General features: G+C 69.1%; 394 protein-coding genes, 1 tRNA gene, 15 pseudogenes, 1 CRISPR repeat array and 1 riboswitch (2 of these 412 cut by a window edge). Of the genes and pseudogenes, 190 read left to right on the forward strand and 220 right to left on the reverse strand.

Features of this window, described 5'->3' with window-relative positions:
* Nucleotides 1-381 carry the 5' portion of a hypothetical protein gene (locus Actob_RS17755; protein ID WP_284921327.1) on the reverse strand. 81 nt of this gene lie to the left of the window's left edge, so the window shows 381 of its 462 coding nt (coding positions 1-381); it begins with the start codon at nt 379-381; the stop codon falls past the left edge of the window.
* Between the two features lie 129 nt (nt 382-510).
* Between Actob_RS17755 and Actob_RS17760 the strand changes: the two genes are divergently transcribed.
* The 3 genes from Actob_RS17760 (at nt 511) to Actob_RS17770 (ending at nt 5,177) form a co-directional block, all read left to right on the forward strand.
* Nucleotides 511-3,162 carry a beta propeller repeat protein gene (locus Actob_RS17760; RefSeq protein WP_284921328.1) on the forward strand — a complete coding sequence of 884 codons (2,652 nt, stop codon included), beginning with the start codon at nt 511-513 and terminating at the stop codon, nt 3,160-3,162.
* A 619-nt stretch (nt 3,163-3,781) separates the two neighbouring features.
* Nucleotides 3,782-4,609, forward strand: a complete 828-nt coding sequence (locus Actob_RS17765; RefSeq protein WP_284921329.1) for a DUF6209 family protein — start codon at nt 3,782-3,784, stop codon at nt 4,607-4,609.
* Nucleotides 4,610-4,628: 19 nt separating this feature from the next.
* On the forward strand, nt 4,629-5,177 hold the full coding sequence (locus tag Actob_RS17770; protein ID WP_284921330.1) for a hypothetical protein: 549 nt from the start codon (nt 4,629-4,631) through the stop codon (nt 5,175-5,177).
* 142 nt (nt 5,178-5,319) lie between these two features.
* Here the strand turns inward: Actob_RS17770 and Actob_RS17775 are convergent, their stop codons facing one another.
* Nucleotides 5,320-5,616 carry a heme-binding protein gene (locus tag Actob_RS17775; RefSeq protein WP_284921331.1) on the reverse strand — a complete coding sequence of 99 codons (297 nt, stop codon included), beginning with the start codon at nt 5,614-5,616 and terminating at the stop codon, nt 5,320-5,322.
* A 750-nt stretch (nt 5,617-6,366) separates the two neighbouring features.
* Here Actob_RS17775 and Actob_RS17780 point away from each other — a divergent pair.
* Both Actob_RS17780 and Actob_RS17785 read left to right on the forward strand, forming a co-directional pair.
* Nucleotides 6,367-9,390 (forward strand): CBM96 family carbohydrate-binding protein, encoded by a 3,024-nt coding sequence (locus Actob_RS17780; RefSeq protein ID WP_284921332.1) that lies wholly within the window; start codon nt 6,367-6,369, stop codon nt 9,388-9,390.
* A 108-nt stretch (nt 9,391-9,498) separates the two neighbouring features.
* Nucleotides 9,499-10,128 carry a DUF6461 domain-containing protein gene (locus tag Actob_RS17785; RefSeq protein ID WP_284921334.1) on the forward strand — a complete coding sequence of 210 codons (630 nt, stop codon included), beginning with the start codon at nt 9,499-9,501 and terminating at the stop codon, nt 10,126-10,128.
* Nucleotides 10,129-10,784: 656 nt separating this feature from the next.
* Here Actob_RS17785 and Actob_RS17790 read toward each other — a convergent pair.
* Nucleotides 10,785-11,084, reverse strand: coding sequence for a tyrosine-type recombinase/integrase (locus tag Actob_RS17790; protein WP_284921336.1), 300 nt, complete (start codon nt 11,082-11,084; stop codon nt 10,785-10,787).
* Between the two features lie 522 nt (nt 11,085-11,606).
* Between Actob_RS17790 and Actob_RS17795 the strand changes: the two genes are divergently transcribed.
* The 6 genes from Actob_RS17795 (at nt 11,607) to Actob_RS17820 (ending at nt 17,550) form a co-directional block, all read left to right on the forward strand.
* Nucleotides 11,607-12,677 carry a hypothetical protein gene (locus Actob_RS17795; protein ID WP_284921337.1) on the forward strand — a complete coding sequence of 357 codons (1,071 nt, stop codon included), beginning with the start codon at nt 11,607-11,609 and terminating at the stop codon, nt 12,675-12,677.
* A 677-nt stretch (nt 12,678-13,354) separates the two neighbouring features.
* Nucleotides 13,355-13,738: a hypothetical protein gene (locus Actob_RS17800; RefSeq protein WP_284921338.1), complete on the forward strand. Its 384-nt coding sequence runs from the start codon at nt 13,355-13,357 to the stop codon at nt 13,736-13,738.
* Between the two features lie 80 nt (nt 13,739-13,818).
* Nucleotides 13,819-15,201: a hypothetical protein gene (locus tag Actob_RS17805; protein ID WP_284921339.1), complete on the forward strand. Its 1,383-nt coding sequence runs from the start codon at nt 13,819-13,821 to the stop codon at nt 15,199-15,201.
* Between the two features lie 72 nt (nt 15,202-15,273).
* Nucleotides 15,274-15,480, forward strand: a complete 207-nt coding sequence (locus Actob_RS17810; RefSeq protein ID WP_284921341.1) for a DUF6578 domain-containing protein — start codon at nt 15,274-15,276, stop codon at nt 15,478-15,480.
* A 59-nt stretch (nt 15,481-15,539) separates the two neighbouring features.
* Nucleotides 15,540-16,541 (forward strand): serine hydrolase domain-containing protein, encoded by a 1,002-nt coding sequence (locus tag Actob_RS17815; protein ID WP_284921342.1) that lies wholly within the window; start codon nt 15,540-15,542, stop codon nt 16,539-16,541.
* Between the two features lie 334 nt (nt 16,542-16,875).
* A complete protein-coding gene (locus Actob_RS17820) occupies nt 16,876-17,550 on the forward strand; it encodes an HAD family hydrolase (protein ID WP_284921343.1) in 675 nt (224 codons plus the stop codon).
* Nucleotides 17,551-17,554: 4 nt separating this feature from the next.
* Here Actob_RS17820 and Actob_RS17825 read toward each other — a convergent pair whose 3' ends face one another.
* Both Actob_RS17825 and Actob_RS17830 read right to left on the reverse strand, forming a co-directional pair.
* Nucleotides 17,555-18,049 carry a ricin-type beta-trefoil lectin domain protein gene (locus tag Actob_RS17825; protein WP_284921344.1) on the reverse strand — a complete coding sequence of 165 codons (495 nt, stop codon included), beginning with the start codon at nt 18,047-18,049 and terminating at the stop codon, nt 17,555-17,557.
* Nucleotides 18,050-18,241: 192 nt separating this feature from the next.
* On the reverse strand, nt 18,242-19,009 hold the full coding sequence (locus Actob_RS17830) for an IclR family transcriptional regulator (protein WP_284921345.1): 768 nt from the start codon (nt 19,007-19,009) through the stop codon (nt 18,242-18,244).
* A gap of 89 nt (nt 19,010-19,098) precedes the next feature.
* Between Actob_RS17830 and Actob_RS17835 the strand changes: the two genes are divergently transcribed.
* The 5 genes from Actob_RS17835 to Actob_RS17855 all read left to right on the forward strand — a co-directional run bounded on the left by Actob_RS17835 (nt 19,099) and on the right by Actob_RS17855 (nt 24,251).
* On the forward strand, nt 19,099-19,803 hold the full coding sequence (locus tag Actob_RS17835) for a CoA transferase subunit A (protein WP_284921346.1): 705 nt from the start codon (nt 19,099-19,101) through the stop codon (nt 19,801-19,803).
* Nucleotides 19,790-20,425: a CoA transferase subunit B gene (locus Actob_RS17840; RefSeq protein WP_284921347.1), complete on the forward strand. Its 636-nt coding sequence runs from the start codon at nt 19,790-19,792 to the stop codon at nt 20,423-20,425. The genes Actob_RS17835 and Actob_RS17840 overlap by 14 nt, the downstream gene beginning before the upstream one ends.
* Complete coding sequence (locus Actob_RS17845) at nt 20,422-21,579, forward strand: acetyl-CoA C-acyltransferase (RefSeq protein ID WP_284921348.1); 1,158 nt, start codon at nt 20,422-20,424, stop codon at nt 21,577-21,579. Before Actob_RS17840 ends, Actob_RS17845 begins: the two co-directional genes overlap by 4 nt.
* Nucleotides 21,580-21,903: 324 nt before the next feature.
* On the forward strand, nt 21,904-23,457 hold the full coding sequence (locus tag Actob_RS17850) for a S15 peptidase family protein (protein ID WP_284921349.1): 1,554 nt from the start codon (nt 21,904-21,906) through the stop codon (nt 23,455-23,457).
* A 359-nt stretch (nt 23,458-23,816) separates the two neighbouring features.
* The gene (locus Actob_RS17855; protein ID WP_284921350.1) at nt 23,817-24,251 is read left to right on the forward strand and encodes a hypothetical protein; all 435 of its coding nucleotides are present in this window, start codon (nt 23,817-23,819) and stop codon (nt 24,249-24,251) included.
* A 118-nt stretch (nt 24,252-24,369) separates the two neighbouring features.
* On the opposite strand, the gene Actob_RS17860 is transcribed toward Actob_RS17855, so the two are convergent.
* A complete protein-coding gene (locus Actob_RS17860) occupies nt 24,370-25,989 on the reverse strand; it encodes a hypothetical protein (protein ID WP_284921351.1) in 1,620 nt (539 codons plus the stop codon).
* A 114-nt stretch (nt 25,990-26,103) separates the two neighbouring features.
* Between Actob_RS17860 and Actob_RS17865 the strand changes: the two genes are divergently transcribed.
* The 3 genes from Actob_RS17865 (at nt 26,104) to Actob_RS17875 (ending at nt 29,204) form a co-directional block, all read left to right on the forward strand.
* Nucleotides 26,104-26,856: a helix-turn-helix transcriptional regulator gene (locus tag Actob_RS17865; protein WP_284921352.1), complete on the forward strand. Its 753-nt coding sequence runs from the start codon at nt 26,104-26,106 to the stop codon at nt 26,854-26,856.
* Between the two features lie 364 nt (nt 26,857-27,220).
* A complete protein-coding gene (locus Actob_RS17870) occupies nt 27,221-28,231 on the forward strand; it encodes an MEDS domain-containing protein (RefSeq protein WP_284921353.1) in 1,011 nt (336 codons plus the stop codon).
* A gap of 175 nt (nt 28,232-28,406) precedes the next feature.
* The gene (locus Actob_RS17875) at nt 28,407-29,204 is read left to right on the forward strand and encodes an SDR family NAD(P)-dependent oxidoreductase (protein WP_284921354.1); all 798 of its coding nucleotides are present in this window, start codon (nt 28,407-28,409) and stop codon (nt 29,202-29,204) included.
* Here the strand turns inward: Actob_RS17875 and Actob_RS17880 are convergent.
* From Actob_RS17880 to Actob_RS17890, 3 genes are all read right to left on the reverse strand, one after another.
* A complete protein-coding gene (locus tag Actob_RS17880) occupies nt 29,194-30,249 on the reverse strand; it encodes an NAD(P)/FAD-dependent oxidoreductase (RefSeq protein WP_284921355.1) in 1,056 nt (351 codons plus the stop codon). The two genes, Actob_RS17875 and Actob_RS17880, sit on opposite strands and share 11 nt — an antisense overlap.
* A gap of 30 nt (nt 30,250-30,279) precedes the next feature.
* The gene (locus Actob_RS17885; RefSeq protein ID WP_284921356.1) at nt 30,280-30,954 is read right to left on the reverse strand and encodes a cellulose binding domain-containing protein; all 675 of its coding nucleotides are present in this window, start codon (nt 30,952-30,954) and stop codon (nt 30,280-30,282) included.
* Between the two features lie 93 nt (nt 30,955-31,047).
* The gene (locus tag Actob_RS17890) at nt 31,048-31,764 is read right to left on the reverse strand and encodes a dienelactone hydrolase family protein (RefSeq protein WP_284921357.1); all 717 of its coding nucleotides are present in this window, start codon (nt 31,762-31,764) and stop codon (nt 31,048-31,050) included.
* Nucleotides 31,765-31,844: 80 nt separating this feature from the next.
* Between Actob_RS17890 and Actob_RS17895 the strand changes: the two genes are divergently transcribed.
* Nucleotides 31,845-32,585 carry a peptidylprolyl isomerase gene (locus Actob_RS17895; protein ID WP_284921358.1) on the forward strand — a complete coding sequence of 247 codons (741 nt, stop codon included), beginning with the start codon at nt 31,845-31,847 and terminating at the stop codon, nt 32,583-32,585.
* Between the two features lie 95 nt (nt 32,586-32,680).
* Nucleotides 32,681-33,424, forward strand: a complete 744-nt coding sequence (locus tag Actob_RS17900; protein WP_284921359.1) for a spermidine synthase family protein — start codon at nt 32,681-32,683, stop codon at nt 33,422-33,424.
* A 181-nt stretch (nt 33,425-33,605) separates the two neighbouring features.
* On the opposite strand, the gene Actob_RS17905 is transcribed toward Actob_RS17900, so the two are convergent.
* The 3 genes from Actob_RS17905 to Actob_RS17920 form a co-directional block, all read right to left on the reverse strand.
* On the reverse strand, nt 33,606-34,301 hold the full coding sequence (locus Actob_RS17905) for a uridine kinase family protein (protein WP_284921360.1): 696 nt from the start codon (nt 34,299-34,301) through the stop codon (nt 33,606-33,608).
* A gap of 70 nt (nt 34,302-34,371) precedes the next feature.
* On the reverse strand, nt 34,372-34,938 hold the full coding sequence (locus Actob_RS17910) for an ISAs1 family transposase (RefSeq protein ID WP_284922336.1): 567 nt from the start codon (nt 34,936-34,938) through the stop codon (nt 34,372-34,374).
* Between the two features lie 568 nt (nt 34,939-35,506).
* Nucleotides 35,507-36,439, reverse strand: a complete 933-nt coding sequence (locus Actob_RS17920; RefSeq protein WP_284921361.1) for a LysR family transcriptional regulator — start codon at nt 36,437-36,439, stop codon at nt 35,507-35,509.
* Between the two features lie 322 nt (nt 36,440-36,761).
* Between Actob_RS17920 and Actob_RS17925 the strand changes: the two genes are divergently transcribed.
* The gene (locus Actob_RS17925) at nt 36,762-37,199 is read left to right on the forward strand and encodes a VOC family protein (RefSeq protein WP_284921362.1); all 438 of its coding nucleotides are present in this window, start codon (nt 36,762-36,764) and stop codon (nt 37,197-37,199) included.
* A 152-nt stretch (nt 37,200-37,351) separates the two neighbouring features.
* Here Actob_RS17925 and Actob_RS17930 read toward each other — a convergent pair whose 3' ends face one another.
* Complete coding sequence (locus Actob_RS17930; protein ID WP_284921363.1) at nt 37,352-37,591, reverse strand: hypothetical protein; 240 nt, start codon at nt 37,589-37,591, stop codon at nt 37,352-37,354.
* Between the two features lie 109 nt (nt 37,592-37,700).
* Here Actob_RS17930 and Actob_RS17935 point away from each other — a divergent pair, with 109 nt between their 5' ends.
* Both Actob_RS17935 and Actob_RS17940 read left to right on the forward strand, forming a co-directional pair.
* Nucleotides 37,701-39,236 (forward strand): FAD-dependent monooxygenase, encoded by a 1,536-nt coding sequence (locus Actob_RS17935; protein ID WP_284921364.1) that lies wholly within the window; start codon nt 37,701-37,703, stop codon nt 39,234-39,236.
* A gap of 396 nt (nt 39,237-39,632) precedes the next feature.
* Nucleotides 39,633-40,439, forward strand: a complete 807-nt coding sequence (locus Actob_RS17940) for a hypothetical protein (RefSeq protein ID WP_284921365.1) — start codon at nt 39,633-39,635, stop codon at nt 40,437-40,439.
* Nucleotides 40,440-40,647: 208 nt separating this feature from the next.
* Here Actob_RS17940 and Actob_RS17945 read toward each other — a convergent pair whose 3' ends face one another.
* The 8 genes from Actob_RS17945 to Actob_RS17975 form a co-directional block, all read right to left on the reverse strand.
* Nucleotides 40,648-41,391: a type II toxin-antitoxin system Phd/YefM family antitoxin gene (locus tag Actob_RS17945; protein WP_284921366.1), complete on the reverse strand. Its 744-nt coding sequence runs from the start codon at nt 41,389-41,391 to the stop codon at nt 40,648-40,650.
* 447 nt (nt 41,392-41,838) lie between these two features.
* Complete coding sequence (locus Actob_RS17950; RefSeq protein ID WP_284921367.1) at nt 41,839-42,090, reverse strand: hypothetical protein; 252 nt, start codon at nt 42,088-42,090, stop codon at nt 41,839-41,841.
* Nucleotides 42,091-42,389: 299 nt separating this feature from the next.
* A complete protein-coding gene (locus Actob_RS17955) occupies nt 42,390-42,788 on the reverse strand; it encodes a hypothetical protein (RefSeq protein ID WP_284921368.1) in 399 nt (132 codons plus the stop codon).
* 178 nt (nt 42,789-42,966) lie between these two features.
* Entirely contained in the window at nt 42,967-43,605 is a 639-nt protein-coding gene (locus Actob_RS17960; RefSeq protein WP_284921369.1) for a hypothetical protein, read from the reverse strand.
* A 67-nt stretch (nt 43,606-43,672) separates the two neighbouring features.
* Nucleotides 43,673-44,323, reverse strand: a complete 651-nt coding sequence (locus tag Actob_RS44035; protein ID WP_407653709.1) for an endonuclease VII domain-containing protein — start codon at nt 44,321-44,323, stop codon at nt 43,673-43,675.
* Nucleotides 44,324-45,653: 1,330 nt separating this feature from the next.
* Complete coding sequence (locus tag Actob_RS17965; protein WP_284921370.1) at nt 45,654-46,718, reverse strand: GAF domain-containing protein; 1,065 nt, start codon at nt 46,716-46,718, stop codon at nt 45,654-45,656.
* Between the two features lie 138 nt (nt 46,719-46,856).
* Complete coding sequence (gene nhaA / locus Actob_RS17970) at nt 46,857-48,170, reverse strand: Na+/H+ antiporter NhaA (protein ID WP_407653667.1); 1,314 nt, start codon at nt 48,168-48,170, stop codon at nt 46,857-46,859.
* Nucleotides 48,171-48,257: 87 nt separating this feature from the next.
* Nucleotides 48,258-49,400 (reverse strand): glutamate--cysteine ligase, encoded by a 1,143-nt coding sequence (locus Actob_RS17975; RefSeq protein WP_284921372.1) that lies wholly within the window; start codon nt 49,398-49,400, stop codon nt 48,258-48,260.
* A gap of 354 nt (nt 49,401-49,754) precedes the next feature.
* Between Actob_RS17975 and Actob_RS17980 the strand changes: the two genes are divergently transcribed.
* The 8 genes from Actob_RS17980 (at nt 49,755) to Actob_RS18015 (ending at nt 59,250) form a co-directional block, all read left to right on the forward strand.
* Entirely contained in the window at nt 49,755-50,195 is a 441-nt protein-coding gene (locus Actob_RS17980) for a YbaB/EbfC family nucleoid-associated protein (protein WP_284921373.1), read from the forward strand.
* A 10-nt stretch (nt 50,196-50,205) separates the two neighbouring features.
* Nucleotides 50,206-51,375 carry an SMI1/KNR4 family protein gene (locus tag Actob_RS17985; RefSeq protein WP_284921374.1) on the forward strand — a complete coding sequence of 390 codons (1,170 nt, stop codon included), beginning with the start codon at nt 50,206-50,208 and terminating at the stop codon, nt 51,373-51,375.
* Nucleotides 51,376-51,384: 9 nt separating this feature from the next.
* On the forward strand, nt 51,385-52,761 hold the full coding sequence (locus tag Actob_RS17990) for an SseB family protein (RefSeq protein WP_284921375.1): 1,377 nt from the start codon (nt 51,385-51,387) through the stop codon (nt 52,759-52,761).
* Between the two features lie 72 nt (nt 52,762-52,833).
* On the forward strand, nt 52,834-53,181 hold the full coding sequence (locus Actob_RS17995; protein WP_284921376.1) for a hypothetical protein: 348 nt from the start codon (nt 52,834-52,836) through the stop codon (nt 53,179-53,181).
* A 22-nt stretch (nt 53,182-53,203) separates the two neighbouring features.
* Complete coding sequence (locus Actob_RS18000) at nt 53,204-57,772, forward strand: WXG100-like domain-containing protein (RefSeq protein ID WP_284921377.1); 4,569 nt, start codon at nt 53,204-53,206, stop codon at nt 57,770-57,772.
* 43 nt (nt 57,773-57,815) lie between these two features.
* Nucleotides 57,816-58,310, forward strand: coding sequence for a DUF6301 family protein (locus Actob_RS18005; protein ID WP_284921378.1), 495 nt, complete (start codon nt 57,816-57,818; stop codon nt 58,308-58,310).
* A complete protein-coding gene (locus tag Actob_RS18010) occupies nt 58,307-58,762 on the forward strand; it encodes a TY-Chap domain-containing protein (protein ID WP_284921379.1) in 456 nt (151 codons plus the stop codon). The genes Actob_RS18005 and Actob_RS18010 overlap by 4 nt, the downstream gene beginning before the upstream one ends.
* Nucleotides 58,759-59,250, forward strand: a complete 492-nt coding sequence (locus Actob_RS18015) for a DUF6301 family protein (RefSeq protein ID WP_284921380.1) — start codon at nt 58,759-58,761, stop codon at nt 59,248-59,250. Before Actob_RS18010 ends, Actob_RS18015 begins: the two co-directional genes overlap by 4 nt.
* A gap of 151 nt (nt 59,251-59,401) precedes the next feature.
* Here Actob_RS18015 and Actob_RS18020 read toward each other — a convergent pair.
* Both Actob_RS18020 and Actob_RS43895 read right to left on the reverse strand, forming a co-directional pair.
* Nucleotides 59,402-59,833: pseudogene (locus Actob_RS18020) on the reverse strand (transposase); the annotation flags it as partial.
* A gap of 57 nt (nt 59,834-59,890) precedes the next feature.
* Nucleotides 59,891-60,076 (reverse strand): annotated as a pseudogene (locus tag Actob_RS43895) (transposase); the annotation flags it as partial.
* Nucleotides 60,077-60,143: 67 nt separating this feature from the next.
* Between Actob_RS43895 and Actob_RS18025 the strand changes: the two are divergent.
* Entirely contained in the window at nt 60,144-60,530 is a 387-nt protein-coding gene (locus Actob_RS18025) for a hypothetical protein (RefSeq protein ID WP_284921382.1), read from the forward strand.
* Nucleotides 60,531-60,729: 199 nt separating this feature from the next.
* On the opposite strand, the gene Actob_RS18030 is transcribed toward Actob_RS18025, so the two are convergent.
* The gene (locus Actob_RS18030; protein WP_284921383.1) at nt 60,730-61,047 is read right to left on the reverse strand and encodes a transposase; all 318 of its coding nucleotides are present in this window, start codon (nt 61,045-61,047) and stop codon (nt 60,730-60,732) included.
* 128 nt (nt 61,048-61,175) lie between these two features.
* Here Actob_RS18030 and Actob_RS18035 point away from each other — a divergent pair, with 128 nt between their 5' ends.
* Nucleotides 61,176-62,324, forward strand: coding sequence for an IS630 family transposase (locus Actob_RS18035; protein WP_284921384.1), 1,149 nt, complete (start codon nt 61,176-61,178; stop codon nt 62,322-62,324).
* 50 nt (nt 62,325-62,374) lie between these two features.
* Here Actob_RS18035 and Actob_RS18040 read toward each other — a convergent pair whose 3' ends face one another.
* From Actob_RS18040 to Actob_RS18050, 3 genes are all read right to left on the reverse strand, one after another.
* Nucleotides 62,375-62,791 (reverse strand): ASCH domain-containing protein, encoded by a 417-nt coding sequence (locus Actob_RS18040; protein WP_284921385.1) that lies wholly within the window; start codon nt 62,789-62,791, stop codon nt 62,375-62,377.
* Nucleotides 62,792-62,953: 162 nt separating this feature from the next.
* Entirely contained in the window at nt 62,954-63,142 is a 189-nt protein-coding gene (locus tag Actob_RS18045) for a hypothetical protein (RefSeq protein ID WP_284921386.1), read from the reverse strand.
* Nucleotides 63,143-63,199: 57 nt separating this feature from the next.
* Entirely contained in the window at nt 63,200-64,066 is an 867-nt protein-coding gene (locus Actob_RS18050; protein WP_284921387.1) for a GPP34 family phosphoprotein, read from the reverse strand.
* Nucleotides 64,067-64,958: 892 nt separating this feature from the next.
* Here Actob_RS18050 and Actob_RS18055 point away from each other — a divergent pair.
* A complete protein-coding gene (locus tag Actob_RS18055) occupies nt 64,959-65,504 on the forward strand; it encodes a helix-turn-helix domain-containing protein (protein WP_284921388.1) in 546 nt (181 codons plus the stop codon).
* Nucleotides 65,505-65,524: 20 nt separating this feature from the next.
* Here the strand turns inward: Actob_RS18055 and Actob_RS18060 are convergent, their stop codons facing one another.
* The 3 genes from Actob_RS18060 to Actob_RS18070 form a co-directional block, all read right to left on the reverse strand.
* On the reverse strand, nt 65,525-65,752 hold the full coding sequence (locus Actob_RS18060; RefSeq protein WP_284921389.1) for a hypothetical protein: 228 nt from the start codon (nt 65,750-65,752) through the stop codon (nt 65,525-65,527).
* A 512-nt stretch (nt 65,753-66,264) separates the two neighbouring features.
* Entirely contained in the window at nt 66,265-68,868 is a 2,604-nt protein-coding gene (locus Actob_RS18065; protein WP_284921390.1) for an ABC transporter permease, read from the reverse strand.
* The gene (locus Actob_RS18070) at nt 68,865-69,476 is read right to left on the reverse strand and encodes an ABC transporter ATP-binding protein (protein ID WP_328518444.1); all 612 of its coding nucleotides are present in this window, start codon (nt 69,474-69,476) and stop codon (nt 68,865-68,867) included. Before Actob_RS18070 ends, Actob_RS18065 begins: the two co-directional genes overlap by 4 nt.
* 173 nt (nt 69,477-69,649) lie before the next feature.
* Between Actob_RS18070 and Actob_RS18075 the strand changes: the two genes are divergently transcribed.
* The 4 genes from Actob_RS18075 to Actob_RS18090 all read left to right on the forward strand — a co-directional run bounded on the left by Actob_RS18075 (nt 69,650) and on the right by Actob_RS18090 (nt 72,589).
* Nucleotides 69,650-70,975, forward strand: a complete 1,326-nt coding sequence (locus tag Actob_RS18075; RefSeq protein WP_284921395.1) for a sensor histidine kinase — start codon at nt 69,650-69,652, stop codon at nt 70,973-70,975.
* Nucleotides 70,963-71,622: a LuxR C-terminal-related transcriptional regulator gene (locus tag Actob_RS18080; RefSeq protein WP_284921396.1), complete on the forward strand. Its 660-nt coding sequence runs from the start codon at nt 70,963-70,965 to the stop codon at nt 71,620-71,622. The genes Actob_RS18075 and Actob_RS18080 overlap by 13 nt, the downstream gene beginning before the upstream one ends.
* Before the next feature lie 184 nt (nt 71,623-71,806).
* A complete protein-coding gene (locus Actob_RS18085; protein WP_284921398.1) occupies nt 71,807-72,256 on the forward strand; it encodes a hypothetical protein in 450 nt (149 codons plus the stop codon).
* 39 nt (nt 72,257-72,295) lie between these two features.
* Entirely contained in the window at nt 72,296-72,589 is a 294-nt protein-coding gene (locus Actob_RS18090) for a hypothetical protein (protein ID WP_284921399.1), read from the forward strand.
* 683 nt (nt 72,590-73,272) lie between these two features.
* Here Actob_RS18090 and Actob_RS18095 read toward each other — a convergent pair.
* From Actob_RS18095 to Actob_RS18110, 4 genes are all read right to left on the reverse strand, one after another.
* Entirely contained in the window at nt 73,273-74,685 is a 1,413-nt protein-coding gene (locus tag Actob_RS18095) for a pentapeptide repeat-containing protein (RefSeq protein ID WP_284921400.1), read from the reverse strand.
* Nucleotides 74,686-74,858: 173 nt separating this feature from the next.
* On the reverse strand, nt 74,859-75,605 hold the full coding sequence (locus tag Actob_RS18100) for a response regulator (RefSeq protein WP_284921401.1): 747 nt from the start codon (nt 75,603-75,605) through the stop codon (nt 74,859-74,861).
* On the reverse strand, nt 75,605-76,828 hold the full coding sequence (locus tag Actob_RS18105; protein WP_284921402.1) for a sensor histidine kinase: 1,224 nt from the start codon (nt 76,826-76,828) through the stop codon (nt 75,605-75,607). The genes Actob_RS18100 and Actob_RS18105 overlap by 1 nt, the downstream gene beginning before the upstream one ends.
* A 2-nt stretch (nt 76,829-76,830) precedes the next feature.
* Complete coding sequence (locus Actob_RS18110) at nt 76,831-77,148, reverse strand: hypothetical protein (RefSeq protein WP_284921403.1); 318 nt, start codon at nt 77,146-77,148, stop codon at nt 76,831-76,833.
* Nucleotides 77,149-77,384: 236 nt separating this feature from the next.
* Here Actob_RS18110 and Actob_RS18115 point away from each other — a divergent pair, with 236 nt between their 5' ends.
* From Actob_RS18115 to Actob_RS18125, 3 genes are all read left to right on the forward strand, one after another.
* Nucleotides 77,385-78,089 carry a sensor histidine kinase gene (locus Actob_RS18115; RefSeq protein ID WP_284921404.1) on the forward strand — a complete coding sequence of 235 codons (705 nt, stop codon included), beginning with the start codon at nt 77,385-77,387 and terminating at the stop codon, nt 78,087-78,089.
* Nucleotides 78,090-78,299: 210 nt separating this feature from the next.
* The gene (locus Actob_RS18120) at nt 78,300-78,650 is read left to right on the forward strand and encodes a hypothetical protein (protein WP_284921405.1); all 351 of its coding nucleotides are present in this window, start codon (nt 78,300-78,302) and stop codon (nt 78,648-78,650) included.
* A gap of 222 nt (nt 78,651-78,872) precedes the next feature.
* Nucleotides 78,873-80,000, forward strand: a complete 1,128-nt coding sequence (locus Actob_RS18125) for an IS701 family transposase (protein WP_284922337.1) — start codon at nt 78,873-78,875, stop codon at nt 79,998-80,000.
* Nucleotides 80,001-80,338: 338 nt separating this feature from the next.
* Here the strand turns inward: Actob_RS18125 and Actob_RS18130 are convergent, their stop codons facing one another.
* On the reverse strand, nt 80,339-80,731 hold the full coding sequence (locus Actob_RS18130; protein ID WP_284921406.1) for a winged helix-turn-helix transcriptional regulator: 393 nt from the start codon (nt 80,729-80,731) through the stop codon (nt 80,339-80,341).
* Nucleotides 80,732-80,840: 109 nt separating this feature from the next.
* Here Actob_RS18130 and Actob_RS18135 point away from each other — a divergent pair, with 109 nt between their 5' ends.
* The 6 genes from Actob_RS18135 to Actob_RS18160 all read left to right on the forward strand — a co-directional run bounded on the left by Actob_RS18135 (nt 80,841) and on the right by Actob_RS18160 (nt 86,739).
* Nucleotides 80,841-81,563, forward strand: coding sequence for an SDR family NAD(P)-dependent oxidoreductase (locus tag Actob_RS18135; RefSeq protein ID WP_284921407.1), 723 nt, complete (start codon nt 80,841-80,843; stop codon nt 81,561-81,563).
* Nucleotides 81,564-81,680: 117 nt separating this feature from the next.
* Nucleotides 81,681-83,102 (forward strand): recombinase family protein, encoded by a 1,422-nt coding sequence (locus tag Actob_RS18140; protein WP_284921408.1) that lies wholly within the window; start codon nt 81,681-81,683, stop codon nt 83,100-83,102.
* Nucleotides 83,103-83,234: 132 nt separating this feature from the next.
* Nucleotides 83,235-83,924 carry a Pr6Pr family membrane protein gene (locus tag Actob_RS18145; RefSeq protein WP_284921409.1) on the forward strand — a complete coding sequence of 230 codons (690 nt, stop codon included), beginning with the start codon at nt 83,235-83,237 and terminating at the stop codon, nt 83,922-83,924.
* Between the two features lie 1,090 nt (nt 83,925-85,014).
* On the forward strand, nt 85,015-85,632 hold the full coding sequence (locus Actob_RS18150) for a GIY-YIG nuclease family protein (RefSeq protein WP_284921410.1): 618 nt from the start codon (nt 85,015-85,017) through the stop codon (nt 85,630-85,632).
* Nucleotides 85,633-85,781: 149 nt separating this feature from the next.
* Nucleotides 85,782-86,528, forward strand: coding sequence for a hypothetical protein (locus Actob_RS18155; protein WP_284921411.1), 747 nt, complete (start codon nt 85,782-85,784; stop codon nt 86,526-86,528).
* A gap of 61 nt (nt 86,529-86,589) precedes the next feature.
* Nucleotides 86,590-86,739 carry a hypothetical protein gene (locus tag Actob_RS18160; RefSeq protein ID WP_284921412.1) on the forward strand — a complete coding sequence of 50 codons (150 nt, stop codon included), beginning with the start codon at nt 86,590-86,592 and terminating at the stop codon, nt 86,737-86,739.
* A 404-nt stretch (nt 86,740-87,143) separates the two neighbouring features.
* Here the strand turns inward: Actob_RS18160 and Actob_RS18165 are convergent, their stop codons facing one another.
* Complete coding sequence (locus tag Actob_RS18165; RefSeq protein ID WP_284921413.1) at nt 87,144-87,365, reverse strand: hypothetical protein; 222 nt, start codon at nt 87,363-87,365, stop codon at nt 87,144-87,146.
* Nucleotides 87,366-87,888: 523 nt separating this feature from the next.
* On the opposite strand from Actob_RS18165, the gene Actob_RS44040 reads away from it, so the two are divergent.
* Genes Actob_RS44040 through Actob_RS18175 form a run of 3 tightly spaced genes read left to right on the forward strand, consistent with a single transcriptional unit; the run spans nt 87,889 to nt 89,630 of the window.
* On the forward strand, nt 87,889-88,323 hold the full coding sequence (locus Actob_RS44040) for a transposase (RefSeq protein ID WP_407653668.1): 435 nt from the start codon (nt 87,889-87,891) through the stop codon (nt 88,321-88,323).
* Nucleotides 88,223-88,552 carry a hypothetical protein gene (locus Actob_RS18170; RefSeq protein WP_284921414.1) on the forward strand — a complete coding sequence of 110 codons (330 nt, stop codon included), beginning with the start codon at nt 88,223-88,225 and terminating at the stop codon, nt 88,550-88,552. Before Actob_RS44040 ends, Actob_RS18170 begins: the two co-directional genes overlap by 101 nt.
* 34 nt (nt 88,553-88,586) lie before the next feature.
* Nucleotides 88,587-89,630 (forward strand): nucleotide kinase domain-containing protein, encoded by a 1,044-nt coding sequence (locus Actob_RS18175; RefSeq protein ID WP_284921415.1) that lies wholly within the window; start codon nt 88,587-88,589, stop codon nt 89,628-89,630.
* Nucleotides 89,631-89,803: 173 nt separating this feature from the next.
* Here the strand turns inward: Actob_RS18175 and Actob_RS18180 are convergent, their stop codons facing one another.
* Nucleotides 89,804-92,662, reverse strand: a complete 2,859-nt coding sequence (locus tag Actob_RS18180) for a hypothetical protein (RefSeq protein WP_284921416.1) — start codon at nt 92,660-92,662, stop codon at nt 89,804-89,806.
* Between the two features lie 540 nt (nt 92,663-93,202).
* On the opposite strand from Actob_RS18180, the pseudogene Actob_RS44045 reads away from it, so the two are divergent.
* Nucleotides 93,203-93,372 (forward strand): annotated as a pseudogene (locus Actob_RS44045) (GFA family protein); the annotation flags it as partial.
* On the opposite strand, the gene Actob_RS18185 reads toward Actob_RS44045, so the two are convergent.
* A complete protein-coding gene (locus tag Actob_RS18185) occupies nt 93,341-94,297 on the reverse strand; it encodes a nucleoside triphosphate pyrophosphohydrolase family protein (protein WP_284921417.1) in 957 nt (318 codons plus the stop codon). The pseudogene Actob_RS44045 and the gene Actob_RS18185 sit on opposite strands and share 32 nt — an antisense overlap.
* A 123-nt stretch (nt 94,298-94,420) precedes the next feature.
* Between Actob_RS18185 and Actob_RS18190 the strand changes: the two genes are divergently transcribed.
* The 4 genes from Actob_RS18190 (at nt 94,421) to Actob_RS18205 (ending at nt 96,850) form a co-directional block, all read left to right on the forward strand.
* Nucleotides 94,421-94,708 carry an acyl carrier protein gene (locus Actob_RS18190; RefSeq protein ID WP_284921418.1) on the forward strand — a complete coding sequence of 96 codons (288 nt, stop codon included), beginning with the start codon at nt 94,421-94,423 and terminating at the stop codon, nt 94,706-94,708.
* Nucleotides 94,709-94,710: 2 nt separating this feature from the next.
* Nucleotides 94,711-95,133 (forward strand): helix-turn-helix domain-containing protein, encoded by a 423-nt coding sequence (locus Actob_RS18195; RefSeq protein WP_284921419.1) that lies wholly within the window; start codon nt 94,711-94,713, stop codon nt 95,131-95,133.
* Between the two features lie 86 nt (nt 95,134-95,219).
* Nucleotides 95,220-96,077, forward strand: a complete 858-nt coding sequence (locus Actob_RS18200) for an ImmA/IrrE family metallo-endopeptidase (protein WP_284921420.1) — start codon at nt 95,220-95,222, stop codon at nt 96,075-96,077.
* Complete coding sequence (locus Actob_RS18205; RefSeq protein WP_284921422.1) at nt 96,074-96,850, forward strand: thymidylate synthase family protein; 777 nt, start codon at nt 96,074-96,076, stop codon at nt 96,848-96,850. The genes Actob_RS18200 and Actob_RS18205 overlap by 4 nt, the downstream gene beginning before the upstream one ends.
* A gap of 16 nt (nt 96,851-96,866) precedes the next feature.
* On the opposite strand, the gene Actob_RS18210 is transcribed toward Actob_RS18205, so the two are convergent.
* Together Actob_RS18210 and Actob_RS18215 are read right to left on the reverse strand one after the other, a co-directional pair.
* Nucleotides 96,867-97,121, reverse strand: coding sequence for a hypothetical protein (locus tag Actob_RS18210; RefSeq protein WP_284921424.1), 255 nt, complete (start codon nt 97,119-97,121; stop codon nt 96,867-96,869).
* A 35-nt stretch (nt 97,122-97,156) separates the two neighbouring features.
* On the reverse strand, nt 97,157-98,200 hold the full coding sequence (locus tag Actob_RS18215; RefSeq protein WP_284921425.1) for a nucleotide kinase domain-containing protein: 1,044 nt from the start codon (nt 98,198-98,200) through the stop codon (nt 97,157-97,159).
* A 48-nt stretch (nt 98,201-98,248) separates the two neighbouring features.
* Here Actob_RS18215 and Actob_RS18220 point away from each other — a divergent pair, with 48 nt between their 5' ends.
* Nucleotides 98,249-98,545 carry a hypothetical protein gene (locus tag Actob_RS18220; RefSeq protein WP_284921426.1) on the forward strand — a complete coding sequence of 99 codons (297 nt, stop codon included), beginning with the start codon at nt 98,249-98,251 and terminating at the stop codon, nt 98,543-98,545.
* Nucleotides 98,546-98,555: 10 nt separating this feature from the next.
* On the opposite strand, the gene Actob_RS18225 is transcribed toward Actob_RS18220, so the two are convergent.
* Both Actob_RS18225 and Actob_RS18230 read right to left on the reverse strand, forming a co-directional pair.
* Nucleotides 98,556-99,122: a hypothetical protein gene (locus tag Actob_RS18225; protein ID WP_284921427.1), complete on the reverse strand. Its 567-nt coding sequence runs from the start codon at nt 99,120-99,122 to the stop codon at nt 98,556-98,558.
* Between the two features lie 326 nt (nt 99,123-99,448).
* On the reverse strand, nt 99,449-99,658 hold the full coding sequence (locus tag Actob_RS18230) for a helix-turn-helix transcriptional regulator (RefSeq protein ID WP_284921428.1): 210 nt from the start codon (nt 99,656-99,658) through the stop codon (nt 99,449-99,451).
* Between the two features lie 344 nt (nt 99,659-100,002).
* On the opposite strand from Actob_RS18230, the gene Actob_RS18235 reads away from it, so the two are divergent.
* The 4 genes from Actob_RS18235 to Actob_RS18250 all read left to right on the forward strand — a co-directional run bounded on the left by Actob_RS18235 (nt 100,003) and on the right by Actob_RS18250 (nt 106,961).
* Entirely contained in the window at nt 100,003-102,468 is a 2,466-nt protein-coding gene (locus Actob_RS18235) for a phage/plasmid primase, P4 family (RefSeq protein ID WP_284922338.1), read from the forward strand.
* A gap of 555 nt (nt 102,469-103,023) precedes the next feature.
* Entirely contained in the window at nt 103,024-104,160 is a 1,137-nt protein-coding gene (locus Actob_RS18240) for an SAM-dependent methyltransferase (RefSeq protein ID WP_328518433.1), read from the forward strand.
* A 357-nt stretch (nt 104,161-104,517) separates the two neighbouring features.
* The gene (locus Actob_RS18245; protein WP_284921429.1) at nt 104,518-105,564 is read left to right on the forward strand and encodes an SAM-dependent methyltransferase; all 1,047 of its coding nucleotides are present in this window, start codon (nt 104,518-104,520) and stop codon (nt 105,562-105,564) included.
* Nucleotides 105,565-106,556: 992 nt separating this feature from the next.
* On the forward strand, nt 106,557-106,961 hold the full coding sequence (locus Actob_RS18250; RefSeq protein ID WP_284921430.1) for a helix-turn-helix domain-containing protein: 405 nt from the start codon (nt 106,557-106,559) through the stop codon (nt 106,959-106,961).
* A gap of 137 nt (nt 106,962-107,098) precedes the next feature.
* On the opposite strand, the gene Actob_RS18255 is transcribed toward Actob_RS18250, so the two are convergent.
* Nucleotides 107,099-107,770 (reverse strand): hypothetical protein, encoded by a 672-nt coding sequence (locus Actob_RS18255; protein ID WP_284921431.1) that lies wholly within the window; start codon nt 107,768-107,770, stop codon nt 107,099-107,101.
* Nucleotides 107,771-108,961: 1,191 nt separating this feature from the next.
* Here Actob_RS18255 and Actob_RS18260 point away from each other — a divergent pair.
* The 3 genes and pseudogenes from Actob_RS18260 to Actob_RS18270 all read left to right on the forward strand — a co-directional run.
* Nucleotides 108,962-110,378: pseudogene (locus tag Actob_RS18260) on the forward strand (asparagine synthase-related protein); the annotation flags it as partial.
* Between the two features lie 232 nt (nt 110,379-110,610).
* Nucleotides 110,611-111,897, forward strand: coding sequence for a cytochrome P450 (locus Actob_RS18265; protein WP_284921434.1), 1,287 nt, complete (start codon nt 110,611-110,613; stop codon nt 111,895-111,897).
* Nucleotides 111,894-113,027 (forward strand): histidine decarboxylase, encoded by a 1,134-nt coding sequence (locus tag Actob_RS18270; protein ID WP_284921435.1) that lies wholly within the window; start codon nt 111,894-111,896, stop codon nt 113,025-113,027. Before Actob_RS18265 ends, Actob_RS18270 begins: the two co-directional genes overlap by 4 nt.
* 262 nt (nt 113,028-113,289) lie before the next feature.
* Here the strand turns inward: Actob_RS18270 and Actob_RS18275 are convergent, their stop codons facing one another.
* The 3 genes from Actob_RS18275 to Actob_RS18285 all read right to left on the reverse strand — a co-directional run bounded on the left by Actob_RS18275 (nt 113,290) and on the right by Actob_RS18285 (nt 116,705).
* Nucleotides 113,290-114,279: a DUF4917 family protein gene (locus Actob_RS18275; RefSeq protein WP_284921438.1), complete on the reverse strand. Its 990-nt coding sequence runs from the start codon at nt 114,277-114,279 to the stop codon at nt 113,290-113,292.
* A 345-nt stretch (nt 114,280-114,624) separates the two neighbouring features.
* Nucleotides 114,625-115,800 (reverse strand): helix-turn-helix domain-containing protein, encoded by a 1,176-nt coding sequence (locus Actob_RS18280; RefSeq protein WP_284922340.1) that lies wholly within the window; start codon nt 115,798-115,800, stop codon nt 114,625-114,627.
* Between the two features lie 266 nt (nt 115,801-116,066).
* Complete coding sequence (locus tag Actob_RS18285) at nt 116,067-116,705, reverse strand: hypothetical protein (protein WP_284921440.1); 639 nt, start codon at nt 116,703-116,705, stop codon at nt 116,067-116,069.
* Nucleotides 116,706-117,315: 610 nt separating this feature from the next.
* Here Actob_RS18285 and Actob_RS18290 point away from each other — a divergent pair.
* Nucleotides 117,316-117,783 (forward strand): DUF4262 domain-containing protein, encoded by a 468-nt coding sequence (locus Actob_RS18290; RefSeq protein ID WP_284921442.1) that lies wholly within the window; start codon nt 117,316-117,318, stop codon nt 117,781-117,783.
* A 457-nt stretch (nt 117,784-118,240) separates the two neighbouring features.
* Here Actob_RS18290 and Actob_RS18295 read toward each other — a convergent pair whose 3' ends face one another.
* Nucleotides 118,241-118,972, reverse strand: a complete 732-nt coding sequence (locus tag Actob_RS18295; RefSeq protein WP_284921443.1) for an SDR family NAD(P)-dependent oxidoreductase — start codon at nt 118,970-118,972, stop codon at nt 118,241-118,243.
* Nucleotides 118,973-119,510: 538 nt separating this feature from the next.
* Here Actob_RS18295 and Actob_RS18300 point away from each other — a divergent pair.
* Genes Actob_RS18300 through Actob_RS18350 form a run of 11 tightly spaced genes read left to right on the forward strand, consistent with a single transcriptional unit; the run spans nt 119,511 to nt 130,860 of the window.
* Nucleotides 119,511-120,557 (forward strand): MinD/ParA family ATP-binding protein, encoded by a 1,047-nt coding sequence (locus Actob_RS18300; protein ID WP_284921444.1) that lies wholly within the window; start codon nt 119,511-119,513, stop codon nt 120,555-120,557.
* Entirely contained in the window at nt 120,554-120,931 is a 378-nt protein-coding gene (locus tag Actob_RS18305) for a hypothetical protein (protein ID WP_284921446.1), read from the forward strand. Before Actob_RS18300 ends, Actob_RS18305 begins: the two co-directional genes overlap by 4 nt.
* Nucleotides 120,928-123,114, forward strand: a complete 2,187-nt coding sequence (locus tag Actob_RS18310; RefSeq protein ID WP_284921447.1) for an ICP22 family protein — start codon at nt 120,928-120,930, stop codon at nt 123,112-123,114. Before Actob_RS18305 ends, Actob_RS18310 begins: the two co-directional genes overlap by 4 nt.
* A gap of 16 nt (nt 123,115-123,130) precedes the next feature.
* Nucleotides 123,131-124,645 carry an SCO6880 family protein gene (locus Actob_RS18315; protein ID WP_284921448.1) on the forward strand — a complete coding sequence of 505 codons (1,515 nt, stop codon included), beginning with the start codon at nt 123,131-123,133 and terminating at the stop codon, nt 124,643-124,645.
* The gene (locus tag Actob_RS18320; RefSeq protein WP_284921449.1) at nt 124,642-126,216 is read left to right on the forward strand and encodes a P-loop NTPase family protein; all 1,575 of its coding nucleotides are present in this window, start codon (nt 124,642-124,644) and stop codon (nt 126,214-126,216) included. The genes Actob_RS18315 and Actob_RS18320 overlap by 4 nt, the downstream gene beginning before the upstream one ends.
* A gap of 53 nt (nt 126,217-126,269) precedes the next feature.
* Entirely contained in the window at nt 126,270-128,075 is a 1,806-nt protein-coding gene (locus tag Actob_RS18325) for a type IV secretory system conjugative DNA transfer family protein (protein ID WP_284921450.1), read from the forward strand.
* Nucleotides 128,072-128,692, forward strand: coding sequence for a hypothetical protein (locus Actob_RS18330; RefSeq protein ID WP_284921451.1), 621 nt, complete (start codon nt 128,072-128,074; stop codon nt 128,690-128,692). Before Actob_RS18325 ends, Actob_RS18330 begins: the two co-directional genes overlap by 4 nt.
* Nucleotides 128,689-129,012, forward strand: coding sequence for a hypothetical protein (locus Actob_RS18335; RefSeq protein ID WP_284921452.1), 324 nt, complete (start codon nt 128,689-128,691; stop codon nt 129,010-129,012). The genes Actob_RS18330 and Actob_RS18335 overlap by 4 nt, the downstream gene beginning before the upstream one ends.
* A complete protein-coding gene (locus Actob_RS18340; RefSeq protein ID WP_284921453.1) occupies nt 129,012-129,266 on the forward strand; it encodes a hypothetical protein in 255 nt (84 codons plus the stop codon). The genes Actob_RS18335 and Actob_RS18340 overlap by 1 nt, the downstream gene beginning before the upstream one ends.
* Nucleotides 129,263-129,760: a hypothetical protein gene (locus Actob_RS18345; protein ID WP_284921454.1), complete on the forward strand. Its 498-nt coding sequence runs from the start codon at nt 129,263-129,265 to the stop codon at nt 129,758-129,760. Before Actob_RS18340 ends, Actob_RS18345 begins: the two co-directional genes overlap by 4 nt.
* Nucleotides 129,757-130,860, forward strand: coding sequence for a hypothetical protein (locus Actob_RS18350; protein ID WP_284921455.1), 1,104 nt, complete (start codon nt 129,757-129,759; stop codon nt 130,858-130,860). The genes Actob_RS18345 and Actob_RS18350 overlap by 4 nt, the downstream gene beginning before the upstream one ends.
* 256 nt (nt 130,861-131,116) lie before the next feature.
* On the opposite strand, the gene Actob_RS18355 is transcribed toward Actob_RS18350, so the two are convergent.
* The gene (locus Actob_RS18355) at nt 131,117-131,650 is read right to left on the reverse strand and encodes a hypothetical protein (RefSeq protein ID WP_284921456.1); all 534 of its coding nucleotides are present in this window, start codon (nt 131,648-131,650) and stop codon (nt 131,117-131,119) included.
* 515 nt (nt 131,651-132,165) lie between these two features.
* Here Actob_RS18355 and Actob_RS18360 point away from each other — a divergent pair.
* Together Actob_RS18360 and Actob_RS18365 are read left to right on the forward strand one after the other, a co-directional pair.
* Nucleotides 132,166-132,639, forward strand: coding sequence for a MarR family winged helix-turn-helix transcriptional regulator (locus Actob_RS18360; protein ID WP_284921457.1), 474 nt, complete (start codon nt 132,166-132,168; stop codon nt 132,637-132,639).
* A 364-nt stretch (nt 132,640-133,003) separates the two neighbouring features.
* Complete coding sequence (locus Actob_RS18365; RefSeq protein ID WP_284921458.1) at nt 133,004-133,657, forward strand: hypothetical protein; 654 nt, start codon at nt 133,004-133,006, stop codon at nt 133,655-133,657.
* Nucleotides 133,658-133,860: 203 nt separating this feature from the next.
* Here Actob_RS18365 and Actob_RS18370 read toward each other — a convergent pair whose 3' ends face one another.
* Both Actob_RS18370 and mobF read right to left on the reverse strand, forming a co-directional pair.
* Nucleotides 133,861-134,877 (reverse strand): hypothetical protein, encoded by a 1,017-nt coding sequence (locus tag Actob_RS18370; RefSeq protein WP_284921459.1) that lies wholly within the window; start codon nt 134,875-134,877, stop codon nt 133,861-133,863.
* Nucleotides 134,878-134,970: 93 nt separating this feature from the next.
* On the reverse strand, nt 134,971-139,266 hold the full coding sequence (mobF, locus tag Actob_RS18375) for a MobF family relaxase (protein ID WP_284921460.1): 4,296 nt from the start codon (nt 139,264-139,266) through the stop codon (nt 134,971-134,973).
* 210 nt (nt 139,267-139,476) lie between these two features.
* Here mobF and Actob_RS18380 point away from each other — a divergent pair, with 210 nt between their 5' ends.
* Nucleotides 139,477-139,935 (forward strand): hypothetical protein, encoded by a 459-nt coding sequence (locus Actob_RS18380; RefSeq protein ID WP_284921461.1) that lies wholly within the window; start codon nt 139,477-139,479, stop codon nt 139,933-139,935.
* A gap of 389 nt (nt 139,936-140,324) precedes the next feature.
* Here Actob_RS18380 and Actob_RS18385 read toward each other — a convergent pair whose 3' ends face one another.
* The 23 genes and pseudogenes from Actob_RS18385 to Actob_RS18495 all read right to left on the reverse strand — a co-directional run bounded on the left by Actob_RS18385 (nt 140,325) and on the right by Actob_RS18495 (nt 157,299).
* Complete coding sequence (locus Actob_RS18385; protein ID WP_284921462.1) at nt 140,325-140,675, reverse strand: hypothetical protein; 351 nt, start codon at nt 140,673-140,675, stop codon at nt 140,325-140,327.
* Between the two features lie 521 nt (nt 140,676-141,196).
* Nucleotides 141,197-141,367, reverse strand: a complete 171-nt coding sequence (locus Actob_RS18390) for a hypothetical protein (RefSeq protein ID WP_284921463.1) — start codon at nt 141,365-141,367, stop codon at nt 141,197-141,199.
* 405 nt (nt 141,368-141,772) lie between these two features.
* Nucleotides 141,773-142,180, reverse strand: coding sequence for a hypothetical protein (locus tag Actob_RS18395; RefSeq protein WP_284921464.1), 408 nt, complete (start codon nt 142,178-142,180; stop codon nt 141,773-141,775).
* A 413-nt stretch (nt 142,181-142,593) separates the two neighbouring features.
* A complete protein-coding gene (locus Actob_RS18400; protein WP_284921465.1) occupies nt 142,594-143,073 on the reverse strand; it encodes a hypothetical protein in 480 nt (159 codons plus the stop codon).
* Between the two features lie 316 nt (nt 143,074-143,389).
* A pseudogene (locus tag Actob_RS18405) lies at nt 143,390-143,910 on the reverse strand (transposase).
* Between the two features lie 125 nt (nt 143,911-144,035).
* A pseudogene (locus Actob_RS44050) lies at nt 144,036-144,161 on the reverse strand (transposase); the annotation flags it as partial.
* Nucleotides 144,162-144,486: 325 nt separating this feature from the next.
* Nucleotides 144,487-144,993 carry an SMI1/KNR4 family protein gene (locus tag Actob_RS18415; protein ID WP_284921466.1) on the reverse strand — a complete coding sequence of 169 codons (507 nt, stop codon included), beginning with the start codon at nt 144,991-144,993 and terminating at the stop codon, nt 144,487-144,489.
* Nucleotides 144,994-145,293: 300 nt separating this feature from the next.
* Nucleotides 145,294-145,893, reverse strand: coding sequence for a hypothetical protein (locus Actob_RS18420; protein WP_284921467.1), 600 nt, complete (start codon nt 145,891-145,893; stop codon nt 145,294-145,296).
* Nucleotides 145,894-146,665: 772 nt separating this feature from the next.
* Nucleotides 146,666-147,382 carry a hypothetical protein gene (locus tag Actob_RS18425; RefSeq protein ID WP_284921468.1) on the reverse strand — a complete coding sequence of 239 codons (717 nt, stop codon included), beginning with the start codon at nt 147,380-147,382 and terminating at the stop codon, nt 146,666-146,668.
* Nucleotides 147,383-147,510: 128 nt separating this feature from the next.
* Complete coding sequence (locus Actob_RS18430) at nt 147,511-148,056, reverse strand: hypothetical protein (protein WP_284921469.1); 546 nt, start codon at nt 148,054-148,056, stop codon at nt 147,511-147,513.
* Between the two features lie 90 nt (nt 148,057-148,146).
* Nucleotides 148,147-148,362, reverse strand: a complete 216-nt coding sequence (locus tag Actob_RS18435; protein WP_284921470.1) for a hypothetical protein — start codon at nt 148,360-148,362, stop codon at nt 148,147-148,149.
* 390 nt (nt 148,363-148,752) lie between these two features.
* Nucleotides 148,753-149,190 (reverse strand): single-stranded DNA-binding protein, encoded by a 438-nt coding sequence (locus Actob_RS18440; RefSeq protein ID WP_284921471.1) that lies wholly within the window; start codon nt 149,188-149,190, stop codon nt 148,753-148,755.
* Between the two features lie 77 nt (nt 149,191-149,267).
* Nucleotides 149,268-149,687: a single-stranded DNA-binding protein gene (locus Actob_RS18445; RefSeq protein ID WP_284921472.1), complete on the reverse strand. Its 420-nt coding sequence runs from the start codon at nt 149,685-149,687 to the stop codon at nt 149,268-149,270.
* A gap of 625 nt (nt 149,688-150,312) precedes the next feature.
* Nucleotides 150,313-151,239, reverse strand: a complete 927-nt coding sequence (locus Actob_RS18450; protein ID WP_284921473.1) for a bifunctional DNA primase/polymerase — start codon at nt 151,237-151,239, stop codon at nt 150,313-150,315.
* A gap of 5 nt (nt 151,240-151,244) precedes the next feature.
* Entirely contained in the window at nt 151,245-151,745 is a 501-nt protein-coding gene (locus Actob_RS18455; RefSeq protein WP_284921474.1) for a hypothetical protein, read from the reverse strand.
* Nucleotides 151,746-152,128: 383 nt separating this feature from the next.
* The gene (locus Actob_RS18460; protein WP_284921475.1) at nt 152,129-152,608 is read right to left on the reverse strand and encodes a hypothetical protein; all 480 of its coding nucleotides are present in this window, start codon (nt 152,606-152,608) and stop codon (nt 152,129-152,131) included.
* Nucleotides 152,609-152,731: 123 nt separating this feature from the next.
* A complete protein-coding gene (locus tag Actob_RS18465; protein WP_284921476.1) occupies nt 152,732-153,097 on the reverse strand; it encodes a hypothetical protein in 366 nt (121 codons plus the stop codon).
* A gap of 157 nt (nt 153,098-153,254) precedes the next feature.
* Nucleotides 153,255-153,635: a hypothetical protein gene (locus Actob_RS18470; RefSeq protein WP_284921477.1), complete on the reverse strand. Its 381-nt coding sequence runs from the start codon at nt 153,633-153,635 to the stop codon at nt 153,255-153,257.
* Nucleotides 153,636-153,687: 52 nt separating this feature from the next.
* Complete coding sequence (locus Actob_RS18475; RefSeq protein ID WP_284921478.1) at nt 153,688-154,443, reverse strand: hypothetical protein; 756 nt, start codon at nt 154,441-154,443, stop codon at nt 153,688-153,690.
* A gap of 14 nt (nt 154,444-154,457) precedes the next feature.
* On the reverse strand, nt 154,458-154,889 hold the full coding sequence (locus Actob_RS18480; protein WP_284921479.1) for a hypothetical protein: 432 nt from the start codon (nt 154,887-154,889) through the stop codon (nt 154,458-154,460).
* Nucleotides 154,890-155,014: 125 nt separating this feature from the next.
* A complete protein-coding gene (locus tag Actob_RS18485; protein WP_284921480.1) occupies nt 155,015-155,869 on the reverse strand; it encodes a hypothetical protein in 855 nt (284 codons plus the stop codon).
* 88 nt (nt 155,870-155,957) lie between these two features.
* Nucleotides 155,958-156,587 (reverse strand): hypothetical protein, encoded by a 630-nt coding sequence (locus Actob_RS18490; RefSeq protein ID WP_284921481.1) that lies wholly within the window; start codon nt 156,585-156,587, stop codon nt 155,958-155,960.
* 88 nt (nt 156,588-156,675) lie between these two features.
* Nucleotides 156,676-157,299, reverse strand: a complete 624-nt coding sequence (locus Actob_RS18495; RefSeq protein ID WP_284921482.1) for a hypothetical protein — start codon at nt 157,297-157,299, stop codon at nt 156,676-156,678.
* A gap of 146 nt (nt 157,300-157,445) precedes the next feature.
* Here Actob_RS18495 and Actob_RS18500 point away from each other — a divergent pair, with 146 nt between their 5' ends.
* Nucleotides 157,446-158,243, forward strand: coding sequence for an SMI1/KNR4 family protein (locus Actob_RS18500; protein WP_284921483.1), 798 nt, complete (start codon nt 157,446-157,448; stop codon nt 158,241-158,243).
* Between the two features lie 168 nt (nt 158,244-158,411).
* Here the strand turns inward: Actob_RS18500 and Actob_RS18505 are convergent, their stop codons facing one another.
* From Actob_RS18505 to Actob_RS18565, 14 genes are all read right to left on the reverse strand, one after another.
* Nucleotides 158,412-158,981, reverse strand: a complete 570-nt coding sequence (locus tag Actob_RS18505; protein WP_284921484.1) for a hypothetical protein — start codon at nt 158,979-158,981, stop codon at nt 158,412-158,414.
* A gap of 135 nt (nt 158,982-159,116) precedes the next feature.
* Entirely contained in the window at nt 159,117-159,521 is a 405-nt protein-coding gene (locus tag Actob_RS44055; protein WP_407653670.1) for a DUF6193 family natural product biosynthesis protein, read from the reverse strand.
* A 320-nt stretch (nt 159,522-159,841) separates the two neighbouring features.
* Entirely contained in the window at nt 159,842-160,273 is a 432-nt protein-coding gene (locus Actob_RS18510; RefSeq protein WP_284921485.1) for a DUF4259 domain-containing protein, read from the reverse strand.
* 421 nt (nt 160,274-160,694) lie between these two features.
* Entirely contained in the window at nt 160,695-161,651 is a 957-nt protein-coding gene (locus tag Actob_RS18515; protein ID WP_284921486.1) for a hypothetical protein, read from the reverse strand.
* Nucleotides 161,652-161,967: 316 nt separating this feature from the next.
* Nucleotides 161,968-163,746, reverse strand: a complete 1,779-nt coding sequence (locus Actob_RS18520; RefSeq protein WP_284921487.1) for a ParB/RepB/Spo0J family partition protein — start codon at nt 163,744-163,746, stop codon at nt 161,968-161,970.
* Nucleotides 163,747-164,079: 333 nt separating this feature from the next.
* A complete protein-coding gene (locus Actob_RS18525) occupies nt 164,080-165,174 on the reverse strand; it encodes a hypothetical protein (protein ID WP_284921488.1) in 1,095 nt (364 codons plus the stop codon).
* The gene (locus Actob_RS18530) at nt 165,171-166,115 is read right to left on the reverse strand and encodes a DUF4192 family protein (RefSeq protein ID WP_284921489.1); all 945 of its coding nucleotides are present in this window, start codon (nt 166,113-166,115) and stop codon (nt 165,171-165,173) included. Before Actob_RS18530 ends, Actob_RS18525 begins: the two co-directional genes overlap by 4 nt.
* 33 nt (nt 166,116-166,148) lie before the next feature.
* Nucleotides 166,149-166,478, reverse strand: a complete 330-nt coding sequence (locus Actob_RS18535) for a hypothetical protein (protein WP_284921490.1) — start codon at nt 166,476-166,478, stop codon at nt 166,149-166,151.
* A 599-nt stretch (nt 166,479-167,077) separates the two neighbouring features.
* Nucleotides 167,078-167,287, reverse strand: a complete 210-nt coding sequence (locus Actob_RS18540) for a hypothetical protein (protein WP_284921491.1) — start codon at nt 167,285-167,287, stop codon at nt 167,078-167,080.
* Nucleotides 167,284-167,712 (reverse strand): hypothetical protein, encoded by a 429-nt coding sequence (locus Actob_RS18545; protein ID WP_284921492.1) that lies wholly within the window; start codon nt 167,710-167,712, stop codon nt 167,284-167,286. The genes Actob_RS18540 and Actob_RS18545 overlap by 4 nt, the downstream gene beginning before the upstream one ends.
* An 853-nt stretch (nt 167,713-168,565) precedes the next feature.
* Complete coding sequence (locus tag Actob_RS18550; RefSeq protein WP_284921493.1) at nt 168,566-169,069, reverse strand: DUF5983 family protein; 504 nt, start codon at nt 169,067-169,069, stop codon at nt 168,566-168,568.
* Between the two features lie 47 nt (nt 169,070-169,116).
* A complete protein-coding gene (locus tag Actob_RS18555; protein ID WP_284921494.1) occupies nt 169,117-170,670 on the reverse strand; it encodes a hypothetical protein in 1,554 nt (517 codons plus the stop codon).
* A gap of 166 nt (nt 170,671-170,836) precedes the next feature.
* Complete coding sequence (locus Actob_RS18560) at nt 170,837-171,778, reverse strand: DUF4192 domain-containing protein (RefSeq protein ID WP_284921495.1); 942 nt, start codon at nt 171,776-171,778, stop codon at nt 170,837-170,839.
* A 316-nt stretch (nt 171,779-172,094) separates the two neighbouring features.
* Nucleotides 172,095-172,301 (reverse strand): DNA-processing protein DprA, encoded by a 207-nt coding sequence (locus Actob_RS18565; protein WP_328518435.1) that lies wholly within the window; start codon nt 172,299-172,301, stop codon nt 172,095-172,097.
* Nucleotides 172,302-172,462: 161 nt separating this feature from the next.
* On the opposite strand from Actob_RS18565, the gene Actob_RS18570 reads away from it, so the two are divergent.
* Together Actob_RS18570 and Actob_RS18575 are read left to right on the forward strand one after the other, a co-directional pair.
* The gene (locus tag Actob_RS18570) at nt 172,463-173,713 is read left to right on the forward strand and encodes a tyrosine-type recombinase/integrase (RefSeq protein ID WP_284921496.1); all 1,251 of its coding nucleotides are present in this window, start codon (nt 172,463-172,465) and stop codon (nt 173,711-173,713) included.
* A gap of 38 nt (nt 173,714-173,751) precedes the next feature.
* Entirely contained in the window at nt 173,752-176,088 is a 2,337-nt protein-coding gene (locus Actob_RS18575) for a tyrosine-type recombinase/integrase (protein ID WP_284921497.1), read from the forward strand.
* 142 nt (nt 176,089-176,230) lie between these two features.
* Here Actob_RS18575 and Actob_RS18580 read toward each other — a convergent pair whose 3' ends face one another.
* A complete protein-coding gene (locus Actob_RS18580; protein ID WP_284921498.1) occupies nt 176,231-176,431 on the reverse strand; it encodes a hypothetical protein in 201 nt (66 codons plus the stop codon).
* Nucleotides 176,432-176,880: 449 nt separating this feature from the next.
* Entirely contained in the window at nt 176,881-177,096 is a 216-nt protein-coding gene (locus Actob_RS18585; protein ID WP_284921499.1) for a helix-turn-helix transcriptional regulator, read from the reverse strand.
* A gap of 264 nt (nt 177,097-177,360) precedes the next feature.
* On the opposite strand from Actob_RS18585, the gene Actob_RS18590 reads away from it, so the two are divergent.
* Both Actob_RS18590 and Actob_RS18595 read left to right on the forward strand, forming a co-directional pair.
* Nucleotides 177,361-178,884 (forward strand): hypothetical protein, encoded by a 1,524-nt coding sequence (locus Actob_RS18590; RefSeq protein ID WP_284921500.1) that lies wholly within the window; start codon nt 177,361-177,363, stop codon nt 178,882-178,884.
* 102 nt (nt 178,885-178,986) lie between these two features.
* Nucleotides 178,987-179,256 carry a hypothetical protein gene (locus Actob_RS18595; protein ID WP_284921501.1) on the forward strand — a complete coding sequence of 90 codons (270 nt, stop codon included), beginning with the start codon at nt 178,987-178,989 and terminating at the stop codon, nt 179,254-179,256.
* A 26-nt stretch (nt 179,257-179,282) separates the two neighbouring features.
* Here the strand turns inward: Actob_RS18595 and Actob_RS18600 are convergent, their stop codons facing one another.
* From Actob_RS18600 to Actob_RS18650, 11 genes are all read right to left on the reverse strand, one after another.
* On the reverse strand, nt 179,283-179,972 hold the full coding sequence (locus Actob_RS18600) for a DNA-processing protein DprA (protein WP_284921502.1): 690 nt from the start codon (nt 179,970-179,972) through the stop codon (nt 179,283-179,285).
* A gap of 284 nt (nt 179,973-180,256) precedes the next feature.
* The gene (locus Actob_RS18605; RefSeq protein ID WP_284921503.1) at nt 180,257-180,604 is read right to left on the reverse strand and encodes a hypothetical protein; all 348 of its coding nucleotides are present in this window, start codon (nt 180,602-180,604) and stop codon (nt 180,257-180,259) included.
* Nucleotides 180,605-180,860: 256 nt separating this feature from the next.
* Complete coding sequence (locus Actob_RS18610; protein ID WP_284921504.1) at nt 180,861-181,208, reverse strand: hypothetical protein; 348 nt, start codon at nt 181,206-181,208, stop codon at nt 180,861-180,863.
* Between the two features lie 183 nt (nt 181,209-181,391).
* Nucleotides 181,392-182,519, reverse strand: a complete 1,128-nt coding sequence (locus tag Actob_RS18615; RefSeq protein WP_284922342.1) for an IS701 family transposase — start codon at nt 182,517-182,519, stop codon at nt 181,392-181,394.
* Between the two features lie 59 nt (nt 182,520-182,578).
* Nucleotides 182,579-183,361, reverse strand: a complete 783-nt coding sequence (locus Actob_RS18620; RefSeq protein WP_284921247.1) for a transposase family protein — start codon at nt 183,359-183,361, stop codon at nt 182,579-182,581.
* Between the two features lie 213 nt (nt 183,362-183,574).
* Nucleotides 183,575-184,123 (reverse strand): hypothetical protein, encoded by a 549-nt coding sequence (locus tag Actob_RS18625; protein WP_284921506.1) that lies wholly within the window; start codon nt 184,121-184,123, stop codon nt 183,575-183,577.
* 67 nt (nt 184,124-184,190) lie between these two features.
* Nucleotides 184,191-187,058 (reverse strand): DNRLRE domain-containing protein, encoded by a 2,868-nt coding sequence (locus tag Actob_RS18630; protein ID WP_284921507.1) that lies wholly within the window; start codon nt 187,056-187,058, stop codon nt 184,191-184,193.
* A gap of 1,134 nt (nt 187,059-188,192) precedes the next feature.
* A protein-coding gene (locus Actob_RS18635) for an IS5 family transposase (protein WP_284921508.1) occupies nt 188,193-188,997 on the reverse strand; the annotation gives its coding sequence in 2 pieces (ribosomal slippage) (nt 188,193-188,667 and nt 188,666-188,997; 807 coding nt in all).
* Between the two features lie 262 nt (nt 188,998-189,259).
* A complete protein-coding gene (locus Actob_RS18640) occupies nt 189,260-189,940 on the reverse strand; it encodes a hypothetical protein (protein WP_284921509.1) in 681 nt (226 codons plus the stop codon).
* A gap of 200 nt (nt 189,941-190,140) precedes the next feature.
* Nucleotides 190,141-191,319 (reverse strand): GGDEF domain-containing protein, encoded by a 1,179-nt coding sequence (locus tag Actob_RS18645; protein WP_284921511.1) that lies wholly within the window; start codon nt 191,317-191,319, stop codon nt 190,141-190,143.
* Nucleotides 191,320-191,421: 102 nt separating this feature from the next.
* The gene (locus Actob_RS18650; protein ID WP_284921513.1) at nt 191,422-192,519 is read right to left on the reverse strand and encodes a DUF932 domain-containing protein; all 1,098 of its coding nucleotides are present in this window, start codon (nt 192,517-192,519) and stop codon (nt 191,422-191,424) included.
* Nucleotides 192,520-193,651: 1,132 nt separating this feature from the next.
* Between Actob_RS18650 and Actob_RS18655 the strand changes: the two genes are divergently transcribed.
* From Actob_RS18655 to Actob_RS18665, 3 genes and pseudogenes are all read left to right on the forward strand, one after another.
* Complete coding sequence (locus Actob_RS18655) at nt 193,652-193,906, forward strand: hypothetical protein (RefSeq protein WP_284921515.1); 255 nt, start codon at nt 193,652-193,654, stop codon at nt 193,904-193,906.
* 172 nt (nt 193,907-194,078) lie between these two features.
* The gene (locus Actob_RS18660; RefSeq protein WP_284921517.1) at nt 194,079-195,788 is read left to right on the forward strand and encodes a hydrogenase maturation protein; all 1,710 of its coding nucleotides are present in this window, start codon (nt 194,079-194,081) and stop codon (nt 195,786-195,788) included.
* 521 nt (nt 195,789-196,309) lie between these two features.
* Nucleotides 196,310-196,669, forward strand: a pseudogene (locus Actob_RS18665) (transposase); the annotation flags it as partial.
* 245 nt (nt 196,670-196,914) lie between these two features.
* Here Actob_RS18665 and Actob_RS18670 read toward each other — a convergent pair.
* From Actob_RS18670 to Actob_RS18680, 3 genes are all read right to left on the reverse strand, one after another.
* Complete coding sequence (locus tag Actob_RS18670) at nt 196,915-197,706, reverse strand: hypothetical protein (protein WP_284921519.1); 792 nt, start codon at nt 197,704-197,706, stop codon at nt 196,915-196,917.
* Nucleotides 197,707-197,971: 265 nt separating this feature from the next.
* Nucleotides 197,972-199,213 carry an IS110 family RNA-guided transposase gene (locus Actob_RS18675; protein ID WP_284921521.1) on the reverse strand — a complete coding sequence of 414 codons (1,242 nt, stop codon included), beginning with the start codon at nt 199,211-199,213 and terminating at the stop codon, nt 197,972-197,974.
* A gap of 341 nt (nt 199,214-199,554) precedes the next feature.
* Nucleotides 199,555-200,277: an AraC-like ligand-binding domain-containing protein gene (locus Actob_RS18680; protein WP_284921522.1), complete on the reverse strand. Its 723-nt coding sequence runs from the start codon at nt 200,275-200,277 to the stop codon at nt 199,555-199,557.
* 266 nt (nt 200,278-200,543) lie between these two features.
* Here Actob_RS18680 and Actob_RS18685 point away from each other — a divergent pair, with 266 nt between their 5' ends.
* The 5 genes from Actob_RS18685 to Actob_RS18705 all read left to right on the forward strand — a co-directional run bounded on the left by Actob_RS18685 (nt 200,544) and on the right by Actob_RS18705 (nt 213,781).
* Entirely contained in the window at nt 200,544-201,317 is a 774-nt protein-coding gene (locus Actob_RS18685; protein ID WP_284921523.1) for an STAS domain-containing protein, read from the forward strand.
* An 813-nt stretch (nt 201,318-202,130) separates the two neighbouring features.
* Entirely contained in the window at nt 202,131-203,312 is a 1,182-nt protein-coding gene (gene cas7g, locus Actob_RS18690; protein ID WP_284922343.1) for a type I-G CRISPR-associated RAMP protein Csb1/Cas7g, read from the forward strand.
* Nucleotides 203,313-203,322: 10 nt separating this feature from the next.
* Complete coding sequence (gene csb2 / locus Actob_RS18695) at nt 203,323-204,786, forward strand: type I-G CRISPR-associated protein Csb2 (protein ID WP_284921524.1); 1,464 nt, start codon at nt 203,323-203,325, stop codon at nt 204,784-204,786.
* A complete protein-coding gene (gene cas3g, locus Actob_RS18700) occupies nt 204,783-208,772 on the forward strand; it encodes a type I-G CRISPR-associated helicase/endonuclease Cas3g (protein ID WP_284921525.1) in 3,990 nt (1,329 codons plus the stop codon). The genes csb2 and cas3g overlap by 4 nt, the downstream gene beginning before the upstream one ends.
* A gap of 2,870 nt (nt 208,773-211,642) precedes the next feature.
* A CRISPR array of direct repeats spans nt 211,643-212,052; the repeat unit is 38 nt; unit sequence CCTTGCCGCCGGCATCGGCCGACGGCCCTATTTGCGAC.
* 829 nt (nt 212,053-212,881) lie between these two features.
* The gene (locus Actob_RS18705; RefSeq protein ID WP_284921527.1) at nt 212,882-213,781 is read left to right on the forward strand and encodes a hypothetical protein; all 900 of its coding nucleotides are present in this window, start codon (nt 212,882-212,884) and stop codon (nt 213,779-213,781) included.
* A gap of 120 nt (nt 213,782-213,901) precedes the next feature.
* Here the strand turns inward: Actob_RS18705 and Actob_RS18710 are convergent, their stop codons facing one another.
* Genes Actob_RS18710 through Actob_RS18730 form a run of 5 tightly spaced genes read right to left on the reverse strand, consistent with a single transcriptional unit; the run spans nt 213,902 to nt 217,423 of the window.
* Nucleotides 213,902-214,549 carry a PIG-L deacetylase family protein gene (locus Actob_RS18710; protein ID WP_284921528.1) on the reverse strand — a complete coding sequence of 216 codons (648 nt, stop codon included), beginning with the start codon at nt 214,547-214,549 and terminating at the stop codon, nt 213,902-213,904.
* The gene (locus Actob_RS18715; RefSeq protein WP_284921529.1) at nt 214,543-215,409 is read right to left on the reverse strand and encodes a 5'-3' exonuclease; all 867 of its coding nucleotides are present in this window, start codon (nt 215,407-215,409) and stop codon (nt 214,543-214,545) included. Before Actob_RS18715 ends, Actob_RS18710 begins: the two co-directional genes overlap by 7 nt.
* The gene (locus tag Actob_RS18720) at nt 215,409-216,551 is read right to left on the reverse strand and encodes a glycosyltransferase (protein WP_328518436.1); all 1,143 of its coding nucleotides are present in this window, start codon (nt 216,549-216,551) and stop codon (nt 215,409-215,411) included. Before Actob_RS18720 ends, Actob_RS18715 begins: the two co-directional genes overlap by 1 nt.
* On the reverse strand, nt 216,548-217,054 hold the full coding sequence (locus Actob_RS18725) for a phosphoribosyltransferase (protein ID WP_284921531.1): 507 nt from the start codon (nt 217,052-217,054) through the stop codon (nt 216,548-216,550). The genes Actob_RS18720 and Actob_RS18725 overlap by 4 nt, the downstream gene beginning before the upstream one ends.
* Before the next feature lie 60 nt (nt 217,055-217,114).
* Complete coding sequence (locus Actob_RS18730; protein ID WP_284921532.1) at nt 217,115-217,423, reverse strand: hypothetical protein; 309 nt, start codon at nt 217,421-217,423, stop codon at nt 217,115-217,117.
* Between the two features lie 195 nt (nt 217,424-217,618).
* Here Actob_RS18730 and Actob_RS18735 point away from each other — a divergent pair, with 195 nt between their 5' ends.
* Complete coding sequence (locus Actob_RS18735; RefSeq protein ID WP_284921534.1) at nt 217,619-218,251, forward strand: hypothetical protein; 633 nt, start codon at nt 217,619-217,621, stop codon at nt 218,249-218,251.
* 578 nt (nt 218,252-218,829) lie between these two features.
* Here the strand turns inward: Actob_RS18735 and Actob_RS18740 are convergent.
* Entirely contained in the window at nt 218,830-219,354 is a 525-nt protein-coding gene (locus Actob_RS18740) for a hypothetical protein (protein ID WP_284921535.1), read from the reverse strand.
* A gap of 1,612 nt (nt 219,355-220,966) precedes the next feature.
* On the opposite strand from Actob_RS18740, the gene Actob_RS18745 reads away from it, so the two are divergent.
* From Actob_RS18745 to Actob_RS18755, 3 genes are all read left to right on the forward strand, one after another.
* Nucleotides 220,967-221,749 (forward strand): transposase family protein, encoded by a 783-nt coding sequence (locus tag Actob_RS18745; RefSeq protein ID WP_284921247.1) that lies wholly within the window; start codon nt 220,967-220,969, stop codon nt 221,747-221,749.
* A 196-nt stretch (nt 221,750-221,945) separates the two neighbouring features.
* A tRNA-Arg gene (locus tag Actob_RS18750) sits at nt 221,946-222,032 on the forward strand.
* Between the two features lie 386 nt (nt 222,033-222,418).
* A complete protein-coding gene (locus Actob_RS18755) occupies nt 222,419-222,967 on the forward strand; it encodes a class IV adenylate cyclase (protein WP_284921536.1) in 549 nt (182 codons plus the stop codon).
* Here the strand turns inward: Actob_RS18755 and tmk are convergent.
* From tmk to Actob_RS18780, 5 genes are all read right to left on the reverse strand, one after another.
* Nucleotides 222,925-223,563 (reverse strand): dTMP kinase, encoded by a 639-nt coding sequence (gene tmk / locus Actob_RS18760; protein ID WP_284921538.1) that lies wholly within the window; start codon nt 223,561-223,563, stop codon nt 222,925-222,927. The two genes, Actob_RS18755 and tmk, sit on opposite strands and share 43 nt — an antisense overlap.
* Complete coding sequence (locus tag Actob_RS18765; RefSeq protein ID WP_284921539.1) at nt 223,560-225,026, reverse strand: B12-binding domain-containing radical SAM protein; 1,467 nt, start codon at nt 225,024-225,026, stop codon at nt 223,560-223,562. The genes tmk and Actob_RS18765 overlap by 4 nt, the downstream gene beginning before the upstream one ends.
* Nucleotides 224,992-225,807, reverse strand: a complete 816-nt coding sequence (locus tag Actob_RS18770) for a DNA glycosylase family protein (RefSeq protein WP_284921541.1) — start codon at nt 225,805-225,807, stop codon at nt 224,992-224,994. Before Actob_RS18770 ends, Actob_RS18765 begins: the two co-directional genes overlap by 35 nt.
* A 463-nt stretch (nt 225,808-226,270) precedes the next feature.
* Nucleotides 226,271-227,149, reverse strand: a complete 879-nt coding sequence (locus Actob_RS18775; RefSeq protein WP_284921542.1) for a phosphotransferase — start codon at nt 227,147-227,149, stop codon at nt 226,271-226,273.
* Between the two features lie 8 nt (nt 227,150-227,157).
* Nucleotides 227,158-228,576, reverse strand: coding sequence for a hypothetical protein (locus Actob_RS18780; RefSeq protein WP_284921543.1), 1,419 nt, complete (start codon nt 228,574-228,576; stop codon nt 227,158-227,160).
* 605 nt (nt 228,577-229,181) lie between these two features.
* On the opposite strand from Actob_RS18780, the gene Actob_RS18785 reads away from it, so the two are divergent.
* From Actob_RS18785 to Actob_RS18830, 11 genes are all read left to right on the forward strand, one after another.
* Nucleotides 229,182-230,030 carry an SAM-dependent methyltransferase gene (locus Actob_RS18785; RefSeq protein WP_284921544.1) on the forward strand — a complete coding sequence of 283 codons (849 nt, stop codon included), beginning with the start codon at nt 229,182-229,184 and terminating at the stop codon, nt 230,028-230,030.
* Between the two features lie 23 nt (nt 230,031-230,053).
* Nucleotides 230,054-230,869 carry a hypothetical protein gene (locus tag Actob_RS18790; protein WP_284921546.1) on the forward strand — a complete coding sequence of 272 codons (816 nt, stop codon included), beginning with the start codon at nt 230,054-230,056 and terminating at the stop codon, nt 230,867-230,869.
* The gene (locus tag Actob_RS18795) at nt 230,866-231,489 is read left to right on the forward strand and encodes a hypothetical protein (RefSeq protein ID WP_284921548.1); all 624 of its coding nucleotides are present in this window, start codon (nt 230,866-230,868) and stop codon (nt 231,487-231,489) included. The genes Actob_RS18790 and Actob_RS18795 overlap by 4 nt, the downstream gene beginning before the upstream one ends.
* A 269-nt stretch (nt 231,490-231,758) precedes the next feature.
* On the forward strand, nt 231,759-233,204 hold the full coding sequence (locus Actob_RS18800; protein ID WP_284921549.1) for an SAM-dependent methyltransferase: 1,446 nt from the start codon (nt 231,759-231,761) through the stop codon (nt 233,202-233,204).
* A 437-nt stretch (nt 233,205-233,641) separates the two neighbouring features.
* Complete coding sequence (locus Actob_RS18805) at nt 233,642-234,604, forward strand: GOLPH3/VPS74 family protein (protein ID WP_284921550.1); 963 nt, start codon at nt 233,642-233,644, stop codon at nt 234,602-234,604.
* Nucleotides 234,605-234,701: 97 nt separating this feature from the next.
* Nucleotides 234,702-236,189, forward strand: coding sequence for an APC family permease (locus tag Actob_RS18810; protein ID WP_407653710.1), 1,488 nt, complete (start codon nt 234,702-234,704; stop codon nt 236,187-236,189).
* Nucleotides 236,186-236,809, forward strand: a complete 624-nt coding sequence (locus Actob_RS18815; RefSeq protein ID WP_284921552.1) for a GNAT family N-acetyltransferase — start codon at nt 236,186-236,188, stop codon at nt 236,807-236,809. Before Actob_RS18810 ends, Actob_RS18815 begins: the two co-directional genes overlap by 4 nt.
* A gap of 308 nt (nt 236,810-237,117) precedes the next feature.
* Nucleotides 237,118-238,299 (forward strand): hypothetical protein, encoded by a 1,182-nt coding sequence (locus Actob_RS18820; RefSeq protein ID WP_284921553.1) that lies wholly within the window; start codon nt 237,118-237,120, stop codon nt 238,297-238,299.
* Between the two features lie 179 nt (nt 238,300-238,478).
* On the forward strand, nt 238,479-238,661 hold the full coding sequence (locus Actob_RS44060; RefSeq protein WP_407653672.1) for a helix-turn-helix domain-containing protein: 183 nt from the start codon (nt 238,479-238,481) through the stop codon (nt 238,659-238,661).
* Nucleotides 238,662-238,666: 5 nt separating this feature from the next.
* Nucleotides 238,667-239,212 (forward strand): helix-turn-helix domain-containing protein, encoded by a 546-nt coding sequence (locus Actob_RS18825; RefSeq protein WP_284921554.1) that lies wholly within the window; start codon nt 238,667-238,669, stop codon nt 239,210-239,212.
* Nucleotides 239,213-239,599: 387 nt separating this feature from the next.
* Nucleotides 239,600-240,925, forward strand: coding sequence for an MFS transporter (locus tag Actob_RS18830; RefSeq protein ID WP_284921555.1), 1,326 nt, complete (start codon nt 239,600-239,602; stop codon nt 240,923-240,925).
* A 369-nt stretch (nt 240,926-241,294) separates the two neighbouring features.
* Here the strand turns inward: Actob_RS18830 and Actob_RS18835 are convergent, their stop codons facing one another.
* The 3 genes from Actob_RS18835 to Actob_RS18845 all read right to left on the reverse strand — a co-directional run bounded on the left by Actob_RS18835 (nt 241,295) and on the right by Actob_RS18845 (nt 243,604).
* Complete coding sequence (locus Actob_RS18835) at nt 241,295-241,534, reverse strand: hypothetical protein (protein ID WP_284921556.1); 240 nt, start codon at nt 241,532-241,534, stop codon at nt 241,295-241,297.
* Nucleotides 241,535-241,847: 313 nt separating this feature from the next.
* Nucleotides 241,848-242,007, reverse strand: a riboswitch (cyclic di-AMP (ydaO/yuaA leader).
* Nucleotides 242,008-242,052: 45 nt separating this feature from the next.
* Entirely contained in the window at nt 242,053-243,105 is a 1,053-nt protein-coding gene (locus tag Actob_RS18840) for a hypothetical protein (protein WP_284921557.1), read from the reverse strand.
* Entirely contained in the window at nt 243,086-243,604 is a 519-nt protein-coding gene (locus Actob_RS18845) for an RNA polymerase sigma factor (RefSeq protein WP_284921558.1), read from the reverse strand. The genes Actob_RS18840 and Actob_RS18845 overlap by 20 nt, the downstream gene beginning before the upstream one ends.
* A gap of 367 nt (nt 243,605-243,971) precedes the next feature.
* Here Actob_RS18845 and Actob_RS18850 point away from each other — a divergent pair, with 367 nt between their 5' ends.
* Complete coding sequence (locus tag Actob_RS18850; RefSeq protein WP_284921559.1) at nt 243,972-244,496, forward strand: peptidase inhibitor family I36 protein; 525 nt, start codon at nt 243,972-243,974, stop codon at nt 244,494-244,496.
* 932 nt (nt 244,497-245,428) lie between these two features.
* On the opposite strand, the gene Actob_RS18855 is transcribed toward Actob_RS18850, so the two are convergent.
* Nucleotides 245,429-245,965, reverse strand: a complete 537-nt coding sequence (locus tag Actob_RS18855) for a hypothetical protein (protein ID WP_284921560.1) — start codon at nt 245,963-245,965, stop codon at nt 245,429-245,431.
* 589 nt (nt 245,966-246,554) lie between these two features.
* On the opposite strand from Actob_RS18855, the gene Actob_RS18860 reads away from it, so the two are divergent.
* From Actob_RS18860 to Actob_RS18880, 5 genes are all read left to right on the forward strand, one after another.
* Nucleotides 246,555-248,840 carry a glycoside hydrolase family 3 protein gene (locus Actob_RS18860; RefSeq protein ID WP_284921561.1) on the forward strand — a complete coding sequence of 762 codons (2,286 nt, stop codon included), beginning with the start codon at nt 246,555-246,557 and terminating at the stop codon, nt 248,838-248,840.
* Between the two features lie 161 nt (nt 248,841-249,001).
* On the forward strand, nt 249,002-250,837 hold the full coding sequence (gene asnB, locus Actob_RS18865) for an asparagine synthase (glutamine-hydrolyzing) (protein ID WP_284921562.1): 1,836 nt from the start codon (nt 249,002-249,004) through the stop codon (nt 250,835-250,837).
* Between the two features lie 33 nt (nt 250,838-250,870).
* A complete protein-coding gene (locus tag Actob_RS18870) occupies nt 250,871-251,245 on the forward strand; it encodes a hypothetical protein (protein WP_284921563.1) in 375 nt (124 codons plus the stop codon).
* Between the two features lie 655 nt (nt 251,246-251,900).
* Nucleotides 251,901-252,242 (forward strand): hypothetical protein, encoded by a 342-nt coding sequence (locus Actob_RS18875; RefSeq protein WP_284921564.1) that lies wholly within the window; start codon nt 251,901-251,903, stop codon nt 252,240-252,242.
* Nucleotides 252,239-252,760, forward strand: coding sequence for a GAF domain-containing protein (locus tag Actob_RS18880; protein ID WP_284921565.1), 522 nt, complete (start codon nt 252,239-252,241; stop codon nt 252,758-252,760). The genes Actob_RS18875 and Actob_RS18880 overlap by 4 nt, the downstream gene beginning before the upstream one ends.
* Nucleotides 252,761-252,906: 146 nt before the next feature.
* Here the strand turns inward: Actob_RS18880 and Actob_RS18885 are convergent, their stop codons facing one another.
* A complete protein-coding gene (locus tag Actob_RS18885) occupies nt 252,907-254,121 on the reverse strand; it encodes a tetratricopeptide repeat protein (RefSeq protein WP_284921566.1) in 1,215 nt (404 codons plus the stop codon).
* 298 nt (nt 254,122-254,419) lie between these two features.
* Here Actob_RS18885 and Actob_RS18890 point away from each other — a divergent pair, with 298 nt between their 5' ends.
* Complete coding sequence (locus Actob_RS18890) at nt 254,420-256,828, forward strand: tetratricopeptide repeat protein (RefSeq protein ID WP_284922345.1); 2,409 nt, start codon at nt 254,420-254,422, stop codon at nt 256,826-256,828.
* A gap of 237 nt (nt 256,829-257,065) precedes the next feature.
* Here the strand turns inward: Actob_RS18890 and Actob_RS18895 are convergent, their stop codons facing one another.
* Nucleotides 257,066-257,206: a hypothetical protein gene (locus Actob_RS18895; RefSeq protein WP_284921567.1), complete on the reverse strand. Its 141-nt coding sequence runs from the start codon at nt 257,204-257,206 to the stop codon at nt 257,066-257,068.
* 3 nt (nt 257,207-257,209) lie between these two features.
* On the opposite strand from Actob_RS18895, the gene Actob_RS18900 reads away from it, so the two are divergent.
* From Actob_RS18900 to Actob_RS18915, 4 genes are all read left to right on the forward strand, one after another.
* Nucleotides 257,210-257,650 carry a hypothetical protein gene (locus Actob_RS18900; RefSeq protein WP_284921568.1) on the forward strand — a complete coding sequence of 147 codons (441 nt, stop codon included), beginning with the start codon at nt 257,210-257,212 and terminating at the stop codon, nt 257,648-257,650.
* Between the two features lie 428 nt (nt 257,651-258,078).
* Nucleotides 258,079-258,474 carry a hypothetical protein gene (locus tag Actob_RS18905; protein WP_284921569.1) on the forward strand — a complete coding sequence of 132 codons (396 nt, stop codon included), beginning with the start codon at nt 258,079-258,081 and terminating at the stop codon, nt 258,472-258,474.
* A 264-nt stretch (nt 258,475-258,738) separates the two neighbouring features.
* The gene (locus Actob_RS18910; RefSeq protein ID WP_284921570.1) at nt 258,739-259,086 is read left to right on the forward strand and encodes a PadR family transcriptional regulator; all 348 of its coding nucleotides are present in this window, start codon (nt 258,739-258,741) and stop codon (nt 259,084-259,086) included.
* Entirely contained in the window at nt 259,083-260,486 is a 1,404-nt protein-coding gene (locus Actob_RS18915; RefSeq protein ID WP_284921571.1) for a hypothetical protein, read from the forward strand. Before Actob_RS18910 ends, Actob_RS18915 begins: the two co-directional genes overlap by 4 nt.
* On the opposite strand, the gene Actob_RS18920 is transcribed toward Actob_RS18915, so the two are convergent.
* Nucleotides 260,479-260,820, reverse strand: coding sequence for a hypothetical protein (locus Actob_RS18920; RefSeq protein ID WP_284921573.1), 342 nt, complete (start codon nt 260,818-260,820; stop codon nt 260,479-260,481). The two genes, Actob_RS18915 and Actob_RS18920, sit on opposite strands and share 8 nt — an antisense overlap.
* 473 nt (nt 260,821-261,293) lie before the next feature.
* On the opposite strand from Actob_RS18920, the gene Actob_RS18925 reads away from it, so the two are divergent.
* A complete protein-coding gene (locus Actob_RS18925; protein ID WP_284921574.1) occupies nt 261,294-261,785 on the forward strand; it encodes a hypothetical protein in 492 nt (163 codons plus the stop codon).
* 158 nt (nt 261,786-261,943) lie between these two features.
* Here the strand turns inward: Actob_RS18925 and Actob_RS18930 are convergent, their stop codons facing one another.
* Nucleotides 261,944-262,117 carry a hypothetical protein gene (locus Actob_RS18930; protein ID WP_284921575.1) on the reverse strand — a complete coding sequence of 58 codons (174 nt, stop codon included), beginning with the start codon at nt 262,115-262,117 and terminating at the stop codon, nt 261,944-261,946.
* 836 nt (nt 262,118-262,953) lie between these two features.
* Between Actob_RS18930 and Actob_RS18935 the strand changes: the two genes are divergently transcribed.
* Both Actob_RS18935 and Actob_RS18940 read left to right on the forward strand, forming a co-directional pair.
* Nucleotides 262,954-263,340 carry a hypothetical protein gene (locus tag Actob_RS18935; RefSeq protein ID WP_284921577.1) on the forward strand — a complete coding sequence of 129 codons (387 nt, stop codon included), beginning with the start codon at nt 262,954-262,956 and terminating at the stop codon, nt 263,338-263,340.
* A 423-nt stretch (nt 263,341-263,763) separates the two neighbouring features.
* Nucleotides 263,764-264,351, forward strand: coding sequence for a GNAT family N-acetyltransferase (locus tag Actob_RS18940; RefSeq protein ID WP_284921579.1), 588 nt, complete (start codon nt 263,764-263,766; stop codon nt 264,349-264,351).
* Nucleotides 264,352-264,357: 6 nt separating this feature from the next.
* Here Actob_RS18940 and Actob_RS18945 read toward each other — a convergent pair whose 3' ends face one another.
* Nucleotides 264,358-265,182: a PIN domain-containing protein gene (locus tag Actob_RS18945; RefSeq protein WP_284921580.1), complete on the reverse strand. Its 825-nt coding sequence runs from the start codon at nt 265,180-265,182 to the stop codon at nt 264,358-264,360.
* A gap of 45 nt (nt 265,183-265,227) precedes the next feature.
* Nucleotides 265,228-266,586 (reverse strand): annotated as a pseudogene (locus Actob_RS18950) (Mu transposase C-terminal domain-containing protein); the annotation flags it as partial.
* A gap of 400 nt (nt 266,587-266,986) precedes the next feature.
* Between Actob_RS18950 and Actob_RS18955 the strand changes: the two are divergent.
* The 9 genes and pseudogenes from Actob_RS18955 (at nt 266,987) to Actob_RS18990 (ending at nt 273,079) form a co-directional block, all read left to right on the forward strand.
* Nucleotides 266,987-267,610: a hypothetical protein gene (locus Actob_RS18955; RefSeq protein ID WP_284921581.1), complete on the forward strand. Its 624-nt coding sequence runs from the start codon at nt 266,987-266,989 to the stop codon at nt 267,608-267,610.
* A gap of 161 nt (nt 267,611-267,771) precedes the next feature.
* A pseudogene (locus Actob_RS44065) lies at nt 267,772-267,909 on the forward strand (RHS repeat-associated core domain-containing protein); the annotation flags it as partial.
* 6 nt (nt 267,910-267,915) lie between these two features.
* A complete protein-coding gene (locus Actob_RS18960; RefSeq protein ID WP_284921582.1) occupies nt 267,916-268,821 on the forward strand; it encodes a polymorphic toxin-type HINT domain-containing protein in 906 nt (301 codons plus the stop codon).
* A 1,486-nt stretch (nt 268,822-270,307) separates the two neighbouring features.
* Nucleotides 270,308-270,889, forward strand: coding sequence for a hypothetical protein (locus Actob_RS18965; protein ID WP_284921583.1), 582 nt, complete (start codon nt 270,308-270,310; stop codon nt 270,887-270,889).
* Entirely contained in the window at nt 270,886-271,167 is a 282-nt protein-coding gene (locus Actob_RS18970; protein WP_284921584.1) for a hypothetical protein, read from the forward strand. Before Actob_RS18965 ends, Actob_RS18970 begins: the two co-directional genes overlap by 4 nt.
* A 52-nt stretch (nt 271,168-271,219) precedes the next feature.
* Complete coding sequence (locus tag Actob_RS18975; RefSeq protein ID WP_284921585.1) at nt 271,220-271,699, forward strand: DUF6301 family protein; 480 nt, start codon at nt 271,220-271,222, stop codon at nt 271,697-271,699.
* Between the two features lie 2 nt (nt 271,700-271,701).
* The gene (locus Actob_RS18980) at nt 271,702-272,157 is read left to right on the forward strand and encodes a TY-Chap domain-containing protein (RefSeq protein ID WP_284921587.1); all 456 of its coding nucleotides are present in this window, start codon (nt 271,702-271,704) and stop codon (nt 272,155-272,157) included.
* A gap of 14 nt (nt 272,158-272,171) precedes the next feature.
* A complete protein-coding gene (locus tag Actob_RS18985) occupies nt 272,172-272,642 on the forward strand; it encodes a DUF6301 family protein (protein ID WP_284921588.1) in 471 nt (156 codons plus the stop codon).
* The gene (locus tag Actob_RS18990) at nt 272,639-273,079 is read left to right on the forward strand and encodes a TY-Chap domain-containing protein (RefSeq protein ID WP_284921589.1); all 441 of its coding nucleotides are present in this window, start codon (nt 272,639-272,641) and stop codon (nt 273,077-273,079) included. The genes Actob_RS18985 and Actob_RS18990 overlap by 4 nt, the downstream gene beginning before the upstream one ends.
* 239 nt (nt 273,080-273,318) lie before the next feature.
* Here Actob_RS18990 and Actob_RS18995 read toward each other — a convergent pair.
* The 5 genes and pseudogenes from Actob_RS18995 to Actob_RS19015 form a co-directional block, all read right to left on the reverse strand.
* Nucleotides 273,319-273,663, reverse strand: a pseudogene (locus tag Actob_RS18995) (IS5 family transposase); the annotation flags it as partial.
* Nucleotides 273,664-273,679: 16 nt separating this feature from the next.
* On the reverse strand, nt 273,680-274,060 hold the full coding sequence (locus Actob_RS19000; RefSeq protein ID WP_284921591.1) for a hypothetical protein: 381 nt from the start codon (nt 274,058-274,060) through the stop codon (nt 273,680-273,682).
* A gap of 112 nt (nt 274,061-274,172) precedes the next feature.
* Nucleotides 274,173-274,757, reverse strand: coding sequence for a hypothetical protein (locus tag Actob_RS19005; RefSeq protein WP_284921593.1), 585 nt, complete (start codon nt 274,755-274,757; stop codon nt 274,173-274,175).
* Between the two features lie 1,380 nt (nt 274,758-276,137).
* Entirely contained in the window at nt 276,138-276,734 is a 597-nt protein-coding gene (locus tag Actob_RS19010; RefSeq protein ID WP_284921594.1) for a hypothetical protein, read from the reverse strand.
* A gap of 179 nt (nt 276,735-276,913) precedes the next feature.
* Entirely contained in the window at nt 276,914-277,156 is a 243-nt protein-coding gene (locus tag Actob_RS19015; protein WP_284921595.1) for a hypothetical protein, read from the reverse strand.
* Between the two features lie 615 nt (nt 277,157-277,771).
* On the opposite strand from Actob_RS19015, the gene Actob_RS19020 reads away from it, so the two are divergent.
* The 3 genes from Actob_RS19020 to Actob_RS19030 all read left to right on the forward strand — a co-directional run bounded on the left by Actob_RS19020 (nt 277,772) and on the right by Actob_RS19030 (nt 282,584).
* Nucleotides 277,772-278,350, forward strand: coding sequence for a hypothetical protein (locus Actob_RS19020; protein WP_284921596.1), 579 nt, complete (start codon nt 277,772-277,774; stop codon nt 278,348-278,350).
* Nucleotides 278,347-280,998 (forward strand): tetratricopeptide repeat protein, encoded by a 2,652-nt coding sequence (locus Actob_RS19025; RefSeq protein ID WP_284921597.1) that lies wholly within the window; start codon nt 278,347-278,349, stop codon nt 280,996-280,998. Before Actob_RS19020 ends, Actob_RS19025 begins: the two co-directional genes overlap by 4 nt.
* 167 nt (nt 280,999-281,165) lie before the next feature.
* Nucleotides 281,166-282,584, forward strand: a complete 1,419-nt coding sequence (locus Actob_RS19030) for a pentapeptide repeat-containing protein (RefSeq protein WP_284921598.1) — start codon at nt 281,166-281,168, stop codon at nt 282,582-282,584.
* A 334-nt stretch (nt 282,585-282,918) separates the two neighbouring features.
* Here the strand turns inward: Actob_RS19030 and Actob_RS19035 are convergent, their stop codons facing one another.
* On the reverse strand, nt 282,919-283,260 hold the full coding sequence (locus tag Actob_RS19035) for an SMI1/KNR4 family protein (RefSeq protein ID WP_284921599.1): 342 nt from the start codon (nt 283,258-283,260) through the stop codon (nt 282,919-282,921).
* Nucleotides 283,261-283,425: 165 nt separating this feature from the next.
* A complete protein-coding gene (locus Actob_RS19040; protein WP_407653673.1) occupies nt 283,426-283,674 on the reverse strand; it encodes a hypothetical protein in 249 nt (82 codons plus the stop codon).
* 338 nt (nt 283,675-284,012) lie between these two features.
* Between Actob_RS19040 and Actob_RS19045 the strand changes: the two genes are divergently transcribed.
* Together Actob_RS19045 and Actob_RS19050 are read left to right on the forward strand one after the other, a co-directional pair.
* Nucleotides 284,013-284,597: a hypothetical protein gene (locus tag Actob_RS19045; protein WP_284921600.1), complete on the forward strand. Its 585-nt coding sequence runs from the start codon at nt 284,013-284,015 to the stop codon at nt 284,595-284,597.
* Between the two features lie 338 nt (nt 284,598-284,935).
* Nucleotides 284,936-285,787: an ATP-binding cassette domain-containing protein gene (locus tag Actob_RS19050; RefSeq protein WP_284921601.1), complete on the forward strand. Its 852-nt coding sequence runs from the start codon at nt 284,936-284,938 to the stop codon at nt 285,785-285,787.
* A 106-nt stretch (nt 285,788-285,893) separates the two neighbouring features.
* Here Actob_RS19050 and Actob_RS19055 read toward each other — a convergent pair whose 3' ends face one another.
* Nucleotides 285,894-286,904: an alcohol dehydrogenase catalytic domain-containing protein gene (locus tag Actob_RS19055; protein WP_284921603.1), complete on the reverse strand. Its 1,011-nt coding sequence runs from the start codon at nt 286,902-286,904 to the stop codon at nt 285,894-285,896.
* Nucleotides 286,905-287,098: 194 nt separating this feature from the next.
* Between Actob_RS19055 and Actob_RS19060 the strand changes: the two genes are divergently transcribed.
* From Actob_RS19060 to Actob_RS19070, 3 genes are all read left to right on the forward strand, one after another.
* Entirely contained in the window at nt 287,099-287,776 is a 678-nt protein-coding gene (locus Actob_RS19060) for an SRPBCC family protein (RefSeq protein WP_284921605.1), read from the forward strand.
* Entirely contained in the window at nt 287,764-288,243 is a 480-nt protein-coding gene (locus Actob_RS19065) for a cyclic nucleotide-binding domain-containing protein (protein ID WP_284921606.1), read from the forward strand. The genes Actob_RS19060 and Actob_RS19065 overlap by 13 nt, the downstream gene beginning before the upstream one ends.
* A 466-nt stretch (nt 288,244-288,709) precedes the next feature.
* Complete coding sequence (locus Actob_RS19070; RefSeq protein ID WP_284921607.1) at nt 288,710-289,354, forward strand: hypothetical protein; 645 nt, start codon at nt 288,710-288,712, stop codon at nt 289,352-289,354.
* A gap of 51 nt (nt 289,355-289,405) precedes the next feature.
* Here the strand turns inward: Actob_RS19070 and Actob_RS19075 are convergent, their stop codons facing one another.
* A complete protein-coding gene (locus Actob_RS19075) occupies nt 289,406-289,927 on the reverse strand; it encodes a hypothetical protein (protein WP_284921608.1) in 522 nt (173 codons plus the stop codon).
* Nucleotides 289,928-290,319: 392 nt separating this feature from the next.
* On the opposite strand from Actob_RS19075, the gene Actob_RS19080 reads away from it, so the two are divergent.
* Both Actob_RS19080 and Actob_RS19085 read left to right on the forward strand, forming a co-directional pair.
* The gene (locus Actob_RS19080) at nt 290,320-290,658 is read left to right on the forward strand and encodes a hypothetical protein (protein WP_284921609.1); all 339 of its coding nucleotides are present in this window, start codon (nt 290,320-290,322) and stop codon (nt 290,656-290,658) included.
* On the forward strand, nt 290,655-291,107 hold the full coding sequence (locus tag Actob_RS19085) for a hypothetical protein (protein ID WP_284921611.1): 453 nt from the start codon (nt 290,655-290,657) through the stop codon (nt 291,105-291,107). The genes Actob_RS19080 and Actob_RS19085 overlap by 4 nt, the downstream gene beginning before the upstream one ends.
* On the opposite strand, the gene Actob_RS19090 is transcribed toward Actob_RS19085, so the two are convergent.
* Genes Actob_RS19090 through Actob_RS19100 form a run of 3 tightly spaced genes read right to left on the reverse strand, consistent with a single transcriptional unit; the run spans nt 291,104 to nt 293,915 of the window.
* A complete protein-coding gene (locus tag Actob_RS19090) occupies nt 291,104-292,567 on the reverse strand; it encodes an MFS transporter (RefSeq protein WP_284921613.1) in 1,464 nt (487 codons plus the stop codon). The two genes, Actob_RS19085 and Actob_RS19090, sit on opposite strands and share 4 nt — an antisense overlap.
* Nucleotides 292,564-293,661, reverse strand: a complete 1,098-nt coding sequence (locus Actob_RS19095; RefSeq protein WP_284921614.1) for a rhodanese-like domain-containing protein — start codon at nt 293,659-293,661, stop codon at nt 292,564-292,566. Before Actob_RS19095 ends, Actob_RS19090 begins: the two co-directional genes overlap by 4 nt.
* The gene (locus Actob_RS19100) at nt 293,634-293,915 is read right to left on the reverse strand and encodes a hypothetical protein (RefSeq protein ID WP_284921615.1); all 282 of its coding nucleotides are present in this window, start codon (nt 293,913-293,915) and stop codon (nt 293,634-293,636) included. Before Actob_RS19100 ends, Actob_RS19095 begins: the two co-directional genes overlap by 28 nt.
* 86 nt (nt 293,916-294,001) lie before the next feature.
* Here Actob_RS19100 and Actob_RS19105 point away from each other — a divergent pair, with 86 nt between their 5' ends.
* The 4 genes from Actob_RS19105 to Actob_RS19120 all read left to right on the forward strand — a co-directional run bounded on the left by Actob_RS19105 (nt 294,002) and on the right by Actob_RS19120 (nt 298,945).
* The gene (locus tag Actob_RS19105; RefSeq protein WP_284921617.1) at nt 294,002-294,658 is read left to right on the forward strand and encodes an ArsR/SmtB family transcription factor; all 657 of its coding nucleotides are present in this window, start codon (nt 294,002-294,004) and stop codon (nt 294,656-294,658) included.
* A 157-nt stretch (nt 294,659-294,815) separates the two neighbouring features.
* Nucleotides 294,816-295,109, forward strand: coding sequence for a hypothetical protein (locus Actob_RS19110; protein ID WP_284921618.1), 294 nt, complete (start codon nt 294,816-294,818; stop codon nt 295,107-295,109).
* Nucleotides 295,110-295,159: 50 nt separating this feature from the next.
* Nucleotides 295,160-297,349 carry an FxSxx-COOH system tetratricopeptide repeat protein gene (fxsT, locus tag Actob_RS19115; RefSeq protein WP_284921619.1) on the forward strand — a complete coding sequence of 730 codons (2,190 nt, stop codon included), beginning with the start codon at nt 295,160-295,162 and terminating at the stop codon, nt 297,347-297,349.
* Between the two features lie 1,092 nt (nt 297,350-298,441).
* The gene (locus Actob_RS19120) at nt 298,442-298,945 is read left to right on the forward strand and encodes a hypothetical protein (protein WP_284921620.1); all 504 of its coding nucleotides are present in this window, start codon (nt 298,442-298,444) and stop codon (nt 298,943-298,945) included.
* Here the strand turns inward: Actob_RS19120 and Actob_RS19125 are convergent.
* Nucleotides 298,870-299,955, reverse strand: coding sequence for a HupE/UreJ family protein (locus Actob_RS19125; RefSeq protein WP_284921621.1), 1,086 nt, complete (start codon nt 299,953-299,955; stop codon nt 298,870-298,872). The two genes, Actob_RS19120 and Actob_RS19125, sit on opposite strands and share 76 nt — an antisense overlap.
* A 341-nt stretch (nt 299,956-300,296) precedes the next feature.
* Entirely contained in the window at nt 300,297-301,511 is a 1,215-nt protein-coding gene (locus tag Actob_RS19130) for a DUF3500 domain-containing protein (RefSeq protein ID WP_284921622.1), read from the reverse strand.
* A gap of 259 nt (nt 301,512-301,770) precedes the next feature.
* Between Actob_RS19130 and Actob_RS19135 the strand changes: the two genes are divergently transcribed.
* On the forward strand, nt 301,771-301,956 hold the full coding sequence (locus Actob_RS19135) for a hypothetical protein (RefSeq protein WP_284921623.1): 186 nt from the start codon (nt 301,771-301,773) through the stop codon (nt 301,954-301,956).
* 75 nt (nt 301,957-302,031) lie between these two features.
* Here Actob_RS19135 and Actob_RS19140 read toward each other — a convergent pair whose 3' ends face one another.
* Both Actob_RS19140 and Actob_RS19145 read right to left on the reverse strand, forming a co-directional pair.
* Nucleotides 302,032-302,199, reverse strand: a complete 168-nt coding sequence (locus tag Actob_RS19140) for a hypothetical protein (RefSeq protein ID WP_284921624.1) — start codon at nt 302,197-302,199, stop codon at nt 302,032-302,034.
* A gap of 102 nt (nt 302,200-302,301) precedes the next feature.
* Nucleotides 302,302-302,778 (reverse strand): hypothetical protein, encoded by a 477-nt coding sequence (locus Actob_RS19145; protein WP_284921626.1) that lies wholly within the window; start codon nt 302,776-302,778, stop codon nt 302,302-302,304.
* 512 nt (nt 302,779-303,290) lie between these two features.
* Here Actob_RS19145 and Actob_RS19150 point away from each other — a divergent pair.
* The gene (locus tag Actob_RS19150; RefSeq protein ID WP_284921627.1) at nt 303,291-303,686 is read left to right on the forward strand and encodes a hypothetical protein; all 396 of its coding nucleotides are present in this window, start codon (nt 303,291-303,293) and stop codon (nt 303,684-303,686) included.
* 777 nt (nt 303,687-304,463) lie between these two features.
* Here Actob_RS19150 and Actob_RS19155 read toward each other — a convergent pair.
* Nucleotides 304,464-304,730 (reverse strand): hypothetical protein, encoded by a 267-nt coding sequence (locus Actob_RS19155; RefSeq protein ID WP_284921628.1) that lies wholly within the window; start codon nt 304,728-304,730, stop codon nt 304,464-304,466.
* Between Actob_RS19155 and Actob_RS19160 the strand changes: the two genes are divergently transcribed.
* The 5 genes from Actob_RS19160 (at nt 304,716) to Actob_RS19180 (ending at nt 308,333) form a co-directional block, all read left to right on the forward strand.
* Nucleotides 304,716-305,168 carry a hypothetical protein gene (locus tag Actob_RS19160; RefSeq protein WP_284921630.1) on the forward strand — a complete coding sequence of 151 codons (453 nt, stop codon included), beginning with the start codon at nt 304,716-304,718 and terminating at the stop codon, nt 305,166-305,168. The two genes, Actob_RS19155 and Actob_RS19160, sit on opposite strands and share 15 nt — an antisense overlap.
* A 441-nt stretch (nt 305,169-305,609) precedes the next feature.
* Nucleotides 305,610-306,308: a hypothetical protein gene (locus Actob_RS19165; RefSeq protein WP_284921631.1), complete on the forward strand. Its 699-nt coding sequence runs from the start codon at nt 305,610-305,612 to the stop codon at nt 306,306-306,308.
* A 33-nt stretch (nt 306,309-306,341) separates the two neighbouring features.
* A complete protein-coding gene (locus tag Actob_RS19170) occupies nt 306,342-306,827 on the forward strand; it encodes a DUF6301 family protein (protein WP_284921633.1) in 486 nt (161 codons plus the stop codon).
* The gene (locus Actob_RS19175; protein WP_284921634.1) at nt 306,818-307,279 is read left to right on the forward strand and encodes a TY-Chap domain-containing protein; all 462 of its coding nucleotides are present in this window, start codon (nt 306,818-306,820) and stop codon (nt 307,277-307,279) included. Before Actob_RS19170 ends, Actob_RS19175 begins: the two co-directional genes overlap by 10 nt.
* Nucleotides 307,280-307,583: 304 nt before the next feature.
* Nucleotides 307,584-308,333 carry an LPXTG cell wall anchor domain-containing protein gene (locus Actob_RS19180; RefSeq protein WP_284921635.1) on the forward strand — a complete coding sequence of 250 codons (750 nt, stop codon included), beginning with the start codon at nt 307,584-307,586 and terminating at the stop codon, nt 308,331-308,333.
* A 265-nt stretch (nt 308,334-308,598) separates the two neighbouring features.
* Here the strand turns inward: Actob_RS19180 and Actob_RS19185 are convergent.
* Nucleotides 308,599-309,507 (reverse strand): annotated as a pseudogene (locus Actob_RS19185) (IS110 family transposase).
* 1,279 nt (nt 309,508-310,786) lie between these two features.
* Nucleotides 310,787-311,101, reverse strand: a complete 315-nt coding sequence (locus Actob_RS19190; RefSeq protein WP_407653711.1) for a GlsB/YeaQ/YmgE family stress response membrane protein — start codon at nt 311,099-311,101, stop codon at nt 310,787-310,789.
* 55 nt (nt 311,102-311,156) lie between these two features.
* Between Actob_RS19190 and Actob_RS19195 the strand changes: the two are divergent.
* Nucleotides 311,157-311,489 (forward strand): annotated as a pseudogene (locus Actob_RS19195) (IS982 family transposase); the annotation flags it as partial.
* 11 nt (nt 311,490-311,500) lie between these two features.
* Here Actob_RS19195 and Actob_RS44205 read toward each other — a convergent pair.
* A pseudogene (locus Actob_RS44205) lies at nt 311,501-311,785 on the reverse strand (transposase); the annotation flags it as partial.
* Between the two features lie 39 nt (nt 311,786-311,824).
* Nucleotides 311,825-312,127 carry a hypothetical protein gene (locus tag Actob_RS19205; RefSeq protein ID WP_284921638.1) on the reverse strand — a complete coding sequence of 101 codons (303 nt, stop codon included), beginning with the start codon at nt 312,125-312,127 and terminating at the stop codon, nt 311,825-311,827.
* A 97-nt stretch (nt 312,128-312,224) separates the two neighbouring features.
* Between Actob_RS19205 and Actob_RS19210 the strand changes: the two are divergent.
* The 4 genes and pseudogenes from Actob_RS19210 to Actob_RS19225 all read left to right on the forward strand — a co-directional run.
* Nucleotides 312,225-312,485: pseudogene (locus tag Actob_RS19210) on the forward strand (IS110 family transposase); the annotation flags it as partial.
* A gap of 797 nt (nt 312,486-313,282) precedes the next feature.
* The gene (locus Actob_RS19215) at nt 313,283-313,555 is read left to right on the forward strand and encodes a FeoA family protein (RefSeq protein ID WP_284921639.1); all 273 of its coding nucleotides are present in this window, start codon (nt 313,283-313,285) and stop codon (nt 313,553-313,555) included.
* Nucleotides 313,552-315,507, forward strand: coding sequence for a ferrous iron transporter B (gene feoB / locus Actob_RS19220; protein WP_284921641.1), 1,956 nt, complete (start codon nt 313,552-313,554; stop codon nt 315,505-315,507). Before Actob_RS19215 ends, feoB begins: the two co-directional genes overlap by 4 nt.
* Nucleotides 315,507-316,040 carry a NifU family protein gene (locus tag Actob_RS19225; protein ID WP_284921642.1) on the forward strand — a complete coding sequence of 178 codons (534 nt, stop codon included), beginning with the start codon at nt 315,507-315,509 and terminating at the stop codon, nt 316,038-316,040. Before feoB ends, Actob_RS19225 begins: the two co-directional genes overlap by 1 nt.
* Nucleotides 316,041-316,106: 66 nt before the next feature.
* Here the strand turns inward: Actob_RS19225 and Actob_RS19230 are convergent, their stop codons facing one another.
* Genes Actob_RS19230 through Actob_RS19245 form a run of 4 tightly spaced genes read right to left on the reverse strand, consistent with a single transcriptional unit; the run spans nt 316,107 to nt 320,438 of the window.
* Nucleotides 316,107-317,423: a multicopper oxidase domain-containing protein gene (locus Actob_RS19230; protein ID WP_284921643.1), complete on the reverse strand. Its 1,317-nt coding sequence runs from the start codon at nt 317,421-317,423 to the stop codon at nt 316,107-316,109.
* Nucleotides 317,420-318,628: a hypothetical protein gene (locus Actob_RS19235; RefSeq protein WP_284921644.1), complete on the reverse strand. Its 1,209-nt coding sequence runs from the start codon at nt 318,626-318,628 to the stop codon at nt 317,420-317,422. Before Actob_RS19235 ends, Actob_RS19230 begins: the two co-directional genes overlap by 4 nt.
* Nucleotides 318,625-319,728: a hypothetical protein gene (locus Actob_RS19240; RefSeq protein ID WP_284921646.1), complete on the reverse strand. Its 1,104-nt coding sequence runs from the start codon at nt 319,726-319,728 to the stop codon at nt 318,625-318,627. Before Actob_RS19240 ends, Actob_RS19235 begins: the two co-directional genes overlap by 4 nt.
* On the reverse strand, nt 319,728-320,438 hold the full coding sequence (locus Actob_RS19245) for a helix-turn-helix transcriptional regulator (RefSeq protein WP_284922347.1): 711 nt from the start codon (nt 320,436-320,438) through the stop codon (nt 319,728-319,730). Before Actob_RS19245 ends, Actob_RS19240 begins: the two co-directional genes overlap by 1 nt.
* A 50-nt stretch (nt 320,439-320,488) precedes the next feature.
* Between Actob_RS19245 and Actob_RS19250 the strand changes: the two genes are divergently transcribed.
* The gene (locus tag Actob_RS19250; protein ID WP_284921647.1) at nt 320,489-321,307 is read left to right on the forward strand and encodes a DUF2249 domain-containing protein; all 819 of its coding nucleotides are present in this window, start codon (nt 320,489-320,491) and stop codon (nt 321,305-321,307) included.
* A gap of 61 nt (nt 321,308-321,368) precedes the next feature.
* Nucleotides 321,369-321,809, forward strand: a pseudogene (locus tag Actob_RS19255) (LuxR C-terminal-related transcriptional regulator); the annotation flags it as partial.
* Nucleotides 321,810-321,938: 129 nt separating this feature from the next.
* Here the strand turns inward: Actob_RS19255 and hemG are convergent.
* Nucleotides 321,939-323,303 (reverse strand): protoporphyrinogen oxidase, encoded by a 1,365-nt coding sequence (gene hemG / locus Actob_RS19260; protein ID WP_284921648.1) that lies wholly within the window; start codon nt 323,301-323,303, stop codon nt 321,939-321,941.
* A 39-nt stretch (nt 323,304-323,342) separates the two neighbouring features.
* A complete protein-coding gene (locus Actob_RS19265; RefSeq protein ID WP_284922348.1) occupies nt 323,343-324,749 on the reverse strand; it encodes a nitronate monooxygenase in 1,407 nt (468 codons plus the stop codon).
* Between the two features lie 446 nt (nt 324,750-325,195).
* Between Actob_RS19265 and Actob_RS19270 the strand changes: the two genes are divergently transcribed.
* The gene (locus tag Actob_RS19270; protein WP_407653674.1) at nt 325,196-326,425 is read left to right on the forward strand and encodes a TIGR04053 family radical SAM/SPASM domain-containing protein; all 1,230 of its coding nucleotides are present in this window, start codon (nt 325,196-325,198) and stop codon (nt 326,423-326,425) included.
* A gap of 206 nt (nt 326,426-326,631) precedes the next feature.
* Here the strand turns inward: Actob_RS19270 and Actob_RS19275 are convergent, their stop codons facing one another.
* Entirely contained in the window at nt 326,632-326,844 is a 213-nt protein-coding gene (locus Actob_RS19275; protein WP_284922561.1) for a hypothetical protein, read from the reverse strand.
* Between Actob_RS19275 and Actob_RS19280 the strand changes: the two genes are divergently transcribed.
* The 7 genes from Actob_RS19280 to Actob_RS19310 all read left to right on the forward strand — a co-directional run bounded on the left by Actob_RS19280 (nt 326,788) and on the right by Actob_RS19310 (nt 335,876).
* On the forward strand, nt 326,788-330,366 hold the full coding sequence (locus Actob_RS19280) for a nitrate reductase subunit alpha (RefSeq protein WP_284922350.1): 3,579 nt from the start codon (nt 326,788-326,790) through the stop codon (nt 330,364-330,366). The genes Actob_RS19275 and Actob_RS19280 overlap by 57 nt on opposite strands.
* A 1-nt stretch (nt 330,367) precedes the next feature.
* Entirely contained in the window at nt 330,368-332,065 is a 1,698-nt protein-coding gene (gene narH, locus Actob_RS19285; RefSeq protein ID WP_284921649.1) for a nitrate reductase subunit beta, read from the forward strand.
* Complete coding sequence (narJ, locus tag Actob_RS19290) at nt 332,062-332,685, forward strand: nitrate reductase molybdenum cofactor assembly chaperone (protein WP_284921650.1); 624 nt, start codon at nt 332,062-332,064, stop codon at nt 332,683-332,685. The genes narH and narJ overlap by 4 nt, the downstream gene beginning before the upstream one ends.
* Nucleotides 332,682-333,404 (forward strand): respiratory nitrate reductase subunit gamma, encoded by a 723-nt coding sequence (gene narI, locus Actob_RS19295; protein ID WP_284921651.1) that lies wholly within the window; start codon nt 332,682-332,684, stop codon nt 333,402-333,404. The genes narJ and narI overlap by 4 nt, the downstream gene beginning before the upstream one ends.
* Before the next feature lie 37 nt (nt 333,405-333,441).
* Nucleotides 333,442-333,774, forward strand: a complete 333-nt coding sequence (locus Actob_RS19300) for a cupin domain-containing protein (protein ID WP_284921653.1) — start codon at nt 333,442-333,444, stop codon at nt 333,772-333,774.
* Nucleotides 333,775-334,231: 457 nt separating this feature from the next.
* Entirely contained in the window at nt 334,232-335,407 is a 1,176-nt protein-coding gene (locus tag Actob_RS19305; RefSeq protein WP_328518445.1) for an MFS transporter, read from the forward strand.
* A gap of 70 nt (nt 335,408-335,477) precedes the next feature.
* Nucleotides 335,478-335,876 carry a hemerythrin domain-containing protein gene (locus tag Actob_RS19310; RefSeq protein ID WP_284921655.1) on the forward strand — a complete coding sequence of 133 codons (399 nt, stop codon included), beginning with the start codon at nt 335,478-335,480 and terminating at the stop codon, nt 335,874-335,876.
* A 628-nt stretch (nt 335,877-336,504) separates the two neighbouring features.
* On the opposite strand, the gene Actob_RS19315 is transcribed toward Actob_RS19310, so the two are convergent.
* From Actob_RS19315 to Actob_RS19390, 16 genes are all read right to left on the reverse strand, one after another.
* A complete protein-coding gene (locus Actob_RS19315; RefSeq protein WP_284921656.1) occupies nt 336,505-336,669 on the reverse strand; it encodes a hypothetical protein in 165 nt (54 codons plus the stop codon).
* Nucleotides 336,670-336,735: 66 nt separating this feature from the next.
* Nucleotides 336,736-337,602, reverse strand: coding sequence for an LLM class flavin-dependent oxidoreductase (locus Actob_RS19320; protein ID WP_284921657.1), 867 nt, complete (start codon nt 337,600-337,602; stop codon nt 336,736-336,738).
* Between the two features lie 14 nt (nt 337,603-337,616).
* Nucleotides 337,617-339,203, reverse strand: coding sequence for a glycosyltransferase family 2 protein (locus Actob_RS19325; RefSeq protein ID WP_284921658.1), 1,587 nt, complete (start codon nt 339,201-339,203; stop codon nt 337,617-337,619).
* Nucleotides 339,184-339,939 (reverse strand): inositol monophosphatase family protein, encoded by a 756-nt coding sequence (locus tag Actob_RS19330; protein WP_284921659.1) that lies wholly within the window; start codon nt 339,937-339,939, stop codon nt 339,184-339,186. The genes Actob_RS19325 and Actob_RS19330 overlap by 20 nt, the downstream gene beginning before the upstream one ends.
* Nucleotides 339,936-341,015 carry a glycosyltransferase gene (locus Actob_RS19335; RefSeq protein ID WP_284921660.1) on the reverse strand — a complete coding sequence of 360 codons (1,080 nt, stop codon included), beginning with the start codon at nt 341,013-341,015 and terminating at the stop codon, nt 339,936-339,938. The genes Actob_RS19330 and Actob_RS19335 overlap by 4 nt, the downstream gene beginning before the upstream one ends.
* Complete coding sequence (locus Actob_RS19340; protein ID WP_284921662.1) at nt 341,008-342,072, reverse strand: zinc-dependent alcohol dehydrogenase; 1,065 nt, start codon at nt 342,070-342,072, stop codon at nt 341,008-341,010. Before Actob_RS19340 ends, Actob_RS19335 begins: the two co-directional genes overlap by 8 nt.
* Nucleotides 342,069-343,322 carry an aspartate aminotransferase family protein gene (locus Actob_RS19345; protein WP_284921663.1) on the reverse strand — a complete coding sequence of 418 codons (1,254 nt, stop codon included), beginning with the start codon at nt 343,320-343,322 and terminating at the stop codon, nt 342,069-342,071. Before Actob_RS19345 ends, Actob_RS19340 begins: the two co-directional genes overlap by 4 nt.
* Nucleotides 343,323-343,939: 617 nt before the next feature.
* On the reverse strand, nt 343,940-344,674 hold the full coding sequence (locus Actob_RS19350) for a DUF72 domain-containing protein (protein WP_284921664.1): 735 nt from the start codon (nt 344,672-344,674) through the stop codon (nt 343,940-343,942).
* 430 nt (nt 344,675-345,104) lie between these two features.
* Nucleotides 345,105-346,322 carry an MFS transporter gene (locus Actob_RS19355; RefSeq protein ID WP_284921665.1) on the reverse strand — a complete coding sequence of 406 codons (1,218 nt, stop codon included), beginning with the start codon at nt 346,320-346,322 and terminating at the stop codon, nt 345,105-345,107.
* Nucleotides 346,319-356,965, reverse strand: a complete 10,647-nt coding sequence (locus tag Actob_RS19360; RefSeq protein ID WP_284921666.1) for a non-ribosomal peptide synthetase — start codon at nt 356,963-356,965, stop codon at nt 346,319-346,321. The genes Actob_RS19355 and Actob_RS19360 overlap by 4 nt, the downstream gene beginning before the upstream one ends.
* A 57-nt stretch (nt 356,966-357,022) precedes the next feature.
* Nucleotides 357,023-363,277 carry a non-ribosomal peptide synthetase gene (locus tag Actob_RS19365; protein WP_284921668.1) on the reverse strand — a complete coding sequence of 2,085 codons (6,255 nt, stop codon included), beginning with the start codon at nt 363,275-363,277 and terminating at the stop codon, nt 357,023-357,025.
* Nucleotides 363,278-363,312: 35 nt separating this feature from the next.
* A complete protein-coding gene (locus Actob_RS19370) occupies nt 363,313-363,516 on the reverse strand; it encodes an MbtH family protein (protein WP_284921670.1) in 204 nt (67 codons plus the stop codon).
* Between the two features lie 1,021 nt (nt 363,517-364,537).
* Complete coding sequence (locus tag Actob_RS19375) at nt 364,538-364,732, reverse strand: hypothetical protein (protein WP_284921671.1); 195 nt, start codon at nt 364,730-364,732, stop codon at nt 364,538-364,540.
* Nucleotides 364,733-364,772: 40 nt separating this feature from the next.
* Nucleotides 364,773-365,591, reverse strand: coding sequence for a siderophore-interacting protein (locus tag Actob_RS19380; RefSeq protein WP_284921672.1), 819 nt, complete (start codon nt 365,589-365,591; stop codon nt 364,773-364,775).
* 35 nt (nt 365,592-365,626) lie between these two features.
* Complete coding sequence (locus Actob_RS19385; protein ID WP_284921673.1) at nt 365,627-366,922, reverse strand: helix-turn-helix domain-containing protein; 1,296 nt, start codon at nt 366,920-366,922, stop codon at nt 365,627-365,629.
* Nucleotides 366,923-367,102: 180 nt separating this feature from the next.
* On the reverse strand, nt 367,103-370,099 hold the full coding sequence (locus Actob_RS19390; protein ID WP_284921675.1) for an AfsR/SARP family transcriptional regulator: 2,997 nt from the start codon (nt 370,097-370,099) through the stop codon (nt 367,103-367,105).
* Between the two features lie 626 nt (nt 370,100-370,725).
* Here Actob_RS19390 and Actob_RS19395 point away from each other — a divergent pair.
* Nucleotides 370,726-371,109 carry a nuclear transport factor 2 family protein gene (locus Actob_RS19395; protein WP_284921676.1) on the forward strand — a complete coding sequence of 128 codons (384 nt, stop codon included), beginning with the start codon at nt 370,726-370,728 and terminating at the stop codon, nt 371,107-371,109.
* Nucleotides 371,110-371,161: 52 nt separating this feature from the next.
* On the opposite strand, the gene Actob_RS19400 is transcribed toward Actob_RS19395, so the two are convergent.
* The 21 genes from Actob_RS19400 to Actob_RS19500 form a co-directional block, all read right to left on the reverse strand.
* Complete coding sequence (locus Actob_RS19400) at nt 371,162-372,490, reverse strand: MFS transporter (protein WP_284921677.1); 1,329 nt, start codon at nt 372,488-372,490, stop codon at nt 371,162-371,164.
* The gene (locus Actob_RS19405) at nt 372,490-372,915 is read right to left on the reverse strand and encodes a hypothetical protein (RefSeq protein WP_284921679.1); all 426 of its coding nucleotides are present in this window, start codon (nt 372,913-372,915) and stop codon (nt 372,490-372,492) included. The genes Actob_RS19400 and Actob_RS19405 overlap by 1 nt, the downstream gene beginning before the upstream one ends.
* Nucleotides 372,912-373,745: a 4'-phosphopantetheinyl transferase family protein gene (locus tag Actob_RS19410; RefSeq protein WP_284921681.1), complete on the reverse strand. Its 834-nt coding sequence runs from the start codon at nt 373,743-373,745 to the stop codon at nt 372,912-372,914. The genes Actob_RS19405 and Actob_RS19410 overlap by 4 nt, the downstream gene beginning before the upstream one ends.
* Nucleotides 373,729-374,862, reverse strand: a complete 1,134-nt coding sequence (locus Actob_RS19415) for an acyl-CoA dehydrogenase family protein (protein ID WP_284921682.1) — start codon at nt 374,860-374,862, stop codon at nt 373,729-373,731. The genes Actob_RS19410 and Actob_RS19415 overlap by 17 nt, the downstream gene beginning before the upstream one ends.
* Nucleotides 374,859-375,491, reverse strand: coding sequence for a hypothetical protein (locus tag Actob_RS19420; protein ID WP_284921683.1), 633 nt, complete (start codon nt 375,489-375,491; stop codon nt 374,859-374,861). The genes Actob_RS19415 and Actob_RS19420 overlap by 4 nt, the downstream gene beginning before the upstream one ends.
* Entirely contained in the window at nt 375,488-376,360 is an 873-nt protein-coding gene (locus tag Actob_RS19425; protein ID WP_284921684.1) for a beta-ketoacyl-[acyl-carrier-protein] synthase family protein, read from the reverse strand. Before Actob_RS19425 ends, Actob_RS19420 begins: the two co-directional genes overlap by 4 nt.
* A 2-nt stretch (nt 376,361-376,362) precedes the next feature.
* Nucleotides 376,363-376,629, reverse strand: a complete 267-nt coding sequence (locus Actob_RS19430; RefSeq protein ID WP_284921685.1) for an acyl carrier protein — start codon at nt 376,627-376,629, stop codon at nt 376,363-376,365.
* A gap of 77 nt (nt 376,630-376,706) precedes the next feature.
* The gene (locus Actob_RS19435) at nt 376,707-377,975 is read right to left on the reverse strand and encodes a type III PLP-dependent enzyme (protein ID WP_284921686.1); all 1,269 of its coding nucleotides are present in this window, start codon (nt 377,973-377,975) and stop codon (nt 376,707-376,709) included.
* Complete coding sequence (locus Actob_RS19440) at nt 377,968-379,350, reverse strand: preATP grasp domain-containing protein (protein WP_284921687.1); 1,383 nt, start codon at nt 379,348-379,350, stop codon at nt 377,968-377,970. The genes Actob_RS19435 and Actob_RS19440 overlap by 8 nt, the downstream gene beginning before the upstream one ends.
* 26 nt (nt 379,351-379,376) lie before the next feature.
* Nucleotides 379,377-380,306: a 3-oxoacyl-[acyl-carrier-protein] synthase III C-terminal domain-containing protein gene (locus tag Actob_RS19445; RefSeq protein ID WP_284921688.1), complete on the reverse strand. Its 930-nt coding sequence runs from the start codon at nt 380,304-380,306 to the stop codon at nt 379,377-379,379.
* The gene (locus Actob_RS19450) at nt 380,303-381,604 is read right to left on the reverse strand and encodes a glutamate synthase-related protein (RefSeq protein ID WP_284921690.1); all 1,302 of its coding nucleotides are present in this window, start codon (nt 381,602-381,604) and stop codon (nt 380,303-380,305) included. The genes Actob_RS19445 and Actob_RS19450 overlap by 4 nt, the downstream gene beginning before the upstream one ends.
* Nucleotides 381,601-382,611 carry an asparagine synthetase A gene (locus Actob_RS19455; RefSeq protein ID WP_284921691.1) on the reverse strand — a complete coding sequence of 337 codons (1,011 nt, stop codon included), beginning with the start codon at nt 382,609-382,611 and terminating at the stop codon, nt 381,601-381,603. The genes Actob_RS19450 and Actob_RS19455 overlap by 4 nt, the downstream gene beginning before the upstream one ends.
* Nucleotides 382,612-382,785: 174 nt before the next feature.
* Nucleotides 382,786-382,992: an MbtH family protein gene (locus Actob_RS19460; protein ID WP_284921692.1), complete on the reverse strand. Its 207-nt coding sequence runs from the start codon at nt 382,990-382,992 to the stop codon at nt 382,786-382,788.
* Nucleotides 382,989-393,317, reverse strand: coding sequence for a non-ribosomal peptide synthetase (locus Actob_RS19465; RefSeq protein WP_284921693.1), 10,329 nt, complete (start codon nt 393,315-393,317; stop codon nt 382,989-382,991). Before Actob_RS19465 ends, Actob_RS19460 begins: the two co-directional genes overlap by 4 nt.
* 192 nt (nt 393,318-393,509) lie before the next feature.
* Nucleotides 393,510-397,106, reverse strand: a complete 3,597-nt coding sequence (locus Actob_RS19470) for a condensation domain-containing protein (RefSeq protein WP_284921694.1) — start codon at nt 397,104-397,106, stop codon at nt 393,510-393,512.
* The gene (locus Actob_RS19475) at nt 397,103-398,869 is read right to left on the reverse strand and encodes a non-ribosomal peptide synthetase (protein ID WP_284921695.1); all 1,767 of its coding nucleotides are present in this window, start codon (nt 398,867-398,869) and stop codon (nt 397,103-397,105) included. Before Actob_RS19475 ends, Actob_RS19470 begins: the two co-directional genes overlap by 4 nt.
* Nucleotides 398,870-398,877: 8 nt before the next feature.
* A complete protein-coding gene (locus tag Actob_RS19480; RefSeq protein WP_284921696.1) occupies nt 398,878-399,963 on the reverse strand; it encodes a TauD/TfdA family dioxygenase in 1,086 nt (361 codons plus the stop codon).
* A gap of 22 nt (nt 399,964-399,985) precedes the next feature.
* Entirely contained in the window at nt 399,986-400,762 is a 777-nt protein-coding gene (locus Actob_RS19485) for a thioesterase II family protein (protein ID WP_284921697.1), read from the reverse strand.
* Nucleotides 400,763-400,798: 36 nt separating this feature from the next.
* Nucleotides 400,799-407,014, reverse strand: coding sequence for a non-ribosomal peptide synthetase (locus Actob_RS19490; protein WP_284921698.1), 6,216 nt, complete (start codon nt 407,012-407,014; stop codon nt 400,799-400,801).
* Between the two features lie 103 nt (nt 407,015-407,117).
* Complete coding sequence (locus Actob_RS19495) at nt 407,118-407,351, reverse strand: acyl carrier protein (RefSeq protein ID WP_284921700.1); 234 nt, start codon at nt 407,349-407,351, stop codon at nt 407,118-407,120.
* A gap of 72 nt (nt 407,352-407,423) precedes the next feature.
* Nucleotides 407,424-408,470 carry a beta-ketoacyl-ACP synthase III gene (locus tag Actob_RS19500; protein ID WP_284921701.1) on the reverse strand — a complete coding sequence of 349 codons (1,047 nt, stop codon included), beginning with the start codon at nt 408,468-408,470 and terminating at the stop codon, nt 407,424-407,426.
* A gap of 250 nt (nt 408,471-408,720) precedes the next feature.
* Between Actob_RS19500 and Actob_RS19505 the strand changes: the two genes are divergently transcribed.
* The 3 genes from Actob_RS19505 (at nt 408,721) to Actob_RS19515 (ending at nt 411,234) form a co-directional block, all read left to right on the forward strand.
* Nucleotides 408,721-408,903, forward strand: a complete 183-nt coding sequence (locus Actob_RS19505; RefSeq protein WP_284921702.1) for a hypothetical protein — start codon at nt 408,721-408,723, stop codon at nt 408,901-408,903.
* 39 nt (nt 408,904-408,942) lie between these two features.
* Nucleotides 408,943-409,800 carry a 2OG-Fe(II)-dependent halogenase WelO5 family protein gene (locus Actob_RS19510; RefSeq protein ID WP_284921703.1) on the forward strand — a complete coding sequence of 286 codons (858 nt, stop codon included), beginning with the start codon at nt 408,943-408,945 and terminating at the stop codon, nt 409,798-409,800.
* 78 nt (nt 409,801-409,878) lie between these two features.
* Nucleotides 409,879-411,234, forward strand: coding sequence for an aldehyde dehydrogenase family protein (locus Actob_RS19515; RefSeq protein WP_284921705.1), 1,356 nt, complete (start codon nt 409,879-409,881; stop codon nt 411,232-411,234).
* A 106-nt stretch (nt 411,235-411,340) separates the two neighbouring features.
* On the opposite strand, the gene Actob_RS19520 is transcribed toward Actob_RS19515, so the two are convergent.
* A complete protein-coding gene (locus Actob_RS19520; RefSeq protein WP_284921706.1) occupies nt 411,341-412,246 on the reverse strand; it encodes a hypothetical protein in 906 nt (301 codons plus the stop codon).
* A 458-nt stretch (nt 412,247-412,704) separates the two neighbouring features.
* Between Actob_RS19520 and Actob_RS19525 the strand changes: the two genes are divergently transcribed.
* Nucleotides 412,705-413,679: a pentapeptide repeat-containing protein gene (locus tag Actob_RS19525; protein ID WP_284921707.1), complete on the forward strand. Its 975-nt coding sequence runs from the start codon at nt 412,705-412,707 to the stop codon at nt 413,677-413,679.
* A 260-nt stretch (nt 413,680-413,939) separates the two neighbouring features.
* Here Actob_RS19525 and Actob_RS19530 read toward each other — a convergent pair whose 3' ends face one another.
* The 3 genes from Actob_RS19530 to Actob_RS19540 all read right to left on the reverse strand — a co-directional run bounded on the left by Actob_RS19530 (nt 413,940) and on the right by Actob_RS19540 (nt 415,894).
* Nucleotides 413,940-414,350, reverse strand: a complete 411-nt coding sequence (locus Actob_RS19530) for an arsenate reductase ArsC (RefSeq protein WP_284921708.1) — start codon at nt 414,348-414,350, stop codon at nt 413,940-413,942.
* A gap of 43 nt (nt 414,351-414,393) precedes the next feature.
* On the reverse strand, nt 414,394-415,122 hold the full coding sequence (locus tag Actob_RS19535; RefSeq protein WP_284921709.1) for an aquaporin: 729 nt from the start codon (nt 415,120-415,122) through the stop codon (nt 414,394-414,396).
* An 82-nt stretch (nt 415,123-415,204) separates the two neighbouring features.
* Nucleotides 415,205-415,894: an arsenate reductase/protein-tyrosine-phosphatase family protein gene (locus tag Actob_RS19540; RefSeq protein ID WP_284921710.1), complete on the reverse strand. Its 690-nt coding sequence runs from the start codon at nt 415,892-415,894 to the stop codon at nt 415,205-415,207.
* A gap of 459 nt (nt 415,895-416,353) precedes the next feature.
* Between Actob_RS19540 and Actob_RS19545 the strand changes: the two genes are divergently transcribed.
* Entirely contained in the window at nt 416,354-416,773 is a 420-nt protein-coding gene (locus tag Actob_RS19545) for a VOC family protein (protein WP_284921711.1), read from the forward strand.
* 54 nt (nt 416,774-416,827) lie between these two features.
* Here the strand turns inward: Actob_RS19545 and Actob_RS19550 are convergent, their stop codons facing one another.
* Nucleotides 416,828-418,075, reverse strand: coding sequence for a glycoside hydrolase family 6 protein (locus Actob_RS19550; RefSeq protein ID WP_284921712.1), 1,248 nt, complete (start codon nt 418,073-418,075; stop codon nt 416,828-416,830).
* 93 nt (nt 418,076-418,168) lie between these two features.
* Nucleotides 418,169-419,677: a gluconokinase gene (locus Actob_RS19555; RefSeq protein WP_284921713.1), complete on the reverse strand. Its 1,509-nt coding sequence runs from the start codon at nt 419,675-419,677 to the stop codon at nt 418,169-418,171.
* 75 nt (nt 419,678-419,752) lie between these two features.
* Between Actob_RS19555 and Actob_RS19560 the strand changes: the two genes are divergently transcribed.
* The 4 genes from Actob_RS19560 to Actob_RS19575 all read left to right on the forward strand — a co-directional run bounded on the left by Actob_RS19560 (nt 419,753) and on the right by Actob_RS19575 (nt 422,492).
* Nucleotides 419,753-419,974, forward strand: coding sequence for an SGNH/GDSL hydrolase family protein (locus tag Actob_RS19560; protein WP_284921715.1), 222 nt, complete (start codon nt 419,753-419,755; stop codon nt 419,972-419,974).
* An 11-nt stretch (nt 419,975-419,985) separates the two neighbouring features.
* Nucleotides 419,986-420,690 carry a hypothetical protein gene (locus Actob_RS19565; protein WP_284921717.1) on the forward strand — a complete coding sequence of 235 codons (705 nt, stop codon included), beginning with the start codon at nt 419,986-419,988 and terminating at the stop codon, nt 420,688-420,690.
* A 31-nt stretch (nt 420,691-420,721) separates the two neighbouring features.
* Nucleotides 420,722-421,186, forward strand: coding sequence for an SRPBCC family protein (locus Actob_RS19570; RefSeq protein WP_284921719.1), 465 nt, complete (start codon nt 420,722-420,724; stop codon nt 421,184-421,186).
* A gap of 109 nt (nt 421,187-421,295) precedes the next feature.
* The gene (locus Actob_RS19575) at nt 421,296-422,492 is read left to right on the forward strand and encodes an MFS transporter (RefSeq protein ID WP_284921720.1); all 1,197 of its coding nucleotides are present in this window, start codon (nt 421,296-421,298) and stop codon (nt 422,490-422,492) included.
* Nucleotides 422,493-422,547: 55 nt separating this feature from the next.
* On the opposite strand, the gene Actob_RS19580 is transcribed toward Actob_RS19575, so the two are convergent.
* Complete coding sequence (locus Actob_RS19580; protein WP_284921721.1) at nt 422,548-423,162, reverse strand: TetR/AcrR family transcriptional regulator; 615 nt, start codon at nt 423,160-423,162, stop codon at nt 422,548-422,550.
* Nucleotides 423,163-423,229: 67 nt separating this feature from the next.
* On the opposite strand from Actob_RS19580, the gene Actob_RS19585 reads away from it, so the two are divergent.
* On the forward strand, nt 423,230-424,243 hold the full coding sequence (locus Actob_RS19585) for a hypothetical protein (RefSeq protein ID WP_284921723.1): 1,014 nt from the start codon (nt 423,230-423,232) through the stop codon (nt 424,241-424,243).
* A gap of 123 nt (nt 424,244-424,366) precedes the next feature.
* On the opposite strand, the gene Actob_RS19590 is transcribed toward Actob_RS19585, so the two are convergent.
* The 7 genes from Actob_RS19590 to Actob_RS19620 form a co-directional block, all read right to left on the reverse strand.
* Complete coding sequence (locus tag Actob_RS19590; protein ID WP_284921724.1) at nt 424,367-425,578, reverse strand: PP2C family protein-serine/threonine phosphatase; 1,212 nt, start codon at nt 425,576-425,578, stop codon at nt 424,367-424,369.
* 84 nt (nt 425,579-425,662) lie between these two features.
* Nucleotides 425,663-426,649: a sensor histidine kinase gene (locus tag Actob_RS19595; RefSeq protein ID WP_284921725.1), complete on the reverse strand. Its 987-nt coding sequence runs from the start codon at nt 426,647-426,649 to the stop codon at nt 425,663-425,665.
* Nucleotides 426,650-426,743: 94 nt separating this feature from the next.
* A complete protein-coding gene (locus Actob_RS19600; protein WP_284921726.1) occupies nt 426,744-426,938 on the reverse strand; it encodes a hypothetical protein in 195 nt (64 codons plus the stop codon).
* A 142-nt stretch (nt 426,939-427,080) separates the two neighbouring features.
* Nucleotides 427,081-427,512 (reverse strand): hypothetical protein, encoded by a 432-nt coding sequence (locus Actob_RS19605; RefSeq protein ID WP_284921728.1) that lies wholly within the window; start codon nt 427,510-427,512, stop codon nt 427,081-427,083.
* Nucleotides 427,513-427,540: 28 nt separating this feature from the next.
* Nucleotides 427,541-430,807: a P-loop domain-containing protein gene (locus tag Actob_RS19610; RefSeq protein ID WP_284921729.1), complete on the reverse strand. Its 3,267-nt coding sequence runs from the start codon at nt 430,805-430,807 to the stop codon at nt 427,541-427,543.
* A 47-nt stretch (nt 430,808-430,854) separates the two neighbouring features.
* Entirely contained in the window at nt 430,855-431,730 is an 876-nt protein-coding gene (locus tag Actob_RS19615; protein ID WP_284921730.1) for a cytochrome c oxidase assembly protein, read from the reverse strand.
* A 6-nt stretch (nt 431,731-431,736) separates the two neighbouring features.
* Nucleotides 431,737-432,201 (reverse strand): DUF2243 domain-containing protein, encoded by a 465-nt coding sequence (locus Actob_RS19620; RefSeq protein ID WP_284921731.1) that lies wholly within the window; start codon nt 432,199-432,201, stop codon nt 431,737-431,739.
* Nucleotides 432,202-432,426: 225 nt separating this feature from the next.
* Here Actob_RS19620 and Actob_RS19625 point away from each other — a divergent pair, with 225 nt between their 5' ends.
* Nucleotides 432,427-432,975 carry a hypothetical protein gene (locus Actob_RS19625; RefSeq protein ID WP_284921732.1) on the forward strand — a complete coding sequence of 183 codons (549 nt, stop codon included), beginning with the start codon at nt 432,427-432,429 and terminating at the stop codon, nt 432,973-432,975.
* A gap of 74 nt (nt 432,976-433,049) precedes the next feature.
* Here the strand turns inward: Actob_RS19625 and Actob_RS19630 are convergent, their stop codons facing one another.
* Nucleotides 433,050-433,658, reverse strand: coding sequence for a response regulator transcription factor (locus Actob_RS19630; RefSeq protein WP_284921733.1), 609 nt, complete (start codon nt 433,656-433,658; stop codon nt 433,050-433,052).
* Between the two features lie 81 nt (nt 433,659-433,739).
* Nucleotides 433,740-434,885, reverse strand: coding sequence for a hypothetical protein (locus Actob_RS19635; protein WP_284921734.1), 1,146 nt, complete (start codon nt 434,883-434,885; stop codon nt 433,740-433,742).
* Between the two features lie 221 nt (nt 434,886-435,106).
* On the opposite strand from Actob_RS19635, the gene Actob_RS19640 reads away from it, so the two are divergent.
* The gene (locus tag Actob_RS19640) at nt 435,107-435,550 is read left to right on the forward strand and encodes a hypothetical protein (RefSeq protein WP_284921735.1); all 444 of its coding nucleotides are present in this window, start codon (nt 435,107-435,109) and stop codon (nt 435,548-435,550) included.
* Nucleotides 435,551-435,596: 46 nt separating this feature from the next.
* Nucleotides 435,597-436,349: a ZIP family metal transporter gene (locus Actob_RS19645; RefSeq protein WP_284921737.1), complete on the forward strand. Its 753-nt coding sequence runs from the start codon at nt 435,597-435,599 to the stop codon at nt 436,347-436,349.
* A gap of 112 nt (nt 436,350-436,461) precedes the next feature.
* Here Actob_RS19645 and Actob_RS19650 read toward each other — a convergent pair whose 3' ends face one another.
* Together Actob_RS19650 and Actob_RS19655 are read right to left on the reverse strand one after the other, a co-directional pair.
* Nucleotides 436,462-437,238 (reverse strand): NPP1 family protein, encoded by a 777-nt coding sequence (locus tag Actob_RS19650; RefSeq protein WP_284921739.1) that lies wholly within the window; start codon nt 437,236-437,238, stop codon nt 436,462-436,464.
* A 121-nt stretch (nt 437,239-437,359) separates the two neighbouring features.
* Nucleotides 437,360-438,433 (reverse strand): hypothetical protein, encoded by a 1,074-nt coding sequence (locus tag Actob_RS19655; RefSeq protein WP_284921740.1) that lies wholly within the window; start codon nt 438,431-438,433, stop codon nt 437,360-437,362.
* A 116-nt stretch (nt 438,434-438,549) separates the two neighbouring features.
* Between Actob_RS19655 and Actob_RS19660 the strand changes: the two genes are divergently transcribed.
* Nucleotides 438,550-439,932: a family 43 glycosylhydrolase gene (locus tag Actob_RS19660; RefSeq protein ID WP_284921741.1), complete on the forward strand. Its 1,383-nt coding sequence runs from the start codon at nt 438,550-438,552 to the stop codon at nt 439,930-439,932.
* A gap of 2 nt (nt 439,933-439,934) precedes the next feature.
* Here Actob_RS19660 and Actob_RS19665 read toward each other — a convergent pair whose 3' ends face one another.
* On the reverse strand, nt 439,935-441,137 hold the full coding sequence (locus Actob_RS19665; protein WP_284921742.1) for a serine/threonine-protein kinase: 1,203 nt from the start codon (nt 441,135-441,137) through the stop codon (nt 439,935-439,937).
* A gap of 90 nt (nt 441,138-441,227) precedes the next feature.
* Here Actob_RS19665 and Actob_RS19670 point away from each other — a divergent pair, with 90 nt between their 5' ends.
* Nucleotides 441,228-442,739 (forward strand): FAD-dependent oxidoreductase, encoded by a 1,512-nt coding sequence (locus Actob_RS19670; protein ID WP_284921743.1) that lies wholly within the window; start codon nt 441,228-441,230, stop codon nt 442,737-442,739.
* Between the two features lie 63 nt (nt 442,740-442,802).
* Here Actob_RS19670 and Actob_RS19675 read toward each other — a convergent pair whose 3' ends face one another.
* Together Actob_RS19675 and Actob_RS19680 are read right to left on the reverse strand one after the other, a co-directional pair.
* Nucleotides 442,803-443,204, reverse strand: coding sequence for a hypothetical protein (locus Actob_RS19675; protein ID WP_284921745.1), 402 nt, complete (start codon nt 443,202-443,204; stop codon nt 442,803-442,805).
* Nucleotides 443,205-443,421: 217 nt separating this feature from the next.
* A complete protein-coding gene (locus Actob_RS19680; RefSeq protein ID WP_284921746.1) occupies nt 443,422-443,973 on the reverse strand; it encodes an RICIN domain-containing protein in 552 nt (183 codons plus the stop codon).
* Between the two features lie 234 nt (nt 443,974-444,207).
* On the opposite strand from Actob_RS19680, the gene Actob_RS19685 reads away from it, so the two are divergent.
* Nucleotides 444,208-444,717 carry a LytR C-terminal domain-containing protein gene (locus tag Actob_RS19685; RefSeq protein ID WP_284921747.1) on the forward strand — a complete coding sequence of 170 codons (510 nt, stop codon included), beginning with the start codon at nt 444,208-444,210 and terminating at the stop codon, nt 444,715-444,717.
* A gap of 3 nt (nt 444,718-444,720) precedes the next feature.
* Here Actob_RS19685 and Actob_RS19690 read toward each other — a convergent pair whose 3' ends face one another.
* Entirely contained in the window at nt 444,721-445,647 is a 927-nt protein-coding gene (locus Actob_RS19690) for a phosphotransferase family protein (protein WP_284921748.1), read from the reverse strand.
* A gap of 96 nt (nt 445,648-445,743) precedes the next feature.
* The gene (locus Actob_RS19695; RefSeq protein WP_284922351.1) at nt 445,744-446,928 is read right to left on the reverse strand and encodes a cation:proton antiporter; all 1,185 of its coding nucleotides are present in this window, start codon (nt 446,926-446,928) and stop codon (nt 445,744-445,746) included.
* 282 nt (nt 446,929-447,210) lie between these two features.
* Between Actob_RS19695 and Actob_RS19700 the strand changes: the two genes are divergently transcribed.
* Nucleotides 447,211-448,506 (forward strand): ArsB/NhaD family transporter, encoded by a 1,296-nt coding sequence (locus Actob_RS19700; RefSeq protein ID WP_284921750.1) that lies wholly within the window; start codon nt 447,211-447,213, stop codon nt 448,504-448,506.
* A gap of 5 nt (nt 448,507-448,511) precedes the next feature.
* Here the strand turns inward: Actob_RS19700 and Actob_RS19705 are convergent, their stop codons facing one another.
* The 3 genes from Actob_RS19705 to Actob_RS19715 form a co-directional block, all read right to left on the reverse strand.
* On the reverse strand, nt 448,512-448,958 hold the full coding sequence (locus Actob_RS19705) for a CBS domain-containing protein (RefSeq protein WP_284921751.1): 447 nt from the start codon (nt 448,956-448,958) through the stop codon (nt 448,512-448,514).
* 74 nt (nt 448,959-449,032) lie between these two features.
* On the reverse strand, nt 449,033-450,643 hold the full coding sequence (locus Actob_RS19710; RefSeq protein WP_284921753.1) for a hypothetical protein: 1,611 nt from the start codon (nt 450,641-450,643) through the stop codon (nt 449,033-449,035).
* Nucleotides 450,640-451,530: an ABC transporter ATP-binding protein gene (locus tag Actob_RS19715; protein WP_284921755.1), complete on the reverse strand. Its 891-nt coding sequence runs from the start codon at nt 451,528-451,530 to the stop codon at nt 450,640-450,642. Before Actob_RS19715 ends, Actob_RS19710 begins: the two co-directional genes overlap by 4 nt.
* A 320-nt stretch (nt 451,531-451,850) precedes the next feature.
* On the opposite strand from Actob_RS19715, the gene Actob_RS19720 reads away from it, so the two are divergent.
* Both Actob_RS19720 and Actob_RS44075 read left to right on the forward strand, forming a co-directional pair.
* Complete coding sequence (locus tag Actob_RS19720) at nt 451,851-453,647, forward strand: rhamnogalacturonan lyase (RefSeq protein WP_284921756.1); 1,797 nt, start codon at nt 451,851-451,853, stop codon at nt 453,645-453,647.
* 80 nt (nt 453,648-453,727) lie between these two features.
* Nucleotides 453,728-454,036, forward strand: a complete 309-nt coding sequence (locus Actob_RS44075) for a helix-turn-helix domain-containing protein (protein ID WP_407653675.1) — start codon at nt 453,728-453,730, stop codon at nt 454,034-454,036.
* A 501-nt stretch (nt 454,037-454,537) separates the two neighbouring features.
* Here the strand turns inward: Actob_RS44075 and Actob_RS19725 are convergent.
* The 3 genes from Actob_RS19725 to Actob_RS19735 form a co-directional block, all read right to left on the reverse strand.
* Nucleotides 454,538-454,804, reverse strand: coding sequence for a hypothetical protein (locus Actob_RS19725; protein ID WP_284921757.1), 267 nt, complete (start codon nt 454,802-454,804; stop codon nt 454,538-454,540).
* A 516-nt stretch (nt 454,805-455,320) separates the two neighbouring features.
* Nucleotides 455,321-456,838, reverse strand: a complete 1,518-nt coding sequence (locus tag Actob_RS19730; protein ID WP_284921758.1) for a pentapeptide repeat-containing protein — start codon at nt 456,836-456,838, stop codon at nt 455,321-455,323.
* Nucleotides 456,839-456,962: 124 nt separating this feature from the next.
* A complete protein-coding gene (locus Actob_RS19735) occupies nt 456,963-457,202 on the reverse strand; it encodes a hypothetical protein (protein ID WP_284921760.1) in 240 nt (79 codons plus the stop codon).
* Between the two features lie 424 nt (nt 457,203-457,626).
* Here Actob_RS19735 and Actob_RS19740 point away from each other — a divergent pair, with 424 nt between their 5' ends.
* From Actob_RS19740 to Actob_RS19750, 3 genes are all read left to right on the forward strand, one after another.
* The gene (locus tag Actob_RS19740; protein WP_284921762.1) at nt 457,627-458,100 is read left to right on the forward strand and encodes a hypothetical protein; all 474 of its coding nucleotides are present in this window, start codon (nt 457,627-457,629) and stop codon (nt 458,098-458,100) included.
* A gap of 144 nt (nt 458,101-458,244) precedes the next feature.
* Entirely contained in the window at nt 458,245-459,459 is a 1,215-nt protein-coding gene (gene ligD, locus Actob_RS19745; RefSeq protein ID WP_284921763.1) for a non-homologous end-joining DNA ligase, read from the forward strand.
* A 28-nt stretch (nt 459,460-459,487) separates the two neighbouring features.
* Nucleotides 459,488-460,270, forward strand: a complete 783-nt coding sequence (locus tag Actob_RS19750; RefSeq protein WP_284921764.1) for an alpha/beta fold hydrolase — start codon at nt 459,488-459,490, stop codon at nt 460,268-460,270.
* Here Actob_RS19750 and Actob_RS19755 read toward each other — a convergent pair.
* Nucleotides 460,260-460,685, reverse strand: coding sequence for an Hsp20/alpha crystallin family protein (locus tag Actob_RS19755; RefSeq protein ID WP_284921766.1), 426 nt, complete (start codon nt 460,683-460,685; stop codon nt 460,260-460,262). The two genes, Actob_RS19750 and Actob_RS19755, sit on opposite strands and share 11 nt — an antisense overlap.
* Nucleotides 460,686-460,874: 189 nt before the next feature.
* Here Actob_RS19755 and Actob_RS19760 point away from each other — a divergent pair, with 189 nt between their 5' ends.
* Nucleotides 460,875-461,273, forward strand: a complete 399-nt coding sequence (locus tag Actob_RS19760; protein ID WP_284921767.1) for a hypothetical protein — start codon at nt 460,875-460,877, stop codon at nt 461,271-461,273.
* An 11-nt stretch (nt 461,274-461,284) separates the two neighbouring features.
* On the opposite strand, the gene Actob_RS19765 is transcribed toward Actob_RS19760, so the two are convergent.
* On the reverse strand, nt 461,285-461,373 hold the 3' portion of the coding sequence (locus Actob_RS19765) for a transporter substrate-binding domain-containing protein (protein ID WP_284921768.1). Its footprint extends 751 nt past the window's final position; the window shows 89 of its 840 coding nt (coding positions 752-840); its start codon lies off the right edge, out of view; the stop codon is at nt 461,285-461,287.

Raw genomic sequence — 461,373 nt, forward strand, 5'->3', positions numbered from 1 at the left:
CTGCCCGTCGGTGTACAGGCCGATCGGGGCCCGGACGAGAGCCCAGCGATGCCCCTTCGCGGTGAGCACGACGCACTCGCCGGTGGTGTCGATCGTGCCGGTGAGGACGATCGGGGCGCCACGGAGGTCCAGCGGGTTCTCCGGATCGCCGCGCGAGGGCGGCGAGGTGGCCGGCGACGGGGCGCCGTGGGACCGCGGCGGGCCGCCGTGGGATGAGGGAAGTCCGGATGGCGACGGGTCGTCGCTGGGGGATGACACCGGGCTGGTGGGCATGGCGGCTCCGGAGTGCTCGGCGGAGGTGGCCGGGCTGCTCGGTGCCTCCCGGCAACCGGCCGCCGGGAGCAGCAGCGTCGCGGCGAGGGCGATCAGGGCTTTACGCATGTAGTTGTGACGCATAGACCGCTGTGCCGGTTTCACCGCTCTGCTCATTGACCGACCTAGATGGTTGTGTGGGCTGTTCCGGTCGTGAAGGTTTTGCTTGTTGCACTTCCGATGGGAGGTGAGGCGACGATGCCTCGACATGAACGGAACAGGAACCGGCGGCTGCTGGCCGGCGGAGCGGCCTTGGTCACCGTGATCGGGCTGGTCCCGGCAGGCGCGATGGCCGCGCCGGGGGACACGCCCCGGCCGGTGCCGTACCAGCGTCTCCAGCAGGCGGCCCAGGCGCGGGTCGCGCACGCGGGACAGCTGACGGCGCTGGCGGCCAGTGCGGAACCGGACGAGGGTGAGGATCCGGAGGAGATCGCCGAGCAGGCCGAACAGTACGCCGAAGCGCGGTCCGCGCCGGGGATCGTCGCGCCCGGTGCCTACACGGCCGCGTGGCGCGCGCTGCGGGCCCTGCCGGCGACCCCGGGCCACTGGCAGCACGTGACGAACCGCCCCTACAACTCCGATGACCCACGCTACCGCGACATCGACAGCAACTCCTCCGGCGGCGCCGGATTCGTGACCGGCCGGATCACCGGGCTGGCCGCTGACGACGCCGGATACGTCTACGCCGGCTCGGCGAACGGCGGGGTGTGGCGCTCGCGCACCGGCGGCGGGCACTGGCAGCCGATCGCCCAGCGGGTGCCGTCACCGTCCACCGGCGACCTGCGCCTGGACCGTGCGGGCCGGCTCTGGTGGGCCACCGGCGAGGGCAACACCAGTGCCACCTCGTTCGTCGGCAGCGGGGTCTACCTGCTGAGCCGGCCGCGGACCGGGTCGTTCTCGGCCAGGGACCGGGTGGGCGGCACCGAACTGGAGAGCACCATCATCCGCAAGCTGCGGATCTTCGGCGGCACCGCGTGGGTGGCGACCAACCGGGGCGCCTTCAGTCACTCGGTGACGAACCTGTCCGGGCCGTGGAAGCGGGAGTTCGCCCCGAACCCGGACTTCCTGCCCGGTGGTGCGCAGGCGACCGATCCGAGCGCGCCGTACAAGAACATCATCAACGACTTCGCCGCCGACCCGAAGGACCCGTCGCGGGTCATCATCGCGGCGGGGTGGCGCAGCGGTGACACCTACAACGGCTTCTACACCCGGGTCGGCGGGACCTGGCAGCGCACCACGCTCGCCGGTGACATCGCCTCGGACGCGGCCAACGTCGGCACGGTGACCTTCGCCGCGGCGGCGGACGGCTCCCGCTACTACGCCATCGAGCAGTCGCCGGCGCAGCTGGCCACCAACCCGGACAGCAACCTGCACGGCGTGTACGTGTCGCGGTCCGGCTCGCCGTTCGGGCCGTGGACGCTGGGCGCCGACTATCACGAGCTGGCGGCGTCCGGTTCGGCGCTCACCGGTGCCGGCTACATGCCCGGCGTGCAGGCCTGGTACAACCAGTTCCTGCAGGTCGACCCGGCCGACGCCGACCACGTGTACCTGGGACTGGAAGAGGTGTTCGAGTCGGCCGACGGCGGTGCCACGTGGGGGACGCCCGGGCCGTACTGGAACTTCGGCTTCCCGTGCTGGTCGATCGATCCGAGCAAGCAGACCGGTGACTGTCACCAGACCACCCACCCGGATCAGCATTCGGTGGCGATCGGCTCCCACCACGGCAAGCGGTATGTGGTGGTCGGCGACGACGGTGGCGCCTATCGCCGGCCGGTGCGCGGGGCGACCGACGCGGCCGGGCACGCCACCGACTGGGCGTCGCTCAACGACGGGTCGATGGACGTGCTGCAGTACTACTCGGTCGACACCGGCCGGGATCGCGGTGGCCTCGCCGTCTCCGGCGGTCTGCAGGACAACGGCCAGTCCATCCTGCGACCGGGCGACCGGGTGATGGGCTCCAACTTCGGCGGCGACGGCGGCGACACCATCGTCAACCCGGCCAACGGGTGCGACATCGCCGAGGAGTACGTCTACCTGGACGTCTGGGTGACCAACAACTGCGCGGTCAACGACGGCTCCTGGACCACCGATCCGAGCAGGGCGACCAGTTACCACGTCGCGCCGCCGGACAACGAGACCGGCGAGGCGCGCTTCATCGCGCCGCTCAACCAGGATCCGCGCGACGCACGGATCTGGGTCGTCGGCGGGCGGCACGTCTGGCTCAACACCGTGGGGTACGCGATCCGCTCCGGTTCCCAGTGGCGGAGCCTGTTCGACCTCGGCGCGGGGCACACCGCCACCGCCGTGTTCACCTCGGGCGGACTGGTCTACGCCGGGTGGTGCGGGCCCTGCAACAACCAGGGCTTCACCCGCGGGATCGCAGTCGGGCGCACCGACGGCACCGGGTGGCACCAGCTGACCCTGCCGATCGACGGGACCATCCCGAACCGGTACATCTCCGGCTTCGACGTGGACCGGGCCAACCCGAACCACGTGGTGGTGGCGATCAACGGGTTCTCCCGGCGCTGGACCGAGGGACCCGGGGCCGGCATCGGCCACGTCTTCGAGTCGACGGACGCGGGGGAGCACTGGACGGACATCTCCGGCAACCTGCCGGACATCCCGGCCGACTCGGTGAAGCTGGTCGGCGGCGGGCTCGTCGTGGCCACCGACAACGCGGTCTTCTACCGGTCCGCGCGGGCGCGGGGCTGGTCGGTCCTCGGCCGCAACCTGCCCACGACGACGACGCTCCAGGTCCGCACGGACCCGACCGGACATGTTCTGTACGCCGCCACGCACGGCCGTGGCATCTGGTCGTTCGACCTGCGCCAGGTGTCGAAGGGACACTGATCGGAGGCCGGCGCGGGTTCGCCCGCGCCGGCACCCGCAGCGCTACAGGAAGATGTTCCAGCGCTGGTTCCCATCCGAGTAGCTGTTGGGGTTGCACAGCCACACCTGCAACGGCGCGCCGTCGTAGTACGGGCTCGTGCCGCTGGTCGCTTCCAGGCACCGGCCGCGTAGACCTTGATCATCTGCCCGTACTGGTTGGCGTTGTCGCTGGTCTGCCGGGACCAGGTCTGCACCGTGGCGCGGGCGTTCAACGACCGGTCCCGGACGTCGATCACCTTGCGACCACTGGCACCCGGGCCGCCGGCCGGCGGGATGCCGACCCAGCCGAAGCGTATCGAAGAACTTCGACGCACGTGGCCCGGCTCCAGCTCTGCAAGTTCTTGCAGTAGCTCGCTAATCCCTTCTTACGCGATCACGTGACCACGCCCACATGGCTGACGGGTGACGCATATTAACGCGCCCGACCAGCGTCGAACCGCTTCCGTTCACAACAGGAGGGCACTTTTCGATTACTTAAGGTAATGATGATTGTTGACCGGTGCTGCAAGAAGTTGCAGGCTCTGTGCTGGCGCCGCGAGCCGCGTGGCGCCTCCACAAGCGACCTGCGAGAAGGAAAGCGATGCATCCCACCGGGATCACCCCGAGCCGGCGCGCCATGGCACGTGTCGCCCGCGTCCTCGTCACGAGCGCGGCCGTCCTGGTCGCCCTCGCGGCGCCGGCCGGCGCCGCGACCATCAGCGCCACCAGCACGCCCGTGCTGCACTTCGCGGCCGACGGGACCGAGCGGATCGACGGGACCCTGGAGGCCAACCGGTCCGTCCTGATCGACTACGACCCGGCGCGCCTACCGCGGTGCCGCAACCAGTACGCCGGCGGCGACGCCTGGAGCATCGGCGTCTACTACCGCGTCGACGGCGGTCCGATCACCACGCGGCCGGTCACCCGGCTCGACGAGAACCGGCACAACGTCAAGGCGCCGGTCAGCGTCGACCTGCCACTCGGCGGGCACGACCTCGAGCTGTGGTTCCACATCGGCGACCGGGCAGGCTGCGGCGAGTACGACTCCCGCTCGGGCGCCAACTACCACTACGCGATCGAGCAGCCGGCTGTCGCGACGTTCCGCGCCGACTGGTCCGAGTCGGTCGCCGGCCCGATTCGCGCCGGTCACGGCCTCGCCATCCAGTACGACACCGCTCGTCTGCCGCAGTGCCGGGAGACCTACGAGGGCGTACCGGCCTGGCGCATCGACGTCCACTACCGCCTCGACGACGGCCCGGCGCAGACCCAGGCGCTGACCGGCGACGACGGCCGGTCCGTTCCGGTGACCGTCGACATCGCACCCGGCAGCTCGCGGGTCGAGCTCTGGTTCCAGGTCACCGGGCAGCGCAGCGGCTGCACCGCCTACGACTCCGACTTCGGCGCGAACTACGTGTTCGCTGTCGCCTGACACACCGGGAGAACCTCACATGCGCACTTTCGTACGACTCCTGCTCACCCTGCTGCTCGGCGCCGGCACGGTGCTGGCCTTCGCGGCCACGCCCGCCGCCGCGTCCCCGCCGCCGCCGCGGGACCTGGGCGCGCCCGACCTGGCCGGGTACTGCCGGTCGCAGGGCCACACCGGCGCCACCCTGTCCGGCGACACCGCGTACGGCTGGCACTGCCGCACCGCCGACGGCCGGGACGCCGACATCGCCCTCGACGCGGCCTGCCGCTGGACGTACGGCCTCGCCGAGGCGGTCGACCGGATCGGCGACTTCCACCGCCCGGACAGCGTCGGCTGCTGGCGGGTCCGCTCGGACGTGGTGGCACCCGACTTCGACAGGTACTGCCGCGCGATCGGCGCCGACGGCGCGGCGCTGACCGGCGACACGGCCTACGACTGGCACTGCGTGACCGGCGGCACGCCGTCCGACATCGACGTGCTGGCGGCCTGTCGAGAGACCACCTTCGGCTACGCCACCGTCGACCGGTTCGCCGACTTCTACGACGCCCGTTCCTGGCAGTGCCGGGTGTGACCCACCCGTGACGCCGGGGCCTGCCGGATCGAGGCGGTCGTCGCTGCTGCTGAACGGCTACAACGCCGAGCTTGGCGAGTACAGCAGCGGCGACGGCCGCCACGGCCTGCCGGGCGCGCGGAACGCGGCAGACGTGTGCGCTTCACGGCCCGGCTGGCGGCTCGGGGGCGAAGGCGGCAAGCGCGGCCACAGCGCATTCGTCGTCCTGCCCGGGTGCCACACCGCCGCTCACCGCCAGCGCGCCGAGGATGGTGCCCCCGCGCATCGTGAGCTTCGCACCGGCGCCTGTCAGGATCGGCACCCGCACCGCGTGATGGAGCTGGGCGAAGAAGCCGGGCGAGGTTTCCCGCATCTCGCGCAGGGCCGCGCCGTCGCGGCGGAAGAGGGAAGCGTTGCGGTGACGGGCCGGGCCGGCGAACCCGGCCACCGAGTCGATCACTCGACCGGACGTCCGCTCATCGATCGATGACACGTCTTGCTCGAGGGGCACACTCCGCGCGCTTTCCCAGCGCATGTGAAAGCGGTGCGCCCATAGGGATTCGAATCCTCGGTGAGGCACGGCACGGCAGTGGCCACACGCGCCTCCAAGCCACCGTACGTACCCGCCCACGGCCTGACCGTGGCGGTCGCTGCGGTAAACGGCCCGCTGCTGCGCGTGACCCGAAAGGTAGCGCCCATTCTGTTCCGCATCCCGCCTGAAACCTTCGCGTCAAGGTGGCCGTTCTTCAAAGCGTGAATCCCGTTTCCGGGTCGGCCTCACCGTGAACAGCTTCCAAAGGAGCCTGCGCAGCTAGGCAAATCATGCCGTCCGTGGTCGGACCACGCCGAACGGTCCGGCCTTGCAGCTACGAAAGGTGCAACAGCAACCTCACGCGCAACAGCCATCACCAGCGCCCCCAGCAGCCACGTTGTACCGCACCAGCTGTCTTTTCCCCGGGGAATAATTCCAAGCTCGTTCTGCTGGGGAGGAAATGCGTTGCAGATTGGTAGTGGGCGCGGAGTCGGCGCCAAGGCAAAAAGAGCCATGGCGCTAATCACTTCAACCATGATGGCCGTGACGGCTATTGCGGTGGCGCCATCTTCTGCGGTATACGCCGCGCCCAAGTTCTCATGCCCCCGGGAAGTCCGGGACGAGGAGAGCGCTGTGCGGGCTGCGGTTTCCTGCGGGAGTGATGTTCTCATCAGCGGGTTGACCACAGAAACCGACTCCGTTACCGCGACCTCCGACGGAAGCATCCGATGGAATCACAATTTCCGTCCGGTCCGGGTACGGAAAGGCGCCGACTGGATACCGGTCGACACGACACTGATGGAGACGGCCGATGGTCGGATCGCGCCTGTAGCCGCGTCGGCGGACGTCAGTTTCTCCGCCGGCGGCGACGCACCCATGGTGACCATTGAGGAAGGCGCCAAGGAATTCGCCCTGGATTCGCCCCTCTCGCCGCTGCCGGCCCCGGTCCTCGCCGGCGACACGGCGACGTACCCGGACGTGCTTCCTGGCGTCGATCTGCAGCTGAAAGCCGACGTAGACGGGTTCTCCCAGCTGCTGGTGGTCCGCAACGCATCCGCGGCACGGAATCCACGCCTGAAGGAGCTGACGTTCCACGGCGCGGGGAAGGGCCTGCGGCTGGCCTCGGACAACGACGGCAACCTGCGTACGACCGATGACCGCGGGGCGGTTGTGATGACTGGCGGCGGGCCGACGATGTGGGACGCGGCGCAGAACGCCGTCCTGACCGGGCGTCCGCAGCACGGCAATGGCCAGATGAAGCGAATGCGATCCGGGGTCACCGGCGACGCCATCACGCTCACCCCGGATCAAGGAATGCTCGGCAGCGCCGACACGCTGTTTCCCGTATACATCGATCCGAGCCTGACGCTGAGTCGGACCGCTTGGTCGATTGTCGACACCAACACGCCCACGACGGCGTACTGGAACAGCTCGCAAGAGGCGCAGATCGGCACGCTCAACGGCGGCACCACCAAGCGCCGGTCCTACTTCTCCTTCGAACTGGCCGGGACGGCGGTCGCCGGCCGGAACGTCACCGCGGCAACGCTTCAGCTGACCGAGACGTACTCCGGCTCATGCACCGCACGGCAGTTCAGTCTCTATTCCACCGGTCCGGTGTCATCGGCCACGACGTGGAACAACCAACCGGCCCTCGGCGCCCTGCAATCGTCGGCGACCGTAGCCAAGGGCTTCTCCACCAGCTGTCCCGGCGGACCTGTGGCAATGGATGCGACTGCGGCGGTGCGTGCGGCAGCGACTGCCGGGGGAACTGCCACGCTCGGGTTGAGGGCGGCGAGCGAGACGGACAACACCTATTTCAAGCGGTTCAGCAACAATCCGACGCTGACAATCACCTACAGTCCCGCTTACGCGGTGGCGGACTCGCTCACCACCGACGGCAAGGCGTGCGTAACCGGCTCGTCCCGTCCGGTCGTCAGCACCAATGCCCCCACGCTGGCGACAACCTTCACGAGTTCGGCAATCCCGAACGCGAACACCTCCTTCGAATACCAGACGCTGGACGGCGTCACGGTCGGAAGCCAAGACGTACCCGGGGCCGCCGCGGGTTCAACCGTCACCTTCGTCATTCCGCAGAATCAGCTAGCGCTGGGCGGAACGTATCGCTGGCGGGTCCGGGCCACGGACGACCCCACATCCACCGCTGGTTGGTACGGGTGGTGCGAGTTCACCGTGCACGCGAGCTTCACCGCAACGTTCGGTCAGGATGACGGGACGGAAGCGTGGGCGGCGTCCCCAGATGCAGCCCCGAACGGCGACCAGCAGCAAGTGACCAGCATTCCTGGCGAAGTGGCCGTCACGTCCGACGGTGACAACCCGCCGGTCACCGGCGTAGCCGCCGATGAGGACGCCGAGACGGGCGTCGATACCTTCACGGTCGCTGACAGCGGCACTCCGTACACGGTGGCCGCGAACCCCGCCGACCCGCCGGCTCCGGGTTCGGTGGACGCGTCCAACGCGGTATCAAGTGACAACTCCGCGGACTACTGCGCATCGGCGACGGGCGTTGCGGCCTGCCGGCGTCCCGCCACGGCCGACGAGATCGCGGCCGCTACTGCGGAGGCCGACGCCTCCGCGTCCGGGCAGGTCAGTACGAGCGCGTACGCGACCACGTCGACGACGGACCCGACTGTGCTCGGTGCGGTGGTCAACTCGCCTGACTACACCTCCACGGACGGCCAGGTCAGCGCCTACAGTTCCGTCCCGACGGTCAAGCGTCCTCGATCGCTGTGCTACGGCCAGCCGGGTGTCTGGTACTACACCCGATTCGAGGGCTGTCTGCGAGTACTGTCGATCACCATCGTTTTCGATCCGAAGGGTGCCCGGTCGGGGACGCTTGCCGCGTGGGAGACCCGGTACGTGCGGCTCAACAAGCAGCGTGGGACCTGGGACTATCATACGTACCTGTCGGTTTCCAGCATCATCGGCAACGTACGAGGAATCGGCGTGACGAACGGCGGCGTGCAGTGCACGAGCAAGCTGTCCCCGAGTGGTCGCGCGCAGCGGTGCTCTACCAACTGGACCGGAACCGGCGGACGTCTGGACAGGCAGGGGAAAATTGTCCAGTTCGATGCTTCTGTCACCGCTGTCGGCCTCGATCAGAATGAGGTTCATCAGCTTTACGCAGTCCAGTTCTATTCGTTCTACGTTGTGGGCGGGTTGGTGAATCCGCCACGGACCAGCGTTCAGTCGATGTACGTCCGATGCGATCAGGCCATGAAAGGCACGGCCCAGGAGGGCTGCGTCGTTGGTGAATACCTTCCCAAAATCACATATCTGACCAATGGCACCGCGGCTCAGGTCGCCAAACACATCAAGAACTCTCAGGTGTCCAAGCTCCCTAGCATCCTCACGAGGCTCTTCGATGATTCTCGAATGCGGGCGAACGGCCGGACCGCTTGTCCGTCAACCCTTACCCGACCCGAGGGGAAGCAATGCGACGAATATCCATTTCGTTCGTCGCGGCAAGGGGCCAATCTGTACGCATCGAGCGACTATCGCACATTCGCGGGCTGTCAGATGGGTAGCAAACGCGTGACCGGCAGTGCGGGGTTCAGCCGCTGCTTCGTGTCGTCCACGCAGAACAAGACCGCCGGGGATGCCCTCAACCGGTTCTACAGCAGCTGGAACGACGGCGGCTATCGAATCATCGACGGCGAGTCGTTCGAGGTCGCAACGCAATAAACCTCCCGGGGATGGGCAGAGCGCGGGCTGCAAACGTGCTTCGCCCATCCCCGAGCGGTGTGCTGAATCGGTGACCGAGCATCGGCGCTGCACGTCGCAGAAACAGCCGTGACCCAGCTCACCGGATGGCACCATGAAGACATGACGGCGCAACCGGACGACTATGCGTGGTTCCCCGCCGCAACGGGTGAACTCGCGAACGCCTACTGCATCACCCTCATCAGGGCTGTCGCGCCGGACGCGGTGCTGACACGCCTGCGGGGAAAAGATTTCCGAACGGTGCACGGGAGCGATGAACTGGTCCAGATGGTCGGCGACCGAGACGCTGGTGACCATGCGCTGGTCGGGGTCACGGAGGTCCGCGGTTGGTCATTGATGGTGGAGCCGAATGGTTTCATCGGCGTCAGCTCCCGGTACAGCAAGCCGCTATCGGCCAACACATTGTTGGTGGCGCACTATCTCGACGTGAACCTGCGAGACGAATTCGTGGTGGCCGAGGACGGCGTGATAACCGCTTCTCTGGAGCCGTCGGCGCCCGACGTCAGGCGCGGGCCGAAGGCGGACGAGATCGCCGAGACGATGGCTGCGGTCGGATACGACCTCACCGGCGCCAGCGAACCGGGTGATCGTTTTGAACTGCTAGCCTTCGCGCTGGCCGAGGAGCTGACCGGCGTACGTCTGCGGGAACGTGATGTCGTGGCCGCCGATTACCTATGCGGTTACGTGAAGAAGCCATAGCCGCCGGTCCGGCCGGAATGCGCGTTGATGTCGGTAACTACGCTGCCTTTCAGACCGCGTAACCCCGCTCATCAAGGAGAAGCTCACCAAGTAGTGGTTTCCGGCATAGCCGGGAAGAAAGCGGTCTGCACGGTCCGGCCCCTAGCAACCAGCTCCGCCTCGGCGCGGACCAGCTCCGCCGTCGACACGGTCTACGTCTGGGCGCTCTTCTCCCGCTCGGCCTCGCCTGTCGACGGGAAGTCAGCCAACACTGTCCGGCGAGGGCCCCATGCCGAGTAAGGCCGACGTACTCGTAGGCGGGTTGTGCAGATTGGACATCCCGCCTCATATGCTAGAAGGCGGACCTAGCGGCATCGGCAAGTCCGCTGACGAATGAGCGGAAAGAGTCTCTCGAACACCCTACATATTCTTCGAAAGCTTCATCTGAAGGTATTAACGTGTCCGCCCAGCCTAGGGCTGAAATTATAACGACTATATCGTCGCGAGTCAGCTCGACTTGGAACTTTTCACCATCGCGTTCGATTAGCATCGGCAGCCCAACTCCAGTATCCTGACCCAGAAGCGCTAGGGATGCGGGCCTATAATATCGTTCCGATAATGTCCTCGAAGCGAATCGCCACATGCGCTCGACTCGGCACGGTCGTACGTTGGTCCGGCTACGTTCCGGAGGCCATGAAGGCGGCCAGGATGTAGTTCGGGTGTCGGTCGAGGTTCTTACGAGCCCGGTCGTAGCGGATGGTGGTGCGCGGGTCGGCGTGGCGGGCGGCGATCTGGACGTCGCGGAGGCTGACGCCGGCGTCGAGCATGGTGGTCACGAAGGTGCGCCGCAGCATGTGCGGGTGCATCTTCGGGATCCGCAGGTCCGGCGGTTTCGGCCAGGTGCCGGAGCCGCCGGGCCGCCGGGTGCCGGTCGATCCGGCCGTCGCGCGAGTTCCGCAGGATGGGCCCGTCGTCACGCTCGTCAACGGCGCGGTCGATTGCTCGGGCCACTGCTGGAGGCAGTGGGACGAGAACGACCTTGCCGCCTTTGCCGCACCTTGAGGACGCGGTGTCCGTGTTCTTCGCTGAGGTCGGCGATGTTGGCGCCGCAGGCTTCGAAGGTCGGCAGGGGTCGCTGATCTGCGTGACAGCATCGCGAGACTCTCCGGCGACGAGGTACTCCTGCTGCAAATCGGCTAATCCAGCCGACGTGTGTGGAACGCGGCAAGCCACTCGTACCTGAGCTTGATCACATATCCAGTCTCCGGCACGAGCGGGCGTCCGTCGGCCCTCGGCGTCCATGACGCCGTGCAATGAGCGGATCGCGGATCGCGGCACGCGAGTGCGCTGGCCGACCGCCTGACCCTGCTCGGAGCATTCCCACGTGCTTGGTGCGCTTGATTCATCTCGACGACATTTTTTGTCGGGGGGTGTGCCTAAGGTGCTCCGCAAGATCACCGGCTCGTGCCGGATGTGGATGAATCTGGCTGGGGGCAGAAATGCGCTGGTGGAAGAGGAAGCCCGAAGACCGGGCACAGTGGGTGCTCGATCCGCTGGTGGCCGTGGGCCCATTGCGGTTCGGGATGACTTCTGGCCAGGTCGAGGCGGTCCTCGGTGAGGGTCTGCTGGGGTCGTATCAGGGTGCGAAAGGCGAGGAGGACTTGCAGCGGTACAGCGACGTGGGCGTGACCGCAATCTATCAACGCGGGCACTTGGTAGCGGTGGCGATCGATGCGATGGACGGGCCCCTGATCCGGTTGCGGGACGTCGAGCTGATCGCCAGGACGCCGTCCGGTGTGCGCGCTGACATCCACCGCCTTGCATCTGAGGATAATGTCGCGGTCCGGGTGAACTGGAGCGGCGATCCCGAGGTGGCGGCATGGGGGCTTTCCATGGGAGCCCGGCCGGGGAGGGGCCTGTCGGCCGCCGGGTTCTCCGAGCGCAAGGACACGATGATCACGGATGCCCTGCTGGTCTGCGCAGAATTGGCGGAGGCACCGTATCTGTCGGAGCCGGTCATCCAGTGGTGCGATGTCCGAGAGTTGGAGTCGAACCCTGGGGCGTGGCCGGTAAAGCCCGACGCGGATCGTCCACGGTGGGACTGGACGCCGTTGGAGGGTGTCGGGCCGCTCCAGTTCGGGATGAACCCCTTGCAGGTAGCGGATGCTCTGGGCGGCGAAGCGCCGGCGGCACGACACGGACACTTCCCCTGGCCCTTTCTCAACAAGCCCGGACTGTGGTCTGTCAACGCGGAACGATTCGACGAGGCCGGGGTGACCGCGCACTACTGGGGCGAGCACGGGATTCCTCGCCTCACGGCGGTGACCGTGCACGGGCGAACCGGTCCACAAGTCAGCTACGCGGGCACCGAGTTGATCGGCAAGAAAGTTTCTGTCATCGACGATGTGCTATGCCAGCGCGCGGAGCGCGACGAGATAGGTCTGCTCGCCGGTTGCAACGGAGACCTTGGACCGGATGGGCTCGGCATGTGGGTACGGGCCACCCGTGCCGGAGATGCCGTGATCAGCGAAGCCCGGTTCTGCGCGGAGGGTTGGGAAGACCACGGCTGACGCGGGCCAAAGCCCTCGGCAAACCAGATCAACGAGTACCTGGCCAGTCCGGCAACATGGCCGAAGCACAACAACTCGGCACTCAAGTGAACGCTTGTCCGCGGTTGGCCGGGCGGATGCGGCTCCGCACTTTCTACCGAGCCGGAGCCGCCGCCCCGGCCTCCCGACACCGCACGCTCCACCACCACGCGCGGGTGTTCCGCTTGATGCGGCAGGCTGCTTCGACCCCGATGGTCCGGTCCTTCCGGAATGCGAGACGCCTACCCTGTTCACGGGGGCGGGCAGTGGTGCATCTTCGTGTGGTTCTCTCCCACGGTGACTGCTGCTCGGCACCTTATTGGTCTACGGCCACCGGCCCGTAGCGGCAGGTCCGAATGTGAAGGCGAGCCGCCGTTCAGGCTGTTGCGTCAGCGCAGGGCGCGGTGCGCGACCTGGAGTGCGATCGCTCCGGCAACGGTCGGCGGCAATTCAGGATGACTGGTAGTCCCCGAACCGAGACCTCATGGGCTGGTACGCATCAGCCCACGTAAGGACGCCCTCCTATCACTGCCTCGGCAGTCGCCGCGGATCAGCGCGACGTGACCTCACCCGCCTCTCTACGTAAGGGCGATTATCCCGCAGACTGAAATGCGGCAAATGAGACCCATGCCGGCTGTCAGCGACTTACGCTGACCGCGATGGTCACTTCGCCGGGCGTCGGTCACTCGAAGCGCCGACCAACGCCACCGACACGTATGCCGCTTGCCGTTTCCACCGGCGTGGTTGCCGTGTTTTTGCTGCTGGGCTGCGTGCGGGGCATCTACTTCCTGACTGAATTCGAGGCCAACTGCAGCAATGAACCTGACGCGGACAAACCCTGCCTGAAGACCACCAACCCAGCCTTCAGTACGCACCCGCTCGTCGTCGGCGTCATCACCGCCGTTTTATGGCTCCTGCTGTTGAGCGTCCCCGCACGGTTCGTCACGGCTCGTCGGATGATCGCTCTGTTGGTCGTCCTTGGGCCCGTCATCTCTGTGCTGGAGGCATGCGACACGGCGAGCGGATACGGTTTCGTACCGTGATGCGTCCGACTCTCGGCATGACGATGAGCCGCCAGGCCGGCGCGGAGCGATGTGAGCGGATGGAGGGATGAGGCGGCGCTGTGGCAGGCAACAAGGGCGAGCCGCGGGTCTCCGCGGAACAGGTGGGACGCGAAATCCTGAGCCTGCTGGGCGCAGTCGAAGAAGCGGGACCTGAGAAGTGGGACCTTCTCCTCGGCGCGGTGAACAGACTCACCGACTTGCATGACGTGGCGGAGGGCGGCGAACTGCCGGAGGCGGTGGACGGCCGGAACTTCAAGCAGACGCTGGCCCGGGAATGGGACCGGCTGCGCCCGCAGGTCAGGGACACGGTCGAGGCCCGTCTCGACGAATTCGATCTTACGGCCGACCACAACATGTACCAGTCGCTGCAAGCCAGGTCCGCGGTGCAGTTCCTCAAGGACGACTTCGCCGGGACGGTGGCGGACGGGCTGGTCGACGACGAGTGGCTGGCCAGCGCCGATGACGAGTTACGGGAGAGGGTGCGGTACTTCTGGCCGGAGTACGAGCCACCGGTGCCGCCGTCGAACCTTCCGCTGTCCCACTGGTGGTGGGACGTCATGTTCCAGGCCGCCATGCCCGACCACGTGTGGCTGTTCCAGTACGGCGAGCCCGGGAAGGTGACGCCGGCGTGCTACGTGGCGAACTGGGCGTACCCACGGCCGGAACTCGCCGAGGCGGCCCTGGCGCAGGCGAGGGCCTACTTCGCGGGTCTTCCCGTGCATGTCGAGGTGTCGCAAGCGCGGAATTTCGACACGTTCGCGGCCGGCTGGGTGCCGGCGTGGGCCGATTTCCGCAAACGGTTCGTGCTGAAAGCTGTGCCGCTACCCGCGCGATTCGGTCCGCAGGATTACGGGTTCCCGAGTGGCTGGGACCTGATGATGGCCGAGATCCAACGGTCCTGCGCAGCGTGTGCCGACGAGCTGCGCGACCTTGCCGCCCATGTCTCCCCACAGGCGAATGCCGTCGTCCAACATCAGGCGCCGCTGCGGCTGCCGCGGTTGGCGCTCAGCGGCCCGGCGCAGCAGTGGGGTTTCGAGACGTCCCTGTTCCTGGGGCGCTCCCACAGAGGCCCTGGGATCGGCCCGACCCGAGCCCGGGTGGCAGCGCTGGTCGAACGGCTGACGGTGTCCGGCTGGCTGGTGGGCCCGGTGCGGATGGACCCCGAACTCAGTGTCTCCGGGCGAACGGTCACCGCGACGCGTGACCTGCACACGCTGGTGGCTTTCGCCGAGCCCAACGCGATGCACGTTCACATCGATTCGCCCGGCTATCGCGCCGATGGCCCCGGCTGGATAGTCGAGGAGAACCGGCACCGTCGCCAACTGTCGTCTCCCTGGCAAGAGCGCTCCTCGATCTTCCCGCGCAGCGCCTTCCCAGAGAAGGGCGACGAGGGCACCGAACTGCCGCCTGCCGAGCGGTCAGCGCCCGCTGATCCACGCTGACGTGCTGACGGTCCCGCAGGCTGACAAAACCTATTAGATGAGGATCTGGCTTGTCAGTACGAGAGTGGGACCGTGGAGATCAAGGTCTGGATGGACGACTGGCAGATGCAGTGCTGCGGCGAGCCGTTCGCGGTAGGCGACGAGGTCTCCTGGACACTACGAGACCCGGACACCGAATGGCTGGAACTCGTGCTTGGTAGCGAGTTGGCCGGTGACGTCGACAAGGCGGAAGAACACCACGGAGGCATAGGCGAAGTCGGCTGTGTCAACCGCAGTTGACGAGTGGAGCGCGCGTCAACTACGGTTGACACATGCGGAGATTGTCGGGTTCTGATGGAATGGCGATCCAATACGGTGATGAGACACTCGCGATCCGACTGCGAACCCTTCTGGGTAACCGGCACTCGGTGGTCGCGGCCGCCACCATCTCGTCCTCCCAAGGACAGCAGGTGGCGGGATTCGGCGCCGATCCCGCGGCAGACTTCGAGATCGGCTCCATCTCCAAAGGCGTGACAGGCTTGCTGTACGCCGACGCCCTCGCCCGCGGTGAGGTCGATCGGTCGACCGCCCTGGGGGACCTGTTGCCGTTGGGCGACTGCCCTGCCGCCCGGGTGACCCTGACGTCGCTCAGCACTCATCACTCCGGATTGCCGCGCCTTGCCGCATCGAGCGCGCCATTGCGGCGCACTGCGGCACTATGGTTCCGCGGAGCCAATCCGTACGGTGACAACCTGGACCAGCTGATCGCTCAGGCGCGGTCGGTCAGGGTGGGCAAACCCCGGGCCCGCTACTCCAACCTGGGATTCGAACTGCTGGGTCACGCCATTGCGGCCGCCGCCGGAGTGAGCTATCGGCAACTCGTAGGTGAGCGAGTCACCGATCCTCTCGGTCTGGATGTGTTTTATGCCCCGGCGACTTCAGCAGAGCTGCGATCCAGCGCGCTGACCGGCAGGAGCAGGTTCGGACGCGCTCGGCAGCCGTGGACCGGTGAGGCCGTGGGTCCCGCCGGCGGGATCCGCGCCTCCATCGGGGCGATGGCTCGCCTGGCCGCAGCGTTACTGGACGGTTCGGCTCCGGGCCTCAGCGCCCTGGATCCGGTCAGTCAGTTCGCTGGACGCGCCGTAGGCATCGGTGCCGCCTGGGTCACGCTCGAGCACAACGGCCGTACGGTGACCTGGCACAACGGTGGCACCGGAGGATTTCGGTCATGGCTGGGACTGGACCGGGCCGCGGGTGCCGGAGTGGTGATCCTGACCGCTACGTCGGCCGCCGTCGACCGGCCCGGCTTCACCCTTCTGGCCGAGATCGCCAGTGGGCCGAACCATCGGCCACAGCGCTGATGGGCGTCACACTTCCGGGAGCCGGTTGCCGCCATGCCATTGCTGGGTTCGGCCACCGCTTCCACCACAGGCCCTCGGCATCCGCATCTCGGCCAAAAGCGCGCACGCGACCAAGGTGGCGCGGAGAAGCGACGCGGCCCGAGCCGCTGGACAGCAGCGCTTTGGCTTCGTCGAGGGTCAGGCCGGTCAGGTTCCGCGAGCCCGCCGCCGCCGACCGCTGGACGTGGCTGGTCATAGCTGCGTTCCTCGTGGCTACGAGCGGATGAGGTCCGGCGGCGATCGAGCCGCCGGACCGGCCGGAATGCGCGTTGATGTCGGTAACTACGCTGACGCGATGATCGACGACGTGGGTCTCGTCATCTTCGACTGTGACGGAGTGCTGGTCGACAGCGAACGCATCGCGGTGCGCGTGAACGTGGCCATCGCGGCGCAACTGGGCTGGCCGCTGACCGAGGCCGAGGTGATCGATCGGTTCATCGGCCGTTCCCACGCGTCCATCGCGGAGATCTTCGCCGCGGAGCTCGGCCCCGAGGCGGCGGCGACCTGGACGGACCGGTTCGAAGCCGAGCTCCATCAGGCCGTGGATGCCGAGCTGGTCGCGGTGGACGGGATCGTGGAGGCGTTGAGCGGGATCACCGTACCGACGTGTGTGGCGTCCAGCGGTACGCCCGAGAAGTTGCGGCACACCCTGGGCCGTACCGGTCTGTATCCGCGCTTCGCCGGCCGCGTCTTCAGCGCCACCGAGGTGCCCCGCGGCAAGCCCGCCCCCGACCTGTTCCTGCACGCCGCGGCGACGATGGGCGTGCCACCGCGGGCGTGCGTGGTCGTGGAGGACAGCCAGTACGGGGTTCAGGCGGCCCGCGCCGCGGGCATGCGGTGCCTGGCCTACGCGGGCGGACTCACCCCCATCGACCGGCTCGAAGGTCCCGGCACGATCGTCTTCGACGACATGCGAGACCTTCCCGCCTTGCTCGACGAGGTCCGTCCGCGCGACGCTCGGTTGGTGTGACGGTTCAGAGGTTGGCCGGGCGGAAGACCCACTGTTGCTGCTGGGAGCCGTTGCAGTCCCACAGCTGAACCTTCGTACCGTTGGTCCAGATGGTGTTGAAGTCGGCGTCCAGGCACTTGTTGTTGTATCCGACGTGCAGGGCGCCGCCGACCGGGTTCCACTGCTGTTGCTGGGAGCCGTTGCAGTCCCACAGCTGGACCTTCGTGCCGTTGGTCCAGATGGTGTTGAAGTCGGCGTCGAGGCATTTGCCGTTGTAGCCGACGTGAATGGTGTTGCCCTGGAACCACCACAGTTGCTGCGGCGAGCCGTTGCAGTCCCACAGCTGGACCTTCGTACCGTTGGTCCAGATGTTGTTGAGGTCGGCGTCGAGGCACTTGTTGTTGAACCCGACCTGCACCCGCTGGAACGGTGGGGTGGCCGCCGCCGGTGCCGCCGGTAACAGCGGTACACCCGTGGCGAGCAGCAGTGCCAGGACACGGGCACGAACTTTTCCGGACATGGTCGATCTCCTCACGAATCGCTGTGAACCGCGCGTGCCGGCGGCTGTCAAGAACGCTAGGAGCCCCGATCGCACGGTCGTGGGGAAACCGGCCGAGTCCGCGTCGCCCGCCGGCGGCATCTGACCGAACGGCCGGACGTCCATGACCGTTCGGGTGCGGACCGGCAGGCTCACCTGAGCCCGCAGGCGATGTCAGCCGCGCCGGGCGATCCGCTGTGTCAACGTGTGCGCCGCCTCCAGCAGCAAGGCGCCGAGCTGCGCCGTCCGTTCCCCGTTGAACCGGGACTCGACCCCGGTCAGGCTCAGCGCCCAGGCCGGCGACCCGGTCCGGTCGAACACCACCGCGCCGACACCCCAGCTGCCGGGGACGATCAGCCCGGGATTCACCGCGTACCCCCGCCGCCGTGTCGCGGCGACCCGCCGCGACAACGCGGCCTCCTCGTGCTGGGTGCCGTAGGCCGCCGACAGTTCCCCGCCCCGCGACCGCACGTAGGCCTCGGCGTCGTCGAGCGGCAGCAGCGCCAGGATCGCCAGTCCCGCCGAGGCCACCCCCAGCGGAAACCGGATCCCCTCGTGCAACACGTGCGACCGCAGCGGAAAGCTGCCCTCCTCCCCGGCCAGGCACACGGTCTCGTCGCCGCGCCGCGCCGAGAAGAACGCGCTCTCGCCGGTCGCCGCCGCCAGCGAGCGCAGCACGTCCCGGGCCGTCGAGGTCACGTCGTAGCGTTCCGCGGCCACCGACCCGAGCAGGAACAACTCCGGCCCGAGATACCACCGCCCGCGCCGCGCGTCCCGGTCGACGAAACCCTCCTCGGCGAGGGCGGCGAGCACCCGCTGAGCGGTCGACCGGGGCAGCCCGGTGGCCGCCGCCACCTCCACCGTCGTCACCCCGTCGGCCGCGCCCGACCCGACCCGGCGCAGCACCGCCGCCACCCGCGCGACCAACTGAGACCCCTGCATGCTCACATTATGAGCAGGTGACGCCCGTCACGGTCGCCAGGTGATTATTTCGGGGGTGTGCGGCATCTATGTGCCTACCGTGCCGCGCCATGAGCAAACTCGTCGACAGCGCGGCGAAAGCCGTCGCAGCCGTCGCCCGGGACGGCATGACCGTGGCCGTCGGGGGCTTCGGCCTCTCCGGCATCCCCACCACGTTGATCAAGGCGTTGCGCGACACCGGCGTCAAGGATCTCACCATCGTCAGCAACAACATGGGCGTCGACGGCAAGGGCCTCGGCCTGCTGCTGGAGAACCAGCAGGTCAGCAAGGTCCTGGCGTCCTACGTCGGCGAGAACAAGCTCTTCGCCAAGCAGTACCTCAACGGCGAGCTGGACGTCGAATTCGTCCCCCAGGGCACCCTCGCCGAGCGCTTGCGGGCCGGCGGGGCCGGCATCCCGGCCTTCTACACCCCGACCGGTGCGGGCACGCCGATCGCCGACGGCAAACCCGAAATGCGATTCAACGGCTTGCGTACGATCTTGGAGCTCGGCATCGTCGCCGACCTCGCCCTGGTCCGCGCCCACCGCGCCGACCTCGAGGGCAACCTGCGCTACCGGCTCACCGCCCGCAACTTCAACCCGCTCGTGGCGACGGCGGGCCGGGTCACCATCGCCGAGACCGAGCTCGTCGAGGACGGGTTCATCGCGCCGGACGACATCCACACCCCGGGCATCTACGTGCACCACCTGGTCCGGACCGAGAGCACCGAGAAGGACATCGAGCAGAGGACGGTGCGGGCCCGTGTGGACGCGTGACGACATGGCGGCGATCGCCGCCGCCGAGCTGACCGACGGCCAGTACGTGAACCTCGGCATCGGCATCCCCACCCTGGTCGCCAACCACCTGCCGGCCGGCGTCCGGGTGACCCTGCAGAGCGAGAACGGCATCCTCGGCATGGGCCCGTTCCCGTACGAGGGCGACGAGGACGCCGACCTGATCAACGCGGGCAAGCAGACCGTCACCCTGCTGCCCGGCGCCTCGGTCTTCGACTCGGCCACCTCGTTCGGCATGATCCGCGGCGGTCACGTGCAGACCGCGGTGCTCGGCGCGCTGCAGGTGGCCGCCAACGGCGACCTGGCCAACTGGACCATCCCCGGCAAGCTCGTCAAGGGCATGGGCGGCGCGATGGACCTGGTCGCCGGCACCCCGCGGGTCATCGTGGTCACCGAGCACGTCGCCAAGGACGGCACGCCGAAGATCGTCGAGCGGTGCACCCTGCCGCTGACCGGCGCCGGCGTCGTCGACCGGATCATCTCGGACCGCGCGGTCTTCGACGTCACCGGCGACGGCCTGGTGCTGCGCCGGCTCGCCGACGGCCAGACCGTCGAGCAACTGAAGGAACTGACCGGCGCCGGCTTCGCGGTGGACCTCGGATGAGCGCGGTCATCGCCGGTTACGCCCGGACCCCGTTCGCCCGCTACACCGGTGCGCTCGCCAAGATCCCGGCCGTCGAGCTGGGCGCGCACGCCGCCCGGGCCGCCCTGGCCCGGGCCGGCGTCCCGGCCGACGCGGTCCAGCGGGTCTTCGCCGGCCAGGTGCTGCAGGGTCTCGCCGGGCAGAACCCGGCCCGGCAGGCCGCCGTCGCCGCCGGCATCCCGCTCGACGTCCCGGCGACCACCCTCAACGCGGTCTGCCTCTCCGGCCTGGAGGCCGTCGTCGCGGCCGCCGACCTGATCGCCTCCGGCCGGGCCGACGTCGTGGTGGCGATCGGCATGGAGTCCATGTCGCTCGCCCCGCACGCCGGTCACGGCCGGGCCGGCGCCCGGTACGGCGCGATCGAGCTGCTCGACACCCTGGAGCACGACGGGCTCACCGACGCGTTCGAGCGCCGCTCGATGGGCGCCTCCACCGAGGACGGCAACACGGGCCTCCAGCTGGACCGGGCCGGCCAGGACGCCTGGGCCGCCCGCTCACACCAGCGGGCCGCCGCCTCGCGGGAGTTCCTCGCCGGCGAGATCGCACCCGTCACGGTACGCGGTCAGCAGCTCGGCACCGACGACGGCGTCCGCCCGGACACCACGGTGGAGACCCTGGCCGGGCTGCGTCCGGCCTTCGCCGCCGACGGCACCATCACCGCCGGCAACGCCTCCCAGCTCACCGACGGCGCCGCCGCGCTGGTGCTGATGAGCGCGACGGCCGCCGCCTCGCACGGGGTCACGCCGCTGGCCCGGGTGCTGTCGTCGGCCCTGGTCGCCGGCCCGGACGTACGCTTGCACCACCAGCCCTCGAACGCCATCCTGGCGGCCCTGAAGCACCTCGGCGCCGAGCCGTCCGCGCTGAGCCGCATCGAGGTGAACGAGGCGTTCGCCGCGGTGGCCGTCGCCTCGGCCGACGCCCTCGGCGTGGGACCGGACCTGGTGAACGTGCACGGCGGAGCGATCGCTCTGGGACACCCGATCGGTGCCTCCGGCGCCCGCATCGTGGGCACCCTGGCCCGCCAGTTGCACGAGCCGGGCGCCGGCCCGCTCGGCGCCGCCGCCATCTGCGGAGGTGGCGGCCAGGGCTCCGCCGTCATCCTGGAAGCGATCTGAGCTGGTCACCGGAGCCGCCCGCAGGTCACCCCGCGCAGACGGGCGTGGCCTGCGGGCGGCGTGGCTGGGCGTGGTGCACCGAGCAGGAGGCCGCCGGGCGGCTCCCCGACGGCCGAGAGCATCGCGGTCTACCTGGCGAACGGGGTTCTTCGTCGGCTGATCCGGCGGGACGACCTCCGGTTCTCGTGCCGTCGAGATCGAGATTGGCCAGTCGAGACGCGTGGATGTTCATCATTTGCGTAGTCGCGGCACGGACGTAGCGAGCGCGAAATGCCGCCATTCAACCTGTTACCCTCCGGTAACTTGAGGGATTGGGATTCGTCTATGCGTCGGCTCGCTGTCGTACTGTCGTTGCTGTTGATGTCGCTGGTGCTCGCCGTGCCGGCCTCGGCAGGGCCATCCACCACCGGATTCCACTGGAACGACATCACCGCCGGCGACGGCGTACAGCTCAAGTCCAACGTGATCGAACCGGCCACCCCGGGCACGCATCCGGGCGTCGTGCTGGTGGCCAGCTGGGCACTCAACGACTTCCAGTACCTGGCGCAGGCGAAGCAGCTGGCCGAGGCGGGCTACGTGGTGCTCTCCTACACCGCCCGCGGGTTCTGGCTCTCCGGCGGCACCATCGACGTGGCCGGCCCGCGGGACGTCGCCGACGCGTCCAGCGCGGTGGACTGGCTGATCGCGCACACCAGCGTGGATCCGCACCGGATCGGCATCGTCGGGATGTCCTACGGCGGCGGGATCAGCCTGCTGGCCGCCGCGCACGACCCGCGCCTGCGGGCGGTCGGCTCGCTGAGCGGCTGGTCCGACATGGGCGCCTCGATGACCGGCGGCGACACCCGCCGGCCGCAGGCGGCGTGGTTCCTGCAGACCGCGGCGCGGCTCGTCGGGCGCCCGTCGCCGCAGATGAACCAGATCCTCGACGACTACTGGGCCGACCGGGACGCCGAGGGCCGGGACCGGTGGGCGCGGGAACGCTCCGCCCGGTACTCGGTCGACGCGCTGAACCGCAGCAACCCGGCGGTGCTGATCGCGCACAGCTTCGGTGACAGCATCTTCCCGGCCAACCAGATGCTCGACTTCTACACCGCGCTGCGTACCCCGAAGCGCCTCGAACTGGCGCCCGGTGACCACGCCACGGTGGAGATCTCCGGGCTGGCCGGCATCCCGAACCATGTGTGGACCAGCGTGCGGCGCTGGCTCGACCAGTACCTGGCCGGGATCGACACCGGCATCGGCGACGAGCCCGGCGTGGTGCTGCGCCCGCACAACTCGTCGGCGGCCGAGTACTACCCGGACTGGTCGCACGTGACCGGCCACGACGACCGTCTCCGGCTCGGCGCGCCGCACGGCCTGATCGCCACCGGCGACCTCGGCCCGCAACCGCAGGGCACCTGGACCCGCCGGATCCAGGCCGGCACCGACACCATCGCCGGCGGTGGCGTCGCCCTGCTGACCAACGGCCTCGAGCAGCTGACCGGGATCCCGCCGATCGTCTCGCTGCCCGCGGTGTCCCGCCGCCACGCCGGCGTGTGGCTGTCCGGCGCCGCACCGGCCGGCGGGTGGCGGGTCCGCGGCGTGCCCCGGCTGCACGCCCCGCTCGCCTCGACCCACCCGGCCGGCACGGTCATCGCCTACCTGTACGACGTCAACGCCCTCGGCATCGGCAAACTCTTCTCGCACGCCCCGGTCACCTGGCACGGCTCGCCGGCGACGGTGGACCTGCCGCTGCAGGTCACCGCGTACGATCTGCCGTCCGGCCACCGTCTCGCCCTGGTCGTCGACACCAAGGACCCGCTGTATCTCGACGCCAACGCCAAGGACGCGACGATCACCTTCAGCAGCGACGCCTGGCTGGACGTGCCGATCGCCTGAGCGCCGGCCGGGCCGCATCGGTGGTCACCCACGCTGCCGGGCTCCCGCGACGAACATCCTGGCCGGCCTCGTCCAGGATCGCGGGAGCCCGGCAGCGGTCCCGGCAGCGGTACGTATTGCCTGCTGGGCGTCGTTGCGGTATTGGATTCCTCGCGCATGACGGCGGCCGAGAATCGGCGGACGAGAATCGCCGGGATGACCAGGGGAAATGTGTTCCGGCTGCCGAAATATCACTGTGGACATTGCCTGGAAAGATCTTGTGATGCTAGCGTCGGATTCGCGTTCTAAACTGGCGGAAATGCCAGTTCGCATCCACGGGGAGGCGCGGCATGAATTCACGTAAAGTTATCGCAGGATCTATGGCAGTCTTAGCTTCTGTATCCGCCGCCCTCGTGGCTACCGCCGGCCCGGCGCTGGCGAGCGACACGTCGTTCAGTGTCACTGTCAAGCACTCCAACGGCACCATCGTGTCCACGATGTCGGGCAACGTCGTCTGGTACAACCGGTCCGCGGCCCTGACGAACATCAAGCAGTACATCCGGGGCGGCGAATGCTCCTATGCCGCCATCTCGAGCTACTCGGTGCTCGGCGTGGTGGATTACCGCAACACTGCCAAGCGTTGCCCGAGCTCGAACACCACCTACTCGCTCAACAACATTCTCCTCAACGGCAACAATGAGGACAGCGACGGTGATGGCCAGCCCGGTCCGCTGCTCGAAGCAATCACCGACATCGACATCGAGCTGCTCGACGTGAACGATGACCGTCACGCCTTCCAGGTGCTTCGGCGCTGACAGATCCCATAAGGCAGTAAATGCAATAAGGCCGTGAAGTAGCCGTATCCCGAGCCCGCCGGTACGTGCCGGCGGGCTCGGGAACGGTTGGCGGAGCAGGCCGCCGTACCTATCGGGATTAGGCCACCCACGGGCGGGGCTGGTTGACGATCTCGGCGCGCAGGAACACGTCGTACTTCCCCTCGCCCTTGCCGTCGATCCAGAACTTGTGCGTGTAGGGCTCGCTGGTGCCCGGCACGGTGCCCTGGATCGGCGGCGGGGCGTACCCGCCGGCGAACAGCGTCTCGCCGTGCTCGCCCACGTAGTCGTCGGCCAGGCCGAGGCCCTCGACCAGCCCGCCGGCGATCAGCGCGCCGATCGGGCCGCCGGTCAGCATGCCGGCGATGGTGGCCGCCGGGGTGAGCCCGCTGCCCGGCGCGGCGGCGCTGGCCAGGTCGTAGATCGCGGCGCCCTGGGCGGCCGCCGCGGCGGCCTTCTGCATCGCCGCGTCCACCTTCTTGCGGGCCTCCGACGGGGAGCCCTCGTCGTTCTCCAGCACCGCGACGTGCAGCACGCTGGTGACCACCGGCTGCAGGTCGGCGACCACCGCCGGCGCGACCCGGACGTCGTTCTTGTCCACGTCGGTGAACTTGAACATCGAGGTGGCGGACCGGCCGAGCCCGCCCCAGGAGACGACGAAGTACGGCTCGTCGCTGCCGGACAGCTCGCTGGACTCGCCCCAGCACTTGAAGCCGACGAACCAGATCCGCAGGTGCTGGTCGATGATGATCTCCGGGTCACCGGCGGCGGTGGCGGTGATGTGCCCGCCGGTCATCCGCCAGCGGCCCTGACCGGCGGCGACGCTCACCGCACCGGTCGGCAGGCCCAGCAGGCTGGTCACGCCGCCGGTCCGGTCGTACGCCTCGAGCGCCCGGCGGACCACGATGTCGCTGCGGTCCACCAGCGGGGTCAGCGACTGCAGCCGCCAGCCCTGGCCCCACAGCTCGTCGTAGCGCTTGCGGTACTGCTCGTACGTCGCACCGTAGAGCTGGAACTCGCCGGTGGTGGCGGGCCGCCAGACAGCGGTGTAGCGGGTGTGCCCGCCCACCACGTACGGCTGGAGCAGCTTCAGCCGCCAGCCCTGCTTCCACAGCTCGTCGTACTTCGCCCGGTACGCCTCGTAGCTCACGTCGTAGAGCTGGATCTCGCCCTCGGTGGACTGGCGCCAGACCGCTGTGTACCGGACCTGGTCGCCCGGCAGCACGTACGGCTGGAGTGCCTTGAGCCGCCAGCCCTGCTTCCACAGCTCGTCGTACTTCTTGCGGTAGTCGGCGTAGGTCCAGCCGTACACCTGGATCTCGCCCTCGGTCGACTGCTGCCAGGCGGCGGTGTACCGGACCTGGCCGCCCACCACGTACGGCTGGAGCAGCTTCAGCCGCCAGCCCTGCTTCCACAGCTCGTCGTACTTGGCACGGTACGTCTCGTACGGCACGTCGTAGAGCTGGATCTCGCCGGCGGTGGACTGCTGCCACACCGCGGTGTACCGGACCTGGTCGCCGGAGAGCACGTACGGCTGGAGTGCCTTGAGCCGCCAGCCCTGCTTCCACAGCTCGTCGTACTTCTTGCGATAGTCCGGGTAGGTCCAGCCGTACACCTGGATCTCGCCCTCGGTCGAGGGCTTCCAGACCGCCGCGTACCGGATCTCGTCGTTCGCCATCTCGGTGTTTCTCTCCCGTTCGTGCCGGTGTCGTGGACGCACCCAGGGCACCATCCGGGCCGGGCGGCCGGCCATACGCAGTTCTGCGCATCCGCGTCAGCGCAACCGTCCGGCGCCCGACAGTCCCGACGCGTCGGCGGCGGTGCAATGGGACGGGTGAACACACCCTCGGCCACCGACCTGCGGCGCCTGCTCGACCTGGTCCACGACCTGGACGGCGACGCCGCGGACCAGCTGGGCCGGATGGGCGCCATCCTGGGCAGCGACATGACCTCGCTGAGCACCGTGGACCACGTGGAGGGCCGGCTGGTCGCCTCCCGCAGCACGCCGGCGGAGTCCAACCTGATCCGGGTCTCCTCGTTCCACAGCGTCTTCACGCTGCACCCCGGCTTCGCCGCGTTCCGGGCCGGCCGCCTGCGCCCCGGCACGCCCGCCGCCTGGTCCGACGTGAACACGCTGCGCGAGCTGCGGCGCAATCCGCTGTACGCGGACTTCTTCGCCCCGCGCGGCACCCGCGACCAGTTGCTGTGCGTGGTCCGGCTGAACCGCCGCGAGGGTCACCTGCTCTCCTTCAACCGCTCCCGCCGAGGCTGGACCGGCCGGGACCGCACCGTTGTCCAGCTGATCTCCGCCCACCTCGGGCGGCACCTGGCCCGCCGCGCCGAGATCACCAGGCTGCGCCGCGCGCTGCACCGCCGGGAAGGCCTGGACGCGGCGGCGGGCCGGCTGGCGGCACTCACCCCGCGCGAGCGCGAGGTGCTCGGCGAGGTGGCCCGGGGCGCCTCGGACCGGGACATCGCCCGCTCGCTCGGCGTCCGCGAACGCACCGTCCACAAGCACCTGGAGCAGGCGTACCGCAAGCTCGGCGTGCACTCCCGCACCCAGGCCGCGGCGCTGCTGCACGGCTGACCGCGCGGAGTCCCGCGCGAACCCGCTTTCGAGCACCTCGTGGGACGGGGCCGGCGACGACCACGTGTTGGACGTGGCGGGGCGGATCCGCGCCGACGAGCGGCGGCGCGTGCCGTTCCACCTGGACCGGCTGCTCCGGACTGCGGGGTGCTCCTCGAGCCTTTGCGCCCCAGGGCCAGCAGGCCATGATCAGGGAGTTCCCCGGAAAGTGGGGGCTGGTGCACCTTCGTGGTCCGAAAGTTGCGGCCGGTCGGGTGGCGATGAAGGCTGGAGGCAGAGTGGCGGCCGCACCGGTGGAGACCGCCGCATCCGGCACAGTGATCGAAGGTTACGGCATGGGGACAAAACCTGACAATCTCGCCCGATGGGGGAGGCCGGGGTGACCGGCGCGGTCGACCATCGCGGTCAACGGCGGTTCCGCCATGGTGTGCTGATCGTGGACGGGCAGCACACGATCGAGCGGCGGCTCGTGCCGTCGCTGCGCCGCGACATCACCGCCGGGCAGGCGGTCTTCATGGTGGTCGGTGCCGACACCGCGCGGATCGTCCGGGACCGGCTGGGCGATGACGCGGACACGTTGCAATGGGCCCCGGTGGATGGCTTCTACCAGCGGCTCGGATTCAGCTACCGCAGCTTCGACCGCTATCTGCGCGATCAGCACGACCGGCAGCAGCCGATCCACATCGTCGCCGAGCCCGGCCTGGTCAGTGACCCGCGAGCACCAGTGGACCGGGTCGCCGCCTTTCTGAACTACGAGGCGATGGCCAATGACCGCTACGCCCGCTACGGCAGCCCGATCACCTGCCTGTGGCATCGGGAACACCATCCCGCCTGGGTCATCGACGACGTGCGCAAGGTCCACGGCCAGGAACTGACCGCCCGCGGCGACATCGACAATCCCAGCTACATCGCACCAGCCGCCTACCTGAACGCCCGTGTACCGGCCTCCCTGCCCGCGCCCCCACCGGTCACCGATCTCGACCTCACCGTGTGGGACTTCGCCGAGGTGGCGGCCTGCCGGGCCGCCGTCGCCCGCTGGGCGAGCCACCACGACTTCGTCCCCGCCGCTGTCCGGCAGGTCGTCGCCGCCGGCAACGAAGCCGTCACCAACGGCCTGCAGCACGGCCAGGCACCGGTACAGGTCCGCGCCTGGCGCCGGGACACCACCCTGATCCTGGACATCGAGGACCACGGCGGGCAGCCGATTCCCGCCGACGCGGGCTACCGGCCCCCGGCCACCCTCGCCGGACCCGCGGGACTGTGGGTCGCCCGGCAACTCGCCGACGTCCTGCTCACCAGCACCCACCACGGACGGACCACCGTACGCATGTACTTCCCGCATGCCGTGATCCACAGCAACCTCGACATCCCCTGATGAAACGCACCGGCGACCCCACTCGCCGAGCACCCCGGCCATTGCCACCCACTCGCCCGGGCCGGCCGGCACCGGCCTGAACGACCGGACAGCGACACACCCGGCAGCCGGCGGCACCCATCGGTGATGACCGCACATCGACCGGTGCTGCCGTGGTGAGTGGTATACCCGCCAGATGGATATGCAGCTCAGCGGTAAGGTCATCGCCGTCGTGACCGGCGGCAGCGCCGGCATCGGCCTGGCGATCGCTCGTGGCCTTGCGGCCGAAGGCGCGCACGTCGCGCTCTGCGCCCGGGACGCGGCGCGCCTCACGGCCGCCGCCCTTCAGATCGAAACCCAGTTCGGGGTACGCGCGGTCGCCGTCCCCGCCGACCTGACCGTCCCCACGGCGGCGGCCGAGCTGGCCGCCGCCGTGCAGCGCGAGTTCGGCGGCGCCGACCTGCTCGTCAACAACGCCGGCACGGGCAGCGAGGAGAAGATCCTCACCGCGCCGGACGAGCGCTGGCAGGCGTACTGGGACCTGCACGTGATGGCGGCGGTCCGGCTGGCCCGGGCGCTCGCCCCCGGGATGAAGGCACGCGGCGGCGGGGTGATCCTGCACAACGCGTCGATCTGCGCCACCCAGCCGCTCGGCTACGAACCGATCTACAACGTCACCAAGGCGGCGCTGGTGATGTTCTCCAAGTGCCTGGCGAACGAGCTGATCGGCGACAACATCCGGGTCAACGCGGTGAACCCGGGCCTGGTGATGACCGGGGACTGGGTGAAGACCGCCAAGCAGCTGACCGCCGGCACGGCACAGGGCTGGGAGGAGTACCTGCGGGGGATCGCCGAGGAGAAGGCGCCGATCGGGCGGTTCGCCACCCCGGAGGAGATCGCCGACTTCTTCGTCTTCCTCTGCTCGCCGCGGGCGGCGTACGCGGTGGGCTCCACCTACTACGTCGACGGCGGCTGGCTCAACGTCACGACCTGACCGCGCCCGGCCCGGCGTCGGCGGGCGTGGAACCGTCGACGCAGGCACCGGCGAGCACCTCGCCGAGCAGCGGGGCGAACTTCATCAGGTTCTCGCCGTGCACGGCCAGCACCCGGCCGTTGCGGGCGAACTGCAGGCCGTCGCCGAGATCCGGATGGTGGGTGCAGTAGACCCGGCCGATCGGGCGCGGCTCGACGAACGGCAGGTGCTCGGCGACGTGGGCGGTGACCGCCGCCAGCGACGCGCGTTCCGCGGCGTCCCGCCCGGCGCTCCAGGCCACCAGGGCCGGATCGACGTCGCCGCCGACCGCCCACCCGCCGGCCGCCGCCAGGTGCTGGTAGGTGCCGGGGAGCCCGTCGGCCGCCTCGGTGATCCAGCACTGCGGCCGCTCGGGTGCGCCGCGGCGCAGCGGGAAGGTGACGCGCAGGTGGTGCTCCAGGGCCGACGGTGTGTCGATGCCGGCGCCGGCGGCCAGCCCGGAGGTGCCGGAGCCGGCGGCGATCAGGGCGGTGTCGACGACGTCGGTGGCGGGACCGGCGCTCACGCGTACGCCGGCCGGGGTTTGCTCGACGGCCTCGACCCGGGCGTGCCGCAGGCGGTGGCCGGCGGCCGCGACCAGGTAGGCGCGCAGCCGGTCCACCCGGATCACGCCGCCGGACGGGTCGATCAGGGCGGGACCGGGGAAGGCGCGCGCCGGCAGGCGCAGCAGCGGTGAGTCGGGCTCGACCAGGTCGTGCGGTGCGCCGGCGGCGGCCATCGCGGTGGCCCAGGTGGCGGTCCCGGCGCCGCTGACCACGGTGCCGACCCGGTCGATGAGCGGGGTGCCGGCCTGCTCGCTCCACCTGGCGAACAGCGCGCCGGAGCGGGCGGCCAGCTCCACCATGTCCGGGTAGACGTGCGCCAGCCGGAAGATCCGGGTGTCGCCGGCGGAACGCTCGCCCATCGGCTCGCCGGCCTCGTAGCACCACACGTCGACGCCCTGCCGGAGCAGGGTGAGCGTCACCGACAAGCCGACGACGCCCGCACCGATCACCGCGACCCTCATGGATGGACGCTAGCAGCCGGCACCGGCACGTCAGGTGCAGCGACTGGTGTTGACCGTGCAGGCGGCGGGGCGGTCGCCGGTCCCGGTGCGGGCGAACTGGAAGCGCAGCACCACCGTGGATCCGGCGCCGACCGGCACGCCGGACCGCCAGACGAAGCTGTCACCGGAGCGGCTCAGGGTGGCCTGCGGTGCCGACTCGACCCACGAGGTGCGCAGGTCACCGACGTTGTCCGGGAAGCGCAGCGTGACCGTCCAGTCCCGGGGCTCGCCGGTGGCGTTGCTGATCGCCACCTCGCCGATGAACTCGGTGTCGTACGTCCCGACGACGCCGTAGCGTCCGGTGACCGCCGCGGCCGGCGCGCGCGTGGTCGTGGGCCGCGGTGCCGGCGTCGTGGATCGCGGTGCCGGCGTCGCGCTCGACGGCGACCAGATGACCGGCCGCCGGGAGTGCGCGGATCGCGCGGCGGGGGAGGAGGGTCGTGGCCCGGCCGGCGACGGGGTGACGACCACGGTCTCCCGCGGCGCCGGCGGTGGGAGGACCGGGCCGAGTGCGGTGTCGTCGTCGCGCTCGGCCGGTGACAGCCGGAACATGGTCACGAGCAGCATGAACAGCAGGGCGCCGACACCTACCACGGTCGGCGCCCAGGGGAGCAGATGCCGTACGCCCTCGCGGAAGCCGCCCTCCCGCCGTTTGGATCCCGCCATCTGAAGGAAGCGCCGCCCTTGATCGATCTGTGAACGAGCACACCCTAGGTGGGCTGCCCGGTGAGGTCAACGCCCCGCTCGACCCGTCCGCTGTCAGGCGTCGTCCGGGCAGCGGTCGCGGGCGCGTTCCGGCGGCGGGAACAGGTCCAGCAGGCTCGTCTCCTCGACCGGCAGTGCCGGGTCGACCGCCGGCGAACGCTCCGGCACCGGTGCCGTCAGATGCATGCCGAACCAGTCCGCCGCCTGGATGGCGAGCAGCTCCAGCGCCTCCTGCCCGCTGAAATAGCGATCCGTGCCCGGGATGACGCACAGGTCGGCGTGCGCGCGCATCGCCTTGCGCGCCTGCTCGTTCAGCGTGCGCAGCTGCAGGTCGCGCTCCCCGACGACGAGCAGGGTGGGTGCCTGCAACTGCGCCAGCGCGCCGCCGGCCAGGTCGGCGCGCCCGCCGCGGGTCACCACCGCCTGCACCTCGCCGGGCCGGGCCGCGGCCGCCACCAGCGCCGCCGCGGCGCCGGCGCCGGCGGCGAACAGCCCGACCGGCAGCGGGGCGGTCACCGGCTGGGTGCGCACCCAGCGGAGCGTGCCGATCAGCCGGTCGGCGAGCAGGTCGATGTCGAACAGCCGCGCCTCGTCGGCCCGCTCCCGCGCGGTCAGCGGCTCGATCAGCAACGTCGCCAGGCCCCGGTCCCGCAGCACCCCGGCAACCGCCCGGTCCCGGGGCCGGTTCTGCGCGAACACCACCATGCCCGCCGCGGCCGGTGGCATGGTCAGGTCCCCGTCCAGCAGCGCTCCGGCCGCATGAATTTGCATGATCGCCCAGGTACCCCGCCGCACCGTGGCGAATCCGCCCCATCGAGTAAGCCTTCCGATAGATTGGCCGCAGTCGATTGATGGAGGACAGTGTGGTCCCGTTCCCACGATTCCTGATGCTCACCGCCGCCACCGTGGTGGCGCTGGCCGCCGGCGCCGCGCCCGCCGCGGCCCACGCCCGGACCGATCCGGGCCCCACCACCGGCCCGTGCCAGTACACGCCGACCCCGGACGAGCCCGCCGCCCGGCCGGTCCCGTTGCCGCGCGACCCGCGGCACACCCCCGACCGGGGGACCGTCCCGGTGGTGCTGCACACCAACCTCGGTGAGATCCCGCTGGTGCTCGACCGGGCCGCCGCGCCGTGCACCGTGCAGAGCTTCCTGCACCTGGTCCGGCACCGCTTCTACGACCGGACGATCTGTCACCGGCTCACCGCGTACCCGACCCTGAAGGTCCTGCAGTGCGGGGACCCCAGCGGCACCGGCGAGGGTGGCCCCGGCTACCGCTACCGCGACGAGCTGCCCACGAATCTGCCGCCGGCGCCGACCGACCCGACCGGCGTGCGCCGGCTCTACGCGCGCGGCGTGCTGGCCATGGCCAACGCCGGCCCGGACACCAACGGCAGCCAGTTCTTCCTGGTGTACGGCGACTCCGCGCTGCGCCCCAACTACTCGATCTTCGGGCGGGCGACCGCCCGGGGCCTGACGACGCTGGACCGGATCGCGGCCGGGGGCATCGCGCCGACCGCCGAGGACCCGGCCCCGGTGGACGGGGCGCCGGCACTGCGTACCGAGATCCGCAAGGCCCGCGTCGGGTGCTGAGGCGTACCCGGAACGGCTGACCACCAGCGTGTCCGGTGGGGTCCGGGCGGCCCGGCGGGGCTATGGTCGGGTTTCACACCGGCGAGGGAGGGCACATGCGGCCGCATTTCGCCGAGCTCGGCTGGGCTCCGACCCGGATCGGCGAGATCAGTCTGCGCCGCCGCCGGGATCCCACCACCGAGACCGAGGTGTACGAGGTCAAGCTCGGCGACGAGTACCTCATGTCCAGCCTGTTCACCGTCGCCGAGGAGGAACTCGCCCGGCTCGCCCTGGCGGTCCTGCCGGCGGCGGCCTGCGACGTGGTCGTCGGCGGTCTCGGGCTGGGCTACACCGCCCGCACCGCGCTCGCCGACGACCGGGTCCGCTCGCTGACCGTTGTCGAGGCCCTGGCCCCGGTGATCGACTGGCATCGCGACGACCTGCTGCCCGGCGGGCGCGAGCTCACCGCCGACCCGCGGGTGACGATGCTGCACGGTGACTTCTTCGCCCTGCTGCGCGACGGGACGGGATTCGACCCGGCCGTACCGGACCGGAAGTTCGACGCGATCCTGGTCGACATCGACCATTCGCCGGTCAACGTGCTGGATCCCACCCACGCCGACCTGTACACCACCGCCGGCCTGCACCGACTCGGCGGCCGGCTGCGGCCGGGCGGCGTGTTCGGCCTGTGGTCCGACGACGCGCCGGACGACGGTTTCCTGGCCATGCTGGCGCAGTGCTTCGCCTCGGCCACCGCGCACGTGGTGACCTTCGGCAACCCGCTGACCGGGGGACAGTCGGCCAACACGGTCTATCTCGCGACGGCGGCTCCGCCCGATCAGCCTGTCGCCGCGGACTAGCTCACCGCGCGGCCGGTGCGGTAGGCGACTTCGAGGTGCTCTCCCCCGAAGAGTGATTGATCTTTACGTCAGAGGGCGTTCGCCAGAAATGATGACGTTAGGCTTCAACGCGTCTCCTCCGAAACCCGTCACGGTGACCGAGGATTCGTTGAGGTCGATGACGACCAGCTCGACCCCTTGCTCATCCTCCCCGCTTTCGCCGCAGGCTCGGTCGAAGCGGTCTCCCGGTCGCTGTCGGCGGGGCGACGACCAGTTCGGTGTCCGGGTTGTGGTCGATCGGCGCAGGGCCACCCACGATCATGGTGGCGCGAGCCCACGGCTGTTCACGCGCCAGGAACGGCAGTTCCTCGCGCAGCCAGTTCGCTACATGCTCCAACTGCTCAGGCGAAGCACCGTCCCGGGCGACCAACCGACGCTCCTGCTCATCAAGGTCACCCTGCATCCACACCGAGGCGTCCAGCCACGCCGCGAGCTCCTCGCGGATGACGCCGGTGCCCTCGACGAAGACGAACTCGGCTCCTGCGGGGACAACGATGGATCCGAGCCGGTCGTGGGCGGCCCACGCGTCGGGGCGGAAGTCGACCGCCGCACCCTGGTGCAACGGTTTCAGGATGTTCTCGGCCAGCACCGCGCCCCAGTCGAAATAGGCATGGTTCCAGGCGACATCGTCGGTATGCACGATGGCCGAGTCCGGCACCATTTCGCAGAGCCGTTCAGCCAAAGTCGTCTTGCCCGCACCGCCGCGCCCGTCGATGGCGATCACCCGCGGACGACCGCTGACCTCGGAAGATGCGTCGCGGAGTTGCCGTACAACGTCGAGCACGGTTACTGCCCGCCAGCCAACAGCCTCGATCTCACCTGGATGAAGATGCATCATCAACCTGTCTCTAGCCGACACGCCCAAGCCCTACCCGGACCGGTAGACCAAGTGCCTCACGTTATCGACGTCACTCTGGAGAAGCGCCCCGAGCGCGACGGCAACGCCGCCCGGGCTGAAGGGCACACAGGGCGTTCGCCATAGCGTCACGGTGACGCAACACCGAGCGCCACCCCACGCACTTGCCCTTGACTGTGCGGGTGCGGGTGCGGGTGATCCGGACAGCCTGTTCGGCTTTGGGGAATCCCAGCCTGCCCGGCGTCGCGACGGTCAATGCCTTGACGGTGCGGGTCTCTTGACGGCCGCGACCGGTCTCGCGGGTCTGCGCCCCGACCGGAACCTGCGCCCAGGGCAGGGCCTTGAGTTGGGCGAACAGCTTCGGCTGGTTGGCCTTCGCCGTGACCATCAGACGCGCGCCGTGCTCGGCGAGCAGGGCGGCGTGCCCGACCTGGGCATGCAACGCATCTGCCACGACCAGCACGCCATCCAGCGACCCCAGCACCGTCTTGATCAGCCGCAACAGCGGCGTGAACGCGGGGATTTCATTCGACTTCGCGGCGATCTGGACCTGACCGAGCACGATGCCGGTGCTGGTGTCGTAGGCCGAGAGCAGATGGACCTGACGGCCGTCTCCCACCGGGCACCACGCTCGACCTTCCCGTCGACGGCGATGACCCGGTGCCACCAGTGACCAGCCGCCGGGACCAGCACTGTCCGGTTCTGCAGCCAGCACGCCAGGACCTGCGACAACACAGCGGCGTCGATACGGATCAGCAGCCACACCGTCGTCGCGGCGGGTACCCGGCCATCGAATCCGAGCCGGGCCCACACCGTGCGGTCCTGGAACCGTACCCAGTCGCTGACCGCGGCGAACGTGCACGCCCCCGGCGATCACCGCGCACACCGCTGCCGCCAGGATGGCAACCAGGGGATACCGGCGTCCACGCGGATCCCGCGGGTCAGCCACTACCTCCAACGCGATGAACAGACTCCGCCGGTCACCATCGGTGACCGTGGTCGGGCACGGCACGTGTGGGAGTCGTTGCGGCAGCACGATCTCGGTCAGTAATGATGTCATCAGCGGGTGCGGTCCTGTTCTGGCTCATGGTCTTCGCAAACTCATGATCACCAGCGGGCCGCACCCGTCCTACATGGACCCCAGAATCTCGCCAGTTCCCCACCAAAAACCCCAGCTCAAGCACCCCTCAACCGACTACGCAACCGCCCTGAGCCACGGCGCCGGCCTCGGCCACCACCTTGGCGAAGCTGCGCACGAGGTCGGTCTCGGAGGTGTTGCGCCATACCAGTGCCCACCGCGATGGTAAGGCGTCGGTGACCGGTACGTAGACGATGCCTGGCCACGGGTAGTAGTCGGCGGCCTCGGCTTGTGTCAGGGCCATCGTCTGGCTTCCGGCTACCGTGGTCAACCCCTCCTGCCACGTGCTGACGCAGGTCCCGCGTGGGATCGGGCGGCCGCTGGGGGTGTGGAACGGGACGAGGCTCTCTTCCATGTACTGCGGGATTGGCCCGTTGGGTGCTAGCACCGTGTAGTCGCCGAGGTCTTCGAGGTGGATGGAGGCATGGCGGGCGAGCGGGTGTGTGTTGGCCATCATTGCCATGATCGGTGTGATGCGCAGGACCGGGCCGACGGTCAGGTCAGGCTCTCGGACCGGTAGCCAGAGGACACCAATGTCGATTTGGCCGGACCGCAGGGCGGTGAACGGATCTGGCGGATGGACCTCACGGAAGCGGACCTCTACCGCGGGCTCCCGGGTGCGGAACTCCTCGATGATGTCGCCGAGGGTTTGTGCGGTCGCGCCCATCGTGCCGAGTGTGAGGCTCCGGCCGGCGCCACGCGCTGCGGTCGCCGTGGCCTCGATGCCATCCACGATCTGCCGATACGCGGGTTGAAGCTGTGTCCGCAGTTGCACGCCCAGCCGGGTCAGGCGTACGGCGCGGCTGGTGCGCTCGAACAGCGGCGCGCCGATGCGACGTTCCGTTGTCTTGATCGACTGACTGACCCGTGCTTGCGAGACGTGCAGCCGTTGCGCGGTCCTCCCGAAGTGCAACTCCTCCGCCAGAGCCAGAAAGATCTCGATATCGCGAAGCTCCACCTGCACCCCCGTGGCGAACACCATCAGATCATCGACCCTACCGGTTGTCGCGCGGGGATATCTGTTGTGCCGGTCCGCCGGTTCCCGCGGCTGCGCCGCCTACCCATCGTCTCCCCATAATCGCAGGCTGCGAGGGGCTTCCGGCTCTGATGAGACGTCGCTGAGGGGTGGTGAAGGCACGGCCGGAACGGTCCGGTCGCCCGCCGATCGTCATCGCCGCCGGCGACGAAGGGCCGCGATAAGCGATGCGTTATGGCTGGTTACGTTCTTCGCCGTTGATGGTGATGGCCTGGCTGGCCATTCTGGGGACCTCATACGGTCGGCCGTGACGGATACGGCGACCACGATGCAGCTGGAGGGCTTTGTGCGGTTCACGTTGATGGGCGTGGCGGTTGCCGCCGAGGATCCTGCCGTGAGTGCGGCGTGGTTCGTCGAGCATTTCGGGTTCAAGGGCGGTATCGACCTGGGCTGGTATGTGAACACGCAACACCCAGAGCACCCGAATCTGAGCTTGGACTTCGTACAGCGAGATCACGAGTCGTGGCCGCAGGTCACCCGGGGCAAGAATATCGTGGGTACGCTGTTGGCGTTCCTGGTCGCCGACGTCGACGCCGAGTTCGCTCGGCTGACCTCGGCCGGGCTGGCGGTGGTGATGCCGCTGACGACCGAAGGGTGGGGGCAGCGCCGATTCCAGGTCGCCGGGCCGGACGGGCTGCTGGTGGAGGTGCTGCAGATGGTGGCGCCGGACCCGCGATGGCTTGCCGACAACGGGCTCGCCGAATGAGCCAGGACCCGTTCCTCGAGACCGAGCGGTTGCGGCTGTGCCGTTGACTGGGAACAGCCCGGACTGATCGTTGCCGCCGCCGCATGCTGACGGAACGGGGGAACTCGGCTACGAGGTGCCTCCGCTCCGGCGAGCGGCTGCACTTCTACGAATCACCGCGTGAGGAGCGAGGCCGCCGAGCCGGGCGGCGTCACTACTGCTCCGATGCCAGGCGTGGTCCGGTCAGCCGTGAACAGCAGGCCGGTGAGGGAGTCGACGATCCGGTCGTCGTCCTCGGGCTGGCCGGTGGACGGTATCGCGTAGCCGAACATGCCGAGCATCGCGCCGATGGCGGCGGCGATCAGGTGCGGTTCGCCGAGCAGCCAACGCCCCTGGTCTCGCCCATGACGCAAGACTTCCCCCCGACTCAGACCAAGATGGGAACCCATCGCACATGCGACAGCACACATTCGGTGAATGGCCGCAGCGTGGCCGCGCCGCACACCGCAGCGAGGTGGAGCGGTGACCGACGCCGACGTGATCATTGTCGGGGCCGGCCCAACCGGCCTCATGCTGGCCAACGAACTGCGCCTGGCCGGTGTACGGCCGCTGGTGCTGGAACGGCAGCCGAAGCGGCGCGACACCCCCAAGGCTGGCGGCCTCGGGGGTCAGATCCTCGAACTGCTGCGATACCGGGGTCTCCTGGAGCGGTTCGTGGCGGCGTGCGACGGCCCCGAGCCGGCCGCCCGGTTCCCATTCGGCGGCCTGCACCTGGACCTCACCGGACTGGCGGACCCGCCGCTGCGCGCCCTGCCGCTGAACCAACAGCGGCTGGAGAGCCTGCTCGACGACCTCGCTGGCGAACTCGGAGTCGAGATCCGTCGCGGACACGAAGCGGTCGCCGTCCGCCAGGACGCCGCCGCGGTGACCATGGACATCAGTGGCCCGGACGGGCCGTACCGGCTGCGCGCCTGCTACGCGGTGGGCTGCGACGGCGCACGCAGCCGAATGCGTGACCGGGTCGGCATCGCGTTTCCGGGCACCGACTATGCCGAGGTCAACCGCCTGGCACTGGTCACTGTGCCCGACACCGTCACCGTGCTCGACGGCGGCGGAATCGACGTCCCGGACTTCGGCACGATCCAGACAGGCTTCACCCGGACGGGCACCGGCCTGTTCGGCCTCAGCGCGTCACCCGGCTCCAAGGTCGTGTCCGTCTACACCGTTGAGGACGAGACCACCGACTACGACGACGACCAGCCGATGACCGTGCCTGAGCTGCAACACAGTGTTCGGCGGGTCCTCGGCGCGCACCTGCCCGTCGGCGGAGCGCTCCGGCTGTCACGGTTCACCTTTAAGGCCAGGCTGGCCGAACGGTACCGCAGCGGTCGAGTCCTGCTCGCTGGAGACGCGGCGCACCTCTTCCCGGCCACCGGTGTGGCGATCAACGCCGGCATGCTCGACGCGGTGAACCTCGCCTGGAAGCTCGCCGCCGACATCCACGGCTGGGCACCGGCCGACCTGTTGGACACCTACGACCACGAACGCCGCCTCGCCGGCACCCGCACCATGCTGCACACGCAGGCCCAGGTCGCACTGCGCCGCGGGCACGACCCGGCCGCCGAAGCGCTGCGGACCGTTGTGCAGGAACTACTCACGGATGAGCAGCCCTTGCGGCGGATGGCGGCGCTCGTCGCCGGCGCCGACATCCGCTACCCCACGCCGGGCTCACGCCCCCACCCGCTCGTCGGCGCCTTCGCACCCGACCTCACCCTGCACACCGACCGGGGCGTGACCACCGTCGCGGAACTCGCGCAATCCGCCCGACCCATCCTGCTCGATCTCGCCGACCGCCCGGACCTGTGCCAGGCCGCCGAGCCTTGGCGGCACCGCATCGATCTCCACGCCGCCAAGACCGACCAGCGTCCGGCCGACATGCTCCTGATCCGCCCGGACGCCTACATCGCCTGGATTGCCACCCTCGACGAACCCACCGACACCGCCGAACCGGCGCTGCGGGAGGCCCTCACCTTTTGGTTCGGCACGCCCATAGCATGACGGGCCGCCGACATTGCGCACACGGCACGGCCCGGCTGGCACAGCGTGTAGCTTCGGTGATGTCGGAGCGCCCGGCGCACCGCAGGGTTCGCTGCTGGCGCAGTGGTTCGGCCCGTCCCCGCTGCGTGACGGTCGTGTCTCTCGTCTGGAGCTCAGTCTGCAGGTCCGGCAGCAGCCAGACTGGTACGAGCACGTCGAAGCGATCATCCGAGACCTGAAGGCGGCGCTGTCCGGCGCAGACGTCGGCCAGGCCTTCCCGGTAAACGGGTCGCTGCGGACATATGCGAACCATGGATGGGTTCCCACATTGAGGCCACTACCTGTTCGTGTTGGCCGCTTCAAGAGAACCGCTGACCCGCCCGCGGCCAGGTGGGGTCCAATGGTAGACGTGAAGGGGTGAGGAACCCGGATAAGGAAGCGGTTGTGCACCAAGAAAGCCTCCTCAGGGATTCCACGAGTAAGCGTGTCGCGACGCGGCTTGCCGTGGCGGAGAATTCGGAGACGCCACCCGGGATCATCGAACGCCTGGCCGTCGACCCGTCGAAGAGAATTCGCCGGGCCGTTGCCGTTCGCTCGGATCTGACGCGAACGGTGCTTAACAAGCTCGCGTCGGACGACGACAGGGATGTGCGGGAAGCGGTGGCAGCTAACCCGGCGACATCCCGAGAAGACCTGATCCGGCTCGTCGGCGATCCGCACCCGCACGTCCGCTGGAAGGTGGCCGACAATCCCGGGTGCGACGAAAACGTGCAGCGCGCCATCTGCGCGTCCCCCGACGAGAATCTTCGCTTCAAGCTCGTCTACCGCAAAGACCTTGCCCTCGACGTAGCAGCGGCGCTCGTTGCCGACAGCTCCGTCAACGTCCGCAGTGAACTTGCCTTCGAAACGGCTGATCCGGTCGCCTTGGCCGCCTTGAGCGCCGACTCCGTCGCCAAGGTAAGAGCCGGCGCGGCAATGAACGCCCGCACGACGGCCGAGCAACGCCGCGTCCTCGCCAGGGATCGCTCAGCGCTGGTCCGGTCCGCACTCGTTCGCGCCGTCACCCTGGAGGAGGAGGACCTCCAGCGGCTCGCCCGAGATCGATCGGTAGAGGTCCGGTGGTGGATGGCCACCGCGCTCATCACCCCACCACACATCCGCGCCATCCTCAGACAGGACCCCGACGCGTCAGTCCGCTCGCAGGCAGAGCATCCCTCCTGCTGAATCGACTCGCCGGCGTATCGGCAGACGGCACAGCCCCGTTACTGCTCACCGTGCCTATTCTTGGCACTATCAACTGCCGAGTTGAGTGAGTCGCAGGCATCCGTAACATAGGCGCCGCCGTGCAGGTTCGGCTACGGTTGCATCAGCGACTGGGCCGTTAATTTATGTAGACATGGGGGAGCCGATTTCGGTCTCGGCTCCTTTATCTCTAACGCTCACCCTGGCGTAGTTGATCATCGCCCTCGCCGGAATGGCCACGCACCGCTTCTCGACTAACCTCCTCCTGGAAATCAAACATGATAGCGTCGGCTGCACCTTCGCCCTCTTCCTCATCGGTGAGATCGGCAAGGATGCGGCAAACCTGCAGCCACGCTACTAACTCGTGAGGTCCCACGGGAACGCCGATCGTGTTTCGCCAGTCAGCAGCCGATTCGCCTACCAAGATAATCTCGGTCAGGCCGCCCATTACCAGCGGTGCTACAAGAGCATCCATCATGCCGGCCGATACCGCACGGCGGACGATCTGCCACGGAAGATCGCGATAATCATTCGTCTCATCTTCGTTCTCTTTAGCGATTTCATCTAGTTCAGCAGGAGTTTTCAAGAGGCAGTAGGCCATGGACATGAGAGCTCCGACAAGTGCGCGGGGGGATGAGCCAGGGGATCGCCTGCCATGAGCCTTCAGTTCAGCTGCGCCTGCCCGTATGGCAGTGATGAGCTGGAGCGCCTGCCATAGGTCGCCGGGCACCTGGACCTCAGTGGTAAGTCCCGCCGGGAAGACCTCCGCATACTCGCGCCACTTCTGGGCGGTCGGCGGGGTCAGCTTGGCAACAGGCTTGCCGTGCCGAAGGATAGTGATCCATTCACCGCTTGCCGCTCGATCGACAAGCTTAGGTAGATTTCCTCGTGCGAATGTGAAAGAAACTAAGGTTTCATGTTCACCAGCCGTCATGGGTAAATGGTATCGAAGGCCAGTGTGGCGTACGTCTTGTACATGCCTGTACAGATCGGAACTTGTGCGTTTGGTCGACGGCGATGAAGTATGTAAGGGCGCCTCCGCCACCAAGGAGTGCATATGCCGAGTAGCAAATGAGGAAAGATGGAACCTGTGCTTGAAGAGGCTTTCCGATTAGTGCGGTACGCCATATCGAACAATGCAAGAACGTTGCGATTAATGATTCTAATGATTGTGGCAATTATTGGGTGCCATATATTCTTGTAGGGACAAGATTGGCTTGAAGGTCTGCTGGGCGGATCTCCGAGCTGCCCGTGCGAATGGGCGCATCCGTGGGCATTGCGTAGTTCCTAGATTTGCGCCTCTGGGTTGGAGACGGCGCCCTCTTCTGCCGCCGACCGTCCGCGCGGCCTGGTGGGAACTCCCGTATGAGGTTGCGGCTCCTCAGAGCGGAGCATGTTCGCCAGCGAGGCGGACTCTTGCCTGTTCAACCAGTTCTCGGTATCTGGGGCGGAATGGCTCAACCAATTCGCGCTCCAGCAGAGCGGAGAAGTTCCACAACGCCACCTCTTCGCCACGATGCTCCGGCGGCACAACCCGATCTCGATCCTCGCACCGGTGCAGCCACTCGAACTGTACTAGGGCTTCATCGGAGGTCAGTCGAAGTGTGACTGCATGTTCGTCGTCAGTTGACATGCGCGGAGGGTGCCAGCTCGATCATGGCGGCTCAACCGATTTCGCAGATGACCAGGTCGACGAGCGATTTCAGTGCGCTCATCCGCCATGCGTGAGCGAGCCGGCAGTGCCGTCGCTCCACTGAGTGGGTGTCCCCAGGTACCACGCGCACCGGCCACGATCCGCACGGACTCTTCACGTACTTGGAGGTTGATCACCGCACCACGGTAACGGCACCTTCCTACGCAAGATCAGTAACGGTATTCGCGCCCGAGTCGAGTTTCGGGCTCTAGCGCGAATTCCGTGATTGATCTTGCTGGCTATGGCGCTTGGGTAGTGCTTCGTCGGCTTCTGACGTAGTCCATGTATTCCTCGCCGGCCACCGCGTGGTTGACCCAGCGCTGGGGATCCGCGTCGGTGAGGTGCTCGGCGAGCGCCATCGCTTCTTCCGCGTCTCCGCTACGGGCTAACTCTCGGCCTTCGCCGACGTACGCCTCGTCGGTGGGGTCAAGCGAGAGGAGATTGGGCAGGTCGCCTACCCGTTCGTCATCAGGGTCTTGCACGGTGTGGAGCGAGACTCGGTATTGCCTGTTCATGGGGCTGATCGCCACCCACCGGATGGCTCGTTCGCCGCTGATCTCGACGCCGCCGAGGAACTGTTCGATGCCGTTGCCTCGGCGCAGAGCGCCGATCGCGAACTGCCGGGTGAGATAGCGCATCGGGAGAGCCTAGTGCCGACCTGCTCGCTCGCTGGTCAACCAGCGAGTAGGACGCGCTTTCGCAGCACGTCGAATCCGGCTCGCCCGTACATCTGTCGCTTGATGTCCGCGCCAGAACCCGGCTCTCGCGGACATGGTCAGCCTCGACCGCGCGTTGTCCCGCCGGTAGCCGGGTTCGTTACCGGCGGTCGGCGTGGCGAGCGTTCCGGAACACCTGGACGCCGACCACGAAGCTACCGGCGATCAGGAAGAACAAACCGCCGAAGCGGAGCTCGCCGACGTGGTTCCCGGGTGCGGCGGCGGTGTCGAAATTCAGGTCGCCGCCCTGGATGTGCATGAGAACGCCCTGGTAGAACGTCGCCCGCACGGGAAGGCCGGCCACCTCATCGAGTGGTCCGTGCAGCAGCACCGCGGCCGAGACCTGACGGCCGCCGACGATCATCGAGGCCTGCTCGCGCGTCAGCGCGGTCATCGTGGCGTCGACGGTGATCCGGCAGTTCGCCGAGGTGAACACCTGGCCCTGCGAACACGTGGGGGCATGCCGGAACCGGTCCTGGGCGACGGCGCCGTAGGGCGACACGACCAACAAGGCGATGCCAAGAATCCAACTGAGGACCAACACCGGTAGTGCCTTGCTTACGACAGATCCGTTCGCCCTCACACTCTCCATGATCACACTCCGGCGCTCGCCGACGGCATACGCACGTGCCATGCCGTACGGCCACCTAGCCGTCGTTCCGTGATCACGTCCGCCGGTGCTGTCCCTGTAACCACCCGCCGACCCCGCGACAGTACGAACAGTGACGATCCTGCGCACGGCTGGCGCACCATCAACGCGGCTATGAGAGTGAGTGGGACAGTCCTGGCTCGAGCCCACTGGAAGTCTAATTGGTCGGCTGGTTGCGCTCGCAGTAGTCCGCTGCAGCTCTTAGGTAGGTAGGGTTGTCGGCCATGCTGCCAATGCCCAGGTTGCATTGAGCACACAAGAGTCCGCGAACCCGGCTCGACTTGTGACAATGATCAACCACGAGCTTGAATGATGCAGTTCGGTCTGATCCATCTTTCCGAGGTCGGCCTCGGGATATGACGACTATGTCATCTTCGTGTGTTCCGCAAATGGCGCATCGATAATCCTGGGCCACGCGAAGGGCATCATACTGGTCGGGTGTAATGCCGTACTTCTGGCGGAGGTTTTTCTCGCGCACGCCATCCAGGCGACGGATGGCGTTGATTCGGGTGTTGTTTTCGTCCAGGCACTCCGTGCAGGTCTTCGTGGACCTGCCACCTGGTCTGGTGAATAGTTCCTGAGCACGCGTGCGATCGCAATACCCGCACAGTCTAAATCCAGATCCGGGGAGCGCCACGTGGATGACGGCGTTGATCAAGTGGGTGGGCACTCGCAGAGGGCGGATGGATTTCCGTCGAGGCTTTCTTGATGTGGCGCTGGCTCTCTCGTCCAAACAAGCCACGCAGGTCGCTCCTGGCTGCCTGAGAGCATTGGGACTCCGCGGGTCTCGCCGCCGGAAAGCGGTCATGTCTTTGACCTGATGGCATCGGCTGCATCGCTTCTGGGATGGGCTCAAACCTGCGTCATCGCTCACACATTGATACTAGTACTAACTTTGCATCACTTCGGTGGTGCGGTGACTGCGATCATCGATTGTGGTCTGATCATGCATCAACGCTGGCGAAGGGCGGACCGGACTCGGAGGCGAGCAAGCTCGACCCTGCACCGCATTTATTGGTCGGCAGGACGCCCTCCGAACCGAGCAACCTCTACGCGGCTCTTTTCGGCTACGACCAGGCACCGGCCAGCGCCGAGCGGTCGGTGACGCTCTGTAGCGCGACCCCAGGCAGATCGGTGCACTCGTAGGGTGCGCTTTCGAGCTGACTGGCTGTGCCTGAGCGCCAATCGGTACCTGGGTAGATGACGCCTCGGCATGTCGAGCGCGTGGAGCCGTGGCTGCTCTCACGTGCGCGCAGATCCGGCAGCTCGTCGACCGCCCCACCGACGCGGGAACAGCGGACGCTCGGAGACCGCGACATCCTCATCGCGCTCGACGCCGCTACGAAGACCCACGCACCTGTCGGCTACGCGACCTACCGATCGATATCTTCTCGGCCGGCTGCGCTCGGACCGAATGCTGCGCTGCCCCACCCCACCGCACGTCTACCAGCCACTGGGCGGGCGCCCGGCCAAGCGCGGGGGTGAGTTCGTCTTCGGTGACTCCGGCTCCCTGGGCCGCCGAAGACGCGGTGACGCACACCGATACCCGCCTGTACAGGCTGGTGAAGGCGCATGCCCGGAACCGGCTGCATCCAAGGTTGACCCGTCGGTCGCCCTGTGCCGACCATGCCCAGGCGCTGCCGATCATCTCGAACGCGGTTTCCGGCTCACCGTCCGCCATCTGCCCAGCCGCGGTGAGCCGAAGCCGCTGTGGTCGTGGTGGTCGAAGACCGATGCCACCACCGAGGATGTGGACCGGTGCTGGCAGGCGTTCCTGCGCCGCTTCGACATCGAGCACACCTTCGGCCTGCTGGAACAGACGCTCGGCTGGAGCGCCCCACAGCTCCGCGATCCGACCGGTGGACCTTCCTCGTGCTGGCCGCGCACACTTAGCTGCATCTCGCCCGGCCCTTCGCTCACGAAATGCGCCGGCCCTGGGAACGCCTCACGGCTCCGGAACGACTCACCCCGGGCGCGTGCGGGGAGAGTTCCGCAACTTCCGCGCGACCAGCCCCTTGCCAGCGCTTGCAACCAGACCCAGGATCCGGCCGCCCGCCCGGCTCCCGCAATCGTCACGCCCCTGTCCGCCACAAGGTGGGACTGAGCCTTATCACGACTCAGGTCCATCAGTGACAAGGTCAGGCGTCGCCGACCAGCAGGTCCGCCCAGACGCGCTTGCCGACCTCGGCGTGGTGGCGGTAGGTGCCCCACCGGTCGGCGATCGCCTTGATCAGGTGCATGCCCCGGCCGTGCGGCTGGTCGGCGCGGCGGGTCCGGATCGCCGGCCGGCGGGGATCGTTGTCGACGGCGACCAGCCGCAGGTGCCGGCCCAGGTCGGCCAGTTGCGCCTCGCGCAGGCCGCCGCCGTGCCGCACGGCGTTGCTGATCAGCTCGGTGAACACCAGGTCGACGTCGTCGGCGAGTTCCGGCGACGGTTCCCGGTTCAGCAGCGCCGGCAGCGTCTGCCTCGCCCAAGCGCGCCCCTCGGCGCTGACCCCGGCGTCGCGGGGCTGCCGCGGACGCCAGGTGGCCATGCGCCGCAGACCCGCGTCGGGCAGCGCCGGCTCGCCGGTGACGGTCGCGATCCGGGAACTGTCCAGGGCGTCGGCGGCCGACTGGGCGAACCGCTCGGCGGCGTGCACGTCGTCCTCGGTGAAGGGCGCGTGCGACTCCAGCTCCCGGATCAGCGTCATGGCGCCGAGCACGGCGCCGTCGGAGGTGCACAGCGGCACGACGATCGAGCTGGCGACGCCGAACCGCTGGAAGTTCGACTGCTGGTCGCGGTCGGTGACCACCGACTGCAACATGCCGTCCGGCACCTGCGGCAGGAAGCGGCTGGTGCCGGTCGCGGTGACCCGCCCGGCACCGTAGGCGTCACCGGTGTGCAGGGGAACCTCGGCGGCCCAGTGCCGGATCACCGGCTCCCGCTCGGGGTCGCGATGCCGCAGCGTGATCATTTCGAGGGGCTCGCCGGGCACCGGCAGTGCCTGGCTCAACTCGGCCAGCGGCATCGCGGCGCCGGCCCGCAACGCCTCGACCACGCCGGCACGCACGTGCACGGCGCACCAGTCGGCCAGCTCGGGCACCAACTCGTCGCCCAGCGCGTCGGCGGTGGCGAACCAGTCGGCGGACTCCCCGAGCCGGGCGTTCCAGCCGACGGCGGGCCCGCCCTCCGGAGAATCCGCGGTGTCCTCTGAGCGCATGCCACTGCCTTCTCCGCCGGGCGGCCGAAGAGTGCACGCAGACGTCGGTCGCGGTTCGCGACCTCCATGCTGGCATGCCGCGCCACCGGCGGCCATCGGGCACCCGCCCGAATCATTCCGTGGAAGCACCGGCCGGCCTCACCGCGGCGGGACGGCGTCCTGCTGGTAGACGTCGGGCACGCCGTCCGCGTCCGAATCGAGTTCCTCGGCCGCGCACACCTGCCGGTAGTGGCGGTTGCGGATGCGCAGGACCACCGTCGCCAGCAACGCCGCGACCAGCGATCCGCCCAGGATGCCGATCCGGGCGTGCTCGTCCTTCGCGCTGTCCGCCCCGAACGCGAGCTCGCCGATCAGCAGCGACACGGTGAACCCGATCCCGGCCAGCAGCGACAGGCCGAGCACGTCCCACCAGCTCACCCCGTCACCGAGGGAGGCGCGGGTGACCCGCCGCACCAGCCACGCCGCGCCCAGCACGCCCACGCACTTGCCGACGATCAGACCGGCGGCGACGCCGATGGTCACCGGGTCGCGCAGCGCCGCGCCGAGCCCGCCGGCCCCGGACAGCGACACCCCGGCGGCGAAGAACGCGAACACCGGCACCGCCACCCCGGCCGACAGTGGCCGCCACCGGTGCTCGAAGTGCTCGGCCAGCCCCGGGCCCGGCCCGTCGGCGCGGCGGACGACCGGGACCATGAAGCCGAGCAGCACGCCGGCCACGGTGGCGTGGATGCCGGACGCGTGCACCAGCGCCCAGGTGGCGGCGGCCAGCGGCAGCAGCAGCCACCAGGACCGCACCCGCCGCTGGACCAGCACCGCGAACAAGCCGAGCGGGACCAGCGCGGCCAGCAGCGGCAGCGGGTGCAGCGCGCTGGTGTAGAACACCGCGATGATGACGATCGCCAGCAGGTCGTCGACGACGGCGAGGGTGAGCAGGAACGTGCGCAGCGCGGCCGGCAGGTGGGTGGCGATGACCCCGAGCACGGCGAGCGCGAACGCGATGTCGGTGGCGGTCGGCACCGCCCACCCGGACAGCATGCCCCCGGCCGCGACCGCGTTGACGGCGACGTAGATCAGTGCCGGTGCCGCCATCCCGCCGACCGCCGCGGCCACCGGCATGATCGCCCGGCGCGGGTCACGCAGGTCACCGGCGACGAACTCGCGCTTGAGCTCCAGCCCGGCGACGAAGAAGAAGATCGCCAGCAGCCCGTCGGACGCCCACTGGGCGAGAGTCAGATGCAGGTGCAGCCGGTGCGGACCGATCTCCAGCGCGACAAGATCCTGGTACGCCGTGGCCCACGGCGAGTTCGCCCAGAGCAGGGCGAGCAGCGCGGCGCCCAGCAGCAGCGCCCCGCCGACGGTCTCGGCGCGCAGCACGTCACCGATCCGGCGCGTCTCCGGCCAGCTCCCGCGGCCGAACAGGAAACGGTGCGCACGAGGCGACATGTCGGGCACGGGACTCCTTCATCTGGGCACGGCGGAACCATCGCCGACCAGACTTCCCGGCACACCTGCCCTCAACCTACCGTCTGCCGCCGGGCGTCACGGCTGCGGCTGCGGCAACCCGTCGCGCAGTTCGCGGACGAGGGCGGACACGACCGCCTTGAGGCTGCCGTCGTTGGCCGCCGCGATCCGCAGCTGCCGCTGGTAGCCGGCCCCGCGGTCGACGATGTCGCGCACGGCGGCCAGCTGCGCCGGGCACCCGAGCGCCTCCGCGACCGGCTCCAGCACCGGCAGCAACTGGTCGAGATCCTTGGTGACCAGCCGTTCGTGCCCTGCGGCGTTTTGGATGATGATCGCGTCCAGGCCGTACCGGGCGGCCCGCCACTTGTTCTCCCGGACGAACCAGGGCTGCATCCGCGGGACCGCCCGGCCCGCGTCGAGCTCCCGGGAGAAGTGCTCGACCAGGCACTGGGTGAGCGCGGCGAGCGCACCGATCTCGTCCGCCGTGGAGATCCCGTCGAACGTACGGACCTCGATCGTGCCCCACCGTGGCGAGGGGCGGATGTCCCAGCGCAGCTCGGCGAGTTCCTCGATCACCCCGGTGTGCGTCAGGTCGGCGACCATCGCCTCGAACTGGCGCCAGCTGGTGAACTGCGGAGGCAGCCCGGCGGTCGGCAACTGCTGGAACATCAGCGCCCGGTTGGAGGCGTACCCGGTGTTCTCGCCGGCCCAGAACGGGCTCGACGCGCTGAGCGCCTGGAAGTGCGGAAGATAGGTGAGCAGCCCGTCGATGATCGGGAACACCTTGTCCCGGTCGTCGACGGCGACGTGCACGTGCACGCCCCAGATCATCATCTGCCGGCCCCACCAGCGGGTCCGGTCGATGAGCGTGGCGTAGCGTGGCTTGCCCGGCGTGACCCGCTGCTGGAACCACTGGCTGAACGGGTGCGTGCCCGACGAGATCAGGTCGATGCCCAGCGGCTCGGCCACCGCGCCGACCCGGTCCACCAGGTGCGTGAGATCGGCGACCGCGTCCCGGACGCGGTGGTGCGGCGCGCTGACGATCTCGATGGTGTTGGTCAGCAACTCGGTCGTGACGTGCGGATATCCCTCGGCCGCACCGATCCGGGCGATCAGCTCGGGCGCGGCGGGAGCCAGCTCACCGCTGCGCCGGTCCACACAGGCGACCTCCCATTCGATGCCCAGACGTGACCTCTGCGATGGGGAGAAGTCGACTCTCATGATCCGGCTCCTCGTGCTGGTCGAGCAGGCCAGAAAGCAGCCGGGCGAGCGCTGCCCCATCATCCTATATCGATGAATTCAGTCGATCTGAGCAGAAAGTCAACACCCTTTCCGGTACGCCCGGAGCCGCCTCCCGCCCACACCGGGCGTGCCCTGGCCGCATGCTCGTGCCGTGGGGCTGCCGGCCCGGCGTGATCCGGCTGCACGACGATGGCCTCGGCTATCCACTGGTCGCGCACGTGGCTGTCGTGGTGCGGTCGGGGATCGCATAGGCTCGGGTGGCGCCGTTGGGAGGGCAGCGGTCCACCGGGGAGGAGTCGGCCGTGCGGGGAGTTCGTGCCGGTAGGAGCGGTTGTGCCTGACGATCGGGCGGGTGGCCGCCGGGGCGGGGTGGATCCGTCCGCGCTGCTGAGTGTGGTGCGGGAGCTGCGGCAGACGGTGGGCGAGGCGGCGCAGACGCAGCGGCAGGTGCTGACCGTGACCGGGACCGCGACGTCGCCGGACGGGCTGATCACGGTGGTGGTCGGGCCGCGCGGACAGCTGGTCGACCTGCGCATCGACCCCCGGGTCTACCGGCAGCCGAACGCCGGGGCGCTGGCCGCGACGATCCTGGCGACGGCGCGGGCGGCGGTCGAGCAGGCAGTGGAGAAGACCGCGGCGATCGTGGACGCGAAGCTGCCGAAGGTCGACCAGATCCTGCCGCCCGGGGCGGAGCGGCCGTTCGACGTACGCCAGCTGTTGCGCCAGCACGACGGCGACCTGAAACGGGCCCTCGATGCCGCCGGCGAGTCCTGACCGGCCGGTGATGCCGGCCGCGCGGCACGCGATGAGCGTGCTGCATCCCGGCCCGGCCGGGCTGCGCGTGCGGTACCGGCAGGGTGTGCTGATCGGCCCGGACGGCTTCCCCGACTGGCTGCTGTATGCCCGCGCCCTGGTCGAGCTGCCCCCGCCGATCGCCGAGCTGACCACCGCCGAGCAGCGCGTCTTCGACGTGCTCGCGGCCAACCACGCGATGCGCGGCGCCGACCCGCTCTGGCCCGCGGCAGACCTCGCGCCGACGGACGCCACCCTGCCGGGCGCGCCGCCGGACGCCATCCTGCCGGGCGTGGCGCCCGACACCAACCCGCCGGACGCCATCCTGCCGGGCGCGGCGCCCGACACCAACCCGCCGGACGCCATCCGGCCGGCTGCGGTGCCGACACCGGCCGGCTGGTGCTGGACGCGGCTGCCGGTCACCGGCGACGGCGCGGCCCGGCGGATCGCGCTGGTGCCGATCGAGTTGCACGCCGCGTTCCGGCACGGTGGCGGCACGCGCACGCTGCCGCCGGGCCGTCCCGGCCCCGGGCTGAGTCCGGACGCCGCGCCGGTGCGCTGGACCTCCGGCGATCCGGTTCCGGCGGCGGCACTGACCGAGGTCGAAACCTTTTTGGGGTACGCCCTCCCGGCCGCGTACCGCCGTTTCCTGCTCGACGGCAACGGCGCCGGACCCGCCGAGCCGGGCGTGCTCGCCGGCGTGGGGCTGGTCGCCGATCAGCAGTTGTTCGGGCTCGGCCGCGACGACCCCTACCAGGATCTGGGCTACGCGCCGCAGTGGCTCGCCGACCGGTTCACGCCGGAGTTCCTGCCGGTCGGGTTCGTGCAGGGCGGGCTGCTGGTGCTGCGGGTGGCCGGCCAGGACACCGGCAGCGTGTGGTTCCTCGACGACGACGATCCGCGCGACGACGAGCGCCTCGAGCCGGACCAGATCTGCGCCCGGCTGCTGCACCGCTGCGCCGACGACTGGGACGGGTTCCGCGCCGCGCTGCACCGGCCGGCCGCGGTGCTGCTGGAGGTCGCCGCGGACCTGGTGGCCGGCGGCCTGACCCGGCCGGCGCGCCCGCGGCTGGCCGGGTCGGCGCTGCCGGCGAAGCTGCGCGCGGACTGGCAGCCGGTGGCCGGCAACCGGCTGACCTCCATTGATGCGCTGCTGAGTTAGGTTGTCGGGGTGAGGTCGACCGGGTGGGCGGCGGCGAACGACGCCGAGCGCCGGATGGCGAGGGCGTGGGCGCGTGATGACGCCGACGGCTTCGCCGACGTGCTGCTGGCCTGCGACCTGTACCTGCCGGGCTTCCCGGACAGCGGCGAGGGCGGGCAGCGGCTGCTCACCCGCGAACGCGACGGGCAGACCTATGTCCTGGTGTACACGTCGGTGGAGGCGCTGCGCGAGGCGACGGAACTGGTCACCGGCGGGTGGCGGCGGGTCACGTTCGCGGAACTGGCCGGGGCGTGGCCGGACGACAGCTGGGGGCTGGCGGTCAGCCCGCACACCCCGATCGGCGCGTACCTGGGGCCGGGCCAGGTGCGGGAACTGGCCGAGGAGGTGGCCGCTGAGCCGGCGTTCGAACCGGCCGACGAGCGGGAGCGGGCGATGCGTGCCGCTCAGCAGGCCGGCGACGCCGAGGTGTACTTGGACCTGCTGGTCGTCTCGGACGTGCTGCTTCCGGTGACCGGCCCGGCCGACCCACGCGACCTGGCGCGTCCCGGGTTCCCGTGGCTGGTGCGGCGCTCGGGCGGGGACGCGACGGTGCCGGTGTTCACCTCGCAGCGGCGGCTGCGCGACGCCTGGCCGGGATCGGGGGAGGCGCCGCCGGTGATCCGGGTGCCGTTCGTGGCCCTGGCCCAGGTGTGGCCGGACAACCGGTACCGGCTCGCGGTGAATTCGGGGTCGGCGATGACGGCCGTGTTCACCGGCGCGCAGGTGCCGGATCTGGTGCGCTGGGCCCAGGAGCTGGTACTTCGCGACACGTCACGCCGGCAGTCGAGCCGGCCGTCCACAGTGCCGCCACCGGCCGCGGCGGATCCGGCCGTCGCCCCGGCAGCCACGTCCTCGCCGGTCGTCGCCCCGCCGGCCGCCTCCTCGCCGGTCGTCGCGCCATCGGCCGTCGCGCCCCCGGCTGAACCCGCGCCGCTTGCCTCGCTGCCGGACGCCTCGCCGCAGGCTGCCTCCCCGGCGGCCACCTACACCCCGGCTGACATTTCGCCCACTGCGGCCCCGCCGGCTGTGATGGGTGCTCAGATGCGACGGGTGCAGGTGATGATCGGCTCGGACGTGGCGGAGCGCTTCCTGACCGCCGGCGGCGACCGGGTCAGCGGTCCGGTCCAGCCGGCCGCACCGACCGGCGCCGACGACGGCTATCTGGTGCGCTGGCACGAGGAGTCCGCAGGGCCGGCCGAACGGCAGGTGACCGAGCTGCCGCTGCCGCACGGCGCCCAGCTGATCCGCCTGATCGCCGGCCAGGAGCTGGTGGTCGGCACCTACGACATCGAGCTGGGTTACTGGCGCCCGTCGCTGATCAACGTGCTGCGGGGCGAGACCCTATGACATCTGTCATGGGTGGGTGGGTCTGTCGTGTGGGGAGGATGAGGGTTCGGTGACGGGGAGGGAGGCACGCCGATGAGTGAGTACCTGAGCTTGCCGGAGGGCCCGGCGGCCGCCGCCCGGGTCGGCACCAAACTGCAGGCCGAGGCGCAGGACTTCAAGGAGAAGGCGCAGCGGGTGCTCGCCGACATCCGGGCCCTCGACCAGAACCGGCCGTGGGGCGGGGACGAGGCCGGCAAGGCGTTCGAGGCGCAGTACCACAAGCCGATGGGCGAGGCGGGCACGCTCGCGCACGCGCTGCAGGACCGGCTGGACACCGCCGGTGACCTGCTCGACGGGATCGGCGGCCGGGTGGTGCAGGCGATGACGCAGTACGACGCCACCGACATGGGCGGCGCGACCGACATCGCGGGCGCCGTGTGACCCCGGTGGACACCGGAATCTGATGGCCGGCAGCAACGGGTTCGGCTCGGCGTTCGACACGGTTCTCGACGAGATCCTGGAGTTCTTCCGCGAGTGTGAGCAGTGGGTACCGATTGTCGGCCCGGTGCTGGAGATGCTCGTCGACATTCCTGAGGGTCGCGAGCTGGAGCTGTATGACCTGGCTGACGCGTACGGGCAGGCGGCGGAACTGCACCGGGATCACGCGGTGCAGGTGCAGATCCTGCTCGGCGATCTGTTCCAGACGTGGCGCGGTGACGGCGGGGCGCAGAAGACGCAGGAGACGCTGCAGAAGTATCTGGAGCAGCTGAACGCGGACGCCGACTCGTTCCTGCAGGCGCAGCAGATGGTGCAGGGTGCGGCGCTGAGCGTCGAAGCCGCGAAGATGATGGACGTCGTCAACCTGATCATGCTGGCAATGGCCACCATCGAGGTGATCATGACGATCATCGAGACGTTCGGGGTGTCGGCGATCGGTGAGGGCATCGCGATCGCGACGTGCCGCCAGGCGATCAAGACGGCGCTCAAGGAGCTGGTCGAGAAGCTGATCGGGCAGGGCTTCAAGGGCGCCGTCAAGGCGATCATGAAGGCCGGGCTGAAGCGGGGCCTGCAGTTCACCGCGTTCACCGTCGGCACGAAGGCCGGGATCCTGGGGATCCAGGCCGCCGAGGGTCATGATCCGATGTCGCATTTCGATCCGATCGAGTTCGCCGGTGAGGTGGTCGACTCGTTCGTGGTCGGGTTCATCGGCGGGCCACTGTCGATCGGCGCGCACAATCCGCTGACCGAGGGCGCGGCGATGGCGCTGGGCCAGCTCGGCGACAACTATCTGCGGCTGTACCGCAACGACCTGTTCGACGCGATGAACCTGACGAAGTGGGCGCAGGACCACGGCCTCTACGTGGATCCCGAGCACTTCAACCCGCTGGATGGGGTGGCAACCGCTGGTCTGTTCGGCGGGGTTCTCGGGGCCAAGGGCATGCGGGAGGGTTTGCGCAACGCACGGGCGGACGTGCGGCTCGGACTCGGTGAGAAGAACGCGCTGGGGGAGCCGGGGACCCGGCTGGGCACAGAGCCCTCGGTGTCGCCGCGGGCCGCGGGGGAGGCCGGGTCGCGGTCCGGTTCCGAGACCGGATCGCAGGCCGGTTCCGAGACGGGATCGCGGTCCGGGTCCGAGGCGGGATCGCAGGCCGGGTCGCGCAGCGGTTCTGAGGCGGGGTCGCAGGCCGGGTCGCGGTCGGCGGGTGAGACGGGATCGCAGGCTCGCTCCGAGACCGGATCGCAGGCCGAGTCGAGGTCCGTTTCCGATCAGCGTACGGGGGGCGAGCGGTCCGCGGATAGCGCCGGTTCGGAGCGCTCCGCCGACAGTTCGGCGGCCGACCAGCAGGCACGCGGCGGCGCCGACCAGCGGGCGGTCGCCGAGCCCCATGCCGATCCGGCGCAGCGAACCGAGCCCGGTGCAGCCGAGCAGCGGGCCGAGTCGGGCGGGTCTGAGCAGCGGGCCGAGTCGGGCGGCACTGAGCAGCGGGCCCAGTCCGGCGGGACCGAGCAGCGCGCCGAGACCGGCGGAACCGAGCAGCGGGGCGGCTCCGGGGACCCGGCGCGGGCGGAGTCCGAGCAGACGACCGGGACACCGGACCGTTCGTCCGGTCAGGAGCAGTCGAGCGGAGTTGAGCGCGGCGACCAGCGTCAGGTGGCCGAACCAGCCGGCGATGGCTCCGAGCGCGGCCAGACGGGTGCCCCGGAGCGGCCCGCTGAGCCGAGCCCCGCGCGTGACTCGGGCCGGGAGAGCACTCCCGCCGGTCGTGAGGACCTGGTGACCACCGGGGATGGACGCGCGAGCACCGTCGAGGTGGGAGCTTCGGCGCACGGGCAGCACGCGGAGGCCGGCGGTCCGCGAACCCTGCAGCCGGTCGGGTCGCCGGCGGCGAGTCACGCGGCGGGACCCGAGGTGGGTGGGGCGCGGTCCGGCGTACCGGAAAGCGGTTTCTCTGGCCGGGAGCCGGCGCGGACCGGCGTACCGGACATGGGTGTGCCTCGTGGCGGCGAACCGGGTCGGACGGACCTGCCGGCCAACCGCTTTTCGGAGGGTGCGCCGGGCGAAGCCCGCGGCGGCAGTGTGGGGACCGATGCGCGTGGCGGCGGCTCGGATCGGTCGGCACGCGACAGCGGGCCCGGTCGTGAGGCGGCCGATGGCAGGACTGGGGAGCGCGGTGACCGGCCGGCGGAGCGAACGGACCGTCAGGATCGGCAGCCGGAGCAGAACCGGCCGGAGCAGCGTTCGCCGGACAGAGAGCCGGACAGGGATCGGCCGGAGCGGCGGTCGCCGGAGAGGGAATCGGACAATAACCGGCCGGACAGGGATCGGCCGGAGCGGCGGACGCCGGAGAAGGACGGGCGGCGCTGGCGGGATTACTCGGAGCGGGTCAAGCGGTGGTCGCAGAGCCGGCCTGCTGAGCAGGCGGCGATGGATCGTGCTGTGGCGCGGCGGTTCGGGCCGGGGGAGGGCGGTGCGCCGCGGCTGACGCCGGAGACCGTGCAGCGGATCCTGGACCGTCCGGCCGAGCAGCTCGACGGGACCGGGCAGCGGTTCAAGCACCTGGTCGAGGAGAACTTCACCGACCCCGCCTACAAGGACGGGCAGCCGATCCGGCGGCCGTCGTCGCCCGACGACATCGCCGCGCGGCTGGGCGAGCTGCGCGATTCCCGGCCGCCGAGCCTGACCAGCCGGTTGCTGCACATCGACAAACTGCGGGATTTGCTGCCGGAGCTGTCGCGCGAGGTCCCGGAGCCGGAACTGATCCACTCCGAGCACGTGGTCGGTGGGGAGTACCACGGCTTCGGCCGGCCGGCGGACACCTTGGCGGTGGGCCGGGAGGTGCGCGAGTCCGTGCCGGAGGTGCTCGACCGGCTCTTCAAGGACGTCGAGCTCAACCGGCCTGAGGACGGCGGCCCGGACGTGCTGCGGACCGGCGGTGGCCGTGACGTGAAGGTCGACTTCGGTGCCGAATCGATGGACCGCAAGCACGTCGGCACGTCCACGCGCGTGAGAAACGGTGATGTCTGGCAGGTGCGGGCGAACTCCGGTACCCGGCCGGAGCACATCTCCACGGTGACCAGTCATGAGGTCGCCGAGATTCTGCGGACCGAACAGCTGCGCGGGGCCGGCGAGCAGCTCCCGGAGAAGAGCATGCTGAACCTCAAGGACACCGGCGCGCGCGAGTTGAGCCCGGACGACCACGGCCGGATCGCCGAAATGCTTGACTGGCACGAACGGTCCGTCAGCGGCGAGCCAGGCGCCCGCGACCGGCTCGGTGAGCTGGTCGATCAGCTCGGGCTGCGCGGCGACGGGGAACGCGCGATCGGGAGCCGGGACGCGGTGACCGAACTGCTTGACAACCCGGCGGCGCACCACTTCAACGACGCCGCCGCCGGTCGGCTCAGCGAGCTGCTCAAAAGTCCGGAGCTTCCGCCGGCGCCGGAGCGCCCCACGTTCACCGAAGCCGATCTGCGCGCCATCCCGGACAACGTCGCGCAGCGCCTCGGAATCGAGCAGCCGTCGTTCTTGCAGGAGGGCAAAGTCCTGCAGATGGAAGCCCACCAACAGGCGCACCAGCAGTTGCGGTTGCATGTTGAAGGGGACGCGGTCAACACCTTCCGTACGGCGGACGGTGACCTGCTCGGCTACGGGCACGACGGGAAGACGCGGTTCGTCACCGACCCGTTCCGTAAACCGGGGGGCTGGGAGGTCACCAACAACAGGGAACCGCTGCCGGACCACCAGCACGACGCGGCGCACGCCAAGGAGATCGTCAAGGAGAGCGCGAGCTACCGGCAGCACGCCGCGGATCTCGGAACCGCCACCTCGGACCGGGCGGCGAAAATGCAGAGCGTCAACTCGGTTCTCGACGCGGTCACGCCGCGTTCCGGCCTGTCACCGGAGAAGCTCGCACCGGTCACCGAGAAGGACCTCAACGCGACGAACCTACGGAAGACCATCGAACGCTTGCGAGTCGTGGCGGTCAGCCATCCCGAGGTCAAGCCGCACATCCGGGCGCTGGAACAGGCGGCCAAGACGTGGTCCACCACGTATAACGACCGTACGCTCGCGTCGAATAGGGTCGGCATGATCGCCGGCCGGGAGTATGCCATCAGCGAGTTCAAGGTGCCCGAGGCACAGTTGCGCGGGGGCGTCCACGACGACCCGAAACCCGGCGAGCTGGACATCTGGGGCCTGGGCCGAGACCGAGACGGCAACCCCACCCTGGTCGTCGTCGAGGCGAAGGGCGGCGGCGCCGGCACCGAGGGCCGCGAACACCTGCAGCAGGGCAGCGGCCCCTACCTGGAACGGGTCATGCAGCTCGACCCGAAGTTCCAGCAATTCCTGCGCGACAACCCGATGATCGCCGAGCAGATCCGCTCCGGCATCATCAAGGTCGAGTATCTTCTTGTCAGCCAGGGACACGCGGACGCGGCCGGTGCTGTGCCGGACGCGAAGATATACCGGTTCACCTTCGACAACGCCGACAACCCGACGAACACCTTCAATCCGCGCAACATCGACGCACGGTAGCGGTGCAAGCGGGCGGCCAGGTGATCCGAACATTCTGATGGAGGTGCGAGTCTTGGCTCAGTGGCGGGCGTTCGATGAGCCGGCGACGGCGCAGGCGGCGCAGACGTTGCTGTCGTCGGAGTCCTGGCTGAGGTCGGCTTCCGTGGTGGAGGCGGCCGCCGCACTCGGCTGGGTGGTGACTGATTTCGATCCGGAATGGCCGGACCTGGGTGCCTTCCTCGACACCGGGCACGGCCTGGGACCGATGAGCGCCTTCTTCGACACCGACGACAACGGCCGGGTGCAGTCGATCTCGATGAACCTCACCGAGAGGCTACCGGCGGGCGATCCGGAGGTCGCCGCGTTCAAACAGGATGCCTTCGCCAGCGCGGCGGCGGTGCTGACCGGATTGTTCGGCCGGCCGACCGACTCCTTCCCCGGGGCGGAGCCACAACTGTGGTGGCGGCGGGAGGCGACCGCGCTCGGGTTGATCACCAAGGACGACACCGTGGGTCTGCAGTTCACGCCCCAGGAGCTGATGGTGGGCGAGTGGGGGTGACCACACCGGACTGGGAGACGTTCCGGAACGGGTTGGCGAGCAGCGTGGCAGCCCTGCCCGACGGCGGTGTGCTCATCGTCGGTGATCGGGAACGGACGCCCTGTTTCGTGCAGTTCCTGTTCAGCCGGGATCAGATCGTCGCCGAGGTGGCCAGCGGCTGGGACCAGTGGGGCCGGCCGAACCTGAGCGACGAGGAGTTCGCGGCGCTGGAGCGGATCGGCTGGCCGCCGCCCGAGCGGGATCCCAGCCTCAACCACGGCCTGCGCCTGCCCTGGCCGGCCCGCTCGGCCGATTATCGCCGGGTGGCCGACATGTGCGTGGCCGCGCTGCGCGACGTGTTCGAGATCCCCTCGCCGGCGTCACTGTGCTACAAGGCCTTCGTCAGCCCGAGCGGTGACGCCCTGCTCATGCCGCGGCTCGGTATTGCGTCTCCGCCCGATTGGCGGCTGTGAGCCTGGGGTTCCGCATGGTGGGTCAGCAGGCGATCCTCCGGGCGGCGCGGACATTGCTGGCGGCGGAGCCGTGGCTGATGTCGGCGGTTCTGCCGGATGCGGCGGCGATGCTCGGCTGGACGGTGACCCGGCACAAGCCTGACCGGCCGGCGCTCGGCGCGTTCTTGGACGCCGATACCGGGCTGGGCCCGAAGAGCGCCTTTATCAGCCTCGATGCCGAAAGTCGGGTGCAGGAGATCTCGCTGAACATCACCGAGGAACTGTCCGGAAGCAGTCCCGAGGCCGATGCGTTCAAGCAGGACACCTTCGCTGCCGCCGCGGCCGCGCTGACCGGCGTCTACGGCCGGCCGAGCGAACAACGACCAGGAGAGAAGCCACAGCTCTGGTGGCGGCGAGACACGACGACGTTGCGGCTGGTCACTCAGTACGACTCCATCGCGCTGCAACTGTCGCCCAACAAGCTGCTGGCGGGAGAGGACCGGCCGTGAGCGGCACCGACTGGCCGTCGTTCCGCGTCGGGCTGGCGAGCAGCGTGGCGGCCCTGCCCGACGGTGGTGTGCTTATCGTCGGTGACTGGGAACGGACGCCCTGTTTTGTGCACTAGTGCGTTGTCCATGAACGTTCGCCGGGTCTGATCGGTTAGGCGGCCTTGGTCCGGGGTCGGCCCCAGCGTTGTTGTCGTTCGCTGCGGACCCGGGCTCGTTCGCGGCGTTGGGCGGCCAGGACGTCGGGGTGGCGGGCGTTGGCGTTGCGCCAGCGCAGGTATTTCTGCAGCGTTCGGGCCAGGACGGTGTGGTTCGGGTGGTTGGAGTTCGCCATGGTGAACGTTCGTAGCGGCCCGAACTGGGCCTCGATCGGGTTCGCCCAGGACGCGCTGGTCGGGGTGAGACACAGCTCGACCTTGTTACGGGCCGCCCAAGCCCGGATGGCCGGTGTTTTGTTCGCCGACAGGTTGTCCAGGATGACGTAGATCGGCGCGCCGTCCGGCCGCTTCTCGCGGATCGATTTCAGTGCGGACAGGGTGTGATCAGCGCCTTTGCGGCGCCGGTTCACACCCCACAGCTGGTCGTTCTCACGCCGCAGCCGGCGCAACTCTTCAAGTTCCGCGATGGTCGGCACATCGTCGCGCTCGCCCTGATCGGCTTGGTCCTGCTTGATCCAGTTCCGCAACGCCTCAGGATGCACCCCGAGCTGCTCAGCCAGCCGTTTGATCACCGGCTTCGGATCCGACTCCCGATACAACCGCACCGCACGCCGGCGCAGCTCATCGGGATATTTCTTCGGTGCTGCCCCGAGGACTCCTCCCACGGTCATCAGACCATGCTCGAGACCCTCCGAGCTACCGGGGGAAGCTCAAGGACGGGGTTGGTTGGATGGCGGGATGGACTACCGGAAGCTCTTCGCGGACGTGCATCGACGGCCGGGGATGTTCGGGCTGGACAACTCGTTTCACGACTTCACGGTCTTCATCCGAGGTTGCGAGGCCGGCAACGACTGGCAGCTGTTGGCAGGCTTCCGGGAGTGGCTGGTGGCCCGCTGTGGATTCGGCAACAACCTGGTCTGGGAGGCGCTGGTGCTGCATCATGCGTTCTCGGACGGGCCGCCGCAGCGCGAACAGCTTGGGGCGGATCCCGAGCTCAACAGGATCGCTGTCGAGACGCTGTTCGGGCTGCTTGACGAATACCTGCAGCGACGAACAGAGGATGGCGGCCTGGCCAAGATCTTCGATGAGTACCTGACCTGGTTGAAAGTACAGAGCTGGTCGTGATTCACGCGACCGGGACGTCTTGCCGCGCCGCGAATGCCTTGGCGGGGTCGTAGAGCTGGCCGGTGGCCAGGCAGTGATGCAGGCAGCCGAGGAGTCGGTCGAACAGGTTGCGCAGCGCCCCGGGGTGCCGGTCGCCATGGTCGCGGCGGCGTTGGTTGTGCTGCTTGGCAGGTTCGGTGTGGGTAGTGGCGACGAACGCTTACAGGTAGCCGGCGGCAGCGAGCCGGTCGTTCTTGACCTTGCGGTGGGTGATGGAGATGCTGCGCCCCGAGGCGCGGGTGACCGGGGCCGCGCCCGCGTATGCCTGCAACGCGCGGGCGTCGGCGAACCGGGCACGGTAGCCACCGATCTCAGCCAGGACGCGGGCGCCGGTCACGTCGGCCAGACCGGGAAAGCTCGTCACGATCGTGTGGTCGGGATGATGGCGAAACGCTTCGCTGGCGGCCTCGGCGAGCTGATCGACACTGGCGCACTCGACGTTCAGCGTCGCCAACAGCGCGAGCGCCTGGATGCCCATCGTTTCCTCCACGACGGCTAGTGCGTTGACCTCGAAGGACTGCCGGTTTGCGACACGCCGCGCCGGTGCGTGAGGTTTGGGGTGTTTCGGTCCACGCTGGATCTAGCGGGGGTGGATCGAGGTGCATCATGTCCACACCTGTCCGGGCCCGCCGGTTGATTCCCGATGAGGGTCAGCATCTACTCCGGCTGGTGCGCCGGGGCGTTCACGACAGCGTGCGGTACCGGCGCGCGCTGATCATCATGGCGTCGTCGGCCGGCACCGGTGTGCCGGCAATCGCCCGGCTGGTCGCCGCGGATCCGGACACCGTCCGCGATGTTGTCCATGCGTTCAACCAGCAGGGACTGGCGATGCTGGCACCCCGGTGGGGCCCGGGACGACCTCGGCGGATCACCGACGCGGACATCGAGGTCGTCGTGGCCACGGCCAAGACCCGCCCGAAGCGGCTCGGGTTGCCGTTCACGCACTGGAGCATCCGCAAGCTGACCGGCTACCTCGCCGGCGACTACGGCCACCAGAACCCGGCCTGGGTGCCAGCCCGGGCGGTCCGGATCGGCCGAGAACGCGTCCGGCGGATCCTGCACGAGCACGACATCAGCTTCCAGCGCACCCGGACCTGGAAGGCCTCCACCGATCCGGCCTACGACGCGAAACTGGACCGGATCGACGAGGTGATGTCCCGGTTTCCCGACCGCTGCTTCGCGTTCGACCAGTTCGGGCCGCTGTCCATCCGCCCCTGCCACGGCACCTGCTGGGCCGCGAGGAAACATCCCGACCGGCTGCCCGCGACCTACCACCGGACCCACGGGATCCGATACTTCCACGGCTGCTACAGCCTGAACGACGACAAGCTGTGGGGCGTCCTGCACGAACACAAAGGCGGCGTGCACACCCAGGCCGCGTTCAAGACCATCCGCGCCGCCCGCCCGGACGGCGCCCCGATCTACATCATCTGCGACAATCTGTCCTGCAACACCACCCCCGCCATCCGATCCTGGGCCGCGGCGCACAAAGTCGAGTTGTGCCTGACCCCGACCAGCGCCTCGTGGGCGGATCCGATCGAGGCCCAGTTCGGGCCGTTGCGCATGTTCACCATGGCCAACTCGAGCTACCCCAACCACACCGCCCTGGCCCGCGCCCTACACGCCTACCTACGCTGGCGCAACGTCAACAGCCGCCACCCCGACGTCCTGGCCGCCCAACGCCGCGAACGCGCCCGCGTCCGCAGCGAACACCACCACCGCTGGGGCCGGCCAGCCGAAACCCCTGCCGCCTAACAGAGGATGGCGCTGAACGGCCGCCGAGCCTCGGGTAGGACGACCCGGGGTCAGAGCGTCTCCACCAGACGGAACCGCTTCAGCAGCGCCAGCGTGTCGTCGTTCACCACAAATCCCGGGCTGCCCAACCAGCTTCGGTAGTCAGCGCCGTGCCAGTACTGCTCATGACCGGCTCGCCAGGCAGCGACCGAGTCATACCCCTCACCCTCATCCCGGGCATGGTCGAGATCGACATCGCCGAGTCGGGTGACACGCACCTCGGTCACTTCGATCACCGCGACCCGATGACCGGCAGAGTCCACCACGGCGGATCGAGCGCCGACAACCGGCAGCGGCTCCTCATCGAGCTCGTAGTCCTGCAGCAGACCCGTCGTGGAGGTCTTGGTGCCGTCGAGCACTGCCGCGACCAGTTCGTCGCGCAACGGACCTGGAAAAGCGAACTGGGTCACGGGCAGATCGGCGGACACGGGCCGACGCTACCAAGTGCACATCGCGGCCTGCGAACCGTTTAGCCCATCAGGGGACTGACCTGCGCGCCCTTCAAGTCAGCCCCGAAACGCCGGAACAACCATCAAAGCAGCCAACACCGCACGCCCGGACCGCCTGCCGAATCCGGCGGTCCTTCGAGGTCAACGCACTAGCGGGAAGTTCACCAGGCCGGTCGCGGCGACCGTGAGGGGCACGACCAGGGTGACCACGGTCAGGGGCGCGACGGATGACGCGATGGCGTTGCCGATCGCCCATGGGCCGAGCCGGCTCGCGGCCAGCGCGTTCCGCACGCTGGTGTCCGGGACGGGGGAAGCTGATGGCGCACGCACCGGGGGTTTCCTCTCCTGTTAGGGGTGAGATGTCAGGTCGTAGGGGAGTGGGCCGGGTCAATGCACCAGGGCGGCCTCCCCGACGGCCGCGTCCGCAGCCTTAAGTAGCTGCCGGGACGACGAGTCCAGGCGGCTGGAGAGCTCCTCGGAGAGCGTCCGGCGATCGGACGGGGTCAGGCTGGCAAGCGCGTGCTGGTGCAGACCTGTGGCGAACATCAGGCCGGCCAGCAGCAGGTCAGACGGGGCGAGCCGGTCGCCCTTCTTCACCGCTTCCCGGATGGCGCTCGCGGGCGCGCCGGCGAACGCGGAGTCGTACGGTACGTACCGCACCGTCGAGCCAGGCCGCCACCAGCGTTCCAGCGGCTTGGCGAAGCCGGCGCGCGTCAGCCTCTCGATGACCAGCAGATCGGCTCGCCGGTCACAGGCCAGGTACGACATCCACAGACGCAGGTCATGACCCGCCGGCATCGGCGGCTCCGGAGGCGGCTGTGCGTGCCGGCCGCCCGTGCCTTGACCGTCCAGCCAACCCTGATCGCCTCGCCGACGCGGTAACCCGCTGGCGACGGTGAATTCCTGCGTCGGCCAATCCGCTCCACCGCCGGTCGGGATCGCTGGACCGCCGTCCCCAAACTGCTTCACCGGTTGGCGAGGCACAGAGGAGACCGGCGGCACCGACCTCCGCTCTTCCTCCACCATCTTGCTGAGCAGCGGATACAGCGCCGGATCGTCAGAGCGCTTGCCACTGACCCGCAGCAGCCGACCGTCCCGCACCTTCACGCAACGGTCGTGGACCAGCTCACCCAGCAATCCTGCCGCCAACCCGATTCCTAGGACCCGCTCGTTCGTCCGTGGTTTGCCCCTGAGACTGTCGTGCGCCGCGAGCCAGTATTTGTCCGTGAGCTTCTGCGGCACGGGGCCGGACATGATGGGGCCTCCTGGCACATGTCGTAGTCGGATGATGAGAGGCCGGACGCAATGTGGTCGGGGGACGACGCGCGCCCGGCCCCTCCGGCAGCCCGGCCTGTTGGGGTTTGCATGGTTGACCGGTCGGGCTGGCTGTCCGGTCGCGGCGTCAGTTCGGTGGCTGTCACCGCGGCCGAAGTCTTCAGTGCGGGGTTCTACTGCAATCGGTGGTCATGTGCTCCGACGAGTGGATAAGTCCACTTGATGAACCGATCCCAGAGCTGGTGGGGATATGTGTTCGTCACTTCGCCGGCGGCCCGCTCCATCATTACGGCCATAAAGATCGGTACGCGCACCCAGCCAAGGTCCAAAACGAGTTCTCTCCGTGCGTCATCACACGGCCACAATGCATAGCAGGTGGTGCATTCCCAAGTCGGCCCCGTCGGTTGATGCTGATGCCGAGAGAGGCGTCCGACCAGGTCAAAGTCCTTGATCGCGGCCATCAACACGTCGCGTGGCAGTGGCGAGAAGTCACTGGTCCAGTCCTTGGCATGTCCCACGCGGCGAGCACCTCCGGGGGAAGTTACCGCCCGACCCCCCGGATCGGCGTTCGAAATGCCTGGATGCTGAAACATATTCGCCTACCTCGGGAAAGCGGCTATGGCGGATTTCTGGCATCCGCCTTCGGGAACAAAATCCCAGCACTGCAATGGATGAGGTAAGGCCTTCAGATGATCACCAACGCCGATCGATAATCTGATCGGCGCGACCGATCGGCTTGACCGATCACTATTCCCGTGGAGCAAGCCACGGCGGTACCCTCTCCCCACCAATCTTCGAGGCTGGGAGCATCGTGAACTCAACTCGATCCGAGGGGGGTACGCCTCCTCCGAGCATCTGGGAAAGCCCGTCGATGCGCGCCGCTCTCGCTCGGCACGATCTTGCCTACGTCTTCCAGCACTTGAACAGTTGCGGTTTCTCGCAACGCCGCATCGGCCACCTCACCGAGCAGTCCCAGTCCGAGATCTCCGAGATCATCGGGGGCCGGGAGGTGATGGGCTACGCCGTACTGCTGCGCATCGCTGACGGACTGCGGATCCCACGCGGCTACATGGGTCTCGGCAACTACGACTACGAAATGCACACCCCCGTCGAGAACGCCTTGACGGTCGGGGTGACCGGTGCCGAGGAGGCGGAGGAAATCCGCCGTTCGCTCCAGCACGCAGCCGAGGTCATGATGGGAACCTCGCTACCGGAAACCAGCCTCTGGTGGCAGCCGCTGTTCCGAAGCCGAACCCCCGTCACCAACCGATGGCGCCAGCTCGCCAGCGGCGACGGCCTCTACCAGACGTTGCGCGACCGCCTCCACACATACCTGGTCAGCCTGACCCTGACGATCGACTCAGCCGACGTGCCGCACGTTGAAAGCTCGGCAGCACCCGACGGCGTTGCCCCGTAGGGCGGTGTTCCGCCGTATGCTCACCGGTCCACATCCAGATCGTCCCAAGCGTCAAGCACATCCCCGAACCCCTTCGCGCGCGCCACCCGCTCGAGTTCTGGAAACAGCGTTGAAGATCGCGAGGTCAGCGCTCCGATTAGGTAGTCCGCTGTCCACGGCACCGGATTTCGTATGCGTCGTCGATCCGCCTGGTCCCAGCCGACTGCGCCGAGACGTGCCCGGGTGTGTATTTTCTTGAGGGAGATCATCGATAAAGCCCTGGCCAGGAGTAGCGCCGCGATGGTGGCACCCCGCGCGGCGGTGAGCGATCGGCGTACGTCGCTTGCGGCTGTGGTCGGCGGAAACGCCGAATGATCACCATGATCACCAACACGCAGCTCACTCCCAAAAAGCACACCCCCAGATCAGAGCGTGCACGATCCCGCCGCACTGCGGGCGGCCATGGTGCGCGCCCTGAGACTTGGACGCGATCGGCTCGGACCCAGTGGCCGAGGCATTCACCAAGGTCCCGCGTCATCGCGTCAGCGTCATTGCGTTCTCGACCAAGAGCCGTAACTGCCGTTTCGCCGGTGCAGGCGGCCTACAGAGCGGACGCCCAGAGCCGGGAACCGGAGCAGAAGGCCGTTACCTGGGAGAGATTCGACACCGCCGGCGCCGTGCCCACCCACCTGCAAGGAGGCAGCTTGTCCCACAAAACACCTGGTCAAGGCCACGCCCATCGATAACGCAATGGCCCCGGTCATCGCGTGCTCCGGGCGCCTCACTCGCGACCGCCGATCGCGTCGATCGGCGCAGGTCGCATCGCGAACCGGGTGGCCATCGCGATCGCACCCCAGGAGAGCGCGACAGTGAACGCCACGATCGCGATCACACCGATGATGGAGATGCTGGGCGTGGGTGACTGCGTCAGCCCGAGGCTGAAGCCGATCAGCGGGGGAATCGTCGCCAACGCACCGAACAGCAGTGCCGCGAAAACCACGATCCTGGCTTCGCCGTTCATAATCTTGCGGACCTGGTCCCGGCTGGCGCCGATGAGTTGCAGCATCGCGAACTCGCGGACCCGCGCCGCGGTCGCCATCACCAGGGTGTTCACCACGGCGATGGCGAGGTAGCCCAGCAGCACCGTCTGGAAGAGCAGGTTGAGTACCCAGTCACCCGCGCCGCCGGCCCCCGGCGCGGCCAGGAGCGCCTCGCGGTCGCCCAGCTGGACTGTCGGGTAGCGCTGGACGGCGCCGCGCAGCGCGGCCTCGAGCGCCTTCTGGTCGGTCCCGTCCGTAGACCTGATCAGCACCGCGCTGTCGACCTGTGCGGTGGTGTGGGCGACGACGAGGTCGTTGGGCAGCGTGACGTCGCCGAAGCCCAGGCCGTTCTCGTAGACCGCCACGACCCGCGGTTTGATCGTTGTGCCATCACCGAGGTGGAGCTCGATCGCCGCGCCGACCTTCGCGTGGACGGTGTCCGCGACGACCCGGCTCAGCGCCACCGTCTCGCCCTGCAGGCCTGCGGTGTCGCCGTGGAACACCGCGAGGTTCATGGTTTCGGAGAGCCCTTCGGGCGTGACGCCCTGGGCTGCGAAGACCTTGGTCGCGGTGCTGTCCTCGGACGGGAACCTCAGCAGCACCCGCATCCGCGCCACCGGCGTCACCACGGCGACCCCGGGCACCCTGCGCACGGCGTCCACAACCTGCGGGGAGATCCCGGCACCGGACGACGAGGTCAGCGCATGGTCGGCCCGCAGTCCGTCCTCGAGCTGGTGCTGCGCCCCCGTGATCGCCGTGGAGGCGCCGAACACCTGCACGGCGGCCAGGGTCACGCCCATCGCCAGCGGTGTGGTGGCCGCGCTGAGCCGCCGCCGGTTGGCCCGCGCGTTGGCCTGGGCGAGGAAGCCGCTGGCCGTGGACCGCCGGTTCACGAGCCGGCCGAACAGCGGGAGTGCGCCGTTGAGTAGCAGGGGTCCGAGGCAGCCGAGCGCCACGACGAACAGGAGAACCGCGCTCGCCGCGGTGTCGGCGGCCGAGTCCCCCGGCGACGCCACATTGCCCAGCGTCAGCAGCAGCCCGAGCGGGATGAGTAGGACGCCGATGATCAATCGGACCCGGCCGAGCTTCTTGGGCTCGATCGCGGCGTCCCCGAGTGCCTCGACCGGGCTGACCTTGGCGACCCGGCGCGCGACCAGCCAGCCGGAGAGCCGGGCGCTGATCATGCACAACACCAGCGCGGCGAGGATCGGCAATACCCCCACCTGCATCTGGAAGTCCCGGGGCATGGCGCCCGCGACGACGAACACGCCGCGCATCACGAACGCGAGCAGCATGCCGGGGATCGCGCCGCCCAGCGCGCCCGCGAACGACACCAGAGTCATCTCGGCATTGATCATCCAGTGGATCTGCTTGGGCGTCGCACCGATGGCCCGCAGCAGGGCCAGCTCGCGCCTGCGCTGCCGCACCGACAGCGCGAGGGTGCTGGCCACCACGAACACCACGATCAGCACCATGGTGCCGCCGAACGACGCCGCCGTCTCCACCACCAGGCTGCGGGCGTCACCCACGTCCAGGAACTCCACGTCGCCGCGGCCCGCGCCGGTGTGAACCACCACGTCCGGCACGGCGTCCTTGATGCGGCCGGCCAGTTGCTCCGGGGCGACGCCGGGCGCGGCGAGCACGCCGATGGCGTCCACCCGGTCCGGCCGGCCGGCCAGCGTGATCGCATGGTCGTCGCTGAAGAAGACCGCAGACTGCCGGTCCAACCCGTCCGGCGCGGCGGCGATGCCCACCACGCGGTAGGACGACGGGATCGAGCCGACCACGATCTGCACCGTCGCGTCGAGCACCACGTCGCCGCGCTCAGCCAGGTCGCCGTCCAGCACGACTTCGCCGGGCCCGGCGGGCGCGTGGCCCTTGCTCACTGTGAACGGCGCGAGCGCCGCCGCAGACCAGCCGTGCCCCAGCACTGGGAAGTCGTCCGGGCCGCTCACCGCGTCGCCGTCCGGGTTCAGTACGCTGACCTGCACATTGACGTCGCCGACGGCCGACTGGACACCGGGCACCGCGGCGACAGCGGCGACCTTGTCGGCGGGCAGCGTGACGCGCTCGCTGTAGCGGACCTCGGAGCTCTCGTCCAACCAGAAGGACTGCGGCGCGCCGAGGACCACCGCAGCGCCCGAGTACCGCTCGGGGGTGACGCCGTTGCCGAGCCCGGACTGGAGAAGGATCCCGCACGCGGTGATCACGGTCGAGCCCGCGACGATCGCGAAGAAGGAGCCGCCGAAGCTGCCCTTGTTCCCCTTGATCGTGCTCCACGCGAGCTTCAGGTCCCGGGGCAGCGGCACGACGATGCGAACCAGCCGCCGGATGAGGGGGATCACCACTCACCCAGGTGGGTCATGCGCGCCGCGACCTGCTCCGGCGTCGGCCGGGTCAGGTCACCCGCGAGCTTGCCGTCGGCCAGGAAAACCACCGAATCGGCGAACGAGGCGACGACCGGGTCGTGGGTGACCATCAGGACCGTCTGCCCCCTGTCGTCCACGATGCTCCTGAGCAGTTCCAGCACCTGCCTGCTGGACCGGGTGTCCAGCGCACCGGTCGGCTCGTCGGCGACCACCACGTCTGGCTGGTTGATCAGCGCGCGGGCAATCGCGACCCGTTGCTGCTGACCGCCGGAGAGCTCGCTCGGCCGCCGCTTGAGGTAGTCGCCGAGGCCGACAGCGGTGAGCACCTCGCGCAGGAACTTGCGATCGGTCCTCTTGTCCGCGAGCCGCAGCGGCAGCATGACGTTCTCCTCCACGGTCAGCGCACCCAGCAGGTTGTACGCCTGGAAGATGAAGCCGATCCGCTGACGCCGCACCTCGGTGAGCTGGACCTCGTCGAGGCCCGACAGCTCCACGTCGCCCAGCCAGACCGAGCCCGAGGTGGGCCGGTCCAAGCCGGCCGCGCAGTTGAGAAACGTGCTCTTACCAGAGCCCGAAGGCCCCATCACGGCAGTGAACGTGCCTCGGCGCAGCTCGATACTCACGGTATCCAGTGCCTGCACCGCGCTCTTCGCCGAACCATAGACTTTGGACACCGAACCCAGACGGATCGAATAGTCAGCGGACGTAGCGCGCCGCACAACATTGGCCATGCCATCCGACGCTACGGATCACATCGGTGCGGACCGCTACCCCGTACCACCGGATTCGGGGTACAGCTGGCTGTAGTGCTGCGGACAGCGGACAGCGGGCATACTTACGCCGTGTCGGGAACGCGAAGGGACGCTGCCCCCGAGGGCATTCAGAAGAGCATCCTGTGACGTCGGGCCGACGGTGGGTGCAGGTGTGGCGCAGCGCGACCTACCTCTTGGTATCACTAGCTTCTGGGGTCGCCACGGTGCTCGCGTTGCCACTGCTGTGCGTTCCGCGGCTTGCCCAGCTCTGGGCAGACCGGCACCGTGACCGCGCCGGCCGGCTGCTCGGGACGCCGATGGCATCGCGTTCTGCCCTGCGCGCGGCGGGACCCCGACTCTGGGCCGGTCCCTCCACGGGCCGCGACCTGCTCTGGCTGCCGGTGAACGCCGTGACCGGGGTAGCGTTCGGCCTGACCGCGCTGCTGTGCGTGGGCAACATCGTGCCCGCCGCGGTCGCCACAACACTGTGGTGGGCGTTCGAACCGGAGAACCAGCCAAAGCCATTCATCGATGTACCGGTGACCGGCTGGGCGACCGCTCTCACGCTCGGCCCGCTGCAAATTCTCCTGCTCACCGCCTTGACGTACCTGTGCTTCCCGCCGATGGCTCGCACACACGCCCGGATCTGTCTGGTAGTGCTGTCGCACTCGACGGCCGAACAACTGGCCGACCGGGTCGCCGTGTTGACCCGCACCCGGGCGGACGTGCTCGACGCGCACGGCGCAGAGTTGCGCCGGATCGAACGCGACCTGCACGACGGTACCCAGGCTCGGCTGGTGTCAATCGCGATGCGGTTGGCCGTGGCCCGGCAGGTGCTGTCCGACGATCCACGGGACGAGCAGTTCCTGGCGGAACTCCTCCGGGACGCACACGAAGGAACCGAAGAGGCGATGACCGAACTCCGCGGTGTGATCCGAACCGTCTATCCGCCGATCCTCGCCGACCGGGGCCTCGCCGGTGCCCTGACCGCCGTGACCACCCGCTGCGGCGTGCCGACCCGACTGGACATCGGCGACATCGAACGGGTACCGGCGGCCGTGGAGGCCGTCGTCTACTTCGCTGTCGCCGAGGCGCTCACCAACGTCGTCAGGCACAGCCGAGCGACCACGGCCGGCGTACGGGTGAGCCGCACGGCCGACCGGTTGTCGGTGGTGATCACTGACGACGGCGCCGGCGGCGCCGATGATCGGCTGGGCACCGGCCTCGCCGGCATCCGGGGCCGGGTGCTCGCGCTCGACGGTACTGTCGACGTCGACAGCCCGGCCGGCGGTCCGACGACTATCACCATGGAGCTGCCGTGCGGGTCGTGATCGCCGAGGACAACGTGCTGCTGTCCACCGGGCTGGAGCTGCTGCTCCACCGGGTGGGCTTCGAAATCGCCGCCATCGTCGACGATGCTGCTGGCTTCCTCACCGCCGTGCGGGACCATCGGCCCGACGTCACTATCGTCGACGTTCGGCTTCCGCCGTCATTTCGCGACGAAGGCATCCGAGCCGCCCTGCAGGCCCGTCGAGAGCACCCCGGCCTGCCGATCCTGGTGCTGTCGCAATACGTCGAGCAGCAGTACGCCGCCGAACTGCTCTCCACAACCGGCGGCGGCGTCGGCTACCTCCTCAAGGACCGCGTCAGCCGAGTGGACGAGTTCGTCGACGCGCTGCGCCGCGTCGCGGCCGGCGGCACCGCAATGGACCCCGAGGTCATCGCGCAACTCGTCCAGCGCGCCGGCGACCCGATCGCCGCCCTCACCCCTCGGGAACGCGAGGTACTCGCATTGATGGCACAGGGACACGACAACTACACCATCGCCAGCCAGCTTGTCATCACGGACAACGCCGTACACAAGCACATCGGCAACATCTTCGCCAAGCTCGGCCTCACCGTAAGCGACAGCGGCCACCGCCGCGTTCTCGCCGTCCTCACCTACCTCAACACTGCGGGCCAGATCGGCGGCCGCTGATACGCCGAGAACGACGAGATCCATGGTCTCCGGGGGGCCTGGTCGCTGAGGACGCCTGCGCCGAGTAGGTCCTGATCTGAGGGCTGTCTCCCGAGGCGAGGGACTCTGGTCAGTTCGAGGTGGCAACGGCTGCGGCGTAACGCAGCCGGGAGTTGCCTGCTTCGATCGTCCAGTTCGCTGCGGTTTGGAGTTGCAGGCCGAGCAGTTGACTGAGGACCGCTGCGGGCAGTTGCGCGGCCAGATCGATGAGCGCGGTGTTGCGGGCCAAACGGACGGGAACGCCGAACAGCTCGCCCGCTCCATCACCGGCCCGGACGCGCGGGCGCGGGCGTTGACCGGCCTGGCGCAGGCGCAGGCGCTGGCCGGGGCGGGCGAGCACGACCGTGCGGTCCGGGTGGCCGTCGACGCCGAGCAGATCGCCCGGACCATCACTAACCCGGACATGCAGGCGCAGGTGTTGACCAGCCTGGCGAGGGCTAGTGGCCTGGGCCGTGCCCGGCCGTTGATCGCGGCTGCGCTTGCTGTCGGGCGGTGGACGGTGGCGTTGCGGGAGCTGGCCCGCGTCGACGCGGCAGCGCTGTCCGTCTTCGTGGACGAGTGCGCACCTCATCGGCAACGGGGTATCGCCGGATAATGAATCGTTATCCGGTTAATCAGCGGTAACTTCGGGCCCATGACCACGACCTGCCGGCGCGCCAGCCCGGCGACAGGCTCATCGTCTCCGAACTCTTCTGGCTGTGCCGTGGACCTCGCCGACATCCTTGCCCTGCGTGCCTGGTGCCAGCAGCACCAGGTGCGGCTGCGGGTTCTCGGCGGGGCACTGACCGCCGACGACGAACGCCGGGAGAAGATGGCGGCCCAAATGGGCTACATGCCTATGGACGAGGCGGTCGGCCGGCTGATCGAGCGGATGCGGCGCGACGTGCTCGACGCGATCGAACGGCGGATGACCATGCGTGACGGCTGAGCAGCTGTCTCGTATCTCTCATCTGCTCGATCGGGCGGCGGCTCACCGGGCTGCGTTCATCCTGGGTGGTGGCAGAGCAACCCGGGTACGGCGGAAGCCATGGCTCCCTGAAGGTGACAGCCACCCACCGGGCCGGGGTGCTCACCATGGCGACCCCGCTGCCCACCACGATGCCGGCGTTGACGGTGGCGCTACTGGCCGCTGCCGGTAGCGGCCGGGCAAGATCGACAGAACTGGCCTTGACCTGCACTGTCAGCCTGACAGTGCAGGTCAGTGCGCGGGAGCCAGCGGGTCTGACAGTGCAGGTCAACGCCGTGCCCGCGGCACGCCTCACGGACGCCGGAGCATCTGATTCGCCACGTTCACCGGCCCCTCGCTGAAGTCTTCACTGCCTGAGCTCGGCGAGCACCGCGACGACCGGCGGCCGGCGGCCGGCAGTGCAGGTGAACCCGGGTTTGTCAGAACCGTGCTGGCAGCGGCTGCAACCCCGACACCCTCCCAACGGGAGGGGCAACTCTTCCCCGAGGAGCAGCGTCAGGCGCTCTCCCGTTCGCAAGCCGGTGCAGGTGCGGTATTCGGGAGCTGCGGTATTCGCTGACCTTGGCCCCACTCCTTTGCAAGTCGTAAGCCGATGCGGCGGCAGCTGGGGCTCACGAGGTGATGGTGATGCCGCATAAGGCCGATTATGGATCGAGGTCATGAAGGTGCTCTGCCGACGGCCACCGCACACCCGTTGTCGCCTCTGTGATCCCCCGCGGTGGCCGGAGCCACCGCTGCGGCCAGGCCAGGTCGACCACGCCGCCGGTGAACTCCGCCGCGTGGAAGGACACGGTGCCGGAGACGAACCTCGCGGCGCCGAAGGACACCGTGCCGGCGCTGAACTTCGCGCTGTCGAAGTACACGTTGCCGCCGTTGAACCAGGCGCTGGTGAAGGAGACGTCGCCGCCGATGAACTGCGCGCTGGTGAAGGACATGGTGCCGCCGGTGAACCAGGCACCGTCGAAGGACACGGTGCCGCCGGTGAACTGCGCGTTGGCGAGGAGGAGGGTGGTACCGACCGGGATGATGATGTCTTTGAGGTCACCGCCATCGAGGGTGGCGCCGCGCAGGTCGAAGCGGTGGTCGTGCCAGCGCGGCTCGATGCCGCGGTCGAGACAGAGCGGCTGGAGGTGGGTGCCGATCAGGTCGAGGATGGTGTGCCGGACCTGCTGTTCCTCGCGGGCCGCCCGGTAGACGGCAGGATCGCTCGCCGGGGTAGCTGGGTGGGCGGGCGTGGGCACGGTGATCGGCGCGGACGCTCGGCGCCGGGGCGAGGAGTGTCGGGAGCCGATGGTGCGCCGGGCGGGAGGCGGCACGGCGGGGGCCAGGTCGTCGGCCGGTGCGGTGTCGGGTGCTGCCTGGCCGGCGGGTGGGGTGTAGGGCTTGCGCAGGTAGGCGCAGAGCACGTCGATGCAGGTCTGTCGGCCGGTGTCCCAGTCGTCGGCGAGGCCGGCCATGGCGTACACGCCGGCCAGCCGGACCGCGGCCTTGTCCGAGCCGAGCTGCTCGGCGGCCTTGCCGAACCGCTCGTTGAACAGCTTGGTGTTCTCCCGCCGCTCGGCTGCCTCGTCATGTCCCTGTTTGCGGTAGGCGACGGTCAGCGCGACCACCCCGCCGATCCCGGCCACCATCGTCAACGCGATCTTCACGGCCTCGAAGGTGTTCTGCACGCTCCAGGCGGCCGGTGTGCCGCCCGGTCCGGGCGTGCCGGTCAGGCTGGGACGCCCGAGCAGCGCCCAGAGCCCGATGCCTACCCCGGCGGCGACGCCGGCCGCGAGCACCAGCAGGGCGGTCACGTGCGCGACCAGCGGCACCCGCTCGGCGGCCGGCCGGTGCCCGAATAGACCGCTACGCCGCCACCGGTGCGATGCCTGCCACCCGGCGCCGGCCACCCCGACCACGGTGATGAGGATCGGGACCCAGCTCCACCCCGGGGCGGCCAGCAACCGCCCCACCGCCGGCCACCGCGGCTGGGCCAGCCACACCACGCCCAGCACCGCCAGCAGCAGCCAGCCCGCGACGCGTACCGCGGTGCCGGCTCGAATGAGTCCTTGCATGCCGCTCATTGGACTCCTGAAACCGCCAAGAGCCGCCAGCTTTGGCTGACAGAACGGCGCTAGCTCCCGTGATGCTTTCCGTGGTCGAGAGGCCTCCGGGACGTCGGTGGACGTTCAGCATCCCGGCCGGCAGGGTGTCGAGGCGAACGATGATGGTTCGCACGCGGTCGTGGTCATTTTGTCCGCGGGCTCTGCGGCGTTGCGGGTGATGTCGAACTTCCAGCCGGTACGGGGTGGGGCAGCTCGTGACCCGGTGTCACGAGTTTGTTCTGGTAGGCGACGACGACGGCCTGGGCCCGGTCGTGCACCTCCAGCCGCATGATGATCCGGCAGACGTGTGTCTTGACGGTGCCCATGGCCAGGTGCAGGCGGGCGGCGATGTCCTCGTTGGTCAGGCCGTAGGCCATCAGCGTCAGGATCTCCCGTTCCCGGGGCGTTAGCCGGTCAAGTAGGCCGGCCACTGGCCGGGTCGGGGCGGACCGGGTGGCAATGCCGGCGATGACACCCCGAGTGACGGCGGGTGCGAGGTAGCCGTTGCCGTTGGCCACGCACTCGATGGCGGAGGCGAGTTCAGCGGGGGCGGCGTCCTTGAGCACGAACCCCGAGGCACCGGCTCTCAGCGCAGCGAAGACGTTCTCGTCGTCGCCGAGCCCGGTCACGATCAGCACCTTCGCGGTGTAGTCCGGGTCAGCGGTGAAGTTGTCCGAGGTGATCTCCCGGGTTGCCTCGATGCCGCCCATGACCGGCATGTTCAAGTCCATGAGCACGACATCGGGCGTCAGCTCGCGGCACATCAGGAGTGCCTCGGCTCCGTCGTTGGCCTCACCCACGACGGTGATATCGGGGTGTACGGAGAGCACCATCGCCAGCCCACTGCGGATCAGTCTCTCGTCGTCGGCGAGCAGAACAGTGGTGGGCATCAGTGGTACATCCTTTCGGCCATCAATGTTGGCGAGCCGGAGGTCACGCCAGCCGTTTGCTGCTGCGCCGTCGGCAGGACAGCCTGAACCCTGAACCCGGTGTCTGTCGGCCCGGTGTGCAGGGAGCCGCCCACGGTCTGCACACGTTCGCGCAGGCCGAGCAGTCCGTGGCCGGTCGACAACGGCTGTGCGTCCGGGATCCGTGTTGTGTTGCCGGGCGTCTCGTTCTGCACGGTGACCGTGAGGTGCTCTTTTTCCCACCTCAAGCCCACACGGATTGTTGCCCGCGAGCCGGCATGTTTGATGGTGTTCGTGACCGCCTCCTGGACGAGGCGGTAGGCGGCGAGTCCGACACTCGGATCGAGCAGCTGCGGCGTTCCCGAAACTTTTTTACTCACGATCAACCCGGTGGCCTCGGCATTGACGAGCAGCCCATCGATATCGGCCAGGCCATGCTGCGGGTCGTTGACCGAGACGTCGTCGTCGACGGATCGCAGCAGACCGAGTAGTCGGCGCAGTTCGTTCATGGATTGCCTGCCGACGTCCTGTACCACGTCGAGGGCCGCTTCGGCGCGGGACGGGTCGCTGGCGAGCACCGCGCGGGCACCGGCGCTTTGCAGCACCATCACGTTCACCGCATGGGCGACGATGTCGTGCAGCTCTCGGGCGATTCGCAGGCGCTCAGCACGCAGAGCGACCACGGTCGCTGCCTCCCGTTCGGCTATCCGCTGCTCCGTCCGCCGGGCACGGTATCCCACCAGCCACGCCGTCCCGGCGAGGACCATGAGGAGGGTCACCAGGGTGATTTGCTTTGGCGTACTTTGGCCACCGGTGTGCGCGTAGATGACGAACGGCAGGCAACACGCCACCCATCCCCGCAAGGAATTATCCGGCGGTCGCCTCTGCGCAAGCGCGTTGAGCGCGACGAGCAGCGCCATTATGGGCGTGTATTCGCGAAACACCACGCCGCAGCCGCTGGCCCACAGCAGCTGGACCAGCATTACTACCACTGGAAGCCGGTGCCGGAGCAACAACGTCGGGAGGGTCACGGCGCTGACGGCAGGAACAAGCCAGATCGGCGCGGCTCCGCTGCCCTGGAGCTTGGTGGGGGTCGACCAAAGCATCAGATCCACCAGTCCGGCGACGGTCAGCACCAGTAATTCGGACAACCACGACGGAACCACCAGCATCCGCCTGATGCCACGGGATAGTGCGCTGCTCATCGCTAGAACCCCTGCGGGCCCGGGATCGAGATGTCGATCGCCGTCTCGTTCGGCCTCATGTCCGGATCTGCCCCCAACGGTGAATCGGGGGGGAGCAGAGGCCACGACGTAATTCCGCTAAGTATTGTCTCTAGATGGCAGTTTTTGAAGATGCTGCTGCACAGGCGCGCCTGTCCGCCGCTGGTCAGCTCCTGGGATGGCGACCCGGCCATCGCTTGGCCCTGCACTACGGCAAGCGCCGCAGCAGAGCAGACCATCGTCAGGGTCGCGCGGCGGAGCACAGAAGAGCAGGCTTCCAAAATGCCTTTTTTGTCGGTCATGTGAACCATGGTCGACCTTGGCGGCGATCCCCGCGACCACCTTCAGCGGTAAAGGTCGGCCTACCTTGTACAGCTGTGGCGGTACTCCTGCGACGGTATGGGCCAGCATCTTCACCAGCCCAAACAACGCCCCGGCGGCACAGGAGACTTACCGTTGCGGCCCGACGCGGACCCACGGCCGGCCGGGCGACGATCTCCTCATCACCGGAACTGAAGCGGGAAGTGCGGGGAGAGCGATGGAACAGCCCGGAAAGACCCTAGTCACGGATTGGCCCGGCACGGTGTCCGAGCGCGAGGCTGAGCTGCGGGCCGTGATGGCGATGGCATCCCATGATCTAAAAAGCCCACTGACTAGCGTCGTCGCACGGGTAGACCTGCTGCGGACGGATTACTCGACTCTCCTAGGGGAGGAATTCGAGCAGGCGATCGCCGCTATCGAGCGAGGGCTGCACCGGATGACGCGGATGACGGAGGAACTGCTCGGCTTCGCCGCGGCTGGCCACACCCTCGACATGACCGTGGTACCCCTTCAGCCCATGATCAACGAGATGAGCGCCGATCACGGGATCGACATCGACGGCACGTTGCCGGATGTCTTCGGCGATGCCGATCTGTTACGGCGGGTACTGGACAACCTGGTCGGCAACGCCGTCAAATACACGCCGGTGGACAAGCCTCCCCAGATCAGAGTAAGCGCGCACTCGCGACCTGATGGAACCGTGCGGATCGAAGTTGCGGACCGGGGAATCGGGATTCCGATCGACGATCAGAGCCGAGTCTTCGATCCATTCCATCGATGCGCAAACCGCGACGGCCGACCTGGCACCGGGCTCGGCCTGGCGATCTGCAAGCGCATCATCGAACGTCATGGCGGTCACATCGGTGTCGACGAAAACCCGGGCGGCGGAAGCCGGTTCTGGTTCACCGTCCCGGCATGGTGACGCCTCTGAGATCTGCCAGTTTGTTGTCAGCGCCCAGCCGTCACTTCGATGTCAGTGGATCTGCCGCAGCTGTCATTGGGGGCGTCGAACTTGTCAGCGGTCGGCGATATAACTCCATCTATGGCTCGACGGAGTGAAGCTGAGGAGCTGGCTGCATTGCTGAGGGAAAGGCTTTCCCCTCTGCCCCGCGACGGCCTGACCTATCCCCGGGTGACCGCGCTGCTCACCGAGCACGTCGTCGGCTGGGCTAGCGACCAGGGCTGGCGGCCCGAACGCGAGGTTCGCGGCCGGATCGTGCGGCAGACCATAAACGGGCCCCGTCAGGCTCGCCTCGATGTTGTGTGTGAGCGCCCCGGGGGCCTTCCGCCAGTTGCTATCGAGATCGACCGGACGGGCAAGGTCTGGTCGCTGCAGAAGCTCATTGCCGAGGCGGACGCCGGTGCGGTCGCGTTATGGGTGCGCTGGCGCGGCCGTACGCAGATCGCGGTGCCGGCCGAGATCGGGCTGGTGGATATCAGCGGTGCCGCTCCCGCCGTGCGGCTGCCCAGGAGTAGCAGCTAGCTATACAGCAATCAACAAGGAGGCCCACGCCGCTGTTACCGAGACCCACCGCGATCCGGACCCGGGACAGGCCGGCGCGTGACCGCCCGCATGCCGCGCCGGGCCCGGATGATCGGCGACCTCTATCACGGCCGGATCCCCGAGGGTGCCGTCTAGTACTGCAACGGCACTCAGTAGGCGGAACGTATCGCTGATCGGCTCGTTGGGTCGTGTGTGACGGCGATCGAGGTTGATCAGTGGTCGGGTGAGTTGGATCGGTTGCATGCCCGTTTCGCTGACCGGTTCACCCGGTCGGAACCACGGCGGCGGGCCCGGCAGTATCTGTCCGGGCTGGTCGCCGGCCTGGATCGTAAGAACGGGTGGACTCTCGCCGAGCAGGCGGGGGACGTGTCGCCGGACGGGATGCAGCGGCTGTTGCGGTGGGCCGACTGGGACATCGACGGCGTCCGCGACGTGGTGCGGGACTACGTGATCGAGAATCTCGGTGACCCACGCGGTGTGCTGATCATCGACGACACCGGCTTCCTGAAGAAGGGCGTGAGGTCCGCGGGCGTGGCCCGGCAGTATTCCGGGACCGCCGGGCGGATCGAGAATTGCCAGATCGGGGTCTTCCTGGCTTACCGTTCGACGCGGGGACACGCTTTGATCGATCGGCAGCTGTATCTGCCGGCGGTGTGGACCGATGACCGTGATCGTTGTCGGGCGGCCGGGGTCCCGGACGAGGTCGACTTCGCCACGAAGGTGCAGATGGCGCGGGAGATGCTGGCGCGGGCGTTCGCTGCTGGGGTGCCGGCGGCGTGGGTGACGATGGACGAGGCGTACGGGCAGTGGAAGTCGTTGCGGGTCTGGCTCGAGGATCACGACCAGCCGCATGTGGTGGCGACCCGGTGCAACGACGACGTGGTCACCACCAGCATGGGTCGGGCCCGTGTCGACGAGCTGATCGCGTCTCTGCCGGGCCGGGCCTGGTCGCGGATCTCCGCTGGCCGAGGTGCTCACGGGCCACGGGAGTACTGGTGGGCGCGGGTCCCGATCCGGGTCTTCTGGCGGCCAGGCCGCGGGCGCCGGCTGATGGCCCGGCGCAATATGAGCACCGGCGAGTTGGCGTACTACGTCTGTTACGGGCCGCGGAAGACCCGGCTGATGGACCTGGCCCGGATCGCCGGAACCCGCGGGGCGGTCGAGGAGTGCTTCCAGCAGGCCAAAGGCCAGGCCGGCCTGGATGAGTACCAGGTCCGGGACTGGCGGGCCTGGTATGCCCACATCACCTTATCGATGGCCGCTTACGCCTGGCTCGTCGTCGCCCGGGCTCTGACCTCGCCAGAGCAAACAGCAGCGGTGACGACATGATGATCGGCTACACGGTACCGGAGATCCGGCGCCTGCTGGCCGCACTGTTCGTCCGCCGTCACCAGCCCAAACACATCTGGTGGTGGTCACGCTGGCGACGACGACGCCAACACCAAGCCCGCCTCAGTCATCACAAACGCCGCGGTTACCCACTCTGCTAAGTGCCGTTGCAGTACTAGACCGAAGCCTGGCCGGGCCGCGGTCCTAGAGCAATGAAACAAGTAGCCGAGAAGAGCGCATCAGATCTTGCTCCGGTCGTGGCCGTCGATTACACGATCCGGGCTTCATCAATGCAGCAGAGTTCGTGCTCTGAATCCCCGGCACAGCACCGCTGGCCCTCATTCGGTTTGCGCGTCGGCGTCGAATGCCTGCTGATTCTTCGTGATCACATCGAGATTCGCCTCGGCCCAGGTAGCCAGCACCTTCACTGACGGCAGCAGCGTCGCGCCGAGCCCGGTCAACGCATACTCCACCCGGGGCGGCACGCACGCGTACACCGTCCGGGTGACCAGGCCGTCGCGCTCCAACTGCCGCAAGGTGACAGTGAGCATCCGATGGGACACACCAGTGACGGCCCGTTGCAGGGCGCTGAAGCGCACCGGCCCCTGGCCGAGATGGCCGATCACCAACAGACTCCACTTGTCACCGACCAGCGCCAAGATCTTCAGGACCTGCCGGCAGGTGGCCTCGTCGTCGAGCGCCGTTTTCGTCGTCGCCACGGTTACCTCCATGTACCTGACGCACCTTTTTGTTCGGCCTTGTCGGCCGCGATGCGGTAACCAATCATGTGGTCAGGAACAAACAGTAAGTACTCAGCAGCCCTGCCGGAAGGACCAGGTCTTGACACAGACGATCGCGATCATTGGCGCCGGCCCCGGACTCGGGCTCGCCATCGCACGCACCTTCGGGCGGCAGGGATTCCAGGTGGGTCTGGTGGCTCGCGACGCGGCCAAGCTCGCCGGCCTCGTCGGGCTGCTCCAGGCCGACGGCGTGACGGCGGCCGCGTTCCCGGCCGACATCCGGGACCGGGACGCGCTGACCCGGGCACTGTCCGAGGTCTGCGAGCGGCTCGGCCCGATCGACGTGTTGGAGTACAGTCCCGGACCACAGGGCGCCCCGATCAGCTCGGCCGTGCAGATGACAGTCGACTCGGCCACTGCTCAGTTCGAGCTCAACGTCCTTGGCGCGATCACCGCGGTGGAGGCTGTTCTGCCCGGCATGCTGCAGCGGGGCACCGGCGGCCTGCTGTTCACGACCGGCGTATCGTCGGTCATCCCGGTGGCCTTCCTCAGCAACACGGGCATCGCCATGGCCGGGCTGCGTAACTGGGCGCTGGCCCTGCACGAGCAGCTCGCCGACAAGGGGATCTACGTCGGCACGGTGACCATCGCGACTCAGCTCGCCGAGGGCGCCGGGGAGGGCGACCCCGCCGCGGTCGCCGACCGTTACTGGACCATGTACCAGAAACGCGACCACGTCGAGGAGACCGTCGGCGATATCGAAGCGTTCAGGTCGACGGTGGCCGCAATCACCGCACGCCGCCAGGCGGCCGCCGGACAGTGACCGCCGGGCCTGATCCAGCCCTGACGGCGGCTGCGAACAAACGTTCCCAGCGTGCGTTCATTCAGCCTTCCGTTTGAGAATTGAAATGGTGACTGAGAAAACATTCGCGTTTCCAAGGTGGGCAACCGCGGCGACGATTTGATCTCGCCGGAGGTCCAGCGCCACACGATCGATGTGCTGGCCAAGCGCGAGGGCATCCGGATCGTCGCGGAGATTCAGGACATCGACAAGTCGGGCCGGTACTTCGCGAAGCGGCGTGTCCAAGAGGTCATCGAGGGCGTTAAGGACGGCAGCTGGCGTTACGTGATCCTGTGGAAGTGGTCGCGGTGGGGCCGCAACCTCAAGGAGTCGCAGATCCACCTGGCGGCGGTCGAGGAGGTTGGCGGCGTGGTCCGCGCCGCGACGGAGGATGTCGATCCGAGCACCACGATCGGCCGGTTCACGCGTGACCAGCTTCTGTCGATCGCGCAGTTGCAGTCCGACATGATTTCGGACAGTTGGAAGGATGCACAGGCGAAGCGCCGGCGTGATGGTCTGCCTGCCTCGGGCAAGCCTCGGTGGGGGTATGTCTACGAGGGCAAGCGTTACCGGGTGGATGAGTCGCTGCGGGAGACGTTGAAGGCCGCCTACGAGTCGTACGTGAGTGGCGCGACGCTGCGTGGGATGGCTTTGGAGTGGAACGCGGCCGGGTTGCGGACGTCTACCGGGGCTCTGTGGAATGGCACTCGGCTGGCGCGGATGCTCGACACCGGATTCGCTGCGGGCTTGATCCGGGAGCGCACCAGTCAGGATCGTGGGAAGTACAAGCTTGCTGACTTCGACGTGTGGCGCGTGGGGGTGCACGAGGCGATCATCTCGAGGGAGTTGTTCGAGCAGTATCGGGAGCGGCGTTTGGCTCAGGCTGCGTTGGCACCGCGGGTGCGGACGGGTGCGTATGCGTTGTCTGGTTTGATGGCGTGCGGCTATCCGGGGTGTGGCGGGGCGATGGGCGTGACGAAGTCGGGTCGGGTCCGTGCGACGAGCTGGACGTGTAATCGTGCGGCGTTGGCGAAGGCTCATGCGCCGAACAACGTCTCCGACAAGAGGGCGACGGGCTTAATCCTGGATTGGATCGAGCGGCATGTGCAGTTGGGGGAGTCGGTCACTGAGGAGGCGCGGCGTCTGGAGGCTGGTCGTCAGGCGAAGAATGACGTTGAGGCGCTGGATGTTGAGATCGGTCGGTTGCTGCGGAAGCGGGCTCGGCTGTCCGATTCGTGGACGGACGAGATGATCGAGCGTGAGGATTATCTGCGTCAGCGGGTCGAGATTGCTGATGCTCTGGCCGCGGCGCAGGCGGGTAGGCGGCTTGCTGAGGAACGGGTGGCGGCGAGTGGTATCACCTATGTTCGTCAGTTTGGTGCGTTGCTGGATGAGTGGGATCGGTTCACGCCGCATGACAAGCGGGAGGCGTTGGCGGCGGTGTTCAAGCGGATCGTGGTTCATCCGGGGCCTTTCGGGCCGGAGAAGGTTGTGCCGGTTCCGATCTGGCAGGCGGATTGAGGCGTTCGGCTGGTTCGGTGGACGGCTGTGGCGTGTTTTTCAAGATCAAGCTTTACTACCGGGGTGAACGGATCTCGTGTCTACGCCCGCCTTTGGCATGGGCTTCTTGCCACCGTTGTGGTGGGCTCGCTGGTGACCCAGATCGTGCTGACGGCGCTGGGTTCGGCCGGCCCGGATGGTGTGGTGGAACCGGTGGTGACGCGGTTCGTGCGCCTGTTCAGCTTCTTCACAATTCAGAGCAACATTCTGCTGCTGATCGTGGCGGTCACGTTGGCGATGAATCCGGAGCGGGATGGCCGGCTGTGGCGGGTGGTCCGTTTGGACGCGGTGCTGGGCATCATCATCACCGGCCTGGTGTACGCGACGGTGCTGGCCGGGCAGGCGAACCCGACTGGTGCCGGCTGGTGGTCTAACCTGGGGTTCCACTATGTGGCGCCATGGTGGGCGCTGTTGGGCTGGCTGTTGTTCGGGCCTCGTGCGCGGATGGACGGCCGTACGTTGGGATGGGCGGTGGTGTGGCCGCTTCTATGGATTGCTTACACGTTTGCCCATGGTGCAGTGACTGATTGGTATCCGTACCCTTTTGCCAGCGTGACCGAGATTGGTTACGGCGCTGCGGTCCGCAATATGGCGTTTGTAGTGCTGATCGCCATTCTGTTCGGGGCGATGTTGTGGGGGTTGGACCGGCGTTTGCCGGGTGGACGCCTGGTTGCCTCGGCGTCGGGGCCGGACGCGCTTCTTGAAGAGGTCGACGAGTGCGCTGATCTGGGCGGCGCCGATGATGCGTCGGTCGCCTCGTCGGGTACTGAGCGTCAGCGGTAGGCCATTAAGCTTGCCGGCTGGCCTGGTGATCACCGGAGTGACGCTCGACGGCAGCGCTGACCTCAACGCCGCCGCCGACCTGATCGCTGGTGGCATGCTGGTCGACGTGAAGGCCGGGCCAGGGCGGCGGGCCCCGCGAGCCCACCCCTGCCACCCCGTGGGGCCGGCAGGGCGACGCCCGGCCGGTGAAGTACGTCGACACCGCGGTGGTCGCCGGCGGGGGCGTCCCGGTGGAGCAGTCACCGGCCGGCCGCCGGGCCGTGCTCGGCGACGTGGTGATGATTTGGGCGAGGACCAGAAAATCACGGTGATCGTGCCGGCCGGGCGCACCATCACTATCCAGAGCGTCGCCGCCGCAGGGCAGGAGAGCGCCTGATGGAGCTGTCCGATTTGGATTTCGGCACCGTGCCGGCGGTGGCCGGCGTGGTGGTCGCGTTCCTGATGCTCGTGCTGGCGTACCTGACGTACCGGGCGAACCTCGGCCGGCGGCGGCGCGAGCGTGACGTCCGGGCCGCGCTGGAGAGTCACGCCCGCCAGCTGGCAGTCAGCCCGCACCGGATTTCCGACGCGGGTCACCCGCCGGGCACGTCCGGGCCACGGCGGAGGCGCACAACACCGGGTCGCAGCCGCTCTACGAGGTTGTCCTGCACGCCGGCAGCCGCTTCCTCCAGGAACCGGCGATCGCGTTCACCCACCGCCTGAATCCCGGCGAGAAGCCCGTGCTGGACGCGGTGGTGCCGGCCAGCGCCGACCCGTACTCGTCAGCCAGTCCGACCGGCTCCAGGTCGATGCTAGCTTCCGGGACGCCGGCGGTTACATCTGGCAGAAGTGGGCCGACGGCACCCTGCAGCCACCGGTCGGCCTTCGGCCGATCGCGGGTTGGCGCGGCCAGCTGGTCCGGATCCCCCAGTCGGCTCCCTGGTCGCCCGCTGGCGCAGCCGGGACTCCCGGCCGCCGCTGTGGGAGACCGCGCCGGGTCGTCGCGCCCGGAGGTCGTGATCGCCACGGTGGGCACGGCCGGATGCGGTGCTTTTATATGTGAGGTGTCCCCACCGGCAAGGCTTCGGCTAACGGCGATAAGTTGCCGATCATGACGGCTGGCGTCGATACCGGACACCTCTACCTGGTGCGCTTCGACACCGGCGTCGTAAAAGGCGGCCGCACCACCGACCCGCCGACCCGGCTGCGTGTGCACCGCTCGCACGCCGCCCGCATCGGCGTGACGGTCACCCACACCTGGGTCTCGCCGCCACTGACACACTTGCAGAACCAGGAGCGCGCCTTGCTGCGCCTGCTGGACTCGATGGGACGCCATGCCGAGGGCGGCCGGGAGTACTTCCTGGACGTCCCGTTCTCCCTAGTCGCAGCCCAGATGCAGCACTGGGTGCGACCAGACCGGCACGGCCCCTGCTGCCGGTGCACCGCCTGCGATCCGGACTGTTTCACCCTGCCCGCCACGGTCGCTCACCTGTCATCCAGGCTCGCCGAGCGCGGTGACTACCAGGCCATCACCGCCGACTTCGCGCTGCCCTGCGGTGGCCGGTTTGAGGCAGAGATCAAAGACGGGGACGTCGAAGACGGCCGACTGATCCTTACTTCGGGAGACCAGGTCGAGCTGGCGGTGCAGCAGTATGGGCGCAACTGGATCGTCTGGGCCGTCACCGCCGGCGGCCGCTGGGAGCCGAGCCCCGCCCTCAGTCCGGCCTGACTGCCGCCGCCAGCGTCGAGGCCCAGGAATGGGAACCAATCGCCACCGACCAGCTGGGCGTCGCCCTGGTAGGTCCGGGTCCGCGACCGACAGCGCCGTCTCTGAAGTGGAGTTACGGGAACAGCGCAGTGGGCCTCTAGCCTGTAAGCATGCTGAAGCTCGGAGAGATCGAGAAGGTCCTCAACCACGGCGTTGCGGCGACCGTCGTGGCCGCCGCGAGGGACTCCGTGCGGCCTGCCTCGACCATGGCGGTTCTCCGAGCATCTGCCGCGCTCCAGGGGTCATGGGCGAGTGCCGCGTCGAGCGCTGCTGTCCGCTCCGCGGCGCAGCAGGTGATCGAGAACGCTGCGGTAGCCCGTCAGCTCGTGCAGTCGATCAGGTCGAGCCCGGCGCTGCAGGCGGCGGTCCGGCCGGCGGCGCAGTCGGCGCTGGCCGTGATGCAGCAGGGATACCTCTCCGCGGGGACGGGCAAGTCCCTTTGGCATACCGTGCCGCCGAGGATCCAGGCACTCCTTGTGCGGGGGAAGCGTAGGCCGACGGCCCGGCAGGTCAAGCGCAGCCGGGCTCGGCTGCAGCTGGTGCGCGTCCTGGTCGAGAAGATCCGCGCGTTGAAGCAGACGCGTCAGATCCCGGCCGAGGCCGTCACCCTGGCGGAGAATCTCGTCGATGCGTTGTCTGAAGCGCTGCTGCGCGTCGCGTTCACCATCCGGCTGCAGGTCACGGAGATCAGGCCGCAGAGCACCATCGTCCATACCACGTCCCGCCAGGTACGTGGTCCCAGCACCGCAGGCCGAGTTCTAACCACCGGCCTGCGGGACGGCACACGGATAAGACGTGGCCTCCCGCCCTTCCTGGGAGACTCCCTTGTCCGAAGAGAACCTTTCCTCGCTTGTTGATCTTCTTCCTGACGTTCCGGATTTCACGCCGCTGGTCTGGGCGGGCGCCGGCGTAGTCGCCTTGTTCGGTGTCTGTCTGCTCCTGCTGCTGCCGTTCACGCTGGTGTCCGGGCCGATCGGCGACAACGCCCGCCAGGGCTTCCGGGATCTGCTCGGCGTCTTCCACCACCTGCTCACGGTGGTCCGGGCGTGGCTGGGCGGCCGCCGGTGAGCCGGCCGCGCGTGTGCCCCGATGACACGCTGCTGCTCGTCGTGCAGATGCGCCGGGCGCAGTGGACCGTCCGCGGTATCTGCGAGTCGCTGAACGCCACGAAGGTGCCGACGCCCGGCGGGAAACCCCGGTGGTGGCCGTCGTATGTGACCCGGCTGCTGCAGACGGCGGCCGGCGCGCGGCTGCTCGCTGCCGAGGACCCGGCAGCCGAGCTGGCGGCGATCATCGGCGGCGCGCCGACCGAGACACCGGTCGGGGCGCGGCGGTCATCCGCCGTCGGTGGCGACGGCCAGGGTGAGCAGGCCCGGACTCCTATCGGCCCCCGGCGGTATGCCGATCACCCGGTCCACCACGCTCGGCCCGCGGCGCCGAGCCCACGCGTTGGAAAAACGCGGGGCCAGGAGCTAGATGGCCGGCACGCTACTCGACTCGGGATCGAGGAGAGGGCCGTCGTAGTGGTGCTGCGGCGGCCGACCCAAGCCTCGTACGAGCCGCCGCAGCAGCTGGCGGGAGATGGTTCCGGGTCGGTCACGCAGCTCGGCGGTCACCGCCTCCGTCGACTCGATGTACGCGCCAGTGGTGAACGGGTGCTTGGACAGCAGCCCTTGGAGACCGGTAATTCCCACGGCCCGGATCCACCGGCCGCCGTGCCCAAGGTGAGCCCCAGGTCGGCTGCGATGTCAACGGCTTGGTTTTGTGCGCGAGTTTCGGGTTCTGGCGCGAACTGTATGATTGATCTTGGGGGGATGAGTCGTTGTCCGGCTGTGTGATGCCGTCGAGCAGCTTCCTCCTCATCTGGTCGGCATCGAGATTGAAGAAGTACACGCTGACACCGAACTGGTCGTCGTAGCCGCCGTCCGTCGAGACGACGGAGTGTGTCGTGCCTGCTCGACGTCGTCGCAAATCCATTCGCGGTATCGGCGAACGTTGGTCGATGCGCCGGTGGCGGGGCGGCTGATACGGATCTTGCTAATGGTCCGACGGTTCTTCTGCGACAGCCCAGGGTGCCGGAGCAAAACCTTCGCCGAACAGGTCGACGGGCTGACTCGCCGCTCGTCACGCATGAGTGACGGGGCTTCGATGGATGCTCGCGGCGATCGGACTCGCGTTGGCTGGCCGAGTGGGGCCCGGCTGGCCTGAACGCTGGGCATGCCGACCGGCCGCGATCGTCTGCTCCGGCTGGGCCCCGCGTTGCCCGACCCGCCCGTCGGTGACATCACGGTGCTCGGCGTGGACGATTTCGCGATCAAACGTGGCCACCACTACGGCACCGTGCTGATCGACTGCGAGACCCGCAAGGCCGTGGACGTGCTGGTCGGGCGGGATGCCGAACCGGTGACGGTTTGGCTGCAGGAGCATACGAAGCCGGCGGTCATCTGCCGGGACCGGCGACCGCAGACGCAAACTCTCGGGAAATGCATCAGACGGGCGGATGGGTATCACGCGACCGTTCAAAACCCTCTTGTACGATCACCCGGACTGCGTGTTCACCGATCTGCAGGCGGTCCGCGGCTATCTCGACGGCCGCAACATCGAGATCGTCGCCGGCGACATCGCCGTCACCGCCGGCCGGCTCGCCGGTGAAGACCTCGTCTGCGCCTTCGTCGACACCGACAACTACGCGGCGGCACGCGCCGCGATCGAGAGGGCTCAGGAACGCACCCAGGTCGGCGGGGCGATCCTGTTCGAGCACTTCACCGGCATCGACCGGTTCCGTTACACCCTCGGCGAACGGATCGCGGCCTTCCCTCTTCTGGAGGACCCGCGCTACTTTCACCTGCACGGAACAGGCGTTTTCTGCCGACAACGGTAACCGTGGGACTTGCCAAGACCGTTAGGTTGGCGTGATGACCCGGCGACCGCCCACGCCCCGAGCAGGTGTCTACGAGCTGTACTGGTACTACGCCAGCCAGCGTCAGGCCATGTTCGAACAGCGCGTCGCCGGCCAGGCCGCCCCGTGGACCACTGACCCGATCCTGGGCGCGTACAAGTTCTGCAACGTCTACCGGGCCGCAGACCGGGTCAGCCAATACATGATCCGTGATGTCTGTTACCACGACGAGGACTGCACCCCGCAAGACCGCATCTTTCAGATCGTCGCGTTCCGTACCTTCAGCAAGATCGACACGTGGCGAGCTGTCCGGCAATACCTGGGCCGCTATCCCACCCTTGATGATTTGGCCGACGGTAGGTTCACCGCGGCGCTGCAACACGCCCACACCGTCAACCGGGGCCTGTACACCGGCGCGTTTATCCTCTGCGCCACCGACGCCTACGGCCAAGGCCGCAAACACCTCAACCATGTCGAGTTGTGGCGGCACATGTTCCTGTCCGACGACCTCGCCGACCGGATCCTGGACGCTGCAAGTCTGCGGCGGGTGTACACGCTGCTGCACGGCTACCCGCTCATGGGCGACTTCATGTCGTACCAGACCGCCGTCGACCTGAACTACTCGGCGCTGGTCAACTTCAGCGAGAACGACTTCACCCAGGCCGGCCCGGGAGCGTTACGTGGCATCCGTAAGTGCTTCGAGGATTTGGGTGACTACAGTCCAACCGATGTGATCATGTGGATGCTGGAGCGGCAGAACGAGGAGATGGACCGTCTAGGGCTGCCGTTCAACGGCCTGTACGGGCGGCCGCTGCACGCCATCGACTGCCAAGGACTATTCTGCGAAACTGACAAATATTGCCGGGAAGCGGTCCCCGAGCTGGCCAGCGCCCGCAGCCGGATCAAAGCGCGTTTCACCCGCAACCCGGCACCGATCGGTCTCTACTTCCCGCCGAAATGGGGAATCAACGACGTTTTGCCCGTCATTGCCGGGGTTGCTGGGGGCCAGCCGTACGAGCAGTCGGCGATGTTCAACCCTTCCCGGCTCGCCGCTACCTGATACCGGCCGCCCCTGTCGGTATCGCCGGGGTGCGGCCCTGACGGCGGGATTGTCCGGCGCGGCCGTCGCTGGACCGTGCGGTATCTGCGCCTAGGTGGCATCGGTCCGGCCGGCTTGGGGCAGCATGTCGTTACGCTGCCGATAGGCGAACCGGTCAATGCAGTGGCCGGCTGTCAGCCGGCGGCAGGGAGCTGGTACACCTCTACGGCAGCGTCAGGTACTGACCCGGACCATCCCACCGACACTGCGGCCATCAGGTGCGCGACCGGGTTGGCGGTGGCCTGCGTGTAGTCGCGGACGGCGACTGCGACGCCCGCTTCGGGCAGGTTATGCCAGCCAGGTTCGTCGTCGAGCTGTTGCGGGTTGCGTACGAGGGCAGGCAGCTGGTCCGGGTCGCAGAGGATGCAGGTCGGTGGAGGCGGTTGCGATCCGAGGTCGGCGGCGCTGAGGGACAACCCCGGGCCGGTAGGCGATGCCGTGCCCACGTCTTGCACGCCGAGGGCCTGTGCTGTCCGCCAGGAGTTCAGGACGATGACGAACGGGTCGCGGCCGGTGCGGTCGGTGAACGCTTTCCGGGCGGCGCGGATGTCGTCGTCGGTGGCCGGAGATGGCTGTTGCTCGGCCAGGAGGCTGTCGATGACGAACCGGTTCTCTGCGGTGATAAGCCCATGGGCGACATCGGCGCCCAACTCGGCCGGGTCGGCGTGCCAGCGGGGTGAGGTGACGAAGTATTCCCGGGCGACCAGAGCGCTGATGGCCAGTGTGCGGGGATCGCCGGCGGTTTCACCGTTGCGGTGCTTGAGCAGCTCCGTAAGACGGTGGCTGCTGCTGGCCAGGACGCGAGGCACCGCGTCGACGAGTAGTTGAATGTTGCCGGTTTGCAGCGGTTGCTCCCGCAGTCGCTCGGTTTGTGCCGTTTTCGCTTCGGTGACTAGGTCGTTGAGCTGTGCTACGACGGTGTTCAGGTCCGCGGGTGTGATGCCCGGCGCGAGGCTCAGACACTGCTGTGCGAACTCGCGAGCTTCGATGAGCCTGCTCGCCCGGTCCGCGTCGGTAGCTGTCGGCTTTGGCGGCACGACGATGCCTTGACGTCCCATGATCAGGGTAGCAACGGCGAGATAGCTGTCAAATGACATGAAATGGAATGTGAACGGTGCTTTTGTGGCGATCTCCCAGTCCTGCCACGGTCGGCCGGGGCCGTCATCGGTGGCCTCGACATACGCCTGCCACAGCAAATGGCTGGGCACGACGCCAGCGAGTGCCTCAACGATGGGGGCGAGGTCGTCAGCTGGTGCGTGGTTAGTGATGCAGAACAACGTCCAGGCCAGCGCAGCGAGCAGCACAGATGCTTTGCGGCCTGACTCTGACCGGCGCTCGGGGTTGCCGGTGGCGAACGTCTGCTGCGCCTCGAAGTACGGCAGCAGGCTGCGCAGCGCGGACGGGTTGCGACTGTCGACGCAGACCTTGAACGACTCAGCGAACGTCTCGGCGGTCAGCGCGCGCAGCGCATCGCGCAGCTGCGTGTCGTCTGCGCTGATCTCCCGAAACGACAGGCCGGTCAGGGTCTGCAGTTTGAGCGCGAGGTAGCCGATCGGCAGTGGTGCTGGGCCGGTGATCGCCAGCCGTAGGTGAGCGGGGTACAGCAGCAGGAACTGTCTCAGCGCACCGAGGTCGCGTGCGGTGCGTGCGGCGGTGCACAGTCGATAGGTGTGATCGACAGCGGCGGTCAGGCCGCGTTCGCCGAGCGAACGGATGGCGGCCTCGGTGATTTCTCGGATGTTGGCGTTCATCCATTGCCACTGCGGGCCATACGGTCGGTGACGGTAGCCGAGGTGTTGGCTGTCGCGGTCGCCGGCAACGCTGAGCAGTGCCGTGAACAGTTCTTCGTAGGCGTTGAGGCCTTTGCTGAGGGCGCCGGTAGCTCCGGCAGCGGCCGCTGCCAGCACGCTGTCTTTGAGCGTGACCAATTCGCCGGTGATCGCCTCGTCCTCGGCGATGCTGCTGATGACAGCGGGCCGCAGTCTGACTGCCTTGGTGAATGCGCTGGTGAGCGCACGGCGCTGCGACTCGTTAATCGGGGTGGCGGTGACGAGGGTGAACACCGGATCACCGGCGATGACGCGCTGGCCGATGTCGTGCTGGATGCGGATGAACGGCGTGATGCCCGCGGCTGTGGCGGCCTCCGGTTCAAGATCTTGTGATGGTGCGACGGAGACCGCGAAACGGCTGGCTCGCAGGCGGCCGAGAACCTGCGCGCCGATCTTCTTGATGGCGGCGGGGTCGAGGTCGTCCAAGAATTGGTCTTCGGCGGCGACGACCAGGGATGCTGTTGATGCGCGGTCAGGGATGTGGTCGTATCGGCTGATCGGCGAGTCCGGGCCGAACATGTCGCCGAGATCGGCGTTGGCTTCGGCCAGTACCTGCAGCTCGTGCAGTCGTCCGGCGATCTTGTCGCGTAGCACGTGCAGCGCGGCGCTGCGTGCGTTGTCGTCGTCGAGGAAATAGGCGGCGACCCGGGTGTAGGACAAACCGACGAAGGCGAGGGTGCCGGCAAGGCAGAACACGAAGCAGAGTGCGACACCGGCGGATCCGCCGATCCAGGTCGCGACGACGCCCAGGGCGAGGTTGGTGATTCCTACGTACAGCAGCAGGCCTTTGAACAGGGCCCGGTTGTAGAGCACCTCGCGGCTGCTGCGGATGGCGATCGGTGGGGTGCCCGCCAGCTGGATGATGAGCGCTAGCCCTGCCGACGCGAGGCCTGCGATGGAGGTTTGCACCTGCCAGGCCAGGCTGAGGGCATCACCAGGGTCGTCGGGCGCCAAGGCCGGCATGATGACGGGGCTGGTGACGCGCAGGATCAGCGCGAGGGCCACGACGAGTAGGCCGACGGCGGTGGCCAGCAGCGGCGATTGCAGCACGGCCTCGAGTCGGCTGCTGGCTGATACCCGGCGGTAGGGGCGCTTTTGCCTGGTTGCTTCGGCCAGCCAGGTCGACGGCTTCGTGGAGGGCGACCGGTACCGGATCTGAGCCACATCCTTTCTCGGGGTGTTGCGACAGCACTGCCGGGTGCCGACGGCGGCCGGCTTTGCTGTGACGCTACGGCCCAGCCTGGTCTGTCTGTCTACTGACGGTAATGCTGCTGGCGTCGGGGCCTGGTCGCGGGCCAGAGGTAAAAGACTGCGGACGCAGGGAACCGTGCCGCAATGCCGACCGGCACGGGCTCGGATGCTGCTGCAGCACACTGCTGCCGTAAACGGTCTGCGAAGTGTTCTGCGGGATAGTCTTACTACAGCCTATAGTGTCATTCATCTCTATCTTCGATAGGTGGCCGAATTTACTCGGATGGCCTGTCATCGGGAGGTCGGTGGAAATTCAGTCCAGATTCAGTCCTGGCCGTAGGTTTTCGGAAGGCACGTTTGATGCCAGATTAGAGAATACGGCTTGCTGGAGGAAAGAGAAATGCCAGAGAAGTTCACCGGCCGTTGCGAGTTTGGTGCCAGCACCTATGAGTTCAGCGAGCCCCGGAGTTTGTAGCGAACTGCTACTGCAAGGACTGCCAGCGGTCGTCCGGCGCTGTCATGGGACCTACTTCAGTGTCGCCGCCGATGACTTCAAACTGCTCAGCGGCAACCCGCGCTCGTATCCGTATGTCGCCGCGGCAGGCAACACGCTCGAACGCAACTTCTGTCCCGACTGCGGTACGCGGGTTTTCACCGACAAACTTTCCGGTTTCCCGGGTTAGGTTTCGTGATGCTTGAGCCAGCGGCGTCCGGGGCCTCGGCGACGGGGGTCGAGCCGGCGTCGAGCGCGGTGAGGGTTTGTGCGTCGAGGTCGAGGCGGACGGTGCCGCCGCCGAGGCGTCGCAGGGTTCGCCAGGCGGCGAAGCCGGTGAGGATCGCTTTCTCCCAGTCGGCCGTGCGGTGGGCAGACACCTCGAGGTGGGCGACCATGCCCTGGATGGTGTCCAGGACGTCGTTGTCGATGTGGTTCTTGCCGTCGAGGTACTGGTGCCGGCTGGCATAGGAGAACACCAGGGCAGAGATGCCTTCCTCGATGGCGATGGCGCGGCCACCGTCTTCGGCGAGGTCGGTTTGCGGGTTGCTGCGGCGTTTGCGTTTGAGTAGGGCGCGCATGACGGGTGACCAGCCGAGGACGGCGGCATAGGAGAGGTGGAAGACGTCGTGGAAGTTGTAGCCGTCGGTGACGTGGGAGGCGTCGGTGATGGGGTCGCCGACTTGGTGGCCGTCCTGGGTGAGGACGGAGACGTCGTGGCCGGTGGGGTTGCGGGTGAGGGTGAAGGTGAAGTCGGCGTGCCGGGGGAGTTGTTCGTGTTCGGGTAGGTCGGCGTCGAAGGGGATTGCGTCGGCGGGGGTGGGTCGCCACCGGTCGGTGATCTTGCTGAGGTTGGCGGTGGCGAGTTCGGCGAGGTCGAGGTCGAGGTGGTGGGCGACGGTGGACAGGTACCAGAGGATGTCGCCGAGTTCTTCGCGCATGTGGGCGCGGAATTCGGGGTGGGCGGGTCCGTCGCGCAGGTGTTTTTTGTAGGCGGTGAGTGCGGCTCCGGATTCGCCGGCGAGGCCGAGGAGGGCGACGATGACGGGGTCGCCGCCGTTGGGCAGGGGCTGGATGGTTTTGGCGGCGGTGTGTTGGTAGGCGGTCATCTCCATGGTGATCCCCCGACGGTTGTTGGATCTTCCGACATGTTCGATGTTCCTGTTTGAACATCCCACATCGGACGGAGTACAGTCCAGCAGGACGACGGATTTTCCGACAGTGCGCGAGGTGAGTACATGCGGAGCGTTACCGGCCCCACGGTTGACGAGATCGTCGGCGTGATCGTGCGCCTGCTCGCCGAGGAACGCGGCGAGCAGGCGGCGGACGTGCGCGACGCGCTGGAGGAGGGCGGCTGGGAGCTGCCGATCGACTCCTTGCGCATCGTCGAGATTCTCACCCGGGTCGAGCAGGAATTCGGTGTCGAGGTCCCCGCTGACGTGGACTCGGCCCGTGCGATGCGCTCGGTGCGTGACTTCGCGCAGGTCGTGATGACCGCCTGCACTACTGGCGACAGGAGCTCATGATCATGACGAATAGTGGACCTCAGGCCGGCCGGCTCAACGATGCATCTCTGCTCAGTGAGCGGCTGAAGAACACCCGCGAATACCTCAACTACTCCCAGCAGTGGGTTTCCGAGCGCACCGGCATCCCGCGGTCGGCAATCAGCGAGATCGAGCGCGGCTCCCGGCGCGTGGACAGCCTGGAGCTGAAGAAGCTGGCCCGGCTCTACCGCTACCCGATCGGCTTCTTCCTCGACGAGGACGTCGACGCGATCCCGGCCGAGCACGCCTTGGCTGGGCTCCCACGGCAACTGAACAACCTGAAGATGGACGACCTGAATCAGGTGATGAGGTTCGCGCAGTTCCTGGAGAAGTCGTACCAGGCCGACGCCGAGGCCGGCGCCGACGACGACCGTCCTGTCCCCGATCGCCGGGAGGCGACTTCGTGAACTGGCTGATGGCGCACCGCACGGCCAGCATCGCCGCGGCGAACCTGCGGCTGCGCCTCGGGCTCGCCGAGGACCGCTACGTCGACGTGTTCACGGCGCTGCGCCGCTGCGGGCTGGCCGTCATGGGGCAGGACATGCCGAGCCTGTTCGGCATGTATCTGCCGGCCATGCCTGGCCGCAACGGCGGGATCTGTCTGAACACGACGATGGGTGAGGCGACGATCCGGCACACTGCCGCGCACGAGCTCGGTCACGCCGAGTTCGGCCACCAGCGGTGCCTTGCCGACGGGCCGGATCCGTTCGTCGGGATGCCGCGGGATAAGTGGCCGCCAGAGGAGAAACAGGCCGAGGCGTTCGCCGCCTGGTTCCTGATGCCGATCCGTCTGGTGAAGGTGGCGCTGACCCGGCTGGGTCTCGACATTGCGCGGCAAGCGGCGGACGTGTATCAGCTGTCGCTGCACCTTGGCGCTTCCTACCAGGGGACGTTGCGGCACGTCAGGCATCTGCGGATGGTGGATTCGCAGGTTGCGGCCGGCTGGGGTCGGGTCCAGCCGGCCCGGCTGCGGTCGCGTCTGAGCGGGCAGCGCGATCAGCCTCCGGCGCGGGTGTGGGATCTGAGCGCGCTGACCGAGGGCGCTCAGCTTCGGGTCGAGCAGGGGGACCGGCTCATCGTCCGGGCGCCGTGGCTGGGCGGCGACCCGGACTTCACTGGTCCCGCCGCGGTGCGGATGCGCAGCACGCCGAGCGGGCTCGCGCCGGGTGACGGTGTCGAGTTCGATGTCGACGGTGCTGTCGAGACTGCGTCGCTGCTGAGCGTCACGTCTCGTGATGGCCGGCAGAGCTGGTCGGTGACGTTGATGCCGACTCCTGATGATCACCGGGGCCTGATCGCCCCGCCCGGCACTCGTGTGCTGGTCGGCCCGATGAGCGGAGCGCGACGGTGAATTTGATCAGTGTGCAGGTGGCTGACGTCTCCAGCGCCTGGCTGTCGGCCGCGCGGCGGTTGCACGATGAGCCGCGCCGTAAAGCGATTCACACCGTGGTGCAGATCGTCGATCCGGTGGCGGAAAACCCCGCGGTGCGTGAGGCGATGGACCTGTTGCTGGCCGAGCAGGATCTGCAGTGTGTCGAGACGGTCGCGAACACGATCTTCCCGGAGGCGTTTGCGAACGACAGCCGCGACCACGCGGAACTGGTGGACCGCTATGTCAAGATCTATCCGTTGCTGCGGAAACGGTTCGGCAAGAACGGCCGGGGCACCTACTTCGGCCGGCTGATCCAGTACCCGACGGGCAAGGAGCCGTTTGATCAGATCGGTGCGGTGATCGACCGGATTCTGATCGAGCGCAACGGCGGCAATCCCAAGCACGCCCGGTATGAGGCGACCGTGTCCGTTGCTGAGGACGCGACTAGCGTGCCGATCTACGTTCCGGGCAGGGACAACAGCCCGATGGCGTTTCCCTGCCTGAGCCACTGCTCATTCCAGACCGATCCTGACGGGCTGGTCCATCTGCTCGCCACCTACCGTAGCCAGTACTTGGTCCAGCGCGGCTACGGTAACTACCTCGGGCTCGGCCGGCTCCTCGCGCACGTTGCCCGGCAGACCGGCTTGCGGGTGGGGCATCTGACCGTGGTGGCGGGCGTGGCGCATCTGGAGCCGCCGATCCTGCCGGTGCGGGCGATGCTAGGCCGGTTCGCTGATCTGATGACGCCGTAGAGGCTGCCCGGCCAGCTCAGTATGGCTGGGTGGGTTGAGCGGCCAGGATGGTGGTGACGGCCGGGTTGTCCAGCGCGGCGAGGCATTCGTCGGCGTAGGCGGAGAACCCGGTCAGGGTGGCAGCCAGCCGCGGGTCGCTCAGGTCGATGTGGCTGCTGTCGACGTGCAAGTCCCGGTGGATACGCGCGCCGAGCCGGTCGAGGGCGGTCGCCAGGACGGTAACCGCGTCGGCGTACGCGGTGTCGGTGCTGGTCGGCGGGTGTGAAGACATCGGGTTCTCCTGGTGCTGGTCGGGCGAAGGTGTGATCATGCCGGATTCGGTGGTGCCGCGGCGAGCCGGTCGTTGATGGCCCACTTCGGGGGAAACCACGCCGTGACTGGTGCGGTGTCCTGCCGGAAATGCTGCTTGATCTGGGTGCGGCCGCTGATCCCGGCGATGTCGGGGTGGGCCAGCCGGGCGTACTTGTCGACCTCGCAGAACAGGTTCTGGCAGTCGATCAGGTGCAGACGACGTCCCCCCAAGGTGGGAAACGACAGATTCAGGCGCGCGAAATGCTCTTCCTGGGTGTCGGTCACGTAGCGGATGATGTCGGTCTCGATCCCGTGGGCTTGGGGGCCGAAGCACTTGCGGATGCCGTCACGGGCGCCGGGGCCGGCGACGACGTATTCCATCTCGTCGAAGGCGAGTTCGGCGGTGTAGTTCAGGTCGATGGCGAACTGGTAGGCGAGGAAGTTGCCCAAGGTCGGGAACGTGCGCAGCAGGGTGAACACTTCGCGCAGGCTTGCCGCCTCGGCGATTCGGGCCGGCGCGGACGCGGCCATCATCATCTCGAGCAGCCGTAGATGGTTGCGGTGTTTACGAATCTCGCCTAGCTGGGGCGGCGGGATCACGTAGGCGGCGGAGTACAGCCGCTGTCCGCCGGTCATCGCCGCGCTCAGCACGCTGTCGTAGCGGTCGAACCGGTAGTCGTGCCACGACGGCGTGCCGATCGCCGCGGTCAGCAGCTGCCAGGTCGAGGAGCGGTTGAACAGTTTGAACAGCATTGTGCGGAAGAAGACTTCGTCCCAGTCCTGATCGCCGCGATAGATGACGTCGCGGATCAGGTGCTGGCTGACCCGGTCGGCTGCCCGGTAGCAGTTGGTGAACCGGTACTGGCTCAGGATCGGGTCGTGGGTCCAGGGGCGTGGGATGCCGTGCAGGCGGGCGAGGTACATCTGTTGCCGGGCGGCGGCGAAACGCCAGTAGGTGTCGAACACCGCAGTGGGTTTCAGGTGGCGGCCTGCTATCAGCGTTGTGGTGCGGGCGGCTTCCAGATGAGGTTCCACCTGGGCGGCTACCGCAACAGTCATGTATCTAATATATATTAGATACATACTGCGATCCAGAGGGGCTGCGCGTTGGGTCTGCTGAAAGATTCGGACCGCCGGACGACCTCCGTGCAGTGGCCCGACGAAGTCGACGCCCACCTCGACCTGCTGGTGCGCCTGGCCGCCGGTGAGGGCATCCTGATCAGTCGCGCGCAGATGCTCTCCGCTCTGGTGGCTGACGCGAACCTCGACAAGAACGTGGTCGCGACGATCGCCCGCCGCTACCTGAGCAATCTCAACGAGGGAGACTTGGCCCGCACCGCCCCACCGGAGCAACACCTGCCCGTGGTCCGGCACCGGGGACGTCAGCGCGCCCGGCCTGCATGACCGCCGGTGTCTACCGGATGGCGCCGACTCGCATGGCAAGGCTGCGCAGGCCCGCCGGTGTCACCGTCGGCGCGTACAACATGCGGGTGATCAGCTCATGCGACGACGGGCGCCGCAACTCTTGCGGTGCCTGACTTTCGGCGGCCTGCAGTGCTTGTGACGCCCGATCGTGGCGGCCGTGCTGCTCCCAGGTTCGGGCGGTGTCGATGTAGTACCGGGCATACCGTTCGGGGGTTTCTAGCAGCCGCATATCAACGGTGCTGGCATGATCGAGGGCTGCCGTGCTGTCACCTACCGCGGTGAAGGCGCTGATCTTGTAGACCGCGACGTGAGTGGGGCTGAACGTGATCTCCCCGGCATGAACCGGGGCGCGCAGCCGGCCAGCGGCAGCCGCCTCGTCGATCAGCGTCTGGGCCTGGGCTCGCCGACCGGCCTGGGCGCCGGCGTATGACGCGGTGCGCAGCAGCGAACCGTACGTGGCCAGTTCTGCGTCGCTGGCGTGCGGTCCCGGCTGTATGTCGGCCGCCGCAGCCGACAGCAAAGCGATCGCATCGTCGTGGTGCCCGGCGCGCCGCATTGCGATCGCGGTTGAGCGGCTGGCGTGAGCTACCGGCCTAGCTAGGACTGACCGGAGCTTCTACCCGCAAGATCAGAATTTCTCTTCTCTGTTCGGCCGGGTCCTGGGCCTTTGGTCCGTTTTGCCTTGGCAGGGCCTTTACCTGCGTTATCGGCGGCTTCACGTCTGCAGGCGTCGGCGTGAGCTCGGGCGATTACTCGCCAAAAGTCTGACCAGCACTGCTGTGCTGTTATTTTCGTCATCAACAAGACCCCTTCCGTATTGGCCGGTAGGCAGCTGAAGGAATTTGCTTCCGGATCACATACATGTGCTCTGTAGGGTGTGCATTAGTCGTCAGCGCAGGCTTCCCGATCGGCGACGAATCGCTCGACGCCGGACAGGCGGAAGCGCACATACTTCCCTAACCGGAATCCGGGCGGCGCTTCGCCTGCGGAGCGCCATTTTCTCAATGTTCCGACCGGAACTTTCAGAAGGTTGGCTACTTCGTCGATAGTGAGAATTTCGTCCTGGAGCTTCCTCGAGCCCTGTGTCGACATGCGCGCTCCTTGGGAACGTTGACCCGCCGCAAACGGCGATGCGCAATATGGATCCATGTTGCACGGTGGTTGGAGGTTCGGATAGTTGTCTCCGGTTGTCTGCGGCGTAACACGACAACCAGAGACAATCAGAGACAACTTCTACAATCCACGATTAGCTACAAGGCTCAATGCTGCACGCTAACGAACAGCTTGCGTAGCTTCCTCTTGCGCTGGGACGGCTTTTCGGGCGGCGGGTTGAAGGTAAGCCCTGCCCATCCGTTCTAGGGCTGGCCGGCCTGCGTGGTTTGGCCTGCGCTTCTGTTCCTGAGCCTGGATGGGGATACGTGGATCTTGAACCAGATATGGTTGCGGCCGCATTGGCTTGGCATGACGCTGGCTGTGCGGTCATTCCCATACGTGCTGATGGCAGTAAAGCGCCTCTGGTTCCGTGGCGGACCTATCAGAATGAGCGGGCGAGCCGCGATGAGGTTCGGCGATGGTTCGCGAAAGGGCCGCCCGGACTTGCGGTGCTGTGCGGTGAGGTATCGGGTCACTTGGAGATGCTGGAGTTGGAGGGCCGCGCTGTCGCCGAGGGATTAGCGCACGGGCTCGTCGAACTCGTCGAGGCCGCCGGCCTCCAAGAGCTTTGGCAGCGAGTGGCCGTTAACGGCTATGCCGAGCGCACTCCATCGGGTGGTGTGCATCTGCTGTATCGCATCGATGGCGGTGAGGTCGGGCGGAACTTCAAACTTGCTCGGCGCCTGGCTACCGAAGGCGAGTTGGCTCTCGATCCCGCTGACAAGATCAAAACCCTTGCCGAGACTCGGGGCGAAGGCGGCTACACGATCGTTGCTCCATCGCACGGCACGGTGCATGAAACGCGAAGGCCGTGGACGGCGATCAGCGGCTCGGTTCCTAACCGGATCCCGACGCTGTCGGTGGAGGAACGCCACGCTCTGCATGCGATCGTTCGGTCGTTAGACGCCATGCCGCCTCCGGCCCCGATTCCGTCGAGCACGCGAAGGCCACCCACGGAGGGAGGGCTGAGTCCAGGCGACGACTTCGATCGGCGTACCGACTGGTCGGACATCTTGGTGCCGGCAGGCTGGACCCTGGTGTCCCGGATAGGGCGAACCCGGTATTGGCGGCGTCCGGGAAAACATACGGGTGTCTCGGCTACGACGGGTCGTGCCGATGATCGTGACCGCCTGTGGGTCTTCAGCTCCAACACGAGCTTCGACACCGAAGTTCCGATCACCAAGTTTCACGCCTATGCGACGCTGCACCATAGCGGTGACCACACGGCTGCGGCCCGAGCTCTACGCGGTGCCGGCTTCGGCAGACCGCTGGCACCGGACAACTGTGCGGCCGATACCCCGAAGGACTCGCCGCGGGCAGAACCTCCCCGACAAGCGCGGGACGCCGGGACCACTGCTCGGGTAATCGAGGAGCCGATGCCGCACGTGGCGGCCTGGGGACCGACCGAGGACGGCTTGGCGCGTGCTTTGGTCGCCCATCATGGACATGAGCTGCGCTACTGCCCGCAACGAGGTAAGTGGCTGTTGTGGGTCGGGCATCGCTGGGCATGGGATGACGCAGAACGGCATCGGGAGTTTGTGCGCGCGCTGGCGCGGGATCTGCCGTCGAGCGGTCCGTGGCGCCGGTTCCGCGGCAAGGCGCTGTCGGCCGGCGGGGTGTCGGGAGTGATCCGGCTCGCCCGGTCAGATCCGTCGATCACCGTGGGAATGCATGAGCTGGACGCGCGTCCGTACGAGTTGAACACGCCGCACGGTGTGGTCGATCTGCGGACCGCGAAGATGCGGCCGTCGGATCCTGCGCTGTTGCACACCCGATGCGCTGCCGCGGCGCCGGACTTCGATCGGCGATCGGAGGCCTTCGACAGGTTCTTGCAGGACACCTTCGGTGACGACACCGCGTTGGCGGGATATGTGCAGCGGCTGCTCGGGGTGTCCGCGATCGGGGTGGTGCTGGAGCAGTTGCTGCCGTTCGCGGTGGGTCCTGGGGCCAACGGTAAGTCGACGCTGATGGAGGCGGCTATGCAGGCTCTGGGACGTGATGAGGGTGGCTACGCGGCCGCCGCGTCAGCCGAGATGTTGATGGTGCGCAAGCACGTCGAACATCCTGCCGAACTGGCACAACTGGCTGGCGCCCGGTTGGTGGTGTGCACGGAGCTCGACGAGGGGCAGCGGTTCGCTGAGGCGCGGGTGAAGCAACTGACAGGCAAGGATTCCATCAACGCCCGGTTCATGCACCGCAATCCGTTCACCTTTGCTCCGACTCACACCTTGTGGCTGCTCGCTAACTATCTGCCTGCGGCGCGGGCAGGTGGGCCAGCGTTCTGGCGAAGGATCAGGGTCTTGCCGTTCCACCGGATCGTGCCGGCCGAGCGGCAGATCAAGCAGCTCGGGGAGATCCTGGCCCAGGACGCGCCGGCGGTGCTTGCGTGGATGGTGTCAGGAGCGGCGGCGTATCACACAGAGGGGCTACAGGAGCCGGCGTCGGTGTTGGCCGCGACCGAGGCCTATGCGCGGGATCAAGACACTGTGGGCCGTTTTGTCGAGGAGATGTGCCGTCACGGGCAGCAAGCCGCCACGCTGCGAGTGGCGACCACGGTCCTACGCGAGGCGTATGAGCAGTGGTGCGAGCAGGCCGGCGAGCGGCCCGTGCTGGCCAAGCGGCTGACTCAGGAGCTGCGTCGTTTCGAGGTCGTCGATGTCAGGGGCGGAAAGGGGCGCCGCTTCTACGAGGGCATCGCTCTGGTCGACGTAGAAGACGCTCAGCGGTCCCTGATGGGTCGGACGGCATGAGCGGTCGGGTGGCAGGGGTGGCAGGAGTGCCGGGACTTCCGGTAACCGCTCTTACGCGCGGGCGCGCGTGGTACAGGATGGCCAAGTATCGGATCCGGCTATAGACCGCTTCCGCGCGTGCATGACGCGCCCGCGCAGGGGAAGGGCTCGGGAACTCCTGCCACCCCTGCCACCCCTGCCATTCTGTCTGTTCTCATGGCTTCTGCCCCGCTGCAGACCGGGCCGTAGGCCAGCGTATGGGTCCGGTGTATCGAACACCTGCGCTTAGCGGGTCGATGCGGAGCGCTATGGCCGCCTAAGAGGCGAACTGGCTAGTCATCGGCCTCTATGGGCGATAGCACGGCTTTGGTATAGATGAGTCGTAGCTGTCGGAGCGAAGATCGTAGATCTGGTTGGTGATGTACCGACGAGGGTGGCACCCGGCGGCCCGAGGTGCTCGAGGTGCTCGAGTCAAATGTGCCCTCGTGTCTAAGGGGATGCCGCGCTGGCCGAGCGTGCTGATACCGGGCTGTTCCGGTACGTCGGAACTGCGATCTGAGATATCGAGGACGGAACGTGGCCAAAAAGTCGGAGTCCGCAGTGGGGCAGAACAGCAAGCTGATGCAACTGCGTGAGGCGATGGCCAGTCCTGGCCGGGATGAGAAGGGCTGGTCACGCAGCGAAGTCGCTGACGCGGTGAACCAGGCGTTGGACGACTTGTACCCCGGCGAGTCCACGACCGCGGATGAGGTCGATGGCCGATGGATCGGCAAACTCGAACGGGGACAACACAGTTGGCCATCCGAACGACGCCGTGCCGCCTTGCGGAGCGTGTTCGGAGTCGAGACCGACGCGGAACTCGGGCTGTACATCCGTAGGAAAAATGCCCCGGGGGCTGGGCGCGTCACACCGAAGTCATCGCAGCTTGACACCAGCACGCCGCATCCTGCGCGCCGGTACAACTATTGGCTGGGGGGCAAGGACAACTTTGCTGCGGATCGGCAGTCTGGAGATGAGATCAGCAGGCTGTTCCCGACCGCGATGATCGCCGCGCGCGCCAACCGTGCCTTCCTGCGTCGAGCCGTCAGCTATCTAGCGCATCGGGGGATCCGGCAGTTTCTCGACATCGGCACCGGATTGCCGGCGCCCGACAACACTCACGAGGTTGCACAGCGCATTGCGCCGAGCTCCCGTGTGGTCTACGTGGACAACGATCCGATCGTCATGGTCCATGCGCGTGCGTTGCTGCAAAGCCATCCGGAGGGCCGGACCGCCTACCTTGAGGGCGACTTGCGCGAGCCGCAGGCGATCCTTCGGCATCGTCTGCTCAAGCAGACGCTGGACATGACGGAGCCAGTTGCTCTGCTGCTCGTCGCTGTGTTGCATTTCATTCAGGACGATGACGAGGCCGTAGCTGTCGTGAAGAAGCTGCGAGACTCCTTGCCTTCGGGTAGCTATCTGGTTGTCAGCAATGCCACGACGGACTTCAACGCCCCGGAGGTGGTCGCCGCCTATGAGGGAATGGTGGCCGCCGGCAAGAACGATATCCGCTGCCGTCCTAAGGAGCAGTTCAGCAGGTTCCTGGATGGGCTAGAGCTTGTTGAGCCGGGCATCGTTCCGGCCAACGATTGGCGTGCCGAGGATCTGGGGGATCCAGAGCGACCGTCGGCGGCAGATGTGTCTCTCTACGGGGCGGTCGGCCGGGTGCTGTGAGCGCCGTCCCAGCGGGCGGTCGGGGGATGACGTGGCAGATCTGCCTTCGGCTGGCCCGCGTTGCCAAGCTGAGCGGCGATTGGTGACCGAGGGGAGTGCGTGCCTTGCGTAGCTTGTAGCCGTCCGGGCCATCTCGGACAGTAAATCGGTATTCCGCACGCGACACGTCGGGGTTCACTATTGATCATGTTGTCTGGCGGTCGTCGACTGTCAGGGCGTTGGGACTACGGAGTGGGGGCAGCGATGACGCCAGAACGCCCAAGCGTCAGGCGGCCGCGGCCGACCACGCGCAGGGCGAACGTCAAGCTGATCAATAGGCGGAAGTCCATCCCGTCGCCGCACCGCCCTGATGATCACATGACACGAACTGAACTCGCCGCCGCGGTCAACCAGGCTATCGATGAGTTGTTCCCTGATCAGAACAACAAGGCCGATGAGGTCGACGGACGATGGATCGGAGCTCTTGAGCGAGGTGACCACAGTTGGCCGTCAGTCAAACGCCGTGCTGGCTTGCGTGATGCCCTGGGCGTCTCTACCGATGCAGACATCGGGTTGCACATCGCTCGTGGTCAGAACCTTGCTGGTGCAACCGGTCTGCCGCGCCAGCCGGCCGTCATCGACACGTCAACCCCGCATCCGGCGCGGCGCTACAACTACTGGCTAGGCGGTAAGGACCACTTCGCGGCCGATCGAGAGTCCGGCGACGCGATCGCTGCAGCTTTCCCTACGGTGCCGACAGGGGCACGTGAGAACCGGGCTTTCCTGCGCCGTGTTGTCCGTTACCTAGCACGGAACGGTATACGGCAGTTCCTTGACATCGGCACCGGTCTGCCGGTTCCAGACAACACTCATGAGATCGCGCAGCGGATCTCGCCCTTGTCTCGGGTTCTTTACGTAGACAACGATCCGATCGTGCTTACTCACGCTCGGGCCTTGCTGACAGGTGATCCGCGTGGCCGCACTGGTTACCTGCAGGCCGACCTGCATGACCCGCAATCGATTCTGACAAGTGTCGAGCTTAGGGAGACGCTGAGTCTCGATGAGCCGGTGGGCCTGCTGCTTGTCTCGGTTCTGCCCTTCCTCCACGACGACAACCAGGTGCTGGCTATCGTAAGGCAGCTTCTCGATGCATTACCTTCCGACAGCTACCTTGCCGTCAGTCATTTCACCATGGACTACGTGACAGGCGCGGCCCGAGCGGCTTACCAGAAAATGTATGACGAGGGTCGCGCCGACGCGCGAGCGCGACCAGAAGCAACCTTTCGCCAGTTCTTTCAAGGTCTTGATCTTATCGAGCCAGGGATCGTGTCAGTCAATGACTGGCATCCCGAGGATCTTGACAATCCGAACCGGCCGAGCGCTGCTGACCTGTTCAACCACGCTGCCGTAGGTCGCGTGCCGTAGCGGCTCATCTCTCCGTTGGCCTTCACTGTTGGCAGGAGACGGAAAGTTCTGCGGCTAAGCACCGGCGTTTTGCCTGGACGAGCTGTTTGCTGTTGCCGAGGTTACCGCGTCGCGCGGCGCGGCAGGCTAAGCTTCGTGCCATCATTTCGGCACCTGCCGTCAAGCCGCCTATAGTCGCGCCGAGCCGAGTGTGATGGTCGGCATTCGAGCGCTGGCGAGACCTAGTATGCGCTGGACAGGACTCCGGCTCGAGTGACATGGGGACGGCGTAGCAGGCGATGCGGATACACCAGGTCGTCGTAGCCGACATTGACGGCACCTCGTGGCTTCGTGGCAATCGCCGGCGGTACCGACAGAGCTCATGACGTGCCAGCATTCTTTCGTGCAGAGGCGTAGCTGCATGGGCAACTTTAATCTGAGAGTGCCACTTTGGCGGTGCTAGCTGGCTCAGGAACACGCTATCGACAGTCTCGAAAACCCTCGAACAGGGCGGAGGTTAGATTGAGCGGCGTTCAATATTGACAATGCGGTACAGGCCCCTCGGAACTCGGGCTGATCGCATGTCAGACACTAAAACGGCATTCCTGACAGTGGATCTAGGGTCCAGTATTGATCAGTGCAACTGCGCCACTGCTACCCGCTCCCGCGACGCTCCCGTCGCCGCCGACGGGAACTCAGCGACGGTAGTCGCAGCGTGCCGACCGACAGGATGGTCTCGCGCGGGAAGGATACCCGCCCGGTGGAAGGAGTTCCGGCGCTGAGCAACGTGACTGACCTGATGGCTCGCGGGCGGGCGAATACGCCCGCTAGCCGCGCCAACGAGAGACAGGTCAGTTCGGGTGCTTAAACAGAGTCTTGCCGGTAGGGCGCGATGGTTCCGGCCGCACCCGACGGGTTTTGACCGGGGCAGGCGGAGTTCATGGAGAGGAGACGGCGAATGCCGTGGTAGCGGCACTGTATCGATGACCACTAGCAGCCATGGGGGTGCCGTGGTGACCGTATTCGTGGCCGACTCGGTCGGGTTGGCCCATCAGGAGAGGTACACGCAGGCCGCTGACGTCCTGAGCTGGGCGCCGCGCATGGGGGGAGACGAACCGGCGATGGACTTGTCCAGCAGCGAGGACCGTGATCCGGACTCTGGACTGAGCTTCGGCCGCCGGTTGCGAAGAGCTCGGATGCAGCGGCGGTGGACGCAACTGCAGTTGGCCAGACGTATGGGGGAGGTCGCGGCTAAACATGGTGGTACGGCAGGGTCGCGCTCGCTGATCGAAATGATCAGCAAGTGGGAAAACGGGATCAGGAAGCCGAGCCAGTACAACATGCATTTGTTAGCAGCCGCGCTTGATGTTGACGTCGCCAGCCTCGGGTTGCCAGTAGATCCCGACTTCTTCTGGTAGGCGGGAGGCCGGTTGCTGCAGCGAGCACTTTGGTGCTGTTGCGGTGGTCGTTCTCCTAGCCCAAGGGCCAAGTCTCTCCTACTTGCCCTCTCGGTGAGGATGACGCGGCGGTACCGGCCGGGCTGGTGCCGCCTAGGTCACCGGGTCTCGCTGAAAGCGGCGAGGGCAGCGGTCAAGACTGCAGCGTAGTGGTGCAAGGCTTCCGGAAATGCCGCTGATATGCCGTATGGCTCCCCGATGCCGGCTCTGACCGCGGCAGGATCGTCGTAGGCGAGCGGATTCTCGCCCTGCAGCTGTCGTGACGTAACCTGCCACAGCTCATGGTGGGCTGCCTCGACGTCCGCGTACTGCCCGTTGATGCCAGGGGCGTCTGATGGCGGAAATTCGATCTTCGGCAGGTACGCGTCGAGCGCGGTGATCAGGTCGGACGGCTTGACCATGGCGGAGGCTGGTAGCGGGGCCGCGCGGCCGGCTACCAGCTCTGCGGCGACGTGCGAGGCGTACGCCGCATAGCTGGCGGCTGCTCGAGTCAGGGCCACGAGTGCTTGGTCGTGGAAGCTGTCGGCGATGAGCTCCAGATCGCTGGTCACCTGTGCCCAAGCCGATGCCTTATCGGAGCCGGTCGTCCGGTCCTCGGCTGCCGCAATCAGCTTTTCGCGGTCGTTGGTGTATTGCACCACAAACGCGAAGGCGTGATTCACGGCGATAGCCGCCTGGTTGCAGGCGGCAGCCGCCTCGTTCAACGCGAGACGTACCGGCGCTGGAATGCCGGTGCCGGGCGGAAGGAGCCCGTGCGTTAACGCACTCATGATCGCCCCTCGGTGCTCACAGTCGCGTCTGGGCTCGGTGACAGGACCCGGCGCTGGCCCCTATACGCCGCACGTTCGTGCGGCACTTTGAATCACTGCGGTATCTGTTCGGGAAGCCTCGTCAGCCACCGACAACCAGAGACAACCTAAGACAACTATCGATTGCTTCGCCAGTGCTCGAAGGTCGAAGGCGTGATCAAGGTTCTCCGAACTCTAGACGAGGGCGGCGTGCTGGGCCAGACGTACCCCGGGCTGCCTGGTGTGGCAAATTTCCGACAGAAGTTGGCCTTGCGTACCAGCCGTTTGCTCTGTCAGCTCCCCCTGTCGAAGCGGCGCAAGGTACAGCGAATCCGCCTGGTGGTCGCCTGCCGTCGTGCCGAGCGACACTCGCCTGCGCACATCGGGTCGTGACCGGATGCCGTCCATCGCCGATGGCGCGCGTGGCGTCCCGCAACCCGTCCGCTACAGCATCTCGAAAATGCCTCCGTCAGCGGACAGTGCCGGCCGGAGCGGCTTTTCCCGCGCAGGCCCGTAGGATCTCGGTTAGCTCCCATGCTGTTCACTGCAACGGGCTTACTCGTGCTCGCCTTATGGGCATGGCGGGTCGGCGGTTGGCCCCCACCCCGACCGGCGAACATTCCCGCTGGCCCCGATCCCCGGAGCAGGACAGAGCCCGGAAGCGCTGTCACTCGTACTCGGCTGGCATTGCGTCGACGAGCCCGGTGGCGAGCCGGCGGCCATCGCCATCCACGCGTCGGCCGTCGGGCCTGACACCAAGCCGTGTGGTGCCTGCCTGCGACCGAACTCACGGTCTAGCCAGCGATGACCTGCCCGCCGTCCTCCCGCAGGCCTGGCTGCCACCGGTGACACGCCCACGTGAGCCTCCGTGCAACCAGCTGGCCGCCTCCCCGGTGCGCGGACGGTAGTTGCCTGACCGCCAAACCGGTACCTTCTCTTCCCCTTCTCGCCCCGGCACCCTCCAGGAGGTCACCCGGCATGGGAATCATCGGATGGATCGACATTGCCCGCGACCTGCGCGAACATCAGCCGACCCTGCACGCCATGGCCGCCGCGCTCGGCCCGGCCACGGACGCACTCACCCAGCTGAGCCGGCACGCGGCGCTGGCCCGGCGCGGCCCCGTGACCAGCTACGCCGACTGGCGGCATGGCGGACGCCCCGATTTCGATCTGATGCTGCTCATCGACGGGCACCTGACCAACCGGATCCGCCTCGAGGAGCAGCTGTACCAGCGGGCCAGCGACGCCGAAGTCTTGCTGCACGCCTACCGGCAGTGGGGTGCCGGCCTGGCCGACCGGATCGACGGCACCTACACGATCGCGATCTGGGACAACCTCGCCCGGCAGCTGCTGCTGATCCGCGACCCGCTCAGCACCAGAACCCTCTACTGGTATCGCCAGCCAAACGGGCTGCTGTTCGCGAGTACCGCGACCGCCCTGCTGGCCCACCCGCAGGCGCCGGCGGTCGTTGACGCTGGCGGCCTCAACGAATGGCTCACCCTCGGCCCGGCCCGCACACCCGGGCACGGTGTCATCCGGGACGTACGGGAGCTGCTGCCTGGGCAGCTGCTGCGTGCTACCCCGGCGGGGATCCGGCTGCACCGGTACGGGCAGCTACAGGCCGACCAGCACGGCCAGGACCTCGACGGCACCGTCCACCAGCTGCGGCAGGCCATCGCCGACAAGACCACCATCCTGCGGAAGCGTCCCGCTGGGGCCGTGCTGCTATCGGGGATCGCATCGGCCGCGGCCGCGGCAATCACCAACAAACCCTCGCCCGACCGGCCCAGCGCCTGCTCACTGACCCTGACCGAACCAGGGAGTCAACCGCACGGAGTCGGCGCGGACATCACCGCCGCAGCCCGCACTGCCGCGCACCTGAACATGCCGTACACGATCATCGCGGCCGGCGCAGACCGGCTCCTGGACGCCGCAGCTCAGGCTCGCGAAGCCCTGGACTTCCCTGGACCGGCCAACCTCGACGCACCGCTGACGGCCCTGCTCAGGCATGCCGCTCACCGCGGCCACACCAGCATCGTGTCCGGGATCGGCGCTGACGCCGTCTTCGGCGGCTACCGGTGGCTCCACGGCCCGGAAGCGCTCGCCCACGACGAGTTCCCGTGGCTGCCATCCGGTCTGACGGCGACCGACCTGCTCACTGACGACGTCCGCTGGCACCTGATCCCCGGCGCCTACCGCAAGATGCGCTTCGAGCGCCACCGAAGACGTCAGCCGCCTCGACGGCGAAGATGTCATCGCCCACCGGCACCGCATCATGCACCACCTGACGCTAACCACCTACCTGCCGCGACAGCTGGTCCGCCTCGACCAGCTCGCGTCGACAGCCGGCGTCACCGTGCACACCCCCTTCGCGGACTGGCTGATCGCGCAGATGCTGTACAACACGCCGTGGCTGATGCGGCACCTGCTCGGCATCCCCAACGGCCTGCTGCGCCACACGACCGCCGGCTTGCTCCCGCCCGGGGTGACCTGGCTGCCACAGCGCTCGTTCCCCGGCGCACATCTGCTGCCCACGTGGGAGAACACCCAACGTGAACGTCTGCTGGCGATCGTCGACAGCCGCGACGCGCCCATGCACGACCTGCTGCACCGCGACCGCGTCCGGCACGTGCTGCCCCGGCCGGCTACCACACCGGCCCGGGACTGGCACACCACCGTCTCCTAGCTGATCGAGACGAACGCCTGGCTTGCCCGGCACGGCATCACCATCAACTGACCCAGCCCTGCCGGCGCCCTGAGCGGCAGACATCAGCACCAGGGCATGAACCGGCGGCGCTCACACCCGCGGGGACCGCTTGACCATGAAACTCGACCCGTTCGGCACTATCGATAGCACCTACAGCAACAACCCTGCCGCAACCTGGAAGAAGCTGCTCGGCTTCGGCGGCAGCCAGGTCTTTCATGATCCCGAGCTCGGTCTGTGGCTGATCGCCGGCTATGACAACGTGCGCTCCGCGCTGACCGACTCCCGGCGGTTCTCCAACGCCGCCACCCTGGCCCCGATCCGGCCCCTCAGCGACGCCACCGCCGAAGCACTGGCCGGCTTCGACGCACCCGACGTTCTGGTCAGCGCCGACGCGCCGCAGCACACCCTGATCCGCGCCACGCTGCGCGCGCTGTTCCCGAACACCTCGGCACGCGCCGAGCACGCCTGGGCGGCACTGATCGCCGCCCGCGTCGACCAGCTCGTCGACGACCTCGCCGGCCAGGACAACACCGACCTGATGCGCACGGTCGCGGCGCGGCTGCCGCTGCTGGTGATCCTCGACATCCTCGGCATCGCCGCCGATGACCTGCACACCATCCCGGGCTGGGCCGACGGATTCCTCGACCTCGTCTGGGGCGACCTCGGGCCCGATGCCCAGCTGGCCGCCGCCCACGGCTTCGTCGACTTCTGGCACCTCTGCCGCAGCACCGTCACGACTCGCGCCAGCCAACCCGACCCCGGGCCCGGCCTGATCGGCGACCTGCTGCGCCATCAGCGCGGCAACGACGCCCGGCTGAGCATGGACAAGATCGCCGCCCTGGTCCTCAATCTCACCGTGGCCGGCTGGGAATCGACCACCGGCGCCCTCGGCCACGCCCTCGAACACGGCCTCACCGACCCGCACCGTTGGGCACAACTCGCCGACGACGAGCACTACCTCGCCACCCACGTCGAAGAAAGCCTGCGGCACAGCCCCGCCGTCGATGGCTGGCCGCGAATCACCACTACCGAGGTCACCCTGGACGGCACCGTCATCCCGGCCGGATCCCGATGCCTGCTGCTGATCGGCAGCGCCAACCACGACCCCCGCGTCTACGGCACCCCCGACCGATTCGACCCCGGACGCGCCTGGCTCTCACAGCACCTGTCGTTCGGTGCCGGCCCGCACTACTGCATCGGCGCCGCCCTGGCCCGCCTCGAAATCACCACCACCCTGCGCACTCTGGCCCGCCGGTTCCCACACCTGCGCCTGGCCGATGACTACCAGCGCCGGTTCCGGCCCAACGTGGCCGCCCGCACCCACCAAAGCCTCCCAGCCACCACCGGGACGGCAACACGATGCCCGTACGGGCACGACACGAGCAGCGGCACCCGCCCATGACCAGTTACCTGACCACATCCAGCCCCCGGTTCTCGGCCGCTCCCGCGATGGCCCCGCGTTACCAGGACCTGCTGCACCGGCTCACCACCGCAGCCCGCACCAGCATCGGCTTCCCCTGCGCCGTCGACATCGACTACCGGCCCCTCGGCCCGCTGCTGGGCGTGTTGCTTAACAACCTCGGCGACCCGCAGGTCGATGGCATCCAACCGATGCACGCCAAAGACATCGAACGCGACGTCCTCGACTTCTTCGCCGCGCTGTTCCGTGCGCCGGCCGGCTGGAGCGGGTACGTGACCAGCGGCGGCACCGAAGGCACCCACTACGGCCTCTGGCTCGGCCGAACCCGCCTGCCCAACGCCGTCGCCTTCCACAGCGCTGCAGCCCACTATTCGGTCGGCAAAGCCGAACACCTGCTGGGCCTGCCCAGCGTCACCGTCGCGACTCTGACCAACGGTGAGATCGACTACGCCGATCTGCACCGCCAGGCCGCCCGCTTCCGGGGGCGCCCGGCGATCGTGACCGCCAATATCGGCACCACCATGACGGAAGCCGTCGACGACCTACACCGCATCCACCAGGCGCTCGACGACGCCGGGATCATCCACCGATACGTGCACGCCGACGCCGCGCTCGCCGGCGTGCCCCTGGCCGTCACCGCCGACCGGCCGGCCTTCGACCTCGCCGACGGCGCCGACAGCATCTCCATCAGCGGCCACAAGTTTTTCGGCACTCCGCTCGTCTGCGGCGTCGTGATCGTGCGCCGCGGCATCGACGAACCGCCCGCAGCGATCCGGTACACCGGCGCACCGGACACCTCGATCAGCGGGTCCCGCACCGGCCTCGGCGCCGTCATGCTCGCCCATGCCCTGGACGTGCTCGGCCCCTCCGGACTGTCCGAACGCACCCGGCAAGCCAGAGCCGTCGCCGCGTACACCTGCCGGTGCCTGCAGCAGATCGGCTGGCCACACTGGCGCAACCGCGACGCCTTTACCGTCATGCTGCGCGAACCACCTGCCAGCGTGCGGGTCCGATGGCGGCTACCCTCCAGCAACGGGTGGAGTCACATCATTTGCGTGCCCGGGATCACCACTCACCAGATCGACGACTTCATCAGCGATCTCGACGCCTAGGTTGACGTCTTCGTCTACGAGACTCCAGCCTTCGGTCTCAATGCGCCCGTCAGCGATGATTCTGACGGTCATCAGTGGCCCCACCTGAGCGGAGGCGGATTTAGGCGGTCGTCGCAATACTGCCGGTGAACGACTACAACGCTGAGCCTGCGAGTACTGCAGCAGCGCCATCAGCGACGGCCCGCCACGGCTTGCCGGGCATACGGATTGCGGCATGTGAGGGCGTTGCGGGCAGCGCTACCCGGATTGGGAAATAAGTGTGTCAAGGCGCATCTACGTGCAGACTATCTGATCCAAGGGGATGGGTTGCAGAGTCAAAAAAGAGAACATTCTGGGGAGCTAGTCTCTCGCGTAAGCCTACTTGCTCCGATTCCGTTGCTGAAGCCGCCCTCATCCCGATAGCAACGTTTCGGCGGGCTCCCATTTGGATTGCCTTCACAATGTGATCATCCCACTCCTTAGATAAGCTATGCCCAAAGATGACCACATTGCTACTGTCGGCGATCAACGCCTCGAAAGCCATTCGAAGATAGTCCGACTCTCGAATAGCTTCAGCCTTCTTCCTGGCGCTAGCTTCTGAAATCAACAAAGGTACGCGGTCTGGATGAGCCGAAAGGTGCGATGCGTCGAGAAGCGAGTCTCCGCTCAAGACCCACTTGCCGGTAACTCCACTGACCGGATTGGCCCACAAGTGAATTCCACCATGCAAATAATGCACTACGGTCGCATCGCCTATCACTGCAATATTTGATGGATCAAATGTGTGGTCTGCCGTCCAGAACCGGTCCTTTATCCGTCGCCTAGAATCATCTGTCGCCATGGTTGCCCAGTAGGGCAGAAGATCGTAGTTTGTCGTGTATACGTCACGGTAGCGATTCAGCGCTACAGCTATGTCCGCGAGTAGATCGATGCTCAGCAACCCGTGCGGAACATGCACGCCTCGCACCGCATCGAATAATGACTGACGTATTTCGGCATGCAGCGCCTTCGTTGCAGCCTCATCGCGCCCAAGCGCCCTATCGGTTAGCGCTGCATAGTGGGTAACCTTCAGTATCTGTTCGAAGTTGGTCGTTGCGAGAGCCTCGAAGATTGACTTTGCCCCTCCGCTCAAATTCGGCTTGGCCTTCTCGAAGAGGGAGTCATACTTGAATGCAGGCCATACATTGATACTGAAACCGTTTCCGAGGATCAATGATCCCCATGTTGTTGCCTTTGCTAGATCACTCCAGTCCAGTAGCGAAGCGCCTGCCACTTTCCCTCCTTGGCGTTACGGATCTTGATGCACAATTCTCTCTCAGGTGAGTACCTATCGCGGCTGTTTCAGGTAAGGGGCACCAAGCTCATCCTGCTGTGATACGTTGGAGGCGGTTCGAGCTACTCAAAAGAGCTACGTGGCGATTTTCTTGCTGGACTCCGGCACTGAATCGATCGCCAATGCGCGAGTTCATGCTGCCATCTCACAGGCATAGCGATTTTCGGTCCGTCATCGCGTCGAAATAGTGGAAGCCCATCGGTGGGCGCAACGAGTAGAACCAGCTGCAAAGTCCCAGACGGTCTCGCTGTCATCATGCCGCCGCTCTCGGGTGCTGGGATGGATTCATAAGCCGACTCCCATCTGTTCGGCCAGCTCTGCGATGGGCGCCGGTGGGGTTCCCCGCGTGCGTCGCAGCACCTCGGAGAGGACTTCGTGGGCAAGCGGGCGACATCGGATTTCGGACGGGGCGAGCCGGTCGCCCTCCAGCAGCATTTCGCTGGCCTTCTCGATGTCACCGACCTGGGTGTACCCGCGGGCGATGTCGAGGTAGTGGCGCGCGCGGCGTTCGGGCAAAATGGCCGACAATTTTTCTTGGTCGAGACGTTCGTGGCACTCCACCGCCGACCGCCCATCGCCGAGCTCGACCGCGGCCGCCGCCCGGTGCAGTTGCACGTTGATCGGGCCGAAGCTGGTCCAGTAATCGTCCTGCCCGCCACCCAGCTCCTGGGCGGCCTCCTCGGCCCCGGCGATCAAGTCGCGCACGGTGGCGCTGTGGCCGATCCGGGCTGCCGCCATCGCCCCGTTGAGCAGCAGCATCCCGTAGACGCTGAGCCGTTCCTGGGCGCGGTCCTGACTGCTTACGGCCAGCCGGTTAGCGATGTTGACGTTGACGTCCAGCGCCGGTCGCACCCGGCCGAGTGAGAGCAGCGCACTCGCCACCCGGTGGCTGGCCCGGCCGGACAGCAGTTGGTCGCCGGCCCGCTGGGAAACCGCGATCGACCGGTCCGCGGCCAGCCAGGACAGCTCGTGCTCACCGACCTTGCGCAGGACCGACGAGGCGATCTGGTAGACCTGGCCGAGCAGATGGGCAGCCACGCTGGCCTCCTGGCCGTTGGCGTAGGCGCTGTCAGCCCCCTGGGCGTCGCGCAGAAGTTTCGGCAGCGACCGGGCCAGGTCGACGTACTTCGCATGCTGGTATCTCAGCCAGGCATAGCAGACGGCCTTGCGAAGCTCTGCCAACGGCGGCGAGGGCGGAGGCTCCTGGCAGAATGCGCTCATCTGGTCGTAGCGTTCCAGGGCGGCGCGGATCTCTTCGACCTCGACCTGGTCGATGCAGTTCAGCATCTCAGGCCGCCGTTCGGCATCGTTGCCCAGAAGAGCTTCGACGTCGACTTGGAGCACCTCGGCGATGTCGTAGACCACGGAGAACTTGTCGAGCCGGCGAACTCCCCGTTCCACCTTGTCGACCCAGGCCTTGGATTTACCCAGCCGGTCCGCGAAAACCTGTTGGGACATCATTCGTCGACATCGCCAGTAAGCAACACGGCGCCCGATCGGCAAGCCATCGGGCCGGGTGCGGGAACGGGTGGACCACGTCGTTGCGACGGTGCCGGTGACACCCGCCTTGACAACGCTTCGTTTGCGGCGGGCCGGCGAGGCGAGATGGAGAGTCTCCAAGACGGGCTCCGGAACACCGAAGTAGCGATCAGCCAAGAGGACGGCCAAGTCTGCAGGTGGGGGTGTCGAGAAAGTCGCCTTTCCCTGGGACAGGTGGGTATACCAGTTCAACAGCCACCGGTGGAAGTGATCTTCGTGTGTGAACAGGATGAGGCGGCGAAGCAAAGCGCTGAGCGTTGACCGGTGTGCGGCGGTGAGTGCCGCCCGGCCGTTGAGCCAAGCGTTATCACGGAGATCGTGTCCTGGGTGCGACCTGGCCTGAAAGCGTCCTTCATGGCACGCCAAGAGCACGCCACACCAATCTCACCTTCAACACCAGCGGTGGTGATCGCCAGGCGGCGGCCGCTCACTGACTCAATATTCAGGGCGGGAATCCCATGCCGTGCGGCGGGAACGGCTTCGCCTGCCGTCAGCGAGCTGGCGAACATCGGCTCCACACCGTCCGGGACGTGAAGTGTCAGACCCGCTGCTGACGGCCGTACCGCCCGGATGCCGAACACCATCGTCCCGCTCACCGGCGACCGCTGCCAGGCCATGCAGCACAGCATGCGATGCAGAAAGATTGCCTCGATCCACTCCTGGTCGCTACCAGCGGCGTCAGGGATCAACCGTTGCCCTGCCCCAAAGGGTTCCATTTCCCCACCCGCCTCCCGGTACTGCTCACCGGTGAAAATGCCCCGACGACGAACGGAGCGCCTCACCGTTGCCGCATCCCGGCAGTTGAGCCGATCACGTCGCAGCTCCACGTGCGAAGCTCACGCACCAATTTCAAACCGAGGTCGCCGTGCGTTGCGGGGCGTACCACTGCCGTGATCCACACCAGAGTTGCGGAACACGCAATGACCAGAACAGGAATGTGAGCAATCGCCACGATCAGTGGGCGGAAAACCGCACCAGACAAGGGTAAAGGGCCGAACGTGGGCATGAATATCTCCGCTCCGCTTTACCCGGTCAGCGGCTTTGAGATCTGCCAGATATCGACCACCATTGCGAGTTCACACTGCGGAGAGCTGTTAACACTTGGGCTGCCATGTAGGGAACCATGTCCGGGAGCTCCCGACAGCCGGGCCGCCGCAACGGCCATGCAGACAGAGTACCAAGGTCGTCGATTCGCGTACTAGTCAACGACACGTATGAGGTACACCGGCGAAGTGGCCTGCTGGTCAAAGCGAGGCTCCAGCCCAAATCGCGCCCTCTCATCGGCAGTTCAGGATGCCGGCGGGCCGAGCAACGGCAGGAGGTGGCCAGCCAGGGTGTGGGTGTTCATCTCCTGGGTACTCGGCTGGTGCACGAAGAGCACCCGCCTGGTTTCGACGGAGATGTCGTGATGGGCGCCGACGGGCTGGAGGTGAACCTATGACGGCCGGACAGCAAGAAATTGGGCTTGGCCAGATCGGCGAGGATATCAAGTGTACCGGTGTCCATCTGCAGTTCGTGCCGCAGCCGATTCTGCTGGAAACGTGCTGGTACACGATCGGTCTCACTGGCCACGGACTTCCTGAAATGATCTTGTTCGGGCTACCGCCTGATATCTCCCGACCTGTCCTGCGCGTCGTCGCCTCTGAGGTCATCGCGGGTCGGCGAACATTCACTCCCGGCCAGTGTGCCGACGACGTAATCGAGGGCCACCCGGTTCAGTTCGTCGCAGTGACCGAGCCCGCCCGCCACCTGCCCGTTGCCGCTCTGTTCTACGGCGGCACAGACTTCGCCGTTGAGGCCTTGCAGATCGTATGGCCCGACCGGTACCTCCGCTGGCCCTGGCAACCCGGCACGCACCTGAACGACATGCCGGTGCTCGGCCGGCCAACCTCGTTCGGCTCGTAGGACCGCCGCAAAGAGGGCGTAACAGTAAGTGTGATCATGCGGCTTTGGCGAGTAGGCGGGTGAACCGCTGAGCAGGGGTGTCGCAGTCGAGGATCTTGCGGGGCGGTTGTTGAGTTCGCTGGTCACCGCGGTCAGGTCCTCGGGGGTGTGCACGCTCAGGTCGTTGCTCTTGGGAAGTACTGGCGGAACAGGCCGTTAGTGTTTTAGTTGGAGCTGCGTTGCCGAGGGCTGCTGCCAGCTGCCCTATGCGGCGCCTATCGAGGACAAGCCGATCGGTCCGTCCCGTACTCGGCGAGTAGGTCGGCGGCCGGGACCGTGGGTCCGGCCGGCGCTGGTCGGCGTGCCGGGTAGGGGTTGGCGGCTTTGCCCACAACGTGCTCGCCGTGGGAACGGCGCCGGTCAGCGTGTGACGGGCCTCCACGCTGACCGGCGGACGAACTGTCGCGTCACTGTGGTGTCAGTTGATGCGCTGGCCGTCGAGGAAGATCACGCCGCTCGGTCCGTCGCCGGGCAGGGTCGCGGCCTTCGCGATCCAGCCGGCCGCCACCGAGGGCGGCGCGTCCTGCTCGTCGGTTCCGAGTTCGGGGTGGGTGTCGGCCCGGCCGGGGTCGACCGCGTTGACGAGGACGTTCGTGTTGCGGAACGCGGCCGCGAGCATCACGGTGAGGTGGTTGAGCGTGTACTTGGCGAATGAGTAGGCCGGCGCTCCGACGTCGCCGGGCTGTTGCGCCAGGTACGTGATCTGCTGATAGGCGCCGCTGGAGATGTTGACGACGCGCGCCGCGGGCGCGGCCTCGAGCAGGTGGCGCAGCGCCACGGTGAGCGCCCACGGGCCGACGACGTTGACGTCGAACGCGGCCTGGATGTCGTCGGTAGGCGCGTCGAGCGCGGTGCCCGTGTTCATGTCGGGGAACACGCTTGCGTTGTTGATCAGGGCGTCGAGGTGGCCGTGGTCCTTCTGGATGTGCTCGGCCAAGCTCGGGACTTCGTCGGTCGCGCGCAGGTCGAGTCGGCGGCCTTCAGCGCTGTGCCCCTCGGCGCGCAGCGTGCTCGCCTGCTCCTGTGCCTGGGCGTCGGTCCGTGCGGTCACGATGACGTGAAATGCCTGCTGGGCGAGCGCGTGGGCGGTGGCAAAGCCAATGCCTTGGGCCCGGCCGACGCCGGTGACGAGTGCGATCTTCTGGCTCATGCGACTCTTCCTCTGGTGGTGATGCCGGCGGCGCTTAAGCTCCAGGAGAATTGATCATGCTCGGCTGCCGAACGCGGCGCTGAGGCTTACTGACCTTCGGCGCCGATACCCACTAACGAGATCACAGGGCAGACGGCGCTGACGGCTGGGGTGCTGCCAGATCCCGAGGGAAAGTGCAGGCCAGGCCCACGTTGGCTTGGAGGGCGACAACCGGCGACAACCGCAGACAACTATCGGTTGGTGTTGATCGACGGCATCGTCGATCTCGTGATCGTCGCTTGTTCGAGGCGGTAGCCGGTCGCTCGGGGGAGCGCTGGCGATGTGCCGGGCGGCTGTGCCGGAGGGGTGCGCAGCCGTACCGACGGCTACCGGCCGAGCGGGACTCGGCCAGGTGAGGGCCTTCGCGGGAATGTCCCGGAGCTGATGATCACCGGTCGCCGTTGGAGGCGGCCGTTGTCAGGTGCTGGCTGGCGGCTTTCGTCCCTGTTCGATCGCCGCCGGCCTGCTACCGCGGTCATCGACCAGCTCCGGGGGACGCATGACTCTGCCCGATCCACCGTCTTTCATCACTCGTGATCGGCGCCGCGCGGTGGCAGCTTCGACCGAGCCGCTGGACCCCAATCTTGCCGGAGGGCAGGCTGTCGCCGCGTCGTCCACCGCACCTCTGCTCCTGCCGCCTGCCGAGGCGGCACCGGTGCCGCCTCTCGGCCGCGCCGTAATACACGAGCCCCGGCCCGTGCCGAACCAGTTCGGGCCGGCCGACGTGGCCGAGCGGGCCTGGATCAATGCTGCCGCCCTGCGGCCCGGCGCGCTGGTAGCAGTCTCGTCTGCTGACGGCGGAGTTGGCCGGTCCACCCTTGTCGCGGCTCTCGGCGGTCTACTGGCGCTCGCCGTGCCCGAGCCGGTTCTCGCCGTGGACATGGTCTCGGCCCCGTGGGGTGGGCTCGGAGCGCGGGTCGGGCGGCAGAACCGGGCGACGGTCTGGGACACCGTCGACAATCTGAAGTCCTTGACCAGCCGCAGCGACGTCGAACACTTCGCGCAACGCGGCCCGTCGGGGCTGCTCGCGCTGGTCGGCGAGACCGAGGGCCGGGAACGCCGGCCGCCTCGCCATGACGAAGCGGCGGCGCTGGCGGACCGGCTGCGATGGCTGTTCCCGCTGACTGTCTGTGATCTCTCCCCGGCCGTGAGCAGTGCGGTGTGGCGCACCGTGGTTGCGGCCACCGTCCCCGTGCTGGTTGCCCGGGCGACCACAGACGGCCTGCGGCACGCCATGCGTCTGCTGACACAGCTGACGGCTGCCGGACATGCACAGCCGGCGCAGGCCTGCGTGCTGGTCGTGATGGCCACGTCGCCGTCGGTTCCCCGGCAGGTCCGTGCGTTGGTCCGGCAGGCCGACGACATCGCGGGGGCGGTGCTCGAGGTGCCGTACGACCCGAGCCTTGCCCAACCCGAGCCGATCGATCCGCGGCTGCTGCGCCGGCGCACTCGTACCGCGCTGGTGCACGTCGCGGACGCGGTGCTGTCGCGGTGCGCGGTGCAGCGGCCGGCGTCGGCTCTCTCCCACCAGGAGCGTGCCTCATGACCTTGACGACCATCGGCTATGACGTGGCGGCCCGGTTGCACACGGCGGTGCTGCAGGCGCCAGCCGACCCGACACCGACGCCAAAGTCGACGGGCACGCCGTTCGACTTCGACTGGAACCAAATTCACCCCGATCCGGGTGCTGTTGGGCCGAAGGCCGGGCTGTTCTACGAAATGGCCAATGCTCTGCTCTTCATAGGCGTCATCGCGGCGCTCAGCGGCCTGGTAGCCGGTGCGATCGCCTTCGGTGTCGGTCCCATTTTCGGCGCTCACATCATCAGCGACCGCGGCAAAAGCATGATGTGGAAGGCCGGCTTGGTCGCCGTCATCGTCGGGTCAGCGACCAGCATCGTCGCCTGGCTGCTGAGTAAGTGACGGCCGCCGTGATGAACCGTCGTCGACCTGCTGCCGAGGGCCGGCCGAGGTGGTCCTACCTGGCGCGCGGCCTGCTTGCTCTGCTCGGCATCGTCGCCGTCCTACTGGCCTGTGCCGGAGTTGGTTACGCGGCGCCGCGGGCACCTGCGGTGGACGCCACCTGCGCGCAGAAAGCAGCCGGCTCGGTTGCCTGGTGCATGCCCTGGGCTGTCCATGTCGACACCCCGCCGGCTGGTGGCAGTTCGCACTGGGTCACCCAGTGCAGCAAAGCCACGACTGATGACGATCGTCAAGCGTGCGATGCGGCGTCGGTGACCCTGGACGCGCCGCCGCCGGACGGCACCCCGTCGGTGCTGATGGACGGCCCGAGCAGCAAGGACGGCCTGACAGCCCTAGTCAAGTGCGGGTTGTTCGGCGAGCAGCAGACAAACGAGAAGAACCCCACCCGCTTCATCCTCTGGCGCGACAAACACACCCGCTGCGCCCAGCAGGTCGGCGTCTGGACCGCGGCCGCGTTCGAACCGAACCCGCAGAAAGAGGCATGCGGCAAGGTCAACTACACGTGCCAGATCAAGGAGGGCACGAAGGACGCCGTCGCCAGCGGCATCCGCTCCGGCATCCAAGGGCTCGTCGACGCCATCGTGCAGGGCGAGGTGTTCCTGCTCAGCAAGCTGGCCGGGCTGGTCTTCACCGAGACGTCGATCGCCAGCCCCAGCACGGCGTTCTACAGCGTCTACAACTCCGTCGCCGGCGTCGTGGTCATATTGATCTTCTTATTCTTCATCGTCTCGACGATTATCAACGGCCTGCGATTCCGGGGCGGCCGGACACCCCTAGCAACCATCGGCGGACTGGTGAAAGCCATTCTCGGCGTGACCTTCGCCGGCGGCATCGCCTACATGATCGTGTACGCCTGGGACCAGGCAGCCGTCGCGGTGCTGAACGCGAACGCCAGCAAGCCGATGGACGCCTCCCACATGGTCACCGCCATGACCAACCTCTCCGGCAGCGCAGCAACGCTGCTGCTCGCCGGACTGTTCGGACTGCTCGGGATCTTCGGCCTGGTCCTGCTGCTTTTCATCATGATGTTCCGTGGACTCCTCGCGACCGGCGCGGCACTGTTCGGCGCGGTGGCGATGGCCGGGTTCGCCTACGACGAAACTCAGCACTGGCCCCGCAAATGGTTCTGGACGACCAACGCGCTCGCGTCCAGCAAGGTCTGGATCGTCGAGTTCTGGATCTACGGAGGCCGCGCCACCTACGGCAGCGACGACCTGACCACCGTCCTGCAATCGATGCTGATGATCTGGCTGATGGTCGCCGCCCCGTTCATCCTGCTGAGAACCACCTCGATCTGGGACGGCTACCTGTCGGACATCAACGCCCACGGCATGCTGTCCGCCCTCGGCGGACCACTGATGATCGGCTCGAACATCGCCGACGGTCTGCGGAGCGGCTGGCAGGGCGGTGGCGAAGCAGCGGATGACGCCGTCGCAATGATGGACGCCAACACCGCCACGACACCCACCAACCCCGCCGGCCCGATCGGGCAGGCGACTGGCATCGGCAACGGTCCCGGCCAGGACGTGGCCGAAGCCGCCAGCCGCGGCCAGGACGGCGAGGACGTCGGCGAGCCGCTGCCTGAAGCATCCGGCACCCAGGGCGAGGACACTGGGACCGAGGACACCGACAGCGAGCAGGGCCCGAACGCGCAGGAAGCCGACGGAATCCGCGCCGCCCACAGCAGCGGCGAGCAAGCCATGAGCACCGGGGAATTGACCGCACCCGGCGACAGCAGCGGCGACGGCGGGACCTTGCCGCTCACGCCCCAGGCGGCAGCCGGAACCGACCCGGCCGGCCTCGCCCACGGTGACGACAGCCCTGCCGGCGACACCGGCGATCCGGCTACCGCCGCGGTTCTCGGCGAACCACAAACAGATACCGGCGGCGGCCCGGGAAGTCCCGACTCCGGGGTCGCCGCCAACGGCGATCCCGCCGCCGCGGCGCCAGACGCGAAGGGCGCCGGGATGCCGGCATCCAGGTCCGCCGCGGGCGAGAACGCCACCGACCGCGAGCACAGCGATGACCACGCCTCCGTCTCCGGCCAGTCCGGCAGCGAGGCAGCCACCGGTGGAGCACAGGGCGCGTCCGCAGTCGCCGACGTCCCGATCGTGCCGCTCTGACCTGGGGAGACTTTCCATGACGAAGTTCGAATTCCCGCCTCGTTCCAGCCGCGGCGCCGTGCTCGGGTTCGCCTGGTCACAGATCGGCATGGTGGTCGCCGGACTGATCGCGGCGGTCGTCGGCCTCAACCTGCTCGCCATCAACAAGGCCGCGTCGGCCGGCATGTTCGTGCTGGCCGCGGTCCTGTTCATCTTCGGGCTGCTGCGCGTCAAAGGGCGGCGGATCACCGAGTGGACGCCGGTGGTGATCGCAGCGTTGCTGCAGCGCCGGGCCCGCCAGCATCAGTACCGCGGCGGACCGTACGGGCCGAACGCGGCCGGGCAGCATCTGGACCTGCCCGGCCCGGCAGCCGCCTACCGGTGGCTGTCCGCGGTCGCCGCGGACGGCACCACCGAGATCGGACTGCTGCATCACCGCAAAGAGAAGACCGTCACCGCGGCGCTGCTCTGTTACGGCACCAACCTGATCCTGGCCGACCGGGACGTGCAGACACAGCGGCTGACCGACTGGGCGCAGGTCCTCAACATCCTCGGCTCCGAGTACGCCGACGCCGGTCTGGTGCGCTGGTCGGTCACGGCCCGGGCCGTCCCGGACAGCGGCAACCGGGCACAGCGGTTCCTCATCCACAGGGCTGTGGAAACCACCAGCACCGCGTACCAGTCTCTCGCCGAACTGACCGCGGCGGCGGCGCCGGCGGCGCAACGCCACGAGATCTACCTGTCGGTCGTCTTCGACATCGCCAAGCTGTCCGGGGAGATCGCCGACGCCGGTGGCACCGACACCGCGATCGCCACGGTCATCCTGGACCGGCTGTCCGGGATCGAAGCGGCCATCAACGAGGCCGGTGTCACCACCGGCGGCTGGCTGTCGCCGCGCGCCTACGCCGCCGTCCTACGTACCCAGTTCGACCCCGACGACCAGGAAGTCGTCGACCTGCGCGGCAGCATCCCGTCCGGCGGCGGCCGCACCCCGGCCGGGGCGGCGCCCCGCCTGGCCGGTCCAGTGGCGGCACGCACGCTGGGCTGGCACACCTACCAGCACGACTCCGCCTACTCCCGCACGCTGTGGGTGGCGCAGATGCCCCGCCAGCAGGTCCCGCCGACCTGGCTGACACCGCTGTACATGCGCACCACGTGCCGGCGCACGGTCACCCTCGTCGCGCAGCCGGTACCCCCGCAACTGGCCGCGCTGGCAACTCGACGCGACAAGGTAGCCCGTGCCGGCGACGAGGTCACCAAACGCAAGCTACGCCTGGTCCAGACCGCAGCCGAGCGGGAAGAGGCCCGGGCGGTCGAGCAGATCGACGCCGAGCAGGCCCGCGGCCACGTCCGCTACCGGTACGCGCTGCTGGTCACCGTCACCGCCACCAGCGAAGCCGACCTCGACCGTGACGTCCGGTCGGTCAAGCGGATCCTGTCGCGTTCCGGCTGCGAAGCTGTCTCTCTTGCCGGTGAGCAGGACCAGGCTTTCCTAGCGGGCGCACTGCCGCTGGCGCGTGGGCTGAAGCCGATGCGGGGGTGGGCGGCATGAGCCCCCGCAAACTGCGCCGCGAGGGCTCACTCGCGGACTGCATCCAGCAGGCCGCCGAGATCCATGATCTGAAACGGGCCGAAGCGGCCTGGCGGCGTGCCCAGAGTGCCCTCGACCAGGACATCGAGCGATTCCTCGGCCCCGCCCCGGCCGGCTGGCGCGGCCAGCCAGGCCGTGCCGCCGGTCGGGTGTTCTGGCGCCTGCGGCTGCCGCCACTGGTGACCACCAGCGCCCAACTCTGCTCGGTGTATCCGTTCGTCACCGATCCGGGTCTGCCGATCGACGGCCCGCTGATCGGCATGGAGGTCTACAGCCGCAGCGCGTTCACGTACTCCCTGCACGAGCTGTACCGGGCCAAAGCGGTGACCGCACCCAACATGGTGGTGACCGGAGAGATCGGCACGGCGAAAAGTTCGCTGCTCAAGTGCCTCGCGTTCCGCGGTGTGCCGTTCGGCGCCCGGTTCTACATCTGCGACGTGAAGGGCGAGTACGAGAAGCTCGCCGCGCTGGCCGGCATCCCACCGGTGCGGCTCGGTCCGGGACTTGGTGTGGTGATGAACCCGCTCGCCGGGATTCGGCGGCATCCCGAGCAGACCGAGCAGCAGTGGCTACAGCTGCAGCGCTCCCGGCGGCTGCTGCTGCTGGAAGGGCTCCTCGAGATCCAGCTCGGCGGGCCGCTGCAGGAAGCCGAGCGCAGTCTCATCGAGTACGCCGTGGACGCGGTCACCCGGGAGGGCGATGCGACTGCGGGCCGGCTGGCGACCCCGACGCTGAGCACGGTGCTCGCCGCAGCGGGCAACCCCAGCCTGTGGCAGCACCGCCTTGACCACCTGCACTATCCCGTCGACACGTTCGTGGCGGACTCCCGGCGGGTCCGGCTCGCTCTGGAACGGCTCATCGGCGGGGCGCTCGGCGGGGTCTTCGACGGGCCGGCCGAGTCATCGGCCCGGCTGGACTTCGCGCAGCCCGGGGCGATCCTGGATTTGCGGACGATCCGCGCCTCGGACGCGATGACCGCGATGGCGATGACCTGCGCCCAGAGCTGGCTGGAGACCGAACTGTCGGCGCCGGACGCACCACCGCGGGTCTGCATCTACGACGAATTCGCGCTGGTCGCCCGCCATTTGCCGTTGATCCGGCGGATGCGTGAGCAGTTGAAGTTGGCTCGTGCGTTCGGGATCGCCAACGTCCTGGCCTTCCACCGGTTCAGCGATCTGGCCGCTTCTGGTGGCGCGGACTCTGAGCAGGTCCGCATCGCCCGCGGCCTGATCGAGGACTGCGGGGTGCGGGTCTCCTACCGGCAGGCCACCGGCAGCCTGGAGCAGGCTCGCGAATTCTTGGGCACGTCCGACGTCGAAACGGATCTGCTGCGGTACCTGCGGCAAGGCGTTGGCTTGTGGAAGATCGGCACGCGCTCCTACGTGGTCAAGCATCAGTTGTCGACGGCGGAGACGGCGATGGTGCATACCGACAGCCGGATGGAGGCCACCGAGCCGGCCGACAAGCTCACCCAGCAGGAGTACGACGATCGCCTGGAAGCGGTCGCCGCCGGCGACGGGGGAAGCCGATGAGCAGCCGTTCACCGCTGTCCGCGCCCGGGCACCGGCCGCCGCAGCAAGGCCACATGCGCGCCGACATCCAGGTCCGGATCGCCCTGCTGGTCGTCATGGTGATCGTCACCGCCACCGCCATCCTGTCGCTGTGGTTGGCCGGCCAGCTCGGCGGAGTGCTCGCTCACCTGGCCTGGCCGGACTCCGGCCTGCCCGATGCGCCCGGCATCGCGTTGCGGATCATGGCGCACCTCGACGATCCCGCGCAGGCATGGCCGCGGCCGGCTCGCAGCGATGTCGCACCGGCCTGGCTGCTCTACCTGCTGTGGCTGATCCTCCTGCTAGGCATGCTGGCGGGCTGGATCTTCGGCCTGGCCCGCATCGCCGGTCCGCGGGTGCGCCGCGCCGGCTTCGTCCGCAAGAAGGACCTCGATGAGAGCTTGTCCGCCGACGCGGTCCGCGCCCGGATCGACGTTGTCCGGCCGGGGCTGACCGTCACCGAAGCCGACGACGCCGCCACCCGAGCCGCTAAGCAGAAACGGCGCGCCGACCCGCTCGAAGTGGCCCGGATCCTGGGCTACGACGCGGTGTCCGGCCGGCCGTTGTATCTGGCCAACGAGTACACCCGGCTGGCGGCGGCCGTGCCGCGGGTTGGCGGTAAGACGACCCGGCTGGTCATTCCCACGGTGATCGACGCGCGCGGCGCGGTCCTGACCACCTCCACCCGCCTTGACGTCGCCGAGATCACCTACCAGCAGCGCTCGGCCATCGGTCCCACCCACATCTTCGAGCCGCAAGGCGAAATCCCGGGCGTTCCGCGGCTGCGCTGGTCACCGATCGAGGGCGCCGACGATCAGATCGTGGCCATGCTGCGCGCCCAAGGCTTCGCCGACGGCTCCGGCATCGGCGCCGAATCGGTGGAGAACGGCCGCTGGTTCCGCGACCAAGCCGCCACTATCCTGCGCGGTCTGCTGCACGCGGCCGCGCTCGACGAACACGCCACCATGATTGACGTTCTGGCCTGGTCACAGAACCCGAACAACGCCCGGCCCGAGCGGATCCTGCGCCACCACGGCGTGCACTCCTGGGCTGACCGGCTCACCCGGCACCGCGAAACCACCGGCCGGGCCCGCGACACCGTCCAATCGGTCGTCGCCGGAGCACTCGACTGCTTCAACGACCCGCGCGTGCTGTTGGCCTGCTCACCACCACGCGGCACGCAGTTCAAGCCGGTCGAATGGCTGCACGAATCCGGCACGCTTTACCTGGTCGGCACCCGCGACGCCCAGGCACTGATCGCCCCGCTGATGGCCGCGGTCACCGAGGACATCCTGTACCAGGCACGCCGGCTGGCCCTGCACGCTCCCGGCGGCCGGATCGAACCAGCGCTGTATTTCGTCGGCGACGAGATCGCCAACATCGCTCCGATCCCCAGCTTGCCGAGCTTGATGACCGAAGGCGGCGGCTCCGGCATCGTCGTTGACATCCTCACCCAGAATCGTCACCAGCTGCGCGAGCGCTGGGGTGACAAGGGCGGGCAGGCCATCGCTGACAGCGCCAACGCGTGGCTGCTGATGGGTGGCTCCACCGACGCTGGTGCACTCAAGGACGCGCAAGCCGTGGCCGGGCAGGTCATCGACGTCAGCTCCGGCGCCTCCTGGGGCAGCGGACGCGCCAGCGTCAACGAGTCCGCGCGCCGGGAGAATCTGCTCGACCCAGCGGACCTGCGAACGCTGCCCGAAGGGCGGGCCTTCGCCCTGGTCCGCAACCTGCCGCCGATGGAACTGACGATCCCGGCTTGGTGGGAACGCCCGGATGCCGACGAGCTCAAGCAAGGCCGTGACGCGTTTCGCCGGATGCTCGCGGAGGGCAGCCGATGAGCACCTTCGACTTCGACCTGCCGCCCGACGCCTCACCGGACATGGTCGCGATCGCCGAGCTCGGCGCCGGCCTGCAACAACTCACCGACGCAGTCGACGTACTGCACCAGCAGCACCTGGAACTACGCGCCGCCGTCACCACTCGTGCCGCAGCCGGAGGCGGGCCCCGGAAAGCACCAGCGGGGATGCCGTGGCCGGTGCGCTGGCGCGACCTGGACCGCGACAACGCCGCGCAGGCGTGGGCATGGCTGATCGACTGGGTCGGCTGGCTCGTCGACCGATACGAGATCGCCGAAGAAATCCCGGCCTGCTGGCACCGGCACGGCCCACTGGTCGAAGAACTGACCGCGCTGGCGGCCGGCTGGCACACCGCCTACGACGACCAGGCACGCGGTGACGAACCGCTGATCTGGCACGAACGGCTCGCCCGCGCCCGCGATCGGCTGCGCGGATGGGATGACTTCACCCGCTGCCGCAACGGCCAACACACCGGTCACACCCTCGACCTGCGCTGGCCCGACGCCTGGACGGACGCCGCCACCGAATCGGCCAACGCCGACCTGGTCACCCGGCCGACAACTGCATCCGCCACACCCGCGGGCGAGGAGGCGCCATGAGCACCCAACCCGCACCGGTCACCTCGGACGCCGACTGGGACCGCCTGATCGGCAACGTGCGGCTGGTCCTCGCCGACGTCGTCAACCTCTACGACCGGATCACCGGCGAAGAAGAGCCCGAGCCAGAGCCCGACCTGGAGGAAGAACTCGTGCCCGACCCTGACTACGACCTTGACCTCGACCCTGCTGATGACCCGGACGAGCAAAACCTGCACGAGGAGCAACGCCGGCAACGCCTCGAGCAGGAGGTCGACGGCGAACCCGACGGCGACTACGACCCCGAGCCGACCGACCCCGGCGACCCGGAGATGGACGCCTGATGACCACGACCACGAGCGCCGACCAGACGATGCCCGCCAGCCGCATCAGCGACGACGACAGCTACTACGTCGCGCTCCGGGCCGTCAGCACCCGGGCGGAGACCGCCAAAGCCGCAATGCTCGACGCGCACCTGGCCACCACAGCGCAGCAGCGCACCGCGGCGCTCACCACCTTGCACACCCAGCTGCGCACCATGGCCGGCATCATCAACGCCGAGCTGAGCGGCCTATGCCCGCTGGCGGAGCAGCGATGAAGCGTATCTGCGCGCAGGCGATCACGCTGGCCCTGACCCTGGCCCTGGTCTCCGTTGCCAGCTGCGGGCGTACCTCAACTCCGCAGCCGACTCCGCCGGCGACAGCAGGCACAGCCCTGACGATCGACGATCAAGCTGAACAGGAACACGGCGACGACCCCGGCGCCGCGCCCAGCGCTACCCCCGCCCCGGCCGCGGTCGACGCCGCCACCGGCTACGTGCAGGCGTGGGCACACCCGAGCCTCGACCGGGCCGCCTGGTACGCCCAGCTGCAGCCGCTGGTCACTCCGGAATACGCGGAGCTGCTCGCCGACACCGACCCGGCCAACGTTCCCGCCACCACGGTCACCGGCGCACCGCGCGTGGTGAGGTCAACCACCGACATGGTCGTCGCCGATGTTCTCACCGACGCTGGCGGGATCCGCGTGACGGTCGTCAACCGCGACGGCCGGTGGCTGATAGCCACCGTCGTCCCCGCGCCGGAGTCACCATGAAGGCGCCCGGCTGGGCCGCCGCCATCGCCAGCGTGCCGCTGATGCTGTGCACGGCCGGCTTACTCGTGGCTGCCAGCGACGACACCGTAGACGTCGGCTGCGCGACGACGGCCGCCTCCGGACAGGTGAACATCCGCAACCACGTCGGCGCGGTCGGAAACTGGAGCTCCACGGCGGTCGACAACGCCACCATCATCGTGACCGTCGGCCAGCAGAAACGGGTCCCGGCGCGCGGCTGGGTCATCGCGGTCGCCACAGCGATGACCGAATCCCGGCTCGTCAACAGCAGTAAAGTCACCGACCACGACTCAGTCGGGCTATTCCAGCAGCGGCCCAGCCAAGGTTGGGGAACGCCAGCTCAGCTCATCGACCCGGTATACACCGCCGGCAAATTCTATGACGCTCTCGTCAAGGTTAAGAACTGGGACAACCTGCCACTGACCGTCGCCGCGCAACGGGTGCAGCGGAGCGCTTTCCCGGATCGCTACGCAGCTTTCGAGAGCGACGCCACCTTGCTAGTCCAACGGAGCGCTGCCGGTAGCAAGATGGCGCTGCCATCGAGCATCGTTCAGTGCGCGGATCCCTGCCCGTCGACGACGGCCAACGACACAGGAACTGGCGGGCGGTCCGCAAGCGCTGCCACGGACTGCTCGAACCTGGCGCTCGGCGCTGCGGATCCTGTTCGCCGTAACGCTGACGGATCCTGGCCGACCGAAAGGTGCTCGATCCGACCAGATCCGACCACCGGTGACGGCTGCGTCACTCCCCGCCTGCACCATCTTGTCCAGCAGGCCACGGCAGCGGGCTTCCCGAGGCCCGGCTGCTACCGGCCGAGCGACCACGGCGAGCACCCCAAGGGCCGCGCCTGCGATTTCATGATGACGCCCGGAGAGAAAGCAACCGATGCGCAGAAGGCTCGCGGCGACCGGATGGCCGCGTGGGCGGTCTCCAACGCCAACCGCCTCGGCATCATGTACGTCATCTGGTTCCGCCGCATCTGGACCAACGACGGCCGCGGATGGCACGCCTACGACAACAAGTACGGCGGCAACACTTCCAACGGCTGGCACACCAACCACGTCCACATCAGCGTCTACTGATTTTGACAAGAGTTTCATCAGATGATGGATTCGCGCCGTTGACCAACGGGCGGCGAAGCCTTCACCAGCGGGAACTCTGTCAGTGAGAGGATCCTACAGTGATGGTCCTGGTCGATGGTTCACCAGGGTGTCGGCCATATCACTTGAACACCCTCTCTGCCCGGAACTCCGCGCCCTTCAATGACGAGGAATAGGTAACAAGGCCATGACAAGAAACTGCCTATGCCGACGCTCGCAATCAGGTGGCAACGAATCGCTACTCGACAAGTCCACGGCTATGAATTTCGGCCCGGATACTTGCGGCCCCGGGGATCATCCCCGCAGTTGGAATCGAAAAACGCAGCTGACCGTCCTTACGCTTGAGCAACGGCTGGCGCCCCCCGCGGCTAAGCCAAGCCACCTGCGATTCGTCAGCCGCATTAACGACGATCTCGAGCACCGTGATAGGCCACAACCAGCGCACACGGGCTCTCGCTACGGTCGCATACGCCACCCGGACCCCGTCGTGGCGTGCGGCAGCCAGCTCGATCCCCTCGTCGTCGAACCTCAACCACGGCGGCCGGCCACGCGAAAACAGTACGGAGAAAATTGCGAAAGCGCACGTATACACGCCCGCGAAAGAGGCTGGTGGGAGGCTCCATGTCCCATCGATCGCGATGGACAGCACGGAAAAGAGGATCCAAGCCGTGATGGCCCCAAAGCCGCCCATAGCGGCCATCGCGAACGCGAAGCGCCACAGCGACCATTGATACACGAAAGTGCCCGGCGTGGGGGAATAACCATCAGCCATAAAGCGATCATGGCACTTTCACCGGTGAGCGATGCACTCGACCGTCACTAATCAAGTCACACATCACCCCGATCGCGCAGACCTCACCGCACGACCGAGTCAGTCGTGATCTCCATCGACGCCGAGGCGGTCTGCCGCGGCAACCCGAGCCGTCCGGCACTGCGAGGCGGACAGCGTGCTGGTGGCTACGAAGTGTGAGGCTATACGGATTGCCAGTCACTGAGCCTGACCCATTCACACCGTTGGAATACCTGTACTGCCCCGGCACAGCCTTCATGATCATCGTGCGTTGGTGTAGCTGTTCGAAGGACGTCCGGGATGCGGCGGCGAACACTTCTGAGCCGCGAGTCAACGATTCTTGTCGGCTCCCGAGCGCGTCCAAACGCTCGACCGATCGGCCTGTGTCCGTTGGCCATGCGATGTGCCGACCGCAGTGGGAGAGCCATGAGCCGCCGTTCCGGTCGCCTCGGCTGGCAAGCAACGGGCCGAACACGCTCGTCCAGATCGGAGTCTGCATGACCCCTGAGTACGACACCAGAGATGCTTTGGAGACGCGGGAGGCCGCCGCATTGCACCGCATGGCCGTCCTGTGTCGCGCAGGCAACCTCATGAAGCGCCACCTTGAACGAGCCGTCCTGCGAAAGGAACGCCTGACCTGGAGCAGCTACGACGTCCTGCAACTTGCGGTGAGCCGGCGACCAATCGACACACGAACCATCGCGGAGATCGCCTGTATCTCCAAAGCGACCGTGTCGATCTCCGCCAACGATCTGGAAAATCGCGGCCTGATCCGCCGTGGGTGCTATGCCGAAGACCGCCGCAGGATCCAGGTGTACCCGACTGCCGAAGGGCTGCGCCTCATCGAGGACCTCCGTCCCCGGCTCGCAACCGCAGCAGAGCACCTGTTCCGACATCCGCGGACCGGGGCCAGCAACGACGCCGTCGCCTTAATCCTGTACGTCGTAGGTGCCATGAAAGACCCCGCGTAGCGAAGTCCCCGGGCCGTGCTGCCGCGCCCATTCGACGGCCACTGGGCACGGCCGCAACTCCTCCGCCGTTCCGCAGCGCTGAGGTTACGACGGGGCCTCATGCACGCGACTCCCGTCACCGACTCGGGGAAGCCAGCAGGCGCCGTGATGCTGATGATGAGCGCCACCGCACGTCATGTGATGGCGCAACTGGCGGCTGACTGACCGTAGGTCCGCACGGCCGTGTGCTGACCCGCCTCATGCGGACCCAGGGCAACCCATTTGTCCATACCGGTCTGTCCGCGACGCTACGATGATCGCGAATGCGTTGGAAAGAGTGCCTACAGGGGAACCGATGCGCGCATTACGTCGCATGGTCGCAGCAGTGTCGATCGTCGCAGTCGCCGGCTGCGGCAGCACTGGCCGGGATCGCGCTGGCACCGTTGAGCGCCCGGACCCAGTCAGCCCTGTGCATCAGAACCAAGGCGGGACTTTGTCCGCCGAGCAGGCCAGAGCCGCGCTTCTGACGGTCATGGACTTGCCGACCGGCTGGAGCGCCAAGCCGGACACCGGTGCGGCGAAGAAGGACTCGTCCGACGACTATCAAGAGTGTCCGAAGTTAGCTGCGGTGTTCAAGAAGGCCGACTCGGCGGATGACATCTCCGCAGGTTTTACTTCGCCCAGCGATTCGGATCTCAGTGAGGCGATCCTGCCGATGACGCTGTCGGCAGCCGAAAGCTTGGTGGCTGAATTCTCGGACGTCGTCACGACGTGTAAGCGACTCAGCAGCAATACCGACGACGGCATGCCGTTCGACATGTACATGACGGCGCTGTCGTTTCCGAAGCTCGCCGACGAGACGTTTGCTTTCCGCACGACAGCGACGCTGATGGGCGCGACCGTCAACGCTGACATGGTGCTGGTGCGCCGCAGCGGCGTCCTGTGCTTCATCGTTCACACGGCGCGGGGGCGGATTGACACGGCAGCGACCGAAGACGTGGCGCAGCGCGCTTTTGCGAAGATCGAAAAAGGACTCTGACGGCTTGCGTACGCTGCGTCTGGCACCTTCGACCTCCGACGATCTGGCCTGTTGGCCTTCGGTGAGGCCACGACAGCTCACGAAGTTGATCTACCCAGCGGCATCGGAAGGTAACGACCTAACAGCCGTACGCCCGTGACACGAATCGAGTATTCGGTGCCCCGAAACTAAATCAGGAGTCTGGTCCCGGACGGGTGGAGGTGTCAGTCGATGGTCAGTTCGGAGGGCAGGGGCGCGGCGATCTCCGGTTCCGATTGGTCGAGCTGGGGTTGCTGGCCGAGTGCCCGCACGGCTGACATCGGCTGCTGCGCTGACTGCTGGATTCGTGCGGTCAGGCCCTGGACGGTGCGGTTCAGTTCCGTTGCCTGGCGCGCAATCTGCTGTCGGGCGAGCGCTTGGCTGGCCGCCTCAACCTGCTGAAGGAGATTGTCGAAGAAATAGCCCGGCCCTCGGCTGAGGTTAGTCGTGCCGCCGTTCAAGGTATAGAATCGCTGTGACGACAAAGATGCTTGAGCGTTTGGGCTCAGGTGTCCGGGGCCGCGTTCGCCGTTGGGTAGAGCGGCCCTGTCGTGTTCCAGGGACAGTTTATGGCCTGTCTGGGCGTCGATCACGGTGGAGATGTCGGTGATGCGGCTGATCCATTGCTGCTCGTCGTAGCCGAGCCCACGCTGGAATGCCCATGCGGCGACGTCAGCCATCCACAGCCCGGGCTGCCTGCGGTCGTCGGCGTGCATCAGCCGCATCCGCGAGCTGATCTGCTGGGTGCGCACGAGCCTGCTGTACGTGGTCATGTCCGGCGTGTCGGATCCCGCGACCTTCTCTCCCAGCAGCTGTGTCTGGACTTGCTCGCGTTGACTAGCACGGGTGTCGAGGACGACGTCACTGACTTTCTGCCCGTCGAGCTGTTTCAGCAGCTGAGTGAGCGCGGCCTGGCGGGCAGCTTCCTGCGTACCGGTGATCGGCGCCTGCGCGACGATGAACGTCCAGCCGGCATGGGCACGAACCGTGTCGAGCATGTCCTCGATCGGAGTGATATGACCTCGGTGGTAGAGCGCGGAGGCATGGAACGGCTGGTGCTGGCCGGCAGCGAAGCGAGCGGCATTCATGACGGTGACCAAATCATCACTGTCGACAACGACGCCAGTGAACACGTAAACCCCGGGATGTCCGCGCCCGGTGAGGAATGCCTCATCGGCAAAGGCAACGGGATAGTTACTCATCTAAATCCTCCCCACCGTGCAGGCGTGTACGGCTGGCCCGGTGACGTCGGATCCGGATGGCGACGAGGCAGCTCGCTGCGGTAGGGCGACGGGTCAGTCACGGTCGAACTCCATCTCGTGATCTGGCTGCTGCGCTCCGTTCTCGGCGAACTCGGTGGTGCGCTCGTACGCGGCGCGCGCGTCGTCGTCGAGGTGAGCGGGGATCGGTGTGCTGTGCCGGTTCGGCCGGGTGTTGTCGACGGCGCGGACGCGAGCGGTTGTGGCGCGAACGTGCTGAGCCAGCTCTTTCGTGCCGTCGGCGAGACGTTGCGCGCGACGGGCGGCCTCTGCGGCGGCGGCGAGTCCGGCGTACCGGGTGGGCAGCTGCTGTTGATACCAGCGGTTCCAGTCGTGGTGGGCTTCCTCGAGGCCGGTGACCTCGTCGCGGGCGGAGGTCACCCGGGCTCGGGCGTCAACTAGCTGCCGCTGGAGCTCTTCCACGGTGATAGAGGCCCGCAGAGCGGCTACGCGGGCGGCGTGGCGGTCGGCCGCCGCGCGGGCACGGCCGGGGGCGGCCTGCCACCACCGAGGCGTGCCGGTCTGTGTGATCGCGGCGGATCGGGCGGCCTCATGCTGGGCGCCGGCGAGGGTCAGGCGGGTGTCGCGCAGGTGCTGTTCGGCGGCGACGAGCCGGGTGTGCGCGCTGCGTAGGTCGCCGGCGACGTAGGGCGGTGCGGCGTTGTCCGCAGCGCGTTGTGCGTTGATCAGCTCGCGCAGCCGGTTGTCGGTCGCGGCACTGATCTGGCCGGCGAGGGTGGCGACACCGAGCACTATCTGGGCCCGGTGCCAGGCGGCCCAGCGTGCTGGGTCGCGGGTGGAAGGCTGCGGGCCGATGGGTTCGTCGCCGCTGATGGCGTATCGGTCGCGGTAGGCGGCGACGACAGCGGCACCGGCGAGCCACTGCCGGCGCCCGGCCGTGTCTGCGGGCAGTGCGCCGAGCGCAGTGCTCCAGGCGGGCTGATGCTGGGCGGCCTGGACGGCGAGTGCTTCGACGCGTCGGTCGCAGATCGCGGCGACATCGCGTAGCGCGTTGCCGATGTCGCGGTCGGCCTGGGGGAAGCGGTCGGTGTAAGTGCCCGCTTGCGGGCCGCTGACGGCGACGGCAGGGTCGGGTTCGATGTCGCGGTAGACCTGATCGATGCGCCAGGCGAGGACCGCGGCGGTGTCGCGGGCGCTGTGCAGCTCCCGTGCGGAGGCGACCGCGGCGAGGACAGCTTCGGGGTCGTAGCCGGCTGCGGCGAGGTTCTGCAGCCGTGCGGCGAGCGCGGGAAGGGCCGGATCGGCGGCGAAGTCCGCAGCGACTGCCGGGCCGGCGACCTTCCGGATGACCTGGGTATAGCGGGGTGCCATAGCTCGGCCGCGCAGGTCGTCGTAGACCGGCCCCCACTGCCGGAGGGCGTCGACGTCGGCCCACAGACTCTGTTCGACCTCGGTGGCGGATCGGTCGGTGGTGTCGGTCCGCAGGATCTCAGCGAGGGTGGTGACGCCTGCAGACGGGTCTCGGGCCGGGTGGCCTTCGGGTGGTTCGTCGCTGGTGATGACGGCGATCTGGTTGAGCAGCCGGCCGCGGGTGGCCATCACGTACAGACGGGCGCGGCTGGTGGCGGCGTTGACGAGAGCGCGGCCGACATCAACGGTGCGGCCTTGCGCGGAGTCGACGGTGGCGGCATAGGCCAACTGGACGTGCTCGGCCACGTAGTCACCGGGCAGGACGATGCGCCGGCCAGTGACGGTGTGCTCAACGTTCAGGGACCCGGTGGCGCCGATCGAAACGACCCGCCACTGGTCGCGGTTGGCGACGAACCGGTCAGCCATGACGAGGTCGCGGTTGTTGCGGCGGGTCACGACCAGGTCGCCGGCACCGGCATGGGTGCCGTTGGCCAGCTCGACGCTGGCGCCGGGTTCTACAAGCCCGGCGTTGATCAGTATCTGGCGGGCTCGGGCGGACAGGTCGGCGGCTTCGGCCTCGGTTTCGACCATGATGAGGCTGCTGCGGCCCTGGACGATGTCGGCGGCCCAGGCGTCCAGGACATGCTGGGTGAGGTCCTGGCGGTGGCCGCCGAGGATTCGGCCACGCCGGTCGTACTCGGCGAGGACGGTCGTGTCGCCGATCCGCAGCCGTAGCGAGGCGGGCCCTTCCCACGCATCGGTGAACCGGCGAACCTCGCGCAGGTCGGTTGTCGCGCCGAGTGAGGCCAGGTAGCGGAACGCACCGCCGGGCCCGACAGCGGAGATCTGTTCCGGGTCGCCGACGAGAATGAGCTTCCCGCCGACCGGTTCGAGCAGCTGAGCAAGGCGGACCAGGTCGATAGTGCAGGCCTGGGACGCTTCGTCGATGATCACCCACTGGCCCGGCTGGAACGCCCAATCCGCGCGCGTGGTGCCCTCCGGCGGGAAGTCCTGGGCGTGCAGCCACATTGCCACGTTCTCGGTCCGGATGCCCGGCGAGCCGCCTTCGCGGGTGGCGGCGGCGAGCACGTTCGCGGCGTTCTGCCCCACGGTGAGCCCCAGGATCGGAACGCCGGCGCGTTGGGCGGCGATGCCGACGGCCCGCTGCAGGTAGGTTTTGCCGGTGCCGGCCGGCCCGACGATTCCGGTGATGCGCCGGTCGTCGCCGACCGCGAAAAGCAGTGCGGCCCGTTTCTCGTCGCTGAGATCAAGCTCGGTGGCGACCTGGTCGAGGAGCGCCTTGGGGGCGGTGGCAGCGCCACGCCTGGTGCTGTAGGCGATGAGTTCCTTCTCCGCGGCGAGCACGGGTTCGGTCGAAAGTTTGAGGTCGCGGTGGCGGCTGTAGATGCTCTGCCGGTCGCTGCCGCGCAGCAAGGTGTCGCCCCACTCCAGCAGCGCGGATGGAGTCAAGACGCGCAGGCCGCTGCTATGGGTGCGGACGGCTTCGGCGGCGAGACGCTGGACCCGCCGCCAGTCCTGGTCCCGGCCATCGGCCGGGTCGACGTGCAGGATCCGGCCGATGGCCAGTTCGAGATGGTCGATGCCGAAGACCGCTTTGCTGGCGGACAGCTCGGCGACAGCGTGTTCGACCGCGAGCCGCGGGACGCGCCGGACTGCCGCGGTGACGGCGGCTGTGCGCTGCTGGTCGTCGGTGATGCCGAGATCCAGGGTGGCACGGTGGAGGTCATCGACGGTGATCGATCGGCCGGGCCGGCGTGCCGTCGCATGCCGGATCAGCTGCCGGGCGCGCTGGTCGACATGGTCCGGGACCTGCCCGGCCGCGATCCTGCGCACCTCGCTGGCGGTGTTGAGGCCGGCGCGGCGGTCCTCGTACTGCCACCGTGTGACGGCCTGATTGGTGGATTCACCGCCGTCCTTGTCGGGCCGCGAGCGCAGGGTCGCGATCTGGGCGCGGTGGCGCCACCGGCCGATCTGCATGCGCTCGCGGCCGGCGGCCGGGTCGGTCAGCTGGCTTTGCATGTCGGTTTCGATGGCGGCACGCCGCTTCGAGTACTGCGCGATGGCGCGGGTGCTGAACCCGACGATCTCACGGATCGGTGACCCTTCGCGGGCGGCGAACCGGACACCGAGGCTGCGTCCGAGTTCGACTTCGACGGCGCGTTCGTACGCGACCCGGGCGCCGATGGTGGCCTGGTAGAAAGCCTTGCTGTCGAGGGAGAGCCAGTCTTCGCGGCCGTTGCGGGTGACGCGAACTTTGCTGGAGACGACGATGTGCGAGTGCAGCTGCGGGTCCTTCTCCCGTGACATCCGATGATCGAAGACGGCGGCGGCCAAGCCGTCGGTGTCGACCTGCACGATCCCGTCAGTGCCCAGCCGGGTGAACGCACCGTGCCGGCGCAGGTGCTCCAGGGTGGCGCGCACGCCCGCGTGGTGGGCGGCCATCACCTGCGCCTTGATGCGGTCGTCGCCGAAGGCCCAAAACAGGCTGACGCTTTTCACGGGAGAAACGGTGACGTCGAATCCGGCTACCGGCTGCCGTTCCGGGGCAGTCCAAATGCGTAGCCACACCTGCGCTATCTGCTCGTAGGTGGCGTCCTTGGGCAGCTCATCCCACGCCTTTTCGACGGCAGCCTGCCGCGCGCTGTCATCTAGCGTCTTATAGCGTCGCCATAGGCGACCGAGCTGCTTCCCGCTGACCGGGTGCTTTCCCTCACCGATGAGTTTCTGCAACTGCTCGGTGGATACCTCCCCGCCAATGCCGAAAAGAACGCCGGTCTGGCCGGCCCACCAGCCCGGTGCTTCGCCGCGGGCCTTCGGGTCGGTGTGGTAGGCGACCGCGAAGGAACCCTCAGCTGGACGGAAGTCGTGCTTGCCGGCAGCCACCTGCCGGGTCAGGTAGGCGATCCCGGCCCCCGGCGCGATGCGAGCAACCGTGAGCATGCGGGCAAGAGTATGGCGCGCCGCACCCCCATCTCGACATTTGAATGCCAGGGGGTGTGCTTGCTTCTAGAAGAAGTGAGAGAGGGGCCGCGTAAGCGCCCTGGTCATGCATGGTGTGACGAATAGTAAACGAGTCAGGAACGATTTCCGGCTATTCATAAACGACCAGTAGAGCTAGTCCTGTGGGTGCGGGAAAGGTAGCGTGGGTGGATGGCTAGCAAGGCAACTAATGAGCAGGTGGAAAGGCTTGCGCGGCGGCACGCGGCGGAGAAATCCGCGCTGGTCGGCGCGCTCGGCGCGGCAGAGGCGGTGAAGCAGGCCCAAGCTGTCGTCGCGTCGGCTGAGGCGGAGCTCGATCTCGCGTTGGCGACGCTGGCGGCGCTGATGCCGAGTGACAGTGCGGCGGAACTGGCGGAGGTCGGGGCGGCGCGCGTTGTGCAGGCCGTACGGCGGGCTCCGGTGGAGGCGGTGACCGGGCGGGTGGCGGAGTTGACCGGCAGCGTTCCTGCGAAGCCGCGCCGAGGTCGGCCTCCGGGCTCGGGCATGTCGCACCCGGCGAATCGGGGCGGCGGTGCTCCGGAACGGGGTGATTCGGGGGTGAGCGTCGGATCGTCAGCAGCGGGAGTTCCTGCGGCTGCGGGGGCGTTCAGCGGAGAAAGGCCAGGGTGAAGACCAACAGGGCGGCGGCCAGAATTGCCAGGGCGGTGGCGGGCGTGGCGTTGTTGAGGGTTGTGGCGTGGGCTTGGTGTTGATCGGAGGCGGTACGCGCGTTAGCGTTGGCGCTGGCCTCCGCTGGGCGCATTTGCGCCGTGGTGGTGTGTCGGTGTTGGGTCGGCGGACTTGCCCGTACACCTTCTTGAAGGTGTCCCCGTGAGGGGCCGTCGGCCCTCTCAATTTTCCTGGGCCCTGCGCGGGGTTCTGGCCTGTGGTGTGTGGCCGCGAGCGGTGGGAGCGGCAGCCCGTACCGGCGTGCTCGATGCGCGCCGGTACGGTCGCGATGCCGGGCGCACGACTGCCCGGGGCGCGTGCGGTGCGCCCCGGCCAGTCCGTTGTGGTGCTTAGAACGGGATCGGGACCTCATCCCAGTTGATCGCCTCGCGCTCGGGCTCGATCCCGTTCATAAGCTGTACGGCGAGCGGCATCTCGTGCATACCCTCCCGGGCGGCGTCGGCGTTGAGGGTGGCCGCGAGGTCGGCGGGAATGCGTGCGTACTGGGCGGCGAACTTGATGACCTGCTCCGGGTCGGTGATCTCCATCAGGTCGCCCCCGCGTTCGAAGTCGGGAGCGTCGCACTCGCTGTCGTTGGTGGTGAGGTAAACCTGAGCGAAGAACGTGCCGAGCGGGGCTTCCCACCCGACGAAGACGCAGGAGACGTTGTCGGCGGACGGTTCGAGTTCGTGACGGCTCACGTGACGGCCTTTCCCTGTGGTGTTGTGTTGTCGGTGTCGTCAGGGCTTGCCCTCCCTGACAGGAAAATCATACCGCAAAAATCCATATGTATCTATATCATCCCCTGGTTTTTACGGAACTATTTTTCGCCTTTTGTTTCAAAAAGATGGGCGCGGCGGGCTGTTATGCCTGGTCACGGCCGTGCGATAAAGGTTCTGCCGCTTTTTCGGCCGTGGGGGGCGAGCTTGCTCGCCAGGTTGCGGACGGCTGGAGCCAAATGCGGTGCGGGGGTTTCGAATAAAAGATTATGCGGGGTTTGCATAATGTTTTATGAGCCCGCGGCGGATTTGGTGGAAGCCGGGAGCGACCTACACTCGTAGCGTCAGCCACGGCCGGGAAAGCGGCTTTTTGCAGCGCGGCCGCAGGCCGCTCCGCTTTACCGGCCCGCTAGGGCCGGCCGGGCTGAGTTCGCCGAAGCATCGGGCCTGGTGCTGGCGGTGCTTCGGTGCGGAGGACCGGATGGTCCTCCGCACCGGGAGGATCAGCGCCGGCTGTAGTTCAGGACCGTGCGGTACTCGCGGAAGTCCTCGGGGCTGCGCGGGTTGTAGAAGTCCTTCTCCCCGGCGAGGGCCGGCCGGGGGCCGCGGCGGCGGTGGTTGAGACCGGAGTGCTGGCGGGTGCGGCGGTCGGTGAAGTCGAGGTCGTGGAACATCGTGGCGCCTCCCTGGCGGTGAAACCGGTGCGGCTACCGCCGGTTGGTGCCGTGGTAGCCGCGCTGACAGGACCGTGAAGGACCGGGTCGGCCTGCCGGCGGGCAAGCCATCAGGAGAAAAGATCTTGGACGCGCAGTTCTGCTGCCGTTCCTTGATCACCGGCGCTGCGCGTCCAAGATGTTTTGCCGGCTTGCCCGCCGCCGGACGGCCCGGTCACCACGTGAGGACTGGCCAGCGCGGTACCCGGCATCGACGGCCAGCCGCATCCGTCACCGCCGGGGGCTCCGCTGTTCCCAGCCTCGACGCCGACCGCCAGCGCCAGCGCTCTGGGCGAACCGCAGCCCGGAAGCCAGGCGGGATCCGGGAGAAGGGCGGCGGAGACACGCCTACAGGCTTGGCTGGCGTCAGGATGCCCACCGGTCTTGGCCGATGGCGTCACGGATCCGCCGGGGTAGTGGGTCCAGCCAGAGCGAGCGGCGGCGATTCAAGCGGCGGTGTCCGTGATGCGACGGCGCTACCTCAGCACGGCTCCACGACATCAGCTTGTAGTCGTCGACGGCGGCATCGCAAACGTCTCGCACCCAGCGGATTCGGTGCACCTTGTCTCGGATGATGTCCAGCAGCGGTGATCCATGCCCAAGCCGAACAGTCCAGATCTCCGCCCGTCGCTGATCGGCGAGGTTGCCGAAGCCGTCGCCGGTGTAGACGACGACTGTTACGCCGTCGGTTTCGGGGCGAACCCAGACCACGGTGAAGCCGCAGTCGATGATGCGGATGAACTTCGACGAGCCGGGGCTCCAGCGGTGACTCACGAGTCTCCCTTCGATCGCCGGAATGGCGAGGTAGATAGGCGCATGCGATCTCCTGCCTTCGCGGCCAGGACGATAGGTGAGCGGGGCACCAGCGGCGGTGATCCGGCGTAGGAGCGGCCTAGCCACGGAGCTCAATTGCGTATGCGCGGGATGCCAGCTGCAGAGCGGCTGTTCTGTGTTCGTGCGAGGGCAGGGACGACTAGAGGTTGCCCGGCCTGTAGACATCTGGTGGCGAGCCGGTCTATGTCCCGTCCATGCTCGGTTTCTGGTCGAGGCGGGTGCTGATGACCGTAGCCAGCAGCTCGGCCGACAACGCCCGGTTTGTGGATGCCCTGCCGGTGGCGAGCCGATGGTGCAGGCTCGTGACGGCTCGGCTGCTGCGGGCGGCCCGGTCTCGTACGGCCTGAAGGGCGTTACCGCACCTCGCCCGCTCCGTCCCGCTGTACGACATTGCCGTACTGGTCCTTCGGCACGGTCGGATCAATGAGGTCGGCGGCCCAGGCCACACCTTCGCGCCGGTATCGCGACGGCACCGAGACCTCGTTGCATCGGGCCCGGAGAAGGTCCGCGAAGTCCTTGCCCGCCTCCCGATAGACCCGCCGGGTCTCGGCTCGCGCATCCTTGGCTGTCTGCTCGGCGGTCTCCCGCTGCAGGCGGTCCAGCGCGCTGGTGTCGTAGAGGTGGCGGGCATATCTCTCGGTGGTAAGGCCTTCGCCACGTAGCAGGCGTTCCTGGGAGTTCTCGTCGGTGGGCCGGAATCCCAGCGTCCGGCGCAGCGCCTCGGCATAGAAGTCGGTGCCGTACCGCTTCTCCGGCTCGTGGTGGATGAGGTTCGCCATCTCAGCTTGGAATCGTTCGGCGATGCGATCCCAGTTCACGGAGTCGTTCGACATGGCGGTCGTGTCCTTAATGGTTCAGCGGATGGTCGGGCAGAGCCGGTAGGCGCCGCCGGTGTGCACGGTCGGCAGATCGGGCCCAGAGCGGCCTGATATCCGGCGTCACGCGGGAGTAGTCGAGGTGGTGCAGTAGGCCGACGCGACGCAGAACGGCACCTGGTTCGGCAGAGACGAGGCATCACCGAGGGCAGGCCGACTTCCGGTCAGCGGAAGCTACCGGTGCGCATCCGGAATGCTCCGGCCTAGGTGACGGGTCCTGTGATTACGTCGGCGAGAATGAGGGCCGTTTCTAAGTGAGTGTTTGAGAGGGCTGTTAGCCGGGCGTGCTGGACACTCGGCGGCGCTGGCGGGTGGCGGGTCGGGCGCGATCGAGGCGGCGGATCATGGTGTTGATCGCAGCCCAGCGGATTAGCGCTTCGGAGACTGCGGGATCATGCTCGTAGTCGCGGGCCAGGCGCCGGTGGGCAGTCAGCCAGGCGAGGCTGCGCTCGACAACCCACCGTTTCGGATGCACGACGAACCCACGCTGTTCCGCGGGCTTGCGGACGATCTCGACACTGATCTTGAGCGTGTCGGCAGCCCAGTCAACCAGCCGTCCGGCGAAGCCCTGGTCAGCGAACACGTGTCGGATCGGGGTGAACAGGTAGGTGCTGAGCAGGGTGGTCTTGGCGCCGTCGCGGTCTTGCCAGGACGCCGACATCACGCAGACCACGACCAGTAGGCCTAGGTGTCGGTGACGATGAACCGTTTGCGGCCGTTGATCTTCTTCCCGGCGTCGTAGCCGCGGCTGTCCCTGCCGACGGTGTCGGCTGCCTTGACCGATTGGGAGTCCATGACGCCGGCCGATGGCTGCGCCTCGCGGTCCTCGGCCAGCCGCACTTGCTCGCGTAGTTCTCAAGGATCCGTTCGGTGACCTCGCATTTCTCCCACTGCTGGAACTGCCAGTACACGGTCTGCCAGGGCGGGAAGTCGATCGGGAGCTGACGCCATGAACAGCCGCTACGGACCCCATACAAGATCGCGTCAACGATCGCCCTGCGTGGATGCTTCGGGACCCGCCCTGGCGACTTGATCAACGGAAGCATCGGCTCGACCAAGTCCCACTGCCCATCGGTCAGGTCAGACGGATACCGCCGCTCACGCTCCACCGGACCAGCTTCAGACCGCCCTCGCCGCGTCCAGGGACACACCGTGCGACAGCACTCTCAAACACTCACTAAGTGAGTTTGAGAGCCAGTTGGAGCGGGTCGGCTTGATCAATGTCGGTGAGATCGAGCGCCACTTTCGTGCGGGTCGGCCGTCTGTCGAGATCGTGATCCGTTGAGTTCGGCGGAGGTCTCGAGGAGGTCAGCGCGCTGTCATCGTGCTGACCTTCGGCGGCGAATCACGGCGGGTGAGGCATGCCAAGGGTTACTCGGGGAAGCCTGCGGAGGGCGTCAGCCGCTCAATGAGCCCGCGGAAGTTGGGTGCGAGCAGCAGTTCATGGTCCATCTCGTTGTCGATCCAGACGACCGGTGGATCTCCTGCGGAGCCGCAGTCTCGGTAGTCGAGGGCAATCCAGTAATGCCCTTCTCCGCCGAGTAATACAACTGGCGAGGGGAGGTCCCATTCCTGCACCAGATATGGGGTGTCGAGCAGCGTCGTCGTCGTGGCCTGCCCGGCCGGTCCGATCCCGCAGAGTTGCTCGAAGGGAACGTGATCATCCGCGTAGAAGTTCGTTTCAACCGGACATGCGTCCCATGCCTCGGCGACGACACCACCGTTCTGAATCTTGAGTAGGCGGATGAGGTCGAGGGGCAAGGTGACCCCGAGCTGGGTTTCTGCGTCGGCGACCAGGTCATCCGTCAGGGGAGGCAGCCGAAGATACTCAATGTCCGGGTGCCAGAAGCCGGCCACGACCCGATCGAACGACGCCATGCCGATCATGGTGCCATGCGCGGCTACGGACGTTGATGGAGATCATGACCCGGTCGACGACCGAGGTGTGGCCAGCCGGTCCAGACGGGTGGCGCTGAAACTCACCGACACGGACCTGCGCCGAAAGTCGGCGGCGCTCGAAGTCACCTACACCTGGCGCTGACATTCACCGACAGAACCAGTCCTGAGCCGCTGTGCACTGATCGCCGCCCAGATGCAGTGGAACTGACGGTGGGATGCGAGATCGTTTAGGCAGCACGCTGCCCGGCCGATGCGAACCGGCCGGGCAGCGTGTCATGACTACGGCATCAGCGTGGCGGTGGCCTCCTCGGCGGACGCGACCGAGACGGCGAAGCCCGCCACGGTCGCGTTGCGCAGGACGTACGCCATGCCCGCCTGGTCAGCTGCTCGCCCGCGCAGCTGCTCATCCGTGACGGTGAAGGTGACCGTGTAAGTGCGAACCGGAAGCGGAACCTCGTCCAGCTCGTAAGCATCGACCAGCTCGCGGTACAGGCTCCGATACTCCTCCGCGTCGTAGCCGAGGTCGATGGCCTTACGGATGGCCGTCTTCAGGCGGGCTTTGGTGATGAACGGATCGGTGGAGTCAGCCGCGGTGAACCGCTCGTCGGCCACGTCAGCGGCAGCGTCGCCATTGCAGATCCGGCAGGACTGGCTGCATCGCCCGCTGCGCACGGGCTTGAACGACAGCCCTTCATTCAAGGCCTGCAAGGTGACGGACTCGGCGGTACCGCACCAGCTGTTGTCGTTGGCGTGCTGGCGTACGCGGGCGAGGACGTCGGAGAGGTAGACCGAGCCTTCCGGAGCGGCCGGCCGCCCCACGGCGGAGTCCTGATCGTCCGGAGTGGCGCTGGTGATCTGGTCGGTGACGTTCTCCGTCATGGTGCATGCCTCCATCAGGCTGTATCCGATGCGGCACCGCTTGCGAGATCGAGTGATCCCGGCGCTGGGGTGCCGCGCTGACGGGGCCGGTCAGAGCCCACCCATGGGCCTGGGGGTGCAAGCCCCCGTTCAGCGGAAGATCTTGGCGGGCGAGCGCAGCGAGACCTGGGGCCAAGATGTTCGGCTGGGGGCTTAGCGCCCTCGGCCCGGGTGGGCTGACCTCGGATCCCTCAGCGAGCGGCTCCAGACGCCGTAGTGATTGATCGCTGGAGTGTGGGCGGGCGTCCTGAGTGAGCACGCGGGATGGCGGCGTCCACTGGGCAAACGGAATCACGCCCGCGACGGGCACAACGACCGGCGCAACTGGCCGGAGCCAAGCGTCACGGGCGTCAGCGACGCCCGCCTCTGCGCTACTCCCTGACAGGCAGCACCGCACGATGGCGCCCGGCGCCCGGTCCTCGGCTACGTACGCGAAGGCGTCCGGACACTCTCCGACGTCGTATCCGGGCCCGCCCGGGCACGTTGTCGATACCGATGGCACGCCCATCGAGATGGAGGATCAGCTCGATGCGATTTGCCGCGAGAGGCCGCACCACCGGCGGCATGGCAGGGATCCTCCTGGCGCTGCCCGGTCCCGGCGGCCCCCGGTTGTGGGCGTCGGCTTCGAAGGCCGCGTTGACCGGCTCGTCGGTACCGTCGTTCGACGCGCTCGGTCGCCATCGCCGTTGGGACTGCGGCTTATCTGTCTCGAACCATTGCGTGTGAGCCGGCGTCAGGCAGGCTGGCTCGGAAGAGCTGCTCTGCGGCGTAGTTCGCGGAGCGGTAGTGGGTAGCTCACGCCCTGGCGACGTTCCTTGAGGATCGCGACGGTGCCCAGTTGGGCGCGGAGTTTCTCTTCCTCGGCTTCGGCAGCCAGGTACCGATCGGGTGCGACTTGTAGTAGGTGCCGCCACTGGCGCTGACCAGCCCGGACGCACACACCGTGGCAGTTGTTATGGCTGAAGCCTTGCTCGTAGAGCCGTGGCGGCCGTAGTCCTTCGGCGCACGCCCAATCAAGCATCTGCTGTTTATTCAGGTGCGGTTCGTCGCACATCGGGAACCGTACGATCCACGGCGCCCAGCCCTTTTCGATGGCCAGCACGCGGCGCTGTTCACTCCAGTCGATACCGACGTACAGGATCGTGTTGGCCGGGTCGGCGTTGGCGTCCAGCCAGGCCCGGCATGGCTTCTGCTTCAGATGAACCGAGCATGGAGCAATGCGAGAATTCCCCACGAACCGCTGGTCGGCGAAGACCTGCCATGGGCTGCGTCCGTCAGCGACCACGACCGGGTCGACACCCAGCAGTGCACTGGAGTCGGCGACGAATCTCCACAGGTCGGGATCTTCGGCTTTGGTGTCGGCGATGAGAAGGACAAGGTTGTCGGTGCCGTGTTCGGCTTTGACTCGCATGGCGGTCGCCCAGCTGCCGATCCCTCCGGAGTACTGCACGACGTGCTTGATCGGTCCCGTAGCGCGTGGTGGGTGTGCGGCGGTATCCGGCTCGGCTCTCTCGCTGGCAGAGGTGTGCCGAGTATCCCGGTGGTCTGCTGCGGAAGGACCGGCGACGCAGGGGCCGTTCACGGCTTCGCTCCGGTGCGCAGAGCGGCCGCACGGTTGAGCACGCCGCGGTCGGGGACGCTCCAGCCGTCACTGCAGTGAGTGCTCCGCGTGCCATCAGCATCGATACGTTCGGACCAGCCGTGGTCGCCGCGCTGTTGCCGGCCGAGGTCCACTGGACCGTACGTGGCGAGGTAGGCGGGGGTCTGGTCGGCGGCTTGTGCGCGTAGCCGGGTTACCCATTCGCATGCCGCGCTTGCGGCCCAGCCGGGGTGTTCGCGGGACTGGTAGGTCAGTGATGCGGCGGCCATGGTGACGACTTCGGGATCGATGCGCCCGGGGTAGGGCCGGTACTGGTAGGTGTCGACGTCGTTGTCGCGGAAGTCGCAGGGGCCGGGCCGGTCACCGTCGTGGTCGTTCGGGTATCGGTGGGCGACGCTGGTGAGGTTTTCCTTCCACAGCATCCGACCGGTGCTGTCGGCTTGTTCGGCGGTGATGAGCTTCCATTGCACGGCGGCGGTGAGGAGCAGGTCGATGTGATCGCGGTTGACGATCCAAGCGCTCATGAGGGGTCCGATCTGGTCAGCTGATGGGCGGGGCGCTGTAGCGGGACGCTGGTGGGACACCCGGTGTGCGGTGTCCCACCAGCGGGCGGCTCAGTGCAGGCCGAGGATGATCAGCAGCGGGGTCTTGTCCAGGACGGTGAGAGCGACGATGTGCGCGCCGATGAGTCCGGAGACGTGCGCGACCGGGTGGGCCGCGTGCTTGCGGACGGTGCGCAGAACCGTCCGGCGCCGGCTGGCGCTGACCGCCGTGGTGGTGGTCGCCGTGGTGTCGGCGGAGGCGGTCGCGGTGGCGTCGTTCTCGAGCATGGGATTCACCTTTCGTCGGTGGGTTCCGTGGTCGGGGTGCGCTATCGGATGGCCGTTACCGGCCGGCGTCGGCGATGGGATGGCCGGGCCAGCGGGCTGCGTCAGGGCTGAGCAGGTCGGAGGAGTCGAACTCGGGCTCCGGCCAGTGCCAGGAGCAGGTGTGCTGGTTGTGTTCGGTGCCGGCCGTTGCGTCGCAGTCACTGCACGGGCGGGGAATGGTCGGCGTCGGGCAGTCGGGGGTGTGTTCGAAGTACCAGCCGGTGCAGCAGGACCGGGGTAGAGAGATGTGGATGGGCGGCGACGTGTCGCGCACGCGGTGACTCCCTGGGCGGCGGGGGATTTTGCGTCTGGTCCCGGGCGGGTCCCGGGACCAGACGATGCGCGGCGGGATCAGCGGCGGCGGTGCACGGTTTCGAGGTCACCGATGACCTCGGGCCACGCTTCGGCGGCGATGCTCTCGCCGTACGGGCTGGTGACCACGTCGCCGCTGCGCTGGGCACGGCCGTTCGCGGAGGTGGCGTCGCGCAGGGTCACGCTCAGGTCGCGGGCGAACATCTTCAGGCTCAGGGTGCCGTTGTTGTCGTAGGGGATCAGGCGGCTGCCGTTGACGACGACGGTGGTGCGCGGGGCGAGGTTGAGGGCCTGGCGGGCGAGTTCGCCCCAGCAGACGATGTCGAACACCATCGGTTCGGATCGGCGGGTCTTGCCGTTCTCGACCCAGGTGCGGTAGTTGCTGATCTCGAACTGGGTGTACCGCTTACCACCGCCGGTGACGCCGGACTCGGGGCGGCGGGTGATGACGCCTTCGACGATGAACATGGCCTGCATGCGCGACTCCTTGGTCAGAAAAGATCGGGGGCGGGTGCGCGGGGCCGGCCGGGTGGGCCGGCCCTGCGGCGGGTCGGCTAGAAGGAGGGCTCCAGGACCTTGGAGGTCTCGGGCTCGTCGATCGCCCACGGCTCGGTGGTGGGCTGGATGACCTCGGCGGGCTTGAATCGCAGGCTCAGCGCGACGTTCGCGGCGGTCACCTCCAACAAGGCGCCGGGCTGGCCGTTGTCGTTGCGCAGGTACGCCCAGGGCCGCAGGTCGTCGCGGCAGGTGACCAGGACCGTGTTGCCCTTCTTGAGCTGGGAGCACCGCTCGGCGAGGCCCTCCCACGCGGTGACGGCGACCCACATGGTCGGCCCGTTCTCCCACTCGCCGTCCTTGTTGCGGCGGCGCGTGTTGTGCCCGACCTTGAGCTGGCAGTACGTGGTGCCGGATTCGGTGATCTTCAGCTCGGCGTCGGCGGCGAGGTTGCCCTCGAACTCGAAGGTGAAGAGCATGGCGTGGCTCCCATCAGGTGGTGCGGGTGCGGCCGTCTCGGCGGTCCGGATCGGGTGATCCGGGAGCGTCGGGGTGCCGCGCTGACGGGGCCGGTCAGAGTCCGCCCGGGGCTGGGGGTGCAAGCACCCGTTCAGCGAAAGATCTTGGCGGGCGAGCGCAGCGAGACCCGGGGGCCAAGATGTTTCGCTGGGGGCTTAGCGCCCTCGGCCCGGGTGGACTGACCTTCGGGCCTCTCAGCAGCGGACACCTCTGGCCGCCTACCGGTTCGCACGACATCCGGCATCCGGCGAAGCACACGGGTGCCAGCCGGAGTGGGCAGCGACATGACTACTGCCGGCGGGCAGGCCGAGTCATGCCCGTGAACTGCTGGAGCGTCGGCCGTGACTGAACCGCAGCGCAGGCGCACGGGGGCATTTGCGCGCCTGCGCGCTGTGCAGGTCGATGTAAGGGGGAGGGGCTTGCCAGCCCGGGTGCCGCGCTGCTGGGATTCGTGCTGACGAGGTGAATGATCGGCAGGGCCGAACGAGTGCCCGCCCGGATAGGCGCAGGACGTAGCTAGGCGCGGTCGCCGCAGTGCCAGCCTGGCCTGGCCGGACGGCACCGCGGCGGTACGCGGCTGAATATCTAGCGGCGCGGCCGTGGACGGGCTCGGCCGGCTTGCCATCCGGAGTCGATGGTGCGTTCGGCTTCGGTCCGGCTCAGCCCGACGCCGACGGCGGCGTCGGCGAGCTGGCGCCGTACCGCCGCCTCGTCGATGGCGCTGTCCGTAGCTAGTTGACCGAGTCGGAACGCTGCGAGGTGCACAGTGTTGTTGCGTTCGCCGCCGCTGATGCGCTGCCCGCCGGAGTACACCGGGCGCGGTGCGTGCTGGATGCGCCGCAGCTCGCCGGCGAGCGCGGCGTGCAGGTAGCGGTCGAGGTGATCGATCGGGCCGACGGGGGTGACGGCTGTTTCGGTCGCTGGCACGGCGACGAGTTCGGCCAGAGGCTCCGGGCAGGCTGGTAGCTGCCGGCGGTCCCACGGCTGCTGGAACCGATAGCTGGCGCCGCTGGCGTGGCGCGACGGCGGCGCGACAACCATGCCGCCGGTGCCGCGCCAGTCCACGCCGGGCAGTAGTCCGATCCGGCTTGGCAGGCCAGTGGAGGCGTACCAGATGTGCCAGCCGTTGCCAGTACGCACCAGCGGCGCGGCCGGTTTGACAACGTCGAGGACGTTGAGCACCGCGGCCAGGCCGGCGCCGGTGTCCATGTCGCAGACGTCGAGCCCGGTTCCGGTGGCCAGGCCCACGTTCGCGTCGGGCCAGCGTTGCCACCAGTCGCGGATCTGATCCGGGTCTCGGGACGAGTCATGAATCCCGTGTTCGAGCCGGGGGTGTTTGCCCGGTGATCCGCAATCGGCCGGGTGCCGGCAGCTGCACGTCCCGTCGGCTGCCGGGGTGTGCAGCGGCAGCACGGGGATTCCGGCTCGGGCGTACCACAGTGCTGCCCGTCGTAGGTTCGGGTCGGCTGGGCGTGACTGACGCGTGCTTGCAGTGGTGACAGAAGCAGTCATTGGGGTCACTGATCCGGGCCTGGCGGAGACGCCGGGGGCAGCCGGCGCCAGTCCTGGCTCAGCTTCTGGCGCAGCATGGTTTCCTGATCGTCGATGAGTGCACCTTCGAGGGCTTCGTAATGGGTGCTGGCGTCGGCGAGGTCGATCGGCGGCAGGTCGGCCAGTTTCCACATGCGGGCGTACAGCCCGGCGGCGCTGGTGTTGAGCGGGACGCGCAGGCTGACTTCGCACAGCGCGACGCAGCATTCCGCGGCGGTGCCGGGCCGAGTGTCTGCGCCTGCGGCGACCCGGTCGAGCAGTTCCCGGCAGTGCGCGCGGTAGACCAGGTCGTTGCGGGTCAGGGCGTCGGTGGGTGGCCGCAGCAGCAGGAAGCTGCGCCAGATCCGGTCGGCGGCCTTCGGGTGGCGGCGCTGTGCCGTGGTGATTTCTTCCTCGGCGATATCGATCGCGTCGAACACGCTCCGCAGGTCGTGCTGCAGATCGGCCAGCAGCTGTGCTGGTTGCATGGCTTGGTCCTTTCAAAGTTATGGACGCGGCGGTGCGGTGCCAGGGCCAGGGATGTCGTGGACAGCGGGGTTGCGGATACAAAGAAGGCCCGGCTTCCTTCGTGGAAGCCGGGCCATACGGAGTGCGGGTGCGATGGGTAATGCCGTTTGAGCGGGGCGCTCGTGGCTGTGTTGCTGGAACGCTGGGCGCACTGCGGATGTCGAGCGCCTGGGCGCGTCGGTTTCTATGCTGATGACTTCGTGAGGCTGCTGAAGTCGGTCGGCGCCCTCGGCTGGCGTGCTGACGGCCACGGAATGTCACGGCGCATCGCCGCGGTTTCAGCGTTCGTCGATGGTGAGAGCGTTTGGTGGCGGTGCGCCGCAGCGGATCCGCACGAGGAGTTTCATGCGGTGTCTGTTGGCAACTCGTCGTTGAAGGAGGTGCCGTCGTTGCCGAGTTCGCGCAGACGCCCGGGGACCTCGGCGTCGGGGATCGCGACGGTGTGTTCGGCGGTTACGGCGCCGACGCTGTGACCGTTGTTCGTTTCGGTCAGCGCCGTGAAAAGGTCGGCTGGTCGCTGGGCGAAGGGGTGCAGCACGGTGAAGGTGTAGGTGGTGGCGCTGATACTGCTGGCCTCGATTGGGGTGGCACCGTCCGGGCTCTTGGTGCGCGGGGCCGTGCATGCTTGGATTTCACGCGCGATGACCTGGCACGCGTCGTGGCCAAATTCGAAGGCGACTCGGTGTAGAACTGCGGCTGCGTCCGAGGACACGGCCCCGCCGAGGGCATCGATGATGAACTGGGCGTAGCGACGTGCGTAGTCCTTTGCTAGCCGCTGGAAGTGCTGTCGGCGCTGCTCGTCGTTCATGAGTGCGGGGTCCATGAAGAGAATCCCTTTCAGGGATCGATGTCTGCCACCGTGACAGGTTCAGCACCGCGAATCCTGATTCGGCCCGGGCTCATTCCGGATGTGGGCTCGGGGCTTACGGTGACAGTGACGGACCGTTCAGGGCTGGGGAGTGCTGTCGGCCTGTACGCCGACGAGGACGGTGACTCCGCGTACCGCGGGCCGTCCGTGTGAGCGGCCAGGGGCGCTCTGGTCGAAGGCCTCGTAGCGAACCCCGTTTTCCATGCCGAAGACGCTGGAGCGTGCGACCTGCTCGTCGACGAAGGCGTGGACGTCCATGCACAGGTGCTCGTTGTCACCGTCAGCGGCTAAGCCCATGAACTGCACGATCGCCTTCTTTGCCCCGCCGGCATAGGACACGATCATGGTGTAGCGCTGCTGGCCGGCGGTGTCGAGGTCGATGACCGGGTACTCGCGGTCCGGTCGGCTGTAGCGGGCCAGATACTCGGTGAAGGTTTCTGCCATGACGTGCAACCTTTCGATGGAGGACGGTCACGGTGTGTCTGCCGGACCGTCGCGGTAAGGGGGTGTGCGGAGGACGCCGAATCCAGACAGAGCAGAGCGGCCGACGTGGGGCTACATCGGTGCGCCGCAGTTCGTTGGGTGGGCCCGCGGTAGTCGGTCAGCAGTGGTGTCCGGCGCAGGCCGGGCGTCGGCCGCTGTCACCGTCATTGCTGGTGGCGTCATACACGCGAGCGCAGTCGTCGCTGCTGTCGGCCGTGGCGACGGGGATACATACGGCGGGTTGGGCCAAGCCATAAAGGTCGGCGGCGGGCTCGATGCGATCGCCGTTGATCATGTCGGCGCCGAGGACCGGCTGAGCTGGATCGTCGATGCCAACGGTGAGCGTCATAGTCGTCACCTCGATTCCGTCGACCCCGGCGATGATGAGCCCATCGCCGGGCGGGTAGAGGGCGCCGCTGGTGAGCAGGCCTACCGCGTCTGGCAGCGCGGCGGTGGTGGTGATGGTCGCGGTCAGAGTCGCGATGAACACGGTGGTCATGGTGGTTCTTTCTGCCGGGATCGACGGTGACGCCGCCGCGGTAAGGCGGCGGTTAGTGCGGTCGGTCGTCGCGTTGACCGCCCAAGCAGACGGCTTCCGGCGGCAGGGTGCGCACGAGCCGGTGCAGCGACGGCCCGTCGGGGTAGCGGCGGTAGAAGTCCAGCTGCGCGGCGTGGGCTGCCAGCTCGGTGTAGGGGTGCTCGGCGAGCCGGTGGATCGACGCGATGACGTGGTTGAGGAAGTAGGCGGGCCAGCTGAACATGCGCATCGCGGCGATGCGGCCGGTGTCGGCGTGCACCAGGAACGTCGCCACGCGGGTGTGCGTGCCGCGTGGCAGCGGCTGCAGGGTAGACGGTGTGGTGAGCCGTTGCGGGTTGAACGGTGCGTCGTTCCACGGTGAGTCGCCGTACCTGAACAGCAGGAACCCGTTAACGCCCTGTTCGGTCCAGCCGAAGCGGGCTTTGCCGGTCTGCACTGCGGCGATCTCCTGCCGGCTGGGGCGGGTCAGGAAGATGCCCAGCCGGATCTGGTGATCGTCGTCAATCCAGAGGTGCGGTCCTTGCGGCCACCTAATGCGTTCGTCGTTGAACAGGCCGCCGACACGGTAGGCGTGCCCGTCGCTGAACGTGGCCTCGACCTGGGCATGGTGGGTGGCGCACGCGACGCCGTGGCCGTTGGCCCAGCCGCGGCTGGGATCGGTGATCCGCCACCACTGCTCGCCCGGCTGCAACGGGTGCTGCCCGACGTCGCAGCGACGCACCGTGGGTGAAGCGGCGAACGGGCCGCTGACCGTCACGACGGTATCCATCGCGGTCGTCCTTCCTAGGGTTGCGGCCGGGTGGTGCCGGTATCGAAGAGGTTCTGGATCAACTTGTGTGCCGGAGCCCAGTCGCTGTCGAGGTTGCCGTCGCTGCCGATGCCGAATTCGTCCGGTAGCAGCAGGTGACAGCGCAGCAGGGTGGCGGTGACCGCGAGGTCGTAGGGCCGGCGCTCGGTTTTGCAGAATCCCCACGGCCGATCGCTGGCGCCGGGCGGGGCCAGGTCGAAAGTCTCGAAGTCGTCGGGGCGGGCGCCGTTGTAGGCGATGCCCTCGGTGAGGTCGAGCAGCGGTGTGCCGGTGCCGTCGGGGCCGGCCAGCGCGATCGTCGTGCCGATCTCGGTGAGGATGCGGCGAGTGTCGGCGACGATGCGCGGCCATACGGCCGCGTAGGCGGCGCTGGCGGGCTGGTATTGCCAGTAATGGGTGTAACCCATGGTGAAGTAGCTCCTCGGTGCGTGCGGAAGTAGGGCGGGGCGTGATCGCAGGGTCGGGGGTCACGGCGATCACGCCCCGCGTGCGCCCGGCGCAGGGGGCAGCGAAACCGGGCGCGTGAGGAAGGTCAGTGCGGTGCGGCGGCCGGCGGTGGCTGCGCGTTGATGCCGCGCAGCGTGGTGACGGCATCACACAGCAGGCGGTGTGCGGTGCCGAGCTCGGTCGCGGCGTGCTGGGTTCGGTTGGTGAGGGTGTCCCGCAGCCGGTCAGGGTCTGTGCCGTCGGTAGTGGTGAGGAACCGGCCGGACAACCGTTGTTCCAGCGCCGGCGGCCAGGTGGCAGTCACGGCCCGGGTCCTGCCGGTGAACAGGGCAAGGTTGGCTAGCAGGGTAGTGGCGTGGTCGACGGGGACCGGGGCTCGCAGTGCGCTGAGACTGCTCTGCAGACTGTTTCGGATGTCGTCGGCAGGGCGCTTCGGTGTGACCGGGATGGTGGCGGCGGTGATGCTGGCGGGCCGGACACATCTGAGGTCGGCGCCGTCGCCGAAAAGCAGGGACAGGCGAATCCGGTCGCCGCGGTGCAGACAGCGGCGGCAGTCGCAGGGACCGGCGAGGGCGTGTAGTCCGTGCCGGGTGGCGATGCTGCCGTGGTACTGCACCGGCTCCATGGTGGGGAGCACCAGCAGTGCCTGCCCGGCGACGGCTCGAATGATGTCGGCTGTGGTGGTGAGCTGCTGGCCGGCTCGCCCGGTGAGGTGTTGAAGGTGACGCCAGCGCGGCCCGGTGCGGGACGGTTCAACCTCGGATGCCGGGCAGATCTTGCGGTCGAGGGCGGCGACGGCTTCAGCGAATGCGGTGATGGCGCCGGCGAGCTGGGCCAGGCTGGCGCTGCGGTCCGCCGCGGTGGCGGTCAGTTCGGGGTTCAGGTTGGCGCGCAGCCGGTTGAGCAGGTCGAGGGTGGCGCAGGCGCGCAGGCCCGGCATGGTGCTTCCTTCCGGCAGATGGCCAGGTTACGGACGGGCAGTGGGTTCCGCGGTGCACCGCGAGACGGTGCGGTGCACCGCTGACGGGTCAGAACGGCGCGGTCTCGTGCCGCACGCGGCCGGTGGGCTCGACGGTGACGCCGGCGAGCGCGGCGACGGCGGTCACGGCCTCGTCGGCGATCGTGGAAGCGCGGTCGGCGGCGGTAGTGCTGTCGGCGGCGGTCACGTCGATGTTCACCTTGATGGCGATGAGCGCCCGTAAGGTCAGGCCGCGACGCTTGATCGGCCAGTCGGCTGGCGTCGGGGGATACGGGAAGACGCCGCTGAGATGGTCGAGGCGCGCTGTCATCTGGTCGACGGTGCGGGCGAGTTTCGCCCGGGCGCCAGCGGGTGTGAGCGCGGTTGCGGTGACCGTCGCGGCCAGCGCGAAGTCGAAGTAGAAGAGCCGTTCGCGGACCGGCAAGGGGATCGTCAGTTGCTGGTTGAGCTCCTGGACGACCCTGTCGTAGATGCTGCACCAGCCACGCTCGGTGGCTTCGTCGCGCAGGCGCCCGCCGATCAGAGCGATGTCCGCCTCGTGGACGGCACGCTGCTGCTCGTGGGAGTCGCGCAGCAACGCCAGCTCTTCCTTGGCGTCGTGCAGCTGTACGGTCAGGGCCTGTACCGCTTCGAAGGTCTGGCCGGGCACGAGCGGTGAGGGGGCCAGGTAGGTGGTCATGATCGGGTCTCACTTTCGGCAGATGCAGGCGGCGTTCGCTGACCCGTGGCGCGGTCAGGACGCGGTGATGAGTCGAGGGGTTCAGCGGTCAGTGGTGTCGTTCTCGATGTGCCAGGCGCCGGGCTGCGGGCCGGCGAACGGATAGCCGGGCTCGTGCTGGTGCGCAGCCACGTTGCTCGCGGTGGGCGTCCACTGGACCTCGGTGGATGTCGGCGGCTGGCAGGTGGCCCACGCGCCGCAGCCGGGAATAGTGCAGCGCCACCGGCCGCCGTGGAACACGACCCGCGCGGCTCCCGGCGGCGTCAGTGATCTGCAGCGACAGCGGTCCGCAGGCCTGCACGTCGGTGTGGGCGGTGCGCCAGCCGGCTAGCAGTCGGGCCAGGGCGGTGCGCCAGGTGTTCGCGGCACGCAGGTAGTGCTCGGAGCCGGGGCCGTAGGCGTCGCGAAGTGCCTCGATGTGATTCTCGGCGGCGTTGATCGTGGCGGCGGCGCTGCGGGTCAGCGCGATGCTGGAACGGTAGGGCCGTCCGTCGGGCGGCCCGAGCTGTGGCGTGCTGATCGATGGGTCGTGATACCAGCGCGGCAGCCGCTGCCGCACCAGCGTTTCGGCGGTGATCGTCAGATGCCAGTCACGGGCGCGCTCGATGACGGCCGCAACGATTCCTTCCACTGCGTGTCGGGAATAGCGAGCCGAAGTGATTCTGAGGGCCATGGGTGGCCCCAGTGTGACTGGGCTCCGACTGGCTCCACCGCGGCTGATGCGGCAAAGGGATGGGACGGCCTGGAATGGCCCGACCTCATGGTCAAGACTTCATGCGCGCTGTCACGCGCTGTAGCCCGTGGGGATAGGGCGCCGCCATGGTCACGCATCTGCTTCTGGCCGAGAAGAGTACGTTCGATGCCCCCGGTGACAAGCGTTGCGAGCCGATCTTGTCAGACCCTACTGGAACGATCACCGGTGTGATTCATGAAGACGATCTTGCTTTCGAGGCGGCGCGTGCGCGTGTTCGAGCTGGTGAGTACCTGGACTCGATGCCCGGCCTGCCCGGGGAAGACACCGAGGGCGGTGGCGTCTTCCAATACGCACCTGATGGGCGACTGCAGCGCGTCTACTCCCGGTGGCATGTCGGGTTCCGGGAGGCACGAGACTTAGGGTGCATTCCGGACCTGCCGCCGCTCCATCCGGCGTCGCCCGATGCTGTCGAGGCCTGCGAAACGGCGATCGGTCGCTCCTTGCCGCCCCTGCTGCGGCGTTGCTACCTGGAACTGGGTAACGGTGGTTTCGGACCGAGCTACGGCTTGATGTCCATCGAGGAACTGGCGCACGCCGTTCCCGACAGAGACAGCTGGCCGATGTCTCTCGCCCCCGCCTGCACATTCCTGCTGCCCGTATCGTCCTGGGGCTGCGGAATCGAGTCGTGCATCGACTTGTGCAGCCAAGACGCCCAAATGTGGGTCATAGACCCGAACTACGGGCCTGACAACGAAGCCGACCCTGTGCAGTTCCCACATGGCACGGCCAGCCTGGTCCTGTATCCGCACGGGATGACATTCGCATCCTGGCTGCACCGATGGGCGCGGCAAGACCTCTCACTTCCGTTGGTAGTCGAGGACGAAGAAACGGGCGCATGGCGCCACGCGACCGATACTGACTAGGCACCGCCAACCCAGCCGAAGAAATCATCCTTCAGGCGGACCGAGCAATCTCGCGGCTCCGGGCAGTTCACTCTCGTGCCGCCGATCGTGCGCACCGGCCAGCGACGAGGCATCACGCTCGGTGGCCCACCCATACCAGCGCCTTGACCTACCGAAATCAGTGCGTCTTTACGGCTTCTCCATCAACCCACGAAGCTTCTGTGTGCTCTCATCAGCGTCCATCGCCGCCTGGGCCGCCTGGGCCGCCTCGAACTCGCGCTCCCACGCTGCGATCTGTTCCTCGGTCGGCTCCGCGACGAAGTACTCATAGGGGCCTACCGAGACGCCCTCACAAACGGATCGCGAAGCGCCCTCCACAACCTCCAGCCCCAAGTCTTCGGCCGTACGCGATCCCATTGAGAAGAGTACGAAGCCCGCTTCGAACAAGAAGCTCGACGGCTCCTCCTGTTCGTATCGGTAGCCCTTCGCAACCAAGTCCGCGACCACGTCGGCCAGCAACCGCCAGGTCAGCTGCACCCCGTCGAGAAATGCCTCGTGACCCCGGCCCGCATCATGCGGAAGCTCAACGAGTTCCACGAGATCGTCACCGGTATAGGAGATCACGAGCAACCGACCGATGTCGTAGACCGCCCGGCTGTCCTTCCCGGGATGCATCGGAGGCCCGAGCCGACTCTCCACAGCCTCCCGGGTCTCACCGATTCGCGCTGCGGCTACCCCCCTACCGGGTTGGATCTCCATATGGTGATCGTGCCCGAACCCCACCACAACCATCTGCCCGGGGGCGTGGTCTAAGAGTTCGGCCCAGGCGTAGTGCTTCGACGTACTGATCTGCCGCCGACCTGGCAGCCAGGTACCGCATACATCGCGAACGCGCTACTGTCCGGCTTCTGGCCGCGAGCCTCCCGCCTCGCGGGCAAGGAGTTCGTCCCACCGGCCGACGAAAACAACATCGGCGCCAGGTGGAAGACGTTCAACCACCATCGCGACAGCTTCTCTTGCGGTTGCCGCTGGTCCGACAGTCTGACTTCGACTAGGTCCGGCAACTCGATAGGCGCCTCCCGGCGCCGGCTCGATGTACGGGATGTCCCACCCCCAGGGCCACTCGGTGCAGCGACTGAAATGCAGCTCGCCCATCCCGGTCCAGGGAAACAGACATCGCAAGCGAGGCTCGGCATAGGCGGCTTTCAGCAGGTCCGCGTGCACTCGCCCATCTGCACGTACTGTTTGCCAGCCCGCTTCGACCAGGTCCTTTACCGCATGTTCCATCGAGGCCATCATGCACGACGAAAAGCTCTGCTGCTCTTACTCATTTGCCGCGATCCGCGTGCTGGCTGCCCGCGTGATGATGACAATCCGTAGTCGCTGGCTGGGGCGTCTGGTGGGCCAGTTGAGAGCGTCACGCCGTTCGTCGCGCGGCCACCGACCGGGGCCAGGTCGGGCCGTCCGGGTGGGGCGAGGGAGACCGTCAGAATCAAACCGAAGCTTGTCCACGTCGGCAGCAACACTCCTGTCCTTTGTCAGTGAACTGTGCCCTCGTGCCAATGAAGGATGTCCGACGCGTGGTTTGCACCAGTGGACCGTGTCTGCTGGGTGGGTAGTCAGAGGTCGAAGAGCGATTCGCGTTGCGGCGGGTCGAGTACTTTGCGCAGCTCAGAGATGGTCTGGCGCCATGCTGGGCCGTGGGGTGTCGCGTCCCAGTGCTCGGCGAGCCAGGTAGGTGTCGTGATTACGCGGTCCAGGGCGTCAATGGCGAGGTTCCGGAGATAGGCCGGGAACTCGGGCATCGGCGTGGTCGGGCCGTGAGCCGAGGTGATGGGTGCGCCGCCTGGGTACTGCGCGGCGATCAGGGCAGCGGCGGCGACGGCTCGCGGGGCGTCCGAGAGCCGGGGGTCATTGTCGGCTGGACTGGCGACGCGTTCGAGGACGGCGCCGATCATTTCGATGCGGGTGTGTGCTGGTCCGTCGTCCAGTTCGAAGGCGAAGTCGGCGGCGTCGTCGTTGTCGAACGGGCCGACGTCCCAGGTTCCCATGGCTGCCTTGACCTCCCCGATTGTGCCGGGTGATCTTCGCATCATGAGTCGGTGTTCGAGGGAGGCGGCTCGTTCACAGGCTGATCGTCTCGAGCCCGCGGACAAAGTTCGATGGCACAAACCCGCACGGGGACAAAGTTCGCTGGCACGAGGGGCACACCTCGATGGCAAAGGACAACTTCCGGCCTGGTCACGGCCTGCGGTCAGTGCCGTGAAGACCGCTGTAGTAGTGACCTGGCCGAGATCGGCGACGTCGCTGTGCAAACTTGTGCGGATCGTCTGCAGCTCCGCGTCGGTGAGCGGACGGCGTACGCAAAAAACGCCATGGCCGGTGCCGGGAGACGAGGGTGTAAGCATGTGGCCTCCTCGGGCATGAGGATCACCCCGGACACCGCGACGGTGTCCGGGGTAATGAGGTGCGTTACGCGGATCGCTGGAAGACGGCGATGTCACCGCGCGGCAGCGCGATGGCATGGGCCTGGTCAGCGAACACCTGGCCGGTGAACAGGTCGAGGTCGAACAGGTTCAGCGGGATCTGCGCCGCCGCGAGGGCTTCGGTCCAGCCCCGTAGGTCGCGTTCGGTTTCGGCAAATTCCCGCTGTGACCGGAATCGGCCGTGGTAGGCGGCGTCGAACCGTGCGATGACCGCTTTGCCGGTGGTGAGGGGACTGTCGGGGGCACTGCCGGTTTCTCGGTGCAGCCATTCACCGATGGCCGCCGGCGGTAGATCATGCTCGACGGCGAGTTGTTCGATGGCGCAGAGCACGGCCAGCGGCACGGGCTGCGAGCCGCGCCGGTATCCGCCGTAGCCGTGCGTTTCCACGACCAGCACCCGGTCGAGGTCAGGATCACGGGTGAGTTCGCCGATCTGCGCCATGGTGGCGGCCAGGGTGGTGCCGGCGCGGGTCCACCAGGTCAGCGTCGGGTCCTGCGGCCGGGCGATGAGGATGGCGGTCTGTCCGCTGCCGGGTTCCGGCCGGTTGCCGGGGCTGCGCTGATCGCGTTCGTCACGGAGCGCGGCCAGCACGGACATGGCGTGCCGGCTCAGCTGGGTCAGGGCTCGTATGGCCCGATCGCGGTGGTGGCGCTGCCGGTCGGTCAGTTCCGCGCCGGGCGTGATGACCCGCGCGTCGTAGGTCAGCCAGGCGACGGGGGTGCCGTGGCTGCAGACCACGTAGTAGATGGCGTCGCCGGTGACCGCTTCGCCGGCTGGGCGCTCGAGGTTGGCCGTCAGTTCGCGGGCTGCCGCGTCGGTCAGGGTTCCGGTCGTGATGTCTTCTGGCGTTGCCTGGTGCAGGCAGCGGCCGGTGAGGGAATCGACCGTGACGTCGCCCAGGGCGCTGATGCGGGTCCAGGCCCGTTGTTCGGTTATGCGCATCGGCCGGACTCCCTGGCGAGCGGGGTGGCGGGGTGCGCGTGGGTGTCGGCCAGCCGGGCGCGCTGGCCGGTCGGGACAACGGTGCCGGTGCGTGGCCGGGACGGTCGGCGGTTGGCGGCCGTGAGTCGCGCCGCATCGGTGTGGTGACGGTGGGTCGAAGGGAGGAGGTCGCGGCGTGGTCGCGGCGCCGGCTGGGATCGGGTGTGGCTGGTGGTGTGCCGTCGAGTTGGCATGGTGGCGAGGCTCCTGGGGTGACGAGACGGATGTGGCCCCGCAGCCGACGAGGGCGGGGCCACATCCGCGGGCTGGCAGATGGTCAGGCGGCGGGGGCGTACTCGGTCTGGTCCAGGCCGTCCGGCGTGCCGCCGACGTGGATGTCCGGCTGCCCGGTGCTGAGGCCGGTGGCCGGCCCGTCTTCGAGGTCCGGTGCCGCGGTGTCCGCGCTGTCGTCCTGCTCGGTGCGCGACGTGGCGGCGGTGCCGCTGGCCTCGGCCGGCTCCTTCTCGACGTCGTCCTCGTCGGGCTCCTCGGCCTGTGGTGCCGGCAGCAGCGACTGGTAGAGCTCGTTCTCGGCGTCGCTCGGGGGGTACTTGTCGGCCTTGAGCCGGTCGAGCCAGGCGATCGCCGGGTCGCCGGACAGGTACGCCGCATGGCCTTGTTCGGCCTTGGCCAGGTTGTACTCCTGGCCGCACACGTACTTCGCGACCAGACTGCGCTGCACCCGGTCCAGGGCCGCTTTGCCGATCTCCGCCCCGGTGAGACCACCGAGGGACCGGTACAGATCGTCGAGGTCGCGGAAGAATCGGAGGTTGTCGGAGGCGGCGGCGCGCTGGGCGTCGAGAAGCAGTTTGCGGGCGGTCTTCGCGCTGCCGTAGGTGGCCACGATGAACTCCCGACGCACGGCGCCGGCCAGGCGCAGCCGCTCCAGGAACTCCGCGTGCTGACGCTCCTGCTCCTGCTTGGCCGCGATCTCCTGCGGGCTCAGACCCGGGTAGGCACTGTTCGTCTTGAGGGTGTAGCCGTACTTGGCCGGGTCCTCGCAGTACACGACGGTCCTGGCCTGGCTGCCCTGCTTCTCGACGAACGCGTGGAAGCCCGGCAGCTTCTTGACCTGCTCGACGTCGACGGGCTGCCCTTCGGTGTCGAGCAGGTTCTCGGCGGCGACCGCGGTACAGCTGGTGTAGCCGAAATCGCGCGGCTTGGGGGTGAGGTCGACGCCGTCGACGAGCAGCTGAAGTTTCGCCTGGTCGCGGCTGCGGGCGTACGCGTGCCTGCCGCGCACCTTGCTGGCCTCGTGCTTGAGCTTCCACTCATCGTCGGCGTAGGCGAGCAGCTGCTGCTGCTCCGCGGGCGAGTCCGCGAACTCCTCGAGGAGCTGAGCCATCTCCAGCGTCAGCGTGCCGGCGTTGAGCGACTGCTGGGCTCGGGCCGGCAGCCGGCGCGCCTTGACCGCGGTCTTTATCTGCTCGACCGGGAGATTGCGCGCCTTGGCGATCGCTTCCTCGTCCCAGCCGTAGTCCAGCAGCAGCTGGTAGGAATCGGCTTCCTCGGTCGCCTCGAAGTCCTTGCGGTGGGAGTTGGCCTCCAGCACGGAGATGATGTGGAATGCCTCGGACTCGTCCTCGGCGATCCAGCACGGCACCATCGGCCGCTCGGCGGCGATGGCAGCGTACTGGCGCCGCTTGCCGACCAGAACCTCGAAGGTTTCGATCGGTTCCTGAGCCTCGCCCGGCTCGTCGCCGGAGACGGTGCCCTGCTCGGTAGCCGGCAGCTCAGGGGACGTGGCCGCGGGCCGACGCCGCGACAACACGACCAGCGGTTCACGGACCCCCATCAGCTCGATCGACTTGCGCAGCCCGGACAGGTCGCCGAGGTCCTTGCGCCTGTGCAGCGGGCTGTCGAGCAGCTCACGGGCGTCGAGGACGCCCACCCGGAACGGCAGCGGCTGCTGGTCACCGCCGTCGGGCCGGATCTCGCCGGTGAAGATCTCGCCGGTGAGAACAGCGGGTGCGACGCTGGTGCCGGGCCGGTCGTTGTCGGCCTCGGCGGGCACGGCGGTCGGATCGGAGCCGGTGGTGGTGTCGATGGTGGTCACGGTGCGACGTCCTCCTACAACGAAGGGAAAGAAAGCTGCGCCCGGAGGGCGCTGGGCCCGACGGGCGGTGCTGGCGCGATCCGAACGGGCCGGCCGATCGGCGCCGGCCCGCAAGACCCACCCGCTGCCGGTGCGCAGCCGGGGACCGCTGTGCCGGTGGGTCTTGTCGGGACCAGCCGCGGGCGGCCAGGATCCGCAGCCAGCACCCACCCGCGCCCCGCGCCATCGGGCGCATGACCGGCAGAATCGTGAAATGGTGATGGTGCCGGGCCTGCCCAGCGAGGGAGCAGCCGTGCGGCGGTAGGAACCCTCACGCTTGACGCGGGAACGTACCTACATATCAGCTGAAAATGCGTCCGGGATGACGACGCTGTGCTGCTGCACCCACATCCACAGCGCGGCCTCGAACCGGCTGTACACCAATGCCGCCGGCCACGGGTTGTCGTCCACGAGGATGGCGTATCGAGGCCCGTTCCGCCGAACTCTGAGCAGGGTGGTGATGCGGTACCTGCGTTCTACGCGCATACGGCGGAACTCGGCCATGATCCGAGCTGCCAGCGGCGCCGCCAGGTCGTTCACGGGCCATCGCGGCTCGGTGCCGTCGTGGACCGGGGCGATGCCCGTGCCATGGATCACCTGCCACACCAGCTGGTGCAGCAACGGTGCAGGCATGACGTCCCATACCTTGCGTGCCCGTGCGCCGAGCCGGTGGTATACCTCAACGTCCGCTTCCTGGTCCCATGACACCTCGATTTCCGCTGCCTGCAGCGATCGATGGTGTTGCGTGTCGAGGACCACGGTGGACCCGTCGAGCGAGCACAGCACGTCGACGGCAGCCGGGCTCAGATCCGCAACGAACGCGCCCAGCTCGACCAGGTCCGTGGCGTGGGTGTCGCGCCACACCGCGGGAAAGCGCTGGTGAAGGATCGCGTAGTTGCTGCGCTGTGCCGAGCTGCTCAACGCGCGGTCCCCGGTACAGGCACTCGTGGCCGCGTTCACGTACACCGCCTGGTCCGGACTCAGGCGCCGGTCGGTGACCTTCAACGGCGCCACGTATCCCGAGCCGGCGTCGTGCGGGTACACGTACCCGATCCGATATCCGGCAGCCCGCAGCCGGCCGACCGTCGCGGCGGCTACCTGCTCCAGGTAGCGCCGCAAAATCGGTTCGTCACGGACCACGTGGAGTACGGCCGGCGGCCCGGTGTCTGCCTCACCGGCCGACACGGTGACGGCACCGGTCACCTCGGCCACGTTGCCTGCGTTGCCGGCCTGATCGGCACCCACGAGAACTAGACGAGCCTGGTCACGGTCGACGGGCGTGGCGGCCAGATGAGGGTGCACGCTCAGATGCGCGCCGGCGCGCAAGGCCAAGTGACTCACGGCTTCGGTGAGTGCAGCGTCGGCGGTGATCAGCAGGGCGGTGTTCACGGCCGGTCCCGCACCGGCGCCGCAGCGGTGCTGTCGGTCAGGAGCCACGGGACGCGGTGCGCGGGTATCCGGGCGCCGAGCAGCCATCCGATCAGGTTGATCAGGCCGTTGCGCGGTGCGAGCGCGCGGGCCCGCTCGTGTGCGGCGCCGGCGAGGGCGTCTTCGCCGCGGCGCCACGCGGACCAGGCGGTCAGGGCCGCTGCTGCTGTCGCGTCGCCGCCGGGGGTGCGGCGCAGTGCGTCGAGCCAGAGGTCACGCTGCCACAGTGCGTCGCCGGTGTGGCGCCAGGCCTCGATCAGCAGCCCGCGTTCGCGTAGCGCCACGGTCAGCTGGGCGACCTCATCGGCGGTCAGTGATTGCCCGGACCGGGCCTGGCCCATCAGCCGGCTCAGGTCTGCGGTGCTCGGCTTGTAGCCGATGCTGATCTGGTCGAGGGCGGCACGGGTGGCGGCTTGAGCGACCGGGTCCGCTGCGACGAGCGTCTGCATGGCTGCCGCGTCGGGCGCGACGCTGACTCCGGCCGCGGCCAGCTTGACGGCTGTGCGGGTATCGTCGGCGACGATCCGGATGCCGTCGGCGGGCGTGCAGTCGCAGCCCGGGGTGAGACAGAAGAATCGGCTGCCGTCGTACAGATATCGGCCGGTGACCGGCGCCATCAAGGACAGAACCTCGGCGGCCGCCGCGACGATGGGCCGGGCGGTCTGCCCGTAACCGACCAGAACAGTGCCCGACGCGCCCGGTGGCAGCCGCAGCGCCAGATGCTCCAGCAGCGCCTCGATCGGCTCGTTCAGGGCAAGGCACGCGGTGTTGCGCGCGGTCCGATCCGGCGAGACGAAGATCGCGACGAGCGCGTCGGTGGGGTGATAGCCGAGCAGGTGCGGTACCAGACCGAGCACTTCGCTGGTGGTGTGGGTACGGGCCGGTACAAAGGAACCGGACATGGTGGTGACCTCCTCGAGGAAGGGAGTTCGCTGCTATCGCAGGTGCACGGACGAGACGTCGTTGCAGGTGACGGTGTCACCGCTGCTGAACATCAGCTGTCTCGCCTGGCGAGCGACGATCAGTGCTTCGGTGCGGGTGACCAGGTCGTCGCCGAAGTGGCCGGAGAACACCACGGCGCGCATGCTTTCGTGTGGTTCCGGATCGGCGAGACGCTTGTCGACCAGGTGGTTGAGTTGTCGCAGGAGCGTGTCGGGCCAGTCGCGACCGGAGTGAACCAGCGACACCGCATCGCCGCCGAGGGCCGACTGGCTGCCGGCGTACGGGACCCGCTCGATGAGGGTGGGCTGATTGGCGCCCACCATCCGTGATCAGGGTCGGTGGTGATCAGCTCGGCGATGGTCTCGGCGATCTGCTGCGGGCTGGCGCCGGCGGCGACGGCGAGATCGGACGGGGTCTGGGAACTGGTGATGGTCAGGGTGTCGGTGTGAGCGAGCGTGGTGTCCCCGGTTCTCCAGCCGGGACCGGCGGTCACCGGCCACGGGTCGTCGCCGGTACCGCGGTGCGGCCACCGGCCCGCCCTCAGCTCCACGAACGGCCCGCGCGCGTAGATTTCCGCGTACAGGCGCTGTGCACGCAGTTGCTGCACGACCGCCATGAGCAGGACAATCTCGGGCTGATAGCTCAGGTCATAGGCGGCGCGGAAGACGGCCAGCAGGGCGGGGTCGGGCTGAGCCGGTGCGTCGTCCGGCAGCCACCGGCGGCGGAAGTCTCACAGCGTGCGATCGTCGCTCGCCGGCTTGAAGCCCTGTTTGGTGTTGACGCCGTACTGGCGCACGAAGTGTTCGATCTGTCGCAGGCGCGTTACGTCGATCGGCACAGCGTCTTCTTGGCGAGAAGAAGCGGCGAGCCTCTCCCGGAACGGGGAGGCTCGCCGCGGGCGATAGTCGGAACTGGTTAGCCGTCAGAGCAGTGCGCGGGTGATGCACCGGGTCCCGGTGACGGCGGCTACCAACGGAAACACGAGGATGATCGGCAGGTTGTCGGCGGCCACATCGACCGGCAGGGCGACGACGCAGACGCCGACCACGGCGGCCGCCGTCGCCCAGACGAACGCGATCAAGGCTGTGCCAAGACCCGGGTGGGGGTGGCAGGTGTGCTTCTCGCCGTTCATGCGCGCCCGCCACGGCCACCGATGGGCAGTGTTGTGGCCGCGGCCCTGAGCAGCCGGTTGGCGGTGTCGACCACGACGGCGAGCACCGCCAGCGGCGGGTCGTCGGCGTTGAGGAACAGCTCGGCGTTCACCCGCGGCGACGCCAGGGTGGTCCGCTGGTCGAGCGTCATCAGCAGTCGGAAGCCCCCGTCGCGGCGTTCGCCGCTGACCGTAGGTTCGATCCGGATGCCGGTGACCGGCGGATCGAAGGTGAGCACTCCGTGCTCGACGCACTCGTCGATCAGTTGGGCGACGTCACTGCCGAAGCTGCGGCTGCCGGCGTCCAGGCAGGTCACCAGCGACGGGGGAAGACATGATCCGATGTCCTCGACAGGGCCGGCCATAGCGTTGGTGAGCTGGTGCAATAGGTCGATGTCGGTGCTCACCGGCTGGCCGGAAGGCTGGGGGCGGGCAGACAGCAGACGCGCGATACGGCCGGGAAGTCTTAGACGCATACGGATCCCTCCAGAAGCACGGGAGGCCAGGCCCATCCGGGGAGGGGCCTGGCCGTGAGCGGGGGCGGCGGTTGTGCGAACCCCTGGCCGGTGGCGGGTACCGATCCGTGCCGCGGGGGCTGGCGCGATCCGCGCGGGCCGGCCGATCGGCGCAGCCCCGCCAGACCCGCCGGTAGCACGGCCACGGGTGGCGATCGCGGCAACCGGCGGGTCTTGCGTGGGTAAGCCGCGGTCGGCCAGGATCCGCCGCCAGCCACCCGGCACCGGGCATTGCCGCGCAACGGCGAGCACCGGCAGATCACCGCCGGTCAGGTGACGACCGCCGGCTCTTGGACGCCGAGCAACCGCATCGCCAACTCCCATGCCTTCTCTCGCAGCCGATCAGCTTGTTCCCGGAGGGCGAACTCTTCGTTTGCCGGGCCCGACTCGTTCGCCTCGTCGCACAGCCGGTTCGCCTCCGCTTGGGTCTTGGCCGCAGCAGCGACGAGCTACCCGACGTTCCCGAGGATGGGGGAGTGCAGTGCAACGAGCGCAGCGCAGCGGCGAACGCCTGCCCTTCCGCGTCGCCGTGCAGGACGACGTCGCCGGCGTGCGTCTCGATGATGTCCGCAGGACCGGTGCGGACGCCAGCCGATGACCCACCCCAGGTTGACGTAGCTAGCCAGCGCAACGCTCAGGGGATTGACGGTCGTTGGGCGATGGTGATGTTGTTTGGCGGTCTTGGCGTGTTGCCGGGGCCGTCGCGTAGCGCCGCAGATGTCAGCGGTTCAGGCGCCGCCACCGGTTACCAGTCCCAGGACGGTAACGCGTCGATCCGGTCGGCACCCGCGTTGAGCAGGATGTATTCGGCGCTGAACCGGTGGGCGTACTGCCAGAGCCGCCACACCTCGGCCGGCACACTGCCTGAGAAGTCAGCGTGATGTGCGGCAAGGTCGTCCGGCACCGTGAGGAGCCAGCCGGTGCCGGTGAAGCAGGCGTGGACACCACTGTAGGTATTGAGCCGGTCGCAGATCGGCCGGGGTAGGTGGCCGGTCGACAGGTCGATGACGGTTATGACCCGTGGCCCGCCGGTTGCCCGGCCCAGTTCGGTCTGAGCGCGATGCAGCAAGTGATGCAACTCCGGTGGTGTGCCGGTGAGCTGAATGCCGCCCTCGCCGTTACCGGCGATGATCGAGTAGATGCAGTCCGGTTCAGGCTTGTCGACGGTCTTGGCAGCCGCAAATGTCTCTGGGAGGCCGAGCACATCGACCTGATCGATCGCCTGCACTCGTTGCCGTCTGATGGACATGACTGTTCACCTTCTTTGTGGCAGTGGGGAATCCGTAGGTGCCTGGGTCAGTGGCTGGCATGCGTTGGGTTGGCCTGCGACGCGAAGTCGTGTTGGGAGGGCACGTTCGGCGACGACACCGCATCCAAGGCGAGCCGGCTGCGTTCGAGCGCCAGCAGCGCTCGGGCGGGGGCATGCCAGCTGTCGTCACCGCCCGGTGCCGGTGTGCGACCTTCGGCGAGATCGCGCAGAGCGGGAACCTGGTCGGCGTAAGAACCGCCGATCTTGAGCAGGTTCGTGCAAGCACGCAGAGTCGACTCCCGCATGTTCTTGGTCCACGGGCCGGACGACGTGCCCCACCGCTCGCGTGGGCGGTGGTACAGCGGTCCTTCGCATAGGTGGTAGCCCAGCCAGACGACCGGCGGGTGCAGGCCGGCGGCTTCGGCGAGCAAGGCGACCTTGTCGTAGTCCCAGGCCCGGCCGCCGCGCTGCTGTCGGTGACCGATGGTCTTCGGGCGGGTCAGCGTGCGCCAATAGTCGAAGTCAACCGCAGTGGAAGCGACCAGGTCCTTCTCGTCGGTGAACCCGCCGGCGGCCAGCGCGTGCGGGAGCCGAGCGGTGAGCAGGTGCGCGAGTTCGCGGCGCACGGCAGGCACGGCTGGATCGTCGGCTGCGGCGGTCCGTCGCTGCCGTAGTGCCGGCACCGGGTCGACGTCGACGTCGACGTCGAGTTCGGGCAGGGCAGTGCCATCGGCGAGGTAGCCGAGCAGCAGTGTGCCGAAGTCGCACAGCATGTTCTCGAAGCCGCGGCTGCGGTCTCCGTAGTCGAGGATCGGCAGCCACCGGCCGCCGCCACGATGCGCGACCCGGTGCGCCGCCTCGTGCAGCAGAACGTGCAGCGTGCGGGGCCGCTGGGCGAGAACACTGCGGCTGATCGCGATGTCGCCGGTGGCCGGGCTGTAGAAGCCGGAGGCGCACGGAGACGACTCGCTCTTGGAATAGACCCGGACCCGGTCGATCGCGAACGGCCCGATCGCCCGGCGGATCAGCTGCCGCGCGCTGGTGAGCACGGTCCGCTCGTCGGTGGTCAGTGACTTGTCCGCGACCCACGTGGTTCTGCCGCGGGTGCGTTCGTAGTGGCGCGCCCGCCGGATGCGGGCCAGCTGTACACCGAGGCGGTCCATCAGCGCGAACCGTAGGTGCTCGGGCAGCCCGGCGGCGGTGACCTCGGTGAAGCCCTTGTCTTTCAGGTCGAGTTTGGCTTCCTCATGACCGCTGATGGTGAAGAAACAGTTCTCCGGCAGATTCGCGCGCCCCCACGTGCGCCATGCCGCCCTTGCCCGCGGGCTGCTGCCGCTCGGGTGGGAGAAGAACTGCTCGGATTCGCGGAGCTTTCCGCCGCCGAGCACGTGCCGGGCGAACCGGTCGACGACGCGAGGATCCTCGCTGACAGCGAGGATGGTCTGCACGCTGTCGCGCAGGGCGCCGGCCTCGATGACGGTCCGGTCGCGGTTCTGAAGGCCCTTGCTGTCCAACGGGAGGTCGTAGGAAGCCACCAGGCCGGGCATGCGGGTGACCAGCACGCCACCGATCCAGATGCGTCCCGGTTCTCCGTCCAGCACGCATGCTCCGGGGGCCTGCGGCGGCTGGTAGCCCGGCTCGGCCAGCGCCCGGAACCGACCGCAGTTGCAGCACGGCGTTCCGCGAGCGCGGCGATTCTTCGAGAGAGTTCGGCTGCCGGTGTTCCGGTGGCGCGGATGGCCACCGGAACACCGGGCACCGCGGGCGCTACGGGATCAGGTGCCGCGGATCGAAGTCCTCCGGCAGTGGCCAGGGCAGCGTGTCCGGATTGATCGGCGAGTTGAGCAGGACACCGATCAGGTTCGATAGCGTGTTGCCGGGCATAGCGGTGGCCGCCGTGTCCAGAGCGGTGCGGGCCAGCGCCGGCTCACCGCGCCGCCACGATGTCCAGGCAAGCAGGTTCGCCGGGGTCGCCACGTACTGCTCGGGAACCCGACGCGTCAGGTCCAGCCACAGGGCGCCCTGCCACGCGGTGCCGGTCGTGGCCTCCCAGGCTGCGGTGCGGCCATCTACGGTGGTGAGCGCTACTGCCAGGAGCGCGACCTGGTCGTCGCTGAGCCGCTCGGCGGTCTCCGCACAGGCCATGCAGGAGTGCACCACACCCACCGGATCCGCTGGCGGGCTCGGCAGGCCGGCGATGAGCGCCGCGGTGCGGGCCTGGGCTTCGGTGTCGGCGGCGGCGAGAGCTTCGACATCCTGGCGGGACGGCAGCGCGACCCGGCCCTGCAACGTCATCTCGGCAGCCATGACGCTGCCGGAGACGTCCAGAATCGCGCCGCCGGCGGGGGTGCAAGGGCACCCCTGGTTCAGGCAGTAGTAGCGGTCGTTGTTCACCAGCAGACAGGCCTGGACCGATACGGCGTGATGCAGCCGGTCAGCGATCTGGATGAGCGGGTCGCGGTCGGTCATCGGCCCGTAGCCGATGATGAACGCGGCTGTGGTGTCCGCGCTGATGGCCGTGGCGATGCTGTTCTGCACGATCGTCGGGGCCGGCTTCTGCCGGTCGGTGCTGAACACGCACTTGACGCGTCCGTTCTCGGTGACGAACACGACCACGACGCAGTCGCGGGGGTGGTACCCCATGAGGTAGGGAACGGTGGCCAGCAGGTCGGCAGGACCACGCACGGTCATGTACGCCGATTCGGGCATGGGTCACTCCTAGGCATCGCAAACGGGTGTGGCCCGACTGGTGAAGCCCCGGGGGTGTACCGCGATCGGGGGAGGCGTCCGATCGCGGTACACCGGTCCTGGGCGGGCGCCGGGCCGCGCTGACCCGGTGCGCGTACCGGCCCTGACGGCCCAGGGCAGGCCAGGGCCCAGCCCGGGCATCCCACCAGCGACGACGCCACCCTCGGAGGCCGGTATGACGGTGGGATGGCGGGTGCCGCGCCCTTGCCGGCCCGGGACGGGGCCGGTACAAGCGCGTCAGGGCAGCGACGGCCAGAGCGCCAGCCCCGACCACGGTCTACCCGCGTGGCCGGGCGATCTCGTCCAGGATGTCGTCAACGCAGGTGACCACCCGCGCGGCCGGGTGCGTGCGCAGCAGTTCGTGGCAGCCCTTCGACATCTGCGAGGTCACCGAGCCCGGCACGACCAGCGCCGGCCGGTTGAGGGCGATCGCCCGGCTGATCACCTGCAGGGATCCGCTGCGGGGTGTGGCTTCGACCAGCACTGTGCCGGCCGTGGCCGCGAGGACTCTGTTTCGCAGCAGACCTGTTGACCGAACTACCGCGCTGAGGAACGGATCCACTCTTTCGGTATACGGAGCGTGTCCGCTGGCGTGACATCGACGTTGGTCACCAGACAGTTGGTCTCCGAGCGGGAGTCGTCGGCGTGGATTATTTTGAGCGGCCCGAGCGAGATGTGGCCTCGATCAAGTTGCCGGAGTGGGGTCGAGTCGGTCCGTCCGACGGGCCGGTGCCGTTCACGGTCTACGACGATGCGGACGAACCGATCGAGGCGGTACACCGGTACCTTCGGGACTTCGTCGCCCGAGGCAACAGCGCCGGTTCCGTCCGGAGTTATGCCTACACCTTGCTGCGCTGGTGGCGGTTTCTCCGTGCTGTCGACGTCGCTTGGGATCGGGCGACCGCCGTTGAGACGAAGGACCTGGTGCTCTGGCTCCAGCACACTGAGAAGCCGGTCGCGAAGCGCCGCGTCGCCTCAGCCGCGACGGCCGGAACCGTCAATCCGGTCACGCGCAAGGAGCACTTGGGCGACCAGTACAAGCCTCGCACTGTCCGGCACAGCAACGCCGTGTTGCGCGCCTTCTACGAGTACTGGATCGAGGAGGGGCAGGGTCCGCTGCTAAACCCGGTGCCTCGTGCTCGGCGGGGTGCCCGACCGAATGCACACCACAATGCGTTGGAGCCGTTCCGGCCGGAAGGCCGGCTGCGCTATAACCCCAAGGTCCCGAAGCAGAAGCCTCGGGCCATGCCGGACGAGGCCTGGCTCGATCTCTTCAAGGCGATGAAGTCGAACCGGGACCGGGCCATTCTTACGCTGGCGATCAGCACGGCGGCCCGCGCGAGCGAGCTGCTCGGGCTGCGCGCCTGCGACATCGACTGGGGTGACCAGCTGATCCGGGTGCGCCGCAAGGGCTCCGGAGCCGAGCAGTGGCTGCCGGCCAGCTCGGAAGCGTTCGTCTGGCTGCGTCTCTACCTCGCAGAGGTCTCTCGACTGCGCCCGGGCGACCCGCTTTGGTGGACACTTCGCCGCCAACACGATGGCGAACGCCCCAGACGCGTCGAGCTCACCTATGACGCTCTGCGAGCCGTCTTGCGCCGGGCCAATGGACTGCTAGGCGCGAACTGGTCGATGCACGACTGCCGGCACACCTGCGCCCTGCGAATGGCCAGGGACAAGAATCTGTCCCTGCGGGACGTCCAGCTTCTCCTGGGGCATGCCCACCTCACCACCACCCAGATCTATCTCGAAGACGACGACGCGGAAGTGGTCAAGCGGGTTCAGGAGCACCACGCCGAACGCGGGCGCCTCCTCACCGCACCCCCACGACCCCTGCCGGCCAGCCGATACGACGCTGACGACATGTCGGTCCTCTTCGCCAATCGAGTCGCGCAGTGACCACGACTGCAGCGGTCGTTCCGCCGCACTGGCGACAGGTGACCCAGGGCGAACTGATCACCCCCCGCGACCATCCGCTGGGCCGGCTCGACCGGAGCGACATCGACAAGGTCCTCGACGCGCTGCCTCAGCTTCCGACATGGCCGGCCGTCGGCGCTGACCGCAACAGATGCCGTCGCGGAACCGGCCAGATCCTGGAATGGCTCGCCACCTATCCCGGAGACGGGTGGCAGGCTCGCTGGCTGGCGGCAGATATCCACGACCGATCCTGGCGAGACATGGTCATGGCGGCCACCTACCCCGCCCCCGAAGACCAGCTCCTTCAAGGCATGCGAGCCCTACTCCTGCTGCGCGTCCTTCGGCCCAGTTACTGGTTTCTGCACCGATATAAGGCCTACGCCCTCTTCGACGAAGTCCGCCTGACCGTCAGCCCGGACCTGTTCACCCGCGCGGCCTCCGAGGCGACGCGCCTGGGCATGATCGGCCGCCAGGCAAACCAGCCGCTGATCACGCTGGCCAAGTTGGTGCTGCACTCCGGCAAGGACGTCGGCGAGCTCGGACCCGAGGACTTCTTCCTGGCCCGGGCCTGGAGCGTCCGCGCAATCGGCCGGCACCTGCCCGGCCTGCACGCTGCTTGGGAGGTGCTCCGCGGCCTGGGCATCTTGCCCGGCGACCACACGTTCCGCGCCGCGATCCGCGTCGGTCAGCGACCGACCGCGGAGATGATCGACGTGTTCAACTTGCGCTCCCAGACCGTCCGGGACGTCCTGATCCGTTACTGCGAGGAGCGGCGCCCGGCGATGGACTACGGCTCCTTCCGCGGCTTGATCGGCCACCTGGTCGGCAACTTCTGGGCCGACCTGGAGAAGCACCATCCAGAAATCGACTCGCTTCACCTGCACCCTGATGTCGCCCTCGCCTGGAAAGAACGGGCTCAGTTCGTCACCGATCCTCGCTACCCGGGTCGCCCCCGGCGCGACCGCATCGCGCTGTTCATGCGTGTCCGGGCGTTCTACCTCGATCTCCAGGAGTGGGCCCTGGAGGATCCGTCTTGGGCGCCGTTCGCCGCGCCGAGCCCGATCCGCAAGAGCGACACCGAGGGCTACGCCAAGGTCAAGAAGAGCGCTACCGCGGAAATGCACCAGCGCATCCGTGATCGGCTGCCCCACCTGCCGCTGCTGGTCCAGGCAGCGGAACGCAACCGGGCCTACCACCAGGCGCTACTGTCCAGCGTCGAGGCAACCCTGGTCGGCGACACGTTTGACTACAACGGCACCGTGTTCCGTCGCACTGCCCCTCAGACCGCCACGCACCGCAGCCACCGTCAGCGCGGTCCCGAGCACGTCCACGCCACCAACTTGGCCAGCGACGAGCAGATCAACGTCACGGTCGCCGAGAACTCCGCGTTCTGGAGGTGGGCGCTCCTCGAGACGCTGCGGCATACCGGTGTCCGTCTCGAAGAGCTGTTGGAGATGACCCATCTGGCGCTGATCTCCTACAAGCTGCGCGACACCGGTGAAGTCGTCCCGCTCCTGCAGATCGTCCCGTCGAAGTCGAACAGCGAGCGGCTGTTGCTCGTCACGCCGGAGCTCGCCAGCGTCCTCGCCACGATCATCAAGAGGATCCGGGATCCTCAGACCGGGCGGGTCCCGCTCGTCGCCCGATATGACCCGCACGAGCGCACGACCGGGCCGATGCTTCCCCACCTGTTCCAACACGTTCTCGGCTGGCGGCGCGAGGTGATCAGCCAGCGTCTCGTTCAGCGAAATCTCAACGACATCCTGCGCCTCGCCGGTCTCACGGACGCCGCCGGCGAGGCGCTCCGCTACACCCCGCACGACTTCCGGAGGATGTTCGTCACCGAGGCTGTCGCCGGCGGGCTGCCGGTTCACATTGCGGCCCGGCTGCTCGGGCACGCGAACCTCAACACCACCCAGGCCTATCTCGCGGTCTTCCAGGACGACCTGATCCGCTCCTACCGGGCGTTCGTCGCCGAACGACGAGCCTTGCGCCCGGCCGGCGAATACCGGGATCCCACGGACGCCGAGTGGGAGGAGTTTCAGCAGCACTTCCAGCTCCGGAAGTTGGAGCTCGGCACCTGCGGCCGGCCCTACGGCACCCCCTGCAATCACGAGCACGCCTGCATCCGATGCCCGATGCTCCGCGTCGACCCCGACCAACGCCACCGCCTCGTCGAGATCGCGACCAACCTCGAGGAGCGCATCACCGAGGCCCACGAGAACGGGTGGCTCGGCGAGGTCCAAGGGCTCCGGGTCAGCCTCGATGCCGCCCGCTCGAAGCTGGGCGCACTCGACCGGCAACCGTCCACCGGACCAGTGGACCTCGGGCTTCCCGTCGTCCGGGACCCGGGCTGAGAAGACGACACCACGCGCCTCGCGCGCAGGCGTCCGGTCGGAATGGTGTTCGTCCCCGAGTACAAGGAGGCCCTCCTCGCCGAAGCGAGGAGGGCCGGATCGGGCCGGCCGCCGCGGAACAACCACGACGACCGGCGAACCGCTACATGCTGTTCACCATCACCAAGAGCGTGAAGATCAGCACGGAGAGCGTCATCACCGCGCCGAACGTTCCACCCGCGACGATCACCGCCTTCACCTTCGTCTGCTTCAACCACACCATTAAGACTGCGGCGCCGAGGCCGAACACCGCCGACATGGTAATAGCGACCGCCAGCCACAACCCGATGTTTTCGCCATTCATGACGTCACCACCGGAGCTGACTCGTTTGCCGCGTTTACTAACAGCGGCAACGACACCGTCAACGACTTTGGTTTACGAACGGCAACCAAGCGTTGTATTATCAACCTGATCAGTAACAAACCGAACCTCCAGCTGCTCGACACCGACCTGAGCTGCGGATTCGTTCGCGAGGCCCCGGGCTGCAACCCGGGGCTTCATCACGTCCGCGTCGACCCGAAGGTCGGCGCGCCCGCGGAACTATTCCCGCTCACTCTTCAGGTTAGAGCAGAATCCGCGAATGGTGAAACCCCCGGATGCGGCCCTCCTCCCGCGACGGGATTGTCCGGTTCGATAATTGAGTATCAATAAGGAAACTGTTCGGCGAAAAGGGAAAACGAATCACGCTAAACAGCCCACAGGACCCAAAGGTGCACGCACAGCTGACCTGAAGCGCCCTCCCCGCGCCCGGATTACGCCTCGCCCTCGTCGAGGTCGACCTGGTGGGGCCGGCGGGCCGCGATCCACGACTCGACGTCGTCGAAGTGCCACACCTTCCCCTGCCGCAGGTCGGCGACCGGGGCCGGGAAGTCGGCGCGTCTGGTGAGTTGGTAGACGCGCTGGCGACTGATGCCGCCGAGACGAACGCGGATCTCATGGGAGCCCATGAGGCGGATCGACTTCGCCATGCACGCGACTATATGCGTGAGACTATGCTGGGCGTTAGACAAGGCGAGTCTCGTGACGGCGGCCGCACGTCGCCGGCCGCCCGACGGCCTCAGCCTCGAGATGTCGGTCGGAGCCCATAAACTTCAACGCGGCAGCTGCTTGGTCACGACCCGGCAGCCCCCCGCCGGACAACTCTCCAGAAGATTTTGAAGATTTTTTGCCGGTACCCCGCTCTGACGGCCTGGAGGAGTAAGAGAGAACCACTCCAGACACGAAGGAGCACCATGAACGACAACGAGCCGGCCGCCGCGGAGAGCCCCGACTCGCTCACCACGCCGACCCGCCGGGGGATCCCCCTGGCCGCGGCGTTCCACCGGGCGGCGACCGCGAACCCGAATCGGGCAGCTGCCCGGCTGGCTGCCATGTTCCACCCGGTCACCACGGCGGCACCGGGCACGCCCAGCGTCGTGGTGTCACCGCCGAAGGACATGGTGATCCGGCGCCGCCAGCGGGTTCTGACTCGCAGCGTCGCCTTCCGGGCGCGGCGCCGACTGATCGACGGGCGGTTCACCCGCCGCGACCGTGAAGCCGCCCAGCAGGCTCGTCGCCCCCGCCAACCCCGCGAGGCCCGCCTCCTCGCGCTCATGGAGGCTGCACTGTCCGGGCCGGCCGGCGACGGTTTCCGGAAGGTCTTCGCTGACTTCGCGAAGGCCGTCGCGAGCGTGGTCGCTCCCCTCCAGGAAACGATGCGTGAGATCGCGCAGATGGTGCTTCCGCCCGGGCTCCGGGTGTTCGCGCAGATGCAGGAGAGGCTTCAGCGATCCGTCCGGGTCCCGATGCCCGGCCCGCTGCGCCGTGTCCAGGAGCAGATCGCCGCCTACGCCCGGCCCACGTTCCGCGTCCCCCAGCGCATCCGGGACGCGGTGACCGGCACCTCCGACTGGCTCATGGGCAGCTTCCGGCACACGCGTGAGTGGGCTTCGGGCTTCATGACCTACCAGGCGAAGTTGAGGCAGCAGTTCAGCTCGATGGTGGGCTCCTGGAGCTGGAAGCTACCCGACCTCACCGAGATCGTCCGGCCGATCACGGACACCATCACGAAGATCATCCGCGGCTTCGAATGGCCTGGCGGGTCGGCAATGACCAAGACGATCGTCGAGTGGGCGGTCCGCGCGGTCTTCTGGGCGGCCGTCCGGACCCGCGAGGCGATCATCCACGAGGAGAACAGCGAGGAGATCGTCAGGGAGTTCATGCTCGCCTTCCTGGACCTCTTCCCGAAAGGCCGGCCGCACGTCGAGGCCGCGAAGGAGGCACTGCTCGAGGACGCCTGGTTGAAGGCGGAGCCGAAGGACGTCAAGAAGGTGCTGCTCAAGCGGATCAGAGACCTTCACCGCAACCATCGGATGGTCAGTGACACTGAGCTTCGGCACCGCCGCGTCGTGTCCCTGAACGCGCCGCTGAGTCCGGCGGACAGCGACAGCGACATGGTTCTCACCTTGGTCGAGGCGCTTGCCGATCCCGACTCCGTCGAGGACTTCGTGCTCAACCTGCCCGAGTTCCGGGACCCCCGCATCGACCGCGTCCTCAACAAGCTCAAGCCCGGAGAACGAGAAGTCGCTGACCTCTATGCAGGCCACGACGACATGACCTGGGATCTAGCCGCCGCCGCTGCCGGTCAACCGCCGGCATTTGGCGAGCGCGTCCGCAGGAAGCTAATCCGGTTGGGTGACCAGTTCGACAGTCGGCAGGCCCGCGAACTCCACATCCCCAGCACGACGAAGCCGAGGACCAGGCCGGCGTTCAGCTGAGCCCGTCCCTCCTGCGACGAAGTCGCCGCTCGCGACCGCGGACGGTCGCGAGCGGCGAATCCCCAGCTTCTTCTTCTCGCCCGGCCTCCTGGAGGTTTCCCCATGCCCGCGAACGCGGATGGCTCTTGCACGCCCAAAAACAGGAACACGACCCCAAACGAGTCCGACCCCAGCACCGACCGCAGGGTGAAGGTTGTTGCCACCGGCGGCTGCAGCACGTTGTTGGTCTCGTCGCTCTCTCAAGCGTTGGATCTAGTTCCGGCTAATCTGCAGACAGAGCTCCATAGCGGCATCGCCCTGGCCGCCACGCTCGGCCTGGCCTACTTGGTGCTCCCCCGCAAGGCAAAGATCACCCTGGAGTGGGAGCGGTAGTCACAGACAGCAACAGCGGTCGGGGCTTACCGCCCCGGCCAGCAAGTCCAGAAAAGAAACCGATGCCGCACTGGTTCCGCACCGGGCGGCCATTCACTGATCAGCAGGCCACGCTCGGCGATCCGGTCGAACATCGCGGAGTTCCCGGCAGGGTAGGGCCGGTCGACACCGCAAGCGAGCATCACAGCCGTACTGCCGCCGGCCGCCAGCGTTGCCTGATGAGCAGCTGTATCCACGCCGTGGCCACCGCCTGAGGTGACCGTCCACCCATGACCGGCGAGACCGGTGGCAAGGACATCGCTGACGTACATGCCGTAGGCGGTTGCGGCTCGCGCCCCCACGATCGACAGCGCCTGTGTGAACGCCTCGCTGACGGGCCGGTCGCCGCGAACCCACAAACACAACGGTGGCCGGATGCCGTCTCTGGCCGGTCCGGGTGCGCCCAAGTCGACCATAGCCAGGTCGTTGACCGCTGTCGGCCATTCGCTGTCGGTCGGGACCACCAGTCGTGCTCCGACGCGGTCGGCGCGGCGTAACGCGATCTCGGCGTGGCGCAGCGGGTCCACGGTGGCAAGGTTGACCTTGACCGCTTTGCGTAATGCCGGGTCGGCGATGTCGCCGGCCAGCACCTGCTGCAGGGCTGCGGGTGCGCCGTGCTGCTCGACCATCGACCAGACCGTCTGGTTGCCGGGCTCGGCTAGCAAGGTGAGCGCCACCCGGGCTATTCGGTTATCGGCAACATCGACCTCGCGTCGGGTGTCGCCCCTGGCGGACTCGTTCCGCTGGTCCAAGAGATTCTCACTTTCGTGAAGGCGAGATGTCGCGGGCCGCATTCGCTGGCGTCGGTCACAGGGCGGCCGCATCACGCATCACAGGGGAGCCGGTGACAGCGGCAGCGCCCGGTCATCCGGGGTCACCCGCTTCGGGGGACCGCATTCAACGCCGGCGGGGGAGCAGACCGCGGTTTCGACCCCGCCCAACACTGGGAATGTTGGGAAGTTCAGGTGTCTTCTGTTGTCGCGTGAGTGCCGTCGAGGCTGAAGGCGGCGCCGACGTGGGCCGGGAAGCGTCCCGAGCTGCCGGGGATGCCGCGACACGGCGGCTGATACGGCGCATCGGTGCGCAAACGCCGGCCGATGATCTGCATCGGGGCCGGCCGTGTGCCCTGGAGGCGCACCTCGTAGCGCTCCGACTGCAACCTGGCGTAGTCGACATGCGCGTCGTACGGCACGTAGATGTTGTCGCGGATGCTGCCGCCGAGCCGGCCGCAGCACGACACCGTGATCGGGTACCAGCCAGTCAGGGCGACGGTGACGACGTGCCCACAGGCTAGGTCGAATTCGAACACGCAGAGCCGGTGAGGTTCCGCTTCACCGGCGTCGGCGAGGCCGTCGCTTGCGGGACTGCTCGGTGGCGGGGTGCATGGGCTGCAGATCGGGCCGAGGTGGGTCTGATATCCGCTGTCGCAGCTCTCGCACACGATGCGCAGACATGCGCGGCATTCGCCGGAGGCGACCATGTCGAGACTGGTGCCGCAGAACCCGCAGGTGCCGGTCAGGCAGGTGCCGGAGTGGCGGCCCGGAGAGTGCTGGTGGCATGGGTGGTCAGGCACGGCGGTCTCGCCTGAGGTGTTCGTACGCGGTGGCGGGGATCAGTCCGTGGCCGGTGATGTGTTCGGGGCTATCGATGTGTCGCCAGCCGGCGGGCTCGCACGCCAGCCACGTGGTGTTCTCTACGGTGGTGACGCCGATGACATCACCCACCGATAGCGAGCGCAATCTCAACAGCCGGTAGGAGCAGGCGGCGAGGAAGCTCATTTCGTTGCTGTTGTCATCGGCGCGTGTGCGGGCGGCCTGCAACTGATCGAGGTCGGCGTTGAACAGCCGGTAGACACAGTCGGCGATAGCCTCCGGTGTGGTGTCGGCGGGCAGGTGCCGCCAATGCGAGAACACCTTCCTTAATACTGCAACGGCACTTAGCAGAGTGGGTAACCGCGGCGTTTGTAATGACTGAGGCGGGCTTGGTGTTGGCGTCGTCGTCGCCAGCGTGACCACCACCAGATGTGTTTGGGCTGGTGACGCGGACGAACAGTGCGGCCAGCAGGCGCCGGATCTCCGGTACCGTGTAGCCGATCATCATGTCGTCACCGCTGCTGTTTGCTCTGGCGAGGTCAGAGCCCGGGCGACGACGAGCCAGGCGTAAGCGGCCATCGACAAGGTGATGTGGGCATACCAGGCCCGCCAGTCCCGGACCTGGTACTCATCCAGGCCGGCCTGGCCTTTGGCCTGCTGGAAGCACTCCTCGACCGCCCCGCGGGTTCCGGCGATCCGGGCCAGGTCCATCAGCCGGGTCTTCCGCGGCCCGTAACAGACGTAGTACGCCAACTCGCCGGTGCTCATATTGCGCCGGGCCATCAGCCAGTGCCCGCGGCCTGGCCGCCAGAAGACCCGGATCGGGACCCGCGCCCACCAGTACTCCCGTGGCCCGTGAGCACCTCGGCCAGCGGAGATCCGCGACCAGGCCCGGCCCGGCAGAGACGCGATCAGCTCGTCGACACGGGCCCGACCCATGCTGGTGGTGACCACGTCGTCGTTGCACCGGGTCGCCACCACATGCGGCTGGTCGTGATCCTCGAGCCAGACCCGCAACGACTTCCACTGCCCGTACGCCTCGTCCATCGTCACCCACGCCGCCGGCACCCCAGCAGCGAACGCCCGCGCCAGCATCTCCCGCGCCATCTGCACCTTCGTGGCGAAGTCGACCTCGTCCGGGACCCCGGCCGCCCGACAACGATCACGGTCATCGGTCCACACCGCCGGCAGATACAGCTGCCGATCGATCAAAGCGTGTCCCCGCGTCGAACGGTAAGCCAGGAAGACCCCGATCTGGCAATTCTCGATCCGCCCGGCGGTCCCGGAATACTGCCGGGCCACGCCCGCGGACCTCACGCCCTCCTTCAGGAAGCCGGTGTCGTCGATGATCAGCACACCGCGTGGGTCACCGAGATTCTCGATCACGTAGTCCCGCACCACGTCGCGGACGCCGTCGATGTCCCAGTCGGCCCACCGCAACAGCCGCTGCATCCCGTCCGGCGACACGTCCCCCGCCTGCTCGGCGAGAGTCCACCCGTTCTTACGATCCAGGCCGGCGACCAACCCGGACAGATACTGCCGGGCCCGCCGCCGTGGTTCCGACCGGGTGAACCGGTCAGCGAAACGGGCATGCAACCGATCCAACTCACCCGACCACTGATCAACCTCGATCGCCGTCACACACGACCCAACGAGCCGATCATCGATACGTTCCGCCTACTGAGCCCTTTTCATCCTGCGTAGCGGTTGGCTTCGACGTGATGCAGGACGAGGATGGCCTGCACGATCGCGGTCGCGCGGCGCGGGCAGCAGCGCAGCTTGGACAGGATCTTCCAGGTCTTGAGGGTTGCGATCGCGCGTTCGCCGCGGGCGCGGATCTTCGCGTGCGCCCGGTTGACCGCCTTCTGCCGGCGTGACAGCTTCGGCCGGAAGCGCCGCTGCTTGAACGGGGTGCGCACGCTGCCGCGGGCGCCCTGGTAGCCCTTGTCGGCGAAGGTCATTACGTCGGCGCTGGTGAGCGCGTCGATGATGCCGTGGGTGCGGGCGGCGGTCAGGTCGTGGGTCGAGCCTGGCAGCGCCGGCGAGGCCCACACGAGACGCCCGGCTGCGTCGGCGATGACCTGCGCGTTGACGCCGTGCCGCTTGTGCTTGCCGGAGTAGTACGGCTTCTGGTCGGCGACCCGGTCGATCGAGATCAGTGTGCCGTCCAGGATCGCGTACGCCAGCTGCTGGATACGCCGCATCGCGCTGGCGAGGTCGTCGGCGGCTGCGCTAAGCAGGGCGATCGCCTCCTGGACGTAGCGCCAGGCGGTGGCGATGCCGATCTCGAAGCCGGCGGCGAGGCGGGTGTAGGTGTCGCCGTTGCGAAGGTGGGCCAGGGTGAGCAGGGCCTGACGGCCGGGGTTCAGTCGCCGCCATCGCGATCTGCGCTGCTGGCGGTGGGTGCGGATGCGTTCGGCGAGGTGGTTCAGGGTCCGGCTGGACAACGTGATCGTGGCAGGGTAGGACAGCATGGCGAGGCTCCCGGTCGGGGCTTCGAGTCTTGGTCGACAGCTGTCCTACCTGGAGCCTCGCACCCATCGATCACCGGCCCTGCTATACCTGCCATGAGCTGCAAGATCAGCTTGGAAAAAGCTCACTGAGTGCCGTTGCAGTGTTAAGTCGCGGTGGCCCGAGACCGATCCAACTTCGCAATCACAGCTTACAGAACCGAAACTAAACGCCAGTCAGACCCATTCATCTAATGCAGCTCCGTCAACAACCTTTCCAGATGGCTCGTTACCTGCATCGTCGATGACGAACTGCAAGACTTGCCTGCCGTAATCGTCATTAGTCCGGTACACAATTGAGTCCTCTTCAGCAGTAGGCCAAACCTCCACACGATATGACTCTGTTGTCGAGTTCACGCCGTCAACCTCGACATCACGCCCGATAGAGTAGGCTCTAATCCGATACAACCCTGGTCCAGCAACGCTGAGCGCGGATAGGCCAGGATCTTCATCATAAGACCGCACTCGCAGTCTCCCGAACACTATCCTAGTCGTAACCTCAGCAATGGTTTCCCAGTCGAGGCTCCGGTTGATCTCGGGTGGAACACTGCTGTAAGAGACGGCATTAACCCTTACATGCCCTGAATGAATACCCGTATGAAGGAGTACCCCACCCAGGAAAGGACTGATCAGCCCGTTCCTCGCGAAGGGCACTTCGATCGGCCAATCCACGCCATCCTCGATCAGGCCAAATGCGTGGTAAGTAACGTGAAGCTGGATCTCCATGAGGATTCCTAAGTCGGAGAGCGAGAGCAGGGGCTCACTTGCAACCAAGTGAGCCCCTGCCGCGACCCTACGGGGCGCTATAAACTCGGAATTTGTCGGCATTCATAAGGCGTTGCTGAGAGTAGAAGGTTTGCAGGGCACGGCCCCCGACCGAGTTCTGCTTTGCATTAATCATACATAAACTCCACCCGCTCGCCCCAGTTGCCTGGGTCGAAACTCCAGAAACGCCGCAAGTACCAAACGTGCGACCGGACCCGCCATTCAGCGCAGCTCCCTGATAGGTGCTCGCCATAGGGTACTCGTCGCAAGACTTTCCTGACGGCCGCGGATACTTGCTCGGACATGCCTTTAACCGGTTGGAGTCACTTTTTGAACTGGAATTTAACTTTGTCAGCGGAGACCCGTTTGGATACTTTCCTGGAAGTCCCGAGTTTTGAGCGTTGTAGATGTGCTTCGCGAGCTCCGGGAACTTTCCCGTGCGAGAATAAGTCATAGTGGGAACGACTGAAGGAACAACGCACCCAACACTCTCTGGGTACCCTTTCAGCGCCTGATCGCATCGGACCGTTTGCGTCGACACTGCAGTCTTTGCGTGCCTGTCATTCGGGGCACCGTTCGTCAGCTCGTACTTCCAGGTCGCCCTCATGCTGGATTGTTTCCCGCGCTTGACCTTCGACTCAATCAGCGCCACTCCATTGAGAGGCCTGTTTGCCCAAAGCGGCTTATTGGCAGGGAGTGACCAACGCACTGAACAGTTATTTGAGCAGGACGCGCCGCGCCCTGTCGTTGCGACAACGATGAATTCGCCCATGAAGGTTGCCGAAAAAGCGCCGAGACCTACCTGGTACACCCATTTCCGACTGTTACGCTTCGTGTACATGTAAAGAAATTGATAGTAGTCCAGGGTTCCTACAATATTCCAGACGCCATTAGCATTCCGTGACCAAGAGTTGATGTGAATAGGCTCAACCTTGCAAGCCGCATATCGCCAGCGAATCCAGCTTGTGTCATTATTTATCGCCCGGTTGTAGCAGGCCTGAGGAATATCCGCCGGCTTCGGGATACGTGAGGCGCTGGTCGAGTACTCGGCAGCGACGCTCAGGCTACCCACGGAACCGTCCGTAACCCGAGTTGAACTATGGAAACCCTCAAGAGCCCGTGTCATTCCACCTGGATTTGCCGTCTTCGCGTTTGCAATATCAGCTGCGGTTGCTGGGCGGGTGCATATTGACGACGTGCCAGCGGAATCTAGCTCGCAACTTTCCCCAGCGGTGGGTGTCGGCGCGGCTAATGCTGCCACCTGAGTAGATGCAGTCGATGTCTGTGCGCTCGGAGGCTCATCGCCCTCTTCCACCTGCTCAAGCTGAGGATCCGCCCCAAGTTCCTCCAGTGTCTCTTCGTCACTTAAGGGTTGCGCAGTTCCGAGTGCGTAGCGCACCCCGGTGCTTTGCGCCGGGGCAAAGGGGTCCTCATCGAGAGAGGGGTATTGCTCTTCATCTGGGTTAACAACAGGAACTTCTGAACCATCCGTTGCCGGAACATCTGGCTCTTGAGTCCATTCCGGCTCCTCTAAAGGGATCGGGGAGTATGTAACCGTAGCGTAAGGAACTTGACTCGGGTCCCCGTTCCGAGACGTGAACTGCTTCCACTGAAACCAGTCCTTTTCGTCTACGGTGCGAATTCCCATGTGGCCGCGATCCGAGTTACTAACCGCTGTATATTGAAAGAATGCCGTAGCATCAATCGATAACCATCCGCCGTCACAGTTGGATGCAGTCGAGGTACCATCCCGCCAAAGCCATCGAGGCTGAGTATCCCAACCCACTCCTTCGGCCGCAGCATTAGTGGTCCAGATTTCCCAAGGCTGAGGATCGCAGCTTGCGGCCCAGGAACTATAGAAATTGGCCGTCGCGGAGGTTACTTCCATTCCACGCAACGCCGTCGTATCCCAGTCGATCAGAGCCCGCGCAGCTTGCGTATCGCTCAGGGCTCCCATAAAAATCGAATCGGCATCAGGCCAGCCATACTCGTATCCCTGGACCACGGTAATGCTGCCCGTAGCTAGAAGCCGGTCGACCTGGGGATCGATTGTAACCGGGTAGACCGTGTTGGGGTCAGAAAGCCAATTCGGATCAGCCTTCAAATTGACTGCAAGTTCGCCGTTAAACTGCGCCGATCTTGCGACGGCTGCGGGCTCTTCCGAAGTCAATTTAAGTCGCTTTGAGCGAGCAAGACTCGGACGATTATTCGTCCGACCTGAATCCCACATAAGTGGGTGTGGGATAGCACCAAGCTGCTTTCCCAACCGATCACGGACCCTCAACTGACCGTTGGCGTCGGCACTGATCGACGCGACACCATTGCCCATCAGCGGTAAGGTGATCGATCCCATGCGCTGAGCCGCCGCACGGGACTTAACTACCAGAAACTGCTCAAATCCTGTGGCGGTCGCCTGGACCACAACGTCTACCCCGGGAAGCGCCTCAGGGTAAGTCGCTCTACTTCCAGAAAGCTGTGGAGATGGCAATTTTCCAGTCCACCCCATTGCAAGCTGGCTGTCACCCTCTCCCACAGCAGCGAGAGAGCCGGACGAATCGTTCTTTCCTCCGGAAATGCGCAGGTTGTCTGGATGCGCTTTAGGCGCGATTGAACCATCGGCCTGACGCTGCAGCGTCAGATCAATGGGAACCCAAGAACCGTCACGCCGAAAACGGACGATTCCTGCCGAAATTCTTGCTTCCACCCGATAATCGGGTGTTGCAAAGAACTCTGCTGTCCCGGTTGTCATGCTATCAATTCGGACTCGGCTGCCAGTCTGACGCGCGCGGGCCATAGCAGCCGGCTCATCGGCCGCACCCAAAAGGGTTACAGACGAAGCAATAGCGGAATCTGGCGGCACAGTAACCAGACTTGCAACCAGCGTGACAGTTGCCACTATTGCCATAGAAGCCATGAGGCGACGCCGTAACGGTCTCAACCTGGACATTTCCCTTGCAAATCCTTACCGCTTGGCATCAGAAGCGGTGAAGATACCTTACGGGCTGTTGTGAGTCGTTCCGCCTGACGGATATCAACTCAAGATCAACAGCGGATTGACTCACGCCCTAAGGACAAGCAGATAGCGTGAGATTTGCGCATCTCAGACTATCGGTGTAACGTTGCGCCTAGACTTCTATTCACTGGAGCCACAATGCACTACCGCCTGATCGCCATTGCGATTATCTTGTCTGTAGGGACGATGGCGGGGTGCGCCCACGAAGAATCTGGAAATCCTCCCGTCGAGCGCCCGCCCTCTAGCCGAGCAATCAACAATGACGAGTCATCCGCTAGAACTGGGCTTAGTCGCGATGACGCCTGCGCCTCGTTTAACGGGTGGTTTCGATCACTCGGAGATCGGGCTGAGCCTGCAACGCGCGACTATCTTGACTCTTTGAGCAATAAGAATTTGTCGCCAGACCAGGTTGCCTCCACTCGAAAAATTTATTTTACCCACCATGCGGCTGCGTTAAAGCTGCTCGCAGTCGCGACGAAGGACGACGACTTGCGGGATTCGCTATATGCAGTTTCTGGCGACCTCTTGGAACGCTCCAAAACCTCGTGGGTGCCGACAGGATCGGCGGGAATTCTTCCAGACACCTCAGCGGTTATGGCGTTATGTAATATAAGTCTTGAGGAACGGGCTGTGCCAACTACTCGCTGAGTGAGCGTTTGAGAGGTTGTAATACGGCTTGCTGAACGTTCGGTGGCGGTGCCGACCACCTTGACCGACTGCGAGTCCTGGACGCCGGCCGACGGATGGGCCTCATGCCCCTCGCCACTCGCCGAGGTTCGCGTGACTCCTCAAGAAGCCGCATCGGTAAGCCGCTCGCGCACGGCCTCGGCGAACGGGTGATGATCGGCGAGTACGCGGCGTGGTTGCTGTGCGCTGCGTTCTGGCCGCGACGCGCGTGACCGAAGTACCGTTCCCGTCCGACGCAGGACCGCCACTGAACAGCGACATTGCGGCGCCCGCGCCATCACCCCATCGGGCCGAGGCAGTCGTTCCCCTAAAAGCTCCTAACACGATCTCTTAGTGGGTCCAGTTGATCAGGCGGCGCCAGCAGATCAGGACGCAGGCGAGGCTGACGAAGCCGTCGTGGATGTCGAGTCGGCGTTCCCAGCGCACGGCGAGCCGGCGGAACTGGTGGAGCAGGGCGAAGGTCTGCTCGACGACGTAGCGCAGTCTGCCCAGACCTTTGATCCCGGGGGTTTTGGGCCTCGGGATGATCGGCTCGGTGCCGCGTTCGCGGCAGGCCTGACGGAATGCCGCGCTGCTGTAGGCCTTGTCGGCCAGCAGGGTCGCGAAGCGCCGCCGAGGGCGGCCCGGGCGTCCGGCGATCGGCGGGTAGCAGTCGAGCAGGTCGAGGGCGCGTTTGATGTCGGGAACGTTCGCGCCGCTGGTCAGCACGTAGATCGGGGTGCCGTTGCCGTCACAGATCAGGTGGTGTTTCGAGCCGGGTTTGCCGCGGTTGACCGGCGACGGCCTGTCCCGGCACCCCCTTTTTCGCGTCGATGTGACTGGCGTCCATCGCCGCTCTCGACCAGTCGATCCGGTTCGCTGCGTTCAGCTTGGCGAGCAGTATGCGGTGGACCTGGTCGAACACCCCGGCCTCAGTCCAGCGTTGCAGCCGTCGCCAGCAGGTCATTCCGGAGCCGAAGCCGAGTTCCTGCGGCAGGTCCTCCCAGCCGATCCCGGTGTGCAGCACGAACAGGATGCCTTGCAGGCACAGCCGGTCCGGGACCGGCCGCGGACCCGGCGACTTCGCCGGCCACGGCGGTAGTACCGGCTCGATCAGCTTCCACAACTCGTCACCGATGACCCACGCCTTGCTCACGACGACCGAACGAGAATGATCTTTACCTCGCAACGCTGATCAACATCGATTCAGCAGATCGTGTTAGGAGCTTTTAGGTGATGACGGGATTCGTATGGCATGAAAGAACTGCCGGTGTTGTGGTAAATGCCGATGTAGTAAGGCGTCACCATTGTGCCTTCCGGTTTTGCCGGGAACGGGGTTCGGTGGTGAGAGCGGGCCGGATTTCGTTTCCTCTTGGCTGGCGGCCGGTGTTGCGGCTCGCGGTCCGGGCCGCCGTGCCCTATGTGTGAGTGATCAGCGGACCGTCCGCACCATCCAGGACGGTGCCGGGCTGGGCCGGCAGGATTTCGCCTGCCCGGACCAGGTGCAGCGCGACCCACTGCTCGCCGACGCGGACTTCAATGACGTGCGGCAGACGGCAGCCGTCGAGACGCCGCACTCCAGCCTGATGACGTTGCGCTTGCAGCAGGCTGAATGTCTCAAAGGTGTCCTCAGCGCAGACGACACGGTGCGTTGGGGTCTTATCGGCCACGGCCTCTCCTTCAGAGCTTCGGCTCCTGCTCCAGCGGATGGGTGGTGTGGCCGGGCGCGTGTTGGAAGCGCCAGAGAGCCACAAGGTTTTGGTCCCACGAGCGGTGTCCGGAGCGACGCGGCGCCGCGACCAGGTTCCGCCGCCGTGCGTTCCGGCCGTGACAGACATCCGGGTCCAACCGTCGAAGCGATAGATGTCACCGTCATGCCGGCTGTTGTGGCTGTAGGCAACGGCTGCGGCCACCGGCCAGTACGGCCAGGACGGCGCGGCGACCTCGCGCCGGAGCCGCAGCATGGGCCGCGTCGCCCAGCGGGCGGTCGGCGCCGAGCACAACCGGGCCAGCTCGACCAGCTGCTTGCGGCCGTAGCCGGCTGCGGTGCTGCTTGCCGTCGACGCGCTGACCGCGACACAGACCGGTTGACCGGCCACCTCCAGTGCCTACGCCTCGGCACCGAACGGCCGACGGCAGGCGCCAAGGTAGTGGCCCCAGGCAGTGAGCAGCTCGTTGGCGCAGGCTAGTGGAATCGAGGTGAGGCCGGCGGCGGAAGGAAGCAGCGCAGGCCGATACCCCGATGCGGCGGACGGTGCGGTACGAGCGCTCACCGGAGGGTCCCGCAACGTGCTGGCGCTCACCGCGCTGCCTGCCGGCCGGGCCAGTGCGGATCTGCGGTGGCGATCTCGTCCGGGTAGATGCTGAACCCCTCGTCCGGCTGAGCGTCACCGTCAGGCCCGTAGTACAGGGCGACGGCTTGACGCGCGTCGTCTGGAGGCTCCGGTGGCGCGCCGAGCTCCGATGCGACGTTGGCCCACGATGATCTGACGTGCTCAGCGAGGGCGGCATACGCCGCGTCCGGGTCGGCGTGCAGGCTTACGGCATCGGTATGACGGTCCCGCCGACGCAGCACCCACACCGTCGGTGCCGGTGATCGCCATAGCCGCGTCGGATCGCGGGCGTCGGTGTACTCGTCAGCCAGTGCGTCGCGGGCTCGCTCAAGGGCCTGCTGCTGGCGTTCGGTGAGAGCCGCTGTGTCCGGGTTCTGCCACAGGTCGAGGGCCGCTTTCGCAAGGCATTCGAGGTCGGCGCCGCAGAGCAGATCAGCGATCAGGGGCCGCTCATCCCGGTCGGTGCAGCGCCTCGGCTGGTGGGGACAACAGCGGGGAAGGTGGGCTGCGTCGCGTGCCTGTCGGCGCAGGTACGGCAGGGCATCGGGGTAGGTCATGCCGTGCTGGTAGGCAACCGGCGCACTGGCACGTTTGGCCTGGTACAGCGCAATGTCGGCGTCAGCCAGAATCTGTGGCCAGGGATATCTGGGGCGGGCGTAGGCGAGTCCGGCGGTGCCGGGCACGGACAGCGGCCCGGTCGGCAGATCTTCGACCAGAAACGGTGCGCACGCCTCGGTTGCCGCGGCGCTGGCTACGTGCAAGTTGTCCGCGGGCAGGATCAGGGCGAATTCGTCGCCGCCGAGCCGACCGGCCCAACCGTCCAGGCGGGAGGCGATTGTGGTCAGGCGGGCGCCCGCGGCGGCCAGCACCTGGTCGCCGGCGGGGTGGCCATGCCGATCGTTGGCCTGCTTGAAGGCGTCCAGGTCGAGCAGGATCAGGTATCTGTCCCGGTCGGCGTAGGCGGCGTAGGCGTGTTCGAGACCGGATCGGTTGAGGACGGCGGTCAGCGGGTCCTCGTGGACGCGTCGAGTCAACTCGCGGACCTGTGCCTTCAGCTGGCAGATCAGCGGTGCGGTACCCATGCGGGCGGCCGCGGCACCAAGGACGGCCGCGGCGCCGAGGACCGCGATATTCATCGCATGCATCAAGCAATTCCTCACGAGACAGAGCGGGCCCGCGCCCCCGGGTGGGATGCGGGCCTCGGCAACAGGCAGAGCACGCCGCAGCGGCGTGATGGCGCTCTGGGCTTATACGGCTGCGGCGGCCAGGCGCATGGCCTCGACTGCGGTGTTCTCCATCTGGTAGCCGACATCGGCGTCGTCGACGCTGCGTCCGTAGGACGTGACGGCCTGCATGATGCCGCCCGCGCTCAGATCGGCTCCGCGGATGAAGTGCGCCAGGATGTCACGCTGCTGGTCCTCGGTGTACTTCAGCTTCTGACCCAGCACCTTGAGCGTTTCCTCGGGTCGGGGCACGCTGATCCCGGCGGCTTCCTCGAGATTGCGGACGGCACGGGTGACGAAGTCGATGTCCAGGTAGGCCTTGACCGCGTCCTTGGTTTGCTGCTTGATCACGTCGAGCTCCGCGGCGATCGTTGCCGCTGACGGCTCGATGATGCCGTCGTCGTCGGTGATTCGGCTGCCTAGATGCACACGGCTGAGGACGCCACGGTGGATGCTCATGCCGTTGAGGCACACTTCCACCCGGACGAACGGGTCCAGGCGGTAACGGCCGAAGCCGGTCTCGGAATTGGTGAGCCGGAAACCACCGCAGATGATCGGAAGGTCACTGCCGCGGCGCCCGTCGAACGGCGACCGGTAGTCACGCAACAGCTGCGGAGCCAGTACCTGCAGCTGCGGGCAGATGAACCGGACGTACATGCGCCGGTCGGTCAGGTCGCACGAGGCGACCTCGACGTGCACTCCAGTCTCTCGGATGCCGTCGAGCACCGACAGCAGCGCGTCCAGGTTATCGATCCGCAGATAGCAGTCGGACAGGACCGCCCGGGCGATACCGGTGCTGCTCGTCGGGTGATCGCGCAGACAGCGGATCAAGAATCGCCGGTTGTCGTCGTCGAGCCACCCGTTGATGTTTTCGTCCAGCAGCCGCACGTTCTTTTGAGCCATCCGCCGCAGGTAGGGCAGGGGGATCTTCAGCTTGTCGCCGATGCCGCCTAGAGCGATGTCGTTGAGCGCGTAGACGCCGTCGGTCAGGGTGACGCCGTCGTTGCGCAGCTGGGGTACGGCGCCGGCGATGACGAGGTTGCCGTCGACGGATCGCAGCTTCGCCGAGCTGGCGATGATGTCGTCGGCGCGAGCCTTCTGAGCAGTCAACATCTGCATCATGGATTCGAGGCTGACGTGACGGTTCGGTGCGATGGTCAGTGTCGGCTGAGCCATAGAGAACATGCCCCTTGACGAGCGAGCCGGCCGATGAGCGGGCGGCTGACGGGTTCGCGTTCGCCCGGCGCGGAGCCTGTGGCGTCCGGTGGGGCGAGCGCGTGCTGGCCCGCCAGCACCTGGCCGGCCCGGCAGCCGGGGCGTCAAGGCTGGGAGCGAGAAGATCTCTGGCCGAAGGCCAAGATGTTCTCGCCCGGCCTTGCGCCCGGCCCGGGCCGAGCCATCGTGCCAGGCCAGCACCGCCGTCTCACCTGGCAGCCGCGCGCTGCCCGGCCCGGACTCAGCCGTCGGTACGAATGACCTTTAGCGCTTGTCAGGACATGGGCAACCCGCTGCAGCGCCGGGCATTGTGCGAACGAGGGTGGAGGAGCGGCAGATCGTTTCCGTCGTGCCCGACGGGTCCCTGCCAGCCCTCACTTTGGTATCAGTAGCATTGGTCTTCAAATGTCGGCGAGACAACCAGCGACAACCAGTGACAACTATTTTATCTTCGCGTCCGCTGCAATGCTGAGCGCAGGGACCGAAGCAGTCTTAGCGTCATCTCGCGAGCATAGATAGTAGTGCCGCAGAGGCATTATATTCCGCGCGGCGGAATTTGCTGATGGTCCCTTTCCGTAGCGGCGAAGGGGATTGCCCTTGTGAAGACAGGCTGACCAAACGGCGAAGGTTGGACCCGTTCGACCCTGTATCGGGGCTGCCATCACGGTCGCCTCGGTGGCCAGTACTCACAATCGTCGTGCGTCGGCACAACGAAACCAAATTCCGTACGTAGGCCAAGCGCGGCGACCTGCACCAGCGCAGCACTCGCATGCGACGCGTGCTCGACGCCTGTCTGAGTGAAACATCGTTCCGTTTCTGGCCTATCAAGTTGGCGTCCTCGGCAGTGCAGTCATGCGCGGAGTGCATGTCGATCTACCCCCGGGCGGCATGTGCGCCTCGCTGACTCCCATCACAGATCGGAGCGGAAATGAGACTTGCGAAAAAGGCAACCATCGCGGCAGTAGTGGCCTCGGCCGCAGCTGCTACGGCGATCGTCGGAGGTGTCCCATCGCCGGCGTTCGCTGCCAACACTTCCTGTATGGCTCCGTACTGGTACGGGTGGCACCGTACCTGCACTACGGGAACGATCGAGCCGAATAGCCAGCACAAGATCTGGATCGCCGTCTCGGCCTGCAAGGGCAGTCCGTGGAAGGTCTGGGACACCGGCACCGGCGTGACGATCGCCTCGGGTACCGGCAGCCGCAGCAGCAAGGCGGTCGGCGGCCTGTACGGCCACTACAAGGCCAAACTGACCGAAGCCTGCTGGCGCGACAGTATCGCTTTGGCCAGCTGACCCGAGCTCCAGAAACGGTCTGAAGACCGCAGCGGGCCGGCTGCTGCCCTGCCAGGCAGCAGCCGGCCTGCGGCACACCGATCAACGATCACCCGGCAGGGTGCACGTACCTAGCCAGGGCAGCGCTATGTCCTTCTTCACCGCAGTTGTCTCAGCATTTCACGGAGGAACCGTGCGCATTTTGCTGCTGGTCACCGCCTTCAACGGGTTCAGTCAGCGTGTCTGGTGTGCGTTGCGGGCTGGCGGGCACGACGTCGGCGTGCATGTCGCTGGCGGTGCCTCCGACATCATCACCGGAGTCCGCAACGCGAATCCGGATCTGATCGTGGCCCCGTATCTGACCAAACGAGTGCCGGCGCAGGTGTGGCAGCACTGGCCGACAGTGATCATCCACCCCGGGCCGGTGGGCGACCGCGGCCCGTCGTCGCTGGATTGGGCCATCAGCGATGGCGTGGCCCGCTGGGGAGTCACCGCCCTGCAGGCCGTCGAGGAAATGGACGCCGGGCCGATCTGGGCCACTCGCACGTTCGCCATGCCGGGTGTTGCCCGACGCAAGTCGGCCCTGTACGCCGGACCGGTCGCCGACGCCGCCTTACAGTGCATCGTCGAGGTTGTCGCCAAGGCCGAGGATCCGTCGTTCACGCCGGTGTGGTCGGACCGGATGCCGGTGGAGGTGCCGGGTGCCCGAGCCCGGCCGTCGATGCGGCAAGCGGACCGGGCGATCGACTGGGCCGGGCCAGGCGATCAGATCGTGCGGCGCATCCGCGCCGCCGACGGCGCACCTGGAGTGTTGACCGAGGTGGCCGGGCTGCCGGTGTACGCCTACGACGCTCACCCCGGCACGATCCGCGGTGGCCGGCCCGGCCAGGTCCTGTTACGCCGCGAAGGCGCCGTCCTGGTCGCTGCAGGCGACGGCAGCGTCTGGCTCGGCCACCTACGCCGGGCCACAGATGACTCAGCGTCGCCGACGATCAAACTGCCCGCTGTGTCCGTCCTCGGTTCGCGGGTTCACGGGGTAGCACACGCGTCCGGGCGATCGGGGCGGGCGCCGCAGGCGGCCTGCGGATACGGGCAGATCCGGTACCGGCGGGCCGGCCCGGTCGGATGGCTGCACTTCGACTTCTACAACGGCGCCATGGCAGCGGGACACTGCCGGCGGCTGCTGGCCGGGCTGCGGCACGCGACGGAGCAGGACACCCGCGTGGTCGTGGTGTGCAGCGGCACGGAAACGTTCAGCAACGGCATCCACCTCAACGTCATCGACGCCGCCACCGATCCGGCGGCCGAAGGGTGGGCGAATGTCCGGGCGATCAACGAGGTGTGCCGGGAACTCATCAGCTGCACACGGCAAACCGTCATCGCTGCCTACAACGGCTCGGCCGGGGCAGGCGGGGTGATGCTCGGGCTCGGCGCCGACATCGTCGCCGCCTGCAACGGAATCGTCCTCAACCCGTACTACACCATGGGCTTGTTCGGCTCCGAGCTGCACACCTATACGTTGCCGGCCTGGGTCGGCGCCGAACGGGCAGCGCGGCTGCTGGCCGACCAAGTCCCGGTGGACGCCGATCAGGCGTTGCGCATCGGTCTGGTCGACGAGGTCGGGCCTCGGGATCCTGACACCTTCCAGGAGTGGCTGATGTCCTTGGCCATCGAGGAGACGGACTCGGCGTTGGTTCGGGCCCGAGTCGACGCGAAACAGCGCCGCCTTGGCGCAGTACCTCCGCTGGGTGTGTATGAGGCTCGTGAGCTGGCGGAGATGAGTCGCGACCTGTTCGACGATCGGTCTGGTTTCGCTGCCGCCCGCCGAAACTTCGTGGGAAAGGCGGGCGCCGAAATTGCTGGCGGACTACGGCTGCGACCGACCTCCGCCGTGCCGGCATGACGAGCGGGGTGATCCGCCGGCATTACTTGCCGTTGGTGACAGTAGGGATCGTGGCGCAGTCTTGGCTGCCGTCGGCGCCCAAGGCCATGATCCTGTGCGCTCGTATTGCCCAAGCCGCACGCCCAAGCCGCACTGAAGGACCACGCTGAAGTAGCAGGCTCGGCCACGGCCCTGTGTTTGACGGCTGCGGCCGAACGTGCGGCCACTGGTGAAAGCGTAGTCCGTCAGCCGCTCAAGCAGCCGCACACCGATACGCGCTCAAAGCGTAGAGGCCCTGTCCGGGCTCGCACAAAAGATCACGTTCGGGTGAATTAGCGGACCTGCCGAAGATCAAGAGTGGTTGCTTCCCGCCGTGGCGGTAATGTCGATGCCGGTAGTTTGCGCCTGCCGGATCGAGTTGCCGTAGCCCGCGCCTATGGCAATGACGAAGACAAAGGTTCTCGGAATCGCGCATCAGAGCACGCCATGGTCCTTGGTCACCTGGGCGGAGCGGCGCGGGACGTTTCGCCGGAGGGCGAACGATGACTAAGAACCGGAAGCAGGGCTGTGCTCGAGCCGTTGCTGCCAGGGGAACAGGTCGTGATGGGCCGCGCAGATGGACATTGAGCTTGATCATCGACGGGATCCGGTGGCGGGCGCGGATCGGCTCACCGTGGCGGGATGTGCCCGCGGTGTATCCGCCGTGGCCGACGCTGTATCGATGGTTTCGCCGATGGCAGCGCGACGGGATCTGGGCACAGATCCTCGACTCGTTGCAGGCCCTGGCAGGCGCGGCCGGATTGATCGGTTGGACGGTAAGCGTGGACTCCACCATCAGCCGCGCCCATCAGCACGCGGCCGGCGCTCGCCGCGACGGCGGCAAGCAGAAGGAGCCGCCGGGGGCACGGCGAGCTTGTCATACCTGGTAGCCACGGCCCGGTGCTGTTTGAGCTGGTTGATGCCGCACTCCACCTCGGTGGGCTGCGCAGGCAAATTGCCGCGCAGCTGACCGCGTCCCGCGCGCGTTCGCCGTTCGCACGGCGTAACGGAGCGGTGCTGCACCATCACGACTGCTGACAGCGCGGCCGGCCTCCGAAGACACGCTGTTCAGGCTGACCCACTCCTGCCACCACCGATCCGCTAGCCGCTACCGCGGCGGGTTGGCTGCGACGACTACGCGTTCTTTCCAGGCATTGCGTACGGCGAGCAACTCCGTGCGGTGTTTCGCCTTCCAGGCGTCGAGCCGCTCGTCGAGCAGCCTCATGGCAGCGGTGTAGGCCGGACGCCGGCAGTCGACGTCAGCGGCGAAAACGGCCTTCATCTTCGCCAACCCGCGCCGCCAGGATGCGCTGCCAGGCTCGCCCTGAAGCCGCGGTGCGAACAGAAAGTCGGAACGGTCCGCGCCGACGACGTAGCCGTGGCGGACCTTCATGCAGCGGTCATAGCCCTGCCACGCCTTGACGACAGCGTCGTTGCGGTAGATCGGTTCCAGGAGGTCTTCGAGTTCGGCAAGCTGGTAAGCGCCGGCAGGCGGGTCGATGTCGAGGTAGTTGCGATGCTCGAACGGGGCCGTGCAGCCGTTGAAGACGTCGACGTCCTCGGGCTTGAGGGCCGGCTCGGTGATGCCCGCGCGGCGCAGGCGTACCCCGGCGTACTCGTTGAGCTCGAACCGGCGCGTGCCGGCCGTCAGGGAGTCGATGATCGCGGCCCTGCCGTTGCCGTAGCCGAGGTCGGCGTCGGTGAAGTCCTGGTAGAAATCAACGAACGGCAGCGGGGCATACGGGCGCCCGTGGGCACGCATGCAGTCAGCGACACCGCCTTCGACACGGCGGTAGTTCAACACCTCGGTGGCCCGCAACTCCTCCAGGTTTCCGGTGATGCTCAGCGACACCGCGTCCAGGCGTGCGGCCGCCGCCGCCAGGTCGAACCCTGATGTCACGCGCGGGGGCGGCGCGGCCGCGGACGAACCTCCGCCCGCTAGCACCGCTATCCACGACACCACCGCCAACCATCGCCGCTTCACGATGACCCAACGACCAGGGCCCGGCACCGGTCGCGTTGCTCCGTGGGCGCAGCGGGATGCGCTGTTCGCGGCGATGACCTGGGATCGGGGCCGGGCGGCGCTTTCGGGGCGTACGTATCCGAGGGGCGGGCGCTTCAGTCGGTGGTCAGGCCAGCGGTGGGGGGTGTCCCTATGGTTTTCGTCAAGCGGCGAGGGCGTGGTCTGTGGGTCGGGCCTGGTAGTGCTGTCGGTCGCGGAGCATGGCGAACAGGACATCGACGCGGCGGCGTGCGAGGCAGATGAGGGCGGCGTTGTGCCGTTTGCCGGCGGCGCGTTTGCGGTCGTAGTAGGCCCGTGACGGCGGATGCGCGAGGCTGGCGAAGGCGGCGAGGAAGAACGCGCGTTTCAGCTGTTTGTTGCCGCCTTTGGGTGGGTGTTCGCCGCGGATGCTGGTGCCGGAGCGGCGGGTGACCGGGGCCAGGCCGGCGTAGGCCGCGAGGTGTCCTGAGGTCGCGAAGGCGGTGCCGTCACCGACTTCGAGCAGAATCCGGGCTGCGGTCCTGACCCCGATGCCTGGCATCGATGTCAGGACCTCGGCAAGAGGGTGCGCATCAAGCATCTCCTCGACCCCGGCGGCCACCTCGTCACGTTGCTGGAGCACCTCGCGCAGGCTGTCGGCCAATTTCGGCAGGATCTTCTCCGCCGCTGCGGTGCCGGGGACGGTCACGGTCTGCTCGTCGAGAGCGGTGAAAATCTGCTCGACGAGGCGTTCGCCCATCCTCGGGGCTTTCGGGCGGACGATCTCGACGAGTTTCGCCCGGCCAGCGCGGCGCAGTCCGGCAGGTCCGCCGCAACGCGACAGCAGTTCCAGAACGGCTTTGTGCTGGGCTTTCGGGCCCAGCACGCGTTCGAGTGCGGGATGGATCTGGGTGAGCAGGCCCCGGATGCGGTTGCTGAGGCGGGTGGCTTCCCCGGCGAGGTCGTCGTCGAAGCCGACCAGGACTTCCAGTTCAGCGAGGGTGTCGTCACCGACGTCGACCCTGCGCAGTGTGTGGGGCAGGGTGCGGGCGGCGTCCGCGATCACGAACGCGTCGCGGGCGTCGGTCTTCGCACGGCCGGGATGCAGGTCCGCGATGCGGCGCATGGCCAGGCCGGGCAAGTAGGCGACCTGATGGCCCGCAGTTCGGGCGACCGCGACGGGCAGAGCTCCGATCGAGGCCGGCTGGTCAACGACGACCAGCACCGCACCGTGCTTGACGAGCTTGTCGAACAGCTGCCGCAACCGGGCCTCGGTATTCACCAGAGGAGCGTCATACAGACGCTTGCCGTCACGGTTCAGGGCGACGGCGTGGTGACCGTCCTTGCCCACGTCCAAACCGAGAAACACCTGGTAGCCGTCGTGCACATCGCCTCCCCGCGACCGCAGCGCGTTCCCGGTCGCCATGTCCGGCGTCGACTGCCGGCAGCCACGTTACGAAGAGACCAACCCGACCTGGCGGGTGGTCATGTCCCTTATCAGCGGTCCGTCGACGCCACCCGGTCCGGTGACAACACCCCCCCGGATCATGCGTACGACAGGGGCGGTAAGTCATGCCGGACCAGGCGACCGAGCGTCCCCAACGGGGACCTGAAAACGGTAACGGGGCGGGCCCTGCTGGGCGATGGTCGGCGAGGATCCGGTGCTCCGCACCGCGTACCACGCCTGGGCCCAGCGTTGGCCGGCCGGCGGCGAACATGGGCCCACGTCCACGCCCACGCCGCCGATGGGCATAGCCCGATCTTGTGTTAGTTCCGTGGGTTGAATTCACCTGCCGGTCCGTGGCAATAGTCGAGGCTGGTGTTGGGAAAGACCGCGAGTGCGGTGGCCGCGAGCAGGTGTCGTGTCTGCGCCACGATCAGGGGGTTCTGCATCAGGCAGGTGTCGTAGAGCATGGTGGTCGTGGCATGGGAGACGGTCTGTGACCAGTGCCGCCCGAGACGTGCACTGATCGGCCGTGCGCTGTCGAAGCGCAGGTCGGCGCCGTGGATGCCGGTCTGGGCGTGCGCGACGTCTTCGAGCAGTGCGCGCGGTAGCCGTACCGTGAACAGGTCGACGTCGGCGAAGTCGAAGTCCTGCCGGCGGCCTGGGGTGACTGCGTAGCTGTCGCCGGGCCCGAAATGCCGTGTGTTCTTTCCGTGGCTGAGGGCGTTCCGGCCGCGGACCAGGTGAGTGATGTTCACGTCGCCGTCCGGCTCGGCGGCGATACGGGTATGGGGAAAGACCCGCAGCCGGGTCAGGCGGATGTCGTCGAGCCGGGTCACGGCCGCCAGGAGCCGGGGTGAACCGGGATTCCGCTCCGAGAACAGCTCCCTGACCTCGAAGAAGGCCTGCCGGACGAAGTTGTAGGTCTCGTCGATGTTGGAAATCGCGAAGTGCTGCCAGTGCGGGCCGGAGTAGACCGAGGAAGCTGTCACCTGCTTCACCTGCCGATGCGGACCTTGGCCATGCCTGAACGCAGCCGATCCCAAAAACGTACTGTCTTCGCGCTGGGCGTCGCCTGCGGACCTTGTGGCTGGTGCCCGCGCGGTAACGCGGTTATGCAGTAAGGACCGGCGATTGTGCTGCTGCGGGGCAGTGTGGGGCACGGCCATCCCGGGACGTGTTCACCTCCTGGAGCGAGCTGTCGTGCACTGCGGTAGCGCCGACTAATGGCCACCGTGGCCCCGCCCAAAGAGTAGGAGTGCGTGATGAACGAATGGTCGGTTGATCAGCAGCCCGGGCCGCCCTCCGAGCGATGACCGTGGCCACGCTGCATCGCAGCGACGCACTCATCATCCGGGTCGTCGGCGACCTGGTCGGGGATACCAGGAAGGAGTGGGACCCGCTGGTAGCGGCTCTACCTCCGGGTATCCGGCGTGTGGTGGTGGATATGGCCGATGCTGACTTCATGGATGGCGCGGGCCTACGTGCTCTGCTGCACGCCCGACACGCCTGCGTCAGCCTCGGTGTCACCTTCACAGTGCAAAACCCCGGCATGTCTGCGCGCTATCTGATGGAACTGACCGGAACGACCGACCTACTACTGCCCACCGACTTGCCCGAGGATCCCGCCGAGAGTCAACGACCCACCGAGCGTGAAGCAGGCACGGGCCGAGACGCGAGGTGCCCGGCGCCTTCCGGGCGCCCTCTGGCCTTGACGTCGGTGAACACATGGGCCGGGCAACGTACCGATATCGAGCAGGACTTGCGCTGTGGTGTCGTGCTCGATGTGACCAACCAATCGACCGACTACTGCCCGATCCGGACTCAACCTCATACGGTCGCAAGGAGGGCTGTCGGCCTTGACCGACGGCAGCGCCGGAGTACTGACCCGGATCTGGGAGCCGATCGGGATGTCACAAGGAGGGTCGCCGGCTTTGACCGACGGCAGCTTGCCGGTCTGGTTTTCCTCGGTGGCGAAGATCCGGATGTCGCAAGGAGGGCCGCTGACTTTGACCGACGGCAGCCTCGGCGCTGGTGCAGAACCTCGCCAGCCCGTTCGGGTCGCAGGGAGGGCCGCCGGCTTTGACCGACGGCAGCGCTTTCTGAACTGGGATGATGGCTTCTGGTTGCCTGCCGCAGGCCCCGGCCTTGCGGTGACGGTATCGACTTTGCCCAGATTTCGGTCGGGAATCTCTCCCGTTGTCGGGTCGAGCTTGAGGTTCCGCAGTCCGTTTTTCTGATCTTCAGTCGTCAAAGAATCGCCATGGCGAACGTGGTCATCTTATTGATGCCTGCTATTGCCGGTTGGCGTGGATGCGGTGATGGGTCAGGATACCGGCGGGCCTGCCCCTTTGTGCAGTGAGCCGGTGGCGGCTTCGGCCGGGCGGCGCCGGCCGAGGCGTTGTTCGAGGTGCGACAGGCGGGCGATGACGGCGGCCTGTCGCGCAACGATGGCGGGTTGCTCGGCATTCGCCAGTCGCGCGATGGTCCCTTGCTGCTCCGATCTTTAAAGTCCAGCTGGCGGCATCTAATGCACTCTGGCGCGGTGTCCGCTTGGGGTGGTCTGTGCCTCCACGTCGCGCGTCGCTCATACGCGTGGTTCTGGATTCCGCTTGAAGCGCCAGCATGTCCGCGCGCCTCTTCTTCATACGATCGGGTGATTTTTCGGCTGCTCTGCTGTGTGGTCTAGCCGCCGTGATTTCTCCGGTGCTGGCGCGCTGTCGTTTCTGACCTGCGCATTGCCTGGCCCGGGGGAGTTGCGGCTCTCATCTGTCGTCTGGGCATGTGGGTGATCTCGTCGTTCGGCCCTGCTGGTGGGTTGTAGGAAGTGTCGTACCCCGGCGGTAAACCATCAGCAGTCCTCGGTTTAGAGGATCGGGTCGATGCAGCGGAGGTTGGGATGACGGACGTGGCGGAGCGGTTGATCACGGCACTGGGTGAGGACAGCGCTGACACGGGCATCGTGTTCAGTGCGGTTTATCAGCCTGTTGGCGGGCCGGGTGGGACGGTGATGCCGCCAACGTTTCCGACCTCCGAGGAGCAGCGGATCGCTGCTCGGCGAGAGGGGAGGTTTCCGCGACCGTACCTGTTCGAGGAACGGTGGGTGGACGGGACGCGTCGCAGCACCGTGGTAGTGGATCAGGTTCCGTCGCAGGCGAACCGGGTGGAGGAGGCTTTGCTGGATGCTCGTGACTGTGGCCGGTTGCCTCTGCCGTTGTTCGAGCTGGAGGTTAAGGAACACGGCGTCCGGTTGACCTCTTTGGATTTTCCGCACCGGTTCGCCGATGCGTATCTGCGTGACAGCGAGGTCGGCGGGGTCCGGTTCGACAAGAGTGAGGTCGGGCGGGCGCTGCGCTCGGCGACGGCAGCCGATGTGCGGCCGTTGTTCGAACGGGAGCCGTATTCGTTGGTGTTCGGCGCGTGGGACTCACACCGTAAGGGCCGGCCGTTGAAGCTGCCCCGGATCTACACCTCGTCGATGTTCGGACTGGAGCCGCTGGACGGTGGTCGGCAGGCCGGAAAGCTGGATCCGGTCAACCTCAGCGGTGCGATCGACGACAAGGCGAAGGCGGAGAGTGACTGGCGGTTCCTGCCGGAGGGTGCGAAACGCACCGGTGGGCGCTTGTCGGAGATCGGGCACGGCAACATCGCGCCGAATCCGGGGCACGGCGGGGTGACGGTGGACGAGATCCGCCGCCGCGGGTGGGTGTCGTTCGCCGGGTTGCGGCGGCTGCGGTTCGGTGACGTGTCGCCGGAGGCGGCGCTGTTGGGCCGGGCGACGCTGGCGGCGCTGGCGCTGGCCGGGGATCGGCTGGCGTTCGGGCGGGCGTCAGTGTGGCTGCGCTCGGGCTGCGACCTGACCCGGATCAGTGACGAGGTGGGCATCGAGCAGGCGGGTGGTCAAGTCGAAGCGTTGGCGGTGACGGCGGCCGACGCGGTCGCCGCGTTCGTCGCCTTGCGGGAGCGGGCCGCGACGGCGGGTCTGCCGATGGCCGGCGATGTGGTGCCGGTGACGCCGACCCCGCAGTTGGCGGCGGCGATCCGGTACGCGGTCACGCAGGCTGTCGGGGACGGGGAGTGAGCTCGTGGCGGTGAGTATCCTCGTCCGGCTGCGCGAGGGCCGGTACGACGCCGCGGTCGGTGGAGACCAGATGGAGTGGCCGCCGCATCCTGCCAGGTTGTTCTGTGCGCTGGTCGCTTCGGCCGAGCACGACCCGGCGAGGGACGGATTCGTGGCTGACACGGCGGCGTTGCGGTGGCTGGAGCAGGCCGGGCCGCCGGTGCTCTGGGCGGCTGACGCCGTGCCGTCACAACGGTTCGGGTACGCGGTCACTAACAGCACCAACACCAAGAAGTACGACGCTGGCAGTCAGTTCTGGCCGGGCCGGACCGCTCGGGCGTCGCGGCGGGCCGGGGCGCTGCCTGCCGACGACGCGGTGCTGTTCGCCTGGCCGGACGCGACCGCCGAGGACGCGGTGCTGTGGCGGCTGTCGCGGTTGGCCCGGCGGGTGCCGTATCTGGGCCGGTCGACGTCGACGGTGCAGATCGAGGTCGGCGATGAGCAGGTGGCGGCTAGGCCGGCGTGGACGGCGTATCGGCCGGTGCCGTTGGGCACCGCCGGGTCGGTGCTGCTGCGGGTGCCGTACCCGGGGTACCTCGACGATCTGCGGGCGCTGTACCAGGCGGGTCAGGACTCGTGGGAGATTTCCCGCCCGGCCGCGTATGCCCCCGACGGTGCTGCCCCGCTCGGGCCGGTGGCGCGCCCGTTCCCCGAGCTGGCGGTGTTTCCCCTGCAGCGTGGGGTGCCGGTCAGCGGCAATGGTTTCCTCACAGTCACCGAGGTACTGCGCAAGACGGTGCTCAGCCGGGTCGCGGACCCGGTGCCGCCGCAGGTGAGCGGGCACGGCGCCGACGACAGCCGGCACGTGGCGTTCCTGCCGCTGCTGGACGTCGGGCACCGACACGCTCGCGGTCATCTGCTCGGGGTGGCGGTGGCGATCCCGTCGGACATGCCCGAGCCGGACCGGCTGGCGGTGGTGCGCGGCCTGTACGCCTCGACTGATCCCGGCGGGCAGGACGGTTCGGCGGCCGCCGGTGGCCAGCCCGGCCCCATCCGGCAGCTGCGGCTCGGTAGTGCCGGGTTGCTCCGGCTGGCCGACCCGCTCGACGAGGACACCGACCCGGCGTCGCCGCCGACGTGGGGGTTGCAGCCGCGACGCTGGTCCGGCCCGAAAGGCGGGGCGCGGCGGTGGGTGACGGTCACACCGGTGATGCTGGACCGGTACCCCAGCCGACAGGACGTCGTCGAGGATCTGCTGGCCGCCTCGTTCGTGCGGGCCGGCTATCCGGAACCGGAGACCGTGACGGTGGTGGAGGCGCCGCTGCCGCGAGGCGCCATAACGCGCCCGCGCCGCGGCACGATGCCGCAGAAGTGGGGGCGCCGGCCGCTGCTGCATTGCCACGTGTCGTTCCCGCAGCCGGTGCAGGGCCCGGTGATCGCCGGAGCATTGCGCTACCTGGGCTGTGGCCTGCTGCTGCCGGAGGCAACCACATGATCACCATCGGCCACTTCCAGCGGTTCGTCAACGAGGTGCACGGCCCGATTCTCGCCGGCGGCCAGCAGACGCCCCGCCAGCCGTTTCCGTGGCAGACCGCCCTGCTGGAGCGGGTGCTGGCCGACGGGTGGCCGGCGACGATCGACGTGCCGACCGGGCTGGGCAAGACCTCGGTGCTCGACGTGGCGGTGTTCGCCGCCGCGCTGCGCCCCGAACTGGCGCCCCGCCGGATGTTCTTCGTCGTGGACCGGCGCCTGGTGGTCGATGAGGCGTTCGATCACGCACAGCGCCTCCAGGCGGCCCTCACCCAAGCCCTGACTGGCGACAGCAACCCCGTCTCCCGCACGGTGGCGACTGCCCTGCTCGCCCACGCGAGCCTGGCGCCGCTACCAGACACCAACGAGACCCCGCCTTCGTCCGAGGTTCGGGAGATGCCGCAGCCGCTGACGGTGACCCGGATGCGCGGCGGAACCACATGGGACCGGTTGTGGGTGCAGCGCCCTGACCAATTCGCGGTCATCACCGGCACCGTCGACCAGATCGGCAGCCGGCTGCTGTTTCGCGGCTACGGCGTCAGCGAGCACACTCGCAGCATCGACGCCGCCCTGGTCGGCGCGGACAGTCTGATCGTCGTCGACGAGGCGCACCTGGCCGAGGCGTTCCACACCACCCTGACCGCCGCGGTGTCGATGGACACGTCGCCGCTGGCGCGCCCTCCTGTCGTGGTCGCCATGTCCGCCACCACGAAGCCCGGGCCTGTGCCTGCGCACACCATCACCGGCGCCGACGAAGACAACCAGACGGCGGCGGTGCGTCTGAACGCAGGCAAGCTGCTGCGGCTCGTACAGGTCACCGGGACCAAAAAGAAGACCACCCAGGAGATGCCCCGCGCGATGGCCAGCCTGGCGGCCCGGCTGACCGACCGCGGAGTGGTCGGGGTCGTCTGCAACACCGTCGGCCGGGCCCGCGCGGTGTTCACCCACCTCTCCGGCGGTGAGGCCGAGACGGTGCTACTGACTGGCCGCAGCCGCCCCATCGACCGGGACAGGCTGCTGGCCCGCTACTACGACCGCATCCGCGTCGGCCGCGACCGGACCAGCACCCGGCCACTGATCGTGGTGGCCACCCAGACCATCGAGGTCGGCGCCAACATCGACTTCGATGCCGCCGTGATCGAATCGACCGCGCTGCCCGCGCTGATCCAACGCCTCGGCCGGCTGAACCGGCTCGGTGAACTAGCCACCGCGCCCGCCTACCTGGTGCATGACGCCAACACGGATACCGACGACCCGATCTACGGGCCAGCCCTGACGGCGACCTGGCACTGGCTGACCCGCCTGGTCCCCGCCGGCACCCCGGCCGACCCGGACGGGCCCGGCCTCGGCGGTTCCCCCGCCCAGCTACGCCAGCTGCAAGCTCAAGCCCCGGCCGAAGCCTGCGCGGTGCCGGCCTCGCTGGTGCCGGTCCTGCACACCGCCACCCTCGACGCGTGGACACGCACCAGCCCGGAGCCGCTGCCGGCCACCCCCGTCGCCCCGTTCCTGCACGGCCTCAACAGCGACCCGGCCCCGGTCACCGTGCTGTGGCGTGCCGCCCTGCCCAGCGACCAACCGCACCGCTGGCCGGTGGTAGTGGACACCGTTCCGCCCGCTGCGGACGAGACCATCGACATCCCGCTGCGTCAGGTCCGCCGCTGGCTGCTCGGCCAGCCGCCCACCGAACTCGCCGACCTCGACACCCTCACGACCAGCGCCGACCCAACACCCGCCGCCGGCGCGCTATCCACCACGGTGTTCCGGGCCCGCGACCGCACCGGGCAGCCGCTGGTGCTGCGCTACCGCGGCCGCGACGACAGCCAGCTCATCCCCGCCAGCCAGATCCGGCCCGGGGACACCATCGTGGTCCCCGGCGAGTACGGCGGCTGCGACGACTACGGCTGGAACCCCGGCAGCACCACCCCCGTCACCGACCTCGCCGACCTGGCCCACCGCCGCGACCGCACCGTGCTGCGCATCGGCCCCCACCTACGCGACCTGCTGCCCGCCGACCCCACGGCCCACGACCGCCTGGACCAACTCCTGCAGTACACCAGCGACGACCACGACGCCGGCCAACCGGCCGGCTACCCCCCACTGCTGGCCGCCCTCGCCACAGCCCTAGACGACCAGCATCCGCTGCGGCGGGTCCTCGACGACCTGCTCGCCCAGCAGCCACTGTCGGTCGCCTCCACCCAGCAAGCCGACACCGACGGCCGCGCCACCTGGCAGCCCGCCTTCCCCGTCGTGCTCACCGCACGCCGAGCCTGGCACGCCGACGAGCAGTCCGAGGCCGCCACCTCGGCCAGCGCCTACCCCGGCCGCCGCATCACCCTCGACGACCATGAACGCGCGGTCGCTATCCGCGCCCAGCAGATCGCCACCAACCTGCGCCTGCCCATCCCTGTCATCGCCACGATCACCTGGGCCGGCCGCTGGCACGACGAAGGCAAACGCGACCCCCGCTTCCAAGCCATGCTGCACGGCGGCAACCGCCGCCTCGCCGACATCGCCACCCAGCCCCTGGCCAAGTCCGGCATCAACCCGACCAACCGCACCGCCGCCAACCGCGCCCGCGACGAAGCCGGCTACCCCACCGGCATGCGCCACGAGGCACTCTCCGCCGCACTGGTCGCCCAGCGGCTGGCCCACCACGGCGCCCCCGGCGGCATCGACCCCGATCTGCTACTGCACCTGATCGCCGCCCACCACGGCCGCAATCGGCCGCTGCTGCCCCCGATCGTCGAGTCCGCACCGACCAAGGTCACCGCCTGGGGATTACCCCCGGTCGACACCACCGACACCGTCGACCCGGCCGCCCCCGCCCGCTTCGCCGCCCTCAACCACCGCTACGGGCGGTGGGGCCTAGCCCTGTGCGAAGCCGTCCTCCGGCTCGCCGACATCTGGTGCTCCGCCCGCGACGAACAGACCACCATCGAACCCGCCAGCCCGGCGACACCGGACATCCCGCCCGCAGCGCGCCGACCCCTCGCGACCCGGCCGCTCGACCTGCCCGCCCTCAACGGCCTCGACCCGCTCGGCTTCCTCGCCGCCCTCGGCCTGCTCCGGCTGCTGCACGACCACACCGGCCAGCCGGTCCGGCTCAGTTTCGACCGGCACACCGCCAATGCCCGACTGCACAGCAGCCTCGACAGCCTCGACGCCCTCACCACCATGCTCGTGACGATCGTCGACAGCATTCCAGGCGACGGTGTCATCCCCACCGTCCCTGCCGCATTCCCCCTCGGCAAAGACGGGGTCGGCCGCGACCCCATGCGCATCCCCCGCGACGACTACCGGCAATGGGCACAACAGATCCTCGGCGCCAACCCCAGCGCCGCGCACTGCCGCTGGCTCGCAGCCCTAGTCACCGACCTCGCCACCGACGCGGAAGGCCGCGCCGCCCTCACCCCATTCACCGCCCCAGCCGGCCAGCAAAGCCTGCGCTCCTTCTTCCACAAACCCATCACCGAAGTCCGCAAAACACCCACCCACCTCCTGCACGAAGCCCTCACCCGATGGCGGCGAATCGACGGCTACACCGGCGAATACTTCGACCACCGCGCCCCCCGCGGCGGAGCCGACCACCCCAGCGGCAAAGCCGGCACCGCCGGCGTCCCCGGCGCCACCTGGCTCGCCATCATGGCCCTACCGGCACTGCGACTCACCGGCGACGGCACCCGACCCCACGCCACCCTCTGGCACACCCCCACCAACCGACCGATCATGACCTGGCCCATCTGGCGACACCCCCTCGACCTGCACGCCATCCAAGCCCTACTCGAACACCCCGCCCTAGCCCCCACCGACACGAACGGCACCCCCACCGTCTCACGTTCCGCCTGGACACCACTCGGGGTCTTCGCCGCCGGCAGCGCCGTCCGCCAACCCACCGAAGGAGGCAAATCCGCCGGCACCCTCACCCCGCACCGCATCCACACCGAGCCATAGCAACATGCATCAATAGGACGACCGTTCATACACAGCCGTTCCTTGACAACTGAAGACCAGAAAGAGAAACCCAGGAACCTCAAGCTCGACCCGATAACCAGGGAGGTTCCCGACCAAAAACCGAGACAAAACCGGCAGCGTCGCCGCAAGGTCTGCCCGCGGCAGACAAACCAGAAGACAACATCCCAGCTCAGAAAGCCCTGCCGCCGGCCTCCGTCGGCGGCCCTCCTTGCGACCTCGGGGCGGCGTTCGCCGAGAGCGGTCTCAAGGTCACCTGCCGCCGGTCTCCGTCGGCGGCCCTCCTTGCGACAAGCAGATGCTGCTGATGCTGCAGTCGCCGTCCGACCTGCTGCAGTCGCCGTCCGACCTGCCGCCGGTCTCCGTCGGCGGCCCTCCTTGCGACAGCTCGATGTTGTACTTCTCGCGGTACTTGTCGACCTGCCGCCGGTCTCCGTCGGCGGCCCTCCTTGCGACCACTGCGCGAGGATCGCGTGGACCATCTCTCGACCGCCTGCCGCCGGTCTCCGCCGGCGGCCCTCCTTGCGACGTCGCGGTCGTCCAGCCGGTCTGCGCGACCTGCTGCACGTGCCGCCGGTCTCCGCCGGCGGCCCTCCTTGCGACTTGGACTGGGGCCAGTGGGTTGCCGAATGCCCCCAACCTGCCGCCGGTCTCCGTCGGCGGCCCTCCTTGCGACGCGCTGCACGAGTGGTGCACCGCTCTCGCCGGCTCCCTTCCGCCGCTCTCCGTCGGCGGCCCTCCTTGCGACAGCCTGCTGGTCACCACCACCGTGGCCAGTCTCGACCCTGCCGCCGGTCTCCGCCGACGGCCCTCCTTGCGACTCGCCGACACCGTGAGTACGTCCCGGGTCGGCGTCGGCCTGCCGCCGGTCTCCGTCGGCGGCCCTCCTTGCGACTGGTCAGGGTGCTCCACACGCCGGCTGTCCAGCTCGACGCCTGCCGCCGGTCTCCGTCGGCGGCCCTCCTTGCGACAGCCCTCGCAGCCAGGTCAGCATCGTCCGGTGCGGACCGCTCTGCCGCCGATCTCCGCCGGCGGCCCTCCTTGCGACGTGACCACGGCCGCGAACACGATCGCCGAGCGGATCCCCTGCCGCCGGTCTCCGCCAGCGGCCCTCCTTGTGACTCATGCTCAGCGGTCGCACCATTAGAGATCGTGTCCCGGCCTGCCGCCGGCCTCCGCCGGTGGCCCTCCTTGCGACGGTGTCGCGCAGATGTTGACCGCGAACACGACCGGGCCTGCCCCCGCTCTCCGTCGGCGGCCTCCTCGCGACTCGCCGTCGTTGGATCTCTCGCGCAGCCGTTGCTCGACCTGTCGCCGGTCTCCGCTGGCGGCCCCCCTTGCGACATCACCATGGGGAGGCTCGATCGATGATCGGCAACACCGCCTGCCGCCGCTCTCCGCCGGCGGCCATCCTTGCGACTCCGCCATCCAACGGAGAACAGGGTTGCCCCCGTGGAACCTGCCGCCAGTCCCGCTGGCGGCCCTGGCGACGAGATGACCTCCAGCTACCTGCACGTCGCTGTCTACCTGCCGCCGGTCTCTGCCAGCGGCCCTCCTTACGACCGGCTGTGGGACGGCCGGTGCCGGCACGTCGCCGCCACCTGCCGCCGGTCTCCGCCGCCGGCCATCCTTGCGACTTTTCGATTGAACAGATGCGGGATGAACCTAAAGACCTGCCGCCGCTCTCCGCCGGCGGCCATCCTTGCGACCTGGATCAGTGGGCTTCGTTGATGCAGTCGCTGGCCACCTGCCGTCGGTTTCCGCCGGCGGCCCTCCTTGCGACACTAAGGCGCTCGAAGAGCTGATATGGCGCCGGCCGGCATGACGAGCTCGCCGGTCGCTCCGTGGTCGCTCGGATGTCCCACCACCTGGCCGGACGCAGGGGAACGGGGCCGGATTCTGCCTTGGCCATTGGCTGTGGGCTCATCTTCGATTACTCGGACGGGCCAGGGCGTTGCCGGATGGGGCTGGACTGCGCGACTACTAGGTCCGATTTTTATAATTGGCTGAAGACTACTTGCGAGCGTTCTTTGACAACCGAGTGTGTTCTAGACCGGTCGGGATGGGAACCTTGCAGTTCGCCCGGCGACCTGCCCTCGTTGCGACATCCTGACGGACTGGCAGAACGACAAGATCATTCGGCCTTTGCAGTTCGCTCAGGCGATCTTGCCCTCGTTGCGACGCGGACAGCCTCGACCGGCAGCTCTACGGGGCGTACGAGCTTGCAGCTTGCCTCGGGCGGGCTGCCCTCATTGCGACAAGGTCGGCGCGCAAACGGTCGATGATGAGCCGTTCTTGCAGTGCGCCTCGGCGTACTGCCCTTCGTTGCGATCAGTACAGGTCTTTGCCGTAGGCGAGTTCGAGGTCTTGGCATGCGGCCTTGTTGCGGCATCCCCGCGCAGCCCTGTGGCACACCCTCGCCGGACGATCCACCATGATCTGGCCAATCTGGCGGCAACCCTCGACCCGCACGCCGTCCAAGCCCTACTCGAACACCCCGCCCTAACACCCACCGAGAACAACGGCACCACTACCGTCTCGCGTTCCAACTGGAAACCACTTGGCGTCTTCGCCGTTGGCGGCGCCGTCCGCCAACCCACCGACGGTGGAAAATCCGCCGGCCCGCTGACCCCCCACCTCATCCACGCCAGCCACAACGCGTTCAAGTAACCGACCACCCCGCGCGGACCCGTTCATTGACAAGTAAAGATCGAAAGAATCCACAACCAGGAACCTCAAGCACGACCCAAAGACGGGGAGGTTCCCGACTCAAAATTCGGACGAACTGCACATGGTTACCAAAAGGCCGGTTAATAACCGATAGCCGAGAGCAATAGCCCCAGGTCAGAAAGCCTTGCCGCCGGCATCGGCCGACGGCCCTATTTGCGACATCATCGCTCTGATCTTCGCGGGCGTGCAGGTCGCCCCTTGCCGCCGGCATCGGCCGACGGCCCTATTTGCGACTTCGACCCCAAGGCCGAGGACCTGGTCGCCAACCTGCCTTGCCGCCGGCATCGGCCGACGGCCCTATTTGCGACATGATCTTCAACCACTGGATGTACCACGAGCGAGACGTTTGCCGCCGGCATCGGCCGACGGCCCTATTTGCGACGCCGCGATCGGCTCGCTGATGGCGATCCGGATCTCGGACTTGCCGTCGGCCTCGGCCGACGGCCCTATTTGCGACCACAACGCCCGTGACACGTCCCGTGAGCTGGAGCCGCCTTGCCGCCGGCCTCGGCGGACGGCCCTATTCGCGAGGTTTCCTCGATCAGCTTGTAGATCCACGGCGCGAACCTTGCCGCTGGCTCGGCCGACGGCCCTATTTGCGACAACCCAACCGGCGCGCAGACCTACAACCAACCGCCGCTTGCCGCCGGCATCAGCCGACGGCCCTCCTTGCCACACCTTCGGCGCGGCAGCACGAAGGGCAGGCAACCATCTTGCCGCCGGCATCGGTCGCCGGTCCTCTTTGCGAACAGGATGACGGCGACTACATCCGATCGAAGTACCCCTTGCCACGGCATCAGCCGACGGCCCTCTTTCCGACCAGCAGACTCCGCCCTGGTGGGGCACCCGCGAGCACTGCCGCCCAGCACCGGCCGACAGCCGTCGTTGCGACACCATGAAAGGGCCAGCCGGGTGAGGTGCGAGCCCCCATCGCTTGCCGTCGGCGCCAGCCAGCGGCCCTCTTTGCGCTTAGGACGCCGCGTGCCGGGAGGCGGTCACCCATAGGCTCGGCCGTCTGCACGTGACCATCACCTTCGCCCATGACCCCATTGCGGGGCCTGCTCCAGATTACGCAGTTCCGTTGCTGTGCCACCGGTGGCTTCGGCCGCGACGATCACCTGCGCTGCGATCTCGTCGGCGACAACGACTCGGCGGGTGCTGAGGGCAAACGGCCGAGCTGCCCGGAGGGAGGTCCTTCGGGACGTCGGCTACCGGGCCGTGAGCAACGTTGTCGCCGCCTCTTGAAGGGTGCTGCGCGGCGCCCACCACTGGCTGTTGAAGGTCTGGTCACGACACCGTTCGTGTGATCTCACGGCCGCGCCGCACGCGGACTCGCCAGGCGGGCCGCTACCGTCGCGGCCATGACGCCCGGACGTGGCCTGCTGCTTTGCTGTCTCGCCGTTGGCGCTACCGCCACGCTGGCTGCCTGCAGCAGCGCCGCACCGGCCGCATCGCCCGCAGCCAGCTATGACAAGGTCATCGCCCAGGTGTATGGCACTCCGGCTCAGCGCCGAGCCGCCGACGCGCGCGCCTGGTGGACCTCCCGCCTCGCCGCGGTGGAGTGCATGCGTCGTGCCGGCCACGTGTATGGAATCGTCGGGTACAACCCGCCCAGTGACCGCGAGCACGTCATCCCGGGTGACCTTCTGGCGTTCGCCCCAGCAGGCCAAGATCTTGACGTCGCTGACCAGCTGGTCCGGGCCGCCGACGCCCGTCTCGTCCTCGATTCCGAGGGCCGCAGCGTCGCCAATGACAACGGCTCCACCGATGTGGACCGTGTCGCGGCGGCCCGCCGTTGTGAGAGCGAGGTGGCCGTGGCCGCAGGCCCGCGTGTGCCCGACGGCCAGCAGGCTCTGGCCGCTCAGCTGGTCGACCGGCTTCGGCACGTACAGGACGCGACGGCCCCGACCCTGGCCGCGGATTACGGGAGGTGCATGGCCGCCGCGGACATCCCCGCCGCCGACCTGGCCACTCTGCGGACCCGGGTGGAGCGGGCGTTCCCGGCGACCCTGGCAGCCGTCGAGTATGACCCGACGAAGTTGCCCGGGTGGGCTCAGGCCGTAGCGTTCGAGCACCGTGCGGCTGCTGCCGACGCGGGCTGCAGAGAGGCGGCCGTCACGACCGTCCGTGCGGCTGCGGCGCCGCAACTGGTCGAGTTCGCACGCCAGCATGCCGCCGAGCTTGACCGGGTGGCCGCCGGCTGGACATGGATCGAGGCCGACGCGCGCAACGCCGAATACGCAGCGATGCCGGAGGACTAGCTGGCTTGCGGCCGTGCCGAGCGAACAGCAGCTCATCCACCGACAACCGGACCACGCCGGCTGGTTCCAGCACGGGCCGGGCGTACGCGTGTCGCTACCACCGGCTCGTCAGGCGTTGACTCATCCGGCATCGTCGCCGACGGACTTTGGACGCAGCCCGGACAAGCCCGCTGCTTCGGGAAGGCGGCCGAGAACGGGGACGGGAGCGAACGCCTCGGCGTAGCGGGCGCCGATGCGCAGGCCGTGGAGCCTGCCGAGCACCTCAGCCATCGGGCCGAAGTGCTCGGCGATGGGCTGCGAGGTATGGGACTGCAGGGCCCGGACCTTGGTATCCCACTGCCCGGAGACGTTGATCATGACGGGCAGATAGATTGGCCGGCCATGGCGGTCGAGGTTGTTGTAGCCGTCGCACATGTACACCCGCGCGGGAAGTCCGGTCTCGATCACCACGTCGGGCAGCGCCCTGATGACGAGCTCGGCGGTGCGCCGGTGATCGGGGTGCACGTCGTCGACGTGATGCGTCACGACGACCTGCGGCCCTACCCGGCGAAGGAGCTGCTGCACGGACCTGATGGAAAGCTCCAGCAGCAGTTCGAGGCGGGCGCCGAGGATGCTGGCACCCCCGGCAGCCTCAGCGTCGCGGACCGGATCGTGTGCGGCGACGGCGATGATCGCGGATGCGGCGGCGGCGATCGTCGCGCCTGCCCAGAGTTCGGCGTCGTCGGGGTGCGCCATGATCGTGAGCAGGTCGACCGCGGGTTTCACCATTGGCCGATCGCCTCCACGACCGCGGCAGGTGTCGGCAGCGGCGCGGACGGCTCACCGGTGGGTTTGATGTCCAGTGGCAGAGCCTGGTTGAGCCGGATCATGGTGCGCCATCTCAGGACGTCGTTCCAGGCGTCGGACAGGGCAGCGGTGCGGCTGCCGCTCATCCGGCCGTTCTCGTGAAGGGTCTCCAGTGTTTGCCCGTCAGCGAGCAGCGTCGCGGCGGTCCCAGGGCCGATGCCGCGGACGCCGGGGATGTTGTCGGCGGGGTCTCCGGTCATGGCGCGGAAATCGGCCCATTGGGCGGGAGTCACCCGGAACTTGGCGAGCACGGCCTGTGCGTTGACGTGGCGTTTGCCGCGATGCATGGCGGTGTTGAGAACAGTGACTCGCTCGTCGATGAGCTGGTAGAAGTCGCGGTCGCCGGACATGATGTAGACGCGCCGGTCAAGGTCGGCGGCGGCGAGGGTGGCGATGACGTCGTCGGCTTCCTGGTCATCGAGCTCGACCCAGGCGATGCCGTGCTTATCCAGGGCATCCTTGACGGCCGGCAGCTGCCGGATCGGGGCCATTGCGTTCTCATCGATGGGACGCTGGGCCTTGTACGAGACGTCGGTGGCCTTGCGGGCTGCGGTGCCGTGCTGGCCGTCGAAGACCACGATGATCTCGGGCGGGTGCGGGAGTTCCTCACGGACGGCAACGCGCAGCAGTGCGAAGAACCCGAACAGGCCGGTGATGTCGCGCGTCTTGTCCTTCGATTCGATCTTGGCTGGGAAGCCGAAGGTGGCACGCCACAGTAGGTTGTGGCCGTCGACGAGTAGCAGCGGGACGGACGGGTCGGGACGTGACGGGACAGCGCCCATCAGCTCACCACCTTGAGAAGTAGGTCGTCAGCGATGTGGGCGGGCCGATAGTCCCGTGCAAGGTAGTAAGCAGCCCGTGATGCTGCCTCGTAACGTACCGGATCGGCGCGTAGCTGCCAGGCGGCACGCCACAAGGCTTGGGGCCCGGCTTCGAGGTCGACGAGTACGCCGCCGTCACCGATCAGGGCCGGTAGATTGCCGGTGCGGTAGGCGATGACCGGGGTGCCGCCGGCCATCGACTCCAGTGCCACAAGCCCGAACGTTTCGCGTAGGTACGGGACAATTACCAGTGCGGCTGCGGCGAGCCACTTCGGGGCCTTTGCCCAGGTCAGGCCGTCACCCAGTGAGATTGCTGCGGCATCGCAGTAGGCGGTGCAGTGTGTCATCGTGTCGTCCTGGCTGCCGATGACCGCCTCGAAACCCGCCTTGGCCAGCGCCACTTCGATCGACGCCTGTGCGTCACCGATCCGGTAGGTTCGCCGGTCGGCACGTACCTGCGCGTCGCTGGCCGCGGCGAGTAGCGGCACGATCCCTTTCTCCGGGGCCGGCCGTGCCATCACTCGAATGGGGCCGCTGGTGCGCAGACGGGCTCTGCCCTGTGGGTCGGGCGGTGGCGGCTCGGTGAGCAGCGGGTTGGGCTGGATCTGCCAGGAGCTGCTGTCGAAGCCGCGTGTGGCGGCCTCGGCTCGCGCGGAGGCGGAGGGGACGAGCACCGCATCCGGCTTCTGGGCGAGGGCCAGGTCGACGTCGACGTCGTGGCCGATGACGTGTGCGGCGAGGATCCGGCGGTGCGGGATGGTGGCCGGCATGATGCGGCCCAGACCCCACAACGCGTCGACGTAGATCACGGCGTCCACCTGGAACTCGCGGTAGATGTCGCCGAGTTCGGCGGTGATCAGGTCGGCTGCGGTGGTGATCGTGGCCCGCAGCGTCTGGTCATCGGACGGCCACGGCACACGCAGGCTGGTGAGCTTGCGGATGGTCGCGCCGGCATACCGGGCGGGCGCGGCGGGTGCCGCGGTGATGATGATCGCGCGGTGGCCGAGCGCGGCCAGGCCGGCGGCGAGACCGGCGGTGGCGCGTTCCATCCCGGCGGGGGCGTCGGGGGTAAACGAGACGAGCACGAACGCGATAGTGGTCATCGACGCTGCACCCGCTCCGGGATGGTCAAAACCTCAGTGCGCTGGCCGGGATCGAGATCGGGCTCCCACGGGAAGTGCACCCAGTCGGCGACGTCCCACAGCCACAGATCCGGCGTGTACGCCGAGCCGAGGTTGCGGCACAGAGCGACGGTGCGGATGTTGGCGTCCGCCTCCAGGTACGGGCCGAGAGCGTCGATCACCGCCGCGAACGTTTCGCCCGTGCCGCAGATGTCATCAACCAACAAGATCTCCCCGAAAAGCTTCCGGCTGTTCAATGCCTCGGCGAGGCCGGTGACGTCGACGATGACGGAGCCGGTGGCCTGCTGGTAAAGCTCGTCGGTGGGACTGTGCTGGGCGCGGACCGTGTGGGCGAGCCGCCCGGCGGACTTCGCGATCCGCTCGGCGGGGATCCGGCCGCTGCTGGCGATGCCGATGGTCACCGTGAAGCACGCGCACTTGACGAATGCGGCGCTGGAGAGCATCTCGCAGCCTTCGGCCAGCACGGGTCGGTGACCTGCCAGATCCGGTGACGCTCGAAGACACGCTGCCCGCTGCCTGCCGTGTCATGCTGCTGCCACCGGTTCGGGCAGCAGATCAGCTGCTTCGGTCAGCGGCGTGGTGCCGGCGATCTGGGTGCCGTGCGGATCGTTGCGCCAGACCCGGGCGTCTGCGCGGATCACGGTGAAACCGCCAGCACCGGCCCGGGTCCGCAACCGCAGCCGGAATCCGGCAGGAACGGCGAGAGCGTCGACGAGCTCGGTGGTCTCATCGTCGGTGAACATCTGCCCGGTGACGCCTGCGCCAGCCCCGATCGGCAGCATCTGCAGGCTAGTGACGCCGCCGGCGCCGAGCCGCACCGCGAGGTCGACCATGGCGGCGGCCTCGGCCTGGTTCGAGCGCATCAACACCATCTGTAGCTGCACGGGCAGGTCCGCTGTGACGGGCCGCGCGGACCCCGGCGGTCGCCCGCCTGTAACTGCCGCCGAGCGATGCGAGTCGTGGGTTTTGCCGGTGGGCGCCGTCGAAGCTTACTCGTACGGCACCCTCGCTCCGGCCCGCTGGCGTTCGTGTGCGCGGCCGCGCTCAGCGCGACGATCGGCGCGTTCGTGCAGTACGCCGACCAGGCATGGGTCGACCAGTCCAAGAAGGTCGACTGGGAAAAGGTGGGCGCTCACGCAGCGCTCGGTGCGGTGGAGGGGCTTGGCGGCAAGGGCTTCTTCAACAAGTATCTGCCAGCCGCGAAGAAGTGGGCCACGAAGGCGATGGACTGCATTGTGAAGCAGTCGAAACACTTCGTGAAGAGCGGTCGAATTTACGCCGCGATAGCCGCGATGTTCTCGATCGTGATGCAGACACTGTCGAGAAGGCGAAAAAGTGATTCCGTCTCACGGAAAGGCGAGGTGGCGGTGAACCACGAACCCCGCAAGTCACCCGCTGACCCCACGTCCTCGACACCACTGGACGGTCCGGCTGGCCCGCTCCACCAGACGGATCCAGTAGGTGAGGACAGCGGCACGATGCAGAGCCTTCTGGCTGCGCAGGTCCTGGTCACGCTTATCGCTCTCGGATACGGCGTCTTCACCGGCGACTGGTCGGAGACGTGGACGATGATCGGCGGGTGCCTGGTCTTCGCGGCTGCTGCCTGGGTCTTCTTCCAAATCCGCACAATGCTGCGGGACCGGCGTCGGCCCGGCCGGTAGACAGAAGCCGCCGGCGACGGGATGGCGCAGATGACGTGACAACTCACGGCGGTCCTGCTCTTTTCCGAGGCACTGCCAGACCGCGGCCAGGTTGGGAAGTGCCGCCGCCGTGGTGATGCCGGACTGGCCAGGAAAGCCCCGCATCATGGCGATGCTCTGTCGGCGCTGCGCGCACAACGGTAGGTGCGCCTGCCCATCGACAGCCTCGGCGGGTCGCAGGCAGGCGATGTGCGAGCTGGGATCCACGGTGACGCAGCACTCGATGGTGGCCGGCGTGAAGTCGTCGAAGAGCAAACCGAACCCTGACAGCCGCTCGGCGAGTTCGCCGCTGCGACAGTCGCCAGCCCAGACTCGGTCGCGACACAACCGGTAGCAGAATCCCTCACCATCGACACTGGGACGTCGCCATCCTGGACCGGCGTCTGGACCACACCACCCGGGTCCTGCCCGAGGACTGCCACGTCGCCCTGCTCGGCGTCGACAGCCTCGCGCCGCGACGGCTGATCTCCGACACAGGTTGGAAGCTCGCCATCGACGCCGGCCTCGGTGTTGGGCCGGCCGACTTCAACGCCGTCCTCCTACGCCGGTTCCCCGCACAGACCCCCAGCGACCAGGTGATCGGATGGAAGCACGACATTCCCCGTCAACACCGGCCGGCTACAGCCGCGCTCGCCGACCTCGAACGCCGCGACCAATGCGGTTCCGTCGAACTTGCCGGAACTGCCGTCGGAGCAGCCTTCGTCGGCGCCGTCACGGCAGCGCTCGTGGTCGCTCAAGGTGCCCGCGCTGTCCTGACCGGAGACGGATTCGACACCATCACCGTTCACATGCAGACCGACGATGCCACTCTCGCACCCGCCACCGGCAACGCTGACGTGATCCCGGCACAACTTGGCAGCTCGTAGTCGCAAAGCCTGCGTCAGGCGGCTCGTATAAGGCATGACGAGTGACGGAATCGCGGCCTGCCACATTGGTCCCAAAGGATGATCGGATCGCATGGCTCGCGAAGGACGTGAAAAATGAATGACGCTGCGCCCATGACCTTTCGTCGGAACGGCGTGACCGTCACGATCTCGGCGGAGCCGCCGCCCGTACACGCTCATACTGACGAGCATGCTCGGTGCCGGATCCCCGGCCGCCCATCGACAGACCGCCTGGTGTTCTACCCGGTCTCGCACGCCGACCTGGTCCTTCCGGTCGAAGAACCAGGAGACGTCGAGTCCTGCCAACGGCAAGACATCGGGATGTGGCGCGCGGGTGTGCGCGTCCGCGACCAAAAGCCAGCCAGCACCGGGCTGCCATTCGGGCTACCCAGCCGGCACCTGCTGATGTTCTTGTGCACCGAAGCGCGGCGGACGGGGGCGCACGATCGCGGTGAAACCGCACGAAGTGCACGCATTCCTGGCCCGGCTGGGAAGCCTGCCACTTTTCGACATGTCCGTCTGGAATAACCACCTCGCCCGGGTCATCAAGCACCACTGGCTCCTGTCCAATACCCCGAAGCACGTCAACCCCACGAACATGCTCATCTCGCAATGGCGTTGGCACGGCAAGGGCCACGGCAAGGGCCCCCTCGAACCGGGAAACGACTGCGCGGGAATACTCACCCTCGATCACCGAGTCGCCGAGACCGCCCTGGACTGGGTAACGCTGGACGCCGACCACGTGTGGCAGTTCAGTCACCGGTCCTGCACCGCGCTCGACGTCTACATCTGGATGACAGCGGTGGCCGGGCAGCCTCAACGACACCAGCCAGTTCTCCTGGACCGACCTGCATCGTCGGTTTGGCGCCCAGGGCGCCGAGCCGACCGCGACCCGGGTGCACCTTCAGAACCTGATCGAGGACGCTGCCGCCTGCGCAACCGTGGCCGTGCACGCCGACACCACAGGTATCGAACTGCGGACCCTCGTGGAACCAGCCGACGTGCTCTTCGACATGGACCGAAGGATTTGGGGTGCCGAGAAGTGGCCCGCGAACGCAGGGTAGATGTCGTCCGTGCGGCCCCCGCCTATCTCAGCCGACCAAGGCCAATAGGGGTCGCCTGCCAAACACGCGGGCGGTGTACGAGAAGTACGGATCGCCCGCAGGTCAGCGTGTGAGCAGCCACCACGACGCGCTGGAGCGGCATGCCGCCACCAGCCATCAAGTCGTACTAATGTACGAGATTGTTGACCAGCGCGCCCTCGGGCGCACGGGCGAGGGGAACACCGGTGGTCGGTAGCAAGGTGACGGATCAGAAATGGGTCTTTCGGCCGCGGGGCTCGCGGGAGGCTGAGATCGCGGCGCTCTCGGGCGCCGGCATCCATGGGGCAGGCGCCGTAGGGCCGGACGGAACTCGCGAGCTAGTGCTGCAGGACGGCACGCGCGTTCGCGCTGACCGCACCGAAGTCGTCAGCGAGTAAACCGCGAACGCCCCGTGGACAGGGCCTCGAGCGGACATCACAGCTGACCCAAAGGCGATCGGCGTCGCACGCTGACACCGGCGATGAACACCGCGCGGCCGGTTACTGCGCGTGCCGTTGAGTAGTTGGGGTCCGATGCCCCATCACCGGCCGGAAAATAGTGGTAGCGGCGAGCTTCGACGCAGAGTGAGCTTTTTCCAAGCTGATCTTGCAGCTCATGGCAGGTATAGCAGGGCCGGTGATCGATGGGTGCGAGGCTCCAGGTAGGACAGCTGTCGACCAAGACTCGAAGCCCCGACCGGGAGCCTCGCCATGCTGTCCTACCCTGCCACGATCACGTTGTCCAGCCGGACCCTGAACCACCTCGCCGAACGCATCCGCACCCACCGCCAGCAGCGCAGATCGCGATGGCGGCGACTGAACCCCGGCCGTCAGGCCCTGCTCACCCTGGCCCACCTTCGCAACGGCGACACCTACACCCGCCTCGCCGCCGGCTTCGAGATCGGCATCGCCACCGCCTGGCGCTACGTCCAGGAGGCGATCGCCCTGCTTAGCGCAGCCGCCGACGACCTCGCCAGCGCGATGCGGCGTATCCAGCAGCTGGCGTACGCGATCCTGGACGGCACACTGATCTCGATCGACCGGGTCGCCGACCAGAAGCCGTACTACTCCGGCAAGCACAAGCGGCACGGCGTCAACGCGCAGGTCATCGCCGACGCAGCCGGGCGTCTCGTGTGGGCCTCGCCGGCGCTGCCAGGCTCGACCCACGACCTGACCGCCGCCCGCACCCACGGCATCATCGACGCGCTCACCAGCGCCGACGTAATGACCTTCGCCGACAAGGGCTACCAGGGCGCCCGCGGCAGCGTGCGCACCCCGTTCAAGCAGCGGCGCTTCCGGCCGAAGCTGTCACGCCGGCAGAAGGCGGTCAACCGGGCGCACGCGAAGATCCGCGCCCGCGGCGAACGCGCGATCGCAACCCTCAAGACCTGGAAGATCCTGTCCAAGCTGCGCTGCTGCCCGCGCCGCGCGACCGCGATCGTGCAGGCCATCCTCGTCCTGCATCACGTCGAAGCCAACCGCTACGCAGGATGAAAAGGGCTCAGTGATTTGATCACGTGGTGATCCGGTGGTGATCGGATGTCGGCGACCGTTTCAGCACGGACGCGACTAAATTTGCAGGATCGATTGCATGGCGCCGCCCCGAGTGGCGCCTAAATCATGCACTCGCCCGGTGCCTGCGGAAACTCAAACCGACTCTGACCTGGCTTAACGCCTTCGTCCCGGCCTTGCGGGGCAGTGGTCACGGAGTGTACTCGTGACACTAGGCGTCTGACTGCGGATCAGAAGGTTAGGGGTTCGAGTCCCTTCGGGCGCACTTTCGGCAAAGGCCGTGACCTGCGGAAATAAGGGTCACGGCTTTTCTCTTTCCCACTTCTGCTTCACCGCATCCCGTCATATGGAACGTAGGTGATCGGTGGGTGACCATACCTCGATGGCGTGACGATTGCAGTGGAAGTCGCGTGGCTTGCGGAAGCTCCGCCAGGGGCTCGATGCCCCTGTCGGCTACTGGAGTAGTGCCGGAGGGCGGCGCGGCGCGTGCCTCCTGCGCGATCGCCTAACTGAGCAGCGTAGGGCGACAGCTTCGCCGTCGGCGGAAGGCTGTGCAGCGTTAACCACGATTGAGGGAGGTATGGGTTACCCCTCAGATGGCCGAAGGCACCTAGGCTAGTCCTTCACATCCTCCGGCGCGAAGGGGCGCAAATGACTGCTGAGATCGAAGTTAAGTACCAGGTTGCCGACGTTGAGGGGCTGCTCGCCGCGATCCGCGAGCACGGCATTGCGCTGTCCGAACCGGTGGAACAGGACGACCAGGCCTACGCGCCCATTGGTTGGCAGTTCGGCGACGCGCGAATCGGTGTCACCTTCGTCCGGCTACGAAGGCAGGGCGGTCGATGTGTGTTTACGACGAAGACACCGGTCGATAATGTGCTTGCGTGTGTGGAGCATGAGACCGAGGTGTCCGACGCAACAGCGATGCACGCCGCGATTTTGGCGATGGGATACCAGCCGACGGTGAAGGTCGTGAAGACCCGCCGTACGGGCCGCGTCGGAGCGTGGTCTGTCTGCCTTGACGCCGTTGTCGGTGCCGGGGCTTTCTTCGAGGTCGAGGCGGTGGCTGAGGACGCTGACGGGATGCTGCAGGTGCAGGCCCAGATGGATGCATGGGTCCAGGGCTTAGGAGTTCCGGTGGAACGCACCGGAGCGACCTACGACGAGGTCGTGTCACGGTCAGCCGTTGCGGCGTCCTGAACGTCTGTCGGGTCCAGGACCAGGTCAACCAGCCCTGAAGCGACGGCATCGGCGTCCCGGTTGCCGATTTCGCAGGTAACGGGCCTGTGGCCGGCTTCGAAGAGAGGTCGAACCAGCTGCTCGTATCGCCTGCGTTCGTCAGGTATGGCCAGGTGAAACCTGCTGTAGATGCCCCGCTGGCGCACCCGTTGACGGCTGTGACCCGGGTCCGCGAGCAGCAGCACCGTCAGATTCGGCCGGTCGACGTCGGTGTTCATCGCCCACACGATCTCCTGCGGCACGCCGTCCGCCTCCTGCAGCACGAGTGATGAGGGTAGGTAGCGGTCACACAGAACGATTTTCCCCGCGGCGACGGCAGGACGCACCACGGTGTGCAGGTGGTGATACCGGTCGGCAATCACCAGGGCCGCCAGCTCGATCCCTCGGTATTCGTGGGTGCCGGCGCGTGCGAGCCTCCCGATCGGGCCGTCGGACGGCTCCTGGGTCAGTAGAACCTGCTCGCCGGCAGCGGCGAGCAGGTCGACGAGCAGACGGGTAACGGTGGACTTGCCGGTCCCGGACGGGCCGTCCACAACGATGAACCGACCGGTGGTCATAGCGGCGCGTCCTGCCGCCGGTCGTACTGCTCGCGGGACAGCTCCGCCAGGTGGCGCCGGACCTCGGGGATCGGTGTCTCGCCGAATTGGATGCCGACCGAGAAGTTGAATTCGTCGCGTGAACGCATGGCCTCGTCGACGCCGGCGTTGGTGAGGTCGACGGCGCCGTAGGCGAGAAGTTGGGCGGTCGTGTACCGCTTGGTGGCCATCAGCCGGTTCCATTCGGGAGTGCCTGGGTAGGGCCGGAATTCGAACACAGACGCGCGGAACCGACCGGGTTGGTGGTCGGTGAGCTCCCACAGGTCGTGCACGAGCCGGACGGTCGCATTGAGTTCGTCGGCGGTCTCGCCCGGGAAGCCGAGGATAAAGTAACCCTTCACGCTGATGCCGCGTTCGGTCAGTCGGCGCACGACGGTCCGGATCATCTCCGGGTCGATCCGTTTGTCGATGTACTGGAGCATCCGTGCGCTGCCGGATTCGATGCCGAGCGCGACCTCGCGTAGCCCGTTGCCGATCAACTGGTCCAAGGTGGCGTCGGGGCAGCGATTGAGGACGTTGATCCGGCCGGTGGCGTCCCATACCGCCCAGTCGCCGATCCGTCCGCTGGTGAAAGCGCCGGCCATTGTGTCGATAACGCGGCGAGCGCCGAGGAACAGGTCGTCGACGAACCGGAACGCGCTCACTCCGTAGGTATCGTGCAGCTGGTGCATCTCGCCGAGGATGTTGTCCGGCCGGCGCACCCGGATAGTGATGTCCGGGTTGGCCGAGACTGCCGCCCCGCAGAAGGAGCAGTCGTAGGGACAGCCGCGTGCACCGACCATGTTCGCCTCGATACGCCGGTCCTCGGCGACGTGCGGGTCCTGCACCAGGTACGTGCGGTTGACATACGGCAGGGTGTCGACATCGGGGGCAAGGTGGTGGGCGGTTCCGGGCCGGCCGCCTGTGACTGGGGTCTTCATGATCGGATCGAGCCACATGACGCCGGGCAGATCAGCCCTGTTGCGGTGGTCGCGGAGAAGTTCTACGACACGCGTTTCACCCTCGCCGATGATTAGGGCGGCGGTGCGGCACATGCGGGGGTCGGCGAGTATCTCGGCGGGCATCGCCTTCGCCTGGTGGCCGCCGAGCATCAGCTTGATGCCGGGATCGAGAGCGGCGGCGATGCGGGCGCTGATCTGGTAGGTCGGTGCGAGCAAATTCAGACCTACCCATCGCGGCGCTGCGGCGTTGACGAACTGAATGGTGTCGGCGACCGGCAGGCCATGAGATTCCGCATCGAGCACGCCGACGTTGAAGCCCTGCTCGGCGGCGTAAGTCGCGATGTACGCCATGCCGAGCACCGGCAGGGTGAAGTCGTTGACTCGGGGTCGTACGGCGTAGTCGCGCAGCGGGGCGTTGATGAATAGCAAGTCCAGCGGTCGGGAGGGGTTAGCCCCGGCGATCAGGTGAGACGGTGCGGACATAAGTGCCTCCCCATGCGAGGGTGAGAAGGGTGAGCGCGGCGAGTCCGGTCCCGGCGGTGCGCCACATCGCGGCGAACGCGGGCTCCGTATCAGGCCATGAGGTGTCAGGTGCGGCACGCCGCGCCCAGGTCCGCACGGCCAGGTCAGCGTATGGGTAGAGCGCGAAGTCACCGCTGTAGTCGGCGACCGCCGCGCCGGCCGTCCAGCGGCCGATCCGCGGTACCGTCTGGAGGGCGTCAACCAGCCGGGCTGCGGGTAGCTGCGCCCATTGCTCGGCGCAGGAGAGGTATGCGGTGGCGGCGGCTGCCAGCGCAGGCCGGTGGAACTTTAGGCCGACCTCGGTGAACGCTGTCTCGGGCAGGGAAGTGACAGTCTCGGCGGTGGGGAACAGCAGCAGGTCACCGTGCTTGGTGCCGATCCGTTGTCCGTACGCGGCGGAAAAGCGGGCGTGGAGTCGGCGGGCCTGATCGGCGCGGATAACCTGCCGGATGACGGCGGTGCCGATCGCGTCCCACAGGTCGCTGTTTCGCACCCTCAGGACGGGCGCAAGACGGGCCACGGTGGTGCCGAGGTGGCTGAACGCGGCAGGCATGGTGTTGGGCGCGGTCACCTCATCGACGGTCGGTGTCGCACCGGGGCGTCCGGCGACGACGTGACGCTCGACGCTGTCGGCACCGGTCTCCCAGAGCAGATGCCAAACGGTCGCATCGTGGCGGATCGCCCGGTGGGCGCCGGTCGGGGTCGGCGTCCATGCGGGGTGGTCGCACATCAAGGTGGCCATGTGATCTCCAGAAGTCGGCGTGCGTTGTCGGCCTATTCAACGCGTCGATGGCGTGGACAGTCCTCAGCAGACGGACAAAACTAGGCGTTCCTCCTTGCGAAGCGCCCTCCAGCTACCTCGTTCGAGGGGATAAATCCATCACGAGATGTCGCCAGCGCGCGTGAACTGCCGGTGGAACTTGCCTTTACCTAACATGACCGAGAGACTTCTCGATCGTCAGCCAGATGGTGACATTTGACTATCGCAAACCACGCATAACCGTTATTCGGATCACGAATTCCGGCAGAGAATGTCCCCTGCGGTTTGCGGATTAAATTCCGCGCTCTTGATGAGGAATGCCGGGAAGGTGCGACATGTCGAACCCTTTAAATTCCGATTCTATGTGTACGTAGCCCTAAAGGCGGGCGGCGAGCTGACCAACCCGTGCCGTTGGTGGAGCGCTGGTGTGTGCTGAGGTTCTCGCTCAGAGAATGCGCCATGCGGTCATTTCGCGGTGCCCGCGCCGCATCCCGGCGAGGCGATGACGTACCTCGGTCGCTGCAGGTGTTCCGGGCAGCGACTTACGAGCGTTGGTCGCGATCATTTGTAATTCCCGGAGGCGACACAAGTTCTCAAACTCGGACCAACTTCGGGGATCCCAGCCGTATGCCTCGCTGAAAGCATTCAGGTCTTGGTTGTTGCCAAATCGGCGGCAGTGTACGGCCACCGTTGCGACATCCCAGATGCGGTCGCCGATGCGAGCGCCATCCCAATCTGCTAGCACTGCGGTGCCGTCGCGCCGGCGCAGCGCATTGCGTACCTGAGGATCAGACTGGATCAATCCCCAGCCCAGCGGTGAGCGCACACTGCGCAGCGCGCCTGAAACGACCTCCAAACGCTCGCTTAGCAGCATTCGGTCCTCATCGGTGAGGATGGTGGAGGCGCTGATTGAATGACGAATTCCGGGCATCGGATCAAGCTGAGGAAGCGGTACGGGAGGTATCTCCAGTGAGTGCAGGCTGCGGAGCAGCCGGCCAAGCTCGCCAGTGGTAACCGGCCGATCGATAGCTGCGTCGAGCCTCTCCCATACCGTGATGCCGTGGTCGTCGACAATTATGGGCTGATCAACCTCCGTCGTGAGGTGAACCGTCGGGAAGTCGGCATCAGTGAGCCACTGCACTAGATCTACAACTTTGCGCAGCAGACCTACGCTTATTGCGGGAGGAGCGATCTTGACGACTAAATCATCGACCGCGTAAACCGCATTAGTGTGGTGGCGCAGGAGGATTGCGTCATGCGCTTCACGGTTAAGGAGACGGCATACCTTGGCTAGCACCGGCCGAGTCCGCTGCTCTACGAACATGGACACTCCTACCCGTTGAGAGCGGTTCGACCTCCCGCCAACGTACGTGCGCGCCGACGGCACTCACGAACATAGTCGCTGAGGTCCACCGCCGGTCCACGACGTGCAGCGATCGGCATCGAAGCGGCGATCTCGTGCGCCCGAGCCAGCACAATCTCGGTGCGTTGCCTCTCCGGCAGCATCGCGACAGCCTCAATCGCCACCGTGGCAGCTTCGTCGGCTCGGTTGTCGCTCACCAGGCAACGAGCGCGATCGAGGAGGATCAGGGCAGGGTCGATGGAAACCGTATGGCTACCTCGGTACAGCGCTAGTGCCTCATCCTGGAGCTTGTATGCGGTGTCGGTGTCGCCCATCCAGGTGGCGGCTCCCGCAACATAGAACAAAAACCGCTTAACCGGAAACCGGAACGCTGCGTCGCTGTCATCTCCGCCGACTTGATCGAACAGCGCACGGGCCTCTTTCACCGCGTCGCGGGCGGCTGCGGTGTCACCGATACGTGCCAGCGCCCGCGCTCGGCCAGCGGCGGCTAGAGCCCCTGACCCACACGGCTTCGCAGACAATGACAACGCCTCGTCCGCAAGCTGAACTGTTTGCCTGGCGTCACCGAAGTAGTACGGCAGCATTGCCGCCTGAGCGCGAACGAGTACACCGAGCGTAGGCCGCTCACAGTCGTCGGCCGCGAACATCGCCGTCCGGTACCACAGCTGGGCATCCGTTGTCCGGCCGAGCCGCATAAGAGCATCTGCACACAACGTTGAAAGAAGAGCGGCACAACTGGACAGCCGGGCTTGGACCGCAGCCGGCTGCCGTCGCTGGGAAAGCGCTGTCACCTCGGCGCATTCCATTGCTATGCGGGAGAGCATGACTGTCGGCGGAGTTGCCGGGTAGTCGTTGACGTAATTTCCGGTCGACTCCTCTATCGTATCTATCTGTCGCACGGAAACGCTGGAAGCTGCGAGTGCCTCATCAAGCTGGTGGCGTAAACCGGTCAGTTCGTGCACTAGCGATTCGCGTCCGCTGATTTCGTTCGATTGGATTTCGAAGTCGTTCGACGGTGTCGATACGTAAGAGGGTGGTACCGACGTCGTGTCGTCTGCAATACTATGTTTCGCATTGCCGCCGCTGTGCAATCTCGCCTGGGTTGAAACGCCAGGGAGCAGAATTGCACTATCTCGCAGGTGGTCCTCGTCGCGATGGTTATCCTCGGCCTTTGATCGCGTTTCCGGCAATGAGAACCACAAGAGTTGAGGCGGAATGCTCAGGGTGCGTGCCCAGAATTGCAGTTGGCTGAGGTTGTCAGGCGCTTTGCCATTTTCAATCTTGCAAATCTGGCTTTGCGATTTGAAAGCCCATAGGCCGACGACTTCTTGTGATATGGGAATCCCATGTTCGGGGTGCGACCGGTAAGCAGCGATCAACCGGCCCATGTGCCGTTCAGTAGCTGCCGCCCGGATGGTGTCATGATCCCAGAACGAAGGAGAGACGGTCGGCGGCCGCTGTCGCAGCAACCACAGCTGTCCCGTGCAGCGTCGGCAATGTTGATCCCGCTGATCGCGGGCAAGCGGTCCGCGGCATCGACGGCAACGCCGGTTGCCTGTAGGCATCATCGGCGACATCTCCGTTCCTCCTACTGGTAGCGGGCAGTTTCTACCCGCATGCATCATCGTCATTTCACAGTCTACTTCGCAAGAGGTCACTCGCTCGCAGGTCTTTTGAGTCCTATCGCGCAGGAGGTTGCCGAGCCTTTGATCTCAACTTACGTTCGGTACCAGGTCATGCAGCGTGCCGTCTACTGTCCCCAATTTCGCCGAAGACTCGACGTGGGGTCGGAGGTCAAGGCACCTCCCGCGTCCGAGCTGACGGCAGCGAAATAATGATCATGACTGAATGCTCATAGCCGCGTCGATAGAAGAGCCGCATGATCTTAAGCATCATCTACACCCGTCCAAGCCCATGTGTCCACGGTTGATGCCGTCGCACTACGCGGCGCATTTCATGAAGACAGCCAAAGTCGGCGAGGAGGCCGGCCGCCATGCTGAATAGCGTTAGTCCGGACAGCGCAGACGACTCTAGCGTCCATCCGGCACTCCCTGCGCCAGCCGGGGTCAACGTCAACGTCCCGCACTCCGCCCGCATCTACGACTACTGGCTCGGCGGCAAGGACAACTTCGCCGTCGACCGCGCGGTCGGCGAGGCGATGATCCAGGCGATCCCCGGCATGCGTTACATGGCCGGCGAGAACCGCAAGTTCGTCCACCGCGCCGCCCGTGACCTGGTGGAAAAGGAAGGCATCCGGCAGTTCCTGGACGTGGGCACCGGCATCCCGACCCGGCCCAACCTGCACGAGGTCGCGCAGCGGATCGCCCCGGAGACCCGGGTGGTCTACGTCGACAACGACCCGATCGTCCTGGTCCACGCCCGCGCCCTGATGCTCAGCTCCCCCGAGGGTCGCAGCGAGTACATCAGCGCCGACATCCGCGATCCCCGCTCGATCCTGACCGACAAGGTGCTCCGGGAGACCCTCGACCTGACCCGGCCGGTCGGTCTCACCCTGATCGCGATCCTGATGCTGCTCGCGGACGAGGACGACCCGTGGGCCACTGTCGCCGAGCTGCGCGACGCGATGCCGTCCGGCAGCTGCCTGGCGATCACCCACCCGACCGCCGACTTCAACCCCGACGAGGTCAACCAGGCCGTCGCCGCCGCCACCGGCGCCGGGATGACCCTGGTGGCCCGCACCCAGGAGGCGGTGGCCCGCTTCTTCGGCGACTGGGAGCTGCTCGAGCCCGGCCTGGTCCCGGTCTCCGCCTGGCGGCCCGACACCCCCGCCACCGATCCGAAAGCGGCTTATTACTGGGCCGGCATGGCCCGCAAATCGTAATCCGGCGAGGAAGGGGGTGTGGCATGTTCATCGATGACGAGTTCGCTCGCCGCTTCCACGGCGATGCGGGCCGAGGCCCAGCCGGGATGCGGCAACGGGTCCGGGCCGCTTCCGCCGCCTGCACAGGATCCCGATCAGCGGACCAAAGCGATGATCACGCGGCCAAGTCTGCGGAACGGGTGTTACGGGGACTCGATCCCGCCGGCACGGAGCCGGACCTCGGGCTGGCGCAGATCGCGGTCGTCTACGCCAGCAGCTCGCTCGAAGGGTGTGACGATGCGATGAAGGTGGCATGGGCGCGCTACGCCCGTGCTACGCGGGAGTCGCTCTGCGGCCCGGTGCACCCGTTCACGGTCGGCGCCGCCCTGGTGCTGGCCGAGGCGTACGAACGCTGCGCTGTCCGTGCGGTGTCCGCCGGCGGGCGGGTGGCCCTGTATGAACACGCGGCTGCCGCGTACCGGTCCCTGATTGCCTTGTACGAGCGGCTGGTCATGCCGCGCGACGCAGAGCGGGCCCGGATCCGGCTGGCCGTTTGCCGGCACGCGGCGGGCGGGTGCGGCGAGGCGATCCGGCTGGCCGAAATGTGCTGGCAGACCTGGATGCGCACACCACGGCGCCTGCCGCCTGACGGGTGCAGCTTCGCCGCACGCTACGCGGCGATGCTGCAGGCCTGCGGCCGCCAGACGGAAGCGGTTGCCGTCGCCCAGCAGGCGCGGAGCCTGCTTCCGGCCGGACACATGCCCGGCGCAATGCCGTTCACCCTCGCGTTCGAGGATGTCAGCCGGCGCCCGCACGAGGCGGTCTGCGCCGCCCGGTTGACCTGGGACCAGTCGTGGTGAGCGCCGGGCAGACGGGCGCGCCCGCGCAGCGTGGGGCCGGGGGAGCGGGTGGTGCGGTTGCTGCGGCAACACTACGTTTTCCGTCCGCGGATGCATTGCGGCTCGCTCGGCATTGCACCAGCGCGCTGGGAGATGACGGTGCGCTTCCGGTGACCGGCGATGGCGTCATCCTCGTGGAGGCGCTGTCGCGGGAAAGTGAATGGCTGACCTATGTCCTGCTGTTCGACCGGCAGGAACCCGGCTGTTGGACGTTGTACCAGGTTGGCCATCCGGGCAACGACGACGACTATCTGCTGGTCGCCGATCTCAACGAGGGTTTGCGTGATCCCGCAGCGGTAGCCGGTGCCCAGCAGTGGGCCGCACGTGTCGTGGCGGTTCCGCGAAGCCTGGAGCATTCTGCCGTGGATCTCGCCGTCGGCCTGGCCGAGCCGGTGCCGCCGCGCCGGGTCACCGAGTGGCGCACGGTCCGCCATGACGGCTGGCTCGGCTACGTGCCGCTGTTCAACGTCACCCAGCGGTGCGAGGTGCCGGTCAGCCTGATGAACCCGGAGACCGGCGCGGACTGCATCTGCCGATACCTGCCACAGGGTGCGTCGCTGGGTAGTGGTCGCCGTGGATAGCAGGCGGACGATCGCGGTGCCGCCCGGCAGTGTGCTGCATCGGGCCGCAGCCGCCCTGCGAGAGAAGCACCGCGACGCGGGGCTGGGCCGATGCGGCGCCTGCGGTCAGCCGGCACCGTGCCCGGTCGGCGTTAACGCTGATCTGGTGTGCCAGGCGGCGGGCGATGCCCCGGCCGCTGCGGCGCCGGCCGTCGGCGCGGGCAGCGGGGCGGACGCCGGCCGGAGGTGGTGGTCGCCGGCTGTGGGTGTGCCGGTCCCGCGGCCGGCCAGTGCCCCTGGGACGGGAGGCGACAACCGCACGGCCGGCCGCACATACGACGCCGCAGCCGGGTCGGGGCGTAGCCGTTCCGTGTCACCGCAAGGACCGTATTGAGAGGCGACGGGACAGCATGCCGCGCAAAGCCAAGAGATACAACGAGCAGCTCCGTGCCCGGTTCACCCGCCTGCCGTCACCGTCGCCGGGCCGCACGGGGCAACACATGACACAGGCCGAGTTGGCCGATGCCATCAACGCTGAACTGGCCAAGCTGTATCCCGACCGGGATCTGGCGCGGGAGGAATTGCTCGTCGACTGGCGGTGGGTCGGCGACCTCATCCGGGGCAAGAACCGCTGGCCCGGTGACGAGCGCCGGCAGGCGGTGCTGCGCGTGTTGGGTGCCGACACTCCCGACGAACTCGGCCTCTACCTGACTCGCCCTACCGGTGCCCTGGGCGGTGGCGGTCAACCCACGCACTCTGCCCCGGTGCCGGCACCAGGCCGGCACCTATCGCCGATGCCGGCACAGGCCGCGGCGTCGGGGGAGGCCCCTGCCGACGGCGCCGGGACGGCTGCTCGTCCGGCAGCGCCTTCCGGCCTGCTGTCGACGGCGGCCGTGGCCCCGGCGAGCGGCGCCAGCGTTTCCGGCGCCGCGGTGGGGCGCCGCGGGTTTGATACCACGACCGCTCATCCGGCGCGGCGGTACAACTACTGGCTGGGCGGCAAGAGCCATTTCCCGGCCGATCGCGAGTCGGGGGAGCTGATCGCGAGGGCGTGGCCGGCGGTTGTGACCGCGGCACGGGAGAACCGGGCGTTTCTGCGCCGCAGCGTGACCTGCCTGGCGGATCTGGGCATCCGGCAGTTCCTCGACGTCGGGTGCGGGCTGCCGTTGCCCGGTCAGGACACTCATGACCTCGTGCAGCGGGTCGCCGCCGACGCGCGGGTCGTGTACGTGGACAACGATCCTATGGTCAGCAGCCACGCCGAGGCTCTGCTGTGCGACGACCCGCAGGGCCGTACCGGGTACGTCGAGGCCGACATCCGGGATCCCACCGCTCTGGTACGGCATCCCAGGTTGCGGTCCGTGCTCGACCTGGATCGCCCGGTCGGACTGCTTGTCGTCGCGGTGCTGCACTTCATCCACGACCAGGATGAGGCGATCAGCATCTTCCGGCAGCTGTCCCAGGCACTGCCCTCCGGCAGTTACGTGGCGTTCAGCCACGCCACCATGGATTTCAGCAGCCCCGCGGACCGCGCCCGGTATGAGCAGATGTTCGACGCCGGCCAGACCGACGTCCGGGCCCGCACCGAAGACCAGCTCGCGGACTTCTTCACCGGCCTGCAACTCATCGAACCCGGACTGGTCGCGGCACCGCACTGGCGCCCGGACCGGCCCTCCGCCGAGCTACCGGCACCCGACCAGGTCGCGATCTACGGCGGCGTCGGCTGGATTCCCTAGCAGCCGGCGACCGCAGCACCCGCGGGCACCGGCCCCGGATGTCGGACAACTCCACCTCACGATCCGTATCGGGCAGCCCGGGTGGCACCGTGCCACATCGGCCGCTCCGCGTTCCCGTCTGCCCATCAACGGCACGTGTTCGATGCGCAGCAAGGTTCCCAGGAGGCCACCGGCGATCCGTGTCAGGACCGTACATCCGAATCCGTGTTTATACGGTATTCCCTGACATCGATAGTTGTGTGAATGTTGCTGAGCAATTCCGGTCAGCCTCACCCGTAGGTCCGGCTGAACGGCACCGCAGTCGTCCCGGCCGGCCAGGCCAGACCAGGCCGGGGCACGTGGGCGGCGGGGACCCGCCGGCTCCCGCGCGCCGGTGCGCGCCCGCCGCCCACACCACCTTTCTGACCGACATCCGCCACCACTTGTTCGGGGGTTCGATGTTCTCCCCAGAGCCGCCGGATCACCACGATCCGCGCCATGCCCCGGTAGCACCCCGGCACGCCGCCGGGCTCACCACCAACCACCCGGCCGGCCCGGCTGCCTTCCCTGCTGGCGGGTCCGGCGGCACACTACCGGGCCCGGCCGCTCACGGCCTGGCAGGTGGGGCATCCCAGCCGGTCGTCGCTGACGCGCCCGGCTGGCCTCCCGCCGCGCCGACCGGCAGGTACGACACCATCGCGACCCGTCCACCATCGACCTACCGGTTCGGGGACGAGCCGGCACGCACGCGCAGGCAGTGGCCGCGGTTCGCCGACGAGCTGTTCCGCCTCGCCCACGACGGCGCCAAGCTGTTCGTCGACCGTGACCTCGCCGCGGTCGGCCTCGCGTGCGCGGTCCTGGCCGAACTGGTCGCGACCGATCATCTCGCCGTCGGCCAGGACCGCCTCGTCGTCATCGGCCGGCAGCCGCCCCCGGACGCGCTGGCGCACACCATCGCGGAGCAGGTGGCCGGCGAGCCCGAGTCGCTGCCGGTCGAGGACTGGTTGCGTTATCTGTCCGGCGACATCTACGACCAGGTCGCCAAACGCATGGTGATGGCGGGTGATCTGGTCGAGGTCACGCGGGCGCGGTTGTTCGGCCGGTCACGCACCGTCTACCAGCCGGCCGACAACAACGCCGCCTATTGGTCCTGTGCCCGGCTGGCCACCGCCGCCCGGCGGGGCCAGTCCCTGCTTGAGCAGGGCCACGTCAACCCCTTTACCAGCGTGTTCGACGACTTCGACCGGGTGCTGGTGGGGCTGTGTCTGTCCACCGGCGTATATCAGCGGGTCTTCGCCGGAACCCCTCAGCACGTCATCACGCAGCTCGCCGACGTCGGGCAGCGCAGCCGGGCACCGATTCCGGAGCTGCTGGGCGCGCTCGACCGCCTCGTCGGCGGTGCCGTCCTGATCCGCGCCTGATCTCCCTCCGCTCTCCCTCCGCTTCCCAGCAGCCCTTTTCTTGTCAGGAGTTCTCGTGTCGCACCCCCCTTCACGTTCGCGTCCGGCCAGCCCGGTCCTGCAGGCGCTGGCCCGGGACCGGCTCGGAACAGTCGGGGTAGTCGCTTTCATCGTGGCCGCCGCTGCACCGCTGACCGTGCTCGGTGGTGGCGCCCCGACCGGCTGGGCGGTCACCGGCCTGCTCGGCATCCCGCTGGGCTACCTGCTCATCGCGCTGGTGCTGTGTGTCTTCTCGATCGGTTACATGGCGATGTCGCGGCGGATCGTCAACTCCGGCGCGTTCTACACCTACATCGCCCACGGGCTCGGCCCGGTGCTCGGTGTCGGCGCGGCGGCCGTCGCGGTGCTCGCGTACACGGCGATGGGCAACGGCCTCTACGGCGGGCTCGGTCCGGCCGCCGCGGACTTCGTCGCGGCCCAGTCCGGCTGGTCGACGCCGTGGTGGCTGTGGGCGCTGATCGCCTGGGCGATCATCGCGGGGCTCGGCGTCGCGCCGGTCGACAAGATCGGATGGGTCCTGAAAGTCTTGCTGGCCGGCGAGATGCTGGTGGCGCTGGTGTTCGCGCTCGTGCAGATCACCCACCCGGCCGGTGGGCACGTCCAGCTGACCGCGATCGCACCGAACCAATTGTTCACCGCCAGGATCGGCGTCGTGCTGACGATCGCGATCACCGGTTTCGTCGGCTTCGAAGGCGGCCCGGTCCTGAGCGAAGAGACCAAGGACCCGCGCCGGACCGTGCCCATGGCCACCTACCTCGCGCTCATCCTCATCGGGGCGCTCTACGGCTTCGGCGCCCTCGCGATGACCGTCGCCGCCGGGCCCGGCACCATCGTCGAGGCCGCGACCAGCCAGGGCACCGACCTGATCTTCAACCTGTCCGCGCCGTACGTGCCGTCGTGGCTGATCGCCGTCGGGCGCGGGCTGTACGTCACCAGCCTGTTTGCGGCCACCCTCAGCTTCCACCAGTTCGTGGTCCGCTACCTGTACGCCCTCGCCCGCGAACGCGTCTTCTTCCAGAAGCTGGCCGCCACCAGTGTGCGCACCCAATCCCCGAAGACCGCCTCGCTGGTGCACAGTGCCATCTCCCTCACGGTGATCTGCACGTACGCGTACGCCGGCTGGGATCCGGTCGTCAACCTGTTCTTCTGGATCACCGTCACCGGTGGACTCGGGGTGCTGATCCTCATGCTGGTCACCTCGATCGCGGTGTTCGTCTACTTCCTGCGCTCGGCCAACCGCGACGGCGTCGGCGTGACCCGCGGGCTGCTCGCCCCGATCGTGGCGTCCGCGGTGCTGGCCTGGATCCTGCTGGTCACCCTGCAGCAGTTCCACGTCCTGCTCGGCGTCGACGCCTCCTCACCCTGGCGGTGGGTCTTCCCGTACGCCTACGCGGTAGCGGCACTGCTGGGCATGTGGTGGGCGCTGTACCTACGCATCGCCCGGCCCGACGTGTATGCCGGGATCGGCGCCGGCGCCCGCAGTGGCCTGATGAGCCGGCCGCACCACACCGGGCCCGCCACCGCGGCAAGCCGGTGGTCGGCATGACCGCCCCCGACACCACTCGTATCCGCCGGGCCCGGCGACAAGACGGTGACACCGTCCTGGTCGCCGGCATCCTCACCGACGCCTTCTTCGCCGGGGACCTCGCCGGGTGGCTGGTCCCCGACACCACCCAGCGGGCCCAGATCTACCCGCCGTACTTCCGGATGCTGGCCAAACACGCCGTCAAACACGGCCACGTCGAGCTGCTCGGCGACGATGCGACCGCCGTCTGGTACGACCTCGATGCGAACCCGGCGCCGGTGATCGCCGACTACGACCGCCAGCTCGCCCTGATCACCGGCCCCGCCCTGCCCCGGTTCCGGCAGCTCGACCGCGCCATGCACCGGCATCACCCCGACCCGCACCTGCACCCACACGCCTACCTCGCCTTCCTCGCCGTGCGGCCCGCCGCGCAAGGCCGCGGTCTCGGCGCCGCGCTGCTCGCGCACCGGCACCACGACCTCGACAAACACCAGCGGCACGCCTACCTGGAAGCGACCGGGCCGCGCAACCGTGCCCTCTACGGCCGCCACGGTTACGCCCTCTGCGGGATAACCGAGATCACCCCGGGCGCGCCGGTCCTGTACCCGATGTGGCGCAAACCCGGCGGCCTGGTGGTGTAGCCCCGGTGCCGTCCCGGTAGCCGACCGACCTCGCGAAGGACGCCGGCCCGTCTGCTCCGAGCCCTCGGCTCGGGGGCCGGTCCGTCGCTACAGGCAGCGCTGCCGTTCAGGGGTCGGGCGGTGCCGCCCCGCCTGCCCGCACGGACATCCGCACCCCGTGCGGCCGGGCTGCGGGATTCGCGCGTCACCGCGAGATTCCCGCGCCGGGTGCGCATCCCACCCTCGGGTGCGCACCCGGCCTCCCCAGTCGTACCCGCCCCGGCGGCACCACCGTCGGCAATCCGCTCACCGGGAGGAAGGCACCGCCCATGGCACGACCACGCCCGCGTACCCGCGCTCGCCGCGGGCGGACGGCACGAATCGTCTCGCATCCACCGGTACGGCCGCAGCGCAACAGCAGCGGCCTCGACAACCTGAGCGACGCCGCGATCACCGCGCGCCGCCAGATCGCCGCCGGCGCCATCACCGACGCCGTCACCCTGCTCGCCCAGCACCTGGCCGGACGCGACTACGCGTGGCAGCCGGCCGACCCGGCGATGGTCGACGCCACCACCCTGTACGCCCTGCACACCACCGGCCCCGAGCAGCTCGCCGCCGCCCGCTACGCCTACCACGGCAGCCGGCGCCTGCATCCCCGGCAGCCGCACCACCCGCGCCGCCTCGACGCCGCGCACGCCTACGGCCTCGCCCTGCACCAGCACACCCACTTCGAGCAGGCCATCCAGATCCGCCGAAACCTGCTCGCCACCTACCACCGCCTGCGCTGTCCCGCCGGCATCCTCGCCACCGTCACCGGCCTCGCCGAAAGCCTGCACGCCGCCGGCCGATGCCCGGAGGCCCTCCGGGCCATCGCCTGGGTCTGGCACATCCACGACCGCAACATCATCCAGAACAACCCCAGCACGGGCGCGGCGGTCCTCGGCACCTACCTGCGCATGCTGCGCGGCTGCCGCCGTGACCGCGACCTGACCGCACTGCTGCACCAGGCCCAGCACCACCCGGCATGGAGCCTCCTGGTCGCCGCCCGATCCCCGGCGCTCGACGCCGCCGACCACCGGGCGGTGACCGCCCACCGCAGCGGCGTCTGCACCCACACCCCGCAACCGATGACCGCTATCACGACCTTGCCCCCGCCGCCGCCCGCATGCTCGCCGACCACCGTGGGCCCGCGGGACGCACCGCCGCGGCGCGCCAGGGCCGCGGGGCGCCGCACGCCGGCCGCAGGCCGCGACACGAGTCGGCACCCGCTGGCCGGCTACCCCACCAGCGACATCGCAGGCGCGGTCGGCCGGCTGCTCACCGCACCCGAAGCCCAACCGCTGCTGCCGCCCGCGCGGACACCGCATCCCGACGACCTCGCCGCTCACCAGCATCTCACCGGCCGGCTCACCGCCTATCTGGCCCACCGGCGCGCTCTGCGAGTCGCCATGTACACCGCAGCAGTCGCCGCGCTCACCACCGTCGTCGTCGTGGCGATTCTGCTGCGCTGACCCCGCCTTGACCCCCTTGCACCACGTGGACCGCATGAGCAGCCGCCACCGCTTAGCAACCTGGAGGCCTGATGACATCCGTGACCGCACGCCACCGCTCAGCACCACGGGACCGCGGCAACGCACCGCAGCCGACACGATCTCGCGGGAAACGGCTGTCGGGGACCGAACTCGCTGCCATGCAGAAAACAGTCGTCGAGCTGTACCGGCAGCACCATTCCATCCGGGCGATCGCCGCCGCCACCAAACGGTCCTACGGCTCTACGCATCGTGCTCTCAAGCAGGCCGGGATCGAGTTCCGATCCCGCAGCTGGCGCCCCAGAACCCCACATATCCCCGCCCGCCACATTCCGATCAGGTGATGACCATGAGCAGCCACGCCACGACCACGCCGCTATCGCTGGCGCAGCAGATGTGCGAGACCCGGGCCGACACGATGAAAGCGGCGGCCAACCGCTACACGGCCGGGGAGTCCATCAAGCAGATCGCCGCTGCTTACGGCCGCTCGTACGGCTGGGCCCACAACATTCTCGAAGAAGCCGGCGTCCAGTTCCGCAAACGCGGCGGCCGGCGCCGCACAGCAGACGCGCAGACCGACAGCCCAGATGCCACCACCACCCACCAGGCTGCCCCCGCGGTGGGCACCACCGGTTGGCAGCAGCGGACGCGGATGACCGCCGACGAGCAGGAAAAGGCCGCCGACGAGGTCCTACGCCTGTACACCGAAGAACGCAAGTCGGTTAGGCAAATCACCGTCCAGACCGGCCTCAGGCGGGGCACCGTCAACCGGCTGCTGAACTTGAGAAACGTCGAGCGGCGCTCCCGCAACGGCGGTCGGCGATCAACCCTTACCGCAGCACCGACCGACGGTGTTCAGCACACCGAGCCCCGCCCAGCCGGACCCCTATCGTGACCCGCCGCAGCAGCCACCGGCTCGCCCAGCGCGGCACTCACGCCGACTGGCACCCGCGCCCGCGCCTGACGGGAACCGGGCACAGCAGGGCGAGCACCACGACCGTGCTGGCCCTGCTGCACCCGGCCCGGCACACCGCGAGCCGGCCGGGCACCGGCGACACCCGGAGCCCCGGCCTGACGAGCGCGGACACCGACCACAACACCACCCAGCACGCCACCGCCGACACACCTGCTTCGAACGACAGCATCAGGTTGCACCCGACGGCGCCGACACACGTTGTGCCCATCACCGGCATGTGCCCGCCCGGTCGCCGACGGCCTCGGCGGGCGGCAACGATCGTGCTGCCGGCCATAGCCGTCTTGGTCCGGGTTTGAGCGGGAGCCAATGTCCCCCTTCTTGCGCGTGATCAACCGGTCGGCCGCCCGGACGCTGCGCGGCTGCCCCGGCGCGCATGCCCGGGCCGGCCACCAGCAGCCTTTCGGACTGGCCGTACTGCTGGTGGCCCGGGGAGCCGCGCTGACGGCGAACCGGATGCTGCTGGTCGTACTACCCGCGATGGTTCTGGCGGTCACCGGAAGCGTGGTCCAGACCGGCCTGATCACCCTGTGCCAGGTGCTGCCGTGGGTCGTCATGCAAGTTCTGTCCGGGCCCCTCCTCGACCGCGTCGCACCGCAGCGCATCGGTGCCTGCGGCGACCTGCTCTCGGCCACAGTGATGGTGGTCCTCGCCGTCACCGGCCTGCCACCGCTGTGGCTGCTGGCGGTCCTGATGGCCGCGGTCGGCGCAGCCGACGGCCCGGCCACCGCCGCGAAGACCGTGCTGCTGCGCCCGGTCGCCGAGGACACCGGCATCGCCCTGATACGGGCCACCGGCTGGACGACCGCCGTCGAACGCAGCGCCGGCCTCGGCCCCTACCTCGGCGGCCTCGCCTACACCCGTTGCGGCCTCACCGTCACCCTGCTCCTGGTCGCGACCCTGTTCGCCCTCGGCTCCCTCGCATCCGCGACGATCAGCACCCCCGTCCGGCACGAACCCGCCACCGGCACCTACCGCCAGCAGTTCGCCACCGGCGTCCGATTCCTGCACGCCGACCGCTCCCTGGCCGCACTGATGATCATGTTCGCGGTCACGAACATGCTGGACCGGGCCCTATTCGGCGGCCTGCTACCGGTCTGGGCCAGCCGAGGCGGCCACGACACCGAAACCACCGGCCTGGCGATCAGCGCATTCGCCGGCACCGCCGCGGTGACCGCCGCCCTCATGGGCTGGCGCGGCGACCGCCTCGACTCCCACCGCCGCGGCATCTATCTCGCCGGCATGTCGATCGCCGGGGTGAGCCGGTTCGCCGTCATCGCGCTCAACGCACCACCGACGCTCGTCCTGATCGTCTGGGCCGTCGCCGGCCTCGGCTCCGGCGCAGGCAACCCGGTCATCGAGGCCATCCAGTGCGACCGGATCCCGGAACACCTGCAGGGCCGGATCCGCACCCAGATCATCGCGGGAGCCTGGACCGGCATCCCGTTCGGTGGCCTCGCCGCCGCCGCCCTACTCACCCTCGGCCTACCCGCAGCGCTCTGGCTCTGCGCCACCGCCTACCTCGCCGCGGTCGCCTACCCCGGCTGGCGTGTCACCTGGCACACCACACCAACCACCCGCAGCCGTCCCGCACCCGTGCCAGCCACCTCCATCGTCGCCGGAGAATCCGCATGAGCCCCTTCGCGCGCCCCGAACCGGCCACCGCGACCAGCGCTGCACGTCGCCGGCTGGGCCATCGCCCACGCCCAAGCTGAGGCGTTGAGTTCCCGAAGGTGGCACGCCGATGCGGGTTGACGATATGCCGAGGGCTGGGTGAGGGTGGGAGTGATCACCAAGGTCAATCATGTACCTCGGCCGGGTACTGGACACGGCTAATGTCGGACGTGGTGTCCGATGTGATCGCCCGTGATCACCTGTTTTCCGCGATTGGACATAAAAGTTGTTCCCGCAGTGAGCAGATGGCTAGCTGCCGCTGCTGGCGGATAGACGGCCTGCGGGTGACCCGCCCCTTGCGGAGCGGGCCACCACAGGGCCGGGCGGGGGTTAGTGCCGGAATTTCCAGGCTCGCAGCACGACCTCCGTTACCTTGAGGGCGGATCCGGCGACCAACACCATGGTCGTCGGGTCCGCACTCCCGGCCAGCGCCAGCAGCTTCTCGGCGATCTCCAGAACCCCGGCGATGATCAGGGTCTGGTCGAGCGCCTTACTGATCTGCTGGACGCGCTCCGGCCGCTCGGGCAGCCGGCCGGAGTTGCCGCCCTGGCCTTGCGCGTTCTCAGGCAAGGGAGTCTCCCTTCTCGATGCGACAGAACCTGCCGGCCAGGGGCCGGCGCTCGCCCGGCAGAAGGCCGGGCGATGCTCGATGACATCGGGATGGGGCAGGGCGGTGCGGTGAAGCCCGTGGGTGCTCGCCAGAGTTACGTCACGACACAAAACCGGGGGATAGCAACGTGGGTGCCGGCGCCTCGTCGACCGGGCCGCTGCGGCGCGATGGTCGTGCCGGGCACGACGACGCCGCCCGATCCGGGCGGACCAGACGGCGTCGCGGCGACCGGCAAACGGCCAGCGTGGAACTTCGCGTGCATGTATGTGTCTTCCTGAAGAAGGAAACCGCCTACCGGGTTAGCTGACGGGTTCGGGCAGGAAGCAGGCCCTACCGGCCAAGGTCAGCCGGATTCACCCCGTGGCCGCCGCTAGCGTGCAGCAGCGGCCGAGTGGTTCCCCGATTCACCGAAGTGACTCAACGGTTGGTGCAGCGTGCGTGACAGGTCGTGCAGCTTGGGGGGCGCGGCGCAGCCTCGTCAGCCGGGGCTGCTGGTGTGGGTCGCATCAATGAATAGCAGAGAGTCCGACAAGGCAGGAGTCGGGATTCTGACACCCGGCGGAGGCCGCAACCAGACCGTGTCATAAGCGAGCATCCGGCCGGTCCGCGGGTCGAACACGGCGATGTCCCGGACGGCGCCCTGCTGGCTGTCGGCGACCACGGCTAAGCCGCGCCGACCGATTCCGCCGTCGACTATTCCAGCGACTTTCAGGCCGGCCGGAGTGTCGGCGAGTGCCTGCAGCAGCGCGGCCCGTTGCTGCGGACTCGGGTCGTGGAACCGGAACACCTCGCGGACCGCGCGCAGGGTGGCCTGCGGGCCGTCCGCGGGATCCTGCTGCTCGGCGAGCTGGCTGGACACCTGGAACACGTTGTCCGCCAACCGCGGCGCCACCACCGGCATCTGCCCATCCCCGTAGGAGACGTCCTGGCCGGGATCCGGGGGCCGGATCGGACCGGGATCCTCGCCGGGACTCCAGCCGGGCACGCTCGTACGGGTCTGGCGGCCGGCCTGTTGCGGCGTCCACCAGCGCTGCTCGTCATGGACGGTCACCGCGTCGTGCCCAGCGGTCGCCTCCCGCGCCCAGACCCGGGTGCGGGTATAGGTGTAGCGGCCGGTGTTGGCTGGCGTGGACAGTTTCGCCACCGTCTGGGACAGCGTGGTCAGTTCTGCCCGGGCGTCGCGCCACTGCCCGGGCTCGGGTAGCGGCAGCAACCACACGCCGCCCGCTGGAGCTGAGGCCGACGGCACGGCGCCCGGTGGGCGGCGGTCGACGATCGCCCAGGTGCCGGCGAGCGCGACCAGGACCGTAACGAATACGGCGGCCTGTCGGGTGATCGTGCGCAGCAGAGCCTGCCGGGCACGGCGGCGCCGCAGGCGCACCCCGGCCACGATCTGCGCGGCGGTGAGCGACAACGTCGCCGGTGGATCCTGCGGTTCGCCGGGTGGTGGACTCAGTGCGGCGACGTGCAGGGGGACCACCTCCAGGTCGGTGTAGCCGCGGCGGACGGGATCAGGCCCCGGGACGGACATGGTTCTTGGCTCCCTTCGTCGTAGTCGGTCTCGGCAGGCCCGGCCCGGCGGCGTCGGGCGCTGCCATCGCACGTCGCAGCACCGCCAGGGCGCGGCAATACCTGTTGGAGACGTCCTTCGGCGTCGTTTTCATCGCCGCGGCGATCTCGGCGTTGCCGAAGCCGTCGGCCCGCAGGACCAGCACCGCCCGGTCACGCTTACTCAGCAGGTCGCCGGCGATCGCGAAGATCCGTTCCCGCTGTTCGCGGCCGTACACGGCCTCGAAGGTGGGGTCGTTGCCAACCGGGACCGCATCCAGATCGCAGCCCCAGAACGTCAGGCGGCGGTATCTGATGTTGAGCGCCCGGCGGGTGACGACCGTGGTCAGCCACGCGCGCCAGGAGTCCGGCGGCCTCTTGTAGCGGCGCAGGTGCCTAGCCATCGCGACCACGGTGTCCTGGACCGCGTCCTCGGCCTTCTGCCGGTCCTGGAGGATCCCGAACGCAGTACGCCAGAGCATGTCCTTGTGCTCCGACCATGCCCTTTCGATCTCCGCTGATCTTTCGCTGCCGTCCAACGCGCTCCTCTTCACGGGCAACGCCGCCCGATCCGGGCAGACTCTTCACCCCTTAAGTACGCGGCGCCGTTCCGAATCCGCCGCGCCGCAACGACCGTGACAAGACCGATACCTAAGCGTTCCGAAAGGCGGCACCGAGATCAAGATCATCAATTATGGATCTTCACTCGAACGGGCGAAATGGTGGCACCTGCAGCTGATGCAAACCCGCTCCCATCTCGGCACATTCATGCACTCCAATTGATGTTCAAGAATTGATAGGGTTCCTGCTATTGACATTTGTCGAGCTGAATGACAACGGGGGTCGCTCATGAATCGCTTCAGCCTGCGCTACCTGCAGACTGCTGCTTTGATCACGACATGCGTCCTGGCAGCCACGCTCAGCGCCCAGCCCGCAGCCGCCTACCCGGCCGACACCACGCGAGCCGCGATGGCCGCATACCTGCACGAGCACCCCGGCGGCACACCGATCAGCGACCGCGACATCGCCTACGGCGGCGGCACCTTCATCGTTACCGTCACCCGCGCCCAAGCCGGACACGCCCTCGCCGCAGCCGACTGCCCGTCCGGCTGGTTCTGCTTCTACGACGGCGTCAACTACACCTACCCGCGCGGCCGACTCTCCAGCTGCGGCTGGCAGGACCTCGGCACGTGGGGCTGGCGCAACCGGACGGAGTCCGTGCACTACAACATGAGCAGCGGCACCGTCGGCTTCCTCAACGAAGCCGGCAGCGTCGATACAGTGCTGTTCACCGCCGGCACCACGCGGCGCACCATCGCCGACGTCAACCCCTACCGCAACCAGGCCGACTACGTGAGCCGAACGAACTGCTGACCACCACCGCCAGCCACCCTCGGCCGGCGCCGTGACCGAACCGGCGGCACGCGACGGCCCCACATGAGGAGTGATCAGCGCCGCGACCGGGCCTGGGATGTGCTGCCCCGCTGGAGGGCCGCCAACCGCCTCGCCGGTACGCCGCCGGTAACAGCAACAGCGCACGCCACTTTCCGCGGTTCGCGCGGACGCCGGCATCCGGACGACGGGATCGGCATGGGCGTCGGGTTCCTGGAGTCACTGGACAAGGCCGAAAACCGGCCCGCGCGGTGGGTGAGAAGTAGTCTGCCCCGTGGGCCAGGGGTCTTCCGCCCACGCAATGGCACCCCTGGCCCGCCCCGAGCGATCCGGCCGACACGGCGGCTTGAGAACACGGTCTTTGCCTGGCACCGACATCCATTACGTCGGCGGGCGCGTACGAGTTGCCGCGCAGAACGGACCACCCGAGTTGTGCCGAGCCTTCCGCCTACCAGGAGACGTTCAGCGTGCGCACCGCGTATTCGGCCGCGACCAGCAGTGCCGAGCCCGCGACTGTGGTCAGGGCCGCGGTTCGTGAACGCCGCCCCGTGGTTATCCACGGGGCGGCGGTTTTCGCGTGCGGCTGGAGTTGTGAACCCTTCACCGGACATCTGGTGCGTCCGGAAGGCGACCGCCGCCGTGCCCGTCTCGACGGTAGCCCCGCACGGAGACCCACGTCCAGCGGCCGAGGCCCGATGCCCGCGATCGAGCCGGGGCGGGGCGCTGCCTCGTGCCCTAGTCAGCCAGGAGCAGGAGGCGAAGGAGGCCTCGAGTGGTCCAGGTGCAGATGAGGTCCTTGTCGGCCTGCTCGGATCCCTGGTCGACCCGCTATCAGTCCGCGGCGGCGTGCCTTGCCGACGGTGTCCCGCGGCTGTCGGTGCCTCGCTGACGGGCGCAACAGCCCGGCAGCGTCCTCACGGCCTGGCAGGTATCTCACGGCCCAGCGCGGCGACCGCTTGCGGGGCGAACCCGTTTGCCAGCAGTGAACTGACCCGTGCGTAGTCATCGAAGACCCCGAAATTTTCTTCCGTCGGCCACAGCGACTCATCGCTGATCGCGACGCCCAGGTAGGCGAGCCCAGTTCCGGGATCCCACGTTGGATCGATCGCTATCCCATCCGTGGTGACGCACCAGCCATGAGCCAGACAGCACACCGTGCCGGACACACTGAAAGCGGCGATGCCCTCGGCGTACAGCAATCCCCGTCGGCGAGCGACCGCAGCCGCATTGCTGTAGCAGAACTGATCCGGCATCTTGTCGATCCCATCAGGCAGCGGACCGGCGGTATGAAGGCGGCCGATATCGAGCAGCAGATGCTCCTTGGTCGCGTACCTCCAGCCCTGCGGCCCTCGGTGGTGGGCGTCCACGAATTCAATGTGCGCACGCGCAAAGGCCACGAGGGCGGCTTCGGCAGCGTCGGTGCCGGAGACCTCACTTCGTCGCACGATCATCCACGCGTTCCTTCCTTGCCGGCTCGCAACGAAGTATGAACGCCGTATTCCCGCCGCAGTACGCGGCCGCGCTACTGCCACGTCACCCTGTTGCCCCGAGCGATCTACGACAGGCCACGTAACCGTTGGATAGCGCTCACCCGGGCAGCAGATGCGGTTCACGAGAAGCCTGGCGTGCATATGAACCTGCCTCGGCAACGGCGACGGGTGCATCAGCGATCCGGCTCCGGAGCCGGGCACAACACGTGCGGCGCGGCAACCGGCGACAACCGGAGACAACTTCCCGAGCCGATCACGAACCGGCAAGGTCATTCCCGGGGGACGCCACCGCTGGTTGAGGGGGACGGCCCGCTGGCGAGAAGGGACAGCCAGCGGTGGCGCCCGCCGGAACTCCGCGACGCGCTCAGGCCGGCGCCTGACGCGCGACGACCTGACTAGCTCGCCCATCCACCCGCGCGCCAGGCCGGCCATCTTGCCAATGCGAGAGCTGCTGCCTGTCCCCACTGGCTGACCTGTCACCGAAGAGAGGAACGGCATGCCCGCACACCATCGACGTCGGGGCCGGCTATCACGCGGCCGCACCGCCGCTGTGACCACCGGTCTCATCGGCGCCACACTGCTGTACGGCCAGGCGGCCTTTGCCGCCGACACACAGACGGCCACCGTCACCGCAGCCCAGACCTTCATCCAGGCCAGCGAGGGCCAGTCGGCGACCGTCACCTTCGTCCTGGGCACCAGCGACAACAAGCCCCTTGCCGGCCCGGCCACACTGAGGTACCGGACGGGAACCGGCACCGCCACCGCCGGCACCGACTACACGGCCGTGACCGGCATGATCACCTTCGCTGCCGACAGCACCCCGGGCGCTCGCAAGACGATCCGCATCCCGGTACGCCGCGACCGCAGCGCCGAGACCGCCGAGACGATCCCCGTCGCGCTGAGCCCCACCACAGCCGGGGTCACCGTCGGTGCGGGCCCGACCGTGGTGATCAACGCCAACGGCCTGCCGTACCTCGACAGGAAGCTGAGCGTCAAGCGGCGGGTGGCTGACCTGCTGTCCCGGATGAGCCTGGACGACAAGATCGGCCAGATGACCCAGGCCGAACGTGCCGCCGTCACCGACGACACCACCAGGATCGCGTCGTGGCGGCTCGGTTCGGTGATCTCCGGCGGCGGATCCGTGCCGGCCTCGAACACCCCGGCCGCCTGGGTACAGATGGTCAACACGTTCCAGCAGGCGGCCCTGGCCACGCCGCTGCAGATTCCGATCATCTACGGCGTCGACGCCGTCCACGGCCACGGCAACGTCTACGGCGCCACCATCTTCCCGCAGAACATCGGCCTCGGCGCCAGCCGCGACCCGAAACTCGTCGAACGGGTCTATCACGCCACCGCCGCCGAGGTCCGCGCCACCGGGGTCCCGTGGGACTTCGCGCCCTGCGTGTGCGTGACCCGCGACGAACGCTGGGGCCGCTCCTACGAGTCCTTCGGCGAAGACCCGAAACTGGTCACCCAAATGACCACCGCGGTCACCGGACTGCAGGGCCGCAAGACCTCCCAGCTCAACGGCCCCGACCGGGTCCTCGCGACGATCAAGCACTACGCCGGCGACGGCAACACCAGCTACGGCACCGGCGACAGCGGCTCCCCGATCGACCGCGGCGTCACCACCATCAGCCGCCGTGACTTCGCCCGCACCATCCTCCCGCCGTACATCGCGGGTGTGCGTGCCGGCGCCGGCGCCGTGATGCCGTCGTTCTCCAGCATTGACTGGACCGATGACGGGGTCGGCAACCCGATCAAGATGCACACCAACAAGGAACTGCTCACCGGCACGCTGAAAGGCACGCTCGGCTTCGACGGATTCGTGATCACCGACTGGGAAGGCATCCACCAGATCCCGGACCCGGCCGCTACCGCCGACACGCCGCTGCCAACCGCCGCGCAGGTGCGCACGGCGGTCAACGCCGGCAGCGACATGTTCATGGAGCCGAACACCGCCGAGCGATTCGAGACCCTACTCAAGGCCGAGGTCAACGCTGGGCGGGTCAGCATGACCCGGATCAACGACGCCGTGTCCAGGATCCTGACCAGCAAGTTCAAGCTGGGCCTGTTCGACAAGCCGTTCGCCACCACCGACCGCGTCGACCAGGTGGGCAGCACCGCGCACCGGGCCCTGGCCCGCGAGGCCGTCGCCGCATCGCAGGTGCTGCTGAAGAACACCGGCAACCTGCTGCCGCTGCGCTCGGACGCGCGAATCTACGTGGCCGGCCGCAACGCCGACAACATCGGCAACCAGGCCGGCGGCTGGACCCTCGACTGGCAGGGCCGCTCCGGCGACACCATCCCCGGCACCACCATCCTCGACGGTATCCGCCGGGATGCCCCGCGAGCCCAGGTCACCTACAGCCCGGACGCGTCCGCACCCATCGGTCGCGCCGACGTCGGCATCGTGGTGGTGGGGGAGACCCCGTACGCCGAAGGCTACGGCGACGTCGGCGGCCCGGCCTGGCCGTGGGGCACCGAGGCACAGAAGGAAACCAAATCGCTCACCCTGCAACCAGTCGACAAAGCCGCCATCGACAAGGTCTGCGACGCGGTCACCAGGTGTGTGGTCCTGGTCGTCTCCGGCCGCCCGCAGATCATCACCGACCAACTCGGCAAGATCGACGCCCTGGTCGCCTCCTGGCTACCCGGCAGCGAAGGCACCGGCGTCGCCGACACCCTGTTCGGCCGTCGGCCGTTCACCGGCAAGCTCCCGGTGACCTGGCCGGCCACCACCCAGCAGGTCCCCATCAACGTCGGCGACCGCCACTACCAGCCGCTCTACCCCTACGGCTGGGGCCTGCGAACCACCACGACCCGCCACCGCTGATCGCATCCGCTCCCACCGCCGCTGAACACCGTCCGCTGCCTCGATAGACCCGCCGCAGAAGCCGGCTCTGCGGCGGAACCGGAAGCCGTTCACCGCGGTACACCACCCGGCCACGACGCTCGGGTGCCGGGAGCGCTCAGTTGACCCGACCGGAGGAACGCATGTGTGGCATCACCGGGTACGTGGACTGGCACCTTCACGATCCAGGCGCAGCCGATCACCGTGACCAGATCAGCGCGATGGTCGCCACCTTGATCCCGCGCGGCCCCGACGGCCACGGGATCTCGGTGCACCGGCACGCTGCACTCGGGCACACCAGGCTGGCCATCATCGACCTCGCCGGCGGCCAGCAACCGATGACCACCCGAGGGGCAGGCGGGCTTCAGGTGGCCCTGACCTACAGCGGCGAAATCTACAACCACCGGAGCCTGCGACGAGAACTCGAAGGCCGGGGACACCACTTCACCACCCGGTCCGACACCGAAGTGCTGCTCCGGGCATACGTGGAGTGGGGTGCCGCCTGCGTCGACCGGCTGCGCGGCATCTTCGCCTTCGCGATCTGGGACGAGGGCACTCAGGAACTCCTGCTGGTCCGCGACCGGATGGGCGTCAAGCCGCTGTACTACGCCGAACTCACCGCGGGAATCGCGTTCGGCTCCGAGATCGAGGCGCTCCTGCGGCATCCCGGAGTTTTCCCCGAGGTCGACGACCAGGGGGTGGCGGAGCTGTTCTGCATGGTGCCCAACTACACCCCGGGACTGACCCCGTTCCGCGCGATCCAAGAGCTGCAACCGGGCCACCTGCTGCGGTACGGCAGAGACGGGCTCCACCTGCGCCGGTACTGGGCCCTGCAGAGCCGGCCCCACGAGCACGACCTGGCCCAGACCGCGACCCACGTTCGTGAGTTGCTAGACCAGGCGGTTCACGAGCAACTACAGGCCGATGTGCCGGTAGCGGCGCTCAACTCCGGCGGCCTGGACTCCAGCGCCGTCGCGGCTCTGGCCGCCCGCAGACGCACAGGCTCGCTAGCCACCTTCACCATCGACTACGCCGGCGCCAGCGACCAGGCGCACGCCTCGTCGACGTTTCACCGCGACCGGGACACGCCGCACGCGCTGACCGTGGCGGCGCAGATCGGATCGCGTCACATCACCCACGAGGTGAGCACCCAAGATCTCCTCGAGGTACATCACCGCGGCGTGCATGCCATGGACCTGCCCAGCCTGCCCTGCATCAACGCCTCGCTGCTGCTGCTCTTCCAGCGGATCAAGCAGGAGGGATACCCCGTCGTACTCAGCGGCGAATCCGCCGACGAACTGTTCGGCGGATACGCCTTCCACCAGTCCCCGCAGGAGCAGCAGTACCAAGGCTTCCCCTGGCAGCTGCGCACTTACCTGCCGATGCACCAGCTGTTGTCCGCCGAAACGATCGCAAGGATCCGCCCGCAGGCCTACCTGCAGAACCGATACCGGCAGGCCGTGGCTCACACGCCCCGGCTGGCCGGAGAGGTAGGGCTGCAGCGGCGCATGCGCGAGGTGTCCCACTTGACCATCACTCACTACCTGAGCTTCCTGCTACGCCGCAAGGACCGCACCAGCATGACCGCCGGAGTCGAGGCCCGCGTGCCGTTCTGCGACCACCGCCTGGTCGAGTACGCCTGGAACATCCCCTGGCAGATGCAACAGGCCCTGGGAATGGAGAAAGGGGTGCTCCGGCGGGCAGTAGCGGACCTGTTGCCGCCTTCGGTGGCGTGGCGCCGCAAGTCCGGATACCCAGCGGCACAGACCCCGCAATATCAGCAAGCCCTGTGGGCTCAACTGCGGGAGGTGCTGCGCAACCCGAGCTCACCACTGCTGCAAATGGTGGACCCCCAGCGCATCACCACGATGCTGGACCGGCACGACCGCGACCTATCCGACTGGACCACCATGCTGCGGGCCGGATACCTGCTGGAGGTCGACACCTGGATGCGTGAGCACCACATCAAGTTGGTCTGAGACCGCAGCCTCACCAAGCAGAAAGGCGAGCCGATGAGGCACGGACACGACACCGTCGAGATCACCCACCCGAAGCAGCTCGTCATCCTCGCGAGAGATCGGTTCCCGGCAGCAGTGCAACAGGCGGCCCGCCACCTCTGGTCTCACCGCCATGAAGACCGCGACGCCGGCCAAGTGCACGTGGTGCTCGACCTGCCCCACACCGCGCCGGCCGGCGCACAGCAAGCGGTGGAGGAAGGACTGCACGCCTGGCGTCGTACCTGGGACGACCTAGAAGGACAGCAGCGCTACCTACTGATCTGGGCGGCCCGGGTGCAGCGCGCGCCAGGCGCCGTCCTGGGGATGGGATCCCGGTTCCAGATACACCTTGACCTGCAATACCAGCACCTCGTGCAGGCCATCGGATAGGCGGCGACGCGCAAAGCAGCAAGGCGCCGGGCTGGCTCAATCGGCCCACCGTCAACACGAGCCAGCCACCTGCCGGCATCTGCATGCTGCGGCGCCGACTCCGCCTTGGAGAAGTCCACGGTGCCGCCAGCGAAATGTGCGCCGAAGAAGGTCACGGTGCCGCCGGTGAACCCCGCGGGGAGAACCGCACGGTACGTCGGCGAACTTTGTGTCGGAGAAGGTCATGGTGCGCCGGCGAAATGCGCGCCGGCGAAGGTCACGGTGCCGCTGATGAACTGCGCGCGAGCCAGGAGAAGGGTGCTACCGGCCGGCAGGGTGATGCCGGTGAGGTCACCGCCGTCGAGGATGGTGCCCCGCAGGTCGAAGCGGTGACCGTGCCAGCGTGGCTTGGTAACGCGGCCGGGATCAGCCTGCTGCAGGTGAGCGCCGATCAGATCGAGAATGGTGTGCCGACCTGCTGTTCCTCGCTGGCTGCCCGGTCCGCGACGAGATCGGCCGCCGGCGCGTCCGGGGCCGGTGGGTGTGCGGCCGCGGATACGACGGAGGTCGCCCCACGGCACACCCCACCAGCACGCCACGGTCGGCGGCTATCAACCAGGCAGCGTAACCGCCGATAAGGGGGTCCTGGCCGTCACCTCACTACGGGAGCTACCCGATGACCACCATCCCCGGATGGAACTATGACAAACCCACCGAGAAAGCGCTGATAGCCGAGTTCGCGAAGACCATGGGTGCCGACGCGGCGCGCAACGTGTGGGCGATGCTCTGCCGCCAGCTCGGGTTCGCCCAACCGGTGAGCAGGATCGAGGACTTGATCGCGGTCAGCGACGCCATGATGGAACTCGGGAACAACGTACGCGTTGCCGGCCGGGGCGCGCGGATCCGCCTGATCACCTACCGTGCCCTGCACGCCGCTGTCGTGGCACCGCCGAGCATGCCTGCCCCACGCCGTATCCCCGCCGGGCGTACCACCACCATCCAGGGAGAACAGCGATGAACCTCTCGACCGACCCCACGGGTATGATCAACGCTGCTGACCGTATCCGGATACTGGCCAGCATCGACCTCGACAGCCCGGCCCTGCACGCCGAGCTGGACGCGCTTGCGGCGGCCACCGCCCAGCACACCGGCATGCCCACCGGCATGGCCTCAATCGTGCTCGGCATGGCGCAGGTCGCCGCCGGATCATACGGTCTGACCGGCATCCTCGCCGAAGCCGGCGGCACTCCCGTCGAATGGGCGCTCTGTTCACGGGTCGTCACGTCCGGCAGGCCGTACATCGTGCCCGACACCACCCTGCACCCGGTCGAGTCCCGCAACCCGTTGGTCACCATGGACGGGCTACGCGCCTACGCCGGCTATCCCGTCGCCGTCGCCGGCCAGATCGTCGGCGCCATCTGCGTACTCGCCGACACCCCGCACCACTTCACCGACGACCAGCTGGTCGTGCTGCAGCAGGCAGCCGACGTCATGGCCGACGCCCTGCAACGCCACCGGAACATCGTCGCCAGCTGAAATAAACAGGTCCAGGCCGGTCCCCATTTGTGCCGGGCTCGGCTCCTCACCCGGGCCGCCGGGTAAGCAGACGTCGAGGGGAAGATCATCCTGTCGCGGTGCATCGGCTCGACCCAGCCGGGACGACGTCCGCCAGCAGGACCACGTCAGCGTCCGGTTGAGGCTGACTCTGTCTCGCTGCCGGGACCGTTCCAGATGAAATAGTCCTCTTCGTCATCCGACGGATGACATCTCCGGAGCTTTTCGACAGCCTCCATTCGGCCGGCCATCAGATGACAGGTGGCCAACAGATATCGAAGAATTGCAACGTCGTCATGGTCCTCGCCGAGCGCGGCACCTGCCTGTTCAAGGAGCCGCTCGGCGTAGGCAATGCTTTCCAGCGCCGGGTTGGTCGGCAAACCGTTCGCACGCAGCAGCTCTGTCTGCGCTCGCACTGTCCGAGCGTCTCCGGGGCCCAGTAGCCGTTCGTGATCCGCGGCGATCTCCGCAGCCAGCCGCACCGCGTCCTCGCGGTCCATCTCCGGGAGATAGTGCAACCGGTATTGCCGTTCGCGGGCCTCCACGGTGTGCGGGTGTAACGGCCCGAGCCGGCGAATCCGGTCGGCGGCGATCCGCCCCCAGCCGGAGATTGCCCGCACTCGAAGGCCGCTGATCTCCGCAGCACATTGCTTTCGATACCACTGCTCGAATAGTCCGGCCAGGGTGAGCAGAGCCTGCAGCGTCAGTGGGTCCTCGGGCCCGAGCCGTTGCTCTCGTTCGGCCAGCACCTGCTGCCAACCGTGCACGGTTCGCTCCCGCAGCTCCCGCAGCTCCCGCAGCTCCCGCAGCTCCCGCAGCTCCCGCAGCTCCCGCAGCTCCCGCAGCTCCCGCAGCTCCCGCAGCTCCCGCAGCTCCCGCAGCTCCCGCAGCTCCCGCTGTTCCGCCTCCGGGTACTGACGCGCCAGGGCCTCCCAACTGTGCAGCGTGTCCGGATCAGTGGGCCCGAGAGCACGAGCTCGGTCATCGGCGACGCCACGCAGCGCAGCTACCAGTTCTTGGTGCCCGGTGTTGGCCAGCTCCCCATCATCGGCGTCCATGACAAGGTGGTAGCGCCGGAACGCCAGTTCGAAGCGAGCTGTGAGCGTGTCACGGTGGTCCGGACCGAGAACTCGCGCCCGGCTGTCGAGCACCTTGGCTGCCTGGCCGGCAGCCAACTCCTTCCATGGCGACGGGTCGTCGTCCATGTCCGGGAGCTGCGCGTAGGCCTCGATGAGGCGATTTCGCATGTCGACCGTTTCGAGGTCGTCGGCGCGGCCGTCCGTCTCCCGGACAGCGAGGGCAGCCTCCAACTGTCGGACACGGACGAGCTCGGTACGGCGCATCCGCCAGACGGTACAGCCAACCCGCCAGCTGCAGAGGGCCGCTCCAGCCGGTTCACAGCGACGCTGAGTTAGAGTCAAAGGTTAAAACACAAGCTTGCGGATCTGCTGCAATAGCAGCCGTTCCGACGGCAAAGGCCGTTCCACTTCCTTGGTTCCGGAACGTTCCAGTCTTCGGAAGTGGAACGGGCGTGGCTTGTCTGTGCGGGTACGCAGCGCTGGTGCGATCGACTGGGATCCTTGAGGTGTGACGGGTCAGGATCCGGCGGGTAGGCGTCCTCGGTGGTGGTGGTTGCTGCTGGTGGAAGCGGTGCTGCTCGTGCTGCTCTCGGCAGTGACAAACGTGTTCACAGGGTTGCTGCCAGACGGATGGAAGTGGGCGCACAACCTGCTGTGGATGGGTGTGTCGTTCGGGGTCCTGGCCGTGTTGACCATCGTGATCGGCCTGGTGCGGCAACGCAGGGAGCTGCAGACACCGGCTGCTTCGGTGCCGCCGGTGGGGTCGCGGTCGGTGACGGCGGGCAGCATCAGCGGGATCGTGTCGACCGGCGACGGTGCCACCATCACGCAGTACGCCGCGCCGGCGGCGCCGCCTCCGCCGGCGGCGCCGCCTCCGCCGGCTGAGGTGCCGGCACCGGACGGGTTGGTCAACGTGGCGGTCGCGCCGGGGGTGTTCGTCGGCCGTGGCGCGCAGTTCAAGCAGCTCGATGATGTACTGGCCGAGCCAGGGACTGCGGTGGTCCAGGCCGTGCACGGGTTGGGCGGGGTGGGTAAGAGCACGCTGGCCGCGCGGTGGGCGTGGCAGCACCGTGACCGGTACCGGCCGGTGTGGTGGATCGACGCCGACACGACGGCCGGTATCGACGCCGGGCTGGTCGAGTTGGCCACCGCTTTGCAGACCGAGCTACCCGGCGGCCTGTCGCTGGAGGTTCTGCGGGAACGGGCGTTGCAGTGGCTGGCCTCGCACGACGGGTGGCTGCTGGTCCTGGACAACGTGAACGACCCGGGTGACGTCGCCCGCTTGCTGGCTCGTGTCGGTACCGGCCGGGTGCTGGTCACCAGCCGGCGGGCGACCGGCTGGGCGGGTATCGCCACCGCGATCGCGTTGGATGTGCTCGACCTCGATGACGCCGTCGAGGCGATGCGACTGATCCTGGCCAGCAGCGGCCGTGACCGCGACGCCGACGGGCTTGAGCAGGTGTGCCGGGAGTTGGGCTGTCTGCCACTGGCGGTGGAACAGGCCGCGGCCTACCTTGCCGAAACGGGGCAGTCCACCGGTGCCTACCTTCAGCTGTTGAAGCAGTATCCCGCCACGATGTTCGCCCACGGCGGTGAAGGTGCCGGTGAGCGCACCATCGCCCGGATATGGCGGGTCACTTTGAACCAGCTCACCGATACCCCGCTGGCCGGCGACATCCTGCGGATCCTGGCCTGGTACGCCCCGGATGCCATCCCCCGCATCCTGCTCGACGGGCTGGCCGACCCCGCCACGACCGCTCGGGCGATCGGCCGCCTCGCCGCCTACAGCATGATCACCGCCGACGAGGACACCGTGAGCGTGCACCGGCTGGTCCAAGCCGTCGCACGCATTCCCGACCCGGACGACCCGCACCGGCAACCCCACGACATCCGCACCGCACGCAGCCGCGCGATCGCGCAGATGCAGGCCGCGATACCCGACGACTGGCGTACCCCGCAGAACTGGCCTGCCTGGCGGGTCATGACACCGCACATCGAAGCTCTCGCCCAGCACAACCGCAACCACACCGAACCCGACGCTGCCGCCAGCCTGCTCTACAACCAAGCCGCGAACTTTCTGCACGATCAAGGCGTCATCAGCCGGGCGATCCCGCTGTACGAGCAGGCCCTGGCCGACCGCCGGCGGGTGCTTGGCGACGAGCACCCCGACACGCTGACCTCGGTGAACAACCTCGCCGGCGCCTACGAGACAGCCGGGGATCTGGGCCGGGCGATCCCGTTGTTCGAGCAGGCTCTGGCCGACTGTCGTCGGGTGCTCGGCGACGACCATCCGAACACGCTGACCTCGGTGAACAACCTCGCCGCCGCCTGCCAGGCGGCCGGGGATCTGGGCCGGGCGATTCCGCTGTTCGAGCGGGCCCTGGCCGACCGGCGGCGGGTGCTCGGCGACGAGCACCCGCAGACGCTGACCTCGGTGAACAACCTCGCCTACGCCTACCGGGCGGCCGGGGATCTGGGCCGGGCGATCCCGCTGTACGAGCAGGCTCTGGCCGACTGTCGTCGGGTGCTCGGCGACGACCATCCGCAGACGCTGGCCTCGGTGAACAACCTTGCCTACGCCTACCGGGCGGCCGGGGATCTGGGCCGGGCGATTCCGCTGTGCGAGCAGGCTCTGGCCGACTGTCGGCGGGTGCTCGGCGACGAGCACCCCGACACGCTGACCTCGGTGAACAACCTCGCCTACGCCTACCGGGCGGCCGGGGATCTGGACCGGGCGATCCCGCTGTACGAGCAGGCCCTGGCCGACCGTCGGCGGGTGCTCGGCGACGACCATCCGAACACGCTGACCTCGGTGAACAACCTTGCTGGCGCCTATGAGACAGCCGGGGATCTGGGCCGGGCGATCCCGCTGTTCGAGCAGGCCTTGGCCGGCTGTCGGCGGGTGCTCGGCTACGACCACCCGACCACCCGAGTGGTGCAGAAGAATTTGGCCAGCGTACTGAAGCGGTGAAGCCGCAATCCTGGATGCCGTTCCACTTCCTTGGAACCGGAACGTTCCAGTTTTCGGAAGTGGAACGGGCGGGCTTGTCTGTACGGGTAGGCGGCGCTGGTGTGATGCCGCATGGCGCATCGGCTGGGATTCTTGAGGTGTGACGGGTCAGGATCCGGCGGGGTAGGCGTCCTCGGTGGTGGTTGCTGCTGGTGGAAGCGGTGCTGCTCGTGCTGCTTTCGGCAGTGACAAACGTGTTCACAGCGCGGTGACCATCGCCTCCTGCTCGGCAGTGCCGAGGCGGCGGCCGTGCAGCATCGCCTGCACGTCGTCGCGGTAGAGCGGAAAGATCAACTCTGGTAGGTTGACGCCCGCCAGTATGTTCGAGAACGGGGACATTTGATGACTGTTATTTCTCGTGTGGCCCGTACGGTTGCCACGTCGACAGTCGCCGCCATCGCGATGGTGGGCGGCGTGACCGGTCCCGCTGCAGCGGCCTATCCCACTGCGAGTGCTCACTGGACCTGGGGTGCCACTGCCGTTAACGCTCTCGGCACCTTCTACAACCGCAGTGTCCATGTCGGAGTTGATATTCGCATTCCCGCTCACGAGTGTCGGGGCATCATCATTGTTGCGTATGCGCTCAATGCTTCCAACAACAAGCTGACCCAGCTCGGCGATAACCGCGAAGCCGACTGCAACTACGGAGAAGCGAGCGGGAACTTCCGGTTCGACATTGACGCCGCGGCCAACGTTGCGGGCGGTGCCAACCAGATCGAGGTCATTCTTACGAATGGCGGAAGTACAGTGCTCGGCCCGTCCCGGGTGCTGTACAAGATCTAATCACCGTCCGATACGCAGAGAATCCCCGATGTCCTGTGTTCATGCAGGTCAGCGGGGGTTCCGCACAACGGTGACTGTAAGCGCCTACGTCAGGCAGCGTACGAACACAGCAACCCGGTAATCGGAACCGTCCGACTCGCGTACGGAGATGATCCCAAGCCCGACGCGGCGCCGATCCGACCGGACCAAGTCCGGACCCATGGTCGCAAGGCAGATCGGAAGCCCGTTCGCAGTGCGTCGAGCTCGCGTCCTTCGGCAGCACGCCGTCACCGCCGCGGCCCCGGCTCAGACTTACGCCCCGAACCCTTCGCCACCGGAAGCAAACGCCCGCCACTCACACCGCAAGACGGGGCGGGTTCCGGGCCGGGAAGGGTGTGGAGAGCACCCCTGCTGGATGGGAGCCGACAGGCGGTCTCATCCTGTTGACCATGACCGTTGTCGCCGGCGTGCTGACCGCCCTGACGCCCACGTTGCCGAACATCGTCATCGCGGTGTGCACCGGCGTGTTCACCATCGTGGCAGGGTTCGGCGGCATCCGGATGACGCAGCGGTACGGGGAGAAGCAACGCGAGCGGGAGCGCACCGCGGCGGCGAACGCGAAGGTTGAGGCGGTGGTGCAGGAGCTGATCGAGGCGGTCAGCGAGCTGCGGATCGACCTGAGCGTGCACCAGCCTGCCTACAACGGCTGGCGGCCGCGGCTGATGCTGCTGGGGGATAGGCGCTCCAATCGGTCCTGGCCCACCGGCTCCAGTCGTCGGCCGTGCTGGGCGCCAGTCCGATCAGGGTTGCGAGCACGGGTGCGGGTAGTTCGGCGGCGAGGCTGAGTAGAGCGGTGTTTCGGCTGGCGGCGGTGGGAATGCCGTGGCGGCGCAGAAGGCCGGCGAGGGCGTAGGGGTTCATCGGGCGGCTGGGAAGCCGGCCGGGGAAGAGGCCTCGCCGTAGCAATCAGCGAAAAACCAACGGCAACTCTGGTCAGAGCCGATGTCGACAAGCGTTGCCGTTGACTTCGCGCAGAAAACTACGTGAAGGCCGGTTGGCGCTGATCGACGGATTGACCTCATAGAAAGATCATCTTTATATTGGTCGGCATGTCCGCACCCATGCGTGAACCCACGTTCTGGATTCTCACCGCGCTGGCCCCGGAACCCCGGCACGGCTACGGGGTGATTCAGGAGGTCGCCCGACTCTCCACCGGTTACCTGACCTTGCAAGCCGGCACCCTGTATGCCGCGCTCGACCGGCTCACCGCACAGGGCCTGGTCGAGCCGGACCGGCAGGAAGTCGTGGACGGCCGACCCCGACGCTACTACCGGCTCACCAGCGACGGCGCCGCCGCACTGGACGCGGAGGCCGAGCGGCGGCGAGCGAGCGCCGAGGCGGCGACCGCCCAACTCGCGGCCCGCCGTCGTTTCGGCCTGGGTCTGGTATCGGCGTGAGCCGCCTGGCCCGCCGGTACACCCGCTGGGTGCGCTTCTATCCGCCCGGACCACGCCGGGCCGAGCTGCTGGGCACCCTGCTCGAGTGCGCGCCGCCGGAGCGTGCCCGGCCGACCGCCCGTGAGGTGGGCAATCTGGTCCGGCACGGATTGCGCGCCCGGCTGGGCCGCCCGAAGAGCACCGGGGTGGTCGTACTGGCCACTCTGGTCACGCTGGTCTGCGGCCTGTTCGGCGCGGCCGCCGCGACCCGGGTCGGCTGGGAGTTCGCGCCGTCGTTACCGGTCGGCGCGCAGCCCGCGGCGCTCGCTGCCACCGTCTTCCCCGGCCAGCAGGTGTGGGGCGGCGGCGACGCGCGGCTCTTCGACGAGAACGTCGACGCGGAATGGACGTCGCAGTACGGCTCCGTCGACTACTGGGTGAGGCACACCGTGCAGACCCGGGACGTGCACACGTACGCACGAGGCGCCCGTGACCGGCTGGCCGCAGCCGGCTGGCTGATCCAGGACGGCGCTGCGGACGGCGAGTCGGTCGAGTTCTCGGCGACTCGGGGCGGGCTCTTCCTTACCTATTCCGGCTTTTACGTGCCGGATCGCCCCTGGTACGACTCCGACGGCGTGACCAGCTTCGAACTGAGCCGCGCGTCCGCGCCGTCGTGGCTGCCCTGGGTGGCCGTGGCGGGCGGAGGGCTCGCCGCGGCCACCGGCTGGCTGATCTTCGGCTGGGCGAGCCGGCGCAGCGAGGGCGACCTCCTCCGGACCGGCTTCGGTGCCGTCTTCGCCGGGCTCACGCTCGTCGTGGCGACGCTCGCGGTCCTGCTCGCCAGCGGGTACTACCCGCCGACGCCACGGCCCGAGGACGAGGCGTTCTGGGCGATGCTGTGGAATCTGCACGACGGGTTGGCCCTCTTCGTGCTGGCCCCGGCGCTCGCCGCAGTCATTTCGGCGGCCCTGCCGGGCCGCGTGCAGGTCGCCGTGTGGGCGGCCCTGACGGTGGTCATGCTGGGCGCGGCGAGCGGCGTGCCGACCTGGCTACGCGGATCGTGTACGCCATCCGGACCACCGCCGAACCCGTCCGCCGAGGACGCAGCCGGCAGTAATCTGGCCCGTGTCTTCGTCTATCAGGACTCGACCAATGAGCAACGCAATTTGGCCGAGGCCGCGATCAACCGGGTATGGGGCGCCGGTGCCTCGTCCTTCCACCACGACCCGACCAGCGTGGAGTACCGGTACGCGTACTGCGACGGCCGACGGCTGTCCGGTGACTCCGGCAACCGGCTGCCGTACTTCTGGGAGGTCGCCGTGTCCGCTCCGAACAGGTTGCCGGCGCTGATGGCCGAGGTCGAGCATCTGCCCGGCGTAGCAGCGGTAAGGCTGGGCCGGCCCTACTGGGCCTTCACGTAGTTATCTGCCCGAAATCAATGGCAACGCTGTCAACCGGCTGATAACGCCAGCGGCGCGACCGCTTGTCGGCCCGGTTGTAGCTTCCAACGAAAATCAACGACATCCCGAAGCGGCAGAAGGAAGGTCGGTGACTGCGGGAAGCTTCACGACGACGCGGTCGGTCGTCCTGCGTGAGGCTAACCCCCTGGTCACCATCGACGGAATCAACAGCTAAGCCGGCGTCCCCGTCACCGTCGCCCACTGCATCCTCGCCACCGAACCCCATCAGTTCACCGACGACCGGCTCACCGAACTCACCACAGTAGCCCAGCAGATCGCCACCCTGCTCCAGCACTACAGCGACCTCGACTGAACCTCCGCACCCACCGCCCGGGCCGTAACCCGAGACCGAAACGAGCGCCCTCATCACAGAAACGCACCACCCCTCTCACCGCGCAGACCGCCCCCGCTCGTATCCCGGCAGGCGGGCTGCCCCTTGGCGCGCGGGGTTGAGAGAGGCCGGTCAGCGGTGATCTTGTCCGTTAGCCAAACCTTCAACGGTCACTCGCATGGGACAGCTCACAGTCGGCTGGAGCGGCTCGGGCATCTACAGCGACGCCGACCGCGAAGCCGCCGTCAACAGCCTCCTCACCGACCGTTGACCAGCGAGGTCGCCGTCCTATTGCCGGTCTCCGGCGTATTCCGGTCGGCTCCGCATTTCGCGGATTGAGGGGACGGTTTCCGGCAAAACGAAGTCCCCTGGCGGGGATCCCGGGACCCGTGCAGCACGTCTCAATCACCACTGTCGTCGTGGTGGAGAGGTGCTGGATGAACAAGGTAGTGATTGCCGCCGTCGCAGCGGTCGTGGTCACGGGGACGGCGGTGGCCGGCGTCATGACGGCCACCGGTGCCAAATCAGCCGCGCGGTCACCGCAGCACGCGGTGCGGCCGGTCGTGGCCGTCTCGTCGTCGGATCCGGTGGTCGGCTGGAGCGAGCCCGACCACTACCGGTTCGATCTGGGCAAGCTGCCGTGTGTGATTCCATCGAATGCACACCTGCTGGGCCCGGCCTGGGCGATTGAGGTCCTGCACCGCCGCGTCGTCAGTGTGAAGGTCCTCATCGATGTTCCGGGATCCATGAAGGACGTCACGGCACTGCCGACCCTGGGGGAGTTGACGAGGGTGGCCTCAGCGGCACATCGCACGGGATCACCGCACGTCTCCTTCGACTGGCGGGACGGCTACGCACAGGCGATCCCCTCTGGCGGAACCGACCGTGACCCGGAATGTTTCAGCGTTCAGAGCTACCAGGTCCTCTGACTCGCCAACCTTTCGGGCCGGCCGGCGAAAGGACACCGATCGCCTTCGGGGCTCCCTCTCGGATCGTGCGCGCGGCCGCAGGCTCCCTCGTCGCGATCCGTTCCTCCAGTCAGACGGCATTCGTAGCTGTAGGGGTTCCCGTAGTCCTGGCGGAAAAATCAACGGATATCGCTGACGACGTCGACCAGGTGCTGGCAGTGCGGGCAGATCGGCACGCCGATCGGCGCGGGCTGCGGGACGACCACGCCGTGGGTGGTGCAGGTGTGATCGCCGGGCCGTAGCCGTGAGGTGATCCCGGCCCAATCGACGGGGCCGGCGGGCGGGCCGGGCATGCTGGCCAGGGTATGACTCCGGTGGCCGCTACCGAGCCGGTCGTCGCCCCGGCCCGGCAGGCTGGTGCTCGGAGGCAGCGGGCGGGGCCGATATCAGCGGGTCCCGGCCCCGCGCCGTCAGCTGTGCTGGAGGCGCACCTGAGCGATGCCGGGCGGGGTGGGGCGCAGATGACCTGGCGGGCCCGGTGGCGTGCCGAGCATCCGGACGCGGTGCGCGTCGACCGGTCTACCCGGTGGGGCAATCCGTTCCCCGCCGAGGAGCACGGCGCCCGCGGCCGCCCGTCGCGGCGTAGCCGGCGGGCGCTGCTGGACGGCGCGCTGCCCGGATCTCCGAGCGCTAGTAACACCCCATCCCGGGGGTGTTACTAGCCTCTGACCTGCGCGGTAGCGCTGCGCGGGCCTGGGCGCCGGGACCTGCGGACGAGCTGTGGGCTCCTGTGTCGCCAGGATGTGGCCAGAGGGTCGTTAACGTGTCGCTTGAGCAGGCCGACCGTGACCGCGTTTGACCAGGTCAGCGCCAGTAGTAACACCCTGTCGGCAGGGCCGACATCTTTGCCGGCACAGGACCACTCCTCGCGAGGTGTCGCAGGAGTGGGTCCTATGGCGTGACGATCCGGCCCCGCGTGGCGCGTCGCCGGAGCCGGCTGTTGAGTGACAGCCAAACATCACTCTGATGGACCCGCCGGATTACCCGCGCGGATAGTCGACGGGCCGCAGTGCCCAAGCTCATCGCCGCCTGATCAGCTCGGCACCCGAAGACGCCCGGCTCGCGGCTATGAGCAGACGTCCCGGAGCGGCGATAGACGTGTCCTGCCCAGTCATCGATCATGATCCTCATGGAGGATCAGCAGGCGCCGCGGCCGGTCGAGGGCGAGGCGAAGGTCATCACGCTCTGCGGCTCGACCAAGTTTGAGGCTAAGTTCGCGGAGGTCAACCAGCGGCTCACGATGCAGGGTTGCGTCGTGATCAGCCTCGGGATGTTCAGCCTCCCCGATCTGCCGGACTACGACTGGACAGTCGACAGCTCGGACATAAAGGGGCGGCTCGGCCGCGTGCACTTCCAAAAGATCCGCATGGCCGACGAGGTATACATCGTGGATCCGGGCGGCTACATAGGTGAGTCAACCCGACGGGAGATTGCCTACGCGGAGTCGCTCGGCAAGCCGGTCCGGTATTTGAGTCGCGAGCGGTTGGCGCGAACGGGAGACGGCCCCCAAGAGTGAGCAGAACCCCGAGCTGACCCTGATGTGGGCTGACAACGCCTACACGGGCCTGACCGACTGGGCACGCAACAACGTCGATCTCACCTTCAAGGTCGTGAAGAAGCCACCGAACCAGATCGGGTTCAAGGTGTTGCCCCGCCGGTGGATCGTCGAACGCTTACTCTCATGGCTGATGCGGGCCCGCCGTAACACCCGCGACTACGAACGCCTCCCCGAACACTCCGAAGCCCACATCACCTGGGCAAACATCACCCTCATGACCCGCCGGATCACCCGGGGGGGGTCGACGGTCTGCGCTACCCGAGCCCTGCGCTGCCTGATCAGCTCGAACTCCGGGAACGCGGATCGTGGCAAGCTGGCAACCGACTTGCGGTTCGCTGCGCCGCCGAGCCTTGGTTGCTATCAACTGCGATCATCGCGGGAATGCACCGGCTACGCCATGCCACTTACGACGACATCAGCGCTGTCCTCGCCGTGCTCAACAGCGCGGTGGCATGGCTGCACCAACGTGGCAGCGATCAATGGGGCGGCATACCATGGCACGCCGACGAACTCCTGCCAGATCTCCACACCGGCAGCCTCTACCTCGCCGAGACCGTCGACCGCATTCCGATAGCGACGATGAGCCTCAACGACACGCCCGACGAAGACTTCTGGACCCCCGACGATGACCCGCACGCCGCCCTCTATCTGCGCCACCTAGCCGTCGACCGCCGAGCGGCGGGGCACGGCATCGGCGCTTGGATGCTGCATCAGGCCACCAGACGTGCCGCCGATGACCGCAAGAACTGGTTACGTCTCGACGCGTGGAAGACCAACGCTCGCTTGCACACCTACTACCTCGACCACGGTTTCGAGCACGTCCGCACCGTCGACGTCTCCGGCCGCAACTCCGGCGCCCTCTTTCAACGCCCTACGGCCGTTCGCCCCGCCGTCACAGTGACGCCTGCGCGAACGGAAGCTTCCCCACCCTTACGCATCCACGGCGCTGACCAGCGAAAACAGGATTGAAGACACTCACTTACGAAAACGGTCCGCTGGCAGGCCTAGCACCGGCAGACTCATTTGCCCCGCGCGTAGCCGCATCCCGAAGTCGCCGGTGAGCACTCGCACTCCGACCTCTGGATTGAGGGCGGCGATGTCGGCCGCACACCGGAGGATGGTCAGGTCCGCGTCCAGGCCGCGTTCATCGCTGGCAGTCCAGATTTCCAGGGTGCTGCCGTGACGCAGCGGTACCGCCTCGCCCGCGGCGGTACCGCTGAAAGTCCGTTCGAGGAAGCGGATCGCCGTGGCTGCCCGTCCGGGCAACAGTTTGCCGTCGCCATCCTTCTGACGGTCCAGTTCGTCGACCACCCGCAGCGGCACGATGATCCGCGCCTGAGTGATGGACTCGCCCTGCTCCCGTAAGGTCTCACGCCAGTCGATCTGGTCCGGCGACTTCCAGACGATCAGGATGTTCGTGTCGATGACGACCGGTAGGCCGGGACGGCCCGCAAGCATCTTGAGCGCGTCTAACTCAGTACGGGCCTTACCGAGGGCGTCGCGTTGCTGGTCGATCTCCATCCGGAAGGCGTCATTGAGCGCTCGCATCTTCTCGGCCCGCTCACGAGCGCTGGCGGCTGTCGACGCGGTGCGAGTGTTTTCGAGCAGATGCCAGTAGCCGTCCGAGCGCATTCCGGTGGCCAGGTCCGGTGAGATGAAGGTTTGCCGGAGTTGTGGATAGGACTCGGCTACAGCGTCCTGATACGACTTGCTACCGCCGGCCACGTTCGTCCAGCAAGTCTCGGCGCGGCGCAGGACCTCGTCAGCGTCAGCGAGACGGACACCGGCCTGGAACTTCATGGCCGCAACCGTACAAGAGCAGCCTATGGAGAAGACCTACGGGCCAGCGGCCGCGAGCTCGGCGGCAGCCTCGTCGCGGGTCATCGCCCCGAGCGGCCGGGCCGGGCCCGCGGTCATCGCCGCCGCGTACCGCTGACGGCGGGCGTTCTCCGCCCGGCGCAGCTCCGCTGACAGCCGATCGCGGCGTGACTGCCGGGCCCGGCGCCCCGCCGTGACCTGCTCCGCGCTGGCCTGATCAGCAAGTCCGGCCGCGCCCAGATACGTGCCGGTACGGGCGTCGAACACCTCGACCTCGTGGTCGTGATGCGGCATCCACCGCACCCGCACCTGCACCCCGGCGTACCCGCCCATTCACGTACCGACGTAGAACCGCGATCGCCACTGCACACCCTTGGTCGTGATCCGCTGGACCTGGCCGTCGTCTTCGAGGGTGAACAGCCGCAGGTCGCCAGCCGGCACCGTGGTCAGCGGCGTCGGATCCTGCTCCCACGCCTGCAGCGGGCTGAGCCCGTCGAGGGTGTCCATCGGATGCTCGTTCCACCAGCGCACCCAGGCCAGCAACTCGTCGACGAACACCTCGAACCGCAACGCCGGCGCATCCGGATCGGCCGGGCGCCGGTTCGCCAGCCGCGGTGCCTGGGTGTAGCGCGGCAACCCGGCGAAGAACATCGACTTCGCCGCCCCGTTGAGCGTCTCCGCCGAACCCTTCAAATGCGGCGTGTATCCGGGCGGGTCCGCGATCCGGACCGCGAACACCGCGCACGCCGCGGCGACCGTGCCCGACAGGGAATCCTTGCCCCGGTCGATCCGGATCGCCTCCGGCAGCCCACCGGCCGGACCGTACGGCTCTTCCACGCTGATCGCCGCGCGCAGCGCCGCCAGGATGCTCTCCCGGCTCGGCGAATCCGGCGTCACCGCGGTGCCCAGCACCACGTTCGTCGCAGCGTCGACAAACCAAGTCACCCACGGCTTCACCAGCCGCCCATCGACGTCGACCTCGACCGGCGCCTCGACATGATCGGCTTCCCACGTCTCGTTACGGTGCGTCGGCGGCCGCTGCAGGAACACGTCATACGCCCGCGCCGCATGCTCGCCCTTACGCAGCCCAGCCCGGTCACCGGGCGACAGCTGCCGATCCACAGCGCGGTACAGCGTGGCCAGCGACGGCGCCCTCGGGCCGCCGGCCGCCGCGGCGTCGACCCACTCGCGGTGGACCGCCACGACGCTGCCGCGCCAGTACGCCAGCCGCTGCCGCACCTCGGCCGTAACGACGAACCGCTTCCTGCTCGGGGTGGCCTAACCGGTCGCGGCCGCCACCCACCGCCACACCGTGCGCTCGCTGACACCCAGACCCTGCGCCGCCGGCAACGTCCCGGCGGCCGCAAGCTCCACCAACCTCCGCACCGCGGCATCGCGCAGCGTCGTACCTCTCGGCTCGTCCGTGCTCATCCCGGCGCCGCCCTCGATCGACCTCCATGGATCTCGGCGGCGTCAAGCTACGAGAAACACCTCGCCAGCCCTCGTGCGACATGCCCCACGCACTGACACGAGATGAGAAGACCTACTGACAGGAAGTGAGAAATCCACTGCCATTCAAGCGAGAAGTCTCAGCCCCCACGAAGATCATCTTCGGTTTCTTGGAGGCGACACACCCCCTTGCATTCGGACCGCATTCAGAACGTCAGTGACGCAAACTCGGCGAGGAACCCCAGGGCGGACAGGATCGTCACACCTCTTGAAGAAGTTCTGATCATGGAACGTCCGTGACGTAACTTGGAGGTTGCGATCTTGCGGGGGAGGGGCGTTGGCGGAGCCGGTGGAGCATGTCGTGCAGTCGCCGTGCGGCTGGTGTGGTGAGCAGATCCAGCAGCCGCCCCGGGGCCGGAAGCTGCGGTACTGCGACCGCAACTGCCGTCAGCGTGCCTACGAGATGCGCACCGCGCAGGCCCGCCGGCAGGCCGATGTCGACGCCGGCCGGATCGCCGAGCAGCCGGCCGAGAGGATCGTCGAGCGGGTGGTGCGGTCCCGCGTGCCGCGTACCCCGGCCGGCTGGGAAGCGGTACTGGCGCAGCTGCAGACCCAGCTCGGCGACGGCACGATCGGCTTCTGGAACGCCGGCCGGATCCAGCAGGCGCTTATCGGCGCCCTTAATCAGGCGGACCGGCTCGCCGGGCAGGCCCGCGTCACGGTGCGGCCGCCGGTCGACGAACGCCTGGAGCAGGCCGCCGCGGTACTGCTGCGGCTCGCCGGGAACGAGCCGGTCACCCTGCAACGGCTCGCCGCGGCGATGCAGCTGGGCATCGACGAGGTGCGCCAGGCGGTGCTCGAACTCGAGCACCTCGGGTTGCTCGTGGCCCGTCGCGCGGCAAACGTGGTGTCCGTCGACGAGCTGGCGGTCCATTCCCGCTTCATCCTCAGCCCACACTGAGCGTCGGCGCAAACAGCCCCGACCCTGATCAGGGGACTCTGTTGGCGAATCCGCCCCCTCGCTGTTAGCGGCGGGTGGACAAAGCGTAGCGGGAAGTATGCCGGGTCAGCCGTGGCCCCGGTGTCCAGCAACAGCGCCCGCGAGTTGCCGAACAGGAGAAACATGAGGGCCTCTACAACTACCGCTCCCGCTTCTACGCCCCCGGCACCGGTCGATTCCTCAGCCACGACCCGCTCGGCCTCGCCTCCGGCGACACCAACCCCTACACCTATGTACTGAACCAACCCACCAACCTGGTCGACCCGATGGGCACCAAGCCCCAGCAATCCTCGGACTGCGTCAGCAACAGCTTCGTCGCCGGCACACCCGTCCTTATGGCTGACGGCACCACCAAACCGATCGAACAGATCAAGCCCGGCGATCAAGTCATGGCGGGCAGCGTCGATACTAATCAGCCGACCCCCGAACGGGTCTCGGCGACCATCGTCGGCGCCGGCGACAAGAACCTCATCGACATCGACGTCGAAGCCACCGACGGCACCCAGGCCACCGTCACCGCCACCGACGGTCACCCCTTCTGGGTCGACAACGACGGCTCGCCCCGCACGCCTGGCGGCGACTGGATCAACGCCGCAGAACTCCGCCAAGGTCAATGGCTCAAGACCTCCACCGGAACCCTCGTCCGCGTTGCCGGCACACACGCCTACACTCAACACACCCAGGTCTACAACCTCACCGTAGACGATCTCCACACGTACTATGTGCTCGCTGGCAAGACTGCGGCCCTGGTTCACAACTGCGGCTTCTCGGATCGCGCCCGTGAGATTTGGGATGCCGAGCCGGACCAATTCATCAAAGACAGAGTCAGTACCGTTGCGGTCATTCGGGCTCAGACACCCCTCGGTCCTGTTGACCTCATTGCTGGTAGCGGTGACGGGCTCACGCCTGCTCAGATGTCTGTGCCGCTGAAGGCCGGTGAGATGTATGTTCCGAACATTCCCGGTACGGATGCTGAGCAAAACATCTTCCTATATATGCGCGTTCACGGCTACGAGCTGATAGCTGGCGGAACCTCCCGGAATGTTTGTCGCAACAAGTGTCTACCTTGGATTCGGGAGTTTGGTGGTGCCATGCAGGGTGAGGTGTATCCTGGCAACGGCAAGAAGACGACACGGCAGCGAAGCTTCGTCAAAGTGAACCTGGGGGACTGAGGTGCTCGTTGAAGCAGAAACGATCGCCGGATTAGAAGCGTTGGATGTGGCAGGTCGCCGGTTATTCGTGGCAGGCTGTGCTGAGCGAATGGCTCAGTTGTTCACGAGGTTTCGTAGCTTGCAGGACTCACGTGCTCATGATGTAGAGGTCTTCATTAACGGCCTGGACGAGCTTTGGGAGAGCGGCCCCAAGGAATCAAGTGAGCGTCTCCTGGGCGAAGTTGAGCGATTCGAGGAATTCGAACCCTCGGAGGAGGGGGTTTCTGACACTGCCGAGATCTACGCACTTTACTCGGCCCTGGCGCTACGGTATGCGCTTTCATGCGTTGTCCACGGCGATTCAGACTTCGCTGTTAAGTGCGGGCATGTCGTCCTTACCGCGATGGGGCAGATGGATAGAGTCGTTCCTTCGAACCTATTCGAAGAGGAGCAACGATTTCAAGCGCGTTATGAGGATGTTGCTTCTAGCGGGACGGGCCGTGACGGGTTCAGGCTGGAATGCCAGGATGCCGCTCGGCGAAGACTTAGATTGCTGCTGTCAAGGCTTTGAGTTATCTGGCATGCAGGGGCCTCGTGTATCTTCGGCCGCTCAGGGATGTGCTGCGCTGAACTTATCTGATTGCGGTCTACGGATGGGCGCACCTCGCCGATCGGCTGCCTCGGGATCGCATTCCGGTATGGATCTGGTCGAGCGGTCGTGGGGGATTGTCGACGAACTGCTATTCGCGGCGTTCCGAGGCCGCGCAACATCCGTACCGATCGCATCGTCCAAGAGGTCTTGGCAATCGGCGGCGATATCCGCCGCATCTGCGACATGTTCGGTCTCAGCGTCGACGGAGCCGTGCCCTACGTAGCCGTTCTCGGCCTCGACTTCACTACCCGGGCACCCTGCGTCCCGACGATCACATAAAGTCTCGCGTCGCGGAGGTCGGCGGCCCGCGAACCCTGGAGCTGGTTGGGCCGCCGGCGGCGAGTCACGCGGCGGGATCCGAGCTGGGTGGGGTGCGGTCGGGCGTACCGGAGAGTGGTTTCTCTGGCGGGGAGCCGGCGCGGTCCGGCGTACCGGACATGGGTGTGCCTCGTGGTGGCGAACCGGGACGGACGGATCTGCCGGCCGACCGGTTTCCGAGGGTGCGCGGGGCGAAGCCCGCGGTGACAGTGTGGGGACCGATGCGCGTGGTGGCGGTTCGGATCGTCGGGACGCGACGGTGGGCCCGGTCGTGAGGCGGCTGATGGCAAGACCGGGGAGCGCGGTGACCGGCCGGCGGACCGATCGGACCGCCAGGACCGGCAGCCGGAGCAGAACCAGCCAGAGCAGCGTTCGCCGGACAGAGCGCCGGACAGAGAGCCGGACAGGGAGTCGGACAAGGATCGGCCGGAGAGGGAGCCGGAGCGGCGGACGCCGGAGAAGGATGGGCGGCGCTGGCGGGATTACTCGGAGCGGGTCAGGCGGTGGTCGCAGAGCCGGCCTGCTGAGCAGGCGGCGATGGATCGTGCTGTGGCGCGGCGGTTCGGGCCGGGGGAGGGCGGTGCGCCGCGGTTGACGCCGGAGGCGGTGCAGCGGATCCTGGACCGTCCGGCCGAGCAGCTCGACGGGACCGGGCAGCGGTTCAAGCAGCTGGTGGAGGAGAACTTCACCGACTCCGCCTACCGGGACGGGCAGCCGATCCGGCGGCCGTCGTCGCCCGACGACATCGCCGCGCGGCTGGGCGAGCTGCGCGATTCCCGGCCGCCGAGCCTGACCAGCCGGTTGCTGCACGTCGACAGGCTGCGGGATTTGCTGCCGGAGCTGTCGCACGAGGTCCCGGAGCCGGAACTGATCCATTCCAGGCAGGTGAACGCCGGCGCCTACCATGGCTTCGCCCGGCCCTCGGACCGCCTGTCGGTGGAGCACGAGGTGCGTGAGGCCGCCCCCGAGGTGGTGCGTGACCTGTTCAAGAACGTGGAGCTGAACCGCCCGGCCAGCTGTGGGCACGATGAGCTGCGGGTCCAGGACGGCAGGACGGTCAAGGTCGATTTCGGATCGGGGTCGATGGACCGGCGTGAGGTCGGCACGTCCGGACGGTGACCAGTCACGAGGTCGCCGAGATCCTGCGGACCGAGCAGCTGCGCGTGAACGGCGAGCCGCTGCCGAAGAAGAGCATGCTGGACCTCAGGGATCACGGCGCGCGGGAACTGAGTCCGGACGACCACGGCCGGCACCTGGTCAGTCAGCCGCATCCGGAGCCGGGCGCCGATCCGCCGCCCGCGAAGGTGGCCCGGTTCACCTTCGAGTACCAGGACGGCCACACCGACTTCGGCAGCGAGAAGAACGTCTTCGACCCGCGCAACATCGACGCGCCTTAGGCAACGCCGCAACCGATAGGGTGTCAGCGGCGACGACGACGGAGGTACTGCAGTGGCGGGGTGGCGAGCCCTCGACGAGCCGACGATCTCCCGTGCGGCGGCGAACCTGCTCTCGGCGGAGCGGTGGCTGCTGACGGCCACGCTGACCGAGGTGGCGGCGGGCCTCGGCTGGACCGTGACCCGGTTCAAGCCCGAGCGGCCGAGGATCGGCGCGTTCCTCGACGCCGGGCACGGCCTGGGCCCGACCGGCGCCTACTTCCGGCTCGACGGCGACGCCCGGGTGCGGGAGATCTCGATGAACATCACCGAGGAGATTGCCGCGGACGCGCCCGGCGCCGACGATTTCAAGCAGGACATTTTCGGTACGGCGGCGTCAGCGCTCACCGACGCGCACGGGCGGCCGTCCGAGCTGCACCCGGGTGCCGAGCCGGAGATCTGGTGGCGGCGGGACACCGCGACGTTCCGCCTGGTCACCAAGTCCGATGCGATCGCCCTGCAACTCACGCCGAACACGTTGCTGGTCGGCGACTGAGGATGCCCGACCTCGACTGGGAGACGTTCCGCGACGGGCTGGCTCGCAGCGTGGCGGCCCTGCCCAACGGCGCCGCGCTGATCGTCCGGGACCGGGAGCGGACGGTGTGTTTCGTGCAGTTCCTGTTCAGCTACGACCACATCGTCGCCGAGGTGGCCAGCGGCTGGGACCAGTGGGGCCGGCCGAACCTGAGCGACGAGGAGTTCGCGGCGCTGGAGCGGATCGGCTGGTCGCCGCCCGAGCGGGATCCCAGCCTCAACCACGGCCTGCGCCTGCCCTGGCCGGCCCGCTCGGCCGAGTACCGCCGGGTGGCCGACATGTGCGTGGCGGCGCTGCGTGACGTGTTCGAGATCCCCTCGCCGGCGTCACTGTGCTACAAGGCCTTCGTCAGCCCGAGCGGTGACGCCCTGCTCATGCCGCGGCTCGGTATTGCGTCTCCGCCCGATTGGCGGCTGTGAGCCTGGGGTTCCGCATGGTGGACCAGCAGGCGATCCTCCGGGCGGCGCAGACACTGTTGTCGGCCGAGCCCTGGCTGATGACGGTTTCCATGACGGAGGTGACGGCCAGGCTGGGCTGGACAGTATCCGAATTCGACCCGGACTATCCGGACTTGGGCGCGTTGATCGACTCCGGCCTGGGACTGGGCCCAAGAAGCGGCTTTCTCGGCCTTGACGAGCAGAGCCGGGTCCAGCAGATCATCGTCAACCTCACCGAACGGGTATCCGTCGAAGGCCCCGAGGTGGGCGCGTTCCTGCAGGATGTCTTTGCGGCCGCGGCGGCGGCCCTGACGAGCGAATTCGGGCGTCCGGCGCGAACCGTTCACGGTGAGGAGCCGCAGCTGTGGTGGCAGCGGCCGGCCACGATGTTCGGGCTGATCACCGGGATCGACGCGGTCAGCCTGCAACTGTCCCCGAACGAGCTGATGGGCGGCGACTGGGAGTGACCGACCTGGACTGGCCGGAGTTTCGTGACGGCCTGGCCCGCAGCATCGCCGCCCTGCCCAACGGTGCCGCGCTGATCGTCAGCGACGTGGAACGGACGGCGTGCTTCGTGCAGTTCATGCTGGATCGCGACCGCGTCATCGCCGAGGTGGCCAGCGGCCTGGACCAGTGGGACCGGCCCAACCTCACCGAGGAGGAAACGGCGGCGCTGGAACAGATCGGCTGGTCGCCGCCGGAGAAGAACCCCGTCCTCAACCATGGCGTGACCGTGGCCTGGCCGGCGCCTTCCTCCGAGTACCGGCGCATGGCCGACATGTCGGTGGCCGCCCTGCGCGACGTCTTCGAGATTCCGTCGCCGGCGTCACTTCGCTACAAGGCGTTTGCCGTTTCGGGCGGTGCTGCCGTGCCGATGCCGCGGCTCGGCATCCCGGCGCACTGATTAGCAACCGGCGGTCCGACCGGCTCGGGTCCCCCTACAGCGGTACAGTGGCAGGCCTCAGACAAGCCGCGCGGAGCGGACGGTGCGGGTGCGGTAGTCGAGCGAGGCGTCGGTCGGTGACCTGATCACCGGCGCCCACAACCGGACGGCCATCGGCACACTGGTCGAGCACAGCACCCATTTCGTCGTCCTCGTCCTCGTCCTCGTCCCGCAAGGCCGCAACGCCGCACGCTGTGGTGGCCCTTTTTAGCGGCTCCGGCGGCGTGCTGGTGGGTGCGCACGATCGTGGCGTCGACCTGAGCGTCCCAGTCGATGTCGTCGTCGAGCTCGGCCAGCGCGATCACCTCGGCCTTCATCCGCCTCCAGGTGCCGTCAGCGGCCCACCGGCTGAAGCGTTGATGCGCGGTTTTCCACGGCCCGTAACGTTCGGGCAGGTCACGCCACGGCGAGCCGGTCCGCTTAATCCAGCAGATCGCGTTAATGACCTGCCGATGATCACGCCACTGCCCGCCACGGACGGGCTGCGCCGGCAACAACGGCTCCAGCACAGCCCATTCCTCGCTTCTCAGATCACCACGTGCCACATCGGTTCAACGACCGTCATCCATGATCGCCACGCATGATCCACGGGACAGAGCCTAGAGCGACACCGGCCAGCCCCAGCGGCAGCACCGCAATCGCGTACCACCAGCTGAGCCGGTCCGTCAGTATCGGCGCGAGCTCGACCAGCATCGCCGCCGCGGCCGCGCCGCCGGCGACGAACACGACTAGGCTGCTGATCCTGCGGTGCCGGGCCGCCCGCCGTTGCGGCACCTTCGCCTCGAATGCCAGCAACGTGGTGGTCGCGGCGAACACCGCGCTCATCTGCTCGGCGCGGCCCGGATCGCCGTCGGCGAGCCTGCCCAACTTGTCGTGCTGCTCGCGCAGCGCCTCCTGCAGGCGCGCTACCTCGGCCGTCTCTGCTTCGTCCGCCTTGCTCAAACCCGACTCCTTCGTCTTGCGCGATGCGATGGACGTTGCGCAGGCGAGAGCCGCACCCTCGCCGTGGCGCACGAGCAGGCCGGACCCCGGATCGGGGCCCGGCCGTGGTGTGTCAGGCGGCGGGATGGGCGAGCAGGTAGGCCAGGGCGTGTGCCTCGGACTCCAGCCAGGTCTGATAGCGCGGCCGCTGCGGCAGCGCGGTGTGTGCGGTTCTGCGCCGCACGTCCAGCACGACCGGATGGGCGCCGGGACAGGTCTGGTCCATGGTGTGCTGCATCAGCCAGGTCGTCAGCTCAGCGACCCGCGGATCGATCGGGTCGGCCAGCAGGTACAGCTTGATGGCCTCGACGGTGCCGTCCGGGTGCTCGACCGCGAAGTCGGGCGTGACCCGCACCGCCAGGTCCGGGGTCTCCCACCGGCCCGGGCTCACGTCGATCATCGCGGTGAAGTCGTGCTCACCGAGGTAGCCGAACCACCCCTTGGCGATCGCCGCGAAGTGGCTCTTGAAGTCCTTACGGCACCTGGTGAGCGCCAGGTTGAGGTGGATGTGGTCCTGCCCGGTACGGCGACCGTTCTTGATCGCCCGGCGCATCGGGGCGTACGGGTCCTTGACCGGGCTGTACGGCTCGTCCATCCCGGAGACCACCTGGAACCGCTGTTCACCGGCGGTCCGGACGTAGTGGATGAACTGGGTCATGCTGACGGCGGGAACGGCAGGGCGCAGCGGACCGGCTGCGCGGGCTGTGCGGGACAACGTTACGGATCCTCTCCCGGGCCCCTTCCACGGCACAGCCGGCGCACGGGACCGGCTGTGGGATCCCGCACTGTTCCCCTGAACAGGTACTTCAGGGGTCGCGCCGATCACCACGTGCCGGTAGGGTCGAAGACAGCGACGTTATCGAGGCCCCAGTGCGGCAAGGCTGCCCCAAGCGCAGACCTTCTGCCTGGGGCCCGATGCATTCAGGCCTATGCTCGACCGCCGTATTCCGGCTGATCCGGCCGTCCCCAGCCTTACCGGCCCATCGGCGCACGTCATCACGATGAAGCCGTTACAGCGGATCGTTCCTCAGCCTGATTTACCGTGTTCTCGTCCGCGGGCGAGCCGGCGCAGCGCCTGGCGCCAAGCCCGAGCCCGGCACCGGGGTGAGCAGAACTTCGCGGCAGGACTGCGGCTGTCCACATCCCACATCGTCTTGCAGAACTGGCAGGCTACGAAGAACGCCGCCATCGGCGGCGCCGGAGGCGGCAGCTCGCTGCGGGCGCGGCAGGCGCGAGTCCGGCACCGTGACGAACAGAACCGAGCATCCTTGCGATGCACCAGCGGCATCAGGCCACCACATTGCTCGCACGCATCCCCAGCCACTCTACGGAAAGTACCCATACGACTACACAGAGGGAAGCCCCGCTGTTCGTTGTGCGGTCCGCCGCGGCGCGCTAGCGCAGCCCCGGCGCCATAGCCGAGTCAGGCACCCGGGCCCGAAACGAGACCGGGTTGGCCCGGCCGGATGCCGTCACGGTGCTGCTCCCGGCCCAACACACCACATCTGCTCGCTCCACCACTCGTGGTCCCGGCGCCGGACCGCTCCCTCCCCAGCCGGGCCCCTTGTTCCACATGCCGGAACGACGGAAGCCGCGAAGTGGCTCTCCGATACCTACCCCCTGAGGCGATCACCCCAGGCCCGGACCTAGATCAACTGCTTAGAGTTGTTTTTGGGCTGGAAACTACGGGCAGGTCGAGTCTGACCCGGGCGCAATTCGGGGAGCGTTACACCCGGGCGGTCAGGCCCTCGCCGATCTTCGGCCGGGGCCTTTCTCGTGTCCGGGCAAGGCCCCGGGATCACCGGCGATCTGTGACTTCATGCGCCTGTGACTTGCCCACCCCATGAGTGAGGTGCTGCCCAAGGGTGAGCCAGCTCCGGCCCACCCTTGTCCGGGCATGGCACCCACCCCTGCGCGGGCATGGCGCCCCACCCCTCTACGGGTACGGCCTATAAGAGACCCGCCTTATAGAGACCCACTCATGGAAACCCCAGCGCGGCCCAGGCGCTGGATCCAGACCCCCCACTGCTCCCGGGGATCACCGCGTTGCCGGTCGGGCCTCCGGAAGGTCGGAGTCGTCCAGGCGGTCCGCAAGACGGCACAGGGCGGCGAGGACCACCATGTCGAGGGAATAACCCCGGTACGGGCTGGCGCCGGGACGCCGGCGTGGGTCGGTGACCGCCTCCAGGTAGCCGTTGGCGAAGGCGGTCACCAGCACCACGGTCAGCGGCACCGGCGTGGGCTGCTTCGGAGTCGGCTTGCGAAGCTGCGCCGCGAGCTCGTCGACGTAGCTGTCGAGGATCCGGTCCAGCTCGGGATCGCGGGCGGCGTCGTCGAGCACGCTCTGGCCGTACTCCGCGCGCACCTGCGCGATCGACAGCATGGCCCGCCCGTCGGGCCGGGTCAGTGCGACCTTCCCGAGCCCCCGCCACACCAGCCGGGCGAGCCGGCCATCGCGACGATCCTTCGCCACCGACCACAGGTATTTCACGGTCGCTGTGGTGATCAGCGGCATCGCCACTGGTACGGCCCACGCGCTGTGGCCGGTTATCGTGGCCAGCAGCACGCCGGCCAGTGTCGTCCCGGCAAGCGCAGGCAGGGACCACCGAGGCGCCTCCGGTCTCAAAGCGATCATCGACAGCAAGGTATTGACGATCGCCGCACCGATGACTATGACAGAGACCATCCGTCGGACGGTACCGAGCCGTTATGACCGACAGGGATCGGGCGGGCGGCCGGAGTCGGGACCGGGGCAGGTGTAGTGATCCTCGAGGCCCCAACCCCATGAGGAGACGAGCCCCAGATCGTACGGCGCTAGATCACTCGCTCAACCGGCAGTGAGACGCGCAGGTGCCCGATATGAATCGTGTCTCGCGGCAGTGGGTTGAGCGCCACGACCTGCAAGGTCACGTCGTCGCTAGCGGCAAGTTCCAACGCTCCAGTCTCTAGAAGCTTCTGCCGGTGCCCATGATCGATGTTGACGTTGCAACGCCAGACTCCGTTGCCGTCCCGCCAGACGACAATCTCAACATCTTCGTTTTCGGGATCTCGAGACATGACCGGAAGTCTAGAAGCGGCGTCCGGACCACATCAGGACCAATTAGCGTCTCAGCCCACCGCCCGATCATCAGCAGATCCGCGCCCCGGGCCTGGGAGGGGAACCTTTCGCGATGCCGCGTGCGGATCGGCGTCACTGTGACGGTGATACGAACGGCGGAGAGGAACCTCCGCAGCCCAATATTGGCGCTAGCTGCGGAAACGGGTAGCGAGACAGCCACTGAGAGGGTCGTTCCACTTCCTTGGAACCGGAACGTTCCAGGGCCGGGAAGTGGAACGGCCACGCCTTTCTTGCGCGCCACCGGGTCGACGCACAAGGGCGGCCGTCCGATGTAGGGGTGCCGGTAAGAAACGTGCCACCAGCCGCAAACCGGAGTGATCGCGCTGGCCAGCGTTGTAATCGCGCCTGGGATTGGCCGGACGCTGAGGTCGCGGCCGGGTGGGCCATCATCTCGGGCCACGGCCCTACCGCTGGATCTCGATGCATTGGTCGAGTGCTGACTGTTGCTGGATGACGCGGCGGGGTGATCGTGTGTCGGCTTCCTGTCACCGGCGTGGCCGGCTCATGCGCGGCGGGGTATGTGTGACGTTTCCGAGGGTCTGGGAGGTAAGCCCGTGGACGCGGAGTGGCTGGTACAGCTGGCATCATCGGGTGCCACGACGCTGGTGACGGCGGCGGCGACGGACCTGTGGAAGGACCTGCGCCCGGCCTTCACCCGGCTGTTGGGCCGCGGTGATCCGCAGCGGGAAATTGAGGCCGGGCAGCAGCTGGACGCGTTGGCCGCGACCGTCGAACAAGTCCCCGAAGAGCAGCAGGATGTCGTACGCCGCGAGCAGGCACAACAGTGGCAGACGCAACTGGCCGACCTGCTGCACGAGCACCCGCAGGCCGCCGAGGCCTTGGAGCGCATCGTCGCCGAACAGCGCACCCAGTCGGGCGGGCAGTCGGTGACCGGATCGTCGGTCGGCGGTGCAGTTTCGCAGATCCGCGGTGTGCGCGGCAGCGTCCGCTTCGGCCCTGACCTCACGCCCGGCGGCCCTCAGCTACCGGCGGTCCCCGAACCGGCACCCGCCGCCGCGCCAGCCGCCGATGACACCGCGGTCGGTGAGGGGCAGCAGGTGACGCGGTCCTGGGTGGCAGGCCCGGTCCGGCAGGTCGAGCAGGTCGACGGCGACGTCGACGTCGACCGGTGACCCGCGACTGGACGCCGCGCCCGCAATCCGGGCAGACAGTGGTCGGCAGTGTCGTGTTCGGTGACATCATCCAGATCACCGGGGTGGGCGGTGACGTGACGGTCAGCCTGGACCGGCCCCCGTACCGGGTTACCGCCGCGGATCTCACCTCAGCAGCGGTGAGCGTGGATCAGGCCCGTGACCAGCCCAGCCAGCTGCTACTGGCCCAGCATCAGGTGGTGCCGTTCACCGGCCGTGACCGCACCCTCGACGACCTCGCCGCATGGGTAAGCGGGACCGAGCCGGTCACCGTGAAACTGATCCACGCCGCCGGCGGCCACGGCAAGACCCGCCTCGCCACCTACGTCAGCACGCAATGCGCCGCGGCGGGCTGGGCGGTATGGCAGTTCACCCACACCCGCACCCCGGTGCCCGGATCTCTGGGGATCTCGCGTGTCGCGCTTCCCGGGGGCGCGGTCCTGGCGGTCGTGGACTACGCCGACCGGTGGCCGGCATCCGCCTTGATTGCCCTGCTGACGCAACTACGGGACCTGAACCTGCGGGCCGCAACGACGGTGCGGGTGCTGATGCTGGCCCGCTCCAGCGGCTACTGGTGGCCCGCTGTAGCGTCCGCCGCCCGCAGCACCCTGCGCATCGATGTGCAGAGACGACCACCGGCCCTGCCGGCGTTGGCTGCCGACGGCGGTAACGACCGCCCGGCGTTGTTCTCGGCCGCGGCCACCAAGTTCGCGGCCGCGCTCGACCTGCCGCCGGCCGACTGGCCGGTACCGGACCTGTCCGGCTCCAACTTCACCCAAGTCCTGGCGACTCACATGGCCGCGCTGGCCACCGTCGACGCGATCCGCCGCGGACGCAAGCCCCCGACGAACCCGGAAGCGGCGTCGGCGTACCTGCTGGAACGCGAAGAGGCGTACTGGTACGCGCTACACACCCGCGCCGAGGATCCGCTACCCACCCCGCCGGCCATGATGCATCGCACCGTGTTCGCGGCAACCCTCACCGGCGCTCAACCCCGAACCCATGCACAGCACATCCTGGCCACGGCCGGATTCGCCGACACCCGCGCCACCGCCGACCAGATCATCGACGACCACACCACCTGCTACCCGCCCAGCACCGCCCGCACCGTGTTCGAACCCCTGCACCCCGACCGGCTCGGCGAAGACCTCCTCGCCCTGTCCACTCCCGGACACGACAGCGACAGCGAACTGGAACGCGACTGGACGACCGACACCTTCACCGCCCTCCTCGACGACACCCAGCCATCAGAGTGGAACGCGACCGCGGTCACCGTCCTGGTCGAGACCGCACGCCGCTGGCCCCACATCGCCACCAACCTGCTGTACCCCTTCGCACGCCAGCATCCGGAACAGATCATCGCTGCGGGCGGCGCCACCATTACTCGGCTGGCCAGTATCCCCGACATTGGCCCGGACATACTTCAAGCCCTCGAACCCCTGCTGCCCAGCCAGCCCCACATCGACCTCGACATCGCCGCAGCGGCGGTCAGCAGCGTCCTGACTCCCTACCGCCTGGCCCGCACCACCGACCCGGCCGAGCAAGCCAATCTCCACGCGGCACACGGGTATCGCCTGGCCAACGCCGGGCAGCGGGAGCAGGCCCTGGCCCCGGCCGAGGAAGCCGTCACCATCCGGCGCCGGCTGGCCGAGCAGAACCCGGACGCCTACCTGCCCGACCTCGCCGCGTCGTTGAACAACATCGGCACCTCCCTGTCGGAGCTGGGTCGCCGCGAGCAGGCCCTGGCCCCGGCCGAGGAAGCCACCGGCATCTACCGCCGGCTGGCCGAGCAGAACCCGGACGCCTACCTGCCCGACCTCGCCGGGTCGTTGAACAACCTGGGCACCCGCCTGTCGGGGCTGGGCCGCCGCGAGCAGGCCCTGGCCCCGGCCGAGGAAGCCGTCACCATCCGGCGCCGGCTGGCCGAGCAGAACCCGGACGCCTACCTGCCCCACCTCGCCGCGTCGTTGAACAACCTGGGCACCCGCCTGTCGGGGCTGGGCCGCCGCGAGCAGGCCCTGGCCCCGACCGAGGAAGCCGTCACCATCCGGCGCCGGCTGGCCGAGCAGAACCCGGACGCCTACCTGCCCCACCTCGCCGCGTCGTTGAACAACCTCGGCATCCGCCTGTCGGGGCTGGGCCGCCGCGAGCAGGCCCTGGCCCCGGCCGAGGAAGCCACCGGCATCTACCGCCGGCTGGCCGAGCAGAACCCGGACGCCTACCTGCCCCACCTCGCCGCGTCGTTGAACAACCTCGGCATCCGCCTGTCGGAGCTGGGTCGCCGCGAGCAGGCCCTGGCCCCGGCCGAGGAAGCCACCGGCATCTACCGCCGGCTGGCCGAGCAGAACCCGGACGCCTACCTGCCCGACCTCGCCATGTCGTTGTGGGCGTACGGGCTGATATGCGTGAACGTGAAGGCCAACTACGCCCAGGCCCTGGAATCGGTCACCGAAGCGATCAGCCTCTACAAGTCGCTGGCCGAGCAACTGCCGGACATGTTCTTAGGCCAACTGTCCTCGGCGTACCGGACCCTCGCCGATGTCCTTGAAGGTCTCGGGCGAGCGAACGAGGCCGCGAACCTGCGCCGCCAGCTTGACCAGGCATCCAGTGGCGGGTCAGGTTCGGGGTGAACGGTTGCCTTCAGGGAAGGGTCGTGCCGCTGCCAATCGGCGATCTGGAAGCCCTTGGACGCGATCGAGGCCTGGGCCGGCCGGTACCTCGACGCCGCCGCCGTTTGCGGCTGGTGACGCGTTTCTTACCGGCACCCCATGTAGCTCGGGTCGGCGACGATGCGTGCATGACAGCTCAGCGCATCGATGCTCGGCGGCGTTGGCCGTGGCTGCTGTCCAACGCCGGCATCCTGACCGTCACTGTGATCGTCGCCGGGCTCGGGATCACCGCGCTGGTGGTGATGCTGCTGATCGCCAGACACGCTCCGGATACGGAGCGGGCGAAGCTGCTGATCGAGGCCCTGAAGTACGGGCTGGGCTTCTTCGCCGCCGCCGGCGCGGTCGCCGCGCTCCTCGTGGCAGTCCGTCGCCAGCTGCTCGCCGAGAACGCCCATGACTTGTCCGAACGCAACCACCAGCTCGCGCTGCAGGCGCAGGCGCACACCGAGACCGACGCCGCCGAGCGACGGGTTACCGACCTGTACACCAAGGCTGTCGAACAACTCGGCTCCGCCGACGCCGCCGTCCGCCTCGGCGGCCTGTACGCCCTGGAACGCGTCGCGCAGAACAACCCCACCCAGCGGCAAACCATTGTCAACGTGTTCTGCGCCTATCTGCGCATGCCCTACACCCCGCCCGCCACCACCACACCGGCGGCGGCGGGACCGGTCACCGAACTGCCCCTGCCCTACGCCGGGCCGACCGCAAGCCGTGACCCCCGGCAAGAACTGCAAGTCAGGCTCACCGCCCAACGCATCCTGGCCACCCACTTGACCTTGCCGGCGGACGTCACCAGCGAGCAAGCGGGCACTCTGACACCCACCGCCGGCCAACCGTTCTGGCCCGGCCTTGACCTTGACCTGACCGAAGCTCAGCTCATCAACTGGAACCTGTCCCGGGGCCACCTGCGCCACGCCGACTTCACCAGCGCCACCTTCACCGGCGACGCGTGGTTCAGCGAGGCGACCTTCTCCGGCGACGCGCGGTTCGGCGAAGCGACCTTCTCCGGCACTGCGCAGTTCGGCAAGGCGGCCTTCTCCGGTGTCGCGTGGTTCAGCGAGGCGGCCTTCTCCGGCGACGCGCGGTTCAGCGAGGCGGCCTTCTCCAGCACTGCGTGGTTCATCGCGACAACCTTCTCCGGCGAAGCGTGGTTCGTCGGGGCGGCCTTCTCCGATGACGCGTGGTTCAACAGGGCGGCCTTCACCGCTACTGCGCGGTTCAACAAGGTGACCTTCTCCGACGCGCGGTTCAACAAGGTGACCTTCACCGGCGACGCGTGGTTCGCCGACGCGGCCTTCTACTGCACCGCGCAGTTCGGCGGGGCGGCCTTCACCGGCGCCGCGCTGTTCACCACTGCGACCTTCATCGGCGCCGGGTGGTTCGGCGAGGCGACCTTCACAGGGGACCGACTGGTGATGGCTGAGGCACGGGTTGCACTGCATGAGGACCGGACGGATGCGTGGCCGCCAGGGTGGCGGGTCGCACCGGTTCCGACCGACGGCTGGGGCCGGTTGGTGGAAGAGGCGCCCCCGAGCATCTCCGGCTGATTTCTGCTGTTCCACTTCCATGCCTGCGGTACGCGAGCGGCTGCGGGGTTGCGGGAAGGCGGGTCTTGGCTCTGTGACGTTCCGGAAGTCGTTCCGCAATGGGCCGTTCCGGAACCGGCCGTACTGGCGAGTTCTGGAACGTCTCCTCTGCCTGATTCTGTCGGTGAGTTCTAGGTTCTGTCCCGTCTTCCGTGTTTGATCTTCGTCGGTTTGGCTGGTTGCTCGTGAGGCAGGCGGGTGACCGCTTCTAGGTGGAGATCGTCCCGGCGTTCCAGCCGATCCAGAAATCTTCGAGCGTGTCGGCCAGCAGGAGGGTCTCCTGCGAGGTGGGACGCTAGACGAATACGCCGGTGCTGCCGTCGCGTGGGACGCAGAATGGATCGCCGGTGCCGTCGTCGCCGAATCCAAGCAGCTGGCGCCGGTCCACGCTCTGCTTCTCCCAGCCGTCCCATGAGCTTTGGTTTCGCTCGATGACTTCGGCAAGCGGCCAGACCACGAACCATTGCCCGGCTTCGTTGAAAACGCCGTTGCTGACCAGGTATAGGGCGCGTAGCTCGGCAGGTAGTGCGGCTTTGAGAGACGTCTCGACACGTGCAAGGTCATCATGCGATGCCGGACGCTGCAGCTTGATGTGTTCCTCATGGGGTAGCAGGGCACCCCAGTCCGAGCCAGTCACGCTCAGATGGTGTCACTCCCGCCGGGTCGGTGTCCCGCGGAGTCACTTGGCGGCGAGCGTTCCGGGTGCTGGCACGCGGGCACTGCGTCCGGTGCTTTTGCGAGCACCCGGCGCTTCGACGAAAGCAGACCTTCGCGCTGGGTCATCAGACGGTCGGAGGCTTGATCATTCGGCGAGTAGGACTCGTTTGCGGAGGAGCTCGAAGCCGGCTCGGCCGTACATCTGTCGTTTGAGCATTTTGATCCGGATGACGTTGCCTTCGACCGGCCCGAAGTTGAAGGGCAGGCTCAGCCCGGCGGTCACGGCGGCGAGGTCGGAGGTCACGCCGTTCACGAAGCCGTTGATGCTCGGCAGGTTGGCCTGCTCGGCAGTAGTGAGCCATTGGCCGAGGTGGTGGCCGTGCCGCTGGGTCATGATCGCGGCGAAGCACCGCACCAGTCTGCGGCGGCCATCGAAGTCTGTCCGTCAGGGATGGCGGCGCGGGCTGCACGCCCAGGCGCCACGCGGCGGAATGTTCGTGAGAACCGGCACCACTCGCAGATCTGGCCGTCCGCTGTGTCGACGGTCTCCTGCAAGCCCGCTCACGCTGCGTGTACGTGATCATGAAGCCACTCATTGCACGGGTGCGCGGATTTAGCCGAGAGAGCGCGAGAGGCTGACCGTTGGTTGCTGGCAGCGACGTGGGCCTCGGCCGTGGAGCACCCACCTGATAACGACTCCGGCCTGGCGGCCGGGTGAGCTAACGTGTCGCGGTGTCCGTCGACTCCTCCGGAGGCATGCCCAGAGCGGCCACTCTGGCCGCAATCATGGACTCCGCCCACACCGCGATCCGCACCCTCTTGGGTGTCACCACCATCCCCGAACTCGAGGTGGTTACCGACGTCTATACCACCAGACGAGTTGTCCTGCGCCCCGAACAGGAGTCGACTCTTCTCGGTGGTCTGGACCGGCACGGCGACGACGCGAGTTTCTGGGAGGTCGGTCTTCCCGGCACCAACGACTGGGTTCGCCTGATCCTGCATCGTTTGCTTGACCAACCCGTCGACCCCGCCACCCTCACCGACGACGAGGACGGCCTCTGGCTGCATCCGGCCTTGAGCTGCGACCCGATGCGTACCGGCGTCGCGATGGCTCTCTCGGTCGGCCTGGCGCTGGGCGCCGCACTCGCTGGTGGCGGCCACTTCTCGACCCAGCTCACAGTGTGGCCCGCCGACCTGGCCAATCCTGCGGAGGTGATCGCAGGCACCAAGATTTCCCCCACTGATCAGCCGTTCCGCGACGCCTGCATCCGCTACATGGACCAATTCCCGGACTCCAAACCAGGCGGGGGCTGGTAACCACGATGCTTACCCAGCGCCTTCCGGATCCCTGTTAGCCGTGGCGGGCAACGTACTGTCATGCTGCGGACACGGCGTGCCTTTCTGAACGCCCGATAGTCGCGGGCAGAGCCAACTGGGCGTTCCAGCGGGCGATACGGCCCTGCATAGACCCGCAGGCATTGCATTCATGACCGGCGCCATAAGGGCAGAGTTCCTCCGCCCGGCTACGTGTGCCGTTGCACCTTCGGTGGAAGCCGCTCCGGGCACGCGAGCAGAAAAAGACGATGCGTAAGTCTCGGTCGGCGCGGTATGCCGCAAGGCGCCTACGATTATCAATCGGGCGTCGCCGGGGCTCGATGACCCCCTTCGCTGTGTTCGAGACGGCCGCGGGCCTGCCCGGCGCGGCGCAGCACTTCGCGGCCGCTCGGGCGTCGCTGCGCCGGCTGGCCGAGATGTTCTCCACACCCGTGCTCGTCACCACCCCGCGGGCGCCGGCCGAGGTCCCGGACGGCCCGCACACCTTGCGCCTGGACAGGGTCGACGCCGCCTGGTCACCGGCCCGTACCGTGATGGACGGCTTTGACCTGGAGCTGCCGCCCGGAGCCCGGGTGGCACTGGTCGGCCCGAGCGGCTGCGGCAAGAGCACCATCGCGGCGTTGCTCGTCCGCTTCCTCGACCCGGTCGGAGGCCGGGTCACTCTCGACGGCATCGATCTGCGCCGGATCGCTCCTGAACGGGTCCGGCAGATCGTCGGCTACCTGCCCGAGGACGCCTACCTGTTCGACAACACCATCGCCGCGAACCTTCGCGTCGCGCTCCCGGAGGCCACCGACGACCGGCTGCGTGTCGTTCTGGCGCAGGCGCGGCTCCTCGACTGGATCGACACCCTGCCCGACGGCATCGAGACGCCGATCGGCGAGCACGGCCGCGAGCTGTCCGGTGGCCAGCGCCGCCGTCTGGCCTTGGCGCGCGCCCTGCTCGCCGGCTTGCAGGTGCTCGTCCTCGACGAACCACCGAACACCTCGACGACGAGACCGCCGTCGCGATCCTGGACGACTTGCTGGCCGCCGCCGGCGACCGCACCGTTCTGGTCATCACCCACCGCGCCGACATCGGTGCGAAGGTGGACCGGGTCGTCGTTCTCAGCCCGCGCTGCGTGCCGGCAACCGTGTGCTCCTGACTCGTCCGGCGTCTCGGCTGGCAGGTAGTGGGGGTGGTGGGGGAGGAGCACGATACAACCGAGGATCCCGGACGACTCCAGTCGTCCGGGATCCTCGGTTGCGGGCGCGATCTCGTCGGCCCCGGGGAGGAGGTTCAGGGCACCAGCACGATGCGGGCGGGGATCCGCCCGGCGAGCACGTCCTCGATGGCCTCGTTGATCTGTTCGAGTGGGCGGGTCTCGTAGAACACCCGGGTGCGGCCGGCGGCGTGCAGCCGGAAGACCTCGGCCAGGTCGGCGCGGGTGCCGACGATCGAGCCGATCACCTGGATGCCCTTGAGCACGGTTTGGAAGATTGGCAACGACATGGCGTTGTCCTTGGGCAGCGAGACGAGGATCAGCCGTCCGCCGCGCCGCAGCGAGGCGTGCGCCTGTTCCAGCACCTTCGGGTCGGCTGCGAGCACCACGGCGACGTCCGCGCCGCCGAGGGCCTCGATCGCCGTGACCGGGTCGGTCGTGGCGGCGTTTATCACGTGGGCGGCGCCGAGCTGCTTGGCCAGCGCCAGTTTCTCCTCAGTGACGTCGACCGCGATGGTCTCGCCGCCGAAGATCTGCGCGTACTGCTGGGCCAGGTGGCCGAGCCCACCGATGCCGAAGATCGCCACCCGGTCGCCCGGCGTGACCCCGCCGACCTTCACCGCCTTGTACGTGGTGACACCAGCGCAGGTCAGTGGTGCTACCTCGGCCGGGTCGATGCCGGGCGGTACGGCCACGGCGTAGCGGGCGTCGGCGACCAGGAACTCCGCGTGGCCGCCGTCGATGGCATAACCGGTGTTCAGCTGTGCCTCGCACAGCGTCTCCCAGCCGGTCAGGCAGTACTCGCAGGTACCGCAGGCGTACCCGAGCCACGGGATGGCGACCCGGTCCCCAGCGGCGTGCTCGGTGACGCCCGGGCCGGTCTTCTCGACGATGCCGACGCCTTCGTGGCCGGGCACGAACGGCGTAGTGGGCTTGACCGGCCAGTCGCCGCGGGCGGCGTGGATGTCGGTGTGGCAGAGTCCGCTCGCCTCGATCCGAACCCGGATCTGCCCGGCGCCGGGCTCGGGAACCGGCACCTCTCTGACTTCGAGTGGCTGCTCGAAGCTGGTGACCACGGCTGCGCGCATGACGTCCTCCATCGTTCTCGTCTCGTCTCGATCCTCGTCTCGTGTGGATCACCGCAGCAGGGCCGATCGACCCGCGAACCGGGGCCGCTCAGCGCTCTCCCAGTTGCCGCGACGCCCCGGTCCGGGCCGGACGTCCCTAGCCGCAGAGCCACGGTGGGAGGAGCCTGGTGGTGAAGCTGTGTTAGGAGGCGGTGATGCAAGGATCCGCGTACGGGGGACCGGGCACGAGGGCCGCGGTGACGCTGATCGGCGTCGGGCTGGCCGTGACGGCGTCCCCATGGGCTCGGCGGCGGTTTCTCACCTGGGGCGCCACGGCCGAGGAGGCCGGCGGCACCCTGCCCGGAGATGACCTGCTGCCGGACGCCGGTTTGGTCTCGACTCGGGCGATCACGATCGGCGCGGCCCCGTCGGTGGTCTGGCCGTGGCTCGTCCAGATGGGCAGTGGCCGTGGTGGCGCCTACACCTACGACTGGATCGAGAACCTTTTCGGGCTCGACATGCACAGCGCCGACGAGATCCTGCCGCAGTTCCAGCACCTGGTGGTCGGCGACACCTTGCCGCTGGGATCCGGGGGTCCCGCCATGCGCGTGGAGATCGCCGAACCGGAGCGGACGTTGGTCTTCCGATCCGCTGACGGCGCCTGGGTGTGGATCTTCGAGCTGCGGGCCGCGGGGAGCACCACCCGGTTGATCAGCCGCAACCGCATCTGCCTGCCGGGAGCGAGCCGGGTCAAGTCGCTGCTGTACGACATCGTGATGGCCCCCGGCAGCCTGATCATGGAACGCAAGATGTTGCACGGCATCAAGGCGCGGGCCGAGCGGATCAATGGGTCAGCTGAGCCCGCCACAAGGGAACCGGCATGCCGTCACTGAGCGTCTTCGACCTGCTCGCCCTGCACGACTTCGTCGCCGACCTCCCGTCCCGCTGGCTGCACCGCCTCGCCCTGGCAGGGCGGCCGGCCTTCTTCACCGCCGGGCACCGGCTGTGCCGGGAGGACGCGGACGCCGACCGGTTCTGGCTGGTGCACTCCGGGGCGGTCGCGGTCGACTTCCACGTGCCGGGCCGCGGCGACATCGTGGTCGAGCGGATCGGAACCGGTTCGCTGGAGGGCTGGTCGTGGATGCGGCCACCGTTTCGCTGCCGCTTTGGTGCCGTGGTCGCCGAGCAGGTGCACGCCGTCGAGTTCGACGCCGGGCGGGTGCGCGAGCTGATCGCCGACGACGCCGGCCTCGGACGCGAACTGACCGCACGCATGCACGACGTCGTGTCCGACCGGCTGCAGGCCGCGCGTCACCGGCTCATCGAGCTGTATGCGTACCCCGGCAGTCCCGCGCCGTAGGGCACAAAGTCCCGCCAGTCCCGGATTCCGGCCCTACGGCAGCCTGACGGAGAATTGCAGGCCGACAAAATCGTGCTGCACCTGGCCCTGGACGCGGCGTGCCACCGCATGAAGCAGGACGCGATGTTCCGGCTGGCGGCCGCCGGCTCGCCGAGGACCACGGCGCCCCGATCGGCAGGCCCGGCGTCGGCGACCCCAAGGCCGGCCCGCTGGCCGACGTGGCCCAGCAGACCCAACGCGGGCTGGTGGATCTGCGCAAGTGGGCGACCGCGACCGCGGCCGTCTCCGGCGCGGCCGACACCGACCCCACCATTTGGCCGGAGAGCGACGCGCAGAAGGCCGCCGAGAAGCGCTGTTCCCGAATGTCCACCTGTGGTGCCAGCAGCCCGGCAAGACCCTGCCCCAGCCCGGCGAGCACCCCGACCAGGACCTACAGCCCCCGGTCCGGTACAGCCTGCCCGGCCCGGTGCCGGCCACCCGCCTACGCGCGTACGCCCAGGGCAACCGGGTCGTGCGGGCCGGCGACGTGGTGCCGGGCAGCCCGGCCGCTGACATCTGGGACGCCCATCGTGCTCTCTACGCGTACATGTCCAGGTGGGCCGCCCGCGACGGCGACAGCCCCGCCGATCTGACGGCCGCCGTAGACGGCCTGGTCGAGGTGGCCGACACCCTCGCCGAGGTCACCGCCATGGTGCTGGCCCAGATCGAGCGGCGCACCGAGCGGGGCAGCCTCACCGGTGCCGACGCCGCCCGAGTGCAGCAGGCCCGCGCCGACCTGGCCTCGGTACTGCTACGCGACGAAGACGGCCGCCACAACAAGCTGCGCGGCGGCATGGACACGCTGCGCGACGCGCTCGACGGCGCCCGGCCCGTGCTCCCGGCCGGTGACGGCCGCACCCTGCCCCCGCTGCTGGCCCGGCAGATGACCGGCAAGACCGTCGCCGAGCTGCGTGCCGCACTCGGCCAGGAAACGCACTGGCAGCGGCACCGCAGCAAGACTCGCGCCCCGCAGTACGACAAGGCCGACGCTCTGCACCGGATGATCCAGTGGTGCCAGGCAACCGGCCGCGACACCTACGACCCCGCCGCCCACGCCCAGGACTGTTTGTAAGAACCTGTTGTGGCCCGGCCCGGAGCCATCTTCGGGCCGGGCAAAGGCCGGTCAGTCGCTGTACAGGTGGATGTAATTGAGGTTGTCGTTGAAGACCGTCCCGCCGAACGACCAGGACAGTGCGTGGCCAATGTGGTGGTTCCCGGTCAGCGAGCCGAGGCCCACTGCATTGCAGCTCTGGTAACCGCGGATGGAGGAGGCCATCCTAGCCCAGTTGTCGTACCTGGTCAGGTAGACGTCGTAGCCGTATGAGTCGCAGTACGCGGGCCGGTACATGTCCAGCGTGCTGCCCCGGTACTGAGCGTTGGAGTACACGGTCATGAGTAGCTTGTTCGCCGCCGCTGCGGCGGGCAGCGCTGCCCTCGCGTCGGCGGCGGAAGTGTCTGAACACCTCACCACCGGGGCCCCGGTGTTTGCCGCCGTTGCCGGGGAGACGAACGTCGCGCAGTACTTCGGGAGCGTGGCGGAGCCGGCGGCGGTCCCCGAGGCCATGGCGGGGGTGGCGCCGAGGCCGACCAGCAGGCCGGCGATCATGGCCGGCGTACTGAGGCGGCGGAGCACACGTGTGAGCATCGTTGTTTGTCCCATCGGTGGGTGCGGTCTCCTCGGAAACGGGAGCGACGAGAAGAAATTAACGAGCACTGATGCGGTCGTGGGACGTGCCGAACAACGCCGAACAACGCCGGACAGCGCCGGACAGCATTGCGGGTCTACGTCGGTGAGCATCGCGATGATGTCCCTTCGGTGGGAATGCGGCGAGCATCTCTGTCACCGCGATTTTGGGCAGGGACCGCTTACCGCCCACTTACCTCGCCTACCTGGATGCCGAGGTGCCCGTCCCGGCCGTTCAGCCGTCCAGGTCGTCCAGGTCGTCCAGGTCGTCCGGGTCGAGCCGGTCGCGGGCCACGTCGACCGCGTCCAGCGCGGACCGCAGCGCGTCGCGGGCCCGGTCGAGATAGGCCACGGTGACGTGCCAGGCCCCAGCCGTCGATCACGGCCTCCAGGTCGTCGGGCCGGCGGATCGTCGCGAACAGCAAGGTCGCTGCAGCGTTCACGGCTGCGGCGGCCGCAGCGACGTAAGGATCGTTCTGCACGCCGATGTCGAGCTGGCCCAGGAGCCAGTCCAGGCGGCGGGCCGCTCAGAACGCCCGCTCGTGCTGGCCGTCGTCATCGGGCATCGCGGTGGCGATACAGGACGCGTCGACAACGTGATCCTGGCGCCAAGAGTCGGCCATGCTCGCCTCGATCCGGCGGGCATGCAGCCCGGCCGCGCGAACGAGCAGCTGGCACCGTCGGCGCCATGACAGACGAGCGCGTCGACGTCCACCGCGGCCGCGACCGGCGACACCTGCACCCGGGCCGGCCCCGCCGGCTCGCGCCCCGGTTCACCGACACGGAGGCGGCCGAGCTCGCGGCGGCAGCGGCCGCGGTCGGCATGACGCCTACGGGGTTCCTCGCCGAGGCCGGGCTCGCCACCGCCCGCGGAATCCCGTCACCGGAGCTGGACCCGGTCCGCGAGAACCTGGCCCGCCTGCAGCGCGAGCTGTTCGGGCTGCGCACCGCCGCAGGCCGCGCCCAGCCGTTCGTCCCTGTCGGCGAGGCCGCGCGCTTCGACCGGATGCTGCGCGAGGTTGACGAGGTGATCGACCGCGTCGACCGGCAGTTGGCGCGGATCAACCGCGAGCGCCCGCGGCTCGACGGCAACTGGCACGCCTTCACCGCGTCCTTGGTTGCGCACCGCGGAGCAAGCTAGAAATAAGGGACCCTTACCGCCCAGTAGCTACCTGGGGCTGGGGCGGTCGGGTACACGTCCGGCAAGCCGCAAGCCGCAAGCCGCAAGCCGGTGCAGATGCGGTATTCGTAGGCTGCGGTATTTGCTGATCTTAAAGTTGTGGAAGGGCCGATCGGTGCGCGGGTTCGATGCGGGTGAACAGGCCCTCGCCGCGTAGTTCGACTTGGATGCGGGGTCAGCCTCGCGGGTGGGTCTCGTACATCCGTGTCCAGGCCAGCAGCCCGGATGCGGCGGTGAGTGCGGCGATGACCCAGACGGCGGCGCGGAGGCCGGCGAGGTCGGCGATGATGCCGGCGAGCAGGGCGCCGGCGGCGAACCCGCCGTCGCGCCAGAGCCGGTAGGCGCCGACGGCGCGGGCCCGCCAGGCCGGGTGGGCGACGTCGGAGATCGTGGCGAGCAGCGTCGGTACACCGCGGCGGTGCCCGCGCCGGCAGTACCGCGGCGGCGGCCCACGCGGTGAACCCGTCGGCGGTGGCGATCAGGGCGAGGGCGGCGGCCTGGGTCAGCATGCCGGTGACGATGAACGGCTTGCGGCCGTAGCGGTCGGAGGCGGGACCGGTGACGAGCTGTCCCAGGCCCCACACGGCCGGGTAGAGGGCGGCGAGGGCGCCGATCTGGGTCAGTGACAGTCCGGCGGTGGCGAACAGGATGGGGAACAGCCCCCAGGCCAGGCCGTCGTTGAGGTTGTTGACCATGCCGGCCTGGCTGGCCGAGGACAGGGCGGGTTCGCGCCAGCTGGCCAGGGCGAATACCTGCCGGGTGGACAACTTACCGTCGTGCGTACTGGTGTGAGTGGTGGCTTCGTGCCGGGCATGCTCGCGGGTCTCGCGGACGAAGATCAGGGACAGGCCGAGGCCGAGGGCGATGTAGGCGGCGGCGAGCAGGAACGGCGCCGGTCGTAGTCCGTACGTTGCGGCGAGGGTGCCGGTGGCCATCGCGGTGGCGGCGACGGCGATATATCCGGCGGCCTCGTTGAGGCCCATGGCGAGGCCGCGGCGGGCTGGTCCGGCGAGGTCGATCTTCATGATGACGGTGGTCGACCAGGCCAGGCCCTGGTTGATGCCGAGCAGCACGTTGGCGGCGACGACCCAGCCCCAGTGCGGTGCCCAGATAAGTATGGCCGGGATGGGCAGGGCGATCAGCCAGCCGGCCAGCAGGACCGGTTTGCGGCCGTAGCGGTCGGACAGGGTGCCGGCGAAGAAGTTGGTGGCGGCTTTGGTGGCGCCGAACGCGAGGATGTAGGTCAGCGCCGCGGTGTACGCGGCGAGGTGGAACTCGCGGTCGGCGAGTAGCGGCAGGACGGTGCGTTCGGAGCCGAGCACGCCGCCGACGAGGGCGTTGACGACGAGCAGGGTGAACGGGGCGGCGTTGGCGGCCAGCCCGAGCCTCGGTGCGGTTCCGGTGGCCGGTGTGGTGGTCATCGGCCCTCCTGCAGCGCGGTGCCGGTGGCGGTGGCCCAGTCGTCGGGGCCGCCGACGAGCACGGCGAGGTCGCGGCGGCCGGTGCGTTCGAGCAGGGTGGCGGCGGTCATGGCGCGTTCGCCGTGCCCGCACATCATCACCGTGGGCCCGCTGGGTGCGGCCTGCGGGGTCGACGGCAGGCTGCCGAGCTCCAGGTGGATGGCGTGGGGCAGGTGCCCGGCGGCGTACTCGCGGGCCTGCCGGATGTCGAGCACCGGGGCGTCGACCTGATCGGGGCGGACCAGGCGGGTGGTGACCACCGACCCGGTCCATGCGGCCATGCCGCCGGCGAGCTCGCCGGCGATCCGGTCGATGCCGATGTTGAGGGCGGGCCACAGGATGTCGGCGGGGTCCTGGTCGGGGTTGCGCACCACCACGATGGGGACGCCGGGATCGATCAGCCAGCCCAGCCAGGTGGCGAACTGCGCCCGCAGCGCGATCGCGATCGCGCCCGGGATGTGCCCGGCGGCGACGTCGGCGACCGGGCGCACGTCCACGATGACCGCGCCGTCGGCGGCCAGCCGCCGCACCTGCTCGGCCGGCAGCGCGGGCAGCTGCGGCCGGCCGTCGACCAGGGCCGGGCCCCGCCGGTTAAGCTCGCCGAGCCGGGCGAAGTAGGCCGGGTACGAGCCGAGCGAGGCTAGCAGCCGGTCGGTGAAGGTGTCGGCGTCCGGCGCGGCCAGCAGCGGGTTGCTGGTCTTCTCGGCGCCGATGGTGGTGGTGCGCTCGGCGCCGGGCGGGGCGGAACAGAACGACCCGGCCCCGTGCGTCGGCCACACCCGGGTGGCATCCGGCAGCTCGGCCAGCCGGCGCAGCGACGCGTACTGCGCATGGGCCAGCTCAAGCGTGCGGTCATCGCCGAGCAGGTCGGTGCGCGCCGCCGACCCGACGATCAGCGATCCGCCGGTGAACACCCCGACCGGTGCGGCGCCGTCGAGCAGCAGGAACGACAGGTGCTCGTCGGTGTGCCCGGGCGTGGCCAGCGCGCGCAGAGTGAGTCCGCCCAGGTCGACCTCGTCGCCGTCGTTCAGCCCGCGGTGCTCGAACGCGCGCATTCCGGCGGCCGAGGCCAGGATCTGTGCGCCGTCGTCCGCGGCCAGCTGACCGCGCCGGTCAGGAAGTCGGCGTGCAGATGAGTGTCGGCCGCCCATGCCACCGCCAGCCCTCGCCGGCGGGCGGCGGCCCGCAGCGCCCGCAGGTCCCGCGGCGGGTCGACGGCCAGGGCCCGGCCGTCACCGACGTCGAGCAGCCAGGCACTGTTGCCCAGCCCCTCGTCGACCAGCGGTATCAGCTGCGATTCGATACCCACGACACACCTCCGGGCACGTCAAGACCGGGGTGGCGGCGCCACCCTCCCATCTTCTACACTATTCCATGAAACTTTGGAGGAACGGTATGGGTGATCCGGTCGCCAAGGCCGAGCTGTTCGACTCCCTTGCCCGCGTCGGCAAGGCCCTCGGCAGCGGCAAGCGCTTGGAACTGCTCGACCTGCTCGCCCAGAGCGAACGCAGCGTCGAACACCTCGCTGCTGCCGCCGGGCTCGGCCTGACGACGTGCTCGGCGCACCTGCAGACCCTGCGCCAGGCCGGCCTGGTAGCGACCCGCCGCGACGGCACGAAGATCTACTACCGGCTCGCCGGCCCCGACGTCGCCGCCCTGTACGCGGTGCTGCGTGACGTCGCCGGTACCCACAACGCCGAGGCGGCCGCGGCACGCGACGCCTACCTCGGCGACGCCGACACCGAAGCCATCGACCGCGACGAGCTGCAGCGCCGCCTCGCCGCCGGCCAGCTGCTCGCCGTCGACGTACGCCCGGCACCCGAGTACGCCGCCGGCCACATCCCCGGCGCCGTCTCCATCCCCCTGGACCAGCTCGGCGACCGGCTCGCCGAACTACCGCAGGACGTCGAGATCGTGGCGTACTGCCGCGGCGCCTACTGCGTGTTCGCCCACGACGCCGTCCGGCTGCTCACCGCCCACGGCCGGCGCGCCGCCCGGCTCGCCGACGGCATGCTCGAATGGCGCCTCGCCGACCTGCCCGTGGCCGCCTGACCGGTCCGGTGGCATCTACTGCAAATCTGCACAGTGTGCCGGTGTAGGTGCGGCATTCGTGGGCTGCGGTATTCGTTGATCTTGTAGCTCCAGGGATCGATGGGTTGCGTGGTGTGCTGTCCGTTGTGGTGTGGCGTTTTCTGGTCAGACTGGTGGGGTGACGACTGCGCGGCGGTGGGTTGTTGGGGTTGTGGGTGCGATGCTGGTTGCCGGGCTGGTGGTTGCCGCGGTGGTGTGGGGCCGTGATGGTGTCGAGGCGGCCAGCTGGATCGCGGGGGTGGCGAGTCTGCTGGTCGCGGTGGCGACACTGCTGATCACCGTGCCGTCCGGTAAGTCCGGTCCGGGGAAGCGGGCGCAGCGGTTCAGCGGCCGGGCTCAGGATAACGGGCAGGTTTTTCAGGCGGGCGGGGACATCACGAACGCCGGCAACAACCGGCCGCCGAAGAAATGAGCTGGCCGAGCCGCCAGCGGTTCGGTGCCCGGGCGAGTGACCGCGGTCAGGTGTTTCAGGTCGGCCGTGACGCGACCTTCAACGCCGCGCCGGTGGAGCCGCCGGGTGGGCCGGAGGGCCGGCTGTGGAACGTGGCCGGTGCGGTAGCCACGTTCACGGCCCGGGATGTGGAGTTGGCCTCGGTCACGACGGCGGTGAGCGACAACCCGGGTGTGCCGGTGGTGCTGCACGGGATGCCGGGGGTGGGCAAGACTCAGCTGGCGTTGGCTTGGGTGTATGCGCATGCAGGATCGGCAAAGGTGGTGTGGCAGATCCGAGCGGCGAACCGACTGGAGGTGGTGGCGGACCTGGCGCAGTTGGCCGATCGTCTCGGGGCGGCCGTCGGCGAGGATTTGGAGCAGGCAGCGCGGGCGGCGGTGCATGAGCTCAATGGGCGTGACGACTGGCTGCTGCTGTTCGACGATGCCACCCCGGACAGTGTGGCGGGGTTGGTGCCAGTGCGTGGCGGCCGGGTGCTGATGACCTCGCGTAACCCAAACTGGGCTCCGACCGCTGTACCGCTGGAGGTGGGGTTGTTCGCTCCACACGCCGCGGCGGTGTTTCTCGACCCCAGCGCTGGTGAGGCCGCTGCACGGCTGGCCGGCGCGCTGGGCTATTTGCCGCTGGCGTTGGAACAGGCCCGGGCGTACTGCGCGGCCACCGGCCGGGATCTGTCTGGGTACCTCGCCGATTTTCGGCGTCAGCGGCTGTTGGGCCGGGGAATCGATCACAGCTTGCATGCTCCGGTCACGGTCACCCTTGCCCTAGCGTTGGAGGAGACACGGCGACGGGAGTTGGGTGCGGCGCAGTTGATGATGGTGCTGGTTCAGTTCGCGCCCGTCGATGTCCCCCGGGATTTAGTAGCGGCCAGCGCGGCGGTACTGCCAGCGCCGCTCGCCGCCGCGACCCATGATGGGGTCTACGCCGATCAGGTGATCAGGGTGTTACGTGAGTTGGCGCTGGTCACCACTGATCGGTCCGGTCTGCTGCGGGTGCATCAGCTCGTCGCTGAGGTGATGCGTGAGCACCCTATGCCGGTTCCCTATAGGTACCGCTTGTGGCAGAGGTTGTTGCGTACGGTGGGTGTCGGCTCCCCGCCGCAGTCCTGGTTTCAGGTGGGCGCGAATCTCCTAGCGGAAGCATTGCCGGCTGACGTGCAAGATCCGGTGTCCTGGGATCGGTGGGCACTGCTGCTTCCTCATGCGGAAGCAGTGATCGAGCGCAGCGATTCGCCCAGTACGACCATCAGCACCCTGCAACACCTTTGCGGGTCCTACCTATACGAACGTGGCGAATATTTGTCCGCGCGCCGGTACTTCACCCACGCGGTGGAGGTGAGAAGTCAACTCCTGGGTGCTGACGACCGAGCCGCGCTGGCCTCGATGTGCAGCCTTGCGATCTTGTACCGAGAAACCGGTGAGGTGGCGGCGGCGCGGGAGTTGGACGAGAAGGTCCTGCCGGTGTTCCGGCGGGTGCTGGGTGAGGAGCACCCGGCCACCCTGGGCTTGATGAACAACCTCGCGCTTGACCTGCACGATCTCGGTGAGGTGGCGGCGGCGCGGGAGTTGGACGAGAAGGTCCTGGCGGGGTGGCAGCGGGTGTTGGGTGAGGAGCACCCCGACACCTTGCAGTCGCTGAACAACCTCGCGCTTGACCTGCACGATCTCGGTGAGGTGGCGGCGGCGCGGGAGTTGGACGAGAAAGCTTTGGCGGGGCGGAGGCGGGTGTTGGGTGAGGAGCACCCGAACACCCTGAATTCGATGGGCAACCTTGCGCGCGATCTCCGTGCTCTTGGTGAGGTGGCGGCGGCGCGGGAGTTGGACGAGAAGGCCTTGGCGGGGTGTCGGCGGGTGTTGGGTGAGGAGCACCCGAACACCCTGGACTCGATGGGCAACCTTGCGCGCGATCTCCGTGCTCTTGGTGAGGTGGCGGCGGCGCGGGAGTTGGACGAGAAGGCCTTGGCGGGGTGTCGGCGGGTGTTGGGTGAGGAGCACCCGAACACCCTGGACTCGATGGGCAACCTTGCGCGCGATCTCCGTGCTCTTGGTGAGGTGGCGGCGGCGCGGGAGTTGGACGAGAAGGTCCTGGCGGGGTGTCGGCGGGTGTTGGGTGAGGAGCACCCGAACACCCTGGACTCGATGGGCAACCTCGCGGCCATTGAGCGAGAAATGGGTGATCCCGACAATCAGGAAGGCACGTAGCGGCGTTTACTGCAACTCTGCACAGTGTGGTGGCCAGATCAGCTGGCTGGGGCGTCCCAGTGCTATGCAGGCGCCGCAGCGCCATTCCCGGTGTCCGCCGGGCCCGTCGGCGGTGGGCGGGCATGAACAGGCCCGCCAGCCGAGCATCACGGTGTTGCCGGTGAGCCGGTGCCGCTCCGGGGCGCCGCAGTATGCCGGCGAGGGCTCGACGAAGCCGGTCAGCCGCCCCAGCCCGGTCGAAGCGCACGACGCCGACCAGGTGCTGGCAGTGCGGGCAGATCGGCACGCCGATCGGCGCGGTCTGCGGGACGACCACGCCGTGGGTGGTGCAGGTGTGATCGCCGGGCCGTAGCCGTGGGGTGATCTCGCCCCAATCGACGGGGCTGGCGGGCGGGCCGGGCATGCTGGCCAGGGTACGACTCCGGTGGCCGCTACCGAGTCGGTCGCTGGCCCGGCCCGGGCAGGCTGGTGCTCGGAGGCAGCGGGCGGGGGCCGATACCAGTGGGTCCCGGCCCGCGTCGTCAGCTGCACTGGAAGCGCACGCTAGTAACACCCCATCCCGGGGGGTGTTACTAGCCTCTGACCTGCGCGGTAGCGCTGCGTGGGCCTGGGCGCCGGGGCCTGCGGACGAGCTGTGGGCTCCTGTGTCGCCAGGATGTCGCCAGAGGATCGTTAACGTGTCGCTTGAGCAGGCCCGACCGTGATTGCGTTTGACCAGGTCAGCGCCGGTAGTAACACCCTGTCGGCAGGGTCGACATCTTTACCGGCACGGGACCATTCCTCGCGAGGTGTCGCAGGAGTGGTCCTGTGGCGTGACGATCCGGCCCCGCGTGGGCGCGTCGTCGGAGCCGGCTGTTGAGTGACAGCCTAAATGTCAGTGCGTCGCGCTCGGGGCCACTGCCGATGAGCAGCTGCTGGTCTGTGACGTGTGCGCGGGTGACTAATGCCGGCGCAACATCCGACAAATCCGCGGGCCAGGCTAGGTCGGGCTCTTCTCAAGACAGCCCAGCAAGCCAGTCGTAACGTGCACAGGGAGTAATCAGCCTCGGTCGACGGCCGACGCCCAGTGTCGGCCACGAAAGGATCTCGCTAATGTTCGGCAACCCCGTACGTACCCTGAAGCGTACGACCGTCGGCGTCACTGCCACCCTTGCTGCCCTCGCCGCTGTCGCCGTACCCGCCCAAGCTGGCCCCATCGGAGCCTGTGTCCAGATGCGCGCCTTCTACCTGCACCTAGGAACGGGAGACGACGATCTGCGAGACAACTCCGAGGTCATCGTGTGGCTGATGCAGAACCACGGCCCAGACGTGGAACTCGAGCACGTCTGGGGCGGGATCGGCAACCGGAGCGACCGTGGCTACTCGCTCGCGTACCAGAATCCCAACTGGCACATAGGCAGTTGCGACGTTGCCGGCATCAAGGTCCGGATGCTCTCCCACAACGGCATCTTCCAGACCGACGACAACTGGAACATGGATTCGATCAGCTTGGACGGATACGCCGACTGGGGTCGCCCGTCTTACTCGATCTCCGCCAGCGGGAGCCCGGTCAAGCGATTCACCAATAGCGACCAATGGTGGTCGCTATTCGGCTGATCCAGCCCGACCGGGCTCGGGGTGGAGCTGGCTTGTTGCCTTCGGTCGCGGATGGTGATCGCCAACGCGACCAGCCATAGCCCGAGAACGACGGGTATGGCCAGGATTTCGATCCGGTCGGCCAGGTTGGCGACGGTGTTGGGGAGGCCGATGCGTGCGGCCAGCCAGCCCGCCGCGGCGACCGCGGTCGCGGCGGCGGCGACGAGCCGCAGGGTTCGGTATCGGTTCGCGCGGGCGAGCAGGATCAGCGGTGGCAGGACCAGCACGACGATGATCAGTTGCATTGCTTCGATGCCGAGGTTGAACCCGAGCAGGGACAGCATCAGTTGCGCGCCGCTCAGGTGTAGTTCGCGCAGGGCTTCGGAGAACGCGAGCCCGTGGACGAGGCCGAAGGCGGCCGCGATGAGTGCCTCCCGGCCGGGGAACAGCGGCCGCATGGCGTGCGCGGCGGCGACCAGGATGCTCACCGCGATCAGGGCCTCGACGAGTTGCTGCGGCACCGGGACCCCCACTGCACCTAGGGCCAGGGTCACGGAATGCCCGAGGGTGAACGAGACGGTGATCGACGTGATCCGGCGCAGCGCCCGTCGTGCTCCGACCGCACCGGTCCATCGCCGGTTGCGGGCCAGCAGTGGTGCTGGTAGCAGGAGGGTGAGCAGGAACAGCTGGTGGTCGGTGCCCTCCCGAATGTGTTGCATGCCGAGAGTGATCATGCTGAGGAAGCCGTGGTACCGGCCGCCCGATCCGAGATCGACGTGCAGTGGTTGCACGGTATTGGTGACGGTGTCGCGGCTGATGGTTCCGATGGTGGAGGCGCCGGCGGACTCGCCGGCGATGTCCGAGCCGACGGTGACGATCACGACGTGGGTCGCGACCCGGTCCACGATGGCGTTGTAGCCAAGGTCGAACGATCGCAGGTCGGTCCCGGCAGGTGGGGTCAGTGTGAAGATCGTCTGCAGTTCCTGATAGCAGCCGGTGGTCGCGGCGTTGCCGGTGGTGCGAACGGTCAAGTCACCGATGCTGACCGGCCACGCCTGCCCGTCGTCGCTGGTGGGCGCGAAGTGTGCCAGCAGGTACTGCCGGATGATCGGGGCCTGGTCGGCCACCGCGGACGCGGTGCTGAGATCGAGGCCGGTGGCCGACTCGAGGTCGGACACCGGGATCCCGACCGTGGCGCTGATCGTGCTCGTTCCCACGTCGAGCTGGATACTTGACGTGGGAACGACGTGAGCCGACGCCGCCGGGGCCAGGGCCAGCAGGCCCACCAGGCAGGCGACCAGCACCGCGAGGACCCGGGCGCCGGTCCGCGCCCACCGGGCAGCTCTCGGCCGGCAGTGGCTCTGCATCTGCATCAGCTCTTGGTGCCGCCGTAGTCGGTGGTGCGGTCGCGCCACACCGAGTGGGGGTGGTTGCCGGAGAGCACGATGCCGTGCTGCATCGAGAACTCGATCCACACCGACGGTCCGTCGATACGCACATAGTCGTTCTGCTCGAGCAGGGTCTTGGTCCCCGACCAGCTCACGTAGGTGTCGTCGAGTTCCTTCTCGTACTTGGCTAGGATGGTCTTGGCGTCGCTGTCGGCGACGTCCTGGACGTACGTCGCGATCGCCGCGAGGACGAGCTTCTTCTGCGCCGCGGACAAGGTGGACGCCTTCACCCCCACCTTGTCAGTCGGGAAGGCCCAGTCCTTGCCCGGGCCCAGAACCAGGTCGGAGTAGGTGTCGGCCAGCTTCGCGTCGGCGAGTTGGGCGGTGGACAGGCCCGCGAGCATGGCCGCGAAGGCGGCCTGCTTGACCTTGAGCGGCTGGTTGGTCTTTCCGTTCTCCTCGAACGCCGCGAAGGGCTCCACTCCACGGAACGAGGGGGTCGCACCGGCCAGCTTGCCGTCGGTGTAGGTGTTGGCTACCGCCAGGTGGTGGCCACCGAACTGGAATTCCCAGGTGCCCGAGTCCTGCGGGCTGCCCAAGATCGCCACGTAGAACTGGTCGCGGCCGTAGGTGTCGCCACCGCCGTGCGCGCCGAGGTAGTCATCGGCGTTGAGCTGCTGTTCGATCTCGTCGTAGCCGAGCCCGGACGCGGTGCCGGTAGCCGCTTTCAGCACCGCGGTCAGAGCGGTCAACTGCTCGTCCTTCAAGTCACCCAGTGAGATACCCACCCGCGACTGACCGCTGCCCCCACTCGGGCCACCCGCCTGGGCGCCGGCCGGTGCCCCGCTGGGGGCGCCGGCCGGCCGGCCGGCTCCACCGCTGGGTTGCCCGGCTTGACCGCCTCCGGGCATACCGGCACCGGTCAGCAGGCCCTGGGGCAGGTTGGACCAGCGCTTGGCGCTGGCGAAGGTGTAGTCGAGCAGCACCTTGGCCTGCAGGTCGGCGTCAAGAGTCCGATAGAACGCCTGGGCCAGGGCGGCGACGCTGCCCGCAGCGGCCGGACCGTCAGCACGTGCCGCCGACGCCGCAGTCACCGACGCCGACGCCGGCGCGGTCGTCGTCTCGGACGATGAGTTGCCACAGCCGGCCAATGCGACAGCCAGCGCCGGGATACCGGCGAGCAGCGATCGCCGCGACACCAACCGGTCGCTAAGAGTAAGGTTTTTGTCCACGGCTACGACAGTACTTACCGGGTTCGGTAGTTTTCTGTCAGAAACCTATGTTTCACCTGTGGCTCTGCGGTAGTCCCCAGCGGCACCAACCGGCACATCCCCCGGCCATCCGTCGTCTCCGCCGGTGCCATTCCCGTGCGTCCGGTCCACCCCATTTCCGGTAATGACATAGGCAGGCACGATTGCTGTCGTTCCGGTTGTTGATACGTTTCTTACGCACCGCTCCATGGCGGCGACCGCCGCACCGCACTGGGCACTCGGCCTGTTCCGCGGCACCGGCGGCTACCTCGGCGCCCACCTGCAACCCCACCTACCCGAGAAGGCGCTCCGCCTGTTTCTCGGTGCGCTCGCCGTCGCGCTCGCTGTGCTTTACCTGATCCAATGCCTGAGCCTCAGCATGGTCGTCGGCTAGCCGCCATCCCGCCACCCGGGCAAGCGCGCCTCTACTTTCCGAACCCGCATGCACCAGCGCCCGCAGAAGGTGGGACTAGGGCAAGTTCCGCGCAGCAGGCCGCCAAGAATTCGCGAACTCACCGTCTTCCAGCCGCTCGAGCGGTACCCCGGCTTCGGCGGCCGCGAGCACCCCGAGCTCGGGCATACCCACCACGCATGCCCAGGCGCCCTCGCGCATTCCCGTGGCGAGCAGCAGCTGCAACAGGCCCAGAATTAAGAACGTGAAGGTAGCGAAGCGCTGGCTGTCTGGCGCGCGTTGTCAGCGGCAGACATCAGTAACACAACAGCCACGCGGAGCCGCTGCTCACAGGTAGTCGAAGTACCGGTTCCACCACCGTGCCCCTTGCTCATGGAGAGATGCGCTGGCGCCGTTATACATCTCCTCCAAGGGGTCCAACCGCAGGGCAACGTAGCCAAGTTCGTCCAGCGTTCCGTAGACGCGGGCAGTATCAGCTGGGTGCAGCAATTCTGCTAGTTCAGCATCATCGCAGTACAGGGCGTCTTCGGAAACAACCGCAGCAAGGTCGCCGAAGTTGCTGACCACCACTTTCAGCAGCAGGCCGCCAGCGGTGGCAGCAGCTGGCACCGTGATGTCGCCGTGGAAGCTGCTGTCCTGGCCGCTGCTGGGCCAGCTCGTTCCGAATGCCGTACGGAGTTGAGAGGTGAGCTGCGCGAAGCGCGCCGAGGTCCGCTCGAAGTCGAAATCAGCAGGGAACTCCATGTGGTCTGGATCATCATGCTGTTGCAGCAATTCGCGGGTTAGGGGTTCATCGGCTCGCACCTGAGCATTATGCGAATCGCCAGCAACTACCTTCACCGGCTCGCGCGGGAGTAGCTGTCGCCGTCGGCCTGCTCTAGGACACACTCTCTTCGGCCAGAAGAGCGCGCGCCAACGCCTCCGCTTGACTCGCTAACGGCATCGGAGGTCTATGCATGACGATCGACCAGGCCACCCGGCGAAGATCATCGTCTGTTTCTTAGAGGCGACACACCCCCTTGCATTCGGACCGCATTCAGAACGTCAGTGACGTAACTTCGAGGTTCTGATCTTGCGGGGGAGGGGCGCTGGCGGAGCCGGTGGAGCATCTCGTGCAGTCGCCGTGCGGCTGGTGGCGAGGACACCGTCGACTACTGGATCCGCCGTCAGACGCGCGACGGCCGGGTGCCGGGGCTCGGCGACATCGCCGCGCCGCTGGCCGCCTCGCTCCGCGACGTCCACCTCGGCCCGCACCCGGCACTCGCGGCGCTGATCCGGCTCCGAGCCGCGCAGGCGGCCTTGTTCGGCACGACCTCTTGCTGCGCTGGAACCCCGCCCACCTCGGCCCCGACCCGGCCGGGCGGCTCCCCGTCAACGTCACCGAACAGGTCGTCACCAACCTCACCGCCCTGCCCCGCACCGACCACACCGCGGTGACCGCCCTGCCGCTGCACCTCCACAAGGGCGCCGCTTACCTGTCCTGCTGGAAGATCAGCGACCTGTCCGGCGACACCGGCACGCTGCACCCGTCGCCGCACACCCACCGGCGGCCCATGTTCTCCCACGGCCTGGCCTACCAGGACGAACTCGTCGACGCCGGCGTCGACGAGCAGCCCTGCATTCAGCCGGTCCTCCTGCCCCCCGTACGCGCGCCCGCTCCTCACCGCACACCGCGCCTACCGCCTCGCCGAAGGAGCCGGCCCCACCGGTGACCTGTTCTGGTATCCGAGCGCAAGCAGGACCCGCCCCGGCAACGCGATCTTCCGAGAGGCCGTCATCCGCACCTGTCAGTGGCTCAACCGCGACCCGCCGTGGATGCACCGCACCCCCTGCCGCGACGGCGCCGACACCGGCCTGCGGCCTCGTGTACACGGTCGGCTCGCCGAACGCGGCCTCATTTCCACGAGCTCGACTGGACGCTGGCTCAGCAGATCGCCGAGCGGCACACCAGCTGGACCTGCCGGCCCGAGGTGCCGCAGTGACCGGCCCGGCCGAGCCCAACGCCTTCCGGCGCCGGCAACGCGCCGCCGCGGTCGGAACTCGGCGACCTCCTCGGCGTTCATCCACATCAGCTGCCCGAGGGCTGCGCCGCACGGCACCGCACACCTACATCGTCGGACCGCGCCTCGACGTCCTCAGCGACAACCAGCGCAGTGCCGTCCTCGGCACCGTCGACCAATCCCGGCCCCTGACCGTAGCGTACGCAAACGCCCTACTCACCGCGATCACGGCGCGCACCAGCGACGCGCCGGACCGCGACCACACCGGCGGCGACGATCCGGCCCAGGGCGAGTTACGCCGCCGCGGCCTCCTGCAGGCCGACCACCGGCCCGACCGGATCGAGGTCAGCTCCGAGGTGCTACAGCCTCCGCTACCGCGATCACCGGACCAGCTTCTGACCCCAGCCTCTCCAGCTGGACATTTACCCGGCGCACCAGCGGTCAGTTGGTTGGCGCTCAACGTCCGGAAGCGACGCACCTCTTGCACTATTAGTGGCGGCGAGACGTCAGTGACGTAGCTTTGGGTGCATGATCGTCGCGGAACGGCCACTGCAAACGCCGTGCGAGTGGTGCGGCGAGCTGGTCGAGCAGAACCCGACCGGCCGGTTGCTTCGCTACTGCCGCGGTCGCGCTTGCTGACAACGCGCGTACGAAACGCGCACCGCCCGGCGCCGCCTGCAGGCCGACGTCGACGCCGGCGTCATCCGCCAGCAGCCCGCCGAACGGATCGTCGAGCGCGTCGTGCGCGACCGGCACCCGCGCACCCCGCGCGACCGGCACCCGCGCACCCCGGCCGGTTGGGAGACCATGCTGGCCGCGCTCGCCGAGCAGTTCGCCGACGGCACCATCCAGGCGTGGCACGCGGACCGGATCCGCGCAGCCCTGGCCGTCGTCGAGCAGCAGATGGTCGCCGCACAAGCCCGGCTCGCCGGTCACTCCCGGGCCGCGGTGACCGGTTGTCCCGCCGGCCACAGCCTCGAGGCCGCGATCGCTGCCCGGATCGCGGCCGCCGCCGGCACGCTGCGGACCCGGCTCGGCCGCCTTGCCGCCGAGCTGGCCGCAGACATCAACCAGCTGCGGCACACGCTGATCGACCTCGAACACCGCGGCGTCATCACCGTCCGACAGCGCGGCGCCGTCACAGCCGTCGACGAATTGGCCGTGAACGCCCGCTGCGAGATCAGCACCCGCTGAACTACCCACCTTCTCCGCGCCTCCGTCATGCCTCACACGCGGATATGAGAGTGCGCATGCGCGTCTCATCCTTCATCAGCCCGGCCCCTGTCTGTCTCCATGTTCGGCTGTTCAAGGCAATCGCGGCGACGGCGTGGGGAGCGGCCTTAGAGCAGCAGGGGAGATCGGTGGCACTACCGAGGTTGGGCTTGGCGAGGACGCGAGGACGCGGTCAACACCTTCCGTACGGCGGACGGTGACCTGCTCGGCTACGGGCACGACGGGAAGACGCGGTTCGTCACCGACCCGTTCCGCAAACCGGAAGGCTGGGAGGTCACCGCCAGCAAGGAGAGCCTGCCCGACTACCAGCACGAGACCGAGCACGCGACGGCGATCGGCGCCGAGAGCGATAGCTATGCCGGGCACGCCGACCAGCTCAAACTCGACGCCGCCGATCGCGCGGTGAAGATGCAGACCGTCAACTCGATCCTCGGCACGATCGAGCCCCATGCCGGGCTGCCGGCGGAGAAGCTGGCGCCGGTCACCGCGAAGGACCTCAACGCCGCTAATCTGCAGGCGACCAGGGGGCGCCTGGCCATCGTGGCCATGGAGCATTCGGAACTGCGACCGCACATCGCCGAGCTGACCCGGTCCGCCAAGCAATGGTCGCAGACCCGCCACGATCGCACGATGGCGTCCAACCGCGTCGGCATGATCGCCGGACGTGAGTTCGCCATGCGGGAATTCGGCATAGCCAAAGACGACCTGCGCCGCGACGTGCTCGCCGAACCGAAACCCGGCGAGCTCGACATCTGGGGCCTGGGCCGCGACCGTGCGGGCCACCCCACGCTAGTCGTCGTCGAAGCCAAGGGCGGCAGCGCCGGCACCGAGGGCCGCGAACACCTGCAGCAGGGCAGCGGCCCCTACCTCGAACGGGTCATGCAGCTCGACCCGAACTTCCAGACCTTCCTGCACGACAACCCGACCATCGCCGCGCAAATCCGCTCCGGGGCCATCAAGGTGGAGTATTACCTGGTCAGCCAGGGACACGCGGACGCGGCCGGCAACGTGCCGGATGCCAAGGTGTCCCGGTTCGTGTTCAACACCGGTCACCCGAGGAACCTGTTCGACCCGCGCAACATCGACGCACCGAGCCGCTAGGGTGGACCAACGCGAGGACGCAGGGAGCTGAGAGTGGCCGAATGGCAAGCCCTCGACGAGGCCGGGGTGCTGCGTGTGGCACAGACCGTGCTGTCGGCGGAGCCGTGGCTGATGTCCGCTTCGCTGCCGGAGGCCGCAGCCGCACTCGGCTGGACGGTGACTTTCTTCGACCCCGACTACCCCGACCTGGGTGCGGTGCTCGACGCGGGCTACCAGCTCGGCCCGAAAAGCGGCTACCTCTCCCTCGATGACCAAGGCCGGGTCGAGTCCATCCTGGTGCACCTCAACGAAAGCGTCTCGGAGAGTGCCTTGGCGGCAGACGCGTTCAAACAGGATCTCTTCGCCGCCTCGGCATCCGCGTTGACCGGCGCCTACGGACGGCCGACCCGATCCATGCCCGGCGAGCGGCCGCAGCTGTGGTGGCAGCGAGACTCGACGTGGCTCGGTCTGATCACCGAGTCCGACGCCATCTCCCTGCAGCTGACGCCCCAGGAGCTGATGGTGGGCGAGTGGAAGTGACCACGCCGGACTGGGAGACGTTCCGGAACGGGTTGGCGAGCAGCGTAGCGGCCCTGCCCGACGGCGGTGTGCTCATCGTCGGTGATCGGGAACGGACGCCCTGTTTCGTGCAGTTCCTGTTCAGCCGGGATCAGATCGTCGCCGAGGTGGCCAGCGGCTGGGACCAGTTGGGCCGGCCGAACCTGAGCGACGAGGAGTTCGCGGCGCTGGAGCGGATCGGCTGGCCGCCGCCCGAGCGGGATCCCAGCCTCAACCACGGCCTGCGCCTGCCCTGGCCGGCCCGCTCGGCCGACTATCGCCGGGTGGCCGACATGTGCGTGGCCGCGCTGCGCGACGTGTTCGAGATCCCCTCGCCGGCGTCACTGTGCTACAAGGCCTTCGTCAGCCCGAGCGGTGACGCCCTGCTCATGCCTCGCCTCGGGATCCCTTCCCCGGCCGATTGGCGACTCTGAACCTGGAGATGCGGCGCGAGAGCCCTCAGCGAGGTCTGCAGCAGCCGGCACTCCTCCTCGGCGCCGCGGATGCCACTGAGGACTCCGTCGGGTCCGGAACGCCCTACCTGTCCCGGTTGGCCCGGGTCACCGTCCGGTGAAGACTGGCCCGGATCGCCGGGCTGGGCGTCAGCGGGCCGTTTCGCGTTACACCTGACGGGGCGGTAAGTGGCCAGTTTTGTCGATCTCCTCGGCCGATGGCTCAGAGAGGCGCGCTCTGTGGAACATGTGGCGTCGTCTCGATGTCATCTGAGGAGCACCAACCATGCGGACCCTCCCCGTCCTGCGCGTCACGGCCGCCGCGGCAGCAGGCGTCGCCGTCTCGTTCGGCGTCGCCCCGGCGGCGAACGCCACCGGCGGCACCATCCCGATCAACGGCGGCAATGTGCCGGCCACTGCCGCGAACTATGAGCACGAGTGCAGCGCGCAACTCGGCGGCGGCCCGTACCCCGGCAAGGATGTCTGGGTGTTCAACCTGCCCGGCAAGGCGGCCACGACGGGCAGCTTCACCTCCATCCGCGCCATGTTCGACACGAACGGCGACGGTAAGAGCGACTCCACTGTGGTGATCGACGCCGGAGCTGCGGACGGTGACGACATTGTCACGGTCGGGCACAGTAAGGCGTACGTCATCACCGACGCCGGCTGGACCCTGATCGATGCCAACGCCACGATCACCGGCAAAGCCGACAAATTCGTGCTGACCCACACCTGCGCGGCCACCGGCACCACCACGACCGGGCCGACCACCAAGCCGACGACCACCGCGTCGACGAGCAGCACGCCGACGAGCAGCACGCCGACCGAGTCGACCGCGCCGACCGGGTCCAGCTCGTCCAGCGGCAGCACCGGTGGCGGTAGCGGCGCCGAGGGTTCCGGGAGCGCCGAGGGTTCCGGGGAGGAGAGCCTGCCGGTCACCGGCCTGAACGTGGCGGGCGTGGCCGCGCTGGGCCTGGGCCTCGTGGGGGGCGGCGCCGCCCTGGTGCTGCGGCGCCGGCGACGCTTCATCGCCTGACCGCTGCCCCGGGGGCGTCTCGGTACTGCCGTCCTCGGGGATCACCTGCCCGGGCGGTAGCTCACCGAACACGTGAAACGGCGGCCACGCCGGCTTGCAGCCGGTCGTGACCGCCGTTCCGCACGTTGTGCCGAGATCGGGTCAGCGAGTGAGCCTGCTGGTCACGGCATGGTCGACGTCAGACGTTGTAGTGAGCCTTTTCAACCTGATCTTGCAGGTCGACGCGGGTCGGCAGGGGTGCAGGTAGGACTTCCCAATGGAAATGTCAAGCAGCGGTGCTTACCGTCGGTCTTGGTTGGTAGCACGCCCCGTCACGGATTAATGCCCATAGGACGTTGGCTCTGCGGCGAGCGAGGGACAGCACGGCTTGCTTGTGTCCCTGGCCTTCTGCGCGCTTGCGTTCGTAGTAGTCGCGTGCGAGGGGCATGAGCGCAGGCTGGCCATGGCCGAGAGGTAGAACGCTCGTAGGAGGCCGCGGTGATAGCGGCGGGGCCGGCGCATGTTGCCGCTGATCCGGCCGGAATCGCGTGGCACCGGCGACAGGCCGGCAAACGCCGCCAGCCGGTCGGCGGTGCCGAACGCCTTCACATCTCCGCCGGTGACAGTGATGAACGTGGCCCCGAGCAGCGGGCCCGTGCCGGGCAGGCTGCGGATGACTTCGGCGTGCGGGTGCTCGTGGAACCGGGCGTCGATCAGGGCGTCGACATCGCCGATCTCCTCGTCAAGGGTCATCACCGCGGCCGCGAGGCGGGCCACCATCGCAGCGGCCAACGCCTCGCCGGGCAGCGCGGTGTGTTGCGCCTGGGCCGTCGCCACAACGGCCTCCGCCACTGCGGCGGCACCCTTGACGTTGCGGTTCTTCAGCCAGGTTTCGATGCGCTTGGCGCCGCTGCGGCGGATGGCCGCCGACGCCCGGTGAACCGCCAGGCCGGTTAGGTAGACCATCGGCTGGTCACCGCCGAGCAGCAGACCGATCAGCAGAGCGGCTCCACCATGGTTGACGTCCACCGCCCACAGCACATCCTGCGAGATGGCAAGTACGTCGCTGATCAGCTCCAGCAGCTCAGCCTCGTCGTTCAATACCCTCCGACAACAGACGTTGCCCGTGCGCGTCGACCACCACGCAGTGGTGGTGCTCCTTGCCGATGTCGAATCCAGCCCAGATCCTCGCCACGGCCACCTCCGCCAGCTCGTCGTCACGACAGTCCTGCAGACGACCTCGCCGACGTTCTCCTTCACAGCGATCGAGTCGCGTATCCCCATGAGCGGTCGAGTCGTCGCGGAGCTACGGGCGGCCAAGTCGTTTGAGCCATCGATCGGCGGCAAGCTAACAGCCATACCCGTAACCCCCGGGCCCGACGATCCTACGAATGAGCGGCGCAGACCCGCGCTTGGAAGGTAGGGCAGGCTAAGTCCCGACGGAACTCGCGAATTGGTCCTGCAGGATGGCACCCGCGTCCGCGCCGACCGCACCGAAGTCGTCAGCGAGTAAACCCACGATCCACAAGGATCCCGAGCGCCCCGCCGGCTGGAGGGTGACTTCCTCACGGAACCAGCGCGGCCGCCGGTCAGTCTTGGTAGGGCACAGCGTCATAGGCGAGACCGTGGACCGCCCTGGACCCGGCGCGCGATTCATTGCTCTCGCATCGGAGATCGCGGATACCCTCGTCGAGTCGGCCGATCCGGATCATCCGCAAGCCTGGAACGCGATGACGATACCTTTCCCAGGCAACCGATCAGGCCCGTCATGGAGCGGTAGCCGTCGCGGCTGAGGATGACGACACCTAGCGCCACCGCGACAACGCCGGCCAGGATGAGCAGGACCGCGTTGCGCCGGTTGGCGCGCCGATCTCGCGCCGCCTGCGCGGAACTACAGGTCAGCGCGCCCATCGCCGCCCCGCAACCCGTGCACGTGAATTGCTGCCATTGGATGCCCTCCGCCGGACGCCGAGGCAGCGCAGTGAAGACCTCGCGGGAACCATGACGACAGCGGAGCCGGGCTCTGGGCAGTTCCGCGAAAGACGCTTCAGCCACGCGTGGCACCCTCCCTCGCTTGACCGGGCCGTCCACGGATTCCGCGACTTGCGGCGGACCAAGCCTGTAGATCCCGAGGAAGGTTACCGGCGCGGGGAGCGGACCGGTGCGCAGCAGTGCACCGCACACGGCAGTGCCGACGCGTGAATGCCGGCCCACCACCAGCTAGCGATCGCCTCGAGTTGAACCCGCGGAAGGGCGGTCGCTCAGCCGGCGGCATGCTCGGGGGTGGGCACGATCGTGACCTTCGGGTGTGACCGGCTGGCCAACGGCAGCCTTGTGCGTCCGGTCTGCACCGGTAGATATCAAGGCTCGCTCGACGGTGGTGAACCGCCTCGATTCGATTTGCCGCGGAGTGCCGAAGCCCGCTCTGGTGCAGGGCACCAGAGCGGGCTTGGCAAAGCGCTGCGAGCTACGAGTTACACGCGGCGACGGCCGTAGATGCCGGCGACAGCGCCGACACCGATGGCGGCGACGATGACCTGCAGGAGGATCTCGATCCAGTCGATGCCCTTGGTGATGTCGACGCCGAAGGCCTTGGCGAGGAACGTGCCGATGAAGGCGGCGACGATGCCGATGACGATGGTCAGCCAGATCGGGATGTGCTGCTTGCCCGGAACGACCAGACGGCCGAGCGCACCGATGATCAGGCCGATGACAATGGCGGTGATGATCCCGGAAACGTGCACGTCCAGCTCCTTGAGGTAAGTCGGGGGTGCTTCGATCCGCCTCATGCCCCATTCCGGCACCTGCCTAAACCAGCTGGCTCGGCCGGGGGTGTGCTGGGCGGTGGTCCTGGCCGACCGCCGGTTCGCCAGACCGCAGTTCGATCAGTTCTGCGACCTGAACGGGATTCACCTGGTCCGCCCGAAGCGCGCGAATGCCAAAACCGACGCGCCAGGCACCCCGGCTGAGCGGGCATTACTGCGTTGCCGCCAGTGGATCGAGTCGATCTTCCAAAGTCTGAAAGGGCAACTCTCCCTGGAACGTCACGGCGCCCGCCGGCACGACGGGTTGTTCGCCCGCGTGGGCCAGCGTTTACTCGCTCTGGCCGCCGTGATCTGGCACAACACCAACATCAACCCACCCCACCCAAGATCACTCATCGCGTACGACCATTGACCAGCAAAGATCTAGGATTCAGCCATCTTGTACTCCGGGTCCGTACCGTGATCGGTGTTTCCGGCTCTTCGGTCAGTAGGTTCGGCGGCCGGCCAGCGGTCACCGAAGGTGATGGCGAAGGCGTTCAGCACAGGCTTCCAGCGCATCGTCCATCGGGCGCGGCCGGTTCCTGTTGGGTCCAGGCTGCGGGTCACAAGGTACAGGCACTTCAGCGCGGCTTGCCCGCTCGGGAAGTGTCCCCGAGCTCGCACGGCCCGCCGATAGCGGGCATTCAACGACTCGATCGCATTCGTGGAGCACGTTCGTCCGCTCGCGGACCGCCGGCAGTCCGTTCGTCACCAGTGAGATGCGATGAAGCCGGCTATGGCCAAGGCGGCGGTGGCCAGTCCGATCCCACCGGCCTGCGCTCCGAGCACGGCAACGGACCGCGCTTTGTCGGCGCGTCGAGCAATCCAGATCGCGGCTGTCAACAGGGCCAGTGGGGTCAAGCAGACAACCGCTGAAATCCCCAACGCGGGGATCACCGCGTTCCATCCGTCTCGTTCGGGAAAGGCGCGCGTGAATGTCCACGCGCCTAGCACTAACGGAACGATGATCCAGGTGGCGGCAACAGCGAGAGCCCGTCCTTGACTGACCACGCCCGGGAATCTAGCCATCTGCGTCAATGCGGTGCAGTGTCCCACGATATGGATGTCCTCATCTAATAGGTTTTGTCAGCCTGCGGGTCAAGGACAGGTGCAGGATGGCTCCGGTAGCGGCCGGCGGCTGGCCCGGGCCCGGCTGCCCGAAGGGTTGGCAGGCATCACCCGGCTGCACGCGTTGATCGCCGAGCACCTGGCGGCATCCTGCGCGGATCTTGACCCGGTGCAGGGCGCCGGACGGGTGGGAATCGGAATCGAGACCGATCGGGGCACCTGGGTGCGGGCCCTGCTCGCGGCTGGTTATCGGGTCTATGCGATCAACCCGATGTCCTCGGCCCGCTATCGGGAACGGCATTCGACGCTTCATCGCCTGACCGCACCACCGAACGCCTCGGCGAGCAGATCGCCCTGCTGTCGGCCGAGTTGGCCCGCATCGACCATGAGCTGGCCGATCTGGCGACCACCCGCACCACGGTGCAGCATCTGACCATGAGCGAGTTCAGCGCGACGACCCGACCGTGATCAGCTCCGCCTACCAGCAGATCCTCGCCGTTGAAGGCTGAGCCAGGCGACGCCGAGAGCGGATCTTGTCAGCAAGTGGCTGCCGTGGTGGATCACCGGACCTTGCCGGTCGACTGTGTCCGGTCATGGGTTGTTCACAACATCTACACGGGGTTGCGGCGTTCATCCGCGTCCGTCCAAGGTCCGTCGCCGGATTTAGTTGGTCTCAGTGACTGAGCCTGGGGGATCTCGGAAGATGATGAAACTGGCCCGCAAACGACAGCCATTCGCGCTGGATGTGTGTCGGCTGCGGTTGCATCCGTTGCACTCGTGGGAGTCACCGGGCCGGCTCAGGCGGCCTGCCCGACCACCACCTTCACCGTGAAGTACGGCAACAGCTACGCGACCGGCAACATCACCTGGTTCAACCGGAGTGTAAGGCTTACCGGTGACCTCGCGGTCACCGTCGGCAATTGTCGGTGGGTAGAGGTCTTCGGTGTGCCGATACCTGGGTGATGGTGACCGCACATCGGATTCGCCCGAGCCGATGATCAGCCGACGACCGAGTCATGGCGTAGCTGTTCGATCTCCCCGCCTTCATAGGGACCAACGGCCATGGCAGGTTAACGAAGGCTTGCCTATGTTGGTCTCGTGACTCGAAGTCCGCAGCGGACCTTGCTCAGCACCGGTGTCCTCGCCGATGTGGCGCCCGGATGCCGGACGACCGTGGTGGGGGTGATTTCTGGCGCGCCCGAGGCGACGGTACGCCGCCTCGCCGATCTCGGATTCACCGCGGGCACCACGGTGGAGGTGGTGCGGCGGGCACCGCTGCGCGATCCGGTGATCTACCGGGTCCGGGACTACGACGTGTGCCTGCGCCGGGAGCAGGCAGCGCTGCTGCTGGTCGCGGAGTGCGTGTCGTGAGCGCCGCCTGCCACAGTGCCGGGGAAGCCGACGGTGTCGCCACCACCGAGCCGACGATCGCCCTGGCCGGCAGCCCGAACGCCGGGAAGACCAGCATCTTCAACGCGCTGACCGGACTGCGGGCGAAAACCGGCAACTATCCGGGCGTGACCGTGTCCCGGTTCGTGGGCAACGCCCGGATCGGCGGCCGCGACCTGATCGTCGAGGATCTGCCGGGGACGTACAGTCTCGAGGCGATCAGTCCGGACGAGCAGATCATGGTGGATGTGCTGGACGGGCGGATCGCCGGCGAGCGGCGTCCGGACGCTGTCCTCATCGTGGTGGACGCGACGACGCTGCGGCGGTCGCTGCGGTTCGTGGCGCAGGTGCTGGGACGGGGGCTGCCGGCCGCGGTGGCGGTGACCTTCACCGACGAGCTGGTGACCCGGCAGGGAAGCCTCGACCTGGAGGCGTTCGAGCAGGCGCTCGGCGTGCCGGTGGTGCGAGTCGTGGGAAACCGCGGCGGAGGCATCGACCGGCTGCGCGAGCTGATCGGCGACTGGCGACGGTGGCCGACGCCGGTGCTGGCGCCGCCGACCGACCCCGCCGAGCTGGACGCCTGGATCGACTCGGTGCTGACGTACGCCACCTACCAGCCCCCGGGGCGGCACACCGTCACGCAGCGGGTCGACTCCGTCCTTCTGCATCCGCTCTGGGGAACTATCGTCTTCCTCACCGTGATGGTCGTGTTCTTCCAGACCATTTTCGGGCTGGCCGCGCCGCTGCAGGGCTATGTCGAGTCGTTCTTCGGCTGGCTGTCCGGCCTGGTGGCCTCGCACGTGAGCAATCCCTGGCTGGGCGGCCTGCTCGGCGACGCGATCATCAGTGGGATCGGCGGGGTGCTCGTCTTCGTCCCGCAGATCATGCTGCTGTTCCTGCTGATCGCCTTCCTGGAGGGCGTCGGCTACATGTCGCGCGCCGCTTTCCTGATGGACCGGGTGATGGCGCGCGCCGGGCTGGAGGGCCGGGCGTTCGTCTCGCTGCTGTCGTCGTTCGCGTGCGCGATCCCGGGCATCATGGCGACCCGGACGCTGCCGTCGTCGCGGGACCGGCTGGCCACCATGATGGCCGCGCCGCTGATGACCTGCTCGGCGCGGCTGCCGGTGTACGTGCTGCTGATCGGCCTGCTGGTGGACCCGGCCGCGCGGGTCGGGCCGTTCGGTGTGCAGGGCCTGATCATGTTCGGGATGTACCTGCTCGGCGCGGTCTCGGCGATGCTCGCCGCCTGGGCGTTCCAGAAGATCGGCCGGGGCCGGGGCGCCACGCTGCCGTTCTACATGGAGATGCCGCCGTACCGGCTGCCGACCGTCCGCTCGGTGCTGATCGCGGTGAGCGACTCGGCGCGCTCGTTCGTCCGCAAGTGCACGACGATCATCACGGCCACCACGATCGCGCTGTGGCTGCTGCTCAACCTGCCCCTGCAGTCGGCCGGCGACCTGCGGGCGCACGGCGTCGACCCGGGCGACAAGACGGCGGTCACCGCGTATGTCGCCGACCACAGCTACGCGGCGGATCTGGGTCGCCTGGTCGAGCCGGTGTTCGCGCCGCTGGGCTTCGAATGGCGGATCAACATCGCGGTGCTGTCCGCCCAGTCGGCGCGCGAGACGTTCGTGGCCACCCTCGGCCAGGTCGCCGCGGCGGAGGACGCGGATCAGCCGGCCCAGGCGCTGCGTACCATGACGTACCCCGACGGCGGGCACGCCGGTGAGCGGGTCTTCACCGCGCCGACGATCGCCGCGCTGTTGGTCTACTTCGCGTTCGCGCTGCAGTGCATGGCGACCGTCGGCATCATGCGCCGGGAGACCGGCACCTGGAAGTGGCCGCTGATCGCGTTCGGCTACCTGACCACACTGGCCTGGCTCATGGCGTTCGCGGCGCACACGATCACCGCCCTGGTCACCGGGCTCGGCTGATGATCCCGATCCATCCGCAGGCCTGTCCGGGCCGGCCCGACCAGCTTCGCTGGATCACCCCGGCCGGCGCGCTTCCCGGTGCCGGGGAGGTGGTCGTGGCACCGGCGCCGCTCGACGCGCTGTTGCGCGACGGGACGCTCGCCCAGGTACGCGTCGAGCCGGCCGCCGTGCTGACCACGCTCGCCGTGGGGCGCGGCTGGCCGGTCGAGGGCGCCCGAGTCCGGTCGGCGGTGCACGCCGCCCTCGACGACCCGGACGGCTGGCAGATCATGAACGCCGCGACCGGTGACGAGGCGCTGCGGTCCGCCGCCGAGGCACTGCTCAACGGCTCGGCCGGCGACTTCGCCCGCTCGCACGGGGGACGCATCGAGCTCGTCGACGCCTGCGACGGCGTGGTGACGGTACGACTGCTCGGCACCTGCCACGGCTGCCCGGCGTCGGCGTTCACACTGCGTTCGCGCCTGGAGGAGCAACTCCGGCGCCGGTACCCGGGCCTGCGAGCCGTCGTCGAGGCCGGCGCGGCCCCGCGTTGAAACCCGGTGCGGCGACGAGCGGGTACTGGCCTGTCGCGCGCCGGTACACCACGTTCGTCGAGGTGCTCATCGGGCGGTGACCTCGATGATCCCGCGGGCCCCGCGGTCCGCATCGGACATCACGTGGCTGACGAACGGGTAGTGGCCCGCCTGGGGCAGAACCGTTTCCACGAAACCGCCGGCGGCCGGGACGAGGGGCAGGACCTGGGCACCGCCGGGGTCGGACGGTTCGAGTTGGTAGCGGCCCTCGGCGTACACGGTGTCGAACTGGGCGCCCACCACATGGAACGACGTGTCGCGGCTGGGTCCCGCGTCGAGGAGCCAGATCCGGACCCGGTCGCCGGCGCGTGCGGTCAGCGGGCGATGGGTGTATTGGGCCGCGTAGCCGTTGAAGACGACGGCGTCCGGCCGATCGGCCCGCATGGCGGCGATGTCGCCGCCCCGGTAGATCTCCGACTGCACCAGGAGGTATTCGCGGGCTACCGGCAGCAGCCCGGGTGGGTCGATGATGACGGCGCCGTACATGCCGTTGCCGAGGTGCAGCAGCATCGGCATGGTCGAGCAGTGGTACATCCAGATGCCGGCTCTGGTGGCGGTGAACCGGTAGATGAGGCTCTGGCCGGGTTCGATCGGCCGCATCGGTTCGTCCGGGGCGAGCGCACCGGCGTGGAAGTCGACGCCGTGGTCGACGTTGCCGTCGTTGGTCAGGGTGACCTCGAAGGTGTCACCGATGCGGCCGTGCAGGGTCGGTCCCGGCACGGTCCCGTTGTAGGTCCACATGCTTTGGCGTACGCCCGGCGCGACGTCGAGCTGTACCTCGCGGACGTGCAGGGCGACTTTGTGCAGACGTCCCGCCGGGACGGGCGGTACCGCCGCGTCCCGGGCTCGGAAGCCGGCGCCGGGATCGGCTAGGGTGTCGATCGCCGCGGTGGGTTCCGGTGCCGGCGCTGCGGTGCTGGTCTCGTGGGCGTGGCCGGTGGTGGCGATCGTGAGGGTCATTCCCGTCTGCCGGTGGCCCGGCAGCGAGCACCAGCCCTGTACCGGGCCGCCGATCACGCCGACGTCGAGGCGGGCGGTCCGACCGGCGCTGACCGGGCCGGTCTTCGCACCGGTGGCCAGGATCAGATCATGGCGGCGCTGGTCACGGTTGGTGAGGGCGATGATCAGCCGGTCGCCGGCGGGGACGATGAGCTGTGCCGGCTGAAAGCGCATGTCATCGACGGTCACTGCGATCGTAGTGGTGTGCCCGGTAGGGACGGTCGATGTCGTCGTGGTTGCGACCGGGCCGGTGCCGGTGGTGCGTTGCGCGGCGACGCCGGTGAGCACGGCGAGGACGACCAGGGCGAGGCCGGTGGCGACGCCGCCGAGGGGCCGGGTGGTCATGCGGGACGCCTCCGGTCGGTGAGCAGGATGCGCAGCACCGGGAGCAGGAGCTGCACCAGCGAGGCGAGAAGCAGGAAGGAGAGGGCGATTCGGACGTACGGGCCGGTCGGGAGCAGCAGCACGACCAGGGCGGCGTTGGTGGTGGCCAGGCGTTGCGGCCAGTGCCGGTCCAGGGCCGCGGTGCGTTCGCGGACCCGGGCCGGGCCGCCGCCCAGTGTCATCGGCAGTAGGTAGGCGAGGGCGCCGAGCAAAATCTGCGCCACGGAGCCGAGTAGCAGCGGCGTCAGTACCGAGCCGAAACGGTCGGCCGCCGCGTCCGGGCTGCCGGCGGTGGACAGCGTGCTCGCATCGACGACCAGCGCCACGAGCAGCCATCCCGTGCCCGCAGCGATCGACCATGCGGCGAACGACTCCGGCGGCTTGTGCCGGGCGGCGCGAACCGCCGGAACTGCTGTCACCACGACGGCCGTCGCGAACAGGACCAGTCCGGAGACGGCAATCGATGGCCACCAGGCCAGCACACCGACCGCGAGCAGGCCGATCGCGGTCACCGCGATGGGCAGGGCGAGGTGCGCGGCGCGCACCGCGGCCGAATCCATGCGCGTACGAAGCACTGTCGGCCAGAGGGTGAGGGCTGTGCCGAGCACCGTGAGCATGACCCAGCCGAGCAGGTTGATGTGGGCGTGGAAGAGCAGGATCCGCGTTCGGAGCGGGGCGTCGGCGACCAGCATCCAGGCACCGGCCGGAATCCCGGTCAGCAGCGCGCTCGCTCCGGCTCGGTAGTAGCGCACCGTCACCACGAACCGGGCGGGCAGCGCCGACCGCAGACGGGCGGTGAGCCAACCCAGGTGCGCGGCGATCGCGGCGAAAACAGCCACGGCGCCGCCGACCCCCACCCATGGCTGGTCGCCGCCGCCGCCGATGAACACGGCGATGACCCCGGCGTTCAGGACCACCAGGCGCAGGATCTCACCCCGATGGTGCGCGGGTGCCGGTACGTGCAGCACTGCGGCGGTGAAGTGCGCGCTCCACACTACGATCGCGTTCGTGACCGCCCCGAGCAGCAGCAGGTGGATGGCGAGCCAGCGCCAGGCGGGCACGAACGGATGGGCGAACGCGAGCACGACCAGGGCGCCGAGGTAGCCGACCGGCAGCAGAGCGGCGCGGCGGTGCCAGCCGGCGCGGCCGGACTCCAGCGGGCTCATGACCGCACCCGGGCGCGTCGCGATCGGGCCGATAGCGTGGCCGCGCACCCGAGAAAGAGCAACAGCGACGCCACGTTGGCCACCCCGGACCAGCGCCAGGCCGGTTCCAGCCCGGCGGCGTCGCCGACCGCGATCCGGACGACCAGGGAGCTGTGCAGCAGTGCCAGCGGCAGATAGAGCACCGGTCGGTAGGGGAGAGGGCGGCGCAGTACCGCGGGCAGAATCACCGGCGCGTGCACGAAGATCATCGAGATGGTGAAGCCGAGGAAGACGGCGTGCAAGCTCGCGTCGTACCGGGCACCGGAGGTGGCCGGTCCGGCGCCGGCCCACAGCAGTCCGGCCAGACCGAGCCAGACGTAGCCGGCCAGCAGCCCGGCGGCGACGTAGCGGGGCAGGCCGCTGCCGCGCACGGTGTGCCGGGCGACGTCGAACACGGCCAGCCAGGCAGTCAGTGCCAGCAGCCCCAGGCCGAACAGTTCGGTGCCCGGCTTCGGCCACAGAGCGGCAGCTGTGGCCCCGGTCAGCAGCGCGGCCAGGGCGGTGAGGAACCAGCGCTGCCCGCCCGGCGTGGTGAGCGCGACATGTGCCAGCTCCAGGCGTTCGCCGGCGATGGTGGCGACCACGAAGACCACCATCCACGGCACGATGCCGGCGATCGGGAGGCCGGCCAGCCAGAGCAGGGTCGCCGCGTACCAGGCGAACGCGCCGGTGGCCTGGGCGAGCAGGGCGGCTGACGGCTGCCGGCGCCAGAGAGCGCGGTAGATGCCCAGCAGCCCGACCGCCGCGGCCATCATCAGCAGTTTGCCTGGCAGGGCGGGGCCGGTGGTCAGCAGCAGCAGTGCGGCCATCGCGCTTGCCGCCGGGGCGAGCAGGCCGCCGCGGTGGCCGAGCGCCACTGCCCGCTCCAGCGCAATGAGGGTGCCGACGAAGCCGAAGACCATCACCGGCCCGTGCACGTCCTCGATCGGCGCGGCCGGAGGTGGCACCGTGACGCCAAGGAGCAGCAGCGCCGCGTACAGGCCGCCCAGCAGGGCGAGCGCCGAGGCGAGCAGGACCGGGACGCGCAAGCGCACCGGCAGCCCGGTGATCGCGGCTGGCATCACCGGTCCCCGGCGGTACGCCGGGCTGGCGGGAACAGCCGTACGACACAGGCGTGGGGTGCGCCGAACGGTTCCAGCATCGCCCGATCGCCGGCGACGCCCCGGTGCTCCAGCACACCTTGGGCGACGCCGGCATGCAGATTGCACATGGCCTCGGGATTCTGCGCGACCAATTCCAGGAACGGGCAGGTGCGCAGGTGTAGTTCGACGCTGTCCGAGTCCGGCTCGGCCGGGGGATGCTCGGGGCTGAAACCGAGACCCTCGAAGACGGTGGCCAAGGTCGCTGCCGGCGTGTCGCCCTCGGGCGCCGCCGCCGCCAGTTGTCGCCCCCAGTCCCGCCCGACGCGGACGGCCGTCTCCCGCATGTCGCGGCCGTCGGTGGGCAGGTGCTCCAGTAGTGCGGTGGCCAATGCCCGGTACGGTGCCGGTGCCGGGTCGGCGGCGGCCGCCCGGTAACGCCATGCGGGCCGGCCGGGCAGCCCGCCGCTGGGCCTGGCCTTCACGAGAAGGCCCGCTTCGACCAGCTGCTCGAGATGGGCGCGGGTGGTCGACAGATGCTGGCCGGTGGTGGCGGCGACATCGGCTGCGGTCAGCCCGGCGGCTGCGTCACGCACCAGCCGCAGGATCGCAACCCGGCTGGCTGATCCGAGAGCCCGGTGTCGCGGCGTGTCGATCGTCTCGCCGATCGGCCCTGTTCCCGAGGTTTTCACGATGATAGACGTTATAACGTCAAACGCCAGCAAAACTAGAGGAGCGCGCGATGTCACAGTCCGACCGGGCCGCCGCCGCCATCGTCAACCACCACGAACAGCTCGCCACCGCCCTGACCGAGCTGATCGCAAAGCTCATGGAGTCCGCGGAGACCGGCCGTCCGGATGCCGCCCGGCAGGCCCGCGACGAGCTGGTCAGCTGGGTACACACCGAACTGCTGCCACACGCGTACGCCGAGGAGAAGGAGCTCTATCCCGCCGCCGCCCGGCTGCCGCGGGCGAGCCTTCTGGTGCAGGGCATGCTCGCCGAGCATCAGGCCATCGCCGAACTGGTGACCGAACTGGAGACCACCCCGTCCCCGATCGCCGCCGCCGCCGCGGCCCGGGCCCTGCGCGCCGTGTTCGAGGTGCATCTGGCCAAGGAGAACGACCTCATCGTCCCCGCGCTGGTGAAGGCCGACGGCGTAGACCTCGCCGACCTGCTCGGCACCATGCACGACCTGCTCCGCGACCAGCCGGAAGCCACCGGCGGGTGCGGCTCCGGCGGCTGCGGCTGCGGTGGCGAGGTCAGCGGTACCGTCGCCGAGCCGGCCGCGGTGCTCAGCATCGACCGCCGCATCGACGTGCGACAGCTTCCCCACGCCGAGCGGCACGCCAGCGTCCTCGCCGCTCTCGACGCCGTCCCCGACGACGGTGCCCTCGTACTGATCGCCCCACACGCGCCGCTACCCCTGCTGTCGCAGATCGACCAGCGGTACGACGGACGGTTCACGACCGAATGGCTGCAGGACGGCCCGGACGTGTGGCAGGTGCGCCTGCATCGGTCGGCGGGCATCGCGACCCTGGCCGGCGCGGGCGCTGAAAGCTGACGACCTTCCCGACCGGGAAGCTCATTCGCTGAGGTGCCAACTGGCGGCTTACCTCACGCCGCTGACCTCTGAGGATGAGGAGGACCTGTTCGCCGCCATCCTGGCCGGAGCATCCGGCTACTTCTTCAAAAACACTCACGGTCGCGACCTGGTGCACGCGGTCCGCAGAATAGCGGCTGGCCATTCATTTCTCGACCAGGCAGTCGCTGAGCGGGTGCTGGCTCAATCCGACACCCGGGAATCTCCGCCCGATCGACTTGCCGCCCTGACGGGCAGGGAACGGCTAATTCTGGAATACCTCACTGAAGGGTTGACCAACCGCGATATTGCCGGGCGGCTGTCGCTTGCCGAGAAGACGGTGAAGAACAACGTGTCGCGCTTGTTGGCGAAGCTGGGGCTGGAACGACGGACACCAGCGGCGGTACTGGCCACCAGGATGATGGGTCAAACAACCCGACCCCTTCGCGCGGCCCTCCGGCCCGACCGCTATCTCACGGCGTAAGGGCGAGAAATTCCTGGGCGGAAGGCGTTCGGCTCACGATGGACGGATGCCGGCAAGACCCCCTAGCCGAGATCCTCGGTCCAGCCGACGATCTCGGCTAGGGGAAGCGGGTTGACGGACAGGCGTCGCCTACAGCATTCGCAGATAGTCGACTATGCCATCGGCGGCTGTTTCGCCGCTGACAATACAAGCGGGTATACCGATGCCGTCATACGCGGCACCCGCCAGCGCGATGCCGGGTGGCAGATTGTCTCTGAGGACAGCGACTCGCTCCTTGTGCTTGGTGCGGTATTGGGGAAGCCCGCCGTCCCAGCGTTGCACCCAGAAATCGGTCGGTGACGGTAAGCCGGCACGAAGCAGTGCGCTGAGTTCGCGGTGCGCCTGTCTGGCCAGGGCCGCGTCATCACGGTCAAGTCGTTGTTCCTCGCCGGCGTGGGCAAGAGAGGCCCGTATGATCACCGGTCCGTCAGGCCGGGCCGGATTCGCCCATTTGTGCGTGACAAATGTCGCTGCCTTGACCAGCGTGCCCTCCATCGACGGGACCAGGATGCCGGAGAGGTCCGGCAGTGGCGTGCCTGCCGGTAACGCCATGGCGACCAGTGCCACGCTCGCATAGGGCAGATCGAGTGCGGACCCGGCATCGGATGCGTTTGTCGCGCAGGTCAACAGTGGGAGGGCGGGCGCGGCCGGTACGGCGATCACCACCGCATCCACGTCGTCTGCCTGCGTCGACGGGGCCGAATCGGCCAGCAGTCGCCACCCCGTTCTCGTCGGCAGCAACCTTCGCACCGGTACGCCCAGCTCGATGCGAGCTCCGCTGGCTGCCGCGGCGGCTGTTACCAGCCGCCCCAGCCCGCCGATGACGGAGGCGAACATCGGGCGGTTGGACGGCCGTACGACGGCGGACTGCACGGCCCGCACCGCGGCGGCCAGGGTGTGCGCGCTGCGTGCCGCGGCGGCGAGCGCGGGCAGAGTGGCTTCCAGGGAGAGGGTGTCGGCGCTGCCCGCGTAGACGCCACCGAGGAGCGGATCGACGTGCCGGTCCACGACGTTGTCACCGCAGCGATCGCGGACGAGGGCGCCGACCGTGATGTCCTCGCCGGGGCCGAGCAGTGGTGCGCCCTTGTCCCGGTCGGAGTCGCCGGTGTCGCGGGGGATGCCCATCAGCGTGCCGCCCGGGATGGGATCGAGGTTTCCTCCGGCAGCCAGGGCCGCTGACCTCGCCGCGGGGTGTACGAGTGCGTCGCCCAGCCCGACCCGCTCGGCAAGGCGTACGGCCGCTGACGGGGTTCCGTCCGGCGAACTGGTCAGAAACGATTCGGCACCGCGCTCCACGGGGTTGCCGAGCAGTTCGCCGGTGCTCATCTTTCCCCCGAGGACGTCTCCCCTCTCGTAGATGACGATCTGAGTGCCCTGCGGCGCGAGGTCATGAATGCGAACGGCGGCGGCCAACCCGGCGATTCCGCCACCGATGACGGCGACACGTTTGGGCATGCCTTCCCCCTTTTTTGCGTTTCCACTAGCGGTGCGGTATCACGCCGCATTGTTCGGCGACGAACGATCGAGTAGATAGTTGATGACGTCGGTGGCGGTGTAGCCGTCGGCTGAGTGAGGCAGGTGTGCCACGAAGGTGACGTCCTGTCCTAGCGTCACCAGAGGGGGCTCCTCGTAGCCCCCCGGTCGCAGTTGACCGAATCCGACTGTGGCGGCCAGCCCGTTGCAGAGGCACCGGCTACCGGCGGTGTCCTCGATCAGGCCGCCTTTGCGGACGTATTCGTCGACCGGTTCTGCCGGACATCGGTAGCCGACTTCTCCCTCGGCCCGTCGGAACGCCGTCCGGAGATAACCGAGGTCGCACCGCCGCTGCCGGTGCTCGTAGATCTGTTCGTCCGCGGTAGTGCCGGCCATCGATACGACTTTGAACGGGAACCCGGTCGGTGACGCCCGGACGTCATTGCGTACGACCAAGCCGCCTTCAGTGGCTTGGCGCAGCAGTTGTCGCTTCACCGTGGCATCGAGTCCGGATTCGCGGCACAGTGCGAACGCGGTGCCCACCTGGATGCCCGCGGCGCCCGCTGCCCGTGCGTCGATCAGGCTCCGCGGGCTGGCTTGCCCTCCGGCCAGCCAGAAAGGCAAGCCGAGCGCGGCGACTTCGGGCACGTTGAGCTGATCGCGCGGTCCGTATACCGGCTCACCGTCACTGTCGAGGGTGAGCCGTCCCCGCGGCCGGGCACTGTGGCCGCCGGCGCCGGTCTGTTCCAGCACGAAACCGTCCGGTCGGGTGGCGTCGTCTCGTGCCAGGTACCCGGCTAGCGTGGCGGACGAGACGATCGCCAGCAGTCGCGGTCTTCGCAACGGCCCGGCCATCTCGCCCAGCAACGCGGCGGGGGAGAGGGTGACGTGGTGATCTTCGTCCGCCGACGTGCCCTGAACTGGCACGGACAACCGTGCGGGGCGATTCTCGGCGAGAGCGTCCAGCAGCCGTGGCACCTCAGTGGGTAGCCCGGCGCCCATGAGAACGTAGTCCACCCCGGCGAGCATCGCCCCGTACACCGCAGCCGGGTTGGCCATCGGGATCTTCTCGAGAAGGTTCACGCCGATCGGGCCGGCGTGGCCGTCCTTGGCGAGGAACACCTCGACGAAGTTCGCGATGACAGTCAGCAGGTGACCGTGGCGGCGAGGCCGCAGACCGAGCCGCGGCACCGGCCGAAACGGTGTCCCGTCGGCGATCCCCCCGGGCACGAAATAGCGGTCCAGCACGGATTGCGCCGCTGCGGGCACCGGAAAGCGCGCCAACGCGCGGCGCACGTGACCGCCCTCGTCACCGAGCTGCAGTCGCCGTGCGAGCAAGACGTCGAGGGCAACGCCAGAAACCACTCCGAGCTGCCCTGCCCGGGCCACGGCGGCAGCCAGAGGCCAGCCGGATACACCAACACCCATGCCGCCCTGAATGATCGAGGGGAGATCGGGGGGAACGGGTCTCTCGGCCGGTGTCTCTCCACGCCAGGGTTTCTCGGGCTGCTCCTCGGGGACTCCCATGTCCCCATTGGCTCATGATCGAGTTCGTGCGGGCGCCTGCCGGAGGACCCGGACACCGCAGGCCGAAGGTCCGGCGCGACTTCGACAGCCGGCTCAGGAACAGACCTTCACGCACCAGCCGGACGGCTCTGGCATGGCCGGTGGCACTCCGAACAGGGCTCTATTGCCCTGTCGAGCCGCAATCCGCTGATCGAGGATGATCCTCCGGGTCCCGATCGGTCGGCACGGCGAGGACTGGGTTCCGCAGGCCGGGCACGGTCTCGTCACGGAACGAGCGGCCTGTCCGATGTCACATTCGATCCGACCGGCCCATCGGGCGATAAGGGGCACTCCCTCAAGGAGGCGGGATGAGTCGGAGTATGGCGGTAGCGGGTAATGATGACATCGGGGGCGGGGTGCGCCCTGCCCGGGAGATCCGGGCTCCTCGTCACGACAGCGCCGACCGGCCGTTCATCGTGATCTGGGAGGCCACTCAGGCGTGTCCATTGGCATGCTTGCACTGCCGCGCTTCGGCACGGCCGCGACGCGACAGCGCAGAACTCGATACGGCCGAGGCCATCGGTCTGATGGAGCAGGTCGCCGCCTTCGGTCGCCCTGCACCGCTATTCGTGATCACCGGAGGCGACCCGTTCCAGCGACCGGACCTCACGGACCTGGTACGCCGGGGCACCGAGCTGGGCCTCGCGGTGTCGGTGTCGCCCTCGGGGACACCCACCCTGACCCGTGCGGCATTGGCGTCCTTGCATCAGGCGGGGGCCCGTGCCATCTCGCTCAGCGTGGACGCGGCCGGAGCAGCCGCGCACGACGGTTTCCGCGGCGCCGACGGCGTATTCGCGCTGACCATGCGAGCCTGGCGGGATGCCACCGAACTCGGCATGAAGGTGCAGATCAACACCACGGTCACCCGCGACACGGTGGCGGATCTTCCCGCCATCGCCGCACTGATCCGTGACCGCGGCGCGCTTCTCTGGAGCGTATTCTTTCTCGTTCCCACCGGACGCGGGCAAGCTTTAGGTAGCCTGGACGCCGCCCAGACCGAAGACGTATTGAACTTCCTCTACGACCTCGGCGAGACCATACCGGTCAAGACCACTGAAGCCCATCACTTCCGGCGAGTCTGCCTGCAGCGGGCAGCCTTGGCTCGCCGCGACGTTCCGGCAGCCGATGTGCTGACGCTGGGACCGCTGTATCACCAACTCCGGTACGGGCTGACCGAACTCGGCCTGCTGAGCGGCTCTCGCCGAGCACGGCGACCGCCGATGCATGTCAGCGCCGGTAATGGATTCGTGTTCATTTCGCATCGCGGCGACGTGCATCCTAGCGGTTTTCTGCCGGTGGCGGCGGGAAACGTTCGACGGCAGCCGTTGACCGAGATCTACCGCACCGCACCGTTGTTCACCGGACTGCGCGATCTCGATCGGCTGCAGGGCCGATGCGGCGTCTGTGAGTTCCGGAAGGTTTGCGGCGGATCTCGGGCCAGGGCCTACGCGACCACCGGAGACGTCTACGCGGAAGAACCGAGCTGTAGCTATCGTCCCGGTTCTTTTCCCTATCCCGCCGATACCGTACCTCGCTGACCATTGACCTCAGGCCTCTTCCCGGTTTCGGTGCCGGCACCCGAAGGTATCGACCGGCGCGAACCTGGCCAGCGACGGCAGGCGTCAGTGGAGTCCGGCCCCTGCCGACCGATGGGGAGGCCATCGTGCCTGCTGTGCGTTCGTGCCAACGGCATCGCCGATCGTAACGCTGAGATCTTTCCGATCCGCCGTTAGGGTGAGGTTGGTCATGTGATCTCGGCGGCCGGACAGGGAAAGGGCGTCCTATGGCTCCGCAGCGAAATGATGAGTCCGTAGCAGAGCTTGACGATCCATTGACGCAGGCGCTGGTCGGGACCCGTCGTTTCTTCACCAAGGCACAGGTCTCGCCGGACCGCCGGGCGCTGTATCAGATCGGCGGCCGGCAGGCGGATGTTTTCTACCGGGATCGGTGGTCGCATGACAAAGTGGTGCGCTCGACGCACGGGGTGAACTGCACCGGGTCGTGCTCCTGGAAGGTGTACGTCAAGGACGGGATCATCACCTGGGAGGCGCAGCAGACCGACTATCCGAGCGTGGGCCCGGACCGGCCGGAGTACGAGCCTCGTGGCTGCCCTCGCGGGGCGGCGTTCAGCTGGTACACCTACTCGCCCACGCGCGTGCGCTACCCGTACGTCAGAGGTGTTCTCCTGGAGATGTTCCGGGAGGCGCGCAAGCGTCTCGGTGATCCGGTGGCGGCCTGGGCGGAGATCACCGGCGATCCGGTGAAGGCCCGTGCCTACAAGTCGGTGCGCGGCAAGGGCGGCCTGGTCCGCGCGACCTGGGACGAGGCGGTCGAGATGATCGCCGCCGCGCACGTGCACACCATCAAGGAGTACGGTCCGGACCGGCTGGCCGGTTTTTCGCCGATCCCGGCGATGTCGATGGTCTCGCACGCGTCCGGGGCCCGGTTCTACAACTTGCTCGGCGGGGCGATGCTGTCGTTCTACGACTGGTACGCCGACCTGCCGGTCGCCTCGCCGCAGGTATTCGGTGACCAGACCGACGTGCCCGAGTCCGGCGACTGGTGGGACGCCGGCTATCTGATCATGTGGGGTTCGAACCTGCCGGTGACCCGGACCCCGGACGCGCACTGGATGGCCGAGGCTCGGTACCGCGGGCAGAAGGTGATCGCGGTGGCGCCGGACTACGCCGACAACGTCAAGTTCGCCGACGAGTGGCTGGCCCCGGCGCCGGGCACCGACGGCGCCCTGGCGATGGCGATGGGTCACGTCGTGCTGAAGGAGTTCTTCGCCGACCGGCGGGAGGCGTACTTCGCCGAGTACGCCGCGACGTACACCGATCTGCCGTTCCTGGTGACCCTCGAGGACGCCGGTGACGGGGCGTTCCGGCCGGGCAAGATGCTGACCGCGGCGCAGCTGCCCGGTGCGCTCGCCGACGCGGAGAATGCCGCGTTCAAGACGGTGCTGCTCGACCGCGACGGCATGCCGGTGGTCCCGAACGGTTCGCTCGGTTTCCGGTACGGCGACTCCGGCGCCGGCAAGTGGAACCTCGACCTGGGTGATCTCCAGCCGCTGCTGTCCGCCGAGGGCGGCGAGGAACCGGCCGTGACCGTGACGCTTCCGCGCTTCGACACCGGTGACGGCACAGCTGCGCCGATGCGCCGGGGAGTGCCGGTGCGCCGCATCGGCGAGCACCTGGTGACCACGGTTTACGACCTGCTGCTCGCGCAGTACGGGGTGGCCCGTCCGGGGCTGCCGGGCACCTGGCCCACGGGCTACGACGACGCCGCCGAGCCCTACACCCCGGCCTGGCAGGAGACGATCACCGGGGTGCCGGGCCCGGCCGCGGCACGCATCGCCCGGGAGTTCGCGACCAACGCCGCCGAGACCCGTGGCCGATCGATGATCATCATGGGGGCGGGCACGAACCACTGGTTCCACTCCGACACGATCTACCGGGCGTTCCTGACGCTGACCACGCTGACCGGCTGTCAGGGCGTCAACGGCGGCGGCTGGGCGCATTACGTCGGGCAGGAGAAGGTCCGGCCGATCACCGGGTACAGCGTGCTGGGCACCGCGTCGGACTGGGTGCGGCCGGGCCGGCAGATGATCCAGACGGCGTACTGGTATCTGCACACCGACCAGTACCGATACGACCCGTTCTCGGCTGCCACGCTGAACGCCACGCCCGGCGGCGGCACCTTCGCCGGGCGCAGCACCGCCGACCTGATCGCGGCGTCCGCGCGGATGGGCTGGATGCCGTCGGTCCCGCACTTCAACCGCAATCCGCTCGACCTGGCTGGTGAGGCCGCAGCAGCCGGGATACCGGTCGCCGACCACATCGTGGACCGGCTCAAAAGCGGTGACCTGCGGTTCGCTTGCGAGGACCCGGACGCGCCGGAGAACTTCCCGCGGGTGCTGACCATCTGGCGGGCCAACCTGCTCGGCTCGTCCGCCAAGGGCAACGAGTACTTCCTGCGGCATCTGCTCGGCACCGACCACGCCGTACGTGCCAGCGAAGCGCCACCCGACGCCCGGCCGGACGACGTGACGTGGCACGAGCAGGCGCCGACCGGCAAGCTCGATCTGCTGCTGACCCTCGATTTCCGGATGACCTCGACGACGGTCTACTCCGACATCGTGCTGCCGGCCGCCACCTGGTACGAGAAGCATGACCTGAACACCACGGACATGCATCCGTTCGTGCACTCGTTCAATCCGGCGATCGCCCCGCCCTGGCAGACGCGCACCGACTGGGACGCGTTCCTGACCATCGCCCGCACGTTCAGCGCCCTCGCGAAGGACCATCTGGGCACCCGTACGGACGTGGTCGCCGCGCCCCTGCTGCACGACACCCCGGACGAGATGGCCAACCCGCACGGCCGGGTAACGGACTGGAAGACCGGGGCCTGCGAGCCGATTCCCGGCAAGACCATGCCGAAATTGGTCACCGTCGAGCGTGACTACACGGCGATCGCCGACAAGATGGCCTCGCTCGGCCCGCTGTTGGACACCCTTGGCGCTACCACCAAGGGTGTCACCTTCGAAGTCGGCCCGGAGATCGACTACCTCAAGCACAAGAACGGGGTGGCACCGAACGGGCGTCCGTCGATCGCCCGCGACGTGCAGGCCTGCGAGGCGATTCTGGCACTGTCCGGCACCACCAACGGGCGCCTCGCCACGCAGGGCTTTCACCAGGTGGAGAAGCGGACCGGGGTGAAGCTCGCCGACCTGGCCGCCGAGCACGAGGGCAAGCAGATCACGTTCGCCGACACGCAGTCGCGGCCGGTTCCGGTGATCACCAGCCCGGAGTGGTCTGGTTCGGAGTCCGGAGGCCGGCGGTATTCGCCGTTCGTGATCAACGTGGAGCGGCTCAAGCCGTGGCACACGCTGACCGGCCGGCAGAGTTTCTATCTCGACCACGACTGGATGGCCGAGCTGGGGGAGTGGCTGCCCACCTATCGGCCGCCGCTGAACATGCACGCGTTGTTCGGCGAGCCGGCGGTGGGCAACAAGGGCGAATTGGGGATCACGGTGCGGTATCTGACGCCGCACAACAAGTGGTCGATCCACTCGGAGTACCAGGACAACCTGTTCATGCTGTCGCTGTCGCGCGGCGGGCAGCTGATCTGGATGTCGAAGGAAGACGCCGCGAAGATCGGCGTGCACGACAACGACTGGATCGAGGCAGTCAACCGCAACGGTGTCGTCGTGGCTCGCGCGGTGGTCTCGCATCGGATGCCGGAGGGCACCGTGTACATGCACCATGCCCAGGACCGGCTGATCGACGTGCCGCGCACCGAGACGAACGGCCGCCGCGGCGGTATCCACAACTCGCTGACCCGGCTGCTGATCAAACCCAGTCATCTGATCGGCGGGTACGCCCAGCTGTCGTTCGCGTTCAACTATCTCGGGCCGACCGGCAACCAGCGCGACGAGGTGACCGTGATCCGGCGTCGCTCGCAGGATGTGGAGTACTGAGATGCGCGTGATGGCCCAAATGGCGATGGTGATGAACCTCGACAAGTGCATCGGCTGCCATACCTGCTCGGTCACCTGCAAGCAGGCGTGGACGAACCGGTCGGGCGTCGAGTACGTGTGGTTCAACAACGTCGAGACCCGGCCCGGGCAGGGCTACCCGCGCCGGTACGAGGACCAGGAAACCTGGAAGGGCGGCTGGACGCTGAACCGGCGTGGCCGGCTGGCCCTCAAGGGCGGCGGACGGATCAAGAAGCTGTTCAGCATCTTCTCCAACCCCAAGCTGCCGGCGATCCAGGACTATTACGAGCCTTGGACGTACGACTACGAGACGCTGACCAACGCGCCGCTGCAGGAGCACACCCCGGTGGCCCGGCCCAAGTCGTTGCTGACCGGTGAGGACATGAAGATCTCCTGGTCGGCGAACTGGGACGACAACCTCGGTGGTTCCCCCGACCACGGCGACAAGGACGTGCTGCTCAAGGGGATCGCCGACAAGGTGAAGTTCGAGTTCGAGCAGACGTTCATGTTCTACCTGCCACGGATCTGCGAACACTGCCTGAACCCGTCCTGCGCCGCGTCGTGCCCGTCCGGGGCGATCTACAAGCGCGAAGAGGATGGGATCGTCCTGGTCGACCAGGACCGGTGCCGGGGCTGGCGGATGTGCGTGTCCGGCTGCCCGTACAAGAAGGTGTATTTCAACCACCGTACCGGCAAGGCGGAGAAGTGCACGTTCTGCTTCCCGCGCATCGAAGTTGGCATCCCCACGGTCTGCTCGGAGACGTGCGTCGGTCGGCTGCGCTACATCGGCCTGATGCTCTACGACGCCGACCGGGTCCTGGCAGCGGCCTCGGTCACCGACGAGCACGACCTGTACGAGGCGCAGCGGCAGGTGTTCCTCGACCCGGACGACCCGGCGGTGGTCGCCGAGGCGGAGCGGGCCGGCATTCCGCGCGACTGGATCGAGGCCGCCCAGCGCTCCCCGGTACACGCGCTGATCAATAAGTACAAGGTCGCGCTGCCGCTGCATCCGGAGTACCGCACCATGCCGATGGTCTGGTACATCCCGCCGCTGTCGCCGGTGGTCGATGTCGTGCGTGACACCGGTTACGACGCCGAGGACCGGGGCAACCTGTTCGCCGCGATCGAGGCGCTGCGGATCCCGGTCGACTACCTCGCCCAGCTGTTCACCGCCGGTGACCCGCGACCGGTGGACGCGGTGCTGCGCAAACTGGCCGCGATGCGCTCGTACATGCGCGACATCAACCTCGGGCGCGACCCCGACGAGACGATCCCCGCCGCGGTCGGCCTCAGCGGCGAGCAGATCTACGACATGTACCGGCTGCTGGCCCTCGCCAAATACGACGAGCGATACGTCATCCCGCCGGCCCACGCCGAACAGGCGCACAGCCTGGAGGAACTGGCGACCGAGTGCAGCCTCGACTACGAGGGCGGCCCCGGCATGGGCGGTTCCGGCCCGTTCGGCGAGATGTCCGGCGCGCCGACGCCGATCGCCGTGGAGAACTTCCACATGCTGCGCGAACGACAGACCAGCGGCGCCCTGACCGACCCGGGTGACAAAGCGGCCCGGGTGAACCTGCTCAACTGGGATGGCAAAGGCCGCCCGGAGGGCCTGTTCCCGCCGCGGCGCACCGACGACGCCGGCGGCGACCCGGCTGGCGAGGTGGAGCCGAAGCCATGACCGACAACATGATGCTGGCCCGGGCCTGGCAGATCCAGTCAATGCTGATCGGCTACCCCGACGAAAACCTTCATGAGCGAGCCGACCTGCTGCGGCAGGCCGCCGCGAGCCTGCCGGGGTCGGTCGGTGGTCCGCTGCTGCGATTCCTCGACCATCTGGCCGCCGCCGCGCCGGCCGAGCTGGCTGCGGAGTACGTCGCCACGTTCGACCACCGCAAACGCTGCTGCCTGTACCTCACCTACTACGCGCACGGCGACACCCGGAACCGCGGCATGGCCCTGCTCGAGCTCAAGCAGACCTACGCCGTGGCAGGCCTGAAACTGACCGACGAGGAACTACCCGATCACCTGGCGGTCGTGCTCGAATACGCCGCCATCGACCCCGGCGCGGGCCTCGCGTTGCTCGTCGCGCACCGCGCCGGACTGGAACTGCTGCGCCTGGCACTGCACGACGCGACCTCGCCATGGGCGGGAATCCTCGATGCGATCTCGGCCACCCTGCCGCCTCTCATCGGCGACCAGCGCACCGCCGTGGCCCGCCTCGCCGCGCAAGGGCCGCCGGCCGAGCAGGTCGGTCTCACGCCATACGCGCTGCCGCACCCCGAAGGAGTCCCGCGATGACCGGCACGCTGCTGTTCGTCGTCGTACCGTATCTGTGCCTGGCGATCTTCATCGGCGGGCACGTGTGGCGCTACCGCTACGACAAGTTCGGCTGGACCACCCGATCCTCGCAACTCTACGAACGCCGGTTGCTACGGGTCGGCAGCCCGCTGTTCCACTTCGGCATCCTGCTGGTCGCCGTCGGGCACATCGGCGGCCTGCTGGTCCCGGAGTCGTGGACCGACGCGGTCGGCGTCAGCGAGACCATGTACCACGCGGTGGCCGTCGGGCTCGGCACCGTCGCCGGATTCTGCACCCTCGCCGGTGCGGCCATCCTCATCTACCGGCGGCGCACCGTCGGACCGGTCTTCTCCGCCACCACCACCAACGACAAGATCATGTACGTGCTGCTGATCGGCACGATCCTGCTCGGCCTGGGTACCACCGTCCTCGGCAACCTGACCGGCCATCCGCACGACTACCGGCTGACCGTCTCACCATGGTTCCGTTCGATCTTCTACCTGCAGCCCGACAGCGACCTGATCGAGTCCGCACCGATCGGTTTCCGACTGCACGCCCTGGCCGCCTTCACCCTGTTCGCGTTCTGGCCGTTCAGCCGGCTCGTGCACGTCTTCTCGGCACCGCTGGGCTACCTCACCCGCCCTTACATCGTCTACCGCAGCCGCGACGCGCAGCTCGGCAGCCGGGCATCGCGCCCCGGCTGGGAACGCGTGCAGTGACCAGCCCGGGATTCCACCGACGTGCGGGGAGAACACCATGCAGAAAACGTCGCTGACCGAACTCGCCGAGCAGCAGCTGACCACCGCCCGGGCTGCTTCCAGCGGCCGCAGCGCGCACACCGTTCACGGCGGGCACGCCAGCACACTGCGCCAGACGCTCATCGCTCTCGCCGCCGGACAGCAGCTGGACGAGCACGAGAATCCCGGCGAGGCCACCGTGCACGTGTTACACGGCGCGGTCCGGATGATCGCCGGCGACGACACCTGCGACGCCACCGCCGGCGAAATGATCGTCGTGCCCCACGCCCGCCACAGCCTTCAGGCCCTTGACGACACGGTCGTGCTGCTCAGCGTCGCCAAGATCGGATGACTGCCGGCGAACGGCGCCATCGTCGACGCCCCAGCGGGCGACCGCGACCATGTCCGTCGGCGGGGTGAGCATGTGAGCACCGGGCAAGGCTTTGTCCTCGCCGGGAAGCTGCTCGCACCCTCACCGCTCTGGGAAGGGCCGCAAACGTCGGCGTCGACATCGTCACCGTTCGCCGCAAGGCGACCGCCCGGATCCTGATCACCGGTGACGAGATCGTCGGCCGTACGTGACCCGCATGTGTCCCGTACCGCCGGGTACAAGGTCCCTACCAGGCGAAACCTGAGTCCGGGATGCTGCTTGGCAAGGCACCCGCTATCGCGGACGCCGCCTTGCGGCCAGGCGACAACAGGAATCATGAGATGCGAGCCTTTCCACCGACGATCAACAGCGGAGACTTGTCATGAGCACTGCATCGCCCCGCAGCGTGCGGGAGTCTGACACCTCCGGCCGGGCCGGGATGATGCTGGCTGTGGCCACGATCGGATTCGCGGTCAACTTCTGGGCGTGGGCGCTGCTGAGCCCGCTGGCCGTGCGGTTCACCGCAGCGCTGGGCCTCAGCTCGTTTCAGCAGGCGTTATTGGTCGCAGTACCGGTTGTGGTGGGCTCGCTGGGCCGGATCCCGGTCGGCGCGCTGACCGACCGGTTCGGTGGCCGCATCATGTTCCCTCTGGTCTCGCTGGCGACCATCGTGCCGGTGCTGTACCTGGGACTGTTCGGCCACGACTCGCTGGCCGCTTTGCTGATCGGCGGATTCTTCCTCGGCATCGGTGGCACCACCTTCGCCGTGGGCGTGCCGTTCGTCAACGCCTGGTTCCCGCCGCACCGCCGCGGCTTCGCCGTCGGTGTCTTCGGAGCCGGCATGGGCGGCACCGCGATCAGCGCCCTCACCACCGTCAAACTCGTCGACGCCGGCGACACCGCCACCCCGTTCCTGCTGACCGCGGCCGTGCTCGCCGTCTACGCGATCAGCTCCTGGCTGCTGCTGCGCGACGCCCCGAACCGGCCGGTACCGTCGGCGCCACTGGCCGCCCGGCTCGCCGCCACCCTGCGACTGCGCATCACCTGGCAAGCCTCCGCCCTGTACGCGGTCGCGTTCGGCGGCTACGTGGCATTCTCCGTCTACCTGCCCGCCTACCTCAAGACCGCCTACGGACTCACCCAGGCCGACGCCGCAAACAGAATGGCCGGTTTCGTACTGCTCGCCGTGGTGATGCGACCGGTCGGCGGCTGGCTGTCCGACAAGATCGCTCCTAGCCGCGTCCTGGCCGCGTCGCTGGTCGTCGTGGTGGCCGGCGCCGTAGTGCAAGCATTCACCCCGAGCCTCGTCCCGGTCGGCACGATCGCGTTCCTGGCCATGGCGGCCGCCCTCGGCGCCGGTAGCGGTGCCACCTTCGCCCTCGTCGCCCAGGTCGCACCGGCCAACCAGGTGGGGTCGGTCACCGGTGTCGTGGGTGCCGCGGGCGGGCTCGGCGGCTTCGTGCCGCCGCTGGTGATGGGTTCCATCTACGGACGCTTCGAGTCGTACGCGCTGGGGCTGGTCCTGCTCGCGCTGGTCGCCGCCGCCGCGCTACTGCTGGACGTGGTCTCCGTCGGCCGCAACACGACGAACAAGGGGAGGGCCGCTCATGTGTGAGTACTGCGGTTGCCAGGACGTCACAGCGATTGGTGACCTCACCCGCGAACACGACGAGATCGTCGGCCTGATGGGCGCGGTACGCGCCGCGCACGCAGCCGGTGACATCGACGCCATGGCGGTGCAGGCACGCCGGATCACCGAGGTCCTGGCCCCGCACACCGTCGTCGAGGAGGAGGGCTTGTTCCCGCTGCTGACCGATGACTTCCCCGAGCAGGTCGCCATACTGCGTGCCGAGCACCGGCACGTCGAACATGTTCTCCAGGCGGCGGCCACCGCAACACCGGCCGACCCGGCCTGGCCTGACGCGCTGATCGCAGTCCTGCACGAACTGCGCACGCACATCCTGAAGGAACAGGACGGCGTGTTTCCCGCCGCGCTGACCACCCTCGACGGTGACGGTTGGGATCAGGTCGATGCCGTCCGTGCCCGAGTTGGCATCCGCGTGCCACCCGCGGAAGTCCCATAGCGGCACAAGACACAGCAGTCGTTCGTCGACGGACGGCCGCTGTGTCTTGTGCCGAGCCAGCTTGCCGTTCAACCAGTTCGGCGGGGCTTGGTGCCCTTCTTGTGATGGCTCGACCACTGGTGGGCCTGGCCGGTGACCAGGATCAATCCCACGAGGTGGCGAGCAGCGGTTAGAGCCGGTTCTACGCTCGCGAATGAGCGGTGCGAAGCGCGGTGCCCGCGGCTGGCTGTCGCTGGTCCCGAAGCCGTCCGGCGCGGCTCGAAGTCCGGCAGAGAGGCCGCCGCGGCGCTGCCCGGTCCGCGGAGACCGGTTACCGGGCGTAGCGCGAAGCACGATGGTGTTCTGTTCACCGGCGTGCCGAGCTCGGCATCGGCGTGAGGTCCGGCGGAGCCGGGCCCGGATCACGGCGGCGAGGCAGGAGCCCCGGTGAGATCAACCCGCTGCACGGTCGAGAGGCGTATCAGATCCGGACAGGTGGGGAGGATCGCGTCGGCGAGAGCGCGATGGCCGTCGTCGTTGGCGTGGACGCGATCGTCGCACCGCAGGGCGTCGCCGCCGATCGCCTGCCGGAAGGCGTCGATGTACTGCAGACCCAGCCGGGTGGTGGTATCAGCGATCCACCCGTTGATCAGTGCGCCACGCTCCGGGAGATCGACCAGGTCATGGTAGGTGACGACGAGGACCGGCCGCCCGGGAGTTCGTCGCGCAGTCGAGACAGGTCACGATCGATGGCGCCGCGGATCTCGTCGGCATGGTCGGCGAGCATCCGGATGTCGTTGGCGGCCAGGCACACGATGACGGCGTCCGGCTCGAGTCGAAAGTGGCCGAGCCGGACTCGCCGTCAGAGGAGAAGCTGCGGCTACTGGCGAGCTGCTCGCTGTCCGGCCGGGTCTGAGCGTGCGGCGTCGAGCCGGGCCCGCACCTGCCGGGCCACGAACGTGACGAAGGCCGCCGGATCCGGATCGTCCGGGGTGGGCTGCAGCACGATGCTGTCCGCGCCGGCTCGCGCCCAGTGCCCGGCCTGCTCGGCGATCGTCGCCGCGTCACCGTGGACCATCCGGCCCTCGGGACTGTCGTAACCCCAGCGGATCTGTTCGGTGGCGAGCCGGGCCGCCGCGTCCGGCCCGGTCGCCGCGTGCAGGTAGACGGTGATCCGGTGCCCGCCGACCGCCTGCCGGGCGTCACTGACCTGGGCCGGCGTGGTACCGCCGGTCAGGATGGTGCCGTCCGCGACCGCGCCGGAGAGCCGCAGCGTCCGCGGCCCGACCGCTCCGACGTGGATCCGCACCGGGCCGGGCGGTGGCCAGGCCAGGGCCACGTCCTCCAGGTGCACGTACCGGCCGTGCACGGTGACGCGTTCACCGGCGAGCAGCGCGCGCAGCGCGGTGACGTACTCGCGCAGCAGCGTCATCGGCGACTCGACGCGCGCGCCGACCTGCGCCATCCAGTCCTGCACGCCGTGTCCCACGCCGATCCGGACCCGGCCCGGGAAGAGCCGGTGCAGGGTGGCTATCTCCATCGCGGTCAGCGCCACGTTGCGCAGCGGCGCGGGCAGGACCCCGACGCCGACGCGTACCCGGCGGGTCGCGGCGAGCACCGCGGCGGCCGCCGCGACGCCGCTGGTCAGGAAGCAGTCCTCCCACAGCCACAGCTCGTCCAGGCCGGCCTCGTCGGCGGCCCGCGCCACCTCCGGCAACCGTTCCGGCGCGAGCTGCGGGAGCAGCACGGCGCCCAGCGTGGTCACGAGCGGGCCAGGACGCGGCCGGACCGGGCGGCGATGCGCCGGTAGAGGTCCTCCGGGCTCAGGTCGCGGTACCACGGGTCGGCCGGGGTGCGCTCGTAGCGTTCCATGCCGGCCAGGAACAGCAGGACGTACGTCGAACTCATCGTCAGGAACGCGGCCGACCAGACGGCGATCGCGACGTGCTCGCCGCGCACCAGCCGGGTCACCGCGAACGCGAGGGTGCCCAGCTCGGCGAGGGCGAAGAGCCGGTACGCCCAGGTCAGCCCCTGATCGGTGCCGCGCTTGCCGGTACGTTTCGCCGTCACCCCGAACGACCGCTCCCCGAACAGCGCGGCCGGCAGCGCCGCGAGCATCGGCAGCGTGTCCGCCACGGCGAACGCCTCGCTGTGCAGCATGTGGTAGTGCCCGCGGCCGAACCGCACCACGGTCCACAGCGAGAAGATGGTGAACGCGAGGAACGCGAACCCGTAGACCGAGTACGGGCCGCTGACCGGGGCGACGCCGGTGCTCAGGGCGGCCAGCGGGACCAGCAGATACACCAGCCGGTTGACGCCCTGCAGGTGGGCGACCATCGCGCTGAGGTAGTTGAGCCGCTGGTGCCAGGTGAGCCCGCGCACCCACAGCGGTGAGTCCCGGTGCCGCAACAGCAGGTGCAGGCTGCCGATGGCCCACCGCCGCCGGGTGCCGTAGTACTGCTCGAGGTTCTCGACTTCGAGTCCGTACGCCAGGGGTTCCTCAAGATAGACGGTCTTCCCGCCGTTCGCGTGCAGCCGCAGTGAGGTGTGGATGTCCTCGGTGGAGGTGTCGGGGGCGAAGCCGCCGATCCGGTCGAGTGCGGCGCGCCGCAGCATCGCCGAGGTGCCGGTGTAGATCGCGCTGTTGGTGCTGTTCTTGGTGGGTTGTACCCCGCCGTAGAACATCTCCTGCTCGTGCCAGCCGCCGGCGCGGCCGTGCCGGCGGCGGAAGGTGAACGACTCGGTGTTGTAGAACGACTGCGGCGACTGCACGACCGCGACGTCCGGGTCGTCGAAGTAGCCGAGGGTGCGCTCGATGAACTCGGGCAGCGGAATGTGGTCGGCGTCCAGGGTCACCACGAACTCGGCGTCGGTGACCCGCAGGCCATGGTTGAGGTTGCCGGCCTTGGCCCCCGCACGGGTGCCGCGGGGCAGGTAACGGGCGCCGAGGCGGGCGGCCATCTCGCGGATCTCGGGCCGGTCGCCGTCGTCGAGGACGATGACGTCCCGCACGCCGCGTACCCGCAGTGCGCCGAGCACCGTCGGTTCCAACACCGGGAGCGGCTCGTTGACCGTCGGCACCAGGATGTCGACGCTGCGGGTGACCGGCGCCGTCAGGTTCCGCGGCACGGGCGCGGTCCGGCGGCGCAGCGACAGCACGAACATCGTGGTGGTGCCGGCCGCGAAGAGTTCAGCGAGCCAGGCGAGCGGGCCGTACCAGACGTGCCAGTTGACGACGGCGGTGCGCCACACGACGAAGACCGGGGTGACGGCCAGGAACGTCCAGAAGATCAGCCGCAGGTGCGGCGGGTCGCGGTCGGTGACCTGCTCAACACGGTACGGGGACATGGATTCTCTCCAGGAGTAGGTGGTGCAGGGCGGGACCGGCGGCCAGCACCCCGGTGCCCAGCGGGGTGACGGTGGCGCCGGCCTCGGCGGCGATCAGCGCGCCCGCGGCGAAGTCCCACGGGGCGAGCCGGTCCTCGTAGTAGCCGTCGCAGCGGCCGGCCGCGAGCCAGCACAGCTCCAGCGCGGCACTGCCGTGACTGCGCAGGTCACGGATGTCGCCGAGCAGGGCCGCGGCGGTCGCGGCCTGCCGGCGGCGGTCGTCCGGGTGGTACGCGAAACCGGTCGCCACCAGCGCCTGTGGCAGTGGTACCGGGTCGTTGACGCGCAGTGGGGTGCCGTTACGGAACGCCCCGCCGCCGAGGGTGGCGGTGAAGGTCTCCGAGCGTGCCGGGTCGACCACGACGCCGGCGACGGTCCGCCCATCCCGCTCGCAGGCCACGCTGACGGTCACGTGCGGATCGCCGTAAAGCAGGTTGGTGGTGCCGTCGACCGGGTCGATCACCCAGCGCAGCCCGGTGTGGCCGGGCCGGGCCGCCCCCTCCTCGCCCAGGATCGCGTCGCCGGGCCGGGCCGCGGTCAGCACTGCGACGATCGCGGCCTCGGCGGCCAGGTCGACGGCGGTGACCGGGTCGGTCGGCGAGGACTTGTGCCGCTGGACGGTGACCGGGCCGGCGTCGCGCAGTACGGCGGCGCCGGCCCGCGCGGCCCGGACGGCGACGGCGAGCAGGCCGGTCACGCCGGACGCTCGACGCGGCGCAGCTCAGCGAGGATCTTCCCGCGGTACGGCTCCGGCAGCTCGTGCACCGCGTCGTGCGCCCGGCACCGGTCGATGGCCGCGTCCGGGAACGGCAGGGCGAGCCCGGCCAGCGGGAGCGTCCGCACCCCGGTCGCTTGCGGGGGCAGGACACCGGTGCTCCCGGCGGGCACGCCGGCGACGAGTTCGCTGCGGCCCGCGACAGTGGCGTGCACGACGGTCAGCCCGCCGGCGAGCCGCCGGAACTCGCTGTACCGCTGGTTGGCCTCGAAGTCACCGAACGCGCACGCCAGCTCGACGTCGTTGCCCGGCCACTTGTTCAGGAAGTACCGGTAGTTGGGGGCCTCGGTGCGCCGGTTGGCCGCCACGTCACGCACGTGCGGCAGGTGGACCCCGAAGAAGTCGCGGCCCATGACGATCGGCGTGCCGGTGCGGGTGATCCGGTACGCCCACTCCAGGTCCTCCACGCCGTACCCGTGGAAGTGCGGGTCGAAGTCCTCGGCGAGCGCGCGGGGCAGCGCGATCAGCGCTGTCCAGGCGAACGACCAGGGGATGACGTGCCGCGCGGTCATCCGCGGGTCCAGTCCGCCGGTGCCGGTGTCCTGCAGGTCGGTCAGCAGCTTGTGGTAGTGCTCGAACGGGAGCACGTCGACCGCGGTGACGTCGCCGGTGTTGTTGTCGTAGTCGATCATCTGACCGACCAGACAGATGTTCTGCCCGTACGCGAAGTGCTGCTCCCACAACTGCGCCAGGCAGCGGGGCGGCAGCACCATGTCGGCGTCCATCAGGACGATTACCTCGCCGGCGGCCTGGCGCATCGCCAGGTTCCGGGCGAGCCCGACCTGCCAGGGCCGCATCGACACCACCGAGACGACGTCGAGCCGGCCGGTGAATTCGGCGATCACGTCGAGGTACTCGGGGCCGTCGTCGAGGACGCCGATCACCACCTCGAACTCGTCCGCGCCCAGGGTCTGCGCGGCCAGCGCGGTGAGCGCCAGCCGCAGGTTGGCCGCGCGTCTCCGATACGGGATGACCACGCTGATCTTGAGGTCAGTCATCGAGCGCTCCCGGGGCGATCAAGACCTTGCAGCTGGCCTGGTCGGCCGGGCCGAACTGGCGGCCGTCGATGTCACAGCCGAGCGCGGCGAACCCACGCCGGTACTCCTCGAGCGGCACCACCTCGCTGACCAGCCGTTCCGCCGGGAGCCGGCCGCTGGTGATCAGGTGAAACGCTTCGACGAACGAGCCGTGCAGCGAGTCGATCGAGCCGATCACCGAGAGGCTGCGGTCGGCGAGCAGCATCGTGTCGATCGTCGCGAGCTTCTCCTTCAGCCCGATCGACATGTACGTCCCCCCGTGTGCGAGCTGCGGGAACAGTTCTTCCAGCAAAGCCGAGGTGGTGTCCACCACGACGTCCAGCGGCGCGTGCGGGTCACCGAAGTGCTTGGCGCGGGCCTCGTCCAGGGACGCGTAGGCGGCACTGCCGGCGGGCAGCCGGTCGCGGGCGAAGTCGAGCCGGGCGGGGGAGTGCTCGATCACCACCGGGGTCAGCCCCTTGAGCGAGAGCACCCACGTGTAGAGCAGGCCCAGCGGTCCGGCGCCGATCACGTACGTGTACGCGGTCAGCGACGGCGGCTGCAGCTTGCGGGCCCCGGCGACGACACAGCTGAGCGGCTCGGTGAGCGCGGCCGCGCGCAGTGACACGTGGTCGGGCACCCGGTGCACGAACGCCGACGTGGTCCGGTAGCGGCCGGCGTACGCGCCGTCGTAGCTGACCCCGCTCTCGGTGCCGTGCTTGTTCACGCAGTGGTTGATCCGTTGCGTCTGGCACATCCGGCAGCGCCCGCAGTACGGCGTCGGGTTGATGACCACCCGGTCGCCGGGCGCCACCGTGGTGACCGCGGCCCCGGTCTCGGCGACGACGCCGCTGGCCTCATGACCCAGGGTGACGCCGGGTACCGCGACCGGATAGGAACCGGCGACGATGCCTAGGTCGGTGCCGCAGATCCCGCAGTACCGGATGTCGACGACCACGTCGTCGTCCCCGATCGCGTGCAGGTCGGGCACCTCGGACAGGGTGACGTCCCAGGCACCGTGGAATTTGAGGGCTTTCATGGGCGGGTGGCCTCCGACTCGTAGTCGCGCAGGGTGGCTCGCAGGCGGGTGAGCAACTCGCCGACCTGCTCCGGGGTGATGATCAGCGGGGGACGGACCTTGACCGTGCGGCCGAAGCCGTACCGGCTGCCGCGCAGGATCAGCCCGTGTCGGCGGCCGTGTGCGATGAACTGCTCGACGTCCACGCTGGTCGGCAGGTCGAAGGCCTGCATCAGGCCGACGCCGCGGACGCCGGAGACGCTCGGTGCGGTGGCGGCCAGGGCGAGCAGACCTCGGTGCAGCAGCGGGGCGACGGTCGCGACGTTCGCCAGCACGTCGTGGGCGCCGAAGTAGCGGATCGTCTGTTCCAGAGCGACCAGCGCCAGCGGGTTCGCCCCCGACGTGCTGGAGTGTTCCCATGACTCGAGCACGTCGAGTTCCGGCCGCATCAGCACGCCGGCGACCGGGATGCCGACCCCGCCGGCGCCCTTCGCGAAGGTGATGATGTCCGGGCGCAGCGCCTCGGCGTAGCCGGTCGAGGCGAAGAACGAGCCGGTGCGGCCGAAGCCGGTCTGCACCTCGTCCGCGATGATCAAGACGCCCAGTTTGTCGCAGGTGCTGCGGAGCACCCGGTACCAGTCGCTCGGCGGGACGATGTTGCCTCCGTTGCCCATCACCGGCTCGACGACGACGGCCGCGACCTGCCCGCTCGAGGCGTACTCGACGAAGTCCTCCAGCCGGCGGGCGCAGAGCATGCCGCACCGGTCGGGACTCTGCCCGTAGAAGCAGTTCCCGCAGTCCGGCGCCGGAATCTTCACCGAATTCGCGAAAGGAAGCGTGAAGCTGCGTTGCCGGAAAGCGTTGCCGGAGATTCCCGTGGTGCTGACCGTCTGTCCGTGATGCGACAGGAACAGGGAGAATATGTCCGATCTTCCAGTAGCTTTCTGCGCGATCCGGATCGCCGCCTCGTTCGCGCCGGATCCGGTGACGTCGCGGAACCAGAAGGCGCCGATCTGCGGCGGCAGTTCGGGACGCAGCAGTTCAAAGATCTCCGCCGATTTGTCGCGGGTGAATTCCGAGGAGAGGTGGACGACGCGGTCCAGTTGGGCGTGCAGGGCCTCGATGATTTCCGGAGCGTTGTAGCCGAGCGGGACGTTGAACGTTCCGGAGGCGCAGTCGAGGTAGCGCTCGCCCCGGATGTGCAGGTAGATGCCGTCGCCGGCATAGTCTGGCAGGCCGGTCAGCGGCCTGGGGGCGACAGTGGAGCTCATGGATTTCCTTCGCGTCGACACGGCTCGGGCGCGCCGTGTGCCGTGGTGAGTGAACCGGTTAAGTTGAACGGCAGGGAAAGCCTCCAAGTCGCCTGTGAGAGCGCTCCCACGGGCGGACTCCACAGTGGTGGTCGACGTGCGGCGCGTCAAGGTGAAGGGGGAGGCGGCGGCGAATAGAGGGCGCCTGACCTGCGCAATTCCGGGGGTGTGCGCTTAATCACGGAGATCTTCGGGTGGGCGTACCAGTCAATTAATATTCTGCTTTATGTTTCGAGCCTGACAACCGCTAATTTCAGCGTGATGAATAGCGGTTCTGGCTCGACTTCTGGTGGAACCAGAACTTAGCGGGCGCGGCGGATTTCTCCGTCCGGGTTTCGTAGTCGCGGGCCAGCCGGCGGCGTCGCATGAGCCAGCACGGAAGAAGACCCAGGGTGACGGGCGGCAGCGGTCGCCGGAGCAGGCCGCCGCGGCGGCGAGATCAGGAAGGCGATCTGCTCGACGAATGCGATCGAGTAGTTGAACGCCCGCTACTGGCGGGCCGTCCCGCGCACGCGGGCAGGGCGACGTTTCCGGCGAGTGCCAGGGCAAGCTGGCCGGTGGCGCGCAGGGACAGCGCCTCAGCTAGCCGGGTGGACCGCCTCGGCGCACATCAGCCGGCTGAACCGCCAGGCGTCGGCGGCGCGAGGCAGGTTGTTGAACATCACGTAGGCCGGCCCGGCACCGATGGTCGTGGCCAGTCGTGCCAGTTCGTCGTCGGTGTAGGTATGGCGGGCACCGGTGATGCCGTGCAGTCGGTAGTACGCCAGCGTCGTCAGGCTGGGGCGCAGGAACGGGTCGGCGGCGTGGGTGAGGTCCAGTTCCGCACACAGATCCCGGACCACCTCGTCCGGCCACGGGCCGCGCGGCTCCCACAACAGCCGGACGCCGGCCGGCCGCCGCGCCCGGGAGCAGAACTCGCGTAGCCGGGTGATGGCGGGTTCGGCCGGCCGGAAGCTCGGCGGGCACTGGAGCAGGATCGCTGTCGCTCGCAGAATCGCGGCGCATTCCAGCGTGGTCTCCCACGCCCGCTCCACGATGGGCGTCCACCGGAAGCCGCCGACCTCGGTGCGTTCCTCGGCGCTCAGCGGTGTCCGCAGTCGCCGGTACGTCGAGCTTCTCGCCTCGTGCGTGATCAGCTGCCACGCCTTCACGGTGAACTCGAACTCTGATGGAACACTCGTTCGCCACCGCCGCAGCGTCGCCTCCCGGGGTGGCTCGTAGAACGTCTGCTGCACCTCCAGCACCTGGAAGCGTTGCGTGTAGGACGCCAGCGCCATGCCGGCTCCGCACAGGCCCACCTTCACCGGCGTCATGGGTGGCCGCATACCCGCGATCCCGCAGAACAGTCACGGCCGGGCGGTCGCCGCTCACCGGACATGTCGGAACCGTCCGACCTCATTCCGGCGGGCCGCGGTGCCGGCGTCGACACATTTCGGTAGCCTGGGGCCGTCCCCGGATTCAGGGATGGCCTTGCGTGCCGGCGTTGCGTCGGCCGTATCGGCTGCCGGACGGCCGTCCCATGGAGCTGTTCCTGGCCGCCGTACATCACCCCGCCGTGCGCTGGATGACCTGCGCCGGGCCACCACTGCCGGCCTGCGCGATCTCGCCCTCCCGGTGCGCGAACGGGAGATGGTCATCCGGCGTACGGTGGCGAGAGCCGGCGCCGAGGCGTGGTCGCTGCACGGGCACATGTTCGCCGTCGAGGCCGGGCCGGGCGCGTGACGCCCGGCCCGGGCCCAGGGCTCAGCTCACCGGTACCGGCTCCCGGTCGCGTACCGCCAGCAGGGCCAGGGCTGCGGGGAGCAGCCCGACACCCTGGGCGAGGCAGAGCGTCCGCGGCTCGACGAGGTCGGCGAGGAATCCGAAGGCGATCGACGCCACCGGGAACGTCGCCGTCATCAGCGCTTGCATGGCGGCGAAGAAGACCGGCTTGTCGGCTGCCGGCACGGTTCGCTGGAACAGGGTCACAAACTTCACGCCGAGCACCCCGGCACACCAGCCGACCCCCAGCAGTGCCACCGATGTCATGATCCGGCCGGTAACCAGGCCCGGCACGGTCAGGCCGGCCGCGATCCCGAGCAGACACAGCGGGCCGAGGGCCGTCGGCCGGCCGGGGACATGCGGGCCGGAGAACGAGCCGACGAGCATGCCGATCCCGATGGCCGTCTGGAACAGCACCAGGACACCGGGGTCGTCACCGAACACGCCCCGGACGTACAGCGGATAGATCACCGCGCCGGCGGTGGCGAACAGGTTCGCCGCGGCGAAGCAGATCAGCACGGTACGGACGAACGGCAGATCAGCCAGTACGGCGCGCAGCTTGCGCTGGGCCGGCGCGGGACCGCTCGGCGCGGACGGCCGGGGCGCCTCCGCGGTCCGGAAGCCGGCGACGTGGATCAGCAGCGCCGACAGCAGGAACGCCCCGGAACAGGCCGCCACCAGCGGGGCCGGCCCGCCGAGGTGGATCAGGTACGGCCCGGCTACCGCCCCGACCAGGCCGGCGATGGACTGGGTGGACATCTCGAACGACGTGGCGTGCTGGATGTCCCGGGCGTCGACCAGTTCGGGCACGGACTTGGTCAGGCACGGGTTGAAGAAGCACTGCGTGACGGCCAGCAGGAACACCGCCGGGTAGGGCGCCGCCATCGGCAGTTCCGTCAGCAGCGCCCACACCAGCAGGACCAGCGTGACGGCCGCAGCGGCGAGTTCAGCCGTACGCATCACGCCCCGGCTGGTGTAGCGGGCCAGGGTCCGGGCCACCACCGGGATGAGCAGCACGGCCGGCAACGACGCCAGCATCATGAACGGCCCGGTGGCCCGGCCGCGAACCGACTCGGCCACCTCGCTGACCACCCACCAGACGACGCCTGCCTGGAACATCCGGCCGGCGACCTGGCTGCAGATCTGTGCCGCCCACACCCGGGCGAACGCCTGGTTGCGCAGGACCAACGGCTGACTCATGAACGCTCCTCGGGCAGGAAGCCGGTCGACGCGAAGAAGCGCACGTAGCGCCGCAGGGTGCCGGGGCCGACGATGGGACAGTGGATGCCGGAGCCGGCGAGGCCCCGCGGGGTGTTGCTGTTGTCGAATCGCGGTTCGGTGCCCAGCGATTCACCGGAGGTGCCGCCGTGCAACAGCGCCACCCCCGGTATCGAACTGCCGGGAGCAGCCGTGCGGGCCGCGGCGGTCAGCTCGGCGACCCACTCGGCGCCGGACAGGCCGCGGAGCGGATGCCCGGCGGCCCGAACCGCCGCGAACACGTCCGCCGGCCGCGTGTGGACCGGGTTCACCAGGTGGTATGCCGTTCCGTCGAGGGCGACGGTGCGCGACAGCCGCACCAGGGCGGCGGCCACGTAGTCCACCGGCACCAGGTCGACGTCGGCGAGCCGCCCCCGGTCGGGCGCGGCGCCGAGCTCCACGCAGGCGCGGACCATGTTCCAGAAGGCGTCGCCGTCGCCGGTCGCCCCGGTCGCCGTCGCGCCGCTGATCCGGCTGGGCCGGTAGATCGCCACGGGCAGGCCACGCCGGCCGGCCTCGCGGACGAGCTCCTCGGCCACCCACTTGGTCTGGATGTAGCCGTTGGCCGGCACCTGTTCCGCGGGCACGTGCCGGTCCTCGGTGAGCAGCGACGGGGTGTCGCAGGTGGAGTAGAGGACGCTGGTCGTGGACACGTAGTGCAGCGGGACGCCGCGGTGTGCGGCCAGGCGGATGACGTCGGTGGTGGCGTGGACGTTGGCGGTCCGCATCCGCTGGTACGGGTCGGCCAGGTGCACGCGGGCGCCGTTGTGGTAGACGACGTCCACCGACGCGGCCAGCTCGTCGAATCCCTCCCGGCTCAGCCCGAGCCGCGGTTCTTCGAGGTCGCCGGGGACCGCGACGATCCGTGCGCGGTCCGCGCCGTCCCACAGCAGGTAGCGTCGCAGGCTGCTCTCGATCCGCTTCATGGCCGAGGCCTCGTCGCCGGCCCGGACGAGGCAGTCGATCCGGGCGCCCGGGTGAACCCGGAGCAGTTCGGCGAGCAGGAACGCGCCCAGGAACCCGGTGGCGCCGGTGAGCAGGATCCGCCGCGGTTGCGCCCGGTGGCGCGGCCCGCCGGCCCCGACGACGATCGCGGCGTCGAGGTGGGCGTCGGCGGTCAGGGTGGCCCCCGCCGAGTGGGTGACGCCGGTGAGCGTCTGGGCCAGCGCGGCGACCGTGCGGCTCTGGAAGACGTCGCGTACCGAAACCTGTTCGGTGATCGTGTCCCGGATCCGTGCCGCGAGGCGGGTCGCCAGCAGGGAGTGCCCACCCAGGGCGAAGAAGTCGTCGTCGATGCCGACCTCGGGTACGCCGAGGGTGTCCGCGAACAGCCGGCACAGGGTTTCCTCGCGGACGTCGCGTGCGGCCCGGCCCGGCCGGACGTCGAGGTTCGGCGCGGGCAGCGCCGCCTTGTCGATCTTGCCGTTGGTGGTGAGTGGCATCGTGTCCAGCACGACCACCGCCGGGATCATGAATTCCGGTAGTTCGGTGGCGGCGTGCGCCCGCACGCCGGCCGGGTCGAGGTGGTGGCCGTCGGCCGGGGTCACGTAGGCGACCAGGCGTTTGTCGCCCGGTCGGTCCTCGCGGGCCAGGACCACCACCTGCGCTACGCCGGGGTGACCGGCGACGATCTTGGTGACCTCGCCCAGCTCGATCCGGAAGCCGCGGATCTTGACCTGGTCGTCGGTGCGGCCCAGGAAGATCAGCTGTCCGTCGGCGCCCCATCTGACGAGGTCGCCGGTGCGGTACATCCGCTCGCCCGGCGGGCCCCACGGGCAGGCCACGAACCGTTGCGCGGTCAGGCCCGGCCGGCCCAGGTAACCGCGGGCCACACCCTCACCGGCCATGTACAGCTCGCCGGTCGCGCCGGGCGCCACCGGAGACAACCGGGCGTCCAGCACGTACGCCCGGTTGTTGAGCACCGGTGCGCCGATCGGCGGGGGCCACACCCCGGCCGGCACCGGCGTGCTGATCGCCGCACACACCGTGGTCTCGGTCGGGCCGTACGCGTTGTACAGCCGTCGCCCGGCCGACCACCGGTCCACCACCTCGGCGCTCGCCGTCTCCCCGGCGGCCACCAGCGCCTCGACACCGGCCAGCGAACCGGCCGGCAGCATGGCCAGGGCGGCTGGTGGCAGGGTCACCTGGGTCACGCCGGTCTCGGCGATCGTGGTGGCCAGCGGCGTGCCCACCGTGAGCCGTTCGGCGGACGGCATCACCAGCGTCGCACCGCAGAACAGCGCCGGACAGACGTCGTGGACGAACGCGTCGAAGCTGGGCGAGACGAACTGCAGGACGCGGCTCTGCGGGCCGGTGCCGTAGAGGCCGTTGGCGGTCGCCGCGAGGCTGGCGATGCCGGCGTGACTGACGACGACACCCTTGGGCCGGCCGGTGGAGCCGGAGGTGTAGATGACGTAGGCGGTGTTCGCCAGGCCCGCCGACGAGACGACCGGGCCGTCCGGCAGTGCCGCGACCTGTTCGCCGAACTCGGCGGAGTCCAGCGGCACCACCGGCACGTCGAGGCCGGGCAGGTCCGCCGCTGTCTCGGCCACCGTCCACAGCAGCACCGGCCGCGCGTCGCCGATCATGTAGCGGATGCGGCTGTCCGGGTAGGCCGGGTCGATGGGCAGGAACGCCGCACCGGCCTTCGTGACCGCCAGCATGGCGACGACCCAGTGCACCGAGCGGGGGAAGGACAGCGCCACGATGTCCTCCGGCCCGGCTCCCCGGCCGATCAGCCAGCGGGCCAGGGCGTCGGAGCGCGCGTCGAGTTCGGCGTACGTCAGGGTGACGTCGTCGCCGATCAGCGCCGTCGCGTTCGGGGTGCGCGCTACCTGGGCGGCGAACAGCTCGCCGACGGTGCCCCGGCGTACCGGTGCGTGACGGTCGTTCCAGGTCACCAGCACCTGCTCGCGCTCGGCCGCGGTGAGCACCCGCACCTGGCCGATCCGGCGCTCCGGTTCGGCCACGACCGCCTCGATCACGGTGACCAGCCGGTCGGCCAGCCTCGCGGCGCTCGCGGGGTCGAACAGGTCGGCGGCGTACTCCAGCACGCCACTGATCCCGGCCGGTTCCCCCTGCTCGCCGGTCCGCTCGGCGAACATGGCGGTCAGGTCGAACTTGGCGACCGGCGGGCCGGCCGCTTCCAGGCGTACCCGCAGGCCGCCGAAGTCGTGGTCGCCGGCCGCGTTGTTCTGTAGCACGCACATCACCTGGAACAGCGGCTGCCGCGCCAGGGACCGGTTCGGGGCGAGGCGCTCCACCAGGTGGTCGAACGGCACGTCGGCGTGGGCGTAGGCGTCCAGGGCCGTCTCCCGTACCCGGGTCAGAAGATCGGCGAAGGTGGGGTCCCCGGACAGGTCGGCGCGCAGGACCACGGTGTTGACGAAGAAGCCGACCAGATCGTCGAGCGCCTCGTCGGCGCGACCGGCGACCGGTGCGCCGATCGGCAGGTCGTCGCCCGCCCCGAGGCGGTGCAGCAACACGGCGAACGCGGCGTGCAACACCATGTGCGGTGTCGCGTCACGATGCCGGGCCAGCTCGGCCAGCGCCCGATGCACCCGGGGTTCCAGGGTGAACGGCACGTGCCCGCCCCGGTGCGAGCGCACGGCCGGACGTGGCCGGTCGGTGGGCAGCGCCAGCTCGTCGGGTGCGCCGGCGAGGGCCTTGCGCCAGTACTCGGTCTGGTCGCTGATCAGGCTGCCCGGGTCGTCGGGGGCGCCGAGCAGCGCGTCCTGCCAGAGGGTGTAGTCGACGTACTGCACCGGCAGGGCGGCCCGGTCCGCCGTCCGCCCGAGCGCGCGGGTGGTGTAGGCCTGGCCGAGATCGCGCAGCAGCGGGGCCATCGACCAGCCGTCCGCGGCGATGTGGTGCAGCACCACGGCAAGCACGTGCTCGCGCGGTCCCAGCTCGAACAGCCATGCCCGGGCGGGAGTCTCGGTGGCCAGGTCGAAGCGGTGGCCGGTGACGCCGGCCAGAGCCGCCGGCAGACCGGCCGGGTCGACACGGACCGTCGCCATGGGCATCCGGCCCTTCGCCGGATCGAGTACCCGCTGGTACGGCGCGCCGCCGTCCTCGGCGAACACGGTGCGCAGCGTCTCGTGCCGTGCCGTCAGGTCGTCGAGGGCGCTCCGCAGCGCCGCGTGATCCAGCACGCCGTCCAGGCGCAGTACCACCGGCATGTTGTAGGTGGCGCTCGGCTGTTCCAGCTGGTGCAGGAACCACAACCGCCGTTGCGCGGGCGCCAGCGGCGGCCGTGCGGGCCGGGCCGAGGCGGCCAGCGGCGGACGCGTCGCGCCGCGGGCGGAGGCCACCAGGGATGCGAGGCGGGCCGGGGTGGCGGCGGCGAACACGTCGCGGACCGCCAGTTCGGCGCCGAGCGCGGTCCGGACCCGTGACGTCAGCCGCACCGCCAGCAGGGAGTGCCCGCCCAGGCTGAAGAAGTCGTCGTCGATGCCGACCGCCGGTACGCCGAGCAGATCGGCGAACAGCCCGCAGATGATCTCCTCGGTCTCGTCGCGCGGGGCCCGGCCGGCGCCCCCGAACGCGGCCAGGTCCGGCACTGGCAGTGCCGCGCGGTCCACCTTGCCGTTGGTGGTCAGCGGCAGTGCGTCCAGCGGCACCACCACCGCAGGCACCATGAACTCCGGCAGGTGGGCGGTGGCGTAGGCGCGCACCTCGGTGGCGCTGACCGGCCGGCCGGCGCGTCCCGGGGTGACGTAGCCGACCAGCCGCCGGTCGCCGGGCCGGTCCTCGCGCACCACGACGACCGTCTGGCCGACGTCGTGGTGGGCGGCCAGGACAGCCTCGATCTCGCCGAGTTCGATGCGGAAACCGCGCAGCTTGATCTGGCCGTCGGCGCGGCCCACGAAGACCAACTGCCCATCGGTGTTCCACCGCACCAGATCACCCGTGCGGTACATCCGTTCGCCGGTGCGCCCGGTGGGATCGGCGACGAACCGTTCGGCGGTCAGGTCGGGACGCCCGGCGTAGCCGCGGGCCAGGCCCGCCCCCGCCAGGTAGAGCTCGCCGGTGACGCCGGCCGGCACCGGTTGCAGGTGCCTGTCGAACACGTACGCCCGCATGCCGTCCAGTGGGTCACCGATCGGTACGTCGGCGCCGGGCAGCGCCGCGGCGTCCGTCATGGGATACGCGGTGGCGAAGGTGGTCGCCTCGGTCGGCCCGTACACGTGGCTCAGGACGGTGTCGGGGCAGTTCTTCAGGAAACGGCGCATCGCGTCGGGGCTCGCGGCCTCGCCGCCGGTGAGGACCTCACGCAGCCCGGCCAGGTGTTCGACTCCTTCCTGCACCATCAGGTTGAACAGTGCGGTGGTGAGGAACGCGGCGGTGGCCCGGCCGTCGGCGACGGTACGGGCGAGCGTGCGCGGATCCGGTTCGCCGGGTGGGGCCAGCACCACGGTCCCGCCGCGCAGCAGCGGCACCCACAGCTCGTAGGTGCAGGCGTCGAACGCGTGCGGGGACCGGCATAGGACCCGGTCGTGGGCGCCACCCGTCCAGCGGTGGTCGGCGGCCAGTGCCACGATGTCGCGGTGCCGGACTGCCACGCCCTTGGGCCGGCCGGTGGAGCCGGAGGTGTACATGACGTAGCCCAGGTTGTCCGGGTGCACCCGGATGTCCGGGGCATGGTCGGGTCCGGGCCCGTCGGTGTGCACGAGCACCGAGGCGCCGTGCTCGAAGCCGGTGGCGGCCGCGTCGTGGCCGACCAGCAGGACGGTCGCCCCGGCCTGGGCGACGATCCAGCTCAGCCGGTCCGCGGGGTAGCTCGGCAGCAGCGGCACGTAGGCGCCACCGGCTTTGAGGACCGCCAGCAGCGCCACCACCAGGTCGACAGAACGGTCCATCAGCACGGCGACCGGTACCTCGGGACCGGTCCCGGCGGTGATCAGCCGGTGGGCCAGCCGGTTGGCGCGGGCGTCCAGTTCGGCGTACGTCATGGTCGTGCCGTCCGCCCACAGCGCGGGGGCGTCCGGTGTCCGCGCGGCCCGGGCGGCGAACAGCTGTGGCACGGTGCCGGCCGCAGGTGGTGACGAGGTCCGGTCGCCGGCGGCGAGCATCCGCCGGTACTCGTCCGGGGCCGGGGCGCCGATCCGGTCCAGCCGGGTGTGCGGATCGGCCGCGACGGTCCGCAGGATCAGGGTCAGCCGATCGGCGAGGGCTTGGGCGGTGGACCGGTCGAAGACGTCGGCGGCGTACTCCAGCGCACCGGTCAGCCCCGCCGGTTCGGTGCCGGTGCCGTGCTCGACGAAGCTGGCGAGCAGGTCGAACTTGGCCACGTTGAGGCTTATCGATTCGGGTCGCACGCCCAGGCCGGCGAAATCGAGGTCGGCGTGTGCGGTGTTCCGCACCGTCAGCAGCACCTGGACCAGCGGGGATCGGCCGGCCGATCGCGCCGGGGCCAGTTCCTCCACCACCCGGTCGAACGGCACGTCCTGGTGGGCGTAGGCGTTCAGCGCCGTCTCCCGTACCCGGGCCAGCAGTTCGGTGAAAACGGGCGTACCGGTGAGGTCGGCGCGCAGCACGAGAGTGTTGACGAAGAAACCGACCAGGTCGTCGAGTGCCTCGTCGGTACGCCCGGCCACCGCGACGCCGATCGGGAGGTCGTCGCCGGCGCCGGCGCGGTGCAGCAGGATCGCGAACGCGGCCTGCAACACCATGTGCAGCGTGGTGTCGCTGCGCCTGGCGACCCGCAGCAGTGCCCGGTGCACGTCCGCGTCGAGGTGCAGGCCGATGTGTCCGCCCTGGTGCGAGGCGACGGCCGGGTGCGGCCGGTCGAACGGCAGATCAAGTTCGGTGGGTACGCCGGCGAGCGCCTGCTTCCAGTACCGCAGCTGCCGGCTGAGCAGGCTGTCGGGGTCCTTGTCGCCGCCCAGCAGCTCCCGCTGCCAGACGGTGTAGTCGGCGTAGCTGACCGGCAGCGGCGCCCAGCCGGGTTCGGTCCCGGTGAGGCGGGCCGCGTACGCGCTGGACAGGTCCCGCAGCAGCGGCGCCGTGGACCAGCCGTCCGCGGCGATGTGGTGGATGACCAGGACGAACACATGCTCTGCCGGGCCCAGATGCCACAGCCAGGCCCGCAGCGGTGGCTGCTGCGACAGGTCGAAGCGCACACCCGCCGCGTGGGCGAGTTCCCGGCGCAGGGCGGCGTCGGTGATCTGCTTCTCGGTCAGCCGCACCGTGACGTCGGCCGGGTCCAGGATCACCTGGCGCGGTTCGCCGCCGGTCGCGGGGAAGACGGTCCGCAGGCTCTCGTGCCTGACGACCACGTCACGCAGAGCGGCCCGCAGTGCGCCGGCGTCGACGTCGCCGGTGAGGCGCAGCGCGTACGGCACGTTGTAGGTGGCGTTCGGCCCCTCGAGCTGGTTGAGGAACCACAGCCGTCGCTGGGCCGCCGACAGCGGCAGCGGGTCGGGCAGCGGCATCGGCCGCAGGCCGGGGCGGGCGGTGCCGGCAGCGGCCTCGGCGACCGCCGCGAGGCGCGCGGGGGTGGGAGCGGCGAACACCTCACGGACCGGTAGTTCGACGCCGAGCGCGGCCCGGGCGCGTGACACGAGCCGGGTGGCGAGCAGCGAGTGTCCGCCCAGGGCGAAGAAGTCGTCGTCCGCGCCGACCGCCGCCACCTCGAGGATCTCGGCGAACAGGCCGCACAGGATCTGCTCGGCCGGGGTGCGCGGCGCGCGGCCGAGCGTGACGAGCTGGTCGGGAGCGGGCAGTGCCGCCTTGTCGATCTTGCGGTTGGTGGTGAGTGGCATGGTGTCCAGCACGACCACCGCCGGGATCATGAATTCCGGTAGTTCGGTGGCGGCGTGCGCCCGGACATCGGCCGGGTCGAGGTGGTGGCCGTCGATCGGGGTCACGTAGGCGACCAGGCGTTTGTCGCCCGGTCGGTCCTCGCGGGCCAGGACCACCACCTGCGCTACGCCGGGGTGACCGGCGACGATCTTGGTGACCTCGCCCAGCTCGATCCGGAAGCCGCGGATCTTGACCTGGTCGTCGGTGCGGCCCAGGAAGATCAGCTGTCCGTCGGCGCCCCATCTGACGAGGTCGCCGGTGCGGTACATCCGCTCGCCCGGCGGGCCCCACGGGCAGGCCACGAACCGTTGCGCGGTCAGGCCCGGCCGGCCCAGATAACCGCGGGCCAGAGCGGTACCCGCCAGGTACAGCTCGCCGGCCGTACCGGGCGGCACGGGCTGCAGCTTGCCGTCCAGCACGTACGTCCGGGTGTTGGCGATCGGCCCGCCGATCGGCGCCGGACCGGATCCCGGGACCAGCGGGTGGCTGTTGGTGGCCACGACGGTGTTCTCCGTCGGGCCGTAACAGTTGATCATCCGGAGCCGGGCCGACCAGCGGTCCACCACCTCGGCGGACGGGGCCTCACCCGCCACCACCAGCGTGCGGACACCGGCGAGCGCCTCGTCGGCGAGCACCGCCAGCGCGGCCGGCGGCATCGTCACATGCGTGACCCCGGTCTCGGCGATCGTCGCCGCCAGCGCGGCACCGACGGTCAGCCGCTGCGCCGACGGAACCACCAGCGCGGCACCGGACAGCAGCGCCGGGCAGACGTCCGCGACCGCCGCGTCGAAGCTGGGCGACGCGAACTGCAGGACCCGGCTGCCGGCGTCGATACCGTACCGGTCGGTCAGGGCATGCACGAGGCTGGCCAGGCCGGCATGGCTGACCACGACACCCTTCGGCCGGCCGGTGGAACCCGAGGTGTAGATGACGTACGCGGTGCTCGCCGGCGTGAGCGGCCGGCTCCGTTCGGCGTCGGTGACCGGGGTGGCCGGCAGCGCCGAGAGCGCCCGTACGGTCACGTCCGAGTCCAGCAGGGTCGGGGCGATACCGGGCAGATCAAGCGCGGATCGTGTGCCCGCGACGGTGAGCAGCAGCGACGGCCGGGCGTCGTCGAGCATGTACCGGATCCGGTCGGGCGGGTACGACGGGTCGATCGGCAGGAACGCCGCCCCGGCCTTGGCCACCGCCAGCTGGGCGACGACCCAGTGCACCGAGCGGGGGAACGACAGCGCCACGATGTCCTCAGGCCCCACACCCCGGCCGATCAGCCAGCGGGCCAGCACGTTCGCGCGGGCGTCGAGTTCACCGTATGTCCACCGGACGTCGTCGCCGATGACCGCTGTCGCGTCCGGAGTCCGTTCCACCTGGGCGGCGAACATCGCCGGCAGGGTACGGGCGGGCAGCGGCGTACCGGTATCGTTCCAGCTCGCCAGCACGAGGTCACGCTCGGCGGCGGTGAGCAGGTCGATCCGGCCGATCCGCCGGTCCGGTTCGGCGGCGACCGCGGCCATCACCCGGCCCAGCCGGCCGGCCAGCGCCCGCACCGTCGCCCGGTCGAACACGTCGTCGGCGTACTCCAGCAGCACCCGCAGTCCGGCCGGGCGGCCGGACGCGTCGAACTGCTCCTCGACGTTGACGGTCAGGTCGAACTTCGCGACGTTCGAGCCGACCGGCTCCGTGCGCACCCGCAGCCCGGGCAGGTCGAGCTGGGCGCCGGCGTTGTTCTGCAGCAGCACCATCACCTGGAACAGCGGCGTGCGGCCCGGGGTCCGGACCGGGGCCAGCTCCTCGACCAGCAGGTCGAACGGGACGTCCTGGTGGGCGAAGGCGCCCAGGGCGGTCTCCCGGACCCGCGCCAGCAGCTCACGGAACGTCGGCTCGCCGGAGACGTCGGTGCGCAGCACCAGGGTGTTGACGAAGAAGCCGACCAGATCTTCCAGGGCCTCGTCGGTACGGCCGGCAACCGCGGTGCCGATCGGGATGTCGTCGCCGGCGCCGAGCCGGTGCAACAGCGCCGTGACCGTGGCATGCAGCACCATGAACAGGGTGCTGTCGGTCTGCGTGGCCAGCCGCAGCAGGTCGCGGTGCCGTTCGGCCGGGACGGTCAGGGCGACCCGGCCGCCCCGGTGCGACGGCACCGCCGGATGGCGGCGGTCGAGCGGCAGCTCGATCTCCGCGGGCAGCCCGGCCAGAGCCGTACGCCAGTAGTCCAACTGCTCGGCCAGGATGCCGTGCTCCTCGCCGAGCAGTTCCCGCTGCCACAGGCTGTAGTCGGTGTACTGCACCGGAAGCTCGTCCCAGCCGGGCGACTGTCCGGCCCGCCGCGCCGCGTACGCCTCGGACAGGTCACGCGTCAGCGGCCCGACCGACCAGCCGTCACCGGCGATGTGGTGCAGCACGAGCAGCAGGACGTGCTCGCCTGGCCCGGCCGCGTACAGCCGGATCCGGATGGGCGGGTCGACGGCCAGATCGAAGGAGCTGCGGCCTTCTCGCGCCAGCACCCCGGGCAGATCCGGGCCCGCGGTGTCCCGCACGGTCAGGTCCACCGGTACCGCGGCGGGGTCCAGTACCCGCTGGACGGGGACGCCGTCGTCGGCCGGGAAGACGGTGCGCAGGCTCTCGTGGCGGGTGATCAGGTCGCGCAGCGCGGCGCCGAGGGCGGCGACGTCCAGCTCCCCGGTCAGCCGCAGCGCTAACGGCATGTTGTAGGTGGCGCCGCCGCCCTCGAGCTGGTTCAGGAACCACAGCCGTTGCTGGGCATAGGACAGGGTGGTCATGAGCGTCCTCTTTCTTCGCCCCGCGGCGCGCAGCCGGCGAGGCGGGACGGGCAGTCGTCAGTTGGTCTTCGTCGCCCTGCGGCGCAGGGCCGGCCGGGCGGGACGGGCAGTCGTCAGCCGTTCGCCGATCCGGGCGGGGGTGCGGGCGGCGAACAGGTCACGGATGGTCAGGTCGGCCTGGAGCGCGGCGCGGATCCGGCTGATCAGCCGGGTGGCCAGCAGCGAGTGGCCGCCCAGCTGGAAGAAGTCGTCGTCGATGCCGACCTGGGGTACGCCCAGCAGCTCGGCGAAGAGTGCACACAACACGCCCTCGCGGGCGTCGCGGGGCGCGCGGCCGGGTGCGGCGACGGTGCTCGGCGCGGGCAGCGCGTCCTTGTCGATCTTGCCGTTGCTGGTCACCGGCACGGCGTCGAGAACCACGACCGCCGGAACCATGTACTCGGGCAACTCCCCGGCCAGCCGCTCCCGCAGGGCCCGCGGGTCGAGGGTCCGGCCGGCGGCCGCGGTCACGTAGGCCACCAGGGCCTTCTCGCCGGGACGGTCCTCGCGGGCCACCACGACCGCCTGCCGCACGTCGGGCTGGTCGGCGACAGCCCGGGTGACCTCACCCGGTTCGATGCGGAACCCGCGGATCTTGATCTGGTCGTCGGTGCGGCCCAGGAACAGCAATTGCCCGTCCCCGGTCCACTTCACCAGGTCACCTGTTCGATACATCCGCTCACCGGCGGCGCCCCACGGGCACGCCACGAACCGTCCGGCGGTCAGAGCGGGCCGGCGCAGGTAGCCGCGGGCCAGTCCGGCGCCGGCCACGTACAGCTCACCGGGCACCCCCGGTGGCACCGGCGCGAGGCGGGCGTCCAGCACGTACACCCGGGTGTTGGCGATCGGCCCGCCGATCGGCGCGGGCCGGTCCTGCGGCGTCAGCGGACGGCTGACGGTCGCGCAGACCGTGGTCTCCGTCGGCCCGTACGCGTTGAACATCGCCCGGCCGGCGGACCAGCGCTCCACGACCTCGGCGGAGGGCGGCTCACCGGCCACACCCAGTGCCCGGACACCGGCCAGCGCGTCGCCATCCAGCACGGCGAGCGCCGCCGGCGGCATGGTCAGGTGCGTCACGCCGGTCTCGGCGATCGTCGCCGTCAGGGCCGGGCCGACGGTGAGCCGTTCGGCGGACGGCACCACGAGCGCCGCACCGGACAGCAGTGCCGGGCAGATGTCCCAGATGGCCGCGTCGAAGCTGGGCGACGCGAACTGCAGGACGCGGCTGGTGCCGTCGATGCCGAACCGGGCGGCCTTGGCCGCCGCCAGGCTGGCGATGCCGGTGTGGCTGACCGCCACGCCCTTGGGCCGGCCGGTGGAGCCGGAGGTGTAGATGACGTACAGGGTGTTGGCCGGCGTGGCCGGGCAGGGGAGCGGCGTGTCCGGGCACGCCGACAGCGCGGCGGCGACCTCGGCGTCGTCCAGCGCCGTGCTGGGTACCGCGAGAGGCGGCAGGTCGTGCTCGGTGGCGGTCACGGTGAGCACCAGCCGTGGCCGGGCATCCTCGACCATGTACCGGATCCGCCCGGCCGGGTAGGCCGGGTCGATCGGCAGGAACGCCGCACCGGCCTTGGCCACCGCGAGCATCGCCGTCACCCACTGCAGGCCACGGGGGAACGACAGCGCGACGATGTCCTCGGGCCCGGCTCCCGCCGCGATCAGCCACCGGGCCAGCCGGTTCGCCCGGGCGTCGAGTTCGGCGTAGCTGAGCACCACGTCGTCACCGATCACCGCCGTCGCGTCCGGGGTACGAGCCACCTGCGCGGCGAACAGCGCGGCCACGGTGCCGGCCGGCACCGGTGCGCCGGCGTCGTTCCAGCCGGTCAGCACCCGCTTCCGTTCGGCGGGGGCGAGCACGTCGAGCCGGCCGATCCGGTGGTCCGGTTCGGCGGCGACCTGCCGCAGCAGCCGCAGCAGCCGTTCGGTCATCGCCTGGACGGTCTCCCGCTCAAGCACGTCGGCGGCGTACTCCAGACGGCCGTCGAGCCCGGCCGGCCGGCCGGCGGCGTCGACGCGCTCGACGAGGTTCGCGGTCAGGTCGAACTTGGCGACGTCGAGGTCCACCGGTTGCGCCACGGTGTGCACGCCCGGCAGGCTCAGCGCGGCATCGGCCGCGTGCTGCAGCGTCAGCATCACCTGAACCAGCGGCTGCCGGGCTGTGGAGCGGTCCGTGGCCAGCGCTTCCACCAGCCGGTCGAACGGCAGGTCCTGGTGGCCGAAGGCGTCCAGGTCGTGATCACGGACCCGGTCGAGCAGCGCGCCGAAGCCGGGGTCGCCGGACAGGTCGGTCCGCAACGGCAGGGTGTTGACGAAGAAGCCCACCAGGTCGTCGAGGTCCTCGTCGGCACGGCCGGCGACCGGGGTGCCGATGACGACGTCGTCGCCCGCACCGACGCGGTGCAGCAGCACGGCGAACGCCGCGTGCAGCACCATGAACAGGGTCGCGTCGTGGTCGTGGGCCAGGCGCAGCAGGTTGCGGTGCAGATCCGCCGGAACGGTGAACGGCACCTGGCCGCCGCGCTCGGACCGTTCGGCCGGGTAGGGCCGATCGGTCGGCAGGTCCAGATACTGCGGCGCACCGGCAAGGGTCGCGCGCCAGAAGGCCAGTTGCCGGCTCACGAGGCTGTCCGGGTCGTCGACCGTGCCCAGCACTTGCGACTGCCACAGCGCGTAGTCGGTGTACTGCACGGGCAGCGGCGCCCACGCGGGAGCGGTGCCGCCCAGCCGGGCGGTGTACGCGGCCGACAGGTCCCGCATCAGCGGGGCCAGGGACCAGCCGTCGGCCGCGACGTGGTTCAGCACCACCAGCAGCAGGTGCTCGTCCGTACCCAGCACGCCCAGGTGGACGCGGATCGGCAGGTCCCGGGACAGGTCGAACGGGCGGTGCGCCGCCTGGCTCAGCCAGCGCCCCGGATCCCCGGCCGGCCGGCTCACCTCGACCGTCGCCCGGTTCGCCGGCAGGACCACTTGGTGGGGGACACCGTCGGGGGCGGCGAACACGGTACGCAGGCTCTCGTGCCGGTCCACCACGTCGACCAGCGCCGACCGCAGTGCCGCGACGTCGAGCGGGCCGGTCAGCCGCAGCGCGTACGGCATGTTGTAGGTCGCGCTCGGGCCCCGCATCCGGTGCAGGAACCACAGCCGCTGCTGGGCCGCGGACAGCGGCGGCGCCTCCGGCCGGGGCATCGGCCGCAGCGGCGGTCGCGAACCGTGGCGGGAACCCGCGACCACCTCGGCGAGCCGGGCGGGGGTGGGCGCGGCGAACAGCTCACGCAGCGACAGGTCGGCGCGCAGCACGGCACGGACCCGGCTCAGCAGCCGGGTGGCCAGCAGCGAGTGCCCGCCCAGCGCGAAGAAGTCGTCGTCGGGCCCCACCGTGGGCACGCCCAGCAGGCGCGCGAAGAGCCGGCAGAGGATCTCCTCGCGGGCATCGCGCGGAGCACGTGCCCGCGCGCCGGCGGCGGACCAGTCCGGGGCGGGAAGCGCCCGCCGGTCGAGCTTGCCGTTGGGGGTCAGCGGCATCCGGTCGACTGCCACGACGGCGGCGGGCACCATGTGCGCGGGCAGCGCGGCCGCGGCATGAGCGCGCACGTCGGCGGGCTCGGCGTCGCCGACGACATAGGCGACCAGCCGCTGATCACCCGTACGGTCCTCACGCACCGCGGCGACAGCCTGCCGTACCCGCGGGTGCTCACCGAGCACGGCCTCGATCTCGCCGAGCTCGATCCGGAAGCCTCGCAGCTTCACCTGGTCATCGGCCCGGCCGGCGAACAGCAGCCGTCCGTCCGACGTCCAGCGGACCAGATCGCCGGTGCGGTACATGCGGGTTCCGGGCGCACCGAAGGGACAGGCCACGAACCGTCCGGCGGTCAGTGCGGGCCGGCGCAGGTAGCCGCGGGCCAGTCCGGCCCCGGCCAGGTACAGCTCTCCCACCGCGTTCGGCGGCACCGGCCGCAGCCGGGTGTCCAGGACGTACGCCCGCGTGCCGGAGACGGGCGTGCCGATCGGCACCGGGCCGCCGGCCGTCAGTGGCCGGCTCAGCGTCGCGGTGACGGTGTTCTCCGTCGGCCCGTAGACGTTGATCATGCGCCGGCCGGTGTGCCACCTGGCGACCAGGCTCTCCGGTACGGCCTCGCCGGCGACCGCCAGGACCCGGACCCCGTCGAGGGCGTCGCCGGGCAGGACGGCGAGGGCGGCCGGCGGCAGCTTCAGGTGCGTCACACCGCACTCGGCGATGGTCGCCGCCAGCGGTGATCCGACGGTGAGGCGCTCGGCCGAGGGGGTCACCAGGGTGGCGCCGGCCAGCAGGGTCACCCAGATGTCCGACTGGGCGGCGTCGAAGCTCGGCGACGCGAACTGCAGCATCCGGTCGCCCGGGCGCACGCACAGCCGCTCACCCTGCGCGGCGGCCAGGCCGGCCAGGCCGCGGTGGGTGACCGCGACGCCCTTGGGCCGCCCGGTGGAGCCGGACGTGTAGATCACGTATGCGGTGTTGTCGACACCGGCGGGCCGCGGCGGTTCCGGCCTCCCCGGCGCCGTGCCGGGGCCGGCGCTGTCGAGTGTCAGCACCGGGACGTCGGTGCCCGGCAGGGCGGCCGCGGTCTCCGCGGTGGACAGCAGCAGTACGGGCCGCGCGTCGGTGAGCATGTAGCGGATGCGGTCGGCCGGGTACCCCGGGTCGACAGGCAGATAGGCGGCGCCGGTCCTGGCGACGGCGAGCATGGCGGTCACCCAGTGCACCGAGCGGGGGAACGCCAGCGCCACCAGGTCCTCCGCGCCCACGCCTCGCGCCAGCAGCCACCGGGCGATCCGGTCGGCCTCCGCGTCCAGCTGCGCATAGGTCATCGTGATGTCGTCGCCGACCAGGGCGACCGCCTGCGGCGTGCGAGCGGCTCGCGCGCGGAAGAGCTCGGCGAGCGTGGCCGGCCCGGTGGCGGGGCCCGGGTCGGCCCAGCGTGCTGTCGCCTCACGGTCGCCGTCGGTCAGCAGGTCGAGCTGGGCCAGCACGGCCTGCGGGTCCGCACCGGCGAACCGGGTCAGGAAGGCCAGGAACCGGTCCCGGTGGCCCACGACGTCCGGCACGGAGTACAGCCGCGGGTTGGCGTCGAAGTCCACCCGGTACTTCTCGCCGTCGCGCCGGTCCCAGACCAGCATCGCGAGATCCTCGGGAAAACCACCGGCCAGGTTGTCCGCGTACGCGGGGGCGCCGCCGAAGCTCACCCCGTACTCGAAACTCATGACGTTGGCCCGGGAGGCGACCAGCCCGGCGCCGCCCGGTGACCGGTCCCGGCGGATGTCCTCGACCCGGTAGTCCTGATGCGCGAGCACCGTGCGGGCCTGCGTGGCGACCTGCTCGACGAGGTCGGTGACGCGGGCATCGGCATCGACCCGCACCCGTAGCGGCAGTAGGTTCGACACCATGGCCGGAGTGACCCGGTCGGCCGGATCGCGGCGCGCGGCCGCGGGCAGCCCCACGACGACCTCCCGCTCGCCGGTCATCCGGTGCAGATAGGCGGCCCAGGCGGCGACGACCACCAGCGGCCACCGCGTCCCGCAGGCGCCGGCCCTCTCGTCAAGCAGGCGTGCGGTCGCGGCATCGATCCACCCGGAGCGGCGCACCACCCCGTCGGCCGGCGCCGGCTGCGCGTGGGCCAGGCCCGCCGGCTCCGGGCAGTCCCGCAGGTAGTCGACCCAGAACTGCCGGTCCCGCGTGCGCCGTGGCGATCGCTGGTACGCCTGGTCGCGCGCCACCAGATCGGACAGCCGCCCGAACGGGCTGTCCGGCACCTCGGCCCCCGCGTGCAACGCCGTGTAGACCTCGGCCACCCGGCGGGCGATCAGCCCCATCCCGAAACCGTCCAGAACCAGGTGGTGATAGCTGGACCACCACAGGTGACGCTCGGGGGAGAGCCGCAGCAGGGCGTACCGGAACAGTCGACCCGCCTCCGGCTCGAAGGACCGTTCGAGGTCGGCGCGCATCCACCGCAGGGCGGCCTCGAACGGCTCCGCCTCGTCGCTGAGGTCGTGAACCGCCAGCTGCCACGGCGCCGCGGCGCCGGTCTGCTGGAGTACCTCGCCGTCGGGCGTCGCGGTGAAGCGGACGGTCAGGCAATCCGCCTCGTCGACGGTGCGGCGCAGGGCGGCCTCGAACACCTCGGCCAGGATCGGACCGGTGATGTCCAGGTATTCGCCGATGGTGTGCATCCGGCTGTCGGGTGCCAGTTGCCGGGCGTACCAGATGCCGCGCTGGGCGGCGGTCAAGGGAATCGTCATGAGGGGTACGGAATCGGCCGGCACGATGACGACCGTCAGCCCATCGCCTCGATCAGACTCTGCGGACGCATATCCGTCCAATGTTCGTTGACATAGTCGACGCAGTCCTGGCGCGGACTGGCGGTTTTGGCAACCGCCCAGCCGGCGGGAACGTCAGCGAATTCGGGCCACAACGAATACTGGCCCTCGTCGTTGATCAGTACCAGATAGGTGCCGTTCTCATCCTCGAAAGGGTTCATGACTGTTCCTTCGCTCGATCTCGTGGAATGGCCGAGAACTTCCGGCGCCGGCTCGTGACCGGCGACGGGGCGCGACACTAACAGCCGCGTGATCCGAGCGAACCGCTCCTAATCGGACATTTGATCTGGTCCACGGGTCGTGCGGGAGCGTGACATGAGCCACACGGTGGCAACCGTGAATGACTTGGCCGAGCCGACCAGCGAATTAACACAACATAAATGACTGTAAATTATGCCGCCCTTAACGACCCCTAATGTGACAGGGCCGCCCCTTGTGCGGCGAGTCGAATAGGAATCCACCGCCCAGCACCGCTGGCGGTGCGGCGTTCCGGGTGAGGGCAATCTCGGCTGCGGGCACACACGCCGAGCCTCGGCCCGCGCAGCGTCAACCAGCGCCGGCAGCCGCAGCGGGTCACGGGTCCGGTAGGAGGGTGCAGCCAGAGCCGCGACCGTGCGGCCCAGGCCACCCCGGTCGTCGTCGAGCGAAGGGCGGCGGCGGCCGGCACCGAGGGCCGCGAACACCTTCAGCAGGGCAGCGGTCCCTACCTGGAGCGCGTCACGCAGCTCGACCCGAAGTTCCAGCGAATCCTGCGCGACAGCCCGGCCCCGACCGGTGGCGGTGTGATGCGGTATGGCAACGCGGTCAAGGGGTGGCGCTGGCGGTGCCGGCAGGTCCGGGAACGCAGATGTCATCCGGTCCCAGGACGCCATCGCTCTCATCGGTGCTGGGTGTTGAAGGACTCGCGACGCACGGCGGCCGTGATGGCGACTCCGGCGTCGCGGCGGGCGCGGAGGCTGAGCCGCCAGGTGTCTCTGTAGGTGAAACGTGCACCGGCCGGTCACAGGCCGGCAGTGCGAGAACCGACGCTGAAGAAATGCATACAGCGGCAATCCGGAGGTGGTGGGTGAGCATGATTCCTTCAATGGCGGCTCCGCGGGAACGTGACGCAGTGTAGGCAGCCGCCGGTTGCAAAGTGCCACCTTGCCTCAGTCGTACACCCGAAGTAGTGCCGGTTCGTCGTCAGGCTGGCCCGCTCCTGGCCGTCGGGCTCGTGTGCCTGGTAGCCGACGCACTCGCAGCCGTTGTCCGCCCCGAGTCCATCGTCTCGTCCAGGACGGCCTGCACCGGATCGACCTTCGAGTCGTCGATGGCGAGCGCGCCGATCGACTCGGCCAGGCGCGGCCGGTCGACGACCATCACCGACCGGGTGGACACCGATGTGCTGTGGACGGTTCGGGAAGGCCGCGGCGCGGGTTCAGTCGCGGTCCGGGCATCGGCCCGCCTGGCGGGCCTTCCATTCGCGCCACTGTTCGTCGGTCAGGCCACGCCGCCAGTAGCCCGAGATCGACAACAGGTCCCTCGCCACGCCGCGTTCGTCGAGCAGGTGCCGCCGCAGGCCGCGGATCACGGCGCCCTCACCGTGGACGAACGCCTGCACGACGCCCGGTTCGAAGGCGAGCGATCGTACGGCCGTGGCCAGGCTGTCGCCGCGTGCGGTGTGTATCCAGCGGATGTCGGCGTCGGCCGCGGTGGGCAGCGGTTGCTCGTCGTACTCGTCGACCACCTCGACGATCACCCGGGCCCGCATGCCGGCGGTCATCGCCTCGAGCGTCACCGCGATGGCCGGTAGCGCGACGGCGTCACCAGCCAGCAGGTGCCAGCCGGCCACCGGCCGCGGCCGATACAGCCCACGTGGTTCGCGCAGCAGCACCGGATCCCCCGGTTTGAGCCCGGCCAGCCAGGTGGGCGTCAGGCCGGGCCGGCCGTGGTGATAGAAGTCGATGGTCAGTTCGCCGGCTGCCGCGTCGAAGGCCCGGATCGTGTAGGTGCGGGTGCGGGGCCAGGCCGATCGGGGCAGGGTGGCGTGGATGTGCCGCAGGTCGAGGTCGGCCGGGTAGGCGATGCCGGGGCGGGGGAAGACGATCCGGATGTGGGAGTCGGTGAACGGGCCGGGATCGAGCCTGGCGATGTCCGCGCCGCCGGCCACCATCCGGGTCACGCGAGGGGCGATGCGGGTCAACCGCAGCAGGGCCAGCCGGACGACCGGGCGGGCCCGCGCCGAAACGACGATCATGTCTCTCCTCGGGAGCAGGCAGGGGGACCTGCTGGTCAGCCTCGGATCGACGCGGCGCAGAGCTGGGCCGCCCGGGCCGTGTGCAGGATCCGGAACCAGGCCTGGCCGGCCCGGTACGCCGGCCGGATCAGTCCGTGCAGCAGCAGCGCCCGGACCGCCCGTCCGCTGTCCGGCAGGCTCCAGCCGGTCAGCGTGGTCACGTCGGTCAGGTCGAAGCTGTCGCCGCGCCGGCAGAGGGCTTCGAACAGGTCCCGGTCGGCGGCGGGCAGGCCGGCCAGCCGCCGCTCCAGGGCTTCCCGCAGGCCGGCGCCGGCGTCCGGGCTGGTGAGGTGGTTCAGCAGGGTGGCCGGATCGTCGTGCAGACACCGGTGCAGGGTCGCCAGGTCGTAGACGATCAGCCAGGAGGCGGCGGCGTGCAGGGCGCCGGGCACCCCGTCGAGCCGCCGGCAGATGCCGGCCATCAGGTCCAGGTCGGCGGGGTCCGGGTCGAGGTCGGGCCGGACCCGGCGGGCGCGGTTGAGGAAGAGCTGTACGGCCGGGGAGCCCGCCGGGTCCGTCTCGTCGACGGTCAACGGGTTGAGCAGGAAGGTGCGTTCCCCGGGCAGGCCGAGCGGGCGGTCCGCGGTGGTCATGACGCGCAGGCCGGGTACGTCCCGCAGCAGGGTGACCAAACGGCCCGGGTCGGCGGTCGCCGGCACACCGTCCAGGACGAGCAGCGGCGGCCGGTCGGCGATGGTCTCGACGAGGGCGGCGATGTCGTCGGTGGCCGGTCCGGGGTGCAGGAGCTGCTCGGCGGCGGCCCGGACCAGGGCGGCGAGGCGGTCGCCGCCAGCCGGTTCGGCAAGCGTGCACCACAGCACCGGGGTTCCGCCGGTGGTGTGCAGCCGGGTGGCGACCTCCAGCGCGAGCCGGGTCCGTCCCACACCGTCGATGCCGATGACGGTCACCAGTCGTTCGGCTCCGGTGGCCAGTTCGCCGTACAGCACCGCGGTCTCGGCCTCCCGGCCGACCTGCAGGTCGGTGGCGAGCGGCGGGGCCGCCGGGCCGGCCTCGTAACCGGCTTTGACCGCCCAGCCGGTGCGGCCCTCGGTGGCTGCCGCCTCCAGGTCGGCGCGGGCCCGCGGCCCGAGGCGCAGTGCGTCGGCGATCAGGCGGACGGTGTCCTGCCGGGGCCGCCGGGCCCGGCCCTGTTCCAGGTCGCGGATGGCCCGGACGCTGATGGTGGAGAAGTCGGCGAGTTCACGCTGGGTCAGCCGGATCCGGACCCGGTGCTGGCGCACCAGGCGGCCGAACAGTGGTACGTCCTCGTCTGTCGCGGTGGCGATGCTCATGATGCGGCCCTCTTCCCGTGTGATGGCGCAGTCGGCGAAGCTCCGGGGTGGCGAACCCGAGATCGGGTGATCGCCCCCGTGGATCTCATCGTCCGGATGCCGCTATCGACCGGGCATCACGACGCCAACCGGCGCCGGGGCCTCACGATCAACGGGGGATAGCGCCGGGATAGCCGGAGGTCAGGGTCGCACCGACGGGCCGGCGAGCTCCCGGGCGAGCAGGTCGGCCTGCTCCTGCTCGGGCCGCATCCCGCGGTCCCGGAAGCTCTCCCGGGCCTGGTCGAGCAGCGCGCCGGCCTCGGCGGCCCGGCCGCTGCGCAGCAGCACCCGGGCCAGGTCGAGACGGACCACGGCCACCCCGCCGACATCGATGATCTTTTCCCGTACGGCGAGCGCCTGCCGATAGGCCTCCTGCGCCTGGTCGTAGCGCTTCCCGGCCTCGTGCACCTCGCCGAGGTTGCGCAGCAGGTGACCCTCGCCGATCAGGTCGCGGTTGCGGCGTACGTTGTCCAGGACCCGCAGCAGCACCCGCTCGGCCTCGGCGTGTTCACCGCGGCGCAGCAGGACCTGACCCGCGCGGCGCAGCGCATGCGCCTCGCCGTGCGTGTAACCGACCTCTCGGAAGACCGCCAGAGCCTCTTCCAGCTGGTCGTGCGCGAGCGCGGTGCTGCCGCGGCGCATCCAGATGTACGAGCTCTGGGTCAGCACGCCGGCCCGGCCCACCACGTCCCCGACCGCCTCGAAGTCCCGGATCGCCTGCTCGTAGAGTGCCAACGCGACGTCCTCCGCGCCGACCTGCCGTTCCAGCAGGGCCAGGTCGCGCCGGCACAGGGCCAGACCGTGCCGGTCGTCCAGTTCCTCGAAGATCTTCAGCGCGAGCCCGAGGGAGCGCCGGGCCTCGTCCGGCTGCTGCCGGCTCAGGTGCATGGTCCCCAGCGAGCCGAGCACGGCCGCGGTGCCGCGCCGGTTCTGGGCGGCCCGGGTGGCTTCCAGCGCCCGGCGATGGGTGTACTCCCACTGGTCGAAGTAGCCACGCGCCTCGAACAACGTCACCAGCGTGGTGGCCAGGTCCCAGCACAGTTCGTGCAGCCCGGCCCGGGCCGCCTGGTCGACGGCCAGGCACAGGTTGGGCTGCTCGCTGTCCAGCCAGTCGATCGGCTCGCTCAGCACGCTCTCGGCGTACGCGGCGGGCGGCTGCCATCGGCGGCCACTGCCGTGCAGCACGGTGAAGTCCCCGCCGTACACCCGGGCGTGTGCCTGTTCGGCGAGAGCGACCCAGCCGCCGATCATCCGCTCGGTCGCGGCGAGCTGGACGGCGGGACTGTCGTGCAGGGCGAGTTGTTCCCTGGCGAACAGCCGGATCACCTCGTGGAACCGGTAGCGGAACTCGCCGGTGCGCTCGACCGCGACGGCATCCAGCATCTGTACGTCGACCAGCGGCTCGACCAGGTCGGAGGGGAACGGGCTGTCGTCGTCGAGCAGGGCGCCCGCGGTCCAGCCGGGTACGGTCGGCCCGTCGGCCAGGCTGAACAGCCGCAGCAGCCGCTGTTCGGCGTTGCTGAGCCCGTCGTGGGTCAGCGACAGGCTGGCCCGCATGGTCATCTCGCCGTGCGCGAGTTCGTCGAGCCGGTGCCGTTCGCTGGCCAGCCGGTGCCCCATCGACGCCAGTGTCCAGTGCGGGCGGGCGGCCAGCCGGGCCGCGACGATCCGCAGTGCCAGCGGCAGGCCGCCGACCGTACGGACCAGGGCGTCGGCCGCCGCCGGCTCCCGGGCGACCCGGGCCTCGCCGATGACCCGGCTCAGCAGTTCCAGGGCCTGCGTCCGGTCCAGCACCTCCAGCTCGATCCGCATCGCGCCGGGCAGCCCGGCCAGCCGGGACCGGCTGGTCACCACGACGGCGCAGCTGCTGCTGCCGGGCAGCAGCGGGCTGATCTGGGCTTCGTTGGCCGCGTCGTCGAGGACCACCAGCAACTGCCGGGACGCCAGCAGGGTCCGGTACATCTCGGCGCGCTCGTCGATGTCGTCCGGGATCATCGGGCCGGGGATCCCGAGGGCCCGCAGGAACCGGCCGAGCGCGTCCTGGGGGCTGACCGGGTCGGCGCCGACGCCGCGCAGGTCGCAGTAGAGCTGGCCGTCCGGGAACCGGGTGCGGCCGATGCGGTGGGCGACGTGGGTGGCCAGCGCGCTCTTGCCGACGCCGGGTTTGCCGGCGATGACCACGAGCCCCAGCGCCCGCTGCCCGTCGTCACCGAGCAGGGCGGCCTCGACGGTGCGCAGCACCGGCTCGTTGGCCACGAAGTCCGCGGTGTCGGCGGGGAGCTGGCGTGGTCGTTCCTCGCCGTATCCCGGTGTGGCCGGCTCGACCGGCTGGGGTGCGGCGGCCCGGTTGCGGTCCGGTGGCGGTTGCGGGTCGCCGGACCGGGCGGCCACCTCGGTCACCGTGGGCCGCGCCGTCGGCGCGAGCAGTGCCGGGTCGCCGGCCAGAATCGCCCGCTCCAGCTGTCGCAGCTCCTCGCCCGGTTCCAGGCCGAGCTCGTCGGCCAGCAGTTGGCGCCCGGCCCGGTAGACGTCCAGCGCCTCGGCCTGCCGGCCGGACCGGTGCAGGGCGAGCATCAGCTGTCCGCGCAGCCGCTCTCGCAGCGGGTTCTCGTGCACCTGACGGCTGATCTCGCCGACCAGGTCGTGGCTGCGCCCCAGGCCGAGTTCCAGCCCCAGATAGGTCTCGATCGCGGCGAGCCGGTCCTCGTCGAGCCGCACTCCCCAGGAGCGCATGGTCTCGTTCGGGATGCCGCTGAGGCACGGGCCCCGCCACAACGCCACGGCGGCCCGCAGCATCTCGGCGGCCTCCGCGTCCCGGCCCTCCTTGACTAGCACCCGGGAGGCCATCACCTGCCGGTTGAACACCTGGAGATCGACCGTCTCGTCGCCGGTGCGCAGCAGGTAGCCGGGCGCGCGGGAGACCACCGACACGGTCAGGCCCGCTTCGGCGAAGCTCTTGCGCAGCCGGGACACACAGATCTGGATCTGGGTCCGCGCGGTGTCCGGCGCCTCGTCGGGCCAGATCAGGTCGAGCAGCCGGCTGGTGCCGATGACGCGACCGGCCTCCATCAGCAGACAGGCGAGGATGATCTCCTGACGTCCGGGCGGGATCCGGACGGTACCGGTGGGTCCGTCCACCTGGAGAGACCCCAGGACGCGGAAGACGATACCGTCCGAATTGATTGGGCTGATGACGTTCAGGTCACGCATTGTTCTCCAAGGCGACAGCATTCCAGCAATGCCGCCGCTGCATCATTCCACCGCATAGGCGGCTCGCTGTCCAGGCGCAGATTACCGGTGTGGCGGCTTTCCGGAACAGTCCACTGTGACTATTCGGTTCTCCCCGCAAGCTGCGCAAATCGTGGTATCCCAGCCCAACTGCGTCCCGAATTCGCGCTCGGTTACGGCACGATTATCAGGAAACGTCCGACTTTTGGGTACGCCCTATGGAGGTGAGCCGAGTGCCTAAGCGGCGGGGGACGCGCCGGGTTCGCAAGTCGCCGAGTCGAGGCGTCGGCGGGTCGGGCACACCGGTGCCTATGCGCCTCTCGGAGTGCTCCCGGGCAATCTATGGTGGACAATGTTTCATTTGTTGCTCGGACCCCGCGATCGGCTGCCCTGGGCGGAGACGGCGACCCGGTCCGGTGAGGACGGCCGCACCGCGCCGGGAAAGTGCCGTGATAGCGAAAAGTTAACCGTCCCTCCCACCATCTGCCTGCGCCCACACACGTGGCTCGCGGCAGGCCATGCAGAGGAGACCAGTGATGAGCGGGCCAGGAGGTTCACCGCCGTACACCGCCACCACCGCGGCCGGAGTCGACCACGTCCGGTTGTCGTACCACTACCTGGACACCGGCGACCTGGACGGCTACGCATCGCTGCTCGACGAGCACGTCCGCGTACGGCGGCCGGACCTTCCGCTCGGGGACGGGCGGGCCGAGGTGGTCCGTACCCACGCGCAACTGGCCGGGCCACCGGCCCGGCACCAGATCTTCAAAGTGATCGCGGACGGCGACGGTGTCGCCGTGACCGGCCGGTACGTCCTCCCGTCGGGCGCGCAGGAGCTGGACTTCGTCGACGTCTTCACCCTCACCGACCACGGGATGTTGCTCGGTTACCGGCGGTTCTACTACCTGGCGCCCTGCTGACCGGATCCGCACCCGAGTGCCGGGGGGCGGATCCGGTCAGTGCGTCGCGGCGTCACGCCGGCCGGGTGACGGGATCACGAACCGCCCGGCTCCGTCCCTCGCCCGCGTCCGCGACCTCCGCCGTGGCCTCGCGTCCGGCCTGAGCCTGCGGCGCGGGGGCCGGCCGGCGTATCGCCCGCACCGCGGCCAGCGGCGCGGCCAGCGCGACCGCCCCGCACACCAGCCAGGTGGCGTGCAGGCCGATCACCGCGGAGAGCGCGCCGAAGAGCGCGATCGACACCGGGGTGGTCCCGATCCCGGCCAGGGTCAGCATCGACATCGCGGTGCCCAGCCGGGCCGGCGGCGACGCCTGCTGATAGACCGTGACGATGGCCGGCCCGTTCAACCCGGCCATCAGGCCGACCAGGACGCTGACCACCACCAGCGCGGCCAGCGAGGGGGTCGACGCCATCACCAGGATGCCCAGGCCGATCCCGACACCGGTGGCGACCATCCGCACCGACAGCGGCAGGCGGTGGGCGAGCAGCACGCCGATCAGCCCGGCGACCAGGGCACCCGCGCTGAACGCCATCACCACGACGGCCACCGCCCCGACCCCCCAGCCGCGGGTGTTGACCAGCAGCGGCAGGGCCACCTCCAGCGGCCAGCCGAATGCCAGGTCCAGCAGGAACGCGCAGACGAACAGCCAGCGCAGGCGGGCGTGCGCCCGCAGCAGCCGGATGCCGTCCCCGGCGTGCCGCAGCAGGGTCTCGCCGGGGGCCCGGGTGCCGCCCGGCATGCCGGCGGTGACCACCGCGGCCGCGGCGAACGCGAGCGTGCCGGTGACCGCCACGACGGCCATCGCCTGCCACAGGTCGCCGACCGCGATCAGCCAGGCGCCGATCGGGGAGCCGACGATCGGGGCGAGCCGGGTGATCATCGCCGACAGCGAGTTCGCCCGAGCCAGGTGATCGCCCTCGGCCAGGCTCGGCAGCAGGGTGCTGTTGGCCGGACTGCCGAAGCCCAGCAGAACGCCTTCGATCGCGGCGATGACCACCAGCGGCCAGAACCACGGGGTGGTGAGGGTGACCACCGCTCCGGCCGCGAGCAGCACGGCCCGGGCGGAGGTGGTCCGCAGCAGCACGAACCGGGCGCCCAGCATGTCGGTGACCGCGCCCGAGAAGATCAGGACGATGGCGCGCGGCAGAGCACCGGCCAGGGTCAGCACGGTGATCGCCGTCGCCCCGCCGATCCGGACCGCGGTCCAGGCCAGGGCCACCAGCAGAAGGTAGTCGCCGGTCAGCGAGAGCGCCTGACCGGTCATCAGGACGATGACCTTGCGCCACCGGATCACCGGCGGCGCGCCGGCCGGCAGCGTCTCCGCAACGTCGGCAGAACTCATCACCGATCCTCACTCTCAAGACTGTCGGTCCAGGCGGTCCCCGCCGGTGGGAGGGCCACCCACCCGCTGCCGCCGCGCAGCGCGTTCTCGACGGCCCGCCCGGCAGCGACGCGGATCGCGTCCGGGGCGGCCCCCGCCGCCCGGACCTGGAGCACACCGCCCAGGTCCGAGCGGCCCAGCCGGGCCAGTGCCGAGACGGCACCGTGCAGGATCGCGGGGTGTCCGGCGGGTTCACAGGTCAGCACCGGAATCTGCGACGGGATGAACCGGACGTACCCGGTGTGGTCCGGCGATGCCGCGCCAGCGTTGTCCGGTGCCGGCCGGGCCTCGTGCCGGCAGGCCGCGCCGGTCCGCCGCCCACTCGTCGCGCGGCGGGTGGCGGCCGGCCGGCAGAACCGGCCGACCGGGTCGTGGTGGCGTCTCATGCCGGTCCCCTCGATGCCGGGACCAGCAGACCACCGGCCGCCGCAAGGCCGGGTCCGTCCGGTGACGGCTCCGGGTGGTGCGGGCCGATGCCCACCGGGTCCTCGCGCCGGCTGCGCCAGTCCCACTCGAACATCCGTAGCCGCTGCGGCCGGTCGCCGACGGTGGCCAGCGTCGCCACGAACCCGGGCGGCGCGGGCAGATCCCGCAGATCCCAGCGTTCCCCGTCGTACGCCCCGGTGCCCTCCACGATGCCGGGCACCAGCACCCGCAGGCACAGCCCGTCCAGCAGCCGTCCACCGGACGCCTTCACACACGCCTCCTTGCGCGACAGCAGCCGGTGGTAGAGCGCGCTGCGGGACAGCTGGTCGGCCTCCCGGCTCACCGCCGCGGCCTCGTCCGGGGGCATGAACCGGGCGGCCAGCGCGGTCGCCCGTACGTCGTTGCGGATCTCCTCCAGGTCCACGCCGACCGGGTCGTGGAGCCGGACGGCGAGCATGGCGTGCCCGCCGGAACGGCTCAGGCTCCACTGCCACCGCCGCCACGGCCCGTCGAAGTACGGCTTGCCGTTGGGGCCGCGAGCCCAGTGCAGCGTGCCACCGGTGGCGCCGAGATAGCCGGCCAGCACCGACCGCACCGCGCCGTGCGCCACCACGAACCGGGTGGCCGCCCGGCTGTCGCGCAACCGGCCGGCCCGGCGCCGTTCCTCGTCGTCGAGCAGTGCGCCGACCGGTACGGCCGCCTCGGGGTCCACGTCGAGCACGATGTGCCAGACATCGGTCCCGGGCGGCGGCCCGACGACGACCGGCCCCGGCTCACGCGGCGCGGACATCGCTGAGCCGTCCCTGCAAGTGGCCCCGGGCCAGGGTGAGCCGCTGGATGTTCCCGGTGCCCTCCATGAACTCGAAGCCGCGCGCGTCCCGCACCAGCTTGTCCAGCAGCGGGTACTCCCAGCAGGCGCCCGGGCCGAGCAGCCGGACCGCGTCGGTGGTGAGGTCCTCGGCGAGCCGGGTGGCCCGCAGCTTCGCCGCCGACGCGAGGGTGCCGTCCGACGGGTCGTGGTCGGCGGACCGCGCGGCCGCCAGCACGAGCGCGCGGGTGCCGGCCAGCCGCTGCCGCCAGTCGTCGAGCCGGGACCGTACGGCCGGGCGGGCCGCGGCCACCAGGTCGTACGCGGCCTGCGCGACGCCCAGCGCCAGGCAGGACACCACCGGCCGGTAGCGGTGGAAGGTGCGGGTGGCGGCCCACATGCCCTGCCGGGTGGCGGACCGGCCCCGGCCGAGCAGGTCACCGGCGTCGATGGGCACGTCGTCCAGGCGCAGCTCGCTCAGTTCCAGGCCGCGCAGTCCGGTCGTCGGCAGCGGCACCGCGGTGAAGCCGGGCTTGTCGGTGCCGACGAGCACCGCGACCACCCCGAGCGGGCCGGCGTGCCGGCGGGCGAAGACCACACCGATCCTCGCGCGGGCCCCGTTGCCGATGTAGCGCTTGGTGCCGGCCAGCCGGAAACCGTCACCGTCCGGGTGCAGCGCGGTGTGCATGCCGGCCGGCTCGGAACCGGCCGTCGGCTCGGTCATGCCGAAGAACGTCCAGGCGCCCTCGCCGGCGACCACCTCCCAGTAGCGCCGCCGTTGCGTCTCGTCGGCGAGGTCACCGATGACCGAGCCGGACATCGACGGCCCCGGCAGGGCGAGCACCGCTGTCGCGTCGGCGCGGGCCAGTTCCTCGTAGACGACGACCTGCTCGACACAGGACTGCAGCAGGGCGGTCCGGCCCTGTACCCGCAGCGGGTCCGGGTTGTACTCGGCCGGCAGACCGGCGAACCGGCGCCACGGCAGTACCGGATCGCGGGCCCGGCCGGGCTCCCGGTCCCGGTCCAGGGCGGCCGGTCGCAGCAGGTCCGCGTACGCCCGGGCCTCGGCGCGCAGGCCGGTCAGAAAGTCGATGCTCATGATCCCCCCAGGTCGGTCGGTGGCGGGTAGGTGTCGGCGAGCAGTTCGGAGACGCGGACCAGACCGGCCGGCCCGTCGGCCAGCAGACCGGCCGCGCCGAACAGGTGCAGGCAGGCCCGGCCGGTCTCGTCGAGCGCCCGGTGCGCCCGGGCCAGGCCGTCGGCGTCCGGTGCGGGGCCGATCAGGGCGGACGCCTCGGCGAGACCGGCGGCCGCGTCGGCGAGGATGCCCCGGACCATCGGCAGGTTCAGGGTCACGGTGCCGGCCACGCTGCGGCCGCGCAGATGCCGGGCGACCCGGTCGAGCAGCCGTTGAGCCAGCCCGAGCCGGATGGCGGCGATGCCGGCCGCCCAGTCGATCCCGGCCGGGGTGCCGGCGCCGTCCGGCACGCGGCAGGCGATCAGTTCCCCGTCGTCGGTGCTGACGCGGGCCAGCACCGACCGGCCGGGACCGTCCGGGTAGGCCGTCGCGGGCAGCAGGGTGTGGCCACCCGGGCCGGTCGGCAGTGTTTCCGGGCCGGTCGCCGCCCACAGCCGGGTGAGCGCGGCGCAGGGGCCGTCGGTGTGGGCGACACGGCCGTACGTTCGCGGGTCGGCGAGCGTGTCCGGGCCGCTCATGACGGCGGTCACCGGACCGGCTCCGGCACCGGGCGCGCCGGTGCGGTGGACCGGTGCCGGCGCGCGGTGCCCGAGCGGCCCGGGGCGCGGCGGCCCGCCGGCCGGGTGACGGTCATCGCGCATCGGTACGGCAACGCCGGGTCGTCGTCGGTGACCAGGATCCGGCCGCCGTCGTGGCGCCCGCCGAGCAGCTCGGCCAGCACCAGCCACACCCCGGCGCAGGGGTGCCCGTCCGCGGCCCGCAGCACCGGGACCCGCGCGGGCGGACCGGCTGTCCCGGCACCCGCGACGACGACGTCCACGTCCGGGTCCACGGCCTGGTGCACGGTCCGGCCGGCCGGGACCGATCGGGTGACGGTCACCTCCGGCAGCCCGAGCCGGACGGTGCCGTCCGGCCCGAGCAGCATCGCCACCGCGACGTCGCGATCGACCCGGTCCGCTCCGGCGGCCGGCGGCAGGGTGGACTGCTCCATCACCACGATCAGGGCGCGCCGGGCGGCTCCCGAGTTCAGGTGGTGCCAGGCGATCCGCAGGGCGGTGAACGGCCCGGCCACCCCCTGTTCGGAGACGCCGATCAGGGCCGGATCGCCGGGCAGCAGGTCGGCGAGGACCGGTCCGGCGAAGCTCTGGTGCCGGCAGTCCGGACTGGCGTCGACGGTGATCACCAGGTCCACGCCGCCGAGGTGCGCTCCTAGCTCACCGACCACGGCACGGGCCATGTGGTGGTAGCTGACCAGGGCGCCGCCGTCCGGCCACGCCGGGTCGGCGAGCTCGCCGTACAGGGCCGTCATGTGCTCGCGCAGCGACTGCCGCTCGTCGGGGGCTGGTGCCGGCACCGGATCGGTGAAGGTGAGGACGGCGATCCGTTCCAGGGTCGTCATGATCAGCGGTTCTTCGCGACGAAGGCGGCCAGCGAACCGATCGAGTCCAGGTCGGACTGCTTCAGGTCCTCCGGGTCGACCTCCATCTCCAGGTTGTCCTCCAGGGCCATCAGCAGGGCGAGCACGCCGGTGGAGTCGAGGCTGAGGTCGTCGAACAGCCGGGTCTCGGCGGTGACGTCGGTCAGCTCCTGGTTGAGCACGTCCTCCAGGACGGTGACGATGACGGTGACGATCTGCTGGTGGCTGGTCTCGACGGTGCTGGCGCTCATGGGAAGGTCCATCCTCTCGGGTGTGGTGAAGCCGGGTCGGTGCAGCGGGAGTGCTACGAGATCAGGGGCGGGTACGGTCATCGGAAGTCGTGCAGGATCTGGGCGGCGAGCATGCTCTGCACGTCGTCGCGGGCCCGGACCAGCCGCGGCCGGCCCTGGTGGATCAGCACCTCGGCCGGGTAGCCGTGGCTGAGGAAGTACACCGGCGAGGCGGTCGGGCCGTAGGCGCCGGAGCGTTCCACCCCGATCACGTCGCCGGGACGCAGATCGCCGGGCAGCGCGGCGGCCTTGCCGATGGTGTCGCTGGGGGTGCACAGCGGTCCGGTGACGTTCCACTTCACCGGCTCGGCGGTGCTCTGCCGGTTGAGCAGGCGGATCGGGAAGTTGCGTTTCACGAACGAGCCGATGCCGACCGCCGCCATGTGGTGGTTGGTGCCGCCGTCGGTGACCGCGAACCGCTCGCCCATCGACTCCTTGACGTAGCGGACCTGGACGGCGTACACACCGCTGTGGCCGACCAGATAGCGGCCCATCTCCATCACCATGCGGACATCCGGGTTGCGGTCCCGGAACGCCGCGAAGACCGGATTGAGCTGGTCGACCAGCAGTTCGGGATCGAGATCCCGCTCGCCGTCGAAGTACGCCACCCCGAGCCCGCCGCCGACGTCGACCAGTTCGAGGCGGACACCGAGGTGCGCGCTGAGCCGCTCGGCCAGCTCGAGGATCCGCCGGGTGTTCTCGACGATCATGTCCTCGGCGAGGAACCGGGTGCCGAGATAGGACTGGAAGCCGCAGAGCCGCACCGAGCGGTGCCGCCCGGCCAGACCCGGCTGCTCCATCAGGATCGCCTCGTCGATCCCGAACTGCCGGGGCTTGCCGCCCATGGTGAGCCCGCTGCCCTTGACCGCGAAGCTCGGATTGACCCGCAGCACCACCCGGGCGACGGTGCCGAGCCCGTCGGCCAGCTCGTCGATCAGGTCGAGCTCGGCCAGCGACTCGCAGATCAGGGTGACCCCGTCCTTCAGGCACGTGGTCAGCTCGTCGCGGCTCTTACCGGGGCCCAGGAACATCACCTGCTCGGCCGGCACGCCGGCGCGCTGGGTGGTGACCAGCTCGGCCATCGAGGACACCTCGGCCCGGGCGCCCAGCGAGTGCAGCAGGGCGCAGACGCTGATGTTCGGGTTGGCCTTCAGCGAGTAGTAGATCTCCACACCGGAGTGCAGCCGGTCACGCAGGCCGCGGAACCGCTCGGCGATCACCGCGCCGTCGTAGACGTACAGCGGCGTGCCGAACTGTTCCACCAGCTCGTCGACGGGGACGCCGCCCCACGAGGTCGGCTCAGACATGGACGCTCTCCTTCAGGACGGCCGCGGTGACACCGCGGTCGAGTTCGGTCAGCTCCTGCTCGGTACGGGCCATCAACAGCCCGTACAGGCGTCCCGCGTAGGGACGGGTGTCGCCGGGTTCGGGGGCGGCGGCGTTGACCGTGGCGAAGTTGTTCACCAGCAGCCCGGCTCGCCGGTCCGCGGTGAAGATCAGGTCACCGAGCCGGTCCCGCAGCTCGGGCCAGCCGATCGGGGCGCTCAGCCGCAGGTCGTACTGGCGGGCCACGGCGACGGTGCCGGGGTCCATGAAGCGTTCCTGCAACCCGGTCTGGTACGTGGACATGTTGTTGCGGGCGTTGATCTCCAGCACCGGCAGCAGCCCGCCGGATCGGGTGGTGATGGCGTCCACCCCGACCACGCCGTGGAAGCCGTCGGCGGCCAGCCGTTCGCCGAGCCGCGTGGCGGTGTCGACGAGCTGGTCGACGTGGTCCGGGCCGAGCCGGGCCGGGATGCGGTGCCCCTTGTGGACACCGCTCTCGGTGAGCGCCTCCTTGACGAAGTCGAACCGGATCGTGCCGTCCCGGGCGACGGTGAAGTGGTAGTTCAGGTCCAGCGCCTTGTCCGCCCATTCCTCCAGCACCAGGGCGATGCGCGGGTCACCGGACCGGGCGGCGCGCCGGGTCACCATCTGGACCAGCTGCGCCAGCCGGCGGGCGTCGTCGAAGACCATGATCCCCTTGCCGGAGACGCCGTAGGCGTCCTTGACGCCGACCCGTCGTCCGGCCGCGATCGACCGGGCCGCCTCCCGGGCCGCCTCGGCGAACTCGGTGACGGTCTCGCACTCCCAGCCCACCGCCTGCGGCAGCCCCAGTTCGGTGGCCAGACGGCGGCTGTAGATCTTGCTGTTGACGGCCTTGACGACCGGTACCGGCGGCAGCGCCGGGGCGAGGCCGGTCCGGTCGCACAGCTGCTGTTCCAGCGTGGACATGCCGTGCGGCAGCAGGTACGCGCCCCGGCCGGCCAGTGACCGCAGCGCGGCCAGCAGACGCGGTGACCGCAGCGCGTCGGCGCTGACCGTGGCCCCCGGGTCGTGCTCGTCGGTGAGCAGGATCCCGGGCAACCCGATCCCGAGCGAGCTCAGGTAGGACAGGTAGTCGGGGTCCGGGGCGGCCTTGAGCACCACGTGGTCGCCGGGACCGGCGAGCAGCAGCGCGAACTCGTCCATCCGGTTGACGATCGCGGTGGCGGCGCGACCGCCGAAGACCGGCAGCCCCACCTCGTCGCGGGCCCACTCGTCCTCCACCTCGAAGTTGCCGATCAGGACGAACGTCGCGTCGGCGGATCCGGTGCAGGCCTGTTTGACGCCCGGTAGGAACGTCGGACTATCCAGTGACATCGGGAACTTCCTCTCGTCGGGCCGGATCAGTGCCGCAGCACGGCGGCCGAGAACGTCGCCCCGAGCCCGACGGACGTCATCAGGTACAGGTCACCCGGGCGCAGCCGGCCCGCGGCTCGGGCATGGACGTGGTTGATGAACGGGTCGGCGCCGAAGCAGTGCCCGGTGACCGGGATGTTGTCGAGATAGATCCGCTCCGTCGGGATCCGCAGCTGGCGGGCGGCCCACATCCAGGACAACCGGTTGACGTTGTGCGGCAGGATCAGCGCCACGTCGTCCACGGCGACCCCGGCTCGCCGGCACGCCTGCCGGATCACCTCGGCGAGGAGCTCGTTGTGCTCCTTGACGAAATCCGGGTCCAGGGCCCGGGGCGGCACCTGTTCGGCGTACCGGCCGAGGGTGCGGGTGGCGAAACCGAGCAGCCGGTCCCGCTCGCCGGACGGACCGACCAGGCAGGCGGCCGTGCCCTCGCCCATCACCGTGCTCTCCGGGATGATCTCCGAGACGCCGGTGACGATCTTCTCGCCGGTGAGCACCAGGGCCAGGGCCTGCGGGTCGCCGTCGGCGGTGAGCAGCCGGCCGGCGAGGTCCATCGCGAGCAGGCCGGCGGCGCAGGCGTGCTGGCTGAGGGTGAACCCGACCGCGTTGACCAGGCCCAGTTCGGTGCAGAGGTCCTCCACCGGGTAGTCCCCGGCCGGTGTCGCCGGGCCCAGGGTCCGGGCCAGCACCACGTAGCGGACCCGGGACTCGTTGCCGCGCAGTCCGGTCAGCGCCTGCACCGCCGCGGTCAGCAGCGACCGGTGGTCGCGCCCGGGCGCCCGGCGGACCGAGCGCAGCCCGTAGAGGCGCCGGAAGGTCCAGAGCACCTGCGGGTCGGCGCCGATCGCGGCGCACACATCGGTGACGTCCACCTGGTGTTCGGGCAGGTGGCAGGCTACGTCCAGCAGTGCGGTCACGGCGTACGCTCCAGGGTCGGCACGGTCGGATCGTCAACGGGATGCGGCTGCGCCGTGGGCGCCGGCCACCACAGGTCCTCCCGGTCCAGCAACCGTGAGTGGTATTTGCCGACCGCGCTGATCAGCATCCGCGCCTCCAGCGCGAGCGCCTCGACCAGGCGGATCAGGCCGTGTTCCGGGTCCTCGTCGACGGCCAGCAGCGCCGCGCGGCCGAGCCCGACCGCTGTCGCGCCCATGGCCAGCGCCCGGACCGCCCGGCCGCCCTCCCAGATCCGGCCGCTGGCCAGCAGGCAGCCCTCCGGCGCACCGATCCGTCGCAGGCACTCACCGAGGGTGAGCCCGGCCCGGCCGAGGAACGCGCGCGGCGCCCACCCGGTGCCGCCCTGCGCACCGTCCACGGTGACCGCGTCGCTGCCGGCCCGCCACGCGGTCACCGCCGCGGCGGCGACGTCGCGTCCGGGGTGGAACTTCACCCACACCCGGGCGCGCGGGAAGTTGTTGCGCATGAAGCGCACCTGCTGGCGCAGGATCTCCTCGGTGAAGGTCCCCGGGGTGGCGCAGCGCAGCCAGCCACCGGTACCGGGCAGTTCCCGGACCGCGAACCGGGTGTCGAGCCGGGCCGCCTCGGCCGGGTCCACCACCGTCATGCCGCCGAGCCCGGGTTTGGCGCCCTGACCGGTCTTCAGTTCGAAACCCAGCCGGCCGGAGTCGAGCAGGCCGGCCACCGACGGGTCGCTGTAGACCAGGTTCCACACCTCGGAGTCGGCGTCCTCGGTGCTCTGCTGCACCACCACACCGCCGAGCCCGGGCGGGCACTCGCCGGCGTAGGCGCGCAGCCGCTCCAGGATCGGTGACCGGTCCTTCTCGGACCGCCGGTAGCCGGTGACCGGCACCAGGTTCTCGCCGATCACCATCGGGATGCCCAGGCGGCCGGCCTGCCGGCTGACCGCGATCCCGGTGTCGGCCCCGGCGGCACGGGTCGACCCGAAGGCGGACACGTACACCGGCAGCGGCGAGGAGAACCCGCCGATCACGGTGGCCAGGTCGACGTCGTCGTGCAGCGGCTCGCGGCCCAGGTCGATCAGTTTCTCCAGGCGCCGGGGCATGAACACCGGCGGGGCCACCACGGCGCGGTCCAGGTCGTCGGCGATCCCGTCGGGGGCCGGCGGCTGGTCGGCGCCGGCGCCGAACAGCTGGTCGCCGTACGTCTCCAGCGGCGCGAAGACCGCCGCGACGCCTTCGCGGGCCCGTTGCCGGACCTGTGCCTCGGGGAAGCCCGGAGCGCTCGCGCGGGTCACGGCGACACCGTTCCCGGCAGCTTCGGGTAGGCGCTGACCTGCCACAGCGCGTCCAGGCCGGTGAGGAACCGGACCAGTCGCTGCAGGCCCATGCCGAATCCGGCGCTGGACGGCAGGCCCTCGCGCATCAGGCGCAGGTACCAGTCGTACTTGGCCGGGTTCTCGCCGCTCTCCCGCATCCGGGTGACGATGGTGGCGTAGTCGGCCTCCCGCTCACTGCCGCTGACCAGCTCGCCGTAGCCGCCGGGCGCGATCAGGTCGAAGTTGCGCAGCACCCCGGGCCGGTCCGGGTCCTCGCTGTCGTAGAAGCCGCGCGAGCCCTTCGGGTAGTCGGTGATGAAGAACGGGCGGTCCGCCTCCAGCGACAGGATCCGCTCGCCGGCCCAGTCGATCTCCGCGTCCGGGCTCTGCGGGTGCCCGCCGGCCCGCAGCCGGTCCACCGCCTCGGTGTGGGTGCAGCTGTCGAACTTGCCGGCCAGCAGCTCGGCGAAGGCGAGCCGGTCCCGGCCGAGACCCGCCAGCACGTCGGGCACCGTGTCGAGCACGTGCCGCACGACGTGGGTGAGCAGTCCGGCCGCGGTGTCCATGGCGTCCTCCCGGGACGCCCCGGCGATCTCCACGTCGATCTGGTGGAACTCCACCAGGTGCCGGCCGGTGGTCGCGGTCTCCGGCGGCTCGACCCGGATGTTCGGGGCGATGTAGAACAGCTTCGGGAAGCCCTTCAGCGACGCCTGCTTGTAGAAGATCGCGCTGGTCATCAGCTTGTACGGATGTCCGTAGAAGTCGACGTCGAGGGCCTTGGCCCCGCGCGCGCCGGGGTCGGTCACCGGGCCGATCATCGGCGGGAGCAGCTCGGTGAAGCCGCGGCCGCGGAAGTAGTCCCGCACCCCGTACAGCGCCTCCTGTTGCACCAGCATGGCTGCCCTGGTCGTCTCGGCCACCAGGTGCTCGCCGAGACGGTCCGGACGGAAAACGGCCCCGGCTGCCGGCTGCTCTTGCTGCGACATCGCGCCTCCTGTCTCTCTCGATCCGTTCTGCACATTTCAAAGGTAGGAGAGAAAATGGTGGCGAGACGGTAGTCGGACAGGCAGAAAAAGAGGCAGTAAAACCGCTCGCAAGACTGATCGGAAAACGAAAGCGACCCTCCCGCATCTTGTGCGGGAGGGTCGCTGGGAAATGCTTCACACGTACTGCTCGACCAGGCTTCTCGGCCGGATGTCGGTCCAGTTCGCCTCGATGAACGCCAGGCACTCGGCGCGGCCGGCCGGGCCGGTAGCGGTGGTCCAGCCGTCCGGTACGGCGGCGAAGACGGGCCACAGGCTGTGCTGTCCCTCCGCGTTCACCAATACCAGGAACGTGCCGTTCTCGTCGTCGAACGGATTGGTCATCGCAATTCTCCTATTCGTTGTTCCGACAGTTTTCCGGCCAGCCGGGCACCTATGTCGGCCAGTGGCTTGGGCTCGGTCATCCCCAGGTGGGTGGCGTCGATGTCGTGGCGTTCCAGGACACCGCTCAGATACGGTCGCCAGGACTCCGGCGACAGCACACCGCCGGCGACGCTGCGGTCGGCGGCGAAGAACAGCAGATCGCCGGTGAAGACCCCGGGGCGGTAGGCCGCCATGATCGCGGCGTGGTTGACCGCGGCACCGACCAGGGCGAGCACCTCGTCGTGGGTGAAACCGGCCAGCACCGGGTCCCGGCGGCGCAGCACCTCGGCCGCCGCGTCCGGGTCGTAGCGGTCCAGCAAACCCGCCGGCAGATCGCTGTCGTCGTCGCCGAGCAGCATCCGCATGGTCTCGCCCGGTTCCGGCTCCCGGGCCGCGTCCTGCGCGGACACCGGGTAGGCGTCCAGCATGGCCAGCAGCTCCACCCGCTCACCGGCGCGTTGCAGCGCGGTCGCCATGGCGTGCGCGAGCACCCCGCCGAAGGACCATCCGAGCAGCCGGTACGGGCCGTGCGGCTGCACCCGCCGGATCTCGGCCAGATACTCCTCGGCCAGCTCCGGCACGCTCGCGGCCTGGTACCCGGGTACGGTCAGCGCCCGCGTCTGCAGTCCGTAGATCGGCTGGTCGGGGCTCAGATGCCGGGCCAGACCCGCGTACGACCAGCTCATCCCGGCGCCGGGGTGCACACAGAAGAGCGGGCGCCGGCTCCCGGACGGCTGCAACGTGATCAGGACGTCGAGCGTGTTCGCGCCCCGCTGCTCACCGAGCAGCCCGGCCACGGTCGGCCGCTCGAACAGGTCGCGGACACCGACGTCGCGGCCCAGCGTGCCGCGGATGCGACTGACCAGCCTGGTGGCCAGCAGGGAGTGCCCGCCGAGTTCGAAGAACCCGTCGTCGAGGCCGACCCGGTCCACCCCGAGGACCTCGGCGAACAGTTCGCACAGCCGGTGCTCGTCCGGGGTCCGCGGTGCCCGCCCGGCCCGGCCGGCCTGCTGGGGGGCGGGCAGCGCACGGCGGTCGACCTTGCCGTTCACGGTGACCGGCATCCGGTCGAGCACCACGACCGCCGACGGGACCATGTAGCCGGGCAGGGTCCGGGCCGCCGTGGCGGTCACCGCCGCCTCCCAGCCCGCCGCGTCGCGTACCGGGGCGCTGTCGGCCGGGACCAGGTAGGCGACCAGCCGCTTGTCGCCGGGCCGGTCCTCGCGCACCAGCACCACGACCTGACCGACGGCCGGGTCCGCGGCGATCGCCGCCGCGACCTCGTCCGGCTCGATGCGGAAGCCGCGGATCTTCACCTGCCCGTCGGTACGCCCGACGAAGCGCAACTCGCCCCGGCTGGTCCACGCCACCAGGTCGCCGGTGCGGTACATCCGGGTCCCGGGCGGGCCGTACGGGTCGGCGACGAACCGTTCCGCGGTCAGCGCGGGCCGCCCGTGATAGCCCCGGGCCACCTGCTCACCGGCCAGGTACAGCTCGCCGGCGGCGCCCAGCGGCACCGGGCGCAGCGCCGCGTCGAGCACGTACGTCCGGTTGTTGTCCAGCGGCCGGCCCAGGTGCACCCCGCCGAAGCGGCCGCGATCGGTGCCGAAGCGCTGCCAGTGCGAGGCGAACGTGACCTCGGTCGGCCCGTAGCTGTGCACCACCACGGTGTCCGGGCAGTGCTCCAGGACCCGTCGCATCGCGGCCGGCGAGGCGACGTCGCCACCGGTCCAGACCTCCCGCAGCCGGGCCAGCACGGCCAAGCCCTCGTCGGCCATCACGTGGAACAGGCCCATGGTGAAGTACGCGGCGGTCACCTCGTGCTCGGTGATGACGCGGGCCAGTTCGGCCAGGTCCGCGCCGTGTCCCTCGGCGATCACCAGCTCCCCGCCGAGCAGCAGCGGCACCCACATCTCGTACGTGGAGGAGTCGAAGCCGTAGTGGGAGTGCACCAGCATCCGGCGGTGGTGTGCCGGGTCCCAGCATCGGTCGGCGACGAGCTCGCGGACGTTGCGGTGGGTGACGCCGACGCCCTTCGGCCGGCCGGTGGAGCCGGAGGTGAACATGACGTACATCAGGGAACGGTCGTCCAGCGGCAGGTCCGGGTCGTCGTCGCGGCCGTCACCCACCGCGTACCGTACGACCGTGGTGCCGTGCCCGTGTTCGGCCCGCACCGCCGGGTTGGTCGTGGCGGCGCTCTCGTCGGCCAGCAGCACCGGCGCCGCGGCGTCCTCCATGATCGTCCGGACCCGGGCGGGCGGCAGGGCGGTGCCGACCGGAACGTAGGCCGCACCGCACTTGAGGACCGCGAGGCTGGCGATCACCAAGTCGGCGCCGCGGTGCATCAGCACACCGACGGTCGACTGCGGCCGGACCCCGGCCGCGATCAGCCGGTGCGCCAGCGCGTTGGCCCGGCGGTCCACCTCGGCGTAGCTGAGCCGGACGTCGCCGTGGCTGATCGCCACCCGATCCGGGGTCCGTTGCGCCTGCTCCCGGAAGGCCACGTGCACGCCGCCGCGGGTGGCCGGGACCTCGGTGTCGTTGTAGCCGGTCAGCAGCCACCGGCGCTCCTCGGCGCCGAGCAGGTCCAGGTCGCCGATCGGCCGGTCCGGTCCGGCGGCCGCGGCGGTGAGCAGCCGGGCCAGCCGGCCGGCCAGCATCGCCGCGGTGTCCGCCTCGAACAGGTCCGAGGCGTACTCCAGCTCGCCGTCCAGCCCGGCCGGAGCGTCGGTGGCGTCCCGCCGTTCCGCCACCGACAGGGTCAGGTCGAACTTGACGGTGCCGGGGCCGAGCGCGAGTCCGGTGCCGGCCAGCGGCGAGTCCTCCGGGTCGGCGCCGGCGGTGTCCCGCAGCAGCAGCATCACCTGGAAGAGCGGGTGGTGCCCGGCGGACCGGGCCGGGTTGAGTTCCTCGACGAGCCGTTCGAACGGCAGGTCCTGGTGTTCGTACGCGGCCAGGTCGGTGTCCCGGACCCGGGCCAGCAGCTCGGCGAAGGACGGGTCGCCCGCGACGTCGGTGCGCAGCACCAGGGTGTTGACGAAGAACCCGACCAGATCGTCGAGCGCCTCGTCGTCGCGCCCGGCCACCACCGTCCCGATCGGGATGTCGGTCCCGGCGCCGAGCCGGGCGAGCAGGGCCGCGAAACCCGCCTGGAGCACCATGAACAGCGACGCCCCGGTGGCGCGGGCCACCCGCAGCAACGCCGCGTGGGTGTCCGCGTCCAGGCGGAACGGCACCGCGTCGCCACGGTGATCGGACCGGGCCGGCCGGGGCCGATCGGCCGGCAGGTCGAGCACCGGCGGGGCGCCGTCCAGCGCGGTGCGCCAGAAGTCGAGCTGGCGGCTGACCAGGCTGCCCGGGTCGGCCGGGTCGCCGAGCACCCGGCGCTGCCAGATGGTGTAGTCGATGTACCGGACCGGCAGCGGCGCCCAGTCCGGGGCCCGCCCCGCCGCCCGCGCCAGGTAGGCGATGGACAGGTCGCGCAGCAGCGGTGCCATCGACGACCCGTCCCCGGCGATGTGGTGCACCACCAGCACCAGCACCTGGGCCGCTCCGGCCGGGCGCAGCAGCCAGGCCCGCAGCACCACGTCGTCGGCCAGGTCGAAGACGTGCTCGGCGGCCGCGGCGACGATCGCGTCGAGTTCGGCGGGGTCCGGGTCCAGCACGGTCAGGATCGGCCGGGCCCCGTCGACGACCACCTGGTACGGCTCCCCGTCGGTCGCCCGGTAGACGGTGCGCAGGGCCTCGTGCCGCCGCACCACGTCGGCCAGGGCCTCGGCCAGCGCCGCCGGATCGAGGTCGTGGTCGAGGCGCAGCGCCACCGGGATGTTGTAGAGCGGGCTCGGCCCGTCGAGTTCGTTGAGGAACCAGAGCCGGTGCTGGGCGTAGGACAGCGGAATCCTGGCCTCCGGGTCCAGGGCGGCGGCGGTCAGCGCCGGCCGGATCGGCCGGCCGGCCGTCTCCCGCAGCCGCCGGGCCAGCCCGGCCGGGGTGGGCGCCTGGAAGACGTCGCGGATGCCGATCTCGGTGCCGAACACCGCCCGGATGCGGTTGACCAGCCGGGCGGCGAGCAGCGAGTGCCCGCCCCGGTCGAAGAAGCTGTCGTCGGCGCCGACCCGGTCCACCCCCAGCAGCTCACCGAACAACTCGCCGAGCAGCTGCTCGGCCGGGGTGCGGGCGGCCCGGGTGGGCGCGCTCGCCGGGGCGGGCAGCGCCGTGCGGTCGATCTTCCCGTTCGCTGTCAGCGGCAGCCGGTCGAGCACCACGAACGCGGCGGGCACCAGGTGGGCCGGCAACGTGTCGGCGGCCGCGCCGCGGATCCGCGACACCACCAGATCGGCCGGGTCGCCGGCCGGCGTCAGATAGGCCACCAGCCGCTTGTCACCGGGCCGGTCCTCGCGGACGATCACCGCCACCCCGCCGACCCCGGGCTGGCGGGCCAGCACCGCCGCGACCTCGCCGGGCTCGATCCGGAAGCCCCGGATCTTCACCTGGTCGTCGGCCCGCCCGATGATCTCGACGGTTCCGTCCCGGGTCCACCGGGCCAAATCGCCGGTGCGGTACATGCGGGCGCCGCCGGGGGCGAACGGGTCGGCGGTGAAGGCGGCCGCGGTCAGCCCGGCCCGATGCAGGTAGCCGTCGGCCAGGCCGGTGCCGGCGACGTACAACTCGCCGGTGACGCCCACCGGCACCGGCCGCAACCGCTCGTCCAGGACGTAGCATCGGCGGTTCGTCAGCGGCGCGCCGACCGGGACCGGGGCGCGCCGGGGCGGCTCGCCGATCCGGTGACAGTTGGTGAAGATCATGCTCTCGACCGGGCCGTAGCCGTGCACCAGACGGACGCCGGGCAGCCGGTGCCGGGCCCGGGCCAGGTGCTCCACCGACGGCGCCTCGCCGCCGGTGATCACCTGCCGGGCGGCGGCCAGGGTGTCCGGGTACTCGTCGAGCATCAGGTTGAACAGGCCGGCCGACAGCCACAGGCTGGTCACCTGGTGCCGGGCCACCAGCGCGGCGATCCGGTCCGGCTCGGGACGCTGGCCGGGCTGCAGCACACAGGTGGCCCCGTTCAGCAGGGCGCCCCAGAACTCCAGCGCGGCCGCGTCCCAGGAGACCGGGGCGGCCTGCAGCCACACCTGGTCCGGTCCGAAGTCGGCGAAGTCCTGGCCGGTGACGGTGCCGACCAGGGCCCGGTGCGAGGCGAGCGACCCCTTCGGACGGCCGGTGGAGCCGGAGGTGAACATGACACAGGCCGGGTCGCCCGGGTCGCCGGGCACGTCCGGCGGGTCGCCGGGGAGGGCGTCCAGGGTGGCGGCGTCCGCGTCCAGCAGCACGGTACGCGCGGGAACAGCCGCGCCCAGCCGGCCGGCGCCCGCGGTGTCGGAGATCAGCGCGGCGAGCCCGGCCTCGGTGGCCAGCGCGGCCAGCCGGGCGTCCGGGAACTCCGGGTCGAGCATGGTGTACGCGGCTCCGGCGCGCAGCACCGCGAGCATCGCCACCGCCATCGGCAGGTCCCGGTCCAGCAGCACGCCGACCAGGTCGCCACGGCGTACCCCGAGATCGGCCAGGTGCCGGGCCATCCGGTTGGCGGCCGCGCCGAGTGCGGCGTACGTCATCGTGGTGTCGCCGCCGACCAGCGCGATCCGGTCCGGCCCGGCGGCGGCCCACCCGTCGAACACCTCGGTGATCCGCAGGTCGGCAGCCCCGCCGGGAGTGCGGTTGAAGGTGTCCAGCAGTTCGTGCCGCTGGTCGGCGGTGAGCAGCTCGTGCCGGCTCACCGGGAGCCCGGGGTCGGCGGTGACCGCGGCCAGCAGCCGGACGAACGTGTCGCGGAGCCGGACCACGGTCGGCTCGTCGAACAGGTCGGTGGCGTATTCCAGGCCCCCGGTGACCCCGGCCGGGGCGCCGTCCGGGCCGTACTGTTCGCGGACCGCGAAGGTCAGGTCGAACTTGGCGATCCCGGCCCGGAACGACAGCTCCGTGCCGGTGAGCGCGGACGGCGGCACGTCGCCGTCGCCGCCGGCGCTCTGCAGGTTCAGCAGGACCTGGACGAGCGGGTGGTGGGCGGTGGAGCGGACCGGGTTGAGTTCCTCGACGAGCCGTTCGAACGGCAGGTCCTGGTGGTCGAAGGCGGACAGGTCGGTGTCGCGGACCCGGGCGAGCAGTTCGCTGAACGTGGGGTCGCCGGCGACGTCGGTGCGCAGTACCAGGGTGTTGACGAAGAATCCGACGAGGTCGTCGAGCGCCTCGTCGCCGCGTCCGGCGACGACGGTGCCGATCGGGATGTCGGTGCCGGCGCCGTACCGGGTCAGCAGCACGGCCAGCGCCGCCTGCACCACCATGAACACCGTCGTGCCCGACTCCCGCGCCAGCCGGGCCACCGCGGCGTGCAGGGTCGCGTCGAACCCGATCGGCACGACCGCGCCCCGGTGGCTGGCCTCCGCCGGGCGGGGCCGGTCGGTGGGCAGCTCGAGCACCTCCGGCGCGCCGGCCAGGGCCGATTTCCAGTACTCCAGCAGCTCCGGCAACTGCCCGCTCAGTACGTCCTGCTGCCAGCGGGTGTAGTCGGCGTACTGCACCGGCAGGGGCGTCCATTGCGGGGCGTGACCGGCGGTGCGGGCCTCGTACGCCTGGGAGAGGTCGCGCAGCAGCGGCCCGGTGGACCAGCCGTCGCCGGCGATGTGGTGCAGCAGCAGCACCAGCACCGGTTCTTCGCCGGCCGGGCGCAGCAGCCACGCCCGGAACGGGATCTCGGTACGCAGGTCGAAGACGTACCCGGCCGCCGCGTCCACGGCGTCGGCGAGTGCGCTGCCGGTCAGGTCGCGCACGACCAGTTCCGGCCGGGCGCCGTCGAGGATCACCGATTCCGGCCCGTCGCCGGTGGCCCGGTAGACGGTCCGCAGCACCTGGTGCCGCTCGGCGACGTCGGCCAGCGCCGCGGCCAGCGCCTCCGGTTCGGGTTCCCGGTCCAGCCGGAACACCAGGGGAAGGTTGTAGAGCGTGCTGGGACCGTCGAGTTCGCCGAGGAACCAGAGGCGGCGCTGCGCGTACGACAGCGGCGGCCGCCCGGTGACCGGCCCGGCGGTCAGCGCCGGGCGGGCCGCGCCGCCGCGCGCGCCGATCAGGCGGTCCAGCGCGCCGGGCGTGGGGGCCCGGAAGACGTCCCGCAGGCCGATCTCCGCCCCGAACGCCGACCTGATCCGGTTGACCAGCCGGATCGCGAGCATCGAGTGGCCACCGAGGGCGAAGAAGTCATCGGTGGGCGCGACGCCGGGGCGGCTCAGCACCTCGGCGAACAGATCGCAGAGCAGGTCGGCGCGCGGCGATCGGCCGCGCCCGCCCGATCCGGTGACCACGCCGGCGGCGGCGGTGCGGGTACGGACGGTGGCCCGCCGGGCGTCGAGCACGTCCCGCTCGGCGTCGGTGAGGACGTCCAGTGCCCCGATCGGGACGGCCGGATCGGCGCCGGCCGCCCGCAGCAGCCGCAGGTAGGCCGCCAGCACGAGGTCGGCGGTGTCCGCGTCGAACAGGTCGACGTCGTACTGGAGCCAGATCTCCATGCCGCCGTCCGCCAGGGCCGCGCAGGAGAAGCTCAGATCGAACTTGGCGCCGTCCAGGCCGCCGGGGAGGATCCGCGCGTCCATGCCGAACAGCCGCGGCTCCGCCGGGACGGAGGTCTCCACGGTGAGCATCACCTGGAAGAACGGGTGGTGGGCGAGTGACCGGGCCGGGTTGAGGCGTTCCACCACCAGGTCGAACGGGACCTCGTCGTGGGCGTAGGCGGCCAGGTCGGCGTCGCGGACCCGGTCCAGCAGGGCGTCGAAGGACGGATCGCCGGAGACGTCGGTCCGCAGCACGACGGTGTTGACGAAGAAGCCGACCAGGTCGTGCAGCGCCTCGTCGGGCCGGCCGGCCACCGGTGTGCCGATCGCGACGTCGGTGCCCGAGCCGAGCCGGGTCAGGGTGGCGGTGAGCGCGGCGTGCAGGACCATGAACGCGCTGGCCCGGTGGGTCTCGCCGAGCCGGTCCAGGCTCTGCCGGGCGCTCGCGTCGAGGACGGCCCGGATCGAGGCGCCGCGATGCCCGGACTCGGCCGGGCGGGGCCGGTCCAGCGGCAGGTCGAGGACCGGCGGCAGGCCGTCGAGGGTCTCCCGCCACCAGGACAACTGCCCGGCCAGCCGGCTGCCCGGGTCGTCGCCGTCACCGAGCAGGTCACGCTGCCAGAGGGTGTAGTCGGCGTACTGCACCGGCAGCGGCTCGGTTGCGGGCGCGGCGCCGGCCAGCCGGGCCTGGTAGGCGGTCTCCAGGTCGCGCAGCATCGGCGTCAGCGACCAGCCGTCGGTGGCGATGTGGTGCAGCAGTAGCACCAGCACCGCGTCCGCCGGCCCGGTCCGGAACAGCCGGGCCCGCAGCGGCGGCTCCACGGCCAGGTCGAAGGTGCCGGCGCAGAACGCGGCCACCAGGGCGTCGACCTCGCCGGATGGGCACTCCCGCACCGACAGGATGTCGCCGAGGTCGCCGAGGATGTGCTGCACCGGTTCGCCGTCGACCGACGGGTAGACGGTGCGCAGCACCTCGTGCCGGCCGACCAGGTCGGACAGGGCGGCGGACAGGGCGGCCGGATCGGGTACGCCGGCCAGTGCGAGCGCCAGCGGGACGTTGTAGGTCGGCGACGGGCCCTCCATGCGGTACAGGAACCACAGCCGGCGTTGCGCGTAGGACAGCGGGACGAGCTCGGCGCCGGGCTCCGGCAGCGGCCCGGCGGGCTCCGGGGTGGCCACCGGAGCGGACGACGAGGCCGCCAGGGCGCGCAGCATCCGGCGGTCCACCTTGCCGTTGCTGGTCCGGGGCAGCGTTGCGGCCGGCCGGACCACGGCGGGCACCGCGGCGGCCGGCAACCGCTGTGCCAGGAATGCCCGCACGTCGTCCGCCGGCACGTCGCCCACGACGTACGCGACCAGTCGTTTCGTTCCGTCGGCGAGGTCCTGGGCGACGACCGCGCAGTCCCGGACCGCCTGGTGGCCGAGCAGCACCGACTCCACCGCGCCCGGGTCGATCCGATGCCCGTTGATCTTGACTTCGTCGTCCAGCCGGCCCAGATAGCCCAGCTGGCCGTCGGCGCGGACCCGGACCCGGTCGCCGGTCCGGTAGGCGCGCTCACCGTCCAGGGTGGTGAACCGTCGTGCGGTCAGCTCCGGGCGGTCCAGATATCCGGCGCCGAGCCCACCGCCGAGCAGCCACAACTCTCCGCCGACCAACGCTGCCCGGACACCCGGCAAGGGCAGCCCGATCGGGATCTCGGCACCGTCGTACCCGGTCAGGTCGGCCACCGTGGCGACCACCGTGGCCTCGGTCGGCCCGTACGTGTTGAGCAGCCGGACCCGGTCACCGGCGGTACGCCGCCAGCGCTCCACCCGCTCGGGCAGGGCCGCCTCACCGCCGATGATCACCGTCCGCAGGCTGTCCGGCAGCCGGACCGTCGCCTCGGACACCGCGTAGGCCAGCTCGTGCCAGTACGCCGTCGGCAGGTCCAGCACGGTGATCCGGTGCCGCTCGCAGCCGGCCAGCAGGGCGGGCACGTCGAGCATGTCGTCGCCGCGCAGCACCAGGGTGCCACCGGCGGTCAGGGTCACGAAGATCTCCTCGACGCTGGCGTCGAAGTGCAGCGGGGCGAACTGGAGCACCCGGTCGTCGCGGGTCACGCCGTACCGGTCGGCGGCGCCGGCCACGAAGTGCGCCAGCGCGGGCAACCCGACCAGCACACCGTTCGGGGTTCCGGTGGAGCCGGAGGTGTAGATGACGTAGGCGGTACCGGCGGGCACCGGCGTGCCCGGCAGCACCACCTCGCCGCGCGCGGTCACCTCCGTCAGGTCCGGTGGTGTCCCGGTGCTCGCGTCGGCGAGGATCGCCTCGTTGCGGGCGGCCGGCGCCCCCGGGTCCAGGGGCAGGTAGGCCGCCCCGGTGCGCAGCACGGCCAGGATGGCGACGATCGCGTCCACCCCACGGGGCCGGCACACGGTCACCAGCCGGCCCGGTCCGGCGCCGGCGGCGCGCAGTTCCGCGGCCCGGAACGTGACCGCCGCGTCGAGCTCGGCGTAGCTGAGCCGGGCCGCCCCGGTGACCACCGCGGGCTTCCCGGGGTCGTCAGCGGTCCGTTCGGCGATCGCGTCGAGCACGGCGACGACCGGCCCGGCCAGCGGTCCGCCGTCGAGGAGCAGGTGTTCCGGCTGATCGCGCCGGGCCGCTCCTCCGGCGGCCGTGGCCGGTCCGGCGTAGTCGATCGAGGGCATTGCTTCTCCTCTGCGATGCGCGGACGGACGTCGATGTCGGGTGGCCGGCGGCAACCGGCCACTGTGGACGTCGAAGGGAGGTTCGCGCCGCAACGGGAAACCCCGGTGGCGCGCTGAGATCAGGCTAATCAGCGCGCCACCGGGGCGGCGGCAGTCGGCGCGGCAGGATGCTGCCGGTCGCGCCGGGGTGATTCAGGGTCGTGCGCCGGCTCCGGCCCGGCGCCGCAGCACCGGACGGGCCGGAGCGGTGCTCGCGGCCAGCCGGGCGGCGAGGTCGGCCACGGTCGGCGCCTGGAACACGTCCCGGATCGACACCTCGGCGGCCAGGTCGGTCCGGATCCGGTTGACCAGGCGTACCGCCAGCAGGGAATGGCCACCGATCTTGAAGAAGTTGTCGTCCCGGCCGACCGGCCGCCCGCCGAGAACCTCCGAGAACAGCTCGCTCAACCGCGACTCCCGCGGGTCGGCCGGAGCCGGCCCGGACCCGGTCGGCGCCGGCGGGTCCGCCGGCTCCGGCAGGTGGAGCCGCAGTTCTCCCCGTACGGAGCAGCCGGCCGCGACGCCGGTCGGCAGCATCCGGTGACCACCGTCGCCGGTACCGGCAGCGCACAGGTACAGCTCGCCACGGCCACCGGCGAGCACCGGCCGGCGGCGGTCGTCGAGGACGTGCCAGCCCGCGGTGGCCGGCCTTGAGGGCCCGTGTCCGGCCAGGTGACGGGCCAGACGTCCGGCGTCGGCAGCCGGCAGGATCGGGCACTGGTGCCCGGTCGCCCGGCGGCGCTCGTCCGGGGTGCGCAGGTCCGCGTCGCCGATCCGGGCGCCGGGATCGGCGACGACCGCCCGGAGCACCCGGCCGAACCGGTCGGCCAGCGACTCGGCGGTGGCGGCGTCGAACAGGTCGGTGGCGTACTCCAGCGCGCACCGCAGACCGGCCGGTGCCCCGTCCGCGAGCTCCTCACGGACCGCCAGCGTGAGGTCGAACTTCGCGGTGCCGGTCTCGAACGGCACCGCGTCCCCGGCGATCGGGCCCGGCCCGGTGTCGCCCCGGGCGGTCTCGGTGTTCTGCAGCACCAGGGTGACCTGGACGAGCGGGTGGTGTGCGGTGGAGCGGACCGGGTTGAGTTCCTCGACGAGCCGTTCGAACGGCAGGTCCTGATGGTCGAAGGCGGACAGGTCGGTGTCGCGGACCCGGGCGAGCAGTTCGCTGAACGTGGGGTCGCCGGCGACGTCGGTGCGCAGTACCAGGGTGTTGACGAAGAACCCGACGAGGTCGTCGAGCGCCTCGTCGCCGCGTCCGGCGACGACGGTGCCGATCGGGATGTCGGTGCCGGCGCCGTACCGGGTCAGCAGCACGGCCAGCGCCGCCTGCAGCACCATGAACACGGTGGCGTCGCAGTCCCGGGCCAGCCGGGCCACGGCGGTGTGCAGGCCGGCGTCGAGGGTGAACGGGACGACGGCGCCCCGGTGGCCGGCCTCCGCGGGGCGGGGCCGGTCGGTGGGCAGCTCGAGGACCTCCGGCGCGCCGGCCAGGGTGGTGCGCCAATAGTCCACCAGCTCGGGCAGCGGCCCGTTCTGATCGGTCAGCAGGGTCTGCTGCCAGAGGGTGTAGTCGGCGTACTGCACCGGCAGTGGCGTCCACTGCGGGGCGTGACCGGCGGTGCGGGCCTCGTACGCCTGGGAGAGGTCGCGCAGCAGCGGCCCGGTGGACCAGCCGTCGCCGGCGATGTGGTGCAGCAGCAGCACCAGCACCGGATCTTCGCCGGCCGGGCGCAGCAGCCAGACCCGGAACGGGATCTCGGTACGCAGGTCGAAGACGTACCCGGTGGCGGTGTCGATCGCCGCCGTCAGGTCCCGCGGCGCGAGATCCAGCACGGTCACCACCGGATCGGCCCGGTCCAGTACCTCCTGGTACGGGTCGCCGCCGGCCGACCGGTAGACGGTCCGCAACACCTCGTGCCGGTCCGTCACGTCCCGGGCCGCCGCGCCGAGCACCGCCGGGTCGAGCGGCCGCCGCAGCCGCAGCACCAGCGGGATGTTGTACATCCGGCCGGCGCCGCCCCACTGTTCCAGGAACCACAGGCGGCGTTGCGCGTACGACAGCGGCATCGGATCCGGCCGGGGCGCCCGCAGCAGCGGAGCACGCGTACCGGAACCGGACATCGTGGCGATCCGGCGGGCCAGCCCGGCGACCGTCGGCTCCAGGAAGAAGTCGCGCAGACCGATCTCCACCCCGAGCACCGCACGGACCCGGTTGATCAGGGTGACGGCGAGCAGCGAATGGCCGCCGCGCCGGAAGAAGCCGTCGTCGCGGCCGATCCGGTCCACCCGCAGCACGGAGGCGAACAGGCCGCAGAGGATCTCCTCCCGCAGGTCGGCCGGGCCGTCCGCGGGCTCGTCCCGGTCCGCGGCCGCCGGCAGTCCGGCACGGGCGGTACGGGCGGCCAGGGCGTCCCGATCGTCATCGGACAGCACGTCGAGTGCGCCGACCGGGGTGCCCGGTGCCGCCACGACCGCCCGCAGCATCCTCAGGTAGGTGTCGAGCAGCAACCGCACCGTGGACTCGTCGAAGAGGTCGGTCGCGTACTGGAACTCCACCTGGACACCGGCGGGCCCGCCGCCGGAGTCACGTGTCTCGGCGCAGTACACGGTCAGGTCGAACTTCGCCACGCCGAGATCCACCGGCCGCGAGGTGGCGGTCAGCTCGCCCAGCGGCGTCACCTCGTCCGGCGTGTGCGTGCCGACGGTCAACATCACCTGGAAGAACGGGTGGTAGCCGGGGGAGCGGTCCGGGTTGAGGCGCTCCACCACCAGGTCGAACGGCACCTCCTCGTGGGCGTAGGCGGCCAGGTCGGCGTCGCGGACCCGGTCCAGCAGGGCGTCGAAGGACGGATCGCCGGACACGTCGGTCCGCAGCACGACGGTGTTGACGAAGAAGCCGACCAGGTCGCGCAGCGCCTCGTCGGGCCGGCCGGCCACCGGTGCGCCGATCGCGACGTCGGTGCCCGAGCCGGCCCGGCAGAGGGTCGCCGCCAGCGCGGCCTGCATGGTCATGAACAGACTGGCCCGCCGGCTGCGGGACAGGTCCATCAGCCGGACGTGGGTGTCCCGGTCGAGCCGGGCGGTGACGGTGGCGCCGCGCCCGGTGGCGGCGGCCCGCGGCCGATCCAGGGGCAGCGGCAGCACCGGGGGCAGACCGGCCAGGTTCTCCCGCCACCAGGTGAGCTGCTCGGCCACCACGCTGCCCGGATCGTCCTCACCACCCAGCACGTCCTGCTGCCAGAGGGTGTAGTCGGCGTACTGCACCGGCAGCGGCTCCCAGTCCGGGGCGCCGCCGGCCAGCCGGGCCCGGTACGCGGTGGACAGGTCACGCAACATCGGCCCGATCGAGGCGCCGTCGGTGGCGATGTGGTGCAGCAGCAGCACCAGCACCGAACGTTCCGGCCCCGCCACGAACAGCGTGGCCCGCAACGGCGGCTCCACGGCCAGGTCGAAGGTGCCGGCGCAGAACGCGGCCACCAGGGCGTCCACCTCGGCGGGCGGGCAGGCCCGCACCACCGGGCCGGGGCCGGCGCCGGGCAGGACCCGCTGCACCGGAGCGCCGTCGACGACCGGGTACACGGTTCGCAGCACCTCGTGCCGCAGGGCGACGTCGGCGAGCGCGGCGGACAGCGCCTGCTGGTCCGGTACCCCGGCGATGTCCAGCACGATCGGCGCGTTGTAGGTGGGGGACGGGCCCTGCAGCCGGCCCAGGAACCACAGCCGGCGTTGCGCGTACGACAGTGGAATCACCGGAGCTCCTTCTCTGCGGCGCCGGCCGGTTCGAGTCGGGCCTCGATGGCCCGGGCCAGGTCCCGCAGCCGGGGGTTCTCGTAGACGGTCTTGACCGGCAGGGTGCAGCCCAGCTCCGCGCGCACCCGGGCGACCAGCTTGATCGCCAGCAACGAGTGACCACCGAGCTTGAAGAAGTTGTCGTCGGCGCCGATCGCCGGCCGGCGCAGGACCTCGGACCAGACCACCGCGATCAGCTGCTCCACCCGGCCGGTGGGCGCGTCACCCACGGTGACCGGGGCGGCCGGGGCGGGCGCGGGCAATGCCGCCCGGTCCAGCTTGCCGCTGGTGGTGCGGGGGAACCGGGACACCGCGACGAACGTGGCCGGCACCATGTAGCCGGGCAGGGTCGCGGCCACCAGGTCGTGCAACTCGGCCGGGTCGACCGGCGCGGCCTGCCGGTAGTAGGCGACCAGGTCGTCGTGGTGGACCGCGACCGCCGCCTCGGCCACCGCCGGATGTGCCCGCAGGGCCGCCTCCACCTCCCCGAGTTCGATCCGGTGCCCGCGCACCTTGACCTGGCCGTCGACCCGGCCGAGGAACTCCAGCCGGCCGTCGGGCCGCCGCCGGCAGCGGTCGCCGGTGCGGTACATCCGGGTCCCGTCGCGGGCCTCCGGGTCGGCGACGAAACGTCCCGCGGTGAGACCGGGCCGGCCCCGATAGCCGCGACCGACCCGCGGCCCGGCCAGGTAGAGCTCACCGACCGCACCGTCGGCGACGGGGCGCAGGGCGTCGTCGAGCAGCCGGACCGCCAGGCCGGGCAGAGCGGTGCCGATGTGCGGAGTGGTCCCGGCGGTGATCCAGCCGGCGGTGGCGTCCACGGTGCACTCGGTCGGGCCGTACACGTTGACCGGGCGCAGCACGCCGGTGCCGGCCAGTTCCCCGAGCCGGTCCCAGAGCGCCGGGCTGATCGGTTCCCCGCCGACGAGCAGGGTCAGCGGGCGATCCCGGTCGGTGGCCAGGTGCTCGAGCAGCGGCTCGGCGTGCGACGGGGTGATGTCCAGGTCGGTCAGTGCCCGGTCGCGGACCGCCGCGGCGAACAGCACCGGATCGGCGCGGGTGGCCTCGTCCAGCAGCACCAGGGTGTCGCCCCGGCAGATCCGGACCCACTGCTGGACGGAGGCGTCGAAGGAGGGTGACGCGTTCCAGCCGACCGTGCCGGGCCCGGGCCCGGCGATGCCGGTCTCCTCCAGCTCGGCGAGCAGCAGCGCGGCAGCACCCCGGCTGATCTCCACACCCTTGGGCCGTCCGGTGGATCCGGAGGTGTAGATGACGTACGCCAGGTTGTCGGGACGCACCGGCACCGGCGCGAACGCGGCAGCCCGGCCCGGTACGGTCGCGGCCAGATCCGCCGGCGACACCTGGGCCACGCCGAGGCCGGCCGGCTCGGTGCCGGGCTCGGTGATCAGCAGGTCGGCACGGGCGTCCTCGACCAGGAGACGGCGCCGGTCGGCGGGCAGCCGCGGGTCGACCGGCAGGTAGGCCGCACCGGCGGCCAGCGTGCCGAGCAGGGTGACGACCAGGTCGGCGCCCCGGGGCAGGCAGAGACCGACCACGCTCTCCGGGCCGATGCCCCGGCCGGCGAGACCGGCGGCGACCCGGCCCGCCCGGTCCCGCAGCTCGGCGAAGGTGAATTGGGTGTCGCCATCGATCACCGCGACTCGGTCGGCGGGCGCCTCGGCGAGCCGGTCGAGCAGGTCGAGGGTGAGTACAGTGCTGGTCATCGCCGTTCTCACTTCCCCGCCGGCAGCGAACCGGTCCGCGGCTCGCGGCCCGGGACCGGGCACGAGGTGGAGCACGGGCCGCGGGACGGCGCGGGCTGCGGCGCGCAGTCGGCCAGCACCACCGGGTCGCCCATCGCCACGACGATCTTGCGGGCGCCGGTGAACGACTCCCGGCCGTGCGCGTTGAGGATGTTGTCGACCAGCATCAGGTCGCCCTCCTGCCAGGTCTCCCGCACGGTGACCTGCTCGTACGCCGCCATCACGGTCTCCACCTCGCTCCGGGTCAGCGAGGAACCGTCGCCGACGTAGGTGTCGAACGGCAGGCCGTCCTCGCCGTACGTCTCGATCAGGACGTCGCGCACGTCGGCGTCGAGGGCCCATCGGTTCCAGAAGGCGAAGTGGTTGAACCAGGACTGCTCGCCGGTGAGCGGGTGGGTGACGACGGCCGGGCGGCGCTGTTCGGTGCGCAGCGCCCCGCCGGTCAGCCACCGGTAGCCGATCACGTTGGCGGAGCAGTACTGCTGCGCCACGGCCGGGTCGTCGGTGCCGAAGGTGGTCTGCCAGGGCAGGCCGGCCAGCTCGGAGTAGGTACGGACCAGCAGCCATCCGTGTGCGGCGAACCGGTCCCGCAGGCCGTCGGGCAGCAGCCGCAGCACCGCCCGCATGTCGCCGACGGTGGTCGCGCCACCCTCCTCCGGCGCGGTGAGGCAGCCGAACAGCAGCGTGCCCGGGAACTCCAAGGTGTAGCTGTTCTCGTTGTGCAGCCGGATCGGCTGGGCGGCCGGCAGGTCGGTGGAGGAGAAGACACCGGCGCCGAAGTCGGTGCGCGGGGTCGCCTTCTCCCGGTAGCCGGTGCGCTGCGGCATCAGGATGTCACGGGCCGCGGCGAAACCGGCGGTGTCCCGTACCGGCAGGCCGCGGATCATCAGGCTGCCGTGCCGGAGCAGTTCGGCGCGGATCGCCGCGCGCTGCCCGGTGAGCCATGCGAGCGCGTCGTCGAGATCGCCGAACGCCGGGGTGACCAGGACGGCCGGGCTGCCCGGCCGGCAGCGGACGTCGAGGGTTCCGGTAGGGGCGTGGCTGGTGAGGGACATCGAGAACCTCCGTCTTGTCGGGTCAGGCGAATTGGGTCTGCACGGCGTCGAGCACGCCGGTGACCAGGGTGAGGAACGTGCCGAGCTGGTCCTGGAAGTAGAAGTGGCCGCCGGGCAGCAGCCGGGTGGTGACCGGGCCGGAGGTGACCTCGTCCCACCGGCCGAGGGCGGCGGCCGGCACCACCGGGTCGCTGTCGCCGCCCAGGACGATCACCGGGCAGGTCAGCTTCGGCGCCTCAGCGCGCTGGTAGGCGTCGTCGATGGCGAAGTCCGCCCGGATCGACGGCAGCAGCAGTTCCCGCAGCTCGGGCTCGTCGAGGATGCCGTTCTCGGTGCCGCCGCGTTCCTTGATCGCGGCGATCAGGGCGTCGTCGTCGAGCGCGGCCGGGTGCACCGGGCTCGGGTTGGGCAGGAACGGCGCCCGGCAGGCGGAGACGACCAGGGCACGCGGTGGGCGGCCGGCCCGGGTCAGGGCGAGGGCCGTCTCGTACGCGACCAGCGAACCCATGCTGTGACCGAGCACCACCAGGTCGTCCGTCCCGGGCGGCAGGCAGGCCAGCACCGGCTCGACCAGGTCGGCCATGGTCTCCGGCAGTGGCTCGCTGAACCGGGCGCCGCGTCCCGGGTACTGGCCGACGAGCAGGCGTACGTGAGGTGGCAGTTGCTCGCGCCACGGCGCGTACGCGTGGGCGTTGCCGCCGGAGTGCGGCAGGATCAGCAGCGAGGTGCGGTGCGGCACGTTGTCGTCGCCGGGCAGAACCCAGACGACGTCGTCGGGGGCGGAGTGTCCGTGGCCCACGATGGCTCCATTCCTGTCGATCGGTCGGTGCGCGGTCTAGCTCGGTAGCGGTACGCCCGCGTCGGTGCGGCGCCGCAGTGCCGGGCGGGCCCTCGCCGGGGCCGCTGCCGGTAGTCGTTCGGTGAGCGCGGCGACGGTCGGCGCCTGGAAGATGTCGCGAATGCTCAGTTCGGCGCCGAGCGCGGCGCGGATGCGGGCGGTGAGCCGGGCCGCGAGCAGGGAGTGCCCGCCCAGGTCGAAGAAGTCGTCGTCGATGCTGATGGTGGGCAGCCCGAGGATCTCGGCGTAGAGGCCGCAGAGGATCTCCTCGCGGGCGTCCCGGGCGCTGCGGCCGGTGCCCGCCGCCGAGCTCGGATCGGGCTGGGGGAGGGCGCGTCGGTCGAGTTTGCCGTTGGGGGTCAGTGGTAGGCGGTCGAGGATGGTGATGGTGGTGGGGATCATGTGGTCGGGTAGGTGTTGGCGCAGCCAGGTGCGGGTGGTGGTGGGGTCGGTGGTGCCGACGATGTAGCCGGTGAGGTGGTCGGGGGTGGCCAGGACGGCGGCTTGGGTGATGTCGGGGTGCTGCAGGAGGGCGGTTTCGATTTCGGCGGGTTCGATGCGGAAGCCGCGGATTTTGACTTGGTGGTCGGCGCGGCCGGTGAAGGTGAGTTGTCCGTCGGGGGTCCAGCGGGCGAGGTCGCCGGTGCGGTAGAGCCGGTCGGTGGGGTGGTAGGGGTTGGCGATGAAGCGGGTGGCGGTGGTGGCGGGTTGGCCGAGGTAGCCGTGGGCCAGGCCGATGCCGGCGAGGTAGACCTCGCCGACGACGCCGATCGGGACGGGGCGTAGGGCGTTGTCGAGTAGGTAGATGCGTTTGTTGGCGATGGGCCGGCCGATGGGCAGGGTGGTGTCGGGGTAGCCGTTCGGGATGGGGAAGGTGGTGCTGAAGCCCATGGATTCGGCGGGTCCGTAGGCGTTGGCGACGTGCAGGTGTGGGTGGTGTCGCAGGGCTTGTTGGACGTGGCTGGGTGAGGAGACTTCGCCGCCGGTGAAGGCGGTGTGGACGCCGTCGAAGGCGTGTGGGTATTCGTCGGCGAGCAGGTTGAACAGTCCGGATGACAGTTGCAGCATGGTGACGGCGTGGTCGCGGACCAGGGATGCGATCAGGGTGGGTTCGGGGCGTTGTCCGGGTTGCAGGACGCATAGTCCGCCGAAGGCGAGGGCGCCCCAGAATTCCAGGGAGAACGCGTCCCAGGAGACCGGTGAGCATTGCAGGAATACTTGGCCGGGGCCGAAGTCGGTGTAGGTCTGTCCGGTCAGGGTGCCGGTCAGGGCGCGGTGCGGGGACAGTACGCCTTTGGGGGTGCCGGAGGATCCGGAGGTGAACATGACGCAGGCGGCGTCGCCGGGATCGACGTGTATGCCGGGGTCTTCGGGGTTGTCGCCTGTTTCACAAATGACCGGACAGTCGACGGTTGTCCGTCCGGCGAGGGTGTCGTTGGTGATCAGGGCGGTGGCTTTGGTGTCGGTGAGCACGCGGGTCAGTCGGGCGTTCGGGAAGTCGGGGTCGAGCAGGGTGTAGGCGGCGCCGGTTTTGGTGACGGCGAGTACGGCGACGGCGAAGTCGATGCCTCGGGGTAGCAGGATTCCGACGATGTCGCCGCGGCGCACACCGTTGGCGAGTAGGTGGTTGGCGAGGCGGTTGGCTGCGGTGTCGAGTTCGGCGTAGGTCAGGGTGACGCCGTCGCCGTGGATCGCGGGGGCGCCTGGATCGGCGGCGACCCGGGCTGCGAACATCGCCGGCAGTGACATGTCGTCCACCGGCACCACCGTGTCGTTCCAGTCCTGGACGACGGCGGCGCGCTCCGTCGGGGTGAGCACGTCCACCGCGCTGATCGGCTGATCCGGATCGGCCAGCACCTGGGTGAGGGTGCGCACCAGCCCGGCGAGCAGACGTTCGGCGGTGGACCGGTCGAAGAGCGCGGTGCGGTACAGCAGCCCGCCACCGATGCCGTCGGCGCCCTCGTCCCGCAGCAGGAACTCCAGGTCGAACTTGGTCTCGCCGGTGGCCACGACACGTCCCCGGCCGGCGCGCAGTCCGGGTAGCCGCAGCTCGGCGTCGGTGGCGTCGTCGAAGCCCAGGCACACCTGGAACAGCGGGTGCCGGGCCAGCGACCGCACCGGCTGCAGTGCCTCCAGCAGCTGATCGAACGGCAGCTCCTGATGGGCCAGGGCGTCCAGGTCGGCCCGGCGGACCCGGGCGAGCAGCTCGCCGAACGACGGGTCGCCCGAGACGTCGGTCCGCAGCACGAGAGTGTTGACGAAGAACCCGACGAGCGGGTCCAGAGCCGGATCGGTACGCCCGGCCACCGGAGTGCCGAGAGCGACGTCGGTGCCGGCGCCGAATCGGCTCAGCGTCAGGGCGAGCGCGGCCTGCACCACCATGAACGGGGTGCACCGCTGCTCGCGGGCCACCACCCGGATCCGGTCGGCCAGCGCGGGCTCGACCCGCACCGGTACCGCGGCGCCCCGGTGGTCGGCGGTCGCCGGCCGGGGCCGGTCCAGCGGCAGACCGATCTCGTCCGGCAGCCCGTTCAGGTTCGTCGTCCAGTACCGCAGGTCGGTGGCATGGCGGCTGTCCGGGTCGGCCGGGTCGCCGAGCAGGTCACGCTGCCAGAGCGTGTAGTCGGCGTACTGCACCGGCAGCGGCGCCCAGCCGGGGGCCGCGCCGGCGCACCGGGCCGCGTACGCGGTGGCCAGGTCGTCGAGCAGCGGCCGCAGCGACTGCCCGTCGGTGGCGATGTGATGCAGCAGGAGCAGCAGGACGTACTCGTCGTCACCGAGGTCGAAGAGGGTGACCCGCAGCGGCCGTTCGGCGGCCAGGTCGAAGACGTGCCCGGCGGCCGCGGTCAGCAGCTCGTCGAGGTCGCCGGCGGTGGCCGGGATGTGGTCCACGTCGACCGGCTCCGGGGCCAGGATCCGCTGGCAGGGCTCGTCGCCGACGGTACCGATCACGGTCCGCAGCACCTGGTGCCGGGTGGTCAGGTCGGTGAGGGCGGCGGTCAGCGCGCCGACGTCCAGCCGCCCGTGCAGCGGAATCGCCATCGGCACGTTGTAGGTGGTGCCGGGCCCCTGCACGGCGTCGGTGAGCCAGAGCCGGCGCTGGGCGTACGACAGCGGCAGGTGCTCGCCGCGTGGCCCGGCGACGGGCGCGGGCCGGACACCGGCGCGGCCCGCGTCGGACAGGCTTGCGGCCAGCGCGGCGACGGTCGGCGCCTGGAAGACGTCGCGGATACTCAGCTCGGTACCGAGGATGCCCCGGGCCCGGGCGGCGAGCCGGGCCGCCAGCAGGGAGTGCCCGCCCAGATCGAAGAAGTCGTCGTCGACACCGACCTCGGCGACACCCAGCACCTCGGCGTAGAGGCCGCAGAGGATCTCCTCGCGGGCATCCCGGGCGCTGCGGCCGGTGCCCGCCGCCGAGCTCGGATCGGGCTGGGGGAGGGCGCGTCGGTCGAGTTTGCCGTTGGGGGTCAGTGGTAGGCGGTCGAGGATGGTGATGGTGGTGGGGATCATGTGGTCGGGTAGGTGTTGGCGCAGCCAGGTGCGGGTGGTGGTGGGGTCGGTGGTGCCGACGATGTAGCCGGTGAGGTGGTCGGGGGTGGCCAGGACGGCGGCTTGGGTGATGTCGGGGTGCTGCAGGAGGGCGGTTTCGATTTCGGCGGGTTCGATGCGGAAGCCGCGGATTTTGACTTGGTGGTCGGCGCGGCCGGTGAAGGTGAGTTGTCCGTCGGGGGTCCAGCGGGCGAGGTCGCCGGTGCGGTAGAGCCGGTCGGTGGGGTGGTAGGGGTTGGCGATGAAGCGGGTGGCGGTGGTGGCGGGTTGGCCGAGGTAGCCGTGGGCCAGGCCGATGCCGGCGAGGTAGACCTCGCCGACGACGCCGATCGGGACGGGGCGTAGGGCGTTGTCGAGTAGGTAGATGCGTTTGTTGGCGATGGGCCGGCCGATGGGCAGGGTGGTGTCGGGGTAGCCGTTCGGGATGGGGAAGGTGGTGCTGAAGCCCATGGATTCGGCGGGTCCGTAGGCGTTGGCGACGTGCAGGTGTGGGTGGTGTCGCAGGGCTTGTTGGACGTGGCTGGGTGAGGAGACTTCGCCGCCGGTGAAGGCGGTGTGGACGCCGTCGAAGGCGTGTGGGTATTCGTCGGCGAGCAGGTTGAACAGTCCGGATGACAGTTGCAGCATGGTGACGGCGTGGTCGCGGACCAGGGATGCGATGAGGGTGGGTTCGGGGCGTTGTCCGGGTTGCAGGACGCATAGTCCGCCGAAGGCGAGGGCGCCCCAGAATTCCAGGGAGAACGCGTCCCAGGAGACCGGTGAGCATTGCAGGAATACTTGGCCGGGGCCGAAGTCGGTGTAGGTCTGTCCGGTCAGGGTGCCGGTCAGGGCGCGGTGCGGGGACAGTACGCCTTTGGGGGTGCCGGAGGATCCGGAGGTGAACATGACGCAGGCGGCGTCGCCGGGATCGACGTGTATGCCGGGGTCTTCGGGGTTGTCGCCTGTTTCACAAATGACCGGGCAGTCGACGGTTGTCCGTCCGGCGAGGGTGTCGTTGGTGATCAGGGCAGTGGCGCGGGTGTCGGTGAGCACCCGGGTGAGTCGGGCGTTCGGGAAGTCGGGGTCGAGCAGGGTGTAGGCGGCGCCGGTTTTGGTGACGGCGAGTACGGCGACGGCGAAGTCGATGCCTCGGGGTAGCAGGACGCCGACGATGTCGCCGCGGCGCACACCGTTGGCGAGTAGGTGGTTGGCGAGGCGGTTGGCTGCGGTGTCGAGTTCGGCGTAGGTCAGGGTGACGCCGTCACCGTGGATCGCGGGGGCGCCCGGATCGGCGGCGACCCGGGCTGCGAACATCGCCGGCAGTGACATGTCGTCCACCGGCACCACCGTGTCGTTCCAATCCCGGAGCACCAGGTCGCGTTCGGCGGTGTCGAGCGCCCCGATCTCGGCGACCGGGGCATCGGGCCGGCCGGTGACGTCCGCCAGGACCCGGTGAAAGGTGCGCTGGTAGGCGTCGAGATCGAGAGCCTTTTCGTACGCCGTGTCGGTGCTGACGTCGATGCGCAGGCCGCCCTCCGGATGGTGGGTGACGGTCAGCGCCACGTCGGCGACGGTGCCGCCGGTGGACAGCAGGTGGTAGAGGGCCGGCAGCCCGGCGAAGTCGTCGTGCTCGTCACCGAGCACAAAGTTGATCATGGGGCCGAAGTCGCGGCCCTGGTCGGCCGTCCAGCCCAGGTCACGCCGGAGGTCGGCGGCGTCGTAGCGCTGATGCCACTGGGCCCGGAGCGCCTCCCGGGCGACCCGGGCGGCCAGTTGCGCGGTGGACTCGGCCGGGTCGACCCGGCACGACAGCGGCATGACGTTCGCGGTCATCCCGGGCGTGCGGATCGCGTGGGCGTCCAGCCGTCCGGGCAACGGCAGGCCCAGCACGACGTGATCGTTTCCGGTCCACACCCGGCGGTGCAGCACGGTCACCGCGATCAGTGCCTGCTGCCAGGTGACCCCGGCCCGGTCGGCGAATCCGCGGAGCCGGGCGAGACCCTCCTCGTCGACCCTGGTCACCCGGCGGACCACCCGGTGCTCGGGTCGTCCGCGTGGGGCGGGCGGGACCGCGTCGGCCATCGACCGCCGCCAGTACGCGGCATCCCGCTGCCGTGCCGGGGAGCGGGCGTAACGTTCCTGCTCGTCGAGCACGGCGGTGAACGAGCCGAGCGGAGTACCCACGTCGGCGCCGGTGACCAGCGCGGTGTACAGCTCGGCGGTGCGGCGTCGCTGGATGGTGGCGCTGTAACCGTCGAGGATGAGGTGGTGGGCCCGCCCGTACCAGAGGAAGTGCTCCGGGCCGAGCCGGTGGATCTGGTAGGTGAAAAGCCGGTCGTGTTCCAGGTCGACGGGCCGGTCCAGGTCGGCGCGCATGATCCGCAGCGCGGCGGCGTGTGGATCCGGTTCGCCGCTCACATCGTGGATCTCCGGGATGAACTCGGCGGCGGCGGCCAGATATTGGGCGGGTGCGCCGTCGGCCTCGGTGAACCGCAGCCGGGCGGTCTCGTCCTCGCGCACCAGGGCGGTCACCGCTGCCGACAGCGCGGCCACGTCCACCGGACCGCGGATCTCCAGATAGCCGGCCATGTTGTGGACCGGGTTGCCGGGATCGATCCGTTGGGCGTACCAGACGCCCCGCTGCGCCGCGTTCAGCGGGCGCACGCCGGTGGACGGATCGGACATGATGAAACCCCCATTTGTGTACGAAAGGTGGGTGACGCAAGGGAGACGGCGGCAGCCCACCGGGTACCGGAAGGATGCGGTGGGCCGCCGTCGATGGCGCGGGTCAGGCCTTCTGCACGACCAGGTCGAGGATGTCCTGGACGCTCTCCACGACGGCGAGTTCCTCGTCGCTGAACTCGATGGCGAAGTCCTTCTCGATCTGCAGCAGGATGTGGACGAAGGTCAGGGAGTCGATGCCGAGGTCCTGCATGCGGTGCTCCGGGACGATCTCGGGCACTTCCACGTCGGGAGCCTGCTGCCGGAATATCGAGGTGACCCTCTCCATGGTGGTGATCATCTTGTTGTTCCTCTCTCGGGTTTCCCGGGCGACTGCTCCCGGTTTCTCGGGCGACTGCGGATGCGGTCCGGGTCAGATGGCCGGCTGGGACGCGGCCAGGGTCAGATCGGGCCAGATCAGCCCGGTGGCGCCCCAGGTGGCGCCGCCGCCGAACGCGGCGAGCAGCACCCGGTCGCCGGGCGTCAACGTGCCGGAGCGCACGGCGTCGACCAGGGCCAGCGGGATGGACGCCGCCGAGGTGTTCGCGACCCGGTCCACGTTGATCACGGCACGTTCCGGTGCGATGCCGATCGCCTCGGCGGTCGCGGTCAGGATGCGCCGGTTGGCCTGGTGCGCGACGAGCCGGTCGACCTCGCCGGGTGACCAGCCCAGCCGGTCCAGCACGGCGCTGGACACCGAGCTCATCCGGTTCACCGCGTGCTTGAAGACGGCCCGGCCGGCCATCGTGAAGTAGCTGTTGTCGGCGTCGCCGGCCACCCCCGCGGACCGTTGCCGGGAACCACCGGCCGGCGTCTTCATCAGGTCCAGCAGGTCGCCGTCGCTGCCGAGGACCTGCGTACACACGGCGCCCCGCTCGCCGGTGTGGCCGGCCCGGACCACCACCGCGCCGCCGCCGTCACCGAAGATCGGCGCGGTGATGGGGTCGTTCTGGTCGAGAAGGGTGGAGAAGGCGTCGGCGCCGATCACCAGACCGGTGCGGTAACTCCCGGAGGCGAGCATGCCGGCGCTGACCGACAGCGCGTAGACGAAACCGGAGCAGGCGGCGTTCAGGTCGAACGCGGCGATCCCCGGCAATCCCAGCCGGGCGGCGACCGCCGGGGCGGTGGCCGGGAACGGATGGTCCGGCGTGCAGGTCGCCAGGATCAGGAAATCGACCCGCGGGTTCCCGCAGGACTCCAGGGCTCGCCGGCCGGCCTCCACGGCCAGATCCGAGGTGGCCCCGGCAGGGTCCAGGATGAACCGTTGCTCGATCCCGGTCCGGTCCCTGATCCAGTCGGTGGTGACACCGAGTCGCTCGGCGACCTCATCGTTCTTGACCACCCGATCCGGCAGGTACGCGCCGAGCCCGGCGATGACCGCCGTCCCGGCGAAGCTCTCGTGCTCGGCACTGTTCGACAAGGCTCATCCCTCCTCCTGTGCTGTCGTCCGGCGAGGCATTGCCGTCATTCAATCGGCGCCCACCGGCGTACGGCGGCAGTTGTTCCGGCACCTCGCAGCGGCTGTACCGGCGGAAACGCGGCATGACGCGGGCCGCTATCACCGCGAAAAAGCCGAGATAGCGGCGAGATAACTGCCGAGATAGAGCCGAGATTCCGGTCGTCGTTAGCTTTTCGGCATCACCGCAGGGAACACCGCAGAGGAGCAGACGATGGCCCGCAAGACCGTTGTGAAGATCTTCGCTCTCGCCGCTACGGCCACCACGGCCGTCATCTTCTTCGGCGCCTCAGCGGCGTTCGCCGGTGACACCGGACAGCCGGCCACGACGCCCGCCCCGGCCACCGTCGTGGTCACCCCGAGCCCGAGCCCGACCCTGAACAACCCCTGGGACTGACCGAACACCCGCCTCTCCCACCGACCGAGGAGTTCCGAGATGACCAGCAGCGTGACCACCAGGCCGATCACCGGATGGTCCGGCGACGCCGACTACTTCACCTTCCGCGAGTACCAGGAGTTCGTTCCGGAGGCCGTCCTCGACGTCCTCGAGGGCCGGTGCGCCGGAGTCGTATTCCGCGGCATGGTGCCCCTGGATGTCGCCGCGAACATCTCCCGGCGTTTCTGGGACAGCCCGCACCGCCAGGTACGCGGCGCCGAGGCCCCCGGCTACTACATCGGGGCGTACACCTGGAACAAGCCGACCGCGCAGTACCTGGACGAGGCCGCGGCGGCCAACCCGATCCTGCGTGACCTGCTCGACGTGCCCGGCGACCCGATGAAGCAGTTCTACGCGGGGCTCGGCGCGGTGCTGGCCGAACGCGGCGCCGTGGTCCGGCCGGCCGAGCACGAGGGCCGGATCGCCGCGATCGCCCTGTTCCGCTCCTGGCACGGCCGGGGCGCGTTCGCCCTGGAACCGCACGACGACGACTCGCAGTGCTCCGACCCGCAGATGGCCGACTTCGAGCGCAACGGGGTGTTCGGCAACCCGATCGGCGCGCTCAACATCTGCCTGGAGAACAAGGGTGGCGGCGGCCGGCTCGTCTACTGGAACGTCCAGCCCGACCTGGAGAGCAAGCGCAGCCTGGGCGTCGAATACACCGGCTCGCCCTACCCGGCCGAACTGCTGAAGGACTACGAGTCGAAGTGGATCGACGTGAACCCCGGTGACGTCTACGTCTTCAACGGCGCCCACGTGCACGCCGTCGAACCGAACACCACCGAGAAGCAGACCCGTACCACGCTCGCCGCGATGATGGCCTTCCGCGACGACCGCACCGTGGTCACCTGGAGCTGACCGGCCCGCGTGCCGTACGCCCTCCCGCCGCCTTCCCGCTGCCGTCCCGCCGCCTTCTCCGCCGAGGTGAGGAGCACGATGTCCGCCGTCCACGACCCCCGAACCGGTGACACGATCGGTCACGTCGTCCTCCTCACCCCGGGCGGGATCCCCGCCGTCGCGGCCCGGGCACGGGCCGCCGCCCCCGGATGGGCGGCCACCCCGCTGCCCACCCGGTGTGCCGTCCTCACCGGACTCGCCCGGTCGCTCGCCAATCGGCCCGCCGAGCTCGGCGCCCGGTTCGCGAGGGAGGCCGGCAAGACCCGGGCCGAAGCCGAGACCGAACTGGACCGGGCCGTCGACACCCTGCGCTGGACGGCGTCGGCCGCCGCCGGGGCCGCCGCCGAACGCGCCATCGACGGTGGTGACGGACTCGCCCGATGTGTCGTCACCGAACCGGCCGGCCCGGTGCTCGCCATCGTCGCCGGCAACTTCCCGGCCGTCGTGCTGGCCCGCAAACTCGCCCCGGCTCTGGCCATGGGGTGCACCGTGGTCGTCAAGGCGCCGGAGACCGCGCCGTCGGTGGTGCACGCCATCGCCGGACTGGCCGTCGAAGCCGGCCTTCCACCGGACGTCCTGCAGGTGGTGAACGCCGACGCGGCCGGGTCGGCGGCCCTGGTGGCCCGGCCCGAGTTCGCTGTGGTCACCTTCACCGGCTCACCCCGGACCGGGCAACTCGTCGCCGCCGGTGCCGCCGCCCACCTGGCCGAGTGCATCCTGGAACTGGGTGCTCACGCGCCCGCGGTGATCCTGCCCGACGCGGATCTGGCCGCCGCGGTCCCGGCGCTGGTCCGGGCGAAATTCGCCTCGGCGGGGCAGAGCTGTGCGGCCCCCAGCCGGTTCCTGGTGCACGAACGCCGCCACGACGAGTTCGTCGAACGATTCAGCGCGGCGGTGCCGGAGACGGACAGCCGCCCCGGCGGAACCATGGGACCGTTGCAGACCGAGGCCCGCCGGGACGCTGTCCACGCCCTGGTCACCGATGCCGTACGGCGGGGCGCGACCGCCGTCACCGGCGGCCGGCTGCCGTCCGGCCCCGGCTGGTACTACCCGGCCACCGTGCTGACCGGCGTGCCGTCGGATGCCGAGATCCTCCAGGAGGAACCGTTCGGCCCGGTCGCGCCGGTGCTATCGGTCAGCGATGACGACGAGGCCGTGGCGATCGCCGACGCGACGCCGTTCGGCCTGGGCGCCTTCGTCTTCGGTGGCTCCGACCGTGCGACGGCGCTGGCCCGGCGGCTGAACGCCGGCCGCGTATCGGTCAACTGCACCTCCGGCGCCGATCCGATGTCCCCCCTGTCCGGCCGTGGACTCAGCGGATACGGATACGAGGGCGGCATGGAGGGGCTGACCGCCTTCGGCCGGCTCAAAGTGATCCAGAGCCCGATCGGCTGATCCGGCGATCAGGAAGGTGCTGCCGGAGTCGGTCGTGGTGGTGCCGACCTTCCGCGACGTACCTCTCGAGCCGCCACTCCCGGCGAGCAGCGCGATGGCTTTCAGTTCAACGCCTGACTCGGAACATTGTGCATGCGATGAGCTGAAGGCACGCGTCGTGCCTGTCATTGTCGGGCGTCTCCACCAAGAAGCCGTAGGCTCCGTCCGGCTCGTCCGTGACGGTCCATCGGATGACACCCTCACCCCATTGGTCGGCGATCGCTGGCGGGAAATCGTGAACCACTTGCAGCCGTTTGGATCTTTCCTTGCCATAGAGGCTGGCGAAGATAGCAGACTCGGGTTGGCGCCCAACCACCATGGCGGAGACCGTTTCACCGGGATGAATGACATCGACATCCGAGAAGTAGACTTGCGGCGCGGACGCCGACTTGGCCTCGATGACGCCAAAAGTGGTCGGCGTCTCCGCGGCAGTCACCTCGAATCGGTAAGTGCCGGGGTGCGGCAGGGCGCCCAGGACCTCCTCGCCGCCGTTCCAGGTCCAGGCCCAAAAGTCACCACTGTGTCTAACGGCTGGCCATTCGGTCGCTGTGCCGTCCGGCGCGATGATGCGCATGACCGGCTTGTCCTTTGGCGTGAACCCCTCGAAGCAGAGAAGCAGCGGGTCTAACAGGCGGTCCAGCACAACTGTCGGTTTACTGCCTCCGGCGCGCAACTTGTCGTAGCAAGTGACAGCGGGCAGGGTCGCACCGAAGAATCTCCAGATCCAACTCGGGCGATGCCGGCGCTTGCCTGGCTTTCCGGCGATCGGCACAGATTCTGATGCCTGCAAGGTCACCGATGGCACGACAACCGATGACAGGCTGAGAGGCGCCCTGACGCGAACCTGCGGGTTTACGTTCAGCACCGCAACGGTGACCGCAGCAAGTGCGGCGTGACAGATGAAGCGAACGCGCATGTCTTTGTTCCGATCCCACTCGTTGGTCGATGCGATGGCGATCGGGTACTCAATCACTATGATTGGCTCTGCGTCGTTTATCTGGGCAATGCCGACCGATCCCCCTTCCGGGTGACACCGTGAGTGTTCGATGAGGCTGTCGCACGCCGACCCGGATGTGGTGAAGTGGGCCTGCGGCCGGGCTCGGGTCGACGTTTCCGGCCACCGGCGGACGGCCATGGCCGTCGTCTGAGCAGTGATGTGGGCTCGGATGGTCTATTTCGTCTGATCCAGTAAGTGCCTCCGATGCCCGGACCTGTCCACTAAGAGGTATGCGAAGTTTGCGCAACCGTTGGAAAGGCGTCCGGCAAGCCTGGGTTTCGGCGTGGTTCGCTCCCACCGCGTCGTCCCGCGCAGTGCGACAACGGCGCCAGCTGGACGCCGCGATGCCACCGGCCGTCTACTGGTCACCCAGCCGAAGGCGCCCAGACGCGCGTACCGATGAAACGGTGAAGGGGCTTGACTGGCGTACGACCGTGACCACGGTTGCCGGCCTCGTATCGGTGCTCTTGGTGGCGGCCGGCTTGTTCTACACCAACGACGCCAACCGCAAACAACAGCAACTTGGTCTGAGCCAGCAGAAACTCGCCTTGCAGGGACAGATCGCGGACCGGTTCACCGCCGCGATCGGTCAGCTGGGCCAGGAGGACAACAAGAAGCGGGACAAGCTCTCCATTCGTCTGGGAGGCATTTACGCCCTGCAGAGGTTGATGTTCGACTCCCCGGTGGATGAGCGCGCAGTTGTCCACGTGTTGTGCGCTTTCGTGAACACCCACGCCCCCCGCCCCGCCACGCCGCCGAAGGTGGTTCCCCCGTCGCCAGCCGATGTCCGCGCCGCCGTCACCGTTCTCGGCTACCGACCTAATCCGCTTGAACAGCCCCTCGACCTGTCCAACGTCATCCTTGGCCTGCCTGGCGTGGACCTGTACGGTGCGGACCTCACCGGAGCGGACCTGGGGAACTCAAGCCTGCGCGGCGCGGACCTTCGCGAAGCAGGCCTAAACGGTGTGGACCTGCACGGCACGGACCTGGATTACGCGAACTTGACCGGCGCGAACTTGACCGGCGCGTACCTGACCGACGCGAGCTTCAGCGGCGCATACCTGAACCACGCGGACCTGTTCGGCGCGAACTTGACCGGCGCGGACCTGCACGGGTCGTACTTGACCGGCGCGAACCTGCGCCGCGCGCAGCTGAGCGACGCAGACCTGACCCCCACGGACCTGCAGGGCGCGTACCTGCAGGGCGCGGACCTGTCCGGCGCGGACCTGCGGGGCGCGGACCTGTCCGGCGCGAACCTGACAGGCGCGGACCTCGCAGGCGCGGATCTGCAAGGTGCGGATGTGAGCAGCTCAGTCGGGTTGACAGCACAGCAGCTGACCCGCGCACAGCTGAACGGGCTGACTCGGTTTCCGCCGGATGTGGTGTGGCCATCTCCCGCTCCGTCTTGATGAACAGCATCGTCTGCGGCCGAACATCGGGCGGACGTAGTAGCGGAGCCCTGAACGTGCGGGCCGCGGCGTCAACAGTGACTGGTGGCCCCGGCCCCAAGATGGCTGGCGATGCGCCATCGAGCGTTCAAGGTGACAATTATCGTTGTCCGTCACACTTCTGGTGAAGGGCGACGATAAGCGTCACCTGAGCGATGGTTCCGGCTCTTACGCGTGGTTTCGTGGCGTTGTCGGCGTGCCGTGTGCTGGACCTGCTCCACTCACCGGGCCGGGAGCAGGTCGGCGAGCAGGACCTCGACGCGGGACTTGATCTCGTCGCGGATCGGGCGGACGGCGTCGACGCCCTTGCCGGCCGGGTCTTCGAGTTTCCAGTCCTCGTAGCGTTTGCCGGGGAAGACCGGGCAGGCGTCCCCGCAGCCCATGGTGATGATGACGTCGGATTCCTGTGCGGCGTCCCAGGTGAGTTTCGTCGGGGTCTGATCGGTGATGTCGATGCCGGCCTCCTTCATCGCCTCGACGGCGGACGGGTTGATGGTCTCGGCGGGGGCGGAGCCGGCGGAACGGACCTCGACCTGGTCGCCGGCGAGGTGGCGTAGCCAGCCGGCGGCCATCTGGGAGCGGCCGGCGTTGTGGACGCAGACGAACAGGACGGTGGGCTTGGTGTCGCTCATGGGTTGCTGTCTTCCTCGAGGGTTGGTGCTGCCGGCGACGGGGTCAGACGGTGTGGCTGGGCTCGACGACGACTTGGTCGGCGGTCCGGCCGGCGGTGGGATACAGGGCGAGCAGCACGCCGACGCCGATGAGCAGGCCGGCTAGCTGGGCGATGACGAATCCGGGCACGGAGGCGGGGGCGATGCCGGCGAACGTGTCGGTGAAGGCCCGGCCGATGGTGACGGCCGGGTTCGCGAAGCTGGTCGACGAGGTGAACCAGTAGGCGGCGCCGATGTAGGCGCCGACCGCGGCCGGGGCCGCCGAGGCCCGGCCGGAGCGGCCGAGGGCGAAGATGAGCAGGAGCAGACCGACGACGGCGACGATCTCGCCGAGCCAGAGGTTGCCGGCGGCGCGGTCCTTGGTCGAGAAGGTGACGGGTGCGAGGTCGAACATCAGGTTCGCCAGCACCGAGCCGGCGATCGCCCCGAGCGTCTGCGCGACCGCGTACCCGCCCAGATCCTTGAGCGTGAGGCCGGCGCCGGAGCGGCGGCCCAGGAACCAGTCGGCGGCCGACACGACGGGGTTGAAGTGGGCGCCGGAGACCGGTCCGAAGGTGAGGATCAGCGCGCCGAGCGCGAACGCGGTCGCGACCGAGTTCTCGAGCAGCTGCAGGCCGACGTCGTCCGGGGACAGGGTGGTGGCCATGATGCCGGAGCCGACGACGGCGGTGACCAGCAGCGCGGTGCCGAGGAACTCGGCGAGCAGCCGCCGCCACAGGGTGATCTGGTGCATGACGTGGTGACTCCGGGATCGTGGATGGGCTTGGCGCCTGTGAGGTGGCGCTGGTCAGGAGGTGGCAGCGGGGTGGCTCAGGTCAGCCATGGTCGCCGCCCGCAGTGAGGGCGGGGGCGATCCGGTCGATGCGGTCGGCGAGGTCGGTGTAGGCGGCCTCGAACGCCTCGTCGGTGTCGACACGGGCGGGATCGGGCACCGACCAGTGCAAGCGGGGCCGGACCGGTCCGGTGAGGTCTTCATGAGCGTTGTCGCAGACGGCGATGACCAGGTCCCCGTCGTGCACGACGTCGCCGACGTGGTGGGTGCCGGTGGGGTCCAGGGCCAGGCCGTGCTCGTGGGCGACCCGGACCGCACGCGGGTGGACCCGTTGGGCGGGTGCGGTGCCGGCGGAGGCGACGGCGCCGCCGACGCGGTCGCGCCACAGGGCGGCGGCCAGTTGCGAGCGGGCGGAGTTGTGGGTGCAGACGAACACCACCCGGTCGGCGCTGTCGAGGCGGGGCGCGGTCAGCGTGGACAGCACGCCGGGGACCAGACGCAGGTAGGTGCGGCGGCGGTCGCCTTCGGATCGGGTCCGGACCAGCAGGCCGGCGTCCTGCAGCACCTTCACATGATGGGCGACCAGGTTGGTCGGCATGCCGAGATCGGCGGCGATCTCGCCGGGGGAGGCGTCGCCGAGGGTGAGCGCGTCGACGATGGCGAGGCGGGCGGGGTCGCCGAGAGCGGCGTGCACCCGGGCCCGCGCCTGCAGCGACGAAGTTTCAGCGTTCATTGACTCAATGATCGCTGAGGTACTCGATCGAAGCAAGCGAACGGTGGGTGAACGGCTCGGCCGCGCAGCTCCCCGGCACGTCCCGACCGGGGTCAGCCGTGTTGACGGCCGCGGGGGCAGGTGGGTCTGCACTTCGCCGCTCACGGTGATCTCGGGACTCGGGACACTATCGTCACGGCCAGCCAGGGTTGGGGCTGGTGCTCAGGGTGGTCTCACGAGCCGGGAGACCACCGCCACGGCCAGCCGGGACTGATCTTGACGGGCTGGGGCGGGTCCGGGGTGCGTCGTCGGCAATGCCGCGACCGATAGGGTGTCGGCGGCTGAGAACCCCGGGCGGCCTTCCGGGACGGCTGCGCGATCCACTCGCGGCGTCGCTGCGCCACCAGGTCCTCGTCAGCCCGAGCGGCGAGGTCCTGGCCATGTCCGAGCTCGGTGTCCCGGCGTGTGAGGAGTTCCGCGGTGCGGCAACGTCTGAATCTGATCCTGCTCGGCGTGCGCGACGTGGCGGCGTCGGTGGCGTTCTACGAGGCGCTGGGCTGGCAGCGGGCCAAGGCGGGATCGGCCGAGTTCGCGCTCTTCGAGCTGGGTGGGGTAGCGGTCGCCTTCCAGTCCCGGGAGGCGTTCGCCGCTGACGCCGGTCTGCCCGACCGGGGGCCGGGTGGCTTCGCCGGCTTCGCGCTGGCGTACGTGGCTCGCAGCGCCGAGGAGGTGTACCGGGTGATGGCCCGGGCCGCGGAGCTGGGCGCCACGGTGACCCACCCGGCGGGCCCGAACGCGTGGGGCCACAGCGGCTATTTCACCGACCCGGACGGCCACCTGTTCGAGGTGCTGTACGAGGACGGCTGGATCTTCAACGAGGACGACGACCTGGTCCTCTGACCGTGCTCCCGGTGCGCCACCCGCGCGTACGGGGTGGCGCACCGGGAGTGCCGATCAGCGCAGCGGCGGGTTCGCCAGCGTGACGAGTTCCTCGGCCTGCTGCGGGAACCAGGCGCCGGCCGCCGGGTCGGCGGTGTTGCCGCGGGCCGGGTCGAGGCCGGTGCCGGTGCCCCGGTCGCACTGGCCGTCGGACTGGCCGGGCGTCTTGATCCACAGGAAGGCGTCGGCCAGCGGGTCGCCGGTCCGGGTGGTCGGGCGCAGGCCCAGTCCGCGGCCCGGCGGGTTGCACCAGGTCTGCGGGTCGGGCCAGGTGACCCCGGCCGGCGCGGTCCACGGTCCCTGCCCGTTGCGGCTGGTGTCGACGACGAAGTGGGCGAGCCGGCGCGGCGAGACGTCACCGACGTTGGTGTCGTACCAGGCGTCGCTCAGCGGCCAGGTGCTGAAGTCGCCCGGGCTGGCCGGGTAGTACTGGCTGGCGCACTGCTCGAAGTGGCCCCGGGCCTCGGCCGGTCCCTGGGTGCCGTAGTAGACGCACTTCGAGATCCAGTCGCCGAACTTCAGCTGCCGCTCGGTCGTCTCGTAGTTGGACACGTTGAGGAAGAAGCCGTCGGCCTTGCGGACACCCGCTTTGACCAGGCGGTCGGCGATGTCACCGACGCCGAGCCAGGCGCTGTGCGTGCCGTCGAGGTAGACGCTGGTGCGGGGCAGCTTGCCCAGCCGGTCCACCGCGTAGTTGAGCATCGCGAACCGGTCGGCGGCGGCGGTGGCGGCGTCCGCCTCGGCCGGCTTGCACCACTCCTGGCTGCCGTTGATGGTGGTGTACCAGGGGATGATGCCCAAACCGTCCGGCTCGACCATGACGGCGGCGCGCTGCCCGCCGATGCCGGCCGCGAAGGCGTCGATCCAGGCCTTGTACGCGGCGACCGAGGCGGCGCCCCCGGCCGAGTACTGCGAGCAGTCGCGGAACGGGATGTTGTAAGCGACGAAGACCGGCATGGCCTTCCGCGCCGCCGCCCGCCGCGTCTCGGTCCTGATCGACTGGGTCAGCGAACGGCCGGAGCCGCCGGTGACCCACACCGCCTGCGGTGTCTCGACCATGGTGTGGATCTGGTGCGCCAGCCGCCACTGACCGGCGGCCTTGAGCGCGGCGATCTGCTGCAGGGCGCCGGGATCCGGCTTCGGGGTGTAGAACCGGGTGCCGTCCGGGATGACGGCGGCCGCCGGCGACGCGCCGACCGCCAGGGCCACCGCGCAGGCGGCTACGGCGGTGGCTGCCCGCCGCAGGGGTAGTGACAAGGTCACATCGGACTCCTGATCGCATCGATGGTGGGAGCGTTCCCATCGCTACGGAGCTTCGATGCTCGATCCGTTCAAGTCAATGGGCCGTCCGCCCGACTACTGTGGACCCGGCGTGCCGGATGCCCGCTCGCGCACCAGCGCGTCGTACACCTCGGCGAACCGGGCGCGACGGTCCGCGTAGTACTCGGCGTGCGCGGGCCGCGGCTCGTACGTCGCTCCGGTGGCCCGCGGTGCTCGCGGGACGCCGGGTGCCAGCACGTCGAGCGCCAGCAGGGCGGTGCCGCGTTGCGTGGCGCGCCGCCGGGTCACGTGCGTGACGGGCCGCCCGAGCACGTCGGCGAGGACCTGGAGCCACTCGGGCTGGTCGTTGCTCACCCGGCCGGCCGCGGCGACCTCGACGACCCGCGGAGCGGCCGGGTGCAGCTCGTCGGCGACCCGGGCGTACGTCATCGCCACCCCCTCGACGATCCCGCGGAACAGCGCGTCGGCGTCGGTGGCGGCCGACACCCCGCCGAACACGGCACGGGCCCCGCCCACCCAGCCGGGTGCGCGTTCCCCGGTCAGGTAGGGCAGCACCAGCGGCGTGGCCTCGCCGGGCGGTGCCGTGAGAATCTCGGCGAGCTCCGGGCTCAGGCGCAAGGTGGCCTGCGCCCAGCTGACGGCGCGACCGACGTCGTTGATCGCCCCGCCGAGCAGCGTGCGTCCCGCGTCCACCCGGTAGTTCCACAGGCCGAACGGCAGCGGGTCGGCCGGGCCGTCGAGCAGCACCCGCAGCGCGCCGCTGGTGGCGGTCGCCGCGGTGAGCACCGTGGCGTCGGTGGCCCCCGACCCGATGTTGCTGGCGAATCCGTCGGTGATCACCGGGAACCACGCGGCCCGGGCGAGGGCCGGCCAGCGCGCCGGGGCGGCCGGGTGGGCCGGATCGGACATGTCCCGGGGTGGCGAGAACTGCGCCGCGCCGGCGCCCGCGGCCGCGAGCAGCTCGGCGTCGAACTCGCCGGTGCGGCGGTCGAGCAGGCCGGTCCAGGCCACCGTCGACGTCCCGGCGAGCGGTTCCCCGACCAGCCGGGCCAGGACGTACTCGCCGAGGGACCACCAGGCCGCCGCGCCGGCGACGGCGTCCGGCCGCGCGGTCGCGAGCCAGCGCAGGCGCGGGGCGTGGTAGCTGGTGTGCAGCCGGGTGCCGGTGCGCTGCTGCACCGCGTGCTCGTCGAGCTCCGCGCGCAGCCGGGTGACCGCACCGGCGCTGCGGGAGTCGGCGTAGGTCAGGCAGGGGGTGAGCGCCCGGCCGCCCGCGTCGACGGCGATCAGCGAGGCGGCGAAGGTGTCCATCGCGACGCCGGCGATGCGGGTGCCCAGCCGGGTGTCGCCGGCCACCGCGTCGAGAACCTGTTGGACCTCCGCGGTGACCTGGTCGGGATCGATGACCGAGGTGCCGTCGGGCGCGACAGTGAACGCGTGCGGCACCTTGTGCTGCAGGCCGTGGACCGGCCGGCCGGACGCGTCGTACACCCCGCCGCGGGTGGCGGTGGAACCGATGTCCAGCGCGAGGATCAGCGGGTCGAGCGCTGCGGCGAGCGCGACGTCGTCATCGGTCCGGGCCATCGCCATCCTCGTCGTCGGCGCCAAGGGTCTCCAGCGACCCTAACCAACCCTCGCCGGGACCGCCCGCCGACGGACGTGGCCACCGGAAACATCTGCCGGGCGGCGCTGGACGCCGGGGCGCGGGTGGCGGACATCGGGAGGACGTCCGTGGCCGGTTTCGCGCGGGACCCGAGCCTGTTCAGCAACGACTGGTTCCACCCGTCCAGCGCCGGTTACGCGGTGATCGCCGAGGCGCTGGCGCCCACGGTGAAAGCCGTCGCGGCGGAGTGTTCCGGGCGCAGCGGGGCAACACTCTGAGCGTGCGACGGATGCGGCTGCGTTTCGACGGGTGGATAGCCGGGCTGGGGACGACCGGCGGGATCCGGCTGGTGGTGGGTCACTGGCCGGCGTCGCCGTTCGGGCCGTTCAGCGACGTCATGGTGGAACACCCGGACGGGCGGCGGGTGCTGCTCGCGCCCACGGAGCGGGTGGGCCGGTTCGTCGCCGGCACGTACACCTTCGAACAGGTCCAGGTGGTTCCGGTCTCGGTGACCCGCCGCGGGGCAGCGTGGACGGTCACGGCCGGGCCGCTCACGCTGCGGTTCGAGACCGGCGGCCGCGGCGGGCTCGGCTGGTTGCTGCGGGCGGTGCCGCCGCCGCTGGCGCGGTGGCTGCCGTGGGTACGGCTGATCGACCGGCCGGCGCGGTTGGTGCGGGGAGTCCGGACGTACGGCAGCGCCGGCAACGGCCGGCGTGAGTGGTACGCGGCGCGGGACTCGCACCGGATCCTGACGGTGACCGGCGAGTGGTGCGGGGTGGAGCTCGGGCGGCTCAGTGAGATCGATCCGCCGGTGCGGTTCGGCTTCGGGTCGGCGCCCCGCGGTCCGGCGCTGGTGCGGGTCACCACGACGGTCGAGGTGCCGGTGGGCGGCGTCGAGGCGGGGACGGCTGCTCCGGGCGTACCCGAATCGGGTTTTGCTCGAAATCGACGCACGAATCGACGCAACCTGTTTGGGAGGCCCGCGGGCGGGTAGTTCAGGAGCACCCTGAACGAAGGAGAAGATCGTGAGCACCGTGACCGAGTCCGTTGACGTGAACGTGCCGATCGGTACGGCCTACAACCAGTGGACCCAGTTCGAGGACTTTCCGCAGTTCATGGATGGCGTCGAGTCGATCACCCAGACCGACGACACGCACACCCACTGGGTGACCAAGGTCGCCGGGCAGACCCGGGAGTTCGACGCGGAGATCACCGAGCAGCACCCGGACGAGCGGGTCGCGTGGAAGAGCACCGGCGGGGAGACCAAGCACGCCGGTGTCGTGACGTTCCACCGGCTCAGCGACAGCGAGACCCGGGTGACCATCCAGCTCGACTGGGAGCCGGAGGGCTTCGTCGAGAAGGTCGGCAGTGCGGTCGGCGTGGACAGCCACCAGGTCAAGGCGGACGCCAAGCGGTTCAAGGAGTTCGTGGAGAGCCGGGGCAGCGCCACCGGCGCTTGGCGCGGCGACGTCGAGCGGCCGGGCATCTGACCGTAGGTGTTCGTGGCGGCTGGCGTCTTCTGGCGCCGGCCGCCACGCTGGTTTCTGCCTGTCGGCCGACCGAGCCTCCTCGGGCCAGTGGTCGTATCGTTCACTACCAATGAGTACGGTCTTGTCGCCCCCTCGCCGTCTGTTGTCGGCCTCGTTCGTCTCCCAGGTCGGTAACTGGCTCACCTTCACCGGCCTCGCTCAGCATGTGCAGTCTCACTACGGATCGGCCGCAACCGCTGCTGCCTTCGTCACCCAGAGTCTGCCGAGTTTGCTATTCGTCCGCGCCGTCGTCGAGCGGATCCCGCCGAGCCTGCGGCCGCGCGTCTATTACCTGACCCAGATCGGGCTCGCGGTGCTGAGCCTTTCGCTCGTCATCGGTACGCCGTTGCCCTACGTGCTGGTCTTTTTCGCACTGTCGGCGTTGCTGCGCGGTATCGCGAACCCTCTCTACATGGCGCTTGTCGGGGAGTGGGTGCCATCCCAGGACCGTTCGGCGATCTATATCTCGCTCGGTGCCATAGGCTCTGTCACCCTGGCCCTCTCGCCGGCGGTCGGAGGCGTCATCGCGATCGCATTCGGCTTGCACTGGCTCGTCGTCATCGACGCGGCCAGCTTCCTTCTGGGCCTTGCCATCTTGCGGACCGGTCCAGCCTGGCGGCCGGCGAGCGGACCCTCCAGGCCGGATGAGCCTCCGTCCATGTTCACGCTGCGTGGGCTGTTCGGTCGTCCGCCGGGGCTGACCGGCTCGCGTGCTCAGGCGCTGACCGCCTGGACCTGGTTGAGCCTGATCGGTGCCGCGGTCAATGCTGTGGAGCTACCGGTATTCGCCCTCATCCACCACTTCGATACACGGCTATTCGGGTACGCGCTGTCCTGCTATGGACTCGGCGGACTGGCGACGCTTTTCCTGCGTCGGTACGTCGCCGATCGCGAACAGTTGCTGCCGTGGCTGTCCGGTGGATACCTGGTGTCCATAGCGGCATGGGTATTCGGCGGTGACGTCGGCGCCTATGCCGGATTCTTCGGTGCCGGGCTGACATACGGCCTGCTCAACGGGGTTTTGCGTGGCCTGCTCGACCGGTCGGCGCAGGCCGGCGGGGTCGACGCGGTACCGCTGTGGGCTTGGGCGAACCAGGTGGTGATCGTCTCGAACCTGGTTGTCTACGGCGTCGCCACCGCCGCGTTCGCCGCCGGAATGGCGCCGGCCATCGGTGGGCTCGTTCTGGTCGGACTGTGCCTTGCTTTCGTCGCGCAGTCGATTCGTGTGGTGTTCCGGCCGGCGGTGCCTTCCGTGTCGATCCGCTGATCTTGGACGGTGGGTGCGGCAGGAGGTAGCGCGCGATCTTGGTGCGGTCGATTCGTCAGTCGCCGTGCCGATTCGGCTGACTGTCGCGTGGGCTGCGGCCGCGTACCAGGGGCAGGAACACTTCGTCGACGATCTCGACGAGCACCTCGTCGGGGACCGAGGGGATACCGCGCATCGCGTACTCGGCGCGGAGCAGCATCATCGGTGTCGTCGCCACCCGGTGGTGGGCGGCCGCCGCCGGCGCCTCGCCGCGGGCTGCGGCCCGTTCGAGCATCCCGAGCCAAGCGCGGTCCATGGTGTCCGCGCCGGACCGTTCCCGCATGAGGGTGAGTAGCTCGGGGTCGTCGGCCGCGGCGGCGAGCAGACCGCGCAGAACTGTTCCGTGTGGCGACGACCATGTCTGGTTGGCCAGTCGGAGCATCTCGAGTGCGTCGCCTCGCAGGGTGCCCGTGTCGGGGTTCGGCATGGCGGCGTCGGACAGATGCCGATACGCCGCGACGCCGAGAGCCGCCCGATGCGGCCAGCGGCGGTAGATGGCGTTCTTGTTGGTCCCGGCGCGGGCGGCGACCCGGTCCATCGTCATCCCCGCGTAGCCGGACTCGCGCAGTTCGTCCGCTGCGGCATGCAGGATCGCCCGTTCCAGTTCCTCGCCCCGGCGTCTCGTGCCCATGCCTTGTAGGGTACTGGACGTACCCTATAAGGTACGCGGCGTACCGTAAGTGAGAGAGGACTTTGGGATGCGCGTCTTCGGCATGAACTACGACACCGGCTTCGTGAGCGCCGGATCCACCACCCACGAGCCGTTCGACCCCGACACCGTGCGGAACGACCTGCGGGTCATCCGCGACGAGTTGCACTGCGACGCGGTCCGTATCACCGGCGGCGTCCAGGACCGGCTGGAGCTGACCGCGCGGCTCGCGGCCGAGATCGGGCTCGAGGTGTGGTACTGCCCGTTCACCAACGGCCTCGACCGCGACGGGCTCATGGCGTTCGTGCTCGATGGCGCCGAGCGGGCCGAACGGCTGCGGCGCAGCGGTGCCTCGGTCGTGTATCTCGCCGGTTCGGAGATCTCGATCTTCACCGACGGTTTCCTGCCCGGCCGGGACCTGGCGGAGCGGATGGCGTTGTTCAGCGATCCGATGCGGATGCGGGAGGCGATCCCGGCCGCCCGGGCCGCCGTGCGCGACTTCTTCGCCGAGGCGGTGCCCGCGGTGCGCGAACGGTTCGGTGGCCTGGTCGGATACGCCTCGATCCCGCTCGAGGGCGTCGATGGGGCCCCGTTCGACATCATCGCGAGTGACGCCGGCTACCGCGACGCGACCAACTCCGCGGTGTTCCCGCAGACCTTGGCGGCGGCGGTGGGGCAGGGCAAGCCGTACGCCGTGACCGAGTTCGGCTGCTGTACGTTCCGCGGCGCACCCGACGTGGCGGGCCGGACCGAGCCGGTGACCTTCGACGAGCATGGCCGTGCCGTGAAGCTGACTGCGGCGTTGGAACGCGACGAGGAAGGCCAGGCGCGCTACATCATCGATCTGCTGCGCGACTACGAGGCCGGCGGAGTGGAGGCGGCATTCGTTTACACCTTCGCGAACCGGCACCTACCGAGCACCGGCGATCCTGAGCACGACTACGACCTGGCCGCGCGTGGAATGGTGCGAGTGCTGCCGGACGGCTCATGGACACCGAAGGCCGCATTTCGCGCCCTGGCCGAGTACGGTCGTTCCCGCGCGCTGAGCCGGTCTGCCTCCTAGGCATCGGACTACAACCGGGCGGCCTTCGCCCGCGCTGCTGGCACCCGCGCCAACTCGCCGTGCCGTCCCCGAACCTTACGCTCCGTCACCGGCCTCTCCGGCAGAACCTCTGCCCGCGGGCATCTAGGACGGCCAGCGCAGGTACAGCACAGCGGTGTCGTCGTTGTGCCGGCCGGCGTCGTCGGTCTGGATCCGGGTCAGCAGGGTGTCGACGTAGTCGGTGGGATCCGCGATGCTGCTCAGGCTGGCGGCGAGGTCGATGAAGCGGTCCTCGCCCAGCCGGGTGCCGTCCTCGCAGAAGCTCTCGATGACGCCGTCGGTGTAGAGCAGCAGCCCGGCGCCGGCCGGCACGGTGACGGTGGTCTCGCGCCAGCGGGCCCGGCCGGGCGCCATGCCGAGGCCGGGACCATACCTCACCGGGGCCGGATGGACACCGCCCGGCGTGACGATCAGCGGGGCCGGGTGGCCGGCGCTGAGCAGCACCACCTCACCGGTGGCCGGGGTGATACCGGCCGTGCAGACGGTGGCGAACATGCCGTCGTGCGGGCGTTCGGCGACCAGCACCTGTTCCAGCAGTCGCATCCGGTCGACTTTGCGCAGGCCGGCCAGGGTGAGGGTGCGCCAGCCGAAGCGCAGGCCGACGCCCATCGCCGCCTCGTCCGGGCCGTTGCCGCAGACGTCGCCGATCATGGCGTGGATGACGCCGTCGGTGGTCTGCACGACGTCGTAGAAGTCGCCGCCGAGCAGTGAGCGCTGCTGGCCGGGCAGGTAGCGGCTGACCACGGTGACCGCGGTGTCGGCCAGCAACGGCTTGGGCAGCAGGCCACGCTGCAGCCGGGTGTTCTCGTCGGCCTGCAACCGGCTGTCCCGCAGCCGGCGCTCCGCGGTCTGCACCCGCTTGCGCTGCACGGCGTAGCGGATGGTGCGGGCCAGCAGGGCCGCGTCGACCTGATCCTTGACCAGGTAATCCTGGGCGCCGGCGGCAACCGCCGCGGAGCCGGTGGCGGCGTCGTTGAGCCCGGTGAGCACCAGCACCGCGGCGTGCGGCCACCACTGCAGCACCCGGCGCAACGCGTCCAGTCCGCGGCCGTCGGGCAGGTGCAGGTCCAGCAGGACACACTCCGGCTCGTACCCGATGGCCATGGCCGCGGCCAGGGTGACCACGTGCTCGAGACGGGCGTCCAGGTCGCCGTCGGCGAGGTACTCCCGCACCAGGACGGCGTCGCCCGGGTCGTCCTCGATCAGCAGCATGACGATGCCGGCGACCGAGGCGTCGGCCTCCCGGCCCGCCTGAGGCGACAGCGACGTGACGGCCCCGCGCCCGTCAACGATCACGACCCCTACCCTTACCTCTTCCGCACCGGCGATGTCAGTATGGCGCAGCGGACCGGCGGACGGCAGGACCCGTCATCGAAGGTGTCACCGATGCATGACGGCGTGCGGGAAGTACAACCGCACCGACGTACGGCCGGGCACCGAGTCGACGAGCACGGCGTCGGCGAGTTGCCGGGCCAGCCACAGCCCGCGGCCGCTGGGCTGGGCGTCGCTGACACCGGGCGGGTGATATCCGGCGGTGACCGGCACCGGACGGCCGGCGTCGTCGTCGCACTGGGCGATCAGCGTGCCGCCGTGGTGCCAGGCCCGGACCCGGACCGGGGTGGCGGCGTGCCGCAGGCCGTTGCCGGCCACCTCGACCACGGCGACCACCAGGTCGCTGGCCGGCTCGGCGGCGAAGCCCCGCTCGCTCGCCCAGGCGTTCAGCATCGCGCGCAGGTCCCGAAGCTCGGCGACCTCGGTGAGGGTCCGGTCGTGGTCGACGTGCCGGGGCGCGGCGGGCAGGGGAGCGCGGTGCCCGGCGAGGTAGTCGCCGGCTGCCCGGAAACGCGGGCTGGGCTGCCGGCCGGACGCGGTGAGCCGGTAGCGGTGGGTGGCCAAGACCTCGCCGAGGACGTCGGGCGGGTGTCGCCGGCTGTCCCAGAGGCAGGTGACCGCCGATCCGTACGGGGCGTAGGTGTCGTTGCAGACCGCCTCGTAGGCGAGGTAGGCGCCGGTGCGGCCGAGCGGCGGTCCGTCGTGGCCGGGATCGGCGGACAGATCCGGCTCGGCGATCACGTGCACCCGGCGGTCCTTGTCCGCCTGCTCGGCCAGGTAGCGCCGGAAGCTCTCATAGGCCAGCCCGAGCCGCTGGTAGAACGCCGCCGGGTCACCCCAGCGCAGCAGACCGGGCAGGTGGTGCGGGGGATCGGTGAGCAGGGCCCGGGTGCGGTCGCTGACCACCAGCAGGATTTCATCGTACGCGGTGAGCGAGCGCCGCAGCTCCGCGGAGAGCGCGGTGACCAGCTCGTCATCGCTGCCGGGCAGCAGGGCACTGTGCGGGAAGGCGTCAGTGCTCCGCGTCGTCGGCATGGGTGTGCGATACCCCTGGTGCGCCAGCTCATGCGGGCCGAGGCGTTCGGTGTTCGGCGCCGGGTCGGTTCAGCTCGAGCAGGTGCCGGTCGCGCTATCCGGCCGCGGCGAACGGCGTGAGGGTGTCGACGCGCGCCTCGACCAGGTCGCCGCAGGACGGGCAGTTGCCGGACGCGAACAGGCGCTTGATGCCGCGGCCGAGATCTTTCGGGTAGACGTCCATGACGGGCACGCCGTCGGTGCGGCACGGCGTGCAGGACAGCCGGCCGGGGATCCTTCGCTGACTCATGCCGCTGATCAGAACCCCGTCGCCGGCGCGCGCCACGGACATCCTGTCCGATCGGTGGGTGCGCGGGTCACGGCCGGTGTGCCGGGCCGAGGAGAACGGCGCGGCCGCAGCCGCCGGAGACGTGCCGGCCGTTCTCTCCGGGTCAGGGCCGGGGACGGCCGTCCGATCCGTCGACGCGGGTCGTGATCGACGCGGTGTTGTTTCCTCCGACGGCGACGGAGCCGGCACCGGTGGCATGGGTGCCGGCGACGCCACTCGATGTCGCCGCGGCGGGCGGCCGGGCACCGGAGACATCGGTGCGGATCTCACCGCCGTTGTCCCCGCCGACCCCGACACCGCCGGGCCCGCCGGCGGTCACCGCCGGTACGTCAGCGCGGGCGGTCGTCTCCTGGCGCCACGTCATCCAGCCCAGCACCAGCCCGGCGACACCCAGGAGCGTGGAGACGCACACGCCGCCAATGGAGATCCACTTCTCCGCGCGGTCGAGTCCCTGACCCGCGAGGATCCATCCCGCACCGGCGAGGCCCGCGATGAAGAGGACTGCCGCCGCGCCTGCCTTGGTACCGAGCCTCATGGGACTCATGATGCCACCGGCCGGCCGATCAGTAGTCCTCGGTGATCAGCAGGACCAGGTCGGGCCGGGACGTGGCCAGCGCGGGAAGCGGGATCGACCACGTGCCGGTGACGAAGGCACGGGCGAGAAGGTGCGACCCGGCGGGCAGTCCCATGGTCTCGGCGATCCCGGTGAGCGCTCGCGCCCGCTCGTCGGGCGAGCCGATCGTGGCCGCGATGGCCTCGGCCCGAGCCGGGTCGTGGGTCGCTCCGGCGATCGCCACCGCCCGCAGCGCCCGGTCCAGCTCGCCGAACTCCGGTGCGCTGCGGCGGGCGACCCGTTCCGCGCGGTCGAGGTCGCCGGCGGCCGCCATCGCCCGGGCGATATCGGTGGTCTCCCAGCCGAGCCATCGCGGGAGCTCCCGCATGGCGTCGAGGGTCCGCTCGGCGCGATCGAGGTGCCCGGTTTCCGCCAGGGACCGAGCGATGTCGGTCAGCACCGTGTCCCGCTCACCGCGAGCCTCTCGGGTGGACACCAGGGTCAACGCGTGTTCGTGGTCGCCGGCCGCGACGAACGCGTGCGCGATCTCGGCCCAGATCGACGTGGTCCGGGCCACTTGCGGATGGGTACGAACCATCGTGGCCGCCTCGCCGGCCAAGGCCCGCCCTCGTGCCGGGTCACCGGCTCGTGCCATGGCCTCGGCCACCGAGATGACCGCTCGGGTCCGGCGGCGCATCGACGTGATGGTCCGGGCGGTGTCCTGTGCCATCACGGCCAGGCTCAGGGAGCGATCCGGTTCGCTGGCAGCCGCGAGTTCCACCAGCGCGGTGACCCGGTCCGCGGGATCGGGGATGCCGAGCACGATCTCCTCGGCCCGCTGCGCGTCTCCGGCGCCGGCTGCCGCCCGAGCCGCGGCGGTCAGCGCCTGCGCTTGCTGCGACGCCGCCGGGATGTCGCGCGCGATCCGTTCGGCCAGCCGGGCCAGGCGTGCGGCACTCGTCCGGTCACCTGATGCCGCGACCGCCTCGCTGACCGCCGCGAGGGCCGTGGCCTGCCGGTACGTCTCGGGTATGGACCGGGCGATGTCGTGCGCGCGGCCGGGATGACCGGCGGCGGCGACGGCGATCGCGCAGAGCCCGTCGACCCGCTGATCCGTACGGTCGATGGTGCGGACGATGCGTTCGGCCCGGTCGGGGTCCCCGGCCGTGGCCACCGCCCTGGCGATGTCGATGACCTGCCGAGGATCCCGGTGACGGCTCGACGCCTCGCGGGCATCGGCCTCGGCCTGGACAGCCAGTGCGCGGCCACGGTCGTGGTCGCCCGCCAGTGCGGCCACCAGCCCCAGTTCGGCCAGGGCGTGCGCACGCTGGCCCGGGTGCCGGATGGCGAGGGCGACCTGCTCGGCCTGGTCCGCGTCGCCGGCGGTGACAGCCGACGAGTCCGGGTCCGCCTCGCTCGACCGGGCGAAGACCGTGCCGGTCGCAGCGGCTCGGGTCCGGGCGATCCGGTCGAGTGTCCGCTCCCTCAGCTCATGGCCCCGGACGGTCGCGGCGATCGACTCCGCCTGCTCCTGAGCGCCGGCGATCGCCAGGGCGCGAGCGACATCGGCCACCTCGGCGCCGTCGATGTTCTGTGGTATGTCGGCGGCGGCTCGTCGTGTCGCGTCCGCCCAGTCGTCTCGTGCCGCTCGGTCGCCGAGGGCCCCCATCACGCCGGCGACGTGGCTGCATGATCTTGCCCGGCTGGCCGGATCGGTCTCGTTCAGTGCGAGTTCGGCCGCGCCGGCAGCCCACTCGGCGGCGTCGCGGGTGTCGCCGACGGCGATGCGGGCCTTGGCTATTCCGGCCAGCGCCTGCACCTGTCGAGCACGGCCGGGGAGGCTGCGCGCCAGCGACTCGGCCCGGATCGGGTTGTCCAGTGCGGCCCACAGCGCCGGCAGGGTGGCGGGGATGGCGGCGTTACGCGCCATCAGTCCGTCGCGATGGCGGCACAAGCGGGCGAGAGCCACCAGATCCGGCTCCGGCCGGCTGACGACGAGTTCCTGCGCGGTGCGGATCTCGGCCAGCACGGCGTGGTCGCCGCCGATCAGGTCGAGCATGCTGTCCTGCCGGGCCGTGTTGGTCGCCAGCGCGACCAGCCGTGCGATGTCGCCGGCCTCGGCGAGCATCAGCGGGTAGTCCCTGAGCAGGTATTCGGGGGCGTCCGACGGCCATGGCCCGGACGACAGCGCGTCCGCCCAGGCGTGCAGACGCCGGCGGTACGCGGCGAGCTCCTCCTCGCCCAGGTACCGCACCGCCGTCCGATGCAGGTCCTCGTGGCCGAGCAGGTAGATCTTGCCAGCCTCGGCGGACCATACGTCCGCCCGGTGGGTGAAGGTGCGCCCACCCACCGTGTGCAGCGCGTCCTCGATGGTGACCAGGTCCGCACCGGTGAGCTGACGAAGGTCGGTCTGCGAGAGACCGCCGCGCGAGGCGGTCAGCAACCCGAGGAGCTGCCGTTCGATGTCGGCGCCGTGCAGCAGGCGGCGGAGCTCCGCCTTGCTGCGTTCCTCGGTGTCGCGAGCGTGCGGCGAGGTGGTGAGCCGACGGACGACGCGCGGATCCTTCAGGGGATGTGCCTCCGGAACGTCGCCGGGCAGCGGCGGATTCGGCCGGCTGGCGACGATGACCCGCATGTCGTGCGGCGGATCCGCCGGTAGCAGGCCGGCGATGCTGCTGATGGCCGGTCCCAGCGAGACGCCACGCTCCTCGTCCAGGCCGTCGACGATCAGGATCAGCCGCCCGCCACGGCTGCGCTGGATCTCCGCGGCCTCCCGGAGCATGGCGAGCATCCAGGCTTCCCGGGTGCTCTCGTCGGTGACGGGAGGCAGGTTCTGTCCGGTCAGCGCGCACAGCTGGTGCAGCAGCGAGGCGGTGAACGCCTCGCGCGTATCGGTGCCGGCCATCCGCCCGGTGACGAAGAACGACACGATCCGGATGCCGGCGGCGGTGAGGTCGGCCGGCGGGCGCAGGACGAAGGTCGACAGCAGAGCCGACTTGCCGGCCCACGCGTCGGCGCGCCACCAGGCGTACGGAAGCGGGCCTGATCCTCGGCAGAAGGCGGCCAGCTCCGCCAGCTCGGTGTCGCGATCCAGCAACAGCGGCGGGGCGATTCTTCGCACCTGCTCCAGGTAGACCGACCGGGCCGGCGGGGCAACCGGCGAAGCGGACAGGTGGAAGACGTTTGTCGTGATCGGCGCGGAGTTGTCGCCACCCACGACGACCGAGCCGTCCCCCAGGGCGGCGGCCCACACCCGCCGCAACCTATCGAAGAACATGACGGCCGGCTCCATCGATGGGGTGCGACGCTGGACAAGACACCAGCCTAGGATCGCAGCTCCGCGGACGACAGCCCGGTGACCGCCGCGCTGCCGGGATCCGTGCCGGGGCCCGCTCGGAACTCCGCGGGCAGGCGCCACGGCACGCGCGCCGGTGGGACGGCCGGGATGCGGGGTGTCCGGTTCCTGTCCCGGCGGGTGGGGTCGGCGGCGGCGTACCACTGCCGGCAGAAGGCGACGATCAGTGCCAGGTCGATGAGGTCGCCGCCGTAATACATCAGCTCGGCGCCGGTGCGGCCGGCGCCGGGAAGCACCCCGGCCGGGGGATGGCCGTACAGGTACTTGGCGAGGATGCCGTGCGCGGCGAGAAAGGCGACCAGCACGACGGCCCGGGTACGCCGGCCGGCCCGGTGCGGATCCGGGTCGATACCGATCAGGGCGGCGCTGAGCAGGTATCCCGCGGCGACGATGTGGACGTGCACGGCGACGTGCAGCCACGGGTGCCGGGCCATCGCCGGGTAGAGATCGGTGGTGTAGAGCAGCCAGAGGCCGCCGGCATCGAGCAGGGCGGCGGTCACCGGGTGCGTGACCACGCGCACCGGGCGGCTCCGGAGCGCGCGGGACAGCGTCCGGGCGTGTGGCGCCGGCAGCGCCCGCAGCGCGAGGGTGACCGGCGCGGCGAGCACGAGCAGCAGCGGAGCGGCCATCCCGAGCAGCAGATGCCCGGTCATGTGCGCGGTGAAGTCGTGGTGGGCGGCGCCGGCCAGCGGTCCGGTCGTCGCGGCCGCGGCGGCGGCCAGCCCGGCGGCCCAGGAAGCGCTGTGCCGGGCGGGCCACCAGCCGCCGCGGCGGCGCACGGTGAGGACGCCCAGGCCGTACGAAAAACCGGCGGCCAGCAGCGTCGCGGCGAACAAGTAGCCCACCGGTCGTCAGGCGGGGCGGCGGCGCGCCCGGGCCAGCAGCACGGCGCCGGCGACGATCATGACGACGGCGAGGATGTTCCAGGTCCAGTCGTACGGTGCCACGTCGACGTGATAGCGGATCTGGTGCAGCCGCATCACCTTGTGCTGCAGCGTCCCGTCGTAAAGCTGGAATCCGCCCGCACCGGCCAGCAGGCCGCCCCACCACGGCGTGGCGTGGAAGGCCGCCCGGCGGCGCAGGTCGGCGAGCAGGAACAGGCTGGCGATGGTGGCGAACCAGCTGAAGGCGTGGAACAGCCCGTCGGAGACCAGCCCGATCGCCGGCGTCGACCTGTCGTAGAAGTGATGCCAGTGCAGCAGCTGGTGAAAGATCGTCTCGTCGGCGAAGGCGGCCACGCCCAGGCCGAGCAGCACCCCGGACAGTACGTTGCGGCCCGTCGCGGCGGTTGTCGATCTGACGGGTGCGGCCGGCATCGAAGACCTCCCGATCTCGTGGACGCTGCCGGGATGCCCGGGCCGGCAGCGGATAAACCAGGGTTCGCGGCGCCACGCCGCCGCGACCCGCCTGACAGTTGTCACCAACCGGGCTGACTTCACTCACCCCCAGCCGATGACAGCGCTCACTGGGTTGACCTTCTTCGGACCGTGAGGCTTGTCGATGACAGCGCAAGTCCGGCACGGCATTCGGTAGGAGGAACGATGACAACTCGGCAACGGCTCTCGATGATCGCGGTGATGGTGATCGCGGCGTTGGGACTCAGCTTCACGGGTGCGGGTGTGGCCGAAGCGGCCCCGAGCGCCCAGGCGGCCGCGCCGCCCGTGACCGCCCTCGCCACCCCGATCACCGGCACGGCCGCCGACGGCGGCTCCTTCACCGGTGACTTCACCCCGGCCAGGTTCGCCACGCAGAACGGCAAGCTGGTGGCCACCGGCGTGCTGGCCGGTACGGTCACCGACGCTTCCGGCGCCACCGTCGGTACGGTCTCGCGCACCGTCAGCCTGCCGGTGACCGTCGCCGCGGCGACGTGTCAGGTGCTGAACCTGGTCCTCGGGCCGCTGCACCTCGACCTGCTCGGCCTGGTGATCGACCTGAACCAGGTGCACCTGCTGATCACCGCGGTCCAGGCGCCCGGCAACCTGCTCGGCAACCTGCTGTGTGCCATCACCCACCTGCTCGACGGCACCCCCACCGCGGGCGGGCTGGCCGCGCTGCTCAACGCCGTCCTGGCCCTGCTGGGCCGGCTCTGACCGATCGGCTCGACCGCACGGCCGCCGCAGCCGCACCCCGCCAGGTGCGGCTGCGGCCCGTCGCCGGTGGCCGGTCAGGACAACCAGCCGGCGCTCTCGGCGAGACGGACCGCCTCCAGACGGTTGCGGGCACCGGTCTTGCGCAGGATCGCCGAGATGTAATTGCGTACGGTGCCGGGGCTCAGGTGCAGCTCGGCGGCGACCTCGGTGGACGGCACCCCGGACGCGGCCACGCTCAGCACGTTGAGCTCGCGCGCCGACAGTGGACTACGCGGTGCCGTCACCATCGCCACCGCCAGGGTCGCGTCGACGACGCGTTCCCCGCGGACCAGCCGGCGGATGCCGCGGACCAGCTCACACGGAGCCGCCTGGGTGTTGACGACACCGTCGACGCGCCCGCCGAGCGTCCGGCTGAGCAGGGCCGACTCGTCCGGGCCGGCCAGCGCCAAGGTGGCGCAGCGGGGTTGTTCGGCGGTGAACCGGTCGATGGTCGCCAGGCCGTCGCCGGCCAGGAGCGCGATGTTGATGACGGCCACGTCGGGCGACGCCGCGTGCGCCATGTCCAGTGCGGGGCCGAGGGTGTCCAGGTCGGCGACCACGTCGAGGTCGTCTTCCTGGGCCAATGTCACGGCGAGGGCGCCGCGGAGCAGGTTCACGGGTTCGACGAGCAGAATGCGGATCACGATGGCCTCCCTGCCAGGGGCAGAAGCTTCGGGATGGCCGGCCTGGTGCCGGCCGGTTTCCGGGTTCCTGCGGGAGGTCGTTCAGCGGGGCGGGCCCGCCTGCGGGACGGTGCGTCCGTGGGCGAGGCGGTGGGCGGCCCGGAGGCGGCCGGAGGCGGTCAGCTCGGGGCGCCACGACGACGAGACGACGTCCGTCGCCGGGGCGTTGCCGCTGCCGGGGTCACGTGTCTGCCCGGTGGGCTCCGGGTGGCCGGGTGGTTGTCGCGGTGCCGCCGGGGGCGGTGTGGTCCGCGGCCGGGCGTGCGCCGAAGGCGGCGTGGTGCGGCCCGACTGCTCGACGGCCGGTGTCCGGGGGAGTGGGAGAGGGACCTGCTGCGCCGAGACGGGCGGCTGAGGCGCCGGGGTGCCGGCGGTGGGCACGACCGGTGCCGGTGCCAGGCCCGGCGCGGGTGCCTGTGCCACGGTGGCTTGCGCCGGCCGGGGCGAGACCTGCGGCATGGCCGGCAGGCTGGGACGGGGTAGCTCCGGCACCGCGGGGAGTGCGGCCTGCGGCAGCTCGGCCTGCGGGAGCACGGCCTGCGAGAGCACAGCCTGCGGGAGCACGGCCTGCGGCAGCTCGGCCAGTGCGTCCAGCTGCCGGGCGATGGTTGCCTGGGCGACGCTCCCCGTCGTCGTCGTGTCCACCTGGCGGACTGTGGCGTCCACCTGGCGGATCGTGGCGTGCAGTTGGTGGACTGTGGCGCCGGCTTGGACGTGCGAGGCCTGGACCTGCCGCGCTGCCCGGATCGTGGTGTGCACCTTGCGGGTCGTGGAGTGCACCTTGCGGGTTGTGGTCTGCAGCTGCCGGACTGTGTCGCCGATTCGGACGTGCGATGTCCGGGTCTGTCGCGATATCCGGGTCGTCGCATCGTGTGCCGCGGCCGATGCGGTGGCCTTGGTCCGGCTGGCCGAGCGGTGACGCTCCGGTCGATGAGCCTTCGAGGCCGCCTTCGGGTGGGTGACGGCCTTGGTGGTGGCCGCGACGGTCTTGACCGAGTCGGCCGAGGCGGTGCTCACGAGGTCACTCAGCGGGTGGTCGTCCGACCCGGTGTCGGCACGCGCGGCCTGCGCGAAGAAGGCCAGCACAAGGTACGCCGCACCAGCCAGGCCCAGCAGCACCAGCAGGCGGGCAGCGCGCCGGCTGATCCGGTACGCGCGGTCCTCCGCTCGCGCAGCCACATTCCGCATCCGGACGGTTTACCCAGCCACGCTGTGTCGACACCTGTCGATGGCTGTCGGGTGTTGCCGTCGCAGCATGCGAGTCGCGCGTCAGGGCGGAAACGGGCGGCCGTACTGTAGTGCTGCATGTTGCAGGACGCCATTCGCTCCCAGCTCGGTGCGAGGGCGAAGTCGGGAGGTGCCGTGGGCACAAGGGGTTTCGGTGTCAGCCGGTCCCGCCGTTCAGCGGCATGACGGCATCGCCCCGGGAGCCGTCGGGCGGCCGGCCGGCCGGACCGCCGCGCCGCCGCAGCGGTCCCAGACTGCCGATCTACCGGTTGGTGCTCGCGATCGGGCTGCTCTCGGCGGGGCCACCACTGCTGATCCATGACGGTTGGGCCGGCGCGCTGCCCGCGGCGGCGGCCGCCTGCTATGCCCTCTATCTGCTGGCGGGCAAGCGATGGCCACGCCCGTTCCGGAGCCGGCGGGTCGCTGCTCCCGGGCGCGAGCGCGCCGAGCATCGGCACGAGCGAGCGGACTCCGGGCACCAGCAAGCGCAGCACGAGCAAGCCGAGCACGAGCAAGCTGAGCGCGAGCGAGCTGAGCGCGGGCACGAGCACGAGCACGAGCACGAGCACGAGCAAACCGAACGCCTGCACGAGCTAGCCGAGCGCGGCGAAATCGCCCAGGACTGACTACGATGGGGCGTTTGGTCCTTCATGATCGGGGCAAAGCGCTGCCATGCCAGGATGGTTACAAGCGGGCGGTTGGGGACTGCTGGCCGGTTCGGCGCTGCTGATCGGCGCCGCCGCCGGCTATCTGGCGCCGGTGCCGCGCAAGGTGATCGCGTCGGTGATGGCGTTCGGCGCCGGCGTGCTGTTGTCGGCGGTGGCGTTCGAGCTGGTGGCCGAGGCGCATGAGCGTGCCGGCCTGACGCCGACGGTGCTGGGCGCGATGACCGGTGCCATCCTCTACACCGGCTGCAACGTGCTGCTGGCGCGCCGGGGTGCCCGGCACCGCAAGCGGTCCGGCGAGCAGCAGCCGTCGGAGCAGGAGCAGGGTGGCTCCGGGACGGCGCTGGCGCTGGGCGCCCTGCTCGACGGTGTGCCGGAGTCGATAGTGATCGGCACGAGCCTGCTCGGCGGGGGAGCGATAAGCGTCGTCACCGTGGTGGCGGTGTTCATCAGCAACGTGCCCGAGGGGCTGTCGAGCGCGGCCGGCATGCGCCGGGCCGGCCGGTCCAAGGCGTACGTCTTCGGCCTGTGGACGGGCATCGCGGTGATCAGCGGTCTCGCCGCGGTCGCCGGTTTCACGCTGCTCGGTGGCGCCCCCGCCGCCGTGCTGGCCGGCATCACCGCCCTGGCCGGCGGCGCCATCCTCGCGATGATCGCGGACACCATGATTCCCGAGGCGTTCGACGAGGCGCACCTGCTGATCGGGTTGATCACGGTGGTCGGCTTCCTGGTGGCGTTCGCCCTCTCGCAGGCCGGCTGACCGCAGCCGGATGCGGGTCGCCTGGCCGGGACCGGATGCAGGCGGGCTGGCCGGAGCCGGGTGCAGGCGGGCTGACCGGAGCCGGAAGCGGGCCGGCTGACCGGAGCCGGACTCACGCGTACGGGTCGAAGGGGATCCCGGCCGGCTTGGCGGCGTTGAGCAGATTCTCGAACGAGCCGTCCTTGAGCTTGATGGTGGCCGAGCCGAAGTCCGCCGCCATCAGCCGGTCCCGCAGGTCCGGGCTCGGCCAGCCGGTCCAGCCGACGAGCGGCGGGTACCGCCAGGTGTGGTAGTGGTTCTCCGGCGGCTCGTCGTTGCCGTTGGCGAGCCGGAAGAAGTGGGTCCGCAGGCCGTCCTTGTGATAGACGACCTTCGGGTGGCCGCCGTCGAAGCGCACCCGCGACCGGGCATAGGTGACCTGCGAGCTGTGCTGCGTGGTGCTGACGTATTCCACCTGGCCGGAGGACTGGTTCACCCACGAGATGACGTGCTCCCAGTCGTGCCGGTGCCCGCCGAGCCCGCTGCCGGGGACCGCCTGGTCCTTCTCGAAGTAGCTCGCGTAGACGATCGCGCACCAGCCGTTGTCGCACTTCGAGCGGGCATAGGTCTGCGAGTTGTCGAGGTCGGACCGGTCCCGGCAGCTGCCGTTGACCGCGCCGGTCGTCTTGAGCCCGCCGTTGAGCGTGCCGTCCGGGCCGATCGCCGGCGTGGCGTAGCAGCCGTCGGTGTCGTAGTCGTAGGCGGGGGAGAACGACTGCTCGTACTCGCTCGCGTTCTGCGGCAGGTTGTGCGGCGGGTCGGCCAGCGCCGGCGTGGCGGTGACCGCGAGCAGGAACACCGTGAGGCCGGACACCGTCGCGGTCCGGGCGAGGAGGCGGTGACGACGCATGAACCCTCCGTCCATCAGGTGGCGGCGATGAGAGAGATCCTCACGTTTCCATCGAGGACAGTCAATAGGCTCGGCGTCCGTTCCGCGGGACCGTCCGCGCCGGCGTACCGAAAGAAGGTCCTCAGCGGCCGTGAGCGACCCGGCGCCGAGCGGCGGCGGCCTCGACCCGGGAGGCCAGACCGGGCTGCAGCGGCACCGTCCGCAGCCGCTCCAGCTCGTCGAGCGCCTCGGTGGTGCCGATCAGCTCCAGGCTGAGGACCGCGGCGTTCGCGACCTTCGCGTCGCGGGGGCCGTGGCCGGGCACCTTCACCGCGGCATACTCGGCCAGCGCACCGATCGCCGCGGGGTCACCCGGGGCCGGCCGGGTCACCGCGAGCAGGAACATCAGGCCGCGCAGCGCCACCACGTTGTACGCGTCGAGCAACTCGGTGGCGTCGAACAGGTCGACGCCGCGGAACTCGATCGTGCGCGGGCGCGGCACCAGCGCGAACCAGTGATGGATCCGCCGGCGCCAGGGTCCGGCCGCGTCGAGTTCCCGCGCCAGCTCGCGGGACTCGCGGGTCCACGTCGCGGCCGGGCGGGCGCCCTGGGCCCGCAGCGCGTGGGCGAGCATCCGCCGCGCGCCGGGGTCGCCGTCGGCGGTCTCCGCCCACACCTCACCGACGTTCAGCAAGCCGTCCGCCTTCGCGATCCACGGCAGCAGCAACGCCGGGTCGTGACGGTGGTGCACGGTGCGCCGCATCACCGCGATCAGCCCGGCCGGCACCGTGCCGGTCTCCCGCTCGGCGACGGTGGCCAGCAGGTCCAGCTGCCGCGGAACGTCGGTCATCCGCACGGCGGCGGCCTCGATCAGGTGCTGGGCGGCCGGCCCGGAGACGTCGTCCGGCTCCAGGCCGCGGGCGAGCGAGCACAGCACCGCACCGACCTGGGCCGGCGAGCGGCCGGCCGCGGCCGCGCTGTCCGCGACGCGGAGGATCAGCGCGTGGCGCCGGCCGGCCGGCAGGTCGTCCAGCTGGCGCAACACCATGGCGTCGTCCCAGCGCCAGCTGTCGTTGTTGTCGGCGGCCCGGGCGGTGAGCTCCCGGGCCAGGACGTCGTCGGCGCCGGCCGCGAGCAGGTCCCGGACCCGATCGACGCGCTGCGGGCCGGGGAGCGTGGAGATCGTTTCGCCGAGCATGGCGGCCAGCTTAGACACGCCGCGCACCACCGCCCGGTGACGCCCGGTGTTCCCCGGCCGGTGAAACGCGATCACTTGACAGGAGAGCGGGAGAACGATCGTCTGGGACATCCACCAACCTCAGTGGAGGGTCCATGTCACAGTCTCGTGCCCGGCGCGGCCGCCTGCGCCTGGCGACCGCCCTCACCGCCGTCCTCACGCTGGTCGCCGGCCTGCTCACCGCCACTGTCACCCCGGCGGCGGCGGTCGCCGGCGGCCCCGTCATCGATCAGAACTTCGCCGACCCGGATGTCATGAAGGTCGGGCACACCTATTACGCCTACGCCACCAACAGCGACGGCCGGCACATCAAGTGGGCCACCTCCACCGACCTGGTCACCTGGACGGTACGGGCCACCGACGCGCTGCCGGTGCTGGGCGCCTGGGCCGACCCGGACTGGACGTTCCCGCCAGGCGGCCCCGGTGACCACGGCGTCTGGGCGCCCGAGGTGTTCGCCACCGGCCCGAAGAGCTTCGTCATGTGGTACGTCGCGCACGACCGCGCCTCCGGCAAGCAGTGCATCGGCGCGGCCACCGCCACCGCGCCCGGCGGGCCGTTCGTCCCGCGCGACACGTCGCTGGTCTGCACCCCGGAGATCGGTGGGGCGATCGACGCGTCGTCGTACACCGAGAACGGCCGCCGGTACATGCTGTGGAAGAACGACGGCAACTGCTGCGGGCAGGACACCTGGCTGCACCTTCAGCAGGTCAGCGCCGACGGGCTGCGCCGCACCGGCACCGAGACGCTGCTGATCAAGCAGAACAAGCCGTTCGAGGGGACGCTCGTCGAGGCGCCGACGCTGTGGAAGCACGGCAAGACGTACGTGCTGTTCTACTCGGCCAACTTCTTCGGCAACGGCAGCTACCTGAGCAGCTACGCCACCTCGACCAGCCTGCGCGGGCCGTACACGAAATCGGCCGTTCCGCTGATGACCACCGACGCGTTCGCCGGGTCGGTGCGCGGTCCCGGTGGCCAGGACATCGTGACCGGGCCGGACGGGCAGGACCGGATCATCTTCCACGGCTGGGACCCGAGCTTCACCTATCGGGCGGTGTACTCGCAGCGCCTGGACTGGCGGGGTAGCCGGCCGATCGTCGAGGGCGCCAAGATCCGTTACGAGGCCGAGGACGCCGACTTCACCCGGGCCAACGCCCGGTATGCCGTGGGCGGCGCCAGCAACGGCATCGTGGTCGGTGGTATCGACTTCGCCGACAGCCGGGTCACCTTCCACGTCTACGTGCCGCGGGCCGGCACCTACCGGCTCTACACCCGGTACGCCAACGGCTCCGACGGCGGCGCGGCCAGCCACACCCTGACCGTCAACGGCACGGCGGCCGGCACCGTCGACTACCCGGTCACCGGCTGGGACAACTGGCAGGTCAGCGAGCGGGACGTGACGCTGAGGGCGGGGGACAACACCGTCGCGTACGGCAAGGGGTCGAATTTCGCGGAGCTCGACGCGATCGACGTCGCCTGACCCTAGGGCTTGCCTTTCGCCTTGGCCTTGGCCTTGCCCTTCGGCTTGGCCTTGGCCTCGGCCCGCGGTTTGGTCTCGGCCTTCGGCTTGGTCTCGGCCTTGGGCGCGGTCCCGGCATGCGGTGCCCGGCGCGGCTCGGCCGCTCGCGGCGTTCCGCCGGCCAGGCTCAGCTGGAGCGTGCGGATGACCGGCGTGGTGGCCGGCGGCGAGGTCGGGGCGCTGGGTGGCACGGCGGCCACCGCCGGTGCCGGGGTGCGGGGATCGTCCGCGCCCCACACCGCGACGCCGGTCACCGCGACCAGCGCGGCGGCCGTGCCGCAGGCGGCCAGGGTGCGCTGCCGCCGGTTCGGTGTGCGCACCGGTGCCGCCGGCGGCGTGGTGTCCAGCAGGGATGCCGGCGGCAGGCCGGCGATCCGGCCCAGGACCAGCGCCAGCTCCGCGGCGGTCGGCCGCTCACCCGGCGCCTTCGCCAGGCAGCGCGACACCAGCCGAGCCACTTCGGAAGGCATTTTCGGTACGGCCGGCAGCGGCGCCGGCTCGGCGTAGTAGTGCGCCCGGAGCATCTGGGTGGCCGTCGAGGCGTCCCACGGCATCCGGCCGGCCAGGCACTGGTAGAGCAGCAGGCCGAGCGCGTACACGTCGGTGGCCGGCCGGACCGGGCCGCCCTTGATCCGTTCCGGGGCGAGGTAGGCGGGGGTGCCCAGCAACCGGCCGTCGCTGCCGTCCATCGCGCCGACCGCCGCCGAGATGCCGAAGTCGACCAGTTTGACCCCGGACGAGCCGACCATGACGTTGCCCGGTTTGACGTCGCGGTGCACCACCCCGCGCTCGTGCGCCGCGGCCAGCGCCGCCGCCACCTGGGCACAGATCAGCACCGCCAGCCGCCACGGCAGCGGCGTCCCGCTGAGCAGTTCGGTCAGGGTCCGGCCGTCGACCAGTTCCATCACGACGTACGGCAGCAGCGTGCCGCGGTACGTCGTCTCGCCGTAGTCGTGCACCTGCACCACCATGGGATGGCGCAGGCTCGCCGCGGCCCGGGCCTCGGCCCGCAGCTGGTGCAGCAGGTCCTGGTCGGCGGCCAGCCGGGCGGAGAGCACCTTGACGGCGACCTCCCGGCCGAGGATGTCGTCCTCGGCGCGCCACACCACCGACATGCCGCCGTGGCCCAGGCGCTCCCGAAGCCGATACCGTCCGTCGATCAGCAAACCGTTCTCCACGGAACGCCGATGCCCAGCCGTCGCGCGCCCAAACCCCGCTGGGGTTTACCGGTGTCCATGTCGGGTAGTCGCGCCGCCATGCTGGCAGGTACACAGGAGTCCTATTGGATCGAGTCCACCGCGCCGACCGCGTATCCGCGGCTGGCCGGTGACCTCGACACCGACGTGGTGGTGATCGGGGGTGGCATCGCCGGGCTGTGCACGGCCTGGGAGCTCACCCAGGCGGGACACCGCGTGGCGCTGCTGGAGGCGGACCGGATCGCCACCGGCGTCACCGGGTACACCACGGCGAAGCTGTCGGTGCTGCACACCCTGGTCTACGACCGGATCCGCAGCTCGTTCGACCAGGTGAGCGCGCGGCAGTACGCCCGCTCGCAGCAGGCCGCCGTGGACCGGGTCGCCGAGGTGGCCGGGCGGCTCGGCGTCGACTGCGAGCTGGAGCGGCTGCCCGCCTACACCTGGGCCGAGTCCGAGGACACCCTGGAGCAGGTGCGCGCCGAGGCGGACGCGGCGGCCGCGGCCGGGCTGCCGGCCACCTTCGTCACCGAGACCGGGCTGCCGTTCCCGGTGGCCGGTGCCATCCGGGTGGACGGTCAGGCGCAGTTCCACCCGCGCAAGTACCTGCTGGCCCTGGCCGACGACCTGACCCGCGCGGGCGGCCGTGTCTTCGAACGCACCCGGGCGACCGGACTGGACGAGGGGGAGACGTGCACGGTCACCACCGAGGCCGGGCACACCGTCACCGCGCGGCACGTCGTGATCGCCACGCACTACCCGGTCTTCGACCGGGCTTTGCTGTTCACCCGCCTGGAGCCGCGCCGTGAGCTGGTGGTGGCCGCGGCGATCCCGGCCGAGCAGGATCCCCGGGGGACGTTCATCACCCCGGATCACCACACCCGTTCGGTACGGACGGCGCCGTACCGTGCCGGCGAACGTCTGCTGATCGTCACCGGCGAGCACTTCACACCGGGCTCCGGGGATGCCGCCGAGCACTGGCAGCGGCTGGCCGACTGGACGCGGGAGCGGTTCCCGGACGCGCGTATCGTCTACCGCTGGGCGACGCAGGACAACAGCACGACCGACCGGATCCCGTTCATCGGCAGGTTCCACCCGGGCGCCGACAACGTGTACGTCGCGACCGGGTTCGGCGGCTGGGGGATGAGTTCCGGGGTGCTGTCCGGCCAGTTGCTGGCCGCGCTGATCGGCGGTGACGCGCCGGAGTGGGCCGGCCTCTACGACCCGCGCCGGCTCGGGCTGCTGCGCGAGGCCGGTTCGATGCTGAAGCTGCAGGCCGGGGTCGCCGGGCACTTCGTGGGTGATCGCGTACGGTCCTCGCACGTCGACACGATCGACGACATCGCGCCGGGCAGCGGCGCCGTCGTCCGGATCCGCGGGCAGCAGTGCGCCGCCTACCGGGACGCGGCCGGTGAGGTGCACGCCCGGTCGGCGCGCTGCACCCACCTGGGCTGCATCGTCAGCTTCAACGAGGCGGAGACCGCGTGGGAGTGCCCGTGCCACGGCTCCCGCTTCGACGTCGACGGCGCCGTCCTGCAGGGCCCGGCGATCAGTCCGCTGCCGCCGTTCGAGTGATGGGCACCGAAACGCGGGCGGTGAGTGGACCTCGCCGCCCGCGTCTGTCGCATGGTGTGCGGGTCAGTGCACGGTGCAGGAGCTCGTGCAGTTGCGGATGGTCGCCACGCCGAAGCTTCCCCAGACCTTGACGTTGTAGTTGCCGTAGAGGCCGACCGTGTACTTCCAGGACGTGGAACCGTAGACACTGCAGGATCCGCTGTCCACGACGTTGCCGTTGTCGGCGTCGATCACCTGGTAGGAGGTCGTGGTCGCACCCTGGCAGTCCAGCATCGACTGGATCCAGTGCGCGGAGCTGTGCGACGGGATCGTGCCGCAGACGTAGGTGACGCCGGAGATGTTGTGGTTGCAGTTGATCTGCGAGTAGGCGCCGTAGTTGGTGAACGCCAACGCGCTGTTGGCGGTCAGGAGCAGGGTGGCGAAAACCGCTACCGTGACCGCGGCCGTGCGCTTGAGCCATCGCATGGAAAATGTCCTCCCCGACGGGCGATGTTGTGATCGGTGCCGTTGAATCAATCGATTAACATCAATCTGGGACGGAATTTAACCAGGCGTTGACGGCGCGTCAATCGAAATGCATCACTGGTTGGTTGGACATGCGGCCCGGCTGGGCATCCCCGGTGCTGTGCGTCCGGGAATACCCAGCCGGTTCAGCGGGCGCCGGAGTCGTTACCGGTCCTCGTCAGTACCAGGCCTGGTGGCGGTAGTCCCACGGGGAGAATTCGGCGACGTCTACTTCCGGGTGCTCGGTGTAGTTCGCGTAACTCTGCTCCAGCATCTTTCCGCTGGCCACGTTCTTGAGGAAGTAGGTGGCGTACCAGTACTGCGTCAGGATCAGGTCCCACTGCTGGTTGGTGGCGCCGGTGCAGGTGGCCGCCCGGACGGTCAGCGTCTCAGCACCGTTCACATAGCTCTGCTCCAGGCACTTGCCGCTCTTCTTGTTCTTGATGGTCCTGATGTAGGGGGAGTCACCTACCAGGGTGTGCGACCACAGCTGATTGTCACCGCCGGTGCAGGCGACAGCCCTGATACCCGGCTGCTCGACGCCGTTCACGTAGGTCTGTTCCATGCATTTCTTGCTTCGGTAGTTCCGCTCGGTCGAGTAGTAGTCGTCCGCCGCGGCCGATGCGGCAGCTGATGCCCCACCGGGTGTCGCCAGCGCGGCGGCCGGCGCCACGAGAAGGGCCGCACCGGCGGTGCCGGCCATGGCGAGAGCGATCGCGAGACGTCTCACAGATACCTCCGAAGAATTGGCGGGAAGGCGCCGGGACGTTGTGCCGGCCAGATATGCGCTTCCCGTGCCCCGTGGACTATCGAATGAATTCGATGTCTGCGCCGGAATGTAACAACGCGATAGTGATGTGTGAACCCCGGACATTCCGCGCAGTTGGACAGCGGCGCGCGGCCGGAACGGCACGGGTCGATAACGAAAGGTTCGCCGGGCGCGGGCGGTGGGCACCACAGGGACATGACGGACACGCGTGTGCGGGCGTACCGCATCCTCAGCGCCCTCGCCGGGCTTGCCGCTGTCAGCGCCGTGGTCGCGGTGGTGCACGACACGCAGGGTGTCGCGGTCGCCAGTGAGAGCTGCAGCGTCCAAGTGAACCTGCGATTCCCGGACCGTCCGGCGCAGGTGAGGCTGCGGGTGTTCAACGGCACCCGGACGACGGGTCTGGCCGAGCGGGTCAGTCAGGACTTCAAGAACCGCGGCTTCGCGATGCAGTCCCCCGGCAAGAGCAAGACCAGGGTCGACGAGGTGGCGGTCATCGAGTACGGGCCGAAATCGGTCGGTGCGGCACAGTGGATCAGGGCGTTCTTCCTCGGCCAGGCCGAGCCCCGCTTCAGCGCGTCGCGGACCACCGACGTGGTCGACGTGAAGATCGGCACCAGGTACCGGCAACTCGCCACCCAGACGGAGGTCAACCAGTCCCTGGCGCAGCTGGGCGAGCCGGCCCCGCCGCCCGGTACGTGCGCGTAGGACTCAGGGCCGCAGCAGCTCGAGCAGCGCCGGAAGCCGGGCGAACAGGACCGGCAGGCCGCTGATCCCGTCGCGCGCGGACTCCCGCGACAGGGCGAGGTCCGGGCCGGAGCCGGTCTCGACACCGGCGAGGCAGCGGACGATGTTCCACCTCGTGTGCCCCAGCCACCCGCCGATCAGGAACGCGAACCAACCGGGACCCCAGGGCGGCAGCGTCCCGCCACCCGCGACGTACCCGTCGAGGACCGCGTGGAAGACGGCGGGCCGGATGTCGTCGAAGCCGGGTCCCTTGGCGAGGCTGAACGCTGTCGAGCCGAGCTCGCCGGACAGGTCGAGCGGTCCGGACAGCTCCCAGTCGAGCACCACCGGCCGGCCCCGGTGGGAGAGCAGGTTCCACGGTTGGATGTCGCGGTGCGTCACCACGACCGGGCCGGGTCGCGCGCAGGTGTCGACGAAGTCGGCGATCGCGACGAACGTCCCGGCCCGGGAGGTGAGTTCGGCGGCCCACGGCTGCCCGGTCGCCCTCGCCCGCGCGGCGAGCCCGGGCCAGTCCCGTGCCGCCGGGCCGTCCACCGCGGCGCCGGTCCAGCCGGTGTCGAGCGCGTGCAGGCGGGCGAGGATCTCACCGATCTCGAACGCGTACGCCGGGGTCACCGGTGCTTCGGGCATCGTCTCGCCCTCGACCCACCGGTGGACGAGCACCCGGTGGCCGGCCGAGACGGGCTCCGGCATCGGGATGCCGGCGGTGAAGGCCGCCCGTTCGAACCGGAACACGTCCTCGGCGTGGTAGGGCCAGCGGCGATCGACGAGGTTCAACTCCTTCACCGCGAAGGATCCCCGGTCGGTGTCGAGCCGGTACATCCGGTTGGCGAACCCGCCGTGGACACGGACCATCGGCCCGGTCGGCGTGCCGAGATGGGAGAGGTCCATCCCGGCAATCTAGGGGGAGTGGTCCGCTGGAGGACGGGCGGGTTCCGCGGCGAGTGCTGCCGCTGATCACCCGGTAGGCCCGCACTTCGACACCGCTCACCGGCGGCCGCGGGAACGCGTCCGTCGGCGCAGCATGCCGTACCAGGCGGGTACCTCGGCCTGTTCGTCGAAGGCGCGGGCGACGACCACGTCAGTGGAGGAGTGCAGCAGGATCGACAGCACGATGGTCACGGCGACCAGGTGGAAGATGTCGTCGGCTGCGGTGATGCCCGATTCCAGGACGAGCAGCCCGTAGACGACGGAGGCGAAGCCCTTGGGCCCGAACCACATCGCCGCCGCCTGTTCCCGCAGGTCCAGGCCCGAGCGTAGGAACGACAGCCACAACGCGACGGGACGGGCCACGAAGATCGCGAGGACCGCGAAGATCCAGCCGGGCCAGGAGATCTCGCCGAGGAAGCCGGGTGAGATGAGGGCGCCGAAGACCAGCAGGGCGGCGAGTTTGAACAGCTCGGCGATGTTCTCGCCGAAGTGCTCGAACGCCGCCCGTTGGCGTGGGCCGAAGGTGGCGACGGTGATGCCGGCGGCGAACGCGGCGAGGAACAGGTTGGCGTGGGTGGCCTGGCCGACGCCGAGCACCAGCAGCCCGATGGCCAGGCCGTTGAGCGGCTCGTAGGCCGGCGAGGCGGCGAAGAAGCGGCTGCGTTCCAGCAGGATCGCCGCGACCGGGATGAGCACGCCGATCACCAGGCCCAAGGCGATCTCCCAGGCCAGAGTGCCCAGGTGCAGATTGTCGGAGCCCGCGGCCACGGCGAGGAAGACGATGACGAAGGGTAGGGCGAGCCCGTCATTGACGCCGGATTCGACGTTGAGCAGATGCCGTAGCCGGGCCGGGACCTTCTCGTTGCCGACCAGGGCCGAGGCGAAGACCGGGTCGGTGGGCGAGAGGATCGCGCCGATCAGCAGCGACTCGGGCCAGCCGAGCCTGGCCACGTAGTGCGCGGCGAGGGCGGTGACGATCAGGGTGAGCGGCAGTCCCCAGCCCAAGGCGCGGCCGGGCAGCCGCCAGGCGGCGCGCAGGTCGGCCCAGCCGACGCGCATGCCGTCGGTGAACAGCACGGCGAACAGCGCGAGTTCGGCGAGAGCGCCGACGATGCCGGAGCCGGCGTTCACGTCCAGTACGCCGGTCACGTCGGGGCCGAGTAGGAAGCCGGCGGCCAAGAACAGCACCGCGGTGGACAGGATGGTGCGCTTGGCCAGCGCGGAGACGAGCACGGCCAGCATCAGGACGGCGGCGAAGGCCAGTAGCAGCACAGCAGCTCCGGTTGGTGGGAATGGTTGATCGACTGCCGACCAGACTTCCCGGCGCACCCGCAGCAGACCCTATCCGGTGCAGGCTCGGCCGGGCAGGTCCGGGTGTCCGAGCCCGGTGTTCGGTGCTGACGACACGAGGTGGTGCCGATTCGGCTGATAGATTGATCGCAGGTGTGCCGGGAAGTCTGGTCGGCGATGCGATGACCGCTGCCCAGATCCGAAGGGCGTACTCATGACGGGACGTGTTCGCAAGTGAGCGTCCTGGCCTGGATCGCCGTCGCGGTGTTCGCCACCGCCTACGTGCTGATCGCCACCGAGAAGATCGACCGGGTCAAGGTCGCCGTCGGTGGCGCCGCGATCATGCTGGCGATCGGCGCCACCGACGCCGAGCACGCGTTCTTCTCCGAGGACGCCGGCATCGACTGGAACGTCATCTTCCTGCTGCTGGGCATGATGCTCATCGTCGGCGTACTCAAACGCACCGGCCTGTTCGAGTACCTGGCGATCTGGAGCGCCAAGAAAGCCCGCGGCCGCCCGTTCCCCATCATGGTGATCCTGCTCGTGGTCACCGGTGTCGTGTCGGCGGCGCTGGACAACGTCACCACCGTGCTGCTGGTCGCCCCGGTGACGCTGCTGGTGTGCGACCGGCTCGGCGTGCCACCGGTCCCGTTCCTGATCAGCGAAGTCCTCGCCGCCAACATCGGCGGCACCGCCACCCTGGTCGGCGACCCACCGAACATCATCATCGCCAGTCGCTCCGGGCTCACCTTCAACGACTTCCTGGCCGTCCTCACCCCGTTCGTGCTGGTCGTCCTCGTCGTGCTGGTGCTGCTCTGCCGGATCATGTTCCGTAAGGCGTTCCGCTACGACGCCGAACGCGTCGCCCGGGTGATGGCGCTGCGTGAAGCCGACGCGATCCGCGACCGCCGCCTCGTCATCATCAGCCTGGCCGTGCTCGCCCTCGTGCTTGCCGCCTTCGGACTGCACACCCTGCTGCACCTGGAGCCGTCGGTGGTGGCCCTGCTCGGCGGTCTGCTGCTGCTCGTGCTGTCCCGGCTCGACGCGACGGAAGTCGCCAAGGACGTCGAGTGGCCGACGTTGCTGTTCTTCGCTGGCCTGTTCGTCATGGTCGGCGGCCTGGTCGCCACCGGCGTCATCGACAGCATCGCTCGCTCCGCCACGGGCGCGGTCGAAGGCAAGCTGTGGCCGGCCACCATGCTGATGCTGTGGGCCTCGGCCGGGTTGTCCGCGATCGTGGACAACATCCCGTACGTCGCGACGATGAGCCCGATCGTCAGCGAGCTCGTCGACGCCGGAGGCGGCCTCGGCAAGGCGCAGGTGTTGTGGTGGGCCCTCGCGATCGGCGCCGACCTGGGTGGCAACGCCACCGCCGTCGGGGCGTCGGCCAACGTGGTGGTGCTGGGCATCGCCGAACGCGCCGGCCACAAGATCACGTTCTGGGGGTTCACCAAGTACGGGCTGATCGTCACCACCATCTCGGTCACGCTGGCGGTGCCGTACCTGTGGCTGCGGTTCTTCGCCTTCTGAACCGGTCAGGTGCCGAGCATCCGGTCCAGCAGCCCGTCCAGGGTGATCGCGCCGGTCATCACCTTGTCGCGGTCGACGACCGCGACCAGCGGCACGTTCGAGCGGGCCATCACCGAGGCCACCTCGAGCAGCGTCGCGTCGGCGCTCACCGCCGGCAGCTCCGGCCGGCTGCGCGGCAGCAGACCGGCGACCGTACGGTCCCCGATGCCTTCCAGGATGACGTCGGCGGCGGCCTCGTCGATCACCCGGGCCAGCGCCGGATCGTCCTGGCAGTAGGACGGCAACGCCATCCGCAGCACCTGCGTGCCGGCCAGCACGGTGAGCGGGCGGCCCTTCGCGTCGACCACGATCAGGCCGGGCAGGTCCTGAGCGGCCAGGATGCGCGCGGCCTCGCGGGCGGGCGTGTCCTCGGTCACCGTGTCCATCGTGATCGCCACGTCGCTCGCCCGCATGCTGCGACCATACGCCGGTCACGCACGCCGGCCGGTCGGCGCCGGGTCCGCACGGCGCCATGGGCCGGCCCGGCTCACGCTCGAAGATCACGGCGACGGTACGCGACCGCACCGGCTGCGATGAGCGTCCCGGTCACGGCCGTCATGACCAGCGCACCGACCGCGTCGACGCCGGCCAGCGGCACCGGCGCCAGGTGCGCGAACGGTGACAGCTCACCCACCCACGCCGGCGCACCGATGCTGTCGGCGAGCGTGAGGAGCAGGAATCCTCCCGCGGTCGGCAGCACCCCGATCGCGGTGACGGCCCGCGGCGCGACACCGGTGGCCAGTACCGCCGCGCCGAGGCTGAGCGACGCGACCGGCATCGTGTTCCAGGTGCCGTGCAACGCCGCGCCCAGTGACAGGCCGCCACCGGCGATCGACACTCCACCCCACATGGCGAGGCCGGCGACGGTGACCAGCACGGCCATGCCGCCGGCGGTGACCGCGGCCTCGGTGAGCACCAGCCGGACCCGGCTGAGCGGCTGAGCGAGCAGCAGCGTGAGACGGCGGTCCGACTCGGCGGCCACGAATGCGGCCAGGCGAACGGCGGCGAACCCGCCCACCGGCACCGCGAGCAGCGCGAAGATCGTGGCGGCGAGCCCGTCCAGCCGGTCCAGCCGGGCGAACCCGGCCTGCCCGGCCAGGTCAGTGATCGTGGTGTTGGCCGTCATGAAGTCGATGATCGACACAGCGGTCAGCCCGATCAGCGAGAAGTAGGCCGCCAGCGCCGCGGCCCAGCCACCGAGGGCGGGCAGCAGCCGGCGTACCGAGAACGCGGCGATGCCGCCGAGCAGTCCACGGTTGCGGTCCCGCCCGGATGACCGGGCCAGCAGCCCGTCGCCGGTGTCGCGACGCCCCGCTGCCACGCCGGCCAGCCCGGCGAGCATGGCCGCCCCGGCCAGCAGGACCAACAACGGCAGCGGCCGGTTCTGCCCGTACGGCGAACTCAGCTCCAGCAACCCGAACGGCGACAACCAGCGCAGCCGGCCCAGGCCGTCGACCCCGTCGCCGATCATCCGCAGCAGCAGGCCGGCACCGAGCACGGCGATCGACGCGCCGGTAGCCGCCGCCCGCGACCCGAACAACTGCGCGGCCAGGGCGGCACTCGCCACGCAGAACAGCCCGAACGCCGCGAGGCCGCCACCGTGCACCAGTGCGCCGGCCGGCCGGTGCGCGGCCACCGTGAGCGCGGCGGCCACAGCCAGGCCGACGGCCACCGTCGCCGCGGCGACGACCGCGAGGTGGCGGGCGGTGATCGCACGCGCGCTGGTGCGCCCGGCGAGCAGCAGGTCCCAGCGGCCCGCCTCTTCCGCGCCGCGGGTCAGCCGTGTGGTGGCCAGGATCGCCCAGACACCGAGCAGCACGGCGATCACGGTGCCGACCCGCCAGACGGTGAACCCGCCGGCCTGGCCCAGGGCGACCGGCTCACCGAACAGCGTACGGATGGCGGGGTTGCCCGCGATGCCGCGCAGCGCCGCGGCAGCAGCCGGATCAGCGGCCACTCCGGCGAACGTCGCGGCGACCATCGCGTGCATGCCGGCCGAGACGATCAGGACGATGACCGCGCCGCGCCGGGCCTGCCGCAGGGCCAGCCGCGTCAACGCCGGCCCCGGCCGGACGGTGGGAGGTGTCGTGGCGGTCATCGCGGCGCCGGCTCGCCGTAGTAGTCCAGGAAGATCTCGGCCAGGCTCGGCTCGCGCACGCTCAGGGTGGTGACCTGGGTGCCGGCCAAGGCTTGCAGTGCCGGGCCGGGCGGTCCGGTCAACGCGAACCGCAGACCGTCGCCGGTCGTCTCCACCGCGCCGACACCCGGGGTCCCGTCCAGCTGTGGTGGCGGGCCGGTGAACGTCACGGTCACTTCCGCGCGGTGCAGCGCCCGCAGCTGCGTCACGGTGGCCACCTCGACCAGGCGGCCGGCTCGCAGGATGCCGATCCGGTCGCAGACGGCCTCCACCTCGGCGAGTTGGTGGGAGCTGAGGAATACCGCCTGCCCGCGCTCACGCGCGGCCGTCACGGCGGTTCGGAACTCGCGTTCCATCAGCGGGTCCAGCCCGCTCGTCGGTTCGTCCAGCACCAGCAGCGGCGCCCGGGTGGCGAACGCGGCGACCAGCGCGACTTTCTGCCGGTTGCCGGTCGAATAGGTGCGGCCCGGCTTGGACGGATCCAGCTGGAATCGGTCGATCAGCTCGTCACGGTAGACCCGGTCGATGCCCGGACCGGTGGCGGCGAACAGCTCCAGGTGCTCACCTCCGGTCAGCTGCGGCCACAACGCCACGTCGGCCGGTACGTACGCCAGCCGGGTATGCGCCCGCCGGGCGTCGGCGGCGTCGACATCGAACACGAACGCCTGCCCGCTGCTTGGGCGGGCCAGGCCGAGCAGCATCCGGATGGTGGTGGACTTACCAGCCCCGTTGGGGCCGAGGAACCCGAACACCTGCCCGGCCGGCACCTCCAGGGTGAGGTCGTCGACGACGGCCGACCGTCCGTAGCGTTTGGTGAGGTGGACGGCGCGAAGCGCAATATCATCCATAGTCGGTGGCCTTCCCGGTCGCAGCGAACATGACCGCCGACCAGACTTCCCGGCACACCTGAGCCTCACCGTACTCCCGCACCGCACGCGGGGACACCTGCGGCCGCAGTCGGTGTCCGACGCCGCGTAGCCGGAGCCTCTCGGCGGGAAAGCGCATTCCGACAGATCATTCATCTGGGCCCAGGCCTCGGTCAACGGGCCCATGAAACCTTTCAGAAATTTGCGGTGGTCTATGGAAGGGGGTCGTTCCGGTGCTACGGTGCCGGGTTAACCGCTTCAGTAGCGGTGCGTCCCTGTCCTCAACCACGTTGGGATCCCCCATGCGACGCAAACTCCTGTCCGTGGCGGCAGTCCTGCTCATCGCCGCCCCCGTCCCCGCCAGAGCCGCCGACTCCCCGGTCGCCGGCGTCGACAACCTCGACCGCGGGCTGATCGGCCTGCGCACCCCCACCGGCAACTTCCTGTCCTGGCGCCTGCTGGCGTCCGACCCGGCAGGCGTCGCGTTCAACGTCTACCGCGGCTCCACCCGGGTGAACGCCACCCCGATCAGCAAGGGCACCAACTTCACCGACGCCGGCGCGCCGGTCGGGGCGTCGTACACCGTCACGCCGGTGGTCGGCGGCGTCGAGACCACCTCGCTCAAGGCGGCCACCCCGACCGCCGCCCTCGCCGCCGCCTACCAGGACGTGCCGATCCAGATCCCGGCCGGCGGCACCACCCCGGACGGGGTCGCCTACACCTACTCGGCCAACGACGCCTCGGTCGGCGACCTCGACGGCGACGGCTCCTACGAGATCGTGCTCAAGTGGGACCCGTCCAACGCCAAGGACAACTCGCAGTCCGGGTACACCGGGCCGGTCATCATCGACGCGTACAAGCTCAACGGCACCCGGCTGTGGCGGCTCAACCTGGGCCGCAACATCCGGGCCGGCGCGCACTACACCCAGTTCCAGGTCTTCGACTACGACGGCGACGGCAAGGCCGAGGTCGTCATGAAAACAGCTGACGGTACGACGGACGGCACCGGCGCCGTGATCGGCAACGCCGGCGCCGACTACCGCAACTCGTCCGGTTACGTGCTGTCCGGGCCGGAGTACCTGACCGTCTTCAACGGGCAGACCGGCAGGGCGATGGCCACCGCCGACTACGTGGTGCCGCGCGGCACCGTCTCGTCGTGGGGTGACAGTTACGGCAACCGGGTGGACCGGTTCCTGGCCGGCACCGCCTACCTCAACGGGTCGTACCCGAGCATCATCATGGCCCGCGGCTACTACACCCGCTCGGTGATCGTCGCCTGGGACTACCGCAACGGCGCGCTGACCCGCAGGTGGACCTTCGACAGCAACTCGTCCACCAACGGCTCCGCCTGGGCCGGGCAGGGCAACCACCAGCTGTCCATCGCCGACGTCGACAGCGACGGCCGGGACGAGATCCTGTACGGGGCGATGGCCGTCGACGACAACGGTCACGGCCTGTGGACCAACGGGCAGGGCCACGGCGACGCGTACCACGTCGGTGACCTGATCCCGAGCCGCGCCGGCCTGGAGGTCTTCAAGGTCGACGAGACCACCACGAAGCTGGCCGCCTGGATGGCCGACGCCCGCACCGGCGCGATCATCTGGTCGAACCCCTCCTGCGGCTGCGACAACGGCCGCGGCGTCTCGGACGACATCTACGCGGGCAGCCCCGGCGCCGAATCCTGGTCGTCGGGGGTGTCCGGCCTGTTCAACACCGCCGGCCAGAACATCGGCCGCAAGCCGTCCAGCACCAACTTCGTCATCTGGTGGGACGGCGACGCCCAGCGCGAGCTGCTCGACGCCACCCACATCGACAAGTACGGCACCGGCGGCGACACCCGCCTGCTCACCGCGAGCGGGGTGCACTCCAACAACAGCACCAAGTCGACCCCGTCACTGCAGGCCGACATCCTCGGCGACTGGCGCGAGGAGGTGATCTGGCCGACGAGTGACAACACCCGGCTGCGCATCTACTCGACCACGGACGCCACCAGCATCTCGCACCCGTCCCTGATGCAGGACCGGATGTACCGCGAGGCGGTGGCCTGGCAGAACACCGCGTACAACCAGCCGCCGCACCCGTCGTTCGCCATCTCCTAGGTCATCGCTGGTCCCGGGCCGTCGTTCCCGCCGAGCAGCGCATCGAGCGCGCGCCACGCTCGGCGGGGACTGCCCGGCGAATGGACCGGCGCAAGGTGAACGCCGGACGGCAGGACCATCACCAGCGCGGACGGCGAGCCCCGGATCTACCCGCCGATCACCGCACCGAAGCGAGCTGTCTCGGCCCGCTACCTGTCCGAGACACGGAACGCATCGCCATCGCCGACGAGCGCCGGGCCGGCAACTCAATCCGGGCGATCGCCGCACTGCTGACCCGGGCGCCGTCCACGATCAGCCGGGAGATCAATCGCAACAGCGACCCGGGAACCGGCGACTACCACCCTTTCGCCGCCCACCAGCGCGCGGCGACCCGCCGCCCGCGACCGTAACCACGAACCTCCGAACCAACACCGAGCTGCGCCACCTGGTCCACAAGCTGCTGGATCAACGGTGGAGCCCGGAGCAGATCCGCCGAACCTTGCTGCTGCAGCATCCCGGCCGACCTGAGCTGCGGCTAACCCACGAAACGATCTACCAGGCGTTGTACGGTCCCGCACCGGCCATGCTGGACAGCATGTCCAGCGACCCTTACGTCCCGCAGCCTGTTCTGCCCGCTTCCGGCCGGCCGCGGCTCGGCTGGCTCGGCGTCGTGGCCGGGTTCCTGCTAGGCGCCATGGACGCCGGATCCTGGTCAACACTCTCAGCGACAATCCACCCGCGCGGGCCGCGCGCTGGCCGCCAGCACCGGCCCGGCTAGCGCGATCGCGCTAGCCGGCTGGCTGCGCTACTACCCCGGCACTCGGCTGGAGCACGGCATCCGTGTCCTGGTGTGGATCCTCGCCGCCGGGGTCGCCCTGCTGTCGCTGGTCGTCCCCGGATGGGCGGTGTGGCTAACCGCCGCAGCTGCGACCCTGCTCCCGATCACCGTGCTGCTCAGTACGAGCCTGCTCACCGCCTTCTGGCTGCTGTTCGGCGCCGGGGCCGTCGGGATCGGTGCCACGTTCGTGGTGGCTGGGGTGGTGGTGCTGCGTGATGGTGACCTGCTGCTCGGTGTCGCGGCCGTCGGGCTCGGTGTCGCGCTCGTAGTAGGCGGGGTAGCAATGCTGCGCGGCGGGCGAGGCAGCCCGGACGGGGCACGGCTGGTGAAGGCGGCTCACAGCAATCAGGCCTCCGCTCGGGCCGTACCGGCCCGGCGCTGGCCCGATGCCGCAGCGGACCCGCCGGCGGTGGACCTCGCCCTGGCTGCCCGGGGCCCGAGCGAGACGCAGCAGCCTGGCGACCCTCGGCGGGACACCCCGAGCCCTGACCTGCCAGGCGCCCGCAGCCCGGCGGTCCCGGTAGGCATGGGCCTGCTCCAACGCTGGCGGCAGATATCCCAGCTTATCGGCCAGCCGTACCGCAGTCTCAGTGGCGCTGGGTCGAGGAACATCCCGGCGCCCGACTCCCATGTCGGCGAATACCGCAGCGCCCGAATAGTGTGCCGCACCGGCATGCACTCAGACCGACGTCTGAGCGCGGCGTTGCTATTCGGTGAGCTGGGCGGCAACGGTTGGACAGCCGCTACCGGTAACGCCGCCGTGGACGTCGATGACCGGGCCCAACGGATCCTCATGCTCGGGCGTCGACCTGGACACGATTGGCGGACTGTTGGCCGAGGCCCGTTGGTGCAGGAATCAGCTAGGCATGGCCGGTGTCTCGTGCACCAACCAGGACCAGCCGTCGGCTGGACCTCGTGCAATCCGCCACCCGTATGGCCACGCATCCTGTCGGTATTCATGTAGCGCAACCCGTGAATCAGCCATCGTCAGTCGGTCGCCGGAGAACGGTGCCTCGTCGAACCACACGTCACCAATGAAGGTCACTTTGTCGAATCTCGCGTAGCCGGTGAAGGTCGCCTGCCCGAACCACGCGTCGCCGGTGAAGGCCGCCTGCCCGAACCACGCGTCGCCGGTGAAGGTCGCCTTGTCGAATCTCGCGTGGCCGGTGAAGGCCGCCTTGTCGAACCGCGCATGGCCGGTGAAGGCCGCCTTGTCGAACCACGCGTCGCCGGTGAAGGTCGCCTTGTCGAACCAAGCGGTGCTGGTGAACGCTGCCTTGCTGAACCTCGCATCGCCACAGAAGGTCGCCTCGCCGCACACCGCGTAGCCGGTGAAGGCCGCCTCATTGAACACCGCATCGCCGGTGAAGGTTGCCTGGCCGAACCTGGCGTTGGTGGTGAAGGTCGCCTTGTCGAACCTGGCGTCGCCGGTGAAGGTCGCCTTGTCGAATCTCGCGTCGCCGGTGAAGGTCGCCTTGTCGAATCTCGCGTCGCCGGTGAAGGTCGCCTTGTCGAACCTGGCATCGCCGGTGAAGGTCGCCTCGCTGAACACCGCGTCGCCGGAGAAGGTGGCGCTGGTGAAGTCAGCGTGGCGCAGGTGGGCCCGGGATAGTTTCCAGTTGATGAGTGGAGCGCCGGTCAAATCAAGGTCAAGGCCGTACCAGAACGGCTGGACGGCGGTGGGCGTCAGCGTGCTCACTTGCTCGCTGGTGACGTCCGTCGGCAAGGTCAGATGGGTGGCCAGGATGCGTTGGGCGGTAAGCCTGACTTGCAGCTCTAGCCGGGGGTCACGGCTTGCGGTGGGCTCGGTGCGGGGCAGGGGCAGCTCGGTGACCGGTCCGGTCGGCACCGGTGTCATGGCCGCGGGTGGGGTGTAGGGCATGCGCAGATAGGCGCAGAACACGTTGATGACAGTTTGCCGTTGGGTGGGGTTATTCTGCGCGACGCGTTCCAGGGCGTAGAGGCCGCCGAGGCGTACGGCGGCGTCGGCGGAGCCGAGTTGCTCGACGGCTTTGGTGTACAGGTCGGTGACCCGTCGTTCGGCGGCGTCGGTCTCGGTGTGCGCCTGCGCCTGCAGCGCGAGCCGATAGTTGCGTTCAAATAGGTCATGGGAGTGCTCGGCAAGCAGCTGGCGGCGGACTGCCACGAGGAGCGCGGCGACCGCGCCAGCAGCGGCAAAAAAGCCCAGCCCGTACTTCAGGGCCTCGATCTGCACCTCCGCCCGTTCCGTGTCCGGAGCGCTGCGGGCGAGCAGCAGCATCTCCACCAGTGCGCTGATCCCGATCCCGGCGACGATCAAGGTGACGGTCAGGATGCCGGCGTTGGACAGCAGCCACGGCCACCGTCGCGGAGGGCCGATGCGCTGATCTGTCATGCACTCATGATCGCCGAGCGGAACTGATTAGAAGGCCGCCTTTGTGCATCGACCCACCGGTGCGCAGGAAGGAACGGCCGTTCCACTTTCCGGCTGGCCCGTTCTGGTGCTAACTCAATCGGGTCTATCGGCATGACGCGTTCTTCGCACATGCGTTGTCGCTGGGGTCGAAGACGACGTTGTCGAAGTCGACCCGGATGGGCCGTATGGCGATATTGCAGTTCGTAACCGCCTCGAGGTCGGCCAGCCAGTCCGACAGGACCTGCTCGGCGGCCTCGACGGCTGCGGGGCTGTCGCCTCTGACTCCGGTGAACCGGAGGTTCGAGCCAGTGTGGTGCCCGCTTTCGTCGAAGAGATGGAGCACCGCGTAGATCCGCTACTGGTTCCACCAGTCGTGACCTGGCGTGACGTTTTCCTGGTAGGCGCCGGTGATGTCAGCGAAGAACTGGCCGTCCGATGCGGTGGGGGCGGTAGCCGGGCTCGTATTTGATCGAGATGACGTCTGGGAGTTGCACAGCGCGGATCGTAGCCATCGTCGCCCGTCGTCTGCTCACGCCGCGATCCGCGCGTCCGCAGAGCCGGCGGCGGTCCATCACTGAAGGCGATGCGGTCGCATCGCTAAGCTCAACTCATCGTTGCTCACCTGGCGTGTAGCGACGACAGCCGGAGTCCGCCCCGTCCGGGTGGGTCTAGCGAAGACCGTCAGAATCAATCGGTGAAGCCACTCGGGGCGCGAGGGCGCGGATCCAGCCGATGTCGCGCGCACCTGGGAGCGTTCACGGTGCAGAATGGCATCGCTGTTCGGACTGATGGCGCTGAGTCGACCGGCCCCGGGAGGGCATGTGGAGCGCGGCGAGGTCTGGTGGGCCCAGATCGACGACAAGCGACCCGTCGTGCTGCTCTCAGGAGGTGTGGGGCCGGAGTTTCTGGCCGTGCAGATCGTCGAACCGGCCACGCCGGCACAGAAGATTGGGTTTGTCCTGCTATCCGGCGAGCAGGCGGTCGATGTCGACGAGCGACGCCGGATCCTCGCGGCGGCCGGGCTGGATAAGCGGGCCATCGGCATAGAGGTACTCCTCGGAGCTCAGGAGGGCGTGGCGCAGGCCGGTGTGGTCCGACTGGCCCTGCCCAAGGACGGGAAGGTCTTCTGTACCTGGGGCACGACAGTCAGCGCGGAGTCGCTGGTGCAGCGGATCGGCATCCTGTCCCCGGCCAAGCTGCACGAGCTGAACACCGCCTTGGCGCTCGCCGGAGGCGAGTGACGCAGGGCTTCAGCTGTAAGAAAGCTCTTCTGCCGGCCGTCGTCCCCGCCGAGCACCGCATCCAGCTGTCGCCCGGCAGTAACTACCCGGTTGTAGTTCTTCGCTTGCCCACATCGTCTGACCTGCGGCGGGTACCCCTTCCGGGTGACACCTGAGCAGACCATGCCGGACCTGGTGCCGCCGATGCTGGCCGCGCCCGGCCCGCTGCCCGCCGAGGCCGGCTGGGCGTTCGAGTACAAGTTCGACGGCGTCCGCGCGATCGCCTACGCCGAGCGCGGCGCCGTCCGGCTGCTCTCGCGCAACGGCAACGACGTGACCACGACCTACCCGGAGCTGCAGCAGCTGGCCGGGCTCCTGCCGGGCCGCCGGGCGATCCTGGACGGCGAGATCGTCGCGCTGGAGCCGGGGGACCGGCCGTCGTTCGCCCGGCTGGCCGCCCGGATGCACGTCGCGGCGCCGGCCGTGACCCTGGTCAAGTCGGTGCCGGTGGTCTACTACGCCTTCGACCTGCTGTGGCTCGACGGGCGGTCGCTGATCGACCTGCCGTACCAGCGGCGCCGCGACGAACTGACCGGCCTGGCCCTGCAGTCCGCCGTGGCGCGCACCCCGCCGGAGTTCGTCGGCGTCGACGGGGGCGCGGTGCTGCGGGCCGCCGAGTCCGGTGGGCTCGAAGGCGTGGTCGCCAAGCGGCTCGGCTCGCCCTACCGGCCCGGCAAGCGGTCGGCGGACTGGACGAAGGTGCCGCTGGTGCGCACCCAGGAGGTGCTGGTCATCGGCTGGAAGCCCGGCGAGGGACGGCGCGCCGGCACGATCGGCTCGCTGCTGCTGGCCGTGCGCGACGAGCACGACCGGCTGCGGTTCGCCGGGCACGTGGGCACCGGGTTCACCGATGTCATGCTGGGCCAGCTGCGGGACCGGCTCGCCACGCTCGAGCGCACCACCGCCCCGGTGCCCGACGTGCCGCGCGAACACGCCCGCCGGGCCGGCTGGGTCGAGCCGGTCCTGGTCGGCGAGGTCGCGTTCCGCAACTGGACCCCGGAGGGCCGGCTGCGGCACCCGTCCTGGCGTGGCCTGCGCACCGACCGCGGTGTCGGCGCCGCCCGCCGGCAGCCGGATCCGGCCGTGCCGCCGGCGTCCGGCCAGGTGCGGGGCGCTTTCCAGACGCCGGACGGCCGCTGGCGGGTCGAGGCGGTCCAGCGCGGCGGCGACCACTTCTACCGGCTGCTGCGCGGCGACAATGTCATCGACGGGCTCGGCATCGCCGCCGTGCGGCAGCTGCTCGACCAGGCCGGTGTCGATTTCGCCGATCTGGTCGAGGCCCACCCCGGCGCGCCCGCCGGCCGGCCGGAGGTGGCCTGAGTCGCTGCGGACGGGGTACAGGCACCGGGTGCCCCGATCACCGTTCCGCCACCGGTGGACCACCGTCCACGGCGTACCCACGCATGACCTGCACACCGCCGGACCCGGCGGCCTGCCGGTGGTCCTGGTGCACGGCCTCGCCGTCTCGCACCGCTACCTCATGCCGACCGCCCGTGCCCTCGCCACCCGGCACCCGGTTGTCGTCCCCGATCTGCCAGGCTTCGGACGATCCGGAAAACCGCGATTCGCGTACGACGTGAGCCGCCACGCCGAGCACCTGGCCGGCTGGCTCGACGTCCTCGGTCTGCCCCGGGTGTGCCTGGCCGGCCACTCGTTCGGTGCCGAGGTGGTGGCCCGCCTCGCGGTGCTGCGTCCCGATCTCGCCGCCGGGATCGTGCTGGCCGCCCCGACGGCCGACCCGGCCGCCCGGTCCCGCCGGGCGCTGATCGGCCGCTGGGCCCTGGATCTGTTCGTCGAGCAGCCGTGGCAGGCGCCGGTCCTGGCCCGCGACGTGGCCGACGCGAAACCGTGGCGGGTCCTGGCGACCGTCGGTCACTCGGTGCGCAACGCCATCGAACGCGATCTGCGTCGCCTGCCGGTCCCGCCGCTGGTGCTCGGCGGCGCCCTCGACCCGGTGGCGCCGTTGCGCTGGCGTGCCGAGGTGGCGGCGATGACCGGCGGCGTCGCGGTGACCGTCCCGCACGCCGCGCACAACGTGATGACGACGTCGGGCCGCCGCTCGGCCGACGCCATCGCCGCCTATCTGCGGACGGTGGCGCCGGTGCGGGCGGCGGCTGCGGTCAGCCCTTGATCTGCTTGCGGCCGCCGTCGCCGCCGCCGATGGCGATCCGGCGGGGCTTGGCCTTGGCGGAGACCGGGATCTCCAGGGTCAGCACGCCGCTGTCGTACGTGGCCTTGAGGTTGTCGGTGTCGAGGGTGTCGCCCAGGAAGAGCTGCCGGCTGAACACGCCCATCGGCCGCTCGTTGATCACGGTCTCCACGTCGTCCTTGCCGTGCCGCCGCCGCTCGGCCCGGACCTGCAGCACGTTGCGCTCCACGGTCAGGTCGATCGAGTCGGGGTCGACGCCGGGCAGATCGAAGTACACGTAGAAGGTGTCACCGTCGCGCTCGGCGTCGACGTGCATCACCGCGGGCCGGCTGCTGGTGCCGGTGAACTGCTCGAACACGCGGTCGAGTTCGCGGAACGGGTCGGTACGCAGAAGCATGGCCATCTCCTCCTCCGGTGCTGCTTCACCTGTGGGGTGCGCTGCCGGGGATCGCCCGGCAGTTGAGTCCCGGAGACTCAAGTGCGCTACTTCTGGATTAGCACTCTCGCGGGTCGAGTGCAAGCGGGTTGACAGCCGCCGGCCCAGGTTTTATTGGTGGAGTCAGCAGGTTTCCGGAGGTGACCACCGATGTTGACGCAGCCGTCGTTCCCGCTCACCGACCGGTGGGCGCTGCACATCGCCGCCAGCCCGCACCGGGTCGACGACATCCTCGCCGACCTGTGCATCCACCGGCGAGCCCGGGCGATCGGCGACCCGGCGTTCCCCGCCTGCCTGGTCGGCCGGTGCAGCCCGGACGAGCCGCCGGCCTGGATGAGCTTCGTGCGCGCCGAGCTGGAGCGCCGTGGCCTGCGCACCCGGTGGTGCGGGCCGGACTGCCGGCACCAGCTGTGGCCCACCACGGCCGCGCCGGGCCCGGTGCCCCGCCCGCGCCGGACGCGGCGCTTCCCGCACCGGCTGAGCGGCGGCGTGCCGCATCACCGCGGTCCCGCGCCGGACTGGCCGGCCGGCCACCGGCGGGCGGCGTGACCGCCTGACGCTCAGGCGCCGCCGTTGATCGCGCCGGTGCGCAGGGCGCCCTCGGTGACCTTCCACTTGGCCAGCAGGGCGTCGTACGAGCCGTCGTCGA

Origin of the sequence: Actinoplanes oblitus (genome assembly GCF_030252345.1) — a bacterium.
In the GTDB taxonomy this organism is placed as follows: domain Bacteria; phylum Actinomycetota; class Actinomycetes; order Mycobacteriales; family Micromonosporaceae; genus Actinoplanes; species Actinoplanes oblitus.

What these genes read in the sequence shown, in the direction of transcription:
- Actob_RS17760 (WP_284921328.1), top strand. Translation starts at nt 511, where the DNA reads ATGCCTCGACATGAACGGAACAGGAACCGGCGGCTGCTGGCCGGCGGA.
- Actob_RS17765 (WP_284921329.1), top strand. Translation starts at nt 3,782, where the DNA reads ATGCATCCCACCGGGATCACCCCGAGCCGGCGCGCCATGGCACGTGTC.
- Actob_RS17770 (WP_284921330.1), top strand. Translation starts at nt 4,629, where the DNA reads ATGCGCACTTTCGTACGACTCCTGCTCACCCTGCTGCTCGGCGCCGGC.
- Actob_RS17795 (WP_284921337.1), top strand. Translation starts at nt 11,607, where the DNA reads ATGCGCTGGTGGAAGAGGAAGCCCGAAGACCGGGCACAGTGGGTGCTC.
- Actob_RS17800 (WP_284921338.1), top strand. Translation starts at nt 13,355, where the DNA reads ATGGTCACTTCGCCGGGCGTCGGTCACTCGAAGCGCCGACCAACGCCA.
- Actob_RS17815 (WP_284921342.1), top strand. Translation starts at nt 15,540, where the DNA reads ATGGCGATCCAATACGGTGATGAGACACTCGCGATCCGACTGCGAACC.
- Actob_RS17820 (WP_284921343.1), top strand. Translation starts at nt 16,876, where the DNA reads ATGATCGACGACGTGGGTCTCGTCATCTTCGACTGTGACGGAGTGCTG.
- Actob_RS17825 (WP_284921344.1), bottom strand. Translation starts at nt 18,049, where the DNA reads ATGTCCGGAAAAGTTCGTGCCCGTGTCCTGGCACTGCTGCTCGCCACG.
- Actob_RS17830 (WP_284921345.1), bottom strand. Translation starts at nt 19,009, where the DNA reads ATGCAGGGGTCTCAGTTGGTCGCGCGGGTGGCGGCGGTGCTGCGCCGG.
- Actob_RS17835 (WP_284921346.1), top strand. Translation starts at nt 19,099, where the DNA reads ATGAGCAAACTCGTCGACAGCGCGGCGAAAGCCGTCGCAGCCGTCGCC.
- Actob_RS17845 (WP_284921348.1), top strand. Translation starts at nt 20,422, where the DNA reads ATGAGCGCGGTCATCGCCGGTTACGCCCGGACCCCGTTCGCCCGCTAC.
- Actob_RS17850 (WP_284921349.1), top strand. Translation starts at nt 21,904, where the DNA reads ATGCGTCGGCTCGCTGTCGTACTGTCGTTGCTGTTGATGTCGCTGGTG.
- Actob_RS17855 (WP_284921350.1), top strand. Translation starts at nt 23,817, where the DNA reads ATGGCAGTCTTAGCTTCTGTATCCGCCGCCCTCGTGGCTACCGCCGGC.
- Actob_RS17870 (WP_284921353.1), top strand. Translation starts at nt 27,221, where the DNA reads ATGGGGGAGGCCGGGGTGACCGGCGCGGTCGACCATCGCGGTCAACGG.
- Actob_RS17875 (WP_284921354.1), top strand. Translation starts at nt 28,407, where the DNA reads ATGGATATGCAGCTCAGCGGTAAGGTCATCGCCGTCGTGACCGGCGGC.
- Actob_RS17880 (WP_284921355.1), bottom strand. Translation starts at nt 30,249, where the DNA reads ATGAGGGTCGCGGTGATCGGTGCGGGCGTCGTCGGCTTGTCGGTGACG.
- Actob_RS17885 (WP_284921356.1), bottom strand. Translation starts at nt 30,954, where the DNA reads ATGGCGGGATCCAAACGGCGGGAGGGCGGCTTCCGCGAGGGCGTACGG.
- Actob_RS17890 (WP_284921357.1), bottom strand. Translation starts at nt 31,764, where the DNA reads ATGCAAATTCATGCGGCCGGAGCGCTGCTGGACGGGGACCTGACCATG.
- Actob_RS17895 (WP_284921358.1), top strand. Translation starts at nt 31,845, where the DNA reads ATGGAGGACAGTGTGGTCCCGTTCCCACGATTCCTGATGCTCACCGCC.
- Actob_RS17900 (WP_284921359.1), top strand. Translation starts at nt 32,681, where the DNA reads ATGCGGCCGCATTTCGCCGAGCTCGGCTGGGCTCCGACCCGGATCGGC.
- Actob_RS17905 (WP_284921360.1), bottom strand. Translation starts at nt 34,301, where the DNA reads ATGATGCATCTTCATCCAGGTGAGATCGAGGCTGTTGGCTGGCGGGCA.
- Actob_RS17920 (WP_284921361.1), bottom strand. Translation starts at nt 36,439, where the DNA reads ATGGTGTTCGCCACGGGGGTGCAGGTGGAGCTTCGCGATATCGAGATC.
- Actob_RS17925 (WP_284921362.1), top strand. Translation starts at nt 36,762, where the DNA reads ATGCAGCTGGAGGGCTTTGTGCGGTTCACGTTGATGGGCGTGGCGGTT.
- Actob_RS17945 (WP_284921366.1), bottom strand. Translation starts at nt 41,391, where the DNA reads ATGACGGCTGGTGAACATGAAACCTTAGTTTCTTTCACATTCGCACGA.
- Actob_RS17950 (WP_284921367.1), bottom strand. Translation starts at nt 42,090, where the DNA reads ATGTCAACTGACGACGAACATGCAGTCACACTTCGACTGACCTCCGAT.
- Actob_RS17955 (WP_284921368.1), bottom strand. Translation starts at nt 42,788, where the DNA reads ATGCGCTATCTCACCCGGCAGTTCGCGATCGGCGCTCTGCGCCGAGGC.
- Actob_RS44035 (WP_407653709.1), bottom strand. Translation starts at nt 44,323, where the DNA reads ATGACCGCTTTCCGGCGGCGAGACCCGCGGAGTCCCAATGCTCTCAGG.
- Actob_RS17965 (WP_284921370.1), bottom strand. Translation starts at nt 46,718, where the DNA reads ATGCGCTCAGAGGACACCGCGGATTCTCCGGAGGGCGGGCCCGCCGTC.
- Actob_RS17975 (WP_284921372.1), bottom strand. Translation starts at nt 49,400, where the DNA reads ATGAGAGTCGACTTCTCCCCATCGCAGAGGTCACGTCTGGGCATCGAA.
- Actob_RS17985 (WP_284921374.1), top strand. Translation starts at nt 50,206, where the DNA reads ATGCCGGCCGCGCGGCACGCGATGAGCGTGCTGCATCCCGGCCCGGCC.
- Actob_RS17995 (WP_284921376.1), top strand. Translation starts at nt 52,834, where the DNA reads ATGAGTGAGTACCTGAGCTTGCCGGAGGGCCCGGCGGCCGCCGCCCGG.
- Actob_RS18000 (WP_284921377.1), top strand. Translation starts at nt 53,204, where the DNA reads ATGGCCGGCAGCAACGGGTTCGGCTCGGCGTTCGACACGGTTCTCGAC.
- Actob_RS18025 (WP_284921382.1), top strand. Translation starts at nt 60,144, where the DNA reads ATGGACTACCGGAAGCTCTTCGCGGACGTGCATCGACGGCCGGGGATG.
- Actob_RS18030 (WP_284921383.1), bottom strand. Translation starts at nt 61,047, where the DNA reads ATGGGCATCCAGGCGCTCGCGCTGTTGGCGACGCTGAACGTCGAGTGC.
- Actob_RS18035 (WP_284921384.1), top strand. Translation starts at nt 61,176, where the DNA reads ATGTCCACACCTGTCCGGGCCCGCCGGTTGATTCCCGATGAGGGTCAG.
- Actob_RS18050 (WP_284921387.1), bottom strand. Translation starts at nt 64,066, where the DNA reads ATGTCCGGCCCCGTGCCGCAGAAGCTCACGGACAAATACTGGCTCGCG.
- Actob_RS18055 (WP_284921388.1), top strand. Translation starts at nt 64,959, where the DNA reads ATGCGCGCCGCTCTCGCTCGGCACGATCTTGCCTACGTCTTCCAGCAC.
- Actob_RS18060 (WP_284921389.1), bottom strand. Translation starts at nt 65,752, where the DNA reads ATGATCTCCCTCAAGAAAATACACACCCGGGCACGTCTCGGCGCAGTC.
- Actob_RS18070 (WP_328518444.1), bottom strand. Translation starts at nt 69,476, where the DNA reads ATGGGGCCTTCGGGCTCTGGTAAGAGCACGTTTCTCAACTGCGCGGCC.
- Actob_RS18090 (WP_284921399.1), top strand. Translation starts at nt 72,296, where the DNA reads ATGACCACGACCTGCCGGCGCGCCAGCCCGGCGACAGGCTCATCGTCT.
- Actob_RS18095 (WP_284921400.1), bottom strand. Translation starts at nt 74,685, where the DNA reads ATGCAAGGACTCATTCGAGCCGGCACCGCGGTACGCGTCGCGGGCTGG.
- Actob_RS18100 (WP_284921401.1), bottom strand. Translation starts at nt 75,605, where the DNA reads ATGCCCACCACTGTTCTGCTCGCCGACGACGAGAGACTGATCCGCAGT.
- Actob_RS18105 (WP_284921402.1), bottom strand. Translation starts at nt 76,828, where the DNA reads ATGAGCAGCGCACTATCCCGTGGCATCAGGCGGATGCTGGTGGTTCCG.
- Actob_RS18110 (WP_284921403.1), bottom strand. Translation starts at nt 77,148, where the DNA reads ATGACCGACAAAAAAGGCATTTTGGAAGCCTGCTCTTCTGTGCTCCGC.
- Actob_RS18115 (WP_284921404.1), top strand. Translation starts at nt 77,385, where the DNA reads ATGGAACAGCCCGGAAAGACCCTAGTCACGGATTGGCCCGGCACGGTG.
- Actob_RS18130 (WP_284921406.1), bottom strand. Translation starts at nt 80,731, where the DNA reads ATGGAGGTAACCGTGGCGACGACGAAAACGGCGCTCGACGACGAGGCC.
- Actob_RS18150 (WP_284921410.1), top strand. Translation starts at nt 85,015, where the DNA reads ATGACGGCTGGCGTCGATACCGGACACCTCTACCTGGTGCGCTTCGAC.
- Actob_RS18155 (WP_284921411.1), top strand. Translation starts at nt 85,782, where the DNA reads ATGCTGAAGCTCGGAGAGATCGAGAAGGTCCTCAACCACGGCGTTGCG.
- Actob_RS44040 (WP_407653668.1), top strand. Translation starts at nt 87,889, where the DNA reads ATGCCGACCGGCCGCGATCGTCTGCTCCGGCTGGGCCCCGCGTTGCCC.
- Actob_RS18175 (WP_284921415.1), top strand. Translation starts at nt 88,587, where the DNA reads ATGACCCGGCGACCGCCCACGCCCCGAGCAGGTGTCTACGAGCTGTAC.
- Actob_RS18185 (WP_284921417.1), bottom strand. Translation starts at nt 94,297, where the DNA reads ATGGAGATGACCGCCTACCAACACACCGCCGCCAAAACCATCCAGCCC.
- Actob_RS18190 (WP_284921418.1), top strand. Translation starts at nt 94,421, where the DNA reads ATGCGGAGCGTTACCGGCCCCACGGTTGACGAGATCGTCGGCGTGATC.
- Actob_RS18195 (WP_284921419.1), top strand. Translation starts at nt 94,711, where the DNA reads ATGACGAATAGTGGACCTCAGGCCGGCCGGCTCAACGATGCATCTCTG.
- Actob_RS18210 (WP_284921424.1), bottom strand. Translation starts at nt 97,121, where the DNA reads ATGTCTTCACACCCGCCGACCAGCACCGACACCGCGTACGCCGACGCG.
- Actob_RS18215 (WP_284921425.1), bottom strand. Translation starts at nt 98,200, where the DNA reads ATGACTGTTGCGGTAGCCGCCCAGGTGGAACCTCATCTGGAAGCCGCC.
- Actob_RS18225 (WP_284921427.1), bottom strand. Translation starts at nt 99,122, where the DNA reads ATGCGGCGCGCCGGGCACCACGACGATGCGATCGCTTTGCTGTCGGCT.
- Actob_RS18230 (WP_284921428.1), bottom strand. Translation starts at nt 99,658, where the DNA reads ATGTCGACACAGGGCTCGAGGAAGCTCCAGGACGAAATTCTCACTATC.
- Actob_RS18235 (WP_284922338.1), top strand. Translation starts at nt 100,003, where the DNA reads ATGGTTGCGGCCGCATTGGCTTGGCATGACGCTGGCTGTGCGGTCATT.
- Actob_RS18245 (WP_284921429.1), top strand. Translation starts at nt 104,518, where the DNA reads ATGACACGAACTGAACTCGCCGCCGCGGTCAACCAGGCTATCGATGAG.
- Actob_RS18255 (WP_284921431.1), bottom strand. Translation starts at nt 107,770, where the DNA reads ATGAGTGCGTTAACGCACGGGCTCCTTCCGCCCGGCACCGGCATTCCA.
- Actob_RS18265 (WP_284921434.1), top strand. Translation starts at nt 110,611, where the DNA reads ATGAAACTCGACCCGTTCGGCACTATCGATAGCACCTACAGCAACAAC.
- Actob_RS18270 (WP_284921435.1), top strand. Translation starts at nt 111,894, where the DNA reads ATGACCAGTTACCTGACCACATCCAGCCCCCGGTTCTCGGCCGCTCCC.
- Actob_RS18280 (WP_284922340.1), bottom strand. Translation starts at nt 115,800, where the DNA reads ATGATGTCCCAACAGGTTTTCGCGGACCGGCTGGGTAAATCCAAGGCC.
- Actob_RS18290 (WP_284921442.1), top strand. Translation starts at nt 117,316, where the DNA reads ATGACGGCCGGACAGCAAGAAATTGGGCTTGGCCAGATCGGCGAGGAT.
- Actob_RS18295 (WP_284921443.1), bottom strand. Translation starts at nt 118,972, where the DNA reads ATGAGCCAGAAGATCGCACTCGTCACCGGCGTCGGCCGGGCCCAAGGC.
- Actob_RS18300 (WP_284921444.1), top strand. Translation starts at nt 119,511, where the DNA reads ATGACTCTGCCCGATCCACCGTCTTTCATCACTCGTGATCGGCGCCGC.
- Actob_RS18305 (WP_284921446.1), top strand. Translation starts at nt 120,554, where the DNA reads ATGACCTTGACGACCATCGGCTATGACGTGGCGGCCCGGTTGCACACG.
- Actob_RS18315 (WP_284921448.1), top strand. Translation starts at nt 123,131, where the DNA reads ATGACGAAGTTCGAATTCCCGCCTCGTTCCAGCCGCGGCGCCGTGCTC.
- Actob_RS18320 (WP_284921449.1), top strand. Translation starts at nt 124,642, where the DNA reads ATGAGCCCCCGCAAACTGCGCCGCGAGGGCTCACTCGCGGACTGCATC.
- Actob_RS18325 (WP_284921450.1), top strand. Translation starts at nt 126,270, where the DNA reads ATGCGCGCCGACATCCAGGTCCGGATCGCCCTGCTGGTCGTCATGGTG.
- Actob_RS18330 (WP_284921451.1), top strand. Translation starts at nt 128,072, where the DNA reads ATGAGCACCTTCGACTTCGACCTGCCGCCCGACGCCTCACCGGACATG.
- Actob_RS18335 (WP_284921452.1), top strand. Translation starts at nt 128,689, where the DNA reads ATGAGCACCCAACCCGCACCGGTCACCTCGGACGCCGACTGGGACCGC.
- Actob_RS18340 (WP_284921453.1), top strand. Translation starts at nt 129,012, where the DNA reads ATGACCACGACCACGAGCGCCGACCAGACGATGCCCGCCAGCCGCATC.
- Actob_RS18345 (WP_284921454.1), top strand. Translation starts at nt 129,263, where the DNA reads ATGAAGCGTATCTGCGCGCAGGCGATCACGCTGGCCCTGACCCTGGCC.
- Actob_RS18350 (WP_284921455.1), top strand. Translation starts at nt 129,757, where the DNA reads ATGAAGGCGCCCGGCTGGGCCGCCGCCATCGCCAGCGTGCCGCTGATG.
- Actob_RS18355 (WP_284921456.1), bottom strand. Translation starts at nt 131,650, where the DNA reads ATGGCTGATGGTTATTCCCCCACGCCGGGCACTTTCGTGTATCAATGG.
- Actob_RS18360 (WP_284921457.1), top strand. Translation starts at nt 132,166, where the DNA reads ATGACCCCTGAGTACGACACCAGAGATGCTTTGGAGACGCGGGAGGCC.
- Actob_RS18370 (WP_284921459.1), bottom strand. Translation starts at nt 134,877, where the DNA reads ATGAGTAACTATCCCGTTGCCTTTGCCGATGAGGCATTCCTCACCGGG.
- mobF (WP_284921460.1), bottom strand. Translation starts at nt 139,266, where the DNA reads ATGCTCACGGTTGCTCGCATCGCGCCGGGGGCCGGGATCGCCTACCTG.
- Actob_RS18380 (WP_284921461.1), top strand. Translation starts at nt 139,477, where the DNA reads ATGGCTAGCAAGGCAACTAATGAGCAGGTGGAAAGGCTTGCGCGGCGG.
- Actob_RS18390 (WP_284921463.1), bottom strand. Translation starts at nt 141,367, where the DNA reads ATGTTCCACGACCTCGACTTCACCGACCGCCGCACCCGCCAGCACTCC.
- Actob_RS18400 (WP_284921465.1), bottom strand. Translation starts at nt 143,073, where the DNA reads ATGTCGAACGACTCCGTGAACTGGGATCGCATCGCCGAACGATTCCAA.
- Actob_RS18415 (WP_284921466.1), bottom strand. Translation starts at nt 144,993, where the DNA reads ATGGCGTCGTTCGATCGGGTCGTGGCCGGCTTCTGGCACCCGGACATT.
- Actob_RS18420 (WP_284921467.1), bottom strand. Translation starts at nt 145,893, where the DNA reads ATGACGGAGAACGTCACCGACCAGATCACCAGCGCCACTCCGGACGAT.
- Actob_RS18430 (WP_284921469.1), bottom strand. Translation starts at nt 148,056, where the DNA reads ATGAGCGCTTGGATCGTCAACCGCGATCACATCGACCTGCTCCTCACC.
- Actob_RS18435 (WP_284921470.1), bottom strand. Translation starts at nt 148,362, where the DNA reads ATGCTCGAGAACGACGCCACCGCGACCGCCTCCGCCGACACCACGGCG.
- Actob_RS18440 (WP_284921471.1), bottom strand. Translation starts at nt 149,190, where the DNA reads ATGCAGGCCATGTTCATCGTCGAAGGCGTCATCACCCGCCGCCCCGAG.
- Actob_RS18445 (WP_284921472.1), bottom strand. Translation starts at nt 149,687, where the DNA reads ATGCTCTTCACCTTCGAGTTCGAGGGCAACCTCGCCGCCGACGCCGAG.
- Actob_RS18450 (WP_284921473.1), bottom strand. Translation starts at nt 151,239, where the DNA reads ATGACTGCTTCTGTCACCACTGCAAGCACGCGTCAGTCACGCCCAGCC.
- Actob_RS18455 (WP_284921474.1), bottom strand. Translation starts at nt 151,745, where the DNA reads ATGCAACCAGCACAGCTGCTGGCCGATCTGCAGCACGACCTGCGGAGC.
- Actob_RS18460 (WP_284921475.1), bottom strand. Translation starts at nt 152,608, where the DNA reads ATGGACCCCGCACTCATGAACGACGAGCAGCGCCGACAGCACTTCCAG.
- Actob_RS18465 (WP_284921476.1), bottom strand. Translation starts at nt 153,097, where the DNA reads ATGGCAGAAACCTTCACCGAGTATCTGGCCCGCTACAGCCGACCGGAC.
- Actob_RS18470 (WP_284921477.1), bottom strand. Translation starts at nt 153,635, where the DNA reads ATGACCACCGTGTTCATCGCGACTCTGACCGCGACCATCACCACCACC.
- Actob_RS18475 (WP_284921478.1), bottom strand. Translation starts at nt 154,443, where the DNA reads ATGGATACCGTCGTGACGGTCAGCGGCCCGTTCGCCGCTTCACCCACG.
- Actob_RS18480 (WP_284921479.1), bottom strand. Translation starts at nt 154,889, where the DNA reads ATGGGTTACACCCATTACTGGCAATACCAGCCCGCCAGCGCCGCCTAC.
- Actob_RS18485 (WP_284921480.1), bottom strand. Translation starts at nt 155,869, where the DNA reads ATGCCGGGCCTGCGCGCCTGCGCCACCCTCGACCTGCTCAACCGGCTG.
- Actob_RS18490 (WP_284921481.1), bottom strand. Translation starts at nt 156,587, where the DNA reads ATGACCACCTACCTGGCCCCCTCACCGCTCGTGCCCGGCCAGACCTTC.
- Actob_RS18495 (WP_284921482.1), bottom strand. Translation starts at nt 157,299, where the DNA reads ATGGCCCTCAGAATCACTTCGGCTCGCTATTCCCGACACGCAGTGGAA.
- Actob_RS18500 (WP_284921483.1), top strand. Translation starts at nt 157,446, where the DNA reads ATGGTCACGCATCTGCTTCTGGCCGAGAAGAGTACGTTCGATGCCCCC.
- Actob_RS18505 (WP_284921484.1), bottom strand. Translation starts at nt 158,981, where the DNA reads ATGGAGATCCAACCCGGTAGGGGGGTAGCCGCAGCGCGAATCGGTGAG.
- Actob_RS44055 (WP_407653670.1), bottom strand. Translation starts at nt 159,521, where the DNA reads ATGATGGCCTCGATGGAACATGCGGTAAAGGACCTGGTCGAAGCGGGC.
- Actob_RS18510 (WP_284921485.1), bottom strand. Translation starts at nt 160,273, where the DNA reads ATGGGAACCTGGGACGTCGGCCCGTTCGACAACGACGACGCCGCCGAC.
- Actob_RS18515 (WP_284921486.1), bottom strand. Translation starts at nt 161,651, where the DNA reads ATGCGCATAACCGAACAACGGGCCTGGACCCGCATCAGCGCCCTGGGC.
- Actob_RS18530 (WP_284921489.1), bottom strand. Translation starts at nt 166,115, where the DNA reads ATGTCCGGTTCCTTTGTACCGGCCCGTACCCACACCACCAGCGAAGTG.
- Actob_RS18535 (WP_284921490.1), bottom strand. Translation starts at nt 166,478, where the DNA reads ATGGTGGGCGCCAATCAGCCCACCCTCATCGAGCGGGTCCCGTACGCC.
- Actob_RS18540 (WP_284921491.1), bottom strand. Translation starts at nt 167,287, where the DNA reads ATGAACGGCGAGAAGCACACCTGCCACCCCCACCCGGGTCTTGGCACA.
- Actob_RS18550 (WP_284921493.1), bottom strand. Translation starts at nt 169,069, where the DNA reads ATGTCCATCAGACGGCAACGAGTGCAGGCGATCGATCAGGTCGATGTG.
- Actob_RS18560 (WP_284921495.1), bottom strand. Translation starts at nt 171,778, where the DNA reads ATGCCCGAATCGGCGTACATGACCGTGCGTGGTCCTGCCGACCTGCTG.
- Actob_RS18580 (WP_284921498.1), bottom strand. Translation starts at nt 176,431, where the DNA reads ATGAATGGCGAAAACATCGGGTTGTGGCTGGCGGTCGCTATTACCATG.
- Actob_RS18585 (WP_284921499.1), bottom strand. Translation starts at nt 177,096, where the DNA reads ATGGCGAAGTCGATCCGCCTCATGGGCTCCCATGAGATCCGCGTTCGT.
- Actob_RS18590 (WP_284921500.1), top strand. Translation starts at nt 177,361, where the DNA reads ATGAACGACAACGAGCCGGCCGCCGCGGAGAGCCCCGACTCGCTCACC.
- Actob_RS18595 (WP_284921501.1), top strand. Translation starts at nt 178,987, where the DNA reads ATGCCCGCGAACGCGGATGGCTCTTGCACGCCCAAAAACAGGAACACG.
- Actob_RS18620 (WP_284921247.1), bottom strand. Translation starts at nt 183,361, where the DNA reads ATGCTGTCCTACCCTGCCACGATCACGTTGTCCAGCCGGACCCTGAAC.
- Actob_RS18625 (WP_284921506.1), bottom strand. Translation starts at nt 184,123, where the DNA reads ATGGAGATCCAGCTTCACGTTACTTACCACGCATTTGGCCTGATCGAG.
- Actob_RS18645 (WP_284921511.1), bottom strand. Translation starts at nt 191,319, where the DNA reads ATGCATGCGATGAATATCGCGGTCCTCGGCGCCGCGGCCGTCCTTGGT.
- Actob_RS18650 (WP_284921513.1), bottom strand. Translation starts at nt 192,519, where the DNA reads ATGATGCAGATGTTGACTGCTCAGAAGGCTCGCGCCGACGACATCATC.
- Actob_RS18655 (WP_284921515.1), top strand. Translation starts at nt 193,652, where the DNA reads ATGGCTCCGTACTGGTACGGGTGGCACCGTACCTGCACTACGGGAACG.
- Actob_RS18675 (WP_284921521.1), bottom strand. Translation starts at nt 199,213, where the DNA reads ATGGCGACCGGGAACGCGCTGCGGTCGCGGGGAGGCGATGTGCACGAC.
- Actob_RS18685 (WP_284921523.1), top strand. Translation starts at nt 200,544, where the DNA reads ATGACCGTGGCCACGCTGCATCGCAGCGACGCACTCATCATCCGGGTC.
- cas7g (WP_284922343.1), top strand. Translation starts at nt 202,131, where the DNA reads ATGACGGACGTGGCGGAGCGGTTGATCACGGCACTGGGTGAGGACAGC.
- cas3g (WP_284921525.1), top strand. Translation starts at nt 204,783, where the DNA reads ATGATCACCATCGGCCACTTCCAGCGGTTCGTCAACGAGGTGCACGGC.
- Actob_RS18705 (WP_284921527.1), top strand. Translation starts at nt 212,882, where the DNA reads ATGACGCCCGGACGTGGCCTGCTGCTTTGCTGTCTCGCCGTTGGCGCT.
- Actob_RS18710 (WP_284921528.1), bottom strand. Translation starts at nt 214,549, where the DNA reads ATGGTGAAACCCGCGGTCGACCTGCTCACGATCATGGCGCACCCCGAC.
- Actob_RS18715 (WP_284921529.1), bottom strand. Translation starts at nt 215,409, where the DNA reads ATGGGCGCTGTCCCGTCACGTCCCGACCCGTCCGTCCCGCTGCTACTC.
- Actob_RS18720 (WP_328518436.1), bottom strand. Translation starts at nt 216,551, where the DNA reads ATGACCACTATCGCGTTCGTGCTCGTCTCGTTTACCCCCGACGCCCCC.
- Actob_RS18730 (WP_284921532.1), bottom strand. Translation starts at nt 217,423, where the DNA reads ATGGTCGACCTCGCGGTGCGGCTCGGCGCCGGCGGCGTCACTAGCCTG.
- Actob_RS18740 (WP_284921535.1), bottom strand. Translation starts at nt 219,354, where the DNA reads ATGAGCGTGTACGGGCGGCGGCTCCGCCGAGATCGTGACGGTCACGCC.
- Actob_RS18745 (WP_284921247.1), top strand. Translation starts at nt 220,967, where the DNA reads ATGCTGTCCTACCCTGCCACGATCACGTTGTCCAGCCGGACCCTGAAC.
- Actob_RS18755 (WP_284921536.1), top strand. Translation starts at nt 222,419, where the DNA reads ATGACTGCTGAGATCGAAGTTAAGTACCAGGTTGCCGACGTTGAGGGG.
- tmk (WP_284921538.1), bottom strand. Translation starts at nt 223,563, where the DNA reads ATGACCACCGGTCGGTTCATCGTTGTGGACGGCCCGTCCGGGACCGGC.
- Actob_RS18765 (WP_284921539.1), bottom strand. Translation starts at nt 225,026, where the DNA reads ATGTCCGCACCGTCTCACCTGATCGCCGGGGCTAACCCCTCCCGACCG.
- Actob_RS18770 (WP_284921541.1), bottom strand. Translation starts at nt 225,807, where the DNA reads ATGGCCACCTTGATGTGCGACCACCCCGCATGGACGCCGACCCCGACC.
- Actob_RS18775 (WP_284921542.1), bottom strand. Translation starts at nt 227,149, where the DNA reads ATGTTCGTAGAGCAGCGGACTCGGCCGGTGCTAGCCAAGGTATGCCGT.
- Actob_RS18780 (WP_284921543.1), bottom strand. Translation starts at nt 228,576, where the DNA reads ATGGGCCGGTTGATCGCTGCTTACCGGTCGCACCCCGAACATGGGATT.
- Actob_RS18785 (WP_284921544.1), top strand. Translation starts at nt 229,182, where the DNA reads ATGCTGAATAGCGTTAGTCCGGACAGCGCAGACGACTCTAGCGTCCAT.
- Actob_RS18790 (WP_284921546.1), top strand. Translation starts at nt 230,054, where the DNA reads ATGTTCATCGATGACGAGTTCGCTCGCCGCTTCCACGGCGATGCGGGC.
- Actob_RS18805 (WP_284921550.1), top strand. Translation starts at nt 233,642, where the DNA reads ATGTTCTCCCCAGAGCCGCCGGATCACCACGATCCGCGCCATGCCCCG.
- Actob_RS18815 (WP_284921552.1), top strand. Translation starts at nt 236,186, where the DNA reads ATGACCGCCCCCGACACCACTCGTATCCGCCGGGCCCGGCGACAAGAC.
- Actob_RS18820 (WP_284921553.1), top strand. Translation starts at nt 237,118, where the DNA reads ATGGCACGACCACGCCCGCGTACCCGCGCTCGCCGCGGGCGGACGGCA.
- Actob_RS44060 (WP_407653672.1), top strand. Translation starts at nt 238,479, where the DNA reads ATGCAGAAAACAGTCGTCGAGCTGTACCGGCAGCACCATTCCATCCGG.
- Actob_RS18825 (WP_284921554.1), top strand. Translation starts at nt 238,667, where the DNA reads ATGAGCAGCCACGCCACGACCACGCCGCTATCGCTGGCGCAGCAGATG.
- Actob_RS18830 (WP_284921555.1), top strand. Translation starts at nt 239,600, where the DNA reads ATGTCCCCCTTCTTGCGCGTGATCAACCGGTCGGCCGCCCGGACGCTG.
- Actob_RS18840 (WP_284921557.1), bottom strand. Translation starts at nt 243,105, where the DNA reads ATGTCCGTCCCGGGGCCTGATCCCGTCCGCCGCGGCTACACCGACCTG.
- Actob_RS18845 (WP_284921558.1), bottom strand. Translation starts at nt 243,604, where the DNA reads ATGCTCTGGCGTACTGCGTTCGGGATCCTCCAGGACCGGCAGAAGGCC.
- Actob_RS18850 (WP_284921559.1), top strand. Translation starts at nt 243,972, where the DNA reads ATGAATCGCTTCAGCCTGCGCTACCTGCAGACTGCTGCTTTGATCACG.
- Actob_RS18855 (WP_284921560.1), bottom strand. Translation starts at nt 245,965, where the DNA reads ATGATCGTGCGACGAAGTGAGGTCTCCGGCACCGACGCTGCCGAAGCC.
- asnB (WP_284921562.1), top strand. Translation starts at nt 249,002, where the DNA reads ATGTGTGGCATCACCGGGTACGTGGACTGGCACCTTCACGATCCAGGC.
- Actob_RS18870 (WP_284921563.1), top strand. Translation starts at nt 250,871, where the DNA reads ATGAGGCACGGACACGACACCGTCGAGATCACCCACCCGAAGCAGCTC.
- Actob_RS18875 (WP_284921564.1), top strand. Translation starts at nt 251,901, where the DNA reads ATGACCACCATCCCCGGATGGAACTATGACAAACCCACCGAGAAAGCG.
- Actob_RS18880 (WP_284921565.1), top strand. Translation starts at nt 252,239, where the DNA reads ATGAACCTCTCGACCGACCCCACGGGTATGATCAACGCTGCTGACCGT.
- Actob_RS18885 (WP_284921566.1), bottom strand. Translation starts at nt 254,121, where the DNA reads ATGCGCCGTACCGAGCTCGTCCGTGTCCGACAGTTGGAGGCTGCCCTC.
- Actob_RS18895 (WP_284921567.1), bottom strand. Translation starts at nt 257,206, where the DNA reads ATGTCCCCGTTCTCGAACATACTGGCGGGCGTCAACCTACCAGAGTTG.
- Actob_RS18900 (WP_284921568.1), top strand. Translation starts at nt 257,210, where the DNA reads ATGACTGTTATTTCTCGTGTGGCCCGTACGGTTGCCACGTCGACAGTC.
- Actob_RS18905 (WP_284921569.1), top strand. Translation starts at nt 258,079, where the DNA reads ATGACCGTTGTCGCCGGCGTGCTGACCGCCCTGACGCCCACGTTGCCG.
- Actob_RS18910 (WP_284921570.1), top strand. Translation starts at nt 258,739, where the DNA reads ATGTCCGCACCCATGCGTGAACCCACGTTCTGGATTCTCACCGCGCTG.
- Actob_RS18925 (WP_284921574.1), top strand. Translation starts at nt 261,294, where the DNA reads ATGAACAAGGTAGTGATTGCCGCCGTCGCAGCGGTCGTGGTCACGGGG.
- Actob_RS18930 (WP_284921575.1), bottom strand. Translation starts at nt 262,117, where the DNA reads ATGCCCGGCCCGCCCGCCGGCCCCGTCGATTGGGCCGGGATCACCTCA.
- Actob_RS18935 (WP_284921577.1), top strand. Translation starts at nt 262,954, where the DNA reads ATGGAGGATCAGCAGGCGCCGCGGCCGGTCGAGGGCGAGGCGAAGGTC.
- Actob_RS18940 (WP_284921579.1), top strand. Translation starts at nt 263,764, where the DNA reads ATGCACCGGCTACGCCATGCCACTTACGACGACATCAGCGCTGTCCTC.
- Actob_RS18945 (WP_284921580.1), bottom strand. Translation starts at nt 265,182, where the DNA reads ATGAAGTTCCAGGCCGGTGTCCGTCTCGCTGACGCTGACGAGGTCCTG.
- Actob_RS18960 (WP_284921582.1), top strand. Translation starts at nt 267,916, where the DNA reads ATGGGCACCAAGCCCCAGCAATCCTCGGACTGCGTCAGCAACAGCTTC.
- Actob_RS18965 (WP_284921583.1), top strand. Translation starts at nt 270,308, where the DNA reads ATGGATCGTGCTGTGGCGCGGCGGTTCGGGCCGGGGGAGGGCGGTGCG.
- Actob_RS18980 (WP_284921587.1), top strand. Translation starts at nt 271,702, where the DNA reads ATGCCCGACCTCGACTGGGAGACGTTCCGCGACGGGCTGGCTCGCAGC.
- Actob_RS18985 (WP_284921588.1), top strand. Translation starts at nt 272,172, where the DNA reads ATGGTGGACCAGCAGGCGATCCTCCGGGCGGCGCAGACACTGTTGTCG.
- Actob_RS19005 (WP_284921593.1), bottom strand. Translation starts at nt 274,757, where the DNA reads ATGACCCAGTTCATCCACTACGTCCGGACCGCCGGTGAACAGCGGTTC.
- Actob_RS19010 (WP_284921594.1), bottom strand. Translation starts at nt 276,734, where the DNA reads ATGATCGCTTTGAGACCGGAGGCGCCTCGGTGGTCCCTGCCTGCGCTT.
- Actob_RS19015 (WP_284921595.1), bottom strand. Translation starts at nt 277,156, where the DNA reads ATGTCTCGAGATCCCGAAAACGAAGATGTTGAGATTGTCGTCTGGCGG.
- Actob_RS19030 (WP_284921598.1), top strand. Translation starts at nt 281,166, where the DNA reads ATGACAGCTCAGCGCATCGATGCTCGGCGGCGTTGGCCGTGGCTGCTG.
- Actob_RS19040 (WP_407653673.1), bottom strand. Translation starts at nt 283,674, where the DNA reads ATGACCCAGCGGCACGGCCACCACCTCGGCCAATGGCTCACTACTGCC.
- Actob_RS19050 (WP_284921601.1), top strand. Translation starts at nt 284,936, where the DNA reads ATGACCCCCTTCGCTGTGTTCGAGACGGCCGCGGGCCTGCCCGGCGCG.
- Actob_RS19055 (WP_284921603.1), bottom strand. Translation starts at nt 286,904, where the DNA reads ATGCGCGCAGCCGTGGTCACCAGCTTCGAGCAGCCACTCGAAGTCAGA.
- Actob_RS19060 (WP_284921605.1), top strand. Translation starts at nt 287,099, where the DNA reads ATGCAAGGATCCGCGTACGGGGGACCGGGCACGAGGGCCGCGGTGACG.
- Actob_RS19065 (WP_284921606.1), top strand. Translation starts at nt 287,764, where the DNA reads ATGCCGTCACTGAGCGTCTTCGACCTGCTCGCCCTGCACGACTTCGTC.
- Actob_RS19075 (WP_284921608.1), bottom strand. Translation starts at nt 289,927, where the DNA reads ATGCTCACACGTGTGCTCCGCCGCCTCAGTACGCCGGCCATGATCGCC.
- Actob_RS19085 (WP_284921611.1), top strand. Translation starts at nt 290,655, where the DNA reads ATGACAGACGAGCGCGTCGACGTCCACCGCGGCCGCGACCGGCGACAC.
- Actob_RS19090 (WP_284921613.1), bottom strand. Translation starts at nt 292,567, where the DNA reads ATGACCACCACACCGGCCACCGGAACCGCACCGAGGCTCGGGCTGGCC.
- Actob_RS19095 (WP_284921614.1), bottom strand. Translation starts at nt 293,661, where the DNA reads ATGCGCGCGTTCGAGCACCGCGGGCTGAACGACGGCGACGAGGTCGAC.
- Actob_RS19105 (WP_284921617.1), top strand. Translation starts at nt 294,002, where the DNA reads ATGGGTGATCCGGTCGCCAAGGCCGAGCTGTTCGACTCCCTTGCCCGC.
- Actob_RS19120 (WP_284921620.1), top strand. Translation starts at nt 298,442, where the DNA reads ATGTTCGGCAACCCCGTACGTACCCTGAAGCGTACGACCGTCGGCGTC.
- Actob_RS19135 (WP_284921623.1), top strand. Translation starts at nt 301,771, where the DNA reads ATGGCGGCGACCGCCGCACCGCACTGGGCACTCGGCCTGTTCCGCGGC.
- Actob_RS19180 (WP_284921635.1), top strand. Translation starts at nt 307,584, where the DNA reads ATGCGGACCCTCCCCGTCCTGCGCGTCACGGCCGCCGCGGCAGCAGGC.
- Actob_RS19190 (WP_407653711.1), bottom strand. Translation starts at nt 311,101, where the DNA reads ATGAGGCGGATCGAAGCACCCCCGACTTACCTCAAGGAGCTGGACGTG.
- Actob_RS19225 (WP_284921642.1), top strand. Translation starts at nt 315,507, where the DNA reads ATGATCCCGATCCATCCGCAGGCCTGTCCGGGCCGGCCCGACCAGCTT.
- Actob_RS19230 (WP_284921643.1), bottom strand. Translation starts at nt 317,423, where the DNA reads ATGACCACCCGGCCCCTCGGCGGCGTCGCCACCGGCCTCGCCCTGGTC.
- Actob_RS19235 (WP_284921644.1), bottom strand. Translation starts at nt 318,628, where the DNA reads ATGAGCCCGCTGGAGTCCGGCCGCGCCGGCTGGCACCGCCGCGCCGCT.
- Actob_RS19240 (WP_284921646.1), bottom strand. Translation starts at nt 319,728, where the DNA reads ATGCCAGCCGCGATCACCGGGCTGCCGGTGCGCTTGCGCGTCCCGGTC.
- Actob_RS19250 (WP_284921647.1), top strand. Translation starts at nt 320,489, where the DNA reads ATGTCACAGTCCGACCGGGCCGCCGCCGCCATCGTCAACCACCACGAA.
- hemG (WP_284921648.1), bottom strand. Translation starts at nt 323,303, where the DNA reads ATGCCCAAACGTGTCGCCGTCATCGGTGGCGGAATCGCCGGGTTGGCC.
- Actob_RS19265 (WP_284922348.1), bottom strand. Translation starts at nt 324,749, where the DNA reads ATGGGTGTTGGTGTATCCGGCTGGCCTCTGGCTGCCGCCGTGGCCCGG.
- Actob_RS19270 (WP_407653674.1), top strand. Translation starts at nt 325,196, where the DNA reads ATGAGTCGGAGTATGGCGGTAGCGGGTAATGATGACATCGGGGGCGGG.
- Actob_RS19275 (WP_284922561.1), bottom strand. Translation starts at nt 326,844, where the DNA reads ATGCGACCACCGATCCCGGTAGAAAACATCCGCCTGCCGGCCGCCGAT.
- narH (WP_284921649.1), top strand. Translation starts at nt 330,368, where the DNA reads ATGCGCGTGATGGCCCAAATGGCGATGGTGATGAACCTCGACAAGTGC.
- narJ (WP_284921650.1), top strand. Translation starts at nt 332,062, where the DNA reads ATGACCGACAACATGATGCTGGCCCGGGCCTGGCAGATCCAGTCAATG.
- narI (WP_284921651.1), top strand. Translation starts at nt 332,682, where the DNA reads ATGACCGGCACGCTGCTGTTCGTCGTCGTACCGTATCTGTGCCTGGCG.
- Actob_RS19300 (WP_284921653.1), top strand. Translation starts at nt 333,442, where the DNA reads ATGCAGAAAACGTCGCTGACCGAACTCGCCGAGCAGCAGCTGACCACC.
- Actob_RS19305 (WP_328518445.1), top strand. Translation starts at nt 334,232, where the DNA reads ATGATGCTGGCTGTGGCCACGATCGGATTCGCGGTCAACTTCTGGGCG.
- Actob_RS19310 (WP_284921655.1), top strand. Translation starts at nt 335,478, where the DNA reads ATGGGCGCGGTACGCGCCGCGCACGCAGCCGGTGACATCGACGCCATG.
- Actob_RS19325 (WP_284921658.1), bottom strand. Translation starts at nt 339,203, where the DNA reads ATGTCCCCGTACCGTGTTGAGCAGGTCACCGACCGCGACCCGCCGCAC.
- Actob_RS19335 (WP_284921660.1), bottom strand. Translation starts at nt 341,015, where the DNA reads ATGACTGACCTCAAGATCAGCGTGGTCATCCCGTATCGGAGACGCGCG.
- Actob_RS19340 (WP_284921662.1), bottom strand. Translation starts at nt 342,072, where the DNA reads ATGAAAGCCCTCAAATTCCACGGTGCCTGGGACGTCACCCTGTCCGAG.
- Actob_RS19345 (WP_284921663.1), bottom strand. Translation starts at nt 343,322, where the DNA reads ATGAGCTCCACTGTCGCCCCCAGGCCGCTGACCGGCCTGCCAGACTAT.
- Actob_RS19350 (WP_284921664.1), bottom strand. Translation starts at nt 344,674, where the DNA reads ATGACGCCGGTGAAGGTGGGCCTGTGCGGAGCCGGCATGGCGCTGGCG.
- Actob_RS19355 (WP_284921665.1), bottom strand. Translation starts at nt 346,322, where the DNA reads ATGAGTCAGCCGTTGGTCCTGCGCAACCAGGCGTTCGCCCGGGTGTGG.
- Actob_RS19360 (WP_284921666.1), bottom strand. Translation starts at nt 356,965, where the DNA reads ATGACCACCCTGTCCTATGCCCAGCAACGGCTGTGGTTCCTGAACCAG.
- Actob_RS19365 (WP_284921668.1), bottom strand. Translation starts at nt 363,277, where the DNA reads ATGACGATTCCCTTGACCGCCGCCCAGCGCGGCATCTGGTACGCCCGG.
- Actob_RS19370 (WP_284921670.1), bottom strand. Translation starts at nt 363,516, where the DNA reads ATGAACCCTTTCGAGGATGAGAACGGCACCTATCTGGTACTGATCAAC.
- Actob_RS19380 (WP_284921672.1), bottom strand. Translation starts at nt 365,591, where the DNA reads ATGATCGTCGTTTCGGCGCGGGCCCGCCCGGTCGTCCGGCTGGCCCTG.
- Actob_RS19385 (WP_284921673.1), bottom strand. Translation starts at nt 366,922, where the DNA reads ATGAGCATCGCCACCGCGACAGACGAGGACGTACCACTGTTCGGCCGC.
- Actob_RS19395 (WP_284921676.1), top strand. Translation starts at nt 370,726, where the DNA reads ATGAGCGGGCCAGGAGGTTCACCGCCGTACACCGCCACCACCGCGGCC.
- Actob_RS19400 (WP_284921677.1), bottom strand. Translation starts at nt 372,490, where the DNA reads ATGAGTTCTGCCGACGTTGCGGAGACGCTGCCGGCCGGCGCGCCGCCG.
- Actob_RS19405 (WP_284921679.1), bottom strand. Translation starts at nt 372,915, where the DNA reads ATGAGACGCCACCACGACCCGGTCGGCCGGTTCTGCCGGCCGGCCGCC.
- Actob_RS19410 (WP_284921681.1), bottom strand. Translation starts at nt 373,745, where the DNA reads ATGTCCGCGCCGCGTGAGCCGGGGCCGGTCGTCGTCGGGCCGCCGCCC.
- Actob_RS19415 (WP_284921682.1), bottom strand. Translation starts at nt 374,862, where the DNA reads ATGAGCATCGACTTTCTGACCGGCCTGCGCGCCGAGGCCCGGGCGTAC.
- Actob_RS19425 (WP_284921684.1), bottom strand. Translation starts at nt 376,360, where the DNA reads ATGACGACCCTGGAACGGATCGCCGTCCTCACCTTCACCGATCCGGTG.
- Actob_RS19430 (WP_284921685.1), bottom strand. Translation starts at nt 376,629, where the DNA reads ATGAGCGCCAGCACCGTCGAGACCAGCCACCAGCAGATCGTCACCGTC.
- Actob_RS19435 (WP_284921686.1), bottom strand. Translation starts at nt 377,975, where the DNA reads ATGTCTGAGCCGACCTCGTGGGGCGGCGTCCCCGTCGACGAGCTGGTG.
- Actob_RS19440 (WP_284921687.1), bottom strand. Translation starts at nt 379,350, where the DNA reads ATGTCACTGGATAGTCCGACGTTCCTACCGGGCGTCAAACAGGCCTGC.
- Actob_RS19455 (WP_284921691.1), bottom strand. Translation starts at nt 382,611, where the DNA reads ATGTCGCAGCAAGAGCAGCCGGCAGCCGGGGCCGTTTTCCGTCCGGAC.
- Actob_RS19460 (WP_284921692.1), bottom strand. Translation starts at nt 382,992, where the DNA reads ATGACCAATCCGTTCGACGACGAGAACGGCACGTTCCTGGTATTGGTG.
- Actob_RS19465 (WP_284921693.1), bottom strand. Translation starts at nt 393,317, where the DNA reads ATGCCCTCGATCGACTACGCCGGACCGGCCACGGCCGCCGGAGGAGCG.
- Actob_RS19475 (WP_284921695.1), bottom strand. Translation starts at nt 398,869, where the DNA reads ATGACCAGCACTGTACTCACCCTCGACCTGCTCGACCGGCTCGCCGAG.
- Actob_RS19480 (WP_284921696.1), bottom strand. Translation starts at nt 399,963, where the DNA reads ATGTCCCTCACCAGCCACGCCCCTACCGGAACCCTCGACGTCCGCTGC.
- Actob_RS19490 (WP_284921698.1), bottom strand. Translation starts at nt 407,014, where the DNA reads ATGTCCGATCCGTCCACCGGCGTGCGCCCGCTGAACGCGGCGCAGCGG.
- Actob_RS19495 (WP_284921700.1), bottom strand. Translation starts at nt 407,351, where the DNA reads ATGATCACCACCATGGAGAGGGTCACCTCGATATTCCGGCAGCAGGCT.
- Actob_RS19505 (WP_284921702.1), top strand. Translation starts at nt 408,721, where the DNA reads ATGGCCCGCAAGACCGTTGTGAAGATCTTCGCTCTCGCCGCTACGGCC.
- Actob_RS19510 (WP_284921703.1), top strand. Translation starts at nt 408,943, where the DNA reads ATGACCAGCAGCGTGACCACCAGGCCGATCACCGGATGGTCCGGCGAC.
- Actob_RS19515 (WP_284921705.1), top strand. Translation starts at nt 409,879, where the DNA reads ATGTCCGCCGTCCACGACCCCCGAACCGGTGACACGATCGGTCACGTC.
- Actob_RS19530 (WP_284921708.1), bottom strand. Translation starts at nt 414,350, where the DNA reads ATGAGCGACACCAAGCCCACCGTCCTGTTCGTCTGCGTCCACAACGCC.
- Actob_RS19535 (WP_284921709.1), bottom strand. Translation starts at nt 415,122, where the DNA reads ATGCACCAGATCACCCTGTGGCGGCGGCTGCTCGCCGAGTTCCTCGGC.
- Actob_RS19540 (WP_284921710.1), bottom strand. Translation starts at nt 415,894, where the DNA reads ATGAACGCTGAAACTTCGTCGCTGCAGGCGCGGGCCCGGGTGCACGCC.
- Actob_RS19555 (WP_284921713.1), bottom strand. Translation starts at nt 419,677, where the DNA reads ATGGCCCGGACCGATGACGACGTCGCGCTCGCCGCAGCGCTCGACCCG.
- Actob_RS19565 (WP_284921717.1), top strand. Translation starts at nt 419,986, where the DNA reads ATGCGGCTGCGTTTCGACGGGTGGATAGCCGGGCTGGGGACGACCGGC.
- Actob_RS19575 (WP_284921720.1), top strand. Translation starts at nt 421,296, where the DNA reads ATGAGTACGGTCTTGTCGCCCCCTCGCCGTCTGTTGTCGGCCTCGTTC.
- Actob_RS19580 (WP_284921721.1), bottom strand. Translation starts at nt 423,162, where the DNA reads ATGGGCACGAGACGCCGGGGCGAGGAACTGGAACGGGCGATCCTGCAT.
- Actob_RS19585 (WP_284921723.1), top strand. Translation starts at nt 423,230, where the DNA reads ATGCGCGTCTTCGGCATGAACTACGACACCGGCTTCGTGAGCGCCGGA.
- Actob_RS19595 (WP_284921725.1), bottom strand. Translation starts at nt 426,649, where the DNA reads ATGCCGACGACGCGGAGCACTGACGCCTTCCCGCACAGTGCCCTGCTG.
- Actob_RS19600 (WP_284921726.1), bottom strand. Translation starts at nt 426,938, where the DNA reads ATGAGTCAGCGAAGGATCCCCGGCCGGCTGTCCTGCACGCCGTGCCGC.
- Actob_RS19605 (WP_284921728.1), bottom strand. Translation starts at nt 427,512, where the DNA reads ATGAGGCTCGGTACCAAGGCAGGCGCGGCGGCAGTCCTCTTCATCGCG.
- Actob_RS19610 (WP_284921729.1), bottom strand. Translation starts at nt 430,807, where the DNA reads ATGTTCTTCGATAGGTTGCGGCGGGTGTGGGCCGCCGCCCTGGGGGAC.
- Actob_RS19620 (WP_284921731.1), bottom strand. Translation starts at nt 432,201, where the DNA reads ATGCCGGCCGCACCCGTCAGATCGACAACCGCCGCGACGGGCCGCAAC.
- Actob_RS19625 (WP_284921732.1), top strand. Translation starts at nt 432,427, where the DNA reads ATGACAACTCGGCAACGGCTCTCGATGATCGCGGTGATGGTGATCGCG.
- Actob_RS19635 (WP_284921734.1), bottom strand. Translation starts at nt 434,885, where the DNA reads ATGCGGAATGTGGCTGCGCGAGCGGAGGACCGCGCGTACCGGATCAGC.
- Actob_RS19640 (WP_284921735.1), top strand. Translation starts at nt 435,107, where the DNA reads ATGACGGCATCGCCCCGGGAGCCGTCGGGCGGCCGGCCGGCCGGACCG.
- Actob_RS19645 (WP_284921737.1), top strand. Translation starts at nt 435,597, where the DNA reads ATGCCAGGATGGTTACAAGCGGGCGGTTGGGGACTGCTGGCCGGTTCG.
- Actob_RS19650 (WP_284921739.1), bottom strand. Translation starts at nt 437,238, where the DNA reads ATGCGTCGTCACCGCCTCCTCGCCCGGACCGCGACGGTGTCCGGCCTC.
- Actob_RS19660 (WP_284921741.1), top strand. Translation starts at nt 438,550, where the DNA reads ATGTCACAGTCTCGTGCCCGGCGCGGCCGCCTGCGCCTGGCGACCGCC.
- Actob_RS19670 (WP_284921743.1), top strand. Translation starts at nt 441,228, where the DNA reads ATGCTGGCAGGTACACAGGAGTCCTATTGGATCGAGTCCACCGCGCCG.
- Actob_RS19675 (WP_284921745.1), bottom strand. Translation starts at nt 443,204, where the DNA reads ATGCGATGGCTCAAGCGCACGGCCGCGGTCACGGTAGCGGTTTTCGCC.
- Actob_RS19685 (WP_284921747.1), top strand. Translation starts at nt 444,208, where the DNA reads ATGACGGACACGCGTGTGCGGGCGTACCGCATCCTCAGCGCCCTCGCC.
- Actob_RS19690 (WP_284921748.1), bottom strand. Translation starts at nt 445,647, where the DNA reads ATGGACCTCTCCCATCTCGGCACGCCGACCGGGCCGATGGTCCGTGTC.
- Actob_RS19695 (WP_284922351.1), bottom strand. Translation starts at nt 446,928, where the DNA reads ATGCTGGCCGTGCTCGTCTCCGCGCTGGCCAAGCGCACCATCCTGTCC.
- Actob_RS19705 (WP_284921751.1), bottom strand. Translation starts at nt 448,958, where the DNA reads ATGCGGGCGAGCGACGTGGCGATCACGATGGACACGGTGACCGAGGAC.
- Actob_RS19710 (WP_284921753.1), bottom strand. Translation starts at nt 450,643, where the DNA reads ATGACCGCCACGACACCTCCCACCGTCCGGCCGGGGCCGGCGTTGACG.
- Actob_RS19715 (WP_284921755.1), bottom strand. Translation starts at nt 451,530, where the DNA reads ATGGATGATATTGCGCTTCGCGCCGTCCACCTCACCAAACGCTACGGA.
- Actob_RS19720 (WP_284921756.1), top strand. Translation starts at nt 451,851, where the DNA reads ATGCGACGCAAACTCCTGTCCGTGGCGGCAGTCCTGCTCATCGCCGCC.
- Actob_RS44075 (WP_407653675.1), top strand. Translation starts at nt 453,728, where the DNA reads ATGGACCGGCGCAAGGTGAACGCCGGACGGCAGGACCATCACCAGCGC.
- Actob_RS19730 (WP_284921758.1), bottom strand. Translation starts at nt 456,838, where the DNA reads ATGACAGATCAGCGCATCGGCCCTCCGCGACGGTGGCCGTGGCTGCTG.
- Actob_RS19740 (WP_284921762.1), top strand. Translation starts at nt 457,627, where the DNA reads ATGGCATCGCTGTTCGGACTGATGGCGCTGAGTCGACCGGCCCCGGGA.
- Actob_RS19755 (WP_284921766.1), bottom strand. Translation starts at nt 460,685, where the DNA reads ATGCTTCTGCGTACCGACCCGTTCCGCGAACTCGACCGCGTGTTCGAG.
- Actob_RS19760 (WP_284921767.1), top strand. Translation starts at nt 460,875, where the DNA reads ATGTTGACGCAGCCGTCGTTCCCGCTCACCGACCGGTGGGCGCTGCAC.